Annotated in this window: 390 protein-coding genes, 1 tRNA gene and 5 pseudogenes (2 of these 396 cut by a window edge); 246 read left to right on the top strand and 150 right to left on the bottom strand. The window is 72.5% G+C overall.

The features are described from left to right. Window positions 1-134, top strand: partial view of a VOC family protein gene (locus ACQPWW_RS25855; protein WP_433126121.1) — the 3' end only. The gene continues 238 nt to the left of window position 1, outside the view; the window shows 134 of its 372 coding nt (coding positions 239-372); its start codon lies off the left edge, out of view; the stop codon is at window positions 132-134. A 156-nt stretch (window positions 135-290) separates the two neighbouring features. Here ACQPWW_RS25855 and ACQPWW_RS25850 read toward each other — a convergent pair whose 3' ends face one another. Further along, complete coding sequence (locus ACQPWW_RS25850; protein WP_433134564.1) at window positions 291-773, bottom strand: hypothetical protein; 483 nt, start codon at window positions 771-773, stop codon at window positions 291-293. A 183-nt stretch (window positions 774-956) separates the two neighbouring features. On the opposite strand from ACQPWW_RS25850, the gene ACQPWW_RS25845 reads away from it, so the two are divergent. Continuing rightward, the gene (locus ACQPWW_RS25845) at window positions 957-1,856 is read left to right on the top strand and encodes a Vgb family protein (protein ID WP_433126120.1); all 900 of its coding nucleotides are present in this window, start codon (window positions 957-959) and stop codon (window positions 1,854-1,856) included. 11 nt (window positions 1,857-1,867) lie between these two features. Here ACQPWW_RS25845 and ACQPWW_RS25840 read toward each other — a convergent pair whose 3' ends face one another. Then, complete coding sequence (locus tag ACQPWW_RS25840; protein WP_433126118.1) at window positions 1,868-2,803, bottom strand: S66 peptidase family protein; 936 nt, start codon at window positions 2,801-2,803, stop codon at window positions 1,868-1,870. A gap of 104 nt (window positions 2,804-2,907) precedes the next feature. Between ACQPWW_RS25840 and ACQPWW_RS25835 the strand changes: the two genes are divergently transcribed. Then, window positions 2,908-3,675, top strand: coding sequence for a type 1 glutamine amidotransferase (locus ACQPWW_RS25835; protein WP_433126117.1), 768 nt, complete (start codon window positions 2,908-2,910; stop codon window positions 3,673-3,675). Continuing rightward, window positions 3,675-6,695 carry a bifunctional [glutamine synthetase] adenylyltransferase/[glutamine synthetase]-adenylyl-L-tyrosine phosphorylase gene (locus ACQPWW_RS25830; protein ID WP_433126115.1) on the top strand — a complete coding sequence of 1,007 codons (3,021 nt, stop codon included), beginning with the start codon at window positions 3,675-3,677 and terminating at the stop codon, window positions 6,693-6,695. The genes ACQPWW_RS25835 and ACQPWW_RS25830 overlap by 1 nt, the downstream gene beginning before the upstream one ends. 11 nt (window positions 6,696-6,706) lie before the next feature. Here the strand turns inward: ACQPWW_RS25830 and ACQPWW_RS25825 are convergent, their stop codons facing one another. Continuing rightward, window positions 6,707-8,353, bottom strand: coding sequence for a hypothetical protein (locus ACQPWW_RS25825; RefSeq protein ID WP_433126113.1), 1,647 nt, complete (start codon window positions 8,351-8,353; stop codon window positions 6,707-6,709). Between the two features lie 44 nt (window positions 8,354-8,397). Here ACQPWW_RS25825 and mptB (ACQPWW_RS25820) point away from each other — a divergent pair, with 44 nt between their 5' ends. Beyond that, on the top strand, window positions 8,398-9,798 hold the full coding sequence (gene mptB / locus ACQPWW_RS25820) for a polyprenol phosphomannose-dependent alpha 1,6 mannosyltransferase MptB (RefSeq protein WP_433126111.1): 1,401 nt from the start codon (window positions 8,398-8,400) through the stop codon (window positions 9,796-9,798). Between the two features lie 14 nt (window positions 9,799-9,812). Next, the gene (gene mptB / locus ACQPWW_RS25815) at window positions 9,813-11,273 is read left to right on the top strand and encodes a polyprenol phosphomannose-dependent alpha 1,6 mannosyltransferase MptB (protein ID WP_433126110.1); all 1,461 of its coding nucleotides are present in this window, start codon (window positions 9,813-9,815) and stop codon (window positions 11,271-11,273) included. Between the two features lie 148 nt (window positions 11,274-11,421). On the opposite strand, the gene ACQPWW_RS25810 is transcribed toward mptB (ACQPWW_RS25815), so the two are convergent. The 3 genes from ACQPWW_RS25810 to glnA all read right to left on the bottom strand — a co-directional run bounded on the left by ACQPWW_RS25810 (window position 11,422) and on the right by glnA (window position 13,941). Continuing rightward, window positions 11,422-12,015, bottom strand: coding sequence for a hypothetical protein (locus ACQPWW_RS25810; protein WP_433126109.1), 594 nt, complete (start codon window positions 12,013-12,015; stop codon window positions 11,422-11,424). Next, window positions 12,012-12,377 (bottom strand): PadR family transcriptional regulator, encoded by a 366-nt coding sequence (locus ACQPWW_RS25805; RefSeq protein ID WP_433126107.1) that lies wholly within the window; start codon window positions 12,375-12,377, stop codon window positions 12,012-12,014. Before ACQPWW_RS25805 ends, ACQPWW_RS25810 begins: the two co-directional genes overlap by 4 nt. A gap of 139 nt (window positions 12,378-12,516) precedes the next feature. Beyond that, window positions 12,517-13,941, bottom strand: a complete 1,425-nt coding sequence (gene glnA / locus ACQPWW_RS25800) for a type I glutamate--ammonia ligase (protein ID WP_433126106.1) — start codon at window positions 13,939-13,941, stop codon at window positions 12,517-12,519. Window positions 13,942-14,203: 262 nt separating this feature from the next. On the opposite strand from glnA, the gene ACQPWW_RS25795 reads away from it, so the two are divergent. Further along, a complete protein-coding gene (locus ACQPWW_RS25795; protein WP_433126105.1) occupies window positions 14,204-14,602 on the top strand; it encodes an RDD family protein in 399 nt (132 codons plus the stop codon). A gap of 238 nt (window positions 14,603-14,840) precedes the next feature. Here the strand turns inward: ACQPWW_RS25795 and ACQPWW_RS25790 are convergent, their stop codons facing one another. Further along, window positions 14,841-15,527 (bottom strand): DUF4191 domain-containing protein, encoded by a 687-nt coding sequence (locus tag ACQPWW_RS25790; RefSeq protein ID WP_091407420.1) that lies wholly within the window; start codon window positions 15,525-15,527, stop codon window positions 14,841-14,843. A gap of 206 nt (window positions 15,528-15,733) precedes the next feature. Between ACQPWW_RS25790 and ACQPWW_RS25785 the strand changes: the two genes are divergently transcribed. Both ACQPWW_RS25785 and ACQPWW_RS25780 read left to right on the top strand, forming a co-directional pair. Then, complete coding sequence (locus ACQPWW_RS25785; protein WP_433126103.1) at window positions 15,734-15,904, top strand: hypothetical protein; 171 nt, start codon at window positions 15,734-15,736, stop codon at window positions 15,902-15,904. Window positions 15,905-16,020: 116 nt separating this feature from the next. Beyond that, window positions 16,021-18,912, top strand: coding sequence for a helix-turn-helix transcriptional regulator (locus tag ACQPWW_RS25780; RefSeq protein ID WP_433126101.1), 2,892 nt, complete (start codon window positions 16,021-16,023; stop codon window positions 18,910-18,912). A 73-nt stretch (window positions 18,913-18,985) separates the two neighbouring features. Here ACQPWW_RS25780 and ACQPWW_RS25775 read toward each other — a convergent pair whose 3' ends face one another. Then, a complete protein-coding gene (locus tag ACQPWW_RS25775) occupies window positions 18,986-20,689 on the bottom strand; it encodes a hypothetical protein (protein WP_433126099.1) in 1,704 nt (567 codons plus the stop codon). A gap of 226 nt (window positions 20,690-20,915) precedes the next feature. Between ACQPWW_RS25775 and ACQPWW_RS25770 the strand changes: the two genes are divergently transcribed. Continuing rightward, window positions 20,916-21,353, top strand: a complete 438-nt coding sequence (locus tag ACQPWW_RS25770) for a hypothetical protein (RefSeq protein ID WP_433126098.1) — start codon at window positions 20,916-20,918, stop codon at window positions 21,351-21,353. An 80-nt stretch (window positions 21,354-21,433) separates the two neighbouring features. On the opposite strand, the gene lipA is transcribed toward ACQPWW_RS25770, so the two are convergent. Next, a complete protein-coding gene (gene lipA / locus ACQPWW_RS25765; RefSeq protein ID WP_433126097.1) occupies window positions 21,434-22,423 on the bottom strand; it encodes a lipoyl synthase in 990 nt (329 codons plus the stop codon). Window positions 22,424-22,868: 445 nt separating this feature from the next. Here lipA and aspS point away from each other — a divergent pair, with 445 nt between their 5' ends. Further along, complete coding sequence (aspS, locus tag ACQPWW_RS25760; RefSeq protein WP_433126095.1) at window positions 22,869-24,155, top strand: aspartate--tRNA(Asn) ligase; 1,287 nt, start codon at window positions 22,869-22,871, stop codon at window positions 24,153-24,155. A 51-nt stretch (window positions 24,156-24,206) separates the two neighbouring features. Here the strand turns inward: aspS and ACQPWW_RS25755 are convergent, their stop codons facing one another. From ACQPWW_RS25755 to ACQPWW_RS25740, 4 genes are all read right to left on the bottom strand, one after another. Beyond that, on the bottom strand, window positions 24,207-24,599 hold the full coding sequence (locus tag ACQPWW_RS25755) for a VOC family protein (RefSeq protein ID WP_433126094.1): 393 nt from the start codon (window positions 24,597-24,599) through the stop codon (window positions 24,207-24,209). 48 nt (window positions 24,600-24,647) lie between these two features. Then, window positions 24,648-25,289 (bottom strand): lipoyl(octanoyl) transferase LipB, encoded by a 642-nt coding sequence (lipB, locus tag ACQPWW_RS25750; protein ID WP_433126093.1) that lies wholly within the window; start codon window positions 25,287-25,289, stop codon window positions 24,648-24,650. A 133-nt stretch (window positions 25,290-25,422) separates the two neighbouring features. Further along, entirely contained in the window at window positions 25,423-26,679 is a 1,257-nt protein-coding gene (locus tag ACQPWW_RS25745) for a TolB family protein (protein ID WP_433126091.1), read from the bottom strand. A 56-nt stretch (window positions 26,680-26,735) separates the two neighbouring features. After that, window positions 26,736-28,568 carry a DUF2079 domain-containing protein gene (locus ACQPWW_RS25740; protein ID WP_433126090.1) on the bottom strand — a complete coding sequence of 611 codons (1,833 nt, stop codon included), beginning with the start codon at window positions 28,566-28,568 and terminating at the stop codon, window positions 26,736-26,738. A 225-nt stretch (window positions 28,569-28,793) separates the two neighbouring features. Here ACQPWW_RS25740 and ACQPWW_RS25735 point away from each other — a divergent pair, with 225 nt between their 5' ends. Continuing rightward, on the top strand, window positions 28,794-30,029 hold the full coding sequence (locus ACQPWW_RS25735; RefSeq protein ID WP_433126088.1) for an extracellular catalytic domain type 1 short-chain-length polyhydroxyalkanoate depolymerase: 1,236 nt from the start codon (window positions 28,794-28,796) through the stop codon (window positions 30,027-30,029). 54 nt (window positions 30,030-30,083) lie between these two features. Here the strand turns inward: ACQPWW_RS25735 and ACQPWW_RS25730 are convergent, their stop codons facing one another. Continuing rightward, the gene (locus tag ACQPWW_RS25730; RefSeq protein ID WP_433126087.1) at window positions 30,084-30,983 is read right to left on the bottom strand and encodes a TIGR01777 family oxidoreductase; all 900 of its coding nucleotides are present in this window, start codon (window positions 30,981-30,983) and stop codon (window positions 30,084-30,086) included. 321 nt (window positions 30,984-31,304) lie between these two features. Here ACQPWW_RS25730 and ACQPWW_RS25725 point away from each other — a divergent pair, with 321 nt between their 5' ends. Continuing rightward, window positions 31,305-32,147, top strand: a complete 843-nt coding sequence (locus ACQPWW_RS25725) for an NAD(P)H-binding protein (RefSeq protein ID WP_433126086.1) — start codon at window positions 31,305-31,307, stop codon at window positions 32,145-32,147. A 31-nt stretch (window positions 32,148-32,178) separates the two neighbouring features. Here ACQPWW_RS25725 and ACQPWW_RS25720 read toward each other — a convergent pair whose 3' ends face one another. Further along, window positions 32,179-33,177, bottom strand: a complete 999-nt coding sequence (locus ACQPWW_RS25720) for an aldo/keto reductase (RefSeq protein WP_433126084.1) — start codon at window positions 33,175-33,177, stop codon at window positions 32,179-32,181. A 56-nt stretch (window positions 33,178-33,233) separates the two neighbouring features. On the opposite strand from ACQPWW_RS25720, the gene ACQPWW_RS25715 reads away from it, so the two are divergent. Then, window positions 33,234-33,629: a MerR family transcriptional regulator gene (locus tag ACQPWW_RS25715; RefSeq protein WP_433126083.1), complete on the top strand. Its 396-nt coding sequence runs from the start codon at window positions 33,234-33,236 to the stop codon at window positions 33,627-33,629. Here the strand turns inward: ACQPWW_RS25715 and ACQPWW_RS25710 are convergent. Together ACQPWW_RS25710 and ACQPWW_RS25705 are read right to left on the bottom strand one after the other, a co-directional pair. Next, complete coding sequence (locus ACQPWW_RS25710) at window positions 33,619-34,107, bottom strand: hemerythrin domain-containing protein (protein ID WP_433126081.1); 489 nt, start codon at window positions 34,105-34,107, stop codon at window positions 33,619-33,621. The genes ACQPWW_RS25715 and ACQPWW_RS25710 overlap by 11 nt on opposite strands. 91 nt (window positions 34,108-34,198) lie before the next feature. Beyond that, window positions 34,199-35,536, bottom strand: a complete 1,338-nt coding sequence (locus tag ACQPWW_RS25705; protein WP_433126079.1) for a low temperature requirement protein A — start codon at window positions 35,534-35,536, stop codon at window positions 34,199-34,201. A gap of 206 nt (window positions 35,537-35,742) precedes the next feature. Between ACQPWW_RS25705 and ACQPWW_RS25700 the strand changes: the two genes are divergently transcribed. Continuing rightward, a complete protein-coding gene (locus ACQPWW_RS25700; RefSeq protein ID WP_433126078.1) occupies window positions 35,743-36,678 on the top strand; it encodes an SDR family NAD(P)-dependent oxidoreductase in 936 nt (311 codons plus the stop codon). A gap of 60 nt (window positions 36,679-36,738) precedes the next feature. Here ACQPWW_RS25700 and sucB read toward each other — a convergent pair whose 3' ends face one another. Together sucB and lpdA are read right to left on the bottom strand one after the other, a co-directional pair. Next, a complete protein-coding gene (sucB, locus tag ACQPWW_RS25695) occupies window positions 36,739-38,580 on the bottom strand; it encodes a 2-oxoglutarate dehydrogenase, E2 component, dihydrolipoamide succinyltransferase (protein WP_433126076.1) in 1,842 nt (613 codons plus the stop codon). Window positions 38,581-38,645: 65 nt separating this feature from the next. Further along, complete coding sequence (gene lpdA, locus ACQPWW_RS25690) at window positions 38,646-40,037, bottom strand: dihydrolipoyl dehydrogenase (RefSeq protein ID WP_433126075.1); 1,392 nt, start codon at window positions 40,035-40,037, stop codon at window positions 38,646-38,648. 179 nt (window positions 40,038-40,216) lie between these two features. On the opposite strand from lpdA, the gene ACQPWW_RS25685 reads away from it, so the two are divergent. Continuing rightward, window positions 40,217-40,546, top strand: a complete 330-nt coding sequence (locus tag ACQPWW_RS25685) for a hypothetical protein (RefSeq protein WP_433126074.1) — start codon at window positions 40,217-40,219, stop codon at window positions 40,544-40,546. Between the two features lie 50 nt (window positions 40,547-40,596). Here the strand turns inward: ACQPWW_RS25685 and ACQPWW_RS25680 are convergent, their stop codons facing one another. Continuing rightward, entirely contained in the window at window positions 40,597-42,171 is a 1,575-nt protein-coding gene (locus ACQPWW_RS25680) for a leucyl aminopeptidase (protein ID WP_433126073.1), read from the bottom strand. Window positions 42,172-42,333: 162 nt separating this feature from the next. Between ACQPWW_RS25680 and gcvT the strand changes: the two genes are divergently transcribed. Beyond that, on the top strand, window positions 42,334-43,464 hold the full coding sequence (gene gcvT, locus ACQPWW_RS25675) for a glycine cleavage system aminomethyltransferase GcvT (protein ID WP_433126072.1): 1,131 nt from the start codon (window positions 42,334-42,336) through the stop codon (window positions 43,462-43,464). A gap of 120 nt (window positions 43,465-43,584) precedes the next feature. Here gcvT and ACQPWW_RS25670 read toward each other — a convergent pair whose 3' ends face one another. The 4 genes from ACQPWW_RS25670 to ACQPWW_RS25655 all read right to left on the bottom strand — a co-directional run bounded on the left by ACQPWW_RS25670 (window position 43,585) and on the right by ACQPWW_RS25655 (window position 49,677). Next, window positions 43,585-44,880 carry a DUF2314 domain-containing protein gene (locus tag ACQPWW_RS25670; RefSeq protein ID WP_433126071.1) on the bottom strand — a complete coding sequence of 432 codons (1,296 nt, stop codon included), beginning with the start codon at window positions 44,878-44,880 and terminating at the stop codon, window positions 43,585-43,587. 66 nt (window positions 44,881-44,946) lie between these two features. After that, complete coding sequence (locus ACQPWW_RS25665; RefSeq protein WP_433126070.1) at window positions 44,947-45,720, bottom strand: adenosylcobinamide-GDP ribazoletransferase; 774 nt, start codon at window positions 45,718-45,720, stop codon at window positions 44,947-44,949. Then, window positions 45,710-47,605, bottom strand: coding sequence for a bifunctional adenosylcobinamide kinase/adenosylcobinamide-phosphate guanylyltransferase (locus ACQPWW_RS25660; RefSeq protein WP_433126069.1), 1,896 nt, complete (start codon window positions 47,603-47,605; stop codon window positions 45,710-45,712). The genes ACQPWW_RS25665 and ACQPWW_RS25660 overlap by 11 nt, the downstream gene beginning before the upstream one ends. A gap of 242 nt (window positions 47,606-47,847) precedes the next feature. Continuing rightward, a complete protein-coding gene (locus ACQPWW_RS25655; protein WP_433126067.1) occupies window positions 47,848-49,677 on the bottom strand; it encodes a protein kinase domain-containing protein in 1,830 nt (609 codons plus the stop codon). Window positions 49,678-49,821: 144 nt separating this feature from the next. Here ACQPWW_RS25655 and ACQPWW_RS25650 point away from each other — a divergent pair, with 144 nt between their 5' ends. Both ACQPWW_RS25650 and ACQPWW_RS25645 read left to right on the top strand, forming a co-directional pair. Next, entirely contained in the window at window positions 49,822-50,022 is a 201-nt protein-coding gene (locus ACQPWW_RS25650) for a hypothetical protein (protein ID WP_030337978.1), read from the top strand. After that, complete coding sequence (locus ACQPWW_RS25645; protein WP_433126065.1) at window positions 50,022-50,819, top strand: site-2 protease family protein; 798 nt, start codon at window positions 50,022-50,024, stop codon at window positions 50,817-50,819. The genes ACQPWW_RS25650 and ACQPWW_RS25645 overlap by 1 nt, the downstream gene beginning before the upstream one ends. A 70-nt stretch (window positions 50,820-50,889) precedes the next feature. Here the strand turns inward: ACQPWW_RS25645 and ACQPWW_RS25640 are convergent, their stop codons facing one another. The 6 genes from ACQPWW_RS25640 to nadA all read right to left on the bottom strand — a co-directional run bounded on the left by ACQPWW_RS25640 (window position 50,890) and on the right by nadA (window position 61,545). Next, the gene (locus ACQPWW_RS25640) at window positions 50,890-51,888 is read right to left on the bottom strand and encodes an aldo/keto reductase family protein (protein WP_433126064.1); all 999 of its coding nucleotides are present in this window, start codon (window positions 51,886-51,888) and stop codon (window positions 50,890-50,892) included. Window positions 51,889-51,932: 44 nt separating this feature from the next. Continuing rightward, a complete protein-coding gene (locus ACQPWW_RS25635; RefSeq protein ID WP_433126063.1) occupies window positions 51,933-56,885 on the bottom strand; it encodes a WG repeat-containing protein in 4,953 nt (1,650 codons plus the stop codon). Between the two features lie 381 nt (window positions 56,886-57,266). Next, complete coding sequence (locus ACQPWW_RS25630; RefSeq protein WP_433126061.1) at window positions 57,267-57,827, bottom strand: helix-turn-helix domain-containing protein; 561 nt, start codon at window positions 57,825-57,827, stop codon at window positions 57,267-57,269. A 243-nt stretch (window positions 57,828-58,070) separates the two neighbouring features. Next, complete coding sequence (locus tag ACQPWW_RS25625; RefSeq protein ID WP_433126060.1) at window positions 58,071-58,664, bottom strand: DUF3043 domain-containing protein; 594 nt, start codon at window positions 58,662-58,664, stop codon at window positions 58,071-58,073. Between the two features lie 113 nt (window positions 58,665-58,777). Next, window positions 58,778-60,133, bottom strand: a complete 1,356-nt coding sequence (gene murA / locus ACQPWW_RS25620; RefSeq protein WP_124820727.1) for a UDP-N-acetylglucosamine 1-carboxyvinyltransferase — start codon at window positions 60,131-60,133, stop codon at window positions 58,778-58,780. A gap of 212 nt (window positions 60,134-60,345) precedes the next feature. Further along, complete coding sequence (gene nadA, locus ACQPWW_RS25615; protein WP_433126058.1) at window positions 60,346-61,545, bottom strand: quinolinate synthase NadA; 1,200 nt, start codon at window positions 61,543-61,545, stop codon at window positions 60,346-60,348. A gap of 68 nt (window positions 61,546-61,613) precedes the next feature. On the opposite strand from nadA, the gene ACQPWW_RS25610 reads away from it, so the two are divergent. The 3 genes from ACQPWW_RS25610 to ACQPWW_RS25600 all read left to right on the top strand — a co-directional run bounded on the left by ACQPWW_RS25610 (window position 61,614) and on the right by ACQPWW_RS25600 (window position 64,455). Continuing rightward, window positions 61,614-62,753, top strand: coding sequence for a glycerate kinase family protein (locus ACQPWW_RS25610; protein WP_433134562.1), 1,140 nt, complete (start codon window positions 61,614-61,616; stop codon window positions 62,751-62,753). Between the two features lie 169 nt (window positions 62,754-62,922). Beyond that, window positions 62,923-63,291: an iron-sulfur cluster insertion protein ErpA gene (gene erpA / locus ACQPWW_RS25605; RefSeq protein WP_007463211.1), complete on the top strand. Its 369-nt coding sequence runs from the start codon at window positions 62,923-62,925 to the stop codon at window positions 63,289-63,291. Window positions 63,292-63,477: 186 nt separating this feature from the next. Next, entirely contained in the window at window positions 63,478-64,455 is a 978-nt protein-coding gene (locus tag ACQPWW_RS25600) for a carbohydrate kinase family protein (RefSeq protein WP_433126057.1), read from the top strand. A gap of 65 nt (window positions 64,456-64,520) precedes the next feature. Here the strand turns inward: ACQPWW_RS25600 and ACQPWW_RS25595 are convergent, their stop codons facing one another. Together ACQPWW_RS25595 and ACQPWW_RS25590 are read right to left on the bottom strand one after the other, a co-directional pair. Further along, the gene (locus ACQPWW_RS25595) at window positions 64,521-64,754 is read right to left on the bottom strand and encodes a sulfurtransferase TusA family protein (RefSeq protein ID WP_355032384.1); all 234 of its coding nucleotides are present in this window, start codon (window positions 64,752-64,754) and stop codon (window positions 64,521-64,523) included. Further along, complete coding sequence (locus tag ACQPWW_RS25590) at window positions 64,751-65,902, bottom strand: cysteine desulfurase family protein (protein ID WP_433126056.1); 1,152 nt, start codon at window positions 65,900-65,902, stop codon at window positions 64,751-64,753. The genes ACQPWW_RS25595 and ACQPWW_RS25590 overlap by 4 nt, the downstream gene beginning before the upstream one ends. A 230-nt stretch (window positions 65,903-66,132) precedes the next feature. Between ACQPWW_RS25590 and ctaC the strand changes: the two genes are divergently transcribed. Both ctaC and ACQPWW_RS25580 read left to right on the top strand, forming a co-directional pair. After that, window positions 66,133-67,104: an aa3-type cytochrome oxidase subunit II gene (gene ctaC / locus ACQPWW_RS25585; protein WP_433126054.1), complete on the top strand. Its 972-nt coding sequence runs from the start codon at window positions 66,133-66,135 to the stop codon at window positions 67,102-67,104. 9 nt (window positions 67,105-67,113) lie between these two features. Then, the gene (locus ACQPWW_RS25580; RefSeq protein ID WP_433126052.1) at window positions 67,114-67,539 is read left to right on the top strand and encodes a cytochrome c oxidase subunit 4; all 426 of its coding nucleotides are present in this window, start codon (window positions 67,114-67,116) and stop codon (window positions 67,537-67,539) included. Between the two features lie 119 nt (window positions 67,540-67,658). On the opposite strand, the gene ACQPWW_RS25575 is transcribed toward ACQPWW_RS25580, so the two are convergent. The 4 genes from ACQPWW_RS25575 to ACQPWW_RS25560 all read right to left on the bottom strand — a co-directional run bounded on the left by ACQPWW_RS25575 (window position 67,659) and on the right by ACQPWW_RS25560 (window position 70,579). Continuing rightward, window positions 67,659-67,865 carry a hypothetical protein gene (locus tag ACQPWW_RS25575; RefSeq protein ID WP_433126051.1) on the bottom strand — a complete coding sequence of 69 codons (207 nt, stop codon included), beginning with the start codon at window positions 67,863-67,865 and terminating at the stop codon, window positions 67,659-67,661. A 138-nt stretch (window positions 67,866-68,003) separates the two neighbouring features. After that, window positions 68,004-69,065, bottom strand: coding sequence for an anthranilate phosphoribosyltransferase (gene trpD, locus ACQPWW_RS25570; RefSeq protein WP_433126049.1), 1,062 nt, complete (start codon window positions 69,063-69,065; stop codon window positions 68,004-68,006). Window positions 69,066-69,155: 90 nt separating this feature from the next. Further along, the gene (locus tag ACQPWW_RS25565; RefSeq protein ID WP_145779657.1) at window positions 69,156-69,551 is read right to left on the bottom strand and encodes a hypothetical protein; all 396 of its coding nucleotides are present in this window, start codon (window positions 69,549-69,551) and stop codon (window positions 69,156-69,158) included. Between the two features lie 107 nt (window positions 69,552-69,658). Then, on the bottom strand, window positions 69,659-70,579 hold the full coding sequence (locus ACQPWW_RS25560) for a cytochrome c oxidase assembly protein (RefSeq protein ID WP_433126047.1): 921 nt from the start codon (window positions 70,577-70,579) through the stop codon (window positions 69,659-69,661). Between the two features lie 108 nt (window positions 70,580-70,687). Between ACQPWW_RS25560 and ctaE the strand changes: the two genes are divergently transcribed. From ctaE to ACQPWW_RS25535, 5 genes are all read left to right on the top strand, one after another. Next, window positions 70,688-71,287, top strand: coding sequence for an aa3-type cytochrome oxidase subunit III (gene ctaE / locus ACQPWW_RS25555; RefSeq protein WP_124820713.1), 600 nt, complete (start codon window positions 70,688-70,690; stop codon window positions 71,285-71,287). A gap of 70 nt (window positions 71,288-71,357) precedes the next feature. Next, the gene (gene qcrC, locus ACQPWW_RS25550; RefSeq protein WP_357811910.1) at window positions 71,358-72,194 is read left to right on the top strand and encodes a cytochrome bc1 complex diheme cytochrome c subunit; all 837 of its coding nucleotides are present in this window, start codon (window positions 71,358-71,360) and stop codon (window positions 72,192-72,194) included. Window positions 72,195-72,258: 64 nt separating this feature from the next. Then, window positions 72,259-73,347: a cytochrome bc1 complex Rieske iron-sulfur subunit gene (qcrA, locus tag ACQPWW_RS25545; protein WP_433126045.1), complete on the top strand. Its 1,089-nt coding sequence runs from the start codon at window positions 72,259-72,261 to the stop codon at window positions 73,345-73,347. Next, the gene (gene qcrB / locus ACQPWW_RS25540) at window positions 73,344-74,975 is read left to right on the top strand and encodes a cytochrome bc1 complex cytochrome b subunit (protein WP_433126043.1); all 1,632 of its coding nucleotides are present in this window, start codon (window positions 73,344-73,346) and stop codon (window positions 74,973-74,975) included. Before qcrA ends, qcrB begins: the two co-directional genes overlap by 4 nt. 194 nt (window positions 74,976-75,169) lie before the next feature. Then, window positions 75,170-75,859 (top strand): DUF4142 domain-containing protein, encoded by a 690-nt coding sequence (locus tag ACQPWW_RS25535; RefSeq protein ID WP_433126042.1) that lies wholly within the window; start codon window positions 75,170-75,172, stop codon window positions 75,857-75,859. A 62-nt stretch (window positions 75,860-75,921) separates the two neighbouring features. On the opposite strand, the gene ACQPWW_RS25530 is transcribed toward ACQPWW_RS25535, so the two are convergent. The 5 genes from ACQPWW_RS25530 to ACQPWW_RS25510 all read right to left on the bottom strand — a co-directional run bounded on the left by ACQPWW_RS25530 (window position 75,922) and on the right by ACQPWW_RS25510 (window position 81,431). Then, window positions 75,922-76,209, bottom strand: coding sequence for an Lrp/AsnC family transcriptional regulator (locus tag ACQPWW_RS25530; RefSeq protein ID WP_433126040.1), 288 nt, complete (start codon window positions 76,207-76,209; stop codon window positions 75,922-75,924). A gap of 84 nt (window positions 76,210-76,293) precedes the next feature. Further along, on the bottom strand, window positions 76,294-77,163 hold the full coding sequence (locus ACQPWW_RS25525; protein WP_433126039.1) for a nucleotidyltransferase family protein: 870 nt from the start codon (window positions 77,161-77,163) through the stop codon (window positions 76,294-76,296). Continuing rightward, window positions 77,160-77,702: an NUDIX hydrolase gene (locus tag ACQPWW_RS25520; protein WP_433126038.1), complete on the bottom strand. Its 543-nt coding sequence runs from the start codon at window positions 77,700-77,702 to the stop codon at window positions 77,160-77,162. Before ACQPWW_RS25520 ends, ACQPWW_RS25525 begins: the two co-directional genes overlap by 4 nt. Window positions 77,703-77,755: 53 nt before the next feature. Continuing rightward, window positions 77,756-79,549, bottom strand: a complete 1,794-nt coding sequence (locus ACQPWW_RS25515; RefSeq protein WP_433134560.1) for a RelA/SpoT family protein — start codon at window positions 79,547-79,549, stop codon at window positions 77,756-77,758. A 127-nt stretch (window positions 79,550-79,676) separates the two neighbouring features. Then, entirely contained in the window at window positions 79,677-81,431 is a 1,755-nt protein-coding gene (locus ACQPWW_RS25510; RefSeq protein ID WP_433126037.1) for a DEDD exonuclease domain-containing protein, read from the bottom strand. A gap of 127 nt (window positions 81,432-81,558) precedes the next feature. Here ACQPWW_RS25510 and ACQPWW_RS25505 point away from each other — a divergent pair, with 127 nt between their 5' ends. The 5 genes from ACQPWW_RS25505 to ACQPWW_RS25485 all read left to right on the top strand — a co-directional run bounded on the left by ACQPWW_RS25505 (window position 81,559) and on the right by ACQPWW_RS25485 (window position 86,857). Further along, a complete protein-coding gene (locus ACQPWW_RS25505; protein WP_433126036.1) occupies window positions 81,559-83,013 on the top strand; it encodes an NYN domain-containing protein in 1,455 nt (484 codons plus the stop codon). Between the two features lie 126 nt (window positions 83,014-83,139). Beyond that, window positions 83,140-83,865, top strand: coding sequence for a DinB family protein (locus ACQPWW_RS25500; RefSeq protein WP_433126035.1), 726 nt, complete (start codon window positions 83,140-83,142; stop codon window positions 83,863-83,865). A gap of 237 nt (window positions 83,866-84,102) precedes the next feature. Continuing rightward, complete coding sequence (locus tag ACQPWW_RS25495; protein ID WP_433126033.1) at window positions 84,103-84,318, top strand: hypothetical protein; 216 nt, start codon at window positions 84,103-84,105, stop codon at window positions 84,316-84,318. A 158-nt stretch (window positions 84,319-84,476) separates the two neighbouring features. Continuing rightward, window positions 84,477-85,736: a M48 family metalloprotease gene (locus ACQPWW_RS25490; RefSeq protein ID WP_433126032.1), complete on the top strand. Its 1,260-nt coding sequence runs from the start codon at window positions 84,477-84,479 to the stop codon at window positions 85,734-85,736. Beyond that, on the top strand, window positions 85,733-86,857 hold the full coding sequence (locus ACQPWW_RS25485; protein ID WP_433126031.1) for a glycosyltransferase family 4 protein: 1,125 nt from the start codon (window positions 85,733-85,735) through the stop codon (window positions 86,855-86,857). The genes ACQPWW_RS25490 and ACQPWW_RS25485 overlap by 4 nt, the downstream gene beginning before the upstream one ends. A gap of 156 nt (window positions 86,858-87,013) precedes the next feature. On the opposite strand, the gene ACQPWW_RS25480 is transcribed toward ACQPWW_RS25485, so the two are convergent. From ACQPWW_RS25480 to ACQPWW_RS25460, 5 genes are all read right to left on the bottom strand, one after another. Next, window positions 87,014-88,672 carry a putative bifunctional diguanylate cyclase/phosphodiesterase gene (locus ACQPWW_RS25480; protein WP_433134558.1) on the bottom strand — a complete coding sequence of 553 codons (1,659 nt, stop codon included), beginning with the start codon at window positions 88,670-88,672 and terminating at the stop codon, window positions 87,014-87,016. 79 nt (window positions 88,673-88,751) lie between these two features. Beyond that, a complete protein-coding gene (locus tag ACQPWW_RS25475; RefSeq protein ID WP_433126030.1) occupies window positions 88,752-89,561 on the bottom strand; it encodes an SAM-dependent methyltransferase in 810 nt (269 codons plus the stop codon). 188 nt (window positions 89,562-89,749) lie between these two features. Further along, window positions 89,750-90,418: a response regulator transcription factor gene (locus ACQPWW_RS25470; protein WP_007072219.1), complete on the bottom strand. Its 669-nt coding sequence runs from the start codon at window positions 90,416-90,418 to the stop codon at window positions 89,750-89,752. A gap of 7 nt (window positions 90,419-90,425) precedes the next feature. Beyond that, entirely contained in the window at window positions 90,426-92,114 is a 1,689-nt protein-coding gene (locus tag ACQPWW_RS25465; RefSeq protein ID WP_433126028.1) for a sensor histidine kinase, read from the bottom strand. Between the two features lie 14 nt (window positions 92,115-92,128). Further along, window positions 92,129-93,943: an AMP-dependent synthetase/ligase gene (locus tag ACQPWW_RS25460; protein ID WP_433126026.1), complete on the bottom strand. Its 1,815-nt coding sequence runs from the start codon at window positions 93,941-93,943 to the stop codon at window positions 92,129-92,131. Between the two features lie 185 nt (window positions 93,944-94,128). Here ACQPWW_RS25460 and ACQPWW_RS25455 point away from each other — a divergent pair, with 185 nt between their 5' ends. The 6 genes from ACQPWW_RS25455 (at window position 94,129) to ACQPWW_RS25430 (ending at window position 99,352) form a co-directional block, all read left to right on the top strand. After that, on the top strand, window positions 94,129-94,584 hold the full coding sequence (locus tag ACQPWW_RS25455) for an SRPBCC family protein (protein WP_433126024.1): 456 nt from the start codon (window positions 94,129-94,131) through the stop codon (window positions 94,582-94,584). Between the two features lie 31 nt (window positions 94,585-94,615). Continuing rightward, window positions 94,616-95,320: a hypothetical protein gene (locus ACQPWW_RS25450; RefSeq protein ID WP_433126023.1), complete on the top strand. Its 705-nt coding sequence runs from the start codon at window positions 94,616-94,618 to the stop codon at window positions 95,318-95,320. A gap of 71 nt (window positions 95,321-95,391) precedes the next feature. Beyond that, entirely contained in the window at window positions 95,392-96,339 is a 948-nt protein-coding gene (locus ACQPWW_RS25445; protein ID WP_433126022.1) for an ROK family glucokinase, read from the top strand. Between the two features lie 11 nt (window positions 96,340-96,350). Then, window positions 96,351-97,043 carry an endonuclease/exonuclease/phosphatase family protein gene (locus ACQPWW_RS25440; RefSeq protein WP_433126021.1) on the top strand — a complete coding sequence of 231 codons (693 nt, stop codon included), beginning with the start codon at window positions 96,351-96,353 and terminating at the stop codon, window positions 97,041-97,043. A 114-nt stretch (window positions 97,044-97,157) separates the two neighbouring features. Beyond that, on the top strand, window positions 97,158-98,564 hold the full coding sequence (locus ACQPWW_RS25435; protein WP_433126020.1) for a flavin-containing monooxygenase: 1,407 nt from the start codon (window positions 97,158-97,160) through the stop codon (window positions 98,562-98,564). Beyond that, complete coding sequence (locus ACQPWW_RS25430) at window positions 98,561-99,352, top strand: alpha/beta hydrolase (protein ID WP_433126018.1); 792 nt, start codon at window positions 98,561-98,563, stop codon at window positions 99,350-99,352. The genes ACQPWW_RS25435 and ACQPWW_RS25430 overlap by 4 nt, the downstream gene beginning before the upstream one ends. 46 nt (window positions 99,353-99,398) lie before the next feature. Here ACQPWW_RS25430 and ACQPWW_RS25425 read toward each other — a convergent pair whose 3' ends face one another. The 3 genes from ACQPWW_RS25425 to ACQPWW_RS25415 all read right to left on the bottom strand — a co-directional run bounded on the left by ACQPWW_RS25425 (window position 99,399) and on the right by ACQPWW_RS25415 (window position 105,630). Continuing rightward, window positions 99,399-100,925, bottom strand: a complete 1,527-nt coding sequence (locus ACQPWW_RS25425) for an alpha,alpha-trehalose-phosphate synthase (UDP-forming) (RefSeq protein WP_433134556.1) — start codon at window positions 100,923-100,925, stop codon at window positions 99,399-99,401. Between the two features lie 158 nt (window positions 100,926-101,083). Further along, window positions 101,084-101,935: a DUF308 domain-containing protein gene (locus tag ACQPWW_RS25420; RefSeq protein WP_433126017.1), complete on the bottom strand. Its 852-nt coding sequence runs from the start codon at window positions 101,933-101,935 to the stop codon at window positions 101,084-101,086. Window positions 101,936-102,117: 182 nt separating this feature from the next. Beyond that, the gene (locus ACQPWW_RS25415; protein ID WP_433134554.1) at window positions 102,118-105,630 is read right to left on the bottom strand and encodes an adenylate/guanylate cyclase domain-containing protein; all 3,513 of its coding nucleotides are present in this window, start codon (window positions 105,628-105,630) and stop codon (window positions 102,118-102,120) included. A gap of 178 nt (window positions 105,631-105,808) precedes the next feature. On the opposite strand from ACQPWW_RS25415, the gene ACQPWW_RS25410 reads away from it, so the two are divergent. Further along, window positions 105,809-106,006, top strand: coding sequence for a hypothetical protein (locus ACQPWW_RS25410; protein WP_433126015.1), 198 nt, complete (start codon window positions 105,809-105,811; stop codon window positions 106,004-106,006). Window positions 106,007-106,080: 74 nt separating this feature from the next. On the opposite strand, the pseudogene ACQPWW_RS25405 reads toward ACQPWW_RS25410, so the two are convergent. Then, window positions 106,081-106,774: pseudogene (locus ACQPWW_RS25405) on the bottom strand (Crp/Fnr family transcriptional regulator). A gap of 268 nt (window positions 106,775-107,042) precedes the next feature. Between ACQPWW_RS25405 and ACQPWW_RS25400 the strand changes: the two are divergent. The 5 genes from ACQPWW_RS25400 to ACQPWW_RS25380 all read left to right on the top strand — a co-directional run bounded on the left by ACQPWW_RS25400 (window position 107,043) and on the right by ACQPWW_RS25380 (window position 110,671). After that, window positions 107,043-107,546, top strand: a complete 504-nt coding sequence (locus ACQPWW_RS25400) for a polyadenylate-specific 3'-exoribonuclease AS (RefSeq protein WP_433126014.1) — start codon at window positions 107,043-107,045, stop codon at window positions 107,544-107,546. Between the two features lie 89 nt (window positions 107,547-107,635). After that, on the top strand, window positions 107,636-108,139 hold the full coding sequence (locus ACQPWW_RS25395; RefSeq protein ID WP_433126013.1) for a pyridoxamine 5'-phosphate oxidase family protein: 504 nt from the start codon (window positions 107,636-107,638) through the stop codon (window positions 108,137-108,139). Between the two features lie 171 nt (window positions 108,140-108,310). Beyond that, complete coding sequence (locus tag ACQPWW_RS25390) at window positions 108,311-109,339, top strand: 6-phosphofructokinase (RefSeq protein WP_357811949.1); 1,029 nt, start codon at window positions 108,311-108,313, stop codon at window positions 109,337-109,339. Between the two features lie 72 nt (window positions 109,340-109,411). Further along, on the top strand, window positions 109,412-110,230 hold the full coding sequence (gene proC, locus ACQPWW_RS25385) for a pyrroline-5-carboxylate reductase (RefSeq protein ID WP_433126012.1): 819 nt from the start codon (window positions 109,412-109,414) through the stop codon (window positions 110,228-110,230). A gap of 90 nt (window positions 110,231-110,320) precedes the next feature. Continuing rightward, window positions 110,321-110,671, top strand: coding sequence for a DUF2203 domain-containing protein (locus ACQPWW_RS25380; protein ID WP_357105275.1), 351 nt, complete (start codon window positions 110,321-110,323; stop codon window positions 110,669-110,671). Window positions 110,672-110,830: 159 nt separating this feature from the next. Here the strand turns inward: ACQPWW_RS25380 and ACQPWW_RS25375 are convergent, their stop codons facing one another. The 3 genes from ACQPWW_RS25375 to ACQPWW_RS25365 all read right to left on the bottom strand — a co-directional run bounded on the left by ACQPWW_RS25375 (window position 110,831) and on the right by ACQPWW_RS25365 (window position 113,209). Further along, on the bottom strand, window positions 110,831-111,535 hold the full coding sequence (locus tag ACQPWW_RS25375; RefSeq protein ID WP_433126011.1) for a class F sortase: 705 nt from the start codon (window positions 111,533-111,535) through the stop codon (window positions 110,831-110,833). Beyond that, a complete protein-coding gene (locus ACQPWW_RS25370; protein WP_433126010.1) occupies window positions 111,505-112,374 on the bottom strand; it encodes a DUF4397 domain-containing protein in 870 nt (289 codons plus the stop codon). The genes ACQPWW_RS25375 and ACQPWW_RS25370 overlap by 31 nt, the downstream gene beginning before the upstream one ends. Window positions 112,375-112,537: 163 nt before the next feature. Further along, complete coding sequence (locus ACQPWW_RS25365) at window positions 112,538-113,209, bottom strand: class I SAM-dependent methyltransferase (RefSeq protein WP_433126009.1); 672 nt, start codon at window positions 113,207-113,209, stop codon at window positions 112,538-112,540. A gap of 126 nt (window positions 113,210-113,335) precedes the next feature. Here ACQPWW_RS25365 and ACQPWW_RS25360 point away from each other — a divergent pair, with 126 nt between their 5' ends. Further along, on the top strand, window positions 113,336-114,934 hold the full coding sequence (locus ACQPWW_RS25360) for a glycosyltransferase 87 family protein (RefSeq protein WP_433126008.1): 1,599 nt from the start codon (window positions 113,336-113,338) through the stop codon (window positions 114,932-114,934). Between the two features lie 28 nt (window positions 114,935-114,962). Here the strand turns inward: ACQPWW_RS25360 and ACQPWW_RS25355 are convergent, their stop codons facing one another. Next, the gene (locus tag ACQPWW_RS25355) at window positions 114,963-115,637 is read right to left on the bottom strand and encodes an NADPH-dependent F420 reductase (protein WP_433126006.1); all 675 of its coding nucleotides are present in this window, start codon (window positions 115,635-115,637) and stop codon (window positions 114,963-114,965) included. A 169-nt stretch (window positions 115,638-115,806) separates the two neighbouring features. Next, window positions 115,807-116,295 (bottom strand): glutathione peroxidase, encoded by a 489-nt coding sequence (locus tag ACQPWW_RS25350; protein WP_433126005.1) that lies wholly within the window; start codon window positions 116,293-116,295, stop codon window positions 115,807-115,809. A 168-nt stretch (window positions 116,296-116,463) separates the two neighbouring features. On the opposite strand from ACQPWW_RS25350, the gene ACQPWW_RS25345 reads away from it, so the two are divergent. From ACQPWW_RS25345 to ACQPWW_RS25330, 4 genes are all read left to right on the top strand, one after another. Beyond that, window positions 116,464-118,095 (top strand): glycosyl hydrolase family 18 protein, encoded by a 1,632-nt coding sequence (locus ACQPWW_RS25345; protein ID WP_433126004.1) that lies wholly within the window; start codon window positions 116,464-116,466, stop codon window positions 118,093-118,095. Between the two features lie 182 nt (window positions 118,096-118,277). Then, window positions 118,278-118,790 carry a nuclear transport factor 2 family protein gene (locus tag ACQPWW_RS25340; RefSeq protein WP_433126003.1) on the top strand — a complete coding sequence of 171 codons (513 nt, stop codon included), beginning with the start codon at window positions 118,278-118,280 and terminating at the stop codon, window positions 118,788-118,790. A gap of 87 nt (window positions 118,791-118,877) precedes the next feature. Beyond that, window positions 118,878-120,284, top strand: coding sequence for a class II 3-deoxy-7-phosphoheptulonate synthase (locus tag ACQPWW_RS25335; protein WP_433126001.1), 1,407 nt, complete (start codon window positions 118,878-118,880; stop codon window positions 120,282-120,284). A 20-nt stretch (window positions 120,285-120,304) separates the two neighbouring features. Then, window positions 120,305-121,339: a threonine aldolase family protein gene (locus ACQPWW_RS25330; protein ID WP_433126000.1), complete on the top strand. Its 1,035-nt coding sequence runs from the start codon at window positions 120,305-120,307 to the stop codon at window positions 121,337-121,339. A gap of 82 nt (window positions 121,340-121,421) precedes the next feature. Here ACQPWW_RS25330 and ACQPWW_RS25325 read toward each other — a convergent pair whose 3' ends face one another. Both ACQPWW_RS25325 and pknB read right to left on the bottom strand, forming a co-directional pair. After that, window positions 121,422-122,297, bottom strand: a complete 876-nt coding sequence (locus ACQPWW_RS25325; RefSeq protein WP_433125999.1) for a deoxyribonuclease IV — start codon at window positions 122,295-122,297, stop codon at window positions 121,422-121,424. Beyond that, complete coding sequence (gene pknB / locus ACQPWW_RS25320) at window positions 122,297-124,282, bottom strand: Stk1 family PASTA domain-containing Ser/Thr kinase (protein WP_433125997.1); 1,986 nt, start codon at window positions 124,280-124,282, stop codon at window positions 122,297-122,299. The genes ACQPWW_RS25325 and pknB overlap by 1 nt, the downstream gene beginning before the upstream one ends. Before the next feature lie 189 nt (window positions 124,283-124,471). Between pknB and ACQPWW_RS25315 the strand changes: the two genes are divergently transcribed. Beyond that, complete coding sequence (locus ACQPWW_RS25315; RefSeq protein ID WP_433125996.1) at window positions 124,472-124,861, top strand: Rv2175c family DNA-binding protein; 390 nt, start codon at window positions 124,472-124,474, stop codon at window positions 124,859-124,861. A gap of 119 nt (window positions 124,862-124,980) precedes the next feature. Here the strand turns inward: ACQPWW_RS25315 and ACQPWW_RS25310 are convergent, their stop codons facing one another. Both ACQPWW_RS25310 and ACQPWW_RS25305 read right to left on the bottom strand, forming a co-directional pair. Beyond that, window positions 124,981-126,063: a polyprenyl synthetase family protein gene (locus ACQPWW_RS25310; protein WP_433125995.1), complete on the bottom strand. Its 1,083-nt coding sequence runs from the start codon at window positions 126,061-126,063 to the stop codon at window positions 124,981-124,983. A 9-nt stretch (window positions 126,064-126,072) separates the two neighbouring features. Then, window positions 126,073-126,462 (bottom strand): helix-turn-helix domain-containing protein, encoded by a 390-nt coding sequence (locus tag ACQPWW_RS25305; RefSeq protein ID WP_433125993.1) that lies wholly within the window; start codon window positions 126,460-126,462, stop codon window positions 126,073-126,075. 249 nt (window positions 126,463-126,711) lie between these two features. Between ACQPWW_RS25305 and metF the strand changes: the two genes are divergently transcribed. Together metF and ACQPWW_RS25295 are read left to right on the top strand one after the other, a co-directional pair. Then, on the top strand, window positions 126,712-127,629 hold the full coding sequence (gene metF, locus ACQPWW_RS25300; protein WP_357811829.1) for a methylenetetrahydrofolate reductase [NAD(P)H]: 918 nt from the start codon (window positions 126,712-126,714) through the stop codon (window positions 127,627-127,629). A 44-nt stretch (window positions 127,630-127,673) separates the two neighbouring features. Next, window positions 127,674-128,363, top strand: coding sequence for a CDP-alcohol phosphatidyltransferase family protein (locus ACQPWW_RS25295; protein ID WP_433125991.1), 690 nt, complete (start codon window positions 127,674-127,676; stop codon window positions 128,361-128,363). Window positions 128,364-128,375: 12 nt separating this feature from the next. Here the strand turns inward: ACQPWW_RS25295 and ACQPWW_RS25290 are convergent, their stop codons facing one another. Genes ACQPWW_RS25290 through ACQPWW_RS25265 form a run of 6 tightly spaced genes read right to left on the bottom strand, consistent with a single transcriptional unit; the run spans window position 128,376 to window position 133,692 of the window. Beyond that, on the bottom strand, window positions 128,376-129,860 hold the full coding sequence (locus tag ACQPWW_RS25290) for a phytoene desaturase family protein (RefSeq protein WP_433125989.1): 1,485 nt from the start codon (window positions 129,858-129,860) through the stop codon (window positions 128,376-128,378). Between the two features lie 11 nt (window positions 129,861-129,871). Then, window positions 129,872-130,999: a glycosyltransferase gene (locus tag ACQPWW_RS25285; RefSeq protein WP_433125987.1), complete on the bottom strand. Its 1,128-nt coding sequence runs from the start codon at window positions 130,997-130,999 to the stop codon at window positions 129,872-129,874. Then, window positions 130,996-131,868 (bottom strand): carotenoid biosynthesis protein, encoded by an 873-nt coding sequence (locus ACQPWW_RS25280; protein WP_433125986.1) that lies wholly within the window; start codon window positions 131,866-131,868, stop codon window positions 130,996-130,998. The genes ACQPWW_RS25285 and ACQPWW_RS25280 overlap by 4 nt, the downstream gene beginning before the upstream one ends. Beyond that, window positions 131,865-132,416, bottom strand: coding sequence for a GNAT family N-acetyltransferase (locus tag ACQPWW_RS25275; protein ID WP_145779709.1), 552 nt, complete (start codon window positions 132,414-132,416; stop codon window positions 131,865-131,867). The genes ACQPWW_RS25280 and ACQPWW_RS25275 overlap by 4 nt, the downstream gene beginning before the upstream one ends. Then, window positions 132,413-133,150, bottom strand: coding sequence for a monooxygenase (locus ACQPWW_RS25270; protein ID WP_433134552.1), 738 nt, complete (start codon window positions 133,148-133,150; stop codon window positions 132,413-132,415). The genes ACQPWW_RS25275 and ACQPWW_RS25270 overlap by 4 nt, the downstream gene beginning before the upstream one ends. A gap of 53 nt (window positions 133,151-133,203) precedes the next feature. Next, window positions 133,204-133,692, bottom strand: coding sequence for a YbaK/EbsC family protein (locus ACQPWW_RS25265; protein ID WP_433125985.1), 489 nt, complete (start codon window positions 133,690-133,692; stop codon window positions 133,204-133,206). Window positions 133,693-134,171: 479 nt separating this feature from the next. Between ACQPWW_RS25265 and ACQPWW_RS25260 the strand changes: the two genes are divergently transcribed. The 9 genes from ACQPWW_RS25260 (at window position 134,172) to ACQPWW_RS25220 (ending at window position 144,496) form a co-directional block, all read left to right on the top strand. Continuing rightward, the gene (locus ACQPWW_RS25260) at window positions 134,172-134,621 is read left to right on the top strand and encodes an SAV_6107 family HEPN domain-containing protein (protein WP_347659302.1); all 450 of its coding nucleotides are present in this window, start codon (window positions 134,172-134,174) and stop codon (window positions 134,619-134,621) included. Between the two features lie 102 nt (window positions 134,622-134,723). Then, window positions 134,724-135,449, top strand: coding sequence for a hypothetical protein (locus ACQPWW_RS25255; RefSeq protein WP_357250999.1), 726 nt, complete (start codon window positions 134,724-134,726; stop codon window positions 135,447-135,449). Further along, on the top strand, window positions 135,446-137,008 hold the full coding sequence (locus ACQPWW_RS25250) for a DNA polymerase Y family protein (RefSeq protein WP_433125984.1): 1,563 nt from the start codon (window positions 135,446-135,448) through the stop codon (window positions 137,006-137,008). The genes ACQPWW_RS25255 and ACQPWW_RS25250 overlap by 4 nt, the downstream gene beginning before the upstream one ends. 27 nt (window positions 137,009-137,035) lie before the next feature. Beyond that, entirely contained in the window at window positions 137,036-140,422 is a 3,387-nt protein-coding gene (locus tag ACQPWW_RS25245) for an error-prone DNA polymerase (RefSeq protein WP_433125982.1), read from the top strand. A gap of 93 nt (window positions 140,423-140,515) precedes the next feature. Further along, a complete protein-coding gene (locus ACQPWW_RS25240; protein WP_167493679.1) occupies window positions 140,516-140,692 on the top strand; it encodes a hypothetical protein in 177 nt (58 codons plus the stop codon). A 30-nt stretch (window positions 140,693-140,722) separates the two neighbouring features. Next, the gene (locus ACQPWW_RS25235) at window positions 140,723-141,490 is read left to right on the top strand and encodes a methyltransferase domain-containing protein (protein ID WP_433125980.1); all 768 of its coding nucleotides are present in this window, start codon (window positions 140,723-140,725) and stop codon (window positions 141,488-141,490) included. Further along, entirely contained in the window at window positions 141,487-142,659 is a 1,173-nt protein-coding gene (locus ACQPWW_RS25230) for an alkaline phosphatase family protein (RefSeq protein ID WP_433125978.1), read from the top strand. The genes ACQPWW_RS25235 and ACQPWW_RS25230 overlap by 4 nt, the downstream gene beginning before the upstream one ends. Window positions 142,660-142,721: 62 nt before the next feature. Further along, window positions 142,722-143,981: a DNA polymerase IV gene (locus ACQPWW_RS25225; protein ID WP_433125976.1), complete on the top strand. Its 1,260-nt coding sequence runs from the start codon at window positions 142,722-142,724 to the stop codon at window positions 143,979-143,981. 116 nt (window positions 143,982-144,097) lie between these two features. Continuing rightward, on the top strand, window positions 144,098-144,496 hold the full coding sequence (locus tag ACQPWW_RS25220) for a DUF3040 domain-containing protein (protein ID WP_433125975.1): 399 nt from the start codon (window positions 144,098-144,100) through the stop codon (window positions 144,494-144,496). A gap of 306 nt (window positions 144,497-144,802) precedes the next feature. Here the strand turns inward: ACQPWW_RS25220 and ACQPWW_RS25215 are convergent, their stop codons facing one another. The 3 genes from ACQPWW_RS25215 to ACQPWW_RS25205 are packed head-to-tail and all read right to left on the bottom strand — an operon-like array spanning window position 144,803 to window position 149,649. Continuing rightward, on the bottom strand, window positions 144,803-147,280 hold the full coding sequence (locus ACQPWW_RS25215) for a transglutaminase TgpA family protein (protein WP_433125973.1): 2,478 nt from the start codon (window positions 147,278-147,280) through the stop codon (window positions 144,803-144,805). Between the two features lie 16 nt (window positions 147,281-147,296). Continuing rightward, a complete protein-coding gene (locus ACQPWW_RS25210; RefSeq protein WP_433125972.1) occupies window positions 147,297-148,595 on the bottom strand; it encodes a DUF58 domain-containing protein in 1,299 nt (432 codons plus the stop codon). 1 nt (window position 148,596) lies between these two features. Further along, window positions 148,597-149,649, bottom strand: coding sequence for an AAA family ATPase (locus ACQPWW_RS25205; RefSeq protein WP_357251025.1), 1,053 nt, complete (start codon window positions 149,647-149,649; stop codon window positions 148,597-148,599). 402 nt (window positions 149,650-150,051) lie between these two features. Between ACQPWW_RS25205 and leuS the strand changes: the two genes are divergently transcribed. Continuing rightward, window positions 150,052-152,892 (top strand): leucine--tRNA ligase, encoded by a 2,841-nt coding sequence (gene leuS / locus ACQPWW_RS25200; protein WP_433125971.1) that lies wholly within the window; start codon window positions 150,052-150,054, stop codon window positions 152,890-152,892. A 218-nt stretch (window positions 152,893-153,110) separates the two neighbouring features. Here leuS and ACQPWW_RS25195 read toward each other — a convergent pair whose 3' ends face one another. From ACQPWW_RS25195 to ACQPWW_RS25185, 3 genes are read right to left on the bottom strand one after another with little or no spacing between them, the layout of a single operon-like run. Then, window positions 153,111-153,794 (bottom strand): TVP38/TMEM64 family protein, encoded by a 684-nt coding sequence (locus ACQPWW_RS25195; protein WP_433125969.1) that lies wholly within the window; start codon window positions 153,792-153,794, stop codon window positions 153,111-153,113. Next, on the bottom strand, window positions 153,791-154,510 hold the full coding sequence (locus ACQPWW_RS25190) for a type 1 glutamine amidotransferase (protein WP_433125968.1): 720 nt from the start codon (window positions 154,508-154,510) through the stop codon (window positions 153,791-153,793). The genes ACQPWW_RS25195 and ACQPWW_RS25190 overlap by 4 nt, the downstream gene beginning before the upstream one ends. Continuing rightward, window positions 154,500-155,747 carry a MurT ligase domain-containing protein gene (locus ACQPWW_RS25185; protein ID WP_433134550.1) on the bottom strand — a complete coding sequence of 416 codons (1,248 nt, stop codon included), beginning with the start codon at window positions 155,745-155,747 and terminating at the stop codon, window positions 154,500-154,502. Before ACQPWW_RS25185 ends, ACQPWW_RS25190 begins: the two co-directional genes overlap by 11 nt. 355 nt (window positions 155,748-156,102) lie before the next feature. Here ACQPWW_RS25185 and mraZ point away from each other — a divergent pair, with 355 nt between their 5' ends. The 25 genes and pseudogenes from mraZ to ACQPWW_RS25060 all read left to right on the top strand — a co-directional run bounded on the left by mraZ (window position 156,103) and on the right by ACQPWW_RS25060 (window position 183,125). After that, window positions 156,103-156,534 (top strand): division/cell wall cluster transcriptional repressor MraZ, encoded by a 432-nt coding sequence (gene mraZ, locus ACQPWW_RS25180; protein ID WP_357408453.1) that lies wholly within the window; start codon window positions 156,103-156,105, stop codon window positions 156,532-156,534. Between the two features lie 205 nt (window positions 156,535-156,739). After that, window positions 156,740-157,849, top strand: a pseudogene (gene rsmH / locus ACQPWW_RS25175) (16S rRNA (cytosine(1402)-N(4))-methyltransferase RsmH). Continuing rightward, complete coding sequence (locus ACQPWW_RS25170) at window positions 157,839-158,444, top strand: hypothetical protein (protein ID WP_433125965.1); 606 nt, start codon at window positions 157,839-157,841, stop codon at window positions 158,442-158,444. Before rsmH ends, ACQPWW_RS25170 begins: the two are co-directional and overlap by 11 nt. Before the next feature lie 3 nt (window positions 158,445-158,447). Next, window positions 158,448-160,655 (top strand): peptidoglycan D,D-transpeptidase FtsI family protein, encoded by a 2,208-nt coding sequence (locus ACQPWW_RS25165; protein WP_433125964.1) that lies wholly within the window; start codon window positions 158,448-158,450, stop codon window positions 160,653-160,655. Between the two features lie 91 nt (window positions 160,656-160,746). Continuing rightward, complete coding sequence (locus ACQPWW_RS25160) at window positions 160,747-162,270, top strand: UDP-N-acetylmuramoyl-L-alanyl-D-glutamate--2,6-diaminopimelate ligase (RefSeq protein WP_433125963.1); 1,524 nt, start codon at window positions 160,747-160,749, stop codon at window positions 162,268-162,270. Continuing rightward, window positions 162,267-163,664 (top strand): UDP-N-acetylmuramoyl-tripeptide--D-alanyl-D-alanine ligase, encoded by a 1,398-nt coding sequence (locus tag ACQPWW_RS25155; RefSeq protein ID WP_433125962.1) that lies wholly within the window; start codon window positions 162,267-162,269, stop codon window positions 163,662-163,664. Before ACQPWW_RS25160 ends, ACQPWW_RS25155 begins: the two co-directional genes overlap by 4 nt. Beyond that, entirely contained in the window at window positions 163,661-164,785 is a 1,125-nt protein-coding gene (gene mraY / locus ACQPWW_RS25150) for a phospho-N-acetylmuramoyl-pentapeptide-transferase (RefSeq protein WP_425776933.1), read from the top strand. The genes ACQPWW_RS25155 and mraY overlap by 4 nt, the downstream gene beginning before the upstream one ends. 424 nt (window positions 164,786-165,209) lie before the next feature. After that, entirely contained in the window at window positions 165,210-166,652 is a 1,443-nt protein-coding gene (locus ACQPWW_RS25145) for an FtsW/RodA/SpoVE family cell cycle protein (protein ID WP_433134548.1), read from the top strand. After that, on the top strand, window positions 166,652-167,758 hold the full coding sequence (gene murG, locus ACQPWW_RS25140; RefSeq protein WP_433125960.1) for an undecaprenyldiphospho-muramoylpentapeptide beta-N-acetylglucosaminyltransferase: 1,107 nt from the start codon (window positions 166,652-166,654) through the stop codon (window positions 167,756-167,758). Before ACQPWW_RS25145 ends, murG begins: the two co-directional genes overlap by 1 nt. Next, window positions 167,755-169,314 carry a UDP-N-acetylmuramate--L-alanine ligase gene (gene murC / locus ACQPWW_RS25135; protein ID WP_433125959.1) on the top strand — a complete coding sequence of 520 codons (1,560 nt, stop codon included), beginning with the start codon at window positions 167,755-167,757 and terminating at the stop codon, window positions 169,312-169,314. The genes murG and murC overlap by 4 nt, the downstream gene beginning before the upstream one ends. Beyond that, window positions 169,311-170,129 carry a cell division protein FtsQ/DivIB gene (locus tag ACQPWW_RS25130; protein WP_433125958.1) on the top strand — a complete coding sequence of 273 codons (819 nt, stop codon included), beginning with the start codon at window positions 169,311-169,313 and terminating at the stop codon, window positions 170,127-170,129. Before murC ends, ACQPWW_RS25130 begins: the two co-directional genes overlap by 4 nt. Before the next feature lie 245 nt (window positions 170,130-170,374). Continuing rightward, complete coding sequence (gene ftsZ / locus ACQPWW_RS25125; protein ID WP_357069549.1) at window positions 170,375-171,490, top strand: cell division protein FtsZ; 1,116 nt, start codon at window positions 170,375-170,377, stop codon at window positions 171,488-171,490. Between the two features lie 9 nt (window positions 171,491-171,499). Continuing rightward, window positions 171,500-172,243, top strand: coding sequence for a YggS family pyridoxal phosphate-dependent enzyme (locus ACQPWW_RS25120; protein WP_433125957.1), 744 nt, complete (start codon window positions 171,500-171,502; stop codon window positions 172,241-172,243). A 189-nt stretch (window positions 172,244-172,432) separates the two neighbouring features. Further along, window positions 172,433-173,125 carry a cell division protein SepF gene (locus ACQPWW_RS25115; protein WP_357408470.1) on the top strand — a complete coding sequence of 231 codons (693 nt, stop codon included), beginning with the start codon at window positions 172,433-172,435 and terminating at the stop codon, window positions 173,123-173,125. A gap of 30 nt (window positions 173,126-173,155) precedes the next feature. Beyond that, window positions 173,156-173,461, top strand: a complete 306-nt coding sequence (locus tag ACQPWW_RS25110) for a YggT family protein (RefSeq protein ID WP_030334503.1) — start codon at window positions 173,156-173,158, stop codon at window positions 173,459-173,461. A gap of 44 nt (window positions 173,462-173,505) precedes the next feature. Beyond that, window positions 173,506-174,312 (top strand): DivIVA domain-containing protein, encoded by an 807-nt coding sequence (locus tag ACQPWW_RS25105; protein WP_357251070.1) that lies wholly within the window; start codon window positions 173,506-173,508, stop codon window positions 174,310-174,312. An 80-nt stretch (window positions 174,313-174,392) separates the two neighbouring features. Then, entirely contained in the window at window positions 174,393-175,079 is a 687-nt protein-coding gene (locus ACQPWW_RS25100; protein ID WP_433125955.1) for a hypothetical protein, read from the top strand. 10 nt (window positions 175,080-175,089) lie between these two features. Further along, window positions 175,090-175,395, top strand: coding sequence for a DUF167 domain-containing protein (locus ACQPWW_RS25095; protein WP_433125954.1), 306 nt, complete (start codon window positions 175,090-175,092; stop codon window positions 175,393-175,395). A gap of 22 nt (window positions 175,396-175,417) precedes the next feature. Beyond that, window positions 175,418-176,917, top strand: coding sequence for a potassium/proton antiporter (locus ACQPWW_RS25090; RefSeq protein ID WP_433125953.1), 1,500 nt, complete (start codon window positions 175,418-175,420; stop codon window positions 176,915-176,917). 228 nt (window positions 176,918-177,145) lie between these two features. Beyond that, window positions 177,146-177,565 (top strand): TraR/DksA family transcriptional regulator, encoded by a 420-nt coding sequence (locus ACQPWW_RS25085; RefSeq protein ID WP_124770807.1) that lies wholly within the window; start codon window positions 177,146-177,148, stop codon window positions 177,563-177,565. A gap of 64 nt (window positions 177,566-177,629) precedes the next feature. Continuing rightward, the gene (gene lspA, locus ACQPWW_RS25080) at window positions 177,630-178,244 is read left to right on the top strand and encodes a signal peptidase II (RefSeq protein ID WP_433125951.1); all 615 of its coding nucleotides are present in this window, start codon (window positions 177,630-177,632) and stop codon (window positions 178,242-178,244) included. Continuing rightward, window positions 178,241-179,185 (top strand): RluA family pseudouridine synthase, encoded by a 945-nt coding sequence (locus tag ACQPWW_RS25075; RefSeq protein ID WP_357251084.1) that lies wholly within the window; start codon window positions 178,241-178,243, stop codon window positions 179,183-179,185. The genes lspA and ACQPWW_RS25075 overlap by 4 nt, the downstream gene beginning before the upstream one ends. Window positions 179,186-179,227: 42 nt before the next feature. Beyond that, window positions 179,228-180,259 (top strand): hypothetical protein, encoded by a 1,032-nt coding sequence (locus ACQPWW_RS25070; RefSeq protein ID WP_433125949.1) that lies wholly within the window; start codon window positions 179,228-179,230, stop codon window positions 180,257-180,259. A 74-nt stretch (window positions 180,260-180,333) separates the two neighbouring features. Continuing rightward, window positions 180,334-182,139: an ATPase gene (locus tag ACQPWW_RS25065; RefSeq protein ID WP_433125948.1), complete on the top strand. Its 1,806-nt coding sequence runs from the start codon at window positions 180,334-180,336 to the stop codon at window positions 182,137-182,139. 56 nt (window positions 182,140-182,195) lie between these two features. Continuing rightward, window positions 182,196-183,125, top strand: a complete 930-nt coding sequence (locus ACQPWW_RS25060; RefSeq protein ID WP_433125946.1) for a DUF2567 domain-containing protein — start codon at window positions 182,196-182,198, stop codon at window positions 183,123-183,125. Here ACQPWW_RS25060 and ACQPWW_RS25055 read toward each other — a convergent pair. Next, complete coding sequence (locus ACQPWW_RS25055; RefSeq protein ID WP_433125944.1) at window positions 183,040-183,744, bottom strand: LON peptidase substrate-binding domain-containing protein; 705 nt, start codon at window positions 183,742-183,744, stop codon at window positions 183,040-183,042. The two genes, ACQPWW_RS25060 and ACQPWW_RS25055, sit on opposite strands and share 86 nt — an antisense overlap. A 106-nt stretch (window positions 183,745-183,850) precedes the next feature. Here ACQPWW_RS25055 and hisD point away from each other — a divergent pair, with 106 nt between their 5' ends. The 12 genes from hisD (at window position 183,851) to hisF (ending at window position 192,049) form a co-directional block, all read left to right on the top strand. Next, entirely contained in the window at window positions 183,851-185,173 is a 1,323-nt protein-coding gene (gene hisD, locus ACQPWW_RS25050; protein WP_433125943.1) for a histidinol dehydrogenase, read from the top strand. Beyond that, a complete protein-coding gene (locus ACQPWW_RS25045; protein WP_433125941.1) occupies window positions 185,170-186,240 on the top strand; it encodes a histidinol-phosphate transaminase in 1,071 nt (356 codons plus the stop codon). Before hisD ends, ACQPWW_RS25045 begins: the two co-directional genes overlap by 4 nt. A gap of 55 nt (window positions 186,241-186,295) precedes the next feature. Beyond that, complete coding sequence (gene hisB, locus ACQPWW_RS25040; RefSeq protein ID WP_355032716.1) at window positions 186,296-186,907, top strand: imidazoleglycerol-phosphate dehydratase HisB; 612 nt, start codon at window positions 186,296-186,298, stop codon at window positions 186,905-186,907. Further along, a complete protein-coding gene (locus ACQPWW_RS25035; RefSeq protein WP_433125939.1) occupies window positions 186,907-187,080 on the top strand; it encodes a hypothetical protein in 174 nt (57 codons plus the stop codon). The genes hisB and ACQPWW_RS25035 overlap by 1 nt, the downstream gene beginning before the upstream one ends. Further along, window positions 187,077-187,709, top strand: a complete 633-nt coding sequence (gene hisH / locus ACQPWW_RS25030; protein ID WP_433125938.1) for an imidazole glycerol phosphate synthase subunit HisH — start codon at window positions 187,077-187,079, stop codon at window positions 187,707-187,709. Before ACQPWW_RS25035 ends, hisH begins: the two co-directional genes overlap by 4 nt. Before the next feature lie 36 nt (window positions 187,710-187,745). Further along, on the top strand, window positions 187,746-188,069 hold the full coding sequence (locus ACQPWW_RS25025; protein WP_433125937.1) for a hypothetical protein: 324 nt from the start codon (window positions 187,746-187,748) through the stop codon (window positions 188,067-188,069). Between the two features lie 14 nt (window positions 188,070-188,083). Beyond that, window positions 188,084-188,809, top strand: coding sequence for a bifunctional 1-(5-phosphoribosyl)-5-((5-phosphoribosylamino)methylideneamino)imidazole-4-carboxamide isomerase/phosphoribosylanthranilate isomerase PriA (gene priA, locus ACQPWW_RS25020; RefSeq protein ID WP_355032712.1), 726 nt, complete (start codon window positions 188,084-188,086; stop codon window positions 188,807-188,809). Continuing rightward, entirely contained in the window at window positions 188,806-189,195 is a 390-nt protein-coding gene (locus ACQPWW_RS25015) for a RidA family protein (protein ID WP_433125935.1), read from the top strand. Before priA ends, ACQPWW_RS25015 begins: the two co-directional genes overlap by 4 nt. 72 nt (window positions 189,196-189,267) lie before the next feature. Further along, window positions 189,268-189,714 carry a MarR family winged helix-turn-helix transcriptional regulator gene (locus ACQPWW_RS25010; RefSeq protein WP_433125934.1) on the top strand — a complete coding sequence of 149 codons (447 nt, stop codon included), beginning with the start codon at window positions 189,268-189,270 and terminating at the stop codon, window positions 189,712-189,714. A 5-nt stretch (window positions 189,715-189,719) separates the two neighbouring features. Further along, entirely contained in the window at window positions 189,720-190,151 is a 432-nt protein-coding gene (locus tag ACQPWW_RS25005; RefSeq protein WP_433125933.1) for an organic hydroperoxide resistance protein, read from the top strand. A 46-nt stretch (window positions 190,152-190,197) separates the two neighbouring features. Continuing rightward, window positions 190,198-191,196, top strand: a complete 999-nt coding sequence (locus ACQPWW_RS25000; RefSeq protein ID WP_433125931.1) for an NADP-dependent oxidoreductase — start codon at window positions 190,198-190,200, stop codon at window positions 191,194-191,196. Between the two features lie 76 nt (window positions 191,197-191,272). Beyond that, a complete protein-coding gene (gene hisF / locus ACQPWW_RS24995; RefSeq protein ID WP_433125930.1) occupies window positions 191,273-192,049 on the top strand; it encodes an imidazole glycerol phosphate synthase subunit HisF in 777 nt (258 codons plus the stop codon). A gap of 5 nt (window positions 192,050-192,054) precedes the next feature. On the opposite strand, the gene ACQPWW_RS24990 is transcribed toward hisF, so the two are convergent. After that, window positions 192,055-192,516, bottom strand: a complete 462-nt coding sequence (locus ACQPWW_RS24990; protein ID WP_355032706.1) for a hypothetical protein — start codon at window positions 192,514-192,516, stop codon at window positions 192,055-192,057. Window positions 192,517-192,618: 102 nt separating this feature from the next. Continuing rightward, a complete protein-coding gene (locus ACQPWW_RS24985; RefSeq protein WP_433125929.1) occupies window positions 192,619-193,320 on the bottom strand; it encodes a YczE/YyaS/YitT family protein in 702 nt (233 codons plus the stop codon). A gap of 59 nt (window positions 193,321-193,379) precedes the next feature. On the opposite strand from ACQPWW_RS24985, the gene ACQPWW_RS24980 reads away from it, so the two are divergent. Further along, window positions 193,380-194,837: a PLP-dependent aminotransferase family protein gene (locus tag ACQPWW_RS24980; protein WP_433125928.1), complete on the top strand. Its 1,458-nt coding sequence runs from the start codon at window positions 193,380-193,382 to the stop codon at window positions 194,835-194,837. A gap of 63 nt (window positions 194,838-194,900) precedes the next feature. Here the strand turns inward: ACQPWW_RS24980 and ACQPWW_RS24975 are convergent, their stop codons facing one another. The 3 genes from ACQPWW_RS24975 to ACQPWW_RS24965 all read right to left on the bottom strand — a co-directional run bounded on the left by ACQPWW_RS24975 (window position 194,901) and on the right by ACQPWW_RS24965 (window position 198,570). Beyond that, window positions 194,901-196,727, bottom strand: a complete 1,827-nt coding sequence (locus ACQPWW_RS24975) for an AMP-dependent synthetase/ligase (RefSeq protein WP_433125927.1) — start codon at window positions 196,725-196,727, stop codon at window positions 194,901-194,903. Between the two features lie 138 nt (window positions 196,728-196,865). Continuing rightward, window positions 196,866-197,741: a terpene synthase family protein gene (locus ACQPWW_RS24970; protein WP_433125926.1), complete on the bottom strand. Its 876-nt coding sequence runs from the start codon at window positions 197,739-197,741 to the stop codon at window positions 196,866-196,868. 199 nt (window positions 197,742-197,940) lie between these two features. Continuing rightward, entirely contained in the window at window positions 197,941-198,570 is a 630-nt protein-coding gene (locus ACQPWW_RS24965) for a TIGR03085 family metal-binding protein (protein ID WP_433125924.1), read from the bottom strand. 173 nt (window positions 198,571-198,743) lie between these two features. Between ACQPWW_RS24965 and ACQPWW_RS24960 the strand changes: the two genes are divergently transcribed. From ACQPWW_RS24960 to ACQPWW_RS24950, 3 genes are all read left to right on the top strand, one after another. Next, complete coding sequence (locus ACQPWW_RS24960) at window positions 198,744-200,627, top strand: ABC transporter ATP-binding protein (RefSeq protein WP_433125923.1); 1,884 nt, start codon at window positions 198,744-198,746, stop codon at window positions 200,625-200,627. Window positions 200,628-200,689: 62 nt separating this feature from the next. Next, window positions 200,690-202,468: an ABC transporter ATP-binding protein gene (locus tag ACQPWW_RS24955; protein WP_433125922.1), complete on the top strand. Its 1,779-nt coding sequence runs from the start codon at window positions 200,690-200,692 to the stop codon at window positions 202,466-202,468. Between the two features lie 74 nt (window positions 202,469-202,542). Then, window positions 202,543-203,292: a DUF2470 domain-containing protein gene (locus ACQPWW_RS24950; RefSeq protein WP_433125920.1), complete on the top strand. Its 750-nt coding sequence runs from the start codon at window positions 202,543-202,545 to the stop codon at window positions 203,290-203,292. Between the two features lie 34 nt (window positions 203,293-203,326). Here ACQPWW_RS24950 and ACQPWW_RS24945 read toward each other — a convergent pair whose 3' ends face one another. From ACQPWW_RS24945 to ACQPWW_RS24935, 3 genes are all read right to left on the bottom strand, one after another. Further along, window positions 203,327-203,923: a TetR family transcriptional regulator gene (locus tag ACQPWW_RS24945; RefSeq protein WP_433125918.1), complete on the bottom strand. Its 597-nt coding sequence runs from the start codon at window positions 203,921-203,923 to the stop codon at window positions 203,327-203,329. 62 nt (window positions 203,924-203,985) lie between these two features. Next, the gene (locus ACQPWW_RS24940; protein WP_433125917.1) at window positions 203,986-204,741 is read right to left on the bottom strand and encodes an ABC transporter permease; all 756 of its coding nucleotides are present in this window, start codon (window positions 204,739-204,741) and stop codon (window positions 203,986-203,988) included. After that, window positions 204,738-205,493 carry an ABC transporter ATP-binding protein gene (locus ACQPWW_RS24935; protein ID WP_433125915.1) on the bottom strand — a complete coding sequence of 252 codons (756 nt, stop codon included), beginning with the start codon at window positions 205,491-205,493 and terminating at the stop codon, window positions 204,738-204,740. Before ACQPWW_RS24935 ends, ACQPWW_RS24940 begins: the two co-directional genes overlap by 4 nt. A gap of 195 nt (window positions 205,494-205,688) precedes the next feature. Here ACQPWW_RS24935 and ACQPWW_RS24930 point away from each other — a divergent pair. The 4 genes and pseudogenes from ACQPWW_RS24930 to ACQPWW_RS24915 form a co-directional block, all read left to right on the top strand. After that, window positions 205,689-206,327 (top strand): annotated as a pseudogene (locus ACQPWW_RS24930) (phosphoribosyl-AMP cyclohydrolase); the annotation flags it as partial. A gap of 228 nt (window positions 206,328-206,555) precedes the next feature. After that, window positions 206,556-206,987, top strand: coding sequence for a phosphoribosyl-AMP cyclohydrolase (hisI, locus tag ACQPWW_RS24925; RefSeq protein WP_433134546.1), 432 nt, complete (start codon window positions 206,556-206,558; stop codon window positions 206,985-206,987). A 58-nt stretch (window positions 206,988-207,045) separates the two neighbouring features. Then, a complete protein-coding gene (locus ACQPWW_RS24920; protein ID WP_433125913.1) occupies window positions 207,046-208,599 on the top strand; it encodes an anthranilate synthase component I in 1,554 nt (517 codons plus the stop codon). A 114-nt stretch (window positions 208,600-208,713) separates the two neighbouring features. Continuing rightward, a complete protein-coding gene (locus ACQPWW_RS24915; RefSeq protein WP_433125912.1) occupies window positions 208,714-209,301 on the top strand; it encodes a Trp biosynthesis-associated membrane protein in 588 nt (195 codons plus the stop codon). 18 nt (window positions 209,302-209,319) lie between these two features. Here ACQPWW_RS24915 and ACQPWW_RS24910 read toward each other — a convergent pair whose 3' ends face one another. Next, window positions 209,320-209,589 (bottom strand): hypothetical protein, encoded by a 270-nt coding sequence (locus ACQPWW_RS24910; RefSeq protein ID WP_433125911.1) that lies wholly within the window; start codon window positions 209,587-209,589, stop codon window positions 209,320-209,322. Between the two features lie 487 nt (window positions 209,590-210,076). Here ACQPWW_RS24910 and trpC point away from each other — a divergent pair, with 487 nt between their 5' ends. The 3 genes from trpC to trpA are packed head-to-tail and all read left to right on the top strand — an operon-like array spanning window position 210,077 to window position 212,958. After that, the gene (gene trpC, locus ACQPWW_RS24905; RefSeq protein WP_355032734.1) at window positions 210,077-210,880 is read left to right on the top strand and encodes an indole-3-glycerol phosphate synthase TrpC; all 804 of its coding nucleotides are present in this window, start codon (window positions 210,077-210,079) and stop codon (window positions 210,878-210,880) included. A 34-nt stretch (window positions 210,881-210,914) separates the two neighbouring features. Continuing rightward, window positions 210,915-212,153, top strand: a complete 1,239-nt coding sequence (trpB, locus tag ACQPWW_RS24900) for a tryptophan synthase subunit beta (RefSeq protein WP_433125909.1) — start codon at window positions 210,915-210,917, stop codon at window positions 212,151-212,153. A gap of 1 nt (window position 212,154) precedes the next feature. Beyond that, window positions 212,155-212,958 carry a tryptophan synthase subunit alpha gene (gene trpA, locus ACQPWW_RS24895; protein ID WP_433125907.1) on the top strand — a complete coding sequence of 268 codons (804 nt, stop codon included), beginning with the start codon at window positions 212,155-212,157 and terminating at the stop codon, window positions 212,956-212,958. 50 nt (window positions 212,959-213,008) lie between these two features. Here the strand turns inward: trpA and ACQPWW_RS24890 are convergent, their stop codons facing one another. Then, window positions 213,009-213,587 carry an NUDIX hydrolase gene (locus ACQPWW_RS24890; RefSeq protein ID WP_433125905.1) on the bottom strand — a complete coding sequence of 193 codons (579 nt, stop codon included), beginning with the start codon at window positions 213,585-213,587 and terminating at the stop codon, window positions 213,009-213,011. A 101-nt stretch (window positions 213,588-213,688) separates the two neighbouring features. Here ACQPWW_RS24890 and lgt point away from each other — a divergent pair, with 101 nt between their 5' ends. After that, window positions 213,689-214,903, top strand: coding sequence for a prolipoprotein diacylglyceryl transferase (gene lgt, locus ACQPWW_RS24885; protein ID WP_433125904.1), 1,215 nt, complete (start codon window positions 213,689-213,691; stop codon window positions 214,901-214,903). A gap of 15 nt (window positions 214,904-214,918) precedes the next feature. Next, window positions 214,919-216,106: an FAD-dependent oxidoreductase gene (locus tag ACQPWW_RS24880; RefSeq protein ID WP_433125903.1), complete on the top strand. Its 1,188-nt coding sequence runs from the start codon at window positions 214,919-214,921 to the stop codon at window positions 216,104-216,106. 20 nt (window positions 216,107-216,126) lie between these two features. Here ACQPWW_RS24880 and ACQPWW_RS24875 read toward each other — a convergent pair whose 3' ends face one another. Then, window positions 216,127-216,972: a GNAT family N-acetyltransferase gene (locus tag ACQPWW_RS24875; RefSeq protein WP_433125902.1), complete on the bottom strand. Its 846-nt coding sequence runs from the start codon at window positions 216,970-216,972 to the stop codon at window positions 216,127-216,129. A gap of 165 nt (window positions 216,973-217,137) precedes the next feature. Here ACQPWW_RS24875 and gltB point away from each other — a divergent pair, with 165 nt between their 5' ends. The 5 genes from gltB to ACQPWW_RS24850 all read left to right on the top strand — a co-directional run bounded on the left by gltB (window position 217,138) and on the right by ACQPWW_RS24850 (window position 225,918). Beyond that, the gene (gltB, locus tag ACQPWW_RS24870; RefSeq protein ID WP_433134544.1) at window positions 217,138-221,820 is read left to right on the top strand and encodes a glutamate synthase large subunit; all 4,683 of its coding nucleotides are present in this window, start codon (window positions 217,138-217,140) and stop codon (window positions 221,818-221,820) included. Further along, a complete protein-coding gene (locus ACQPWW_RS24865) occupies window positions 221,813-223,348 on the top strand; it encodes a glutamate synthase subunit beta (RefSeq protein ID WP_433125900.1) in 1,536 nt (511 codons plus the stop codon). The genes gltB and ACQPWW_RS24865 overlap by 8 nt, the downstream gene beginning before the upstream one ends. A 138-nt stretch (window positions 223,349-223,486) precedes the next feature. After that, the gene (locus ACQPWW_RS24860) at window positions 223,487-224,908 is read left to right on the top strand and encodes an MFS transporter (protein WP_433125898.1); all 1,422 of its coding nucleotides are present in this window, start codon (window positions 223,487-223,489) and stop codon (window positions 224,906-224,908) included. 69 nt (window positions 224,909-224,977) lie between these two features. Continuing rightward, entirely contained in the window at window positions 224,978-225,493 is a 516-nt protein-coding gene (locus ACQPWW_RS24855; protein ID WP_433125897.1) for a hypothetical protein, read from the top strand. 71 nt (window positions 225,494-225,564) lie between these two features. Then, complete coding sequence (locus tag ACQPWW_RS24850) at window positions 225,565-225,918, top strand: hypothetical protein (RefSeq protein WP_433125895.1); 354 nt, start codon at window positions 225,565-225,567, stop codon at window positions 225,916-225,918. 257 nt (window positions 225,919-226,175) lie between these two features. On the opposite strand, the gene ACQPWW_RS24845 is transcribed toward ACQPWW_RS24850, so the two are convergent. Beyond that, window positions 226,176-227,708, bottom strand: a complete 1,533-nt coding sequence (locus ACQPWW_RS24845; RefSeq protein ID WP_433125894.1) for a M1 family metallopeptidase — start codon at window positions 227,706-227,708, stop codon at window positions 226,176-226,178. A 170-nt stretch (window positions 227,709-227,878) separates the two neighbouring features. Here ACQPWW_RS24845 and ACQPWW_RS24840 point away from each other — a divergent pair, with 170 nt between their 5' ends. From ACQPWW_RS24840 to ACQPWW_RS24825, 4 genes are all read left to right on the top strand, one after another. Next, a complete protein-coding gene (locus ACQPWW_RS24840) occupies window positions 227,879-230,575 on the top strand; it encodes a hypothetical protein (protein WP_433125893.1) in 2,697 nt (898 codons plus the stop codon). 84 nt (window positions 230,576-230,659) lie between these two features. Then, window positions 230,660-233,209, top strand: coding sequence for an FtsK/SpoIIIE domain-containing protein (locus ACQPWW_RS24835; RefSeq protein WP_433125891.1), 2,550 nt, complete (start codon window positions 230,660-230,662; stop codon window positions 233,207-233,209). A 2-nt stretch (window positions 233,210-233,211) separates the two neighbouring features. Continuing rightward, the gene (locus tag ACQPWW_RS24830) at window positions 233,212-234,114 is read left to right on the top strand and encodes a hypothetical protein (protein WP_433125890.1); all 903 of its coding nucleotides are present in this window, start codon (window positions 233,212-233,214) and stop codon (window positions 234,112-234,114) included. 218 nt (window positions 234,115-234,332) lie between these two features. Further along, window positions 234,333-235,838, top strand: a complete 1,506-nt coding sequence (locus tag ACQPWW_RS24825) for a hypothetical protein (RefSeq protein ID WP_433125889.1) — start codon at window positions 234,333-234,335, stop codon at window positions 235,836-235,838. Here the strand turns inward: ACQPWW_RS24825 and ACQPWW_RS24820 are convergent. Then, window positions 235,828-238,365, bottom strand: a complete 2,538-nt coding sequence (locus tag ACQPWW_RS24820; protein WP_433125888.1) for an NACHT domain-containing protein — start codon at window positions 238,363-238,365, stop codon at window positions 235,828-235,830. The two genes, ACQPWW_RS24825 and ACQPWW_RS24820, sit on opposite strands and share 11 nt — an antisense overlap. A gap of 371 nt (window positions 238,366-238,736) precedes the next feature. Here ACQPWW_RS24820 and ACQPWW_RS24815 point away from each other — a divergent pair, with 371 nt between their 5' ends. Continuing rightward, complete coding sequence (locus ACQPWW_RS24815; RefSeq protein WP_088949318.1) at window positions 238,737-239,000, top strand: DUF6244 family protein; 264 nt, start codon at window positions 238,737-238,739, stop codon at window positions 238,998-239,000. A 41-nt stretch (window positions 239,001-239,041) separates the two neighbouring features. Here the strand turns inward: ACQPWW_RS24815 and ACQPWW_RS24810 are convergent, their stop codons facing one another. The 3 genes from ACQPWW_RS24810 to map all read right to left on the bottom strand — a co-directional run bounded on the left by ACQPWW_RS24810 (window position 239,042) and on the right by map (window position 240,770). Then, window positions 239,042-239,452: a hypothetical protein gene (locus tag ACQPWW_RS24810; RefSeq protein WP_433125887.1), complete on the bottom strand. Its 411-nt coding sequence runs from the start codon at window positions 239,450-239,452 to the stop codon at window positions 239,042-239,044. A gap of 77 nt (window positions 239,453-239,529) precedes the next feature. Beyond that, the gene (locus ACQPWW_RS24805; protein WP_433125886.1) at window positions 239,530-239,988 is read right to left on the bottom strand and encodes a nitroreductase family deazaflavin-dependent oxidoreductase; all 459 of its coding nucleotides are present in this window, start codon (window positions 239,986-239,988) and stop codon (window positions 239,530-239,532) included. Next, window positions 239,985-240,770 carry a type I methionyl aminopeptidase gene (map, locus tag ACQPWW_RS24800; RefSeq protein WP_433125884.1) on the bottom strand — a complete coding sequence of 262 codons (786 nt, stop codon included), beginning with the start codon at window positions 240,768-240,770 and terminating at the stop codon, window positions 239,985-239,987. Before map ends, ACQPWW_RS24805 begins: the two co-directional genes overlap by 4 nt. Before the next feature lie 100 nt (window positions 240,771-240,870). Here map and ACQPWW_RS24795 point away from each other — a divergent pair, with 100 nt between their 5' ends. After that, window positions 240,871-241,137, top strand: a complete 267-nt coding sequence (locus ACQPWW_RS24795) for a helix-turn-helix domain-containing protein (protein ID WP_433125883.1) — start codon at window positions 240,871-240,873, stop codon at window positions 241,135-241,137. 116 nt (window positions 241,138-241,253) lie between these two features. On the opposite strand, the gene ACQPWW_RS24790 is transcribed toward ACQPWW_RS24795, so the two are convergent. Then, window positions 241,254-242,240: an SEC-C domain-containing protein gene (locus tag ACQPWW_RS24790; RefSeq protein ID WP_433125882.1), complete on the bottom strand. Its 987-nt coding sequence runs from the start codon at window positions 242,238-242,240 to the stop codon at window positions 241,254-241,256. Between the two features lie 205 nt (window positions 242,241-242,445). Further along, window positions 242,446-243,912: an MFS transporter gene (locus ACQPWW_RS24785; RefSeq protein ID WP_433125880.1), complete on the bottom strand. Its 1,467-nt coding sequence runs from the start codon at window positions 243,910-243,912 to the stop codon at window positions 242,446-242,448. Window positions 243,913-244,119: 207 nt separating this feature from the next. Between ACQPWW_RS24785 and ACQPWW_RS24780 the strand changes: the two genes are divergently transcribed. Further along, window positions 244,120-244,695, top strand: coding sequence for a TetR/AcrR family transcriptional regulator (locus ACQPWW_RS24780; protein ID WP_433125878.1), 576 nt, complete (start codon window positions 244,120-244,122; stop codon window positions 244,693-244,695). Window positions 244,696-244,702: 7 nt separating this feature from the next. Here the strand turns inward: ACQPWW_RS24780 and ACQPWW_RS24775 are convergent, their stop codons facing one another. Continuing rightward, entirely contained in the window at window positions 244,703-246,061 is a 1,359-nt protein-coding gene (locus ACQPWW_RS24775; RefSeq protein WP_433125877.1) for a pentapeptide repeat-containing protein, read from the bottom strand. 232 nt (window positions 246,062-246,293) lie between these two features. On the opposite strand from ACQPWW_RS24775, the gene ACQPWW_RS24770 reads away from it, so the two are divergent. From ACQPWW_RS24770 to ACQPWW_RS24760, 3 genes are all read left to right on the top strand, one after another. Next, window positions 246,294-247,094 (top strand): esterase/lipase family protein, encoded by an 801-nt coding sequence (locus tag ACQPWW_RS24770; protein WP_433125876.1) that lies wholly within the window; start codon window positions 246,294-246,296, stop codon window positions 247,092-247,094. A gap of 164 nt (window positions 247,095-247,258) precedes the next feature. After that, window positions 247,259-249,466, top strand: coding sequence for a M48 family metalloprotease (locus tag ACQPWW_RS24765; protein ID WP_433125875.1), 2,208 nt, complete (start codon window positions 247,259-247,261; stop codon window positions 249,464-249,466). A 14-nt stretch (window positions 249,467-249,480) separates the two neighbouring features. After that, window positions 249,481-249,873, top strand: a complete 393-nt coding sequence (locus tag ACQPWW_RS24760) for an effector-associated constant component EACC1 (protein ID WP_433125874.1) — start codon at window positions 249,481-249,483, stop codon at window positions 249,871-249,873. A 25-nt stretch (window positions 249,874-249,898) separates the two neighbouring features. Here ACQPWW_RS24760 and ACQPWW_RS24755 read toward each other — a convergent pair whose 3' ends face one another. Next, window positions 249,899-250,771 carry an aldo/keto reductase gene (locus ACQPWW_RS24755; RefSeq protein ID WP_433125872.1) on the bottom strand — a complete coding sequence of 291 codons (873 nt, stop codon included), beginning with the start codon at window positions 250,769-250,771 and terminating at the stop codon, window positions 249,899-249,901. Window positions 250,772-250,943: 172 nt separating this feature from the next. Between ACQPWW_RS24755 and ACQPWW_RS24750 the strand changes: the two genes are divergently transcribed. The 4 genes from ACQPWW_RS24750 to ACQPWW_RS24735 all read left to right on the top strand — a co-directional run bounded on the left by ACQPWW_RS24750 (window position 250,944) and on the right by ACQPWW_RS24735 (window position 255,354). Next, complete coding sequence (locus tag ACQPWW_RS24750) at window positions 250,944-251,309, top strand: YciI family protein (RefSeq protein ID WP_433125871.1); 366 nt, start codon at window positions 250,944-250,946, stop codon at window positions 251,307-251,309. 133 nt (window positions 251,310-251,442) lie between these two features. Then, on the top strand, window positions 251,443-252,825 hold the full coding sequence (locus tag ACQPWW_RS24745) for an FAD-binding oxidoreductase (RefSeq protein ID WP_433125869.1): 1,383 nt from the start codon (window positions 251,443-251,445) through the stop codon (window positions 252,823-252,825). A 199-nt stretch (window positions 252,826-253,024) separates the two neighbouring features. Continuing rightward, the gene (pyk, locus tag ACQPWW_RS24740; RefSeq protein WP_433125868.1) at window positions 253,025-254,473 is read left to right on the top strand and encodes a pyruvate kinase; all 1,449 of its coding nucleotides are present in this window, start codon (window positions 253,025-253,027) and stop codon (window positions 254,471-254,473) included. Beyond that, a complete protein-coding gene (locus tag ACQPWW_RS24735) occupies window positions 254,470-255,354 on the top strand; it encodes an acyl-CoA thioesterase (RefSeq protein WP_357809993.1) in 885 nt (294 codons plus the stop codon). Before pyk ends, ACQPWW_RS24735 begins: the two co-directional genes overlap by 4 nt. Window positions 255,355-255,408: 54 nt before the next feature. Here ACQPWW_RS24735 and ACQPWW_RS24730 read toward each other — a convergent pair whose 3' ends face one another. Then, window positions 255,409-256,044 carry a YceI family protein gene (locus ACQPWW_RS24730; protein WP_433125867.1) on the bottom strand — a complete coding sequence of 212 codons (636 nt, stop codon included), beginning with the start codon at window positions 256,042-256,044 and terminating at the stop codon, window positions 255,409-255,411. A gap of 289 nt (window positions 256,045-256,333) precedes the next feature. On the opposite strand from ACQPWW_RS24730, the gene ACQPWW_RS24725 reads away from it, so the two are divergent. Further along, window positions 256,334-256,798, top strand: a complete 465-nt coding sequence (locus tag ACQPWW_RS24725; protein ID WP_357410768.1) for an RrF2 family transcriptional regulator — start codon at window positions 256,334-256,336, stop codon at window positions 256,796-256,798. Window positions 256,799-257,088: 290 nt separating this feature from the next. Next, window positions 257,089-258,078 carry a sulfite exporter TauE/SafE family protein gene (locus ACQPWW_RS24720; protein ID WP_433125866.1) on the top strand — a complete coding sequence of 330 codons (990 nt, stop codon included), beginning with the start codon at window positions 257,089-257,091 and terminating at the stop codon, window positions 258,076-258,078. 405 nt (window positions 258,079-258,483) lie between these two features. Here ACQPWW_RS24720 and ACQPWW_RS24715 read toward each other — a convergent pair whose 3' ends face one another. Then, complete coding sequence (locus tag ACQPWW_RS24715; protein WP_433125865.1) at window positions 258,484-259,923, bottom strand: pyridoxal-dependent decarboxylase; 1,440 nt, start codon at window positions 259,921-259,923, stop codon at window positions 258,484-258,486. Window positions 259,924-260,183: 260 nt separating this feature from the next. Here ACQPWW_RS24715 and ACQPWW_RS24710 point away from each other — a divergent pair, with 260 nt between their 5' ends. Beyond that, window positions 260,184-262,484, top strand: coding sequence for a cellulose binding domain-containing protein (locus ACQPWW_RS24710; protein ID WP_433125864.1), 2,301 nt, complete (start codon window positions 260,184-260,186; stop codon window positions 262,482-262,484). Between the two features lie 200 nt (window positions 262,485-262,684). On the opposite strand, the gene ACQPWW_RS24705 is transcribed toward ACQPWW_RS24710, so the two are convergent. Both ACQPWW_RS24705 and ACQPWW_RS24700 read right to left on the bottom strand, forming a co-directional pair. Beyond that, on the bottom strand, window positions 262,685-263,680 hold the full coding sequence (locus ACQPWW_RS24705; RefSeq protein WP_433125863.1) for an LLM class flavin-dependent oxidoreductase: 996 nt from the start codon (window positions 263,678-263,680) through the stop codon (window positions 262,685-262,687). 87 nt (window positions 263,681-263,767) lie between these two features. Then, a pseudogene (locus ACQPWW_RS24700) lies at window positions 263,768-264,242 on the bottom strand (Lrp/AsnC family transcriptional regulator). Between the two features lie 83 nt (window positions 264,243-264,325). Between ACQPWW_RS24700 and ACQPWW_RS24695 the strand changes: the two are divergent. Then, a complete protein-coding gene (locus tag ACQPWW_RS24695; protein ID WP_433125861.1) occupies window positions 264,326-265,504 on the top strand; it encodes a trans-sulfuration enzyme family protein in 1,179 nt (392 codons plus the stop codon). 10 nt (window positions 265,505-265,514) lie between these two features. On the opposite strand, the gene ACQPWW_RS24690 is transcribed toward ACQPWW_RS24695, so the two are convergent. The 3 genes from ACQPWW_RS24690 to ACQPWW_RS24680 form a co-directional block, all read right to left on the bottom strand. Then, complete coding sequence (locus ACQPWW_RS24690) at window positions 265,515-266,165, bottom strand: NAD-dependent epimerase/dehydratase family protein (RefSeq protein WP_433125860.1); 651 nt, start codon at window positions 266,163-266,165, stop codon at window positions 265,515-265,517. Window positions 266,166-266,257: 92 nt separating this feature from the next. Continuing rightward, entirely contained in the window at window positions 266,258-267,025 is a 768-nt protein-coding gene (locus ACQPWW_RS24685) for a transcriptional regulator (protein ID WP_433125858.1), read from the bottom strand. A 13-nt stretch (window positions 267,026-267,038) separates the two neighbouring features. Further along, a tRNA-Leu gene (locus tag ACQPWW_RS24680) sits at window positions 267,039-267,121 on the bottom strand. Between the two features lie 81 nt (window positions 267,122-267,202). On the opposite strand from ACQPWW_RS24680, the gene ACQPWW_RS24675 reads away from it, so the two are divergent. The 8 genes from ACQPWW_RS24675 (at window position 267,203) to polA (ending at window position 277,273) form a co-directional block, all read left to right on the top strand. Continuing rightward, window positions 267,203-267,826 (top strand): ANTAR domain-containing response regulator, encoded by a 624-nt coding sequence (locus ACQPWW_RS24675; protein ID WP_357069930.1) that lies wholly within the window; start codon window positions 267,203-267,205, stop codon window positions 267,824-267,826. 69 nt (window positions 267,827-267,895) lie between these two features. Beyond that, window positions 267,896-269,083 (top strand): hypothetical protein, encoded by a 1,188-nt coding sequence (locus tag ACQPWW_RS24670; protein WP_433125857.1) that lies wholly within the window; start codon window positions 267,896-267,898, stop codon window positions 269,081-269,083. Between the two features lie 366 nt (window positions 269,084-269,449). After that, window positions 269,450-270,601 (top strand): branched-chain amino acid ABC transporter substrate-binding protein, encoded by a 1,152-nt coding sequence (locus ACQPWW_RS24665; RefSeq protein ID WP_433125856.1) that lies wholly within the window; start codon window positions 269,450-269,452, stop codon window positions 270,599-270,601. Between the two features lie 66 nt (window positions 270,602-270,667). Next, complete coding sequence (locus ACQPWW_RS24660) at window positions 270,668-271,651, top strand: branched-chain amino acid ABC transporter permease (protein WP_433125855.1); 984 nt, start codon at window positions 270,668-270,670, stop codon at window positions 271,649-271,651. After that, window positions 271,648-272,805: a branched-chain amino acid ABC transporter permease gene (locus ACQPWW_RS24655; RefSeq protein ID WP_433125854.1), complete on the top strand. Its 1,158-nt coding sequence runs from the start codon at window positions 271,648-271,650 to the stop codon at window positions 272,803-272,805. The genes ACQPWW_RS24660 and ACQPWW_RS24655 overlap by 4 nt, the downstream gene beginning before the upstream one ends. Next, window positions 272,798-273,739, top strand: a complete 942-nt coding sequence (locus tag ACQPWW_RS24650) for an ABC transporter ATP-binding protein (protein WP_433125853.1) — start codon at window positions 272,798-272,800, stop codon at window positions 273,737-273,739. The genes ACQPWW_RS24655 and ACQPWW_RS24650 overlap by 8 nt, the downstream gene beginning before the upstream one ends. Beyond that, window positions 273,726-274,439 (top strand): ABC transporter ATP-binding protein, encoded by a 714-nt coding sequence (locus tag ACQPWW_RS24645; protein WP_433125852.1) that lies wholly within the window; start codon window positions 273,726-273,728, stop codon window positions 274,437-274,439. The genes ACQPWW_RS24650 and ACQPWW_RS24645 overlap by 14 nt, the downstream gene beginning before the upstream one ends. Window positions 274,440-274,573: 134 nt before the next feature. Then, the gene (gene polA / locus ACQPWW_RS24640) at window positions 274,574-277,273 is read left to right on the top strand and encodes a DNA polymerase I (RefSeq protein WP_433125851.1); all 2,700 of its coding nucleotides are present in this window, start codon (window positions 274,574-274,576) and stop codon (window positions 277,271-277,273) included. A gap of 324 nt (window positions 277,274-277,597) precedes the next feature. Here the strand turns inward: polA and ACQPWW_RS24635 are convergent. The 4 genes and pseudogenes from ACQPWW_RS24635 to ACQPWW_RS24620 all read right to left on the bottom strand — a co-directional run. After that, window positions 277,598-277,942 (bottom strand): annotated as a pseudogene (locus ACQPWW_RS24635) (DUF3140 domain-containing protein); the annotation flags it as partial. Beyond that, the gene (locus ACQPWW_RS24630) at window positions 277,929-278,147 is read right to left on the bottom strand and encodes a DUF2945 domain-containing protein (RefSeq protein WP_355032269.1); all 219 of its coding nucleotides are present in this window, start codon (window positions 278,145-278,147) and stop codon (window positions 277,929-277,931) included. The gene ACQPWW_RS24630 and the pseudogene ACQPWW_RS24635, both read right to left, overlap by 14 nt. Before the next feature lie 46 nt (window positions 278,148-278,193). After that, window positions 278,194-278,796, bottom strand: coding sequence for a Uma2 family endonuclease (locus ACQPWW_RS24625; RefSeq protein ID WP_433125850.1), 603 nt, complete (start codon window positions 278,794-278,796; stop codon window positions 278,194-278,196). Window positions 278,797-278,852: 56 nt separating this feature from the next. Beyond that, entirely contained in the window at window positions 278,853-279,659 is an 807-nt protein-coding gene (locus tag ACQPWW_RS24620; protein ID WP_433125849.1) for a class I SAM-dependent methyltransferase, read from the bottom strand. Between the two features lie 482 nt (window positions 279,660-280,141). On the opposite strand from ACQPWW_RS24620, the gene rpsA reads away from it, so the two are divergent. After that, window positions 280,142-281,653, top strand: a complete 1,512-nt coding sequence (gene rpsA / locus ACQPWW_RS24615) for a 30S ribosomal protein S1 (protein WP_110563985.1) — start codon at window positions 280,142-280,144, stop codon at window positions 281,651-281,653. 333 nt (window positions 281,654-281,986) lie between these two features. Next, entirely contained in the window at window positions 281,987-283,168 is a 1,182-nt protein-coding gene (gene coaE / locus ACQPWW_RS24610; protein ID WP_433134542.1) for a dephospho-CoA kinase, read from the top strand. Window positions 283,169-283,177: 9 nt separating this feature from the next. Here the strand turns inward: coaE and ACQPWW_RS24605 are convergent, their stop codons facing one another. Then, entirely contained in the window at window positions 283,178-285,052 is a 1,875-nt protein-coding gene (locus tag ACQPWW_RS24605) for a hypothetical protein (protein WP_433125847.1), read from the bottom strand. A gap of 299 nt (window positions 285,053-285,351) precedes the next feature. On the opposite strand from ACQPWW_RS24605, the gene uvrB reads away from it, so the two are divergent. From uvrB to ACQPWW_RS24585, 4 genes are all read left to right on the top strand, one after another. Then, the gene (gene uvrB / locus ACQPWW_RS24600; RefSeq protein ID WP_433125845.1) at window positions 285,352-287,460 is read left to right on the top strand and encodes an excinuclease ABC subunit UvrB; all 2,109 of its coding nucleotides are present in this window, start codon (window positions 285,352-285,354) and stop codon (window positions 287,458-287,460) included. Window positions 287,461-287,532: 72 nt separating this feature from the next. Then, a complete protein-coding gene (locus tag ACQPWW_RS24595) occupies window positions 287,533-288,489 on the top strand; it encodes a helix-turn-helix domain-containing protein (protein ID WP_433125843.1) in 957 nt (318 codons plus the stop codon). 81 nt (window positions 288,490-288,570) lie between these two features. Beyond that, window positions 288,571-288,939 (top strand): VOC family protein, encoded by a 369-nt coding sequence (locus ACQPWW_RS24590; RefSeq protein WP_433125842.1) that lies wholly within the window; start codon window positions 288,571-288,573, stop codon window positions 288,937-288,939. Between the two features lie 292 nt (window positions 288,940-289,231). Beyond that, a complete protein-coding gene (locus ACQPWW_RS24585; protein ID WP_433125841.1) occupies window positions 289,232-290,089 on the top strand; it encodes a helix-turn-helix domain-containing protein in 858 nt (285 codons plus the stop codon). 128 nt (window positions 290,090-290,217) lie between these two features. Here ACQPWW_RS24585 and ACQPWW_RS24580 read toward each other — a convergent pair whose 3' ends face one another. Next, window positions 290,218-290,511, bottom strand: coding sequence for an antibiotic biosynthesis monooxygenase family protein (locus ACQPWW_RS24580; protein ID WP_433125840.1), 294 nt, complete (start codon window positions 290,509-290,511; stop codon window positions 290,218-290,220). 389 nt (window positions 290,512-290,900) lie between these two features. On the opposite strand from ACQPWW_RS24580, the gene ACQPWW_RS24575 reads away from it, so the two are divergent. Beyond that, a complete protein-coding gene (locus ACQPWW_RS24575) occupies window positions 290,901-291,899 on the top strand; it encodes a TerC family protein (protein ID WP_433125839.1) in 999 nt (332 codons plus the stop codon). A 119-nt stretch (window positions 291,900-292,018) separates the two neighbouring features. Here the strand turns inward: ACQPWW_RS24575 and ACQPWW_RS24570 are convergent, their stop codons facing one another. Beyond that, window positions 292,019-292,939 (bottom strand): NlpC/P60 family protein, encoded by a 921-nt coding sequence (locus ACQPWW_RS24570; RefSeq protein ID WP_433125838.1) that lies wholly within the window; start codon window positions 292,937-292,939, stop codon window positions 292,019-292,021. 58 nt (window positions 292,940-292,997) lie between these two features. Beyond that, entirely contained in the window at window positions 292,998-294,095 is a 1,098-nt protein-coding gene (locus ACQPWW_RS24565) for a mandelate racemase/muconate lactonizing enzyme family protein (protein WP_433125837.1), read from the bottom strand. Between the two features lie 44 nt (window positions 294,096-294,139). Here ACQPWW_RS24565 and ACQPWW_RS24560 point away from each other — a divergent pair, with 44 nt between their 5' ends. Beyond that, window positions 294,140-294,937, top strand: a complete 798-nt coding sequence (locus ACQPWW_RS24560; RefSeq protein WP_433125835.1) for a tyrosine-protein phosphatase — start codon at window positions 294,140-294,142, stop codon at window positions 294,935-294,937. 37 nt (window positions 294,938-294,974) lie between these two features. On the opposite strand, the gene ACQPWW_RS24555 is transcribed toward ACQPWW_RS24560, so the two are convergent. After that, window positions 294,975-295,829 carry a serine hydrolase gene (locus tag ACQPWW_RS24555; RefSeq protein ID WP_433125834.1) on the bottom strand — a complete coding sequence of 285 codons (855 nt, stop codon included), beginning with the start codon at window positions 295,827-295,829 and terminating at the stop codon, window positions 294,975-294,977. 119 nt (window positions 295,830-295,948) lie between these two features. After that, window positions 295,949-297,817, bottom strand: coding sequence for a translational GTPase TypA (typA, locus tag ACQPWW_RS24550; RefSeq protein ID WP_433125833.1), 1,869 nt, complete (start codon window positions 297,815-297,817; stop codon window positions 295,949-295,951). Between the two features lie 133 nt (window positions 297,818-297,950). Here typA and ACQPWW_RS24545 point away from each other — a divergent pair, with 133 nt between their 5' ends. Further along, the gene (locus ACQPWW_RS24545) at window positions 297,951-299,366 is read left to right on the top strand and encodes a DedA family protein (protein WP_433125831.1); all 1,416 of its coding nucleotides are present in this window, start codon (window positions 297,951-297,953) and stop codon (window positions 299,364-299,366) included. Window positions 299,367-299,408: 42 nt separating this feature from the next. Here the strand turns inward: ACQPWW_RS24545 and ACQPWW_RS24540 are convergent, their stop codons facing one another. Further along, entirely contained in the window at window positions 299,409-301,535 is a 2,127-nt protein-coding gene (locus ACQPWW_RS24540) for an MMPL family transporter (protein ID WP_433125830.1), read from the bottom strand. A gap of 123 nt (window positions 301,536-301,658) precedes the next feature. Between ACQPWW_RS24540 and ACQPWW_RS24535 the strand changes: the two genes are divergently transcribed. From ACQPWW_RS24535 to ACQPWW_RS24515, 5 genes are all read left to right on the top strand, one after another. After that, window positions 301,659-302,174, top strand: a complete 516-nt coding sequence (locus ACQPWW_RS24535) for a MarR family winged helix-turn-helix transcriptional regulator (protein ID WP_433134540.1) — start codon at window positions 301,659-301,661, stop codon at window positions 302,172-302,174. A gap of 3 nt (window positions 302,175-302,177) precedes the next feature. Further along, window positions 302,178-303,860 carry a CocE/NonD family hydrolase gene (locus tag ACQPWW_RS24530; RefSeq protein ID WP_433125828.1) on the top strand — a complete coding sequence of 561 codons (1,683 nt, stop codon included), beginning with the start codon at window positions 302,178-302,180 and terminating at the stop codon, window positions 303,858-303,860. A 160-nt stretch (window positions 303,861-304,020) separates the two neighbouring features. Then, window positions 304,021-304,893 (top strand): hypothetical protein, encoded by an 873-nt coding sequence (locus tag ACQPWW_RS24525; RefSeq protein WP_433125826.1) that lies wholly within the window; start codon window positions 304,021-304,023, stop codon window positions 304,891-304,893. A 112-nt stretch (window positions 304,894-305,005) separates the two neighbouring features. After that, complete coding sequence (locus tag ACQPWW_RS24520; RefSeq protein WP_433125825.1) at window positions 305,006-305,581, top strand: ArsR/SmtB family transcription factor; 576 nt, start codon at window positions 305,006-305,008, stop codon at window positions 305,579-305,581. Then, complete coding sequence (locus ACQPWW_RS24515) at window positions 305,578-306,852, top strand: MFS transporter (RefSeq protein WP_433125823.1); 1,275 nt, start codon at window positions 305,578-305,580, stop codon at window positions 306,850-306,852. The genes ACQPWW_RS24520 and ACQPWW_RS24515 overlap by 4 nt, the downstream gene beginning before the upstream one ends. A gap of 49 nt (window positions 306,853-306,901) precedes the next feature. Here the strand turns inward: ACQPWW_RS24515 and ACQPWW_RS24510 are convergent, their stop codons facing one another. Then, entirely contained in the window at window positions 306,902-307,105 is a 204-nt protein-coding gene (locus ACQPWW_RS24510) for a cold-shock protein (RefSeq protein WP_007462771.1), read from the bottom strand. A gap of 193 nt (window positions 307,106-307,298) precedes the next feature. On the opposite strand from ACQPWW_RS24510, the gene ACQPWW_RS24505 reads away from it, so the two are divergent. Then, window positions 307,299-307,982, top strand: coding sequence for a class I SAM-dependent methyltransferase (locus ACQPWW_RS24505; protein WP_433125822.1), 684 nt, complete (start codon window positions 307,299-307,301; stop codon window positions 307,980-307,982). A gap of 102 nt (window positions 307,983-308,084) precedes the next feature. Next, window positions 308,085-308,693: a DedA family protein gene (locus ACQPWW_RS24500; RefSeq protein WP_433125820.1), complete on the top strand. Its 609-nt coding sequence runs from the start codon at window positions 308,085-308,087 to the stop codon at window positions 308,691-308,693. A 244-nt stretch (window positions 308,694-308,937) separates the two neighbouring features. Here ACQPWW_RS24500 and ACQPWW_RS24495 read toward each other — a convergent pair whose 3' ends face one another. Together ACQPWW_RS24495 and ACQPWW_RS24490 are read right to left on the bottom strand one after the other, a co-directional pair. Continuing rightward, the gene (locus ACQPWW_RS24495) at window positions 308,938-309,591 is read right to left on the bottom strand and encodes an MBL fold metallo-hydrolase (RefSeq protein WP_433125818.1); all 654 of its coding nucleotides are present in this window, start codon (window positions 309,589-309,591) and stop codon (window positions 308,938-308,940) included. 7 nt (window positions 309,592-309,598) lie between these two features. Beyond that, window positions 309,599-310,315 carry a maleylpyruvate isomerase family mycothiol-dependent enzyme gene (locus ACQPWW_RS24490; protein ID WP_433125816.1) on the bottom strand — a complete coding sequence of 239 codons (717 nt, stop codon included), beginning with the start codon at window positions 310,313-310,315 and terminating at the stop codon, window positions 309,599-309,601. A 179-nt stretch (window positions 310,316-310,494) separates the two neighbouring features. Between ACQPWW_RS24490 and rsgA the strand changes: the two genes are divergently transcribed. The 5 genes from rsgA to ACQPWW_RS24465 all read left to right on the top strand — a co-directional run bounded on the left by rsgA (window position 310,495) and on the right by ACQPWW_RS24465 (window position 319,303). After that, window positions 310,495-311,565, top strand: coding sequence for a ribosome small subunit-dependent GTPase A (gene rsgA / locus ACQPWW_RS24485; RefSeq protein ID WP_433125815.1), 1,071 nt, complete (start codon window positions 310,495-310,497; stop codon window positions 311,563-311,565). Window positions 311,566-311,830: 265 nt separating this feature from the next. Beyond that, complete coding sequence (gene uvrA, locus ACQPWW_RS24480) at window positions 311,831-314,776, top strand: excinuclease ABC subunit UvrA (protein WP_433125813.1); 2,946 nt, start codon at window positions 311,831-311,833, stop codon at window positions 314,774-314,776. A gap of 249 nt (window positions 314,777-315,025) precedes the next feature. Next, complete coding sequence (locus tag ACQPWW_RS24475; RefSeq protein WP_433125811.1) at window positions 315,026-315,511, top strand: Rieske (2Fe-2S) protein; 486 nt, start codon at window positions 315,026-315,028, stop codon at window positions 315,509-315,511. Between the two features lie 156 nt (window positions 315,512-315,667). After that, a complete protein-coding gene (uvrC, locus tag ACQPWW_RS24470) occupies window positions 315,668-317,656 on the top strand; it encodes an excinuclease ABC subunit UvrC (protein ID WP_433125809.1) in 1,989 nt (662 codons plus the stop codon). A gap of 990 nt (window positions 317,657-318,646) precedes the next feature. Next, window positions 318,647-319,303, top strand: a complete 657-nt coding sequence (locus ACQPWW_RS24465; protein ID WP_433124671.1) for a C39 family peptidase — start codon at window positions 318,647-318,649, stop codon at window positions 319,301-319,303. Between the two features lie 80 nt (window positions 319,304-319,383). On the opposite strand, the gene recQ is transcribed toward ACQPWW_RS24465, so the two are convergent. Further along, window positions 319,384-321,225 carry a DNA helicase RecQ gene (gene recQ / locus ACQPWW_RS24460; RefSeq protein WP_433125807.1) on the bottom strand — a complete coding sequence of 614 codons (1,842 nt, stop codon included), beginning with the start codon at window positions 321,223-321,225 and terminating at the stop codon, window positions 319,384-319,386. Between the two features lie 74 nt (window positions 321,226-321,299). Then, window positions 321,300-321,644: a hypothetical protein gene (locus ACQPWW_RS24455; RefSeq protein WP_433125805.1), complete on the bottom strand. Its 345-nt coding sequence runs from the start codon at window positions 321,642-321,644 to the stop codon at window positions 321,300-321,302. Between the two features lie 270 nt (window positions 321,645-321,914). Here ACQPWW_RS24455 and rapZ point away from each other — a divergent pair, with 270 nt between their 5' ends. The 8 genes from rapZ to ACQPWW_RS24415 all read left to right on the top strand — a co-directional run bounded on the left by rapZ (window position 321,915) and on the right by ACQPWW_RS24415 (window position 329,007). Continuing rightward, window positions 321,915-322,799, top strand: coding sequence for an RNase adapter RapZ (rapZ, locus tag ACQPWW_RS24450; protein WP_433134538.1), 885 nt, complete (start codon window positions 321,915-321,917; stop codon window positions 322,797-322,799). After that, the gene (locus ACQPWW_RS24445) at window positions 322,796-323,875 is read left to right on the top strand and encodes a gluconeogenesis factor YvcK family protein (protein WP_433125803.1); all 1,080 of its coding nucleotides are present in this window, start codon (window positions 322,796-322,798) and stop codon (window positions 323,873-323,875) included. Before rapZ ends, ACQPWW_RS24445 begins: the two co-directional genes overlap by 4 nt. Window positions 323,876-323,929: 54 nt before the next feature. Continuing rightward, window positions 323,930-324,910 carry a DNA-binding protein WhiA gene (gene whiA, locus ACQPWW_RS24440; RefSeq protein WP_074312802.1) on the top strand — a complete coding sequence of 327 codons (981 nt, stop codon included), beginning with the start codon at window positions 323,930-323,932 and terminating at the stop codon, window positions 324,908-324,910. Between the two features lie 266 nt (window positions 324,911-325,176). Further along, window positions 325,177-326,181, top strand: coding sequence for a type I glyceraldehyde-3-phosphate dehydrogenase (gene gap, locus ACQPWW_RS24435; RefSeq protein ID WP_030337349.1), 1,005 nt, complete (start codon window positions 325,177-325,179; stop codon window positions 326,179-326,181). Then, complete coding sequence (locus ACQPWW_RS24430) at window positions 326,178-327,377, top strand: phosphoglycerate kinase (protein ID WP_433125801.1); 1,200 nt, start codon at window positions 326,178-326,180, stop codon at window positions 327,375-327,377. Before gap ends, ACQPWW_RS24430 begins: the two co-directional genes overlap by 4 nt. Beyond that, window positions 327,378-328,169, top strand: coding sequence for a triose-phosphate isomerase (gene tpiA, locus ACQPWW_RS24425; protein ID WP_433125800.1), 792 nt, complete (start codon window positions 327,378-327,380; stop codon window positions 328,167-328,169). Between the two features lie 95 nt (window positions 328,170-328,264). Beyond that, complete coding sequence (gene secG, locus ACQPWW_RS24420; protein ID WP_355033235.1) at window positions 328,265-328,525, top strand: preprotein translocase subunit SecG; 261 nt, start codon at window positions 328,265-328,267, stop codon at window positions 328,523-328,525. Between the two features lie 140 nt (window positions 328,526-328,665). After that, a complete protein-coding gene (locus ACQPWW_RS24415) occupies window positions 328,666-329,007 on the top strand; it encodes an RNA polymerase-binding protein RbpA (protein WP_355033236.1) in 342 nt (113 codons plus the stop codon). A gap of 20 nt (window positions 329,008-329,027) precedes the next feature. On the opposite strand, the gene pgl is transcribed toward ACQPWW_RS24415, so the two are convergent. From pgl to tkt, 6 genes are all read right to left on the bottom strand, one after another. Then, a complete protein-coding gene (pgl, locus tag ACQPWW_RS24410; RefSeq protein ID WP_433125799.1) occupies window positions 329,028-329,798 on the bottom strand; it encodes a 6-phosphogluconolactonase in 771 nt (256 codons plus the stop codon). A gap of 156 nt (window positions 329,799-329,954) precedes the next feature. Further along, window positions 329,955-330,971, bottom strand: a complete 1,017-nt coding sequence (locus ACQPWW_RS24405; protein ID WP_433125798.1) for a glucose-6-phosphate dehydrogenase assembly protein OpcA — start codon at window positions 330,969-330,971, stop codon at window positions 329,955-329,957. A 34-nt stretch (window positions 330,972-331,005) separates the two neighbouring features. Further along, window positions 331,006-332,520 carry a glucose-6-phosphate dehydrogenase gene (zwf, locus tag ACQPWW_RS24400; RefSeq protein WP_184176857.1) on the bottom strand — a complete coding sequence of 505 codons (1,515 nt, stop codon included), beginning with the start codon at window positions 332,518-332,520 and terminating at the stop codon, window positions 331,006-331,008. A gap of 99 nt (window positions 332,521-332,619) precedes the next feature. Further along, a complete protein-coding gene (locus tag ACQPWW_RS24395; protein WP_433125797.1) occupies window positions 332,620-334,269 on the bottom strand; it encodes a glucose-6-phosphate isomerase in 1,650 nt (549 codons plus the stop codon). Continuing rightward, window positions 334,266-335,444, bottom strand: coding sequence for a transaldolase (gene tal, locus ACQPWW_RS24390; protein ID WP_433125795.1), 1,179 nt, complete (start codon window positions 335,442-335,444; stop codon window positions 334,266-334,268). Before tal ends, ACQPWW_RS24395 begins: the two co-directional genes overlap by 4 nt. A gap of 15 nt (window positions 335,445-335,459) precedes the next feature. Beyond that, the gene (gene tkt, locus ACQPWW_RS24385) at window positions 335,460-337,598 is read right to left on the bottom strand and encodes a transketolase (RefSeq protein ID WP_433125793.1); all 2,139 of its coding nucleotides are present in this window, start codon (window positions 337,596-337,598) and stop codon (window positions 335,460-335,462) included. Between the two features lie 267 nt (window positions 337,599-337,865). Here tkt and ACQPWW_RS24380 point away from each other — a divergent pair, with 267 nt between their 5' ends. The 3 genes from ACQPWW_RS24380 (at window position 337,866) to ACQPWW_RS24370 (ending at window position 340,375) form a co-directional block, all read left to right on the top strand. After that, window positions 337,866-338,819 (top strand): heme o synthase, encoded by a 954-nt coding sequence (locus ACQPWW_RS24380; protein ID WP_433125791.1) that lies wholly within the window; start codon window positions 337,866-337,868, stop codon window positions 338,817-338,819. A 286-nt stretch (window positions 338,820-339,105) separates the two neighbouring features. Further along, window positions 339,106-339,441, top strand: coding sequence for a hypothetical protein (locus ACQPWW_RS24375; protein WP_433125789.1), 336 nt, complete (start codon window positions 339,106-339,108; stop codon window positions 339,439-339,441). 13 nt (window positions 339,442-339,454) lie between these two features. Beyond that, window positions 339,455-340,375: an ATP-grasp domain-containing protein gene (locus tag ACQPWW_RS24370; RefSeq protein ID WP_433125788.1), complete on the top strand. Its 921-nt coding sequence runs from the start codon at window positions 339,455-339,457 to the stop codon at window positions 340,373-340,375. A 698-nt stretch (window positions 340,376-341,073) separates the two neighbouring features. On the opposite strand, the gene ACQPWW_RS24365 is transcribed toward ACQPWW_RS24370, so the two are convergent. Next, window positions 341,074-342,039, bottom strand: a complete 966-nt coding sequence (locus ACQPWW_RS24365) for a COX15/CtaA family protein (protein WP_433125786.1) — start codon at window positions 342,037-342,039, stop codon at window positions 341,074-341,076. Window positions 342,040-342,137: 98 nt separating this feature from the next. On the opposite strand from ACQPWW_RS24365, the gene ACQPWW_RS24360 reads away from it, so the two are divergent. The 13 genes from ACQPWW_RS24360 (at window position 342,138) to ACQPWW_RS24300 (ending at window position 352,435) form a co-directional block, all read left to right on the top strand. Beyond that, on the top strand, window positions 342,138-342,938 hold the full coding sequence (locus ACQPWW_RS24360) for a helix-turn-helix transcriptional regulator (protein ID WP_433125783.1): 801 nt from the start codon (window positions 342,138-342,140) through the stop codon (window positions 342,936-342,938). Then, window positions 342,935-344,365: a Fe-S cluster assembly protein SufB gene (gene sufB, locus ACQPWW_RS24355; protein WP_234588434.1), complete on the top strand. Its 1,431-nt coding sequence runs from the start codon at window positions 342,935-342,937 to the stop codon at window positions 344,363-344,365. The genes ACQPWW_RS24360 and sufB overlap by 4 nt, the downstream gene beginning before the upstream one ends. A 97-nt stretch (window positions 344,366-344,462) precedes the next feature. Beyond that, window positions 344,463-345,611 (top strand): Fe-S cluster assembly protein SufD, encoded by a 1,149-nt coding sequence (gene sufD / locus ACQPWW_RS24350; protein WP_433125782.1) that lies wholly within the window; start codon window positions 344,463-344,465, stop codon window positions 345,609-345,611. After that, window positions 345,611-345,937 (top strand): non-heme iron oxygenase ferredoxin subunit, encoded by a 327-nt coding sequence (locus tag ACQPWW_RS24345; RefSeq protein WP_433125780.1) that lies wholly within the window; start codon window positions 345,611-345,613, stop codon window positions 345,935-345,937. The genes sufD and ACQPWW_RS24345 overlap by 1 nt, the downstream gene beginning before the upstream one ends. Further along, entirely contained in the window at window positions 345,937-346,710 is a 774-nt protein-coding gene (gene sufC / locus ACQPWW_RS24340) for a Fe-S cluster assembly ATPase SufC (protein ID WP_007462702.1), read from the top strand. Before ACQPWW_RS24345 ends, sufC begins: the two co-directional genes overlap by 1 nt. A gap of 20 nt (window positions 346,711-346,730) precedes the next feature. Beyond that, window positions 346,731-348,035, top strand: a complete 1,305-nt coding sequence (locus ACQPWW_RS24335) for a cysteine desulfurase (protein ID WP_433125779.1) — start codon at window positions 346,731-346,733, stop codon at window positions 348,033-348,035. Between the two features lie 2 nt (window positions 348,036-348,037). Further along, window positions 348,038-348,511, top strand: coding sequence for a Fe-S cluster assembly sulfur transfer protein SufU (gene sufU / locus ACQPWW_RS24330; protein ID WP_433134536.1), 474 nt, complete (start codon window positions 348,038-348,040; stop codon window positions 348,509-348,511). A gap of 76 nt (window positions 348,512-348,587) precedes the next feature. Then, window positions 348,588-349,043 carry a metal-sulfur cluster assembly factor gene (locus ACQPWW_RS24325; RefSeq protein ID WP_433125777.1) on the top strand — a complete coding sequence of 152 codons (456 nt, stop codon included), beginning with the start codon at window positions 348,588-348,590 and terminating at the stop codon, window positions 349,041-349,043. 196 nt (window positions 349,044-349,239) lie between these two features. Beyond that, window positions 349,240-349,845, top strand: a complete 606-nt coding sequence (locus tag ACQPWW_RS24320) for a TIGR03086 family metal-binding protein (RefSeq protein ID WP_433125776.1) — start codon at window positions 349,240-349,242, stop codon at window positions 349,843-349,845. Between the two features lie 448 nt (window positions 349,846-350,293). Beyond that, window positions 350,294-350,926, top strand: a complete 633-nt coding sequence (locus tag ACQPWW_RS24315) for a LysE family transporter (protein WP_433125775.1) — start codon at window positions 350,294-350,296, stop codon at window positions 350,924-350,926. A 37-nt stretch (window positions 350,927-350,963) separates the two neighbouring features. Next, the gene (locus ACQPWW_RS24310; protein WP_433125774.1) at window positions 350,964-351,620 is read left to right on the top strand and encodes an acVLRF1 family peptidyl-tRNA hydrolase; all 657 of its coding nucleotides are present in this window, start codon (window positions 350,964-350,966) and stop codon (window positions 351,618-351,620) included. A 129-nt stretch (window positions 351,621-351,749) separates the two neighbouring features. After that, window positions 351,750-352,049 (top strand): muconolactone Delta-isomerase family protein, encoded by a 300-nt coding sequence (locus ACQPWW_RS24305; protein WP_433125772.1) that lies wholly within the window; start codon window positions 351,750-351,752, stop codon window positions 352,047-352,049. A 26-nt stretch (window positions 352,050-352,075) separates the two neighbouring features. After that, window positions 352,076-352,435 carry an SgcJ/EcaC family oxidoreductase gene (locus ACQPWW_RS24300; protein WP_433125770.1) on the top strand — a complete coding sequence of 120 codons (360 nt, stop codon included), beginning with the start codon at window positions 352,076-352,078 and terminating at the stop codon, window positions 352,433-352,435. A gap of 105 nt (window positions 352,436-352,540) precedes the next feature. On the opposite strand, the gene ypfJ is transcribed toward ACQPWW_RS24300, so the two are convergent. Further along, on the bottom strand, window positions 352,541-353,464 hold the full coding sequence (ypfJ, locus tag ACQPWW_RS24295; protein WP_433125768.1) for a KPN_02809 family neutral zinc metallopeptidase: 924 nt from the start codon (window positions 353,462-353,464) through the stop codon (window positions 352,541-352,543). A gap of 262 nt (window positions 353,465-353,726) precedes the next feature. On the opposite strand from ypfJ, the gene ACQPWW_RS24290 reads away from it, so the two are divergent. After that, a complete protein-coding gene (locus ACQPWW_RS24290) occupies window positions 353,727-355,331 on the top strand; it encodes an ABC-F family ATP-binding cassette domain-containing protein (protein WP_433125766.1) in 1,605 nt (534 codons plus the stop codon). A gap of 23 nt (window positions 355,332-355,354) precedes the next feature. Here ACQPWW_RS24290 and ACQPWW_RS24285 read toward each other — a convergent pair whose 3' ends face one another. Next, a complete protein-coding gene (locus ACQPWW_RS24285) occupies window positions 355,355-355,954 on the bottom strand; it encodes a cadmium resistance transporter (RefSeq protein ID WP_433125765.1) in 600 nt (199 codons plus the stop codon). Window positions 355,955-356,170: 216 nt separating this feature from the next. Here ACQPWW_RS24285 and ACQPWW_RS24280 point away from each other — a divergent pair, with 216 nt between their 5' ends. The 3 genes from ACQPWW_RS24280 to ACQPWW_RS24270 all read left to right on the top strand — a co-directional run bounded on the left by ACQPWW_RS24280 (window position 356,171) and on the right by ACQPWW_RS24270 (window position 359,303). Beyond that, window positions 356,171-356,398: a helix-turn-helix domain-containing protein gene (locus ACQPWW_RS24280; protein ID WP_074312753.1), complete on the top strand. Its 228-nt coding sequence runs from the start codon at window positions 356,171-356,173 to the stop codon at window positions 356,396-356,398. 46 nt (window positions 356,399-356,444) lie between these two features. Further along, window positions 356,445-357,212, top strand: a complete 768-nt coding sequence (locus ACQPWW_RS24275; RefSeq protein ID WP_433125764.1) for an enoyl-CoA hydratase/isomerase family protein — start codon at window positions 356,445-356,447, stop codon at window positions 357,210-357,212. Between the two features lie 114 nt (window positions 357,213-357,326). Further along, complete coding sequence (locus tag ACQPWW_RS24270; protein WP_433134534.1) at window positions 357,327-359,303, top strand: ABC transporter ATP-binding protein; 1,977 nt, start codon at window positions 357,327-357,329, stop codon at window positions 359,301-359,303. An 80-nt stretch (window positions 359,304-359,383) separates the two neighbouring features. On the opposite strand, the gene mug is transcribed toward ACQPWW_RS24270, so the two are convergent. The 6 genes from mug to ACQPWW_RS24240 form a co-directional block, all read right to left on the bottom strand. After that, on the bottom strand, window positions 359,384-359,980 hold the full coding sequence (gene mug / locus ACQPWW_RS24265) for a G/U mismatch-specific DNA glycosylase (RefSeq protein WP_433125763.1): 597 nt from the start codon (window positions 359,978-359,980) through the stop codon (window positions 359,384-359,386). Then, the gene (locus tag ACQPWW_RS24260; protein WP_433125762.1) at window positions 359,977-360,738 is read right to left on the bottom strand and encodes an SDR family oxidoreductase; all 762 of its coding nucleotides are present in this window, start codon (window positions 360,736-360,738) and stop codon (window positions 359,977-359,979) included. Before ACQPWW_RS24260 ends, mug begins: the two co-directional genes overlap by 4 nt. Next, the gene (locus ACQPWW_RS24255; protein ID WP_433125761.1) at window positions 360,723-361,247 is read right to left on the bottom strand and encodes a hypothetical protein; all 525 of its coding nucleotides are present in this window, start codon (window positions 361,245-361,247) and stop codon (window positions 360,723-360,725) included. The genes ACQPWW_RS24260 and ACQPWW_RS24255 overlap by 16 nt, the downstream gene beginning before the upstream one ends. Further along, entirely contained in the window at window positions 361,244-362,062 is an 819-nt protein-coding gene (locus ACQPWW_RS24250; RefSeq protein WP_433125760.1) for a DUF692 domain-containing protein, read from the bottom strand. Before ACQPWW_RS24250 ends, ACQPWW_RS24255 begins: the two co-directional genes overlap by 4 nt. After that, complete coding sequence (locus ACQPWW_RS24245; protein WP_433125758.1) at window positions 362,059-362,991, bottom strand: TIGR04222 domain-containing membrane protein; 933 nt, start codon at window positions 362,989-362,991, stop codon at window positions 362,059-362,061. Before ACQPWW_RS24245 ends, ACQPWW_RS24250 begins: the two co-directional genes overlap by 4 nt. An 82-nt stretch (window positions 362,992-363,073) precedes the next feature. Then, window positions 363,074-363,646, bottom strand: a complete 573-nt coding sequence (locus ACQPWW_RS24240) for a TetR/AcrR family transcriptional regulator (protein WP_234591495.1) — start codon at window positions 363,644-363,646, stop codon at window positions 363,074-363,076. A 78-nt stretch (window positions 363,647-363,724) separates the two neighbouring features. Between ACQPWW_RS24240 and ACQPWW_RS24235 the strand changes: the two genes are divergently transcribed. From ACQPWW_RS24235 to ACQPWW_RS24225, 3 genes are all read left to right on the top strand, one after another. Then, window positions 363,725-364,585: a carbon-nitrogen hydrolase family protein gene (locus ACQPWW_RS24235; protein WP_433125757.1), complete on the top strand. Its 861-nt coding sequence runs from the start codon at window positions 363,725-363,727 to the stop codon at window positions 364,583-364,585. A gap of 65 nt (window positions 364,586-364,650) precedes the next feature. Next, window positions 364,651-365,295, top strand: a complete 645-nt coding sequence (locus ACQPWW_RS24230; RefSeq protein WP_433125756.1) for an HAD family hydrolase — start codon at window positions 364,651-364,653, stop codon at window positions 365,293-365,295. Window positions 365,296-365,508: 213 nt separating this feature from the next. Next, window positions 365,509-366,441 (top strand): serine protein kinase RIO, encoded by a 933-nt coding sequence (locus tag ACQPWW_RS24225; RefSeq protein WP_433125755.1) that lies wholly within the window; start codon window positions 365,509-365,511, stop codon window positions 366,439-366,441. A gap of 41 nt (window positions 366,442-366,482) precedes the next feature. On the opposite strand, the gene ACQPWW_RS24220 is transcribed toward ACQPWW_RS24225, so the two are convergent. Beyond that, entirely contained in the window at window positions 366,483-366,731 is a 249-nt protein-coding gene (locus ACQPWW_RS24220; protein ID WP_110567885.1) for a DUF2630 family protein, read from the bottom strand. A 480-nt stretch (window positions 366,732-367,211) separates the two neighbouring features. Between ACQPWW_RS24220 and ACQPWW_RS24215 the strand changes: the two genes are divergently transcribed. The 9 genes from ACQPWW_RS24215 (at window position 367,212) to ACQPWW_RS24175 (ending at window position 376,928) form a co-directional block, all read left to right on the top strand. Then, window positions 367,212-368,489 carry a cytochrome P450 gene (locus ACQPWW_RS24215; RefSeq protein WP_433134532.1) on the top strand — a complete coding sequence of 426 codons (1,278 nt, stop codon included), beginning with the start codon at window positions 367,212-367,214 and terminating at the stop codon, window positions 368,487-368,489. Continuing rightward, window positions 368,486-369,397: a terpene synthase family protein gene (locus ACQPWW_RS24210; protein WP_433125753.1), complete on the top strand. Its 912-nt coding sequence runs from the start codon at window positions 368,486-368,488 to the stop codon at window positions 369,395-369,397. The genes ACQPWW_RS24215 and ACQPWW_RS24210 overlap by 4 nt, the downstream gene beginning before the upstream one ends. Next, window positions 369,394-371,010 carry a prenyltransferase gene (locus tag ACQPWW_RS24205; protein WP_433125752.1) on the top strand — a complete coding sequence of 539 codons (1,617 nt, stop codon included), beginning with the start codon at window positions 369,394-369,396 and terminating at the stop codon, window positions 371,008-371,010. The genes ACQPWW_RS24210 and ACQPWW_RS24205 overlap by 4 nt, the downstream gene beginning before the upstream one ends. 111 nt (window positions 371,011-371,121) lie before the next feature. Continuing rightward, entirely contained in the window at window positions 371,122-373,755 is a 2,634-nt protein-coding gene (locus ACQPWW_RS24200; protein ID WP_433125751.1) for a nitrate- and nitrite sensing domain-containing protein, read from the top strand. A gap of 89 nt (window positions 373,756-373,844) precedes the next feature. Next, the gene (locus ACQPWW_RS24195; protein ID WP_355032793.1) at window positions 373,845-374,264 is read left to right on the top strand and encodes a roadblock/LC7 domain-containing protein; all 420 of its coding nucleotides are present in this window, start codon (window positions 373,845-373,847) and stop codon (window positions 374,262-374,264) included. 5 nt (window positions 374,265-374,269) lie between these two features. Continuing rightward, entirely contained in the window at window positions 374,270-374,656 is a 387-nt protein-coding gene (locus ACQPWW_RS24190) for a DUF742 domain-containing protein (RefSeq protein WP_433125749.1), read from the top strand. Next, window positions 374,637-375,248, top strand: coding sequence for a GTP-binding protein (locus ACQPWW_RS24185; protein WP_357248744.1), 612 nt, complete (start codon window positions 374,637-374,639; stop codon window positions 375,246-375,248). Before ACQPWW_RS24190 ends, ACQPWW_RS24185 begins: the two co-directional genes overlap by 20 nt. Window positions 375,249-375,342: 94 nt before the next feature. Continuing rightward, the gene (locus ACQPWW_RS24180) at window positions 375,343-375,669 is read left to right on the top strand and encodes a YciI family protein (RefSeq protein ID WP_433134530.1); all 327 of its coding nucleotides are present in this window, start codon (window positions 375,343-375,345) and stop codon (window positions 375,667-375,669) included. A gap of 5 nt (window positions 375,670-375,674) precedes the next feature. After that, on the top strand, window positions 375,675-376,928 hold the full coding sequence (locus tag ACQPWW_RS24175) for an RNA polymerase sigma factor (RefSeq protein WP_433125747.1): 1,254 nt from the start codon (window positions 375,675-375,677) through the stop codon (window positions 376,926-376,928). A 318-nt stretch (window positions 376,929-377,246) separates the two neighbouring features. On the opposite strand, the gene ACQPWW_RS24170 is transcribed toward ACQPWW_RS24175, so the two are convergent. Next, on the bottom strand, window positions 377,247-380,099 hold the full coding sequence (locus ACQPWW_RS24170) for an aconitate hydratase (RefSeq protein ID WP_433125745.1): 2,853 nt from the start codon (window positions 380,097-380,099) through the stop codon (window positions 377,247-377,249). 316 nt (window positions 380,100-380,415) lie between these two features. Here ACQPWW_RS24170 and ACQPWW_RS24165 point away from each other — a divergent pair, with 316 nt between their 5' ends. Continuing rightward, the gene (locus ACQPWW_RS24165) at window positions 380,416-381,078 is read left to right on the top strand and encodes a DedA family protein (RefSeq protein ID WP_433125744.1); all 663 of its coding nucleotides are present in this window, start codon (window positions 380,416-380,418) and stop codon (window positions 381,076-381,078) included. A 97-nt stretch (window positions 381,079-381,175) separates the two neighbouring features. On the opposite strand, the gene ACQPWW_RS24160 is transcribed toward ACQPWW_RS24165, so the two are convergent. Then, window positions 381,176-381,832 (bottom strand): C39 family peptidase, encoded by a 657-nt coding sequence (locus ACQPWW_RS24160; RefSeq protein ID WP_433125743.1) that lies wholly within the window; start codon window positions 381,830-381,832, stop codon window positions 381,176-381,178. A 702-nt stretch (window positions 381,833-382,534) separates the two neighbouring features. Further along, complete coding sequence (locus ACQPWW_RS24155; RefSeq protein WP_433125741.1) at window positions 382,535-382,723, bottom strand: hypothetical protein; 189 nt, start codon at window positions 382,721-382,723, stop codon at window positions 382,535-382,537. Between the two features lie 19 nt (window positions 382,724-382,742). Between ACQPWW_RS24155 and ACQPWW_RS24150 the strand changes: the two genes are divergently transcribed. From ACQPWW_RS24150 to pulA, 4 genes are all read left to right on the top strand, one after another. Then, window positions 382,743-383,525 carry a hypothetical protein gene (locus tag ACQPWW_RS24150; RefSeq protein ID WP_433125740.1) on the top strand — a complete coding sequence of 261 codons (783 nt, stop codon included), beginning with the start codon at window positions 382,743-382,745 and terminating at the stop codon, window positions 383,523-383,525. 147 nt (window positions 383,526-383,672) lie between these two features. After that, complete coding sequence (locus ACQPWW_RS24145; protein ID WP_433125738.1) at window positions 383,673-384,353, top strand: hypothetical protein; 681 nt, start codon at window positions 383,673-383,675, stop codon at window positions 384,351-384,353. A 99-nt stretch (window positions 384,354-384,452) separates the two neighbouring features. Beyond that, window positions 384,453-385,139, top strand: a complete 687-nt coding sequence (locus tag ACQPWW_RS24140) for a cellulose binding domain-containing protein (protein ID WP_433125737.1) — start codon at window positions 384,453-384,455, stop codon at window positions 385,137-385,139. A gap of 121 nt (window positions 385,140-385,260) precedes the next feature. Next, window positions 385,261-390,735 carry a pullulanase-type alpha-1,6-glucosidase gene (pulA, locus tag ACQPWW_RS24135; RefSeq protein ID WP_433125735.1) on the top strand — a complete coding sequence of 1,825 codons (5,475 nt, stop codon included), beginning with the start codon at window positions 385,261-385,263 and terminating at the stop codon, window positions 390,733-390,735. A gap of 69 nt (window positions 390,736-390,804) precedes the next feature. Here pulA and ACQPWW_RS24130 read toward each other — a convergent pair whose 3' ends face one another. The 3 genes from ACQPWW_RS24130 to ACQPWW_RS24120 form a co-directional block, all read right to left on the bottom strand. Continuing rightward, the gene (locus ACQPWW_RS24130; protein WP_433125734.1) at window positions 390,805-392,493 is read right to left on the bottom strand and encodes a hypothetical protein; all 1,689 of its coding nucleotides are present in this window, start codon (window positions 392,491-392,493) and stop codon (window positions 390,805-390,807) included. A 293-nt stretch (window positions 392,494-392,786) separates the two neighbouring features. Continuing rightward, on the bottom strand, window positions 392,787-394,754 hold the full coding sequence (locus tag ACQPWW_RS24125; protein WP_433125733.1) for a hypothetical protein: 1,968 nt from the start codon (window positions 394,752-394,754) through the stop codon (window positions 392,787-392,789). A gap of 1,089 nt (window positions 394,755-395,843) precedes the next feature. After that, on the bottom strand, window positions 395,844-397,325 hold the full coding sequence (locus ACQPWW_RS24120) for an aminopeptidase P family protein (RefSeq protein ID WP_433125731.1): 1,482 nt from the start codon (window positions 397,323-397,325) through the stop codon (window positions 395,844-395,846). A 129-nt stretch (window positions 397,326-397,454) separates the two neighbouring features. Here ACQPWW_RS24120 and asnB point away from each other — a divergent pair, with 129 nt between their 5' ends. Beyond that, on the top strand, window positions 397,455-399,416 hold the full coding sequence (gene asnB, locus ACQPWW_RS24115) for an asparagine synthase (glutamine-hydrolyzing) (protein ID WP_433125730.1): 1,962 nt from the start codon (window positions 397,455-397,457) through the stop codon (window positions 399,414-399,416). 80 nt (window positions 399,417-399,496) lie between these two features. Here the strand turns inward: asnB and ACQPWW_RS24110 are convergent, their stop codons facing one another. Next, a complete protein-coding gene (locus ACQPWW_RS24110) occupies window positions 399,497-400,594 on the bottom strand; it encodes a lytic polysaccharide monooxygenase (RefSeq protein ID WP_433134528.1) in 1,098 nt (365 codons plus the stop codon). 394 nt (window positions 400,595-400,988) lie between these two features. On the opposite strand from ACQPWW_RS24110, the gene ACQPWW_RS24105 reads away from it, so the two are divergent. After that, entirely contained in the window at window positions 400,989-402,140 is a 1,152-nt protein-coding gene (locus tag ACQPWW_RS24105) for an XdhC family protein (protein ID WP_433125728.1), read from the top strand. A gap of 114 nt (window positions 402,141-402,254) precedes the next feature. Next, window positions 402,255-403,190, top strand: a complete 936-nt coding sequence (locus tag ACQPWW_RS24100) for a PfkB family carbohydrate kinase (protein WP_433134526.1) — start codon at window positions 402,255-402,257, stop codon at window positions 403,188-403,190. Here the strand turns inward: ACQPWW_RS24100 and ACQPWW_RS24095 are convergent. Together ACQPWW_RS24095 and ACQPWW_RS24090 are read right to left on the bottom strand one after the other, a co-directional pair. Next, window positions 403,187-404,017 carry an MBL fold metallo-hydrolase gene (locus ACQPWW_RS24095; RefSeq protein ID WP_433125727.1) on the bottom strand — a complete coding sequence of 277 codons (831 nt, stop codon included), beginning with the start codon at window positions 404,015-404,017 and terminating at the stop codon, window positions 403,187-403,189. The genes ACQPWW_RS24100 and ACQPWW_RS24095 overlap by 4 nt on opposite strands. Next, window positions 404,014-404,418 (bottom strand): thioesterase family protein, encoded by a 405-nt coding sequence (locus tag ACQPWW_RS24090; RefSeq protein WP_357803715.1) that lies wholly within the window; start codon window positions 404,416-404,418, stop codon window positions 404,014-404,016. Before ACQPWW_RS24090 ends, ACQPWW_RS24095 begins: the two co-directional genes overlap by 4 nt. Window positions 404,419-404,545: 127 nt before the next feature. On the opposite strand from ACQPWW_RS24090, the gene ACQPWW_RS24085 reads away from it, so the two are divergent. After that, complete coding sequence (locus ACQPWW_RS24085) at window positions 404,546-405,613, top strand: phosphatase PAP2 family protein (protein WP_433125725.1); 1,068 nt, start codon at window positions 404,546-404,548, stop codon at window positions 405,611-405,613. 25 nt (window positions 405,614-405,638) lie between these two features. On the opposite strand, the gene ACQPWW_RS24080 is transcribed toward ACQPWW_RS24085, so the two are convergent. The 3 genes from ACQPWW_RS24080 to ACQPWW_RS24070 form a co-directional block, all read right to left on the bottom strand. After that, on the bottom strand, window positions 405,639-407,198 hold the full coding sequence (locus ACQPWW_RS24080; RefSeq protein ID WP_433125724.1) for a PH domain-containing protein: 1,560 nt from the start codon (window positions 407,196-407,198) through the stop codon (window positions 405,639-405,641). A gap of 76 nt (window positions 407,199-407,274) precedes the next feature. Beyond that, complete coding sequence (locus ACQPWW_RS24075; protein ID WP_433125722.1) at window positions 407,275-407,826, bottom strand: PH domain-containing protein; 552 nt, start codon at window positions 407,824-407,826, stop codon at window positions 407,275-407,277. Next, window positions 407,823-408,053 carry a hypothetical protein gene (locus tag ACQPWW_RS24070; RefSeq protein WP_433125721.1) on the bottom strand — a complete coding sequence of 77 codons (231 nt, stop codon included), beginning with the start codon at window positions 408,051-408,053 and terminating at the stop codon, window positions 407,823-407,825. Before ACQPWW_RS24070 ends, ACQPWW_RS24075 begins: the two co-directional genes overlap by 4 nt. 240 nt (window positions 408,054-408,293) lie before the next feature. Between ACQPWW_RS24070 and ACQPWW_RS24065 the strand changes: the two genes are divergently transcribed. Genes ACQPWW_RS24065 through ACQPWW_RS24055 form a run of 3 tightly spaced genes read left to right on the top strand, consistent with a single transcriptional unit; the run spans window position 408,294 to window position 411,321 of the window. Continuing rightward, the gene (locus tag ACQPWW_RS24065; RefSeq protein WP_433125720.1) at window positions 408,294-409,400 is read left to right on the top strand and encodes an AAA family ATPase; all 1,107 of its coding nucleotides are present in this window, start codon (window positions 408,294-408,296) and stop codon (window positions 409,398-409,400) included. After that, window positions 409,379-410,374, top strand: a complete 996-nt coding sequence (locus tag ACQPWW_RS24060) for a DUF58 domain-containing protein (protein WP_433134524.1) — start codon at window positions 409,379-409,381, stop codon at window positions 410,372-410,374. The genes ACQPWW_RS24065 and ACQPWW_RS24060 overlap by 22 nt, the downstream gene beginning before the upstream one ends. Beyond that, window positions 410,371-411,321 carry a VWA domain-containing protein gene (locus ACQPWW_RS24055; RefSeq protein WP_433125719.1) on the top strand — a complete coding sequence of 317 codons (951 nt, stop codon included), beginning with the start codon at window positions 410,371-410,373 and terminating at the stop codon, window positions 411,319-411,321. Before ACQPWW_RS24060 ends, ACQPWW_RS24055 begins: the two co-directional genes overlap by 4 nt. 325 nt (window positions 411,322-411,646) lie before the next feature. On the opposite strand, the gene ACQPWW_RS24050 is transcribed toward ACQPWW_RS24055, so the two are convergent. The 4 genes from ACQPWW_RS24050 to ACQPWW_RS24035 form a co-directional block, all read right to left on the bottom strand. Further along, window positions 411,647-412,879, bottom strand: a complete 1,233-nt coding sequence (locus tag ACQPWW_RS24050; RefSeq protein ID WP_433125717.1) for an acyltransferase family protein — start codon at window positions 412,877-412,879, stop codon at window positions 411,647-411,649. Further along, window positions 412,876-413,781 (bottom strand): alpha/beta hydrolase, encoded by a 906-nt coding sequence (locus ACQPWW_RS24045; RefSeq protein ID WP_433125716.1) that lies wholly within the window; start codon window positions 413,779-413,781, stop codon window positions 412,876-412,878. Before ACQPWW_RS24045 ends, ACQPWW_RS24050 begins: the two co-directional genes overlap by 4 nt. A 99-nt stretch (window positions 413,782-413,880) precedes the next feature. After that, entirely contained in the window at window positions 413,881-414,543 is a 663-nt protein-coding gene (locus tag ACQPWW_RS24040) for a response regulator (RefSeq protein ID WP_433125714.1), read from the bottom strand. Beyond that, window positions 414,540-415,775, bottom strand: coding sequence for a sensor histidine kinase (locus ACQPWW_RS24035; protein WP_433125713.1), 1,236 nt, complete (start codon window positions 415,773-415,775; stop codon window positions 414,540-414,542). Before ACQPWW_RS24035 ends, ACQPWW_RS24040 begins: the two co-directional genes overlap by 4 nt. A 155-nt stretch (window positions 415,776-415,930) precedes the next feature. On the opposite strand from ACQPWW_RS24035, the gene fabG reads away from it, so the two are divergent. The 4 genes from fabG (at window position 415,931) to ACQPWW_RS24015 (ending at window position 419,355) form a co-directional block, all read left to right on the top strand. After that, window positions 415,931-416,635: a 3-oxoacyl-ACP reductase FabG gene (gene fabG, locus ACQPWW_RS24030; RefSeq protein ID WP_355030443.1), complete on the top strand. Its 705-nt coding sequence runs from the start codon at window positions 415,931-415,933 to the stop codon at window positions 416,633-416,635. A gap of 36 nt (window positions 416,636-416,671) precedes the next feature. Continuing rightward, complete coding sequence (gene fabI, locus ACQPWW_RS24025; RefSeq protein WP_433125711.1) at window positions 416,672-417,439, top strand: enoyl-ACP reductase FabI; 768 nt, start codon at window positions 416,672-416,674, stop codon at window positions 417,437-417,439. Between the two features lie 91 nt (window positions 417,440-417,530). Beyond that, the gene (locus ACQPWW_RS24020; protein WP_433125709.1) at window positions 417,531-418,583 is read left to right on the top strand and encodes a ferrochelatase; all 1,053 of its coding nucleotides are present in this window, start codon (window positions 417,531-417,533) and stop codon (window positions 418,581-418,583) included. Further along, complete coding sequence (locus tag ACQPWW_RS24015) at window positions 418,576-419,355, top strand: HAD-IIA family hydrolase (RefSeq protein ID WP_091403868.1); 780 nt, start codon at window positions 418,576-418,578, stop codon at window positions 419,353-419,355. The genes ACQPWW_RS24020 and ACQPWW_RS24015 overlap by 8 nt, the downstream gene beginning before the upstream one ends. Window positions 419,356-419,625: 270 nt before the next feature. Here the strand turns inward: ACQPWW_RS24015 and ACQPWW_RS24010 are convergent, their stop codons facing one another. Then, the gene (locus ACQPWW_RS24010; RefSeq protein ID WP_433125707.1) at window positions 419,626-420,420 is read right to left on the bottom strand and encodes a hypothetical protein; all 795 of its coding nucleotides are present in this window, start codon (window positions 420,418-420,420) and stop codon (window positions 419,626-419,628) included. A gap of 187 nt (window positions 420,421-420,607) precedes the next feature. On the opposite strand from ACQPWW_RS24010, the gene ACQPWW_RS24005 reads away from it, so the two are divergent. Next, complete coding sequence (locus ACQPWW_RS24005; protein WP_433125705.1) at window positions 420,608-421,423, top strand: DUF3097 domain-containing protein; 816 nt, start codon at window positions 420,608-420,610, stop codon at window positions 421,421-421,423. Here ACQPWW_RS24005 and ACQPWW_RS24000 read toward each other — a convergent pair. After that, window positions 421,404-422,018, bottom strand: a complete 615-nt coding sequence (locus ACQPWW_RS24000; RefSeq protein ID WP_433125704.1) for a TetR/AcrR family transcriptional regulator — start codon at window positions 422,016-422,018, stop codon at window positions 421,404-421,406. The two genes, ACQPWW_RS24005 and ACQPWW_RS24000, sit on opposite strands and share 20 nt — an antisense overlap. A gap of 120 nt (window positions 422,019-422,138) precedes the next feature. Between ACQPWW_RS24000 and ACQPWW_RS23995 the strand changes: the two genes are divergently transcribed. The 17 genes from ACQPWW_RS23995 to ACQPWW_RS23915 all read left to right on the top strand — a co-directional run bounded on the left by ACQPWW_RS23995 (window position 422,139) and on the right by ACQPWW_RS23915 (window position 454,105). Continuing rightward, complete coding sequence (locus ACQPWW_RS23995; protein WP_433125703.1) at window positions 422,139-422,273, top strand: LPXTG cell wall anchor domain-containing protein; 135 nt, start codon at window positions 422,139-422,141, stop codon at window positions 422,271-422,273. After that, a complete protein-coding gene (locus ACQPWW_RS23990) occupies window positions 422,270-423,757 on the top strand; it encodes an MFS transporter (protein WP_433125702.1) in 1,488 nt (495 codons plus the stop codon). Before ACQPWW_RS23995 ends, ACQPWW_RS23990 begins: the two co-directional genes overlap by 4 nt. A 24-nt stretch (window positions 423,758-423,781) precedes the next feature. After that, entirely contained in the window at window positions 423,782-424,732 is a 951-nt protein-coding gene (locus ACQPWW_RS23985) for an ATP-binding cassette domain-containing protein (protein WP_433125701.1), read from the top strand. Then, window positions 424,729-425,469, top strand: a complete 741-nt coding sequence (locus ACQPWW_RS23980) for a hypothetical protein (RefSeq protein ID WP_433125700.1) — start codon at window positions 424,729-424,731, stop codon at window positions 425,467-425,469. Before ACQPWW_RS23985 ends, ACQPWW_RS23980 begins: the two co-directional genes overlap by 4 nt. 706 nt (window positions 425,470-426,175) lie before the next feature. Beyond that, window positions 426,176-433,495 carry an SDR family NAD(P)-dependent oxidoreductase gene (locus tag ACQPWW_RS23975; RefSeq protein WP_433125698.1) on the top strand — a complete coding sequence of 2,440 codons (7,320 nt, stop codon included), beginning with the start codon at window positions 426,176-426,178 and terminating at the stop codon, window positions 433,493-433,495. Between the two features lie 52 nt (window positions 433,496-433,547). Next, complete coding sequence (locus ACQPWW_RS23970) at window positions 433,548-434,063, top strand: DinB family protein (protein ID WP_433125697.1); 516 nt, start codon at window positions 433,548-433,550, stop codon at window positions 434,061-434,063. Then, complete coding sequence (locus tag ACQPWW_RS23965) at window positions 434,060-435,241, top strand: cytochrome P450 (protein ID WP_433125696.1); 1,182 nt, start codon at window positions 434,060-434,062, stop codon at window positions 435,239-435,241. Before ACQPWW_RS23970 ends, ACQPWW_RS23965 begins: the two co-directional genes overlap by 4 nt. After that, complete coding sequence (locus tag ACQPWW_RS23960) at window positions 435,238-439,491, top strand: amino acid adenylation domain-containing protein (RefSeq protein WP_433125695.1); 4,254 nt, start codon at window positions 435,238-435,240, stop codon at window positions 439,489-439,491. Before ACQPWW_RS23965 ends, ACQPWW_RS23960 begins: the two co-directional genes overlap by 4 nt. A 17-nt stretch (window positions 439,492-439,508) precedes the next feature. Beyond that, window positions 439,509-444,017, top strand: coding sequence for an amino acid adenylation domain-containing protein (locus ACQPWW_RS23955; protein ID WP_433125693.1), 4,509 nt, complete (start codon window positions 439,509-439,511; stop codon window positions 444,015-444,017). Beyond that, window positions 444,014-445,522 (top strand): GMC family oxidoreductase, encoded by a 1,509-nt coding sequence (locus tag ACQPWW_RS23950; protein ID WP_433125692.1) that lies wholly within the window; start codon window positions 444,014-444,016, stop codon window positions 445,520-445,522. The genes ACQPWW_RS23955 and ACQPWW_RS23950 overlap by 4 nt, the downstream gene beginning before the upstream one ends. Continuing rightward, entirely contained in the window at window positions 445,510-446,337 is an 828-nt protein-coding gene (locus ACQPWW_RS23945) for a thioesterase II family protein (RefSeq protein WP_433125690.1), read from the top strand. The genes ACQPWW_RS23950 and ACQPWW_RS23945 overlap by 13 nt, the downstream gene beginning before the upstream one ends. Window positions 446,338-446,365: 28 nt before the next feature. After that, on the top strand, window positions 446,366-447,343 hold the full coding sequence (locus ACQPWW_RS23940; protein WP_433125687.1) for a metal ABC transporter substrate-binding protein: 978 nt from the start codon (window positions 446,366-446,368) through the stop codon (window positions 447,341-447,343). Continuing rightward, complete coding sequence (locus tag ACQPWW_RS23935) at window positions 447,324-448,127, top strand: metal ABC transporter ATP-binding protein (RefSeq protein ID WP_433125686.1); 804 nt, start codon at window positions 447,324-447,326, stop codon at window positions 448,125-448,127. The genes ACQPWW_RS23940 and ACQPWW_RS23935 overlap by 20 nt, the downstream gene beginning before the upstream one ends. Then, window positions 448,124-448,966 (top strand): metal ABC transporter permease, encoded by an 843-nt coding sequence (locus ACQPWW_RS23930; protein WP_433125685.1) that lies wholly within the window; start codon window positions 448,124-448,126, stop codon window positions 448,964-448,966. The genes ACQPWW_RS23935 and ACQPWW_RS23930 overlap by 4 nt, the downstream gene beginning before the upstream one ends. Further along, a complete protein-coding gene (locus ACQPWW_RS23925; protein WP_433125684.1) occupies window positions 448,963-451,377 on the top strand; it encodes a hypothetical protein in 2,415 nt (804 codons plus the stop codon). Before ACQPWW_RS23930 ends, ACQPWW_RS23925 begins: the two co-directional genes overlap by 4 nt. Next, window positions 451,374-453,836, top strand: a complete 2,463-nt coding sequence (locus tag ACQPWW_RS23920) for an aminotransferase class III-fold pyridoxal phosphate-dependent enzyme (RefSeq protein WP_433125682.1) — start codon at window positions 451,374-451,376, stop codon at window positions 453,834-453,836. The genes ACQPWW_RS23925 and ACQPWW_RS23920 overlap by 4 nt, the downstream gene beginning before the upstream one ends. Before the next feature lie 11 nt (window positions 453,837-453,847). After that, window positions 453,848-454,105 carry an acyl carrier protein gene (locus tag ACQPWW_RS23915; protein WP_433125681.1) on the top strand — a complete coding sequence of 86 codons (258 nt, stop codon included), beginning with the start codon at window positions 453,848-453,850 and terminating at the stop codon, window positions 454,103-454,105. 3 nt (window positions 454,106-454,108) lie between these two features. On the opposite strand, the gene ACQPWW_RS23910 is transcribed toward ACQPWW_RS23915, so the two are convergent. Further along, window positions 454,109-455,422, bottom strand: a complete 1,314-nt coding sequence (locus tag ACQPWW_RS23910; protein ID WP_433134522.1) for a serine hydrolase domain-containing protein — start codon at window positions 455,420-455,422, stop codon at window positions 454,109-454,111. Between the two features lie 130 nt (window positions 455,423-455,552). On the opposite strand from ACQPWW_RS23910, the gene ACQPWW_RS23905 reads away from it, so the two are divergent. From ACQPWW_RS23905 to ACQPWW_RS23880, 6 genes are all read left to right on the top strand, one after another. Further along, on the top strand, window positions 455,553-456,026 hold the full coding sequence (locus tag ACQPWW_RS23905; protein WP_433125680.1) for an NfeD family protein: 474 nt from the start codon (window positions 455,553-455,555) through the stop codon (window positions 456,024-456,026). A 5-nt stretch (window positions 456,027-456,031) separates the two neighbouring features. Next, entirely contained in the window at window positions 456,032-457,138 is a 1,107-nt protein-coding gene (locus tag ACQPWW_RS23900; RefSeq protein ID WP_030489097.1) for an SPFH domain-containing protein, read from the top strand. A 151-nt stretch (window positions 457,139-457,289) separates the two neighbouring features. Next, window positions 457,290-458,093, top strand: coding sequence for a hypothetical protein (locus ACQPWW_RS23895; RefSeq protein ID WP_433125678.1), 804 nt, complete (start codon window positions 457,290-457,292; stop codon window positions 458,091-458,093). Window positions 458,094-458,590: 497 nt separating this feature from the next. Further along, window positions 458,591-459,586 (top strand): hypothetical protein, encoded by a 996-nt coding sequence (locus ACQPWW_RS23890; protein WP_433125677.1) that lies wholly within the window; start codon window positions 458,591-458,593, stop codon window positions 459,584-459,586. 221 nt (window positions 459,587-459,807) lie between these two features. Beyond that, the gene (locus ACQPWW_RS23885) at window positions 459,808-460,806 is read left to right on the top strand and encodes an L-histidine N(alpha)-methyltransferase (protein WP_433125676.1); all 999 of its coding nucleotides are present in this window, start codon (window positions 459,808-459,810) and stop codon (window positions 460,804-460,806) included. A 13-nt stretch (window positions 460,807-460,819) separates the two neighbouring features. Next, a protein-coding gene (locus ACQPWW_RS23880; RefSeq protein ID WP_433125675.1) for a class I SAM-dependent methyltransferase crosses the window boundary here: on the top strand, window positions 460,820-461,373 show its 5' portion. 949 nt of this gene lie beyond the right edge of the window; only the first 554 of its 1,503 coding nucleotides appear in the window; it begins with the start codon at window positions 460,820-460,822; its stop codon lies beyond the right edge, outside the window.

Genomic DNA, 461,373 nt, shown 5'->3' with positions numbered 1-461,373 from the left:
CGTGCCGACGAGCCGAGGCGGCCGGCGGCCGGGTGCTGGTGCCGGTGCGGACGACCCCGAGCGGGCTGAGCTTGGCGCACCTGCTCGACCCGGCCGGCAACCGCCTGGGGGTGTTCACGCCCCCGCCGGCCTGAAGCCCCAGCGGACGCCCGTGCGCGTGGGCGGGCGGTGAGCGACTCGGTTTCCGTGATTCGGCGGTGTCGCGCCGTCCTGGATACCACCGGATTGCGGACGTCGAGTGGATCAAGCGTCGGGGCAGGCCCGGTTCGGCCAGGGCCTGCCCCGAGGGATTACTTGTCGGGCGTGGCCGCGGGGGCGCCGGGGCCGCCGGGGGCGCCGTGACCGCCGTGAGCGCCCGGACCGCGGTGGCCGCCGGGGCCGGGGAAGACGCCGGCCTCGATGGCCTTGGTGATGGCGTCGGCCTGCTCCTGGGTGAGCTTGCCGTCCTTGACCGCCTGGTCCAGCCGTTGCTTCAGCGCCGCCTTCCGGTCCTCGGCGGACGGGCGCTGCGGCCGATCGGCCGGTCGGTGCTGCTCGCGGACCTTCTCCAGCGCGGCGGTCACCTTGTCGGTGGGGACGCCCAACTCCTTGGCGAGGGCCTCGGCGAACTCGTTCTGCCGGTCGGCCTTTGCCCCGGGAGCCGGGGCGGTGCTGGCGCTCGGCGTCGGGGTGTCCGCGGCGAAGGCGATGGTCGGGGCCGCGATCCCCACGCCGAGGACGCCGGCGGTGGCCAGGCCGGCCAGCAGATGCTTCCGACGGATGGTGCGGGACATGCTGTCCTCCAGAAGGTCGGTGATACTGCTTGTCATCACCGACAGTGACCAGTCAGCCTGGGCGCAACCCGTGGCGAACCTGTCAGCGGCCTGACAATCCTGGTGGGCGGGTGGACAAATCGGTTGCGTCGTCGCTGGCGGAACCGTCAGGGTTGGCGGTCCACCGAGGGAAGGACGCAGCCCGTGCTGAGCGTGGAGATTCGGGAGATACCGCTCGTCGGGCCGGACGCCGGCCCGTACGGCATCACGGCCGGCCCGGACGGCGCGCTGTGGCTGACGCTGGTCCACGGCGGAGGGATCGCCCGCCTGGGGGTGGACGGCGTGGTCCGGACCTACCCGCTGGATCCGCCGGGCGGCCGTCCGCTGATCATCACGGCCGGGTCGGACGACGCCCTCTGGTTCACCCGCTCGGGGGACGACCAGCTCGGTCGGATCAGCGTCGACGGCGCGCAGCGCACGATCGCCCTGCCGACCGGCACCGGGCCGGGCGGTATCGCCGCCGGCCCCGATGGCGCACTCTGGTACGCCGGGATGACCTCCGACACGATCGGCCGGGTGGACACCGACGGCACGGTGAGCGCGTTTTCGCTGCCGGTGACCGGCGGGTTCGCCTCGATGATCACCGCCGGCGCGGACGACGCCCTCTGGTTCACTCTGCACCGGGCGAACGCGATCGGCCGGATCGACCTCGCTGGCACTGTGACGCTGCACCCGTTGCCCACCCCGGACGCCGGCCCGGTCGGCATCACGCTCGGCGGCGACGGTGCCATCTGGTTCGTGGAGATCGCCGCCGGTCAGCTCGGCCGGATCACCCCGGACGGCCGGATCACCGAGTTGCCGCTGCCGGACCGGTCGGCCCGTCCGCACGCGATCGTCGCCGATCCGGCCGGTGGCGTCTGGTTCACCGAGTGGGGCGCCAACCGGATCGGTCACCTCGATCCCGCCGGCCGGATCGACGGCTACGACCTGCCCACCCCCGGGGCCGAACCGCACGGCATCACGCTCACCGCCGACGGCGTCTGGGCCGCCCTGGAAATCGGCGCGGTAGCCCACCTGACCCCCACCCGCAGCCCGGCGGGTTGACGTCGGCGGGGTTACTGGACGGCGGCGGCCACCGTGAGGGTGTTTGCCTCGGTGTCGAGTGTCGCAGTGGTGCCGAACGGAACCGTCAGCTGCCCGTGGCCGTGGCCGATCGGCAGGCCGCCGAGCACCGGCACGCCCAGGTCGCCCAGGCGTTCGGTGAGGACGTCGACGACTGTGGTGTCCCACCCGTCGCCACACTCGGTGAACTGCCCGACCGCCACGCCGGCCAACCCGTCCAGCGCGCCCGCCCGACGCAGGTGGGTGAGCATCCGGTCGACCTTGTACGGGGGTTCCTGCACGTCCTCGATCAACAGCACCGCGCCGGTCAGGTCGGGCAGGTCTGGGGTGCCGATCGTCGCGGCGATCATGCACAGGTTGCCGCCGAGCAGGGTGCCGGTGGCGCGACCCGGGACGCGGACGCCGAAGGTGTCCTCGGTGGGCATCGCCGTGACCGACACCGGCTCGGTCGTCATCAGCGCCGCGTGCAGGGACTCGGCGGACCGCAGCGGGGTCCGCTCGTCCCGCCAGGCCGCCCCCGGGCCGTGTACCCCGGCCAGCCGGGCACCCCGCCACAGTGCGAACTGCAACGCGGTGATGTCCGAGAAGCCGGCGACCACCTTCGGGTCGCGGCGGACGGCGGCCATGTCGATGGTGTCCACGATCCGCTGGACGCCATACCCGCCGCGGGTGCAGATCACCCCGCGGACCTGAGGGTCGGCGAACGCCGCGTTCAGGTCGGCGGCGCGCAGGTCGTCGGTGCCGGCGAGGTAGCCGTGGCGGGCGTACGCGTTAGGTGCCGGCACCGGCCGCAGCCCCCAGCCGATGAGCAGCTCCATCCCCCGGGCCACCCGCTCCGGCGAGGTCGGCCCGGACGGTGACACCAGCAGCACCGTGTCACCCGGTCGCAGCACGGGCGGGCGGACGGCGGCAAGATCCTCGTTGATCACAACCGCAGAGCCTAGCGACCCCGGCGGATCCCGGACGGACGCCCGGCGCACGCATCCCGGTGGCGGGGCGTGGCCCCACGCGGCGCACCGGCTAGCCTCGACGGGTGGCAACCGCGCTGGTGATCGAGAACGCCCCGACGGACGACGCGCGCCGGCTGGGTGAGTGGCTGACCGAGGCTGGGCTGGAGCTGTGGGTGGTACGCCCGCACGCTGGTGACGAGCTCCCCGCCGATCTGGAGGGGTACGCGGCGCTTGTGGTGCTCGGCGGCCCCCAACAGGCGTACCCGCTGCCGGACGGCTCACCCGGCGCACAGTGGTTCCCCGCCGTGGAGGGCCTGCTGCGCAAGGCGGTGCGGCACCGGGTGCCCACCCTGGCGGTCTGCCTCGGCGCACAACTGCTCGCCACCGCGCACGCCGGGCTGGTCGAGCGGAGCCCGTCCGGCCCGGAGATCGGCCCCGGCGTGGTCGGCCGGCGCGACGCCGCCGAGAACGACCCGTTGTTCCGGTACGTGCCGTTGATCCCGGACGTGCTCCAGTGGCACTCCGACGAGATCACCGAGCTGCCCCGGGCCGCCACCCTGCTGGCCGCGTCCACCCGTTACCCGCACCAGGCGTTCCGGCTCGGCGACCGGGCCTGGGGGTTGCAGTTCCACATCGAGTGCGACGCCGCGATGATCGCCGACTGGGCCGCCGACTCGACCCAGCTCGCCGAGCTGGGCTACGACCCGGAGCTGGTGGTGGCGGCCTGCGTCTCGGTGCTGGCCGACGTCGAGGAGGCCTGGCAGCCGTTCGCCGCCCGATTCGCCGCGCTTGCCCTCGGCGAGTTGGACGACAGCACGATGCGGCGCGGCCTGCCGCTGCTCGGGCACTGATGAGCCGGCCGACCAGGGCACCGGGCCGGCTCGCCCGGTACGGCTTCGGCACCACCGAGGGCGACGGCGGCGCGCGCGCCGCGGACCTGCTCGGCCCGGACGGGCTGCGGCTGTGGCGGCCGGTCGAGCAGGAGCCGGCCGACGAGGTGGCCGCGGAGTTGCTCGCCGCGCTGTCCCGGGCCGCCGACCCGGACCTGGCGCTGCGCCAGTTGCACCGCATCGTGGAGGCCGAACGCCGGCCGACCGACGGCGTCGGCGACTCGTCGCTGCTCGCGGAGCTGCACACCGACCCGGGGCTACGGCGGCGACTTGTCGCGGTGCTCGGCGCGTCGGCGGCGCTCGGTGACCACCTGGTGGCCAACCCCGAACACTGTCTGGCGCTGCGGACCGCCCCGGACGGGCTCGCGCCGATCGCCGAGGGCCGGCTGGAACCGACCGGCGGCGGCAACCCGGTGGCGGCGCTGCGGACCGCGTACCGGTTGGCGCTGCTGCGGATCGCGGCGGCCGACCTGACCGGTGGGCGCGGCCTGGAACAGACGATGGCCGCCCTGTCCGCGCTGGCCGACGCGACGCTGGCCGCGGCGTACGAGATCGCCGTCACCGAGCTGGCCGAGGGCACCGAGCGTCCCCGGCTCGCGGTCGTGGCGATGGGCAAGTGCGGCGGCGGCGAACTGAACTACGTCTCCGATGTGGACGTCATCTTCGTGGCGGCCGAGGACGCCGACCTGTCGGCGGCGACCCAGGTGGCGACCCGGCTGATCCACATCTGTGGCCTCGTCGCCTGGCCGGTGGACGCCGCGCTGCGCCCGGAGGGCAACCGGGGTCCGCTGGTGCGCACCCTGGCCAGCCACCTGGCCTACTACCGCCGGTGGGCGCGCACCTGGGAGTTCCAGGCGCTGCTCAAGGCCCGCCCGGCCGCCGGTGACGTGCCGCTGGCCCAGGAGTGGATCGACCAGCTCGCGCCGCTGGTGTGGCGGGCGGCCGAACGCCCCGAGGCGGTCGAGGACGTCCGCGCCATGCGGCGTCGGATCATCGACCACATCCCGCCGAAGGAGCTGGAACGCGAGATCAAGCGTGGTCCCGGCGGGTTGCGTGACATCGAGTTCGCCGTCCAGTTGCTGCAACTCGTGCACGGCCGCGTCGACGAGACGCTGCGCGCTCCCGGGACCATCCCGGCGTTGCGCGCGCTCGTCGCCGGCGGCTACGTCGGTCGGGCCGACGGCGAGGCGCTGCTGCGCGGCTACCGCTTCCTGCGCAGCGTCGAGCACCGGCTCCAACTCCAGGCCCTGCGGCGTACCCACACCGTCCCGAGCGAGCCGGGCGCGCTGCGCTGGCTCGCCGCGGCGCTGGGTTTCACCGCCACGCCGGGGCGCAGCGCCGTGGAGAGCTTCCGGGCCGAGTGGGTCACCCACGCCACCGAGGTACGCCGACTGCACGCCAAACTGCTCTACCGGCCGCTGCTGGAGTCGGTGGCCCGGGTGCCGGCCGACGGGTTGCGACTCACCCCGGAGGCGGCCCGGCACCGGCTGGAGATCCTCGGCTTCGCCGACCCGGCCGGGGCGCTGCGTCACCTCCAGGCGCTCACCGGCGGGGTGAGTCGCACGGCGGCCATCCAGCGGACCCTCCTGCCGGTGCTGCTCAGCGAGTTCGCCGACGCGCCGGAGCCGGACCGGGGGCTGCTCAACTACCGCAAGGTCTCCGACAAGCTGGGCAGCACCCCGTGGTATCTGCGGCTGCTGCGCGACGGCGGCCCGGTGGCCCGGCGGTTGGCGCGGGTCCTCGCCCTGTCCCGCTACGTCGCCGACCTGCTCGCCCGGGATCCGGAGGCGCTGCGGCTGCTGGCCGTGGAGAACGAGCTGGCCCCCCGCCCGCCCGAGGTGCTCCGGGAGGGGTTCCTCGCGGCGGCGGCCCGGCACACCGACCCGGTCGAGGCCACCCGCGCGGTACGCGCGTTGCGACGTCGGGAACTGGTCCGGGTGGCCTGCGCGGACGTGCTCTGCCGGGCCGGCGCGCTCGCACCCACCCCGAGCCGACCGGACGGCGCGAACCGGCCCGCCGTCGGGCTTGTCGACATCACCGAGGTGGGCACGGCGCTCGCCGACGTCACCGACGCCACGTTGGCCGCCGCGCTGCGCGCCGCCCAGGCCAGTCAGCCGGCCCCGGCGGGGCTGCGGTTCGCGGTGATCGGCATGGGACGGCTCGGCGGGTACGAGTCGAACTACCTCTCCGACGCCGACGTGCTCTTCGTCTACGACCCGCCCGCCGGGACCAGCGAGAGCGACGCCAGCGCCGCGGCGCACGCGATCGCCGAGGAGTTGCGCCGACTGCTCGGCGTACCCGCCCCCGACCCGCCGCTGGGCGTCGACGCCGACCTGCGCCCGGAGGGCCGGCAGGGCCCGCTGGTCCGCAGTCTCGCCGCGTACGCGCAGTACTACGCCCGCTGGTCGCGGGTGTGGGAGGCGCAGGCGCTGCTGCGCGCCCGGTTCGTCTGCGGCGACGCCGACCTGGGCGCCGAGTTCGAAACCATGATCGACCCGGTGCGGTACCCGGCCGACGGGCTGACCCGTGAGCAGGTCGTCGAGATCCGCCGGATCAAGGCCCGGGTGGAGACCGAGCGGCTGCCCCGCGGCGCCGACCCGGCCACCCACACCAAGCTGGGCCGGGGCGGGCTCGCCGACGTGGAGTGGGCGGTCCAGCTCGTCCAGCTTCGGCACGCCGGCGCGGTTCCGGCGCTGCGCGGCACGCGTACCCTCGATGCCCTCGCGGCGGCCGAGCGGGCCGGCCTGATCGACCCGGCGGACGCCGCGGAGATGGCCGCCGGCTGGTCCCTGGCCGCGCAGGTCCGCAACGCGTTGATGCTGGTCCGGGGTCGGGCCGGCGACCAGCTACCCCGGCACGGGGTGGAGTTGGCCGGGGTGGTCCGACTGCTCGGGCGCGACGACCCGGGGGAGTTCCTCGACGAGTACCTGCGCACCGGCCGCCGCTCCCGCGCCGCCGCCCAGCGGGTGCTGGAGGCGTAGCGCCCGCGGCGTCAGCTGCCGAGGGTGTACTCGCCGGGGCGGGGCACGGTGACGGTGGCCCAGTCCCCGTCGGGGGTGACCGTGGCGCCGCCGGACGCGACAAGCCACCGGCTGTGCCGGACCCGGACCCCCACCGGGCCGGCGGTCGCGGCCCGGAAGGTCACCGCCGCGCCGTCGGCGCGGATCAGCTCGGCGGGCGCGGCGACAAGCGGCGTCGGGTCGACCACCGACCAGACCCGCCAGTGCGGGCCGGACCAGACCGGCGTCAGGTAGGGCAGGCCGTCCTCGACCAGCTCCGCCTCGGCCCGCCCCACCCAGGACAGCGGGGCGTCCGGCAGCGCCACGTACTGCACGGCGTTCTCCGCCAGCCAGGCCCGGTAGGTGGCCGGGGTCAGCGGCGCGCCGGTGCCGGCCGCGCCGGGCACTGTGGTGAAGAACAGCGGGTTGCGGTCGATGTCGGCCTGCCGCAGCCAACCCCGGGCCAGCGGCACCTCACCGAGCCGGGCCGCCTCCCAGTAGTTGCGGGTCGGCGGCACCTCGACCCGGCCGGTGAGCCGTTGCCCGGCCAGGAACGCGCGCAGCGGCGCGTGGTAGCCCGGCGCGCTTGTCGGGTCGCCGATGCCGCGCAGGTCGGCGGGGACCACCGGCGGCTGCCAGACGCAGACCACCACCAGCAGCGCGGTCAGGCCCGCAGCCGGGCGCAGCCGAGCCAGTCGAGCCGACCGCGACCGTCCGGCCGCCGCAGCCCCGGCCGGGGTGGCGCGCCGGGCCGACCGGCGGGCCAGCCGGTCGGCGAGCCAGGCGGGCGGGCCGGCGGCGGCGGCCAGCACCGGCAGCGCGAACATCGTCACCAGCCGGGTCGCGTTCAACCCCACCGGCGTGTGCACGACGGCGGCGGCGAGCACCCCGGCGGCGGAGAGCAGCGCGCCGAACCGCACCGGCCGGTACGCCACCAGCGCCGCCACCAGCAGGCTGGTCAGCACCGCGCGCACCGCGTCGGTGTGGCTGATGTTCATCCAGCCGCCGTCGCCGAAGAACAGCGCCGTCGCGGCCAGCGGCGCCGCCGCCGCGACACCGAGCGCCAGGCCGTCGGCGTACCGGCGGGTCAGCAGCAGCGCGACGCCCGCCAGGCCGACGAACAGGCCGGCCACCGGGCTGGTCGCCGAGGCCAGCAGCGCGCCGGCCGCGGCGACCCCGAGGCGCGCCACCGTCCGGGGCCGTCGGCCCGGGGGTACGCCGCGACTCAGCGCGAGCAGCGCCGCGAGCCCGAACGTCACGCCCAGGGCGTACGTGACCCGGCCGGAGACCAGGTTGCCGGCCAGCGTGACCACCCCGACCAGGCTGCCCAGCAGCGGTCGGGGCACCTCGCTGCGGACCAGCAGGGCGGCCAGCGCGGCGGCCGACGCCACCAGCGCGAGCGCGCCGGTCACCCGCACGCCGAGCAGCGCCATCACGGGCTGGGAGAGCAGGCTGTAGCCGAACTGCTGCACCCCGGCGTACCAGCGCAGGTCGACCGGAGTGGGGCCGTGGGCCGCGAAGAAGTCCGCCCGAGCCACCTGCGCGGCGAGGTCCGACCCCATCAGCGGCAGGGCCAGCCAGAGCGCGCCGAGCACGACGGCGGAACCGGTGGCCACCGCCACCACCCGACTGCGCCGCATGCCCACCTCCGTACCGCGACCACCGTACTGGCAGCATGTCCCGCGTGCCTCACCACCTCGCGCGTTGGACCGGCCTGGCGGGATCGGCGTTGCTCGCCGTCGCCGCGTTCCTCGGCGGCGCCCTGCCCGGCGCCCCCCTGCGGGCCACCCCGGTCAGCATCTGGCAGGGCCCGAACGGTCCGCTGGTCATCGCCGCCTGGCTGGTCGGCACCGCGCTGCTCGCCTACGCCTGGTGGGCGCTGCGCGACTCGGTGCCCTCGACCCGCTGGGCGCTGACCACCGTCGGGCTCTGGCTGCTGCCGCTGCTGATCGCACCGCCGCTGGCCAGCCGGGACGTGTACGCGTACGCCTGCCAGGGCGCCAGCTACGCGGCCGGGATCAACCCGTACGAGCAGGGCGTCTCCGCACTGCCCTGCCCCTGGCTGGACACCATCTCGTTCATCTGGCGGGACACGCCCGCGCCGTACGGGCCATTGTTCGTGGTGCTCTCCGGCGCGGTGGTGAAGGCCACCGGCTCGCTGACCGGCGCGATCGTGGCGTTCCGGCTGATCGCGGTGGCCGGGGTGGCGTTGACAGCGGTCAGCCTGCCGGTGCTGGCCCGGCGCGTCGGCGTACCCGCTGGTCGGGCGGTCTGGCTCGCGCTGGGCTGCCCGCTGGTCGCCGTGCACCTGGTCTCCGGCGCGCACAACGACGCCCTGATGGTCGGCCTGCTTGTCGCCGGACTGGCGGTGATCGCCTCCCGACCGGGCCGTCCCGGCCCGCTGCTCGCCGGCGGCGCGCTGCTCGGTCTGGCCGCCGCGATCAAGGTGACAGCGCTTGTCGTGGTGCCGTTCGCGGCGCTGGCCGCGATCGTCGGCGGGTACTCGATCCGCGCCCTGATCCGGCACGGCGGGTGGGTGGCCGGCGGCGCGGTCGCCGTCGTGGTCGGGGTGACCTTCGCGGCCGGGCTGGACTTCGGCTGGGTCGGCGGGCTGGCCCGGGGCGGTGACGTGATCGCCTGGACGTCGCCGTCCACCGCGGTCGGGCAGACCGTCGGCTACCTGGCGGTGCCGTTCGGCGCGCACATCGACGCGCTGCCGGTCACCCGCGGGATCGGCATGGCGGTGCTGGCGCTGGTGCTGCTCTGGCTCTGGTGGCGGGCCCGCACCCGGGAGCCGCTGTGGTACGCCGCGTTGGCGCTGGCCGCCACTGTCGCCCTCGCGCCGCTGTTCCACCCCTGGTACTGGATCTGGCCGCTGGCCGTGCTCGCGGCCACCGCCCGACGGACCGGATGGTTCACCGTCGTCGCGCTCGTCGCGTCGTTCCTGGTGCTGCCCGACGGCACCGGCCTGCCCCGGTTCACCAAGACGGTCGGGGCGCCGCTGATGACGCTGTTGGTGATCGTGCTGGTCGTCCGGTTGGTACGGTCGGCTCGGGCGGCCCGTCAGCCGGTCGCCGCCGACTGAGGGAAGGTGCGCCGGTGACCGCTCCCGGCTCCCCGCCCGCACCGCCGGTGGCCCGCGCCGCCCGGTACGCGGGACTGGTCGGCGCGATCCTGCTCGCCGTCGCCGGGTACCTCGGTGGGGCGCTGCCCGACGCCCCGCTGGGTGCGACACCGGTGTCGATCTGGCGAGCCCCGGGCGGCCCCGCGACGCTGGCCTGCTGGCTCATCGGCACGGCGCTGCTGGTCGGGGCCTGGTGGGCACTGCGCGCCGGTGCGCCGTCGACACTGTGGGCGTACGTCACCGTCGGGCTGTGGGCGCTACCGCTGCTCGTCGCGCCGCCGCTGGGCAGCAGGGACGTCTACTCGTACGCCTGCCAGGGCTGGACGTACGCGCACGGCGTCGACCCGTACGCGGTTCCGGTGGCGGCGGCGGGCTGCCCGTGGCTGGACGCGGTGGCGCCGATCTGGCGGGACACCCCGGCCCCGTACGGGCCGGTGTTCGTGCTGCTCGCGGCGCTCGCGGTCGGCCTCGGCGGCGGGCTCACCGGCACGATCGTGGCGCTGCGGGTCATCGCCGTGGCGGGGTTGCTGCTGGGCGCGCTCTGCCTGCCCGGGTTGGCGCGCGCGGCGGGTGTGCCGACCCGGCGGGCGGCCTGGTTGACGCTGGCCGGCCCGTTGGTCGGCGTGCACCTGGTGGCCGGTGCGCACAACGACGCGGTGATGCTGGGGCTGCTGCTGTCCGGGCTCCTGATCGTGGTCCGCCGGCCGGGTCGGCCGTCGGCGTTGCTGGTGGCCGGGGTGCTGCTCGGGTTGGCGGTGACGGTGAAGGCCAGCGCGGTGGTGGTGGCGCCGTTCGCCGCGCTGGCCGCGGTGCGTGGCCGCCACACCGTACGGTCGTTGGCGCGCGACGGCGGCTGGCTGGCCGGCGGGCTGCTCGCCGCGCTGCTTGTCTCCTCGGCGCTGTCCGGGCTGGGGTTCGGCTGGGTCGGCGGGTTGACCCACAGCGGTGACTCGGAGCAGTGGACGTCGCCGCCCACCGCCGTCGGTCTGGTGGTGGACTACGCCGGCGCGGCGGCCGGCCGGAACCCGCAGGCAGTTCCGGTGCTCCGAACGGTGGCCCTGCTGGTGCTCGTCGGAGTGCTTGTGGCGCTCTGGTGGCGGGCCTGGCGGACCCTGCGCGCGTTCGACGACGTGGCGGAGCGTACGGCGACGACGCGCCCCCGGGTGGCGCTGCACGGCGCGGCGTTGGCGCTGGTTGCCACAGTCGTGCTGTCCCCGGTCTTCCACCCCTGGTACGCGACCTGGCCGCTGGCGCTGCTCGCGCTCACCGCCCAGCGGACGACGTGGTTCGTGCTGCCGGCCGCGGCGGCGGCCTTCCTCGCCCTGCCGGACGGCACCAACCTGGCCCGCTTCACCAAGGCCCCCGGCGCCGTGGCGATGACCGCCCTGCTCCTGCCCGCCCTCCTCCACGCTCTCCGACGCTCCCGACCACGTTGATCATGAGGTTGGCGGTCCTGTCGATCTCCGAACGTCCCGCCAACCTCATGATCGACGAAGGGGTGTGGTCAGGAACGACTGCCGCAGGTTGGGCAGGCTTCGTGGCCGCGCCTGGTGCTGGGGGTCAGGCGGGCGCGGGAGTGGATGGTCATGAGCAGTACGGCGGCAGCGGCGCGAGGCGGATCGCCGTCGCGGGCCGCGCGGGCAGGGCCAGCCCCAGCAGGCCCAGCACCACCTGCGGCAGCAGCAGCATCAGCGGCGGTCGGGGTGCGTCGAGTGCCGCCGCCAGCGCTGGCAGCGCCACAGTGAGCACTAGCGCGAGGGCGATGGTCAGTCGGGCGATCCGGATCGGCGCGACGGCGGTCGCCACCGCTGCCAGTAGCCAGGCCGCCCACACGACGACACCGAGGGAGAAGAACGGCCCGACGTGGGGTACGCCCCACTCGGCCGGCGTCGGATGCAACTCCGCTACGCCCCAGACGCCGGCGAGGGCGCTCGCGGTGACCAGGGACAGCAGTGCCGCGAGGCGTACCCCGGGAAGCAGGCTGGCGATGCCGGCGGCCCGCAGCCGCTGGCGTGCGCCGCCGCGGAGGAGGTCGGCGGCGTCCGCGGGCGAGGGCCAGCGGCGACCCGGCTCGGCCAGATCGAGGTACGTCCCGACGATCTCGGCCCCGCGCGCACGCCGGTAGTCGGCGGGGTAGGCGAGCAGCAGCCGCAGGTAACGACGCTCGAGCTCGGTCATGCCAGCCCTCCGGCCACGCGCGGGGTGAGCGGTCGGGCGGTGCGGGCCCGCTTGGCCAGCCGGCTGGTGGCGGCCTCGACGTTGCGACGGAGCCGCTCGGTCTCGGCGGTCAGGGTGGTGTCGCCGGCGGGGGAGAGTCGGTAGTAGCGGCGCAGCCGGCCGTCCACCACCTCCTCCCGGTCCACCTCGACGAGGCCGGCGTCGACCAGCCGGTCGAGCGCCCCGTAGAGCGTCCCGGGGCGCAGCGACACGCGGTTGTCGGACAGGCTGGCGACCTCGCCGATCAGCCCGTAGCCGTGCATCGGCTCGGCGGCGAGCGCGGTGAGGATCAGGAAGGTGGGTTCGCGCAGCGGTGTGTCCACCGACGCAATATAACGGATGCGAAGGTATATCGGGGGGCGTTATAAAGCCGCCGGGCCGGCGCCGCGATCGCGACGCCGGCCCGGCCGGTGGTGCAGGGACTGCTCAGCAGTCGTAGACAGCTCAGCAGTCGTAGGCAGCTCAGCAGTCGTAGTACATGGCGAATTCGTGCGGGGTCGGGCGCAGACGCACCGGGTCGACCTCGTTGGCGCGCTTCCAGTCCACCCAGGTGGAGATCAGGTCCGGGGTGAAGACGCCGCCGTCGAGCAGGTAGTCGTGGTCGGCCTCCAGCGAGTCGAGCACGGCCGACAGCGAGCCCGGCACCTGCTTGACGTCGCCCCACTCCTCCGGCGGGAGGTCGTAGAGGTCCTTGTCGATCGGCGTCGGCGGCTCGATCTTGCTCTTGATGCCGTCGAGGCCGGCCATCATCATGGCCGAGAAGGCCAGGTAGACGTTTGCCGACGGGTCCGGCACGCGGAACTCGACGCGCTTGGCCTTCGGGTTGGCGCCGGTGACCGGGATGCGGGTGCAGGCGGAGCGGTTGCGCTGCGAGTAGACCAGGTTGACCGGCGCCTCGAAGCCCGGCACCAGGCGACGGTACGAGTTGACCGTCGGGTTGGTGAAGGCCAGCAGCGACGGCGCGTGGTGCAGCAGACCGCCGATGTACCAGCGGGCCATGTCGGACAGGCCCGCGTAGCCGGTCTCGTCGTAGAACAGCGGCTCACCGTTGAGCCAGAGGCTCTGGTGGGTGTGCATGCCGGAGCCATTGTCACCGAAGAGCGGCTTGGGCATGAAGGTCGCGGTCTTGCCGTTGGCCCAGGCCTCGTTCTTCACGATGTACTTGAAGAGCTGGAGCTGGTCACCGGCGTGCAGCAGGGTGGAGAACCGGTAGTTGATCTCGGACTGGCCGGCGGTGCCCACCTCGTGGTGCGAGCGCTCCACGTTGAAGCCGGTGTCGACGAGCCGGCGCACGATCGAGTCACGCAGGTCGGCGTAGTGGTCGACCGGCGGCACCGGGAAGTAACCACCCTTGTACGCGGTCTTGTAACCACGGTTGCCGCCCGGCTCCTCGCGGCCGGTGTTCCAGGCGCCCTCGATCGAGTCGATGTAGTAGAACGACTGGTGCGCCGAGGTTTCGTGGCGGATCGAGTCGAAGATGTAGAACTCCGCCTCGGCGCCGAAGTAGGCGGTGTCGGCGATGCCGCTGGCCGCCAGGTACGCCTCGGCCTTCTTCGCGACGTTGCGCGGGTCGCGGCTGTAGGCCTCGCGGGTGAACGGGTCGTGGATGAAGAAGTTCAGCGCGAGAGTCTTCTGCGCGCGGAACGGGTCGATGAACGCGGTGGCGACGTCCGGGAGCAGGAGCATGTCCGACTCGTGGATCGCCTGGAAACCGCGGATCGACGAACCGTCGAACGCGAGGCCGTCGGTGAAGAGGTCGTCGTTGACGGACTCGACCGGCAGGTTGAAGTGCTGCATCACGCCGGGCAGGTCACAGAAACGAACGTCGACGAACTTCACGTCCTCGTTCTTGAGGTATCGCAGCAGTTCCTCGGGATTGGCGAACACACATCCTCCTGGCACGTCCACGGGGTGGCTAGGCTTCTGGCGACGCTAGGGCCGGGCGGTTGCCCGGCCGTGTCTCCGTTGTTTCTGCCGTGTTACGTCCCGCGCGGAGCGTCAGTGACGCCCCGGTCCACGCCTCCGGCCCGCCGCGAGCGCCGTCCGACTGTGCCAGTGTAATGACATCTGATGCCTTTAGCCCGAATCGGCACACCGTGACGGCGACACCCGGCAAGCCCCCATCCCCGCGCGGATACCCTTGACCGCTGTGACCAATCCGTACGCCCCGGCAGCGCCGGCCACCGATCCCGCCTTCCGCCCGCCGAGCCTCGGCAAGCGGTTCGGGGCGCTGATCATCGACTGGGTGCTCAGCCTGCTGGTGTCCAACTTCTTCGCCGACCCGGTACGCGACGGCTGGGCGCCGGTGCTGGTGCTGGTACTGGTGTACGGCGTCTTCCTCGGCCTGTTCGCCCAGACGCCGGGCATGTACATCACGAAGATCCGCTGCGTGAACTGGCACGACGGGGGCCGGATCGGGGTGCTCCGAGGGCTGATCCGGGGCCTGCTGCTGGCCCTCATCGTCCCCGCGCTGATCATGGACGAGCACCGTCGCGGCCTGCACGACCGCCTCGCCGACGCGGTCATCGTCGACGCGCCCCGAGGCTGACCCGACTCCCTGCGCCCGAGGTGGCTGAGTCCCGACTCGGCCACCCCAAGGTCGTGCTCGATCATCGTTGTAGTGGCATCCGCGCGCAGCTGAGGCCACTACAACAAGGATCGAGCACGATCTTGGAGGAGCCCACGCCCGCGCTGCGCCGTGCGCGGGGCGCGGGGCGCGGGGCGGCACGACGGGAAAGAGCCGGGCCCGTTCGGGTCCGGCTCTTCTCGGCGTACGTCGAAGGGGGTCAGCGGCCCCGCGACTGGCGGAAGGCGCCCGGCGGCCGCATGTTCTTCGGGATCGCGCCCTTGGGCATCTGCGGGCGGGCGGTCAGGGCCTTGAGTCGCTTGTCCAGCGAGTTGACGTCCTTGCCGGAGAGCGCGCGGGGCAGGCGCAGCAGCGTCGTGCGGAGCTTGCGGATCGGCAGCTCGCCCTCTTCCTGCCCGATCACGTAGTCGTGCAGGGGCGCGGAGCCGATCACCTTCGACAGCCGCCGCTTCTCCTGCCCGAGCAGGCCGCGCACCCGCTGCGGGTTGCCCTCGGCCAGCAGGATCACGCCCGGCCGGCCGATCACCAGGTGGACCATGTCCATCTGGGTGGTCGAGCTGACCGCCGGGGTCACCCGCCAGTCGCCGCGCATGTTCTCCATGATCTGCGCCGCCGCGCCGGGCTGGCCCTCGGCGGCGTTCATCATCGCCTTGTTGGACCGCAGGTTGAGCACGATCAGCACCGCGAGCAGGACGAACAGGATGCCGATCGGCAGCCAGATCCAGCTCCAGAGGATGACCGCGACCACGGTGAGGGCGAGCGGGATGAGCACCGCGGCGGCGACCAACGGCGCGAACCACCGGTCCTGCTTGGCGGTGAACTGGAACACCATCCCGATCTGCTTCAGCCGTTGGCCGAACGAGACCTTCTCCTGGGGCTTTGCCATGCCGCTGAGTCTAGTGGTCGCCGCCCGCCCCGTTGATCCGCGTCCGGGTGCCGGCCGGCTGAGTACCTTACGTCGCCCCGCCGGTGCGGGCCGGGCGAGTAAGGAGGGTGTCGACGGTGAAGATCAGGCGCTGTGCCCATGCCCGGGTGGGGCCTTCGCGCGGAGAGTCATCAGCAGCGGACGACACCACGACGAAGGAGACCGACATGTTCGGCAACGACGCGGAATTCCTGCTCTCCCTGCACCGTACGCACGCCGCCGAGCTGCGCGCCGAGGTGGCCGCGGACCGGCTCGCCCGCGCGGTGTCGCGACGCGCCGGCCGTACCTGGCTGGGCCGCCGCCAGCAGACCCGCCGCCTCGGCGACGACCGCCGGTGACGGGGCCCGCCCCGGCGGCCACGCCCACGGCGCCCGCCCTGCGGGACGGTCGACCGGGGGCCGTCCCGCCGATCGGCGGGGCCGGGGCGGGCGGCCGTCATGGCATGCTCGCTTCCGTGACCGTACGCGCCGCCAGCTCCGTCCTCGTCGGCCGTCAGCGCGAGCTGGCGACGCTGCGCGAGGCGCTGGCCCGTGCACGGGCGGGGGAGCCGACCACCGCGTTGGTCGGTGGCGAGGCGGGGGTGGGCAAGACCCGGCTGTTGGAGGAGTTCTCCGGCTCGGCCACCGACGGCGGGGCCCGGGTGCTTGTCGGCCAGTGCCTGGAGTTGGGCGAGGCGGGCCTGCCGTTCGCCCCGTTCGCCGCCGCCCTGCGCGCGGTGCTGCGCGTCGACGGCCCGGAGGTGTTCTCCGGCTACGAGGCGGAGTTCGCCCGGCTGCTGCCGGAGCTGGGCCGGGCGACGCTGACCGCGCCGAGCGCCGCCCCGGTCGGTGACGCCCCGCGCGGCTACCTGTTCGACCTGGTCGCCGAGCTGTTCCAACGGCTCGCCGAGGCCCGGCCGCTGGTGCTGGTGATCGAGGACCTGCACTGGGCCGACCGCTCCACCCGCGACCTGATCGGCTTCCTGGTCCGGGCGGCCCGACCGGGCCGGCTGCTGCTGGTCTGCACCTACCGCACCGACGAGTTGCAGCGCGGCCACCCGTTGCGCCCGTTCCTGGCCGAGCTGGACCGGGTCCGCGGCGTGCACCGGGTCGAGCTGGGCCGGCTGGACCGCGAGGGCACCGGCGCGATCCTCGCGGACCTGCTCGGCGCCGACCCGTCCGCACGTGCCGTCGACGACGTCCACGAGCGCACCCAGGGCAATCCCTTCTTCATCGAGGAGTTGGCCGTCGCCGGCGATCCGGTCGGCTGCGCGGCGCTTCCCGAGACCCTGCGTGACCTGCTGCTGGCCCGGGTGGACCGGCTGCCGGAGCCGTCCCAGCGGGTGCTGCGGATCGCCGCGGCCGGCGGTACCCGGTTCGCGCACGACCTGATCGCCGAGATCGCCGGGCTGCCGGACACCGAGTTGGAGGACGCGCTGCGCGCCGCCGTCGCCGCCCAACTCGTGGTGGCCGACCCGGACGGCGACTACGAGTTCCGGCACGCGCTGGTCCGCGAGGCCGTGCACGACGAGTTGCTGCCCGGCGAGCACGCCCGGCTGCACGCCCGCTTCGCCGCCGCGATCGAGGCGCAGCCGCATCTGGTCGCCGTCGGCCGAGCCCCGGCCGAGATCGCCCATCACTGGTACGCCGCGCACAACCACCCGCGCGCCCTGGTCGCCGCGATGGCGGCGGCCGGCTCCGCCGCCGACCGGTACGCCTATGCCGAGCAGCGCCGACTGTTGGAGCGGGCGCTGGAGCTGTGGGAGTTGGTGCCCGACGCCGCCGACCTGCTCGGCATCGACCACCTGGCGTTGCTGGAGCAGACCCTGGACGCCGCGATCACCGCCGGTGACTTCAGCCGGGCGATCACCCTGACCCGGGCCGGACTGGCCGAGGTGGAGGCCGACGCCGCGCCGCTGCGTGCCGCCCGCCTGCTGGACCAGCGGGGTCGACTGATGGCCCTGCTCGGCAAGAGTGACGGCGGCCGGGAGCTGGATGAGGCGTACCGGTTGGCGGCCGGCGGCCCGGTCGGCGTGGAACGGGTCCAGCTGCTCGCCGACATCGCCTCCCACCTGGCCAAGATCGCTCCTCAGCAGGCTGCCCGGGTGGCCGCCGAGGCGAGCGCGGCCGCCGCGGCCCTCGGCGAGGAGTTGGCCCTGCTGCCGACGCGGATCGCCCTGCTCTGTCACGTCGAGCGGGATCTGGAGCGGGGGCTGACCGGGCTGGCCGAGGTCGAGGCCGTCGCGCGGGCGGCCGGGGACGCGCCGGCGCTGGTGCTCGCCAAGGTGTTCCAGTCGGATGTGCTCTGCGAGTTGGGCCGCTACGCCGAGTCCGCGCAGGCGGCCGAGGCCGGTGTGGCCGAGGCGCGGCGGGTGGGGATCAGCCGCTCGACCGGGGCGTACCTGCTGTCCAACCGGGCCGAGGCGCTGATCGCGCTGGGTCGGTGGGACGAGGCGGAGGCGGTGTGCGCGGAGGCCGCCCGGATCGACCTGTCCGGTGTCACCGGACTGCACTGGCTCCAGTTGGGCGCCGGGCTGCGGCTGGCCCGCGCCCATCCGGGCGCCGAGGAGCTGGTGGACCGGGCGTTGGCGTTCCTCGGCCGGCCCTACCTGTGGCCGAACCACCGGCTGCCCCTGCACGAGCTGGGGATCGAGGCCGCGCTGGCCGCCGACGACAAGATCGAGGCGGTACGCGCCGCCCGCGCCGCGCTGGCCGACGCGCATCTGCCGCAACTGCCCCGGGAGGGGTGGCCGGTGCTCAGCGCCGTCGCCCGTACCGCCGCCCGGGTGGGTGACCGGGAGCTGGCCGCCGCCGCCTCCGCGCTCGCCGCGGACCTGCCGGCTCGGCAGCCGGCGGCCCGCGCGCACGCCGCCCAGGTCACCGCCCTGCTGGCAGTCGGCGACCAGGTGCTGCCGGCGTGGCGGGCGGCGGTGGACGCGTGGCGGGCCGACGGACAGCCGTACCCGCTCGGTCGGGCGTTGTTGGCACTGGCCGAGGCGGCCGCCGCCGCGGGCGAGCGGGACGAGGTGTCGGCGGCGGTCACCGAGGCCGCGGAGATCGCCCGGCGGTTGGGCGCGACGCCGCTGGCCGAGGCGGCCGCGACCCTGGCGCGCCGGGTCGGCCTGCGCGGCACGGGTCAGGGCGGTGCCGGCGCGGATCTGTTGACCGCCCGGGAGCGGGAGGTGCTGCGGCTTGTCGCCGAGGGGCACAGCAACAGCCGGATCGCCGAGCAGTTGTTCATCTCGCCGAAGACGGCAAGCGTGCACGTCTCCCGGATCATCGCGAAACTCGACGTGACCAACCGGGGGGAGGCCGCCGCGCTGGCCCACCGCCTCGGCCTGCTCGCCGAGCCCGCGCCACCCCGCTGACGAGCCTGCCGGCGGCCGGGCGCGGCAGTCCTCACCGGGCCGGGCGCACCGCACCGACGGGCCGGGCGCGGTGTCAGGCCGACGGCAGGTAGATCCGCCAGCCGTCGATCGTGACCAGGTCCAGGCCGCCCGGGGCGGTGCGCAGCCGCTCGTCGAGCGTGTGCGCCAACGGCGAGCCGGTCGGCGCGACCCAGGCCGGCGCCGCCGCGCCGTCCACCTCCCGCCGGTACGCGGGGTAGCGGTCGAAGCCGGGGCGCAGCGCGTCGTCGACGACCGCGCAGACCACCTGCTCGGCCGTGGCGAAGGTGAGCCGGTTGCAGGTCCAGTAGCCGGCGCGGACGTGTCGTACGCCGAGCTGGCGCAGGGTGCTCACCAACTCGGTGTGCCGAGCCTCGGCGGCCCGGGTCGCGGGTGCGGTCCGCGCCGCCTGCCAGGTGGCGTGGCCGGCGGTGCCCACTGTGGCCACGAGCAACGCCACCGCGACCGGGCGTACCAGTGCCGGCCCGACGCGGCGACCCGCACCCGCCGGCTGGCGCAGCCCGCCACGGACCGTCGTCCAGACCGGCCACAGCAGGGCCGGCAGGGAGATGAGCAGGCAGGACAGGTAGCGGGAACTCTCCACCGGGGTGAGCCCGGCGGAACTGCTCACGGTGTACGCACCGAGGGTGGCGAGCGCGGCCAGCACGAGCGCCAGCCAGATCGCCGCGGCCACCCGAGCCGGAATCGCAGTAGCGCCGCCAGACCCGCCAGGACTGTCAGGCCCGCCGGGCCCGGCAGCGCCGTTGGAGGTAGGGAGTGCGGGGGCGGGCGGGCGACGCAGCGTGTACCAGGCGGTGGTGGCGGCGAGGGCCAGCAGCAGCGGCAGGGCGAGCGCCCACCACAGTTGCCAGGTGGCGCACCGCCCGGGACCGCAGAACCCCATGCCCAGCGCCGGGCCGAGCAGCAGACCGCCGTGCAGCCGGTCCGCCCATCCCGCGCTGGCGTTCGCGCCGCTGGCGGCGAGCACCGCGTCCAGGGGGTTCCGGCCGGTCAGCAGGCTGTCCAGCAGCAGCGGGGCCGCGCCCAGCACGGCGGCGGCCCCGAGCAGCGCCCCGGCCGCGCCCCGCAGCTCCCGGTGGCAGAACCCGACGAGCACCGCGCCGACCGCCACGACGTACGGCAGCACCAGCGGGTCGACCCAGACCATCAGGCCGGCCAGGAACCCCCACACCGCCCAGCGGGTCAGCCGCCACCCCGGCCCTCCGCTGGCCAGATCCACGGCGAGTACGGCCAGCGCCACCCCTACCGCGTTCATCTCGGGGTAGCCGCCGCCGGCGATCAACTGGTTCTTGACGATCCGGTCGGAGCCCAGGGCCAGCAGCGTCACCACCAGCAGCCCGAACCACCGGTCCCCGGTCAGGCGCAGTGTCAGCCGCCAGGCCAGCAGCAGGAACAGCACGTACAGCGTGAGGGTGGGCAGTCGCAGACCGAGCAGCGACGGCCCACCGGCCAGGGCGAACACCGGCGCGGCCAGGTACGCCTCCAGCGGACCCATGTACTGCTGGCCGTAGAACCAGACGGGGAAGCCCTCGCCCCGGGAGATGTGCAGCGCGGCAAGCCCCATGGCGGCCTCGTCGCTGTTGGTGGGTGGCGCGGCGTGACCCAGCAGCCAGAGCCGGTAGCCCACCCCCGCGAACAGGGCCAACCCGGTGAGCCAGCCGACCACTCCGAGACGCGCGCCGGGCCGTGGGCGCGGGGAGTCCGCGCCGCGCGGCTGGTGGCGTACGCCGAGGGTCATTCCACGATCATGGCATCCGGACGCCGAACGGCCGCGCGGCGCGAGCGGTCGTGGCGGGGCCGGCGCGATGATGGTCGTCCTGGCGACCCCGGCTCGCCAGCTTCCTCGGGCATCGGCGTCGACGTAGGGCCACACGCATCAATTCGCAGCGAGCGTCTGGATGAATCGGCCGCGGGTGGGCGCGCGAGGGGAAGAAGCCGAGGGGGTCTTCTAGGAGTTGGTGACGATGGGACGGGAGTTCTTGGAGGCCCTCGCGGAGCACGCCCGTACCGCTGTCGCGGAATCTGCCGAAGTCCGTCTGCTCGGCCAGGGGGCGAAGACGGTGGTGGACGTCGTTCCCGCCGACGAAGCCTCTTGCCGCTTCTCCGTCTTCTTGCAGGACGACGACGAGCTGACTATCGAGTTCGGTGAGATGTCCGTTCTTGACTTCCACGGGGAGTCGTCGGATGAGCTGCGGGAAGCGTGCCGAGAGGTGGTGGACGCGATTCTCGGCGGCCGGGTGACGGAAGCCGTCTATGTGCGGGACGGGGTTCCGGTGCGGGCTCTCGCGCACATCGAGGTTCCCGATCGGACCATCACGGTCCGCACCCGGCAAGGGCTGAAGCCCTTCGCCCGCAAGGCCCGCGTTCGTCAGTACCTACCGTATGGCCCCGGTCAGGGGTAAACGCTGAGGGGGCGGGGCGGCCAGTGGATGGCTGCCCCGCCCCGCAGTGAGCTGAGTAAAGAGGTTCCGGCCGGGGCAGGTCAGCCCGCGGTGACGACCGCGGCGCGGGCGTCGAGCGCCTGCTTGTAGAGCCGGCCGGCCCGGTACGACGAACGCACAAGCGGCCCGCTCATCACCCCGGCGAAGCCGATCTCCTCGGCCTCCTCGCGCAGTTCCACGAACTCCTCCGGCTTGACCCAGCGGGTCACCGGGTGGTGCCGGGGGGTGGGGCGCAGGTACTGCGTGATCGTGATCAGCTCGCAGCCGGCCTCGTGCAGGTCGCGCAGCGCCTGGGAGACCTCGGCGCGCTCCTCGCCCATTCCGAGGATGAGGTTGCTCTTGGTGACCAGACCGTCGGCGCGGGCCTGGCGGATCACGTCCAGCGAACGGTCGTAGCGGAACGCCGGCCGGATGCGCTTGAAGATGCGCGGCACTGTCTCCACGTTGTGCGCCAGCACCTCCGGGCGGGAGCCGAAGACCTCGGCCAACTGCTCGGGCACGGCGTTGAAGTCCGGGATCAGCAGCTCGACGCCGCAGCCGGGCTGGAGGGCGTGGATCTGGCGAACGGTCTCGGCGTAGAGCCAGGCGCCGCCGTCGGGCAGGTCGTCCCGGGCCACACCGGTGATGGTGGCGTAGCGCAGCCCCATCGAGACCACCGACTCGGCCACCCGGCGCGGCTCGTCGGCGTCGAACTCGGCCGGCTTGCCGGTGTCGATCTGGCAGAAGTCGCAGCGCCGGGTGCACTGGTCGCCACCGATGAGGAAGGTGGCCTCCCGGTCCTCCCAACACTCGTAGATGTTGGGGCAGCCGGCCTCCTGGCAGACGGTGTGCAGCCCTTCGCGCGAGACGAGCCCGCGTAGCTGGGTGTACTCCGGGCCCATCTTGGCCTTGACCTTGATCCACGGCGGTTTGCGCTCGATCGGCGTCTCGGCGTTGCGCGCCTCGATGCGCAGCAGACGCCGCCCCTCGGGGGCCGCCGTTGCGGTGCGCGCTGCCTGGCCGGTCGTCGGCGCGGAGTGCTCGATCGTCACGAAAACGAGCCTACGCCGGACGGCAGGTGTCTATGTACGCCAGGCGACCGGCGTCACGCTCCAAACGTTGTGACGCCGGACACCGGATAGTCGAAAAACGGCGTCACACCGGTGGGGATCCGGTGCTACGGTCACCGCCAACAGCGACGACGGAGCCGAGTAGCGCGCCGACCCGCCAGTGCAGAGAGCCGCCGGTGCTGAGAGGCGGTCTGACGCCGGTGCGTGAAGACCCTCCCGAGCTGCGGGCAGAACGGCCGCGACGCCTAGTAGAGCCCGCCCGGCTGGCCCCGGTCATCAGGCGACGAACGAGGCCCCCGTTCCGGCGGGGGCGAAGGTGTGGTGGCACCGCGAGGTTCCCGCTCGCCCACACCTCCCTGGGGCTGATGCGACGCTTCGCCACCCCAGGGCGGCGACGGCGTGGCGATCGACCGAGGAGCAGCCCGCCATGCAACGAACCCTGTCCCACCACCTGCCCGCCCAGATCGGCGCGACCGTGCGGATCGCCGGGTGGGTGCACCGCCGCCGACTGCTCAAGTCGGTGGCCTTCCTGATCGTGCGGGACGCCGCCGGCCTGGCCCAGGTGGTCGTGACCGACCCGGCCGTCCGCGCCGAGCTGGAGAAACTTCCCGAGGAGACGGTCGTCGAGGTCATCGCCACGGTGACCGCGAACGACACGGCGCCCGCCGGGGTCGAGCTGACCGACCCGGAGGTACGCCCGCTCGGGCCGCCCGCCGTGCCGCCACCGTTCGACCTGTACCGGCCGACGCTCACCGCCAGCCTGCCCACCCAACTCGACAACGCGCCGACCGCCCTGCGGCACCCCACCCGGTCGGCCGCGTTGCGGATCTCGGCGGCGGCGGTCGCCGGGTTCCGGGCCACCCTCGACGCTCACGACTTCGTGGAGATCCACACGCCGAAGGTGGTCAGCTCCTCGACCGAGAGCGGGGCGAACGTGTTCGCGCTGGACTGGTTCGGCGGTCCCGCGTACCTGGCCCAGTCGCCGCAGTTCTACAAGCAGTTGATGGTCGGCGTCTTCGAACGGGTCTACGAGGTGGGGCCGGTCTTCCGGGCCGAGCCGCACGACACCGTCCGGCACCTCGCGCAGTACACGTCGCTCGACGCGGAGCTGGGCTTCGTCGCCGACCACTCCGACGTGATGCGGGTGCTGCGCGACACCCTCGCCGGGATGCTGGGCACCGTGGGCGAGCGGGCCGGTGCGGCCCTGGCGACGCTCGGCGTCACGCCGCCGGAGGTGCCCACGGAGATCCCGGCGGTGCACTTCACCGAGGCGTTGACGATCGCCGGCGCGCCCGCCGACGAGCCGGACCTCGCGCCCGCCCACGAACGGGCGCTGGGCGAGTGGGCCCGCCGCGAACACGGCTCGGACTTCCTCTTCGTCACCGGCTACCCGATGGCGAAGCGGCCCTTCTACACCCACCCGGACCCGGCGCGGCCGGCGTACTCGAACGGTTTTGACCTGCTCTTCCGTGGTCTGGAGCTGGTCACCGGTGGGCAGCGGCTGCACCGGCACGCCGACTACCTGGCGGCGCTGGCGACCCGTGGTGAGCCGGTCGAGCCGTACGCCGGTTACCTGGACGCGTTCCGGCACGGCATGCCGCCGCACGGCGGCTTCGCCATCGGCCTGGAACGTTTCGTGGCCCGCCTGGTCGGCGCGGCCAACATCCGGGAGGTCACCGCGTTCCCGCGCGACCTGCACCGCCTGACCCCGTAGGAGGGCGCCCTGCCGGCCCACTCGATCGGGCGGAGTGGGCCGGCGGGCGGCTCAGGCGGGGCCGAGCAGGTCCCAGAGATTGCCGGCGATGTCCCGGAAGACGGCGACCCGGCCGTACGGCTCGGTGCGCGGCGGCTTGACGAACTCGACGTGCATCTCGGCCATCCGGCGGTAGGTGGCGTCGAAGTCGTCGACCTGGAGAAAGAACCCGACGCGACCGTGGGTCTGGTCGCCCACCGCAGCCTCCTGCCGCTCGCCGTCGGCGCGGGCCAGCAGCAGCCCGGTGCCGCCGCCCGGCGGTCGGACCACCACCCAGCGCTTCGGCCGCCCGTCGTTCGTCAGCGACGGGGTGTCCTCGGCCAGCTCGAAGCCGAGGACGCCGGTGAAGAAGGCGATGGCTGGGTCGTACTCGGTGACGACGACGGTGACGAGATCGATCCGCACGGACCGAGGGTAGGCCGACCGTCGGTCATCCCGGCGCGCGGCCGGGTCTCAGACCGTGACGAGGGTGGACAGCCGGCGTTCGACCACCGGGAGCACGTCGACGACGCCGATCGGGCGGCCCAGCTCGGCGGTGAGCGAGGTGACGCCCGCGTCTCGGATGCCGCACGGCACGATCCGGTCGAAGTACGTCAGGTCGCAGTCGCAGTTGATCGAGAAGCCGTGCAGGGTGACGCCGCGGGCGACCCGGATGCCGATGGCGGCCACCTTGCGGGCCGGCCCCCGGTCGTCCTCGGGCACCCAGACCCCGCTGCGCCCCTCGATCCGGCCGGCGGCCAGCCCGAACTCGGCGCACACGTCGATGAGCAGCTGCTCGGTGCGGCGGACGTAGGCGACAACGTCCACCGGGTCGGGCAGCCGCACGATCGGGTAACCGACGAGCTGCCCCGGGCCGTGCCAGGTGATCTTGCCGCCGCGGTCCACGTCGACGACCGGGGTGCCGTCCGTCGGCCGGTCCCACGGCTCGGTGCGCTTGCCAGCGGTGTAGACGCTCGGGTGCTCCAGCAACAGCACGGTGTCGCCGCGCTCGCCAGCCACCACCGACTCGTGCAGGCGCCGCTGCTCGTCCCAGGCGGCCTGGTAGTCGAGCAGGCCGGCGCGGACGGCGGTGAGGCCGGAGATCGTCGTTGTCACGCTTTCCAGCCTAGTCCCGCTCGCGGCGATCGTCCCTGGTGAGCCGCCTCACCAGACACGATCACGCCCGCTGCCGGCGCTGGCGCGCGGCCCCGTCGGCTGACCGTGGTCGCGCGGCCCCGGCCGGGCCGCGTCACGTCGCCACCGGGCCGGTCGCGGCGCGGCGGCGGCGAACGCGCCGGACGACGAGGGCCACGGCGAGCAGCGGCGGCACGGCCAGCGCGAGGTAGAGCCAGAGCGGGGCGGCGAACGGCGACGGCCGGCGTTCCGGGCCACCGAACGCGCCCCGGGTCAGCAGGTCGCCCGGCACCACCAGGTCGGTCGACCCGACCGGCGCGGTCACCAGCACCTCCCGGCCGCCGCTTGGCGACACCGCGACCAGGGTGGCCTGCCGGTCCGTGTCCGGCAGCGTCCCGCGCACCTCCTCCACCACCGGGTCGTCGCCGCGCCAGCCGACGATCTCGCTGGTCGAGGCGGCGACCGGCAGCGGCGGACCGACCGCCTGGCCGGTGGCGGCATCCAGGAACTCGATCCGCAGGGTGCGGGCCGCCGTCTGCTCCGCCGTGCACGTCAGCCCGGCGCAGCCGTCGAAGGCGAGCAGGGTGATCCGTCGACCGTCCGGGTGCCAGGCGGCCGGCCCGGCCAACATCCGCCGATCGCCCAGGTCGACCTGCCACCGGGGGGCGCCGCCGGCCGGGTCGACGACCACCAGCCGTTGTCGCGCGGCGATCGACGCCGCCGGGTCGGGGGGACCGGCCACCGCCAGCAGGTCACCGCCGGGCGACCAGGCCGCCGCGTGGTGGGCGGCGAAGGTGCCGGCGGCCACCACCCGCTCGGCGCCCTGGAACGGGTCGACGACGAGCAGGTCGTCGGGTTTCTCCGGGTCGTTGAGCTGCTGGTTGTCCGGTCCGTAGGTGATCACCGTGTCGTCGTTGCGGCGGGTGCCCAGCACGTGCCGCCCATCCGGCGACCAGGCCAGCGGGGCAACCCCCGGGGGCACGGTGCGGCGCTGGCGGCCGGTGGTGAGATCCAGCAACTCGCCGGAGCCCGGCCGCAGGTAGTGCCGCCCGTCCGGGGAGAGCAACCCGTGCCCCTCGGCGATGTCGATCGGGATCAGCCGGTACGCGCCGTCCCGGTCGACGAGCACACCCGTGGACTCGAAGTAGCGGGTGCGGTCGGTGAAGAACATCAGGGCGGCCGGACCGGCCGAGCGTTGCTCCACGGTGGCCTGCCACAGCCACGGATTGTGCACCCGGCCCGGGACCGCGTCGGCCGTGCGGTCGGCGACAGCGCTTGTCGCGGCCGTGGCCGAGGGCGCGCTGAGCGCCACGAGCCCCAGCGCGACAGCGGCCGTGGCCCCGCGCCGCAGTTGACGGCCCATCGATCCCATCGGCCCATTAGACGCGACGGCGACCCGTCGCGATGCCCCGGTCGGTTGCGTCGCGGCTACCGGTCGGTCGGCGGAATCCGCCAGAGCCAGACGTCGTCGACCCGCTGCGGCTCGCCGAACAGGGCGGTGGCGGTACGCCGCACCGCCTCCTCGTCGACCTCGAACTTCGCGCCGTGCACCCGGTCGGCGAGCACCACCGTCTCGATCCGCCAGTGCCGCAGGTCCGACTGGACCTCCCGGATCGTCCCGTCGGTGACGATCGGCGCCAACCCGGTCCGGCCGGCCTGGTCCATCAACGCGCTCAGGGTGCGGGGCACCGGGCCGATCCGGCCGCGCCCGTCCGGCCCGCCGGGGCCGAGGAAGAAGCCGCCCGGAATGGCGAACTCACCCTGCCGGTGCGACAACGCGTACGCCTGCCAGCGTTGGCCGTCCGGGTAGATGTCCACTGTCAACGGCACCGGGGTGAGCACGCCGTCCGGTGAGACGTAGTCCCGCCAGGTGCCGGAGGTGATGAACCGGGGAATGGGCTCTCGCTCGTCGGTAAGCAGCGGGGTGGGCAGCAGCGGCACCAGGGCCGCCGCGAACCCGAGCACCCAGGCCAGCTCCGTGGGGCGGTACCGGGGTGGCGCGGCGCGCAACTGGTCGACGGCGTATGCCAGCACCAGCCCGATCACCGGCGCGACCACCAGCGCCAGCCGGGCCGGCAGCGCGGCGTTCACCACCGGCAGTTGTCCGAGCAGGTCGAACGGCATGGGCAGGTCGGTGCGCCGCCCGTCGACCTTCGCGATCGGGCCGAAGGAGAGCACCGAGAAGACCAGCGCGAGGACGCCCAGCGCCCAGAGGGTGGCCCGGCGGCCCGGGTCGGCCCGCCGCCACAGCGCGACGAAGCAGATCACGGTCAGCACCAGCAGCGGGATGCCGAAGAACGAGTTCTCCTCGGTCGGGTTCGGCGCCAGCGAGGTGCCCAGCCCCGCCTCGCCGGCCAGCGAGCGGCGCGGGAACGCGGCGAACGCCGCGATGTCCTCGGAGTGGATCACCGGGTCGAAGCCGGTGCCGTGGAACCGTTGCGGCCCGGCGAAGTGCAACCACAGCGGGTACGACAGCAGCACGCCGGCCACCACGGCGGTCACCCCGAGCCCGCGCAGGAAATTGGGCAGCGCGGCGCGTGCCTCGGCGCGGTTGGCCGGGTGCAACGCCCAGATGGCGACGAACACTCCCAGCGCCAGCGCCGCGAAGAAGAGCCCCTCGGCGGCGATCGAGAAGGCCACCGCGACCAGCACGCCGAGGATCACCCCGTCGCGTAGCCAGTGCCCGGCTCGGCGCAGCGCGAACAGCCGCCAGATCAGCAGCGGCACCAGCCAGCCGGCGGTCCAGTTCAGGTGCGCGTTGGCGTGCGAGACCATGCCGGGGGAGTAGGCGATGAACAGGCCGCCGACCCCGGCGGCCAGCCGACTGCGGACCAGGTGCCGGGAGAGCAGCCAGTACCAGGCCAGCGCCGTGGCCAGCAGGTTCAGGGTGAGGATCACCAGGAAGGTGGCCGGCGGCCCGATCAGGTACGTGAGCGGGGCGAAGACCACCGCGTACACCGTGATCGAGGTGTTGACCGCGAGGTTCACGCCGTCCGGGACGTTGATCAGGTACGTGAAGAACGGGTTCTCCCCGTGGGTGACAGCGTGCCCGCCGAAGGCCAACAGCCACTCGAAGAGCGCCTGGTCGCTGGAGTTGACCGTGATGGCGCGGACGTTGGGGTCCCGCCACAGCCCACTTGTCACCCAGACGGCGAGCGCGAGCGCCACCAGCACGACGATCAGGTCGGTCCGGCGGTCCCGGACGACGCGCGGCGGTGACGCTGGTGCGGGCCCGGTGGCCAGCGACGGGGAGGACGGCACGCAGCGGACGTTACCAACCGGACCTGGACAGGCCGGTCAGACCTGCAAGGAGGGGACCGTTGTTGTCGCGTGGGGTTGGGGAGGACTCGCGTCGACGGTGCGGCGTACACCTTGGCGCTCGTGAATGTGTGAGCGCGGCCCATGTCATGGCGGCGACACATCGCCGTAACGTCACGGCAATTCGACAGTGACCCAGTTCACAGTTCGCCCCCTCAGGAGGCCGCCGTGCGCCGCTCCTCGTCCATCCTCACCCGGCTGATCGGCGTGGGCGCCGGGCTCGTCCTCGCCGCAGCCGGCGCGGTCGCCGTCGCCGCACCCGCCCAGGCCGCGACCCTCACCCAGGTCACCGGGTTCGGCTCCAACCCGGGCAACCTCGCCATGTACGCCTACCGGCCGGACAACCTGCCGGCCAACTCCCCAGCCGTGGTGCTGCTGCACGGCTGCGTCCAGAACGCCTCCGGGTACTTCGCCAACTCCGGCTGGCAGAAGTACGCCGACCAGTGGAAGTTCTCCCTGATCGTCGCCCAGCAGCCCTCCGGCAACAACGCCAACTCCTGCTTCAACTTCTTCGAGGCCGGCGACACGGCCCGGGGTCAGGGCGAGGCGCTGTCCATCAAGCAGATGGTCGACCACGCCAAGGCGAACTTCGGCGTGGACGGCTCCCGGGTCTTCGTCAGCGGGCTGTCCGCGGGCGGGGCGATGAGCGCGGTCATGCTCGCCACGTACCCGGACGTCTTCGCCGCCGGATCGATCATCGCGGGCATCCCGTACCGCTGCGCCACCAGCATGGTCAACGCCTTCAGCTGCATGAATCCGGGCGCGGACAAGACCCCGGCAGCCTGGGGCGACCTGGTCCGGGGCGCGTACTCCGGCTACACCGGCCCGCGCCCCCGGGTGGCCATCTGGCACGGCACCTCGGACACCACCGTCACACCGCTCAACGGCACCGAGTCGCGGGACCAGTGGACCAACGTGCGCGGCATCTCGCAGACCCCGACCAGCACCTCGTCGCTGCCCGCCAACACGAGCCTGGAGGTGTACGGCAACGACGAGGTACGTCTGTACCGGGTCTCCGGCATGGGTCACGGCACTCCGGTCGACCCGGGTTCCGGGGCCGACCAGTGCGGCACCGCCGCTGCGTACTTCCTCGACACCATCTGCTCGACCTACCGTGACGCGCTCTTCTTCGGCCTGAACGGCGGCGGCACCACCCCGACCCCCAGCCCCACGGCCACCCCCACCGCGACCCCGACGGCCACCCCCACCCCGACCGCGACGCCCACCACGCCGCCGACGTGCGTGACGGCCAGCAACTACGCCCACGTGACGGCGGGTCGGGCGTACCAGTCCGGCGGCTACGCCTACGCCAACGGCTCCAACCAGCGGATGGGCCTCTACAACACCTTCTACACAAGCGTCCTCAAGCAGACCGCCCCCAACTACTGGGTGATCGGCTGCTGACCCACCCCCCACGCGAGGGCCCCTTCCGACCCGACGGGAGGGGCCCTCTTCCCGTCAGTCGCCGAGGGCGGCGCGCAGTGCCCCGGGCAGATCGGGGTGCTGGTACGGGAAGGCCGCACGGGTCAGGGCGCCGGGAAGGACCCTGGTGCTGGTGAGAGCCTCGTGGGCGAAGCCGCCGAGGGCCACCTTGAGCGCCAGCGCGGGGATCGGGATGATCGCCGGGCGGTGCAGCTGCCGGGCCAGCTCCCTGGTGAACTCGGCGTTCGTCACCGGGTTCGGGCCCACCACGTTGACCGGGCCGGCGACCTCGTCGTGGTCCAGCAGGAAGCGCATCGCGTCCAGCCAGTCGGCCAACGAGATCCACGGCAGCCACTGCCGGCCACTGCCCAGCCGGCCGGCGATGCCCAGCTTGAACGGCAGCAGCTGCGGCTTGAGCAGCCCCCCGTCGCGGTCCAGCGGCAGCCCGGTACGCAGGCGTACGACGCGTACCCCGGCGTCCTCGGCCGGCCGGGTCGCGGCCTCCCACACCCGGCAGACGTCGGCCAGGAACCCCTCGCCGGCCGGTGCGTCCTCCTCGACCGCCCGGTCGCCGGTGTTGCCGTACCAGCCGACGGCCGAGGAGTTGAGCAGCACCCGGGGTCGGTCTTCGGCGGGCAGCCCGGCGATGGTGGTCGCCAGCGTGGTGGTGCTGTCCACCCGGCTGGTGCGGATCAACCGGCGGTAGTCGTCGTCCCAGCGCTTGTCGCCGACGCCCGCGCCGGCCAGGTTGACCACCGCGTCGGCCTCGGCGACCACGGCCGGGTCGAGCTGTGCGGCGGCCGGGTCCCAGCGCCGCTCCTGCGGGTCGCGCGGCGACCGACGGACCAGCCGGGTGATCTGGTGCCCGTCCGCCGAGAGCCGGTCGGCCAGCCGGGTGCCGAGGAAGCCGGACGCGCCGGCCAGAAGGATCCGCATGCTCCCATCTTCGCCCAGAACGCCACCGGTGGATGCGTGGGGCGGCCGACGTCACCGGCCGCGGGACGGACCGGCGAAGAAATCCGCGCACGTCCCCGTGCGGCGCGGTAAAGGCAGGTCAACGGGCCTCCCGGGGGCCGAAAAAGGCTACCGCGCGCTTTCGGTGGCTGGCGCGTTTCCGCAGGTCAGAGCGAACGTGAACGGGGTGTTCGCGATTGCTTCCCGCATCGATCTGGCTGACCATGAGTCATCCGAGAGCGCCCCCGAATGGCGGGGTCGGCTCACCCTGCCCGCATTCGGGCCGATCCCTGAGGAGGGACCATGCCGATCCTGGTGACCGGAGCGACCGGAACCGTCGGAGGCAGCCTGGTGCGGCAACTGGTGGCCGCCGGCCACGACGTACGGGCCCTGACCCGCAACCCGGCGACCGCCGCACTGCCCCCCGGGGTGGAGGTGGTGGCCGGCGACTTCGCCAGGCCCGCCACGCTGGCCGCGGCGCTGCGCGGCGTGACACGCATGCACGTGATCGGGATGGACGGGGCCGGGCCGCTGACCACCGGCGCGGAGATCCTGGAGCTGGCCCGGCAGGCCGGCGTCCGCCGGGTCACCCACCTCGGCCACAACGACCCGAGCCGGGCCGACGACGACCCGATCGAGGCACCCCACCGTCTCCTGCACCGGGCCATCGAGGACTCGGGCCTGGAGTGGACGCACGTCTTCCCCGGTGAGTTCATGGCGAACACCCGCGAGTGGGCGGCGGACATCCGGACCGAGGGGGTGGTGCGGGCGCCGTTCGGCAACTGGACCAGCGCGCTGGTCCACGAGGCGGACATCGCCGCGGTCATCGTGGCCGCGCTCACCGAGGACGGCCACGCCGGTCGGGTGTACCAGCCGACCGGTCCGGAGCCGGTCCGTCGCCGGGACGCGGTCCGGATGATCGGCGAGGCGATCGGCCGTCCGGTGCGCTTCGACGAGCTGACCCCGGAGCAGGCCCGCGAGTACTGGAAGGACCACTACCCGACCGAGGTGATCGAGTGGTTCCTGGAGATGGGGCGGTATCCCGAGGGCAGCAACTGGGTGGCCCCGGACGTCGAGCAGGTGACCGGACGCCCCGGGCGTACGTTCCGGCAGTGGGCCGCCGAGCACGCTGACGACTTCCGCTGACGACGCCCGGGGCGAGGGGCCGGGTCGGTGGTCAGGCCGCCTGGGCGGGACGCAGGTCGGCCAGGAGCCGCTCCACCTCCGCGTACGCCTCGGCACTCAGCGGGCCGAGCGCCAGGGTGGCCAGGTTCTCCTCGGCCTGCGGCACAGTGCGCAGGCCCGGGATCGGCACCGTACGCGGGCTGCGCGCCAGCAGCCAGCCGAGCGCGCCCTGCGCGAGGGTTCGCCCGTCGGCGGTGAGCGCCGCCCGGACCTGGTCCACCCGGGCCGCCCAGCGTGGCGTCGGCCGGCCGTCGGAGAACCACTCCAACCACTCCGGCGCCCGCCCGCGCACGTCGTCCACCCCAACCGCCCGGGTCGAACCGGTGAGCAGCCCCATCGCGAGCGGCCCGCGGTTGAGGCTGGCCAGGTCGTGGCTGTCGCAGACCGCCAGCACCGCCGGGTTGTCGCGCAGCACCGACTCGTCGTGCTGGATCGCGGCGCAGTGCGGGCCGGCGGCCGCGAACGCCTCCGCCGAGGCGGGGTTGTCGGTGCTCCAGCCGTACGCCCGGATCATGCCCTTGTCGACAAGGCCCTCCAGGGTGTCGACAAGGTGGAGCGCGGCGGGCACCGGCAGCTCGTTGATGTGCAGTTGGTACAGGTCGACGTGGTCGGTGCCGAGCCGGCGCAGCGAGTCTTCCAGGCTGCGGACCACGAACGTGGGGCTGGCGTCGGTGCCGAGCGCCCGCCGGGTGCTCTCCTCGCTGACGTTCCCGAACTTGGTGGCGATCACCGCGCTGTCCCGCCGGCCGGCCAGGGCTCGGCCGAGGATCCGCTCGCTGTGCCCGGCACCGTAGTTGCTCGCCGTGTCGAACAGTGTCACCCCGAGATCGAGCGCCCGGTGGATGGTGCGGATCGACTCGTCGTCGTCCACCTCGCCCCAGCCGAACGGCTGCCCGTCGTCGCCCCAGAGTGGCCCGCCGATCGCCCAGCACCCCATCCCGATGGCGCTCACCGTGATGCCGCTGCGTCCCAGCGTGCGTGTCGTCGTCATGGCGACCAGCCTCCAACCTGGAGTGCGCTCCAGGTCAAGCACTACGATCTCGCGACATGAGCGGTTACGCCCCCTCGGAGGCCGCCCGCCGCAGCGGCTTCAGCCTGGACACCCTGCGGTACTACGAGAAGATCGGTTTGCTCGCCGACGTGGAGCGGACGGCGGGCGGGCAGCGGGTCTTCACCGATGACGACCTCGGCTGGCTGGTGCTGTTCCGCTGCCTACGCGACACCGGGATGCCGATCGCGCAGATGCGCCGCTACGCGCAACTGGCCCGCGAGGGCGAGCACACCGCCGACGAGCGGCGGGAACTGCTGCGGTGCCACGCCGCGCGGGTGGAGGAGCAGATGCGCCTGCTCCAGCGCCAGTACGACCACCTCCGCGAGAAGATCCGCTTCTACGAGCGGCCGGCCGAGCCGGTCAGCGGGATCGGCCCAGCCGTCAGCGGGTGACGTGCGGCGGCGCGCTCAGGCCGAGGAGGTCCTCTGTCGTCCCGGGCTGGCCGGTGAGCGCGTTCAGTGCGGTGACCAGCCGTTTCTCCTCGTAGCGGAAGTGCGACTCCAGCAGCGCGGCCAAACCGTCAAGCTCGGCGCGCAACTGGGCGACCGGCACCGCCGTGTCGCCGCCCAGCAACGCCTCGACCCGCTCCAGGATCCCCGCCACCACCTGGTGGTCGGTGATCAGGTTCGCGATGACCGGGCGCAGCTCGGGGACCTGCTCGGCCAGCAGGTGGAACGCGCCCGCGTCCTCGCCGGTGTGGTGTCGGCCGAGCGCGGCACAGAAGGTCAGGCAGTGCGCCCGCAGGTCCCGCGACGGGGTGTCGGGGCTGGCCCGGAGGCGGGCCAGTTCGGCGCTGAGCCAGAGGTGGATCTCGATCATCTGATTGCCGACGGCGGCGAGCCGGCCGGCCGGTGAGTTGCTCGGGTGCACGTGTGTCCCATGCTGTCCCGCGCCTCCATGCCCACGGCGGCCTTCGGGCCGGGCGCACTGCGACGCTGCGCCGGAGTCTATCCCGGTGGGGTCACGGGGTGGTGGGCTCGTCAGTCTCCCGGACGTCGTGCCAGCGGGCCCGCCAGGCGGCCTCGTGGGCCTCGTGGGTGGTGCGCTCCTGGAAGACGGCAGCCCGTAGCGCGTGCCGCGAACCCGACATCACCATCACCTCCACGATGATCATCCCCACGCAGATCACTGTCGCGAGGGTGAGTGTGCCCAGCGCCGGCAGGTGCTGACCGATCGGCAGAGCCGCCGTGAGCACCACGATGACGCCGACGCGGGTCCAGGTGAGGGTGTGCAGCGTGCGCAGCTGGAACGCCAGGTTGACAGCGAAGTAGCAGATCAGTCCTCCGAAGAGCATTGGCACCGCTGGTCCCTCGACCTTCTCGGCGATTCCGCCGGCCGGGTCAGTGATCTTGTGCAGGACCTCCTCGTTGCCGATGGAGAAGAGGATCACCCCGGCGATCATCGGCAGGTAGAGGTACGCGTACGCGTCGCGGGCCATGGCCACCCGGGGGCCACCCTCCGCCGCGTGCAGGGCGATCCGGGCGGCCGGCCCTATGAAGTCGAAGTGCGCCCACCAGAGGGCGGCCGTGATCACGATGCCGAGCGCCGCGGCCGCCACCGCCGGCCAGGTCACCGGCTTGCCGAGCAGATTGCCGCCCACCCCGGTGGAGATGATCGACTCACCCAGCGCGATGATCAGAATGAGGTCGTAGCGCTCCGTCCAGTGCTCGGCGCTTGTCACCCCCCAGCCCCAGGTGCCGACGATGAAGCCGGTGGCGTACTGCACCACCACCACGGTGATCCACAGCCCGTCGCGGACCATGGCGGCCTGGTCCGGGTCGGCGATCTGCGGCGGGATCAACGCGGCGGCCAGCAGCAGCACGATGCTCACCGCCAGCTCCGGGGCGAAGCGCCGCAGCTGCCGGCGCTCCTGCGGGCTGTCCTTCACCACGTGCTGATAGAGGATCATGTGGACCGCCCGGACCACGACGTAGCTGATGGCCACCAGCATCGGGCCGCCGGCGATTCCCTTCGGATCGCTGAACGCCTGCGGCAGCGCCAGCGCGAACGCGAACAGGGCCACCATCGCGATCACCATGAGCACCGGCACGTAGCCCTCGCCGAGCCGGACCCGGGTGGCGACCAGGCTGTGCACCACCCAGATCCACCAGAGCACGGCGAGCACCAGACCGGCGTGCAGCAACTGTCGGCCGGAGATGTTGGCGGCGGTCGCCCGGGTGATGATGAAGAACGAGAAGACGAAGACCAGGTCGAAGAAGACCTCGAACTTGTCGACCCGGGCACCGGGGGCGATCGGGACGGCAGGACCCAGTTGCCCACGCCGCCGGTAGCTGCCCACGGTCCCACTCTGGCAGCGTCCGGCCTGGCCGAAGGCCCGAACGGCGATGGCGCCGCGGCCGAGCGTTACCTCCGGCCCCGGGCGGGAACGCCTGGACCGGCCTTCATTCGGTCCGGAGCGCCGTCTGTCGGCGCGGAGGCCGAATCCTGGCCGCCAGCGGCCTCCGGCAACGGGCCGATCCGACCCACCCTGGACAAGGATGGATCATGACGACGAAGAACCCGATCACCACGTCATTCGCCCACACCTCCACGGCCATGGACGTGATCCGGGGCGTGGACCTCGTCGGCCGGCGGGCGATCGTCACCGGCGGATCGTCCGGCATCGGCGTGGAGACCGCCCGTGCCCTGGCCAGCGCCGGCGCGGAGGTCACCCTGGCCGTCCGCAACCCCGACGCCGGCCAGCAGGCCGCCGACGACATCACCGGCACCACCGACAACGACCGGGTCATGGTCGCGCCGCTCGACCTCGCCGACCAGGGGTCCGTCGCCGACTTCGTCGCCAACTGGGACGGCCCGCTGCACATCCTTGTCAACAACGCCGGCATCATGGCCGCGCCCCTGAGCCGGACGCCGCAGGGCTGGGAGATGCAGTTCGCCACCAACCACCTGGGACACTTCGCGCTCGCCACCGGGCTACGCCCGGCGCTCGCCGCCGACGGCGGGGCCAGGATCGTCTCGGTCAGCTCCGCCGGCCACCTGCGCTCACCGGTGGTCTTCGAGGACATCCAGTACGACCGGCGGGAGTACGAGCCGTGGCAGGCGTACGGGCAGTCCAAGACGGCGAACGTGCTGTTCGCCGTGGAGGCGAGCCGGCGCTGGGCCGACGACGGCATCACTGCCAACGCGGTGATGCCCGGCGCGATCCGGACCAAGCTGCAGCGCTACGTCAGCGAGGAGGAGCTGACCCGACTGCGCGCGGACAACGCGGCGGCCTGGAAGACCGTCGAGCAGGGTGCCGCCACCTCGGTGCTGGCCGCCGCGTCGCCGCTGCTCGACGGCGTGGGCGGGCGCTACTTCGAGGAGTGTCAGGAGGCAGCCCCCGCCCAGCCCGGCCGCCGGACGGGAGTCGCGGCGTACGCGCTGGACCCGGAGGCCGCCGAGCGGCTCTGGAAGGTCTCTACCGATCTGCTGAAGGGTTGAGGACCAACGACAAGGCGCCCCGGTCGACGACCGGGGCGCCTTGTCGGCGTTGGCGTGGGATCAGGAGAGGCCCAGCTCCGACTCGAAGTTGCCGGCCTCCAGCCGCTCCTTGACAGCGGTCAGGAAGCGGGCCGCGTCGGCGCCGTCGATCAGCCGGTGGTCGTAGGACATGGCCAGGTAGACCATCGACCGGATCGCGACGACCTCGCCCAGCTCCGGGTCGTTGACCACGACCGGACGCTTCACCACGGCACCCGTGCCGAGCATCGCCGACTGCGGCGACGGCACGATCGGGGTGTCGAAGAGCGCGCCCCGGCTGCCGGTGTTGGTGAGCGTGAAGGTCGCCCCGGCCATCTCGTCCGGGGTGATCTTGTTGGACCGGCTGCGCTCGGCCAGGTCGGCGATCCGCTTGGCGATGCCGCCCATGTTGAGCTCACCGGCGTTGTGGATGACCGGCACGAGCAGCCCGCGCTCGGTGTCCACGGCGATGCCCAGGTGCTCGGCCGCCGGGTAGGTGATCGTGCCGCCCTCCAGGTCCATGCTGGCCTGGATGATCGGGTACGTCTGGAGCGCCTCGACGGCGGCGAGCGCGAAGAACGGCAGGAAGGACAGCTTCACGCCGTGCTTGGCCTGGAACGACTCCTTCGCCCGCGTCCGCAGCTTGGCGACCCGGGTGACGTCCACCTCGACGACGGTGGTGAGCTGGGCGGTCTCCTGGAGCGACTGCTGCATCCGCTTGGCGATTGTCGCCCGGATGCGCGGCAGCTTCTCGGTGGTGCCCCGCTTGCTGCTCGGCTGCGGCTTCGCGGCCGGCTTGGCCGGGGCCGCCGACGGCGCGGCGGCCGGCTGCGCGGCGGCGGGAGCGGCCTTGGCGGCCTTCGCCTTCTCGGCCGCGTCGAGGACATCCTGCTTGCGGATCCGGCCACCCACGCCGGTGCCGTTGAGCGAGGCCAGGTCGACGCCGTGCTCACCGGCCAGCTTGCGGACCAGCGGCGTGACGTACCCGGCGGCCTCCTCGCCGCCGCCCGGTGCCGGGGCGGACGGGCGCGGCGGCGTCGAGGCCGGCGCGGCCGGCTGGGCGGCCTGCTCGGTCTTCGCCGGCTGCGCCGAGCTCTCGGTCTCCGCGGCCGGCTCGTTGTACGACATGCCCGGGGTCGGCTCCTCGACCTTCGGCGCCGGCTTCGGCTCGGCCTTCGGCGCCGGCTTGGCCTCCGCCTTCGGCTCGGGCTTCGGCTCGGTCTTCGCCGGCGCGGGGGCCGCGCCGGCAACGCCGATGATCGCCAGGTCGGCGCCGACCGCTGCGGTCTCGTCCTCGGCGACCTTGATCTCCAGCACGGTGCCGGCGACCGGCGACGGGATCTCGGTGTCGACCTTGTCGGTGGAGACCTCCAGCAGCGGCTCGTCGACCTCGATGGTCTCGCCGACCTGCTTGAGCCAGCGGGTGACAGTACCCTCGGTGACGCTCTCACCCAGGGCGGGCATCTTCACCGCGGTGCCCTCGCCCGACGAGGCGGTGGCCGGAGCCGGCGTCTCGGCCGGGGCCTCGTCCTGGGCGATCTCGTCGGCGGTGCCCTCGGCGGCGGCCGTCGGCTCGGCGGCCGGCTCGACCGCCTCGGCCGGGGCCTGCTCCTGCGGTGCGGCCTCGCCGCCACCGGTCGACTCGCCCTCACCAGCGATGACGGCGAGCTCGCTGCCGACCTCGGCGGTCTCGTCCTCGCCGACCACGATCCGGCTCAGCACGCCCGCCGCGGGCGACGGGATCTCGGTGTCGACCTTGTCGGTCGAGACCTCGAGCAGGGGCTCGTCGACCTCGACAGTGTCGCCCTCCTGCTTGAGCCAGCGCGTGACGGTGCCCTCGGTGACGCTCTCGCCGAGCCGGGGCATGGTGACCGATACCGGCATTTTCTGAGACTCCTTCATTCCCCTGGTGGGATCTTCGCCCGTCGCCGGACGCCGCGGTTGGATGGTCAGGCGTGTGCGTGCAGCGGCTTGCCGGCGAGGGCCAGGTGCGCCTCGCCCAGGGCCTCGTTCTGGGTCGGGTGGGCGTGCACGAGCTGGGCGACCTCGGCCGGGTAGGCCTCCCAGTTGTAGATGAGCTGCGCCTCACCGATCAGCTCACCCACCCGCGCGCCGACCATGTGGACGCCGACGACGGGGCCGTCCTCGACCCGGACCAACTTCACGAAGCCGGCGGTCTTGAGGATCTGGCTCTTGCCGTTGCCGCCGAGGTTGTAGTTGTACGCCTTGACCTTGTCGGCGCCGTACTGCTCCTTGGCCTTCGCCTCGGTCAGGCCCACCGACGCCAGCTCCGGGTCGCAGTAGGTGACCCGCGGGATGCCGACCTCGTCGATCACGGCCGGGGTCTGCCCGGCGATCTCCTCGGCGACGAAGATGCCCTGCTGGAAGCCGCGGTGCGCGAGCTGGAGGCCGGGCACGATGTCGCCGACCGCGTAGACGTTCGGCACGCTGGTGCGCAACCGCTCGTCGGTCAGCACGTAGCCGCGGTCCATCTTGACGCCCTGCTCCTCGTACCCGAGGTTTGCGGTGTTCGGGCCGCGACCGACGGCGACCAGCAGCAGCTCGGCCTCCACGGTCTCGCCGCCCTGGATGGTCAGCTTGACGCCGTTCTCGGTCTTCTCGACCTTCTCGAACGGCTTGCCGACCTTGAAGTTGATCTTCCGCTTGCGGAACGCCCGCTCCAGCGCCTTCGACGACTCCTCGTCCTCGGCGGCGACCAGCCGGGGCAGCGCCTCGACGATCGTCACGTCCACGCCGAAGGACTTCCACACGCTTGCGAACTCGACGCCGATCACGCCGCCACCCAGGACGATCACCGACGACGGGATCCGGTCCATGGTCAGCGCGTGGTCGCTCGTGATGATCCGCTCGCCGTCGACCTCCAGGCCGGGCAGGCTCTTCGCGTACGAGCCGGAGGCCAGCACGATGTTGCGACCGGTGTAGCGCTTGCCGTCCACCTCGACCACGTTCTTGCCGACAAGCTTGCCGTGGCCCTCGATGATGGTGATCGCCTTGTTGGTCTTCAACATGCCCTGCAGGCCCTTGTACAGGCGGGCGACCACACCGTCCTTGTACGAGTTGACCCCGGCCATGTCGATGCCGATCAGCTCGGTCTTCACGCCGAACTGCTCCGACTCGCGGGTCTGGTCGGCGATCTCGGCCGCGTGCAGCAGCGCCTTGGTCGGGATGCAGCCGTTGTGCAGGCAGGTCCCGCCGAGCTTGCCCTTCTCGATCAGCGCGACCTTCAGGTCCAGCTGGGCGGCGCGCAGCGCCGCCGCGTAACCGCCGCTGCCAGCTCCGAGGATGACAATGTCGAAGGTCGCTTCGTTCGGCTCGCTCACGTCCAACTCCCAGGTCGCGTCACTGCATCGGGGGTCACGGGGGTGTAACACAGACACACCCCACCTCGGTCATCTTGTCACCACCGGGCACAGGGTGCGTACCGAGGTGCCCAACGACACGTCATCGACACGTACCCTTGGCACCGTTGTCGATGACGCACCGTTGGGGGAGAGAACCGGTGGGGTTGTTCCGGCGCCGCAAACAGACGGCTGTGTCGAGCCGTGACCGTGCCGCCGATCGTGGCGACCTGGACCATCTGGAGAACTTCATCCGGAGCCGGCGCGGCGTCGAGGCGTTCATCGAACCCCGGACGACGGTGACGCAGACCACCGTCATCCTGATCGCCGACGACGGGGAGTGGACCCGGCGGCGCATCGACGGCCCGGACGGCGCGCGGCGCTTCGCGTACCGGATGGGCATCCCGGTGTACGACGTCCGGCTGATGGGCTACCCGCAGCGGATGCGCGACTTCAACGAACGGCGCAAACGCCGCCCCGAGCGGTACTGAACGCGACCGGGGCGCCCCCCAGCAGGAGGACGCCCCGGGTCGGCGGATCGTCAGCCGTTGGCGGCGACATCCTCGACGAGCTGTACCAGCATGCGGACCGGAACGCCGGTGCCGCCCTTGGTCCAGTAGCCGGTCGGCTCGCCCGAGTGGTAGCTCGGCCCGGCGATGTCGATGTGCGCCCACGCCACGTCGTCGGTTACGAACTCGCGCAGGAAGACCCCGCCCTGCAGCATGTGACCGGCCCGGTCCATCCCGGCGTTCACCTGCGAGATGTCCGCCACGTCGGACTCCATGCCCTTGCGCACGTCGTCGGGCAGCGGCATCGGCCAGGCGGGCTCGCCGACGGCGTCGCCGACCGCCTGGACCCGCTCGCACAGCTCCGGAGTACCCATCACGCCCGCCACCCGCTTGCCCAGCGCGACCACCTGGCCGCCGGTCAGGGTGGAGGTCTCGAACAGGTAGTCGGTGCCGTCCTCGCAGGCGCGCGCCATCGCGTCGCCCAGGATCATCCGGCCCTCGGCGTCGGTGTTGAGCACCTCGACCCGCTTGCCGTTGTACATGGTGATCACGTCGCCCGGCCGGTAGCTGGTGCCCGACGGCATGTTCTCCGCCATCGGCAGGTAGGCGCTAACCGCCACCGCCGGCTTCAGCGCGGCGATCGCCAGCATGGCCGCGCCCACCGCGGCCGCGCCGCCCATGTCGGACTTCATCTCCCACATGCCCTGCGCCGGCTTGATCGAGATGCCGCCGGTGTCGAAGGTGATCCCCTTGCCGACCAGCGCGACCCGCTTGCCGTTGCCGCCGTCCTGCGGCGTGTAGGTGAGCTTCACCAGCCGGGGCGGGGCCTCCGAGCCCTGCCCGACCGCGACGATGCCGCCGTAACCGCCGGCGGCCAACTCCGCCTCGTCCAGCACCTCGACGCCGAGGCCCGCGTCCCGGGCGGCAGCGGCGACGGCGTCGGCGAACGACGGCGGACGCAACTCGTTCGGAGCGGTGTTCACCCAGTCCCGGGTGAGCCGGACCGCGCCCGCCACGACCTGCGCCCGGGTGACCTCCGCCTGGGCGCCCGCGTCGCCCGCGTCCGGCACCGCGATGAGCACCTCGGTCACCGGCTCCCGCCGGGTCGGCTGCGGCCGGGTCTTGTAACCGGCGAACCGGTACCCGCCGAGCAACGCGCCCTCGGCGACCGCGCGCAGCTCGGCCGACGCGTCAGTGTCGTCCGGCAGCGGCATGGCCAGCGCGACCCTCGACGCCCCCGCCAGGGCCCGGATCGCCGCACCGGCGGCCCGGCGCAGCACCTCCGGTGCCGGAGCGGCGCCCGACGGCTCCGGGCCGAGCCCCACCGCCGCGACCAGCGGAGCGGTCACGGTGCCCAGCGTGGCCAGCTTGATGACCTCACCCGGCCCACCGGTCGCGCCGAGCAGCGCCAGCGTCTCGGTCAGCTTTCCGTCGAACGCGGCGGCGATGCTCTCCGCGCCGCTGGCGAGCAGCAGGGTGCCGGCGAGGCCGCTGGTGGCGTCCTGCTCTCCGGTCTGGCTGTGCACGCCGATCACGATCGCGTCGACGGCGAGCTCGGCCGGGTCGGTGTCGACCAGGCTCAGGTTGGTGGTGCGGGGTGATGTCACTGAAGCTACTCCGGGCGGGCCGGGCCGGTCGCGGCGTCGCGTACCAGCGGTGAAGGTCTCCGGCGGAACGTACCCGCCGAACGTCAGGGCTGTCCCGCCGACAGCGCCAGCGGGCTCCCGCCGATGCTAACCAGCGAGCTCGCCCCCGGTAAGTTGCCACCCATGACCGACGTGACCTTCGACGCCGCCGCGACCCGGCTGCGCCGTTCCCCGCTGCACGAGCGGCACATCGCCGCCGGCGCCAAGTTCGCCCCCTTCGGGGGCTGGGAGATGCCGCTGGAGTACGCCGGCGGCGGAGTGCTCAAGGAGCACACCGCGGTACGTACCGCGGTCGGGGTCTTCGACGTGTCGCACCTCGGCAAGGCCCGGGTGAGTGGCCCCGGCGCGGCCGACTTCGTCAACTCCTGCCTCAGCAACGACCTGGGCCGGATCGGTCCGGGCCGGGCGCAGTACACGCTCTGCTGCGACGACGCCACCGGTGGGGTGGTGGACGACATCATCGCCTACCTGTACGCCGAGGACCACGTCTTCCTGATCCCCAACGCGGCGAACACCGCCGAGGTGGTGCGCCGGTTGCGCGCCGCCGCGCCCGCGCAGGTCACCGTCACCGACGAGCACGAGGGGTACGCCGTGCTGGCCGTGCAGGGCCCCCGCTCGGCCGAGTTGCTGGCCGCCCTCGACCTGCCCACCGAGCACGGCTACATGAGCTTCTCCGCGGCGAGCCTGGCCGGGGTGGAGCTGACCGTCTGCCGCACCGGGTACACGGGCGAGCTGGGCTACGAGCTGGTGGTGCCGGCGGAGCACGCGGTGACCGTCTGGGACGCGCTGTTCGCCGCGGGGGAGGCGTTCGAGCTGCGGGCCTGCGGGCTGGCCGCCCGGGACACGCTGCGTACCGAGATGGGGTACCCGCTGCACGGGCAGGACCTCTCGCTGGACATCACCCCGGTGCAGGCCCGCTCGGGCTGGGCCGTCGGTTGGGACAAGCCGGCCTTCTGGGGCCGCGACGCGCTGCTCGCCGAGAAGACCGCCGGCCCTCGGCGTACGCTGCGCGGCCTGGTCGCCGTCGACCGGGCCATCCCGCGCCCCGGCATGACCCTGCACGTGGGCGACCGGCAGGTCGGCGAGGTGACAAGCGGCACCTTCTCGCCGACCCGCAAGCAGGGCATCGCGCTGGCCCTGCTGGACACCGACGCCCACCTGTCCGACGGCGACGAGGTCGAGATCGACATCCGGGGCCGCCGAGCCCCGCTGACCCTCACCAAACCCCCGTTCGTAAACCCCTCAGTCAAGTAACTCCCTCCCCACCCCGTCCCCCTCGGCGTTGATCATGAGGTTGACGGGCCGTTGAGAGATCAACGCCCCCGTTAACCTCATGATCAACGGGGTGGGGGTGGGGGTGGGGGTGGGGTGGGGTCAGCCGGTGGGGGTGGGGGGCTCGCCGGAGTCGAGGACTGCCTGGGTCCAGCCGCCCTCGATGACGCCTGTCGCGTCCAGGATGGCCCAGTCGACCACGTCGGACGTCTCCACGACCACCGGGGCGCCGATGCGGACGCTCGGGTCGGTGTTGGCGTCGCTGGCGCTGACGCCGACGATCCGCTCCGGGGTCTCCCACGAGGTCACGCCCGCCCAGACGTACTCCGGGCCGTCGTCGCCGGGCAGGCCGTACTTGACCACCAACTGCGACTCGGCGGGCAACCGACCGGCCACGAACCGGGCCCGCGCGTCGCCCAGCGCCTTGCGCGCGGTGGCGACCGCCTGGCTCATCGCGTCACCGGAGCGGGCGTAGCGCACGTCCGGCTGGATCCCGGAGAACAGGGTGGCGCAGGCGGCGGCGAAGTAGCGCCCGTCCGGGCCCGGGTGCCCGGCCGGCGGGCGCAGGCTCAGGAACGAGTCCGCCTCCGGGTCGGTCGCCGGGTCCAGCTCCAGGCGCAGCAGCACCGGGGCCGTCGCGCCGTGCTGCTCCGGATTGCCGTACGCCACCGCGATGTCGTGCCCGGTGACGGTGGCCAGCACCGGCAGCTGCACGAACGCCGGCACCTCCTCGCCGGTGAGCCCGTCGGTCCAGTCCCGCAGCAGCCGACGGGCCGCCCCGGTCATCACCGCGCCCCAGGCGCGGGTGAGGTGGTCGGGCACCCCCTGGGTCTGCAACTCGAGCAGCCCGAAGCGGCGCAGCCCCTTCGTGGTGAACCACAGCCCCTCGGTGTCTGACGAATACGGCACCAGCACCCAGTCGACAAGCCGGATGCGGCCCTGCTCGTCGGGGAGTGAGCGCAGCGCGGTAGCCGGGTCGAGGAACTGCAGCCCGAAGACGTCCACCACGTCGCCGTCGACGGATTCCGCCACCGCGGCCGCGACCGCGCGGGCCGCCCACTCGTGCGCGGGCGGCCAGCCGGGGCGGTACTCGGCCTGCACGACCACCAGGTGGGTCGCCGCGGCCAGCCGGGCCAACTGCTCCTCGGTGGCGCCGAACGCGGTGAGCAGGTCCGGTGGCAGCTCGGGAAAGTCGGCGATCGGCCGGGTGTCGACGCTCATCAGCGGGCTGTCCAGCATCTGCCGGGCCAGCCCGTGCACCGGCTCGGCCAGCCGGCCGCTCAGCGCCGCCACCGCGGTCTTCGCGCTGACCTTCGGCAGTCCCGCCATCGGCACCAGGTAGGTCGCGCTGAGCGACTCCGGCACCGGTACGGGCAGGAAGTCGTCCGTGATGAGCATGCTGGGTCCTTCGGTGGCCGTGCCGGTGCTGTCGAGCCGAACGCTACCCGGCCTGCCGTGCCCGGTTCAGGCGGACAGCACCAGACCCAGGTAGACCAGCGTGGTGACCACTTCCACTGTCGCGCCGAGCACGTCGCCGGTGATCCCGCCGAGCCGGCGTACCACGTGGGTCAGCAGCACGAGGGCGACGGCGAGTGCGGCGGCGACGGCCAGCGGCCCCTGCCACGGGCGGCCCGGCGCCGCGGGCACCGCCAGCAGCGCGACGGCGACCGCGCCGACGGCCAGCGCCACCGGGCCGACAGTGCCCGCCACCAGCGCGCCGAGCCCGTCCGGTCGGGCCGCCGGCACTCCCCGCCGGCAGGCCACTGTGACGCCGAACCGCCCCGCGGCGGTCGCCGCGACCACCGCCGCGAGAGCCGCCGGCCCGGACCGCCCCGCCAGGTCGGCAAGCGCCGCCGCCTGCACCAGCAGGACGACCACCAGGGCGACCACCCCGAACGGGCCGACGTCCGGCTTCTTCATGATCTCCAGTGCGGCCGCCCCCCGCCGGTACGAGCCGAGCGCGTCCACGGTGTCGGCCAGCCCGTCCAGGTGCAGCCCGCGGGTGAGCAGGGCGGCCACGCCGACCGTCACACCCCCGGCCACCAGCGGGGGAGCGAACGCGCCGGTCAGCAGCAGCACACCGGCCAGCAGGACGCCGAGCAGCGCGCCGACCGCCGGGGCGAGGGCCATCGCGGTGCCGGCGACCGGGCGGTCGATCCGCCCGGCCCGCACCGGCAGCGTGGTGAACGTGGTGACCGCCAGCCGGGTTCCCGCGAGGAACCGCGACTCAGCCGGCACGCCAACCCGACGCCGGCTGCTCGTCCGCCCCGGTGCTCGCCGGACCCGGACCGGCCGGCTCCGGCTCGGCGAAGTCGGACTCGTCGAGGTAGGCCGGCTCGTCGGCGCTCGGGCTCTGCTCCTCGTCGTCGCCGAGCGACGGGTGGACCGGGAGGGCTGCGGCCAGGGCGAGCACCGAGCGCAGCAGCGGGAGCGCGACAAGCGCGTTCGCGCCCTCGCCGAGATCCATCCGCAGGTCGAGCAGTGGGGTGAGGCCGAGCACGTCGGCGGCGAGCCGCACCGCCGGGTGACCGCCGTGGTCGGCGAGCAGACACCAGTGCCGGGCCTGCCCGGCCAGGTCACGGCTGACCATGCCGGCGGCCAGCCCGACCGGCCCGTCGAGCAGCACCGGCACCCGGCGGGCGGTCGCGCCGAGCAGCACGCCGCTGGCCACCGCCACGTCGCCGCCGCCCAGCTCGGCCAGGATGTCCTTGGCGCCGCGCGACGAGCGGCGGGTGCGGTGCAGCGCGTCGCGTACCGCCGCGCAGCGGATCATCCACGCCGCGTCGTCGATCTCGCCGGACCCGGTGATGACCCGGCCCAGCACGGCGGGCGGCTCCGCGCCAGCGGTCGCCGCGAGCACCGCCGCGGCCGCCGCCTCGGTGCCGGCTCCGCACGCCCCCAGCACCAGCAGCTGTACGCCCGCGTCGGCGGCCTGCTCGGCGAGCCGCCAGCCGTAGCGCAGCGCGGACTCCACCTGGTCGAGCGAGAGCGCCGGCTGGTCCTCCATCGGCGCGGCGGCCGGAGTGTCCACCACCTGGAGGCTGGCGCCACTCTCGGCGGCGAGTCGCGCCAACGCGCCCCGGCCGGCGCGGGCCTGTGCGGCCCGCCGCGCCGACTCACCGGCGACGGTGCCGGCCGACGCCCCGCCGGCGTGGTCGCCGTGCAGCAGCAACACCCGCACCGACCCCCAGGCCTGGGGCGTGGCGGTGCCCTGGGTGGCGGCGGCGAAACCGACCACCCGGTCCAGCACGCCCAGCCCGGCGCCCGGTACGTCCAGCGTGGCCAGTCGGTCCACCGCCTGCGGGCCCGCGTACTCGTCGGGCATCGGCAGCTCCATGCCGGGCTGGATGACCAGCCCGGTGGCCACCATCGGCAGCGCCATGGTCGGGGCGGCCCAGTTGTTGCCGGACTCCTGGGCTGGCACGACCGGCGGCGCGTGGGTCAGCACCTCGGGCAGCTGCACCTCGGGGGTGGGTTCGGCGTCGGCCAGGCTCGCCGCCACCACCTGGGCGCTCGCGCTGGCGGGGGCCGCGGGCTCGGTCACGTTGGCGGCGACCGCCGGGCTGGCCACGCCGGCGGCCGACTTCAGCCAGACCGGCTGGCCGGCGACCACCAGCGCCACAGTGTCGCAGGCGTCGGCGACCGCGCGGTTGGCCGCGCCCAACGCGTCGGTGAACGCCCGACCCAGCGGGGTGGTCGGCACCAGCGACAGCCCCACCTCGGGGCTCACCAGCACCACCCGGGCCGCGCAGGCGCGGATCGCCTCGGCCAGCTCCGCGATCGTCGCCACGTCGTCGGCCGGCTGGTGATCCGGGTCGAGCAGCACCGTCACCCAGCCACCCAGGTCGTCGACGAGCAGCGTCTCGTTGGGCTCGGCGGACGAGAGCACGTCGGCGAGCCGGCGCGGGTCCTCGGTGGTCTCCTCGGTGGTCCAGCTACCCGGCCGCCGGGCGCGGTGCGCCGCCAGCCGGGTCGCCCACTCGGTGTCCTCCGGGTCGCCCTCGGGCGCGGTGGCGAGGTAGCGGACCACCGGCGCGTCGGTGACCAGGGACTCGGCGAACTCGGACTTGCCGGACCGGATACCGCCGAGCACCAGGACCGTGTTCCACCCGTCTACGGACATGCCCGTACCTTAGTTCTCCTGCCTCGGGTCCGGGCACGTCGCCCCAGCCCTGCCGAAGATCGAAAGTCCGTTCCGCCTCCATTGCTGGCAAGCGTCCGCTTCCCCCGCGTGATCTCTTCCACCCCGCGCCGCTCAGCCCGCGATTCGCTGGCAATCTTGGACAGTTTCCGTCAGGTCGGAACGGAAAGTGTCCAAGATCTGGCCGGCCAGCTCCCCTCTCCGGCCCGCGGGAGGGCCGGCGGTCAATCGCAGTGTTCGAAGCCGCTGCCGTAGCTGACCCCGCCGGTCGCGCCGCCCCACTTCACGCACGCACCGGCGGCGGAGGCCCGCACCGGTCCCGCGTAGTAGTCGAAGGACCCGCTGTCCGTGCTGCGGACCCGTCCCTGCACCTCCAGGTACGCCGACATCGCCGACTTCGTGCCGACCGCGGTGTCCTTCAGGGTGACCACGCAGTTGTTGCCGTTGCCCGAGTGGTAGAGCAGGTAGACCCGGCCCTGCCGGCGACCGCCCCCGTCGGTGAGCGTCGCCGAGTCGATCACCTGATAGCCGCTGCCGCACGCCTGCGCGGCCGTGTACGGGTTGGGCCGGCTCGCCGCGCTGCCGCTGGGTGTCGGCCTGCCGCTGGCCGCCCCGGTCGGCGTGGTCCCCGGTGTCGCGCCGCGGGTGGCGGGGCTGCCGCCGGCGGGCGTACCCGATCGGCCACCGCCGGTCGGTGTGGCGGTAGCGGTCCGGCCGGCGCTCGGCGGGCCGCTGGGCCGGGGTCCCGGCGTGGTGGTGTCTGCGGTCGGTGGCGCGACGTCGGCGCCCGACGTCGACTCACCCGCCAGCGCCGCTGGACCTGTCGTGCGGCCCGTCCCGGCATCGGGTCGCAGCGCCGCCACGGCTCCGGCGACAAGCGCGACGAGGACGATCGCGCCCACGCCGACAAGCAGTGGCCCGCGCCGCCGGCCCGACGGCGGCAGCGGGTCCTCGCGGGTCGCCCCGCTTCGGACCGGTCCGGCGTCGAAGGCCGGCACCGCGGAACCCGGGTCCGTGGGCGGGACCGGCGGCGTCGGTGCGGATGCCGACCCGGGGGGCGTGGGGCTCGGAACGGCGGAGTGGGGGCCCGCGTGGGCCGCTGCGAGGGGCGCCGGGGTGACGCCCTCGACGGCCGGCGGGTTGGCGGCCGGCGGGTTGGCGGCCGGCGCGGGCGGGGCGGCCAACGCCCACGGGGGGCGGGCGGACACCGGGATGCGGGCCAGTGTCGCGTCGCGGGCGTCGGCGGCGGCAGCGGCCATCTCGGCGGCGCTGCCGAACCGGTCCGCCGGACGCTTGGCCAGTGCGCGGGCCACGACCGCGGCGACCGCCGGCGGGGTGTCCGCCGGCAGCGCCGCCGGCTCCTCCTGGGCGTGCCGCAACGCCACCGCCAGCGGGCTGTCCCCGTGGAAGGGCGGCTGCCCCGCGAGGCAGAAGTACGCCACCGCGCCGAGCGCGTACACGTCGGTGGCGGCCGAGACCGGTTGGCCGCTGGCCTGCTCCGGGGACATGTACGAGGCGGTGCCGAGCACCATGTTCGCCGCCGTGAGTCCGGCCATGCCGCGCGAGCGGGCGATGCCGAAGTCGACGAGCACCACCCGGCCGTCCGCCTTGACCAGCAGGTTGCCCGGCTTCACGTCCCGGTGCACGATGCCGGCGAGGTGGGCGGTGTGCAGCGCGTCGGCGGCCTGGGCCAGCACCGACATGGTGGTGGCCGGATCCAGCCGCCCCGCCGCGCGTACCCGGGCGGACAGCGGCTCGCCCTCGACGTACTCCATCACCAGGTAGTCGACCTGGCTGCCGTCGGCGAGCGCGGCCTGCCCCACGTCGTGGACCGGGACGACGCCGGGGTGCCGCAGCGCGGCCAGCATCCGCGCCTCGGCCCGGAACCGGGCGGTGAACTCCGGATCGGCGACCAGCGACGGCAGCAGCACCTTCACGGCGACCTCGCGTTCCAGCAGCACGTCCGTGCCGCGCCAGACCGCGCCCATCCCACCCGTCGCCACCCGCTCGCCCAGCCGGTACCGGTCGCCGAGCAGAACTCCCCGTGTCAGCACCGAGCCACCGTACCGGCCGGCGTCGATCGGATTGATCCACCCCGGGGGTCCCGCCGGGGCGAGCGAGCGGCCGTTCCGCGCCGGGCCGACTACGCTGGCGAGGGTTCGTCCCACGGGGACATCAGCGGCGAGGGGAGACGCGGCATGGCGTGGAGCTGGCGGTACGAGGGCACGGACGGCCAGACGGTCGAGGGACCGGCGGAGTCGTTCGGCAGCCAGGCCGACGCCGAATCCTGGATCGGTCAGACCTGGCGGGAGCTCGCGGCGTCCGGCGTCACCTCGGTCGCACTGGTGGAGGACGACCGGGTGGAGTACCGGATGAGCCTGTTGCCCACGGCCGAGTGATGGCCTACGACCGGCCGGGCGCCGACGGGCTGGTCCTCGGCGTACCCAAGGCGGCGTTTCGGCCCAGCCCGATCTTCCTCGGCCTGGTCGCCCTCTTCGCGGTCAGCGGGGTGCTGGCGTGGAACGGTTACGGCAGCGTCCGGTTCAACGTGTTCCTGTTCGTGGTGTCCGGCTGGCTGGTCTCGCTCTGCCTGCACGAGTACGCCCACGCGGTGGTGGCGTACCGGGCCGGCGACCGGGACATCGCCCACCGCGGCTACCTGACGCTCAACCCGTTGAAGTACACCCACCCGCTGCTGTCGATCGTGCTGCCGGTGGTGGTGCTGCTGCTCGGTGGCATCGGCCTGCCCGGCGGCGCGGTCTGGGTGGACCGGCACGCCATCCCGGGCCGGCTGCGGCACACGCTGGTCAGCCTCGCCGGCCCGGCGACAAACGTGCTGTTCACGCTGGTGTTGGTGGCGGCGGTACGGGTCGGCACCCAGTCGGGTGGCCCTGTGGAGTTCTGGGCCGGGGTGGCGCTGCTCGCCTTCCTCCAGCTCACCGCGAGCGTGTTGAACCTGCTTCCGGTGCCCGGCCTGGACGGCGGCAACATGATCCAGCCGTGGCTCAACCCGCAGTGGCGCAAGATGTACGACCTGTTCGCGCCGTACGGCTTCCTGCTGCTCTTCGCGTTGTTGTGGAACCCGCGCATCGGCGGCTGGTTCTTCGACGCGGTCTTCGCGGTCGGTGACCTGCTCGGTCTGCCCTCGTGGCTCTACGCCGTCGGTCTCGACCTGATCCGGTTCTGGCAGAGCTGACCGGCGACGGGTGGAGCTGAGCTGACCGGTCCGGCCGGCGCGTGGGCGCGCCGACCGGACCGGAACGGCGTCAGGGACGCTGGGCGGGGGACTCGGTCTTCGCCGGGTCCCGTTCGGTGACCGGCTCGACGATCTCGTCGATCGCCTTGAGCAGCCCGGAGTCGAGCTTCACCCCGGCCGCCTTGACGTTGTCGTGCACCTGCTCGGGGCGGGACGCGCCGATGATCGCCGACGAGACGTTCGGGTTCTGCAGGACCCACGCCACGGCGAGCTGGGCCATGCTGAGCCCGGCCTGCTCCGCGAGGGGCTTGAGCTGCTGGACCCGGGTGAGCACGTCGTCGTTCATGAACCGGGAGATGAAGCTCGCACCCGACTTCTCGTCGGTGGCCCGGGAACCGGCCGGCGGCGGCTGCCCCGGCAGGTACTTGCCGGAGAGCACACCCTGTGCCATCGGCGACCAGACGATCTGCCCGATGCCCAGCTCCTCGCTGGCCGGCACGACCTCGGCCTCGATGACCCGCCAGAGCATCGAGTACTGCGGCTGGTTGGAGACCAGCGGGATGTGCAGCTCCCGGGCGAGCGGGTGGGCGGCGCGCAGCTGCTCGGCGGTCCACTCGGAGACACCGATGTAGTGCGCCTTGCCGGAGTGCACGACGTCGGCGAACGCCTCCATCGTCTCTTCCAGGGGGGTGGTGCTGTCGTAGCGGTGGGCCTGGTAGAGGTCCACGTAGTCGGTGCGCAGCCGGCGCAGCGAGCCGTTGATCGACTCCATGATGTGCTTGCGGGACAGGCCCCGGTCGTTGCGGCCCGGCCCGGTCGGCCAGTAGACCTTGGTGAAGATCTCCAGGCCCTCGCGACGCTCGTTCTGCAACGCCCGGCCGAGCACGTCCTCGGCCCGGGTGCCGGCGTACACGTCGGCGGTGTCGAAGGTGGTGATCCCCGCGTCGAGGGCGGCCCGGACGCAGGCGAACGCCGCGTCCTCCTCGACCTGTGAACCGTGGGTGATCCAGTTGCCGTACGAGATTTCACTGACCAGTAGGCCTGAACGGCCCAGGTGTCGGAATTCCATGTACCGACCCTAGCCCCGGTGGATCACCATCGTCGACCGGCCGCTCAGAGCACCGGGTTGGCGTCGGTGAGGAGCCGATCGATCTCCGCCAAGACCTCGGCGCGGTCGCGGTGCACCAGGTCGATCAATGGCTCGCCGCGCCGGTCCAGCGCACCCCACCGCCCGCCGCTGCCGAACAGGAACGCCACCGGGTGGATGACAAGCAGCGGGTGGGTCGGCGGGACCAGCACCGCGCCGGTCCGGTCCACGACCCCGCGCCGGCCGGCCACGTCGACAACGGCCAGCCCCTCGTCGGTGAAGCCGTCGACCTGCTGGCCGTCGGCCAACTCGGTGACGAACCCGTGGTAGCGGGTGGGCACGACGATCCGACCGGTCCGGTCGACCGCCCCCCACCCCTCGCGCCGCACCGCGGCCAACCCGCGGCGGAACGGCCGTACCTCGGCGAAGTTGGGCGGGACCTGCACCGCGCCGGTCGCGTCGATGGCCGTCCAACCGCCCTCGCCGACCACCCAGGCCAGGCCGTCGCTGAACGGGTGCGCCGCCCGGTAGGACGGCGGGATCACCGTCGTACCGAGCAGGTTGATCAGCGACCACCGGTCGGTGTCCGGCCGGCGAACCCAGGCCAGCCCGTCGTGGAACGGCTGCGCCTCGGCGTACCGGGCGGGGATGACCAGGTCGCCGTCCGGGCCGGTGTAACCCCACAGCGGCCCGTCCCGCTCCGGCATCGGGGGCCGGTCCCGGTCGAGCACCTCGTCCCGACCCCGGCGGTACGGCCCGAAGCCGTCGGCCGCGGCCCGGACGGCGACCGCGTCGAGGGCCACCCGCACCCGGTCCAGCAGTTCCGCGTCGCCGGCTCCGCGCAGGTCGAGCGCCTTCTCGAAGTGCTGGCAGGCCTCCATGAGCCGTCCCTGGTCGTAACACGACCGGCCGGCGTGCTCGTGAAGTGCGGCCCGCAACCGGTCGGGAAGCTCGACCGAGTTGGCCTGGGCGAAGAGTTGGTCCGCCTCGGCGAAGTTGCCACGCCAGCGCAGGACGTGCGCCAGCCGGGCCTGGGCCAACGAGGTTCGGCGTAGCTCGCCGGTGGCCTCGGCGTAGGTGAGGGCGAGCCGACCGTCGGCCAGCGCGTCGTCCAGGTCGCCGAGGATCCGCGAGGTCACCGCCCGCAGGCTGAGCAGCCGGGCCCGGGCGCGGTTGTCGACCGCCGAGCCGAGCTTCTCGGTCAGTCGCCGCCGGATGGCCCGCAGGTCGTCCGGCTCGGTCAGCTCCTCACGCAGGGTGACCGGGTCCAACCGCCAGCGGTACGCCGCGAGAACCTGCTCCGGGTCGCCCGGGTCGGCAAGCGACGGGCGGGTCGCCGCCGGTGGCGCGTCACCGGGTGGTGCGGAGACGGGCGCGTCCTCCCCGCGCGAGCCGGTCCTCGGGGCGGGAACGCTGGAGGCCGGTGGCGCGGACGTCGGCACCACCGACGCCGGCGGCGCGGAGACGGGCGGCGCGTAGGTGGGCTGTGTCGGCGCGGAGACGGGCGGCGCGTAGGTCGGCCGTGTCGGCGGGGCGGAGACGGGCAGGGGGTAGGTCGGCCCTGTCGGCGCGGGCGGTGCGGAGACGGGTGGCGCGGAGACGGGTGCTGCCGACGTGGGTGGTGGGGCGGAGACGGGCCGCTCGTAGGTCGGCTCTGTCGACGCGGGTGGCGCGGACACGGGCGTGGGGGCGGTCGGCGGGGCGGAGACGGGCGGTGGCACCGACGCGGGCGGCGCGGACATCGGCGGCGCGGAGACCGGTGCGGCGGGAGCGGGCGGTGCGGAGACGGGTGCGGTGAACAGTGGCGGTGCGGAGACCGGTGCTGCGGAGGCGGGTGGCGCGGAGACCGGTGCGGCGAACAGCGGCGGTGCGGAGACGGGCGGTGCCGAGACCGGTGCTGCGGAGCCGGGCGGCGCGGAAACGGGTGCCGCGGCGATCGGCGGCGCGGGCGCTGGAGGTGCGGAGACGGGCGGCACTGTCGGCGGCGTGTGGTCAGCCGGGACCGGCGGGGCCGAGACCGGTGCCCCCGAGACGGGAGAATCGTTGTCATCAGACATTGCGGACGGGGCCGGTGCGGCGACGTCATCCGACCAGTCGTCGGCTCGCGTGCCGTCCGTCGACCCGGTGGTGTCCGGATCGCCCTCGGCGTCGGACGGCCAGTCGTACGGCTCGGCGTCGTCCGTGGGGTCGTGCGCGACGGGATCGGTGTCCCCGACCGGATGAGCGGTCGCCACCTGCTGGTCGGCTTCGGCGACGACGTCGGCCTGGTGGTGCGGTGTCGCGGTGGCAGGCGCGCCGGAGACGGGCCGGTCGTCGTACGCCGATTCCGGTCCGGCAGTTGTTCGTGCATCGTCGTGCGGGTCGTCGGCCCAGGCGTCGACGGTCGGGCGTGCGGGCGGCGCGGAGACGGGCCGGGGAGCGTCAGCCGGTGTCGGCCTGTCCCCGTGCTCGTCACTCGGATCGGGACGGACGTCGGTGGTCGGCGCCGCCACCTCCCGGTCCGCGGTGGTGGCAGCCGCCGACAGGTCGGGCGTCGGTGTGGTGGACAGGTCGGGGTCGCCCGCCGTCGACTCGTCGTCGGCCCACTCGGACGACTGCCGGTCCGGCGCAGGCTCGCCCGGATCCGAGTCGGCAGGCTGAGCGGGGCTGAACCACGCGTCCGGCCCACGGGTGCCCGCAACCTCGTCCGGCTCTCGAACGGCGGCGAGCGGCTCGTCTGAGGGCGGCGGCGGTACGTAGCGGCGCGGCGTGCCAGGGGCGAGCGGGAGTGCGGCGCCGGCATCCTGCACCGGGGGCTCCGGGGTCGCCGCCGTCGGGGTCGCCGCCGGGTTCGGTACCTGCCAGGTGGGCGGTGGCGCGACCGACGGGCGTGCATCCGCCGTCGGAGCCGTCCGTTCCGGCGAGCGCTGCTCCGAGGCCGGCCGGTCCGTGGGGTGGGGCCGGTCCGTGGTGTGTGGCCGGTCCGTGGCGTGCGGCCGGTCCGTGGTGTGTGGCCGGTCCGTGGCGTGCGGCCGGTCCGTGGTGTGTGGCCGGTCCGTGGCGTGCGGCCGGTCCGTGGCGTGCGGCCGGTCCGGGGAGGCCGGCTGGCCCGGGAAGGGCGGGCGCTGCCCCGAGGCCGTCCGGTCGGGGGAGTGCGGCGTCGGGCGGTGGTCGGTCGGGGCGGTGCTGGCCGCCGGGTCATCGGACCGGCGGCGGTCCGCGGTCGGCTCGCCGCGCCGCTGGTCCATCGGCCGGTCCGGGCCGGGGTAACGCGGCGGTGCGGCGGGGTGTGCACCGGCGGTCGGCGCCGGTTCGGTCGGTGTCCGGCGCTCCGGCGCGGGTGGCACCTCCGAGCGCTCGTCGGGGGTGGGCGGGTCCACCGGCGCGGGCAGGTACTCCAGCCGGAGGCGTGCGGCGGGTGGACCCGAGACGGGCACGTCGGAGGCGGGGGAGACCGGGGCCGCCGAGACCGGTCGGTCCCGGTTGGGCGCGGCGGGGGAGACGGGTGCCGGCGGCGCCGTTCGCTCCGGCGGGGCCGGCGTGGCATGGCCGGCCGCCGACGGGGCCGTGGCGGCCGGGCGTACCGGTCGCTCGTCGTAGCGCGACGGGGTGGCCGCCGGCCGCTCGGGCCGCGCGTCCGGCCGCGACGGGGCAGCCGGCCCGACGCCGCGGTGCGGGTCGGCGGTGCGATGCGGGTCCGGGGTGCGGTGCGGGTCCGCGGAGCGGTGCGGGTCGGTGCGGTAGCCCGGTTCCCGGGTGCGGTCCGGGCGCACCGGACTTGGCGGCGGCCAGGGCAGGGTGCCGTCCGGCCGTTGGCCGGGCTGCGGCCGGGGATCGCGGTACGGGGTGTCGTGCGGTCGCTCCTCGCGGTACGCGCGCTCGCGATGTCCTTCCTCGCGGTAGGCGTCCGGTCGGGCCTCCTCGCGGGGACGCCGGTCCGGGTACGCCTCGGCGCGTGCCGCGGTCTCGCGGGGCTGCTGCCGGTGCGGGTCGCTGTCGGGCCGGCGTCGATCTTCGTCGCGGCGGGGCTGGTCGGGCATCTCCGGCTCGGGCCGGTGCCGTCGTCCACCGTTGGGGGACGGCGCTGCGCCCGCCCCCTCGTCCGCGCGGTAGCGCCGCTCCGGGCGGCGAGCGTCGTCGGCGGCCCGGTCCGGGTAGCCGTCGGCGCGGTACCGGGTGCGGCCGTCCACGGGCGCCCACGTGTCGCCGCCGTCGGCGACCCGGTCGTCGGCCGGTCGGCCGTCGCGGTCCCGGGTGGGTCGTGCGCCGTAGCCGTCGATGGGGTGGCGGTCGTAACCGGCGGCCGGTCGCTCGTGCGTACCGCGCCGACGTGGCGCGTCGTCCGGCTCCGGCATCCAACCGGAGTCGGAGCGGGGCGCGGGGGAGACCGGTGGCGTGCCGGGGTAACCACGGTCCCGGTCGGTGGGCTCGGGTCGCTGGCGGCGGCCGTCGTACCGCTCGGAGGAGGGCTGGTCCCGGTGCCAGGCGGCCTCCCGCGCGGGTGTCCGCTCCTCGACGGGGCGTCGGTCGGACCAGGCGGTACGCCGGTCCGACTCGGGGGAGCGGCGGTCCTCGCGCCGGGGCGGTTCGGGCAGTGGCCGGCGGTACGGCTCGTGGTCGTAGGTGCGGGAGTCGGCGCTGTCGTTCCGGCCGTAGGTGGACGCGTCGGCGGGGCGCGCGTCGGTCCGGGGCCGGCCGTAGGTCGGTGTCTCGACCGGCTCGTCATCCGCCCAGGACCGGTTGTGGGCCGCCGGCTCTTCCGGCGGTTCGTCGGACCAGGACCGGCCGAGGTAGGTGCCGTCCGGGCGGGTGGGCGCGAGCGGTGGCACCTCGGCTCGGCCGGTCACCGTCGCGCGGCCACGCGGTGGCGGCTGGTGGGCCACGCCGATGTCGCCGGGATAGCGCTGGCCGGGGAACTGGGGGTGCCACTCGGTGGTCGGTTCGACCACCCAGGACGGTTCGTTCGGGTCTGACCACCGGTCGGCGTAGCGGCCGCTCATTGGCCGCGCCCGTCGCCACACCCGGCCACTCGGCCGATTCTCGCCGGAGGTGAGCTGTCCGCAGCCGTCGCCGGGTGCTCGCCGGGCGTCCGGTCGCCGCCTGCCACGCCCCGGTGGCCGGCTCGCGTCCGCTCGCTCACGGCGTTGTCACCTCGTTGCAAATTGTCGTGCTGGGGCCTCGCGTGCCGGTCAGGTCGCCCGCGCCGGCAGGCCGTGGCTGCGGATGGAGGGTAACGGCGTGGGCTCGCTCACCGCCACTGTGGTGCGGCCCACGGGCGCAAACGTTATCCCAATGGTTTCGGACATTTGGCCCTATAAGGCAATCTGGTCTCCGACCCTACCGCATTCGACGGCCGACTGGTCGGGCCGATCGTCGCCCGGTCAGGGATGCTCCAGGATGAGGACGGCGAACGTGCCGGGAGCGAGCGCCTCGTAGCGGTGCGGGGCGTCGCCGGGGAACGCCGCGTAGTCACCGGGCCCGAGTTCGACAGGGGCCGTCTCGGGGCCGACGCGTAACCGGCCGGCGGCGACCACCACGTGTTCGATGCTGCGCGGGGTGTGCCCGTCCGCGGCTCGGGCCGCGCCCGGCTCCAGCTCGATCAGATAGACGTCCCGGCGCAGGTGCGCCGCCCCGGCGCTGAGCAGCGTGCCGGTGAAGTCGGCCTGCTCGGAGCGGACCTGGGACCCGTCCCCGGCCCGGATCACCCGTACGGCGTCGTCGGCGGGCTCCACCAGCCGGCTGAACGGCACGCCGAGGGCCACGCCCAGCGCCCAGAGCGTCTCCACGCTCGGGTTGCCGGTGCCCGACTCCAGTTGGGAGAGGGTGGACTTGGCCACCCCCGCCCGGCGGGCCAGCTCGGTCAGCGAGACGCCCACCCGTTCCCGCTCCCGGCGCAGGGCGGCGGCGATGGTGGCCAGCGGGGCGGCCGGTTCCGGAGGCATGCGTTCGCTCCATCGGTTCGGCGTTCGTTGTGGCGAACAGCGACAGCCTGTCCAGCAGGATGAACCCTGCGTACGGTACAACGAACAGCACCCGCTCCGATGGCGCACGACGGGCTTGCCCCCGACCCGCCCACCAGCGCTTCCTCGGCAGGAGCGCGATCCGCCCCAGCTACGGCGAAACCGCTGCCGCCGGGGACGCCGGGGACAGCGGTTCGCTGATGGTGCGGAGGTGGGAGGTCGGCGTCAGACCTTGGCGCCGAGCTTGACCTGCGGGGCCGGGGCGCGCATCCGCCGGAAGGTGATCGACCGCATGACCGCGTAGAGGTAGAGCGAGCCCATCCGCTGGTCGGTCTTCGGGAAGCGCTCCCGGACTAACTTGCTGATCTTGCGGCAGATCAACACCGAGTCGACGACCACACCGAGGGCCAGCACACCCCAGAGCACGTTGGAGATCAACCGAACCGGCGCCGGCATTGCGGCGTTCGACCCGATCAGCACGATCAGCGCGCCGCCGAAGAACCAGGTGCCGACGGTACGCCGGGAGTCGACGACGTTGCGGGCCAGCAGCCGCTCCGGGCCCCGGTCGCGCGGCCCGCCCTCACGGCGGAACTCCGACGCGGCTTCGGCGCGCAGTTGGCGACGACGCTCCCGCTCCTCCTCCTTGGTGAGGGGGCGGCTGGGGCCGGCCGGGCGGCGGCCCGCGGTCGGCCGCTTCGGCGTCTCCCGACCCTTGGCCGGGGTGTAACCCCGGGCACGCTCGGCGGCCTCCTCGGTGGTCACCGAGGAGACGGCCTCGTCAACGAGGTCAGTGGACTTGCGGCGAAAGAGCGACGGCACGCGGCAAGGGTAGCCAACGACCCGCGCCCGGTGCACATCGCGGTACGCCGACCGACGGCTCCAGGTCGCAGCGCGACCTGGAGCCGTCGGGGACGAACGATGGGGGACCGGGGTTACGGACGCTCGGCGTGCGCGCCCAGGTCGGCGAGCTTCGCCTCGAAGTCCTCGTAGCCCCGGTTGATCAGGTCGACGCCGTACACCCGGGAGGTGCCCTCGGCCGCGAGCGCCGCGATCAGGTGGCTGAACCCGGCCCGCAGGTCCGGGATGACCAGGTCGGCCGCGTGCAGCTTGCTCGGCCCGGCGATCACCGCGGAGTGCTTGAAGTTGCGCCGGCCGAAGCGGCACGGGGTGCCGCCGAGGCAGTCGCGGTAGACCTGGATGTTGGCGCCCATCGAGTTCAGTGCCTCGGTGTAGCCCAGCCGCTGCTCGTAGACCGTCTCGTGGACGATCGACAGGCCGCGGGCCTGGGTGAGCGCCACGACCAGCGGCTGCTGCCAGTCGGTCATGAACCCGGGGTGGACGTCGGTCTCCAGCGCCACCGCGTTCAGCTCGCCGCCCGGGTGCCAGAAGCGGATGCCGCCCTCCTGGCCCGGGTCGCCCAGCTTCGGCGCACGCGCGTCGGTGACCTCGTACTCGCCACCGACCGAGCGGAAGATGTTCAGGAAGGTCATCATGTCGGCCTGCTGCGCGCCGAGCACCTCGACGTGACCACGGGTGGCCAGCGCGGCGGCCGCCCAGCTCGCCGCCTCGATCCGGTCCGGGATCGGCCGGTGGGTGTAACCGTGCAGCTTCGGCACACCCTGGATCTCGATCACCCGGTCGGTGTGGACCTTGATGATCGCGCCCATCTTCTGCAGGATGCAGATCAGGTCGATGATCTCCGGCTCCACCGCGGCGTTGCGCAGCTCGGTGACGCCCTCGGCCATCACCGCGGTCAGCAGCACCTGCTCGGTGGCGCCGACGCTCGGGTACGGCAGGGCGAACTTGGTGCCGTGCAGCCCGTTCGGCGCGGAGAGGTGCAGACCCTCCGGCCGCTTCTCGACCGTGGCGCCGAACTCGCGCAGCGCTTGGAGGTGGAAGTCGATCGGGCGCGGGCCGATGTGGCAGCCGCCCAGGTCCGGGATGAACGCGTGCCCCAGCCGGTGCAGCAGCGGCCCGCAGAACAGGATCGGGATCCGGCTGGAACCGGCGTGCACGTTGATCTGGTCGGTGCTGGCGCTCTCCACGTTCGCCGGGTCGAAGACGAGCTCGCCGTCCTCGGCGCCGTCGGTGACCTTGACGCCGTGCAGGCCGAGCAGACCCCGGACCACCTCGACGTCGCGGATCTTCGGCACGTCGAACAGCCGGCTCGGGCTGTCACCGAGCAGCGCGGCGACCATCGCCTTCGAAACCAGGTTCTTCGCGCCGCGCACGCGGATCCGCCCTTCGAGCGGAGTGCCTCCGTGCACGACCAGGACGTCGTCGGTCAACGCAACCTCCAGCGCGTCGGTGCTGCCGTGTTGTTTGTGGGGAGCCTGTAGGTTGTCGCTACCCCGAATGCGGCCACGTTGAAACGGCCCGCGTATGTCGTCGCCTCGGCAGCATAGCCCTCGGTGACGAAAAAGGACTCGGTCAGATCGGCGTGTGTGGCATTAATCGGTGATCCGGCGCTTTTGCGTACCAACAGCGCTACGGATCGTGATCAGGATGCCGCTGGCGGCGGGGTGTCCGCGCCGGGCAGGGCGAGCATCTGGTCGAGGGCGACCCGGGCGTGGTGGGCGGTGTCCGCGTCCACCGTGATCTGGTTGACGACCCGGCCCGCGACCAGCTCCTCCAGAGCCCAGACCAGGTGTGGCAGATCGATCCGGTTCATCGTCGAGCAGTAGCAGACGGCCTTGTCCAGGAACATGATCTGCTTGTCCGGGTGCGCCAGCGCGAGCCGGCGGACCAGGTTCAGCTCGGTGCCGAGCGCCCACGCCGAACCGGCCGGAGCCGCCTCGATCGTCTTGATGATGTATTCGGTGGACCCGACGTAGTCGGCAGCCGTGACCACCTCGTGCCGGCACTCCGGGTGGACAAGCACGTTGACGCCCGGCACCCGCTCGCGGACGTCGTTGACGCTGTCGAGGGTGAACCGGCCGTGCACCGAGCAGTGCCCCCGCCAGAGGATCATCTTGGCGTCGCGCAGCTGCTCCGGGGTGAGCCCGCCACCGGGCTTGTGCGGGTCGTAGAGCACGCAGTCGTCGAGCGACAGGCCCATCTCCAGCACCGCCGTGTTGCGGCCCAGGTGCTGATCGGGCAGGAAGAGCACCTTCGACCCCTGCTCGAACGCCCAGTCCAGGGCCCGCTTGGCGTTGGACGAGGTGCAGACCACGCCACCGTTGCGGCCGACGAAGCCCTTGATGTCGGCCGACGAGTTCATGTACGTCACCGGCACGGTCTGACCAGCGATCCCCAGCTCGGTCAGCGTGTCCCAGGCGGCCTCGACCTGGCCCAGCACCGCCATGTCCGCCATCGAGCAGCCCGCCGCCAGGTCCGGCAGGATCACCCGCTGGGCGTCGGTGGTGAGGATGTCGGCGCTCTCGGCCATGAAGTGCACGCCGCAGAAGACGATGTACTCCGCGTCCGGACGGGCCGCGGCCTCCCGGGCCAGCTTGAACGAGTCGCCTGTCACGTCGGCGAACTGGATCACCTCGTCGCGCTGGTAGTGGTGCCCCAGCACGAAGACCTTGCTCCCCAGCTTCGCCTTCGCGGCCGTGGCGCGGGCCACCAGATCCGGATCGCTGGGCGCCGGCAGGTCGCCCGGACACTCGACGCCGCGCTCGGTGTCGGGGTCGCTGCCCCGGCCGAGCAGCAGCAGAGCCGTCGCGGTGTTGGAGGGTTCCAGCCAGGTCGAAGTCACGTAGTCCATGGTCCCACAGCGGGAGCGCGGCGCAGCTTCCCTCGGTGTGGGCTGCCACACTGCTCGGCATGCGCGTGCTGCTCTGCCCGGACAAGTTCGCCGGCACCCTGTCCGCACCGGAGGTGGCCGCCGCGGTGGCCGACGGCTGGCGCACCGTCACCGACGGCGACGAGCTGCTGATCCGGCCGCTCGCCGACGGTGGGCCCGGCTTCGTGGAGGTGCTCGCCGACGCCCTCGGCGGCCGGCGGTTGCCGGTGCCGACGGTCGACCCGCTGGGCCGGCCCGCCGCCGGTGAGATCCTGCTCACCACCGACGGCGCGACCGCCTATCTGGAGAGCGCCCAGGCCTGCGGGCTGCATCTGCTCGGCACCGACGAACGTGACCCGAAGACCACCACCTCGTACGGGCTGGGCCTGCTGGTGGCCGCCGCGGTGGAGAGCGGCGCGCGGACGGTGGTGATCGGGCTGGGCGGCTCCGCCACCAACGACGCGGGAGCCGGAATGCTCACCGCGCTGGGCGTGACACCGCTCGATTCGGGCGGCGCCGCGCTGCCGTACGGCGGGGCGGCGCTGGCCCTTGTCGACGCCCTCGACGGCGTACCGCGGCTGCGTGGCGTCCGGTTGGTCGCGGCCACCGACGTGGACAACCCGCTGCTCGGCCTGCACGGCGCGAGCAACGTATTCGGTCCGCAGAAGGGCGCCGACCGTGCGGACGTGCTGCTGCTCGACGCCGCGCTGGAACGTTTCGCGCAGGTGCTGGAGCGGGATCTGGCCGGCTGCCCGACGGGGCTCGGCACGTTGCCGGGCGGCGGGGCCGCCGGTGGCATCGGCGCGGCCATCCTCGCCCTGGGCGGCGGCTGCGAGTCGGGGATCGGGCTGGTCACCCAGGCCACCCGACTGGACGCCGCCCTGGACAACGCCGACCTGGTGATCACCGGTGAGGGGTCGTTCGACCACCAGTCGCTGCGCGGCAAGGTCGTCGCCGGGGTGGCCGGCGCCGCCCGCGACCGGGGGGTCCCCTGCGTGGTGGTGGCCGGGCAGGTGAGCACCGGCCGGCGGGAGGCCGCCTCGGCCGGGGTGACCGACGCGTACAGCCTGGTCGAGCACTTCGGTGGCGAGGAGCGCGGAGGGCTCGACGCCGCCCTGAGCCGGCCGGCGGCGGGGCTGCACGAGCTCGGCGCCCGGCTGGCCCGGCAGTGGAGCCGCTGAGGCCACCGACCGTCCACCACCGGGGCCGACCTGCGGCGGCGATCACGCCACGCGGGTGAGCCCGGCCGGGGCGGCGTACGATCGGAACCGGACCACAACCGGGAATCACTGGACGGCGCACGGCGTTGGCCAGTGCGTCCGGACCCACACCGCGCAGGGAGACTTCCACGTGACCACGCCAGCGCAGACCGAGTCGACCGAGGCCCAGGCCCCTACTTCCGTCGTCCTCACCGACGTCGCGGCGCAGAAGGTCAAGGCCCTGATCGAGCAGGAGGGCCGCGACGACCTGCGGCTCCGCGTCGCCGTGCAGCCGGGCGGCTGCTCCGGCCTGCGGTACCAGCTCTTCTTCGACGAGCGTTCGCTCGACGGTGATGTCGTCACCGACTTCGGCGGTGTCGAGGTCGTCGTCGACCGGATGAGCGCCCCGTACCTGTCCGGCGCGACGATCGACTTCGCCGACCGGATCGACGCCCAGGGCTTCACCATCGACAACCCCAACGCGGGCAACTCGTGCGCCTGCGGTGACTCCTTCAACTGAGTCACACCACACAGCAGCACAGGCGGGGCCGTCCTTCGGGACGGCCCCGTCGTGGTGGTGGCTGGGAGCGGTCCCAAAGCGCGGGTGGCGGGCCGGTCACCGGTGTCCGACCGACGGGACGCAACCACCGTTGGAATGCCGGGCCGGTAGGCTGACCGCGCCCTGCTCCCGACCCCGAGGGTTGACATGAAGATCGCCGTGACCGGCTCGATCGCCACCGATCACCTGATGAGTTTTCCCGGTCGCTTCGCCGACCAGCTCATCGCCGATCAGCTGCACAAGGTGTCCCTCTCCTTCCTGGTTGACGATCTGGTGCTCCGTCGCGGCGGTGTGGCCGCGAACATCTCCTTCGGCATGGGACAGCTGGGCCTACGCCCCGTGCTGCTCGGCGCGGTGGGGGCGGACTTCGCCGAGTACCGCTCCTGGCTGGAGCGCCACGGCGTCGACTGCGACTCCGTGCACATCAGCGAGGTGGCGCACACCGCCCGGTTCGTCTGCACCACCGACACCGACATGTGCCAGATCGCGTCGTTCTACGCCGGCGCGATGAGCGAGGCCCGCAACATCGAGCTCGCTCCGGTCGCCGACCGGATCGGCGGACTGGACCTGGTGCTGGTCAGCGCCAACGACCCCGAGGCGATGCTGCGGCACTCGGCCGAGTGCCGCACCCGCGGGTACGCGTTCGCCGCCGACCCGTCGCAGCAGCTCGCCCGGATGCCCGGCGAGGATGTGGTGGCGCTGATCGAAGGCGCCGAGTACCTGATGACGAACGACTACGAGAAGTCGCTGTTGCAGAGCAAGGCGAAGCTGAGCGACGAGCAACTGCTGGACCTGGTCAAGGTGCGGGTCACCACGCTGGGCAAGCACGGCGTGGAGATCGCCGGGCGGGGCATCGACCCGATCCACGTACCGATCGCGCGGGAGATCCGGGCGGTCGACCCGACCGGCGTGGGCGACGGCTTCCGGGCCGGCTTCTTCACCGCGCTCTCCTGGGGGGTCGGCCTGGAACGGGCCGCCCAGGTCGGCTCGCTGCTGGCCACACTCATCCTGGAAACCGTCGGAACCCAGGAGTACGACGTCCGCCGCGACCTGTTCGTCAAGCGCCTGGCCGAGTCCTACGGCGACGAGGCCGCCGACGAGATCCGCCCCCACCTGCTGCCGTAATCGCTCAGCGCCGGGCAGCACCGATGTGACGTGCTGCTCGGCGCCCACGACCGAGGCCGCGGACCTCAGTGCGAGCGGCGGACGTCGTAGGCCGGGCCGTCGGGTCCGTCGACCGACCCGAGGAACTCCTGACCGCGCATCCGGCACCAGGCGGGAATGTCGACCGCCGCCGCCGGGTCGTCGGCGAGCACCCGGACCACAGTGCCGACCGGCACCTGCGGCAGTCGCCGGGCCGCCGCGATCACGGGTAGCGGGCAACGCTGGCCCCGACAGTCGATCACTTCGTCCGGCATCGTCACAGCCCCACCACCCCAGCCTCGGCCCGCAACTCGGCGACGATCCCGGGCAACTCGCCGAGGAACCGCTCGACGTCCGCCTCGGTGGTCTCCCGATGCAGGCTGACGCGCACGTTGCCGTGCGAGAGCACCCCCATCGCCTCCAGCACGTGGGACGGACGCAGCGTGGACGACGTGCAGGACGAACCGGACGACACGGCGAAGCCCCGCCGGTCCAGCGCGTGCAGCAGCGCCTCCCCGTCGACGTACAGGCACGAGAAGGTGACCAGGTGGGGGAGTCGGAGCACCGGGTCGCCGACCACCTCCACGTCGGGCACCTCCACCGCGACCCGCGTCCGGATCCGGTCCACGAGCGCGTCCAGCCGGGTCGCCTCGGCCGCCGCGTCCGCCGCCGCCGCCCGCAGGCTCGCCGCCGCCGCCACCACCGCCGGCAGATTCACCACCCCCGGGGTACGCCCACCCTCCCGCTCGTCGGCCGGCCAGGGTGACTCCCAGCGGGTGCCCTTGCGCACCACGAGCACTCCCACCCCCGGAGGGCCGCCCCACTTGTGCGCGCTCGCGCTGAGCACCGACCAGCCGACCGGCAGGGGCACCCGGCCGACCGACTGCGCGGCGTCGACGTAGAGCGGCACCCCCACCTCCGCACAGGCGGCGGCCGCCTCGGCGACCGGTTGCACGGTCCCCACCTCGTGACTGGCAGTGATCAGCGCGGCCAGCGCGACTCCGGGCGCGCGCACGGCGGCCGACCACGCGGTCAGGTCCAGCCGGCCCCACCGGTCGACCGGCACGTCGGTCGCGGTCCCACCCGCCGCCACGTGTCGCTCCGCCGCGTGCAGCACCGCCGAATGCTCGATCGCCGAGTGCACAAGCGTCGCCCCGACCCGGTGCCGGGCCGCCAGGCCGCCGAGCACCGCGCCGTGGGCCGCGGTCGTACCGCTGGGGGTGAAGGACACCTCGTCCGGGCGGACGCCGAGCGTCAGCGCGGTGGCCTCGCGGGCGGCGTCGAGCAGCTGTCGTGCCCGGCGGGCCTGGGCGTAGAGCTTGCCCGGGTCGGCCCAGCCGTCGTCGAAGGCGGCCAGCAGCGCCTGCCGCGCGACCGGGTGCATCGGCGCGGCGGTCGCCGCGTCCAGGTAGACAGGGGATGCGCTCACAGACCCGCCTTCGTTCGCGACTGCGGGGCTCGCAACCCCGGCTCGCGCCTCGCGCTCACAGATCGACACGGTATCGCGGCGGTATGCCCATCATCCCCCCAATGGGGGGCGGGCAGTGACCCCACCACTGTCGAGTCCGTCATGGTCGAGTAATCTGCGACCGTCGGTGACGCCTTTGCCGCCGGTGCTGACGAAAGACGCACCGCGGCGCGCTAGGGAGGCAGGACCAGGTGGTCGCAAGGAGTTCGGAGGTACGGCCGTCGGCCGTACGGCACAGCGCTTCGCCAGGGGTCGGTGGACGCCGGGGGCGTGGTGCTGGTCGGTTGGCCGGGCTCGGTCTCAGTGGCGTGGCGCTGCTGATCCTGCTCACGGGCTGTGATGTGGGTCAGGCGTTTGACGGCTTCGGTTGGCCGCAGGGCGGCATCTCGGCGGAGTCCAAGCGGATGTACGACCTGTGGATCGCCTCCTGCATCGCCGCGCTCGCCGTCGGCGTCTTCGTGTGGGGCCTGATCTTCTGGTGCGTCGTGCGCTACCGCAAGCGTGGCAACGCGCTGCCGGTGCAGACCCGCTACAACCTGCCGATGGAGTTCCTCTACACCATCGCGCCGATCCTGATCGTCTCCGTGCTCTTCTACTACACGGCGATCGTGCAGACCGACGTCGACAAGTTGTCGAAGAACCCGGACGTCACTGTCGAGGTCGTCGCCTTCAAGTGGAACTGGCAGTTCAACTACCGCGACGGCCAGGGCACCGAGGCCCGCACCACCGCGTCGACGCTCGGCACCAGCGAGGTCATTCCGGTGCTGGTGCTGCCGACCGGCCGGTCCATCCGCTTCGAGGAGACCAGCCGCGACGTCATCCACTCGTTCTGGGTGCCGGAGCTGCTGTTCAAGCGGGACGTCATGCCGGGCAAGATCCGCAACGTGTTCGAGGTCTCCAGCCTGGACGCCGAGGGCGCCTACGTCGGGCGCTGCGCCGAACTGTGCGGCAGCTACCACGCGTTCATGAACTTCGAGCTGCGGGTGGTCTCGCCGGAGAAGTACGACCAGTTCCTTGCTGCCAAGCAGAGCGGCAAGTCGACGCAGGACGCGCTGGCCCAGATCGGCGAGCAGCCGTACGCGCAGACCACGCAGCCGTTCGACACCCGGCGGACGCAGGACAACTTCAACCCGGACGACGTTCCGGCCCGCACGGGAAGCTGAGGCAGCCGCATGAAGACCGAGTGGCGTATCTTCCTGATCATCGCTGCGTTCCTCTTCGGTGCCACCATCCTCTACGGCGCCTGGACCAACGGTGCGTCCGGCGGCGTCGAGTGGGTGGGCACGGTGGCCCTGCTGCTGTCGTTCCTGCTCTGCTCGATGTGCGGTGGCTTCTTCTGGTTCGTCTCCCGCCGCATCGACCTGCGCCCCGAGGACCGGCCGGACGCCGAGATCGCCGACGGCGCCGGTGAGGTCGGCTTCTTCAGCCCGGGCAGCTACTGGCCGTTCGGTCTGGCGCTGGCCGCCGCGATCGCCGCGCTCGGCCTGGTGTTCTGGCAGTACTGGCTGATCGGCGCCGGTCTGGTGGCGGTCGTCTTCTCCGCCTGCGGGCTGCTGTTCGAGTACTACAGCGGCACCCGGCGCACCGCCGAACACTGATCCACCCGGTCGCCGTCGCGACCGACCCGTACGCCACGAAGGCCCGCATCCCCCTCGGGGAGCGGGCCTTCGTCGTGGCGCCGCCCGGGCGGTGTGGAGGCCGGGCGGCGCGGTGAGTGTCAGGCGGCGGCGCGGTGGATGGGCTGGGGGTGTCGGCGCTGCGCCAACCGGGTGACCGGAAGGGTGAACGTGGCGATCAGCACTGCCGCGCCGCAGCCGGTGCAGATCAGCTCGGGACAGTCGGTGTCGTGGCCGTCGACGCAGGGCGGCGCCTCGAAAGGCGCCACGCCCTCGCAGACATCGCAGTAGAGCTCGCGGTGCGACACGGGTGTCTCCTTCTCACTCCAGGTGAACCGCCCCGGATGCGACAACGACGCACAACGGAAGCGGAGAACCACTCGCCTGTAGTTTTCCACGCGGGTCCGACAAATCTCCGCGGCCCGCTGGCCGTCGGAGGGCGACCGTCAGACGGGCGCCGGTCCGAGGGCGGCGGCGGTCTTGATCCAGCGGTCCAGGGTCGCGGCGGCCGCGCCCGAGTCGATCGACTCGGCCGCGCGGCTCATGCCGGCGCGGAGCGCCTCGGTCAGGTCGCCGTCGAGCGGACCCTGGGTGGCCAGCGCCGCGGCGGCGTTGACCAGCACCGCGTCCCGGACCGGACCCGTCTCACCGGCCAGCAGGCGACGGGCCACAGCGGCGTTGTACGCGGCGTCACCGCCCCGCAGATCCTGGAGGGTGGACCGGGGCACCCCCAGGTCAGTCGCGTCCAGCACGGCCTCGCGCACGGTGCCGCCCTGGGCCGCCCAGACGCGGGTAGGCGCGGCAGTGGTGAACTCGTCCAGGCCGTCCTCGCCGCGCATCACGATCGCCGAGTCGCCGCGGGCGGCGAACACGCTCGCCATCACCGGGGCCATCCGGGCGTCGAAGCAGCCGACCGCACCGGAGCGGGGGCGGGCCGGGTTGGTCAGCGGGCCGAGGAAGTTGAAGAAGGTGGGCACCCCCACCTCCCGGCGGACCGGGCCGGCGTGCCGCATGCCGGGGTGGAACCGGGCCGCGAAGCAGAACCCGATGCCCGCCTCCTCGACGCAGCGGGCCACCTGTTCGGGGCCGAGGTCCAGCGGGATCCCGAGGAACTCCAGCAGGTCGGCAGTGCCGCACAGGGAGGAGGCGGCCCGGTTGCCGTGCTTCACCACGCGGACGCCCGCGCCCGCGACCACCAGCGCGGTCATCGTGGAGATGTTGACCGTGTGGGCGAGGTCACCGCCGGTGCCGACCACGTCGAGCGCGGTGCGGCGTACCTCCTCGGGGAGCACCACCGGAACCGAGCGACCCAGCATCGCCTCGACGAGACCGGCCAGCTCGGCGGGGGTCTCGCCCTTGGCCCGCAGTGCGATGGCGAAGCCCGCGATCCGCGCCGCGCTCGCCGAACCGGTCATGATCTCGTCCATCGCCCAGGCGGTGTCGGCGGTGGACAGCTCCTCGCCGTGCAGCAGCGAGTTGAGCAGGTGCGGCCAGGTCCGATCGCCCATGGCGGGCCTCCCGAGCGTGCGAAGTGCGGGTGGGCTGGAACGGGCGCCGGAGGGTCCGGCGCCGCGACGGTGCCGGACAGCTGGGGGACGTCAGGCGGGTGCGTGCGTCCGCAGCAGCTCGGCCACCGTGCCGCCGGTGGTCACCGGGTCGAGCGGGTGCACCAGCGTGGCGTCGACCTCGGCGTACGCGGCCAGCCATCGGTCGGCGGCGCGGGCGATCACCAGACAGGTCGGGGGAGCGTCGTCCCGGTCGTCCTTGATCTGCCGGGCGATGCCGATGCCGCCACCCGGGCTCGCCTCACCGTCGAGCAGCAGCAGGTCGATCTCGTAGTCGTCGACCAGTCGGATGGTCTCCGCGTAGGTCGAGGCGTCGACGAACTCGATCTGCAGACCGGGCGCGGGCCGGGTGCCGACGGCCATCCGCATCCGGTCACGGACCTGCGGGTCGTCGCTGTAGAGCAAGACGGTGCAAAGACGATCGCTCATGGCTGGACTGACTCCCACCTCGTAGCTGCCCGCCGATCGTACCGGTCGGCGTGACGTAGCCGACATCCCGCCCGGTGCCAGGGGTCGGGGCGTACCGTCCGGGCAGCTCAGGCGGGTGCGGCGTCGGCGGCGCGCTCGCGGGCCTCCTGGCGGTCCAGCTCGCGGTCGACGCGGCGGGCCTCCCGCTCGGACTGCTTGATCCACTGCACCACCAGCACCGCGAGCATCGTCACACTGACGAACTCGCCACCGGCCCAGAGGATGCCGCCGGCGACCACCTGGTCGGCCCGGGGGTCGGCCCAGCTCAGGTTGAGCGACGGGTACCAGTCGCCGCCGAAGAGCGTGGTGCTCTGCATGATGGTGAGGCCGAGCACTGTGTGGAACGGCACCGAGAGCAGCATCAGGAGCGCCCGCGCCGGGTACGGCCAGCGGCCGGGCAGCGGGTCGAGGCCCAGCAGCGGCCAGAAGAACACGCAGCCGGTCATGATGAAGTGCGCGTGCACCAACTCGTGCGCCCAGGCGTGTTCGAGGGTGAAGCGGTACAGGTCACTGAAGTACAACACGAACGGGTTGACCACGAAGATCGCGAACGCCACCAGCGGGAAGGTGTAGACCCTGGCGACGCGGCTGTGCACGATCGCCAGCAGGCGCTTGCGTGGCCCGACCGGCAGGGTCCGCAGGGCCAGGGTCATCGGCGCGCCAAGCGCCAGGAAGATCGGCGCCACCATGGACAGCACCATGTGCTGGATCATGTGCACGGACAGCAGCACCGTGTCGTACGCGTGCAGCCCGCTGACCGTGACCAGCGCGATACCGCCCAGCCCGGGGCCGAGGAAGAACACCGTACGGACGACCGGCCAGCGGTCGCCGCGCACGCGCAGCCGGTGCACCCCGTAGAGGTACAGGCCGGCGGCGAGCACCAGGCCGAGGGCCAGCCAGCTGTCCAGCCGGGTCTCGGTCAGCACCGCGCCGACGGTGAACGGCGGAGGTGTCGAGGTGGCGGCGAGGATCGGATCGACGTGCAGCACGCTTTTCAGGCTAGGCCAGGCGAACCGGACCCTGACGCCCGGGCCACGGAAGGCGCAGGTTTGCCACCCCGCTGATCGCCGGCCCCGGTCAGGGGCAATAATGACGGCGTGACTGCGGCCCCAGCCATTGACAAGAGCCGGATCCACTCTCTGACCCGACCGAACATGGTCAGCGTCGGGACGATCGTGTGGCTCTCCAGCGAACTCATGTTCTTCGCGGCGCTGTTCGCGATGTACTTCTCGATCCGCGCGGCTGCGCCGGAGCAGTGGGAGAAGCACACCGAGGCGCTGAACATCCCGTACGCGACCACCTTCACGGTGATCCTGGTGCTGTCCTCCGTGACCTGCCAGCTCGGCGTCTTCGCGGCGGAGAAGGGCGACGTGCACGCGCTGCGGCGCTGGTTCACCGTCACCTTCGTGATGGGCCTGATCTTCGTGCTCGGCCAGCTGAACGAGTACCGGCACCTGGTCGAGGACGGCATCAAGATCAACGGAGACGGGTACGGGTCGGTGTTCTACCTGACCACCGGCTTCCACGGCCTGCACGTGACCGGCGGTCTGATCGCCTTCATCATCTTCATGGTCCGTACGACCATGGGCCGGTTCACCCCGGCGCAGGCGACGTCGGCGATCGTCGTGTCGTACTACTGGCACTTCGTCGACGTCGTGTGGATCGGGCTGTACGCCATGATCTACTGGCTCCAGTGATCTTGCGCGTCACATTCCGCGCTGCTGCTCCGTCCCCTGAGACAGGTCCAACCGGTTAAGGACACCGCTCATGACTTCTGACAACGACCGCCGACGCGGTCTGCTCGCGCGGTTGCGCGAGCGGCCCGCCGCGCGCAGCAGGGGCCGCCGCCGGCTGGGCGCCGCGGTCCGGCTGATCGCCGCGCTGATGCTCGCCGGCGGCGCCTACACCGTCTTCGCCCCCGGTGCCCAGGCGCAGGACAACCCTCAGCTGACCGGTGCCGCCGCCGAGGGCAAGGCGCTGTTCGACGTGAGCTGTGTGACCTGTCACGGCCGCAACGCCCAGGGTGTCGAGGGTCGCGGGCCGAGCCTGATCGGCGTCGGCGCGGCCTCGGTCGAGTTCCAGGTCAGCTCCGGGCGGATGCCGCTGGCCCGCCAGGAGGCCCAGGCCCACCGCAAGCCCCCCGTCTTCACCGACGAGCAGACCCGTCAGCTCGCCCAGTACATCCAGGAGTTGGGCGGCGGCCCGGTCGTGCCCGCGGGCGACGACCTCCGCGAGGACGGCAACGTCGCGTCCGGTGGTGAGCTGTTCCGGATCAACTGCTCGCAGTGTCACGCGTTCGGTGGTGGCGGCGGCGCGCTCTCCTCGGGCAAGTTCGCCCCGAGCCTGCACCCCGCGACCGACCGTCAGATCTACGCGGCGATGTTGAGCGGCCCACAGAACATGCCGGTGTTCGGCGACAACCAGCTTCGGCCGGAGCAGAAGGCCGACATCATCGCCTACATCCAGGAGACGCTGAAGCACGACCAGGACCCGGGCGGGTTCAACCTCGGGCGGTACGGCCCCTCCACCGAGGGCCTGGCGATCTTCCTGGTCGGCATCGTGGCGCTCGTCTTCGCCAGCCTGTGGATTGCGGGCAAGTCGTGACCGAGCGGATACTCCTAATCAGCGCTGTGGTGCCGCTTGGCGCCACCCGTAGCGAGGTGACGGCATGAGCACCCACACCGAGCACCAGGCCCCGCAGGGCCAGGAGCCGCTCGACGTGAACGACCCCACACTGACCCGGTTCGACATCGTTCGTGAGGGCGCGCGTCGGGACGACATCGAGATCGTCCACTACGAGCCGCAGGTGCTTCCCGGCACCAAGGCGGAGCGTCGGCTGACCCGGGTGGTCGCCGGCTTCTTCCTGCTCACCGGGCTGGCCGCGACCGCCTTCCTGGCCATCTACATCTGGTGGCCGTGGCAGTACGAGCCGGGCCGCGGCGGCGACAAGTGGTACACCCCGCTGCTGGGCGCCACCCTCGGCATCGCCCTGCTCGCCGTCGGCTTCGGCATCCTGACCTGGGGCAAGAAGTTGCTGCCCAAGGAGGTCTCGATCCAGGACCGGCACATGGGGCAGGTGGACTCCGAAGGCCGCACCATCACCGGCCAGACCATGCTCTACATGGCGGACGAGCTGGGCGTGAAGCGTCGCCCGCTGCTCGGCATCTCGGTGCTGGCCGGTCTCGCGCCGGTCGCCGCGGTCGCCGCCGCGCCACTGGTCGGCGGTCTGATCTCCCAGCCGCACAAGAACAACCAGATGTTCACCACCGGGTTCGCCTCGGCCGAGGGCGGCGGGCGGATCCGCCTGGTGCGCGAGGACGGCCGGCCGGTCCGCCCGTCGGACATCAGCGCCGGTGGCCAGGTGACCGTCTTCCCCGGCATCGAACACGGCGTGAGCAACCGGCACGCGGACTCGCCGACGCTGCTGATCCACCTTCGGGACTCCGACGCGCAGGAGTCGCGTCGGGCCAACGAGAGGATCGGCCACGGCGACTACATGTGGGGCAACTACGCGGCCTTCTCCAAGATCTGCACGCACGCCGGCTGCCCCGCCAGCCTGTACGAGCAGCAGACCAACCGGCTGCTCTGCCCGTGCCACCAGTCCCAGTTCCTGATCACCAGGAACGCCGAGCCGGTCTTCGGCCCGGCCAGCCGGCGGTTGCCACAGCTGCCGATCGAGGTGGACTCCGAGGGCTTCTTCGTGGCGAAGTCCGACTACACCGAGACCATTGGGCCTGACTTCTGGGAGCGGCCATGAAGCGTCGAAAGTTTGACCTTGCGGCGACACCGGGCAAGGCCGCGGTGGGAGTGGACGACCGCTTCGCGGTGGCCACCCCGCTGCGCAAGCTGCTGAACAAGGTCTTCCCGGACCACTGGTCGTTCCTGCTCGGCGAGATCGCGCTGTTCTCGTTCATCGTGCTGCTGCTGACCGGTGTGTTCCTCACCTTCTTCTTCGAGCCGGCGATGACCGAGGTGGTCTACGACGGCAGCTACGCGCCGTTGCAGGGCACCCCCATGTCCGCCGCGTACGCCTCCAGCCTGGACATCTCGTTCGACGTCCGGGGCGGTCTGGTGATGCGCCAGATGCACCACTGGGCGGCGCTGCTGTTCATGGCCGCGATCGTCGTGCACATGCTGCGGGTCTTCTTCACCGGTGCCTTCCGCAAGCCGCGCGAGACCAACTGGATCATCGGTTCGCTGCTGTTCTGGGTCGGCTTCCTGGCCGGCTTCACCGGCTACTCGCTGCCGGACGACGGCCTGTCCGGCACCGGCCTGCGGATCGCCTCGGCGATCATGCTGTCCATCCCGGTGATCGGCTCCTGGCTCACCTCGTCGATCTTCGGTGGCGAGTTCCCGGGCACGATCATCATCAGCCGGTTCTTCATCGCCCACGTGCTGCTCATCCCGGGTCTGCTGCTCGCGCTGATCAGCGTCCACGTGGGCCTGGTCTTCCAGCAGAAGCACACCCAGTGGCCCGGCCCCGGCCGGACCAACAACAACGTGGTCGGCGAGCGGATGTTCCCGCGGTACGCGTTGAAGCAGGGCGGCTTCTTCATGGTCGTCTTCGGCGTCATCGCGCTGATGGGCGGCCTGTTCCAGATCAACCCGATCTGGCTGTTCGGCCCGTACGAGGCGTGGGTGGTCTCGGCCGCCAGCCAGCCCGACTGGTACGTCATGTTCCTCGACGGGTCGACCCGACTCATGCCGGCCTGGGAGATCACCATCCCGATCGGTAGCGGGTACGTCATCCCGCCGCTGTTCTGGCCGACCGTCGTACTGCCCGGCATCCTGGTCGGCCTGTCGACGATGTACCCGTTCGTGGAAGCCCGGCAGCTCAAGGACCGCAAGAGCCACAACCTGCTCCAGCGGCCCCGCGACGTCCCGGCTCGGACCGCGGTGGGTGCCATGGCCGTCGCGTTCTACGTCGTGCTGACGCTCTCCGGCGCCAACGACGTGATCGCCGACAAGTTCCAGATCAGTTTGAACGCGATGACCTGGGCGGGCCGGATCGGTCTGCTTGTGGTCCCGCCGCTGGCGTACTACGTGACGTACCGGCTCTGCCTGGGCCTTCAGCAGCACGACCGGGAGGTGCTGGCGCACGGCGTGGAGACCGGCATCATCCGGCGACTGCCGGACGGTCGGTTCGTCGAGGTGCACCAGCCGCTCAGCGCGTCGAACGGGCACGCGGACGGCCACGGCGAGCTGGAGTACGTCGGCTGGGTCGTGCCGAAGAAGATGAACCGGCTGGGGGCGCTCGGCCCGGCCATTCGGGGCTTCTTCTACCCGATCGAGAAGCCGGTCGAGGCGCCCGTCTCGCCGGGGCACCCGCCCGTCGAGGCCCGCCTCGAGCGCGAGGAGATCGGCAGCGGCGAGAGCCGCCGCTGACCCGCCCGAACGCACCGTTTTGTGGCGCCCGCCGGATCCCGGCGGGCGCCACGTCGTTTGGGCACCCACCGCCCCATCCGGCCAGGAGTCGGACGGCCACGGCGGGACCGGTCGACCCCGCGCGACGGGCGATCGCAGGAATAACCCCGGTGAGCCGGGTATCCGTGCGGTCCAACGTCTCAAGGGGGGGAAGCATGTTGGGTATCAAACGCCTCGGCCTGTTGGCCGCGCTGGTACTGGTCGGGGTCGCGCCGGCTGCGGCCGCGCAGGCCGCGGCACAGCCGTCGACGCAGGACACCCAGTACCTGCAGGCGGTACACCAGGTCAACCTGTTCGAGATCACCGCCGGTGACCTGGCCCAGCAGAAGGGTCAGGACCAGGGGGTGAAGGACCTGGGCGCGATGCTGAAGACCGACCACACCCAGCTGGACCAGACAGTGCAGCAGACCGCGTCCCAGCTCGGGGTGGAGCTGCCGAACGAGCCCAGCGCCGATCAGCAGGCGGTCATCGACAAGTTGAACAACGCCAGCGGTGCGGAGTTCGACAGGCTCTGGGTGACAAGTGAGCTGGCCGGCCACGTCCAGGCCATCCAGGCCACCCAGACGGAGATCTCGCAGGGCTCCGAGCAGTCGGTGGTCCAGTTGGCCCAGACGGCTCTGCCGACGCTGCAGGCGCACTATGACGAGCTGGTGCAGCTCGCCAACAAGCTGGGCATCCCGGTTCCGCAGACCAGCGCCAGCGGTACGCCCAGCCCGGGTGGCACTGGCACCGAGTCCCCGGCTCCGGGTGGCACCGGTACCGAGTCGCCGGCTCCGGGTGGCGGCACCGAGCCCCCGGCTCCGGGTGGCGGCACCACCGAGACGCCGGCTCCCGGCGTGAGCTGACGTAGCGACAGCAGACGGCCGGTCCACCCGCACGGGTGGACCGGCCGCCGTGCGTGCGCTGGTCAGTCGGCGCTGGACAGGCCGATCGCGAACGCCTCCTCCAGGTCGTGCTGGGAGTACGCCCGGAAGGCGATGTGCGACTCGGTGTTGAGCACGCCCGGCACCTTGGAGATGCTGCCGGCGATGACCTGGGCGATCTCGTCGAACTCGCGGACCCGGACGATGGCGATGAGGTCGACGTGCCCGGCCACCGAGTAGACCTCGCTGACGCCGGAGAGGCTGGCAAGGGTCTCCGCCACCTCGGGGATCGCGTCGGTGGCACAGTCGATCAGCACGATGGCGGTGATCACGGGACATTTCTCCGTTCGTCGGCGTCGTCGCCCATGCTAGATGTTCCGGCCCGGCCCGGAGGTCGGGTGCCCCGTCGGGTCGGCTCAGCCGTGCGTGGTGGCGGGCACTGTCAGGTCGTTCCCGGCGCGGATCACGTCCTGCAGCCGTTCGCCGTCGCGCACTGTCGCGCCCGGCCACACCACAGTGCGGCACACGTCGCCGTCCACCCGCGCGCCCGCCCCGACCACCGACTCCACACAGCGACCGGTCACGGTGGCGGACGGGTCGACGAGAGTGCCGCCGTTGGCGGCGTGCAGGTTGGCCGCCAGGTAGTCGGCGGGGGTGCCCGTGTCGTAGAAGGTGCCCGGGTAGGGCACCACCTCCAGAGCACCCGCCGCCTCCGCCGGTCGCCAGAGGGCGCGGACCAGGTCGGAGAAGACGACGGGCAGATCGCGGACGAGCCGCCAGGGCAGCAGCGAGAAGCCGGTGAAGCAGTGCCCGTCGAAGGTGCCCGGCGCCGCCGGGTCCGCTGCGGGCTGACCGAGCAGGCGTATTGCGTGCCCGTCCCACCCGTCGAGCAGGGTGGCCACGTCCGGGCCCGGCGGAGCGGCCGGGTCGGCGAGGTACGCGTCGGCGTTGCCGACAAGCACCGGCCGCCCGTCGATCCAGTCCCGCAGGTTGGCGACCCCACCCGCGGTGCCCAGCGGGTCGCCCGGCTCGACGGACAGGTGTGCGCGGTCGCCGACGTGCGCGACCACCTGGTCGCCGAGATAGCAGGCGTTCACCGCGACCCGGGCGGGGCCGACCAGGCCCAGCCCCGCGACCCGGGCCAACGCCCGATCCAGCAGCGGGACGTTGCCCACCGGGCAGAGCGCCTTGGGCACCCGTGCGGTGAGCGGGCGCAACCGGGTGCCCTCGCCGGCGGCGAGCACCACCGCGCACAGCTCCGCCGGCACGGACGCCGTGCCGGTCATGGCAGGTCGTCGGGGACCGGGGGCGGGAACTGCCCGGCCAGCGGCCCGATGTCGTAGTAGGCGAGCAGCCGGGCGGTCGGCCAGGTCAGCTTGGGCAGGTCGACAAGCGGGTGCCAGGCGGCCTCGAAGACCTCCGCGCCGTCGACCGCCAGCTCGGTGCCGGACGCCGGCACCTCCGCCTCGAAGACCATGTCCACCCAGCCCTTGGCGTGCACTATCGCGTTCGGCACCGCCGGACGTAGCCGGGACGGGGGGAGCCGGATGCCGGACTCCTCGAACAGCTCGCGGGCCGCGCCCACCACCGGGGCCTCGCCTCGGTCCAGGAGGCCGGCGGGCAGCGACCAACCCTTGCCGGGCGGCTGGCGCAGCATCAGCAGCCGTCCCGCGCCCGACGCCTCGGAATCGCGGACCAGGGTGACCGCACCGACGATGTACTTCGGCATCGCCAGCTTGACCAGGCGCCGACGCACCGGCAGCGGAAGCCGGTAGAAAGCCTGATAGAAAAAGGCCCGACCGGTGGCGCGGGAACGGGGGATCATGACCCCAGGCTAGTGGTCACGAATGTCCTTCGGACGCGCTGGGCCGGGCCCGGTCACTGTCGATGGTCGACCAGATCGATGAGCTGGCGTACCACGGTGTCCGGTTCGATCACCCGGTCGAAGACCGCGACCAGCAGGGTCTCCAGGTCGGGATAGCCCAACTCCTCGGAGAGGCGCAACAGCGGCAGGTCGCTGGCGAGGCCCCGGTTGTGCTGCCGCAGGGTGAGCCCGATGGTGGCCCGACCGAGACGGACCTTGTCGCTGATCGTGATGCCCGGCTCGGTGTGCTCGGCGAACCACCTGTTGATCTGCATCTGCGCGTGCGGTGACTTGACGAAGCTCAGCCACTCCCGGCGGGGGCCCCGCGAGGCGACGCCGGCCTCGAAGCCGTTGTCGCCGTCGTTCTCGGTGAAGATCTCCACCACGTCGCCCTCGTCCAGCTCCGAGCTCAGCGGGGCCAGCCGACCGTTGATCCGCGCGGCGAGACAGTGGTCTCCCCGCTCGTTGCCCAGCTCGTACGCGAGGTCGACAGGGGTGGCGCCGCCCGGCAACACGACCTGCCGCCCGTCGGCGAAGACCTGGATCTGGCCCTCGGCGAGGTCGCAGCGCAACGACTCGAGGAACTGCGCCGGGTCGGCGGCGGCCGGCTCCCAGTCGAGCACCCGGCGCAGCCAGTCCAACTGCTCGGCGCGGGCCGATGCGCTGCTGCTGCCCGAGCGGGGGAAGCGGAAGTCGGCGGCGATGCCGTACTCGGCGGAGCGGTGCATCTCCTCGGTGCGGATCAACACCTCCACCGTGCGGTCCTGCGGGCCGCAGACGCTGGTGTGCAGCGAACGGTAGAGGTTGTTCTTCGGTGAGGCGATGAAGTCCTTGAAACGGCCGGGCATGGGTCGCCAGGTGCCGTGGATCGCGCCCAGCGCGGCGTAACAGTCGGTGGGCGGGCCGTCGACCACCACCACGATGCGGGGCAGGTCGAACGGGGCGGTGTGGCCGCCGGCGATGGTGTCCTTCCAGATCGAGTAGAGGTGCCGGGGGCGGGGGCTCACCTCGGCGTCGACCCGGCTGCGCTTCAGCGCGACCCGGGCCCTGGTGACCACCGCGTCGAGGTACGCGTCCCAGCCCGGCCGGTCGTGCACGTGCCGGGCCAGCCGGGCGTGCTCGTCCGGCTCCAGGTGCAGCAGCACCACGTCGTCCAGCTCGCGCTTGAGGGTCTGGATGCCCAGCCGGTCACAGAGCGGGACCAGCACCTCCTGGGTCTTGCGGGCGATGCGTTCCCGCGACGACGCCGAGCGCACCCCGAGGGTGCGCATGTTGTGCAGCCGATCGGCCAGCTTGATGATCAACACCCGGACGTCCTTGGCGGCCGCCACGATCATCTTGCGGATCGTCTCCGCCTCGGCGGCCTTGCCGTAGAACGCCTTGTCGAACTTGGTCACCCCGTCGACCAGGTGGGCCACCTCGCCGCCGAAGTCCTCGGAGAGCGCCTGAAGGGTGTAGCGGGTGTCCTCCACGGTGTCGTGCAGCAGCGCCGCGACCAGGGTGGTGGTGTCCATCCCCAGCTCGGCGCAGATCTGCGCCACCGCGAGTGGGTGGGTGATGTACGGCTCACCGCTCTTGCGGAACTGCCCCCGGTGCATGTTCTCCGCGATCGTGTACGCACGTCGCAGCACCGCGGGGTCGGTGCCGGCGTGGATGCCCCGGTGGGTGCGCACCAGTTGCGTGACCGGGTCGGAGTCGGTGGTCGGCCAGCTGAGCAACGACCGCAGCCGGCGGGCGAGCGGCAGCTCACCCGGCTGTGTCGGCAGGGCGCCCCCCAGGGCGGCGCCGTGTCCGGCGTCGACGTCCACGAGGGACACCTCCTCACCCCGGCTCCGCGACGCCGTGACCCGGCGGCGGGAGCAGGCCCACGAATCGGGCAGGACTGCACTTCTCTAACAGACTAAGCGAGTCGACGTAGTCCGATCGGTCAGTTGGTCATGAGCGTTCGGTCGAGAGTTGGTGGGACGCGCCGTTCTCGGCCTTCGCCAGCAGGTCACGGAACCGCCCCGCGCCTCCCACCGGGGAGGACCAACCGGAGGACATCTCGACAAGTCGGGTCTCCGGTCGCTCCAACCAGGACAGGATCCGCTCGGACTCCTCGGCGGTCGCCGCCGGCACCGGGCCGTGCCCGCCCGCCACCGTCTCGGCCGTGGCCCGGATGGCGGTCAGTGTGGGTCGCGGGTGCACGCCGGGCGGGGACACCCCCGCGCCGGCCAGCCGGCCGTGCCGCACCAGCGCCAACTCCCAGCCGCCCCGGGCGGCCGGCCGGGCCGCGGCCAGCTCGACGATCCCGGTCAGCGCGGCCAGCCGCTGCATCCGCACGGTGGCCCGCAGCACCGCGGCCAGCCGGGACCGCACCACAGCGGCCTCCTCGTAGCGCTGGTCGGCCGAGAGCACGTCGATCCGGGCGAGCAGCGCGTCCACCACCGGTTGCGGGTCGCTGGTCGTGGCGGTGCGGAAGGGCCGGGCCGCGCTGTCGTCGTACTCCTCGGGGGTGATCTTGTGCTCGCAGGGCGCCGGGCAGCGACCCAGCTCGGCCAGCGCGCAGGCCGGCGTGACGGTGCGCAGCGAGAGCCGGTGCGTGCACTGGCGCAGCGGCACGGCGTCGTGGAAACCGGCGGCGGCCAGCTCCGCGGCCCGGCGGGAGGTGAACGGCCCGAGGTACGCGCTGTCGGTGGGGGAGAGGTCGCGGACGATCGAGAGCCGAGGATAGGGACCGTCGGTCAGCTTGAGCCAGACCATCCGTTCCGGGTATTTCGACCGCCGGTTGTACGGCGGGGCGTGCGCGGCGATCAGACGCAGCTCGCGGACCTCCGCCTCCAACGAGTGGGCGCACTCCACCGCCTCGACCCGTTCGGCCGCCGCGAGCATCTCGGAGATCCGGGCCCGCTTCTCGCCGGCGGTGAAGTAGCTGCGCACCCGGGTGGCGATGTCGACGGAGGTGCCCACGTAGAGCGGACGGTCGTCGGCCGCCCGGAAGATGTAGACCCCGGGGACCTTGGGCAGCCCCTCGGCCAGGTGCCGTTTGCGACGTTGGGTCGGGGTGACCGCCCGGGCGAACTCGATGGCGTCGCCGATCGTGTCCACCCGGTGCCCGCCGAGCCGACCGATCAGCCCGTGCAGCACGTCGACGGTGGCCTTCGCGTCGTCCAGGGCCCGGTGGCTGGGCTGGGTGGCGGTGCGGAAGTAGGCGGCCAGGGTGCCCAGCTTGCGGTTGGGCACCTCGTCGCGGGTCAGCACCCGGCGGGCCAACGCCGCAGTGTCCAGCACCCGGGGGTTGGGCCAGCGGTAGCCGTGCTTCACGCAGGCCGCCTTCAGAAAGCCCACGTCGTAGGGGGCGTTGTGGGCCACCAGCACCGCGTCGGCCAGGAACTCCAGGAAGCTCGGCAGCACCTGCTCGATCGGCGGCGCCGGAACCAGCATCGCCTGCGTGATGCCGGTCAGCACGGTGATGAACGGCGGGATCGGCTGCCCCGGGTTGACCAGGGTGGCCAGCACCCCCAACTGCTCACCGCCGCGCACCCGGACCGCGCCGATCTCGGTGATGCCACCGCCGTCCGGCGCGCCGCCGGTGGTCTCCAGGTCGACCACCACGAAGGTGGTCGCGTAGAGCGGCAGCGCCGGGTCCACCCCGCCCACCGTCGGGTCGAGACCGGCCAGTGACTCCTGGACGTACTCCGCCTGTGCCATCGGCGGCACGCTAGCGCGCCGGTCCGACACTCCCGTCACAGCCGTCTCAGCGGTCACCATGGGGCTAGGATGAGAGATCGGCTCACTCACCGGGCGGTGGGCCCGGTCGCGGTGGGAGACTTGCCACATGCCCCTCACCGAGCCGTCCGACGACCACCTCCCGCAGGAGGATCTGGTCGCGCTCGACGGTGCTGCGGGCAACCCGGACGACAACGTAGTCAGCGCGACATCAGGGGCATTCGACCCGACGGCGGCGGGCGACGGCGGGGCTGGCGAGCCGGAGCCGACGTTGCCCGAGCCGGTCCGGCAGCGGATCGTGACGCTGACCGCCGCGGTGCTGCCCACCCTGCCCGCCGACGAGGTGCCGGTGCCGTTGCGTCGGGTGGCCAAGTTCGCCCCGAACCGGCGGGCCCGGCTCGGCGCGCCGGTGATCGCCGCCCAGCTCACCGCCGACCCGCTGTTCCGGCAGCGGGTCACCGCCCGGATCCTGGCCGACGCCGGCGACCTGGGGGCCGCCGTCGTCGAGGGCACCGCGCCCGCCGCCGCCGACCCGGTCGAGGTCGCCGCGCTGGCCTACCTGGCCCGGCCGCGCGGCTGGCGGGAGCTGATCGACGCCAGCGGTGCCGCCGTGCGCGCCGAGGCGGACAGCGCTGTCGTCGCCGAGCTGGTCCGGGAGGCCGAGCAGCGGGCCACCCGCGCCGAGCACGACCGGGCGGTGGCCCGGGTCGAGGCGGAGAAGCTGCGCGACGAGCTGGCCCGCGTCCGGGAGGAGCTGGGTCAGCTCCGTGAGGAGTCCCGGCAGGTCGCCCGTAACCTCCGGGAGACCCAGGCCCGCGAGCGCAAGGCCACCGAACTGCTGGCCACCGAGCGTGGCCGGGCCGCGCGCGCCAGCGCCGACGTCGACGCCGAGCTGCGCCGCGCCCGCGCCCGACTCGCCGAGGCGGAGGCCGCCGCCGGGGTGGCCCGGGCCAGCGCCAAGGAGGCCCGCTCGGTCGACGACGCCCGGCTCTGGCTGCTGCTGGAGACCATCGGCCAGGCCGCCGTCGGGCTGCGCCGCGAGCTGGCGCTGGACCCGGTCGACAAACTCCCCGCCGACTTCGTCGCCGACGCGTTCGCCGAGCAGCCGGGCACCGCTCCGGCCAGCCCCGCCGCGCGGGCCCGCGACACCGACGACCCGGCCCGGCTCGACCAACTGCTCGCTCTGCCCCGGGCGCACCTGGTGGTGGACGGCTACAACGTCACCAAGCGCGGTTTCGGCGAGATGTCCCTGGAGCAGCAGCGCAAACGCCTGATCACCGGGCTGGGCGGGATCGCCGCGCAGACCGGCGACGAGGTCACAGTGGTCTTCGACGGCGCCGAGCGGATGCACGGGCTGCCGCCCGCGCCGCGCGGCGTACGGGTGCTCTTCTCCCGCAAGGGCGAGACCGCCGACGAGCTGATCCGGCGGCTGGTCCGCGCCGAGCCGGCGGGTCGGCCGGTGGTGGTGGTCTCGTCCGATCGTGAGGTCGCCGACGGGGTACGCCGACACGGCGCCTACCCGCTGGGCGCCGACTCGCTGTTGCGCCGGCTCGCCCGCTCCTAGCGCCGCTCGACAGCGGCAAGCGCCCGCTGGTCCGAGGAGCGGCACTCTCCTCGAACGGCCCGGCCGGGCGGTTCTGTCGTACCCGGGCGTTAGCCTCGCCGCCGTCGCCGACGGGAGGAAGTCGCAATGACCCAGGACAACGTCAACGTCAAGGTCTTCGTCGACAAGGACCTGCGACGTGCCCGGTTCAACAGGTCGACGCTGGCCGGTGCGGTGATGCGCGGCGTCGATGTGAATGGCCTGGACATCGACGCGCCGTGGCTCGCCGAGGGCACGCTCCTGGTCAACGGCGTCGATATCGCGCCGCTGGTCGAGGCCGAGCTCAACAGTCGGTTCCCCGGGCGCGAGCTTCGGCAGGCCACGGACCCGGACGGCCTGCGCCGGGCATGGGCGGCGCTCGAAGCGGCCTGGGCGGCGGCGGTCGACCGGGCCCGGTCCATGCCCCCGGGCGCGGTCGACGTCTCGATCGACGGGGAGTGGTCGTTCGCCCAGACCCTGCGCCATCTCGCGTTCGCCGCCGACACCTGGCTGGGCAAGGCGATCCTGCGCCTACCGCAGCCCTTCCACCCGTTCGGCCAGCCGAACGTCGAGTACGAGACCGACGGCTTCGACATGTCGATCTTCGCGGCGGAGCAGCCGACGTTCGCCGAGACCCTGGAACTGCGGGCCGAGCGGCAGGCGATGGTGCGCGACTTCGTCGCGGCCGTCACGCCGGACCTGCTCGCCGAGCCTCGACCGGCCGCCTGGTGGCCCGAGCAGCAGGTGTCCGTCCTGCACTGCCTGCACGTGATCTTCGACGAGGAGTGGCAGCACCTCCGCTTCGCCCTGCGGGACCTCGACGCGCAGGAGTGAGTCAGGTAGCCGGCAGCCGCCGACGCCTCCGGCGCCCGTCGACACGAATTCCTTGATGTCGGGTGTTCCGGCCGGTCCGGATGGCCCGATTTCGCTGAACTGGAGTCGATCTCGACCCCAAACGGCCGGTCGGACGGGATTTCTGTCGTACCCGGTGGTTAGCGTCGATGTCACCGATGGTGCTCGGTTGGCGACGACACGGCGCGAGCTGGCACCGCGAGCCGATCAGGAGGGGCAATGCTCATCGACTGTGACGGGTGCGCGAAGCGGGCCGACGGCTGTTCCGGCTGCCCGCTGACCGCCCTGTTCGACGAGACGTCCCCGGCGGCCGGGCTGGTCGCCGCCGAGGTCGAGGCCATCGAGGTGCTCGCCCGGGCCGGCTTCGACGTGGAGGTGCTGGCCGCGCCGGCGCGCCCCGAGGCCCGCCGCCGTGCTGTCCGCCGGATCGCCTGAGCCCCACACCGCGCCCGGAAGCGGGCTCCTCGCGGGCCATAGGATGAGCGGTCACGACGGGAGGACGGCGCGATGAGCGGGACACGACGGGATGACGGCGGGCTCGTCGGCGCTGCGCGCGGCGGCGGCGAAGAGGCGTGCCGCACGGTGGTGTCCCGTTGACCCCGCGCGGGTGGGCGCTGCTGACGCTGGCCGGGCTGACCGTCGCGCTGGTCGTGGTCGCCGCGCTGTTCATCCCGTGGCACCGACCGCCGGCCCCGCGGGCCGACCAGCTCGCCGCGCTGCGTGACCTGCCGGCCGAGCAGGTGGCCAAGGGGCGGGAGTTCCGGGCCGCGTTGCGTCCGGGCGGTTACACAGCGCTCGCCGTGGGGCTTCTTGTCGCTCTCGCGCTCGGGTTGACCCCGCTGGGCAGCCGCCTGGTCGAGCTGGTGGGCCGGCCGTTCGGGGGGCACTGGGCCGCGCAGGCGGTCCTCGGCGGGCTGGCCGTGATGCTCGTCGCCGACCTGGTGACGCTTCCGTTCGCCGCCTGGCGCCAGAGCGTGCTCACCCGCTACGGGTTGAGCACCAACGGCTGGAGTGGCTGGGCGGTCGACCTGCTCAAGTCGTACGCGGTCAGCGCGGTGATCGGCGCGGTGGCGCTTGTCGGCTTCTACGCGGTGATCCGGTTCGCGCCGCGCTGGTGGTGGGCGTTCGGCGCGGCGGGTGCGGCGCTGCTGGTGGTACTGCTGTCGTTCGTGCTGCCGGTGCTTGTGGAGCCGGTCTTCAACAAGTTCACCCCGATGGAGCAGGGCCCACTGCGAACCGAGCTGATGAGCATGGCCGCCCGCGACGGGGTGCCGGTGCGCGACGTGCTGGTCGCCGACGCGTCCCGGCGCACCAGGGCGGTCAACGCGTACGTCTCCGGTCTCGGACCGACCCGGCGGGTGGTCGTCTACGACACGCTGCTGCGCGAGGCGACGCCGGCCGAGGTGACCGCCGTGGTGGCCCACGAGTTGGGGCACGCGAAGGATTCCGACGTGACGGTGGGCACCCTGACCGGTGCGCTGGGTGCCGCGGCCGCTGTGGTGGCGCTCTATCTGCTCGGCTCGTGGGCGCCGCTGCTGCGGCTGGCCGACGTCGACTCGGTCGCCCAACCACGCGCCTTCCCGTTGCTGCTGGCCCTCGTCACGGTGGCCGGGCTGGTCGCCGCGCCGATGCAGGCGCTGATGTCGCGACGGGTGGAGGCGCGGGCCGACGCACACGCGCTCGCGCTGACCCGTGATCCGCAGGCGTTCGAGTCGATGCAGCGCCGCCTCGGTTCGGTCAACCTCGGCGACCCCGATCCGCCGCGCTGGGAATACCTCTACTCGGCCTCGCATCCGTCCACCGTCGAGCGGATGGCCGCCGCCCGCGCGTACGCCCGGGAGGCCGGCCGATGAGCCGCACGCTGCTGATCACCAACGACTTTCCGCCCCGTCCGGGTGGCATCCAGTCCTTCGTGCACAACCTCGCGGTGCGGCAACCGGCCGGCTCGGTGGTCGTCTACGCGTCGAGTTGGCGGGGGGCCGCGAAGTTCGACGCCGACCAGCCGTTCGAGGTGGTCCGGGAGCGCACCCGGGTGCTGTTGCCCACCCCGTTGATCGCCCGCAGGGCGGCGCGGTTGGCGCGCGCGTACGACTGCGACACCGTGTGGTTCGGTGCGGCGGCCCCGTTGGGGTTGCTCGCCGCCGGCCTGCGTCGGCGGGCCGCCGTGCACCGGGTGGTGGCGCAGACCCACGGCCACGAGGTTGGTTGGGCGGCGCTGCCGGCGGCCCGGCCCGCGCTGCGGCGGATCGGTCGGGGTGTGGATGTCACCACCTACCTCGGCGAGTACACCCGCAGCCGGCTGGCGCGCGTGCTGGACGGGGTGACCGAGCTGCGCCGGCTCGCACCCGGGGTCGACGTGGACACGTACCACCCGACAGTGGACGGCGAGCAGGTCCGGGCCCGGCTCGGGTTGACCGACCGCCCGGTGGTGGTGTGTGTGTCCCGGCTGGTGCCGCGCAAGGGTCAGGACATGCTGATCCGGGCGCTCCCGGAGATCCGCCGCCGGGTGCCCGAGGCGGCGCTGTTGATCGTCGGCGGCGGGCCGTACCGGGCGACCCTGGAGAAGCTGGCCCGTCAGACCGGGGTGGAGCGGGACGTGGTGTTCACCGGCTCGGTGCCGTCGGCCGAGCTGCCGGCGCACTACGCGGCCGGCGACGTCTACGCGATGCCGTGTCGCACCCGCAACCGTGGCCTCGACGTGGAGGGGCTGGGAATCGTCTACCTGGAGGCGTCCGCGACCGGCCTGCCGGTGGTGGCCGGTGACTCCGGGGGCGCGCCGGACGCGGTCCGCGAGGGGGAGACCGGTTACGTCGTACGCGGGCGGGACGTCGCCCAGCTCGCCGACCGGGTCGCTCGGCTGCTCGCCGATCGGGACCTGGCCCGCCAACTGGGCGCTGCCGGTCGGGCCTGGGTGGAGCGGGAGTGGCGCTGGGAGGCGCAGGCGGAGCGGATGAGGGCGCTGCTCGCCGGCTGAGCGCCGCCCGCGTTCAGCTCTCCCGGGCGCCGCGGACGAGCATGATCAACTCCGATTCTGTGAAGTCGGGGTGTTGTGGTGCCAGCGATACCCCGACTACCTGAAGCCGGAGTTGATCATGCGCGCCACGGGCCGCCCGCCAGCGGCCGGATGAGGTCAGCGGATGCGGGCCAGGATCCGGTCGGCGGGGGCCGGGCGACCGAAATGCCAGCCCTGGCCGGCGTCACAGCCGATCGCCCGTAGCCGCTCGGCCTGCCCGGCGGTCTCCACACCCTCGGCGGTGACCGTCAGATCCAAGGCGTGCGCCAGCGAGACAAGCGAGGCGAGGATCCGCTCGTCGGTGCGGCCGACCGAGGGGGACCGCAGGCCGGCGACGAACTCCCCGGCGACCTTCAACTCGGTCACCGGCAGGTCCCGGAGGTAGGCCAGGTTGCTGTAGCCGGTGCCGAAGTCGTCGATGGCGATCCGTACCCCGAGGTCGGCCAGCACCCGCAGGGCGCGGACCGGCTCCTCGGCGGTGCTCATCATCGTGCTCTCGGTGATCTCCAGTTGCAGCCGCTCCGGCGGCAGGCCGGTCTGCCGCAGGAGCGCGCGGACCTCCTGCACCAGCCCGGGGCGGTGCACCTGGCGTACCGCAAGGTTGACGCTGACGAACGGCGCGGCGCCGCCACCGGCCGCCCAGGCTTCCGCCTCCCGGCAGGCCTCGGCCAGCACCCAGCCGCCCAACTGGATGATCAGGCCGGTCTCCTCGGCCAACCCGATGAAACTGTCCGGGCGCAGCACCCCCAGCTCCGGGTGACGCCAGCGGACCAGCGCCTCGACGCCGACCAGGCTGCCGTCGCGCAGGGAGGTCAGCGGCTGGTAGTCGAGGTAGAACTCGCCCCGCTCCAGCGCGGCCGGGATGGCCGCGGAGAGCGCGTACCGGGCCAGTTCGCGTTGGTTGCGCTCGGCGTCGTAGAGCGCCCAGCGCGCACCACCGGCGGACTTCGCCCAGTGCAGGGTGCTGTCCGCGGCGCGCATCAGGTCACTGGGGTTGGCGCCGGCCACCTGACGCTCGACGATGCCGATGCTCGCCGAGATCTGCAGCTCGTGCCCGTCGACGAGCGCCGGTGTCCGGACCGCGGCCAGCGCGGTCTCGGCCAACGCCACCATGTCGTCGGTGCCGCCGGTGCGTTGCACCAGGATGACGAACTCGTCCCCGCCGAGCCGGGCCACCAGGTGCTCGCCCATCGCCTCACACAGCCGTTCGGCCACCGTGACCAGCAGCCGGTCACCGACCTGGTGCCCCAGCGTGTCGTTGACGACCTTGAAGCGGTCCAGGTCCAGGAAGCACACCCCGACCCGCTGCGCGCCCCGGCCGGGTTCGTTGAGCGCCGCGGTGAGCCGCTCGGTGAACAGCGTCCGGTTGGGCAGCCCGGTGAGCGGGTCGTGGGTGGCCTGATGCCGGAACCGTGCCTCGCTGGCGCGCAGCGCCCGCTCGGCCTGCGTGCGGGCCCGCATGGCGGCCCGGCGAATCGACTCCTGCTCGTCGAGGGTGCGGTCGCGCAGCGCGCGGGCGTAGCCGGTCGCCACGGCCGCGAGCAGTCGGGCCATCCGGTCCTCGACCTCCTCGGCCACCAGGCCGAGGTCGCGCACCAACCGGAGCTGGATGACCTCGACGGTACGACCCAGCCCCTCCGCGGAGGCGATGTGCGCGGCGACCAGCTCGGCACCGACCCGGTGCCCGGCCCGCAGGTCGAACGGCTCCGTGAGCAACGCGCCGGCCAGTTGCCCGGTGAGCCGGTCCAGCATGGTTTCCAGCTGGGCCTGGGTCATCGGCAGGTAGCTGGTGCCGGAGACCGCCTTCGCCCAGGCGCGGGCGAACGTGCCCGGACGGGAGGCCGCGTCGGGCGGCTCAGCCACCGAGTCGCCCGACGCCGCCCATGAAGACCGCGCGTTCGGCGTCCTCCGCGCTCTCCGGGGTGTCCGGTCGCCACTGGGGCACCCACACCACGCCGGGGTCGAGCAGCTCGAACCCGTCGAAGAGGGCGGTCAGCTCAGCCCGACCGCGTATCCACAGGGGATTGTCGGTGCGTTGGTAGACCCGCTCCGCCTCGGCGCGTTCGTCGCGGCTGCGCCCGTCGTCGCTGGCCTGTGACAGCACCAGATAGCTGCCGGGGGCCAGGGCGTCACGCAGCGTGCGCAGCAGCTCGGCCGGTCGGTCGTCATCCGAGACGAAGTGCAGGACGGCCACGACCATCACGGCCACCGGTTGGCTCAGGTCGAGCAGCTTGCGGACATCCGGGTGGGCCAGGATCGCCTCCGGGCGCCGCAGGTCCTCCTGCACCACCACCGCCCGCTCGTTGCCGGCGAGGATCTCGCGGCTGTGCGCCACCGCCACCGGGTCGACGTCCACATAGACCACCCGCGACCGCGGGTCGAGCCGCTGGGCGATCTCGTGCACGTTGCCGACTGTCGGAATGCCCGAGCCGATGTCCAGGAACTGCCGGACCCCGGCCTCGGCGAGGTGGTGCACGGCCCGGCGCAGGAACGCCCGGTTGGCCTGGGCCATCAGTGGCGCCTCCGGCACCGCCGCGACCATCGCCTGCGCCGCGGCGCGGTCCGCGGCGAAGTTGTGCGAGCCACCGAGGTAGTAGTCGTACATCCGCGCGACGCTCGGGCGCTCGATGTCGATCGTGTCGGGTGCCCAGTCCGGCCGCTGCATGCGATTCACCCCTCGAGTCCGCGACGCGGGCGTCGTCGCCCGCGCGGGTATTGTGCACCCGCCACGCACGCCAGACCATAGCGTGCGGGAGGTTGCCCGCCGACGTTTGTCGATGCGCGACGGTCCGCGCTGGCCGAAGCTGGCGCGGACCGTCGGTCGTGAGGTCCCGCTGCGCGAGCGGGGGCAGATCAGAACTTCGGCGCGTCCGGTGCTTCGAGCAGGCCGAGCCGCAGAGCGGTCATCAGCGCCTGGGCCCGGTTGGCCGCGCCGAGCTTCTCGTAGAGCTTGGAGATGTGCGTCTTGGCCGTGGACTCGCTGACGAACAGCTGCTTGGCGATGCCGGCCACGCTCATCCCGTCGGCGAGCAGCCGCAGCACCTGCCCCTCGCGGGGGGACAACTGCGGGCCGGACGGCGCGAGCCGGCGCTTCATCGCCTCGGCCAGGTCGGCGGCGGTGAACGCGCTGGGGGAGGAGGCGGCGTGCCGCGCGGCGGCCACCACCTCGTCGGCCGGGGCGGTCTTCGGCACGAAGGCGCTCGCACCGGCCTCCAGGGCACCGAAGAGCTGGTCGTCGCCGGCGTACATGGTCAGCACCACGATGCCCATCGACGCGCTGGACTTGCGCAGCGCGCGGGTGGCCTCCAGGCCGCTGCCGTCCGGCAGCCGCAGATCCATGATCACCACGTCCGGCTGCAGGGCGCCGGCCTGGCGTACCCCCTCTGCCGCCGTGGCGGCCTCACCGACGACCTCGAACTGCCGGTCGCGCTCGAAGGCGTGGCGCAGGCCCTTACGAATCAGGTCATGATCGTCAACAAGGAGGACCTTGGTGCGGGTGGCCGGTGTCGGACTTGTGGTCATCCTCGGGTTACTCCCCTTCTGGTGCTGCGCTGTCGCGCACGTTATCTCGGCGGGACGAGGTGCCGACAACCACAGCCACGGTCGTGCCACTGGGTTGCCGCGGCCTGATCTCCAACCGGCCCCGGATACGTTCCGCCCTCTCGGCCATGATCGCAAGACCGTACCGTCCGTCGGGGCGCTGGTCAGCCATCCCCTGACCGTCATCCGACACTTCAATTTGCGCGTACGGGGGGTCGACCTCGCACGTGACCCACAAATTCGAGGCGCCGGCGTGCTTGCGCGCGTTGGTCACCGCCTCCTGGGCGATGCGCAGCAACTCGGCCTCGGTGGCGGCCGGCAGCCGGGCGGTGGACTCGTCAAGCGAGAGGTGCACCCGCAGTCCGCCGGACGCGCCAACGGTGCGCGCGTACTCGGCGATGGCAGCGGCCAGCCCGCCCTGCCGGTCCACCTCACTGCGCAGCTCGAAGAGGCTCAGGCGCAGCTCGGTGATCACCCGGGTCACCTCGCCGCGCAGCGTACGCAGGGCCTCGGCGGTCTCGTCGGCGTCGTCGAAGACGGTGGCCATGGCGTTGTCGATGCCGTAGCCGACCATCACCAACTCCTGCGCCACCCCGTCGTGGATCTCCCGGGCCAGCCGCTGCCGTTCCTCGTTGGTGGCCAGCGAGCGCACCTCGTCGAAGAGCAGCGCCGCCTCCAGCCGCAGCGCGGCCGGGCGGGTCAGCGCGGTCACCCGGGACACCACCGGCGGTGGGTACGCGTGCGCGGCGTCCGCCTCCAGCACCACCAGCCCCACCGTCCGCACCCCGGCGACCAGCGGAACGATCAGCGCGGACACGTCCGGGCCCCGGTGCGAGCGGGACTGCGAGCGGGCGGCCGTCGTGGCCTGCTGGCTGGCCCAGGCGTCCGCGATGGCCGAGTCCGCGTCCAGCGTCGTCTCCCAGTCCACCCGGTCGACGCCGGACTGGGCGAGCACCACGAGCCGGCCTCCGCCGCTGGCCGACAGCACCGCGCCGCGGTCCGTCTGGGCCACCGTGCGCAACTCCTCCAGCAGGTGCTCGGAGATGCCGCCCGGGTCCAGGGTGGCGCCGGGCAGCTGGCGGGCCACCGTCCGCAACTGGGTCAGCAGCCGGGTCGCCTCGGCGTACGGCTGGGGTTTGCCCTCGCCGCGGACCACCATCACCCGGTGCAGGGTGCCGGCGGCGTAGAGCCCGAGCGCCGCCAGGATCAGCCACTGCGCGCAGACCGCGAGGTAACCCGGCTGGCCGAGCTGGAGCTTGCCACCGACAGTGGTGAGCGCACCGCTGACCAGCAGGGTGGCGGCGGTGACAGCGAGCAGGGCGGCGCCCTCGCGGAAGCGGCGACGCAGCGCGGTGACGGTCACCGGGACCGCCAGGTAGGGCAGCACCGCCGAGGCGCCGAGCCCGTCGACAGTGCCGATCGACGCCACGGCGGCCACCTGGCTCGCGGCCAGGCCCAGCACCAGCACCTCGGCCACCCGACTCAGCGGGGCGATCAGCCGGTGCTGGGGGGCCAGCAGGGACGGGAGCCCGGCCACCGCCAGCAGCGCGATCCACCACAGTTGGGTGACGTCGCGGGTGGCGAACAGGGTCAGGATGGCGATCAGCGCCAGCATCACCAGGCGGGCGGCCGCGGCGAGGGGATGCGGGTGCGGTGCGGTGGCTGTGGATGCGGGCACGTGACGGATGGTAGTCAGCCTCGGTAGATCTCGGCGATGTCCGCCGCGTACGTCTTGTGGACGACCTGGCGCTTGACCTTGAGCGACGGGGTCAGCTCGCCGGTCGCCTCGGTGAAGTCGCGGGGCAGGACCCGGAACGTCTTGATCGCCTCGGCCTTGGAGACGGCCTGGTTCGCGGCGTCGATCGCGCCCTGGATCTCCCTGCGCAGGGCCTCGTGCTCCCGCAGCTGCTCGACCGGGGTGTCGGCGGGCATCCCGGTGCCCTCCAGCCAGGCGGGCAGCGCCTCCTCGTCGACGGTGACCAGCGCCGCGATGAACGGCTTGCGGTCACCGACGACGACACACTGGCTGATCAACGGGTGCGCCCGGACCAGGTCCTCCAGCACCGCCGGGGCGACGTTCTTGCCGCTGGCGGTGACGATCAGCTCCTTCTTGCGCCCGGTGATGCTCAGGTAGCCGTCGGCGTCGAGGTGGCCCAGGTCGCCGGTCCGGAACCACCCGTCGGTGCTGAGCGACTCGGCGGTCGCCGTCTCGTTGCGCCAGTAACCCTGGAAGACCAGCTCACCGGAGATCAGGATCTCGCCGTCGTCCTCGATCCGCACTGTCACGCCGGGCAGGGGGCGGCCGACGGTGCCGATCCGGGTGCCGGTGGGCAGGTTCGCCGCGGCGGCGGGCGAGGTCTCGGTCAGGCCGTAGCCCTCCAGGACCGTCACGCCGATGCCCCGGAAGAAGTGACCGAGCCGGGCGCCGAGCGGCGCGCCGCCGGAGATGGCGTCGCGGCAGCGCCCACCGAGCGCGGCGCGCAGCTTGCCGTAGACCAGCCGGTCGAAGACCACGTGCTGGGCGCGCAACGCCAGACCCGGGCCGCCCGGGGTCTCCAGAGCCTCGCTGTACGCGATGGCGACCTGCTCGGCGCGGGCGAAGACGCCGCCCTTGCCGTCTGCCTCGGCCTTCTGCTTGGCCGCGTTGTAGACCTTCTCGAACACCCGGGGTACGGAGAGCACGAAGGTCGGCCGGAACGCCTGCAACTCGGCGACCAGGTTCTTGGTGTCGGCGCAGTGGGCCATGGTGGCCCGCGCCTGGACGACGCCGATCTGGATCAGCCGGGCGAAGGCGTGTGCCAGCGGGAGGAAGAGCAGGGTGGACGCGCCCGCGTTGAACAGGTTCGGCAGCACCGGTATCGCGTTGGCGATGTCGGCGTACATGTTGCGGTGGGTGAGCACGCAGCCCTTGGGGCGGCCGGTGGTGCCGCTGGTGTAGATGATGGTGGCCAGGTCGTTGGCGCCGACCGCCTTGCGTCGCCGCTCGACCTCGGCCAGCTCGACGGTGGCACCGATTCGGACCAGCTCGTCGACCCCGCCGAGGTCGATCTGCCAGACGTGGTCCAGCTCGGGCAGTCGGGGTCGGACACCGGCGATCAGGGCGGCGTGCGCGTCGGTCTCGACCACGACGGCGACCGCGTTGGAATCCTCGATGATCCATGCGGCCTGTTCGGCGCTGGACGTCTCGTAGATCGGCACGGTGACCGCTCCGACGGTCCAGATGGCGTAGTCCAGCAGCGTCCACTCGTACCGGGTGCGGCTCATCAGCCCGACCCGGACACCGGGCTCGATGCCGGCGGCGATCAGCCCACGGGCCACAGCGACCACCTCGTCGCGGAACTGCCGGCAGGTCACCTCGGACCAGGCGGTGACGGTGCCCTCGGTGCCGGGGGTGGGGCGGGCGAACTGGACGGCGTCGGGCGCGACCTCGGCGTTGTCCCAGACCGGATCGGTGAGGTTGGCCGCGTCGCCAACGGTGATGATCGGCGGGACGGAGAACTCGCGCACCTGCACTCCTTCGTGCTCGCACTGGCCGGGCCGGCCACCGCCGACGGACGGTGGCTGTGTCGAAACCTACCCGGTGAGCACCGGCACACTGCTAACGCCCGGTGCTGTCCCCGCCCCCGCGGACCTCGGCGGCGCGGCGGGGGCGGCGCGGCGTGGAGCCGCGGTCCGCCGGGTAGCCTCCCCCCATGGCGGACTCCTCCACCCAGTCGATCATCATCGGCGCCGCACCGGATCGGGTGACGGCGGTCATCTGCGACTTCGCGGCCTACCCGGAGTGGACCGACGCGGTCCGCCGCGCCGAGGTCGTCGAGGAGTACGAGGACGGCTACGCCAGCCAGGTGCGGTTCACCATCGACGCCGGGGTGATGGCCGACGAGTACGTGCTCGCCTACGAGTACGCCGAGGACCTCTCCCGGATCGAGTGGCACCTTGTCGCTCCGTCGAAGATGCAGAAGTCCCAGCGCGGTGCGTACGACCTGGTGGGTAACCCGGACGGCAGTACGACGGTGACCTACACGCTGGAGGTCGACCTGTCGGTGGGGATGCTCGGGATGTTTCGGCGCAAGGCCGAGAAGATGATCATGGACACCGCGTTGAAGCAGCTCAAGCGCCGGGTAGAAGCAACCGGTGCGGCGCAGTGACGGGTCCGGTGGCACGGTAGAGGAGCCGACGGTGGGCGGAACGGATCCGGGTTCGGCCCGGGAAGAGGCGGAGCGGCTGGTCGCCACCCTGCTGGCGGGGGCGCGACTGGCCTCCGCCGGCTCGGCGGGCGGCGCGTTCGGCTCGCTGGGCGGGGTGCTGGCCGGTGTCCTCGGTCACAGTATCGACTCGGATGGGCGTCCCGGCGTCGGCGGTGCTTTCGCCACCGGATCGGCCGAATGCTGTGTCTGCCCGGTCTGTCGGGGCATCGCCGCGTTACGCGACCCAAGTCCGGAATTCGCCGAACGCCTCGCGACCGGCGCCGGTGATCTCGCGGCGGGCGTCGCCAGCCTGCTCCGCGCGTTCTCCCCGGCGCAGCCGTCCCCGACGAGCCCCTCCGGTCGGACCTCCGAGCCGACCGTCGCGCCACCGTCGGCACCGGCCGCGAGCACCGACGATGTGCTCCCGGAGCCAGTCCGCGGCGACCCGTCCGGCGCGACCGGCGACGAACACGTGTGGCGCGATGCCACCCGCAGCGGGCATGATTCTCAGCCGGCGCCGGAGCGGGATGTCTGGTCGGTCGCCACCCGGACGGCGGACCCACTCGCCCCGGTTGCCGCACCACCCGTCGACGACGCCGGGCCGGCGACCGTACCGGCACCGACCACTCATCCCGCGGTGCCCGCTTCGCGGGCGCCGGACGACACCGGGGCGCAAGCACCGGGCGACGGCGCCTGAGCGCGGGACATCCCGACCCGGACCGGCATGCCGCCGGCACACGGGCCGGACAGTAGAGGGGGGCGGTAGCGGTGACGCTGACCATCGGAGTCGACGTCGGTGGCACGAAGGTGGCTGGCGGTGTCGTGGACGACACCGGCACGGTCCTCGTGCAGACCCGACGGGACACCCCCGCCGATGACGTCGGCAAGACCCGCGACGTCATCATCGAGCTGGTCGGCGAGCTGGCGGCCGGGCGGACGATCGAGGCCGTCGGCATCGGCGCGGCCGGCTGGATCGACGCGAGCCGCTCGACGGTGCTCTTCGCTCCGAACCTGGCCTGGCGGGACGAGCCGCTGCGGGAGTACGTCAGCGAGGCCGTCGGCCTACCCGTGATCGTGGAGAACGACGGAAATGTGGCCGCCTGGGCCGAGTTCCGTTACGGAGCGGCCCGCGCCGCCGACGACTCCATGATCATGTTCACCATCGGCACCGGCGTGGGTGGCGGCATCGTCCTCGGCGGCGACCTGATGCGCGGCGCGCACGGCATCGCCGCGGAACTGGGCCACATGCTGGCCGTGCCGGACGGGCACCAGTGCGGCTGCGGCCGGCTCGGCTGCATCGAGCAGTACGCCAGCGGCAGCGCCCTGGTGCGCTTCGCCCGAGCCGGCGCCCGGCAGGAGCCCAACCGGGCCACCGCGCTGCTCGACCTGGCCGGCGGTGAGGCCGAGGCGATCACCGGCCCGATGGTGACCGCCGCCGCGCAGGGTGGCGACCCCGTCTCCGCCGAGGCGTTCGCGCAGATCGGCAGGTGGCTGGGCACCAGCCTCGCCGACATGGCGCAGATCCTCGACCCGCAGACCCTGGTGGTCGGCGGCGGTGTGATCGACGCCGGTGACCTGCTGCTCGGCCCGACGCGCCGCTCGTACCTCGACGCGCTCGCCCAACGCGGTCGCCTGCCGGTGGCCGAGGTGCTCCCCGCCGAGCTGGGCAACAGCGCCGGGGTGATCGGCGCCGCCGACCTGGCCCGCCGGATCTGAAGCGGTCCGCGATGGGTGTTCCCCTGCGCGTGGTGTCGTACAACGTCCACAGCCAGCGCGACGACACCGCCGCGCTGGCGGCGGTGGTCCGGGCCGCGCGGCCGGACGTGGTGATCGTGCAGGAGGGGCCGCGCCGGTTCCGGTGGCGGCAGAAGTCCTCCACGCTGGCCGAGTCGTTCGGTCTGGTGGTGGCCGCCGGCGGGCTACCCGCGCTGGGCAACCTGCTGCTGACCAGCCTGCGGGTCCAGGTGCGGGGCACCCGCTGCCAACGCTTCCCGCTGACCCCCGGCCGGCACCTGCGCGGCGCCGCGTACGCCGACTGCCGGATCGGCGACGCCCGGTTCACCCTCGCCGGCTCGCACCTGTCCACCGACCCGGCCGAGCGCCCCGGGCAGGCCGCCGAGTTCCGGCGCGGCCTGGACGCGGCGACCAGCCCGGTGGTCGCCGGGGCGGACCTCAACGAGGGCCCGGACGGGCCGGCGTGGGCCACCGTGTCGCGCGGGTTGACCGACACCGCGGTGGCCGCCGACCGGGCCGACCGGCTCACCTACTCCTGCGCCGACCCGCGCCGACGCATCGACGCGCTCTTCGTCGACCCGCGGATCACCGTCGTCGACTACGACGTGGTGGACACCCCGCAGACCCGCCGGGCCAGCGACCACTTCCCGGTCCTTGTCGACCTGCTGCTGCCCACCACCGGCTGACCCCGACCCCGGCTCGACCGTCGACGCGTCCGGCTCAGGACTGGACATCCGGCCCGGTTGTGGAGAGGATTTCGCGGCGACCGGCACGCCTGCCGTACAAAAGGAGATGTCCCGGTGTCCACCTCCACCGACCACGGCCGGCCCGACCCGGAGGCGACCTCGTCCGCGCGCGGCGGCGACGGTCCTCCGGTCTCCGACCGGGGCGACACGGTCTGCGTCATCGGCGCCGGGGCCAGCGGCCTGACGGCCATCAAGAACCTGCGCGAGCACGGCTTCGGCGTGGACTGCTACGAGCGGGAGACGGGCGTCGGCGGCGCCTGGAACTGGCGACACGACCGCAGCCCGGTGTACGCCAGCACCCACCTGATCTCGTCGAAGCCGTTCACCCAGTTCCCGGACTTCCCGATGCCGGACTCCTGGCCGGACTACCCGCACCACAGTCAGCTGCTGTCGTACTTCGAGCGGTACGCCGACCACTTCGACCTGCGCTCGCACATCTGGTTCGGCACCGAGGTGATCCGGGTCGAGCCCGCCGAGGGGGACCGGTGGGACGTGACCACCCGCTCCACCGGCGGCTACGGCCCGGAGCGCACCTCCCGCTACGCCGCCGTCGTGATCGCCAACGGCCACAACTGGTCGCCGAAGCTGCCCCGCTACGAGGGACTGGAACAGTTCCGGGGCGAGATCATGCACGCCTCGTCCTACAAGGACCCGGCGCAGCTGCGCGGTAAGCGGGTGCTGGTGGTCGGCGCCGGCAACACCGGCTGCGACATCGCCGTCGAGGCCGCCCAGCAGGCGTCGCGGTGCTGGCACTCCACCCGGCGCGGCTACTGGTACGCGCCGAAGTACGTGCTCGGCCGCCCCGCCGACCAGGTGAACGACAGCCTGCTGGCGCTGCGCGTGCCACTGCGGGTGCGGCAGTGGCTCTACCACTGGACGCTGCGGCTGACCGTCGGCGACCTGACCCGGTTCGGCCTGCCCAAGCCCGACCACCGGGTGTACGAGACGCACCCGATCGCCAACAGCCAGCTCGTCTACTACGTGGGCCACGGTGGGATCGGCCCGGTGCCGGACCTCGCCCGGTTCCACCCGTACGCGGTGGAGCTGGCCGACGGCCGCGAGATCGACCCCGAGGTGGTCATCTTCGCCACCGGTTACCTGCCGCGCTTCGAGTTCCTCGACGCGTCGGTGTTCGCCGACAGCGCCGGGGCGGGCCGGCCCACGCTGTGGCTCAACGCGTTCACCCCGGGGCACCCGACGCTGGCGGTCGCCGGCCTGGTGCAGCCGGATTCCGGGTTGTTCACCCTGTCGCACTGGCAGACGGTGCTCTTCGCCCGCCTGCTCCAGGCCCGCCGGGACCGACCGGAGCGGGCCACCGCGTTCGCGGCTCGGGTGCGTGAGCGCGCCGGGGAGCGTTACTCCGGGCAGGTCAAGGAGAGCAGCCGGCACTGGTTCGAGGTCGGCCACGCCGACTACCTGCGCGCCATCCAGCGCGCCCTGGTCGAGCTGGAGGGCAAATGAGCACGAGCGAACTGCGGATCATGCGGGGCCGGGAGTGGTCGCGTCCGGTCCGACCGGCCCGGCGGGAGGTGCTCAGCGCCGTTCCCGAGTTGGAGGAGGGGCGACCGCCGCTGCTCTTCGTACCCGGGTTCGGGCACGGCGCGTGGGCGTTCGCCGAGCACTGGTTGGGTCACGCGGCGGGGCGGGGTTTCCCGGCGTACGCGCTGAGCCTGCGCGGGCACGGTGGCAGCGAGCCGGCGCCGGAGGCGACGCTGCGCGCGTACGCGCACGACGTGGTCCAGGTGGCCGCGGGCCTGCCGCGTCAGGCGGTGCTGGTGGGGCACGGCGCCGGGGCTCTGGTGGTGGCACACGCGTTGGCCCGTTATCCGGCCCGGGCCGCGGTGTTGGTGGCGCCGGTCTTCGGCGGTTGGGGAGTGCTGGGCGCGGCGTTGCGCCGCAACCCGGCGGGCACGGTGCCGGCGGTGTTCGGTGGGCCGTTGCGGCTCAACCGTGGGCAGCTGTTCAGCCGTGAGCTGCCCGACGAGGAGGCCCGGCGGTACGTCGGACGACTCGGCCGGGCGGGTCGGCGGGCGCAGTGGGCTCTGCTGGGTGAGCCGGCGGCCGAGCCGGCGGTGGGCGCCCCGCCGGTGCTGGTGCTGGGCAGCCCGGACGACCGGGTGGTGCCGGCGTCGACGTTGACCCGGGTGGCCCGCCGGTACGGTTCGGCCCCGCTGCTCTTCCCCGGGATGGGCCACGACCTGATGCTGGACGCCCGTTGGGCGGAGCCGATCGACGCGATCCTGGACTGACTGGAGAAGGAGCCCACCACGGCGCACTGAGCACCCGGGTGGCCGCTCAGCCGCTGGTCTGGTGGGTGACCGCGCTGGCGGCGGGGGTGGCGGGTCGCGGGACCGGCGCGTCGTCGGCTGCGGTGGCGGCGTCCGGGTTGGCGGTGCCCGGGTTGGCGTCGGTGCTGGTCAGGCGGCTGACCAGGGCGCCGCGCTCGTCCAGTGCGCTCAGGTAGGAGCGGGCCCAGGCCCGGATGTCGTGCTCCTCCAGGTGGGCACGCATGGCCCGCATCCGCTGCGTGGTGTCGGCCGGGCTGGCCCGCAGCGCGGCGCAGAGGCCCTGCTTGAGCCCCTCCAGGTCGTGCGGGTTGACCAGGTACGCCTGGGAGAGCTCGGCGGCGGTGCCGGCGAACTCGCTGAGCAGCAGGGCGCCCGTGTCGTCCACCCGGGCGGCCACGTACTCCTTGGCGACGAGGTTCATCCCGTCGCGCAGCGGGGTCACGGCCATCACGTCGGCGACCCGGTAGAGCGCTGCCAACTCGGCCCGGTCGAAGGGCTGGGTGAGGTAGTGGATCGCCGGCTCGCCGACCCTGCCGAACTCGCCGTTGATCCGGCCCACCTCGCGCTCGATCCGCTCCCGCAGAATCTGGTACTGGCCGACGCGTTCCCGGCTCGGCATCGCGACCTGCACCAACACCGTGTCACGAACCTTGACGTCACCGCTGGCGAGCAACTCGCTGTACGCCTTGAGGCGCTGCTCGATGCCCTTCGTGTAGTCCATCCGGTCCACGCTGAGGATGACCTGCCGGGGGTCGCCGAGGTCTTGGCGTAGTCGGCGGGCCCGGGCGGCCACGTCCGGGCGGGCGGCGAGCGCGCCCATCTCGGCGGTGTCGATGGAGACCGGGAACGCGCCGATGCGCACGACCCGGTCGTCGATGCCGATCCGCCGGTCGGTGGCCGGCAACTCCAGCACCCTCGTCACCAGTTGGGCGAAGTTGTGCGCCGCCTGCACCCGCTGGAAGCCGACCAGGTCGGCGCCGAGCATCCCGCGCAGCAACTCGGCCCGGCGCGGCAACTGCATGAAAAGCTCCGGCGGTGGGAACGGCACGTGCAGGAAGAAGCCGATGCGCAGGTCCGGACGGAGCGCGCGCAGCAGGCCGGGGACCAGTTGCAGGTGGTAGTCCTGCACCCAGACCACCCCGCCCTGCTCGGTAACCTCGGCGGTCGCCTCGGCGAAGCGCTGGTTGACCCGCTGGTACGCCTCCCACCACCGCCGGTGATGCTGCGGCTGCTCGACGGCGTCGTGGTAGAGCGGCCAGAGGGTGGCGTTGGCGAACCCCTCGTAGTGGTCGCGCAGGTCCTCCGGGCTGAGCGCGACGGTGTGCATCCGGACGCCGTCCACGTCGGGTAGTGCGGGGGCCGCCCCGGTGCCGCCGGCCCAACCGACCCAGGTCGCCGGGGTGTGCCGCAGCAGCGGGTGCAGCGCGCTGACCAACCCACCGGGGCTGCGCCGCCACTCGCAGGCCCCGTCGGGAGCCTGGCTGTCGTCGATGGGGAGGCGGTTGGCCACCACCACGAGAGAACTCTGTCGCATCTCGGGCATTCCGATCAGCAGAGGACTGACCGCCACGAGCAAGGGAAAACCGGTCAGTCAGCGGGGGAAGTGACGTACAGCGGTATTCCTACTGACAGTAAGTTACACCACTGTTACGCGCCCGGCGGGTCGGCGCCGTCCCGGGATGCGGGCCGGGATCAGACGACGGCGCCGTTGTCCGGGTCGTCGTCGTCCTCGTCGCCGGGGCGCAGCCGCCAGATCAGCGTGACGAAACCGGCAAGGATGCCGGTGAACCCGAACAGGGTGACCGCCGAGCGGTCGATGGGGAGCAGCGACGGGAAGAGGAAGAGCACGAACCCGACGACCACCCCGAGCACACCGATCACCGCGTACTTGCTGACCCGGGGCAGCGGCGGCGGCGGGGGCGGGTGGTAACCCTCGTCGTCCTCGTCGTCGGGCAGGTCGGCCCCGAAGGTGTCCAACCCGTCCAGCAGCGACGGCTCGTCCGGCCGGGTGCCGCGCCCCACGGAAATCCCGGAGATGTCGGTGGCGGACGGCAGCCGGCGGGTGTCGGTGGCGGTCGGACCCGGCTCGTCGGTCCCCGAGCGGGCCAGCGGGCCGGCTGTCGGCTCGTCCCGGGCGTCCCGTTCGTCCACGTCCTCCGAGGCCGGCCACGGGTGGTCGCCGACGGTGGAGGAGGTGTGGAAGCTGGCCACGATCCGCGCCCACTCGGCGTCGATGTCCGGTTCGTCGCGTGCGGCCGGCTGCTCCGGGGTGGTCTCGTCGGCGAGCTGGGTCAGATAGTCCCGTGCGGTGGTCAGGTGGGAACGGTCGACGTAGAGCCGGTCGACCGGCCGGGCCGGAACGGTGGTGGTGCGGGTGACCGGGTTGAGGTCGGCGGAGGGTTGCAGGTAGGCGGCGATCCCGCCAGCGGCCAGCACGTCGAGCAGGTGCTCGCCGACGCGCGGATCGACGTCGCCGACGACGGCGTACTCGTTCGCGTCGAGCCCGTTGTCCCGCCGTCCCCGGCGGGCACCACCCGCTGACACCCGGACATCCCCCTTAAGCGCCTCGCGGCGCGACCCTCGACGCCCGTCCGCACGCCGTGCTCTGAATCGTGACACGTCAGGGCATGGTTCCGGGAGTGCGTTGTGTCGCGTCTTGCAAAGTCACGGCTGCCCCCGCAGGTCGCGACCGGGGCTCTTTGTCCGTTCTTGCGCGACCAGCGCCATCAGCACGCCACCGCCGGCCCGGTCGGGCTGATCGGCCGGCTGGCCAGGGCGAGCAGGCCGGGGGCGTCGTTGCGCAGCGCGAAGGTGCGTACCTCCGCGCGGGTCGTCCGTGCGGCTGCCGGGTCGCCGGCGCGGGACAGCTCCGCCGCCGCGAGCGCGAGCGCCAACACCCGGTCGCTGACGTCCGGGATCCGCTCGTAGGTCTCGGCGGCGGCCAGGTACAGCTCGGCGGAGCGCCGGTGGTCGCCGTCCGCCGCGGCCAGGGCCGCCGTCACGGTCCGCAACGCCGCCTCCGACCAGGGCGTGCGGTGCCCGACCCGGCCCAGCATCGTGCGGACCCGCACCGCCGCGTCCCGACCGCTCAGGGCGGCGGCGTACGCGGCCGCGGCGATCCACTCGCCGCTGGCCAGGGCCGGCACCGCCGACCAACAGTCATCCAGCTCCTCGATCAGCTCCGCGGCCTCGGTGTCGCGCCCCTGCAACGCCCGACACAACGCGGCCATGCTCAGCATCGTCCAGAGCAGCCGGTGGAACCCGCTGCGCCGCGCGGTGTCCAACGCGTCGGTCAGGTCGTCCGGATCCTCGTCGTCGCGCAGCACCAGCAGACAGCAGCGCAACCCGCGCACCTGCATGTCCCAACTCCCGGTGGGCGTGTCCACGAACGCCTCCGCCGCGGCGAGGAGCCGGCCGAAGTCGCCGTCGAACCAGGCGCGCATCGCCTCCGCCGAGTAACTGGTGGTCAGGGTCTGACCGCTGGCGGTGCGCGCCGGCGCGGCCGAGAGCAGGGCGTTGGACCGCAGCCAGTCACCCTCCTCCCGGATCGCCCAGGCGAGGTTCTGGGTGGCCCGGGGCAGCGCCAGCAGTTGACCGGCCCGGGCGAACTCGACGATCGCGTGCAGCTCGTCCAGGCCGACCCGGTCCCCGGACTGGTAGCGGGCGGTGGCCGCGGTGATCCGCGCGTTGGTGCTGGTCTCGGTCAGGCCCAACTGCTCGGCGATCTCGGCCGCCGTGTCCGCCGCCGCCACGGCCGGGTCCCGCTCGTAGTTGAGCATGTGCAGCCGGCCCATCTCGGCGTACGCGTCCGCCTTCTGCGGGGTGTCCGGCAGTGGCTCGAACAGCTGCACCGCGCGATCCAGGCAGGCCAACGCCTCACCGCGGTCGGCCCGCAGCCAGGCGGCCTGGCCGAGCAGCGTCCACGCCCGGGCGGCGCAGGCGTTGTCACCGTGCGACAGCAGTTGGTCGGCGAGCGTGTGCACCTGCTCCGGCCCGCCGCCGGAGAGGAACGCGTTGCCGTCCCGGTAGAACGAGATCTCCGTGCTCAGCAGCTCCAACTGGAGCCGGCCCACCGGGTCGGTGTCGTCGGCCAGGCCGAGTGCCCGGCCCGCGTGGCTGGCCGCCGCGTCCAACCCGTGCAGGGCGTACGCCCGCCTGGCCGCCCGGTGCAGCGCCTGCCGCGCCGGCCCGGCGTAGCGCCGCACCTGCATGCCCAGCGAGCGGGCGATCTCGTGCGCCGCCCAGCGGTGGTGCGCGAGCACCTCGGCCAGGTCGGTGTCGCGGGAGTGCGACAGCGCGTCGAGCCAGTCGGCGGCCCGTTCGTGCCGGGCCACCCGCTCGGTGCGCGGCAACCGCTGGTAGCAGACGTCGCGGACCAGCACGTGGCGGAACCGGAACTCCGCCTGCCCGGCCATCGTCGACGCGGCCTGCTCGTGCACGAAGTCGCGCTGTTCGAGTCGGCGCAGCGAACGCTCGACCGACTCGACCTGTAGCCCGAGCGCGGTGGCGACCGCGCCGGGCCAGAACTGCACCCCCACCACCGACGCGGCCAGCAGCACCGCGCGGTCCTTGGCGTCCAGCAGGTCCACCCGGTTGGCGATCACCGCGTGCACGCTCTCCGGCATGGTCAGCTCAAGCTGCTTGTCCAGCGACCACCCCCGCCCCGACTGGCGCAGCGCCCCCTGCTCGATCAGCATCCGGACGTACTCGTGCGCGTAGAGCGGGTTGCCGCCGGCCACCTCGATCAACGGGGTCAGCATGTCGGCGGAGAACGCCGCCTGGCCGAACAGGTGCGCGTACAGGGCGGCGATGCCGGTGTCGCGCAGCGGCGGCAGGGTGATCGTCACCGAGCCGGTGATCGTCCCGGCCCAGCTCGGGTCCCGGTCGACCAACTCCGGACGGGCGGTGCAGAGCAGCAGCAGCGGCACGTCGCGGGCCGCCGCCCCGAGCAGCTCCACGAACCGCAGCATCGCGTCGTCGGCCCAGTGCAGGTCCTCGAAGACCAGCACGGTCGGACGCTGGGCGGCCAGCGCCAGCAGGAAGCGACGCCACGCCGACTCCGCCTCCTCGGCCGGCAGCGGCGTGCCGGGCAGCCCGACAAGCGGGCGCAGCGCGTCCACCACCCGGTCCCGTTCGCCCGGGCCGACCAACTCGCCCACGGCGGCGGTCAGCCGCTGCGCGGCGCTTGTCGCCGGGTCGGTGTCGAGGATGCCGGCCTCGGACTTCACGATGTCGGCGAGCGCGGCGAAGGTGACGTTCTCCCCGAACGGCGGGCAGCGCCCGGTACGCCAGGTCAGCGGCTCGTCGACAAGCCGGCCGGTGTGCCGGTAGAGCTCCCGCAGCAGCCGGCTCTTGCCGATGCCGGCCCGGCCGAAGATGGTGACCACCTGCGGTCGCCGGTCGCGCAGCGACCGGTGCAGGGCGTTGACGAGCATCCCCAGCTCGTGTTCCCGGTCGACAAGTGGTGTGGTGTCCGGCTCCCGGTCGGTGGGCTGGCGACGCAGCGGGGACAGGGCGAGCCACACCTCGGTCGGCGACGACCGGCCGCGCAGGGTGACCGGGGGCTGCTCCTCGTAGCGGATCGCGTCCTTGGTGAGCGCGTGGGTGGTGCCGCAGACCAGCACCCCACCGGGTGGCGCGACCGACTGCATCCGGGACGCGGTGTTCACCACGTCACCGGCCACGATGGCCTGTCCGCCGTCGCGCGCGGCGGCCACGTCGACAAGCGCCTCGCCGGTGGCCACCCCCACCCGGAACCGCAACTCGTCGCTGCCGGTCGGCGCGAACCGGGTGAGCACCCGTTGCAGCTCCAGACCGGCCCGTACGCAGCGCAGCGCGTCGGTCTCGGTGGCGATCGGGGCGCCGAAGAGCGCCATCACCGCGTCGCCGATGTACTTCTCCACCACCCCGCCGTACTGACCGACCACGCGACGGGCGGCGGAGAAGAACCCGGTCTGCATGCCACGGACCTGCTCCGGGTCGGTGCGCTCCACGTACGGCGTGAAGTCGATCAGGTCCACGAAGAGCACGCTCACCCGGCGGCGGTCCTCCTGCGGGGTGACCGCGGCCGGTCGGTCCGCGCCCGGTCGGGGCGACCCGCAGGACGTGCAGAACGTGACGTCCGAGGCGAGCGGGCGCAGGCAGTGCGGGCACACGGCGCCCAGCTCGGCGCCGCAGCCGCCGCAGAAGCGGTCCCCGTCGGCGGCCGTGCGTCCACAGCGTCCACACTGCGCGGCGATGACATCTCCCCCCGGGAGGCGAACGGGTCGACGCCGATGGCGTCCCCTGACCAGGATTATCGCCCCCTTCGGCCGCTGTCAGGTACTGGCCTGTTGGCTTGTGGACAGTCACCGAGGGTGCTGACCGACTAGATTCAGGCGGCCAGATATCGATCAGGGACCAGAGGGGGACAGGTCAATGGTGTACGTCAAGCTGGAGAGCGACTGGACCGACGGCAACGGGGTCAGCCACGCCGCGGGCGACTCGGTGGACGTCGACGCCGCCACGCTCGCCACGCTGCAGGCCGAGGGCATCGTCATCGAGCAGACCCACGGCGCGGGTGGTGACGGCAAGGGCCCGGACAAGTGGGCCGGGCCGGGCAGCTCCGGGGCGTGACAGCACGCCGATAACGCCGAAACGGCCGGGTCGCCAGTGGGCGAACCGGCCGTTTCCGTGCTGTTCGTGAGGTGTCAGCGGTCGTTCATGCCGGCGCGGCGGCGTAGCGCCGCGACGTCGGTCACCACGATCCGGCGCCCCTCCGTACGCAGCCAGCCGCGGCTGGCGAACGAACCGATCGCCTGGTTGACGCTCTGCCGGGAGCCACCGGCCATCTCGGCCAGTTGACTCTGGTTGAGCTCGATCGTGATCATCGGGGCCTGGCTCTCGCCGGCCAACCGGACCAGCGTCTTGGCCACCCGACCCGGCAGGTCGAGGAAGACGTGGTCGGCGTTCTGCTCGGTCAGCCGGCGGATCAGCCCACCCAGCGAGCGCATCACCGCGTCCAGGATGCGGGGGGTTGGAGTGCACCAGCTCCATGAACGCGCCCCGGGAGAGCGCGAGCGCCGCGCAGTCCTCGATGGCCTCGGCCGAGGCGGACCGGGTGGACGCGTCGAGCAGGGAGACCTCGCCCAGCACGTCCGGGGGACGGATCACCGACAGCACGGCCCGCTCGCCGGTGGGCGCCGTGCGGAAGACGGCCACCGCGCCGCGGCGCAGCACGATCAGCGACTCACCCGGGTCGTTCTCCACGAAGAGCAACTGGCCCTTGCGATAGGTACGCGGAACGGCGGCGGCGATGACGCGCTGCCGCACCTCGGGTTCCAAACCAGCGAACATCTCAACACCCGTGAGCGCGTCACCCGGCTCCGGCAGGCGCATCTCCACGGCCCAACCCCTCCCCGGTCATGGACCACAAACTCGCTCACCGGGTGAACCTGATGGCCCTGACAAGGTGAACTGACACCGATTCGGCATCCGGTAGCGGTACACATCAGATCATGACGGTCCGGTCGCTTGCTGTACACCCCTCGAAGCACTTCCGTGACCGTCGCGAGCTGCCGCGTACCGTCACTGAGGTGCCGCTCCGGCCCGTCAGCGGGTGCGGTGGCCCCCGCCGGGCGCGGCCGGGCGGCGGTGGGCGAGGATGGCGGGAATGGTCTACCGCTATTTCTACGACTGCGAGTTCATCGAGGACGGCACGACCGTCGACCTCGTCTCGATCGGTGTCGTCGACGAGTACGGCCGCGAGTTCTACGCGGTCTCCACGGAGTTCGACGACTCCCGTGCCGTGCCCTGGGTCCGGCGCAACGTGCTTGACAAACTGCCGTCCCCGGCGGACCGGGCCTGGCGGTCGCGCGAGCGCATCCGCGACGACCTGTACGACTTCCTGGTCGAGCCGATCCGGGACCGGCCGGGGGAGCAGCTGGAGCTGTGGGCCTGGTACGCCGCGTACGACCATGTGGTGCTCGCCCAGCTCTGGGGTGCGATGCCGGCGCTGCCCCGGGAGATTCCCCGCTACACCAAGGAGCTGCGGCAGCTCTGGGACGACAGTGGTCGGCCGCCCCTGCCGGACGCCGACGCGGCCCGGCACGACGCTCTGGTCGATGCTCGGCACAATCTGGCCCGCTGGCGGGCGATGACGGCCGGCGGTCGATGACGATCCGCTGACCCGCGGTCGTACCGTCGGAGGTTTGGCCGGTTCTGTCCCGGGCATCGGTTCGACCAGCCGATCCGAGGGAGAGTGCAATGAGCAACCAGCCGACAAGCGCCGCCGAGGCTCGGACCCGGGTCACCGAGCTGGCCCGGGCCGCCCGGATCTGCATGCTCACCACCACCGCTCTGGACGGGCGGCAGGTGAGCCGGCCGATGGGGCTCCAGGAGGCCGAGTTCGACGGCGAGCTGTGGTTCTTCGCCCACGCCGAATCGGCCAAGATCCGCCAACTCCGGGTCAACCCGGAGGTCAACGTCGCCTTCTCCGACCAGAAGCACAACGCCTGGGTGTCGATCTCCGGCACCGCCACCGAGGGGTTCGACAGGGCGCGGGCCGAGCGGCTGTGGAACCCGCTGCTCAAGGCGTGGTTCCCCGATGGGCTGGACACCCCGGGGCTCACCCTGATCAAGGTGCACGCCAGCTCCGCCGAGTACTGGGACTCGGCCAGCAGCACCGTTGTCAACCTGCTCGGCTACGCGAAGGCCGCCCTCACCGGGCGGCCGCCGGAGGCCGGCGAGAACCACGAGGTGACGTTCTGAGCAGCGAGCGCCAGCCAGCCGCCCCGGGGCGCGCTGTCGTCGCACCGGCGGGCCGACTACAGTTCGCAGTGACGGCCCGCCCCGGGCCGGCAACGGCGCCGATGGTCTGACCTGACACATACCCTGGGGCAATTCGGGCTTTACCTGATGCTCCAGGAGGATGAGCGGATCATGCGTATCGGCGTGCTCACCGGCGGCGGCGACTGCCCAGGTCTCAACGCGGTCATCCGGGCGGTGGTCCGCAAGGGCGTCGCCACCTACGGTCACGAGTTCGTGGGCTTCCGGGACGGTTGGAAGGGCCCGCTGGAGGGTCTGTCCCGGCCCCTCGGCATCGCTGACGTCCGTGGCATCCTGCCCCGCGGCGGCACCATCCTCGGCTCGTCCCGGACCAACCCGTTCAAGATCGAGAACGGCGTCGAGCGGATCAAGGACAACCTCGCCACCCAGGGTGTCGACGCGCTGATCGCGATCGGCGGCGAGGACACCCTCGGCGTGGCCACCAAGCTCTACGAGCTGGGCGTGCACGTGGTCGGCGTGCCGAAGACGATCGACAACGACCTCGGCGCCACCGACTACACCTTCGGCTTCGACACCGCTGTCAACATCGCGATGGAGGCCATCGACCGCCTGCACACCACCGCGGAGAGCCACCACCGCACCCTGGTCGTCGAGGTGATGGGCCGGCACGCCGGCTGGATCGCCCTGCACGCCGGCCTGGCCGGCGGCGCCAACGTGATCCTGCTCCCCGAGCGGCAGTTCGACGTCGACCAGGTGGCCGGCTACGTCGAGAAGCGCTTCCAGCACCAGTACGCCCCGATCGTCGTGGTCGCCGAGGGCGCCCAGCCGCTGGACGGCCAGATGGTCCTCGCCAACCAGGAGCTGGACTCGTTCGGCCACGTCCGCCTCGGCGGCATCGGCCAGTGGCTGGCCGAGCAGCTGGAGGCCAAGACCGGCAAGGAGGCCCGCACCGTGGTGCTGGGCCACATCCAGCGCGGTGGCACCCCGACCGCCTTCGACCGGGTGCTCGCCACCCGCCTGGGTCTGCAGGCCATCGACGCGGTCAACGACGGCGACTGGGGCAAGATGGTCGCGATGCAGAGCACCGACATCGTCCGGGTGCCCCTCGCGGAGGCCACCCGCGAGCTGAAGACCGTGCCGCTGGAGCGGTACGCCGAGGCCGAGGTCTTCTTCGGCAGCTGATCGACGGTTGGCGGCACGGCGGGCCCGCGGGTCCGCCGTGCCACGACCAGACGCGAGGGGGTACGGGCCGACATGTCAGCCGGGGTGCACACGGTCGCGGTCATTGGCGCGGGCAAGATCGGTGAGCTGATGCTCTCCGGGCTGCTCCGCTCGGGATGGCCGGTGGACCGGCTGCTGGCCACCGCCCGCCGGCCGGCCCGCGCCGACGAGCTGACCGCCCGCTACGGCGTACGGGTCGTCGACAACCTGACCGCCGTGGACGAGGCGGCGGTGCTCGCGGTCTCCGTGAAGCCGCAGGACGCCGCCGCGCTGCTCGACGAGATCGGCCCCAAGGTGCCGGCCGACAAGCTCGTCATCTCGCTCTGCGCCGGGCTGCCCACCAGCTTCTTCAACCGCCGGATGCCCGAGGGCACCCCGGTGGTCCGGGTGATGACGAACACCCCGGCGCTTGTCGACGAGGCGATGACGGCGATCTCGGCGGGCGCGTACGCCACCGGGGCGCACCTGGCGTTGGCCGAGGAGATGTTCAAGCCCCTCGGCCAGACGATCCGGGTGCCCGAGTCACAGCAGGACGCGGTCACCGCGCTCTCCGGCTCCGGGCCGGCGTACTTCTACCTGCTGGTCGAGGCCATGATCGACGCGGGAATCCTGCTCGGGCTGCCCCGGCAGGTGGCGCACGAACTCATCGTGCAGACCGCCATCGGGTCCGCGGTGATGCTGCGGGACTCCGGGGAGCACCCGGTCAAGCTGCGCGAGGCGGTCACCTCGCCGGCCGGCACCACCATCTCCGCGATCCGGGAGTTGGAGAAGCACGGCGTACGGGCGGCGCTGCTCGCCGCGCTGGAGGCCGCCCGGGATCGTGCCCGGGAGTTGGCCGCCCAGGCCGACTGACCCGCTGACCGTCGCGGGCGGGATGGCCGCGGTCCGGGTGGGTGACCGTCGGGGTGCGTCGCGGGGCCGGGTGTGCCGCATACTGGCCCGGTGTTCACACTTGCCCAGGCCCGGCACCTGGTGGCCACCCTGCAGCCGCGCGTCGACGAGTTGATCCGGGTCCGGGCCGACCTGGCCGAGCTGCGCGTCGACCTGGCCGACCACGGCGTGAGCGCGCTCGGCGGGCTGGCCGAGGTCAAGGGGCTGGAAGCTCGACTGCATGCCGTCGTCGACGAGCTGCACCAGCACGACATCCAGGTCAAGGGCATCGCCCCGGTCCTGCTCGACTTCCCCGGCGAGCGCGCCGGCCGCGCCGTGCTCTGGTGCTGGCTGGAGGGCGACTCGGACGTGCGCTGGTACCACCGCGCCGAGTGCGGCTTCGCCGGCCGCCGCCCGCTCTGACGCCACCCACCCGCCGGGGTGCCCGCCCGCCGCGCTGACGCCACCCGCCCGCCGGGTGATCCCGTGATCCACTCGGGTTCGTGGAAAACGCGGTATCGGGGCACGCCGGACACCGCGACTTCCTTGAAACCGAGTTGATCAAGTCGGGACGGGTGCGGGTCAGCCGGCGGCGGAGTCCGGCAGCGCCGGGCTGGCGGCCTCGGTCACCGCGAACACCACGACGTTGTCCCGGTAGTGCCCGCTGCGCCGGTCGAAGTCGCCCCCGCAGGTGACAAGCCGCAGCTCCGCGCCGGGCGTCGGCCCGTAGACCGCTTCGGTCGGAAAGCGGTCCTTGCGGGTACGCAGCGAGCCGGTCACCCGGAACGCCAGCCGCTGCCCGCCGCGCCACACCTCGACCCGGTCACCGGGACGCAGCTCACCGAGGCGGGCGAACACCGCCGGACCGCGCCGCGAGTCCAGGTGCCCGGCGAGCACGGCCGGGCCGGTGTCGCCGGGCGCCGGGCCGCCGCCGTACCAGCCGGCGGTGCCGAAGTCGCTCGGCGGGATCAGCGCACCGGCCCGGTCCAGGCCGAGCACGGTGAGGGTGGAGTCGACACCGATGCGCGGTACGCGTACCCGCGTGGGTGGACCGTGTGGCGCGGGCGCGGCGGCCGTCGGTGGACAGTCGTCGGTGCAGCCGGGGTGCCAGGTCGCCACCGGTGGCGGCGGGTCGGCGTCGGCCAGCCCGACCCCGGCGGCGGCGGCCAGGCAGACCGCCGCGCCGGCCGCGACCAGCGCGGCCGGCGGGATCCGGCGGTCCCGATGCCGCCGGATCGACGGGTCCGGCCCGGCGTTCACCAGGTGGTGCGCCGCCGCCGGCGCCACAGCAGCAGAGTCACCGCGACGGCCGCCGCGGCCACTCCACCGGCCACCAGGGGGTACGCGTCGAGTCCGGCGCTGGCGGTGCCGCCGGCGCCGGTGTCCACCCCGCCGGCGGGCACGACGGTGCCGCCCTCGGCGTCGCGGCGCAGCTCAGCGGTGAGCCCGCCCTCCTTCGCGTCGAGCACGAGCAGCGAGTAGACCGCGCCGCCGGTGAGCCGCACCTCCGCGTCGGTGCTCGGCCCGTCGGCACCCGCCAGCCGCAGCCGCCAACTGCCCGGCTCGACCTGCTCGTACTCGGTCGTGGACGCGAACTGCACGTCGTCGGCGATCACCGGACCGCCCGCCGCGGCCACGTCCAGCACCGGGGTGCGCACTGAGGCCTGCACCACCCGGACCTTGGCGCGACCCTGCGTGGGCGCGCTGAGGTCATCGTTGAGCACCCGCAGACCCAGGTCCGCGTGCCGGCCGACACCGGCGACAGTGAACGCGTGGCCGCTGGTGACCGCGACCTCGGTGGTGAGCACCGGGGGGTCGCTGGCCGGAGCGCCGGCCTCCCGCATCGCCACCGCGTACCGGCCGGGGGCCAGCTCGAAATAGTCGGAGACCACGCCGTAGCCGACCCCGGGGAAGACCTTCGGTTTCGCGGCGCCCGGCGCGGCCAGATAGACGTCGACGGCCGGGGTGTCCGGGGAGAGGTGGGCGAGCCGGACGTATCCGACGGTGTCCGCGCCGGTCGCGGCGCTGGCCGGGATGGGCGTGCCGGCGGCGGCGAGGGCGGTGCCGAGCAGCAGAGCGCCGGAGCCGGCGAGCAGCCGGCGGGGGGCGGTACGGAGCATGTGCATCTCGCCTCCGGAAAGCACTGTTGGTGAGCGGACGGCAACCCAGAGGAAAGAGTCCCGTTTACCGGACTTCGCCGCAAGTTGCCAACGCGATGTTTTCTGTGGCCGTCCCGCCCTTCGCCCGCGCCACCCGGCCAGATCCACCTGGGCGGGCGGCGGAGTGTCGCTACCGCTCCCGGACGGCGAGGAGGCCGAACAGGTCGGGGACTCCGCCCGAGCCCGCCTCGGCGACCCGGACCAGCCGCAGACCGGCTGTCGTTGTCGCGTTGACCAGGTCGGCGAGGGGGAGGTGCCAGGCGCCCACCCGGACCCGCACGCCGTCGGTGTTCCAACTGTCGAAACTGCGCGACCGGTCGGCGTACCGCTCGTCGACGACCACCCTCGGATGCCGACCCCAGTCGGCGAACGCACCAACGAAACACGGGTGCACGCCCACGTGCACGAACCGTCCGCCGGGGCGCAGCACCCGGGCGACCTCGCGCACCAGGGCCGGGTAGTCGGGCAGGTCCGTGCTGGACAGCACGCACATCGCGGCCGGCAGCGACGCGTCGGCGACCGGCAGGGCGGTCGCGTCGCCCCGGGTCACCGGCAACCGCCCGCGCGCGTGCCGCAGCTGCCCACCGGACAGGTCCACGCCCACCGGCGTCCAGCCCAGACCGGCCGGTACGACAGCGTGCACGCCGGTGCCGCAGCAGACGTCCAGGCAGACACCCTCGCCCGCGCCGAGCAGCTGCGCCACTGTCGCGTGCACCCGGCGGAGATAGTCACCCGCACCCGAGACGAAGCCCTCGTACCAGTCCGCGTGGGCGTCGTACGCCGGCGCTCTCGTCGTTTCCATCCACCGATGCTAGGGATCGAAGCCGGGGCGCCGGGCGCCCGTTCTGCCGAGGGCAGAGGGCATGCCGCCCCCGCGACCGCCGCTGTCGGGCCGCCGCGGATCGTCGCGCTCGCCTATTCTCGGTCGATGCGGGATCGCCGGGTGGCGCTGGTGTGGACGGCCTTCGTCGTCGTCGCGCTGGTGTCCTGCGCGCTCGTTCTGCGGCGCGACGACCGCCTCTCCGACCTGCACATCTACTACGGCGCACTGTCCGATCTGCACGCTGGTCGCCCGCTGTACGAGTTCCGGGCGGCCAACGGCGGGCCGTTCACGTATCCGCCGTTCGCCGCGCTCGTGCTGGGTCCGATCACCGGCGTGCCGGAGGGCGTGGTGCAGGGAATCTGGCTGGTGGCGACGTGCGCGGCGGTCGTCGCCATCGCCGCGGCGGTCGGTGTCGCGCTGACCACCCGGCGGTCCCGGCGGCCGTTGGTCGTGGCGGTGGCCGCCACGGTGCTGATGCTCTCCGCGCCGGTGCAGAGCAACCTGCGCTTCGGTCAGGTCAGCGTCTTCATCGTGCTGCTGGCGCTGCTCGACGGGATGGGCCTCGTTCCGCCCCGGCTGCGCGGGGTGCTGGTGGGGGTCGCCGCGGCGATCAAGCTGACCCCGCTGCTGTTCGTTGTCTACTTCCTCGCCACGGGGCGCTACCGTGACGCCGCCCGCGCGGTGGCGACGTTCCTGGCCTGCGCGGGTCTCGCCGCTGTGGTGCTGCCCGGTGAGAGCTGGACGTACTGGACCGAGGCCGTGCGGCAGACCTCGCGGATCGGCAACCTCGCCTCGCTGGGCAATCAGTCGGTGCACGGGATGTTGCTGCGCGTCGGTGTCGACGAGGCGACGTTGCCCCTGCTCTGGGCCGCTCTGGTGGCGCTCGTGTGCGCGGCGGCGCTGCTGCGGGCCCGACAGTTGACGGTGCGGGGTCGCCCGGGGCACGCGGCAGTGCTTGTCGGCTGCGCCACCGTCGCCGCGTCCCCGGTGTCCTGGACCCACCACCAGGTGTGGCCGGTGCTCGCCGCGATGCTGCTGATCGGCGCGTCCGGTGTCACCCAGCGGGCCGCCGGCGTGGGGCTGCTCGCCGCCATGGTCGTCTCGTTGGGCGCGGTCCTCGGCCCGGTGTCCACGCGGCCGGGTGTGCAGTTCCTCTTCGAGAACGCCCGCGCGATCGGGGTGAGCCTGCTGTGCCTTGTCGGCTTCGGCGGTGTCGCGGTCGCCGCCAGCCGGACGTCTCGCCGGCCGGCCGGGCGGGGCTGGTTGCGGGTGGGCGTCACGGCCACGGTGGCTGTCGCGTTCTTCGCCGTGCAGCCGCTGCCGGCCGGGGCGGACCCCACCTTCAAGGCGTACGCCCTCGACGACGTGGTCAATCCGCGCTACTTCTTCGTCTGCCGGGGCCCGGTCGAGTGCGCCGCCTACGACACCGGCGCGCCGGTCACCTTCGGCACCCGCGCCGAGAAGACCAAGGTCCGGGTCAACGGGGTGGTCTCCCCGCAGGTGACCCGCCTGGAATACTATTCCGCGCCCGGCGGGGCGCCCCGGGCCATTCCGCTGCTCGACGCGTACCCGGGAAGCCGCACGTTCTCGTTCCGTTCGGCGAACATGGCGCAGGGCCGGCTTGTCGCGTACGCCGCGGACGGCCAGCCGATCGCCAGCTACGACGAGGAACTCGCCGCCGCCCTCCGGACGGCCACCCGGTAGGTGGTCGTGGGGAGGGCGGCGGCGTGGCTCAGCGGGTCGCGGCGGCCAGGGCGGCGCGCAGCTTGTCGGCGTCGGCCGGTGCCGGGTGCTCCCAGTCGGTGGGGCTGGCGGAGTAGAGCGTGCCGTACGCCGGGGTGTCCGGCTGGTAGCGCCACCCCTCGGCGAGCGGGCCGACGTCCACCGTGTCGTAGCCGATCCGGTCCAGGAAGGCCGTCACCTTGGCCTTCGCGGCGGCATCGTCACCGGCGATCGCGAGGGCGCTGCGGTCGGCGGCGCCGGAGGGCCGGGGGAGCGCGGCCAGGCCCTTGAAGTAGATGTTGTTGAAGACCTTGACGACCCGGGAGTCCGGCAGGTGCCGCTGGAGCAACTCGCTGCTTGTGGTCTCGCCCGAGTCCAGTTCCGGGAAGGTCCCGTCGCGCTGCGGGTAGTAGTTGTTGGTGTCGATGACGATCTTGCCGGCCAGCGGCTCCACGGGCACCGCGCGGTACGCCTTCAGTGGCACGGTGACCACCACCAGGTCGCCGACCTGTGCCGCGTCCTGTGCCGTGCCGGCGCTTGCGTGCTCGCCCAGCTCGTCAACCAGGTCCTTCAGCGTCTCCGGGCCGCGCGAGTTGCTCAGCACCACGTCGTAGCCGGCGTCCACGGCCAGCCGGGCCAGGGTGCTGCCGATGTGGCCGCTGCCGATCAGTCCCACAGTTGTCATGCCTGTTCCCAACTCCGTCCACCCACGACGCATTCCGACAGTGGTGCTTGTTACCCGGGTGACCGGCCGCGCCGTGAGCCCGTCCTGCCCAACGTACTGCGCACCCTTGTCGCCGAGCGGCTTCCCGGGGACGTTGCCACTCTCCGGTGACCGGCGGTCGCCCGCCCGCTCAGGCGGGGAGGACCTTGGTGATCGCCGCCTGGAGGTCGGTGGACTCGGGGGTGACAGTGGGGGCGAAGCGGGCGGCGACAGTGCCGTCCGGGGCCACCAGGAACTTCTCGAAGTTCCACCGGACGTCCCCGGTGTGCCCGTCGGCGTCCGGAGTGTCCACCAGCGCGGTGTAGAGCGGGTGCCGGTTCGGCCCGTTGACGTCGACCTTCTCGGTCAGCGGGAAGGTCACCCCGTAGTTGACCTGGCAGAAGTCGCTGATCTCGGCGGCGCTGCCCGGCTCCTGCCCGGCGAACTGGTTGCACGGCACGCCGAGCACCACCAGGCCGCGCTCGGCGTAGGAGTCGGCGAGCGTCTGGAGGCCGGCGTACTGCGGGGTGAGGCCGCAGCGGGAGGCCACGTTGACGACAAGCAGCGCCTTGCCGCGGTAGCGGGCCAGGTCGGCGGGGCCGCCGTTGAGGGCGTCGATGGAGATGTCGAAGACGGTCATGGCCCGAGGCTACGCGCCGACCGGGCGGGGGCCCGGAGGTGGGAGGAGCGGGGGCAATCCGCGCATCAGGGGAAATCGAAACATGCACATCTTGACGAAGTGATGACGCCGTGAGTACCGTCTCACCATCTCTTTTGGAAAGTTTCCTAACAGTTCGGGAGACGCCTCATGAAAAGATCGCTCCGCCGGGCCCTCTGGGCCGGTGCCGTGGTCGCCGTGACCGTCGCAGCGGTGCCGATGACCACCGCGTTCGGCGCCGGCAGTGTCACCACCACGTTCACCAGGGCACAGGACTGGGGGACCGGTCACGAGACGAAGGTGACCGTCACCAACGGGTCGAGTGCCACAGTCGCCACCTGGCGCATCGAGTTCGACCTGCCATCGGGCACCACCATCAGCAGCGCGTGGGACGCCGACGTCACGAGCAGCGGCAACCACTACGTCGCCGTCAAGAAGAGCTGGGCCGGCGGCCTCGCCCCGGGCGCCTCGTTCAGCTGGGGCTACAACGGCACCGGCGCCTACAAGGCGCCGCTGAACTGCACAGTCAACGGCGCGCCCTGCGGCGGCGGCACCCCGACCAGCCCGCCGACCACGAGCGCGCCGACCACCGCCCCGCCCACCACGGCGCCGCCCACCACCGCGCCACCCACCACGCCACCCCCGACCACCACCCCGCCGAACCCGGGCGGCAAGAAGGTCGTCGGCTACTTCGCCGAGTGGGGCGTCTACGGGCGCAACTACCACGTCAAGAACATCCAGACCAGCGGCTCGGCCGCCAAGCTGACCCACATCCTGTACGCCTTCGGCAACACCACCGGCGGTCGCTGCGCCATCGGTGACAGCTACGCCGACTACGAGAAGGCGTACACGGCGGCGGAGAGCGTGGACGGCGTCGCCGACACCTGGGACCAGCCGCTGCGCGGCAGCTTCAACCAGCTCCGCAAGCTCAAGCAGCTGAACCCGCACCTCAAGGTGATCTGGTCGTTCGGAGGCTGGACCTGGTCCGGCGGCTTCACCCAGGCCGCCCAGAACCCGGCCGCCTTCGCCGAGAGCTGCTACAACCTGGTCGAGGACCCGCGCTGGGCGGACGTCTTCGACGGCATCGACGTCGACTGGGAGTACCCGAACGCCTGCGGTCTGACCTGCGACACCAGCGGCCCGAACGCGTTCAAGAACGTGATCGGCGCGCTGCGGTCGAGGTTCGGGTCCAGCGCCCTGGTCACCGCCGCCATCACCGCGGACGGCAGCAACGGCGGCAAGATCGACGCCACCGACTACGCCGGCGCCATCGGCAACCTCAACTGGCTCATGCCGATGACCTACGACTACTTCGGCGCCTTCAACGCCCAGGGCCCCACCGCCCCGCACTCCCCGCTCACCTCGTACACCGGCATCCCGCAGCAGGGCTTCAACTCCGACGCCGCGATCCAGAAGCTCAAGAGCAAGGGCGTCCCGGCCAGCAAGCTGCTGCTCGGTATCGGCTTCTACGGCCGCGGCTGGACCGGTGTCACCCAGACCGCACCGGGTGGCAGCGCCACCGGGGCGGCGCCGGGCACCTACGAGGCGGGCATCGAGGACTACAAGGTCCTCAAGAACACCTGCCCGGCCACCGGCACGATCGCCGGCACCGCGTACGCCAAGTGCGGCAGCAACTGGTGGAGCTACGACACCCCGTCGACAATCAACGGCAAGATGACGTACGCGAACAACCAGGGCCTCGGTGGCGCCTTCTTCTGGGAGCTCTCCGGTGACACGAGCAACGGCGAGCTCATCGGCGCCATCAAGGGCGGTCTCGGCTGAGTCGGAGGCCGGCGCACCACCCACACGGCGGGGAGGGGCCCGCACCGCTCCTCCCCGCCCGTGAACCGACGGCCCGGTCGACGCCCAGCGTCGGCCGGGCCGCCGTCGTTGGGGTCGGGTCAGCTCGATGTGGCAGACTCGCGGCTCGGCAGGTCTCGATCTCACAGTCGACGGAGGTGGTCATGCGTCCGACCCACCGCAGGCTGGCGGCAACCGCCGCCGGGCTGGTGCTGCTGCCGGTCGCCCTGGTCGGCTGCGGGATCGGCGACGACGCCGAGGACGAGCCGCCCGCCAAACCCGCGCGCGCCCCCGCCGAGGAGGCCGCCGCCCGCTCCCGGGAGCGCGTGCAGGCGTACCTCGACGCGATGACCGCGAAGGACGTCGCCGCCGGCCGGAGCCAGCTGTGCGCGCTCCTGCACGACGGCTTCGACCTGGCCGCCACCGGCCCCAACGGCGACTTCGCCGATCACTTCCAGGTGCCCGAGGCGGCCATCACCGACATCCGGTCCGGTCCGCTCGGGCAGGAGGTCAGCGTCTCGGTCTCGGTCACCGCCGGCAAGCGCACCGTCGCCCGGCCGCTGGTGTTCACGGTGACCCGCCAGGGCAAAGACTGGTGCATCGCCGGGGAGTCGCCGGGCGGCGGCCCGGCCGCCAAGCCGACGCCGACCGAGGTCACCCCCACCCCCGCGTCCTGACCAGCGACCGGCGGGTTGATCTCCCATCTGCCGGAACCGTCCCCCTCGCCCCCCAGGCACCCAGGCTGTCGCCGTACGCTTTCTGTCATGCGCCATGAGTGGCATCAGCTGAGCCATCCCGCGGTGGGCAGCCCGGGCCTGCAGACCAGCCGACCGACAGTCGACTCCGCGGAGGACGCCGCGCTCGGCCTGGACCGATGGCGGGAGCTGCCCCGCGAGCAGGTCCCGCCCTGGTCCGACCCGGCGGCCGTCGCGGCGGTCTGCAAGGTCCTCGACACCGTGCCGTCGGTCGTCGCGCCCTACGAGGTGGACCAGCTCCGGCAGAAGCTCGCCCTGGTCTGCGAGGGCAAGGCGTTCCTGCTCCAGGGCGGTGACTGCGCGGAGACGTTCGTCGACAACACCGAGAGCCACCTGCTGGCCAACGCCCGCACCCTGCTCCAGATGGCGATCGTGCTCACCTACGGCGCGTCCCTGCCGGTGGTGAAGGTCGCCCGCGTCGCCGGGCAGTACACCAAGCCCCGCTCACTGCCCACCGACGCGCGCGGCCTGCCCGCCTACCGCGGCGACATGATCAATTCGCTGGAGGCCGACCCCGCCGCGCGGATCGCCGACCCGCAGCGCATGATCCGGGCGTACGCCAACTCGGCGGCGGCGATGAACATGCTCCGGGCGTACCTCGCCGGTGGGCTCGCCGACCTGCACGCCGTGCACGACTGGAACAAGGGCTTCGTGCGGACCTCCCCGGCGGGGGAGCGCTACGAGGCGATCGCCCGGGAGATCGACAGGGCGCTGGCCTTCATCCGGGCCTGCGGGATGACCGACGACGAGGCGCTGCGGACCGTCACGCTCTACTGCTCCCACGAGGCGCTCGCCCTGGAGTACGACCGGGCGCTCACCCGGGTCTCCGACCGCCGGGCGTACGGGCTCTCCGGGCACTTCCTGTGGATCGGCGAGCGCACCCGGCAGATCAGCGGCGCGCACATCGACTTCATCTCCCGGATCGCCAACCCGATCGGCGTCAAGCTCGGCCCGACCACCTCCCCGGACGAGGCGATCGAGCTGTGCGAGAAGCTCAACCCGGACAACATCCCGGGCCGGCTCACCCTGATCAGCCGGATGGGCAACCACCGGGTGCGCGACGCCCTGCCGCCGATCGTCGCCAAGGTCACCGCCGCTGGCGCGAAGGTGGTCTGGCAGTGCGACCCGATGCACGGCAACACGCACGAGTCGTCGAACGGCTACAAGACCCGGCACTTCGACCGCATCGTCGATGAGGTGCTCGGCTACTTCGAGGTGCACCGGGGGCTGGACACCCACCCCGGTGGCCTGCACGTCGAGTTGACCGGCGAGGACGTCACCGAGTGCCTCGGCGGCGCCCAGGGCATCGAGGACCTCGACCTGCCCGACCGGTACGAGACCGCCTGCGACCCCCGACTGAACACCCAGCAGTCGTTGGAGTTGGCGTTCCTCGTCGCGGAGATGCTCCGTGGCTGACGCGAAAAGTGAGGACGACCGTGGCTGACCTGTTCGTGGACCTGCGCTCCGACACGGTGACCCGGCCCACCGCCGGGATGCGGGAGGCGATGGCCACCGCCGAGGTCGGTGACGACGTCTACGGCGAGGACCCGACGGTCAACGCGCTGGAGGCCGAGGTCGCCGCGCTGTTCGGGCACGAGGCGGCGCTGTTCGCCCCGAGCGGGTCGATGGCCAACCAGATCGCCCTGCAACTGCTTGTGTCGCCCGGCGACGAGCTGCTCTGCGACGCCGACGCGCACGTGGTCACGTACGAGATCGGCGCCGCTGCCGCGTACGGCGGCATCTCCTCGCGGACCTGGCCGGCGGTCGGCGCGGACATCGACCCGGAGCGGGTGGCCGCGATGATCCGGCCGGACGGCTACTTCGCCGTCCCCACCCGCGCGATCGCCGTCGAACAGACCCACAATCGCGGCGGTGGCGGGGTGATTCCGCTGGCCACCCTGCGGGATCTGCGCGCGGTCGCCGACGACGCGGGCGTCGCGTTGCACTGCGACGGCGCCCGGATCTGGCACGCGCACGTCGCCGACGGGGTGCCCCTGATCGAGTACGGCCGGCTCTTCGACACGCTGTCGGTGTGTCTCTCCAAGGGCCTCGGCGCGCCGGTCGGTTCGCTGGTGGTGGGCAGCGCGGAGAAGATCGAACGGGCCCGGATGATCCGTAAGCGGATGGGCGGCGGCATGCGTCAGGCCGGCATCCTCGCCGCCGCCGGCCGGTACGCGCTCGCGCACCACATCGACCGGCTGGCCGACGACCACGCGAGGGCGGCCCGGCTGGCCGAGGCCGTCGGGCCGTTCGGCGTGCTGGCCACCACGGTCCGCACCAACCTGGTCGCACTGGACCTGACGAAGCACGCACTGGACGCGCGTGCCCTGGCCGTCGCCGCGCGGGCCGAGGGCGTACTCGTCTCGGTGCTCGGCCCCCGTACCGCCCGGCTGGTCACCCACCTCGGCCTCGACGACGCGGACATCGACCGCGCGGTCGCGGCCCTGCCCCGCATCCTCGCCGCGTCCTGACCTCCGGCCGGCGCCCCGCCACGACCCGGTGATCGGGAGGTGCACGTCGGATTCCGGCCTCCGGAGGACGCGAACCTCCTGATCACCGAGGTGGTGGGGCCAGGCGGGTGAGGGTGGTGATGTCGGCGGTGTGGCCCACCTGCTTCTCGCTCGGGGTCTCCACCACGATCGGGACGCCGGCGGTGGCCGGGTGGGCCATCAGTTCGGCGAACGCCGGCTCGCCGATGGTGCCCTTGCCGATGTTCTCGTGCCGGTCCCGGGTGGAGCCGCACAGATCCTTCGAGTCGTTGGCGTGGACCAGCCGCAGCCGGTCCGCGCCGACGGTGGCCACCAGGGTGTCCAGGGTCGCCGTCATGCCACCCTCGGCGGCCAGGTCGTGGCCGGCCGCCCAGGCGTGGCAGGTGTCGAAGCAGACCCCGAGCATGGGGTGCCGGTCCACCGCGTCCAGGTAGGGCCCGAGCTGCTCCACCCGGGAGGCGAGGGACCGGCCGCCGCCGGCGCTCGGCTCGACGAGCAGCATCGGCCCGTCGGCGTCGGCCGCCCAGTCGAGCAGCGGCAGCAACTCCCGGCGGACCTGTCGCATCGCCGCCTCGGCGTACCCCTCGTCCACCGAACTGCCCGCGTGGAACACCACCGCCTGGGCGCCGATCGCGACGCCCCGACGAAGGGCGTGGGCCAGGGTCTGCGCCGATTTCTCGACAGTGGCCGGGGTGGGCGAGCCGAGGTTGACGAGCAGCGAGGCGTGGATGAACGCCGGAATGCCTCGCTCGGCGCAGCCGTCGCGGAACAGGGCGTCCTGGACCGGGTCGCCGCTGGGCAGCGCCCAGCCCCGCGAGTTGGAGACGTAGACCTGCACCACCTGGGCGCCGGTCGCGTCGGCGTACGGCAGGGCGGCCTTGGCCAGCCCACCGGAGGTCGGAGTGTGCGCGCCCACCGGACGCGAGGTGACCGCCGGCATCAGAAGCACGTGAGGGTGACCGGGGTGCCCGGCGGCACCTGCGAGTTCTCGCCCGGGATCTGGATCCGGACCACGGCGTTCGGGTTGACCGCGACCGTCACCGGGAAGCCCTGGCTCTCAAGCGCCTGCTTGGCCTGCTGGCACGGCAGGTCGATCACCCGGGGCACGACGACCGCCGCCGGGCCCTTGCTGACGTCCAGCTTGACCTGGGTGCCCTTCTCCACGCCGGCGCCATCGGCGGGACTCTGCCCGAGGATCTCGTCCCTGGGCTTGTCGGAGTCCTTGTAGGTCTCGACGAGCACCAGGTTGAGCTGGGCCAGAGCGGTGCGCGCGTCGTTGAGGTTCTTACCGACCAGGTTCGGCACCGTCACCGGCGCCCGGCCCCGGCTCAGAATGAGGGTGATCTTCGCACCCGGTTTGACCTCGGCGCCCACCTTGGGGGAGGTGTCCAGCACGACCCCGGCCGGCAGGCTGTCGTCGTAGCGGGGGGCACCCTTTGCCACCACCAGCTTCACGTTGACCAGGTCCGCCTCGGCGAGCTCGAACTCCTTGCCGATCACGTCCGGCACGGGGAAGCGTTCCGGGCCGAGGGAGAGGGTCAGGGTGATCGTGCCGCCCTTGACGATCCTGGTGGCGGACGCCGGGCTCTGCCCCAGCACGCTGTCCTTCGGGGCCTGCTCGTCGAAGCGCGGCTCACCGTACTTTAGGGTGAGCCCGGCGCGGTCGGCCTGCGCCTGCGCCTCGGCCTTGCTCAGGCTCACCAGTTGCGGGGCGTCCGTGTAGCGGCCGACGCCGAACCACCAACCACCGATCGCCACCACCAGGCCCAGCGTCACCACCACGGCCGCGACGGCCAGCCGGCCGCGCGGGCTCGCCAGCAGCGTGCTGCGCAGCGCCGCGAGCCGGGACCCCAGGCCCTCCGCGGGCTCCGGAGCGGCCCGACGTCGACCCGGCCCCTGGCTGCTGGCCCCCTCGGGCAGCCGCGCCCAGGACGGGCGGTCGGCGGGGCGGACCGTGGCGACCACCATTGTCGGCTGGGAGAGGGGCTCGCCGCTGACCGGGCGAAGCACTGCGGTGTGGCTGTTGGCGTCACCCAGGCGATCCCGGGCGACCTGCACCTCGGCCAGCAGCGCGCCGGCGTCGGCGGGCCGCGCGTCGGGGTCGCGCCGGGTCGCCCGTTGCACCAGGTCGTCGAGGACCGACGGCAGGCCGGGCACCAGCGTCGAGGGCGCCGGCACGTCCCTGTCGACGTGCTGCCAGGCGACGTCCACGGGGCGGTCCCCGTCGTACGGCACCCGGCCGGCGAGCATCTCGAACAGCACGATGCCGGCCGAGTAGACGTCGGTGCGGGGATCGGCACGGCCCTCGGTGACCAGCTCCGGGGCGACGTACGCCACGGTGGCCATCAGCTGGTTGCCCTGTTCCTCGTCGGCGCTCGCCTCGACCGCGCGGGCCAGCCCGAAGTCGGCCACCTTGACGACGCTGTCGACCAGATTGGCGACACCGCCGGTGGGCGCCTCGGCGACCAGCACGTTCTCCGGCTTGACGTCGCGGTGCACCAGGCCGGACCGGTGCGCGGCGGCGATCGCGGCGAGCATCTGCTCGGCGATGGCCAGCGCCTCGTCCGGGTTGAGCCGGCGTCGCTCGGCCAGCACGTCGCGCAGCGTGCGACCGCGCACGTACTCCATCACCAGGTACGGCAGGCCGGCGTGGGTGCCCTGGTCGTAGACCGCCACCACGTTCGGGTGGGTCAGCCGGGCGATGGTCTTCGCCTCGTCGGTGAACCGGGCCACGAAGTTGGCGATCCGGGCCCGGGCCTCGGGGGCCTGGGTCGGATGGATGATCTTGACAGCGACGGTGCGCTCAAGGCGTTCGTCGGTGGCGGTGTACACGGTCGCCATGCCACCACGGGCCACGCGACCGCGAATGCGGTAGCGCCCGTCGATAAGCGAGCCCAGCAACGTGTCGGCGACCTGAGTGTCCATCGGCAGGGAGTCTATGTGTCCAGGGGGTGAGGGTTGAACAGGATGCTACAGCCGGACGCCGAACGGGTCCGTCCCGCTGCGCTCACCGCTGCCTCATCCGCTGGTCAGCGGCGCTCGGAGGAGTGGGCTCCGCCCGGTCGTCCGGGGTGCCGGTGGCCCGTCGCGCCGGTGGCGTGGCAGGGTGGTCGGGTGACCGAACCCGTACCCGACCAGGCTGTGCCCAGCCTGGAGCTCGCCGGCCCCGCCGATCCGGCCGGCTGGCTGACCCTGCCCGACGTCGCCGAGCGCCTCGACGTGTCGATCAGCAAGGTGCACCAGATGATCCGTGACCGGGAGTTGCTGGCGGTCCGCCGCGACGGCGTCCGCCGCATCCCGGCGGACCTGGTCGCCAACCAGACAGTGCTCAAGCACCTGCCCGGCGTGCTCAACCTGCTCACCGACAACGGCTACGACGACGAGGCCGCCCTGCGCTGGCTGTACGAGCCGGACGACATCCTCCCCGGTGGCACCCCGGCCGCGGCTCTCTCCGGCGACCAGGCCCGCGAGGTGAAACGCCGCGCCCAGGCCCTGGGCTTCTGACCCCTCCGCCCCCGTTGATCATGAGGTTGGCGGCGCGACACGCCGACGCGGAACGCCGCTAACCTCATGATCGACGCGCAGAAGGGCGGACCCCGGGGGGACGCCGGGGGAGGGTGCGGTCAGTCGGAGCGGCGGGTTGCGGCGATGGCCAGGTCTACCAGGGCCTGACGGGCCTCGGTGTCGAGATCGACAGCGGCCAGCGCCGCCAGCGCGGCGTCGGTGAGCGTGACGATCCGCTGCTCGGTACGGGCCAACGCCCCGCTCGCGGAGATCAGCTCGCGGAGCCGGGCCACCCCCTGCTCGTCCAGCTCGGGGTCGCCGAGTTGGCCGAGCAGCAGCTCGCGGCCGGCGTCGTCGGTGCTCTCCACGGCCGCCGCCACCAGGTAGGTGCGCTTGCCCTCGCGCAGGTCGTCCCCGGCCGGCTTGCCGGTCAGCGCCGGATCACCGAAGACACCCAGCACGTCGTCACGGAGTTGGAACGCCTCGCCCAGCGGCAGCCCGTACGCCGAGTAGGCCGTCCGGACGTCGGCCGTCGCGTCGGCCAGCGCGGCGCCGAGCAGCAGCGGACGCTCGACGGTGTACTTCGCCGACTTGTACCGGGCGACCTTGCTGGCCCGTTCCACCGAGGTGTCGCCGGTCACCTGCGTCAGCACGTCGAGGTACTGCCCGACGGTGACCTCGGTGCGCATCTCGTCGAAGACCGGTCGGGCCCGTGCCAACGACCACAGGTCCAGCCCCGAGGAGTGCAGCAGCTCGTCGGACCAGACCAGGCACAGGTCGCCGAGCAGGATGGCGGCGGCGTCGCCGAAACCGTCCGGGTCACCGCCCCAGCCGGCCTCCCGGTGCCGGGCGGCGAACCGCCGGTGCACCGCGGGCTCGCCACGGCGGGTGTCGGAGCGGTCCATCAGGTCGTCATGGATCAGGGCGCTGGCCTGGACGAACTCCAGCGCGGCCACGGCGGTGAGCACCTGGTCGCCGTCGAGCCCGCCCGCGCCCCGGAACCCCCAGTACGCGAATGCCGGGCGCAGCCGCTTGCCGCCGCCGAGCACGAAAGCCTCGATCGCCTCGGCCACCGGGGCCAGAGCGTCATCCACGGCGGCCAGTCGAACCCGTTGGCCGGTCAGGAACTCGCTGAGGGCTGTGTCGACCCGCTGCCGTAGGCCGGCACGGTCGACGGGAGAGACGGGGGCAGCGTGGGTCACGCACCGACGCTAGCGGGTCACCGCGGTCCGTGCCCTACCGCCACGCGTGGTCCCGTCGGCGCGGCCGGGACCGGTGCGCCCCGCCGGTCGCGTGCCGGCCGCCGCCGTGCGGCCCGGTCCGGGGGCTCGCGTCGAGCCGGCCCGGCGGGTGGCCGCGGCGGCCTCGGCGAGCGTCACCAGCGGCACGTCCAGGACGACGGCGAGCCAGCCGAGCCAGAACCCGCCGGGAACACGACGCTGTCGTTCCCACCGGGACACCTCGTGCCGACTCAGCGTCGGCACCCCGGCGGCGGCGCACAACTCGGCGGCGGCGCGCTGCTGGCTCCAGCCACGGGCCAGCCGGCACCGGGCCAGCAGCGGACCGAGCTGCGCCGGGCGCGGCGATCGGGGCGGGGTCACGGGTCCTCCTGGTGGGCGTCGGCGCGGCGCCGACCCATTCGCCCGGAACCCGGACCGGACCGGCGTCACCGCGTGGTGCTGACCCCCGCGCGGGACCCGGGCGCCGCCCCCGCCGCCCCTCCCACGCCACCCATTCCTACCTCCGGGGTACGACGCCTTCCGCCCGTCGGACCCGGCAGTCGGTGCGGTAGGTGACCGCGAGGTGGAAAGCACCTGGGCCGTGGTGGCGTCGCCCGCTAGAGTCGGGTCGTGGCGCTCGGTCTTCCCTCGGTACTCCCCAACCCGCAACCGGCGATCGGGGAGCTCATTCGTGAGCGCCAACCGACCTTCTCGTTCGAGTTCTTCCCGCCCAAGACAGAGGCGGGAGAGACGCTGCTCTGGCAGGCCATCCGGGAGCTGGAGTCGCTGCGCCCGTCGTTCGTGTCGATCACCTACGGCGCGGGCGGTTCGACCCGGGACACCACGGTGGCGGTGACCGAACGGATCGCCACCGACACCACCCTGCTGCCGATGGCCCACCTGACCGCTGTCAACCACTCCGTCGCCGAGCTGCGGCACGTGATCGGCCGGCTCGCCGGGGTGGGGGTGCGCAACGTGCTGGCGGTGCGCGGTGACCCGCCGGGCAACCCGGGCGGGGAGTGGATCCGCCACGCCGAGGGCGTGGACTACGCCGAGGACCTGGTCCGCCTGGTCCGCGACGCCGGTGACTTCAGCGTGGGCGTGGCGGCCTTCCCGTACAAGCACCCCCGCTCACCCGACGTGGCAAGCGACACCGCGCACTTCGTCCGCAAGTGCCGGGCCGGGGCCGAGTTCGCGATCACGCAGATGTTCTTCGACGCCGACGACTACCTGCGGCTGCGGGACCGGGTGGCCGCCGCCGGCTGCGACACCCCGATCCTGGCCGGGGTGATGCCGGTGACCCAGATCGGCACCATCGAGCGGTCCGTGCAGCTGTCCGGCGCGCCCTTCCCGCCGGCCCTGGCGGCCCGCTTCGAGCGGGTCGCCGACGACCCGGAGGCCGTTCGCCGGCTCGGTGTCGAGCAGGCCAGCGAGATGAGCCGCCGACTGCTGGACGAGGGTGTGCCGGGCATCCACTTCATCACCCTCAACCGGTCCACCGCGACCCGCGAGGTCTGGCAGAACCTGAAGGCCGGCGCGCGGGTGTGAATGCCCAGCCTGCGACACCTGATGCCCGGCACGACGGTTGATCCGTGGTGGGCACACAGCTGAACTGGGACCAGTACGCCACGGCATGGGCACGGTTGCACGGCGGGTTCGACCCTCGGGTCGCGGCGCCGGTGGTGCGCGCCTGGCTGCGGTTCGCGTACCACGTCGGGTACGTGCTGGGGCGGCTGCGGGTCAGCCCCACCGCGGTCACCGTGGCCGGGGTGCTGCTCTGTTTCTGCGTACCGTTGCTGGTGACCCGCCCGGGAGACGGGCCGTTCCTCGGCGCGTTGTTCGTGCTGCTCGCGGCCGTGGCGGACAGCGTGGACGGCGCGGTGGCGGTCGCCACCAGCCGCACCACCCGGCTCGGCTACGTCTACGACTCGGTCGCCGACCGGCTCGGTGAGGTGGCCTGGCTGCTGGCGTTCTGGCTGGTCGGCGCGCCCGGCGCGCTTGTCGTCGCGGGCGGCGCGCTGTCCTGGCTGCACGAGTACGTGCGGGCCCGGGCGGTCGCCGCCGGCATGCGCGACATCGGCGCGGTCACCGTCGGGGAACGCCCCACCCGGGTCTCGGTGGCGCTGGCGGGCCTGGTGGTCGCCGGGCTGGCCGGGCTGATCGAGACGGACCTGGCCGCCGGCACCATCACCATGGCGACCGCGGTGTGGGTGCTGCTGGCCGGCTTCGGCCTCGGGCAACTGCTCTCCAGCATCCGGCGCGCCCTGCTCGACGCCGGCTGAGCCGCCGGTGCCCTACCAGGCGGGGCCGATCTCGTCGGCGACGATCTGCGCGGAGAGGGTCACCATCGGCAACCCGCCGCCCGGGTGGGCGGAGCCGCCCACCAACCACAGCCCGTTCGCCGGGCCCCGGTTGGCGGGGCGGAGCAACCCGCCGGCGGTGCCGTAGATCGAGCCACCCGGCGCGCCGGTCGCCGCGCCCAGGTCGGCGGGGGTGCGGATCTCGCGGAACAGCAGCCGGTCGCGCACGTCCACGCCGCGCCGCGCCAGCACCTCCAGGATCCGGTCGGCGTACGCGTCGGCCAGCCCCGGGCGTCGCCAGTCGACAGCGCCCGCCGCGCTGCCGTGGCGGGGCGCGTTGACAAGCACGAACCACGCCTCGTGCCCGGCCGGACGGACCATCGGGTCGTCGGCCACTGTGACGAACACCGTCGGGTCGACCGCCGGCCGGGCCCGTACGCCGCGCCCGGGGTTTCCGAAGACCGCGTCGAACTCCGCGTCGTAGTCGTCCGGGAAGAAGACGGTGTGGTGGGCCAGCCCGGTGCTGCCGGAGACACCGAGCAGCAGCACGAAACCGGCGAGACTGCGGTCGGTCAGCCCGGCCAGCCGACCCGGGTGCGGCAGCAGGTCACGGTAGACGGTCAGCGCGTCCACGTTGGCCACCACCACGTCGGCGGGCACCGGCGCGGCGCCGCCGGCGAGGCGTACCCCGTGCACCCGGCCACCGGTGGCGTCGATCCGGGTGACAGTGGCGTCGGTCTGCACCACCACGCCGAGATCCAGACAGCGGGTCAGCAGCGCGTCGGCGAGCGTGCCCAGCCCACCGCGCAGATACCAGCCGCCGAAGGCCAGCTCGGCGTAGGGGACCGCGACAAGCGCCGCCGGCGCCCGGCGCGGGTCGGCGCCGGTGTAGGTGGCGTACCGGTCCAGCAGCATCCGCAGCCGCGGGTCGGACAGGTGCCCGCGGCCCAACCCGCGCAGGGTGCGACCCGGGGCGATGGCGGCCAGGTCGCCGAGCCGCCAGGCCAGCGACGCGAGATCGCGCGGGGAATCGACGGGACGGCGCAGAATGTCGCGCTCGGAGGCCCGCCACACCCGTTCGGCGCGGCGCCACAGCCGCTGCCAGTCGGCCGCCGCCCGGTCGCCGAGGGCCGCCCCGATCCGGGTGGTGAACTCCACCGGGTCGGCGCACGAGTCCAGGGTCGGGCCGCCGGGGAAGACGTGCCGGACGATCGGGTCCAGCGGAACCAGGTCCAGGTACTCGTCGAGCTTCGCCCCGGTCGCCTCGAACAGGTCGTGGAAGACCTCGGGCAGGGTGAGCAGGCTCGGCCCGGTGTCGAAGTGGAACGGACCGGCCGGGGTGTCGTGCGCGTACCGGCCGAGCTTGCCACCGACCGTGTCGGCGGCCTCGAAGACGGTCACCTGGTGCCCGGTGGCGGCCAGCCGGGCGGCGGTGGCGAGGCCACCCACCCCGGCGCCGACGACCACGATCCGCGCCATGCCGCGCCCTCCTAGCTGACCGGGCGGCCCCGCCAGGTCAGGCGGCGTCGCTTTCGCAGATGGTACGACCGCAGAGTCAACCAACCGAGGACCACGACCGACACGGGGTGTGCGAGCGCGTCGGGCCACCACCGGCCTCCGGTCGCGCGGGCGGTGAGCACCCGTCCGGCCACCCCGAGCAGGTAGCCGGCCAGGCCCCCGGCGACCACCCCCGGCGCGCCGGCCGCCACACCCGCAAGCGCGATCAGCGGCGGGGCGGTGTACAGCAGCAGCAGCGCCGCCACCACGACCGCCGCCGCGCCCGGGTGCCCGAACGACGCCCAGAGCGACTTCGAGTAGCCGTCGCGCAGTTGCGGCCAGTCGTCGTACATCCGGCAGGTGGCCAGCCGGGAGCCGTCGGCCAGGGCGATCCGCCCACCGGCCCGCTTGACCGCCCGGGCCAACTCGACGTCCTCCAGGATCTTGTCGGCGACCGCGGCGTGCCCGCCGGCGGCGGTGTAGCCGGCCCGGTCCAGCACCAGGAACTGCCCGCCCGCCGCGGCCAGCGACGGCCGCGGCGAGCGTTCCATCGCGCGCAGCGGCAGGAACGTCAACCAGAGCCACTGCAACAGCGGCTGCACCAGCCGGTCGGCCGCCGTCGTCACCACGATCCGGGGGTACGGCGACAGCAGCGTCACGCGGGCGGCGCGCAGCTCGGTGACGGCCGCCGCGACCGCGTGCGGGGCGAGCACCACGTCGGCGTCGACGAAGACCAGCGCGGTGGCGTCCGGGTCGGCCCGGGTGGCCAACTGCCAGCAGGCGTGCGGCTTGCCCAGCCAGCCCGGCGGCGGGGGGACCCCGGTGAGCAGCGTGACCCGGGGGTCGTCGCCGGCCACGGCGCGGACCACGTCGGCGGTGCCGTCGGTGGACCCGTCGTCGAGAACCACGACGCGCAGCCCCGGCACACCGCGCTGGGCGAGCAGGGCGCGCAGGCAGGGCGTGACCCGGGCGGCCTCGTCGCGCAGCGGCAGCAGCACGGCGACCGGATCGTCGACCTCGTCGGGTCGGTCCGTGGGTCGGCGCAGCCATCCGGCGGCGTTGAGCCAGGTGTGTCCGGTCAGCGCGGCGACGGCGATCAGCAGGGCGAGCAGGACGGTCATCGGGTCGCGTCGACGCCGGGGCGGTGCGGCTGGTGGTCCTCCCGGCGGGTGGTACGGCCACGGCGGGCACGCAGCAGGGTCACCGCCAGCGGGACGGCGGTCACCGACATGCCGGCGGCCCCCCAGAGCGCCGACGCGGGCAGGTCGAGGAAGACCGCGTGGGCCAGGATGCTGGAGAAGTACGTCCACAGGTAGAGCCCGACCATCGGGTCGTCGCGCCGGTCGGTGTGCGCGGCGGCCGGCCCGGCCAGCGGACGCAGGGCGCTCATCATCAGCACCGCGAAGAGCAGCCAGCCCAGGTAGTTGCTGACCGGAATGCCGGCCAGGCCGGGCAACGCCGGGGTGGCGTCCCGCCACCGCCAGTAGCCCTCGGCCACCATCTGCGGGTCGAGGAAGAGGTCCCAGGCGGCCAGCCCCACAGTGGCCAGCGCGATCCTCCCCGCCCAGCGGCCGGCGCTCGCCCCACCGCCGGCCGATGGTCCGCTGCCGCCGGCCGGTGTGCCGCCGCCGGTCAGCCGGACCGCCGCCAGCCAGGCCGGCCAGGCCATCCAGGTCCAGGCCAGCGGAATGATCAGCGGCACTCCGGCCAGCTTGGGACCCAGCTCACCGGAGTAGTCGTAGCTGCCGAACGGCACGCCGGTGGCCACCCCGACCGCCTCGATCGCGAACCCACCGCCGGTGGCCACCGCGACCAGCGCCGCCGCGACCCGTGGACCCCGGCTGAGCAGCGCGTGGCCCACCGAGAGCAGCCACCCGAGCACGACGGTGGCCACGGTGAGCCCGGCCCTGGTGGCGCCGGTGGTGAGCGGGTAGCAGATCTGGGCGAGCACCAGGACGGCGAGCAGTGTCCAGGAGATCCGCCGGGTCATGACGCCGGTGGCTCGAGCGGCAGATCTCGACCGAGGACGCCGAACGGTCGCTCGTCGCCGGGGAAGTGGAAGTTGCGCAGTACGTCGACGAAGCCGAAGCGCCGGTACAACCGCCAGGCCCGCGAGGTCTGCTCGTCGGCCTCCGGGGTGGACAACAGCGTGGTGTCGCCCTCGGCCATGCCGAGCAGCGCGCGCAGTTGGCCGGTGCCCAGGCCGTGGCCCTGGGCCGGTGGCCGGACGTGCAGCTCGACCACCTCGAAGCAGTGGGTGAGCCAGCGCTGGCGGGTCGGGGCGTCCAGTGCCCGGTGCACCTGGTCGTGCCACCACTGACCGGAGGCGCCCAGGTAGCCGTAGCCGAAGCCGGCGAGGTGCCCCTCGCTGGTCAGGCTGGCGACCGCCCGGAAACCCGGCCGGCGGACGTGGGTGGCGATGTAGCCGCGGCGGGCCTCCAGCAGGTCGGTGCGGTATCCCATCGCCTCGCCGTAGACGGCCACCACGTCGTCCAGCCGCCGGACGAGATCGTCCGGCGTCCAGCGCACCAACCTCATGCCCGTCCACCCTTCACCGTTTCGGGGTCACCGTCGGCGACCCACCCGAGCACCGTCCGGTCGCCGACCACGTCGCGCACCTCGAACCGGGCGAACAGCTCTTCGGCGTACCAGCCCGCGGTGGGGGTTCGCATGATCGCCGCCCGGTGCTCCGGGTGACGGTACGCGAACGCCACCAGGTCTGTCGGGTCGCGCCACACGCTCACCGTGCCCTGCCAACCCAGGGGTGCCTCCCCGACCCCGAACCGGGCCAGCAACCCGGGCGCGTCGCGCAGGGCGGCGGCCACCGGCGGGATCGCCCGCCAGAAGGTGGCCGCCCGGCGGGCCCGCAACCGGGCCCGGGTCAGCGCCAGCACCGGGCCGGTGACCCGGCCGCCCGTGGGCTCGCCGAACGGTCGTCGGCCGGACCACTCGCCCCGGCTGGTCAGCGGACGCAGGTCGACCCGGGCCTGGGCGCGGGCGATGCGGGCCCAGGCGCGGCCGACCGGCGAGTCGTCGAAGCCGGCCGCCGCGGCGGGGGAGTCCCAGACGGTCAGCGCCGCCCACCGGGTCAGGTCGGCGTCGCCGGGCCCGAAGCCGGTGCCGGTCCCGGTGCCCAGCAGCTTGCCGAACCGGACGCCGGGGAGGGCCCGCAGCCGGCGGGGGTCCACCGCCATCCGGGTCAACGCCCCGGGCAGCGCGCCGGGGGAGGTCCGCCAGACGTGCAGGGTGACAAGCTCCGGCGCCGTGCGCACGCCACCGCTGCGCGGCACGGGCGCCGCGCCGCTGTCCCTGCTGGTCGGCTCGCTCACGCCACCTCGGCCGGGGTGCCGGCGGTGACCCGTAGCAGTTCGGCGTAGGTGGTCGGGAAGACCGCCTGCGGTACGCCGCCCGCGGCCCAGATCTCGGGGTACGTGGCCAGCGCCGTGTCCACCAGGGTGCGCAGCGGGCGCGGGTGCCCGAGCGGGGCGACCCCGCCGATCGGCTGCCCGGTGTGCGCCTGGACGAACGTCGGGGTGGCCCGGCGCAGTCGGGTGACCCCGATCGACGCGGCCAGGCCGGCGGTGTCCACCCGGTGCGCGCCGGAGGTGAGCACGAGCAGCGGCGCGTCGTCCGCGTCGAAGATCAACGAGTTGGCGATCTGGCCGACCTCGACGCCGAGCGCCTCGGCGGCGGCTGCCGCGGTGGGCACCGCGTGGGGCAGCAGGCGGATCGTGCTGGGCTCGCCGGCGCCGTCGAGCGCGCCGGCGGCGGTGAGCGCGTCCTGCACCGCCCGTACGTTCGGGTGTGGCTGCATCCCGCCATTCTTCCCGGCCCGCTGGTGCGCGGTTCAGCCGGCCACGTGGTTTCCCCCCGCGTGGAGCGCGTGCTCCGGCGCACGGCCGGCGCGCCACACGTTGCATTTTCGTCGGTGGGGAGGTGTACTGTCAGCAGCAGTTAGAACGAGTGTTCGATTGCCTCGAACGCCCGTTCCAACCAGCCGGAGCGCGGCGTTTCGCGGCGCCAACTCCGGGCGGTGCGGCTCCGCGGGCCGCACCTGGGTTTCCGGGCAGTCGCGAGCCTGGTCCCGACAGGCAGGAGCGTCGCCCGCCGCCCACGACCCCCGGGCAGCGGGCGACGCACCCGCCGGTACGCCGGCCGGGTGTGGTGTGGGGAAGCGTCCACACCCGGCCGGCCACACCCGGTGCGTCTTCCTCCGCACCACCCGACCTCGGCGTCTCGTCGGCGGCACCAACGCGCCGAGGCGACGCCCGGCCACGTGGAGGAGACACACCCATGCCGACCAACCCGGCTCAGGCACCAACGGTGCCGGCGCACGTGCTGCCGCACCGCACCCCCGCCCAACTCCTCACGTTGGCTCGGCGCGGGCTGGTCGAGGCCGGCCAGACCCGACCTGACGGCCTGCGCTACGCGGCTGCCCACCTGGCGGCGCTGCGGGCGGCGGCTGCCCTGCTCGCCGCCCGGGCCCGGCCCGCGCCGAGTCGGCGCAACCGGATCACCAGCGTCTGGGTCCTCCTCAGCGCCGTCGCACCGGAGCTCGACGAGTGGTCCCGATTCTTCGCCGCCGGAGCCAGCAAGCGCGCCGCCGCCGAGGCCGGCATCCCCCGGGTGGTCAGCGCCCGGGAGGCCGACGACCTGCTCCGCGCCGCCGAACAGTTCGTCACGGTGGTGGAGACCGCGCTGGGCGTGGCCCACCAACCGGCCCTGGACGGCCTCGCCGCATGATCCCGCCGTGCCACCGACCGCCCCGCGGGGGGAGCCGGGCGGCCGGTGGCACGGCGTGCCGGTCCTGAATGTGATCCACAGCAATGACGGGGGGTTGGTCCAATGGCGGGCCGCATGGTGGTCGGTTCCGCCGCACTGGCCGATCTGGTGCGCCCGGCGAGCGCGCCCGACCCGGTCGGTGGCCATCGGGTGCTGCCGGTGGCGCCCGAGCTGACCGGTCTGCTGCCCAACCGGGGCCTGCGCCGGGGGAGCACCATCGCGGTTGCCGCCGGCCAGCCCCAGCGCAGCGGCGGCACCTCGCTGATGCTGGCCCTGCTCGCCGAGGCGTCCCGGGCCGGCTCGTGGTGCGCCGTGGTCGGTGTGCCGACGTTCGGCGCGGGTGCGGCCGCCGAGCTGGGCATCGCCCTGGACCGGTTGGCCCTGGTGCCGAATCCCGGCCCCGAGTGGGCCACCGTGGTCGCCGCGCTGATCGACGGGGTGGACGTCGTGGTCACCACAGTGCCGGCCACGGTCTCCGCCTCGGTCGCCACCCGGTTGGCCGCCCGGGCCCGGCAGCGCGGCAGCGTGCTCGTCCCGTATGGCCGGTGGGACGGCGCGGACGTGACACTGCGGGTGGTCCGTGGGGTGTGGGAAGGGCTCGGGCAGGGCCGGGGGCGGCTGCGCCGCCGGGAGGTCACCGTCTCGGCGCGCGGGCGCGGGGCGGCCGCCCGACCCAAGGAGATCAAGGTCTGGCTCCCGGGTGACGAGCTGACCCGGGTCATTCCCCGCACGGTGCCGTCGACAGTGGGCCGACCGGCCGCGCCGCTTGCCCTGGTCGGTCGGGGGTGACCGGTTCTCCGGCACGCACCCTGTTGTTGTGGTGCCCAGACTGGCCGGTGCTCGCCGCCGAGATCGTCGACGGGGTGCCGGCGACCGGCCCGGTCGCCGTGCTGCACGCCAACCGTGTGGTCGCCTGCTCCGAGCGGGCCCGCGCCGAGGGGGTACGCCGCGGTCTGCGTAAGCGGGAGGCGCAGGGTCGCTGCCCGCAACTCACCGTCGTGGAGTACGACCCGGGCCGGGACGCCCGGGCGTTCGAGCCGGTGGTCGCCGCGGTGGAGGAGCTGGTCGCCGGCGTGGAGGTGGTCCGTCCGGGCGCCTGCGCGGTGGCCGCCCGGGGGCCGGGCCGTTACCTCGGCGGCGAGGAGGCGGCCGCCGAGCGGATCATCGAGCATGTCGCCCAGTCGTGCCTCGTGGAGAGCCAGGTCGGCATCGCCGACGGGGTGTTCGCGGCCGGGTTGGCCGCCCGCGCCGGCCGGGTGGTGGCACCGGGCGGGACACCGGAGTTCCTGGCCGGGTTGCCGGTCGAGGCGCTCGGCCGGTCGGCGCTGGCCGACCTGCTGCGCCGGCTGGGGGTGCGGACCCTCGGCGACTTCGCCGCGTTGCCGGCCGGCGACGTGGTGGCCCGGTTCGGGTTCGACGGAGCGCTGGCCCACCGGCTCGCGGCCGGGCGCGACCACCGCCCGCTCGCGGTCCGGCAGCCACCGGCCGACCTGACGGTGACCGCGGGGTACGACGAACCGATCGACCGGGTCGACGCGGCGGCGTTCGCGGCCCGCGCGCTGGCCGAGCAGTTGCACGAGGGGCTGGCCGGGCACGGGCTGGCCTGCACCCGGCTCGGCATCGAGGCGGTCACCGAGCACGGTCAGGAGCTGCACCGGGTGTGGCGGCACGATGGCCTGCTCACCGCCGCGGCGATCGCCGACCGGGTGCGCTGGCAGCTCGACGGTTGGCTCTCCGGCAGCAACGGCCGTACCGGTGCCCGACCGGCCCGGCCGACGGCCGGCATCATCCGGTTGCGGCTGGTCCCGGACGGGGTGATCGCCCAGGCCGGTCTGCAGGCCGGCCTGTGGGGGGAGGCCGGCGAGGAGCGGGAACGGGCACACCGGGCGTTGAGCCGCGTGCAGGGCATCCTCGGCCCGGAGGCGGTGGTCACCGCGGTGCTCGGCGGTGGTCGCTCCCCGGCCGACCAGGTGCGACTGGTGCCGTGGGGCGACGAACGTCTCCCCGCCCGCCCCGGAGTTCCGCCGTGGCCAGGTCGGCTGCCGGCGCCCGCGCCGGCGGTGGTGCTGCCCAGCCCGCTCGCCGCGGCAGTGCACGACGCCGTCGGCGAGGCGGTGACGATCAGCGCGCGGCTGGCGGTGAGCGCTCCGCCCACCCGGCTGGTGGTCGGCACCGGCCAGCCGGCGGAGATCGTCGGCTGGGCCGGCCCGTGGCCGGTGGACGAGCGGTGGTGGTCCCCGGCGGAGGCTCGCCGGCGGGCACGGTTCCAGGTCTGCCTGGCCGACGGCACCGCCCTGCTGCTCGCCGTCGAGGCCGGGCAGTGGTTGGTGGAGGCGATCTATGACTGAGCCGGTGCTCCCCAGGCCGGAGGCCCGATGAGCTTCCACAACCCGAAGATGCCCTGGTCGGAGCTGGAGCGGGTGCTCTCCGGGCGGGCCGGTGGCGGCTCCGGCCGGCCGGGCGGCGGGCGGTCGCGCGAGGAGCGGCACCTGCACGTGGTGGACCCGCTCGCCGTGGACGCCGACGGGGGCGACTCCCCGGCCTGGAGCCGTCGGCGCGAGCAGTACCAGCCACCGGAGCTGACCCGCCCGGACGGGGTGGTGCCCTACGCGGAGCTGCACGCGCACACCAACTTCAGCTTCCTCGACGGTGCCAGTCACCCGGAGGAGCTGGCCGAGGAGGCGGCCCGGCTGGGGCTCACCGCGCTCGCCGTCACCGACCACGACGGCTTCTACGGGGTGGTCCGGTTCGCCGAGGCGGCTCGCACGCTGGGCCTGCCGACCATCTTCGGCGCGGAGCTGTCCCTCGGACTGCCCGGCCCGCAGAACGGCGAACCCGACCCGCACGGCGCGCACCTGCTGGTGCTCGCGCACGGTCACGAGGGGTACGCCCGGCTGGCCACCACCATCGCCCGCGCCCAGCTACGCGGCGGGGAGAAGGGCCGCCCGGTCTACGGGGACCTGGAGGAGGTCGCCGCCGAGCTGCGCGACCACGTGCTGGTCCTGACCGGCTGCCGCAAGGGGCACGTGCCGGGGGCGCTGCTCACCGAGGGGGTGGACGCGGCGGCCCGCGAGTTGGACCGGCTGACCGCGCTCTTCGGCGCGGAGACGGTCGCGGTGGAGCTGACCGACCACGGTCATCCCGTCGACGCCGACCGCAACGACGCGCTCGCCGAGTTGGCCGCCGCGGCCGGGTTGCCGACGGTGGCCAGCAACAACGTGCACTACGCCAGCCCGGGCCGGCGTCGGCTGGCCACCACCGTCGCCGCCGTCCGGGCCCGCCGCAGCCTGGACGAGATCGACGGCTGGCTGCCCGCCGCGGCCACCGCCCACCTGCGCAGCGGCGCGGAGATGGCGGCCCGGTTCGCCGCGTACCCGGGGGCGGTGGCTCGGGCCGCCGAGTTCGGCGCCGAGTTGGCCTTCGACCTCCAGCTCGTCGCGCCGCAGCTGCCGGCGTACCCGGTGCCGCCGGGGCACACCGAGATGAGCTGGCTGCGCAAGCTGACCGCCGACGGCGCGCACGAGCGCTACGGGCCGCCGCAGGCGCACCCGGCGGCGTACGCGCAGCTCGACCACGAGCTCAACATGATCGAGGAGCTGGGCTTCCCCGGCTACTTCCTGGTGGTCTACGACATCGTCGCGTTCTGCCGTGACCAGGACATCTACTGCCAGGGTCGGGGGTCGGCGGCCAACTCGGCGGTCTGTTACGCGCTGCGGATCACCAATGTGGACGCGGTCCGGCACCGGCTGCTCTTCGAGCGTTTCCTCGCCCCGGAGCGGGACGGCCCACCGGACATCGACGTGGACATCGAGTCCGACCGCCGGGAGGAGGTGATCCAGCACGTCTACACCCGCTACGGCCGGGAACACGCCGCCCAGGTCGCCAACGTCATCTCCTACCGGCCCCGGTCGGCGGTGCGGGACGTGGCAAAGGCGTTCGGCTTCTCACCCGGGCAGCAGGACGCCTGGAGCAAGCAGATCGACAGGTGGGGCTCGGTCGCCACTGTCGATGTGGAGAACATCCCCGAGCAGGTGGTGGAGTACGCGAACGAGTTGCAGACGTTCCCCCGGCACCTGGGCATCCACTCCGGCGGCATGGTGATCTGCGACCGGCCGGTGATCGAGGTCTGCCCGGTGGAGTGGGGGCGGATGCCCGGGCGCAGCGTCCTCCAGTGGGACAAGGACGACTGCGCCGCGGTCGGCCTTGTCAAGTTCGACCTGCTCGGCCTCGGCATGCTCTCCGCCCTGCACTACGGCTACGACATGATCGGCGAGAGCCTCGACCTGGGTGACATGACCCTGGACGACCCGGAGGTCTACGACATGCTCTGCCGGGCCGACTCGGTCGGGGTGTTCCAGGTGGAGAGCCGCGCCCAGATGGCCACCCTGCCCCGGCTCAAGCCCCGCGAGTTCTACGACCTGGTGGTCGAGGTGGCGCTGATCCGGCCCGGTCCGATCCAGGGCGGTTCGGTGCACCCGTTCATCCGGCGCAAGAACGGCCAGGAGCCGGTGACGTTCGCGCACCCGCTGATGCGCAACGCCCTGGAGAAGACCCTGGGCGTTCCGCTGTTCCAGGAGCAGCTGATGCAGCTCGCCATCGACCTGGCCGGCTTCGACGCGGCCGAGGCCGACCAGTTGCGCCGGGCGATGGGGGCCAAACGGTCGGTGGAGCGGATGACCCGCATCGCCGACCGGCTCTACGCCGGGATGGCCGAGCGGGGCATCACCGGCGAGCTGGCCGACGACGTCTACCGCAAGCTCACCGCGTTCGCCAGCTACGGCTTCCCGGAGAGCCACGCGATGAGCTTCGCCTACCTGGTCTACGCCAGCTCCTGGCTCAAGCGCTACCACCCGGCGCCGTTCCTGGCGGCGCTGCTCAACGCCCAGCCGATGGGCTTCTACTCCCCGCAGACCCTTGTCGACGACGCCCGCCGGCACGGGGTGGAGGTCCGTCGTCCGGACATCAACGCCAGCGGGGCGCAGGCGGTGCTGGAGTCCACAGCGGACACCCGGTGGGGCAGCGGGCCGGGGGAGCCGCCGCACGCCTGGGGGCTGGGCGGCCCGGCCGTCCGGCTCGGCCTGTCCAGCGTACGGACCCTCGGCGCGGACGTGGCCGAACGGATCGCGGCCGACCGGGACGCCGGTGGGCCGTACCGGGACATGTCGGATCTGGCCCGGCGGGTCGGTCTCACCGCGGCGCAGTTGGAGGCGCTGGCCACCGCGGACGCCTTCGCCTGTTTCGGGCTGACCCGGCGGGAGGCGCTCTGGGCTGCCGGCGCGGCGGCCCAGGACCGGCCGGGTCGGCTGCCCGGCACGGTGACCGGCGCGGCGGCGCCCACGTTGCCCGGGATGGAGGCGGTGGACCGGCTGGTCGCCGACGTGTGGGCCACCGGGCTGTCCCCGGAGAGCCATCCGGCCCGGTTCATCCGGGGTCAGCTCGACGTGCTGGGCGCGGTGCCGATCGCCCGGCTGGGCCGGGTGGAGCCGGGGCAACGGATCCGGGTCGGCGGCATCGTCACCCACCGGCAACGTCCGGCGACCGCGGGCGGGGTCACCTTCCTCAACCTGGAGGACGAGACGGGGATGCTCAACGTCACCTGCTCGCCGGGGCTGTGGCAGCGCTACCGGCGGGTGGCCCGGACCAGCGCCGCGCTTGTGGTGCGGGGGCGGTTGCAGCGGCACGAGGGGGTGACCAACCTGGTCGCCGACCGACTGGACGCCATCGAGCCGCCGGTCAGTCCCGCCTCCCGTGACTTTCGCTGATTCAGTGATCCACATTACGGTTTCCTGAACCGTCGGGCGGGAGACTCGTCCCGAGCGGGCAGAGCGGCCCGCGATCCGTAAGGGAGAACGACAGTGACGGGTAATCACGCGTACACCGGTGGAATCGCCAACGCCCGGCGGACCCGACTGGGCAACGGCTGGGTGCCGTCGCACCTCGCCGACCCCCGCGAGTACGAGGTGACAAACGGTCCGGTGGCCAACGAGCGCCGGTCCCGGGCGGAGGACGAGGCCGAGGGCACCGAGGCCTGACCACCGCCGCGGCACCACCGGTCAGGCCGGGTGACTAGGCTCGTCCGGGTGGAGCAGACCCGAGGCCGGTTCGCCGGGCCGCCGCTGACACCCCGTACCGCCGTGATCTGGTCGGTGCTCCGCGCCGAGCTGGACCGGCGCGGCGACGCCGAGCTGACAGTGCTCGACGTGGGCGGCGGCACCGGCGGTTTCGCCGTCCCGCTGGCCCGCGCCGGGCACCGCGTCACAGTGGTCGACGCCAGCCCCGACGCGCTGGCGGCGCTCACCCGCCGGGCCGCCGAGGCCGGGGTGGCCGACCGGATCGCCGCCGTGCAGGGCGACGGCGACGCCCTCGCTGGGCTGGTCGAGCCGGCCGGCGTCGACCTGGTGCTCTGCCACGCCGTGCTGGAGGTGGTCGACGACCCGACGCCGGTGGTGTCCGCGCTGGCCACCGCGCTGCGCCCCGGCGGCGCGGCAAGTGTCCTGGTGGCCGGCCGGGCCGCCGCCGTGCTGGGCCGGGCGATGAACGGGCACCTGGACGTGGCGACCGCCCTGGCCGCCGATCCGGCCGGCACCGCCGGGCCGCGCGACACGCTGCGCCGGCGCTACGACGCCCCCGCCGCCGCCGCGCTGCTCGGCGCCGCCGGGCTGGTCGTCGAGGAGATCCACGGGGTACGCGTGCTGGCCGACCTGCTGCCGGCCGCTGTCGCCGATGGGCAGCAGGCCGCGCTTGTGGAGTTGGAACGCGTCCTGGCCGCCCAACCGCCGTACCGGGATCTGGCCGCCCAGCTGCACCTGTTCGCCCGCCGACCGGCATGATGCCCGCTCCGGACGGCGCGCCGGCGCCGCTGGCGGTCCTCGGGCCGGACCACGGCGGCGGCCGTCTCGCCGATGTGCTGCCCAGCGCGCTCGCCGTGCTGGGCGTGCCCGGCTCGGCCGACCCGCTCGGGTTGGCTCCCACCCTGGCCGGGGTACGCCGGATCGCCGTGCTGCTTGTCGACGGGCTCGGCTGGTACCAGGTGCCGACCGCCGCCCGGTACGCGCCGACGCTCGCCGGGCTCGCCGCGACGGTGGGCCGTCCGCTCATCGCCGGTTTCCCGTCCACCACCCCGACCAGCCTGGTGTCGCTGGGCACCGGCGTGCCGCCCGGCGCGCACGGGGTGCTCGGCTTCACCGTGCGGGTGCCCGGCACGGACCGGGTGCTCACCCACACCGACTGGGCCGGGGATCCGTCGCCGCTGAGCTGGCAGCCGGTGACCACCCAGTTGGAGCGCGCCCGCGCCGCCGGTGTGACGACGACAGTGGTGAGTCGGCCGGAGTTCGGTGGCAGCGGGTTGACACTGGCCGCCAACCGGGGCGGCGACTTCCGGGGCGCCGCCGGCGGGGAAGCGGTGGCCGCCGCCATGCTGGCCGCGCTGGCCGCCGGCCCCGGGCCGACGCTGGTCTCCGGCTACCACGCCGACCTGGACCGGCACGGCCATCTCAGCGGGGTCGACTCGGCGCCCTGGCGGGTCGCCGCCACCGAGGTGGACGCGCTGGTCGCCCGGTTGGTCGACGGGCTCCCGCCGGACGCGGCGCTGCTGGTGACCGCCGACCACGGCCAGCTCGACATTCCCGCCGCGCACCGCTTCGACCTGGACACCGACCCCCGCCTGCGCGACGGGGTCCGGGTGGTCGCCGGTGAGGCCCGGGTGCGGTACCTGCACGTCGCGCCGGGCGCGCTCGACGACGTGGTGGCCGCCTGGTCGACAGTGCTCGGCGACGCCGCGCGGGTACGCACCCGCGAGGAGGTGGTGGCCACCGGCTGGTTCGGGCCGGTGCCCGAGCAGCACCTCGCCCGGATCGGCGACGTGGTGGTGACCTGCAACGACACCTACGCGGTAATGGCCAGCCGCACCGAGCGGCCGATGGCGTCGAAGCTGGTGGCGTACCACGGGTCGGACACCGCCGCCGAGCTGACAGTGCCGCTGCTGGTCGTGCGCGGCTGACCGGGGCACGGTCCGGCCCACCGGCGGCTGGTGGTGTCGTACCTCCGGGTTAACCTGCCGGGATGGGCCGCAGTCAGTCGTTGCCCCGGGGCGGGGATCCGCGCTTCGGGCCGGATGCCGACGACTCGGGCAGCCCGATCCTGCACGTCGACATGGACGCCTTCTTCGCCGCCGTCGAGGTGCGCCGCCGACCGGAGCTGCGCGGCCGGCCGGTCATCGTCGGCGGGGTGGGGCCGCGCGGGGTGGTCAGCTCGGCCAGCTACGAGGCCCGCCGGTACGGCGTCCGCAGCGCGATGCCGACCAGCCAGGCTCGGGCGCGCTGCCCGCACGCGGTCTACCTGCCACCGGAGTTCACCGCCTACACGGCCGCCTCCCGGGCGGTGATGCAGATCTTCCGGGACGTCACCCCGCTGGTCGAGCCGCTCTCCCTCGACGAGGCGTTCCTCGACGTGAGCGGCGCCCGCCGACTCTTCGGCTCCCCGGCCGCCATCGCCCGGCTGATCCGCCGACGGGTCGCCGAGGAGCAGGCGCTGACCTGTTCGGTGGGGGTGGCGCCGAGCAAGTTCGTGGCCAAGCTCGGTTCCACCCGGGCCAAGCCGGACGGCCTGCTGGTGGTGCCCTCGGGGCAGGTCCTCGACTTCCTGCACCCGCTGCCGGTGGACGCGCTCTGGGGGGTGGGGGAGCGGGCCGCCGAGTCGCTGCGCAGGCTCGGCCTGGCCACCGTCGGCGACCTCGCCGAGGCCCCGCTGGGCATGCTCCGCAAGGCGGTCGGCGCGGCCTCGGCGGCCCACCTTCAGGAGCTGGCCTGGGGACGGGACCCGCGCCGGGTCAGCCCCGAGCACGTCGACAAGTCGATCGGCGCTGAGGTGACCTTCGACGTCGACGTGGCCGACCCGCTGGAGATCCGCCGCGCGTTGCTCGCGCTCAGCGCCAAGGTCGGCGTCCGGTTGCGCGGTTCCGGGCAGGTCGGGCGCACCGTCGCGCTCAAGGTGCGGCTGGCCGACTTCCGGACCGTCAGCCGTTCCCGCACTCTCGACGTGTCCACCGACACCGCCCGCGAGATGTTCGACACGGTCTGGGCGCTCTACACCGCACTGGACCCGGGCGAGCGGATCCGACTCGTCGGTGTCCGGGTGGAGGGGCTCGCCCCGGCGCAGGGCGCGCCGCGGCAGCTCACCCTCGGCGCGCCCGAGCGTGGTTGGCGCGAGGCGGAAGCTGCCGCCGACGCCGCCGCTGCCCGATTCGGGCGGTCCGTCATAGGTCCGGCCAGTCTGATGGGCGACCGTGACGCTCACCGAAAGGAAAATCCGTCCCACCCATAGGTCGTCCCGCTTTCCGACGCGCGACCCCCCTCGTAGACTTGCGGGTAAGCAGCCGGATGGCTGCCACGGTCTGTCGGCCCGAGTGGGCCCGACCAACGTGACCGGGGAGGAGTGCCGTGCCGCTCTCGGAGCACGAGCAGCGGCTGTTCGAGCAGATCGAGCGGTCGCTTGCCGAGGACCCCAAATTCGCCTCGGCCGTGCGCGCCAGCGATCCGCGCTTCCATGCGCGGCGTCGCCTGCTCGTCGCCGCCGGCGTCATCATCGCTGGCTTGGCTCTACTGGTCTACGGGGCGGTGATCAAGACTCCGCCGCTGGCGGTGGCGGGATTTGTCCTCATGCTGGCCTCGGCCGCCTATGCGGTGCAGTCGCACCGGCGAGCGCAGTCACCCGACCTGCACGTGGTGGGTGGCACGACAAGTCGTCGCCGTCCCCGCGGTGGTCGGTCGGGCCGCAAGTCGTCACTCCTGGACCGCATGGAGGACAGGTGGCGGCAGCGCCCGGAGGGGCACCGCTGAGTCGGTCTCGCCGCTGAGGCGGGCCGAACGCCGCGACGAGCGGGTCGCCGGGCACAGGCCCCGGCGACCTGGGTCGTATCCGCGCGCCCTTCTCCCACCGCGCACGCCCTTCTTCCACTGCGCACGCCCTTCTTCCACTGCGCACGCCCTTCTTCCACTGCGCACGCCCTTCTTCCACTGCGCACGCCCGGCACTACCGCCCGGCGAGCCTGATCAGGTGACGAAAAGTAGGTCTGGCGAGCCTGCCAGACCTACTTCTCATCAGTTGATCAAAGGATCGGCGGGGAGGTGCCGGGGCTGAGCAGGTCAGCGGGCCGTTCGGTCCGCCAACAGCCGTCGAGGGTTCCACCGCAGCAGCCGGTGCCGGGCTCGGCCGGTCAGTGCAACCATCCGGCCGGACGTGTCCGCCATGCTGGTCCGCCACCGCAGCAGCACCGACGGCGGCAACACGGCGGCGACCAGGCGGGTGCGTCGGTCGGCCCGCGCGGCGAGCGCCCCACGGACCGCCCGTAGCGCCAGCGGCAACCGCTCACCGGTCAGCGGGTCCCGGGCGTAGCGGGCCCGCTCCTCCGCCTGGCCGAGCAGCCGCGCCGACCCGGTCACGGCGGCGTCGTCGCCGAGGGTGTCGCGGGCCAGCCGGTCCGCTGTCGCCCGGGGCGTCTCGGTCAGATCGACCGGAACCCGGAAGTCCACCATCGTGTCGAGCAGTTCCGCCCAGGCGGCGTGTGCGTCCGCGCGGGCCCGGTCGGCGTCCACGCTGACCACCACCACCGGCGCTCCCGGCTCGACACCGTCGCCGACGGCCGTTGGGACGGTCGCCGCGGCGCTCGCCGGCCGACCACCCCGGCGGCGGCGCAGCGCCAGCCGGCGCAGCGCGGGGATGGCGAGCAGTGCCAGCAGGGCCAGCAGGCCCGCCGTCCACCACGGCCAGACCGGGGGCTGGTCGGCCGGAGTGGTGCCGCCCAGGGACAACCCGTCGTCGATGTCCCGGTCGGCGTTGTCCGGCCCGGCCGGCCCGGCCGACGCCTCGGGCCCCGTCGGGGTGTCCGAGACGCCGGAGCCCGGGGTGGTCGGTTCCGGCGCGTCAGTGTCCGGTGCCCAGGCCGATCGGGTGGACCCCGGCACCCCGTACGTCGGGGTGGCGTCGAACGGCACCCAGCCGACCCCGTTGAAGAAGACCTCGGTCCAGGCGTGCAGGTTGAGGTTGGTCAGCGTGAAGGTGTCACCGTCGCGCTTGCTGCCGTTGGTGAACCCGAACGCCACCCGGGCCGGGATGCCCGCCGAGCGGACCAGCCAGGCCATCGCGGCGGCGTACTGCTGGCAGTAGCCGACCTTGTTGGTCAGGAAGTTGACGATGTCCTGCCCGCTGCTGCCGCTCTCGGTGCTCAGCCGGTAACGGAACCCGTTGTCCGCCGAGAAGTGCTGGTAGATCGCCAACACCCGGTCATAGTCGGTGCGCCGGCCCTGGGTCAGTCCCTTGACCAGCTCCTCGACCTCGGGCACCAGCCCAGGGACGGCGGTCATCTGCCGGCGTACGGGGTGTTCGGCAGGCAGCGGCTGGGTGGCCCGCAACGTCGCCGGCGTGTAGGTCGAGCGGACGTAGTCGAAGGAGTACTTCCGGCCCCGGGAGTTTTCCCGGTTGGAGAAGACGACCTGCTGGTTGGGGTCGTAGAGCCAGTTGCCGCTGAGGTCGTCGGTGCGCACCGGCTCGGCGTACACCGGCATCAGCGCCATGCTCAGGCTCTTGGTGACCTCGACGGTGGCCCGGTAGGTGGTCTGCTGCACGCCGGGGCGGGCCCGCTCGGCCGGGTCGGGCAGGTCCCGGTTGGCCGGCCGGCCGCTCGGGTTGCGCGCCTGGAAACCGTTCGGGCGCAGCTCGTCGGCGACCGCGTAGCGCAGGTAGAACGGGTTGGGCTCGGACGTGGTGACCTTGACCAGGTCGGCCACCTGGGACTGGTTGAGCTGACCGGCGAGCGAGGCGAACAGGTCGATCCGACCCGACGTGCCGCCCGGACCGGATCCGTTGCCGGTGCCGTTGCCCGGACCGCGGCTGAGGGAGTCGAGGAGCCCACCGCTCATGCCGGGCACCGCCAACGGCAGCGCCACCGCCAGCACCACCCCGACCACCGCGAGTCGACGACCGGCCGACGCCAGCGGCGAGGACTCCCACACGTCGACGTCGCGGCCGTCGCCGGTGAACCGGCGCCCGAACCTGCGTACCCGGTCGACGTTGTCGGTGACCAGCAGCCAGAGGTAGCCGGCGGCGCCCACCACGAACGGCGTCGCGGGGACGCTGTCCACATAGACGGCGACCGGCACCGAGTAGATGGCGAGCATCGGCAGCCCCGCCAGCGCGGGCCGGCGCAGCCCCACCGCCAGGAAATCCACGAGTACGGCGACCGCGCCGACGCCGAGCACGGCGATGAACAGCAGCGGGTCGGTGTCCGGGACTTCGACTCCGTACGAGCGCATGTCCTGCATGGACCCGCTGAGCAGGTCGGCGAAGTGCGCGAACGTGCCCGGCGTGGGCAGCACGGCGAGCAACTCCTGGTTGCTGGGGAACAACCAGGTCAGGGCGAGGACCAGACCGGCCAGCATGCCCAGCACCTGACCCCACAGTGGCGCCCGGACGAGTCTGGTCAGCGCGGCCGCCCCGGCCACCACGGCGACCGCGATGATCGACTCGACAAGCCACGTCCAGCTCTGGAAGATGGCCGACAGCGGCGCGGCGGCCAGCAGCGTGGCCGTGGCCGCCACCAGGCCGATGTTCCGACTGGCGATCATGAGGGGACCCTTCCGTTCATCGCACGCCGCCGGCGACCGTCTCCGCCAGCGCGGCGCGGAGGGCGAAGCCCTGGGAGCCCCGGCCGGCCTGCGGCCACAGTGTCGGCAGTCGGGCGCCGTGGTCGACGCCGACGACGCGCCAGCCACTCTGCAACATGGCGAGGACGGCGGCGCCGTGCGCGTGCTCCGCCTCGGCCCGGGCCTTCTCCGGCAGACTGAGCCAGGTGGAGCTGTTCAGCAGGAAGCCGATGCAGGTGGCCCCGTTGCCCCGCAGCCCGGCCAGCAGCTCGGCCTCGGCCACGCTCACCGTGCCGAACAGCCCGATGATCAACCCGCCGTCCGCGCGCTGGCGGACCCGCTGCACGAGACCTGTCACCTCGGCGCGCTGATCCAGGCGCACCTCCGCGAGGTGGTCGAGCAGCGCCCCGTCACCGCCGGCCTCCGACGCGTCCACGTCCACGCCCGAGCCGGTGACCAGGCGCAGCTTGTAGCCGGCCTGCCGAAGGTGCACGGCGACGCTCGCGGCGGCGGAGACGGCCCACTCGAAACTGGCCGTCGGCCCCTCGCCGCGGTGGCCGTAGGCGCGAGTGTCCAGAACGACGGTGGCGCGGCTCTCCCACGGCTGTTCCTCACGGCGCACCATCAGCTCACCGGTGCGCGCTGTGGACTTCCAGTGCACCCGGCGCAGGTCGTCGCCGCGCCGGTACTCCCGGGTCGCCGCGTCGTCCTCGCCGTGCACCGCCACGGACCGGGCCCGGCTGTCGCCGCTGCCCGCGTACTCCCCGGGGAGCCGGACCGACGGCAGGGGGGCGACCTGCGGGATGACCGTCAGGTGGTCGGTGCTGGGGAAGGACCGGGTGAGCTCGCAGAGGCCGAACGGATCCGTTATCCGGACCACAAGCGGACCCACGTCGTAGCGGCCCCGCACGTCGGCCCGCACTGTGTACGCCACGGAACTGGCCTGGTGCGCGCCGAGCCGCTCCAGGACCACCCGGGGCCGGCTGCCCAGCGCGTAGGGCAACCGGTCCTCCAGCAGGAGGGTGCCGGTCGGCAGCCGGGAGAGGTTCTGCAGACGCAGCACCACCCGGGAGTTGGCGCCGACCGGGACCCGGTGCGGGTCCAGTGACCGGTTGCAGGCCAGCTTGTACCGGCTGCGCCCGACGTAGGCAGCGGCCAGCAACGGCAGGATGGCCAGCAGCACCGCCACCCGGAGCAGGTCCCTCTCGCCGAGGATGCCGGACGAGAGCGCCGCCGCGACGGCGGCGGCGAGGAAGGAGCGCCCGCGGGTGGTCAGCCCGCGCAGCCCGGCACGCACGTCATGGCCTCCGGGGCTCGTAGGGCGCGCGGCCGTTGCCGGAAGCGGGCCGGGTGTCGTACGGGTTGCGCTGCCGGTCGTGCGGCAGCGGCAGGCGGTGCACCAGCTCGGAGACGATCGCGTCGGTGGTGCGCCGGGCGAGCTGCGCGTCGGCGGTCGGGATGATCCGGTGGGCGAGCACCGGCACCGCCAGGGCCTGCAGGTCGTCGGGGAGGACGTAGTCGCGGCCCTCCAGGGCGGCGACCGCCCGCGCGGTGCGCAGCAGTTGCAGGGTGGCTCGGGGAGAGGCGCCGAGCCGCAGGTCGGGGGCCTCACGGGTGGCGGTCACCAGGTCGATCGCGTACTGCTTGACCGCGTCCGCGACGTGCACCTGCCGGACGGTGGCGATCAGCTGCCGGACGATGGCCGCGTCGGAGACCGCGCGCAGCTCGTTCAGCGGGTCGGTGGCGCCGTGGCCGTCGAGCATGGCCAGCTCGGCGTTGGAGTCCGGGTAACCCATCGCGATGCGGGCGGTGAACCGGTCGCGCTGCGCCTCGGGCAGCGGATAGGTCCCCTCCATCTCGATCGGGTTCTGCGTGGCGATGACCATGAACGGGGTCTGGAGCTGGTACGTCACCCCGTCGACGGTGACCTGCCGCTCCTCCATGCACTCCAGCAGCGCCGACTGGGTTTTCGGCGAGGCCCGGTTGATCTCGTCGCCGACCACCAGGTTGGCGAAGACGGCACCCGGGCGGAACTCGAAGTCGTGCGTCTCCTGGTTGTAGACGCTGACCCCGGTGACGTCGCTGGGCAGCAGGTCGGGGGTGAACTGGATCCGTCGTACCGTGCAGTCGATGGACCGCGCGAGGGCCTTGGCCAGCTTGGTCTTGCCGACACCGGGAACGTCTTCGATGAGGAGGTGACCCTCGGCGAGCAACACGGCCAGGGCGAGCCGCACGGTGGCGGTCTTACCCTCGATGACCTGCTCGATGTTGGCCACGATGGCCTCGCTGGCGGCGCGGAACTCGTCGTGCGGCAGTAGGCCGCCAACCTCGTCCCAGGTCTGTTGTGTCACGGGCCTCCTCCTCGTCGCCGTCACTGCAGCTCTCTAGAGAGCACCTGGACCCGCCGTTGGGTTCGCGACGTCGAGCCTCGTTTGCCGCAGGATTCTCACTAGCCTCTCAGGCTAACCATGTTTGTCGTTATCGCCGACCCCCGCAGGTAGTCCGTCGGTTACGCCCCGATATTCGCCGCCTCGGGGGACCCGGCCCTTCGTGCCCCTGCGGCCGGCGGGCCGGACCGGCGGCGGGGTACACTCCCGGACATGGCCGGAGTCTTCCTGCTTCTTACCGGGCCGTGCTGATGCGCTGAACGCGCGACAGCACGGCGGCCCCTCCTGTGCGAGGGGCATTTTTGTGCCCGCCGCCGGCCCGGCCCGGCGACGCCGAGACGAAGCGAAGCGAAGCGAGGAGAGACGATGAGTGAGGCAGCCGCACCGGCGGGCGACATTCCCCCGTTCCGGTACACCGCGGCCCTGGCCGACGAGATCGAGATCCGTTGGCAGGACACCTGGGCGCGCGAGGGCACCTTCCACGCACCGAACCCGACCGGCCCGCTGGCCGACCCGACCCACCCCCGCGCCGGCGCGGACAAGCTGTACGTGCTGGACATGTTCCCGTACCCCTCGGGCGCCGGCCTGCACGTCGGCCACCCGCTGGGCTACATCGGCACCGACTGCTACGCCCGCTACCAGCGGATGGCCGGTCGCAACGTGCTGCACGCGATGGGCTTCGACGCGTTCGGCCTGCCCGCCGAGCAGTACGCGGTGCAGACCGGCACCCACCCCCGGACCACCACGGTGGCGAACATCGAGCGGTACAAGGCGCAGCTGCGCCGGCTGGGGCTGGCGCACGACGAGCGCCGCTCGGTGGCCACCATCGACACCGACTTCTACCGCTGGACCCAGTGGATCTTCCTGCAGATCTTCAACTCCTGGTACGACAGCGACGCCGGCCGGGCCCGCCCGATCGCCGAGCTGATCGCCGAGTTCGAGGGCGGTAACCGGTCCACCCCGGACGGCCGGGCCTGGGCCGAGCTGAGCGTCGCCGAGCGCCGCCAGGTCGTCGACGACCACCGGCTGGCGTACGTCTCGCAGGCCCCGGTCAACTGGTGCCCCGGGCTGGGCACCGTGCTGGCCAACGAGGAGGTCACCGCCGACGGCCGCTCCGACCGGGGCAACTTCCCGGTCTTCAAGCGCAACCTGAAGCAGTGGAAGATGCGGATCACCGCGTACGGTGACCGGCTGCTGGACGACCTGGACAGCCTGGACTGGCCCGAGCCGATCAAGCTGATGCAGCGCAACTGGATCGGCCGCTCCACCGGGGCGCACATCGACTTCGCCACCGCTGGCGAGTCGATCCGGGTGTTCACGACCCGGCCGGACACCGTCTTCGGCGCCACCTACATGGTGCTGGCGCCCGAGCACGAGCTGGTCGACACGCTGGTGCCGACCGCCTGGCCGGACGGGACGAGGGACGTCTGGACCGGCGGGCACGCCAACCCGCGCGCTGCCGTCGAGGCGTACCGCAAGGCGGCGGCGGCCAAGACCGACGTCGAGCGGCAGTCCGACACCAAGGAGAAGACTGGCGTCTTCATCGGCGCGTACGCCACCAACCCGGTCACCGGCGGGCAGATCCCGATCTTCATCGCCGACTACGTGCTGGCCGGCTACGGCACCGGCGCGATCATGGCGGTGCCGGCGCAGGACGAGCGGGACTGGGAGTTCGCGGAGGTCTTCGAGCTGCCCATCGTGCGTACCGTGCAGCCGGCGGAGGGCTTCGACGGCAAGGCGTACACCGGGGACGGCCCGGCCATCAACAGCGCCGCGCCTGACCGCGGCCTGGACCTGAACGGCCTGGGGGTCGCCGACGCCAAGGCGGCGATCATCTCCTGGCTGGAGGCGAACGGGCACGGCACCGGCGCGGTGACCTACCGGCTGCGGGACTGGCTGTTCTCCCGGCAGCGGTACTGGGGTGAGCCGTTCCCGATCGTCTACGACGAGACCGGCGCGGCCATCGCCCTGCCGGAGGAGATGCTGCCGGTCGAGCTGCCCGAGGTGGACGACTTCTCCCCGAAGACGTTCGACCCGGACGACGCCGCGTCCAACCCGGAGACCCCGCTGTCGCGGCGGCGGGACTGGGTCGAGGTCGAGTTGGACCTGGGTGACGGGCCGAAGCGCTACACCCGGGAGACCAACGTGATGCCGCAGTGGGCCGGCTCGTGCTGGTACGAGCTGCGCTACCTGGACCCGACGAACAGCGGGCGGTTCGTCGACGCGGAGAACGAGCGCTACTGGATGGGTCCGCAGCGCGAGGGCGACTGCGGCGGCACCGACCTGTACGTCGGCGGCGCCGAGCACGCAGTGCTGCACCTGCTGTACGCGCGGTTCTGGCACAAGGTGCTGTTCGACCTGGGGCACGTGTCGTCCTTCGAGCCGTTCCGCAAGCTGTTCAACCAGGGCATGATCCAGGCGTACGCGTACACCGACTCGCGCGGCAGCTACGTGCAGGCCGAGGAGGTCTTCGAGCGCGACGGCGCCTACTACCTGGGCGACCTGGCGGTCACCCGCGAGTACGGCAAGATGGGCAAGTCGCTGAAGAACGTGGTGACGCCCGACGACATGTGCGCCGCCTACGGTGCGGACACCTTCCGGGTGTACGAGATGTCGATGGGCCCGCTGGAGGTGTCCCGCCCCTGGGAGACCCGGGCGGTGGTCGGCTCGTACCGGTTCCTGCAGCGGGTCTGGCGGGCCGTCGTCGACGAGCAGACCGGCGCGCTGCGGATCACCGAGGACCCGGCCGACGAGGCGACCCGTCGGCTGCTGCACAAGGTGATCGACGGCGTCCGGGGCGACATGGACGGCATCCGGTTCAACACCGCGATCGCCAAGCTGATCGAGCTGACCAACGGGCTGACCCAACTGTCGGCAACGCCCCGTGAGGTGGCCGAGCCGCTGGTGTTGATGGTGGCGCCGTTCGCCCCGCACCTGGCCGAGGAGCTGTGGCGCAAGCTGGGCCACGACACCTCGCTGACGTACGCGGACTTCCCGACCGCCGACCCGGCGCTGCTGGTGGCCGACACGGTGACCTATCCGGTGCAGGTCAACGGCAAGGTTCGTGGCCGCATCGAGGTGCCCGCCGACGCCGCCGAGGAGACCGTCCGCGCGGCGGCCCTGGACGCGGTGGCGGCGACGCTGGCCGGCAAGGAACCCCGCAAGGTCATCGTGGTCAAGGGCCGAATGGTCTCCGTGGTCGCCTGACGACCTGGCGGCGGACACCGGATTGAGCGTTATGACTCAGCGGTATGAATATTCCGCTGAGTCATAACGCTCTCCGGGGTATTGGCCTCCGGCCCGCGCGCGGCACGCCGGGGCGGTGACGCGGTGAGGGTGGTCCGCACCGCCCCGGCGGGGCCGGCGTTCGGCGCGGGCCCGGTCAGGCCGGCATGCGACGGCGGCGGCGTTCGGCGCGGGCCCGGTCAGGCCGGCATGCGACGGCGGCGGCGTTCGGTGCGCCACCAGCGGTGGACCAGTACCAGGCTGGCGATCAGGCCGAGGCTGGCCGGGGCTGCGGCGTACCAGTTGATGTGGCCGGGTGAGCTGACCGACGCGCCGATCGCCGCGTAGCCGAAGGCGGTCGGCGCGGCCGCGATCACGCTCCCGGCCAGGAACGGCAGCACCCGGGCGGCGGTCGTGCCGTAGCCGTAGCTGACCAGCCCGAAGCCGGCGATCGGTAGCAGCCGGACGGTGACCACACCGACCACGCTCTGCCGGGCGAACCAGCCGTCGAGGCGGGCCAGGCGGCCACGGACCCGTTCGGCGACGAACTCCCGGCCGAGCAGCCGGCCGACGGTGAACCCGATCGCCGCGGCCACCAGCGCGGCGCCGAGCGCGTACGCGGCGCCCTCCAGGGGGCCGAAGATCGCGCCCGCGACGAGCGTGATGAAGGTCCGGGGGACCAGCGCCACAAGCAGCAGCGCGCCGCCGAGGATGGCCGCCACCGGGGCGAGGGCGCCCAGCCGGTCGGCCAGCAGCGGCAGTTGCTCCGGATCGGGTCGGGGCACCAGGAGCAGCAGCAGCCCGCAGCCGCCGATGAGCAGCACGAGCAGGGCGAACCGGGCGGCCGACGGCTGCCGGAGCAGCCGCCGGACGGCACGGATCATGCCCGGGCGGCGGCCACTGCGGAGCGGCGCTCGTTGCGGAGCCGGTCCGACCAGGTGTCGTCCAACGGCGGAAGCTGGTGTGCCCCGGTGGCCCAGCGCAGCAGCAGGTCGGCCAGGGCGGGGTTGCGGGCCAGCGCCGGCCCGTGCGAGTAGGTGCCCAGCAGCTTGCCGCGCCACGCGCCCTCGGTGGCGCCGTTGTTGCCCACTCCGGCGGTGACTCGGGCCAGCGGGGAGACCTCCGGACCGAGGTGGGTGCGGCCGCCGTGGTTCTCGAAGCCGGTGAGCGGGGGCAGGCCCAGCCGGGGGTCGATCTCACCGGCCAGCTCGCCCACGGCCCGGCTCTCGCCTCGGTCGGACTGCAGGTCGAGCAGCTCCAGCCCGCGACACTGCACGCCCTTGGCGAAGAACGAGGTGCCGAGCAGTTGGTAGCCGGCGCAGACGCCGAACACCACCGAGCCCTGCGCGACGGCGCGGTGCAGGCCGCCGTCGGCGAGGAGCCGCTGGGCGCCGAGCGCCTGCGGGCCGTCCTCGCCGCCGCCGACCAGGTAGATGTCGGCGGTCGCGGGCAGCCGCTCGTCGGAGCGGACCTCCAGCACCTCGACGGGCATGCCGCGTTGGCGGGCCCGGCGGGCGAGGATCAGGGCGTTGCCCCGGTCGCCGTAGGTGGAGAGCAGGTCGGGGTAGATCCAGACGATGCGCAGGCTCTCAGATGACACGGTCCAACTCCGCTCGGATGTCCTGGAACGCGGTGTAGTTCGCGATGACCTCGAGCCGTCCGGGCGGGACCGACCGTAGCGCGTCGTCGAACGTGCGGACGTGCTGGAACGGTACGTCGTTGACGTCCAGGCGGACGGCCAGGTCGTAGGCCCGATCGCCGGTGATCAACACCTGCCGGCCGCGGAGCGGGGCGAAGTCGACGTCGTAGAGCCAGGAGGTGTCCAGGCCGTCGGGGTCGCGCGCGTTGATGGAGAGCAGGGTCGGCGCGTCGTCGGCCATGTCGAACGCTTCCAGCCAACTGGCCGGGTTCTTGGCCAGCAGCAGCCGGATGTTGCGCCCGTCCTTGTCGACCTGCGCGTAGCGGCCGGCCACCGAGGTGACGATGCCGAGGCGGGACACCGCATCGACCGGGCGGACGCCGAACTCGGCGGCCACGGCCAGCGCGGTCGCCGCGTTGCCGAGGTTGACCTTGCCGGGCAGTTGGAGGGAGACCTTGTGCCAGGCGCCGGTGGGGTCGAGCACCCCCTCGTCCTCGACGATCCAGTGCGGCTCCGGTCGGCGCAGCGGGCAGCCGGTGCACCACCACTGCTCTCCCGAACGCTGGATGGTGGAGCCGCACTCCGGGCAGACCCAGGAGTCGTCGTGCCAGCGCTGGCCGGCACTGAACCAGGTGACGTGTGGCGGGTTGATGCCCTGGGCGGGGTCGCCCGGCGGGGTGGCCGCCCAGACCACCAGCGGGTCGTCGGCGTTGGCCACCACCCGGACGTTCGTGTGCCGGACCAGCGCCGCACGCCAGAGCTGCGCCATCATGGCGACCTCCTTGGCGCGGTCGAGCTGGTCGCGGGAGAGGTTGAGGAGCGCGACCACGTGCGGCTCGGTCGCCTCCAGCACCTGGGCGAGGTAGTGCTCGTCCACCTCCAGCACCGCGTACGGGGTGCTGCCGGCCTTGGCCAGTGCCGAGGTGTGCCCGCTGGGCATGTTGGCGCCGAACGAGTTGGTGGCGACCCGGCCGAGCACGCCGACCGCTGCGGAGGTCAACCGGGTGGTGGTGGTCTTGCCGTTGGTGCCGGAGACGAGCGCGATCGCGCGCCCGGCCGACAGGTGGGCCAGCAGGTCCGGGTCGATCTTCAGGCCGATCCACCCGCCGATCACCGAACCGTCGCCACGGCCGGCCGCCCGGGAGAGCGCCGCGGCGGTCCGTGACACGGAGCTGGCCACCTTGGCCCGTAGGGGCATTTTCGCGTCCGTCACGCGAGCGAGGTTACCGGACCGCCCGTCCCACCAGATCGCCGCCGACGGTGAACCGTTCGGCCGTGGCGGCGGCGCGTGCGGTCGGGAGGGCCTCCACCGGACGGAGTCGATCTATGTCGGAAAGCGGACCACGCCGGGGGGCCGCCGCGGCCCTCCACTCCGCTCCACCCCTTGTGACGTGCTGTTTTGCCGCCGGATCGGACACGCCACGCGGGCCAATCTGGTTGCAGGTGGAGGGAAGTGGAGTAGAGTGGGGACCAATGGTGAGGCCGGGAGGGCTCACCGGCCCGGGGGGTCAGCGGCGCCGCGAACGCCGCTCAGGGGCGAGGGGGTTGGGCCGGTGTTTCTCGGCACCCACACTCCACGCCTTGACGAAAAGGGCCGGTTGATCCTTCCGGCCAAGTTTCGGGATGAGCTGGCGGGGGGTGTCGTGGTCACCAAAGGGCAGGAGCGCTGCCTCTACGTCTTCCCGACCCCTGAGTTCCAGCGGATCGCGGACCAGTTGCGCGCGCAGCCGATGACGCACAAGGCGGCCCGGGCCTACAGCCGGGTGTTCTTCGCCAGCGCGCACGACGAGGTTCCGGACAAGCAGGGTCGGGTAACCATCCCGGCCCACCTGCGGGCGTACGCCGCGCTGGACCGCGACCTGGTCGTGATCGGCGCGAGCACGCGGGTGGAGATCTGGGACAAGGCCGCCTGGGAGACGTACCTCGCCGACAGCGAGGACGACTTCGCCGACATCTCGGAGGGGGTGCTGCCCGGCGGTCTGTAGGGCGGAACGGCGCCCGACGTACTGCGAGATCTCCAGCCGCTTTCGAGTTCCTGGCACCCCTTCCCCGGTGCCAGGCGCACGATCCAGTCATCGGGCGACGGTCCGGTGTCCGGCGGGAGCGGATGGGGATCTGGCGGTACGACGGCAGCGCCGTCCGACGACAGGCGCACGAGGAGAACGGACGTTTCAACCAGTGGGGGTCAACATGGGGGAGTTGCGCGGCACGCACGTGCCGGTGCTGCTCGAGCGGTGTCTCGAGCTGCTGGCCCCCGCGCTGGGTCGAGGCGGCCGGACGGTCCACGTCGACGCGACGCTCGGCCTGGCCGGGCACGCCGAGGCGGTGTTGGAGGCGCACCCGGAGACGGTCCTGATCGGGCTGGACCGGGACACCGAGGCACTCGCTCACGCGCGGGTCCGGCTGGCCCGGTTCGCCGATCGGGTGCACCTGGAGCACGCCGTCTACGACGAGCTGCCCGAGGTGTTGGAGCGGCTGGGCTATCCGGGCATCGACAGCGTCCTGTTCGACCTGGGCGTGTCGTCGTTGCAGTTGGACGCGCCCGACCGCGGGTTCGCGTACGCCCAGGACGCGCCGCTGGACATGCGGATGGACCAGACCCGGGGGGTGACCGCCGAGGAGGTGGTCAACACCTACGCCCATCCGGACCTGGCCCGGGTGCTGCGGGTCTACGGCGAGGAGAAGTTCGCCGGCCGGATCGCCTCGGCGATCCTGCGGGAGCGGGAGCGCGGCCGGATCACCTCGTCGGCGCGGTTGGCGGAGCTGGTCCGGGAGTCCATTCCGGCAGCAGCCCGACGAACGGGTGGGCACCCGGCAAAGAGAACGTTTCAGGCTTTACGGATCGAGGTAAACAAGGAGCTGGCGGCGCTGGAGTCAGCGCTGCCATCCGCGCTCGACGCACTGACCGTGGGCGGTCGCATGGTGGTCCTGTCCTACCACTCGCTGGAGGACAGGCTCACCAAGGTGGCGCTCGCGGACCGGGTCCGCAGTAAGGGCCCGGTCGACCTCCCGGTCGAGCTTCCCGGGTCGGGTCCGACGTTCCGGCTGCTCAGCCGGGGCGCCGAGCTTCCCGGGGAGGCGGAGGTCGCCGCGAACCCGCGCGCCGCCTCGGTGCGGCTGCGGGCCGCGGAGCGACTCGACCCGAACGCGACACAGCAGGGGCGGACCGACCGCGAACGGTCTCGCCGACGGGTGAAGGGAATGCACCAACCGGGCACGGGGTCCGCCTGATCCGTGGGGGATCAGGGACGCCGGGACGGCAGAGGGACGGACGTTGAGGGGGAGGGACATGAACATTGACAAGCGCGGCCGCCGGGACGTCACCGGCGGCGGGCAGCGCGCACCGCGGTCGGGGGGCCGGACCGCGGCGGAGCGGGCTCCGCGCCTCGGAAACGGTACGCCACGCATCGATCGAGTGAACAAGCAGGGGGAGACTCGCGCCCGGGGGGCGCGCGAGTTCCCGACCCAGGGCACCGCCGCGCTGCGACCTGTCGAGAAGGCCGGCAGCGCCACCAGCGCCCGGCCGCCGCGGCTGCGGGTGGCGCCGCCGCCGCCGATCTCGGTGCCGCGTGCGCCGTTCGCGGCGCTGATCGTGGTGCTGGTGGTCGGTGGGGTGTTGGGCATCCTGGCGGTCAACACCAAGATCAATGAGAACGCGTTCCGGTTGGAGCGGTTGCAGCAGCAGCAGGCTCGACTGGACCTGGAGAAGCAGCAGTTGGACAAGCAGATCGCCGAGTACGAGGCGCCGGGCAACCTGACCGCCGAGGCGCGGCGGCTGGGCCTGGTGGACGCCGGCGAGCCGGGCTACATCCGGCTGCCGGACGGCAAGACCATCGGCGTGCCGCAGCCGGCCACCGGTAAGCCGTCGGTGACCAGCCAGGGTGCGGGAGGCTGACCGGTGCCACGAAGGTCGGACGAGCCGCGCCGGGACCCCACGGGGTCCCGGCGCGGTTCTTCGCGTGATGCCAGCCCCACCGACTCCGAGCCGCGCACCGGCGAGCCCGGCATCGGGGGCATCTCCGGTGCCCGCGCGTACACGCCACGGGGTCGGACCGTCCGCGACGAGCGCGGCACGCCGCCGCGCGCTGTGGGCGCCGAGCAACGGCGTACCCCGCGCAGCACCCGCTCCGGCGATCCGTTCCGGCCCGCGTTGCAGGTGCTCGACGGTGGCCGGGCCGCCGCCCGGGCCGGCCGGCGCGACGCCCCGGCCGCCGGACGGGGTGGCGTGGTGCGCACCGTCGCTCCGCGTACCCCCCGTGGGCCGGGCGTCGACGAGCCGTCGCCGCGCCGACGGACCACACCGCGCGCGCCCCGCCGCGCCGACCGTCCGGCGGCCCGGCGGCCGTCCCGCAAGCCGCCGCGCCCGCCGAAGCTCGCCGACTCGCGGCTGCGGTTGCGGCTGGGCACCGTCCTCGCCCTGACGTTGTTCGTGGCCATCGGGATCCGGCTGATCGTCCTCCAGGCGGTCGACGCCCCGGCGTACGCCGGCGGCGGCGTCGCCGACCGCACCCGCACCGTCGAACTGCCGGCGCCGCGGGGCGCGATCTACGACAGCACCGGCGCCCCGCTGGCCCGCAGCGTCGAGGCCCGGTACGTGTTCGCCGACCCCACCGAGGTCGAGGACCAGGCCGGCACCGCCAAGGCGCTCTCGCCGCTGCTCGCCATCCCGGCGTCGAAGCTCACCGAGCTGCTCAAGCCCCGCAAGCTGGAGAACGGCAACGACTCCCGGTTCGTGTACCTGGCCCGGGGGGTGGAGATCCCGACCGCCAAGCAGGTGCAGGCGCTGGCGCTGCCGGGGATCGGGGTGCACCGCGACGAGCGGCGCGAGGTGCCCGGGGGCGACCTGGCCGCCAACCTGATCGGCTTCACCAGCCAGGACATGGTCGGGCTGGAAGGGCTGGAGGCCCGCTACAACGACGTGCTCGCGGGTCAGGACGGCAAGCGGACGTACGAGGCCGGCCGCCGTGATCTCGACGCGGCGATTCCGGGTGGCTACAGCCGGACCACGCCCGCCAAGCCGGGCAGCTCGCTGGGCCTCACCCTCGACCGCGATCTGCAGTTCCGGACGCAGCAGATCCTCAGCGCCGGGATGGCCCAGGTGCGGGGCGGCACCGCCGCGGCCGTGATCATGGAGATTCCCTCCGGCGCGGTGCTGGCCCAGGCCAGCAATCCCACCTACAACGCGGCGAAGCCGACGCCCAGCGACCCGGTCGCCCGGGAGGACGCGGCGACCAGCTTCATCGTCGATCCCGGTTCGGTGCACAAGGCGATCACCTACGGCGCGGCCCTCCAGGAGGGGGTGATCACGCCGGACACCACGCTGCCCATCGCCAACAGCATCAAGATGGGCGACACCTGGTTCTCCGACACGCACCCGGCCGGCGGCAAGCGGATGAGCATCCCCGGGATGCTCGCCTACTCGTCGAACGTCGGCGCCATCACTGTCGCCGACAAGCTCGGCCGGGACCGGTTGATCGACTACCAGAAGCGGTTCGGGCTGGGCCGACCCACCGGCGAGGGAATGCCGGGGGAGGCCGGCGGGCGGCTGCTGCCGCCCGAGGAGTGGAGCGAATCGTCGTACGGGTCGGTGCCGATCGGGCACAGCGTCGACGCCACGCCGCTGCAGATGGCCGCCGCGTACGCCGCGATCGCCAACAACGGCACCTACGTGCAGCCGCACCTCATCAAGGAGGTCATCGGTCCGGACGGTAAGCGCACCCCCGCGCCGGCTCCGGTGACCCGCTCGGTGCTCAGCCCGCAGAACGCGGCAGCCCTGCGCACCATGCTGGAGGCGGTCACCACTGTCGAGCACGCCACCGGGACCACCGCCGCGGTCCCCGGCTACCGGGTCGCCGGCAAGACCGGCACCGGCTGGCGGCTGGTGGACGGCAAGAAGCAGCCCGGCGAGGTGTCCTCCTTCATCGGCATGGCCCCCGCCGAGAACCCCCGGTACGTGATCGCGGTCTTCGTGTACGCCCCCGGCGGCGGGGGCGCGGCGATCGCGAATCCGGCGTTTCGCGACATGATGCAGTTCACCCTGCGTCACTATCGGGTGCCGCCGTCCACCGGTGGTTCCGCGCCCAAGTTCACTGTCTATCCGCGCTGAGCAGCGATGGCGGGACATCATCGGTGGGTGCCGACGAACCACCGGGGCGGCTGTACGGCCGGAACCGGACGACCGGGTAGGGTCTGACGCCGTGCCCGGCAATCCACGTCCACGTACCGTGACCGGAGTCCGGCTCGGTGATCTCGCCGTCCGGCTCGCCGTCGACCTCCCGGCGGAGGCCGCCACGGTGACCGTCACCGGGGCCACCCACGCCAGCCAGGAGGTTCGCCCCGGCGACCTGTACGCGGCGCTGCCCGGCGCCCGTCGGCACGGCGCGGAGTTCGCCGCCGCTGCCGCCGAGGCCGGCGCGGTGGCCCTGTTGACCGACCCGGCCGGCGCCGAGCTGGCGGCGGCGAGCGGCCTGCCCGCCCTCGTGGTGCCCGATCCCCGCGCGGTGCTCGGCGAGCTGGCCTCGGCGGTCTACGGCGACCCGACCGCCGCGCTCACCGTGATCGGCGTGACCGGCACCGCCGGCAAGACCTCCACCGCGTACCTCGTCGAGTCGGGGTTGCGGGCCGCCGGGCACACCACCGGGCTGATCGGCACCGTGGAGACCCGGCTCGGCGACCTGGTGATCGACAGCGTGCGCACCACCCCCGAGGCGACCGACCTGCACGCGATGCTGGCCACCGCCCGCGAGCGTGGGGTCACCGCCGTGGTCATGGAGGTCTCCAGCCACGCGCTGGCGATGGGCCGGGTGGGCGGTGTGCGGTTCGCCGTCGGGGGATACACCAACTTCGGCTCCGACCACCTTGACTTCCACGCCGACAGCGACGACTACTTCGCCGCGAAGGCCCAGCTCTTCGACGGGCGCTGCGCGGTGGAGGTGCTCAACCACGACGACCCGGCGTTGCAGCCGCTGCACAAGCCGGCGACCGTCACCTACTCGGCGGCCGGTGACCAGGCCGCGACCTGGTGGGCCGACGGCGTGGACGGCGAGGGGTACGCCCAGCGGTTCACCGCGCACGGCCCGGCCGGGGTGGTCCTGTCCGGCGGGGTGGCGCTGCCCGGACGGCACAACGTGGCGAACGCGCTGCTGGCCATCGCCGCGCTGGTGGGCGCCGGGGTGGACCCGGCGACCGCGGCGGCGGGCGTGGCCGCCTGCGGTGGTGTTCCCGGCCGGTTGGAGCTTGTCGACAGCGTCGGCCCGGTGCGCGGGGTGGTCGACTACGCGCACAAGTCGGACGCGATAGTGGCAGCGCTTGCCGCGCTGCGCGAGCTGAGCGTCGGCCGGCTGATCTGTGTGATCGGCGCCGGCGGGGACCGGGACCGGGGCAAGCGGCCGGTGATGGGAGCGGCCGCCGCCGAGGGAGCGGACGTGGTGCTGGTGACCGACGACAACCCGCGTACCGAGGATCCGGCGGAGATCCGCGCCGAGGTGCTCGCCGGGGCGTACCGGGCCGGCACTGCCGCCCGGATCATCGAGGTGTCCGGTCGGCGCGCCGCGATCGACGAGGCGGTTCGGTTGGCCGAGCCGGGCGACGTGATCGCGCTGCTCGGCAAGGGGCACGAGCGGGGCCAGGAGGTGGCGGGCGAGGTGTTTCCGTTCGACGACAGCGTCGAGCTGGCCGACGCGCTGCGGGCCCGCTTCGGGGACCTGGCGGGCCGGCGATGATCGCGCTGAGCCTGGCCGAGGTGGCCGCGGCGGTCGACGGGCGGCTGGTGGGCGCCGACCCGGCCGCCACCGTCACCGGTTCGGTGGAGTTCGACTCCCGCAAGGTGGGGCCCGGCTCGCTCTTCGTGGCCTTCCCGGGCGAGAAGGTCGACGGGCACGACTACGCGGCGACGGCGATCCAGGCCGGCGCGGTGGCGGTGCTCGGCAGCCGCGAGGTGCCCGGGGTGCCGATGGTCCTCGTCGACGACGCCCTGACCGCGATGGGCCGGCTGGCCCGCGCCGCCGTGGACCGGCTGCCCGGCCTGACGGTGATCGGCGTCACCGGCTCCTCCGGCAAGACCACCACGAAGGACCTGATCGGTCAGCTCACCGCCCGGCTCGGTGCCACTGTGGCGCCGCCCGGGTCGTTCAACAACGAGCTGGGGCACCCGTACACCGCGCTGCGGGCCGGGCCGGACACCCGCTACCTGGTGATGGAGAAGGGCGCCCGCGGCATCGGGCACGTCCGTTACCTGTGTGAGCTGGTACCGCCCCGGATCTCCGTGGTGCTCAACGTCGGCACGTCGCACATCGGCGAGTTCGGCTCGCAGGACAACATCGCCCTGGCCAAGGGCGAGCTGGTCGAGGCCCTGCCGCCGGACGGGCTGGCCGTGCTGAACGCCGACGACCCGCGGGTGGACGCGATGGCGAGCCGGACCCGGGCCCGGGTGGTCCGCTACGGCGAGGCGCCGGACGCCGACGTGCGCGCCGAGGGCGTCACGCTGGACGAGCGGGGGCACCCGTCGTACACCCTGGTCACCCCGGAGGGGCGCGCGCCGGTGCGGCTCGGGCTGACCGGCCGGCACCAGGTCGGCAACACGCTCGCCGCGGCGGCGGTGGCCCGGGAGCTGGGCATGCCGCTGGCCGAGCTGGCGACGGCCCTCGGCGAGCTGGGGCTGGTGTCGACCCGCCGGATGGACGTCTTCGACCGCCCCGACGGGGTGACCGTCATCGACGACTCGTACAACGCCAACCCGGCCTCGATGGCGGTGGCGGTACGGGCGCTCGCCAGCATCGGCGAGGGTCGGCGTACCGTCGCGGTGCTTGGTTACATGGCCGAGCTGGGTCCGTTCGAGTACGACGGGCACGCCGAGGTCGGCCGACTCGCGGCCGAGCTGGGTGTCGACCGGCTGCTCGTGGTGGGCGAGCCGGCCGCGCCGATTCACGAAGGCGCGACAGCGGTAGCGAACTGGGGAGGAGAGTCGGTGCTGCTCACCGATCAGGCGGCGGCCGTCGAGGTGCTGCGGGGCGAGCTACGACCGGGCGATGTCGTCCTGGTCAAGGGCTCCCGGTACCGGACCTGGGAGGTGGCCGACGCCCTGCGCGCCGACGCCGGTGGGGAGTCGACCCGATGAGGGCGGTCATCGTCGCCATCGGGGTGGCCTTCATCGTCTCGCTGTTCTGCACCCCGATCGCGATCAAGGTGTTCACCCGGCTCAAGGCCGGTCAGCCGATCCGCTCCGACGGCCCGGCCATGCACCAGGGCAAGAAGGGCACGCCCACGATGGGTGGCGTGGTCTTCATCCTGGCCACGGTGATCGCGTACGTGGCCGGGCACCTGGCCCTGACCACCCTGCCGGACCAGCAGATCGCCCAGGTGGAGCCGACCATCACCGCGCTGGTGCTGCTGGGGCTGATGGTCTTCTCCGGCGCTGTGGGTTTCCTCGACGACTTCCTGAAGGTGCGCAAGCGCAACAGCGCCGGGCTGAACAAGCGCGGCAAGTTGCTCGGGCAGATCCTGGTCGGGGCGGTCTTCGGGGTGATCGCGCTGTGGTTCCCGAGCACCATGACGAACGGTTCGGGCCTGGCGACAAACACCGAGACGGTGGGCAGCACCACGCTGAGCTTCATCCGGGACATCGACTTCCTGGAGGTCAGCAAGGTCGGCGCGGTGATCATCTTCATCTTCGTGGTGATGGCCGCGACGAACGGCGTCAACCTCACCGACGGCCTGGACGGTCTGGCCACCGGTGCGTCGGTGATGGTGCTCGCCGCGTACGCGCTCATCGCGTTCTGGCAGTACCGGCACTGGTGCGCCGACCCGAACTACACCCAGCCGTACTGCTACGAGGTCCGCGACCCGTTGGAGATCGCGCTGATCGCCGGGGCGGCGGCCGGGGCCTGTGTGGGCTTCCTCTGGTGGAACACGTCCCCGGCGCGGATCTTCATGGGCGACACCGGGGCGTTGGGGTTGGGCGGTCTGATCGCCGGCATGGCGATGTCCACCCGCACCATCCTGCTGCTGCCGATCATCGGCGGGCTCTTCGTGATCATCACGATGTCCGTGGTGATCCAGATCATCTCCTTCAAGACCACAGGTAAACGGGTGTTCCGAATGTCTCCGCTCCAGCACCACTTCGAGCTGGCCGGCTGGAGTGAGGTCAACATCGTGGTGCGTTTCTGGATCATCGCCGGCATCGGGGTGGCCATCGCCCTGGGCCTGTTCTACAGCGAGTTCCTTGCCAACATGACCTGATCTCCGTCCGGTTCGAGCGGGCGTCTTTCCACGATCCGCGCGACGTCGGTGACTGTGCTGCCTCGACGAGTTCCGCGGCAGCACCGTCCGCGACGTCGCGCGGATCTTTGCTGTTCGACACGCCGGGGGTTTCGTTGTGGGCCCGCCGGGCGTGGCTAGCGGTGATGATGTCGGGGTGGGGGAGGAACCAGGCACCGACGACAGGGACGACAGGCCGACCGGCCGGCCGCGGCGACCAGTGGGCTCGGCGGCCACCGTGCCGTCCCGCCGCGCTGGCGACCGGCGCGGCCCGGAACCCGGCCCGACGGCGCGGGAGCCGAAACCGGGCGCGCCGCCGGGCGGTACGGGGTCCGTCGCGCCGCCGGACGACGCGCGCGGCCCGGACCAGGGAGCGACAGCGCGCGCGCCGGAACCGACGCCGCCCGTGCCGCTGCGCGGGCTGGACGCGGCCGGCGGGCTCGCCGCGCTGCGCGGCCTGCTGGAGCGGCCGCTGGCCTCCTACTACCTGCTGTTGTCAAGCGCCGGCCTGCTGCTGCTGATCGGGCTGACCATGGTCTTCTCGGCGACCAGCGTGAAGGACTACGCCGAGGACGGCAACGCCTCGGCCTCGGTGACCAAACAGGCGATCTTCGCGGTGATCGGCATCGGGGTGTTCTGGGCCTGCCAACGCCTGCCCGCCAGCACCTACCGGTCGCTGGGTCGGCCGATGCTGTTCACCGCGATCGCGCTGCTGCTGGTGCTCAACCTGCTGCTCGCGTACGCGCGCCTGACCCAACAGGACTCCGCCCGGATCGGCCCGATCGAGGCGCGGCTGCTGTGGCTGTTCATCGGCGGGATCCAGGTGCAGCCCTCCGAGCTGGCCAAGTTCGCGCTGGTGCTCTGGGGCGCGCACCTGATCGCCCGCAAGGGCGCCGCGCTGGGCTGGTGGCGGGAGTTGGCCACCCCGCTCTTCCCGGTGATGGGCCTGCTCTTCGTGCTTGTCGGCTACAACGACGTGGGCACCATGCTCTGCCTGCTGGCCCTGGTGGTCGGTCTGCTCTGGGCCGCCGGCGTACGGATGCGGGTCTTCGGCGCCCTGACGGTGGTCGGTCTGCTCGGCGTCGGCCTGCTCATCGCGGTGGCCTCGCTGGGCGCCGGCTCCGGTGAGCGCGGCTCGGACAACTACCGCCTGGCGCGGCTGACGCTCTTTCTCAACCCGCCGCCGCCGGACGAGTGCGGAGACCCGTGCTACCAGGTCTACCAGGGTCGACTGGCCATCGAGCACGGCGGCTGGTTCGGTGTCGGGCTGGGCAAGGGCAGCCTGAAGTGGGACTGGCTGCCCGAGGCGCACAACGACTTCATCTTCGCGATCATCGCCGAGGAGCTGGGCGTGATCGGGTGCGTCGTCATCCTCAGCCTGTTCGCGGTCCTCGCGTACACCGGGTTGCGGATCGCCCGGCGGGTCGACGACCCGTTCCGCAGGCTCGCCGCCGCCGCCGTGACCACCTGGCTGGTCAGCCAGGCGGTGATCAACATCGGTGGGGTGGTCGGGCTGCTGCCGATCACCGGCCTGCCGCTGCCGTTCATCTCCGACGGCGGAAGTGCCCTGGTCGTGACGTTGGCCGCGATCGGCATGCTGGCGTCCTTCGCCCGCGCCGAGCCCGATGCGGCCAGAGCACTGCATGCCCGTCCGCCGGCCCGGTGGGTCCGACTACTCTGGGCCCCGTTGCCGCCGCTACCCGGCCGGCGCCGCCGACCGGCGACGCCGCCGGCTGGCCGAGGGTCAGTGCCCCGGTCCCGCGAGCGGCGCCATGACGACCAGGCCGCGCCACGCGGGGTCCGCCAGGACCGAAACCGCGGGGGTACGGCGAGCGAGAGGAGACGCTGATGGGTCCGCTGCGTTCGGTGGTGCTCGCGGGAGGTGGCACCGGGGGGCACGTCTACCCGCTGCTCGCCTTCGCCGACTGCCTGCGCCGACACGACCCGGGCGTCCGGATCACCTGCCTCGGCACACCGCGCGGCATGGAGAACGACCTGATCCCGCCGCACGGCTACGAGCTGCGGCAGATCCCGGCGTACCAACTGCCCCGGTCGGTCAACATGAACCTGGTCCGTACCCCGGGCCGGATGTGGACCGCGGCCCGCGCCGCCGGCAAGGTGATCGACGAGGTCAAGGCCGACGTGGTCGTCGGCTTCGGCGGGTACGTCTCGGTGCCGGCCTACCTCGCCGCCTGGCGCAGGGAGATGCCCATGGTGATCCACGAGGTGAACGTGCCACCGGGCGTGGCCAACCGGCTGGGCATGAAGTTCACGAAGAACATCGCCGTCGGCTTCCCCCACCAGCCGAGCCAGGCCGAGTCGCTGCGCGACGCGACCATCGTCGGGGTGCCGCTGCGCCGCACGATCGCGGGGCTGGACCGGTACGCGCTGCGCAACGCCGCCCGCGCCCACTTCGGGCTGCGCCCGGACCTGCCGGTGCTCTTCGTCTCCGGTGGCTCGTCGGGCGCCCGCTCGATCAACCTGGCGGTGTCCGGGGCGGCCAAGGAGTTGGCCCGCAACGGCGTGCAGGTGCTGCACGTGATGGGCGCGCGCAACGAGCCGGTGCCGATCCCCACCGACCTGCCGGTGCCGTACGTGACGTTGCCCTACCTGTCCGAGATGGAGCTGGGCTACGCCGCCGCCGACCTGATGCTGGCCCGGGGTGGCGCGATGACGGTCGCCGAGGTGGCCGCGATCGGGCTGCCCACGATCTACGTGCCGTACCCGCACAGCAACCAGGAGCAGCGGCGCAACGCGCTGCCCGTGGTGGAGGCCGGCGGTGGGCTGCTTGTCGACGACGCCGAGCTCACCCCGGACTGGCTGGAGCGCACCGTCATCCCCCTCGTCCGCGACCCGCAGCGGTTGGCCGCGATGGGCGGCGCCGCGGCGGCGTACGGGCGGCGCGACGGTGACGAGGCGCTGCGCTCCTTCGTCATCGCGGCGGTGGCCCGATGACCGCGCAGTTCACGCCGGCGGGCACGCTCACCGCGGAGGACCTCGGGGCCGTGCACCTGATCGGGGTGGGCGGGGTGGGCATGCTCGGCGTGGCCCGGCTGCTGCTCACCCGCGGCATCCGGGTCTCCGGCAGCGACCTGCGGGAGTGGCCCTCGCTGGAGGGTCTGCGGGCGCTCGGCGGCACCATCCACCTCAGCCACGAGGCGAGCAACCTCGACGGCGTGGACACCGTGGTCTACTCGTCGGCCATTCCGCAGGACCACCTGGAGCTCGTCGAGGCGCGTCGGCGTGGCCTGCGGGTGCTGCACCGCTCAGAGGCCCTCGCCGCGGCGATGACCGGCCGTCGCGCGGTGGCCGTCGCCGGCACGCACGGCAAGACCACCACCACCTCGATGGTGACGATGGTGCTCCAGCAGGCGGGTGTGGACCCGTCCTTCGTGATCGGCGGGGAGATCTCCGAGGTCGGCTCGGGCGCCCACCACGGCACCGGCGAGCACTTCGTGGTCGAGGCGGACGAGAGTGACCGCTCGTTCCTCATCTACCGCCCGTACGTCTCGATCATCACCAACGTCGAGGCCGACCACCTGAACACCTACGGCGACTACGCGACGCTGGAGGCGGCGTTCGTGGAGTTCGCCCGCCTCACCGACCCGGACGGGTTCATCATCACCTGCGCCGACGACCCGGGCGGTCGGCGGCTGGCCGAGAGCCTGCGCGCCGAGGGGCGGCGGGTGTACACCTACGGCGAGGCCGCCGACGCCGACCTGCGGTTGACCGAGATCGTCTCCTCCGCGCGGGGGGTGCGCTACCTGGCCGCGATCGACGGCCGGTCGCTCGGCGAGTTCCGCCTGCCGGTGCCGGGGCGGCACATGGGTCTGAACAGCGCCGCCGCGGTGCTGACCGCGTACCTGCTCGAGCTGCCGCTGGAGGCGGCCGAGGCCGCGCTGGCGGTCTTCCCCGGCGTGCGACGGCGCTTCGAGCGCAAGGGTGTCGCCGACGGCGTGCTTGTCTACGACGAGTACGCCTACCACCCGACCTCGATGACGCTCGCCATGCAGACGTTGCGCGAGGTGGCCGGGGACGGACGGTTGATCGTCGTCTTCCAGCCGTACCGGCTGTACCGCACCCGCGACAACCAGGCGGAGATCGCCGAGGCGCTGGCCATCGCCGACGAGGTGGTGCTGTTGGAGGTCTTCGGGCCGGGCGAGCTGCGGCAGCCCGGCGAGGGCTCGGCGGCGCTGATCGCGGCGGTGGCGTTGCCCGAGGACCGCAAGGTCTTCGTCGACTCGTGGGAGGCGGCGCCGGTCGAGGTGGCCCGTCGGGCCCGCTCGGGCGACGTGGTGGTCACCATGGGCGCGCCGCCGATCTCGCTGATGGGTGACGAGTTGCTGGCGGCCCTGGGTGAGCGTACGGCCGGCCCGACCGCGACCGTCGACCCGGCGGCCTCGTCCCCGGTGATCGCCGACTCGGTGCGGGGTGGGGCCGCGGCCGGCGGCGACGGAGCGGCTCTCGGTGGCACCGCCGCGCCCGGCGGCGCGGCCCCTCTGGCCGGATGAGCCCCGGCCCGGCCCGGGGGCGGACCAGCGCCGCCGAGGGTGGCGCCCCGCGCCGTGGCCCGGCGCGGCGGTGGCAGCTGGTCCGGGCGGGCCGCGACGCGGTACCTCCGTCGACCCGCCGGTTCATGGCGCGGGCCCGGCAGCGTCGGATGCGTGCGGCGCTGCCGTGGGCGGTGGCGGCCGGGGTGCTCGCGTTGGCCGGGCTGGTCGCCTGGACGGTGCTCGGCACCGGGCTGTTCGGGGTCCGGGAGGTGCGGGTGGAGGGCGCCGGCCTGGTCACCCCGGTGCAGGTGCACGACGCGGTCGGCGTGCCGGACGGGGTGCCGCTGGCCCGGGTGGACCTGGCCGCCGCCGCCCGCCGGGTCGGCGCGCTGCCGGCGGTGGAGCGCGCCACTGTCTCCCGGGACTGGCCCGGCGCGCTGGTGGTGCGGGTGACCGAGCGGACTCCGGTGGCGGTGGTGCCGCAGGGGGAGGCGTTCGCAGTGATCGACCGGACCGGGGTGGCGTTCCGGACGGTGGACCGGCGTCCCGCCGATCTGCCGCAGGTGACGGTGGGCCGTCCGGCCGCCGACGACCCGGGCACCCGGGCCGCGCTGGAGGTGCTCACCGCGCTGACGCCGCAGCTCCGCACGGAGTTGGTGGACCTGCAGGTGGAGGGGCTGGCCCGGATCAGCCTGCGGTTGCGGGGCGATCGGACGGTGGTCTGGGGCGACGCGACCCGGGGCACGGACAAGGCCCGGGTGGCCACCGCCCTGTTGGGCGAGGACGCCGCCCGGATCGACGTGAGCGCGCCCGACGTGGTGACCTTTCGCTGATCGGGGAGCGCCCGCGGGGGTGACCCGTCGCGCTCGGCTCGGCGACACGCCGGTCGGGTCCTTGGCTCATCGCGCGGTGGCGCTTACGTTGCCCGGAAGAGGAACAGTGGTTGACATAACTGTAAGCCTCTAGTAGAGGGTGAGGGTTCACCTCTGAGCCTCGCTGGTGACAGCTGTCGTCGGCCGCTGGTCTGGCCACGCCGTACCCGGTCGGCCGAAGCCAATCTCGAAGGAAAGGACCGGAGATGACACCTCCGCACAACTACCTGGCGGTCATCAAGGTCGTCGGCATCGGGGGCGGCGGGGTCAACGCCGTCAACCGGATGATCGAGGTTGGGCTCAAGGGCGTCGAGTTCATCGCGATCAACACCGATGCCCAGGCGCTGCTGATGAGTGACGCCGACGTCAAGCTCGACGTGGGCCGGGAGCTGACCCGCGGCCTGGGCGCCGGCGCCAACCCCGACGTCGGCAAGAACGCCGCCGAGGACCACCGCGACGAGATCGAGGAGGTGCTCAAGGGCGCCGACATGGTCTTCGTGACCTGCGGTGAGGGCGGCGGCACCGGCACCGGCGGCGCGCCGGTGGTGGCCAACATCGCCCGCAAGCTCGGCGCGCTGACCATCGGCGTGGTGACCCGACCGTTCTCCTTCGAGGGCAAGCGCCGCCAGGTGCAGGCCGAGACGGGAATAGACGAACTCCGCAACCAGTGCGACACGCTGATCGTGATCCCGAACGACCGGCTGCTGGCCCTGGGTGACCGCAACATCAGCATGATGGACGCGTTCCGTACGGCCGACCAGGTGCTGCTCTCCGGTGTGCAGGGCATCACCGACCTGATCACCACCCCGGGTCTGATCAACCTGGACTTCGCCGACGTCAAGAGCGTGATGAGCGGCGCCGGCAGCGCGTTGATGGGCATCGGCAGCGCCCGCGGGGAGAACCGCGCGGTCGAGGCGGCCGAGGCGGCCATCTCCAGCCCGCTGCTGGAGCAGAGCATGGACGGCGCGCGGGGCGTGCTGCTCTCCATCGCCGGCGGCTCCGACCTGGGCCTGTTCGAGATCAACGACGCGGCCCAGCTGGTCACCGACGCGGCCCACCCGGACGCCAACATCATCTTCGGCGCGGTCATCGACGACGCGCTCGGCGACGAGGTGCGGGTGACTGTCATCGCGGCGGGCTTCGACGGCGGCACTCCGGCGTACAAGGCGGCCGAGCCGACCCGAAAGACCAACACCAACCAGCCGGCGCCGCAGAGCACCCCGGTGCCGGCGCCGGTCAGCAACCCGGCACCGGCCCAGTCGCCGCGTCGCGTGCTCTTCGACGACGTGGACGTTCCCGACTTCCTCAAGAACGGGTCCTGAGCACCGCCGATGACCGACAGCTCAGCCACGGTACGACCGGACCGGCACGCCGAACTGGCGGCCGGCCTGGCCCAGATCCGGTCCCGCATCGCCGACGCCTGCGCGCAGGCCGGTCGGGACCGCGCCGAGGTCACGATGATCGCCGTGACGAAGACCTACCCGGCCAGCGACGTGGTGGCGCTGGCCGGGCTCGGGGTGACCGACGTGGGGGAGAACCGCGACCAGGAGGCGGCCGGCAAGGCCGCCGAGGTGGCCGCGGCCGGGGTACGTCCCCGCTGGCACTTCATCGGTCAACTGCAACGCAACAAGGCCCGCTCGGTGGTCCGCTACGCCGACGCGGTGCACTCCGTGGACAGCGTCCGGCTGGCTCGCGCGTTGGCGGCCGCGACCGCCGACCGGGAGGTGCCGCTGGACGCCCTGGTCCAGGTGAGCATCGACGGCGACGCGGCCCGGGGCGGCGCGCTGCCCGGTTCGGCCGACCCGGGCGCCGGGTTGGAACCGGTGGCCGAGGCGATCGCCGACGCGCCGGGGTTGCGTCTCGTCGGTCTGATGGCGGTGGCCCCGCTCGGTTGGGAGCCGGACCGGGCCTTCGCCCGACTCGCGGAGGTTTCCAGTGTGTTTCGGACGGTCCATCCGGGAGCCACCGCACTGTCCGCGGGCATGAGTGGAGATTTCGAGATAGCGATCCGATATGGCGCGACACATGTCCGCGTCGGTAGCGCGTTGCTCGGAATGCGTCCCACGCTGCGGTAGCCTGACCGCGAGACAAGCAAATTACATCAGTGTTGTTTCAGGGGCGGCGTCTCCTGGTCGGGGTCGTGCACGCGACGCGAATCGCGTGCTGGGGGGATTGCGGTTCCGGTCCGATGGGCATGGTTGTCCACTCGCGACGGGCGACATGGCACGGGGGCGCGTGCCGCACGGCGGACGGAAGGGCGCGGGATGGGTGCACTGCGCAAGGCGGGGGTCTGGCTCGGTCTGGTCGAAGAAGACGACGAGCGGGCCTACGACGACGGTGGCTACGACAAGGGTGGCTACCGCGACTCGCGGTACCGGCAGAGCCGGTACGCCGAGGAGTTCGCCGACGAGGACGAGGACGACACCGAGGAGCCGCCGGCTCCCCGGCCGCGCGCCAGTGAGCGGGGTCGACTCTCCGAGCGGACGAGCGGGCGGTTGAGCGAGTCCGAGCGCGGTGACGGCGAGCGTGCGGAACGGGTCGAGCGGTCCAGCGTACGGTCGATCACCCGCTCGTCGGCGGGCGAGACGTCCGGTGCGCTGACGTACCACACCCGGGACAATCTGGCCCTCGCGCCGCAGGTCACGTCGCGTGAGCGGGCACTGCCCGAGGAGGAGCAGCGGTACCAGATCACGACGCTGCACCCGACCACCTACCGGGAGGCGCGCACCATCGGCGAGCACTTCCGCGACGGCGTCCCGGTGATCATCAATCTCACCGAAATGGATGAGGCGGATGCCCGCCGTCTGGTTGACTTCGCGGCCGGGCTGGCGTTCGGCCTGCGCGGTACGATCGAGCGCGTGACCAATCGGGTGTTCCTGCTCTCACCGGCTAACGTCCAGGTCACCGCTGAGGACAAGGCCAAGATCGCTGAGGGCGGCTTTTTCAGTTTGAGTTGACCCCGCCCGACCCGAGGGACGTCGCTGACCGTGTTGTCGATCTTACTGCAAGTGCTGTACCTGATCCTTTATGTCTTCCTGCTTCTTCTTCTGTCCCGGTTCGTGTTGAGCGCCGTCCTGCAGTACGGCCGGCGCTGGCAACCGGGCCGTGGCGCATCGGCAGGATTGGAATCCGTGTGGAGCGTCACTGATCCCCCTCTCAACGCGTTGAGGCGTGTGATCCCTCCGCTGCGAATTGGTACCGTGAGCATCGACCTGGCCTCCCTTGTGCTCCTGGTTATCCTGTTCGTGCTGATGGAGTTCGTGTTAGGGCCGTCGATCAGGGCATCTGCCTGATGACCGACGCGCTTTCGCGGCCGCAACTGACCCGAGGAGTTTCGATGCCGCTGACCCCGGCCGACGTCCACAACGTCGCCTTCAAAAAGCCGCCGATCGGCAAGCGGGGGTATGACGAGGAGGAGGTCGACGCCTTCCTTGACGAGGTCGAGCGCGAGCTCGCCCGTCTCATCGAGGAAAACAACGAGCTGCGCGCCCAGGTGGAGCGCGGCGGCCGTGGCGGTGCCCCCGCAGGCCCCGGCGGCGACGCCCGACTGGCGGCGGAGCTCAACGACGTCAAGGCCCAACTGGACCGGGTGCAGCGCGACAAGTCGGCGGCCGAGCAGGCCGCCCGCGCGATGCAGGCCGAGCTGGAGCAGGTCCGCGCGACCGGCGGTCCGGCCGGCGGCGTCACCGGTGACGGCGAGCAGCAGGCCCTGCGCGTGCTGATGATGGCCCAGCGCACCGCCGACGACCACGTGTCCGACGCGCGCCGCGAGGCCGACCAGCTGCTCTCCGAGGCCCGCGGCAAGGCCGAGGAGGTGACCCGCGAGGCTCGCGCGAAGGCCGACGCACTCGAGCGGGACGCCCGCCAGCGGCACCAGGAGGCCATGGGCGGCCTGGACGCCAAGCGCACGGCCCTGCAGAAGCACATCGAGGAGCTCAAGCAGTTCGAGCGTGAGTACCGCACCCGGCTCAAGGCGTACCTGGAGAGCCAGCTGCGTGACCTCGATGGTCGTGGCCAGGGGCTGGAGGCCGAGATGACCCGCTCTGAGGCAGGCCGGGTCGCCGGCGGCAACGGGCTGGCCGCCGCGGGTCTCGCCGGTTCGTACGGCAGCGGGCGCTCCGGCGCCCTCGAAGCCGGACGCTGAGCGCCGGCCGGCGATCGCTCTCCGGCAATGGTGACGGTCGCCGGCCTTGTCTGGACGGTACGACGCGGCGGGGGTGAGCCGTGATAGTCGCAAGTCTCCTGCTCATCCTCGTCGCGGTGGTGCTCCTGGTGCTCGGCCTGGCCGGTGGCTCCAGCTTCATGTTGATCATCTCCATCGCGGCCAGTCTGCTGGCCGCCGTGGCGTTGGTGGTGGGTGCTCGCCAGGCAGCCGCCAACCGCGCGATGGCGGATCCCGGCCGGACCGGCCGGCGGCAACCCGACGCACCCCACACGGCCAGCCAGGCCACGCCGGGTGTCGCGTACGGACCGCCGCTGGTCGAGCCGGAGGTGCCGGTCCAGCACGTGCCCACGACTGTTGGTACCGGCGGCGCCGGGTGGCGGCAACCACCCGCGCCGTCGGTCGACAACGAGGCACCCGCTGACGCGCTGCTCGACGACGCGTCCCCTTCGGCCAGTCCGGTCAGCCCGGCCCCGTCGACCGACGACGATCTGAGCCAGGGCGTCCCGTCCGCCGGCGAGCCGGCCGAGCAACTCGTCACGCCCGCCGAGGCCGCCCGGGTGGCGCGACTCACCGACGCCGTCGAGGTGGTGGACGGCCACCCCCGCTACCACCTCGCCAGCTGCGCGCACCTCGTTGGCCGGGTGCCCGAGACGCTGCCGGTCGCCGAGGCCGCCGAGCTCGGCTTCACCCCGTGCGCGCACTGTGCGCCGGCAACCGCCCTGCTCGCCGACGCCCGGCCGATCTGAAGCGGCCCCGGTGCCCGCGCAGGACACGCTCACCGTGGCGGTACGCGTGAAGCCCGGCGCCTCGTCCGCCCGGGTGGGCGGCCGCTTCGACGGCCCGCACGGGCCCGCCCTGGTGATCGCGGTGCACGAACCGGCAGTCGACGGTCGGGCGACCGAGGCGGCTCGCCGGGCCCTGGCCGCGGCCCTGGGTGTCCGGCGGGCCGAGGTCGCGCTGCGCGCCGGCGCGGCCAGTCGGGACAAACTCTTCCTCGTCGATCGGCCCGGCCCGGACGTGTCCGAGGTGCTGCGCCGACTGCGCGACGGATCCGCCGAGTGAGGAACGCCCGGGCCAGGCAGCCGTGACGCCCGGGTTCGATGTCGCGCTGCTGCTGGGAGCGGCCGTGCTGCTTGTCGCCGTCGGCGCGGTGCGACTCTCCACCCGGCTGGGTGTGCCCAGCCTTCTGGTCTATCTGGCGCTGGGCGTGGCGATCGGCGAGAGTGGCCTGGGCATCCACTTCGACGACGTCGAGTTGACCCGTACCCTCGGCTTCTGCGCGCTGATCGTGATCATCGCGGAGGGCGGTCTGACCGCCCGGTGGTCCACGCTGCGACCGGTGCTCGGGCTGGCGTCCGCGCTCTCCACTGTCGGCGTGGTCGTGAGCATCGTGGTGGTCGGCGTCGCCGTCCACCTGTTACTGGGGCTGGACTGGCGGTTGGCGCTGCTCTACGGCGCGGTGCTCTCGTCCACCGACGCGGCGGCCGTCTTCGCCACCCTGCGCCGACTGCGGTTGCCGCCCCGCATAGTGGCGACGCTGGAGGCCGAGTCGGGCATGAACGACGCCCCGGTGGTGCTGCTTGTGGTGCTGCTGTCGCACCAGGGCTTGTCACATCCGTGGTGGTACGAGGTCGGGCTGGTCTGCTACGAGCTGGGCGTCGGCGCGGCGGTGGGCGTGGGCGCGGGCGTCGCCGGCATCTGGGCGCTGCGCCGGGCCGCGCTGCCCTCGGCCGGGCTCTACCCGATCGCCACGGTGGGCATCACAGTGCTGGCGTACGCGGCGGGGGCGGTGCTGCACGCCTCGGGGTTCCTCGCCGTCTACGTGGCCGGGGTGCTGCTGGGCAATGCCCGGCTGTCGCACCGGCAGGCGATCCTCGGCTTCGCGGACGGGCTGGCGTGGCTCGCCCAGATCGGGTTGTTCGTGCTGCTCGGGTTGCTGGCCTCGCCGGGTCGGCTGGACGCGGCGGTGTTGCCGGCGGTGGTCGCGGGGCTGGCCCTGGTGCTGTTGGCCCGCCCGCTGTCGGTGGCCGTCTCGGCACTGCCGTTCCGGGTCGGGCTACGGGAACAGGCGTTCCTGTCCTGGGCCGGGCTGCGCGGGGCGGTGCCGATCGTGCTGGCGACCATTCCGCTCTCCGAGCGGGTGCCCGGGGCGGAGCGCCTCTTCGACGTGGTCTTCGTGCTGGTGGTGATCTTCACGCTGGTGCAGACCAGCACGCTGGGGCCGTTCGCGCGCCGGCTGCGGGTGACCGCGCCGGCGGAGGCCACCGAGATCCATCTGGAGACCGCGCCGCTGGAACGGATGCGGGCGGACCTGCTTCAGTTGGAGGTGCCGCCGGGCTCACGGCTGGCGGGCGTGCACGTCGACGAGTTACGGCTTCCGTTGGGCGCGTCGGTCACCCTGGTGCTGCGCGACGGGGTGGGTTTCGTGCCCAACCCGAACACCCGGCTGAAGACCGGCGACAGCCTGCTGATCGTGGCGACGGCCGGGGTGCGCGACGCCGCCGAACGGCGGCTGCGGGCGGTCAGTCGGCGGGGTCGGCTGGCCCGATGGTTTGGCGAGTACGGGGATGAGGCGGTCGGTTGACCTGCTAGCGTTCCTTTTGCCCCAGTTGGGCAGGGCTAGGGGTAGTTGAGCGGTGCGACGGTGCGGCACGTTGTCGGACGCCTGTACGTTCCGTATTCTTGCCAACCTCCGGAGTGCGCGGCCATCGTCGCCGTGCGCCCCTTTTCGTACATCTAGGGGACGTTGTGGTTGACGCCCCCTGACCAGGTGCCGCGGACAAGCGCGGCTCCCCGGCCGAGGGAGCGACCCATGGCGAAGCCAGCCGACACCAGGACCGCCGGGCGCAAGCCGGTGGCCAAGGCCACCCGCAGCACCGCGGAGACCGAGAAGATCCGGGCGGCGCTGGCGGCGCGGCGGGACGAGCTTCGCGCCGAGTACGATCAGACGCTGAGTGAGATCACCGAGCTGCAGCGCGATCGGCTGACCGACTCGGCCGGGGACGACCAGGCCGACACGGGCACCAAGACGCTCGAGCGGGAGCAGGAGATCTCTCTCGCCAACAGCATTCTGGAACGGATCACACAGGTCGAGCGCGCTCTGGAGCGTCTCGACGAGGGTGGTTACGGCTGGTGCGAGCGGTGCGGCAACCCGATCCCGGTCGAGCGCCTCGCCGCCTTCCCGTCGGCCACCCAGTGTGTGACGTGCAAGCAGCTGGAGGAGCGGCGCTGAGGTCCGCTCCCCGGCGGCGATGAGACGGTGAGCGATCACCGCCGAGACTGTCGATGGGGAGCGCATGACCGCAGCACCGTCCGCCGAACCCGGCCGCACCGACCCGGGTGGCGACAAACGCCGGCCCCGGGCCGTGGCGATTCTCGCCGGAGTCGCCCTGGTGGCCCTGCTGGCCGACCTGGTCACCAAGCACCTCGCGCTTGCCGCGTTGACCGACCGGGAGCCGGTCCGGTTGCTCGGTGGGTTCGTCTACCTGAGCCTGACCCGCAACAGTGGCGCCGCCTGGAGCATCGGCGCGGACCACACCTGGATCTTCCCGCTGATCACCATCGGTGTGATCGGCTGGATCGTCTGGATGGCGTTGCGGCTGCGCTCGCTGCCGTGGGCGATCTGTCTCGGCCTGGTGCTGGGCGGTGCGCTGGGCAACCTCGTCGATCGGATCTTCCGGGCCCCCGCGCCCTTCCACGGGCACGTGGTCGACATGATCAGCCTGTTCGACCCGTACGGCCAGGTCTGGCCGGTGTTCAACCTGGCCGACAGCTCACTGGTCTGCGGTGTGCTGCTGGCCATGCTGTTGGAGTTGACCGGCCGGCAGCGGGACGGCCGGCGAGCCGGACGCGACGGCGCCCCGGTCGAGACGGACGCCCCCCAGGGCGCGGACCAGCGGGAGCGGGCATGACCTCCGCGTTCGCCGCGGGCGGCGACCACCGTTCCCTCCCGGTCCCGGACGGCCTCGACGGCATGCGACTGGACCAGGCGGTGTCCCGGCTGTTCGGGCTCTCCCGCACCGCCGCCGCAGCCCTTGTCGACGCCGGGGACGCGCTCGTCGACGGCACCTCCCGGGCCAACTCGCACAAGGTCAAGGCCGGCTCCTGGCTGGACGTCACGCTGCCCGCCCCGGTCGCGCCGCCGACAGTGGTGCCGCAGGCCGTGCCCGGCCTGCGGGTGGTCTACGCCGACGACGACATCGTGGTGGTCGACAAGCCGGTGGGGGTGGCCGCCCACCCCAGCCCCGGGTGGACCGGCCCGACGGTGATCGGCGCCCTCGCCGCGATCGGGCACCGCATCTCCACAAGTGGCGCCGCCGAGCGGCAGGGCGTGGTGCACCGGCTCGACGTGGGCACCACCGGGATCATGGTGGTGGCCAAGAGCGAGCAGGCGTACACGGCGTTGAAGCGGGCCTTCAAGTACCGCGAGGTGGACAAGGGCTACCACGCGGTGGTGCAGGGTCACCTGGACCCGCTGCGCGGCACCGTCGACGCGCCGATCGACAGGCACCCCACCCACGACTACCGCTGGGCGGTGGTCTCCGGTGGTAAGCCGAGCATCACCCACTACGACACCCTGGAGGCGTTCCCGGCGGCCAGCCTTGTCGACGTCCGACTGGAGACCGGCCGGACCCACCAGATCCGGGTGCACTTCTCCACAATGCGGCACCCGTGCGTGGGTGACCTGACCTACGGTGCCGACCCCACCCTCTCGGCCCGCCTCGGCCTGGCCCGACAGTGGCTGCACGCCCGCGAACTGAGCTTCCTGCACCCCCGAACGGGGGACGAGGTCCGGTTCGTCAGCGACTACCCTGACGATCTGGACCGCGCGCTCCAGATCCTGCGTGACTGAGCGGCGACCGCCCGACACCGATCCGACGAGGGGATCCCGCCCGTGCGCGCCGGCAACCTGCTGCGGCAGCTGGACCAACGGTTGCTGCCGCCGCTGACCCGGGCCGTGACCCGGCTGGGCGACCGGCCGACCCGGTCCGGGGTGCTCACCTGGGCGGCCGCGCTGTCCGCGGCGGCGGTGCTGGGCACCGCGCTCTGGGCCGCCGACGAGACTCCGCCTGGCGACCGGACGGTGGGCGAGGTGACCCGGGTCGGCGTCGTCGACGGCGACTCCGTGCCCGGCTACCTGCGGTCCGCCGCCGCCGACCTGGCGGCGCTCACCGAGTCCGCCCCGGCCGCCGGGGACGGGACCTACGCGCTCGTCACACTGGTGGCGTACCTGCCGCCGCAGCGGCTGGCGACGGTGCTCGGCGACGTTCCGGTCTCGACGGTCTTCGGGCGGGTTCCGCTGCCGGGGCGGCAGACCGAGATCGTCAAGATTCCCGCGCTGCGGGTGCCGGACGACGTGGTCGCCGGGATGGACCAGGTGGCGGCCCGTAAGGAGACCGAAGCCGCCGACTACCGGGCCAGGGCCACCGCGGTCGCCGGCGACGGCGCGGGCGAGCGGGAGCTGCGGGCGCGTTACGCCAGCGGCGCCGAGGTGGCGACCGCCGAGGCGGCCGCGTACCGCACCGGCTGCGCCTGCGTCTACGCGGCGGTGGTCCGAGCGGCGCCGGAGGTGTTGCGGGGCATGGCGGCCCGGCCGGACGTGCGGGCTGTCGACCCCGCCCCCGAGGTGTACCGGCTGGACCGCACGGTCTTCACGCCGCCCCTGCCCGAGCAGCGTGACGTGGTGCGGCCGCCCGCCGACACCGGACCGGGGCCGGAGCCGACGGTGGCCGAGCGGTCGGAGTCGGCGCCGGGCACACCAGTGCCCTCGGCGTCGATGGGCGAATCGTCGGAACCCGCACCCGTCGTGACGATTCCGTTACCCGCACCGTCGTCGCCGGAGCCCACCGAGCCCCCACCGCCGACCATCACCACCTCGCCGGACATCACCACCGCCGTCGAACCGCCGACGCCCACGTCGTCGTGATCTGCGTCGGCTGGTGTGCGTTCTGAGGTGTGGTCCGAATAGGGTTTGCTTCGTAGCCTGTCAGACGGAGATCGATGGTGCTGGGAGGGCGGGCCGTGGAGGGCAGTGAGACCGGCTGGGGCCGGCCGGCCGAACCAGCGCCGCGGTGGCGCGCGTTGTTGGACCGTGCCCGGCTGGGCGGTCGCGGCGCGGAGCAGACCGAGCCGGAGCGGCGGGCCGACGAGGCGCCGCCGGACCCGCTGCCACGACGTGCGGCCCCGAACGGGTACTCCGGGCGGGCACCCGCCGTCGGGCATCCGGCCGAGCCGTCGTACGGCGCGGACCCCGCCTACCGGGCCGAGGCGACCTACCGCGTCGACCCCGCCTATCGGGCCGAGCCGGGGTACCGGGCGGATCCCGCCTACGGGGCCGAGCCGGACTACCGGTCGGAGCCGGCGTACCGGTCCGAGCCGGCCTATCGTGCCGAGCCGGCCTACCGCGCGGAGCCGGATTACCGCGCGGAGCCGGGCTATCGTGCCGAGCCGGAGTACCGCGCGGAGCCGGGCTATCGCGCCGAGCCGGAGTACCGCGCGGAGCCGGGCTATCGCGCCGAGCCGGAGTACCGCGCGGAGCCGGGCTATCGCGCCGAGCCGGGCTACCGCGCCGAGCCGGACTACCGCGCGGAACCGGGCTACCGGGCGGAGCCGGGCTACCAGGCCGAGCCGGACTACCGGGCCGAGCCGGCGTACCGCGCCGAGCCGGGCTACCGCGCCGAGCCGGGCTACCAGGCGGAACCGGCGTACCGGGCCGAGCCCGAGCCGCCACCCCGCGCGCCCGAGCCCGCCCAGTCCCGCTACGCGCTGCTGGACAACGGCTACCGGCCGGGCGACCCGCCGGTGGAGTCGCGGTACGCGCTGTTGGAGACCGGCTACCAGCCGGAGACCGGCTACCCGGTGGCCACCCCGCCATCCCCACCTGTCGCATCCCCGCCCGCTCCGCCGGTCGTGCCGCCGCCCACCCCGTCGGTCGGCTCGGCGATCGCCGAACGCGCCTACCCGGCCCGGGTCGAGTGGCGCCCGCAGGGCGTCGACCCGGAGGAGGAGCGGGCCAACGGGGTGCTCCGCCGCGACCTGGGTACGCCCCGGGTGTTCGCCTTCGCCAATCCCAAGGGCGGGGTGCACAAGACCACCGCCACCGTGCTCGCCGCGGCCACCGTCGGGAGTGTGCGCGGGAAGGGCGTCCTGGCCTGGGACGACAACGAGCTGCGCGGCACCCTCGGACTGCGCGCCGGCAGCGCCCGACACGCCCGGACGATCCGGCACCTGGTCGGTGACCTGGCCCAGATCGAGATCCTGGAGGGGTCGACCCTGCTGGGTCGGCTGGACGACTACCTGCGGCACGCCTCCGACGGCTCGTACGACGTGCTGGCCGGCGAGGAGAGCCCGCGCTTCGCCCAGCGACTGGACCAGTTCACCGTCCGACGGGTGCTGGAGCTGCTGCGGCGTACCCACGAGGTGGTGTGCGTGGACACCGGCAACAACGTGGAGAGCCCCAACTGGCGCACCGTGATGCAGGCCGCGGATCAGCTGGTGGTCACCACAGTGCCCCGCGAGGACGCGGCGTTCAGCGCGGACTGGATGCTCGACCTGCTGCACGAGGAGGGCATGGGCGAGCTGGCGGACAACGCGATCACCCTCATCTCCTGCCCGACCCCCGGGCGCTCGCCCCTGCAGGACGACCTGGAGCGGCACTTCGCCACCCGTACCCGTGGGGTGGCCGTGGTGCCGTACGACCCGGCGCTGGAGACCGGGTCGTCGATCGAGTACCACCAGCTCCAGCCGGAGACCCGGCAGGCGTGGCTGCGCGCGGCGGCGATGATGGTGGAGCCGTTCGCCCGGTGAGCTGGTCTGCCGCCACCGGGGCCCCGGCCGCGTACCGGGCCTGAGAGGATCATCGGGTGAGCCCGGACAACCCCGACCGTGAGCGGCCCGTCGACGAGCCCGACCGATCCACGCCGCCCCGAGCGTCAGGCACGACACCGTCGGTCGCCGAGCCGCCGTCAACGGGTGAGCCGCCGTCGGCGGGTGAGCAACGGCCTGGCGCCGAGCCCTCGTCAGCGGCCGAGCCCCCGTCGGTCGGCGAGCAGCCTCCTGTGGGCGAGCAGCCGCCGTCGGTCGGCGAGCAGTTGGCTGGCTCTGCCCCTTCGGGGGCGTACCAGAGCTCGTTGGAGCTGAGCTTCGACGAGCCGCGCCGTCCGCTGCGCGCCGCGGTGACGGTGCTGGGCGCCGTCCTCGCGCTGGCCGTGCTGGGTGTGCCGTTCGGGCTGCTCTGGGCCGCGCTCGCGCCGGACACTCCGGTGGTCAAGACCGTCGAGGGGGCGATCTACGCCGACCCGCAACCGGAGCAGCCGATCGCCGCGGACGGGTGGTTCAGCCTGCTCGGGCTCGGCTTCGGGCTGCTTGTCGCGCTTGCCCTGTGGTTCGTGCTGCGGCGGCGGCGCGGGCCGGTGGGGCTGCTCGCCGCGGTGCTCGGCGCGTTGGTCGCCGCTCCGGTGGCCTGGCAGGTGGGTCGCCGCGTCGGCCTGGCCACCTTCGACCGGCTGCTGGACACCGCCCCGGCCGGGCAGGCCTTCACCAAACCCGCGGACCTGCGGGCCGGTGGGGTCGACTGGCTGCTGGGCGTGCTGCCGGTGCCACACGGCGACCTGCTGCTGCCGGCGTTCGGCGCGGCGATCATGTACACCCTGCTGGCCGGCTGGTCGCGGTGGCCGGGGCTGCGCCCGGAACCCGAACCGGCCGATCTCAGTTGGGTGTCGGCGGCGACGCCAGCTCCGACAGCGGCACCGGCACCGCCCGCACCTGGCGAAGCAGAGCCGCCTCGCGGTTGAGCAGCCGCAGCTCGGCGCGGAGCCGGGCGGCGGTGTCGTCGATCGCCAGCAGCCGCTGGCGGTCGTCGACGGTGAGCGCCGCGGTCGCCGCCACCAGGTGGGAGAGCACTGTCGGGTCCTCCGGCAGTTGCTCGGAGATCTCCTCCGGGTCGGAGCGGATCAGGCCGAGGTACTGCCGGAACACGGCGATCACCCGGGCGGCCAGCAACTCGGCCACCTCGTCCGGCCCGGCCGGGTCGGGCAACCACTCCACGTCGGCGGTCAGGTAGGGCGCGGCGCGGTCGTCGACCTCGGCGATCCGGAAGCGACGCCGGCCGACCGTGACGATGTCGAAGCCGCCGTCGGCCAGCTCGGTCACCTGGCGCAGCTCGGCGGTGCAGCCCACCTCGTGCAGTGTGACGTCGCCGGCGCTCGGCGTGGCGCGGGCGCCGGGACCGGTGGGAGCGACCTCCCAACCGGCCTGGATGGCCACCACGCCGAACTCACGCGGCGCACCCTCGGGCAGGTCGACAAGGTGCCGCACCAGCGCCCGGTAGCGCTCCTCGAAGATGTGCAGCGGCAGCACCAACCCGGGAAAGAGCACTGTTGCGAGCGGGAACACCGGCAGCCGTGCGGTCACATGGTCGAGCCTAACCAATCTCGCCGCCGGGGGCGTGGCCCGGCTCACCGTCCCGGCGGTCGGGCGGCTCGGGTGCGCCCCGCGCCGGCCGCCTAGACTCGCAAGGGTGCTGAATCGGATCGACCTGCGCAACGGTCTTGGTGACCCGCGCCGCCTGCTGCCCCGTGCCCAGCTCGACGTCTCGGTTGCCGTCGAGCGGATCCGCCCGCTGGTGGAGGCGGTCCGCGAGCATGGATACCCGGCGATCCGGGAGGCCAGCGAGCGGTTCGACGGCATCTCCCCGGAGGTGCTGCGGGTGCCCGTCGAGGCGATCACCGAGGCCGAGGGGGTGCTCGACCCGGCCGTGCGGGCCGCGCTGTTGGAGTCGATCACCCGAGCCCGCAGGGTGCACGACGACCAGCGGCGCACCGACCACACCACCCAGGTGGTGCCCGGTGGCACTGTCACCGAGCGGTGGCTGCCGGTCGACCGGGTCGGCCTCTACGTGCCCGGCGGCCTGGCGATGTACCCGTCGACAGTGGTGATGAACGTCGTGCCCGCACAGGCGGCCGGTGTGCGGTCGCTGGTGGTGGTCAGCCCGCCGCAGAAGGACAACGGCGGTCTGCCCGACCCCCGGGTGCTCGCCGCGTGCGCGCTGCTCGGCGTCGACGAGGTGTACGCCGTGGGCGGGGCCCAGGCGGTGGCGATGCTGGCGTACGGCGCGGCGGTCGACCCGTTGGGTGAGCTGCGCTGCGACCCGGTGGACCTGATCACCGGCCCCGGCAACATCTGGGTGACCGCCGCCAAGCGGCTGTTGCGCGGCGTGGTCGGCATCGACGCCGAGGCCGGGCCGACCGAGATCGCCATCCTGGCCGACGACACCGCCGATCCGTCGCACGTCGCCGCCGACCTGATCAGTCAGGCCGAGCACGACCCGCTCGCCGCGAGCGTGCTTGTCACCCCGTCGCTGACGCTCGTCGAGTCGGTCGAGCGGGAGTTGGCCCGGCAGGTGCCGGCGACCAAACACGCCGACCGGGTCACCACGGCGTTGACCGGCGAGCAGAGCGGCGTGGTCCTGGTCGACGATCTGGAGGCGGGGCTGCGGGTGGTCGACGCGTACGCGGCCGAGCACCTGGAGATCCAGACGGTCGACGCCCGGGAGTGGGCGCTGCGGGTCCGCAACGCGGGGGCGATCTTCGTGGGCGCCTGGTCGCCGGTGTCGCTCGGCGACTACTGCGCCGGGTCCAACCACGTGCTGCCCACCGGCGGCTGCGCCCGGCACTCGTCCGGCCTGTCGGTGCAGTCGTTCCTGCGGGGCGTGCACCTGATCGAGTACACCGAGACCGCGCTGCGGGAGGTGGCCCCGCACGTGGTCACCCTGGCCAACGTGGAGGACCTGCCGGCGCACGGCCAGGCGGTCCAGGCTCGTTTCCCGGGAGCGTCGGCGTGAGCGGCCTGGCGGACCTGCCGATCCGCGACGACCTGCGGGGGCTGTCGCCGTACGGCGCGCCGCAACTGGACGTGCCGGTGCGGCTCAACACCAACGAGAACTCGTACGCGGTGCCGGAGCCGGTCGTCGAGGCGATCGGCAAGGCGCTCGCGGCCGAGCTGCGCGAGTTGAACCGCTATCCGGACCGGGACGCGGTGGCACTCCGCGCCGATTTGGCCGAATATCTCGGGCACGGGCTCACCGTCGAGCAGGTGTGGGCGGCCAACGGCTCCAACGAGATCCAGCAGCAGCTGTTGCAGGCGTTCGGTGGGCCGGGGCGCAGTGCCCTCGGCTTCGTTCCGGCGTACTCGATGCACCCGCTGCTGGCCCTCGGCACCGGCACCCGGTGGGTGCCCGCGCGGCGCGGCGTCGACTTCGGTCTGACCGTCGACGAGGCGGTCGCCCAGGTCCGGGAGCACCGGCCCGACGTCGTCTTCCTCTGCTCGCCGAACAACCCCACCGGCACGTCCCTGGACCCGGCGGTGATCGCCGGGGTGCTCGACGTCGCGCCGGGGATGGTGGTCGTCGACGAGGCGTACGCCGAGTTCGCCCGGCCCGGGACGGTCAGCGCCCTCGCGGTGCTGCCCGGCCACCCCCGGTTGGTGGTCACCCGGACGATGAGCAAGGCCTTCGGCTTCGCCGGTGGGCGGCTGGGCTACCTGGCCGCCGACCCGGCGGTGGTGCAGGCGGTGCAGCTCGTTCGACTGCCGTATCATCTCTCCACGCTGACCCAGGCCGCCGCACGCGCGGCGGTGACCCACCGCGACACCCTCCTCGGTACGGTGAGCGCGATCATGGTGCAGCGGGATCGGATCGTGGCGACGCTGCGCGAGCGTGGTCTGCGGGTCGCCGACAGCGACGCCAATTTCGTGCTCTTCGAGGTGGGTGGCGACCAGAGCACCGTCTGGCACGCCCTGCTGGCGCAGGGGGTGCTGGTCCGCGACGTCGGCCTGCCCGGCTGGCTGCGGGTGACCGCGGGCACCTCGGCCGAGACCGACGCCTTCCTTTCTGCAATGGAGAGTGTGTAGTGGGAGCGCGAGGAGTGAGCTTGCGAGCCCCGCAGTCGCTACCGAAAGGCACGCAATGAGCCGGACCGCCCGGGTGGAGCGGATCACCAAGGAGACAAAGGTTCTCGTCGAGATCGACCTCGACGGCAACGGCGCCGCCGAGATCAGCACCGGGGTCGGCTTCTACGACCACATGCTGCACCAGATCGCCCGGCACGGCGGCTTCGACCTGACCGTACGCACAGTGGGTGACCTGGAGATCGACGCACACCACACCATCGAGGACACCGCCCTGGCCCTGGGCGCCGCGTTCGACCAGGCGCTTGGCGACAAGGCCGGCATCCGGCGGTACGGCTCGGCGACGGTGCCGATGGACGAGGTGCTGGTCCGGGCCGCGGTGGACCTGTCCGGTCGGCCGTACGTGGTGCACGACGAGCCGGCGCTGGCCCCGTACATCGGGCCGGTCTACGCGACGAGCATGACCCGGCACATCTGGGAGTCCTTCGGTCAGGCGGCCCGGGTCACGTTGCACGTCGACGTGCTGCGGGCGGCCCGGCCGGGCGGTCACCCGGACGCGCACCACGTGGTGGAGGCCCAGTTCAAGGCGGTTTCCCGGGCGCTGCGCGAGGCCACCGCTATCGACCCCCGGGCGGCGGGCGCGATCCCGAGCACGAAGGGCGCGCTCTGATGGGCGCCGCGTTGCCGACGTTGTTGCTGGTCCTGGCCGGGGTGCTGGTCGGCGGCACCTGGTCGCTGTACCGCCAGGGCGCGGCGCGGAGCGCGGTGGTCGTCACCGCGCTGCTCGCGGTGCTCGCCACGGTCGGCGGGGTGCTGTGGCTGCTGCCGGGGGGCGACGCGTGAGCGCCGTGGTGGTGCTCGACTACGGTTCGGGCAACCTGCGCTCGGCGGAGCGGGCGCTTGTCGCCGCCGGCGCGGACGTCCGGGTGACCGACGACCTGGCCGCCGCGGCCGCCGCCGATGGTCTGGTGGTCCCGGGGGTGGGCGCGTACGCGGCGTGCATGGCGGGGATCGAGGCGCTCGGCGCCGGCCCGGTGATCGCCGAGCGGGTGGCCGCCGGCCGGCCGGTGCTCGGCATCTGCGTGGGCATGCAGGTTCTCTTCGAGCATGGCGACGAGCACGGCGTGGTGACCAAGGGGTTGGGGTTGCTGCCCGGCGGGGTGACTCGGCTGGCCGCCACCAGGCTGCCGCACATGGGCTGGAACACGGTCCGGGCGCCCGCGGATTCGGTGCTGTTCGCGGGGGTGCCGGAGCAGAGCCGGTTCTACTTCGTCCACTCGTACGCGATGGGCGACCCGGCGGCGTTGGCCGCTGCCGGCGCCGTGGTGACCACCGCGCGGCACGACACGGATTTCGTCGCCGCGGTGGAGCGGGGTCCGCTCTCGGCGGCCCAGTTCCATCCGGAGAAGTCCGCCGACACCGGTGCCGCGCTGCTGCGTAACTGGCTCGCCACGCTGCCCACCGGTGGCTGAGCGTCGGTGCCCGACGCCTGACCGGAGGGCGTCGCGGTGAGCCGGGAACGGGCTCGCCGGCGGGCGGAGCGGGAGGCGGAGCAGGCCCGGGAGCGGGCGGTCCGGCAGCGTCGGGTGGCGCGCCGGCAGCGCCGTCGCGCGCTGGTCCGCCGGGTGACCCCGCGGCTGCGACGGGGCCGTTCCGGGCGGCTGGCCCGGCACACCCGGGGCGAGCGGGCCGCCATCGTGCTGCTCACCGGGGCGGCGCTGATTCTGATCTGGTCGTTCGTCGACAACCTGGCGTTGCGTATCGCGCTGATCGTGTTGTTGCTGCTCGTACTGCCGGCGATCGTGGTGATCGCCCTGGACCGCCGTACCTGATCGAGGAGAAGACGTTGAGCCTCACCCTGTTACCCGCCGTGGATGTCGCAGACGGCCGGGCCGTCCGGCTCGTGCAGGGCGCCGTCGGAAGCGAGAGCATCTACGGTGACCCGTTGGACTCCGCCCTGGCCTGGCAGCAGGACGGCGCGGAGTGGATCCACCTGGTCGACCTGGACGCGGCCTTCGGTCGGGGCACGAACGCGCACCTGCTCGCCGAGGTGGTGCGCCAGTTGGACGTGAAGGTGGAGCTTTCCGGCGGCATCCGTGACGACGAGTCGTTGCGGGCGGCGCTGGGCACCGGGGCGGCCCGGGTGAACATCGGCACCGCGGCCCTGGAGGACCCGGTGTGGTGTGACCGGGTGGTGGGGGAGTACGGCGACCGGGTCGCCATCGGCTTGGACGTGCGGGGTCACACCCTCTCCGCGCGGGGCTGGACGCGGGACGGCGGCGACCTGTACGAGGTGCTGGAGCGGCTGGACAAGGCGGGCGCGAGTCGGTACGTGGTCACCGACATCACCAAGGACGGAACGATGCGCGGTCCGAACCTGGACCTGTTGCGCGAGGTGTGTGCCCGCACCGACCGGCCGGTGATCGCCTCCGGTGGGGTGTCCACGCTTGACGACCTGCGGGCGTTGGCGACCCTGGAGCCGATCGGGGTGGAGGGTGTGATCGCCGGTAAGGCGCTCTACGCGGGCGCCTTCACGGTGGCCGAGGCGCTGCGGACCCTGGCCGAGGTGTGACTGTCACCCGGCTCGGGTCGGGTGGCCCGTGGGAGCAGCTCTACGGCTACTCCCGGGTGGTCCGGGCCGGCGACCGGGCCTTCACTGCCGGCTGCACGGCGACGGTGGACGGCCGGGTGCTGCACGTCGGTGACGCCGCTGCGCAGACCGCGCAGGCGCTGCGGATCGGCCTGGACGCGTTGGCCGAGGTGGGTGCGGAGCCGGGTGACGTGGTCCGGACCAGGATGTACGTGACCGACCGGCGGTACGCCGACGAGGTGGGCCGGGCGCACAACGCGGTCTTCGGCGCGGTCCGGCCGGCGGCGACGCTTGTGGTGGTGGCCGGTCTGCTGGACCCGGAGCAGCTGGTCGAGGTGGAGTTGGAGGCGTACCTCGGCGGTCGCTGAGGCCAGCCCGAGGCTGGCCGCCGGCCGGCCCGATAAGTTGTGCACAATTTAATTGTGGGCTACGGTTCAGCGGTGACCGATGACCTGGTGCTGCGCCGGCAGGTGTGCTTCGCGCTCTACGCCGCGTCGCGCGCCCTGACCGACGTCTACCGGCCGATCCTCGACGAGGTCGGGCTGACCTACCCGCAGTACCTGGTGCTGCTGGTGCTCTGGGAGCGCCCCGACGACGCCCCCACGGTGTCCGAGCTGGGCGCCGAGCTGCGACTGGACTCCGGCACGCTCTCCCCGCTGCTCAAGCGGCTGGAGGGGGCGGGTCTGGTGGCCCGGCGGCGGTCGGCCCGCGACGAGCGGCGGGTCGAGGTCGGCCTCACCGAGCGGGGTCGGGCGCTGCGCGAGCAGCTCGGCGACGTCCCGCTGCGCATCGCACAGGCCACCGGGCTGGGCCTCGGCGAGCTTGTCGCGCTGCGCGACACCCTCACCCGGGTCACCGAGACCATCCACCGACAGAAGGAGCAGTGACTCTCATGCAGGTTCTCTACACCGCGTCCGCGACCGCCAGCGGCGATGGCCGCGACGGCCACGTCGAGACTGCCGACGGCACCCTTGCGCTCGACCTGGCCGTGCCGAAGGAGATGGGTGGCGCCGGTGGGGCCGCCAATCCCGAGCAGCTCTTCGCCGCCGGCTACGCGGCCTGCTTCCACGGCGCGCTGCGGCTGGTCGGCCGCCGGGCCAAGGCCGACGTGAGCGACTCCGTCGTCGCCGCCGAGGTGGGCATCGGCCCGAACGGCAGCGGCGGTTTCGGGCTCACCGTGCAGCTCGTCGTCGACCTTCCCGCCGTCTCCCGGGAGACCGCCGTGCAGCTCGTCGAGCAGGCCCACCAGGTCTGCCCGTACTCCAACGCCACCCGCGGCAACATCGACGTCACGCTGACCGTCCGCGAGACCTCGGCCGCGTGACACCGCGGACCCAGGACCCCACCGCGGACGAGAGGACGACCACCCCGTGACCGGCAATCGTGAGATCCACCTGGCCAGCCGCCCGCAGGGCTGGCCCACCGAGGACACCTTCCGGCTCGTCGAGACCGACGTCCCGACGCCCGGACCGGGCCAGATCGTGGTCCGCAACCAGTACCTGTCCGTCGACCCGTACATGCGGGGGCGGATGAACGACGTCAAGTCGTACGTGCCGCCGTACGCGCTGGACGCGCCGCTCGACGGCGCCGCGATCGGCGAGGTGGTGGCCAGTGAGGCGGCCGACGTCAAGGTCGGCGCCACCGTTCTGCACGGGCTGGGCTGGCGGGAGTACGCGCTGCTCGACGCCACCGCCGCCCGGCCGGTCGATCCGAGCCTGGCACCGGTCAGCGCGTACCTCAGCGTGCTGGGCATGACCGGGCTTACCGCGTACGCCGGGCTGCTCGAGGTGGCCGCCATGAAGCCCGGCGAGACGGTCTTCGTCTCCGCCGCGGCCGGCGCGGTCGGCAGTCTGGTGGGCCAGATCGCCAAGCTCAAGGGTGCCGGCCGGGTGGTCGGCAGCGCCGGCTCGCCGGCCAAGGTCGAGCGGCTGCTGGGGCTGGGCTTCGACGGCGCCTTCGACTACCACGACGGGTCGATCCGTGACTCGCTGCGCGGCGCCGCCCCGGACGGCGTCGACGTCTACTTCGACAACGTCGGGGGCGATCACCTGGAGGCGGCGATCTCGGCGATGAGGCCGCACGGCCGGGTCGCCATCTGCGGCATGATCGCGCAGTACAACGACAGCGAGCCGCCGGCCGCGCCGCGCAACCTGACCCAGGTCATCGGCAAGCGGCTCACCCTGCGCGGTTTCCTGGTCGGCGACCACAACCACCTGCGTGCCGCGTTCGTCCGCGACGTCGCGGGGTGGCTGCGCGAGGGCACGCTGTCCTACGACGAGACGATCGTGGACGGCATCGAGAACGCCCCGGCGGCGTTCCTCGGCCTGCTGCGCGGCGACAACCTGGGCAAGATGCTCGTCCGGGTGTGAGGCCCGATCCGATGCGCGGCGGTGGCCGGCCGCACCGGTCGGCCGTCGCCGCGCGTACGGACGATAGGCTCGCGGCATGACGGTGGCGGTACGGGTGATCCCCTGTCTCGACGTGGACGCCGGACGGGTGGTCAAGGGGGTCAACTTCGTTGATCTGCGCGACGCCGGTGACCCGGTGGAGTTGGCCGCCGCGTACGACCGGGCCGGGGCCGACGAGCTGACCTTCCTCGACGTGACCGCGTCCTCCAGCGACCGGGGCACCATGCTCGACGTGGTGCGCCGCACCGCCGAGTCGGTGTTCATCCCGCTGACCGTCGGCGGCGGTGTCCGCCAGGTCGCCGACGTGGACACGCTGCTGCGCGCCGGCGCGGACAAGGTCGGCGTGAACACCGCCGCCATCGCCCGGCCAGAGTTGATCGCCGAGATCGCCGACCGGTTCGGCCGGCAGGTGCTTGTGCTCTCCCTCGACGTACGCCGGCTGCGCCGGGCGCCGGGCGGCGGCACACCCAGCGGATTCGAGGTCACCACGCACGGCGGCCGGCGCGGCACCGGGATCGACGCGGTGCGCTGGGCGCAGCGGGCTGCGGAGCTGGGCGCGGGCGAGATCCTGCTCAACTCGATGGACGCCGACGGCACCAAGGCCGGCTTCGACCTGGAGCTGATCGCCGCGGTGCGGGCGGTGGTGGACGTGCCGGTGGTGGCCAGCGGGGGCGCCGGCGAGGTGGCCCACTTTCCGCCAGCGATCGGCGCGGGCGCGGACGCGGTGCTCGCCGCCAGCGTCTTCCACTTCGGCGAGCTGACAGTGGCCGAGGTCAAGGACGCGCTGCGGCACAGCGGCCACCCGGTGCGCTGAGGCGGTCAGTGCCCGCCGGAGTGCCCCTCCGGTGACCGGCGGGGCGTGGGGATCGAGCGGACGGCGTATTCCTGGACGGCCGCCGCGTGGTCGGCCTCGTCCAGGCTCCAGTCGGCGCTGCCGGGCGCGTGTCGGCGGGTCAGCACGCCCTGCACGGTGTCCACCATTGTCGCCACACCCGCGCGCGGGCGGGTGCGCCAGAGCTGCTCACCCTCGGTGGTGATCCGGAACCAGCCGTCGGCGACGCTGACCAGCCCGGCCCCGACCAGCCGCTGCACCGCGGCCTCCACCTCGTGCCGCTGCGGAATCGCGTGGTTGAGGTGGTCGGCGGTGGAGAGCACGTCGGTCAGGCGGACGCCCTCCGGCCGTCGACTTGTCGCCGATCGACGGTGCCGGCCGGCTCCGCTCGCGATGACGAGCGACACGAAGATCCAGGCGTCCGTCCAGCGCCAACCGTTCTCCCCCATGCAGAGATGATGACGGCGCGCGTCGCGGAAGGGAACACCCACCCTCCCATCTGGTACGCCGCACCACCACGACGTACCGGTTCGCGGACGGTCGGTGAGGATTCAGCCGGCGGGGACGACCGGCGCGGCGCTGCCCGGCGTGGGCGCGGCGCCGTCCGGTGCGGCGTCGTCCGGTGCGGCGTCGTCCGGTGCGGCGTCGTCGGGCACCGCGAACATCGGGATGAAGAACTGGGCCAACGGACCGATGGCCAGCGCGTAGGCGACGGTGCCCAGACCGACTCTGCCGCCGAGCAGCCAGCCGAGCGCCAGCACGGTGACCTCGATGACGGTGCGCACCAGCCGGGTCGACAGGCGCGGCCGGCGGGCCACGACGCCGGTCATCAGCCCGTCTCGGGGGCCCGGACCCAGTCGGGCGCCGAGATAGAGGCCGGTGGCGGCACCGTTGGCGACGATCCCGGTGATCAGCAGCGCGATCCGGACGCCGAGCGGGCCACCGGTCGGCAGGAGGGCCAGCGTGGCGTCCACGACGAGGCCGACCACCACGACGTTGCTGACCGTGCCGAGGCCCGGCCGCTGTCGTAACGGAATCCAGAGCAGCAGCACCAGCGCGCCGACGGCGATGGTGACGGTGCCGAAGGAGAGGCCGGTCAGCTTGGACAGCCCCTGGTGGAACACGTCCCAGGGGTCGAGGCCGAGATCGGAGCGGACCATCAGGGCCATGCTGACGCCGTAGAGCGCGAGCCCGAGGTAGAGCTGGGCCAGTCGTCGGACCGGCCGCTGCCGCAGATTGCCAATCAGTGCCATGCGTGCCACTCTAGGTGCCAATTGTCGTCGCCGAAGAAGCCAATATCCGAGGAGTGGCCATGACTGGACAGGTGCGCGGCGTCCAATTGGCCCGACTGCTCGGTCAGTGGCACGCCCTGCCGGGTCGTCGGCGCAGTCCCGACTACGCCGCGTTGGCCGGCGCGGTGCGCGGTCTGCTCGCCGACGGCCGGTTGCCGCTGGGCGTCCGACTCCCGGCCGAACGGGAGCTGGCCGAGGCGCTGCGGATCAGCCGGACCACCGTCACCGCCGCGTACCGGCAGCTGCGGGAGACCGGGCACCTGGCCAGCCGCCGGGGCGCCGGCAGTTGGACGATGCTGCCCGGCAACCACCGGGTGGCCAGCACCGGCCTGTGGACGCCCCTCGACGACCGGGACATGCTCGACCTCGGCGTCGCCGCGCTGGCCGCCCCGCCGCACCTCCTGACGGCCGCCCGGGCGGCCACCGAGGACCTGCCCCGATACCTGGGCGGGGCCGGCTACCACCCGACCGGCATCATCGAGTTGCGCGAGGCGGTGGCCGACGCGTACACCGCTCGGGGTCTGCCGACCTCGGCCGACCAGGTCATGGTCACCAGCGGCACCCAGCACGCCCTGGACCTGGTGTTGCGACTCGCGCTGCCGCCCGGCGGCAACGCCCTGGTCGAGTCCCCGACCTACCCCAACGCGCTCGCCGCGCTGGCCGGCCGGCGAGCCCGGATCACCACCCACGGCCTGTCCGCCGACGCCGGTGGTTGGGACCCCGACCTGCTGCTGGGCAGCCTGCGGCAGACCCGGCCCAAGTTGGCCTACCTGATCCCGGAGTTCCAGAACCCGACGGGGCACCTGATGCCCGCCGCACTACGGGAGCGCGTGGTGGCCGCCGCCCACGCGGCCGGCACCGACCTGGTCATCGACGAGTCCTTCGTGGACCTCGCGCTGGACGGCACCGAGCTGCCACCCCCGGTCGCCGTCTACGACCGGCACAGTCGGGTGATCAGCATCGGCGGGATGAGCAAGCTCTACTGGGGTGGCCTGCGGATCGGCTGGGTGCGCGCCTCCGCGCCGCAGGTGCAGCGGCTGGCCGCCGTCCGGGTCGGGGTGGACATGGCCAGCCCGGTGCTGGACCAGCTGGTCGCGGTGCACCTGCTCGCCGACGCCGACGCCGTCGTCGCCGACCGCCGCGTCCAGTTGACCGGCCAGCGCGACGCCCTGCTCGGCGCGCTGGCGCACCGGCTGCCGGACTGGCGGGTCACCGTCCCGCGCGGTGGCGTGACGCTGTGGGCCGAGTTGGACGGCCCGGTCTCCAGCGCGCTGGCCCGGGCCGCCGAGGAGGTCGGCGTACGACTGGCGCCCGGCCCGCGGTTCGGCCTGGACGGCACCCTGGAGCGCTTCCTGCGGCTGCCGTTCACCCTGCCCGCCGCGGACCTGGTGGAGGCCGTCGGACGGATCGCGGCGGTCCGCTACGACCTGGACCGGGGCGGCCGACAGCGGTGGCGGGAGCCGGCCGTCATCGCCTGAGCCCGACCGACGACAGACCGGTGGCCCCCAGCCGGATGTGCGTGCGGGGCCACCGGCGACGTGTCAGAGCTCGGCGAGGCTGCCGGCGTACATCTTGTCGATCTCGCTCGCGAAGTTGGTCTCCACACCGCGCCGCTTGATCTTCAACGACGGGGTGATCTCGCCGTCCTCGATGGTGAGGTCGCGGGGCAGGATGGCCACCTTCTTGATCTGCTCCCAGCGGTTGAGCTTGGCGTTGAGCTGGGCGACGTACTCATCGACCATCGTCTGGGCCTCCGGCGAGGCGACGATCTCGGTGTAGCTGCGCCCCTCCAGCGGCCCGCCGGCGACCCAGCCCTTGATCGCGTCCGGATCCAGCGTGACGAGCATCGTGCAGAAGTTGCGGGCCTGGCCGACGACGACCGCCTGCGAGGTGTACGGGCAGATGGCCTTGAACATCCCCTCGATGTGCGACGGTGCGATGTACTTGCCGCCCGAGGTCTTGACCAGGTCCTTCTTGCGGTCGGTGATCTGGAGGTAGCCCTGCTCGTCGAGGGTGCCGATGTCACCGGTGCGGAAGAAGCCGTCCTCGGTGAACGCGGCGGCGGTCTCCTCCGGCAGGTTGTGGTAGCCGCGCATCACCGGGCGGCCGCGCAGCAGGATCTCCCCGTCGGTGTCGATCCGGCATTCCAGGTCACCCAACGGCCGGCCCACAGTGCCGATCTGCAACCCGCCCGGCGGGTTGCAGAAGTTGCCGGCGCTGGTCTCGGTCAGGCCGTAGCCCTCCGAGATCGGCAGGTTCGCCGCGGCGAAGAAGGTGGCGATCTCCGGACTGAGCGGAGCGGCGCCGGAGACCAGCACCCGCATCCGGCCGCCCAGGCGGGCCTGGAGCTTGCTGAACACCAACTTCTCGGCCAGCCCGTAGCGCAGCTTCAGCCCGGCCGGCACCGGCTTGCCGGCCTGTTCCAGGGCGACCTTCTGCTTGCCGACCCGGACGCCCCAGGCGAAGATCTTCGCCTTCGCGCCGCCGGCGCTCTGCGCGGTGGTCACCGCCCGGTTGTAGACCTTCTCGAACACCCGGGGGGCGCCGCACATCAGCGTCGGCCGGATCACCGACAGCATGTCGACAAGCTTGTCCACCCGCCCGTCGACGTAGGTGGGCAGCCCGACATGGGTGGCGCCGCAGAGCAGCGTCTTGCCGAACGAGTGCGACAGCGGCAGCCACAGGTACTGCAGGTCGTCGTCGCGGAGCAGCCCGGCCTCCGTCTGCGCCACGGCCTCCCAGCACCAGCCGCCGTGCAGCAGCTCCACACCCTTGGGTCGGCCGGTGGTGCCGGAGGTGTAGATCAGGGTGGCCAGGTGGTCGGGGCCGATGCCGGCGACGAGCATGTCGATCAGTTCCGGTTCGGTGGCCAGCGCGCGGGTGCCCCGCTCCTCCAGCTCGGCGAGCGTCAGTTGCGGGATCGCGGCGGCGGGGTCGACGGCGCCGTCGAGGAGCACCACGTGGGTCAGCGCGGGCAGGTCGGCGCCGGCGATCTTCGCCGCCTGGGCCGGGTTCTCCGCGAACAGCACCTTCGAGGCGGAGTCGGCGAGGATGTACGTCGCGTCCGCCGGCTCGGTGGTCGGGTAGATGGTGGTGGTCGCCCCACCGCCGCACATGATGCCGAAATCGACGATCACCCAGTCCAGCCGGGTGTTGGCGAGGATCGCGACCGGGTCCTCCTGGCCGATACCCAGGCCGTGCAGGCCGGCGGCGACCGCCTTGGCGCGCTGGCCGACCTGCTCCCAGGTCAGCCAGACCGGCCCGGAGTCGTCGGCGTTCGGGGACGCGAACGCGTGCCGGTCGGGGGTGGCCGCCACGCGCTTGAGGAACATGTCCGGGATGGAACGGTACGGTACATCGAGAGCCATCGCTGTAGCCGCCTTCGGGGGTGGTGGCGTGACGGTCGTCACGTCATGATGGTTACCGAAGAGTATTGCCTGGCGTGGTGCGTCGGCTAGCCCTGATGATCGTCCGGCCGGCCCACCCCACCGACCGGTACTGCCGAATCAGGCGTACCGGGCGGCCACGACTGACCAGTCGTAGGTGGCACGAACCCAGTTCCGTCGGGCGGCCAGCGCGTGGCGCATGCCGTCGTCCGCACTGGCCAGCAGCGCCTTCTCGACATCGAGGTACGCGGTCAGCCCCTGATTGAACCGGTCCGCCGCGGCCCGCAGCGCGTCCGCCTCGTCCGCGCCGCTGTCGCGGGCGAGCACCGTCACCAGGTTGTGCGCGTCCGGGTCCACCTGGCTCTCCTTGCCGTAGGAGAAGAGGTCGTTGCACCAGCAGACCAGGTCCACCGCCAGCAGGTCCAGGGTGACAAGCGCCGGATCGGCGCGCTGGGCCGGACCGAGTGGCTGGGCCGCCGCCAGGTCGGTCAGCGTGAGGCACGGGCGTACGCCGCCGATGTGTCGCCGTAGCTGCACGTACTCCGCCACCTCGGGTACCCGCCGACGCTCCCGGTTGGCCGCCTCCCAGAGCAACGCCAGCAGGTACTCCCGCATCTGACTGACGAACCGCAGCAGCAGGGCCGGGTGGTCGTGCAGCCGGGTGCGGCGGCACAGGTCGTGCAGCGCGTCACCGAGCGGCCCGACGGCGGGCGGCACGATGTCCGGGTCGCCGCATCGGTCCAGCACGTCGATCAGGGTGCTGATCGCCGGCCCCAGCCGAGCCGGGTCGGCGCCCAGGCCGTCCTCGTCGCAGGCGTCGTCCATGACGAAGAGCCAGCTGATCAGGTCGGTGAGCAGGCGCAGCCCGTCCAGCGAGCCCTCCGGGCAGGCACGGCCGGCCAGGCCGGCGGCGTCGGCCCGTTGTAGCCGGTGTACACGCTGGCTGGAATCGACCAGCCCGAACGCGCGCGCCCACTCGACGCTCTCGCTCGCCACCTGCTCCGTGGCCCCGTGGTGCCCCGCCGGGAAAGGGGGTTCCCACAGCGCCGAAATTGCGAAATTCCGCACAGTGCGCCCCCACTTCGTACCGCCCGGCGCGGAGCGGCGCGGTGAAGCGTACGGGAGGAGACATCAGTGTGCTTCGCTGGGTGTGGGGAACGCCACACTTGACGTGTGACCGCTTAAGCTCAGGGAGTCACATGCCCAGGTTGGCGACGCGCAGTCGACGCGCGCCCTCTGTCGTGCCGTCCAGCTGGACCCTCGCCACCCGCTGCCGGCCGGAGAGGAACAGGACCAGTTCGGCGGGGGCGCCGACCAACCGCAGCGGTTCCCCGCCCCGACCGACGGAGATCTCGCCGTGACCGGGTGCCTGCACGTAGAGGTCCGCCGGGAAACGACGCAGGGCCAGCCGAGCCAGCGGGGCGGCCCGCTTCCACAGGGCGCTCTGCAGGCCGGCGGGCAGGTCGCGCCGTTGCCACCCGGAGCCGGCCCGCCGCACGTCCTCGTGGTGGATGAAGAACTCCATCGTGTTGGCCAGCTCGTCGGTCAGGGGGTTGCTGACCGGGCTCCACAGCGGCGGCCGGCGCACCTGCGCCACCAGCTCCGGGTAGGGCCGCGCGGCGAGTCGGCGACGGACCCGTTCGGCGTAGCCGCGCAGCGGCGGCAGCAGGATCCCACCGGCCGCGTCCGGGCGGCGCTCCCGGAGCACCAGGTGCGCGGCGAGGTCACGGGTCGCCCACCCCTCGTTGATCGTCGGGGCGTCCGGCCCGAGGGCCAGCAGGAGATCGGCCAGCGCCTCGCGCTCGGCTCGGGCGTACCGCGGCATGGGCCGATCGTAGGCCCGGTCGCTCGACGGCGCCCGACACCGGTCTCCGGCTCGGCGCCTGCCGCTCGCCGCCATCCGGTACGTGACGGTCGACATATCCGGACCGGGTCGGCAGCGCTGGCCTGGACCGGTAAGGATGAGGGAGATAATTGCGGCTTACGGCGGGGGAAAGCGTGGCGAGCAAGACAAGTCGGGATGTGCTCAGCCGGGGGCTGGGGGTCCTGCGGCAGGCGATCCGCGAGCAGCCCAGGATCTTCACGGTCGCGGTTGTCGGCAGCGTCCTCTTCGGCGGGATGATCATCGTCAGCGCACGGGTCGTCGGGACGGTCATCGGTGAGGTGGCGCTGCCGGCCATCTCCCGCGGCGAGGTGGCCGCCGGGACCCTGGCGCTGGCCGCTGCCGCGTTGTTCGGCATCAGCGTGCTGCGGGTGGCGGGCATCTTCGGGCGTCGGCTCGGCGCCGGCTACATGCAGTATCGGCTCCAGGCCTCCTACCGTCGCCGGGTCACCCGGCGCTACCTGGAGCTGCCGCTGTCCTGGCACCACCGCAACTCGACAGGCACCCTGCTGTCCAACGCGAACTCCGACGTGGAGGCGGCCTGGTACCCGATCGCACCGCTGCCCTTCGCCGTCGGCACGCTGGTGATGCTCGTCGGCGCGATCGTGTCGCTCTTCGCCACCGACTGGGCGCTCGCCCTCGTCGGCCTCGCGGTCTTTCCCGCGCTGTTCGCGCTCAACGTCGTCTACTCCCGCCGGATGGCGCCCCGACAGGCCCGGGCGCAGCGCCTGCGCGCCGAGGTCAGCGGCATCGCCCACGAGAGCTTCGACGGCGCCCTGGTGGTCAAGACCATGGGCCGCGAGGCCCAGGAGACCGCCCGCTTCGCCGACCGCGCCGGCGAGCTGCGCGACTCGCTGATCGCCGTCGGTCGGCTGCGCGGCATCTTCGACCCGCTGTTGGAGACCCTGCCCAGCCTCGGCACCCTCGCCGTGCTGGTGGTCGGCGCGTTCCGGCTGCGCCAGGGCGCGATCAGCGTGACCGAGCTGGTCAGCGTGGCCTTCCTCTTCACCGTGCTGGCCTTCCCGGTGCGGGCCATCGGGTGGGTGCTGGCCGAGCTGCCGCGCAGCGTCGCCGGCTGGGACCGGGTCCGCCGGGTGCTCGACGCCACCGGCGAGATGCCGTACGGGCAGCGCGTGCTCGACCCGGCCAGCGCCGGCCCGGCCACCCTCACCTTCCGTGACGTGCACTTCTCCTACCCGCCGGCCGAGGCGCACCAGGTCGGCGCGCAGGTCCTCGGCGAGGTCGGCTTCACGGTGCCGGCCGGGCGGACGGTGGCCCTGGTCGGGCCCACCGGCGCCGGCAAGTCCACGATCGCCTCGCTGGCGGTGCGCCTCGTCGACCCAGACTCCGGCAGTGTCATCCTGGACGGGGTGGACGTGCGCGAGCTGACCGCCGCCTCGCTGACCGGCACTGTGGCGTTGGTCGCCCAGGTGCCGTTCGTCTTCGACGACACGGTCCGCGCGAACATCGCCCTCGACCGGCCGGGCATCGACGACGAGGCGGTCTGGGCGGCGCTGCGGCTGGCCGAGGCGGACGGGTTCGTCGCCGCCCTGCCCGACGGTCTGGACACCATGGTCGGCGAGCGGGGCACCTCGCTCTCCGGCGGGCAGCGGCAGCGGCTCACCCTGGCCCGCGCGCTGGCCGGCCGGCCGCGCCTGCTGGTGCTCGACGACGCGACAAGCGCCGTCGATCCGCGGGTCGAGGCGGCCATCCTGGCCGGGCTGCGGTCGTCGACGGCCGAGCCGGGGGCGCCTGTCGCGTCGATCCTGGTGGTGGCGTACCGCCGGGCCACCATCGCGCTCGCCGACGAGGTCATCTACGTGGAGCAGGGACGGGTGCTCGCCCGGGGCACGCACAGCGAGCTGCTGGCCACCGTGCCCGGCTACGTCGACCTGGTCACCGCGTACGAGCAGGCGGAGGTCGAGCGCGCGCAGGAGAGCGTGTACGACGACGAGGTCGCGCCGCTGCCCTCGGGCCTGGAGATCGAGGTGGACCGGTGAGTCCGAGCGCGAGGAGTGCGGCGAAGCGGAGCCCCGCGGTCGCGAACGAGAGGCGGGATCCGGTGACGACGACGGTGGACGGTGCCAAGCGGGAGGAGACGACCTGGCAGACCCTGCGCCGGGGGCTGGCGCTCTCACCGGAGCTGCGGACCGGCCTGGCCGGCACCCTGGCCCTGGCGTTGGTCTACATGGTCGGCCGGGTGGCCGTGCCGGTGGCCGTCCAGCAGGGTATCGACCGCGGCATCGTCGGTGGCCTGAATCTGGACGTGGTGTGGTCGGTGGTGGCGATCACCACGGCGATCCTGACGCTCACGACGGTCTGCGGCTACCTGATGATGCGCCGACTGTTCACGGTCAGTGAGACGGCGCTGGCCAACGTGCGGACGCGGGCGTTCCGGCACGTGCACGACCTGTCGATGTTGCACCAGCAGTCGGAGCGGCGCGGCTCGCTGGTCTCCCGGGTCACCAGCGACGTCGACCAGATCACCCAGTTCCTCCAGTGGGGCGGGGTGATCCTGCTTGTCAACCTCGGTCAGCTGGTGGTCACCACCGCCGTCATGCTCGCGTACTCCTGGCAGTTGACCCTTGTGGTGTTGGCCGCCTTCCTGCCGGCGGTGTTCGTGATCCGGCAGTTGCAACGCCGGCTGGGCTCGGCGTACGCGACGGTGCGGCAGCGCACCGGCACGCTGCTCGGCACGATCGGCGAGAGCGTGGTGGGCGCGCCGGTGATCCGGGCGTACGGGATCGCGGGGCGTACCGAGCGGCGGTTGGACGAGGCCATCGACGGGCAGCGGCTGGCGCAGCAGCGGGCGATCCGGATCAGCATCGTGGGCAGCTCGGTCGGCGAGTTGGCCGCCGGGCTCGCGCTGGCGGGTGTGGTGGTGCTCGGGGTGACGCTGGGCGTGGACGGCACGCTGTCGATCGGCCAGTTGACCGCGTTCCTGTTCCTGGTGACGCTGTTCATCCAGCCGGTGCAGATCGCCACCGAGGTGCTCAACGAGGCGCAGAACGCGATCGCCGGCTGGCGTCGGGTGCTGGACGTGCTGGACGTCGCCCCGGACGTTGCCGACCCGGGGGAGCAGGGGCGCAAGCTGCCGGCCGGGCCGCTGGACATCCGGTTCGCCGGTGTGCGGTTCGCCTACCCGGGTGGTCCGCCGGTGCTGCACGACATCGACCTGGAGATTCCGGCGAAGAGCCGGGTGGCGGTGGTCGGCGAGACGGGCAGCGGCAAGACCACCTTCGCCAAGTTGCTGACCCGGCTGATGGATCCTTCGGCGGGGGCGGTGCTGCTGTCCGGGGTGCCGTTGGCGGACGTGCGGTTCGACTCGCTGCGCTCCCGGGTGGTGATGGTGCCGCAGGACGGGTTCCTCTTCGACGCGACGGTGGGGGACAACGTCCGGTTCGCCCGGCCGGAGCTGACCGACGAGGAGCTGACGGTGGCCTTCACCGAGCTGGGCCTGTCGGACTGGTTGGAGGGTCTGCCGGCGGGTCTGGACACGCCGGTCGGCGAGCGCGGCGAGGCGCTCAGCGTCGGTGAGCGGCAGTTGGTGGCCCTGGCCCGCGCGTACGTTGCCGACCCGGACCTGTTGGTGCTCGACGAGGCGACGAGCGCTGTGGACCCGGCGACCGAGGTGCGCCTGCAACGCACCCTGGACGCGGTCACCAGGGGGCGGACCACCCTCGCGATCGCGCACCGGCTCTCCACGGCGCAGGCCGCCGACGAGGTGATCGTGGTGGACCGGGGCCGGGTGGTGCAGCGCGGCCCGCACGACGAGTTGGTCCGCGACGCCGACTCGGTCTACGGCCTGCTCTACGCCTCCTGGCTGGAGCAGACCCGGTGAGTGTGGTGGACGACGACGGGCGGGTGCTCTAGGCTCCGATTTAGGTAAGCCTAACCTCAGAAGGAGGTCGCGCCATGCGGCCCAACCCCGCCGAGATCGTCCGTACCCTTGTCGCCGGCCGCCTGCCCGGTCTCGTCCATCTCGCGTACCGGCCGAGCCCGCACCACGCCCGGCACGTCACCGACCCGGAGGGGCGGGTGCTGCTGCTGGTGCCGGTGGCCAGCGACCTGGCCGCCGCGCTGCGACCGGTCGCCGGGGACGGCGACGTCGCGGTGGTGCTCGACGTGCTCGACCTGCCACCGGCCGCCGGTGCGCCCGGTCTGGGTCGGGCCTGGGTCTCCGGCTGGGCGGGCGAGCTGCACGGCGACGAGGCCCGCCGCGCGGCGCTCGACTTCGCCGCGGTGGCGCCGACCGGCGACCTGCTCGACCTGGGCACCCGGTTCCGGTTGTTCCGCTTCGAGGTGGTCGAGGTCCGCTGGGAGCGCGCCGGCGCCGTGCACCGGATCGACCCGGGGGAGTACGCCGAGGCGGAGCCGGACCCGGTGCACCCGGTGGAGGCGCGGCTGCTCGTCGACCTCGCCGAGCGCCACGGTGACCAGGTGACCGCGTACCTGCGCCGGCAGCTCGGCCTGACCGAGCAGACCCTCGACGGGCCGCCCCGGGTGGTGCGCATCGACCGCTACGGGATGGTGGTCGCCCTCGGCCACCCCGGCGCCCGACGTCGGATCCGGTTGGCGTTCCCCGACCCGGTGGCCGACCCGGCCGACCTGCCGCGGCTGCTGCCGCCGTTGCGACTCCCCGCCGGCACCCGCCCACCGCGCTGACCGCGCCCTTCGCGGCGCCGGCCCCGGGGCCGCGTCAGGCCGGCAGCGGCCCGGTGAGGTAGCGCTGGATCGTCGGACCGACCGCGGCGACAAGGGTCTCCGGGGCCGCCGAGGCGACCGGCTCCAGGCGCACCACGTGCCGCATCATGGCCAGGCCGATCATCTGGGTGGCCACCAGGGAACCGCGCAACGGCAGCTGGGCCGGATCGACGTCGAGCTGCTCGAGCACCCGGCGCAGGACCTGGGTGGTGATGAACTCGCGCAACAGGCGAGCGGTCCACTCGTTGCTCACCGCGGAGCGCAGCAGCGCCTGCGCGGCGCCGCCGGCCGGGGAGTCCCAGATGCCGAGGAAGATGCGCACCATGCGCTCACCGACGGCGTCCCGGTCGCCGGCGAGCACCGTCGGCACCAGCTGACCGGGATCGAACGGAAAGTTCATCGCGGCCAGGAAGAGCTGGTCCTTGCTGCCGAAATAGTGGTGCACCAGCGCCGGGTCGACGCCCGCGGTGCTGGCGATGGCGCGGATCGAGGCGGAGTCGTAGCCACGCTCGGCGAACGCCGTGCGCGCCGCGTCGAGGATCGCCTCCCGGGTGTCCGGGTTGCCGGGTCGCCGGCCGGTCCGCCGCGTCATCGCCGCCCTTCGTTCGTCCACCTGGGCAGCCGTGGGCGGGTCCGCCCACGGCTGCCGAAGCCTCACCCGCTGCGCCGGCGCAGGGTGGCCGCCGCGAGCACCAGCGCCAGCACCACCGCGCCGAGCACCACCGCCACGTCCCGCCACATTGTGCCGGTCGGCTCGGCGTGGGCGCCGACCTCCTGCAACGCCTCGATGGCGTACGACAGGGGGAAGGCGTCACTGAGCGCCTGGAGCCAACCGGCCATCTCGTCGCGGGCCACGAACAGCCCGCAGAGCAGCAGTTGGGGGATCACCACGACTGGCAGGAACTGTACTGCCTGGAACTCGGTGCGCGCGAAGGCGCTGCACAGCAGCCCGAGGGCGACGCCGAGCACGGCGTCGACGACAGCGATCCCGATCACCAGCCCGATGCTGCCGGCGGTGTCCAGATCGAAGACCCAGTACGCCACGGCGGCGGCGACCGCTGCCTGCGCGGCGGCGGCCAGCCCGAACGCGATGCCGTAACCGAAGAGCAGGTCGAGCTTGCCCAGCGGCGTGGTGAGCAGCCGTTCCAGGGTGCCGGAGGTGCGTTCGCGGAGCATGGCGATGCTCGTCACCAGGAACATGATCACGAAGGGGAAGATGCCCAGCATCACCAGCGCGACCCGGTCGAACGTCGTCGGCTGCCCGGGTGGGGTCGGCTGGTCGGCGTACATGAAGTAGATCAGGGTGAGCAGGACGGCCGGCACCGCCACGAGCAGGGCGATGGTCCGCCGGTCGTGGCGGAGTTGACGCAGGATGCGGCCGGTGGTGGCCGCCAGGATCCGGGGGTTCATGACTGCTCCTGTCCGGCTCTGGTGGCGGTGCTTGTCGGACCGGCCTCGCCGGCCCGGATCAGGCGGAGGAACGCCTCGTCGAGGTCGTCCACACCGGCGGCGGCGCGGATGGCGTCCGGGCTGTCGTCGGCGATCAACCGCCCCTGGCGGATCAGCAGCAACCTGTCGCAGCGGGCCGCCTCGTCCATCACGTGGCTGGACACCAGCAGGGTGGTGCCCGCCGCGGCCATCGCGTGGAACCGGGCCCACAGGTCGGCCCGGAGCACCGGATCCTGACCGACTGTCGGCTCGTCGAGAATGACCAGCTCCGGCTCCCCGACCAGCGCGCAGGCCAGCGAGGCCCGGCTGCGTTGACCGCCGGAGAGGGTGGCGACCAGTTGGCCGGCGGCCTCGGCCAGCCCGACGTCGCTGATCGCCCGGTCGGCCTCGACCCGTCCGCGCCCGTACAGGGCCGCGAAGTAGCGGGCGTTCTCCCGCACTGTCAGGTCGGCGTAGACGCTCGGCGCCTGGGTCAGGTAGCCCACCTGGTGCCGCAACGCCGGGCTGCCCGCCGGCTGACCGAGCACGGTGACCGTCCCCCCGCTGACCACCTGCACCCCGACCACGGCGCGCATGAACGTGGTCTTGCCGCTGCCGCTGGGCCCGAGCAGCCCCGTGACGGCGCCGCGGGGGACCGCGCAACTGATGTGGTCCAGCACCCGCCGCCCGCCCCGGTCGACGACCAGGTCGCGGACGGCTATCGCGTCGTCCATCGTGCACCTCCGAAGAAACTCATCATCTGTTGAACTCAACGCTAGATGAAATACCGATCCGGGCGCAACGGCCGGGACCGGTGTCCGACTGTCCGCCGTCGCGGAGAGCATGAGAACGGGCAGTAGGCTCCGGACCGGACACCAAGTCCGCCAACGGGCATTGCGCGCCGATCGGGCGTACGGCACGATGGCGCGGTGGGTCACGCTCCGTTACCGGACAGCGGTTTTCTCGAAGACTGGGCCGCGCGGTTGCGGCAGGGCGCCGAGCGGCCGGTCGTCGGCATCCTGCTGCGCGGCAGCCACGCCCGCCGGGCCGCCACCGCGCACAGCGACGTCGACCTCGACGTGCTGGTCGGCGGCGAGCCATACGCCGCGCGACAGGCGTACCTTGACGAATCCGCAGGCCGGGTCACCCACGTCTCGGTCGCCGCCCGCGATGTCCGCTCCTGGGTGCACCGGCTCGGCGAACCGGCCGACTGGGCGTTCGGGCTGCCGGTCACCGCGCCGGCCCGGCTGCTCTGGGCCGACCCGCACTGGCGGCCCCGAATCGACCTGCCGGTGCTCTGCCAGCCCGCCGAGCCACCCCGACTCGAAGAGCTGATCGCCACGCTCGGTAAGGCAGCGGCCGCCCGGTCCGGCCACGACCGCCTCGGGGTCCGGCTCGCCGTCGCCGACCTGGCCCGCCTCTGTCCCTCGGTGCTGCGCCCGGCCAACCCGTCGGTACGGGTCCACTCCCGCCGGGCGGCCTTCGCGGCGGCCCTGGACCTGCCGGTGGCCCCACCGGGCTACCGGGCGGACATGATGCTCTGCCTCGGGCTGCGACCGGGCGCCACCGGCCAGCTGTGGGCCGCCGCCGTCCGGCTGGTCGCCGGCACCCTGCCGTTGATCCGGCCGTACGCCGAGGAGATCGCCGAGGCAGCCGGCGCGGACCTGGCCGCCGCCCTGGTCGACGGCCGGCTGGATCGTTACGTGGCCCAGTTGGCCCGGCCCGGCGGGCCCGCGCCGCAGCCCCGCCGGGAGCGGTCGCCGGTGCCCGCGCCACGTGCGGGACACTTGGACACTGTGTCCGTACCTGACTCGCCGGCGACCGGCGTCCCCAGCGATCCGAGCGGCCCGGTGGCATCCGGGCCGGCTCGCCCGTCCCGACTCGACGCGGCCATCGCGGCCCGGCTGCGCCGCACCGCCGACGGTCTGGTCGCCGCGGTGGTCCGCGCCCACGACTCCGGCGAGGTGCTGATGGTCGCCTGGATGGACGACGAGGCGCTGCACCGCACCCTCACCACCGGCCGGGCCACCTACTGGTCGCGCAGCCGACGCGAATACTGGGTCAAGGGGGCCACCTCCGGGCACCACCAGTACGTCCGCTCGGTCGCGCTGGACTGCGACGGGGATGCGCTGCTGGTCAGCGTGGACCAGGTCGGCGCCGCCTGCCACACCGGACACCGGACCTGCTTCTTCACCGAGTTGCCCGTCACCGCCCCGGAGGCACGGTGAGCGCGCGCGGCGCAGCCCGGCGCAGCCTCGCCGCCGCGAACGAAAGGCAGACCCAGTCATGACCGACGGCACCGTCAGCCCCGACCTGGGCACCTTCACCGAGCTGGCCGCCGACTGGCGGGTGGTGCCGGTGACCCGGCGGCTCCTGGCCGATGCGGAGACGCCGGTCGGGGTCTACCGGAAGCTGGCCGGTGGGCCCGGCACGTTCCTGCTGGAATCGGCCGAGCAGGGGGTCGGCTCGGCCGGCCTGGCCTGGTCGCGATACTCGTTCATCGGCGTCCGCAGCAGCGCCACCCTCGTCGAGCGGGACGGCGTGGCGACCTGGCTCGGCCAACCGCCGGCGGGGTTGCCCACCGAGGGTGACCCGGTGCGGGTGCTGCGGGAGACGGTGGCGGCGCTCGCCGGCCCGGTCGGGGACCCGTCCGACGGCCTGCCGCCGCTGACCGGGGGCATGGTCGGCTACCTCGGCTACGACCTGGTCCGCCGCTTCGAGCGGCTGCCCGAGCTGACCGACGACGACCTCGGCGTGCCGGAGCTGGGCATGATGCTCGCCACCGACCTGGTGGTGCTCGACCACTACGACGGCTCGGCGATCCTGGTCGCCAACGCGGTGCTGCCGCCGCTGGACGCCCCGGACCGCGCCCCGCAGGTCGCCGCCGCGTACCACCACGCGGTGGGCCGGCTGGACGCGATGACGACGGCGCTGTCGCGGCCCATCCCGCCGATGATCTCCACCGTCGAGCGTCCGCCGGCCGGGGAGGTGCTCTGCCGTACGCCCGACGGCGGCTACCCGAAGGCGGTGGAGGCCGCCAAGGAGGCGATCCGGGCCGGTGAGTGCTTCCAGATCGTGCTCTCCCAGCGCTTCGAGCGGCCGACGCACGCCGACCCGCTGGACGTCTACCGGGTGCTGCGCACCAGCAACCCCAGCCCGTACATGTACCTGCTGCGCTTCGACGGGTTCGACATCGTCGGCTCCTCCCCGGAGGCGCACCTGAAGGTCACCGGCGGCGCGGACGGGCGGCGACGCGCGTTGCTGCACCCGATCGCCGGCACCCGACCGCGCGGTGGCACCCCCGCCGCCGACGCCGTGCTCGCCGCCGAGTTGCTCGCCGACCCGAAGGAACGGGCCGAGCACGTGATGCTCGTCGACCTCGGCCGCAACGACCTGGGCCGGGTGTGTCAGCCCGGCAGCGTGGAGGTGCCCGAGTTCGCCACCATCGAGCGGTACAGCCACGTCATGCACATCGTCTCCACCGTCACCGGCACGTTGCGCGACGACCAGAGCGCGTTCGACGCGCTCGCCGCGACCTTCCCGGCCGGGACCCTGTCCGGCGCGCCGAAGGTGCGGGCCATGGAGATCATCGAGGAGTTGGAGCCGGTCCGCCGCGGCCTCTACGGCGGCACGGTGGGCTACTTCGGCTTCGGCGGCGACCTGGACATGGCCATCGCCATCCGGACCGCGCTCATCCGCGACGGCCGCGCCTACGTGCAGGCCGGAGCCGGGGTGGTGGCCGACTCGGACCCGGCCGCCGAGGACCAGGAGACGCGCAACAAGGCCGCCGCCGTGCTGGCGGCGATCGCCGCCGCCGAGACATTGCGGGCTGCTCGGTGAGCGCGAGGAGTGCAGCGCAGCGGAGCCCCGCAGTCGCGAACGAAAGGCCAGCTCGGTGAGCGCGAGGAGTGCAGCGCAGCGGAGCCCCGCCGTCGCGAACGAAAGGCCAGTTCGGTGAGGGACGGTGAGCGGTCCGCCGCCGTGGGTCGGCGCGAGTTGGCGTACGCCGTACTCCTCTGCCTGGTCGGCGCGGGCCTGGCGCTCTGGGCCGCGACGCGGACCTGGTCGGTCGAGCTGACCGTGCGCCCGGCGCCGCTGCCGCCGGTCCGCGACACCCGCAGCGGTGCCGGGCTGCTGCCCTGGCTGCCGGCATTGGCCCTTGTGACGTTGGCGGGCGGTGGCGCGGTGCTGGCTACCCGGGGCCGGCCGCGGCAGGTGCTCGGCGCGCTGCTCGGCGTGCTCGCGCTGGCAGTGGCGGCCGGCGGTGGGTACGGGCTGGTCGCCGACGGCGTGGTGAACCGGCAGTGGCCGGTGCTCTGCCTGCTCGGTGGCGTGCTGGCCGCCGCGGGCGGTCTGTGGACGGCGGTGCGCGGTGCCGGCTGGCCGGCGATGGGCGCCCGGTACGAACGGCCGACCCGCACCGCCCCCCGGGTCGCGCCCACGCCGACCGGCGCACCGGAGCCGCCCACGCCGATGGCCGGGCGGCGGACCACCGAGGCGTGGGACGCGCTGGATCGGGGTGAGGACCCGACGGCCGACTGACGCGACGGCCGGTGGGTGTCAGCCGACCGGCTGACGGTCCCGCTGTGGCCGGTGACTGGCGGCGCGGGCGGCGGTCAGCTCGGCCACCAGGCGGTTCAGTTCGGCGCGCTGGTCGGCGCGGGCCCGGTCGGCGCAGACCGCCTCCCAGGCGTTGCCACGCGCCGTACGCATCCGCCCCTCGCCCACGACGGCCCGCTCCACGGTGTGCACCACCCCGACGGCGAGCGACGCCACCGTCCGCGAGATGGTCGTCAGGCCGATGGTGTGCTGCGGCTCGGACATGCTCATGGTCACCTCGCACGAGGAGTTGCGACGGTCGGGGCAGGCGCGCCATCGAGTCTGCCCGAGGTCGATGCTGGCCGGCTGACGTTTCGCCGTCGTGACCGCCCGGTCAACTGTCCCGCCTCGGCCGTGACCAGGGACCGTCCGTTCGGCCTTGAGCTTGCTCACAACATCGACGTACGCCGTTGTCGTCGGGCGCCGACCCGCAACTGGTGGCATGATCGATGCAACGGCACGCTCCGAACGCGGCCACCAGGCTCCATACCGCGTGACGATTGTCGATACGGGAGGTGGCGCTGCGTGACATACCGTTCACGGCAAGTCGGCCATTATGCCGCAGCCCTTTTCGTGAGCAGCGCCATACCCCCGGCATTCGGCGTCGGTCGGCTGCCCCTAGCATCGGCCCATGACGCCCGGAGAGGGGAGTCCGTTGGTGACTGCTGAGCATGCGCACGCGGAGGGGGACGAGGCCGGTCAGGCAGCGTCCGTAAGCGTGCTCGACGAGATTCTGGCTGGCGTGCGCGAAGACGTCGCCCGTCGCCAGGAGCAGGTTCCGCTGGAGCGGATCCGTGAACTGGCAGCGGCGGCGCCGCCGCCGCTGGACGCGTACGCGGCGCTGCGTAAGCCCGGCGTGGCCGTGATCGCCGAGGTGAAGCGCTCGTCGCCGTCCAAGGGGCGGCTGGCCGAGATCGCCGATCCGGCCGACCTGGCGGTCGACTACGCCGCCGGTGGGGCGCGGGCGATCAGTGTGCTGACCGAGGGGCGCTGGTTCGGCGGCTCGCTTGACGACCTGGCGGCCGTCCGTGCCGCGGTCAGCGTGCCGGTGCTGCGCAAGGACTTCGTGGTCTCCAGCTACCAGGTGCACGAGGCGCGTGCGCACGGTGCCGACCTGGTGCTGTTGATCGTCGCCGCGCTGGAGCAGAACGTGCTGATGGGCCTGCTGGAGCGGATCGAGTCGCTGGGCATGACCGCGCTGGTCGAGGTGCACGACGAGGAAGAGGCCGACCGTGCGCTGGAGGCGGGCGCTCAGGTGATCGGGGTCAACGCCCGTGACCTGCGTACCCTGGAGGTCGACAGGTCGGTGTTCGAGCGGATCGCACCCGGCCTGCCCAGCAGCGTCGTCAAGATCGCCGAGTCCGGCGTTCGTGGTCCGCACGACCTGATCCGGTACGCCTCCGCGGGTGCTGACGCGGTCCTCGTGGGCGAGGGCCTGGTCACCCAGAAGAGCCCTCGCGAGGCGGTCGCCGAGCTGGTCAACGCGGGTAACCACCCGGCAACGCCCCGGCCGGTGCGCTGACCTCGCACCGGACGCCCCACCGAGAGGATTTCCGATGAGCGCCGACGCGCTGGCCCCGGTGGCCGGCCCGCAGCCCGACTCCGCCGGCCACTTCGGCCGCTTCGGCGGTCGGTTCGTTCCCGAGGCACTGGTGGCCGCGCTCGACGAGCTCGACGGGGCGTGGCGCACGGCGATGGCGGACGAGTCCTTCCAGGCCGAGTTCGGCGCGCTGCTGCGTGACTACGCGGGTACGCCGTCGCTGCTCTACGAGGCCCGGCGGTTCTCGGCGAAGCTCGGCGCGCGGGTGCTGCTCAAGCGCGAGGACCTCAACCACACCGGCGCACACAAGGTGCGCAACGTGCTCGGCCAGGCGCTGCTCACCAAGCGGATGGGCAAGACCCGGGTGATCGCCGAGACCGGCGCCGGCCAGCACGGCGTGGCCACCGCGACCGCCGCCGCCCTGTTCGACCTGGAGTGCGTGGTCTACATGGGCCAGGTCGACACCGAGCGGCAGGCGCTCAACGTGGCGCGGATGCGGATGCTCGGCGCCACTGTCGTTCCGGTCACCAACGGCTCGCGCACCCTCAAGGACGCGATGAACGAGGCGATGCGCGACTGGGTGGCAAACGTCGACGAGACGCACTACCTGATCGGCACCGCCGCCGGTCCGCACCCGTTCCCGGCGATGGTCCGCGACTTCGTCCGGGGCATCGGTGACGAGGCCCGTCAGCAGTGCCTCGATCTGACCGGCGCGCTGCCGGACGCGGTCACCGCCTGCGTCGGTGGCGGATCCAACGCACTGGGCATCTTCCACGCGTTCGTCGGTGACGAGGACGTGCGGCTGTACGGCTTCGAAGCCGGCGGCGACGGGCTGGCCACCGGCCGGCACGCGGCGAGCATCACCGGTGGGTCGGCCGGCGTCCTGCACGGCACCCGCACCTACGTGCTTCAGGACGCCGACGGGCAGACGCTGGAGTCGCACTCGATCTCCGCCGGCCTGGACTACCCGGGCGTCGGGCCCGAGCACGCCTGGCTGCACGACACCGGCCGGGCGAGTTACCTCCCGGTCACCGACGACGAGGCGATGGCCGCGTTCGAGCTGCTCTGCCGCACCGAGGGGATCATCCCGGCGATCGAGAGCGCCCACGCGCTCGCCGGCACCGTCGCGCTGGCCCCGAAGCTCGCCGCCGAGCTGGGCCGGGAGCCCACCATCGTGGTCAACCTCTCCGGGCGGGGCGACAAGGACGTGCACACCGCCGGCGACTACTTCGGCATCCTCGACAAGGAGCGGTGACATGAGCCGGATCGGGGTGGCCTTCGACAAGGCCCGCGCCGACGGCCGGGCCCTGCTGATCGGCTGCATGCCGGCTGGGTTCCCGACCGTCGACGGCAGCATCGCCGCGATGACCGCCATGGTCGAGGCCGGCGTCGACGTCATCGAGGTGGAGATTCCCTACTCCGACCCGGTGATGGACGGGCCGGTCATCCAGAAGGCCAGCGACATCGCGCTGGCCGGCGGCGTCCGCACCAGGGACACCCTGCGCATCATCGAGGCGGTGGCGGCCACCGGCGCTCCGGTGGTCACCATGACCTACTGGAACCCGGTCGAGCGGTACGGCGTTGACGTGTTCGCCCGTGACCTCGCCGCTGCCGGTGGCACCGGTCTGATCACCCCCGACCTCATTCCCGACGAGGCGGCGGAGTGGCTGGCCGCCTCGGACGCCCACGGACTGGACCGCACGTTCCTGGTCTCCCCGTCGTCCACCGACGCGCGGCTGGCGATGACGGCGCAGCACTGCCGCGGCTTCGTCTACGCGACAGCGGTCATGGGGGTGACCGGAGCCCGGACGCGTACCTCCGACGCCGCGCCGACCCTGGTCTCCCGGGTCCGGGACGTCACCGACCTCCCCGTGGGTGTCGGTCTCGGCGTGGGCACCGGCGCGCAGGCCGGCACCGTCGCCGGTTACGCCGACGGGGTGATCGTCGGCAGTGCGCTGATCCGGTGCCTCCTCGACGCGCCCACCGAGGCGGAGGGGTTGGTTGCCCTGCGGGCCCTCAGCGCCGAGCTCGCCGAGGGCGTCCGCAACCCCGCCCGCTGAGCTTCGGGCGGGTCCCCGCGCGGCGGACCCCGGGATGCTCGCGCGGGTTGTCAGGGGCGCAGGGACGGGTCCGCGGGTTCGCCTCGTTGTCCCGGTGGCTGCCCCGTGCCCGGCCGTGCGTCCTGGCTGGTTCCCAGCGGTCCGCTCGGGCCGGTCGTCGGCGGGGCGTCGACGGCGCCGGGCGTGCGGCGGACAGCGTGCAGTACGCCGGAGCGCCCGGCGCGAGCGTCGGTGACGGCGGCCCGGGTGAGCGGGGTGACAGCCTCCGGCAGCGCGTCGGGGGAGTGCCAGGACAACCGGCAGCCCGGCAGCGGGTCGGCCGTCGGTGGGCCGGTGGCGCGGGCCCGGAAGACGTGCACGAGGACGTCCGGCAGCGGCCCGGCGCGTCCGGGCGACGTCTGCCCGCCGGGGCCGGTCAGGTGGTAGACGCCGATCAGGTCGACAAGCTCGATCTCGCAGCCGGTCTCCGCGCGGATGTCCCGCAGGGCCGCCTGCACGGGGCTCTCGGTCGGGCGCAGCCGCCCGCCGGGCAGCGCGTGGCGGCGCTCGCCCCGGCCCTGCCGGCAGAGCAGCACCCGGCCGGCGTCGTCGTTGACGACCGCGGCGACCGCCCAGGTGAGCGCGCTCATGGACAAAGAGCGTACGGGGGCGCAAACCAGAAGTCACCGAGATGCGCGCTCCCGCGCCCGGGGTGCCGCTACGGGGGTGCGCAGCGGTAGCGTGTGCACCCGTGACCCTCGCCTCGCTGTCCCCCCAGGCGGCCCTGCCCAGTCCCAGCACCGCGGTCTGGCAACTCGGGCCGGTGCCGATCCGGGCGTACGCGCTCTGCATCATCGCCGGCATCGTGCTGGCCTGCTGGGTGACCGAGCGCCGGCTGCGGCAGCGCGGCGTCGCGCCCGGCGCGGTGCTCGACATCGCCGTCTGGGCGGTGCCGGCCGGCATCATCGGTGCCCGGATCTACCACGTCGTCACCTCGCCCGAGAAATATTTCGGCGCCGGCGGTGAGCCGATGAAGGCGTTCGCCATCTGGGAGGGCGGTCTCGGCATCTGGGGTGCCGTCGCCGGTGGCGCGGTCGGCGCGTGGATCGCCGCCCGGCAGCTCGGCATCCCGTTCGGCGTGGTGGCCGACGCGCTGGCCCCCGGGCTGCCGCTGGCCCAGGCGGTCGGCCGGCTCGGCAACTGGTTCAACAACGAGCTGTTCGGTGGCCGGACCGACCTGCCGTGGGGCCTGCAGATCCACCGGATGGACCCGGACAATCCGGGGCACGCGCTGCGTGACGACGCCGGGCAGCCGATCCTCGAACCGGGCCTTTACCAGCCGACGTTCCTCTACGAGGCGTTGTGGAACCTCGGCGTCGTCGCCCTGGTCCTCGTCCTGGACCGCCGACTGAAGCTGGGTCGCGGCCGGGCGTTCGCGCTCTACGTGATGGGCTACACCGTCGGGCGGTTCTGGATCGAGCTGATGCGCACCGACGAGGCCAACCAGATTCTGGGCGTTCGGCTCAACGTCTGGACCGCCGCCCTGGTCTTCCTCGGCGCGCTCATCTACTTCGTCCGGGTGCGCGGCCCGCGGGACTACCTGATCCCGCTCGGCGCGGCGGCGACGCCGACCCCGCCCCCCGCGTCCGACCTGTCCCAGGTCGACCTCTCGGAGCGGGAGACGCCCGCGCGGGCCGCCGCGCCGGAGGGGTACCGGGTGGTCCGCGAGGAGCAGTACGCCGCCTGGCAGGACACCGGCGTCATCCCGCCGGAGCCGGCCACCGACCAGGACTCCCGGCCGGGCGACGAGCCGCTCGGTGACGGGGTAACTGTCGACGGCCCGTCGAACGACGACGAGCCGGCGGACGGCCCGTCGGGCGACGACGAGTCGACGGACGACCCGTCGGCTCCCCGTGCCGAGCGGGCCGACGCCGCGGGCGTACGGCCCGCCGACCGGGACAGCTGAGCGGAGGCGGCACCGATGCGAAGCGCGGTGGTGGTCGGCGCAGGGGTCGGTGGCCTCGCGGTGGCCGGCGCGCTGGCCCGCTCCGGCTGGCGGGTCACCGTGTTGGAACGCGCCGAACGGATTCGCCCCGAGCCCACCGCAGTGGTGCTCTGGCCCAACGGCGTCCGCGCGTTGCAGGCCCTCGGCCTCGGCGCGGGCCTGGCCGCCATCGCCACCCCGCTGGCGGACGGTGGGGTCCGTCGCCCGGACGGGCACTGGCTCGTGCAGCCCCGGCCCATCCCGGCCGACCGGATGCCGGTGGTGGTGCACCGCGAGGACCTGCACGACGCGCTGATCGCGGGCCTCGGTGAGCGGGTCGAGCTGCGTACCGGCGTGACAGTGCGACACGTCCGGGTCGAGCCGGGGCAACGGCCGGCGGTCAGCGACGGACGGCACACCATCGAGGCCGACCTGGTGGTCGCCGCCGATGGCACGGACAGCGGCATCCGCCGTCAACTCGCCCCCGAGTCCCGGGTGGTCAGCTCCGGATGCGCTGCCTGGCGGGCCGTCATCCCCTGGTACCAGGCGCCTCGGCTGCCCGACGACCAACCGCTGGCCGGCGAGATCCTCGGTGCCGGCTACCGGTTCGTGGCCGCGTCGCTGGGTGATCGCGGTTCCTCGGGTGGGTCCACCCGGGGCGGGATCTACTGGGTGGCCACCGCCGCCGGCGCCCCTCGTCCCGAACCGCCGGAGACCCAACTCGCCCTGCTGCGCCGCTGGTACGCGGGCTGGCCCGCCCCGATCGGCGCGCTGCTCGACGCCACCGACCCGGCCGACCTGGTCCAGCAGGAGGTCCGCGAGCTGCGTCCGCTGCCCCGTGCCTACGGCTTCCCCGTCGGGCCGGGCGGGGTGGTGCTGCTCGGCGACGCGGCGCACGCCATGCCGCCGCACCTCGGGCAGGGCGCCTGCCTCGCGTTCGAGGACGCCGCCACGCTCGCCTCACTGCTGCGCGAGGCGCGACTGCCCGACGCCGTGCAGGCGTACGACCGGGTGCGTCGCCCCCGGGCCGCGACGGTGGTCCGGCAGACCCGGCGGATGTCGGCGGTGCTTCAGGCCCGGGGCCGGTTGGCGCTGCGCGCCCGGGACGCCGCACTCGGCACGATCAACACCCGGCTGCTCTCCAGCGCCGCCGCCTCCGCCGCCCAGTGGCGTCCCCCGGTCTGAGACCTGGGCGGCGGGAGCGCTCAGGCGATGAGCGCTGCGGGTTCGGCGATGCAGGCGGTGCCGATGCGGCGGAAGCCGACCCGCAGGTAGACCCGGGCGATGTCCTCGCTGCCCGCCGAGAGGAAGATCAGGTCGGTGCCGGCCGCGTGCAACTCCCGGGCGAGGGTGGCGGTGAGCGCGGCGCCCAGCCCGCGTCGCCGGGCGGCCGGCAGCGTGGCCACGCCGGCGATCTCCGCGACGTCGCCCACGCGCATGGCCATGCCGCTGGCCAGGGCGCCGTCGGTCGACGTCCCGGCGAGCGCGGAGATCCGTCGGCCGTCGGCGATCCGGGCCCGCTCCTCGTCGAGCGCTGCCAACTCGAGTTCGGTGACGGCGGCGTCCCGCTCGGCCGGGCCGGCGTCACCGGGCGCGGTGCCGGCGGCGGCGAACGACACCGCTGCCACCGCGCGCCGGGCCGCGACGTCGGCGGCGAAGCCGGGGGAGTCCGCCGCCAGCACCCGCACCGCCACGTCGGACAGCGTCGCCGGGTCGGGCAGCGCGGCCGGGTCGAGCACCATCAGCGGTGCCTCCAGCACGTGCAGCCCCGCCGAGCGGGCCACCGCCAGCAGTTCGGGGGTGGTCTCGTGGACCCACTCGAAGGCTTCCGGCAGGCCCAGCTTGCGCTGCCGCTCGCGTACCGAGGTCACGTCGGCCAGGGACGGGGGCTCGGTGGCGCCAATCCGGGGACGGGCGTAAAACGGCCAGCCGGCACCCTCGCGCACGAACAACACCAGCCCGCCATGCTCCTCCGCAACGGCGACGTCGCGGGGCACCGCGTCGTAGAAGTGTTCCAAGCGGTCGAAGATGTCCTTGTGTAGCGGATCCACCGCGCGAGACTACACGTCCCAGACTATGGACGGTGTGATCAATCTCAGGTGGCAGTGCGAGCCTGGCCCTAACGTAGACTCAATAGACCCACGGGCCGACGTCGTCCCCAATCATGATCAACCTGAGTGACGACAGGAGGCCCGGTGGCTCAGCCGTACGCGGAAATGACACAGCCGCATCCGCACAGCCCGCAGGCGTCCCCGATGCCCGGCGGCCGCCCGTCCGCCCAGGGCCTCTACGACCCCGTGCAGGAGCACGACGCCTGCGGGGTGGCCTTCGTGGCGGACCTGCACGGTCGCCGTTCACACGCGGTCGTCGCCAACGGGCTCGGCGCGCTCTGCCGCCTGGATCACCGAGGCGCCCGGGGCGCGGAGCCCAACACCGGCGACGGCGCGGGCATCATGATCCAGGTTCCGGACGTGTTCCTGCGCGCGGCGGCCGGCGTCGCGCTACCCCCGGCCGGTGAGTACGCCACCGGGCTGGTCTTCCTCCCCGACGACGACGCTGGCGAGGCGCGTGCCCGGCAGGTGGTCGAGAAGTACGCGCTGGTCGAGGGTGCCGAGGTGCTCGGCTGGCGGGAGGTGCCGATCGACCCGGAAGGGCTCGGCGAGACCGCCCTGGCGGCGATGCCCCGGGTCCGGCAGGTCTTCGTGGCCGCGCGCCGGCTCACCGACTCGCCCGCCGGCCCGGCCGGCTCCGCGCTGAACGGCATCGAGCTGGACCGGGTGGCGTTCTGCCTGCGCAAGCAGGCCGAGCGGGAGACCGCCGAGCGGGGCGTGCCGGCGTACTTCCCGTCGCTGTCCAGCCGGACGATGGTCTACAAGGGCATGCTCACCCCCGACCAGTTGCCGGCGTTCTACCCGGACCTGCGTGACGAGCGGGTGGACAGCGCGATCGCGCTTGTGCACTCCCGCTTCTCCACGAACACCTTCCCGTCCTGGCCGCTGGCGCACCCGTACCGGTTCATCGCCCACAACGGCGAGATCAACACGATCCGGGGCAACCGCAACTGGATGCAGGCCCGCGAGGCGCTCCTGCGCTCGCCGAACGTGCCGGGCAACATCCGGCGGGTCTTCCCGGTCTGCACCCCCGCCGCCTCCGACTCGGCGAACTTCGACGAGGTCCTGGAGCTGCTGCACCTGGCCGGGCGGAGCCTGCCGCACGCGGTGCTCATGATGATCCCCGAGGCCTGGGAGAACGACCCCGGGATGGACCCGGCCAAGCGCGCGTTCTACCGCTTCCACGCCAGCCTGATGGAGCCGTGGGACGGGCCGGCGTCGGTGGCCTTCACCGACGGCGAGATCGTCGGCGCGGTGCTGGACCGCAACGGGTTGCGCCCGGGTCGCTGGTGGCAGACCGACGACGGGCTCGTGGTGCTCGGCTCCGAGGCGGGCGTGCTCGACCTCGACCCGGCCCACGTGGTCGCCAAGGGGCGGCTCCAGCCGGGCAAGATGTTCCTTGTCGACACCGTGGCCGGCCGGATCGTGCACGACGAGGAGATCAAGTCCGAGTTGGCCGCCGCCCAGCCGTACGCGGAGTGGCTGCACGCCGGGCTGATCGAGCTGGGTGACCTGCCGGCCCGCGAGCACACCGTCTACACGCACGACTCGGTGCGCCGCCGGCAGCAGACCTTCGGTTACACCGAGGAGGAGCTGAAGATCCTGCTCGCGCCGATGGCCCGCACCGGCGCCGAGCCGCTGGGCTCGATGGGCACGGACACCCCGATCTCGCCGTTGTCGACCCGGCCGCGACTGCTCTACGACTACTTCCACCAGCTCTTCGCCCAGGTCACCAACCCGCCACTGGACGCCATCCGCGAGGAGTTGGTGACCAGCCTGGCGTCGACGATCGGGCCGGAGGGCAACCTGCTCGACCCGGGCGCGGCCAGCTGTCGGCAGATCGTGCTGCCGCATCCGGTGATCGACAACGACGAGCTGGCCAAGATCCTCTCCATCGACGAGGACGGCGACCTGCCCGGCTTCAAGGCGGTCCGGGTCTCCGGGCTGTACCGGATCCGCGAGGGCGCCGCCGGGATCAAGGCGCGGCTGACCGAGATCTGTCGGCACGTCTCCGAGGCCATCGAGGACGGCGTCCGCATCCTGGTGCTCTCCGACCGGGACTCCAACGCCGACCTGGCGCCGATCCCGTCGCTGCTGCTCACCGCCGCCGTGCACCAGCACCTGGTGCGGGAGCAGACCCGCACCCAGGCGGCGCTGATCGTGGAGTCCGGCGACTGCCGGGAGGTGCACCACGCGGCCGTCCTGATCGGCTACGGCGCCGCGGCGGTCAACCCGTACCTGGCGTTCGAGTCGGTGGAGGACATGATCGCCACCGGTGCGCTGGCCGGCGTGGCACCGGCCGCCGCGGTGCGCAACTACGCCAAGGCGCTCGGCAAGGGCGTTTTGAAGATCATGTCGAAGATGGGCATCTCGACTGTCTCGTCGTACTGCGGCGCGCAGGTCTTCGAGGCGGTCGGGTTGGACAACCGGCTTGTCGACCGCTACTTCCGGGGCACCCCCAGCCGGATCGGCGGGGTCGGCCTGGCGGGCGTGCACGCCGAGGTGGCCGCCCGGCACGCGCTGGCCTGGCCCCCGGCCGGCACCGCGACCTCGGCCCGACTGGAGGTCGGTGGCGAGTACCAGTGGCGCCGCGAGGGTGAGCTGCACCTGTTCAACCCGGAGACGGTCTTCCTGTTGCAGCACGCCACCCGCAGCCGGCAGTACGACGTCTTCCGGCAGTACACCGCGAAGGTCGACGCGCTCGCCGCGCAGGCCGGCTCGCTGCGCGGGCTGTTCACCCTGCGTACCGGGGTCCGCCCGGCGGTGCCGATCGACGAGGTCGAGCCGGCCACCGAGATCGTCAAGCGCTTCGCCACCGGCGCCATGTCGTACGGGTCGATCTCGGCGGAGGCGCACGAGACGCTCGCCATCGCGATGAACCGCCTCGGCGGCAAGTCCAACACCGGTGAGGGCGGCGAGGACGTCGACCGGCTGCACGACCCGAAGCGCCGCTCGGCGGTCAAGCAGATCGCCAGCGGTCGGTTCGGCGTGACAAGCGAATACCTGGTCAACGCGGACGACCTCCAGATCAAGATGGCCCAGGGCGCCAAGCCCGGCGAGGGCGGTCAGCTGCCCGGCAACAAGGTCTGGCCGTGGATCGCCCGGACCCGGCACGCCACGCCGGGCGTCGGCCTGATCTCCCCACCGCCACACCACGACATCTACTCCATCGAGGACCTCGCCCAACTCGTGCACGACCTGAAGTGCGTCAACCCGGCCGCCCGGGTGCACGTCAAGCTGGTCAGCGAGGTCGGCGTCGGCACCGTCGCCGCCGGGGTGGCGAAGCTCAAGGCGGACGTCATCCTGATCTCCGGCCACGACGGCGGCACGGGCGCGTCTCCGATGAACTCGCTCAAGCACGCCGGTACGCCGTGGGAGCTGGGCCTGGCCGAGGCGCAGCAGACACTGCTGCTCAACAAGCTCCGCGACCGGGTGACAGTGCAGGTCGACGGCCAGCTCAAGACCGGCCGGGACGTGCTGATCGCGGCGCTGCTCGGCGCGGAGGAGTTCGGCTTCGCGACCGCGCCGCTGATCGTCGCCGGCTGCGTGATGATGCGGGTCTGCCACCTGGACACCTGCCCGGTCGGCATCGCCACCCAGAATCCGGTGCTGCGCGAGCGTTTCACCGGCACGCCGGAGTTCGTGGAGAACTTCTTCCTGTTCCTCGCCGAGGAGGTCCGGGGCTACCTGGCCGAGCTGGGTTTCCGGTCGATAGAGGAGGCGATCGGGCAGTCCGAACTGCTCGACGTGGCCCCGGCGGTGACGCACTGGAAGGCGCACGGGTTGGACCTGGCGCCGGTCCTGCACCTGCCGGAGCTGCCCGCCGGCGCGGCCCGACGAGGGGTCCGCGCGCAGGACCACGGCCTGGAGCAGGCCCTGGACAACGAGCTGATCGCGTTGGCCGCTCCGGCGCTGTCCGACGGCGCGCCGGTGCGCGTCGAGGTGGCGGTGCGCAACGAGCACCGCAGCGTCGGCGCGATGCTCGGCGGCGAGGTGACCCGTCGTTTCGGCGGTGCCGGCCTCCCCGAGGACACCATCGAGTTCGTGTTGCACGGCACGGCCGGGCAGTCGTTCGGCGCGTTCCTGCCGCGCGGGGTGACCCTGCGGCTGCACGGCGACGCCAACGACTACGTGGGCAAGGGCCTCTCCGGTGGGCGGCTCATCGTCCGTCCGGACGCCGCCGCGCCGTTCCTCGACCCGGACGCCGAGCCGGGGCAGCGGGCCGAGGACCAGATCATCGCCGGCAACACCATCCTGTACGGGGCCACGGCGGGTGAGATCTTCCTGCGCGGTCGGGTAGGGGAGCGGTTCGCGGTCCGCAACTCCGGCGCGATCGCCGTGGTCGAGGGCGTCGGTGACCACGGCTGCGAGTACATGACCGGCGGCACTGTGGTGGTGCTCGGCGCGACCGGCCGTAACTTCGCGGCCGGCATGTCCGGCGGCACCGCGTTCGTGCACCACCTGGACCGGGCCCGGGTCAACGCGGAGCTGGTCGACCTGATGCCGCTGGGCGAGCAGGAACAGGCGCTGTTGCACGAGCTGGTCCAACGGCACGTGGCCGAGACCGGGTCGGCGGTCGCCGAGGAGCTGCTCAAGCGTTGGCCGGAGGCGGTCGCCGAGTTCACCGCCGTGGTGCCCCGCGACTACCGCCGGGTGCTGGAGATCATGAAGGCCGCCGAAGCCGCCGGCCGCAACGTCGACGACGCGGTGATGGGCGCGCTCAGCGCGCCCGCCGCGCCGGTGCCGCCCGCACCGCGGGTGGCGGCCCAGGAGGTGGCACGTGCCTGACCCGAACGGTTTCCTGCGCTACGACCGGCGACTGCCGGCCCGCCGCCCGGTGCCGGTGCGGATCAGCGACTGGCGCGAGGTGTACCCGCCGGCCGGCGAGGAGCTGGTCCGTGAGCAGGCCACCCGCTGCATGGACTGCGGTATCCCGTTCTGCCACGACGGCTGTCCGCTGGGCAACCGCATCCCGGACTGGAACGACCTGGTCCGCACCGGCAACTGGGATGCCGCCGTGGAGTCGCTGCACGCCACGAACAACTTCCCGGAGTTCACCGGCCGGCTCTGCCCGGCGCCGTGCGAGGCGGCCTGCGTCCTCGGCATTGCCGGCGGCCAGCCGGTGACCATCAAGCAGGTCGAGGTGGAGATCGCCGACGCCGCCGCGGCGCGCGGGTTCGCGCCTCGGCCGGTGCCGGCGGCGTCGGGTCGGTCCGTCGCCGTGGTCGGCTCCGGGCCCGCCGGCCTGGCCGCCGCGCAGCAGCTGGCCCGCGCGGGTCACGCGGTGACGGTGTACGAGCGGGACGACGCGATCGGTGGCCTGCTCCGGTACGGCATCCCCGACTTCAAGTTGGAGAAGCGGCACATCGACGCCCGGCTGGCCCAGCTCAGCGCCGAGGGGGTGCGCTTCCGCACCGGGGTCAACGTCGGGGTGGACGTCACCGCCGAGCAGCTGCGCACCGAGCACGACGCGGTGCTGTTGGCCTGCGGCGCGTTGCAGGGCCGCGACACCCCGGAGACTCCCGGGCGGGCGCTGCGGGGCGTACACCAGGCGATGGCGCATCTCGTCGCGGCGAATCGCGCGGTCGCCACCGCGGCCAGCGGCGAGCCGGGCGTTCCGGCCACCGGCGAGGGCCGGCCGGCGCGTGCGCTGCTGCCCGACGGCACCCCGATCGACGCGGCCGGCAAGCACGTGGTGATCATCGGTGGCGGTGACACCGCGGCCGACTGTCTCGGCGTGGCGCACCGGCAGGGCGCCGCCGGCGTGCACCAGCTCGACCTGTACCCGCAGCCGCCGCAGGAGCGCGACGAGGCACGGGACCCGTGGCCGACCTGGCCGTGGATCCTGCGCAGCTACCCGGCGCACGAGGAGGGCGGCGAGCGGGTCTTCGCCGTGGCGGTGCAGGAGTTCGTGGACGACGGCACCGGCCAGGTGCGGGCGGTGCGGATCGCCGAGGTGACTGTGGAGAAGCACGACGGCCGGCGGGTCGTCACGGTGGTGCCGGGCTCCGAGCGGGAGCTACCGGCGGATCTGGTGCTGCTGGCGATCGGCTTCGAGGGCACCGAGCAGCAGCCGTTGCTGGCCCAGTTCGGTGTGACCCGCAATCCGCGGGGGGCGGTCGACGCCCGCGACGACTGGCAGACCGACGCCGACGGGGTGTTCGTGGCCGGTGACATGCACCGGGGCGCCTCGCTGATCGTCTGGGCCATCGCCGAGGGGCGGGCCGCTGCCGCCGCCATCCACGGCTATCTGGGCGGTGTCGGCGCATTGCCGGCCCCGGTGGGCCCGGCCGCGCAGGCTCTCGCCGCTCGCTGAGGCGCGGGCGTCCGGTCGGTGCGGCAGGTCTGCTGCCGCACCGACCGGGCATTCCCGCTGGTGAAGCCGCTCACAGAGGTGGGCAAATGGGTTTGGGCCGGCAAGACTTGTCGGCTGCCGAACCGCGCCGCGATCGGCATGAATGATCATGCTGCCGATCGCTGGGGGTTCGTCGTGGCCAAGGGCGCCACCTTCGCCGCACTGCGCCACCGCAACTACCGGATCTGGGCGCTCGCTGGCTTCGTCTCGGTCATCGGCACCTGGATGCAGGTCCTCGGGGTCAACTGGTACGTCCTCAAGGAAACCGGCTCCGCGACGTCCATGGGCTTCGCCGTGCTGCTCCAGGCGGCGCCCACGCTGCTGCTCAGCGTGTGGGGCGGTGTGCTGGCCGACCGGCTGCCCGCCCGTCCGCTGCTGATCGCCGCCCAGGTGGCCCACGCGGCGCTCGCCGCCGGGTTGGCGGCGGTCGCCCTGACCGGGGTGGGCGGCCTGCCGCTGATCTTCGCGATCTCCCTGGGCACCGGTGCCGTCTCGGCGATCGAGGGCCCGGTGATGGGTCGTTGGGCCGCCACCCTCGTCGACCGGGAGACGCTGGGCAACGCCCTGGCGCTCGGGTCGCTCACCAACTCCGCCGGGCGCATCCTCGGCATGAGCCTCGGTGCCGTCGTGGTGGCCGCCGTCGGGCCCGCCCTGCTGTTCGGCATCAACGCGGCGAGCTTCGCCGCCGTGGTGGTGGCGCTGTTCGCCGTACGTCCGGGAACCCCGCCGGTGGCGTCGGCACCGCACGACGCACGGTCCCACGACGGCGTCCGCGCCGGCTTCGCCTACCTGCGCGGGCAGCCGGTGCTGCTCCTCGCGCTCGCCCTGTCGTTCGTGCTCGGCAGCCTGGGCCGCAACTACCAGGTGACGATGGCCGCGATGAGCGACGGACCGCTGCACGGCGGCGCGTCCGGCTACGGCGTCCTGTCGACAGTGTTCGCTGTCGGTACCGTGCTGGGCGCGCTCGTCGCCGCCCGCCGGCGTTCCCTGGACTACCGGACCCTGGTCGCGGCGGGTCTGCTCGCCAGCGGGCTGCAGATCGTCGCCGGCCTGGCACCGGGAACCTGGAGCTTCGCCGCGATGATCCTGCCGATCGCCGCCGCCGCGGTGGTCATCGACACCACCGTCGGCACCCGCGCCCAACTCGACACCGACGGCGCGATGCGGGGCCGGGTGCTCGCCGCGCTGGCGGTCACCGGCTCGGTCTCGGCCGCGGTCGGCGCTCCACTGCTCGGCTGGCTCGCCGAACACGCCGGGCCGCGCCAGACGCTCGTGCTCGCCGGATCCACCGCCGCGATCGCCACGGTGGCGGCGGCCGTAGCCCTGGACCGCCAGCGCGCCCGCGCGGGCCTCGCGCTGGTCGCGCCCCGGCCCCGTCATCCGGTACGGCGAGCGGCGTTCCGGGCTGCCCGCATCGTCCGGCCCACCGGCGCGGTCTGTGTCATCGCGCCCGCCGGGGTGGGGTTGGGCGCGTCCCGGCTCGGGGAGTTGGCCACTGCCGGGCCGGCGGCGCGTCGCTGAGACAGCGGTCACCCCCGGCGGCCGGCGCACGGGGCAGGACGACACGAAGATCATCGTTACGCTGCGATCATGGACGTCGAGGAGCGCCTACGGCGGACCCGCCGATGGCTGTGGATCGTGCTGATCGGGCTTTTCCTGAGCGGTGCCACCGCTTTTCCGCTGGAGATCGAGGTGCGCTGGCTGCTGCGCGCACTGGACCCGCTTGCTGGCCAACTGCCCGCCCTTGTCGAGTGGATCGAGCGGGTGCACACCGGCCTGGTGACGGCCGGCGAGGACTACCCGTTCCTGCTCTACGGCACCGACTGGCTGGCCTTCGCCCACCTGGTGCTGGCGGTGGCGTTCTGGGGGCCGCTGCGCGACCCGGTGCGCAACGTCTGGGTCGTGCAGGTCGGCATGATCGCCTGCGCGGGCATCGTCCCACTGGCGTTGATCTGCGGCCCGATCCGGGACATCCCCTGGTTCTGGACGCTCATCGACCTGTCCTTCGCGGTCGGAGCGTTCCCGCCGCTCTGGTTCGCCTACCGGCACATCCGCGCCATCGAGGCGAGCACGGCCGATGCGACAGTTGCCCCCGCCATTCCGTGATCGGGAGTCGCCGGTAGCCGGCCGGGCGGGTGAGTAACACCTCATCGGTCCCCTGTAGAGCTGCCCCAGTTATGGGGCAGCGGGCCTCGAGCGTTGTCCGGCTGCCGGCTTGCCCGATGGCGGCTTGCCCGATGGCGGCTTGCCCGATGGCGGCTTGCCCGATGGCGGCTTGCCCGATGGCGGCTTGCCCGATGGCGGCTTGCCCGATGGCGGCTTGCCCGATGGCGGCTTGCCCGATGGCGGCTCGCCCGATGCCGGCTCGCCCCACGGGTCTGCGTGCCCCGTGGTCTGCGTGCCCGGCTGTTCGCGTGCCCGGCTGTCTTCGTGCCCCACCGTCTGCGTGCTCCACCGTCTGCTTGCCCCATTGCTGGGGCAGCTCTACAGGCAAGCACCGGAGTGGTCGGGCCGGCATGGCTTCGGGGTAGCGGGCTCCCGGGGACAGTGGGGGCGTTGCCACGGTCGGGTGCCGGGGAGTGGGGCGTTGGCGCGGTCGGGCATCGGGAGAGTGGGGCGGCGGCACGGTCGGGCGGCGGGGGAGCGGGGCGGCGGTGGTGGGGGTGCCGGGGGAGTGGGGCGCTGGCACGGGTCGGGCGTCGGGGGAGTGGGGCGGCGGTGGTGGGGCGCCGGGCGGCCGGAAGCGCCCACCGCGCGGGCGGCGGGCGCTTCCGGTCGACACCAACTCCTAGTGCGACAGCAGGTGGTGCGACTCGCGGATCTTGGCCCAGGACTTCGGTTCGGCCGGCGGGGCGGCCTTGCGTGCGGCGCTGGCCACGTCGGGTCGGCCGGCGGTGAACAGCCAGGTCGTGAACAGGTCGTCCAGGTCCAGCCCGGAGATCTTCTCGGCGAGTGCCTGGAACTGCTCGATGGTGCCGTTGCCGTAGCGGTGCTCGGCGGTCCACGCCGGCAGGATCTCGAAGAACGCGTCGTCGCCGACGGCCAGCCGCAGCTGGTGCAGGGTCATCGCGCCCCGGTCGTAGACGGCGTCGTCGAAGACCCGGTCCGCGCCCGGGTCACCGGGCAACACCTGCCAGAACTCGCTGTCGGCCGCGTAGCTGGCGTAGGTGAAATCGAACACCTCCTGCGCGGTGCCCTCGCCCTGTTCCTCGGACCAGAGCCACTCGGCGTACGACGCGAAACCCTCGTTGAGCCAGATGTTGCGCCACTCGGCCACCGAGACCGAGTCGCCGAACCACTGGTGGGCGTTCTCGTGCGCCACCACGTAGGTGTTGGCGCCGCGCCGCCAGAAGCCCGGCCCGTACACCGGTCGGGTCTGCGTCTCCAGCGCGAAGCCGATGCCGTCGACCGGGCCGGCCACGCCACCCTGCGCCTCGAACGGGTACGGGCCGAAGATCCCGCTCTCCCAGTCGACGATCTCGGCGGTCCGCTCGATGCTGGCCCGCGCGGCCGGCCCGAGCGAACCCAGCGAGGTGCTGTACGCGTTGACCACCGGCTGGCCGCCGGGGGTCGTGTCGGTGACGATGTCGTACTGCCCGATGGCCATGAAGGCCAGATAGGGGGCGGTGGGCGAGGTGGTCCGCCAGATCCACCGGGTGCGGTTGCCGGCCTCGGCCGCCGGCGGCCTCGGCTGCACGCCGTTGCTGATGACCTCGACGCCGGTGGGCACCGACACGGAGATGTCGAAGGTGGCCTTGTCCAGTGGGTGGTCGTTGCTCGGGAACCACCACCACGCCGACTCGGGCTCGTTGACCGCCATCGCCCCGTCGTCGGTCCGGGTCCAGCCGGTGTAGCCGCCGACCAGGGTCTCCGACGGGATGCCGGCGTAGCGCACCACGATGGTGAGCTGCTGGCCCCGGGTCACCGTGCGGGCCGGGGTGACCACCAGCTCGTGCGCACCCGCTGTGCTGGTGCTCGCCGCCCACCCGTTGACCCGTACCGACTCGACGTCGAGCAGGAAGTCCAGGTTGAACGCCGAGAGGTCCTGCGTCGCGGTGGCGAGGATCGTGGTGGTGCCGCTGAGCCGGTCGGACGCCGGGTCGTAGCGCAGCCGGACGTCGTAGTGCTCGACGTCGTAGCCACCGTTGCCGTAGTCGGGGAAGTAGGTGTCGCCCAGGCCGGGCGCGCCGGGTTGCGGCGCGGCGGTGACGACGGGTCGGCCCCAGCCTGTCGGGGCGGCCTGGCCGGGCGTGCCGGCGAGCATGGTGCCGGCGGTGGTGAGGGTCAGGGCGGCGGTGGCCGCCGTGAACATTCGTCGCACGGGGTGGACTCCCTCCATCGGGTGTTCGCCACGCAAACCTAATCGACAACGGTGAGCGTCGCCGGCCTGCCGCGCCCGGCCGGTCGTCAGCGTCCCCGATGGACGGCCGGTCGCCGGTCCCTGGCGTGCCTTGCGCCGCAAGGTCACACTGTGTGGATCGGAGGTGACGCGTGCCGCGATCCGAGGTGCCCAAGCGGGAGTTGATCGGCCAGCGACAGTCGGCCGCAGGCCGGGACCGGCTGCCGGCCGGCGGGCTGGAGTTCTTCGCGCTGCTCGCCCGGCTGCTGCGGCGACCCCGCCGCGGTGACCGGAGACTGCCGCTGCTCTGGCTGGTCCGCTCCGACACCTCGGATCTGATGGTGCCGCTGCGCCGATTCCTCGGCCAGGGGCCCCGGCGGCGAGTGCCGCACGCCGTGTTGGACGCCGACGCGCCACCGGGCGCCGGGGACGTGCCGGCGCTGCTGCGCGAGCTGCACCGGCAGCTCTCCCTGGAGGCGTTCGGCGCCGCGCGGCTGCGCTTCCGGCACTACCCGCTCGCCGACTGGCTGATGCACCAGAGCCTCAGCTTCGGCACCGACGCCGACGACAGCCGGGCGGCCCTGGTACGCCGGCTGCGGGATCGCCGGGGGACACGTACCCCGGAGGCGCTGCCCTCCGGTGGTGACGCGGTCAGCATCGTCTCGCAGGTGTTGCTCTGGTTGGTCCGCCGTGCCGTGCCGAGCGTGGTCTTCCGGGCCGCCGTCTCGGGCCGGGTGCCGGTGCTCGGGCGGCACTACAACTGGTTCATGCGCCAGCAGTACCTCGCCCCCCGGCAGTCGGTCACGTTCCTCGGTTTCGCCGAGCGCCTCACCGCCGGATGGCGCGACGGCGAGCAGCCCGACCAGGTCAACAAACTGCTGCTGCACGCGTTCCTGGAGGACCTGCGGCAGGCGTACCGGCGTCGGCCGTGGCGTCCGTCGGACTGGCGGCGCACCGCGTATCCGGCGCTGCTGCTCGACCACGTCGCGCCCGGCAACGTCGGCGGCGAACTGGTCCGCCTGATCGGCGACGTCCGCACCGAGACGGGCCGCAACGACCCGCTGCTCATCGTCGTCTCCGGCGGGCAACCCCCACCGGAACTGCCCGAACCGCACCCGCTGACCGAGGCCGACGAGGCGTACGACGAGTGGGCCGAGGCGCTGCCGGAGATGCGGCGGCTGCGCCGCCCGGCCGCCTGGCTGGTGGCGCTGCGGCCCGACGACACCGATGCCGGCCCACCGTCGCGGGGCGGAATGCGACCGTTCTCCGCGCCCGACCCGCCCTGGTGGTCGCGCCGCTTCCTGCCGGCGGCGCTCTGCCTGGTGCTGCTGGCAACCGGCGGCGTGTGGGTGGGCAGCCGGTGGGGGCCGGGCTGTCACCCCTCGCTGACCGGTGGCCGGGTCTCGGTCGAGGTGGTCGGCAGCGGGGAGTGTGTCGGCTACAGCGACAGCGCGGCGCAGGTGTTCAACAACGACCCCGGCCAGGATGGGCTGCGGACCATCCAGCGGCGCATCTTCGCGCAGAACCGGGCCGCCGAGGAGGTCTGGCAGCGCAGCGACCGACGCCGACCGTTCCTCACCCTGGTCTACCTGGGCACGCTGACCGGCAACCGGACCCGCGCCGACGAGGAGTCGTACGTCTCCGAGCGGGAGGAGCTGGAGGGGATGGCGACCGCCCAGTACGCGCTGCTGAAGGAGTCGGCCGGCGCCGACGGCGCCGCGCTGCTGCGGATCGTGGTGGCCAACGGTGGCCGGCAGATGAGCTACGCCGACCGGGCGGTGGCGATGCTGGCCGAGCTGGCCCGGGACGACCCAACGGTGCTCGGCGTGGTCGGGCTTGTGGGGAGTCGGACCAGCACGGCCCGAGCGTTGCGCGAGCTGAACCGGGTCGGGCTGCCGGTGCTGGCGCCCACCCTGTCGGCGGACAAGATGGACGCCAACTCCCGCCTCTACCTGCAGATCTCCGCGCCCAACGTCGACCAGGTGAAGATGGTCGACGCGTACGCCCAACAGGTGCTGAGGGTCGACGAGGCGCACGTCTACTACACGACTCTGGAGGGCAGCTCGCTCACCGAGGACCTGTACGTGAACACGCTCGTCGACGGGCTTCGGCAACGGTTCGGTGCCCGGATCACGCGCCTGGAAGAGTGGCGTACCGGTCAGCGGCTGACCGGCGAGTGCGGCTACCCGGGTCTGCTGTTCTACGCGGGTCGGTGGACGGAGTTCGACGGTTTCCTGCGGGCGCTGCGCGAGTGTGGCGCCAACCCGCCCCAACACCTGGTCGCCGACGACTCGGCGAACCGTTACATGGCGAACCCGGGGCTGCGCGCCGCCGCGCCCGGCAACCTGCCGGTCACGTACGTCTCGAAGGCCGCGCTGGCCACCTGCGCCGCGCTGCGGGCGGCGCAGGACCGGCGCGACGACGCCCGAGCCAGCTTCCTGTCCTGGATCCAGGCCGACGACCTGCTCGACCCGCCGCGCTGCCGACCGGGCTCCGAGCGGCAGGTCGGCGAGCGGGTCAGCCTCGCCTACGACGCGGCGATGATGATGGTCCGGGCGGTGGAGAGCCTCGCCGCCCGGCTGCACCACGCCGACCCGCGGCAACGCTGGGAGCCGACCTCGGTCAACCCGGTCGGGGTGCACGCCGAGGTGCTCCGGCAGAACGCCGGCCAGGGCTACCCGGGGGTCGCCGGGCTGATCCGGTTCACCCCCGACTCGGGTGAGCCGGTGGACAAGCGGCTGGCGCTGATGCGGGTGGAGCAGGTGCCCGACGTGGCGACCGCGCCGGTGGAGGTGTTCCGCTGTGGAGCGGCCGACGCGTCCACCCCGGCGGCGTGTGGTCCGGCGTGACACGTCCGCGTAGGACTGTCCGGTTGTCGCCGGTGTCCGTTAGGGTTCCTGAGACCAGACGGCCGTTGGCGTTGGGGGCAGAGGTTGGGCAGGCTCGCGTCGGCGTACGGGCAGGCGGTCAACGCCCACCGGGCGGCTCGGGTTCACCTGGACGCCGCCCGCGGGGCCCTCGGCACGGCCCCGGCGCCCGTCGCGCCGACCGGTGCCGCCGAGCTGGTGGCCCGCCTCGCCCACCTCGGCGGGGCCCTTGCCACTCCCGCGCCGGGCGTCACGCCGCTGACCAACGAGCCGACAGCGGTACGGATCGGTGCGGCGTCCACCCCGGACGGCGGTTTCCCGGTGCTGGTCCCGCTCGGCGGCGGCCACCACCTGGCGCTGGACGCCGATGTCCGGGACCCGCAGGTCGCCGGGTTGTTGCGGGCGCTGGTGCTGCGGCTGGTCGCCACCGCGCCGCCCGGTCAGGTCCGGGTCGCCGGCATCGACACCGCCGCGGTGGGCGCCACCTTCGGTCCGCTGCGCCCGTTGCTCGACGCCGGTGTGCTGAACCCGCCGGCGACCGGCGAGGCCGAGGTGGCCGCGCTGCTTGACGACGCCGAGCGGCACGCCCGCGCGGCGCAGCACGCCCCGTCCGCCGCCCGGCACCTGCTGGTGGTGGTCGCCACCGCCGCGCCACCGCCGCGTGAGCTGGCCCGGCTCGCCGCGCTCACCCATGCCGGCCCGGCCGCCGCCGTCTGCGTGCTGCTCGCCGGCCACCCGTCCCGGCTGCCGGGCGAGACCCCGACGCCGCTGGGCGGCACCACCGCGGTCCGGCTCGACCAGGGGTACGCCCACGTCAGCGACCCGCCCGGCAGCCCGTTCAGCGCCGACGGCAGCGGTCTCGCCGCTCCCGTGCTGCTCGACGGCGATCCGCCGTCCGCGTCGGTACGCGCGCTCGCCGACCACCTGGCCGCCGCCGCCCGCCGCTCCGACGCGCTGCCCTTCACCGACCTGCTGCCCGAGCGGCGCTGGGCCGAGTCCGCCGGAAACGGCCTGCGTACGGTGATCGGTCGGGCCGGCGGCACCGCGTCGACAGTCGACACCCCGCTGACGCTCGCGTTCGACGACGCCACCCCGCACTGGCTGGTCGGCGGGCGCACCGGCGCCGGCAAGACGGTCTTCCTGCTCGACGTCCTCTACGGGTTGGCCGCCCGGTACTCGCCTGCCGAGTTGCAGCTCTACCTGCTCGACTTCAAGGAGGGCGTGAGCTTCACCGAGTTCGTGCCCACGAGTCGGGACCCGTCCTGGCTGCCCCACGCCCGTGCCGTCGGCATCGAGTCCGACCGCGAGTACGGTCTCGCCGTCCTCCGCGAGCTGCGCCGGGAGGCGCAACGCCGGGCCACCGCGCTGAAGCGGCACGGCGTCACCAAACTCGCCGACCTGCCCCGGGACAATCCGCTGCCGCGCATCGTGGCGGTGATCGACGAGTTCCAGGTGCTGCTCGCCGGCAACGACGCGCTGGCCCGGGACTCCGTGGACCTGCTGGAGGAGTTGGCCCGCAAGGGCCGCTCGTACGGCATCCACCTGGTGCTGGCCAGCCAGAGCATGACCGGCATCGAGGCCCTCTACGGACGGGCCGAGGCGATCTTCGGGCAGTTCGCGTTGCGGGTGGCACTGCCCGGCGGCGGCGGGGTGCTCGACCAGCTCAACACCGCCGCCGCGGCCCTGCCGATCGGCTCCGCCGTGGTCAACACCGCCGCCGGGGCGGTCGGCGCCGACACGGTGCTGCGCTTCCCCGACGCGCACGCCGCGGCGGCGGATCTGGCCGCGTTGCGCCACGAACTGTGGCAGGCCCGGCCGGCGGGCGCGCGGGCACCGGCGGTCTTCAAGGGGTACGAAGCCGCGCGGGTCGAGGACGACCCCACCTTCGCCGGGCTGCGCCCCGGTGGCCGGCGTCCGATGGCCCTGGTCGGCCGGACGGTCGACGTGCACGGCACCACCGCGCTGTTCCTGATGGACGCCACCCCCGGCCGGCACCTCGCCGTGGTGGGCACCGCACCGGCCGGCGCGGACGTGCTGCGCGCCGCGACGCTGAGCCTGGCCCGCCAGCACCACCCCGGCGACGTCCGGTTCCAGGTGGCGTCCCTGGTCAGCGCCGCCGCCGATGTCGCCGACGACACCGAGACGGCCCTGCGGGCCGCCGGCCACGCGGTGCGACGCCTCGACGCCGACGGGTTGCGCGAGCGCATCGCCGCGCTGGCCGCCGAGCCGACCGGCCGGGAGTACCTGGTGGTGTTCGGGATGGACGCCGCCGCGCCGGTCCTCGGGGCCACCGACCCGGGCACGTTCCGCTCCGGCCTGGACGACCTGCGCACCCTCCTGCGTCAGGGTCCCGGGCAGGGGGTGCACCTGCTCGGTTGGTGGCGTGGGCTGCGCCGGCTCGCCGACGACCTCGGCGGCACCCAGAACCGCGACGACGTCGCCTGCCTGGTGGCGCTCAACGTGCCGGGGAGCGAGCTGGCCCTGCACCTCGGGACGCACGACCTGGCCTACACACCCCGCGCCGACCGGGCGCTGCTTGTCGACCGGCACGACCAGCGCACCCGGCTGATCGTCCCGTTCGCCGGCGAGGGGCACGAGCCGGACGGGGAGCGGTGACGGTGTCCTTCGAGGAGTACGCGGCGCTGGCCCGACAGCTCTCCGAGCGGCACCGGGCCGGGGAGCAGCACGCCGCCGCCGAGTCCGAGCGCCGTCGTGACCTGCACGCCGCCGCCGACTACCTGCACCAGCGGCTGACCGCCCAGGGGCAGCGCCTCGACCAGCTCGGCCGCGCGATCGGCGTCGCCCCGCCGCCCGCCGGCCCCGCTTCGGCTCCGGGGCATCCGGGCGAGACCGCCGCCTGGCCCGGACCACCGTCCGGCTCCGGCTCGGCCTCCGCTGCCGGGTCCGGCCAATCCGGTGCTGCCGGCTCCGGCCCGTCCACCGCGCCCGGAACCGGGGACGGGGCATCCGACGGCGCAGCCGGCGTGCCGGGGCGGGCGGGGGTCGGGGCGTACTCCCAGGTGCCGGCGGGGGAGGCGCGGCTGGCGCTGCCGACGGCGGCGAGTCCGGCGGGCGCCGGGGTGCCGGCGCAGCGGGCGGCGGCGGTCGACCCGGTGGTGGAGCTGGAGTTGGCCCGGCGGATGGCCGACGAGGCCGACCGGCACGGGCAGCAGGCGGAGGTGCTGGCCCAGCGGCCGGCGCTCCTGCCGACGTGGTCACCGCTGGCGCGGGCGGTCGCCGTCTACGCCGGCTGCGGGGCTGCTGCCGGGGTGGTCATGCTGGTCCTGGTGCTCGCCTCGGGCGTGGGCCTGGTGGACGGGTTCACCCTCGGCGCGTGGATCTGCGCGGGGCTGCCGGCGGTGGCGTTCTTCGGCGGGTACCTGGTGCTGGGCCGGTGGGGGCGGCCGGCCATGGTCGCGGGCACCCCGCCGCGATATCTGCCGTTGGGATTCCTGATCTGTTTTCTGCTGGTGCCGATGGCCTACTGCGCCTATCTGTTACTGGTACGCGGCCTGCGCTGATGACCGCCTCGCGTCGAGTCAGCTAAACGACTCAACCGCAACAGTTCCTCGGGTGTGGTCGATGGTGGGATAGTGTCCCGTCTGCTGGCAGATCGCCACGCCGATGAATGAACGTGTGAATGATTCGCGTCGGGTGACAGTAATTGCGTCCCGGGCAGCTTGTATTTCACGGAGGTGGTTCGGTGCGCCGTCCGACTGGAATGAATACGCTACGGCTCGTGCTCGCCGGGGTGATCGCCCTCGCGCTGCTCGTTCCGGTCGGCTACCTCGTCTACAAAATCGTCGATCCGCCGGAGCCGCAGCCGACTCCCTCGCGTTCGGCCGCGCCCGCCGCGGACGGTTGCGAGGGAGTCGTCGACACCGACACGAGAGAGTGCCTCGGCCCGGTCACCGACATCTCCAGGCTCGATGGCACCATCCGGGAGGTCACCGGGAAGATCCTCGCCATGAATCGGGAGGTCGAGGGCCAACCCCGGTACGTCCGGGTGGTGCTGCTGACGCCGATGAGCGTCGCCCCGGCGCCCGCCGCGTCGGCGATGTCCCTCGACCAGGTCAGGTTCAGCCTCCAGGGCGCGTACGTGGCCCTGCGTCGGGCCAACACCTCGGCGGCCTTCGGCGACAAGAACGCCCCTGCCGTGCAACTGCTCCCTGTCAATCAGGGCAGCGGTCAGCCGTTCGACGAATCGCTTGTGGAGCGGATCGTGGCGCTGGGCGACGCCGAGCATCCGGTGGTGGCCGTCGCGGGTCTGGGCTCCAGCTTCACGGGCACCGAGAAGATGGCCGCGGCGTTGTCGAAGCGGGGCATCCCCATGGTCGGCGCCGTCACCTCCGCGACCAGCCTCACCGCTGCCGATTTCCCGACGTTTCACAGCGTGTCCCCGAGCAACATCGACTACGCGATGGCGGTGAAGGATCTGCTGGACAAGAATCCCGAGACGCTTCCCCGCAACGGAATCGTCGTGCACGACCGGAACGACGACCCCTATCCGCGGACGCTGACGGCGGCCTTCACCAGTGTGCTGAAGGATTACGTCAAATACCCCGCGCAGTCGTTTACCGGTGGCACGGTCGGCAACCCGGCCATGCCGCGGGTCTTTGACCCCATCGTGCGGAACCTGTGCAGCGCGGTGAACAACGGGAACAAGGCCAAGAAACTCCAGATGGTGTTCTTCGCCGGCCGGGTCGCCGACTTCCCGAGTTTCGCCGAGGCGTTGAAGGAACGGATCTGCCGCAGTGATCCGCTGACCATCATGGTCGGTGCCACCGGCTTTCAGCTCTCCCTGCAACAGGTGACCCTGCTCGACGCCGCCAACGTGTCGGTCATCTGGGCCTCCTCGGCGGACGCGCCGGCCTGGACCAGGAACCGGCCCGGCACGCCGGCTGGTTTCGCGGACTTCCTCAAGGTCTACCGCGACGAGGAGAAATATCCGGCCGACACGCTGGACGACGGGTACGCGGTGATGTACCACGACGCCGTCGCGAGTGCCGTGCGAGCGATCCGGATGGCCGTCGGGCGCGACAACATACCCACAGCCGACGGCGTGCAGACCCAGTTCAGCAACCTCGCACTGGCGCACGAGATCGTCGGCGCGACCGGCACCCTGACGTTCGGCGAACGGGCCGACATCGACGGTCGGGCCACCGGCAAGGCCGTGATGTACCGGCAGATGGGCGAGACGCCGCCTCGACTGCCGGCCGACGCGGCGCCCTATCTCACCCGGTGAGGCCGGGCCCCTCGCCGGTGTCGGGCACCAGCCAGTGTCGGCTGCGGGGGTCGTCGTAGGCGTCGATCCACTCGTTGGATTGCCACACCCGTACGCCCCGAACCGCGATCCGCGGCTGTAGCCCGAGCATGGTCAGCGCCAACGCCAACTCCGCCGCCGCGAGCAGGACCGTGGTGATGCCGCCGGCCAGGCCGAGCACTTCGTCCGGTCGCGTGAGATCCCAGCCGACCGCGCCGAGCGCCGCCACCGAGAGCACTGTCAGCAACGCGCCCGTCGCCCGCTCGGTGGGGTGGCGGTCGACCCGGTGCGCCCCGAACACCGGCACGACGACCGAGGCGCCGCGGCGACGCCAGTCCGCTTCGAGGCTGGCCCAGCGGACCGGGTCGGTGGCCTTTGCCGTCAGGAAGCGGTTGACGTCCGGCGCGTCCAGGTCGACCTCCTGTGCCCAGCACAGCAGCGTCACCAGGTTCGACTGTCGGTCCAGTCCCCGCCGGAACGGATACACCTGCTGGCGGAGGAGCGCGGTGGCGAAGCGTGGGTGCGCGGCCGGTTGACGTTGCAACGCCGCGAAACAGGCCGGATCGGTGGCGAGTCGCACCAGGCGGTCGATGAGCGGCACCAGCGAGTGGTCGTCGGGGGTCGTTCCCTCCGCGGTGCGCAGGCATCGCCACAACGGTTCGACGAACCGTGGATCGTCGGGTACGACGCCCACCAGCCGGACCACCATGGACCGGCTCACGGAACTCTCGCCCAGCCGTTCCACGAGCATCGTCATCACGTCGAGCAGCGTTTCGTGGGTGCCGCCGAGGGCGTCCGCGGCGTCGGCCTCGCCGGCGACCTTCGTCAGCCAGGTGAAGGCCTGGTCGCGGGCGGCGTCGCGGATCGCCGCCCGGGGTGACGCCGTGGCGCTCAGCACGGCTGCCAGTGCGGAGAGCATCACCGGCGGCCTCGGGTCGCGCAGGGGCGCGGCCATCCGCTCCAGGACGGCGAACCCGACCGGGTTGAGGCAGTCCGCCCCCGCCACGCAGGCGCAGGCGAGGATCGGGTCGATCTCGGCCAGCTCCCCGATGAAGCCGGTGACGACGGACTGGTCCGCGGTGGCCGTGTAGAAGAGCACCACCCGACGCCACTCGCGCTCCATGGCCCGCTCCCGCAGCAGCCGCAGCCCCTCGTCGCTCTGCCGCAGCAACTCGGAGGCGACCAGATGTTCCTGCAACGAGCGGTGCACGAACTCGTACTGCCCGTCGCTGACCGGGCTGAGCAGACCGGACCGGTCGATGATCTCGTCGACGAAGTCGTCGGCACGGCCGTTCAGGTTCTGCCGAAGGCGGTCGCCCGTGGCCGACACGAAGTCGGCGAGCGCCGCCCGGTCGAATGGTCCGAACCCCTGCGGACCGAGCGCCGCGCGCAGCGCGAACTCCCGCAGCACGCGCAGCTTGTCGGCCTGGTCGAACTCGTTCACGCCGGTGGCGAGCCCGTCGGCCCGGAAGCTGTGTCGGCCGAGCATCTCGTCGATCATCTCGTCGTACAGCCGCGCCGTCGAGTGGGCGATGGCGGGGAACTTCCGGCCCGCGTACAGGCCGATCGACATCGAGAGGACCAGCGGATTGCGGTGCAGGCCCAGCGTGCCCGACACCCGTAGCTGCGCCATGAACCGCTGCGGCCCGTCGACGTCCGGGAACCGATCCGGAAAGGCCCGCAGGTAGGCGAGTATCTCGGTGTCCCGCAGTGGCGCCAGCGCGTAGCTGCGGTGCGCCCCGAACCGCTCCGGCTGCCAGTCGTCGGCGATCCGCAGGAAGGTGAGCCGCCGACAGGTGATCACGATCCGGGCATTGGCGGTCGGCAGCTCCGGCGTGTGGTCGCTGAGAAACCGGTACACCTCGTCGCGGACGGCCGAGTACGCGGTCGGCGTCACCTCGTCCAGCCCGTCGAGCAGCACGACGCACCGCTCCTGCTGCAACGTCTGCGCGAGGAACTGCTGGGCTTCCTCCTTGGTCAGTGCCAGTCCCTTCCGCGACCGCAGCACCCCGAGGATGTGCTCGGTCAGCGCGCCGGCCTGTCCGATGCCGCGAAGCAGCCGCACCGGCACGAGGAACGGCACCTCCCGGCCCCGCCCGGTGCCACCTCGACCGTCGACGCCGCCCAGTGCCGCGATCCCGAACGCCTTGAGCATCGTGGTCTTGCCGGACCCCGCGTCGCCGAGCAGCACGACGTGGTTGTTCCGGTCGGCGATCCGTCGCCCGGCGTCGGCGATCCGGTCCGACCGTCCCTCCTCGGTGACGAACAGCGGCACCAGGGTCCGCTCCAGTCGTAGGGTCTCCGGCGCCGCCAGGTACGGGTTGTACACCCGGTACTCCTCGACGAACCAGCGGCGGTAGCGCTCCTCCGGCGCCCCGCGCCGCAGTTGGCGCATCAGTCGGGTCGCCGCCGCCGAGACGGCCACTGTCGCCAACAGGAAGCTCGTCAGCGTCTCGGCGGGGTTGAGCCAGCCCCACACCACCCGCAGCCAGTCCGACACCGTGTCCACGTCATTGATGGTGCGCCACCGGTGTTACCACACGTCGCGGTCGGGACCCGACGCGCCGAACGACAAGGCAGGACGCGCCGGGCCGCCGTCACGTCCGGATCTTTCCGGGTACGCCGACCGTCCGCGTGAGACTGTAGATCTTGGACAGTTTTCGTCAGCGCGGAACGGAAAGTGTCCAAGATTCAGATTCTTTCGTGCGGATCTCGGCGGCGGTCGCATCCGTAATCGCGTCTCGGTGGCTTCCGTGGCCATCCGCCGGTCGCTGGGTGTGCGCCGGGCACGCGGGCGGTCGCGCCGGGTGCGCGGATCTCGTACGCTCCCAGGTGGTCTCCGCCGGTGCGGAGGCGATGGTCGACCAGGGGAGGGTGCGCGTGAGCGCAGCACAGATCATCGCGAGGTTGGCGGCGGCGTCGCAGAAGCTGGACGAAGCGAAGGCCAAGACCGCGGCGGCAGCCCAGGACGCGGCCGAGGCGCGGGCGCTCGTCGCCGGTGCGTTGGAGGGTGTGGCCGCCGGTCCGCTGGTCGGCATGATCGACGCGTACCGTCAGGCGCTCGCGCAGGCGTCCCAGGGTGGCGACCCGGCCAAGCAGCACGTGCAGGAGACGATCGCCAAGGTCCGAGCGCTGGGAAACTGATCACGGGGCGGTGGCAGCGCACAGTGGCGGGCCCGACGGGGTCAGCGGGTGATGCGGAAGGTCTGTTCGAACCGCGGGTAGTCACAGCCGGTCTCGCCACAGAGTTCGAATCCGCCGCTGATCAGCGCGACACCCTTGTGGAGGACCAGCCCGCCGCTCTCCGCCCAGGCCCGCCCCTGCACGGTCTGGGGTTCGCCGGTGCAGCTGCCCAGCGGCGCCCAGCCACTCGCGTAGGCGACCCTGTCGCCGGACCGCTGCCTGATGATCAGCTCGCTGGCGCCGGACAGGCCGGGTTGGCAGGTCACGGTGAGGGTGACGTCCACGGCGACGCCTCGCGCGACAAGGGTCGCGGACGTGATCTCGACGCTGCTGTCCGCACTCGCCGGCGTGGGCGCCAGCGCCACGACGAGGGACGCGCCGAGCAGTGCGATGGTGGTGACGATGCGGCGCACAGTGGTCCTCCTTGGCCGGAGTGGGCGTTTGGCTGCGGTCACCATAGCCCTCTCCGACACTGACGGAGATTATTCGATCACGAAGAGTCTCGTGACGTGCGTTCGATGACGACGACGGGGATCTCACGGTCGGTGCCCTGCTGGTAGCGGGCGTACGTCGGGAAGACCTTCGTCATGATGGGCCACAGCCGGTCCCGTTCCTCGCCCGTCGCCGTCCGGGCCCGACCGGAGAACCGCTGGGCGCCGACCTGGACCTCCACTGTGGGATCGGCGCTCAGGTTCAGATACCAGGCGGGGTGCTTGCTGGCGCCCCCGTTGGACGCCACCAGGAGGTGGTTGTCGCCGTCGCGGCCGTACATCAGCGCGGTGCGACGTAGTGTGCCCGTTCGGCGTCCGCGCGTGGTGAGTAGCAGCGACGGTACGCCGTGGAAGGTCTCACCGTCGGCGCCGTCGGTCTCCACGTAGCGCCGGACGTGCTCGGCGACCCAGCCGACCGGGCTGTCCTCGATCGTCTCGTGCTGCTCCTGCGCCGTCACTGCGTGCTCTCCTCGGTGGGGCGGGTGGTCAGGACCTGGGGGCCGGCCTCGGTGATCGCGACGGTGTGCTCCGAGTGCGCCGTGCGGGAGCCGTCCGCGGACCGGATCGTCCACCCGTCCTCGTCAAACTTGATCTTGTCGGTGCTGCGGCAGAACCACGGCTCGATCGCGATCGTCAGGCCGGGCTTGAGCTTCATGCCCCGGCCGGGGCGGCCCTTGTTGGCGACGTGTGGGGCCTCGTGCATGGTGCGGCCGATGCCGTGCCCGCCGAACTCGTTGTTGACCTGGTAGCCGTAGCGGTGGGCGACCTCGCCGATGGCGGCGGAGACGTCGCCGAGCTGACTGCCCGGCTGCGCGGCGTCGATCGCGGCGACCAGCGCGACCTCGGTCGCCTCGATCAGCTTGAGGTCTTCCGGGGTCGGGGTGCCGACGATGACGGACAGCGCGGAGTCGGCGACCCAGCCGTCGATCCCGACCGCCATGTCGATGCTCAGCAGATCACCGTCGCGCAGGGTGTAGTCGTGCGGCAGGCCGTGCAGCACGGCGTCGTTCACCGAGAGGCACAGGACGTTGCGGAACGGGCCGCGGCCGAACGACGGCGCGTAGTCCCAGTAGCAGGACTCGGCGCCCCGCTCCTTGATCCGACGGCGGGCGTGGTGCTCAAGGTCCATCAGGTTGACCCCGACGGCGGCGACCTCACGCAGCTCCGCCAGCAGCTCGCCGACGAACTGGCCGGTCACGGCCATCCGTTGGATTTCCTCGGGGGACTTAAGCTCGATCACGACCAACCCTCCCTGTCCGTAGCGGTATATTTATACCACGCCTCGGCGGGTCCGCCCGGATGGCGTTGCTGGTCCGCCAGGGCGGACCTATCCTGCTCACATGGTTCGCCCACCGCTCACACCCGCGCAGATCGCCGCGGGCCAACGTCTCGGGGCGGCGCTCCGGGTCGCGCGAGGTGGCCGCCCCCTCGTCGACGTGGCACTGGCGGCCGGCATCTCGCCGGAGACGCTCCGCAAGATCGAGGTGGGTCGGCTCCCGGCGCCCGCGTTCGGCACTGTGGTCTGCCTCAGTGAGGTCCTCGGCGTCCAGCTCAGCGACCTGGCCGAGGTGTGGCTCGCCGACCCGCGCGTCCGCGAAGCATCCTGACCGCGCGGCCGTGACCGCGTCGCCGTGACCGCGCAGCCACAGCGCGGGGCCGGGCAGCCCCAGCGCGGGGCCGGGCAGCCCCAGCGCGGGGCCGGGCGGCAGCAGCGCGGGGCCGGTCAGCCGCGCGAGCGCGGCAGGCAGCACTTCTTGTACTTGGCGCCCGATCCGCACCAGCAGGCGTCGTTGCGGCCGGGTGGCCAGGCCCGGAGGTCGGACCCGGTGAGTGAGTCGGCGTACTCGTCCTGCGTCTCCTCGTCGGTGGGGTCGCTGCCCTCGCGTTCGGCGAAGGCCGCCAGCCCGGCGACGGAGCCGACGACCACGCCCAGGTCGACGCCGCCCACCCCGGACGCGTCGACGAGGGCCCGTTCGGTCTGGGCGCGGTGCTCGTCCCAGGTCGGGGGGTAGCTCTCGGCGAGCGTGGGCCAGCGCAGCAGCAGCGCGTGGAACTCCGCCTGCGGCCAGAACAGCAGCGTCGCGGGGCCGTCGTCGAGCGCGTCGAGCGCGTGGTTGCTGGCGGCGCGCAGCCGGTCGGCGAGGTTGTCGTACTCGTCGTGCGGCAGGCCCAGCTCCTCGCGCAGGTTGTGTCGCCGCTGGGTCAGCCCGTAGATCATGGCCGCGGCCTCGTCCTGGGCGTCCTCGGATTCGTGCTGCTGGTCCCGGGTCCGTGCCAGGATCGCGTCCAGCGCCTCGGTCAGCCACTCCACCGCCAGGTCGGGGCGGCCGGCTTCGGCCAGCTCCTCGACCAGGTAGGTGGCGTTGGGATTGGTCTCCAACAGTGGGCGCAGGGCGGTCAGCTCGGCCATGCCCTCGTCTTCGCGGCCGAGGCGCAGCAGCAGACCGCCGCGCACCGACCGGGCGTACGCGTCCTCGTCGGGTTGTTCGGCGATGGCGCGGGTGGCCAGCGCGAGCGCGTCGGCCAGGTCGCCCGCCTGCTCGAGGATGTCCGCGGCGACAAGCAGGGCGTACCCGGTGTCGTCGGGGTCGGCGACCCGCCCCTCGTCGACAGCGCCCACCAGCTCGGCGACAAGCGCGGCCGGGTCCGGGCTCGTGGGGCCCAGCGAACCGATCTCCTCGATGCGGTCGGCGGTCAGCAGTTCGGGCATGGCGGCATCCTGAAGCAGGGGAGTGGTGGACGGGAGAGCGGCCAGCGTACTCCCGCAGGCCCGGTAGACCACGGAGCCCGGGGCGCGTTGCGCTCCGGGCTCACGAGCGAGGCAGCAGTTTCCCCGAAAGTGCTGCCTACCGACGCGTCGAGGCAGCAACTTCGGTGAAGTTGCTGCCTCGATCGTGACCGCCGACCGGATGGGGTCAGCGGGTCGCCGGCATTGTGGCGAACTCGCCGGCTAGCTCCGACTCGATGATCGTCGCGGTGGACGGCCGGCGACCGGCCGACGCCCGCCGGGCGGACGGGACGGCGAGGGCCGCGAGCGCGGCGGCCAGGGCGATGGCCGTGAGAACGAGAAACCCGGTAGTGAAGCCGGCCTCCCGGGGAAGGCCGTTGGCCTGCGGGTGCGCGGTGATCACGCCGCTGACCACTGCGGCGCCGATCGCGCCTCCGATGGTGCGGATGTTGGCGTTCATGCCGGTCGCCACGCCGGTCTGGCTGGCCGGCACGCTGGCGACGATCAGGTTGGCCATCGACGCGAAGGCCAGACCGATGCCGAGGCCGACCAGGCCGCCGGCGATGGCGACCTCCCAGCGGGTGTCGTGCGCGGCGGCGAGCATCGCCGAGGCGGCCACGTTGAACGCGGCACCGGTGGCGAGCTGCGCCTTGGCGCTGAAGACGGCCTGGAGTCGGCCGGCGACGAGACCGGCGACGAACATCGCGACGAGCATCGGCAGCATGAGCAGACCGGCCTGGCTGATGCTCGCCCCGAAGCCGTAGCCGGCGGCGGTCGGGGTCTGCACGAACTGCGGGAGGAACGCGTACACGGAGAACATCGACGCGCCGTAGAGCAGGGCCACCAGGTTGGTGGTCCAGACTCCGGGCAGGCGCATCATCCGCATGTCGATAAGCGGATTCTTCGACCGCAGTTCGGCGACCAGCCAGCTGGCCAGCAGCACCACGGCGAGCACCAGCAGACCGAGCACCCGGGTGGAGGTCCAGCCCCAGGTCGCGCCCTGGCTGATCGGCAGCAGCAGCGCCACCAGCCAGCCGGAGAGCAGCAGTGTGGCGCGCCAGTCGATGCGCCCGGGGGTACGGACCGGCGACTCGGGGACGAACAGGTGGGCGGCCACGGCGGTCAGCCCGACCACGACCATCGGGATCCAGAACAGCCAGCGGTAGTCCAGCGTGGTGACGATCGGGCCGGCCAGCACGATGCCCAGGCCACCGCCGACGGCGACGATCGCCGAGATGGCGGCCACGGCCGTGGAGACCCGTGCGGCCGGGAACTCGTCGCGGATGATGCCGAACGACAGCGGGAAGACCGCTCCGCCGATGCCCTGCACGACCCGGGCGAGGATGAGGACGCCGATGTTCGGCGCGATGGCGGCCAGCAGGCAGCCGAGCGCGAGCGCGGCGAGCGAGACGACGAGCATCCGTTCCTTGCCGACCATGTCGCCGACCCGTCCGAGGATCGGCGTGAAGATCGACGCGGAGAGCAGGTAGGCGGTCAGGACCCAGGTCACTGTGTTCTGGGAGGTGTGCAGATCCTGCTGGATGGTGGGTAGCACCGGGGTGATCAGCGACTGGAGCATCGCGAAGAACCCGGCGCCGGCCGCGAGCACGGTGAAGGTGAGCCGACGCGAGCTGCGTCGGGAGGTTACTGCCACGAGAGAGAACTCCCTGATTACGTACTGAGCCCGTCGTCTGCGACGGGCAGGGCTGTCGGGTCCGGGCGATCGGGTGGCCAGGCGGCGATCGGGCGGATCCCGAGGTAAGCTAACCGGAGGCAGGCCTCCGGGGGTTCCGGAGGGGTGCCTCCACTAAGTTAGCGGAGGGTTGCCTCCGGATGCAACCAGGTTGAGGTGACGCACGTCATGACCAGCGCGGGGCAGGCGCCCGAGGTCTTCGCCCAGCGGCCCAAGCGGGCCGATGCGCGGCGTAACTACGACGCCCTGATCGCGGCGGCCCGCGAGGCGTTCGCCGAGAACGGCGCCGCCGCCTCCCTGGAGGACGTGGCCCGGCGGGCCGGGGTCGGCATCGGCACGCTCTACCGCAACTTCCCCAGCCGACGGCACCTCTTCGAAGCCGTCTACGTCGAGGAGGTGCGGGCGCTGAGCCGATCGGCCGAGGACCTCGCCGAGCTCCCCCCGTGGGACGCGCTCGTCGCCTGGCTGCACCGGTTCGTCGCGTACGTCGCCACCAAGCGGGCGCTCGCCGAGCAGCTACTGCACGACTCGGAGATCTTCACCAGCTGCCGGACGGAGATCTACTCCGCCGGCGAGCCGCTGATGCGTCGCGCCCAGGATGCCGGCGTGGTCCGTGCCGACGTCGGCTTCGACGACGTGGTGCGCCTGATCAGCGGCCTCACCATGGCGCAGTTCCCGTCACCCGAGCAACGCGACAGGGTGCTCGGCGTGGCCCTGGACGGCCTGCGCGCCACAGTGCGCTGACCCGGCGTCAACGGTCGACGAGCAGCAGCCACTCGTCGTCGAGCCGTTCCACCACCGTGCCCTCCGGCCAGCGGTGACCGAGATCGACAATCGCCCGGGCCTGATCGACGTACGGTGGCCGGCTGAACTGTGCGTCGCGGAAGCTGGTCATGCTGTGGAACCGGGCTCGGCCGAAGTTCGCGGCGTCGGTGAAGCGGGCCCTGTCGAACAGCGCCTCCGCGCCGAACACCGTCCAGCGGAACAACGCCATGTGCCGGAAGCGGGCGGAGTGGAAGTTGGCCGACCTGCCGAACTCGGTGTGCTCCATCGACAGGGCGGCGTCGAAGACGGCCTCCCGGAAGGTGGTGGCGTCCTCGAAGCGGGTCGCGTCGAAGCTTGTCGGCTGACCGAAGGTCGTCCGGCGGAATGAGGCCAGGCCGGCGAAGGTGGACCGCCGGCAGGACAGGCCACCGGTGAACGCGGCGCCGTCGAAGCTGGCCAGACCGCCGACGTGAGCGCCGTCGAGCATGACCTCGCCGTCGGCCGTGAGCCCCTCGAAGGCCACGTCGCCGAAGGTCGCCGCCCCGAGCAGGAGGCGCCCCCGCGCCGTCGCGCCCGCGAAGGTGGTCGTGCCGGTGAACGCCGCCGCCGTGAAGTTCGCGTCGACAAGCGTGCAGCCCGTGGCGTCGAAGTCGACGAGCGTGGCACCGGTCAGGTCGAGCGCCAGCTCCGGCCAGTGGGTCGGGTCGTCCGCGCGCAGGTGTCGGGTGAGCACGAGCTGCGCGGTGCGCCGGACCTCCGTCTCGCGCGGCTCGCCGTCCGGCGCCGGCATCCGCAGGTACGCGCACAGCACCGCCGCGATCGTCGGGCGCTGCCCCGGATTGTCCTGACCGAGGCGCTCCAGCGCGTGCAGGCCGCCCAGGCGTACCGCCGCGCTGTCGTTGCCGAGCAGCTCGACGGCCCGGGTGTAGAGCTCGGTCAGCCGGCGCTCCGCCGCGTCGTGCTCGGCCGCTCCGGACTGCCGGTCCTGCTGGCGTTGCGCGGCCTCGGCCACCGACTCGGCGTGCGCCTGCACCCGGTCCCGGTGTGCCTGGTCGCGGGCGGCGACGCTCTCCTGGTGTCGTTGCGCGCGTTCGGCGATCCACTGGCGCCGGGCGGCCAGCAGCAGGGCGAGCCCGCCGCCGGTGCCGGCGACCACTGTCAGGCCGGTGCGGATCGCGTCGATGCGCAGCGTGGCGCGGGTGTCCGGTTGGCCGGCCCGGTCGGCCTCGGCGAGCAGCAGGCCCAGCACCAGCCAGCCCAGGGCGGCGGCGACAAGCAGCCCGACCAGCACCAGCCACCACGGCATCACCCGTAACTGGCGCTCGGGGGGTTCGTCGGCGACCACTGCCACAGCATGCCATTCGCCGTCACCGCCCGGGGGTGCGCCACCGGGCCGCCGGTCCGATGTGGAGCCGGGCCGAATTGCCGGTTTGCCCCCTCGGTGGAACAACGGGTTACCGGCCCGTAACAAATCATTGACGGTTCTGAATTGTTACGGGCATGATCGTCGCACGGTCGACCGGACACCCCCACCCACCTGCCCGGTACGCCGGGTGCCTCCCCCCGGAGGTGCAGCCATGCTGCTCCGAAAGACCGCCCTCGTCGGGTCCCTCGTCGCCGCCGCCCTGTTCGCGTCCGCCGGTACGGCGACCGCCGCCACCCCCGCCGATCCCACAGCGGCCAGCGCCGTCGCGCCCGCCGCCCTCGCCGCCGCTGCCGCGGCCAACCCGGTGATCGTGGTCGGTGGGCTCAGCGGCGTCGCCGTCGCGTACCAGCCGCTGGCCGCCCGGCTGCGCGCCGACGGCTACCGCGCCTACGTCTACCAGCTCCCCGGGCTGGGCCTCGGCGACATCCCCACCTCCGCCCGCGCCCTCGCCGGCTACGTCGACCAGGTGCGCGCCAGCACCGGCGCGGCGACGGTGGACGTCGTCGCCCACTCCGAAGGCGGCCTGGTCAGCCGCTACTACCTCAAGCGGCTCGGCGGCACCGCCACCGTTGGCCGCTACGTCAGCCTGGGCACGCCGCAGTACGGTACCTACGTCGCCACCATCGCGGCGTTCCTTGGCCTGGGCAGCTGCGCCGGCGTCGTGGCCTGCCAACAGATGACCATCGGCTCGGCGTTCCTCGCCGACCTCAACGCCGGCGACGACACCCCGGGCACGGTGCGCTACACCACCGTCCGCACCCTGCAGGACGAGCTGGTCCGGCCAACCGGGAACGCCGCCGTCAACGACGGCGCGACGAACGTGCTGATCCAGGCGTACTGCCCGCTGCGGGTGGTGGGGCACCTCGGCCTGGTGCTCGACGGCACGGCGTACACCATCGTGCGCGGCGCCCTGGTGGACGGCCCGGTGCGACCCAACTGCCTCGCGCTCTGAGCTGGCCCGTGCGGGTGGTCCCGACGGGACCACCCGCACCGGCGCGCGACAAATGTCGGGTGGGCGACGTTCCCGGGAAAGGGGTGTCCGACATCAGGCGCGCTCGATAACCTGCTGCGGCTGTCCATTGCCGACAGACGTGACTTCCCGGAGGAGCAGCGCGCATGACCGAGCCGCACACCGTGCCGTCGGAGGGCACCCCGCCGACCGTGCCGCAGCTCGACATCCGGGCGGCCGAACCGCCGACGAGCGAACCACCACCGCCCACCGGTGGCTTCGCCGACCGGCCGCCCGGCTACCCCAGCGCGCTGGTCTGGCTGCGCGCCGGGATCCTGCGGGACTGGCGGGGCGTGCTCGGCGCGTTCGTCGCCACCTGGTTCTACCTGCCGGTCGCGCTGCTCCTGGCGTTCTGGGGCGGTCTCGTCCTCGCCGTCACCGGGCTCTTCGCCGGCGGGTTGGGCGCCGACGACCAGGTGCCCCAGATGCTGCGCGACGCCCCGCTGATCGGCTCCCTGCTGGAGGCGTTCCTGAGCCGCTCCGGCGGGGTGCTCGGCGGGGTGGCCGGCTTCGTCGCCGGGTTCCTGGCCGGCTTCCTGGCCGTGCTGGTGGTGCCCTGGCTGGGCGCCGACAACGGGGTGTTCACGGTGGTCACCGGGCTGGTCGGCACGGTCGCCGCGGCGGCGCTGATCGGGGTGCTCTACACCCTCTACCGGGTGCTGCTGGAACCGCGCCTGCTGGTGGTCTCCGGCGCCCGCCAGCCCAGCCGCCGGGAGGACGCGCGGCTGCGCCCCGTGCTGGACGAGTGCGCCCGGCGGCTCGGCCTGCCCAGCGTGCCCCGACTGCTGATGGAGGACGACCCGGTCCTGAGCAACGCCCGCACGTACGCCCGGCACGTGGTGGTCACCACCGCCGTGCTGACCGAGCCGGACGACGAGGTCGCCGCGCTGCTCAGCCACGAGCTGGTGCACTGGCGCACCGGCGACGAGATCACCAGCGCCTTCGTCCGTGGCGTCGGCCTGCCGCTGACCCTCGCGCACGCCCTGCCGACCTGGCTGATGCGGACGTTCCCGCACCCGGGCACCAACTTCGTGGTCTTTCTGTTCTTCTGGCCGGTGCTGCTCACCATGCGCTACGTGGTGCTGCCGCTGCACGCCCGCGACGTGCGCGCGGCCGAGTACCGGGCCGACCTCGGCGCCGTGCTCACCGGGCACGTCGACGGGATGCGGCGCGTCCTGGAGCGGCGGCTGTCCTTCGAGACCGGCCGCAGCGGCTGGGACGAGGCGGTCTGCGCCACCCACCCGCCGCACGAGCTCCGGCTCGACGCGCTGGAGCGGGCGTCGGTGGCCGGGGCGCCCGCGGCGGCGGACGAGCCCGTCACCGTCGAGCGGCTGTTCGGCCACTCCGGCCCGGTCGGCACCCGCCGGACCTGGCTGCTTGTCGGCGCCCTCATGCTGGCAGCGTGCGTCGGCACCGGCGGGCTCGGCGTGGTGCAGTGGGCGTTCTTCCGACCGCAGGCGACTGTCGACGGATACTTCTCCGCGCTCGCCGACCGGGACAGCGACGCCGCGCTCGGTTTCCTGAGCGACCAGAGCGGTGTCACCGACCGCAAGCTGCTCGCCCAACTGCTGCGGGGCGAGGGCTACCAACCGCCGACCGACGTCGACATCACCAAGCTGGAGCGCGACGACGACAGCGCCACGGCCACCGTGGCGTACCGGCTGGGCGGCGCGCGGCAGACCGCGACGGTCAGCCTGCGCCGCGACGAGGAGGCCACCGCCGGGCTGTTCCACGGCTGGCAGCTGAGCGACGGCCTGACGCCGCTCAGCATCGCGATCGGCGGGCCCGGCGTGCGCCTCAACGGCGTCGAGCTGCCCGGCGGCACCGACGGTCCTCCGCTGGTGCTGCTGCTGCCCGGCGGCTACACCGCGACCGGCCCGGCCAGCGCGCTCAGCGAGACGCCCGCCGAGACGTTGGCGGTCGGCCCGGGGCAGGGCACTGCCACCCTGCAACTCGCGCCGGTGCTCACGCCGGTCGCTGTCGAGGCCGTCGATGCCCGGGTACGGGCCTGGTTGGACGAGTGCGCCAAGCAGACCGTCGCCGCACCGCCGGGCTGCCCGTTCCGCTACTACGGTGGGTCCGCGCAGAAGGTCACCTGGAAGATCCTGGAGTACCCGAAGCTCGCCGTCGAGTTGACCGGCCCGGACAGCGCCGAGGTCTCCACCCCGTACGAGAGCCAGGGCAAGGTGCAGGTCAGCGGCACCAACACGTACTTCGGTGGCACCTCACCGTTCACCGACGACGACACGTTCACCGTCACCGGCGTCGCCACCGCCGAGGGGGAGGGCGTCGCCTTCCGCCCCGCCGCCAACTGACCGGGAGAGACTCCGTGACCGACAGCGACACCGCCGCCCGGCAGCCCGTGCGGTTGACCATCAACCCCCGGCAGCGCCAGCAGCCGGCGGTCGACCTGCTGGCCTGGATCCACCGCCACCCGGAGTACCGGCCGGTGGTGCGCCGGGCCGGCGGCGGTGGGGGACGGCCGGGCTTCAGCGACGCGGTGATCATCGCGGTGCTCGCCCAGGGGTTGCTCCCCGGTCTGTTCAACCTGTTGCAGTCCTGGGTCGACCAGCAGCGCACCGAGGCCAGCATCCGGATCCAGGCCGGCGACACCGAGGTGGAACTACAGGTGAGTGGACGCACCGACTCGGCTCGCCTGCTGGCCCAGGCGACCGAGGCGCTACGGGCCGCCCGGGAGCCCGGTCCGGACGCCGCCGACTGACACCGGCGGCGCCCGCACCGGCGGGTCAGCTCGCCGCGGCCAACGACTCGAACTCGTCGTCGGTGAGCCGCACGTCGGCCGCGCCCACGTTCTCCTCCAGGTGCGCCACCGAGGACGTGCCGGGGATCGGCAGCATCACCGGCGAGCGACGCAGCAGCCAGGCCAGCGCGAGCTGCGCGGGCGACGCGCCGTGCGCGGTGGAGATGGCGTCCAGCGGGCCGCCCGGGCGGGCCAGCTCACCGGTGGCGATCGGGAACCACGGGATGAACGCGAGGTCGTTGCGCTCGCAGTACTCCAGCACGTCCTCCGCGCTGCGGTTGGCCAGGTTGTACAGGTTCTGCACGGAGGCGATCGTGGTGATCGCCCGGGACTCCTCGATCTGCGCCACGCTCACCTCGGACAACCCGATGTGCTGGATCTTGCCCTCCTGCCGCAACAGCGCCAGCTCACCGAGCTGGTCGGCGAGCGGCACCTTCGGGTCGATGCGGTGCAACTGGTAGAGCGGGATGCTGTCCAGGCCGAGGTGGCGCAGGCTCAGCTCACACTGCTGACGCAGGTACTCCGGGCGACCCACCACGCGCCAGTCGCCCGGACCGGACCGGGTGAACCCACCCTTGGTCGCGATGACCAGGTCGTCGGCGTACGGGTGCAGGGCCTCACGGATCAACAGCTCCGAGACGAACGGCCCGTACGAGTCGGCGGTGTCGATGAACGTCACGCCCAGCTCGACGGCCCGGCGCAGCACCCGGACCGCCTCCGCCGGGTCCTTCGGGTCACCCCAGACACCGGGGCCGGTGATCTGCATCGCCCCGTAACCGAGCCGGTTGACTGTGACGTCTCCACCGATCCGGTACGTGCCGGACGCCTTCGCGGGCTGCTCACTGATGTTTGTCGCCATTGGTAGATCATCCCCCGGAACCCGGCCGACACACCGGTCGTCGGCCGACTGTGTGCGCGGACACCTCAACCGCCCGCCGGGACCGGTTGCCGCCAAGCCCCGGTACGACCCGGGCGTACGTGCGACGCTGGCGGGGCCGGTGCCGTTCGGCGCGACGGCGGAGGGAGCACCCATGGCGGGAGTGCCGCAGGTCAACTTCGCGCTCGACACGTACGAGTGCATCGTGATCTATCCCGGTGCGGCCGGACGGGCCCTGCCCGCCGAGACCGTGCAACGGTTGCAGTCGGAGCACGCCGAGCACATGCAGGCGTTGCAGCGCGGCGGCATCATCCTGGTCGCCGGCTCGATCGACGGGCCGGCCAGCAATCCGGAGCCGCCGATCGGCTTCGGGCTGGCCCGCACCGGCAGCGTCGACGACGTCCGCAGCGTGCTGGAGGCCGACCCGGCGGTGCAGGCCGGGCTCTACCGGGTGGACGTGCTGACCTTCCTCTGCCCGGCCGGGTCGCTGGAGTTCCCCCTGATCAAGACCGAGAGCTGAGCTGTCGGTCAATCGGCGGTTGTCGTGATGACGACGGCGCTCGGCGGCGTGCCGGTGTTACGGTCGCGCCCTGCGAGGGCCGCCGCCGGGGCGCACCCGGAAGCGTTGGGTCGGCCCCGGTCGAGGAGTCGCCATGATCTCCGCCGCCACCCCCGATGTCGCGACGGCCACCGCCCGGCTGCGTGCCCTGCTCGGCGACCGGTTGCACGAGCCGGGCGATCCCGCGTACGCCACCACCACCCGGCTCTGGAACGGCGCGGTCCAGCGCACGCCCGCCCTGGTGGCCCACTGCCAGAACGCCGACGAGGTGTCCCACGCGGTTCGCGTCGCCGCCCGCTGCCACCTGCCCCTGTCGGTCCGCTCCGGCGGACACGACTGGGCCGGCCGCGCGCTTCGCGACGGCGGCCTGGTGCTCGACCTGACCGGTCTGCGCGCCGTCCAGGTCGACCCGGACGAGGCCACGGTGACCGCCGGCGGTGGTGCCACGACGGCCGAGCTGCTGGCCGCCGCCCGCCCGTACGACCTGGTGGTGCCCACCGGTGTGGTCCGCGACGTGGGCCTGGCCGGGCTCACCCTCGCCGGCGGGTACGGCCCGCTCTGCGGCCGGTTCGGTCTGACCCTGGACAACCTGCTCGGCGCGGAGGTGGTCCTCGCCGACGGCCGCCGGGTCACCGCCGACCCCCGCCACGACGCCGAGTTGTACTGGGCGCTGCGCGGCGGCGGTGGGAACGTCGGCGTGGTCACCGAGCTGCGTTTCCGCGCGCACCGGCTGCCCGGCGTGCTGGCCGGCATGATCATGTTCGCGCTGGCCGAGGCGCCGTCCGTGCTGCGCGGCTACGGCGCGCTCATCGCCGAGGCCCCGGACGAGCTGACAGTGATGACCGGCTTCCTGCCCGGCCCGGCCGGCGAACCGGTGATCTTCGTCTGCCCGTTCTACAGCGGCCCGGACCTGGACGCCGGGTCGCCGTGGATGGACCGGTTGCGCGCGCTGGGCACCCCACTTGTCGACCAGGTCGCCCCGATGCCGTACGCGGATGCGCTGCGGATGTTCGACGGCGGCATGGTCGACGGCAACCACTACCTGCTGCGTACCCGGTGGCTGCCCGCGCTCACCGACGGGGTGGCCGACGTGCTCGTCGACGCGGCCCACCAGGTCGGCTCGCCGTTCTCGGCGCTGGCCCTACACCACTTCCACGGCGCGGCCACCCGGGTCCGACTCGCCGACACGGCGTTCGGCCTGCGCGACGAGCACCTGCTGACCGAGATCATCGCGGTCTGGCCACCCGGTGAGCAGGCCGCGCCGCACCGGGAGTGGGCCGAGCGCACCTCGGCGGCGCTCGAACCGCACGCCCTGCCCGGTGGTTACCCGAACCTGCTCGCCCCGGAGGAGACCGACCGGGTCCGGCTCGCCTACGGCGCGAACTGGGCGCGACTACGCCGGGCCAAGCGCCGCTACGACCCCCGTGACCTGCTCACCGCGGTGCCCACCCTGCCTCCGTCGGCGCACCCGGGATGAGCCTTCCTCGGGAGCACCCCGACAGCGCACACCGACGGAGGCGTACGATTCCCGGCGCGCGGTCGCCGTTGCCCGTCGCCACAACGTTCCCGGTGCGGTTCCGCCCGCCGGCCCGACGCGCACCGCGCGTCGTTGGACACCTGTTCCGCTGCCTGCAATGGGTCGGCCCCGAGTCCGACCTGAAGGAGAGACTAGCCTGATGGGCGTGACACGCCGCGCGAAGATCGTCTGCACCCTTGGTCCCGCCACCTCGTCCCCGGAGCGCATCCGGGGTCTCGTCGAGGCCGGCATGAACGTGGCGAGGCTCAACTTCAGCCACGGCAGCCACGCCGACCACGAGGCGGTCTATCGACTTGTCCGGGAGGCGTCCGAGGCGGCAGGTCAGCCCGTGGCGGTCCTCGCCGACCTCCAGGGCCCCAAGATCCGGCTCGGCCGGTTCGCCGACGGTCCGTACGAGTGGCGCACCGGCGACTCGGTCGTGATCACCGGTGACGACATCCTCGGCACCAAGGAGCGGGTCTCCTGCACCTACCAGAAGCTGCCGCACGAGGTGAAGCCCGGCGACCGGCTGCTGATCGACGACGGTCGGGTCGCCGTCGAGGTCACCGACGTCACCGGCAACGACATCCGCTGCCTGGTCACCGAGGGCGGCCCGGTCTCCAACAACAAGGGTGTCTCGCTGCCCAACGTGGCGGTCAGCGTGCCCGCCATGTCGGACAAGGACGCCGAGGACCTGCGCTTCGCCCTGGGGCTCGGCGTCGACCTGGTCGCGCTGTCCTTCGTCCGCTCGGCCGAGGACATCAAGCTCGTCCACAACATCATGGCCGAGGAGGGCGTGTACCGCCCGGTGCTGGCCAAGGTCGAGAAGCCGGAGGCGGTCGAGCACCTCGAGGCCATCGTGCTGGCCTTCGACGGCGTGATGGTCGCCCGCGGTGACCTCGGTGTCGAGATGCCGCTGGACGAGGTCCCCCTGGTGCAGAAGCGCGCCGTGCAGCTGTGCCGGGAGAACGCCAAGCCGGTCATCGTGGCCACCCAGATGCTCGACTCCATGATCGAGAATTCCCGCCCCACCCGGGCGGAGGCCTCCGACGTCGCCAACGCGGTGCTCGACGGCGCGGACGCGGTCATGCTCTCCGGCGAGACCAGCGTCGGCAAGTACCCGGTGCTGACCGTCAGCACCATGGCCAAGATCGTGACGACCACCGAGTCCGGCTCGATCGGGGTGCCCCGGCTGCAGCACGACCCGCGTACCCACGGTGGCGCGCTCACCGTCGCCGCCTCGTCGATCGCCCGCGCCATCAACGCCAAGGCCCTGGTCGCCTTCTCGCAGACCGGTGACACCGTCCGACGGTTGTCCCGCCTGCACTGCGACCTGCCGCTGCTGGCGTTCACGCCGGTCCCCGAGGTGCGCGACCAGCTCGCCCTCACCTGGGGCGTGGAGACGTTCCTGATGCCGTTCGTGCAGCACACCGACGACATGTTCCGCCAGGTCGACCAGGCGCTGCTCGGCCTCGACCGGGCCAACCCCGGCGACTACGTGGTGATCGTGGCGGGCAGCCCGCCCGGCACCCCCGGCTCGACGAACACGCTGCGCGTACACCAGCTCGGCTCGCTTGTCGACGCGGCGTCGGCGCGGGCGCTGCAGTGAGCGACGGTCGGGTCGCGGTCGGCCAGGCGGCGGTCGACCAGCTGCTGGAAGTGCTGGACCTCGACCCGACCGGGGACATGGCCTTCCGGGGGATGAGCCCCCCGGTCGGCCCACAGCGGGTGTACGGCGGCCAGGTCGCCGGTCAGGCCCTGGTCGCCGCCGGCCGCACCGTCGACCCGGAGCGGTTCGTGCACTCGCTGCACGGCTACTTCGTCCGCCCCGGCGACCCGGCCGAGCCGATCGCGTTCCAGGTGGAGAACATCCGCGACGGCCGGTCCTTCTCGGTCCGCCGCGCGGTCGCCCTCCAGCACGACAAGCCGATCTTCTTCATGTCGGCGTCGTTCCAGCGGGCCGAGGAGGGCCTGGACCACCAGGTCACGGCTCCCCTGGACGTGCCGCCGCCGCAGGACGTCCCGACGATGACCGACCGGCTCTCCCGGTACCCGGAGCGGCTCGGCATCTGGGGTCAGATCCCGCGACCGATCGACGTGCGCTACGTCGGCGAGCCCGGTTGGGTGCGTCCCGGCGACCGGCCGGCCGACCCGCACCAGCGCGTCTGGATGCGCATCGACGGCAAACTGCCCGACGACCCGCTGCTGCACGCCTGCGCGCTCACCTACGCCTCGGACCTCACCCTGCTGGACTCGGTGCTCTCCGCGCACGGTGAGGTGTGGGGGCCGGGCGGGCTGGTCGGCGCGAGCCTGGACCACGCGCTCTGGTTCCACCGGCCGTTCCGCGCCGACGAGTGGTTCCTCTACGACTGCCTGAGCCCGTCGGCGTCCGGTGCGCGCGGGCTGGCCACCGGCCGGATGTTCACCACCGACGGCCAGCAGATCGCCAGCGCCGTCCAGGAGGGTCTGCTGCGCCGCGTGGGCGCCTGACGCCGTCGACGCGGCCCGCCATCCCGCCGGACAGCGGCGCGGAGATCACGCCGGTCAGGCCTGGTGGATGGCCTCGCCGGCGATCTCGATCTGCACCGTCTTGCCGACCAGGACCCCGCCGCTCTCCAACATGACATTCCAGAGCAGGCCGTAGTTCTCACGGTCGATCTCGGCCGTCGCGCTGAACCCGAAGATGTTCTGCCCGTACGGATCACGACGGGCGCCGCCGAAATTCACCTCCAGGTCGACGGCCCTGGTGATTCCTTTCACTGTCAACTCACCGGTCAGCACGAATCGCCCGGGGGTCGCCTCGGACTGCGGCGGGACAATCGGACTCCGGCCCCGCCCACCGAACCGGTGGCTGCGCAGGCGGGCCCATTGGAAGATGGGATCCTCCTGGCCCTGCCATTTTATGCCCGTGCTTCGATATTCGAGAGTGGGATAGCGCTCCACGTCGAGGAAGTCGGCACTCTTCAGATGTGTGTCCCGGTCGATGCTGCCGGTGGTGATACTCGGCGCGGAGATGGTCGCCGTCACCGAGGAGAGCAGCGGGTCCTCCGCCACGAAGATCTGTGCGGTGGCCTCGGCGAACTCGCCACGCACCGGGCTCACCATCATGTGCCGGGACAGGAAACCGATCCGCTTGTGCGCCTGATCGAGAAGATAGGTGCCAGCGACCGGGATGGTCATGCCATCCCAGGTGCGTGTGGCGATATCGGTCATCGTGTGTTGCCTTCCCCCGATGTTTGTCAATGTGCTGCCCGGCGTCGGTGCAACGGTCTCGCGGTTGTGCCCCCGCCCAGCATAAGGACGCTTCATATCGGCATTCCGGCCCCCACCACACGGTGGATCATGGCGCGCATTTACCGGTCCTCGCCGACAGCCGGAATCGGCGCGAATTGCGGGGTCCCATCGATGCGTGTCCGATCGGCCGAGGGTCGCCCGCCCGGCCGGTTGACCGGGGGCTAACCTTGCCGACATGCGCCTCTCCGCCCGGGTCGACTACGCCCTCCGCGCGGCCGCCGAGCTTGCCGCGACGGCCAGTGGCCCTGGGCGCGGCCGGCCCGTCACGGCCGACCAGATCGCCCGTGCCCAGGAGATCCCGCCGAAGTTCCTGGAGAGCATCCTGCTGCAACTGCGCCGGGGCGGCATCGTGCACGCCCAGCGCGGCCCGGAGGGTGGCTACTGGTTGGCCCGCCCGGCCGAGGAGATCTCGCTCGCCGAGGTGATCCGGGTGATCGACGGACCGCTCGCGCACGTTCGCGGGCAGCGCCCCGAGCAACTCGGCTACCACGGCCCGGCCCGCGCGCTCCAAGAGGTCTGGATCGCGCTGCGGGCCAGCGAACGGGAGATCCTGGAGCTGGTCAGCGTCGCCGACGTGGCCGCGGGCACCCTGCCCGCGCGGATCACCGAGCTGGTGGCCGACCCGCGCGCCTGGATCTGACCGCCGGTCCGCTCCTCGCCTGCGTCGCGCTGGTTGCGTGCGTGACGCTGGTTGCCCGCGTCGCCCCGGTCGTCTGTGTCGCCCGGGATGTCCGCGCCGCGCGGAGGCTTTTTCAGCCGTGGCCGCCTCGCACCGCCACGTGGCGCGATGGTGTCTGCCGCGCGGTTCGGCATCGACCGCGCGCGTCGCACGGCGGCGTCCCATCCACCGATCAGAGGCTTGACCCCGACCGCACCGTGCCGCATTGTCGACTAAGTCGATAGGAGATACCGAAAAGTCAGGGGGCGCTCGTGCGCAAGCTGCTGGTTCTCGCTCTGGTCGGGCTCGTCGCGCAGCTGATCGACGGCTCGCTCGGCATGGCGTACGGGCTGACCTCGTCCACTCTGCTGCTTGTCGCCGGGGTTGCCCCGGCCGCCGCCTCGGCCTCGGTGCACCTGGCCGAGATCGGCACCACGCTCGCCGCCGGGGTCGCGCACTGGCGTTTCGGCAACGTCGACTGGCGGGTGGTGACCCGCATCGCCCTGCCCGGTGCCATCGGCGCCTTCGCCGGCGCCACGCTGCTCAGCTCGATCTCCACCGAGGCGGCCGCGCCGTGGATGGCTGGCATCCTCTTCACGCTCGGCGCGTACCTGCTGGTCCGCTTCGCCCGACCGCTGCGTACCGACCGGGTCGGCGGCCGGCTACGCGGACGTTTCCTCGGACCCCTGGGCCTGGTTGCCGGCTTCGTCGACGCGACCGGCGGCGGCGGTTGGGGCCCGGTGGCCACCCCGGCGTTGCTGGTCTCCGGCCGGATGGAGCCCCGCAAGGTGATCGGCTCGGTGGACACCGCCGAATTCGTCGTGGCGGGTGCGGCCAGTGTCGGTTTCCTGATCGGGCTGGGCTCCGAAGGGTTCCTGCTCCCGACCGTCGCCGCACTGCTGATCGGTGGGCTCATCGCCGCCCCGCTGGCCGCCTGGCTGGTGCGCATCGTGCCCGCCCAACTGCTCGGCGCGGCGATCGGCGGCGTGATCGTGCTGAGCAACGCCCGCACGCTGATCCGCTCCGCCGGCCTCGACGGGCCGGTTCGCCCCGTCATGTACGCCCTGTTGGTCGCCGGTTGGTTGGCCGCCCTGGTGCTGGCCGTGCGCGCCCTTCGCCGCACCCGCCGGGCTCGCGCCGAAGCCGCCGAGGCCGCCAGCGCTTCCCCCGCCGCGACCGTGCCCGCCGAGTTCCCCGACGCTGTCTCCGCCGGCGCGGTCGCGGCCGATCTCGCCGCCACGGGTACGCCCACCCACCGCTGAACCCATCCGGAGGCGCGGCCCGGAGCGCCGCGAGGCCCTGTCGAACGCCGTGGTTGCCACGGGTGACCGTCAAGATCGCGCTCGATCGTGGATGTAGTGGCTTCCCGGAGCTTCGTGGCCACTACATCCCGGATCGAGCATGACCTTGACGGCCGCGGGCGCCTGCGACACCCGCCCCCGGCCGATTAGACACCTGCTCACCGTCAAGATCCGCGCAATATCGGGGATGTTGCTGTCTCTGGCCTGTCCGAGGCAGCAACATCAGGGAAGCTGCGTAGATCTTGGCGCGGCACGCGGCACGCGGCACGCGGCGCAGGGGACGGGACACGGCGGACGGGGCGCGCGACGCTGGGCACGGGAGCGCGCGACGCGGGGCGCGGCGGCGGTGCGACGGGGCGACCGGGGTTACGGGAGCGGCAGGTTGTTGGCCGCCTCGGAGAGCAGCGTCCAGGCCTCGTCGACGTGTGCCTCGGTGCTCTGCGGCGAGCCGACCGCCAGCCGCAGCGTGTAGCGGCCGGCGACGCGGGTGTGTGTCAGGTGTACCCGTCCCGTCGCGTTGACCTGGGCCAGCAGTGCGGCGTTGACGGCGTCGTCGGCGCGCAGCCGGAAGCAGACAAGCGAGAAGGGGTGCGCCGCCGCCACCTCGAATCGGTCGTCGGCGTGGACCCGCTTGGCGAACCGGTCGGCCAGCGCCACCCCGGAGCGGATGTGCGCCCGCAGTCCGTCGGCGCCGTACCAGCGCAACACGAACCACAGCTTCAGGGCGCGGAACCGTCGGCCCAGCGGCACCTGCCAGTCCCGGTAGTCGATCACCGCGCCGGATTCGGAGGCCGCGTTGCGCAGGAACTCCGGCAGCACTGTCAGCGCGTCGATCAGCTCGGCGCGGTCGGCGACCCAGAACGCGTCGCAGTCGAACCCGGTGAGTAGCCACTTGTGGGGGTCGAAGCAGTACGAGTCGGCGTACTCCAGGCCGGCGTGCGACCACCGCAGTTCGGGGCAGACGGCGGCGGCGCCCGCGTACGCGGCGTCCACGTGCAGCCAGATCCCGTACTCGGCGCAGATGGCGCCGATCTCCGGCAGCGGGTCGATCGCGGTGGTGGAGGTGGTGCCGATGGTCGCCACCACGATGGCGGGTACGTCCCCGGCGGCCAGGTCGGCCTCGATCGCCGCGCGGAGCGCGCCCGGCAGCAGCGCCTGGCTGTCCGGGTCCACCTCGATCGGCCGGACGCCGTCGGTGCCCAGCCCGGCGATCCGCACTGCCTTCTCGATGGAGGAGTGGCCGTGCACGGAGGTGTACGCGCGGTAGCGCCGGTCGATGCCGGTGTCGCGCCAGCGGCCTCCGCTGGCCCGGTGCAGCGCGGCGAGGGTGGCCACCAGGGTCGCCGAGGACGCGGAGTCCTGGATGACCCCACCGCCGGTGCCGGTGGAGTGGAACCGCTTCGGCAGGTCCAGCAGGTGGGCCAGCCAGTCCATCAGCACCGTCTCCAGTTCGGTGCAGGCGGGGCTGGTGGCCCAGAGCATGCCCTGGACGCCGAGCCCGGAGCTGACCAGGTCGCCGAGCACGCTGGGGCCGGAGGTGTTGGCGGGGAAGTAGCCGAAGAAGCCGGGGTGCTGCCAGTGGGTCAGCCCGGGTAGGACGATCGAGTCCAGGTCGGCGAGGACCGCCTCGATCGGTTCGCCGCCGGCGGTGGGCGGGAGGGTGGGGAGCGCGGCGGCGACCGTGCCGGGCGGATCGGCGGGGGCGACGGGCCGTTGCGCCAGCGTCGTCCAGTAGTCGGCGATCCAGTCGACGACGGCGTGGCCGGCGCGCCGGAACTCGGCGGGGTCCATGTGGGGAGCGCTCACCCGAAGGAGTTGATCAGGCATTGATCGTCGAGGCAAGACAGTCGGCTCGTCGCGGACCGGGCATGCAGCAACGGTCATCGATGTTGCGTGGCGGAAAGCGCTTGCCCTACGATGCGCGGTGAGTCGGATCCGCGAGTTCCAGGGCGTTCACCCCCGATCAGATCGCCGTCCGCCGCCGTAGCGGTGCGACGGGTCCACAGTGCGTTCCGGGCACTGCCGGTGGGCCACCGCGATCACCTGCGGATCCTCGGAGGCAGTCCATGCACCCGTCCAGACATCGGCTGATCCTGCTCGCCGGCACGACGGCGGCCGCCGTCGTGGCCGGCACCCTCGGCACGGTGGTCGCCTCGGCCGCCGCCGTCGGCTGCCAGGTCGACTATCAGATCACCAACCAGTGGCAGGGCGGCTTCGGCGCCAACGTCACGGTCACCAACCTCGGCGACCCGGTCAACGGGTGGTCCCTCACCTGGTCGTACGCCGCCGGGCAGCAGGTCACTCAGGCCTGGAGCGCGGCCGTCACCCAGTCCGGTGCCCAGGTCACCGCGCGCAACGTCGATTACAACGCCGCCATCGCCACAAACGGCAGCGCCGGGTTCGGCTTCAACGCTTCGTGGACCGGCAGCAACCCGGTGCCGACCAGCTTCGCGCTCAACGGCACCACCTGCACCGGCGCCCCGGCCACTGACGGGCCGACCACACCAGCGCCGACAACGCCGCCACCGACCACCCCACCGCCGACGACGCCACCGCCCACCACTCCGCCACCCACCACGCCACCTCCGACGACGCCGCCACCCACCACGCCTCCGGCCGGGGCGAAACAGATGGAGAACCTGGACCGAGGGTTGATCAGTGTCCGCTCCGGCAGTGGCAACCTGGTCTCCTGGCGACTGCTCGGCACCGAAACCTCCGGAGTGGCGTTCAACCTCTACCGGGGGTCGACACGGGTCAACGCCAGCCCGATCACCGGCGCCACGAGCTACCTCGACAGCGGCGCGGCGGCCGGCTCGGCGTACACCGTGCGGGCTGTGGTCGGCGGCGCCGAGCAGGCGGCGTCGGCGCCGGCCCTCCAGTTCGGCGCGGGCTACCTGGACGTGCCGTTGCAGGTTCCGGCCGGTGGCACCACCCCCAGCGGGGAGAACTACACCTACAGCGCGAACGACGCCTCCGTCGGGGACCTCAACGGCGACGGCACCTACGAGATCGTGCTGAAGTGGGACCCGTCGAACGCCAAGGACAACTCCCAGTCCGGCTACACCGGCAACGTCTACGTGGACGCGTACACCCTCACCGGCACCCGGCTGTGGCGGATCGACCTGGGCCGCAACATCCGCGCCGGCGCCCACTACACCCAGTTCCAGGTGTACGACTACGACGGCGACGGCCGCGCCGAGGTGGCGATGAAGACCGCCGACGGCACCCGCTCCGGCACCGGCCAGCTCATCGGCTCGTCGTCGGCGGACTACCGCAACTCCAGCGGCTACGTGTTGTCCGGTCCGGAGTTCCTGACCATGTTCAACGGTCAGACCGGCGCGATCCTCTCCACCGTCAACTACGACCCGCCGCGCGGCACCGTGTCGTCCTGGGGTGACTCGTACGGCAACCGGGTGGACCGGTTCCTCGCCGGCACCGCGTACCTGGACGGGCAGCGCCCCTCGCTGATCATGGCCCGGGGTTACTACACCCGTGCGGTCATCGCGGCGTGGGACTTCCGCAACGGCACGCTGACCAAGCGCTGGACGTTCGACTCGAACTCCTCCGGCAACGGCGCCGCCGCCGGCCAGGGCAACCACCAGCTCTCCGTGGCCGACGTCGACGCCGACGGCCGCCAGGAGATCGTCTACGGCGCCGCCACCATCGACGACAACGGTCGGCTGCTCTACTCGACCGGAAACGGGCACGGCGACGCGATGCACGTCGGTGACCTCGATCCGGGCCGCGCCGGCCTGGAGGTGTTCAAGGTCGACGAGGATGCCAGCAAGCCGAGCTCCTGGTTCGCCGACGCCCGTACCGGTCAGATCCTGTGGTCCACGCCGGCCTCGGGGGACAACGGCCGGGGGGTCTCCGCGGACATCTGGGCCGGCAGTCCCGGCGCGGAGTCGTGGTCGTCGGCCGTCGCCGGACTGGCCAACACCAGGGGTCAGAACATCGGCCGCAAGCCGTCGTCGGCGAACTTCCTCGCCTGGTGGGACGGTGACCCGGTGCGGGAACTGCTCGACGGCACCGCGGTCGACAAGTACGGCACCGGTGGCGAGACGCGGCTGCTCACCGGCAGCTCGGTGGCGTCCAACAACGGCACCAAGTCCACCCCGGCGCTCTCCGGCGACATCCTTGGTGACTGGCGGGAGGAGGTGATCTGGCGTACCACCGACAGTCGGGCCCTGCGCATCTACAGCACGCCCACGCCGACCAGCACCCGGATCCACACCCTGATGCACGACCCGCAGTATCGGGTGGCGATCGCGTGGCAGAACACCGCCTACAACCAGCCGCCACACCCGGGGTTCTTCATCGGCGACCAGATGGCCAGCCCACCCACCCCGAACATCTACCTACGTTGATCTGACCCCTGGCGGTCCCGAGCGGGGTCGCCTAGGGTGGCAGGCACCGGGCCGCAGCCGCGGAATCCGCTCAGCTCCGGCCCGGTGCGCCACACCGCGGCATTCCCGACCCGTCCCGACCGGGGATGCCGTACCACCACCGGAACCAACATTAGGCAGCATCGGGGTCGGCGGGGTGACGCTGACGTGAAGATCGTGTTTCATGCTCCCCGGTGCAGACCGCCCGCCACCTGCTCGGCAATCAACTCGTACGACCGCACCCGGTCCTTCACGTCGTAGACGAGGGTGGTCAGCATCAGCTCGTCCGCTCCGGTGCGTTCCACAAGCTCCGTGAGCTGCCGGCGCACCGTCTCCGGCGAGCCCATCGCCTGACCGTCGCGGCGTTGCAGGACGAACTCCCGCTCGATCTCGGAGTACGGGTACGCCGCCGCCTCGTCGGGCGTCGACAGCGGCTCGGGCCGGCCGGAGCGTAGCTTCAGGAACGACAACGCGCTCGGCCCCGCCAGCCACTCGGCCCGCTCGTCGGTCTCCGCGCACACCGCGTTGACCGCCACCATCGCGTACGGCTTGTCCAGCCACTGTGACGGCCGGAAGTTCTGCCGGTACAGGGCCAGCGCCGGCAGGGTGTTCGCCGAGCTGAAGTGGTGCGCGAAGGAGAACGGCAGACCGAGCAGGCCGGCGAGCTGGGCGCTGAAGCCGCTGGAGCCCAGCAGCCACACGGCCGGCTGCTCGCCGCGGCCCGGGGTGGCGACGATCTGCCCCGGCTTCTCCCCGCTGAAGTAGTTCATCAAATCGGCAAGCTCGCGCGGGAAACCCTCCGCGGACAGGCCCTCCATGGTGCGCCGCAACGCCAGCGCGGTCACCTGGTCGGTGCCCGGGGCCCGGCCGATGCCCAGATCGATCCGACCGGGGTGCAGCGCCTCCAGGGTGCCGAACTGCTCGGCCACCACCAGCGGCGCGTGGTTGGGCAGCATCACCCCACCCGAGCCGAGGCGGATCGTCGACGTGTTGGCCGCCAGGTGCGCCAGCAGCACCGCCGGGGCGGAGCTGGCGATCGCCGGCATGTTGTGGTGCTCGGCCACCCAGAACCGGTGGTAGCCCAACTCCTCGGTGCGGCGGGCCAACTCGGTGGTGGCCTCCAGGGCCGCGCCGACGGTGGTGCCCTTGGCGACCGGGGCAAGATCAAGAACAGACAACGGTACGGTGATCACACGCTTGGCCAACCCGTCACCGGCCGGCTTTGTTCCGGCACGCGGATTTTCGTCGGTCAGCTCACCCGCTGCTCAACCCATCCCGCGCGCCTGCTCGAAGATCAGACTGGTCTGGGTGTGCTGCACCACCGGGTCGACCGCGAGGTGGTCCAGCACGAAGTCGCGCAACGCGTCACCGGACGCCGCCCGCACGTGCAGCACGTAATCCTCCGCGCCGGCCACGTGGAACACCGACACGACTCCTGGCAGCCGCACCGACCGGGCCCGGAAGGCATCCACCGCCGCCCGCTCGTGCGCGGTCAGCCGCACCGACACCAGCGCCTGCAACGGCAGGCCGAGCGCGGCCGGGTCCACCTCGGCGTGGAAACCGCGGATCGCGCCCCGATCCCGCAGCGCCCGGGTACGGGTCAGACACGTCGAGGGCGCCACCCCCACCCGCTCGGCGAGGGCATTGTTCGGCAGGCGGCCGTCGGCGGCCAGCTCGGTCAGGATCGCGCGCCTCGTCCAGGGCCGGGTACGGCCGCACATCGTTCGGCTCAGGAGGCATCCGGCCATCCTCGCCCGAATCGTGCACTGAAACCAGTGCACTGGACAGAATCATCTGCCGAGTCATTGCTTCCCAGGCGGGTGATGTTCGACGCTACCGGCATGACAACGATGGACACCCGGGCCGTACACGCCGGTCGCGACGACCTCCGCACCCTCGGCGTGCACGTACCACCCATCGACCTGTCCACCACCAACCCTCTGCCCTCGGTCGACGACGGCGGCGCCGCGTACGAACAACTCGCCACCGGCGGCACCCTGCCCGCCGACGGCGGCGCGGTCTACCAACGGCTCTGGAACCCCACCGTCGCCCGCTTCGAAACCGCCCTCGCCGAGCTGGAAGGCACCGCGCAGGCCGTCGCCTTCGCCAGCGGCATGGCCGCCCTCACCGCCACGCTGCTCGCCGCCGCCCGCGACGACCGCCGGCACGTCGTCGCCGTCCGGCCCCTCTACGGCGGAACGGACCACGTCCTCGCCACCGGCCTGCTCGGCACCACAGTCACCTGGGCCCGCCCCGACGAGGTCGCCGCCGCCATCCGCCCCGACACCGCGCTGGTCATCGCCGAGACGCCCGCCAACCCCACCCTCGACCTCGTCGACATCGCCGCCCTCGCCGCCGCGGCCGGCGACGTCCCGCTGCTCGTCGACAACACCGTCGCCACCCCCGTACTGCAACAACCCGCCCGGCACGGCGCCACCCTCGTCCTGCACAGCGCCACCAAGAGCATCGGCGGGCACGGCGACGTCCTCGCCGGCGTCGTCGCCTGTTCCGCCGACTGGGCCGCGCGACTACGTCAGGTCCGCGCGGTCACCGGCGCGATCCTGCACCCACTCGGCGGCTACCTGCTGCACCGCGGCCTACAGACCCTGCCGCTGCGCGTGCGCGCCCAGCAGGCCACCGCCGAGAAGCTCGCCGGCTGGCTCGCCGGCCACCCCGCCGTACACCAGGTGCACCACCCCTCGGTGCACGACCCGGCGGCGCTCGTCGGTCGCCAGCTGGCCGGACCCGGCAGCCTGCTCGCCTTCGAGGTACGCGGCGGCGCACCCGCCGCGGCCGCCGTCGCCGGCGCCTGTCACCTCATCACGCACGCGGTGTCCCTCGGCGGCGTCGACACCCTCATCCAGCACCCCGCGTCGCTCACCCACCGCCCCGTCGACGGCGACGCGAAACCCGCAGCCGGCCTCCTGCGCCTCTCGGTCGGCCTGGAAGACCCCGAAGACCTGCGCGCCGACCTCGCCCAGGCCCTCGCCGCGATCGCCTGACCGGCGCCGGTCACCTCAGCTCGCGGTTGCCCAACACCCGGGTCGGCGAGCCCTCCCGGGCCACCCGCAGCATGGCGCGACCGATCCCGTCGGTGGTGGTGACCTGGTTCGGCAGCAACCGCCGCAACACGGGAGTGAGCGGCCGCGTGATCGCGTACGCGAGCCGGTACCACCGGGTCTTCGACACCGCCCCGTAGGTCGGCTGGATGAAACCGGGTCGCGCCGCGTAGCCGTTGGGCAGCAGCTCGATGATCGCGTTCTCGGCGCGACCCTTGACCCGCGCCCACATCACCCGACCCCGACCCGACGAATCGGTCCCCTGCCCCGACACGTAGATGAACGTGACAGGCGGGCTCACCTCGGCCAACAGCCGCGCCGCCGCGAGCGGGTAGTCGTAGCTGACCCGGGTGTACGCCGCCTCGTCCAGGCCCAGCGAGGACACCCCCAGGCAGTAGAAACAGGCGTCCACACCGGTCAACTCGTCCCGCACCGAGTCCAACTCGCCCACGTCCGCGACCGTCAGCTCGCGCAGCTTCGGATCCTGCCGACCGGTCGGCCGCCGGCCGACCGTCACCACCTCCCGCACGTCGTCGGCGAGCAGGCACTCCCGCAGTACGCCCTGACCGACCATCCCGGTCGCACCGAAAATAACAACCCGCATCGTTTTCCACCTCTGTCGTCGACCCGGCAACCGGCCATCCGTCCGGGCGTCAGTCAGGCTCCCACGATCGACGTGATCCGCGCGACAGGCGATCAGGACCTCGGGCCGACGTGCCGGTCCACCTCGGCGACGTCGCCTCGCCGCGCCACCGAGAGTGAGTTGTGCCGGTTCATCCGCCAGGTGACGCCCAGCAGGTCGAGGCTCCACTGGCACAGCCGCAGGAGGTCGGTCGACTCGTCGCCGAACACGTAACACGGATAGACGTACGCCCTGCCGCGCACTGTGACCCGGTTGGCGGCCCGACGGCCGGCGGAGTGGAACAGCCCGCGCAGGAGGTCGCCGGGGTGGCGCTCCAGGATCGGTCGCTGCCAGTCGGTCAGGACGATCGGGCGGTCGTGCCGCTGGTCGGGCCCGTGCTGGGGGAGCAGGCACGGCCAGTGCGCGCCACTGCTCTCGACCCAGACGCGGCAGTGCTGGGTGGTCCTCCGTACCGGCGTGGGGAGCACCGCGCGCATCGCCGCCGCGCAGGCGTCGGCGAGCTGGGGACGGCTCGCCGTGCCGGCGATCCGGAGCACCGGCACGGTCGGCGCGACGGTCAGCTGACCACCGCCCAGGTAGCGGCCGAGCAGGTAGGCGTAGGCGGCGGGGTCGGTCGGATTCTCGACATCCGGCCGGCACCGGAAGCACGGTGGCTCCGCGCCGGGCTCCGCTCGTTCGGGTCGATCGGCGCACCAGTGCCGGACCGTGGTGTAGGGCAGGGCGAGGGTGCGGGCCACGGAGTGGATGGTGTGTCCGCGAGCGCGGAGAGCGCGGGCCTGTGCCCGCATCTGCGGTGGGTGCACGCCCACATCGTCGAACACGTGTATGACAGGGTGCCGGGAGCGGGATTCGAACCCGCAAGCCCTTTCGGGCAGAAGTGTTTGAGACTTCCGTGTATGCCGTTCCACCATCCCGGCGGGTGGCGCTTACTGTACCCGACTACTCTCATGCGGGAGCATGGGTGGTAGCCGTGCAGTGATCGATGGTGGGAGTGGCTGGTGGCTGAGACGCCGACGGATGCCGAGCGCAGGCGCGTACTGATCGCCGAGGACGAGGCGCTGATCCGGCTGGACCTCGCCGAGATGCTTGTCGAAGAGGGTTACGAGGTGGTGGGGGAGGCCGGTGACGGTGAGACCGCCGTCCGGCTCGCCGAGGAGCTGAAGCCCGATCTGGTCATCCTCGACATCAAGATGCCGATCATGGATGGGCTGGCCGCCGCCGAGCGGATCGCCGGCGCCCGGATCGCTCCGGTGATCATCCTGACCGCGTTCAGCCAGCGTGACCTGGTGGAGCGGGCGCGGGCGGCGGGCGCGATGGCGTACCTCGTGAAGCCTTTCCAGAAGAGCGACCTGGTCCCGGCAGTGGAGATCGCGCTGTCGCGCTACTCCGAGGTCGCGGCCCTGGAGGCGGAGGTCGCGAGCCTGACCGACCGCCTGGAGATCCGCAAGGCGGTGGAGCGCGCCAAGGGCGCGTTGATGACCACGTACGGGATGACCGAGCCGCAGGCGTTCAAGTGGATCCAGCGCACGGCGATGGACCACCGGATGACCATGAAAGAGGTCGCCGAGCGGATCCTCGCGGAGACCGCCGGCGGCGAGGTGTCGCAGCAGCCGACTGTCTGAGTCCCCGACCTGCGCGAACCAGGCCCCGGCGGGCCACCCCGCGCGACCTCTTGTGGTTAGCATCGGCCGGTGTCCCTCCGACGGGTGATCGCGGTGTTCGGCCTCTTCGCGCTGCTGCTCGCGGGGTGCGACGGTCCGAGGGCGCCCAGCGGCGCCGAGTCGACGTCGGCCGCCGCGCCGGCGCTGCGGCCGGACTGGCAGCCCCTGGCGCTGCCGGCGCCGCCCGGTGCCGCGGGCCGTCCTCTGCTGCGCGACGCGACGTCGTGCGCGGGTCGGTGGTTCCTGGCCGGTGGCGTGCTCGACGCCGAGGGCGGCACCCGACCCGCGGCGTGGACCAGTGTGGACGGTACGACCTGGACCGTGCAGCAGGTACGGCCGGATTCCTTCTACGGTCGGCAGAACGTGTTCCTGTCGGTGGCCTGCCGCGACGGGAAGGCGGCGCTGATCGGCGCCAAGGTCGGCGGCGCGCACGGCTATCCGAGGATCAGCACGTGGCGGCAGGTGGCCGACGGCGCGCTTGTCGAGGTGCAGGCGTCGTTCGAGACGTACGGCGGGCCGACGGCGGTGAACGTGTCCCGACTGACGGCCGGCGCGTCGGGCTGGTTGATCGTCGGTAACCGTTCGGCGGGTGCGGCCTCCTGGGTGTCGGCACCGGACGCGGCGGAGTTCGCGCTGGTCGAGGGCGCGCCGGAGCTGGCCAGTGACGCGGTGGGGGTGACCTGGGCGTTCGACGCGGTGGCGACGTCGCCGGGTTGGCTGGCGGTGGGTGGTCTGCTGCCGGCCGGCCGGATCGACCGTGACCCGGCGGTGTGGTCGTCGCCGGACGGGCGCTCGTGGCGGCGCACTGTGTTGCCGGGTGGGTCGGAGTACGAGGAGATGCAGCGGGTGACGCTTGTCGGCGGGGTGCCGGTGGCGGTCGGGCTGCGCGGGGCGACGTTCGGCGCGTGGCGGCAGGAGGCGGGGGGCTGGGTGGCTGCCGGGACGTTCGCGCGGCGGGCCGGCGCCGGGGTGCCGGGGGTGACGTCGCTTGTGTCGTCCGGGGACCGGCTGCTCGCCGCGGTCACCGACGGGGCGCGGCACTCGGTGTGGGTGTCGACGGACCGGGGTGGGTCGTGGCGGGAGGTCACCATGCCGCTCGATGTGCCGGCGGGCGTCGACCGGGACGTGACGCTGGTGGCGGTGGGTGACCGGTGGTGGTTGGCGGCCGACGACGGCACGCGGGCCGGGTTGTGGTGGGCTGCCGGCCCGGGAGTCTGAAAGCCGACGTTCACCCGAGGCCCCACCCCCAGCCGCCACATGTTGAGACGTTTTCGCAGTTCAGCGGGGGTTTTTTCGGCCGGTAGGGCTCCGCGTGAGCGTGGTCGGACTCCGCCCGGACGCGCGCTTAAGGACCGACTGACGGATTCACCTGTTACGGGCATCGACATGATTGCCCACGTCTTCGTAACGGTTTCGCAGACCCAGGCTTCAGGCCTTCCGGGACGGTATGTCGTGTCGGTACGCTCCGCCATCACGAGCCGTAACGCAGGGGAAGTCCCTGCGGGGTGGGTGGAATTGCGGTCTGCGTGCTGTCGCCGTCGCAACGGGTCAGTCGCGTCCGCATCTGGAGGAGGTCAGGAAGCCGTGAGGCGAAGCTATGTACGGGCGCTGGGTACCGTTGCGCTCGCCGCGACCCTGGTGGTCGCGGCTGGTTGCCAGGATTCCGGTGGCGGCGACGATAAGGCCGCGTCGGGTGACTGCGGTGGCAAGATCGCGATCTTCGGCGCGTTCACTGGTGACAACGCTGGTCTGGTGATCCCGTCGCTCAACGGTGCGAATCTCGCCCTGGAGCAGTTCAACGCGGCGAACCCGAACTGCAAGGTCACCATGCAGCAGTTCGACACCCAGGGTGACCCTGCGGTGGCGACCCCGTTCGCGAACCAGATCGCGGGGGACAACTCGTTCCTCGGTGTCATCGGTGGTCACTTCTCCGGTGAGTCGGACGCGACGATGCCGATCTACCAGGCCGCTGGCCTGGCGATGGTCAGCCCGTCGGCGACCCGGACCGACCTGACCCAGAAGGGCAACACGTCCTTCTACCGCGTGGTCGGCAACGACGGCACGCAGGCCGGCGCGGTGGCGAGCTACCTGAAGACGCAGAACGCGCAGAAGGTCTTCCTGGTCGACGACGCCAGCGCGTACGGCGCGGGCATCACCGAGGAGCTCGGCAAGCAGCTCGGCCCGCTGATCGTGAACAAGGACAAGATCCAGGAGCGGCAGGCGCAGTTCGACGCCACCATCTCCAAGATCAAGTCGGCGCAGGCGGACTTCGTCTTCTACGGCGGCTACACCCGTGAGGCCGCTCCGCTGGTGAAGCAGATGCGCGCCGCCGGTGTCCAGGCCAAGTTCGTCGGCCCGGACGGTCTCTACGACCCGGCGTTCCCGAAGGGTGCCTCCGGTGGCGCCGAGGGCGCGATCATCACCTGCCCGTGCCTCCCGGCTGACAAGGCCGGCGGCACCTTCTCGGCCGACTACCAGAAGAAGTTCGGCATCCCGCCGGGCTCCTACGGCGCCGAGGGCTTCGACGGCGCGACGATCTTCCTGGACGCCTTCAAGGCCGGCAAGAAGACCCGCGCCGACATCCTGGCGTTCGTGAAGTCGTACGACAAGCAGGGTGTGTCGAAGTACATCAAGTTCGACTCCAAGGGCGACGTCGACCCGACGAAGGTCGTCATCTGGGCCTACCAGATCAAGGGCGAGGCCATCGAGCCGCTGCAGGAGCTCAAGCTCAGCTGACGCCCACGAAATGGAGTGCGGCCGGGGTGTTTCACCCCGGCCGCACTCGATTCAAGGAGACCCCCGGTGCATTTCGATGAACTGATCGGTCATCTCGGCCAGCACACGGTCGACGGCCTTTCCAAGGGCGCCATCTACGCCCTGATCGCCCTTGGCTACACCCTCGTCTACGGCGTCCTTCGTCTGATCAACTTCGCGCACTCCGAGGTCTTCATGGTCGGCACCTTCGCGGTGCTGATCCTCTGGAACCAGCTCGGGGTGGAAAATAACCCGCCGATCGGCCAGGCCATCCTGTTCCTGGTGCTCGGCCTGATCGTCGCCGCTGTCGCGTCAGGTGGCACGGCGCTGGCGCTCGAGCGAGTCGCGTACCGGCCGCTGCGGCGCAAGAACGCGCCGCCACTGATCTTCCTGATCACCGCGATCGGCCTGTCGCTCGTCTTCGTGGAACTCTTCGGGCAGGTGCTGCCCGAGCTGCTCGGCGGTGTGCTGCCGGACGTGTTCGGCCGGCCCCGGCAGATCGTCGGTATGCCGACGATCATCCAGCAGGAGACCCTGTTCACCATCGGCAACACCGCGATCACGAACATCCAGCTGATCGTGTTCATCGCGGCCGTGGCGATGATGGCGCTGCTCGACTGGTTCATCAACCGCACCCGGTACGGCCGGGGTGTGCGGGCGGTGGCCCAGAACCCCGAGACCGCCGCGCTGATGGGCGTCAACCAGGAGCGCGTGATCATGCTGATCTTCGTGCTCGGTGGCATCATGGCCGGCGCCGCCGCGCTGTTGTGGAGCATGCGGTTCGGCTTCACCCAGAACAGCATCGGCTTCGTGCTGGGCCTGAAGGCGTTCACCGCCGCGGTTCTGGGCGGTATCGGCAACCTGCGCGGCGCGCTGCTGGGTGGCCTCTTCCTCGGCATCGTCGAGGTCTACGGCGCCACGCTCTTCGCGTCCAACTGGGAGGACGTCATCGCCTTCGTGGTGCTGATCGTGGTGCTGATGTTCCGGCCCACCGGCCTGTTGGGTGAGTCGCTCGGGAGGGCCCGCGCATGATCGACAAGATTCGCTCCGCAGACCGTCGCCGCGTCAGCGTCCTGACCTCGGTCGGCGAACGCTGGCGGGCGCTCACGAAGTGGCAGCAGGCCCTCGGCCTGGCCGCCTTCGTGGCGATCCTCTACTACCTGCCACTGCTCGGCATCCCGGGTCTGACCTGGTTGCGTACCGACTCGATAGCGGGCGGCAACAACTGGGCGGGTGTGCTCTTCGTCTGCGCCATCTACGTGCTTGTCGCGATCGGCCTGAACGTGGTGGTCGGCCTCGCCGGCCTGCTCGACCTCGGCTACATCGGCTTCTTCGCCATCGGGGCGTACAGCGTGGCGCTGTTCGGTTCGGTGAACTCGCCGGTGGTCAAGTGGATCCAGCAGGAGTTCAACCTGCCGCCGACCTGGGCGGTGACCTGGGCTATCTGCCTGTTCATCGCGATCGTGCTGACGATGCTCTCCGGGGTGCTGCTGGGCTGGCCGACGCTGCGGCTGCGCGGTGACTACCTGGCCATCGTGACGCTCGGCTTCGGGGAGATCATCCGGATCGTGGCCCGCAACGCCACCGGGCTGACCAACGGCCCGGTGGGCATCTCGGCCATTCCCGGCCCGGAGGGCGCGCCGTCGCCGGACAACAAGGTGTTCGGTCTGATCGACGCGAAGCCCTGGTACTGGTTGGCGATCACCTTCGTCCTGATCATGGTGTTCCTGGTGCGTCGACTGGAGCGCAGCCGGGTCGGCCGCGCGTGGCTGGCCGTCCGGGAGGACGAGGACGCCGCCGCGGTGATGGGCGTGTACCCGTTCAAGTTCAAGCTCTGGGCGTTCGCCATCGGCGCGGCGCTCGGCGGCCTGTCCGGCTTCCTGTTCGGCAGCCGGAACGCGTTCATCGACCCGACCCAGTTCAACGCGAACCTGTCCATCCTGTTCGTCGCCATGGTCGTGGTCGGTGGTTCCGGCAACATGATCGGCGTCTCGCTCGGCGCGGTGCTGCTGGCGTACCTGCCGGAGCGGTTCCGCGACTTCGCCGACTACCGGTGGCTGGTCTTCGGCCTGGCCATGGTCCTGGTGATGATCCTGCGTCCGCAGGGCCTGGTCCCGAGCCGGCGGCGTGCCCGCGAGTTGAAGGACCGCGCCGCAGAGGCAGAGGAGGTGCCCGCTCATGTCTGACCAGACCACCAGCACCGCGACGCCGAAGATCCCGACTCAGCCGGGGCCTCGAACGGTGCTGCTCGAAGTCGACGACGTCACGCTCCGCTTCGGCGGGGTGGTCGCCCTCGACAAGATCAATTTCCAGATCTACGAGGGCGAGATCCTCGGCCTCATCGGGCCGAACGGCGCCGGCAAGACCACCAGCTTCAACGTGATGACGGGGGTCTACAAGCCGACCTCGGGGGCGGTCCGGTTCCGCGGCCAGCGGGTGACCGGCCGCAAGCCGCACCAGATCAGCCAGTTGGGCATCTCCCGGACGTTCCAGAACATCCGGTTGTTCCCGGAGATGACAGCGCTCGAGAACGTCATGGTCGGCACCGACTCGCGGCACAAGACGAGCGTGCCCGGGGCGCTGTTCCGGCTCTACCGGGTGCGGCCGAAGCCGGAGGAGTTGCCGCAGGTCACCGCCGCGTCCGGGATCGCCCGGACGTGGCAGCAGGTGCGCCTGTCGGCCGCGAAGATCTTCGGTCTGTCCCGGCACATCCTGGAGGAGCGGGCGGCCGAGTCCAAGGCGCTCGAGTTGCTGCGTTTCGTCGGGATCGCCGATCGGGCCAATGACGAGGCGCGCAACCTGCCGTACGGCTACCAGCGCCGACTGGAGATCGCCCGAGCGCTGGCCACCGAGCCGAAGCTGATCTGCCTGGACGAGCCGGCCGCCGGCTTCAACCCGGCGGAGAAGGAGGAACTCCTCACCCTGATCCGGCAGATCCGTGACATGGGCCTGACCGTCCTGCTCATCGAGCACGACATGCGGCTGGTCATGGGAGTCACCGACCGGATCGTGGTGCTGGAGTTCGGCCGCAAGATCGCCGAGGGTGCGCCCGCGGAGGTCAGCCGCGATCCGAAGGTGATCGCCGCGTACCTGGGGGAGCCCGCCGATGACGCTGCTTGAGCTGGAGAACGTCGCCGTCGCGTACGGTCGGATCGAGGCGCTGCACGGGATCAACCTCACGGTGAACGAGGGCGAGGTGGTGGCCCTGATCGGCGCGAACGGCGCCGGTAAGACCACCACCATGCGGGCCATCTCCGGGACCCGGGCGCTCGCCGGCGGGAAGATCACGTTCAACGGCGAGGACATCAGCAGGCTCCGAGCCGACCTGCGGGTGGTCCGGGGGCTGTGCCAGTCGCCCGAGGGCCGGCAGATCTTCCCGGGCATGACGGTGCTGGAGAACCTGGACATGGGGGCGTACACCCGGCGGGACTCCGCCGGCATCGCCGCCGACCTGGACCGGGTGCTGACCCTCTTCCCGCGGTTGGCCGAGCGGCGCAAGCAGGCCGGTGGCACCCTCTCCGGCGGCGAGCAGCAGATGCTCGCGGTCGGGCGGGCGCTGATGAGCCGGCCGAAGCTGCTGCTGCTCGACGAGCCGTCGATGGGCCTGGCCCCGTTGGTGATCCGGCAGATCTTCGACATCATCACGGAGATCAACCAGCAGGGCATGACGATCCTGCTGGTGGAGCAGAACGCCCAGCAGGCGTTGTCGCGGGCACACCGCGGCTACGTGCTGGAGACCGGTCAGATCGTGAAGGAGGGGTCCGGTCAGGACCTGCTGCACGATCCGTCGGTCAAGGAGGCGTACCTCGGCGTGGCCTGAGCCATCCGAGCGGCGGCCGGTCATCCCTGCACGGGGTGGCCGGCCGTCGGCGTTCCGGTCGGCGGCGGTTTCCGGGCCGGATCGCCCGGTGCCGCCGGCCAGGGATGTCGGTGCGACGGACTAGAGTCGCTGCCGTGACAGCTACGACACCGCGCCTGCTTCTCGTCGACGGACATTCCATGGCATACCGGGCGTTCTTCGCCCTGCCCGTGGAAAACTTCTCCACCACGACGGGTCAGCCGACCAACGCGGTCTACGGCTTCACCTCGATGCTGATCAACGTGTTGCGCGACGAGCAGCCCACCCACATCGTGGTGGCCTTCGACGTCTCCCGCCACTCCTTCCGCACCGACAAGTACGCGGAGTACAAGGCCGGCCGCAGCGAGACCCCGACCGACTTCAAGGGTCAGGTCAGCCTGGTCAAGGAGGTCCTTGCCGCACTCCAGATCCCGGTGGTGGAAAAGGAGGGCTTCGAGGCCGACGACGTCATCGCCACGCTCGCCTGCCAGGCCCGCGACCAGGGCATGACCGTGCTGATCAGCAGCGGCGACCGCGACGCTTTCCAGCTGGTCGACGACCAGATCACCGTCCTCTACCCGCGCAAGGGCGTCTCCGACCTGGCCCGGATGGACCCGGCGGCGATCGAGGCGAAGTACGGCGTCCGTCCCCAGCAGTACCGGGACCTGGCCGCGCTCGTCGGCGAGACCAGTGACAACCTGCCCGGCATCCCCGGCGTCGGCCCGAAGACCGCCGCCAAGTGGATCACCACGTACGGCGGCGTGGAGGGCGTCATCGCCCGCGCCGACGAGATCAAGGGCAAGGCCGGTGACAGCCTGCGGGAGCGGCTCGCCGACGTGATCCGCAACTACGAGATCAACTGCCTGGTCTCCGACCTGGAGCTGCCGCTGCGCCCGGAGGACGCCCGGTGGACCGGTTGGGACCGGGAGGCGGTGCACCAGGTCTTCGACACGCTGGAGTTCCGCATCCTGCGCGACCGCCTCTACCAGTACCTGGAGGCGGTCGAGCCGGAGGCCGAGTCGGGCTTCGACCTCACCGGCGAGGTGCTCACCGAGCCCGGCGCGCTGGCCGGCTGGCTGAGCACGCACGCCCCGACCGGCACCCCGGTCGGGTTGGCGGTCAAGCTCGACACCGGCCCCAACCGCCGGCACACCGCCTCGATCACCGGTCTGGCGCTGGCCACCGCCGGCGGCGCGGCGGCCTGGGTCGATCCCACCGGGCTCGACGCCACCGACGAGGGCGCCCTGGCCGGCTGGTTGGCCGACGCGCAACGGCCCAAGGTGCTGCACGACAGCAAGCCGGCCGTGCTGGCCTGCGCCGCGCACGGCTGGCAGCTCGCCGGCATCGTCCGCGACACCCAGATCGCCGCGTACCTGGCCCGCCCCGACCAGCGGTCCTACGACCTGACCGACCTGGCGCTGCGCTACCTGCACCGCGAGCTGCGGGTGGACGTCCCGGAGTCCGGCCAGCTCACCCTCGACGGGCTCGGTGACGAGGGCGTGGCCGAGCAGAACCTGATGCTCCAGGCCCGGGCCACCCTCGACCTGGCCGACTCGATCGACGCCGAGTTGTCCCGCGACGGCGAGCAGTCCGCCCGGCTGATGGCCGGGGTGGAGCTGCCGTTGATGCGGGTGCTGGCCGGCATGGAGAGCACCGGCATCGCGGCCGACAACGATTACCTCCACGAGTTGGAGGCGCATTTCGCCGGTGAGGTAAAGACCGCCGCGCAGAACGCCTACGCCGAGATCGGCCGGGAGTTCAACCTCGGCTCGCCCAAGCAGTTGCAGGAGATCCTCTTCACCGAGCTGGGTCTGCCGAAGACCAAGAAGATCAAGACGGGTTACACCACCGACGCCGACGCGCTGCAGTGGCTCTACGCGCAGCAGCCGCACCCGGTGCTGGCCCACCTGCTGCGCCACCGGGACGTGGCCAAGCTCAAGTCGACAGTCGACGGACTGCTCAAGTCGGTCTCCGACGACGGCCGGATCCACACCACCTTCAACCAGACGGTGGCGGCCACCGGGCGGCTCTCCTCCACCGAGCCCAACCTGCAGAACATCCCGATCCGCACCGAGGAGGGCCGGCGGATCCGTCGGGCCTTCGTGGTGGGGGAGGGCTACGAGTGCCTGCTCACCGCCGACTACAGCCAGATCGAAATGCGGATCATGGCGCACCTGTCCTCGGACGACGCGCTGATCGACGCGTTCAACTCCGGCGCCGACTTCCACGCCGCGACCGCCTCGTCGGTCTTCGGGGTGCCGCTCGACGAGGTCACAGCCGACCAGCGCCGCAAGATCAAGGCGATGAACTACGGCCTGGCGTACGGGTTGAGCGCGTTCGGTCTGTCCCAGCAGCTCAACATCGGCACCGACGAGGCGCGCGGGCTGATGGAGAACTACTTCGCCGGCTTCGGCGGGGTGCGCGACTACCTGCACCAGGTCGTCGCCCGCGCCCGCCAGGACGGCTACACCTCCACCATCCTGGGTCGCCGCCGCTACCTGCCCGACCTGGCCAGCGACAACCGGCAGCGCCGCGACATCGCCGAGCGGATGGCCCTCAACGCCCCGATCCAGGGCTCGGCGGCCGACATCATCAAGGTGGCGATGTTGCACGTCGACACCGCGCTCGGCGAGGCCGGGCTGCGCTCCCGGATGCTGTTGCAGGTGCACGACGAGTTGGTCTTCGAGGTCGCCCCCGGTGAGCGGGAGGCGTTGGAGGCACTGGTCCGGCGGGAGATGGGCGCGGCGTACCCGCTGTCGGTGCCGTTGGAGGTGTCGGTCGGCGAGGGCCGCGACTGGAACAGCGCCGACCACTGAGTCGTGATTCCTGTTGGTTGCGGTTGAGGGTTGCGGGGCAGCCCGCCCCACTCCGGGCGGTCAGGCTTGATCCCTGCGTGGGTCGGGCTGCCCCGCAACCCTGACCCGGTCGCCCCAGTCGCGTCGCCCCCGGAATCGCCGCGTCTCGTCCCGCTGGTCGCACACTGTCCGTTCGTCGGGCACGCGCGATGACCTGCGCAACTTCGGGGAAAGTGCTGGGTCGTGGCGTGCTGAGGCAGCAGCTTCGCCGACGTTGCGCGGATCTTCGCGCCAAGGTCGCGGATCTTGCGTCTCAAGAGCCCGTGCGGGCGGGCCGGTTCGCTACTTCATCGGGTCGTGGCCCCAGTTCATCAGGGACCAGCGCCACTTGGTGTCGCGGACGCTGCCGGAGGGGCGCTGCGCCATGTGCCGGCGTACGTAGCCCACCACCTTGCGCATGTGCTTGTAGTCGCCCTCGGACAGGTCGCCCCGTTTGCGACGGAGCAGGTTGATGATCTTCCGGCCGGATTCGTGTCCGACGGACTCGCCGCCGCCGGCGCGCCCGCCCTTGTGCCAGCCAACCTGCTTCGACTCGTCGGTCTCCAGCCACGTGGACAGCTCACCGGGCTTCATGTTCACCGCCTCGGTGAACTCCCGATAGGTGTCCCGGCCTTCGTTACTTTTGCTCATGACGCAGCGCCTCGGGTCGGTGGGCCACGTCCCGGCCCGTACCGTCACTGCGGACCCGGTACTGCGGGTCATCGGGGGCCGCGTTCACCGCTCGCCCGCGGATCCGCGTCCGCTCGGTGATCGGTTCCTGGACCACGCCGTACGCGCGGCTGCCGTGGGCCGACCAGGAGACATGGTCGCCCTTGTGGAATCTCTGTTCGGCCATGGTGCTCGGCTACCCGGGACCGGCGGGGTGAAACGACCGACCCGGACTACGGCGTGATCTCGGTGAGCGACAGTTTGATCTCGAACGGCTCGGTCAGTTCGATCACGGCGGCGCTGTCGGCGACCAGTTCGTACTGCCGCTCGCCGCCAGGTCCCACCCGGTCGCCGATCCGGTACGCGTAGACGTGCACCGGGTCCTGCTCGATGCGCCAGTAGAACGGAATACCGGCGGCAGCGTACTCACCCGGTTTCGCGAACCGGTCGAGCCGCCGCGTGCCGGGCGAGACGATCTCCACGGCGAGCACCACGTCCTCGGGTCGCAGCAGCGATCGGGAGGAAGCGACGCTCGCGCGCCGCAACAGGACGTCCGGCTGTCGGCTGGTGTTGGAACTCAGCCCGACCCCGACGGCCTGGGTGACCCGAAGATCAGCCGGCACATGTTGCAGCAGCCAGTGTGCGAGCAGTAACGAGATGTCCTGATGGCCCAGGGTGGGGGAGGGTGTCACCTGGATTACTCCGTCGACAAGTTCGACGCGGGGGGCGTCGTCCGGCAGGGCGAGCAGGTCCTCCAGCGTGTAGTCGGCGCGCTGCTGCCGCATCGGGTCCGGACACCAGGGGCCAGGTGATGTCGGGATGGGCGCGGCGCTCATGGGACGAGCCTACCGGCGGTCGATGCGACGCAGGTCGGACCGCGGGTGCGACGCGCTCACTCCGCGGGCTTCTCGGTGACGAAGATGGCGGTGCCGGGGAAGAGTCGACCGCGCAACGGGCTCCACTGCCCCCAGAGGCCCTCGTGCCCCTCCGGCCACTCCGGCTCCACCAGGTCCAGCAGCCGGAAACCCGCGCCGACCAGCTCCCGGATCCGGTCGCCGAGGGTGCGGTGCTGCTCGACGTAGGTGGCGACGCCGGACTCGTCCTGTTCGACGTAGGGGGAACGGTCGAAGTACGAGTGCACGGCGGTCAGCCCGCCCTCGCCGGGGTCGTCCAGGAAGATCCATCGCATCGGGTGGGTCACCGAGAACACCCACCGCCCGCCGGGGCGCAACACCCGGTGCACCTCGGCATGCAGGGCCGCCGAGTCGTCCACGAACGGGATGGCGCCGAAGGCGGTGCAGGCGAGGTCGAACGACCGGTCGGCGAACGGCAGGGCGAGCGCGTCGGCCTGCACCAGCGGCACGCGTACCCCGGTGCGGTCGGCGGCCTCGGCGGCGTGCCGCAACATGCCGGCGGACAGGTCGAAGGCGACCGGCCGGGCGCCCTGGGTGGCCAACCAGCGGGCGGCGGCAGCCGCTCCGCAGCCGACCTCCAGCACCCGTCGGCCGGGCAGGTCACCGAGCAGCCGGGCGTCGGCCTCGCGCAGGCCCTCCGGGCACCAGACGAAGTCCACGTCGCCGAGGAACGCGCCGTGCTCGGCCTGGTAGTCGTCGGCGTCGGTGTCCCACCAGCCGCGGTTGGCCCGCCGGGCCTCGGCGTCACCCACCCGGCGCCGGGTGACCCGGTTGTCGTCATCCACGCGCTCACGCTAGGCCCCGCCCGCCCGTTGGGCGCGGCGGCGCGTCCAAGATCTGGCGCGCTTCCTCGCGCGGTGCCGCTCGATCGACTCGGTTTCCGTGACGTCGCGGTCTCCGGGCCGTTCGGACACGCCGGTTCTCCGGGAAACCGAGTCGATCACGCGGGCCGGGCACGGGGACCCGTGGGGCCGCTGTGACGCACGAGACAGCAGGGGTGTTTTCCGGGCGATTGTTCGTCTTTCGCAGGTCACCGCACGGAGAGAAGCCGGGAGGGCTTGCACGCTGTGGTAATGCGCACGGTAGGCTAGACGATGCGCTCGCGGATCGCGTTGCCTCGGCAGGGAGCAGGTGCGCGGTCGACGGAGCCACATCATGATCTCACTAGGCGATCGTTCGGTGTGCCCGGCGACGGATCCGCTGGCGCGAACAGGTCACTGCGACACCAGCCTGCTGTGACAACCCACCGACCGGAGCAACCGCCCACATGACGAGCAGCATCGAGGCCCCCTCGAGCGCCACCCGGGTCACCCACGACGATCTCGGTTCCGAGGAGGCATTCCTCGCCGCGATCGACGAGACCATCAAGTACTTCAACGACGGCGACATTGTCGAAGGCACCGTCGTCAAGGTCGATCGGGACGAGGTCCTGCTCGACATCGGCTACAAGACCGAGGGTGTCATCCCCTCTCGGGAGTTGTCGATCAAGCACGACGTGGACCCCGCCGAGGTTGTGACGGTTGGCGACCACATCGAGGCCCTGGTCCTCCAGAAGGAGGACAAGGAGGGTCGTCTGATCCTCTCCAAGAAGCGGGCGCAGTACGAGCGGGCCTGGGGCACGATCGAGAAGATCAAGGACGAGGACGGCGTCGTCCGCGGTTCGGTCATCGAGGTGGTCAAGGGCGGCCTCATCCTCGACATCGGGCTGCGCGGCTTCCTGCCCGCGTCCCTGGTCGAGATGCGTCGTGTGCGCGACCTGCAGCCGTACGTCGGGCGGGAGCTCGAGGCCAAGATCATCGAGCTGGACAAGAACCGCAACAACGTGGTCCTGTCCCGCCGGGCCTGGCTGGAGCAGACGCAGTCCGAGGTGCGCACCGAGTTCCTCAACAAGCTGCAGAAGGGCCAGGTCCGCAAGGGCGTCGTGTCCTCGATCGTCAACTTCGGCGCCTTCGTCGACCTTGGCGGCGTCGACGGTCTGGTGCACGTCTCCGAGCTGTCCTGGAAGCACATCGACCACCCGTCCGAGGTTGTCGAGGTGGGCCAGGAGGTCGAGGTCGAGGTCCTGGACGTCGACCTGGACCGCGAGCGCGTCTCGCTGTCGCTGAAGGCGACCCAGGAGGACCCGTGGCGGCAGTTCGCCCGCACCCACGCGATCCAGCAGATCGTGCCGGGTAAGGTCACCAAGCTGGTGCCGTTCGGTGCGTTCGTCCGGGTGGACGACGGCATCGAGGGCCTGGTCCACATCTCCGAGCTGGCCGAGCGCCACGTGGAGATCCCGGAGCAGGTCGTGCAGGTCGGCTCCGAGGTCATGGTCAAGGTCATCGACATCGACCTGGAGCGCCGCCGGATCTCGCTCTCGCTCAAGCAGGCCAACGAGGGCTTCGTCGAGGGCGAGGAGCACTTCGACCCGACCCTCTACGGCATGGCCGCGACGTACGACACCGAGGGCAACTACATCTACCCGGAGGGCTTCGACCCCGAGACGGGCGAGTGGCTCGAGGGGTACGACAAGCAGCGCGAGACCTGGGAGAACCAGTACGCCGAGGCTCGTCTGCGCTGGGAGGCCCACACCAAGCAGGTGCAGACCTCTCGGGCTGCCGACGCCGAGGCTGCCGCCAACCCGACTCCGGCCGTTCCGGCCGCTGGCGGCACTGGCGGCGGTGGCACCACCTCCTCGTCCAGCCCGGCCCCGAGCCGGCAGGCCGAGGAGCCGGCCGGCACCCTGGCCACCGACGAGGCGCTCGCCGCACTGCGGGAGAAGCTCGCCGGCGGCAAGTGACCCGCTGAACGCCTGAACGACGACGGGCCCCGCCCCCGCGATCTCCGGATCGTTGGGGGCGGGGCCTTCGCCGTTGCGGTCGCTGCCGCTCACTTCGTGCGGTGGCTCCGCTCAACCCGTGCGGTCGCTCCGCTCAACCCGTGCGGTCGCCGCCGCTGGCTCGCTGCGGTTGGTGGCCCCGCAAGATCGTGCTCGTTCCTGGAAGTAGTGGTCTTGGGGCGAGCACACACCACTACAACCAGGATTGAGCACGATCTTGCCGCGCTGCCGCCCTGGCGGGCTGGGGTCGTGGCGGGTTTGGCGGCAGGGCTGGTGATCCGGTTGACTGGTCGGGTGCTGAGGGTGGGGTTGACCGGCGGAATCGGGTCGGGCAAGAGCGCGGTGGCGGCGCGGCTCGTCGAGCGCGGCGCGGTGCTCATCGACGCCGACCAGGTGGCCCGGGAGGTCGTCGCACCGGGGAGCGCTGGGCTGGCCGAGATCGTCGCCGCCTTCTCCGACGCGGTGCTGGACGCCGATGGCGCGCTGGACCGTGCCGCACTGGGCGCTGTGGTGTTCGCCGACGAGACCGCACGCCGCCGGTTGGAGTCGATCACCCATCCTCGGGTCCGGGCCCGCACCGCGGAGTTGGCCGCCGCGGCGCCACCCGACGCGATAGTCGTCAACGACGTACCGCTGCTTGTCGAGGTGGGCCTCGCGCCCACGTACCACCTGGTGATCGTGGTGCAGACGGCCGTGACGACCCGACTGGCGCGGTTGGTGCGCGACCGGGGGATGGATCGCGCGGAGGCCGAGCGGCGGATCGCCGCGCAGACCGACGACGCCCGTCGCCGGGCGGCTGCGGACGTGGTGCTCGACAACGACGGGAGCCTGGCGGCGTTGCACGACGCCGTCGACGCGCTCTGGCGGGAACGGCTGCGGCCCTACGAGGACAACCTGCGTCAGCGGCGGGTGGTCTCGCCGGGCGGGCACGATTCGGTGGGGACCGACGCGAGTTGGCCCGAGCAGTACGCGCGGTTGGCCGCCAGGATTAAGCACGCCCTGGGCTCGGACGCTGTGCGGATCGACCACATCGGCTCGACAGCGGTGCCCGGCCTCGCCGCCCAGGACGTCATCGACGTGCAGGTGGCCGTGTCCAGCCTCGCCGACGCCGACGGGGCGCTGGCCGACCGGCTGGCGAACGCCGGGTTCCCGCGGGTGCCGGGGCAGTGGTGGGACGATCCCCGCCCGGCCGGCAGCGGGCGGTGGGAGAAGCGGCTGCACGGCAGCGCGGACCCGGGTCGTCCGGTTCGCCTGCACGTGCGGCGGGAGGGGTCGCCAGGCTGGCGGTACGCGTTGCTGACGCGCGACCACCTGCGTGCCGACCCGGATCAACGGGCCGCGTACCTGCAACTCAAGCGCGACCTGGTCGATGCCGCGCCGGCCGTCGGCGACTCCGGCACGGCCCGGGACCCGTGGTTCGACGAGGAGTACCTGCGGGCCGAGCAGTGGGCGGCGCAGACCGGCTGGCGGCCCTGAGCGCACCGCTCAGCGGGCACCGGGCCGAGCGGTGGAGGGACGAGGCTTCGCAGCCGGCCGGGGCATCGGGGCCAGTCGCGGCACCGCGGCGGGTTGGAGATCCAGTTGGGCCCACACGTTGCCGCTGGTGTGCAGCTCCAGTCGCCGTAGCGACCCGTCGCGGTCGATCCAGTAGCGCAGCCGCGCGGCGGCCGGGCCTGCCTCGACGACGTCCACGGTCCGTCCGGCGGTGACGTCCTCTCGTACCCGCACGGCCGTGCCGCGTGGCCCGACCGACCCGGCGGCTATCGCGGCGTCGATCAGCAGGCCCACGTCGTCCCCGGCGGGGCGGGAGATCCGCCAGGCTCCGGCCGGGGGCGTCAGGGGTGGCCGGCCCGGTGCCTCCGCCGTGCCGCCACCGCCGGCCGACGCCGGCAGGTCCGCCCGGGCCAGACCGGCGGGGTCGCGTCGCAGCAGGGTCCGACGATCCGGTACGCCCAGGTCGGCAACCGCGAGGTACGCGGTACGCGTGGTCCAGCTCAACCAGCCGGTGCCGCGCAGGTTCGTGTCCGTGCCCGTCGGCGCGGTGAGCGTGACCGCCGCACCGCCCTGGGCGCGTAGCCGGGTCGGCAGCCGGTCCAGTCGGCGCTGTTCGGCGTCGTTCAGCGCGCGGGGGAGGCCGGGCCGGCCGCCGAGGGCGTCCACCGGTTGGAGGGTCGGCCGGTCCGCCCGGTGGAGAGTCACGGTGACCGGACCGACGCCGGGCAACCGGGTGACGAGCTTGTGCAGCCGGGCGTCCTGGTCGAGCCAGTACCGGGTCTGCCCGTCCTGCTCCGCGCCCGTCGACCCGGCACCCGGAACCGGAGCCGTGGTGCTGCCCGCGGGTGGTGTCCCGGTGAGCAGTGGTGCCTGGAGTACGTCCACCGGGCTGCCCGCCATGGTGTCCCGGGCGATCCAGCGCGCGGCGCCACCCGACACCGCCGGGGCCGAGTCCGGGCGGTCGGCCGCGAGGCCGAGGAGCAGGTCGAGCACCGGCGTCAGGCTCGCCCCGGGCGTCAGGCGGTGCAGCCGCCAACGATCCGTCGGAGGCACCAGCGGCGGCGCGGCGGGGGTGGGCACCGCCGCCGGATCGGGCCGGATCACCAGCACCGAGCCGGTGCTCTGCACCAGCCCGCGTTCGGCACCCGCGCCGGGCCCGCCCACGTCGAGGTAGAGCAGGGACCGCGACCAGTCCACCCAGCCCACCAGCTCCATCCGAGCCGCGTCGACGCCGGTGGTGACGCGGACCCCGGCGCGCAGATCCCGCAGGTTGGTGACCCGCAGCGCGGCCAGCCGCTCGCCCTCGGCGAGCGTCAGCGGCCGGGCGGGCTCGGGTGGGTCGGGCGCCCAGCTCAGCAACCCGAGCACCAACGCCGTGGCGGAGGTCACCGCGGTCAGACCGAGCACCATCAACAGAGTGCGTCGTCGTCGTCGGCGGCGGCGGTTGGCCAGCCCCGGACCGGCGGTGTCAGTCGTGTCGGCGGCTGAGTCGGCGGTGTTGTCGGACCGGGTGGTCGTCCGGGTCTGGTCGGACTCCGGGCCGGTGGGGCGTCGGCGGCCGCTGGTGGGCTGGGCGGTGGTGGATCGGGCGGCGGAGGGCTGCGGGGTGGTGGGCTGGGCGGCGGTGGGCTGGGCGGTGGTGGGCTGGACGGTGACGGGTCGGCTCGCGGTGGACCCGCTGGCGGTGGACTGGAGGGCGGCGGTGGCGCCGGCCGAGTCGGGGCGGTGCCGCCCGGTGCCGAGCCGTCCGGCGGCCGGGGTGCCGGGCTTCCGAGCCGCGGAGGTGCTCCGTCGGCCGGTGCCGTCCGGTCGGGGCGTGGCCGTGGGGGAGGTGGTGTCGGGCGGCGGGGTCGCAGAGGTGTCCACGGATGTGAAACGGGCGGGGTGGCACCGGGGTGACGAGCAGGGGCGCTCGCGGCGGCCGGTCTGCGCCTCGAGCGCGACCACACGGGTGCGCACGCCGGACGAGCCGGGTGCTGCGACCGCAGTGCCGGGGGCGGCCGGCCGTGATGACGGCTTGGCCACCGGCCCGGTCGGCCGCCGCGAGCGGCCTACATGGAGAGGGTAGTCCCGGTGACATGGGCCACACAATGGGAATATTGAAGCTGATCACGTACCTGGCGTGACGGCCGTTCCTGTCGGACCTCCGGCGTACCGTTGACGGCATGGCGCTCGACATTCCCCGGCTGGACAGCCGCTTCCAGGTCGTCAGTGAGTTTCAGCCGGCCGGCGACCAACCGGCCGCCATCGATGAGCTTGAGCGTCGGGTTCGGCGCGGCGACCGCAACACCGTGCTGCTCGGCGCGACCGGCACCGGCAAGAGCGCCACCACGGCGTGGCTGATCGAGCGGTTGCAGCGCCCGACCCTGGTGCTCGCCCCGAACAAGACACTCTGCGCGCAGCTGGCCAAGGAGTTCAGCGAGCTGCTGCCGCACAACGCGGTCGAATACTTCGTCTCGTACTACGACTACTACCAGCCCGAGGCCTACATCCCGCAGACCGACACCTACATCGAGAAGGACTCCTCGATCAACGAGGAGGTCGAGCGGCTGCGGCACTCGGCGACGATGTCGCTGCTCACCCGCCGCGACGTGATCGTGGTGGCGACCGTCTCGGCGATCTACGGCCTGGGCACTCCGGAGGAGTACCTCAACCGGGCGGTGAAGGTGCAGACCGGGCACGAGCTCGACCGCGACCAGCTGCTGCGCCGGCTTGTCGACATCCAGTACACCCGCAACGACATGGCCTTCCAGCGCGGCACCTTCCGGGTCCGCGGCGACACACTGGAGATCATCCCGGCGTACGAGGAGCTGGCGATCCGGATCGAGCTGTTCGGTGACGAGGTGGAGAAGCTCTACTACCTCAACCCGTTGACCGGTGACGTGGTCCGCGAGGTCGACCAGCTGGTGATCTTCCCGGCCACGCACTACGCGGCCGGTCCGGAGCGGATGGAACGGGCGATCCGTGACATCGAGGTGGAGCTGGCCGAGCGGCTCGCCGAGCTGGAGCGGCAGGGCAAGCTGCTGGAGGCACAGCGGCTGCGCATGCGCACCACCTACGACATCGAGATGATGCGGCAGGTGGGCTTCTGCTCCGGCATCGAGAACTACTCGATGCACATGGACGGGCGGCTGCCCGGCAGCCCGCCGCACGCCCTGCTCGACTACTTCCCCGACGACTTCCTCACCGTTGTCGACGAGTCGCACGTGACCATCCCGCAGATCGGCGGCATGTACGAGGGCGACGCGTCCCGTAAGCGGATGCTCATCGACCACGGCTTCCGGCTGCCCAGCGCGGCCGACAACCGGCCGCTGCGCTTCGACGAGTTCCTGGAGCGGGTCGGCCAGATGGTCTACCTCTCCGCGACCCCCGGCACCTGGGAGATGGAGCAGGCCCAGGGCGAGTTCGTCGAGCAGGTCATCCGCCCCACCGGCCTGGTCGACCCGGAGGTCGTGATCAAGCCGACAAAGGGTCAGATCGACGACCTGATGCACGAGATCAAGCTGCGGACCGACCGGGACGAGCGGGTGCTTGTCACCACGCTGACCAAGAAGATGGCCGAGGACCTGTCCGACTACCTCCTGGAGAACGGCATCCGGGTGCGCTACCTGCACTCGGAGGTCGACACGTTGCGCCGGGTGGAGTTGCTGCGCGAGCTGCGCAAGGGCGACTACGACGTGCTGGTCGGCATCAACCTGCTCCGCGAAGGTCTGGACCTGCCCGAGGTGTCGCTGGTGGCGATCCTCGACGCCGACAAGGAGGGCTTCCTGCGCAGCGGGCGGTCGCTGATCCAGACCATCGGGCGGGCCGCCCGAAACGTCTCCGGTCAGGTGCACATGTACGCCGACAAGATCACGCCGTCGATGGCGGCGGCGATCGACGAGACCGATCGGCGTCGGGCCAAGCAGATCGCGCACAACGAGGCGCACGGGATCAGTCCCGAGCCGCTGCGGAAGAAGATCCACGACATTCTGGACGACATCTACCGCGAGGCGGAGGACACCGAAAACTCCCGGGTCGGCGGCGCGGTGCGTCAGCTTTCCCGGGGCAAGGCGCCGGTCAAGGAGACCCGCAGCCGGAGCCGGGGCGCCGCCACGACCACCTCGCGGGAGGGGATGGCCCGTGCCGACCTCGCCCAGCTCATCCAGGAGCTCAGCGACCAGATGCTGGCCGCCGCCCGCGAGCTGCAGTTCGAGTTGGCGGCCCGGATCCGTGACGAGGTCTCCGACCTGAAGAAGGAGCTGCGCGGCATGGACGCCGCCGGCGTGAAGTGACGACCAACGGCCGGGCGTGACCCGCGCTCCGCCGGGGCACGGCCGACCAGGGCGGGCGAAGGGTGGGCGAGGGTGACGGCGGTGGCACCGGTCGGGGAGATGGTGGTCGGGCTGCCCGAGGTCAGCCTGCGTCCGTTCGTCGATCGGTACGTCGGCTACCGGGAGCGGGCGGATCTCCCACTGGTCCGCCGGGAGTCGGCGGGCGTCTTCGTGGTGCTGATCCTGGGCTGGGGTGCTCCGCTGGACGTAACGGACCCGCGCAGCGCGGAGCGCGGGGCCAGCAGGGTCGACTCGTTCGTGGCCGGCACCTTCGACGGTTGGTGCGCCACGCGCACGATCGGTGTGGGGGAGGGCGTCGAGCTGCTGCTCGCCCCCCTGACGGCCCGCCGACTCCTCGGCCTGCCGCTGAGCGAGCTGACCAATCGCGCCGTGGGCGTCGGGCAGCTCCCGGGCCGTTGGCTGGATCGGCTTCGTGGCCAACTCGCCGAGGCGGCGGCCTGGCCGCAGCGGTTCGCCCTGCTCGACAGGGTGCTCGCCGGCCGCCTGGCGGCGTCGCCGCCGGTGGACGCCCGGCTCGACTGGGCGTGGCGGTGGCTGGTGGCCAACGGTGGCCAGGAGGGCGTCGGGGTGCTCGCCGACGAGCTGGGCTGGAGCCGGCGGCACCTCGCGTCCCGGTTCCGGCAGGAGATCGGGCTGCCACCCAAGATGGTCGCCCGGCTGCTGCGCTTCCAGCGCGCGTGCGCGGCGCTGAGCGACGTGGGGCCGAACGGTGATGGGGGGCCGAACGCCGTGATCGGGCCGGGTGCCGGACCGTCGGCCGGCGTCGGCCAGTCCGGGGCCGGCGCGGACCTGTCCGGCCCGGGACCGTTCGGCGCGGCCTCATCCGGCAGGGGGCACGCCGTCGACTGGGCCGCGGTGGCGGCGCGATGCGGTTACTACGACCAGTCCCACCTGATCCGGGACTTTCACCAGTTCGCGGGGGCGACTCCGGCAGCGCTGCTCGCCGCCCGGTCGACGCCGGCCGACTGACACCCCGTCCGGTAGCGGGACGACCCGCCGAGGTCACATTCGTCCAATCCGACTCCGAGCCGCCGGCGGCAGAATCTGGTCATGCGAACCGTCTATCCCGTCTTCCGTTACCCCGATCCCCGCGCCGCGATCGACTGGCTCTGCTCGGCCTTCGGTTTCCAGGTGCACGCCGTGCACGATGCACCGGACGGCTCTGTCGCGCACGCCGAACTCGTCCTCGACAGCGGCATGATCATGCTGGGCGGGCGGGCCGACGCGACGTCCAGGCCGGCCCACGACGACTGGTCGGTGTACGTGGCCGTCCCGGACGTCGACGCCCACTGCGCCCAGGCCCGCGCGGCCGGGGCCGAGATCACCCAGGAACCGTTTGACACCGACTACGGCTCGCGTGACTACGCCGCCCGTGACCTGGCCGGCAACGTCTGGGCCTTCGGCACCTACCGGCCCTGACCCGGCGGGGCCGACCCTGACCCGGCGGGGGCCGGCCCTGAGCCCGGTGGGGCCGGCCCTGAGCCCGGCACCTACCGGCCTGAGCCCGGCGGGGCGGGCCGGCCTGGTCGGCCCGCAACTCCCGCACGGGCCGGCCCCGAGTCTGCCGAGGTCGGCCCGGAGGGCGCTGCGGTCGACACCGGAACCGGCCGGTCCGCTCGCCCACCGCGCCGAATGACCTGATTGCGGTGAGCGAGCGAGCTATTGCACTGGGTGATCGTCCTGCGTACTCTCCCTCGATGGGGAGGCCGGGATGCCGCTGCCAACGAGTCCTGTCATTCGACGTGCACGTCTCGGCGCTGAGTTGCGCCAGCTGCGTCGGCGCGAGGCGCTGACCCTGGAGCAGGTCTGCGACCGGCTGGGCTGGGCCTCGACGTCGAAGCTGTCCCGCATCGAGCTGGGCCAGAGTCGTCCGGACCTCGCGGACGTGCTCGATCTGTTGGACATCTACAAGGTGCCCACTGCTGCCCGGGACGCGCTGATCGTGATCGCTCGCGATGCGGCGACCAGCCGGGGTTGGTGGAAGACGCTCGGCGAGATGAGCGAACGGCAGCGCACCTACGCCGAGTTGGAGGCGGGCGCGGCCGACATCGTCGAGTACCAGCCGACGGTCGTGCCGGGGCTGCTCCAGACACCCGCGTACACCCGGGTGCTTGTGGAGGCCGGCGCGCAGTTCACGCCGGAGATCGACGTGGAGGCCGAGGTACGCGCCCGTACGCTGCGGCAGGAGGTGTTGCGGCGCGCCTATCCGCCGCGCTACACGGCGGTGCTCGCCGCGGCCGTCTGCGATCGAGGCGACCTGCCGGAAGCGGTGTGGCGTGAGCAGCTGCGGCACCTGGTCACCGTGACCGGTCTGTCCCATGTCACGGTGCGGCTGCTGCCACGGGGGGCGGCCGGTGGTGGGCTGCACCCGCTCACGCCGTACTCCTGCTATGCCTTTCCCGACCCGGCGGACCCGCGGACGGTGATGATCGAGGCGTTGACCACCGACGTCCGGTTGGCCACCGTGCTCGATGTCGGCCGCTACGAGCGGATGACCGAGGCGTTGCTGGCGGCCGCGCTGTCACCGGAGGAGACGGTCACCGCGCTGGCCCGTCGCGCCGGCGAGTAGCGCGCAGGGTGGCACGCCGCGCGGCCACCGTGCCCGGCGCCCCCGAGCCCGTCGGGACCGGCGGCCTGCGCGTGCGCAGAGCACGCTAACCGCGGGGTACGACAGAGTCGCTCAGCCCGGAGAGTCGCTCAGGCCGGTACGTCGAGGAAGTGCTCGACCGAGGGCGGCCCGGCGAAGTGCGGCCCGATCAACGCCCGCCACTGCTCGAACCGCTCGGTGGCCCGGAAGTTCTTCTCGTGCGCCTCGACCGAGTCCCACTCGACGAGCAGCACGAAGCGGGTCGGAGACTCGATGCCCCGGGTCATCCGGACGGACCGGCAGCCGGTCGCCCCGGCGAGCACGGGGTGGCCCTCGGCGTACGCGGCGGCGAACGCGTCCTCGTGTCCGGGCAGTACGTCGATCAACGCGACCTCAAGCACCATGTCGGACAGCGTCCCACGGCGGGCGGTGGCGGCCCTGGGTGGGGTGTGCTCGGCGGCTCACACTAGCCTCCTAGGACGCCACAGCGGGTGTGCCGGGATTCCCGGACCGCAGGTGTCCGGCGACACCGGTTGCCCGGGGTGTGATCACGGGGCGTGGTGGGCAACAATGGTCACCGAGGAGGGGAGTATTCCCCCGCAACGGAGTCGTCAGCACGGTCGATCGTCGGAACCACGGCGACCCGACCCGGCCCCGTAGGTCGCCACCCCTGTCGAAGGGATGGCGGCGGAAGAGACCTCCGACAGTCACCAGAGTGAGCGACAGCGGCACGCCGGCCCCAGCGGGGGCGTACGGTGTGCCCGACGCCGCGTGTCTGCCGGAGGAATGAACGTTGGACGTGTCCGGATTGGTGTGGGCGGGGACGCTTGTCGCACTGACTGCGGTCCTGCTCGTCGACCTGTTGATCATTGGTCGGCGCCCGCACGAGCCGAGTGTGCGGGAGTCGAGCCTCTGGGTCGCCTTCTACGTGGGGCTTGCCCTGCTCTTCGGGGCGGGTGTCTGGTTGACCGCCGGCGCCAGCCCGGCCGGGCAGTTCTACACCGGCTGGCTCACCGAGTACAGCCTCTCGGTCGACAACCTCTTCGTCTTCGTGATCATCATGGCCCGCTTCGGGGTGCCCCGGCAGTACCAGCAGAAGGTGCTGCTCGTCGGCATAGTGCTGGCACTGGTGATGCGCGGCGGGTTCATCGCCGCCGGCGCGGCGCTGATCTCGCAGTTCTCCTGGGTCTTCTACATCTTCGGCGCGTTCCTGATCTACACCGCGGTCAACCTGGCCCGGCAGGGCGAGCCGGACGAGGACGAGTTCTCCGAGAACGTGCTGATCCGGTGGAGTCGCAAGGCGCTGCCGATCTCCAAGGAGTACGACGGCGCGAAGCTCACCACCCACGCGACGGGCAGGCGACTGTTCACGCCGATGCTGATCGTGATGATCGCGATCGGCACCACCGACCTGATCTTCGCGCTGGACTCGATCCCGGCGATCTTCGGCATCACCCAGGAGCCGTACCTGGTCTTCACCGCGAACGTCTTCGCGCTGATGGGCCTCCGTCAGCTCTACTTCCTGCTCGGTGGCCTGCTCGACCGCCTGATCTACCTGAGCTACGGCCTGGCCGTCGTGCTCGGCTTCATCGGGGTCAAGCTGGTGCTGGAGGCGTTGGCCGACAACAACCTGCCGTTCATCAACGGTGGTGAGCACGTCGGTTGGGCGCCGCACATCCCGATCTGGCTGTCGCTGCTGGTGATCATTGGCACGCTGGGCGTCGCCACCGCCGCCAGCCTGATCAAGTCCTCCCGGGACCGACGCCGCGAGTTGGCCGACGCCCGCCGCTGACCGGGCTCCGGCCGGGCGCCCCGAGGCGCCCGGCCGCTCCGGCCGGTGCGTGCCGACCAGCCGAACACGCCCGCCGGTCCGGTCCGGTGCGCGCCGACCAGCCGGGGCCGCCCCGCCGGTCAGACCCGGTGCGCGCCGACCAGCGTGGCGGTTCGATCGGCAGGCAGTGGCTCCTCGATGACCCGCCGCCGCCGGTAGCAGGCGTGCAGCATCCGGCGCTCGCCGCCGTGCCCGGGTGGGGCGGTGACGATGCCGATGTGGTGGATCTTGCGGCCGGGCCGGGCGAAGAAGTAGAGATCACCGGGGCGTTCCGCCCCCAACGCCAGCGGGGTGGTGGCGACGGCCTGGTCGTCGGCGTCGCGTGGCAGCAGTACCCCGAACCGTCGCCAGGCCAGGTGCACGAGGCCGGAGCAGTCGATGCCGTGCGCGGAGAGACCGCCCCAGATGTAGACGACGTCCAGCAGCCGCTGTGCCACCGCGAGCGCCTGCTCGGCGTTCGGCGACGCCGCCGACGCTGGGACCAGGTGGCTGTCGGGCAGCCAGAGCGGCGCGGCCTGCCCCGGGGCGTGCACCGGGCGCCAGTCGTCGCGGGCGGGCCCGGCCGGGACCAGGCGGGTGCCGACGACGACGCCGGGCAACACCACCGGACCGCCCGGGGTGGCGTGCAGCCCGGTGACCGTGGCGTCCACCACCAGCGGGCGGTCGGTGCCGGTGGCCGGGTCGACAGCGGCCATTTGGTCGGCGGGGAGCCAGCCCGGGTAGCCGCGGGGGTCCAGCTTGGCGGCCGGCTGTTCGACGGCGACGACCCGGGCCCAGCCGTCCGGCCGTACCTCGCTGACGAGGACCCGCTCGCCGAGCAGGAGCTGGCTCAGCACACAGTCGCCGACCTGCTGCTCGGTGCTGAGACCGGAGACCCAGGCCGGGATGTCGGCGCCGGCGGTCAGCGCCGGGCGATCGACCGGACGGACCGCCTCGGGCGAGGTCCACAGTGTTGCCACAGCGACCCGAACGACGGCCTCGCGGCCCGGTTGCAGCTCCACGTCAACCCCCAGATCGAGTCGGCTGTCCAGGGAACCCTATGAAAGAAACAAACACTCATCAAGCACGGGCCTGCACCTTTGCTTCAGTCAGACCGGAAATGCCCAGGCCAGGGGCATTCGGTAACACCACTGTCGCCCCGTCGTAGCGTATCCCGCCCTGCACCGGCGACCAGGCCAGCCACCAGGCGGCGTCCAGGTCGGCGACCGCCGTGGTGCCGTACGCGGCGACCAGGCTCGCCGCCGCCCCGATGCCGACCTGACTCTCCATCATCGAACCGACAACCGTGCCGAGCCCGTGGGCCGTGGCCAGTTCGAGGAGGGTCCGCGCCGGGTGCAGCCCGCCACACTTGGCCAGCTTGACGTTGACCAGGTCGGCGGCCCGACGGCGGATCACCTCCACCAGGTCACGGACCCCGAAGACCGCCTCGTCGGCCAGGATCGGCACCGACACCCGGTCGCTGACCCAGGCCAGCCCGTCCAGGTCCCAGCGGGCCACCGGCTGCTCGACCAACTCCACGTCGAGCCCGGCGTCCTCGATGCCCCGGATCACCCGGACCGCCTCCCGGGGTGTCCAGCCCTGGTTGGCGTCGAGCCGGATCCGCACCCCGGGGCCGACGGCCGCGCGGACGGCGCGTACCCGGTCCAGGTCGGTGCTCGCGTCGGTGCCGACCTTCAGCTTGAGCACGCCGAACCCGTCGGCCTGCCGCTGCCGCGCCGCCGCCGCCAGGTCCACCGCGTCGCCCGCCGCCAGGGTGACGTCCGTCGGCACCCGCAGCGTGGTGCCCCCGAGCAACCGCACCAGGGGTACGCCCAGCCGCCGGGCGGCGAGGTCGTGCAGCGCGACATCCACCGCCGCCTTCGCCGCCTCGTTGCCCGCCACGGCGCGCTGCACCTCGGCGCACCGGGTCACCAGGTCGTCCGGGTCCTGACCGATCAACCGCGGACCGAGCAGTTCGCGTACGCACGCCCGTGCGCCGGCGACCGACGCGCCGGTAACCTGCCAGACCTGAGGCGCCTCACCGAAGCCGGACCGACCGTCGGTGTCGACAAGCTCGACGACGAGTGTCTCCACTGTGGTGGTACGCCGCAGCGCGGTGACGAACGGGGTGTGTAAGGGGGCGGAAACCCGGTGGGTGCGTACCTCCGAGATCGTCATGTCAGGCACCCTATACGCAGGCACGCGGCAGGATGGGGGACCGGATGACCGGGCAGGGCTGGGAGCTGGTGGGCGCACCGAACGCGCGCGAGCTGGGCGGGCTGATCGGCGCCGACGGCCGGCGGATCCGCGCGGGGCAACTGATCCGGACTCCGGCGCTCGGTCGGCTGACCGACGAGGACCTGCCGGTGCTCGCGAAGCTGGGACCGGCGTGCGTGCTGGATCTGCGCGCCCCCGCGGAGATCGCGGTCGCCCCGACGGATCGGCTGGCCGGTGAGCCACGGGTGGTGTGCCGGCCGGTGCACGACCCGGAGCACCCGGTCTTCACGTACGTCTCGGCGGTGCTGCTGGGCCACGACCTGAACGCGTACGCGGAGTTGGCCCGGCAGGGCACGGCGGGGGCGATGGCGGCCATCTACCGGTGGTTCGTCACCGGGGAGTCGGCGCGGGTCGGCTTCGCCGAGGCGGTCCGGCTCGCCGCGCGGCCGGAGAACCTGCCGCTGGTCTACCACTGCTCCGCGGGCAAGGACCGCACCGGTTGGCTGACCGTCATCCTGTTGACGGCGCTGGGGGTGGACGAGGCGGCGATCCGCGCCGACTACCTGCGCAACAACGAGCTCACCGAGAGCCTGCGCGCGGTGATCGTCGAGGCGATGCGACGGCGGCAGCCCGAGCTGGACGTGGACGCGGTGCTGCCGGTGTTGGAGGTCCGTGCCGAGTACCTGGACGCCGGCTACGACGAGGTACGCCGGGTGCACGGGTCGTTCGACGCGTACCTGCGCGACGGGCTCGGGCTCACCGACGAGACCCTCGACGCGTTGCGGGCGCTCTTGCTGGAGTGACCGCGCGCTCCGGATCTCCGGCGCGGCGAGTACCGAGTCAGAGCTGGTGGCGTGCGGCCCAGACCTGCGCGGAGAGGTGCGCGATCAGCAGGCAGGCGTCGGCCTCGGCCTCGTCGTCGTCGCCGTCGGTCGGGTCGGTGGTGGTGCAGACCGCGATCAGGTACGGCGGGGCGTCGGCGGGCAGCACCACGCCGGCGCCGTGGCGCACACCGCGTACCCAACCGCTCTTGTGCGCGATGCGGGTGCCCTCGGGCAGGCCGGCGGCCAGGTCCTCCCGGTGCTCCTGGGCGAGCAGGACGTCCAACATGGCCGAGCAGGCCGCCGGCGAGGCGAGCCGCCCCGGGGCGCGGGCCCCGGTGGCCAGCGCGCCGAGCAGGGCGGCCAGGTCGGCGGCGGTGACAGTGTTGGTGATGCCGGCCGCGCGGGCGGCGAAGTCCTCGATGCCCCGACCCGTGACGCTGCCACGGGCGCCGACCAGCGCCCACACCTCGGCCACCGCGGGCAGCCCGACGTGCCCGATGACCAGGTTGGTGGCCAGATTGCTGGACCGCACGATCATCCGCTCGGCCAGCCAGCGCAGCGGCGCCGAGCCGCCCAGCCGGTCCCAGACCGCGTCGTCGTTGTCGTAGGGCTGCGCGCAGGAGAACCGGGGCGCACCGGCCTGGGCCGAGTCGAACTCGTTGACCACGGCGACCGGGGCGTCCAGGTCCAGCGTGCCCGCCTCGGCGGCCCGGTGCAGCGCGGCGAGCACCGCCACCTTCATGGTGCTCGCCGCGTAGTGGGCGGCGTCCGGGTGGCGGGTCCAGGTCGGGGGCGCGTCGAGCCGTCCCACGTACGCCGAGACGGTGCCGGGCAGCCCGTCCAGGTGGGCGTCGAGATCATCCCAGGTCATGCCGGTGACCGTAGCCGATCGGCGAACTCCGGTCGGCGAGGGTCGCGTACCCCTGCCGGAAACAGACGGGCGCGCCGACCGCTCGCGGTCGGCGCGCCCGGTGTCGGGTGCTGCTGCGCTCAGCCGGCGTGCTTGCGGCGGGCGGCGGCCCGGCCGCGCTGCTGCTGGTCGAGCACCACCTTGCGGATGCGCACCGAGGTCGGGGTGACCTCGACGCACTCGTCCTCGCGGCAGAACTCCAGGGCCTGCTCCAGCGAGAGCTTGCGCGGCGGGATCAGCTTCTCCGTCTCGTCGGAGGTCGACGCCCGCATGTTGGTGAGCTTCTTCTCCTTGGTGATGTTGACGTCCATGTCGTCGGCGCGGGAGTTCTCGCCGACGATCATGCCCTCGTACACCTCGGTGGTCGGGTCGACGAAGAGCTGACCGCGCTCCTGCAGGTTGATCATCGCGAAGGCGGTGACCGCGCCGGCCCGGTCGGCGACCAGCGAACCGTTGTTGCGGGTACGCAGCTCGCCGAACCACGGCTCGTACGACTCGAAGACGTGGTGCAGGATGCCGGTGCCCCGGGTGTCGGTGAGGAACTCGGTGCGGAAGCCGATCAGGCCGCGCGCCGGGACCAGCCACTCCATCCGGATCCAGCCGGTGCCGTGGTTGACCAACTGCTCCATCCGACCCTTACGGGTCGCCAGCAGCTGGGTGATCGCACCCAGGTACTCCTCGGGCGCGTCGATGGTCAGCCGCTCGACCGGCTCGCAGGTCTTGCCGTCGATCTCCTTGGTCACGACCTGCGGCTTGCCGACGGTCAGCTCGTAGCTCTCCCGGCGCATCTGCTCGACCAGGATGGCCAGCGCCAGCTCACCACGGCCCTGCACCTCCCAGGCGTCCGGCCGCTCGGTGGGCAGCACCCGCAGCGACACGTTGCCGATCAGCTCCTTGTCGAGCCGGTCCTTGACCATCCGCGCGGTGACCTTGGAGCCCTTGACCCGGCCGACCAGCGGCGAGGTGTTGGTGCCGATGGTCATCGAGATGGCCGGCTCGTCGACGGTGATCAGCGGCAGCGCGACCGGGTTCTCGATGTCGGCAAGCGTCTCACCGATCATGATCTCGGGAATGCCGGCGACGGCGATGATGTCGCCCGGACCGGCCGTCTCGGCCGGCTTGCGCTCCAGGCCCTCGGTCATCAGCATCTCGGAGATGCGGACCCGCTGGGTGCTGCCGTCGGTGCGGCACCAGGCCACCGTCTGACCCTTGCTGATGGTGCCCTGCCGGACCCGGCACAGCGCCAGCCGGCCGAGGAACGGCGAGGCGTCGAGGTTCGTCACGTGCGCCTGCAGCGGCGCGCCGTCCTCGTACGCGGGGGCCGGGATGGTGTCCAGCAGGGTGCGGAACAGCGGCTCCAGGGAGGTGCTGTCGTCCGGCACCGAACCGTCGGCGGGCTGGGTCAGCGAGGCGATGCCGTCGCGGGCGCAGGCGTAGACGATCGGGAAGTCGATCTGCTCCTCGTCGGCGTCCAGGTCGAGGAAGAGCTCGTAGGTGTCGTCCACGACCTCCTTGATCCGGGCGTCGGGGCGGTCCACCTTGTTGATCACCAGGATGATCGGCATCCGGGCCCGCAGCGCCTTGCGCAGCACGAAGCGGGTCTGCGGCAGTGGGCCCTCGCTGGCGTCGACGAGCAGCACCACGCCGTCGACCATGGTCAGGCCGCGCTCCACCTCACCACCGAAGTCGGCGTGGCCGGGGGTGTCGATGATGTTGATGGTGACCGGGTCGGAGCCGTCCGCCGGCAGGTAACGCACGCCGGTGTTCTTGGCCAGGATCGTGATGCCCTTTTCCCGCTCCAGGTCACCCGAGTCCATCACCCGCTCGGTGTTCTCGCCCCGGGCGCCGTACGCCCCGGCCTGCCGCAACATGGCGTCGACCAGCGTGGTCTTGCCGTGGTCGACGTGAGCGATGATGGCGACGTTGCGGAGGTCGGTGCGAAGCTGCATACCCTCTATCCTTCCGCCTGCGCTCGCGCAGGCCGCGTCGGGGTCACCCCCAGGTGCCCCTGATCTATGGTGAAACTGCTGTCCGGGTGGTTCCCCCGGCTGGCATGCTGACTCCCGTGTTCCGGGGGCCTGAGTGCACGACCTGCTGACCTGGGTGCAGAGTCTGCCCGCCCTCTGGATCTACCTGGTCGCCGCGCTGATCGTGGCGGGCGAGACCGCGGTGATCTTCGGCCTGCTCGTGCCGGGTGAGGCTACCCTGCTGCTCGTCGGCTTCCTCACCTACAACGGTACCTTGCGGCTCGGACCGGCGTTGCTCGCGATGATCGTCGCGGCGGTCGTCGGTGACGGGCTGGCCTTCCGCGCCGGACGGCGCTACGGGCCCCGGCTGCGCGCCGGGCTGGGTCACCGGGTCGGTCCCGAGCGGTGGGCCAGGGCCGATGCCATGCTCGCCCGGCTCGGCGGGCGGGGTGTGTTCGCGGCCCGTTGGGTGGCCTTCGCCCGCACCCTGGTGCCCCGGCTGGCCGGTGCGGCCGGCATGCCGTACCGGAGGTTCGTGCCGTGGAACCTGGCCGGGGTGGCGACCTGGGTGGGCGGCTCGGTCCTGCTCGGTCACCTCGCCGGTGAGTCGTACGACACGGTCTCCCGGCTGCTCGGTCGGGCCACCGGCGTGGCGCTGCTGCTGCTGGCCGGGTTGCTGGGAGTCGTGCTTGTCGGCCGCTGGCTGGGTCGCAATCCCGACCCGGTCCGCGCGCTGCTGTCCCGGGCCGGCGCCCTCCCCCCGGTGCGGTGGCTCACCGCCCGCTACGGAGTGCTGTTCTTCCTGGTGGCCATGCGGATCGGGCCGGCCTGGACGCTGCTGCTCAATCTGGCCTCGGGGCTCCTGCTGCTCTTCGTCGCCGGGCTCGCCATCGCCGGCCTGCTCGCCGTGGCGATCCGCAACAGTGGGCTGGCCGCGCTTGACGACGCCGTCGCAGGGTGGTTCGCCGCCCGGCGTACCCCGCACGCCGCCGAGGCCACGACGGTCCTGGTGTCGGTGGTACGAGGGTCGGTGTTGATCATCGTGGTGGGCTTGGTGGCGGCGGTGCTGGCGTGGCGCAGTCGACCATGGCGGGCGGACCTGCTCAGCGTGGTCGGCACGGTGGGCGCGTTCGTGCCGCTGGTGGTGCTGGCCGTGGCCGCCGAGGTGACCGGCGCGCACGGCACCGCACCGGGCGGCGGTGAGGTGGCCCCGCTCTCCACCCAGAACGCCGTTGTCGCGGCGAGCTTCTGCACCCTGGCCTGGCTGGTGTCGCGCAGCGCCCGGTGGCCGGTGGCGGTGGCCGCGTGGACAGCCGCCGCCGCGGGGATGCTCGGGGTCGGTGGCGCGCGGCTCTACCTCGGCCTGGACACGGCCAGCGGGACCGCCGCGGCGGTGCTGCTCGGAGTGCTCTGGACGGTGGTGTTCATCGTCGCCTGGGCCACCCGGGACCGGGCGGTGGGTGATCTGGAGCAGCCGGACGACCAGGCTCAGACGCCGCCGCAGGGCCGCCGCCCGGTGGAACCCCGTTAGGGGTGCGACAGCCGTCACACCGGGAGGCCCGGACGCCTGTCGTCAGTCGAGGGCCGCGACCGGCTCCGGCGACGCCGGGCGGTCCGCCGGGTGCTCCGGGGTGATCCGTCCGGGCCACCAGAAGCGGTCACCGAGCAGGAACGCCAGCGCCGGCACCAGGACCGTGCGGACCAGCAGGGTGTCGAGCAGCACGCCGATGCAGACGATGATGCCGATCTGGGTCAGCGTGATCAGTGGCAGCACGCCGAGCACCGCGAAGACCGCGGCGAGCAGCACCCCGGCACTGGTGATCACTCCGCCGGTGACCCGCAGGGCGGAGAGCATCCCGTCGCGGGTGCCCGCGCCGCGCGCGTCCTCCCGGGCCCGGGTGACCAGGAAGATGTTGTAGTCCACCCCGAGCGCCACCAGGAACACGAAGGCGAGCAGCAGCACGCCACTGTCCAGCGCGGGGAAGCCCAGCACGTGGTCGAAGAGCAGCCACGCCGCGCCGAGGCTGGCGAAGAACGACGCGATCACGGTGAGCACCAGCAGCAGCGGGGCGAGCAGGCCGCGGAGCAGCAGCACGAGCACGGCGCCGACGAGCAACAGGATGATCGGCAGGATCAGTCGCAGGTCGCGGTCGTTGGCCTCGTCGGAGTCGTAGGTGGCGGCCACGGAGCCACCGACGATCGCCCCGGATGGCGCGTCGGCGCCGGCGGCGGCCGGCGGAGCGGAGTCGGCAACGGCGGCGACCGCGTCGCGCAGCGCCTCGATCGCGCGGTCCGAGGCGGTGGTGCCGGGTTCGGCGTCCAGGACGACGTCGACCTGGGCGACGGCGTCACCGGCGTCACCGGGGCGGGCCGAGGCGACCCCGGCCACGGCGGTGGCGGCGTCGGTGACCGCCCGCACCGCCGCCGGGTTGGTGAGCACCGCCACCGGCTGGGTGCTGCCGGCGGGGAACGCGCGGGCCAGGGTCCGCGCCCCGGTCACCGCCTCGGGCGCGGCGCGGAACTGCTCGGTCTCGGACAGGCCGGTGCGGATCCCGAGCCCACCCAGCGCCAGGCCACCGAGCAGCACCGTGGCCAGCACCGCGACCACCACCGGGCGGCGTTGCACGGCGGCGCCGAACCGGCCCCAGAGCCGTCCCTCCCGGGCCGGGCCACCGACCCGGGGTACGAACGGCCAGAACAGGCCGCGACCGAGGAGCACCAGCACGGCGGGGAGCACGAACAACGCCGAGAGCATGGCGAAGAGCACACCGGTGGCGCAGGCCACCGCCAGCGCCCGGTTCGTCTCCTGTTCGCTGAGCAGCAGGGTGAGGACGCCGAGCACCACGGTGCCGCCGCTGGCGAGGATGGGCTCGGCGGTACGCCGCAACGCGGCGCGCATCGCCGCGTACCGGTCCCGCTCGCGCCGCAGCTCCTCCCGGTAGCGGGCGATGAGCAGCAGCGCGTAGTCGGTGGCCGCGCCGAAGACCAGCACGCTGGCGATGCCGGTGACCTGGCCCTGCTGGAGGTTGATACCGACGGCCGGCACGATGGCGTCGACAGCGCGCAGGGTGAGTTGCTCGGTCGCGGCGACCACGACCAGCGGCACGATCCACAGAAACGGGCTGCGGTAGGTGATCAGCAGCAGCAGCGCCACCACGGCGGCGGTCACCGCGAGCAGTGTGACGTCGGCCCCGTCGAACACCGAGGACAGGTCGGCGGTGAAGGCCGGGGCGCCGGTCACCTCGGCGGTCAGCCCGCCGGGCAGGTCGGCGAGCGCGGCGCGCAGCTGATCGACGGTGTCGGTGACCTGGTCCTGACCACCGCTGGTGTCCACCGGCACGGCGAGCAGCGCGACCGCCCCGTCCGGGGAGAGCTGCGGGGGACTGACCCGTCCGCCCACCGCGAAGCGGCCCAGACCGCCGGAGCGGGCGGCGACGGTGGCCCGGTCGGCCTCGGTCAGCGCGCCGCCGTCACCCCGGCTCACCACCACGATGGCCGGCTGGACCTCACTGGACGGCAGCTGCTCCTGTAGGCGCTCCACCTGGGTCGACTGCCACCGCGCCGACAGGCCGGTGGCGGAGACCGGCGCCGGGTTGTCCGGTTGGGGCGTTCCGAAGACGACAGCGCCGACGACGATCGCCGCGGCCACGGTGAGCCAGGCCGCCAGCCGGCCGCGCGCGACAGCTGTGAACACAGACATCAGAAGACCCCAAAGTCCTTCGGCAGTCGAGTATCTTGATGACCGAGATTATCGAGGGCTGTTCTATGCTGCAACCCGAGAGACCGACGACGGGAAGAGCAGCGCGAGGTGGCGACTCACGGCATGTACCGGCGGCGCGACACGCGCCGCGACCAGCTGGTCTCGGAGATCACAGGCAACCTCCGGCGGTACGCGGTGGACGCCCAGCACGTCGGCCACGCCTTCGCCAACCTGCACGGCCTCAACCCGACCGACCTGCAGGCCCTCATCGCGGTGATGGACGCCGAGCTGCTCGGTGATCCGATCACCCCCGGCCGCCTCGGCGAGCAGCTCAACCTCTCCTCCGGCTCGGTCACCGCCCTGGTCGACAGGCTGGAGCGCGCCGGTCACATCCGCCGGGACCGGGACACCACCGACCGGCGCAAGGTGCTGCTGCACTACGCCGACCAGGGAGCGACCCTGGCCATGGAGTTCTTCCAGCCGCTGGGCGCGCGTACCGACACGGTGATGGCCCGCTTCGACGACGACGAGCTGGAGGTGGTGCACCGGTTCATGGCGGAGATGAGCGAGTCGCTGCGGGGGCACCGCGACGCGGTGCGCGCCGCCCGGCCCGAGTCGCCCCGCCGGCCGACGGGCTGAGCGGTGCCGAACCGGCTCGTCACCCGCCTCGCCGGCGTCGCGCTGCGGTTGCCACCGACCCGTCCCGACCCGGTTCGGGTCACCCGCGACATCCCGGTCCGGGCCCGCGACGGTGTGGTGCTGCGCACCGACCACTACGCCCCGGGGGTGCGGGACGCGCCGACAGTGCTGATCCGCACCCCGTACGGGCGGGGTGGACCGCTGCGGCTGCTCGGCCGGCTGCTCGCCGCGCGGGGCCGGCACGCGGTGATCCAGGACTGTCGGGGCACCGGAGGGTCCGGTGGCACGTTCGCACCGCTGGTGCACGAGCGCGACGACGGAGTGGACACCCTGGACTGGCTCCGTCGCCAGCCCTGGTGGTCCGGCCGGCTCGGCATGTTCGGGGTCAGCTACCAGGGGTTCGCGCAGTGGGCGCTGGCCGCCGACGCCGGCGACGAGTTGCGCGCCATGGTCGCGGTGGTGACCGCCTCGGCCACCCGGGACTCGACGTACGCGGGGGAGTCCTTCGCCCTCGACACCGTGCTGACCTGGGCGGAGCTGCTGCACGCGCAGACCGTGCCGTGGCTGGCCCGGCAGTGGGAGCTCAAGCGTGGCCAGCCCCGGCTGGCCGCCGCGCTCGCGCACCTACCGCTCGCGGATGCCGACCGGGTGGCCACCGGCGTGACCATCCCGTTCTTCCAGGAGTGGCTGCGCCACCACACCCCGGCGGCGGCGTACTGGCGCGACCGCGTCTTCGCCGACCGGGTGGCCCGGGTACGGGCGCCGGTGGTCATGGTCACCGGTTGGCACGACATCTTCCTGCCCGCCCAACTCGACGATCACGCCACCCTGCGGGCCGCCGGCACGCCGGCACGCCTCGTGATCGGCCCCTGGACACACGGCAGCCCCGGCCTGTTCGTGGCTGCCCTGCGAGAGGGGTTGGCCTGGCTCGACGAGCACCTGGCGGCCGGGCCACCGGCCGGCCGGCGGTCGCGCCGCGCCGCCTCCGCCCCGGTCCGGCTGCACGTGGGCGGGCCGGGCGGTGGCTGGCGGGACCTGCCGCACTGGCCACCGCCGACTGTCGAGACCAGCTGGCACCTGCATCCGGGAGGCGAGCTGGCGGTACGCCCACCGGTCGCGTCGGCCCCGGACGAGTTCCGGTACGACCCGGCCGACCCCACCCCGTCGCTGGGTGGGCCGTTGCTTGTCGCCCAGCGGGCCGGTCCGGTGGACAACCGGCAGGTCGAAGCCCGCCCCGACGTGCTGACCTACACCAGCGCCCCGCTGGCCGGGCCGGTCGAGGTGATCGGCCCGGTGCGCGCCGTGCTGCACGTCCGCAGTGAGCTGCCACACCTGGACGTCTTCGTGCGACTGTGCGATGTGGACCGGCGCGGTCGATCGTGGAACGTGTGCGACGGTCTGGTGCGGGTGACACCCGAGCGCTTCCCCGCCGACCCGTCCGGGGCGCTGCGGGTCCCGGTGGCGCTCTGGCCGACCGCGTACCGGTTCGGGGCCGGGCACCGGCTGCGGGTGCAGGTCGCCGGCGGCGCCCATCCGCGGTGGGCGCGCAACCCCGGCACCGGGGAACCCCTCGGTACTGCGGTGACGCTGCGTGCCGGTTGGCGGCAGGTTCTGCATGACCCGGCGTACCCCTCGGTGCTGGTGTTGCCGATCGTCCACTCTGCCCCGGCCTCGCCTCCAATCTGAACAGAGCCCCTCTGAGCTGGGCATTCACCGGAAATGCGGGCTATGGTTGAGTCAACGCCCGGCGCCGTGCACCAGCAGACCGGGCTCGTCCGAAGCCCAGCACCGCGTACGCGGTGTGACGTCGTGCCCGGTCCCCGCCCCCAGTTGAGAGGGGGACCCCATGACCCGGGCCCCGGCTAATCTGTTGGCCCTCCGAAGTCTGCTCCTCACCCATCTCGACAACGCCCCCGGCCCTGACGACCTGGACCCGGCGGAGGTCGGCATCGTCGGCGACCCGGACCACCGCGGCGGCTACCACTGCGGATCCGACCGGGTGGTCGTCAACGACTACTCGGTGGTCGAGTCACCCCGGGACCGGGCCGGACTGACCCTCGACGCGGCGGCGCTGGACGTCGGCCAGTTCGAGGTCCGCTCCGGCGGTCGTACGCACACCATGGCCAGCTTCTCGGTCTGGTGCGTGGCCCAGTGCGCCGCGAACGCGGCCGACACCCGGGACATCCGCGAGATCATCTACAGCCCCGACGGCAGCACGGTGAAGCGGTGGGACCGCCTCGGCAAGCGCAGCACCGGCGACAGCTCGCACCGCTGGCACACCCACTTCAGCTTCTTCCGTGACGCCATCAAGGCGGGCCGCGACCAGCGGCCGTTGTTCCGCCGCTACCTCAGCTCCATCGGACTCCTGGAGGACGACGACATGACCCCCGAAGAGCACAACTGGCTGGCCACCGTCCACACGAACCTCACGGTGCTGGACGGCCGAAACCCGATCGGACAGATCTACACCCGCATGGCGGAGGGTCGGGACGACACCGGCGCCCCGGTGACCGGCAACTGGAACCTGCAGGCGATGACGAAGCAGCTCACCGCCCTGCAGACCACGCTCAACGCACTGGCCGGGAAGGACTTCACCGACGAGGCGGCGATCGTCCAGGGCGTGCTGGCCTCGCTGACGCCGGAGAAGATCGCCGCCGCCATCCCACCCGGAATCGCCAAACAGGTCGCCGACGAGCTGGCCCGCCGGCTGGTCGCCTGAGCGGGGGGCGGCTCGTAGCCGCCGGGTCGCCCCCCTTCGGCAGTCCCAGTCCGCAACAGCTGTTGGGCAATAGACATTGCGCAACAGTTGTTGCGGATGGCATCGTGGCGGCATGGACAACCCCGACGTACGCCAGGTCACCGACTCGCGGGTGCTGGCCGCCATGGCCCACCCGTTGCGTCGCCGGCTGATGGACGTGCTCAAGGTGCACGGGCCTTCGACCGTCGGTCTGCTCGCCGAACGCACCGCCCAGGCGCCGGCGAACGTCAGCCACCACCTCAAGGCCCTCGCCGCCGCCGACCTGGTCACCGAGGCCCCCGAGTTGGCCCGCGACCGGCGCGAGCGGTGGTGGCGGCTCGTCACCCGAGGGTTGCGCTGGTCCAACGCCGACTTCGACGCCGACCCCGCCGACCGAGCGGTCGCCGACGCCGTCACCTCGCTCAACCTGGACCGGCACGTCGCCCTGGCCCGAGCCTGGCACGCCGCCGACGACTCGGCGCACGCCGTTTGGCACGACGGCCCGTTCTCCACTGACAAGTGGCTGCACCTCACCCCCGACGAACTGGCCGAGCTGAGCCGCGAGATGGTCGACCTGCTGGATCGCTGGGCCAACCGGCCGGTCCCCGACGACGGCCACGAACGGCAGCCCGTGTTCGTGTTCGCGCACGGCATTCCGGCCCGGCCGTGACCACGGCCACCCGGACCGATCCGGTCCGCCCGGCCGACGGGCTGCTGCGCCACCGCGACTTCCGGCTGCTCTGGGCCGGTCAGGCGGTCAGCAGCGTCGGCAGCAACGTCACCACCGTCGCGCTCCCGCTGGTCGCCGTCGCCGTGCTCGATGCCGGCACCTTCCAGGTCGCCGTGCTCACCGCCGCGGCCTGGCTGCCGTGGCTGCTGATCGGCCTGCCCGCCGGCGCGTGGGTGGACCGGCTGCCCCGCCGGTCGGTGATGGTGGTGTGCGACCTGTTCTGCGCGTTGGCCTTCCTCAGCGTCCCGCTGGCCGCCGTGCTGGGCCGGCTCACCGTGGCGCACCTGCTGGTGGTCGCCCTCAGCGCCGGCGCCGCGCGAGTGTTCTTCGAGACCGCCGACCAGGTGTACCTGCCGGTGCTGCTACGACCCGAGCAACTACCCGAGGGCAACGCGAAGCTCCAGGCGACCCAGACCGCGAGCTACGTCGTCGGGCCCGGCCTCGCCGGCCTGATCGCCCAGCTCACCGGTGCCGTCGCCGCCCTGGTGCTGGACGCGCTCACGTTCCTCGCCTCGGCGGCCCTCCTGCTGCGGATCCGCACCCGTGAACCACGCGTACGCCGAGCGGACCGGTCCCGCTCACTGCGTCGGGACATCGCCGAGGGGCTGCGCTTCGTCGCCCGGGATCCGTACCTGCGGGTGCTTGCGGTCTTCGGCGCGGCAAGCAACATCGGGCTGACCGGCTACCAGGCCGTTCTGGTGGTCTTCCTGGTCCGGGAGCTTCGGCTCGAACCGGGCCTGGTGGGCGCGCTTGTCGGAGTGATGAGCGCCGGAGGCATCATCGGAGCGTTGCTCGCCACCACGCTGGGCCGACGCTGCGGCACCGCGCGGGCGCTGCTGATCGGGGCGGCGTTCACCGGCCCGCCGGCGCTGCTCATCCCGCTCGCCGCACCCGGCCTCGGGTTGGCCTGGCCAGCCCTCGGCGGCCTGCTGATCGGCCTCGGCGTGGCCATCGGCAACGTGGTCAAGGGCGCCTTCCGGCAGACCTACACGCCGCACCAGCTGCTGGGCCGGGTGACGGTGAGCATGCAGCTGCTCAACTACGGCACCATCCCGCTGGCGGCCGTGCTGGCCGGTGCCATCGGCGCGCGCTACGGCGTCGCGACAGCGATCGGGGTGATGACCGCCTGGTTGGCGCTCACCCCGTTGATTCTGTTGATCGGTCCGATCCGGAGGCGGCGGGACCTGCCCGCCGCCCCGGCGGCGTCTTGAGTGCGCTGCGACGGCGGCTGGAGAACCAGCCGCCGTCACCGGCACGGAGCTACATCGGGCGGACGTTGTCCGCCTGCGGACCCTTCTGCCCCTGGGTCACCTCGAACTCGACCTTCTGGCCCTCGTTGAGCTCCCGGTAGCCGCTCGAGGCGATGGCGGAGTAGTGGACGAACACGTCCGGCCCTCCACCGTCCTGCTCGATGAAACCGAAGCCCTTTTCCGAGTTGAACCACTTAACCGTGCCGGTTGCCATGCATCTCTCCCTGTTCAAAGCGGCTGACCCTCGGCCTCTGGCCGATGATCGCCCGTACCTGTCCGACAGTAACGGGCAAAACCCCGATCCGCTGGCCGAAGTGCCGTAGGTCTTCGTGTGAAGTCGAGTGAACTCTGCGTGACGGCATGTGAAACCAGCCCAGACCACCCGCCGCTGAGGCATGCTTGCGCCGATGAGGGGTGCCGCAGCCGACGTGCTGACCGAGCTGGAGCGCGAGATCGACGCGCCCGGCGCCGGTCTGGACCGGCTCCGGTTGGTGCCCACCCCGTTCGTTCCCGAGGTGCGGCTGCACCTGGCCGAGGACGCGATCGTCTGGTGGGCTCGGATGGAGGCGGCCGCCGGACACGCCCTGCCGGCGCCGTACTGGGCGTCCGCCTGGCCCGGCGGCCAGGCCCTGGCCCGCCACCTCCTCGACCACCCGGAGCTGGCCGCCGGTCGTCGGGTGCTCGACCTCGCCGCCGGGTCGGGGCTGGTGGCCATCGCCGCCGCTCTGGCCGGCGCCGCGGAGGTCGTCGCCAACGACATCGACCCGTACGCCGTCGCCGCCGTCATCATCAACGCGCGGGCCAACCGGGTCGACGTCGACGTCACCGGGGACGACCTGCTCGACAACACCGATGTGGACGCCGACCTGGTCGTCGCCGGGGACGTCTTCTACGACCGCGCGATGGCCGAGAAGATGCTGCCCTTCCTCCAGTGCGCCGCCGCCAGGGGCGCCGAGGTGCTGGTCGGCGACCCCGGGCGGGGGCACCTGCCGGCGGACCGCCTGGCGGTCCTTGCCGACTATCCGGTACCCACCACCGAACCGTCTGTCGACTCGTCGCTACGCCGGGTGCAGGTGCTGCGACCCCGCTGAGCGCGGACGCCACCTCAGGGACACCCCCGAGACCGATACCAGGGGGGCCTGGGGGCTGAAACCCGATGTCCGAAGTGGCGCGGCGGCCATAGCGTACGAGGCATGACGCAATGGCTGGCACAGATCGGAGAACTACCCGTTCTGCTGCTGATGGGGACGCTCGGCCTCGTCATGCTCTTCGATGCCGTACCCCTGCTGGGTGTCCTGGTCCCCGGCGACGTGGCGATCCTGGCCGCCGTCGGGGTGGGCCGCCCGACCACCGGGCTGGCGACCTTCACCGCGGTGCTGGTCGGCTGCCTGGCCGGCTGGTCGCTCAGCTTCCTGATCGGCCGTCGCTACTCCGAGCGGCTGCGACACAGCCGGATCGGCGGCTGGATCGGCGAGACGCGCTGGACGGCCGCGGAGGGGATCCTGCGTCGCGGTGGCGGTCGGATGATGGTCGTCGCGCCGTTCCTGCCCGTGTTCAACGCGCTGCTGCCGCTGGCCGCCGGCGGGCTACAGATGTCGTACCGGCGATTCCTCGGCTGCGCGGCGCTCGGCGCCGCCGCCTGGGCCGGTCTCTACCTCGCGCTGGGCACCGCATCCCGATCGCTGGCCGGGCTGCTGCCGGGCGACCCCAGTCCACTGCTTGTGACAATGGGGGTCGGGATGGTGCTGGCCTCCGTCGTGCTGCTGGGGGCGCGGCGGCGGTTGTTCGCGGTGGCTGGCTGAGGTTGCGCCGTCGCTGCGGTGTGGTGGTGCGCTGGGGTGCGCTGGGGTGGGTCGGTGGTTGCGGTGGGGGCGGGGGCCTGCCGTGCCCGGCTCCGGGCGGTCAGGCTTGATCCCTGCGCCGGGCACGGCAGGCCCCCGCCCCGTCGTGGTTTCTCGTCGTCCGGTCGTGCCGCGGCCGCCGCCGAGGGTTGATGGATCTTTGGGGCTTTCGGTCAGCGTTTGGTGACTTCGCTAGGTGCTGGGGTTACCAGCCTCTTGCTCGCCACTGGGGGAGGGCGGGGCGTTCCGCTCCCAGGGTGCTGTCGCTGCCGTGGCCGGGGTAGAACCAGGTGTCGTCCGGAAGTTGGTCGAACAACTTGTGCTCGACGTCGTCGATCAGCGCGGCGAAGCGCTCCGGGTCCCGGTCCGTGTTCCCCACACCACCGGGAAAGAGACTGTCGCCGGTGAAGAGGTGCGGAGTGCCGGCCGGGTCGCGGTAGAGCAGCGCGATCGAGCCCGGGGTGTGCCCCTTGATGTGGATGACCTCCAGCGCGCAGTCGCCGACCGACACGGTGTCGCCGTCGGCGAGGCGCTCCGCCTCGATCGGCAGCCCGTCCGCGTCGTCGGCGTGCACCAGGGCCCGCGCGCCGGTCTTGGCGACCACCTCCTCCAGGGCCACCCAGTGGTCCATGTGCTGGTGGGTCGTCACCACGGCGGTGAGCCCGCCGTCGCCGATCAGCTCCAGCAACCGGGGCGCCTCGTTGGCGGCGTCGATGAGCACCTGGTCACCGGTGCCCGTGCAGCGCAGCAGGTACGCGTTGTTGTCCATCGGACCCACCGACAGCTTGCTGATGGTCAGCCCGTCCAGCGCACGTACCGCCGGCGCGCCGCCGTGGGTGACGTCTCCGCTATATGTCATGACGCTTCTATATCCATTCCGGTGGAGTGGGCAGGGGGCCGTCGGGAGTAACGGAGAGCGGGCCGCCGTCGGCACGGCCGATCAGCCAGGCGGCGAGGTCGGGCACGGCGCCGGACACGATCGGAGCGCCGACGCGGTCCCCGATCACCACCTCGTGCTCGCTGCCGTTCAGGCGAAGCACCAACGACGGCGGTGTCGGACCCATGGCGTGATGGCTGGCCACCTCGCGCAGCAGCCGGTGGGCGAACGTCTCCGACCAGTCCGCGGGCCGGTAGTCGGCGGCCAGGTCGAGGTGGTGCACCTCGATCTCGCGCAGCCGCCCCCACACGAGCAGCGCGGCCGGCCATGGGCCCTTACGCGCCTGCACCGTCGCCGCCCAGGCCTGCGCGGGCATCGCCGCGACCGCCTCGGCGAACAGGTCGGCGGTACGCCGCAGATCGTCCAGGTGCTCGGCGGGTGGCCGGCCCGAGCCGGTCTCGATGTCCGTGGTGCGGGCCGCCAGCGAGGCGTACATCGGCAGCGCCTCGCCGGTGCGGGCCGCCGTGAGCAGGTTGACGAAGCCGTCGGCGTTGCGCGCCAGATGCGCCAGCACGTGGCCGCGCGTCCAACCCGGCAGCAGCGACGCGGCGGCCAGGTCGGTGGCGTCGAAAGACGCGGCGGTACGCAGGAGTCGGCTGGTGGCCGCGTCCACCTCGCCCATCAGCAGGAGCGGATCCGTGGTCACCCGTCGACCCTAGCGGTCCGCCGCCCGCGCCGTCGCCGGGGAAATCGCTTTCGGCGCGTCGGCGCGCGACCTACCGTCAGCGGCAGACGCGGCACCGGGACATCGGACGGAGGTGGTGATCATGCCGGACGTGGCACGCGTGTTCCGCCATCACCTGCTCCGACACCGATGAGGATGCCATGACTATCGATCTGACCGCGCTCGGCTGGGACGCCGAGCGGGCGACGTACGCCGCGCGACGCGGCGAGCACCAACCAGGCCGGGTGGCCCGGGTCGACCGGGGGGTCTGCACGGTGCTCACGGAGGCCGGCCCGATCCGGGCCAGCCTCGGTGGCGCGGTGCTGGCCACCGCGGCCCGGGACCCGTCGGCGCTGCCCTGCGCCGGAGACTGGGTGCTACTCACCCACTGGCCGGACCGCCGCGTCACAGTGGAGGCGGTCCTACCGCGGCGGGGCGCGCTGATCCGCCGTACCGCCGGCAAGGACGCCAGCGGCCAGGTGCTGGCCGCCAACCTGGACGCGGCCGCCGTGGTGGAGCCGGTGCACCCCGAGCCGGACGTGGGCCGAATCGAGCGCCTGCTCGCCCTGGCCCACGAGTCCGGTGCCCGGCCACTTGTCGTGCTGACGAAGGCCGACCTCGCGGCCGACCCGGCCGCGCTGGCCCGCCAGCTCGCCGCCGTCGCCCCCGGGGTGCCGGTGCTGGCGGTCAGCGCCGAACGTGGCGTCGGGCTGGACCCGCTGCGCGCCGAGGTGACGCCCGGCCGCACGCTCGGCCTGCTCGGACCCTCCGGCGCCGGCAAGTCCAGCCTGATCAACGCCCTGGTCGGGGCGGTGATGATGCCCACGCAGGCGATCCGGCGCGTCGACGGCAAGGGTCGGCACACCACCACCTGGCGGGCGCTCGTACCGATCCCCGGCGGCGGCGCCGTCATCGACACGCCCGGGGTACGGGCGGTGGGTCTGCTGGACGGCGCGGTCGGGCTGGACCGGGCGTTCGCGGACATCGCCGGGCTGGCCGAGGGCTGCCGGTACGCCGACTGCGGCCACGACGGCGAGCCCGCCTGCGCGGTCCGCGAGGCGCTGCGGACCGGCGAACTCACCACCCGCCGGTGGGAGAGCTGGCGACGGCTGCAGGGCGAGGTCGCCCAGGAGAGCCGGCGGCGGGAGGCGCGGGTGGCCGCGGAGCGGCGCGGCGGATGGCGTTCGGCCCGGCGACGGGCTGCCCGGCCCCCGACGCCCGGGGGGTACTGAGCGGCGGGGCGTGCCCGGTGGTCGTCGGCGGGCGGATGGCTGCGCTTGTCGGCGGCATGTGTGTGGTGCTCGCGGGTGTGCGCGGCGGAGGCTGTGGCCCGGTGCGGCCGACCGGGCTGAGCTGGGGGAATGTGCGGGCGGGGGAAACTGTCATACCTCGGGGCTAGAGTTGCCGAGGCGTGTTTTCCGCGCCCGCACGACCGCTCAGATCATCCCAGAGCGGGACAGATCCTCCGCTTCGTCTTCTCCCGGGAGTACACGCACCGTGGCCGACCGACTGATCATCCGTGGCGCGCGCGAGCACAACCTGCGTGACGTCAGTCTCGACCTGCCCCGGGACGCACTCATCGTGTTCACCGGGCTGTCCGGGTCGGGCAAGTCGAGCCTGGCCTTCGACACGATCTTCGCCGAGGGGCAGCGCCGCTACGTCGAGTCGCTCTCGTCGTACGCGCGGCAGTTCCTCGGCCAGATGGACAAGCCAGACGTCGACTTCATCGAGGGCCTGAGCCCCGCCGTCTCCATCGACCAGAAGTCCACCTCGCGCAACCCGCGTTCGACAGTCGGCACCATCACCGAGGTCTACGACTACCTCCGCCTGCTCTACGCCCGCATCGGCGAGCCGCACTGCCCGGTCTGTGGCGAGCGGATCTCCCGGCAGAGCCCGCAGCAGATCGTCGACCGGGTCCTCGCGATGGCCGAGGGCACCAAGTTCATGGTGCTCGCGCCGGTCATCCGGGGTCGCAAGGGCGAGTACGTCGACCTCTTCGCCGAGTTGCAGGCCAAGGGCTACGCCCGGGCCCGGGTCGACGGCGTGGTGCACCCGCTGACCGAGCCGCCGAAGCTCAAGAAGCAGGAGAAGCACACAATCGAGGTGGTGATCGACCGCCTCACCGTCAAGGCGAGCGCCAAGCAGCGGCTGACCGACTCGGTCGAGGCCGCCCTGGGCCTGTCCAGCGGTCTGGTGCTGCTCGACTTCGTCGACCTGCCGGAGGACGACCCGGACCGGGAGCGGCGCTACTCCGAGCATCTGGCCTGCCCCAACGACCACCCGCTGGCCATCGAGGATCTGGAGCCCCGGGTCTTCTCCTTCAACGCGCCCTACGGCGCCTGCCCGGAGTGCACCGGCCTGGGCACCAAGAAGGAGGTCGACCCGGAGCTGCTGGTCCCCGACCCGGAGCGCAGCCTGCGCGAGGGCGCGATCCAGCCCTGGTCCACCGGGCACAACCTCGAATACTTCCTGCGCCTGCTGGAGGCGCTCGGTGAGGCCCAGCACTTCGACGTCGACACCCCGTGGCGGGCGCTCCCGGCCCGGGCGCAGAAGACGATCCTGCACGGCTCCGACGACCAGGTGCACGTGCGCTACCGCAACAAGTACGGCCGCGAGCGCTCCTACTACACCGGCTTCGAGGGCGTGGTGCAGTGGATCGAGCGCCGGCACTCCGACACCGAGTCCGAGTGGTCCCGCGACAAGTACGAGGGCTACATGCGCGACGTGCCGTGCGCGGCGTGCGGCGGCGCTCGGCTCAAGCCCGAGGTGCTCGCTGTCACGCTGGCCGGCAGGAGCATCGCCGAGGTCTGCAACCTGTCCGTGGGGGAGTGCGCCGACCTGCTCGCCGGCATCGAGCTGACCGATCGGCAGAAGCTGATCGCCGAGCGGGTCCTCAAGGAGATCAACGCCCGGCTGCGGTTCCTGCTCGACGTGGGCCTGGACTACCTCTCCCTGGACCGGCCGGCCGGCACGCTCTCCGGCGGCGAGGCACAGCGCATCCGGCTGGCCACCCAGATCGGCTCGGGCCTGGTGGGCGTGCTCTACGTGCTCGACGAGCCCTCGATCGGGCTGCACCAGCGCGACAACCACCGGCTGATCGAGACGCTGATCCGGCTGCGTGGCCTGGGCAACACGCTGATCGTGGTGGAGCACGACGAGGACACCATCCGCACCGCCGACTGGATCGTCGACATCGGGCCCGGCGCGGGTGAGCACGGCGGCAAGATCGTGCACAGCGGCTCGGTCCCCGCACTGCTGAAGAACAAGGAGTCGATCACCGGGGCGTACCTGTCCGGGCGTCGGTCGATCCCCACACCGTCGACCCGCCGCCCGCAGGATTCGGACCGGGAGCTGGTGGTGCACGGCGCGCGTGAGCACAACCTGCGCAACCTGACCGTCCCGTTCCCGCTGGGCCAGCTGATCGCGGTCACCGGGGTGAGTGGTTCGGGCAAGTCGACGCTTGTCAACGACATCCTGTACGCGGTGCTGGCCAACCAGATCAACGGCGCCCGGCTGGTGCCCGGCCGGCACACCCGGGTCTCCGGTCTGGAGCACGTGGACAAGGTCGTCGGCGTGGACCAGTCGCCGATCGGCCGGACGCCGCGCTCCAACCCGGCCACCTACACCGGGGTCTGGGACCACGTCCGCAAGCTCTTCGCCGAGACCACCGAGGCGAAGGTTCGCGGGTACGGCCCGGGTCGGTTCTCCTTCAACGTCAAGGGCGGGCGCTGCGAGGCGTGCTCCGGCGACGGCACCATCAAGATCGAGATGAACTTCCTGCCCGACGTGTACGTCCCCTGCGAGGTCTGCAAGGGCGCCCGGTACAACCGGGAGACCCTGGAGGTGCACTACAAGGGCAAGACCGTCTCGGACGTGCTGGAGATGCCGATCGAGGAGGCCGCCGAGTTCTTCTCCGCCATCCCGCCCATCCACCGGCACCTCAAGACCCTTGTCGACGTCGGCCTGGGCTACGTACGCCTCGGTCAGCCCGCGCCCACCCTCTCCGGCGGCGAGGCGCAGCGGGTCAAGCTCGCGTCCGAGCTGCAGAAGCGTTCCACCGGACGGACGGTCTACGTGCTCGACGAGCCGACCACCGGTCTGCACTTCGAGGACATCCGCAAGCTGCTGATGGTGCTGGAAGGGCTTGTCGACAAGGGCAACACGGTGATCACCATCGAGCACAACCTCGACGTGATCAAGACGGCCGACTGGTTGATCGACATGGGTCCGGAGGGTGGCCACCGGGGCGGCACCGTGCTCGCGACCGGCACCCCCGAGGAGGTCGCCGAGGTGGCCGAGAGCCACACCGGCGAGTTCCTGCGCCAGGTGCTCAAGCTCGACGGCAAAGCCAAGGGCGCGGCGGCCGCCACCACCCGGGCGGCCAAGGCCAACGGTGTCACCAAGGCGCGGGCGAGCCGCAAGGTGCCCGCCGCCGCACGCTGACCCCGACTCCGCGTTCTGGTCCGGCCGGTTCGGGCGTTCCCGTCCGGCCGGGTTGCGGTTGGGTTCGGGCGCGGCGGGTCCACGACTGGTTTCGCGGTGGCCCGCACGGCCTGAGCTGGTCGATCGGAGCCGCCCCGTCCCATTTCGAGGTTCGGACGGATGCCGCGGTGAACGATCCGGCACAGTTGCTCGTGTGGACAAGGTGTGGCCGGCTCTTGACCGGCGCGGCGGGCTAGAGAGAGGCGAGGCATGAGTGACGATCAGGCGCTGACCGGTCCGGGTACGCAGACACGTCGTACCCTGCTCACTGGCGTCGGGGCGGTCGGCGCGGCCGTCGTCCTGGCTGCCTGCGGCAGTGACGACGGCGACAGTGGCAGCGGCGCCCCCACCAGTGGCGGCCCGGCGGTGCCCAGCACCGGGGACGCGGGCGGCGGCGACCGGCAGGGCGCCCAGTCGCTGGCCACCACCGCCGACATCCCGGTCGGTGGCGGCAAGGTCCTCGCCACCCAGGGTGTGGTCATCACCCAGCCGGTCGCCGGCCAGTTCAAGGGCTTCAGCCCGATCTGTACGCACCAGAACTGCCCGGTCACGAACGTCGACGGGGGCACCATCAACTGCACCTGCCACAACAGCAAGTTCTCGATCGAGGACGGCTCGGTGAAGGCCGGCCCCGCCACCAAGCCGCTGCCCCCCAGAAACATCAAGGTCACCGGGGACCAGATCTCGCTGGCCTGACCGGCCCGGCGGAGCGGCCAGCGCTCCCGCCGCATGATCGACTCGCGTTTCGGGACGTCGGGGTGTCCGTCCGCGCCGACACCCCGACGTACCGGGAAACCGAGTGGATCATGCGCCTGCGACGGGGTGTCGGTGGTGCGGACTAGGCTTGTTGGCGTGGCTGACCCCTCGACCTACCGTCCCGCACCCGGCACCATCCCGGAGTCACCGGGGGTCTACCGCTTCCGCGACGGGACCGGCCGGGTGATCTACGTCGGCAAGGCGAAGAACCTGCGCAGCCGGCTCAACTCCTACTTCGGCGACGTCTGGAATCTGCACGAGCGCACCCGGCAGATGGTCACCACCGCCGAGTCGGTGGACTGGATCATCGTCGCCACCGAGGTCGAGGCGCTCCAGCACGAGTTCACCTGGATCAAGCAATACGATCCCCGGTTCAACGTCCGCTACCGCGACGACAAGTCGTACCCCTACCTGGCCGTCACCCTCAACGAGGAATACCCCCGGTTGCAGGTGATGCGCGGCGCCAAGCGCAAAGGGGTGCGCTACTTCGGTCCGTATTCGCACGCCTGGGCCATCCGGGAGACCCTCGACCTGCTGCTGCGGGTGTTCCCAGCCCGGACGTGCTCGGCCGGCGTGTTCAAGCGCGCCGGCCAGGTTGGCCGCCCCTGCCTCCTCGGCTACATCGGCAAGTGCTCGGCGCCCTGCGTCGGCACCGTCTCCGCCGACGAACACCGCGCGATCGTCGACGGGTTCTGCGACTTCATGGCCGGAAAGACCGACACCATGGTCCGCAAGATCGAGCGCGAGATGACCGAGGCGAGCGAGCAGCTGGAGTTCGAACGCGCCGCCCGGCTGCGGGACGACGTGGCCGCGCTCCGCCGGGCCATGGAGAAGCAGACCGTGGTGCTGGGCGACGGCACGGACGCCGACGTTGTCGCGTTCGCCGACGACCCGCTTGAGGCGGCCGTGCAGGTCTTCCACGTCCGTGACGGCCGGGTCCGCGGCCAGCGCGGGTGGGTGGTGGAGAAGACCGAGGACCTGACCACCGGCGACCTGGTGCACCACTTCTGCACCCAGGTGTACGGGGGCGAGCAGGGTGAGGCCGACGTGCCCCGGGAGTTGTTGGTGCCCGAGCTGCCCGCCGACGCGGACGCGCTGGCGGAGTGGCTCTCCGAGCACCGGGGCAGCCGGGTGTCGCTGCGGGTGCCGCAGCGCGGCGACAAACGCTCACTCATGGAGACGGTGGAGCGCAACGCGAAGGACGCGTTGGCCCGGCACAAGCTGAAGCGTTCCGGTGACCTGACCACCCGGGGCAAGGCGTTGGACGAGATCAGCGAGGCGCTGGGCATGCGCACCTCGCCGCTGCGCATCGAGTGCTTCGACATCTCCCAGATCCAGGGCACCGACGTGGTCGCCAGCATGGTGGTCTTCGAGGACGGGTTGCCCCGCAAGGGCGAGTACCGGCGGTTCATCGTCCGGGGCGCCACCGACGACCTGTCCGCCATGTCCGAGGTGCTCCGCCGCCGCTTCGCCCGATACCTGGACGCGAGGGCGGAGACGGGCGAGGTGGGGGTGGAGTCGGCCGACGACCAGGGCGCCCCGGAGGATGCGGTGGAGCCTCAGGTCGGTGTCCTGATCGATCCGACCACCGGTCGGCCGCGGAAGTTCGCGTACCCGCCGCAGTTGGTGGTCGTCGACGGCGGTGCCCCACAGGTCGCCGCCGCCGCGCAGGCCCTCGCCGACCTGGGCATCGATGACGTGGCGCTGTGTGGGTTGGCCAAGCGGTTGGAAGAGGTCTGGCTCCCGGACGACGAGCTGCCGGTCATCCTGCCGCGCACCTCGGAGGGGCTCTACCTGCTGCAACGGGTCCGCGACGAGGCCCACCGGTTCGCGATCACCTTCCACCGGCAGCGCCGATCCAAGCGGATGACCGAATCGGCGCTGGACCACGTGCCCGGCCTCGGGGAGGTGCGGCGCAAGGCGCTGCTGCGCCACTTCGGGTCCCTCAAGCGGCTCTCCGCCGCGACAGTCGAGGAGATCACCGAGGTGCCCGGGGTGGGTCGACGTACCGCCGAGGCGATCCTCGCCGCTCTCGACAACGACACGAAGACCGACGAAAGCGCGGAAGCGACCCCCGGCACCTGACATCGCCCTCGCCTCTCGGCGCCCTTCTCCCTAGCCTTTCCCGCCGCCCTCGCCACCTTCGCCGCCCTGCTGCCCTCGCCACCTTCGCCGCCCTGCTGCCCTCGCCACCTTCGCCGCCCTGCTGCCCCCGCCACCTTGCCGCCCTCGCCGTCTTGGCATCCCTGGCCTCTCGGCGGTCAGTCGCGTCTCGGGTGATCGTGCTGGATCCTGGTTGTAGTGGTCTCGTCCGGACGGTGAGGGGCCTGTTTCCTGGTTCGAGCGCGATCTTGGGGGCGGGTGTCGTCCCGGTGTGCCGGTGGCGGTGTCTGGTATCGCCGTCCAGGCCCCGGTGCGCGCAACTTCAGGGATAGTGCTGCCTCGCGGCGGGTTGAGGCAGCACTATCCCTGATGTTGCGCGGATCTTGGCTCGGGTGCGGGTGGGTTGCTGGGGTGTTGTGTCCGGTTCGCGGGTTGGGTTGTGGGGTGGGTGTCTGGTTTGTCGGGGGTGTGCCGTGGTCGGGGCCACCCGGGTGGCGGAATGGTGGGTGGGGCGGGGTCGTTATACCTGGCATGCCGCCGCAACCCTCGGGTCGTGGTGCGCGGCAGCCCCCGGGAACACCCGCCGGGTCGCCACGGTCACATCCCCGTGGCCGTCGGCCCCCAGGGGAACACCGGCCAGGTCGCCACGGTTACATCTCCGTGGCCGTCGGCCCCCGGGAACACCGGCCAGGTCACCGCGGTTACATCCCCGTGGCGGTAGGCCCCCAGGGGAACACCCGCCGGGTCGCCACGGTTGCGCCCCCGGGCTCCGACATGGCGGGGCCGCCCCCGGATCAGCGCGGCGGAATGCGATGCCGCCCCGGGTCGTTACATCCCCCTGGCTGAGACATCCGATGCCGGCCCCATGTTGTGGGCTGCCGGGTGAGACGCCCTTTCGCGCTTTCCCCGCACGCACACGTCCCCCGGTTGTGTGGTGTGGGTTTCCCCCGACATGCAGAGGAGCACGCCATCATGCGTACCGATCTGATTCGTAAGACTGCTCTGACCGCTGCTGGTCTCGCGTTCACCGGTGGTGCGATCGCCGGTCCGGTCACCGCCGCGTACGCCGCGTCGGAGGCCAAGCCGGCCACCCAGACCCAGACCGACCGTAAGCCCTCCGGTGAGCGTCAGTTGGGTGTGCGCTACGAGGCGCAGCCGAACTTCTACTACTGCGGTCCCGCCGCGACCCGCAACGCCCTGAGCGTGCAGGGTAAGAACATCAACGTCGATGACATGGCCAAGGAGATGGGCACCACCGAGGCCGGTACCAACTCGATCAACGACATCACCCCGGTGTTGAACAAGGAAACCGGCAAGAACGCCTACCACAGCGTCGAGATCAGCAACCCCAACGCCGACGACAAGCAGACCGACACACTGCGCGCCGACATCGTGAAGACTGTCGACGACGGTCGGGCCGTGGTCGCGAACATCGCCGGCACCAGCACCGACACCGACGGCAACACCCACTCCTACGAGGGCGGGCACTACATCAGCGTCGTCGGCTACCGCGACAACGGCACCACCGTCACCATCGCCGACTCCGCCGACCCCAACACCGCCTCCTACCAGATCAGCATCGAACACCTCGCCGACTGGATCGCCACCCGCGGCTACGCCACCAGCTGACCCGCACCAGCACACGGCACCGCACCACCGACAAGGGCCGGACCCCACCACGGGGACCGGCCCTTTCGGCACTGCCGAGGTCAGTCGGTGGCGAGGACGCCGAGGATCTGCTCGCCGTACTTGGCGAGCTTGTTCTCGCCGACCCCGCTGACGCGGGAGAGGTCGGCCAGCGTGTCCGGCGCGTCGCTGGCGATCTGTCGCAGTGTCGCGTCGTGGAAGACCACGTACGCCGGGACGCCCTGCTCCTTGGCGGTGGCGGCCCGCCAGCTCCGCAGCCGCTCGAAGAGCGACGCGGCGGCAGGTGTCAGCTCGGCCACCACGGTGGCCGCTCCGCGTGGCTTCGACGAGCGGCTGGAGGGTGGCTTCTCCGGCTCGCGGCGCATGGTGACAGTGCGGCGGCGACCCAGGACGTCGGCGCTCGCCTCGGTCAGGGCGAGCGTGCCGTAGTCGCCCTCCACGGCGAGCAGCCCTTCGGCGAGCAGTTGCCGGACCACGCCCCGCCACTCCGCCTCGCTCAGCTCGGCGCCGATGCCGAAGACGGTCAGCGAGTCGTGACCGTACTGGCTGATCTTGTCGGTCTGCTTGCCGAGCAGGATGTCGATGCACTGCCCGGCGCCGAAGCGCTGGTTGCGTTCGCGGTCGAGACGGAAGACGGCGGAGAGCAACTTCTGGGCGGCGACGGTGCCGTCCCAGGATTCTGGTGGGCTGAGGCAGGTGTCGCAGTTGCCGCAGGCGGAGGGCGTCGTCTCGCCGAAGTATTCGAGCAGCTGGACCCGGCGGCAGCGCACCGTCTCGCAGAGGGCGAGCATCGCGTCCAGGTGCGCGGCGAGGTTGCGGCGGTGGGCGAGGTCGCCGTCGGAGGTCTCGATCATCTTGCGTTGCTGGACCACGTCCTGCAGCCCGTACGCCAGCCAGGCGGTGGAGGGCAGGCCGTCGCGCCCGGCACGGCCGGTCTCCTGGTAGTAACCCTCGACGGACTTGGGCAGGTCGAGGTGGGCGACGAACCGGACGTCGGGTTTGTCGATGCCCATGCCGAAGGCGATGGTGGCCACCATGACGAGGCCGTCCTCGCGCAGGAAGCGTTGCTGGTTGGCGGCGCGGGTGGCCGCGTCCAACCCGGCGTGGTACGGCAGGGCGGCGATGCCGTTGGCGACGAGGAAGTCGGCGGTCTTGTCGACCGAGGCGCGGGACAGGCAGTAGACGATCCCGGCGTCGCCGGGGTGCTCGTCGCGCAGCAGGGCCAGCAGCTGCTTGCGCGGCTCCCGCTTGGGCACGATCCGGTACTGGATGTTGGGCCGGTCGAAGCTGGCCACGAAGTGCCGCGCGTCGTCGAGCTTGAGTCGGGTGGCGATCTCGGTGCGGGTGGCGCTGGTCGCGGTGGCGGTCAGCGCGATCCGGGGGACCTGTGGCCACCGTTCGTGCAGCATCGACAGCGCCAGGTAGTCGGGGCGGAAGTCGTGGCCCCACTGGGACACGCAGTGCGCCTCGTCGATCGCGAACAGGGAGATGCGGCCCCGGTCCAGCAGGGCGAGGGTGGATCGGACGCCGAGCGCCTCCGGGGCGAGGTAGAGCAGGTCCAGCTCGCCGGCGACGAAGGCCGCCTCGACCCGGCGTCGGGCGTCCAGGGTCTGGGTCGAGTTGAGGAAACCGGCGCGGACGCCGACCGCGGTGAGGGCGTCCACCTGGTCCTGCATGAGCGCGATCAGCGGGGACACGACGACCGCGACGCCGTCGCGGACCAGGGCCGGGATCTGGTAACACAACGACTTGCCGCCACCGGTGGGCATCAACACCAGGGCGTCGCCGCCGGCGACCACATGGTCGATCACCTGCTGCTGGAAACCGCGGAAGGCGTCGTAGCCGAACACCCGGCGCAGCACCGGCAGAGCGTCCTCGGTGCGCAGGTCGGTGGGAGAAGCCATTCGCGGAGTCTACGAGCCATCCCCGACAGCGCCCGCCCGGCGCACCCGGGTGGCGGGCGCGCCGGTGGACGCGGTCAGCCGGGCTGGCTGGAACGGTTGGCCAGGCCACGCGGCGGGGCCTTCATGCCGACCACGATGTCGACGATCTCGATGTAGCGGGCCTTGCCACCCATCCGGAAGGCGGTGGCCGCCGCGTTGATCTCTTCGAGGGTGTCGCCCTCGACGATGGTGACCTGGTCGTACTTGCCGTTCACCCCGGTCGTCACGACGTGGGTGAGCTGCTTGGCGAAGCGGCCCAGGTCCCGCGCGTGTTCGGCGGAGACCTCGTGGATGCCCTCCCGGCCGAGCGCGAAGTACTCCGGGCTGATCCGCATGAACAGGAAGCCGATGTATGTGTTCTTGTCCGCAAGGTCGTGCATCGCACCCTCCCAGATGTCGGTCTGACCTGCGACGATCACGAAGAGCTTATTGATGACTACTGATCGTTATCAAGGGTGGCGACTGTCGGGAGCGCGACCTCCGGCCACCGGCCGCGGCCCGACCCGCGCCGGGTGCCGGTCCGGCCGCCGGACGGCGGGATAGAGTCGCTGATTGACCAATCGCGGCCGAGGGGGCCGCGGCGCCACAGCTTGGGGGTACGGGTGAGCGAGGCGCGCGCAGCCGGTGACCGGATCGACGATCCGGCGGCCGTGGACGGGCAGTTGGCGACCGAATCGGAGACCACGCTGGTGGTGGTGACCGGCGTCTCCGGGGGCGGTCGCAGCACTGTCGCCCGGGCGTTGGAGAACGTCGGCTACTACGTGGTCGACAACCTGCCGCAGGCACTGATGCTGGACATGGCCGAGTTGGCGTTCAAGGCGGGCGGCGCGGCGCGGCGTACCGCGATGGTGTTGGACGTGCGGTCACGGGCCTTCTCCACGGACCTGGCCGGGGCGATCCGGGAGCTGAAGGAGCGCGGCTTCTCGCCCCGGGTGGTGTTCGTCGACGCCGACGACGAGGTGTTGATCCGGCGGTTCGAGAGCGTCCGCCGCTCGCACCCGTTGCAGGGCGACGGGCGGCTGGCCGACGGCATCGCCGTGGAGCGTGGCCTGCTGGAGGAGGCGCGCGACCAGGCCGACGTGATCATCGACACCAGCCACCTCAACGTCAACCAGCTCCGTCGGCGCATCGAGGAGCTGTTCGGCGGCGAGGACGCCCGCCGGCTGCGGGTCACGGTGCTGTCGTTCGGCTTCAAGTACGGCCTGCCGCCGGACGCCGACTTCGTGCTCGACGCCCGGTTCCTGCCGAACCCGTACTGGGTGCCGGAGCTGCGCGAGCACACCGGGCGGGAGGAGGCGGTCAGCGCGTACGTGCTGGGCCAGGAGGGCGCGGACGCCTTCGTCGCCTCGTACGCCGACCTGGTCAACGCCACCACCGCCGGCTTCGAGCGGGAGGGCAAGAGGTACCTGACGGTCGCCGTGGGCTGCACCGGCGGCAAGCACCGCAGCGTGGCCATCGCCGAGGAGCTGGCCAGCCGGCTGCGCCACTCCGGGCTGGCGGCCAACGCCCAGCACCGCGATCTGGGGCGCGAGTGACGGCCCGCCGGGTGGTGGCGTTCGGCGGTGGGCACGGGCTCTCCGCCTCGTTGCGGGCGCTGCGCCACTGCGCACCCGAACTCGACCTCGACATCACCGCCGTGGTCACCGTCGGTGACGACGGCGGTTCCAGTGGCCGCCTGCGCGCCGAGCGGGGTGGCCTGCCCCCGGGCGACCTGCGTCAGGCGCTTGTGGCGCTGGCCGGTGACCACCCGGCCACCCGACGCAGCGCCGGGCTGTTCCAGCACCGCTTCGCCGCCGTGCCGGCCGGCGTACCCCCGCTCGGCGCGGCCGACCCGGACCCGGCGGCGACTGACGGACGCGACCCGGACCGGCGGGACCAGGGCACGAACGGCCCCGGCGCGGAGCGGACGGGCGCCCGGGCCGACGGGCTGGCCGGGCACGCGGTGGGCAACCTGGTGCTCTGCGGTCTGATGGAGTTGCTCGGCGACCCGGTGGCCGCGCTGGAGCACGCGGGCGCGATGCTCGGCGCGGTCGGCCGGGTGTTGCCGATGTCCCGCCAGCCGGTCGGCATCGAGGCCCGGGTACGCGGCGTCGACCCGACCGCCCCCGACGAGGTGCGCACGGTGCGCGGCCAGCACCAGGTGGCCGTCACCACCGGGCGGGTCGAGTCGCTGCGCCTCACGCCCGCCGCCCCCGCGGCCTGCGCCGAGGCCATCGAGGCGATCATGGCGGCGGACTGGTTGATCTTCGGGCCGGGCAGTTGGTACACGAGCGTGCTCCCGCACCTGCTGGTGCCGCAGTTGGCCGACGCGATCGTGTCCACCTCCGCCCGGCGGCTCGTCACGTTGAACCTCGCCGCGGAGAAGGAGACCCTCGGGCTCTCGGTCGCCGACCACCTCGCGGCCCTGCACTGGTACCTGGCCGAGCTCAAGGTGGATCTCGTGCTCGCCGATGCCACGGCGGTGGGTGACCCCGAACCGGTCGAACGTGCGGCAGAATCGCTTGGTGCCCGCCTGGTCCTCGCCCCCGTCGCCGTCCTCGACGGCACTCCCCGCCATGATCCGGCTGCCCTGGGCGCCGCGCTGGTGCCTGTCCTGGGCGCCGATCGTTAGACACGTACGTAATCTCCGGCGACACGCCGGAACCGGTCCGTGAGGGGACGCACAATGGCGATGACGGCCGCGGTCAAGGACGAGCTGAGTCGGGTCGACGTGCCCAAGCCCTGCTGTCGGCGGGCGGAGATGGCCGCACTGCTGCGTTTCGCCGGCGGGCTGCACATCGTCTCCGGCCGCGTGGTGGTGGAGGCGGAACTGGACACGGGGGCGGTGGCCCGGCGGTTACGCCGGGAGATCGCCGAGGTCTACGGATATCCCAGCGAGATCCACGTGCTGGCCTCCGGTGGCCTGCGCAAGGGCAGCCACTTCATCGTGCGGGTGGTCAAGGACGGCGAGGCCCTCGCCCGACAGACCGGCCTGCTCGACGTGCGGGGCCGCCCGGTGCGCGGGCTGCCCCCGCACGTGGTGGCGGCGAACGTGTGCTGCGCGGTCTCCGCGTGGCGGGGCGCGTTCATGGCCCACGGCTCGCTCACCGAGCCCGGCCGCTCCAGTGCTCTGGAGATCACCTGCCCGGGGCCGGAGTCGGCGTTGGCGCTTGTCGGCGCGGCCCGCCGGATCGGCATCACCGCCAAGAACCGCGAGGTGCGCGGGGTGGACCGGGTCGTGGTCAAGGACGGCGACGCGATCGCCGCGCTGCTCACCCGCATCGGCGCGCACTCCAGCGTGCTGGCCTGGGAGGAGCGCCGGGTACGCCGGGAGGTGCGGGCCACCGCCAACCGGCTCGCCAACTTCGACGACGCCAACCTGCGCCGCTCGGCGCGCGCCGCGGTGGCCGCCGCCGCCCGGGTCACCCGTGCGCTGGAGATCCTCGCCGACGAGGCGCCCAACCACCTGACCGACGCCGGGCGGCTGCGCCTGGAGCACCGGCAGGCGTCCCTGGAGGAGCTGGGCGCGCTGGCCGAGCCGCCGCTGACCAAGGACGCCATCGCCGGGCGGATCCGCCGGCTGCTCGCACTGGCCGACAAGCGCGCCCGAGACCTCGGCATCCCGGATACGGAAGCGGCAGTCACGCCCGACATGCTCGTGGTCTGATAGGACGGTGGGGCCGCACGGTGTGCCCGGGAGCACGACCCGGCGCAGCGTGGTCTCGCACGCTCGGATAGGGTCGCTGCGTACGGCAAGGGGGCCGACACCGGCACTCCTCGCCGTGCCCACCGCCTCGGGCGGTCAGGTCCGCAGACCGCGCGGCGGGGTGGCCGAGATGAACCGTCACCGGCCGGCTCCAACGGTCGGCGCACACCATTCCCGCCGGCCCGTTGTCTGCAGCCGGCGGACCAGAACGCGAGGAGATGGGACCTGTGACCATCCGGGTTGGCATCAACGGCTTTGGCCGAATCGGCCGTAACTTCTTCCGGGCAGTGCTGGCGTCCGACGCCGACATCGAGGTCGTGGCGGTGAACGACCTTACCGACAACGGCACGCTCGCCCACCTGCTCAAGTACGACAGCATCCTGGGCCGCCTGCCGTACGAGGTCAAGGCCACCGCTGACGAGATCACCGTCGGTGGCCGGACCATCAAGGCGTACGCCGAGAAGGACCCGTCGAAGCTGCCGTGGGGCGAGGTCGGCGCCGACGTCGTCATCGAGTCGACCGGCTTCTTCACCGACGCCACCAAGGCCAAGGCGCACGTCGACGGTGGGGCCAAGAAGGTCATCATCTCCGCCCCGGCGAAGAACGAGGACGTCACCGTCGTCATGGGTGTCAACCACGACACCTACGACCCGGCGAAGCACACCATCATCTCCAACGCTTCGTGCACCACCAACTGCCTCGCCCCGATGGCGAAGGTCCTGCACGACACGTTCGGCATCCAGCACGGTCTGATGACGACGATCCACGCGTACACCCAGGACCAGAACCTCCAGGACGCGCCGCACTCGGACCTGCGTCGGGCCCGGGCCGCCGCGCTGAACATCGTGCCGACCTCCACCGGCGCCGCCAAGGCCATCGGTCTGGTCCTGCCGGACCTCAAGGGCAAGCTCGACGGGTACGCCCTGCGCGTGCCGATCCCGACCGGCTCGGTCACCGACCTCACCGTCAACGTGGGTCGGGAGACCACCGTGGACGAGGTCAACGCCGCGCTGAAGGCCGCCGCGGACGGCCCGCTCAAGGGCATCCTGGTCTACAACGAGGACCCGATCGTCTCCACCGACATCGTCACCGACCCGGCGTCGTGCATCTTCGACGCGCCGCTGACCAAGGTCGTTGGCAACCAGGTCAAGGTCGTCGGCTGGTACGACAACGAGTGGGGCTACTCCAACCGCCTTGTCGACCTGGTCAAGCTGGTCGGTTCGTCGCTGTGAGCATCCGGACCCTCGACGACCTGCTCGCCGAGGGGGTGTCGGGTCGGCGCGTGCTGGTGCGCGCCGACCTGAACGTCCCGCTCGACAAGCAGTCCGGTGCCATCACCGACGACGGGCGCATCCGCGCGGTGCTGCCGACCCTCGGCGCGCTTGTCGAGGCCGGCGCGAAGGTGGTCGTCTGCTCGCACCTGGGCCGCCCGAAGGGCGCGCCGGACCCGCAGTTCAGCCTGAGCCCGGTCGCCGGGCGGCTCGGTGAGCTGCTCGGCGCGCCGGTGCGCTTCGCCACCGACACCGTCGGCGAGTCCGCCCGTTCCACAGTCGCGGACCTGGCCGACGGCCAGGTCGCCCTGTTGGAGAACCTGCGGTTCAACGTGGGCGAGACCAGCAAGGACGAGGCCGAGCGGGGCGCCTTCGCCGACCAGCTCGCCGCGTTCGGCGACGCGTACGTGGACGACGCCTTCGGCGCCGTGCACCGTAAGCACGCCAGCGTCTTCGACGTGCCGGCCCGGTTGCCGCACGTCGCGGGCCGGCTGGTGCTGCGTGAGGTCGAGGTGCTCTCCACGCTCACCGCTGACCCCCAGCGGCCGTACGTGGTGGTGCTCGGCGGGTCGAAGGTCTCCGACAAGCTTGCGGTGATCGAGGCGTTGCTGCCGACTGTCGACCGGCTGCTCATCGGTGGCGGGATGTGCTTCACCTTCCTCAAGGCCCAGGGCCTGGAGGTGGGCACCTCGCTGCTGGAGAAGGACATGGTCGAGACCTGCCGCAACCTGCTGGAGCGGTCCAACGGCAAGATCATGCTCCCGGTCGACGTGGTGGTGGCTGACGCGTTCGCCCCGGACGCCGCGCACGACACGGTCCGGGTCGACGGCATCCCGAGCCACCGGCTCGGTCTGGACGTCGGTCCGGAGACGGTGGCCGGCTTCAGCGCCGCGCTCTCCCCGGCGAAGACGATCTTCTGGAACGGTCCGATGGGCGTGTTCGAGATGCCGGCCTTCGCGGCGGGCACCCGGGGGATCGCCGAGGCGATCACCAAGGCCGACGCGTTCAGCGTCGTCGGCGGCGGTGACTCGGCGGCGGCGGTCCGTGCCCTGGGGCTGGACGAGTCGTCCTTCGGGCACATCTCCACGGGTGGCGGCGCCTCCCTGGAATACCTCGAGGGCAAGACCCTCCCCGGCATCGCGGCCCTGGAGAACTGAATGTCGAGCACCACCCGCCGGCCGTTGATGGCCGGCAACTGGAAGATGAACCTCAACCACCTCGAGGCCAACCTGCTTGTGCAGAAGCTGGCGGCGAGCCTCACCGAGAAGCAGCTCACCGACGTCGAGACGGTCGTGCTGCCGCCCTTCACCGACCTGCGTACCGTGCAGACCGCTGTGGACGGGGACAAACTGCTCATCGGCTACGGCGGGCAGGACCTCTCCGCGCACGCGTCCGGCGCGTACACCGGGGAGATCTCCGGTGCGATGCTCGCGAAGCTCGGCTGCACCTACGTGGTGGTCGGGCACTCCGAGCGGCGGGCCTACCACAACGAGGACGACGCGCTGGTCAACGCCAAGGTCAAGGCGGCGCTCACGCACGGGCTGACGCCGATCCTCTGCGTGGGGGAGGGGCTGGACATCCGCGAGCAGGGCACCCACGTGGCGCACTGCGCGGACCAGCTCGTCGGGGGCCTGGCCGGGCTCACCGCCGAGCAGGTGCGGCAGGTCGTGATCGCGTACGAGCCGGTCTGGGCGATCGGCACGGGCAAGACCGCGACGCCGGAGGACGCCCAGGAGGTCTGCGGAGCGGTCCGTCAGCGACTTGTGGAACGCTTCGACCAGGAGACCGCCGACCAGGTCCGGGTGCTCTACGGCGGCTCGGTCAAGGCGTCGAACGTCGCCTCGATCATGGCCCAGCCGGACGTGGACGGGGGCCTGGTGGGGGGCGCCAGCCTGGACGCGGAGGAATTCGCTCAAATCTGCCGCTTCCCGGAGCACATCGCCCGCTGATCGGTCGGTATCCTGGACACCGCCCGTCCGCCGGTCGGTGCCGCCGTGCCCGATCAGACCGGGCGAGGATCGCTACGAGAGGACTGACCCCAGCCATGCCGATCTGGTTCGCATACACGTTGATCGTGTTGCTGATCATCACGAGCATTCTGCTCACCATGCTTATCCTGCTGCACCGCGGCAAGGGCGGCGGTCTGTCGAGCATGTTCGGCGGTGGCGTCAGCTCTAGCCTCGCCGGCTCCTCCGTGGCAGAGAAAAACCTGGACCGTTACACCGTTCTGGTGAGCGTCGTCTGGTTCGCCGCCATCGTCGGGCTCGGGCTCTGGCTGCGTCTCCAGATGAACAGCGGCACCTGAGCACGCTCCTCAAGTCGTACAATCTGCGCGCGGTCCGTCACCCGACGGGCCGCGCGCAGGCTTTTCTCCGCTGCACCGCGTCGCCCGCCGTCCACCCCTGAATGACGGCGGGTCCCCTCCGACGACAGGAGCGAGCAGCCGTGCCCAGTGGCAACGTCATCCGCGGCGCCCGAGTCGGTTCCGCACCCATGCGCCCCGACGAGCGACACCAACCCGCCCCCCGACAGGACGTCACCTACTGGTGCCGCAACGACCACCGGATCGACATCCGGATCGCCGCGGACGCCGAGGCGCCGGCCCGGTGGGACTGCCCCCGGTGCGGTCTACCCGCCGGCCGGGACGCCCAGAACCCGCCCGGCCGGACCCGCGCCGAACCGTACAAGAGCCATCTGGCGTACGTGAAGGAGCGGCGCACCGCCGAGGAGGGCGAGGCCCTGCTGAACGAGGCACTGGCGGCCCTGCGCCGCCGCCGGGGCGAGTAGTAGCGGGGGACCGGCCCCGACTAGCGCAGGCTGCGCAGTCGTGCCGGTACGTCCGCTGCGGCCGCCCGGTCCAGCAGCCAGCGGGTGCGGCTGACCCCGTGCACCCCGGCGGCCGGCAACTGCACCGGCCCGGCGCCGGCCAACGCCATGCCCACCGCGCGGGCCTTGTCGGCGCCGCCGGCGACCAGCCAGACCTCGTCGGCGGTGTTGATCGTCGGCAGGGTGAGGGTGGTCCGCACCGACGGCGGCTTGGGGCTGCCCCGCACCGCGCTGCACGGCCGGGTGTCGTAGTGCACCGGGTGCTCCGGGAAGACCGAGGCCACGTGCCCGTCCTCGCCGACGCCCAGCATCAGCACGTCGAAGTGCGGCAGCGTGGCGTGGCCGGGCCGGGCGGCCCGCGCCAACTCCTCCGCGTACGCGGCGGCGGCCGCCTCGGGGTCGTTGCCGGCCGGGCCGTCCGAGGCCGGCATCGGGTGTACCCGGGCCGGATCCAGTGGCACCACGTCCAGCAGGGCGGCCCGGGCCTGGGTCTCGTTGCGGTCCGGATCACCGGAGGGCAGGAACCGTTCGTCGCCCCACCACACGTCGACCCGGGACCAGTCCACGGCGTCGCGGGCGGGCAGCGTCGCCACCGCCCGGTACACGGCCGCGGCGATCCGGCCACCGGTGAGCACCACCGAGGCCTCACCCCGGTCGGCCTGGGCGTCGAGCAGCTTCACCAGCAACCGGGCCGCCACGGCCTGCGCCAGCAGGTCGGCGTCGGCGTGGACGGCGACACTCGCCTCAGTCATGGGTTGCGCCTTCGTTTCCGGACCGCGGGGCGGTCGCTGTCGCGTCGGGCCCGGGGCGGTACGCCCGAGGTGGCGGGGCGAACGCCCCGGAGGTTCATGGGACAGGCCCGGAGTCGACCCGGCCCTGCCCCACATCGTCTGTCGGCTGAGCTGAGGTCAGCTCTCGCCGCTGGTGCCGGCGTGCGCGGTGACCCCGGCCTCGGCGCGCCGCGCGGTGGCCGGATCCTTCCACACGTGCACCCGCTGCGGGGGACGCTGCTCCAGCCCCCGCAGCCCGACCGTCGCGCCCAGCGCCTCCGCGTACACCTGGTCGGCGTCCAGACGCCGCAGCTCCTCGGCCAACTCGTCACCGAGCGGGCGGCGGACCAGCGGCAGGGCCCGGTCGTCCTGGCCGCTACGCCGGAACACCGCCATGCTGTCCTCGCGGGTCAGCGTGAGCTGGTCGCCGTTGGCGCAGCTCAACCGCACCTCCCGCATCCGGGGGAACTCGTCGGTGTCCACCCGGTGCGGGGTGATGCCGAGCCGGCTGGACAGCCAACCGACCATCAGCGCCGCCGTCGGGTCGCTGGGCGGCGCGACCACCGTCGCCTCGACAACCCGCTCGCTGGCGGTGTCGAACGCCCCGGCGACAAGGGTCCGCCACGGGGTGATCCGGGTCCACGCCAGGTCCGTGTCACCCGGGGCGTAGTCCCGGGCACGCTGCCGCAGCGCCTCCACCGGGTCGGCGGCCTGCGCCGAGTCGGTGATCCTGCGGTCGGCGACCACCCCGAGGAAGTCGGTGGCGATCTCCGCCGGCGGCTCGCCGTGCCACCAGGTGACGACCGGCACGTCCGGAACCAGCAGCGGCATCACCACCGACTCGGCGTGCAGGGCCAGCCGGCCGTACATCCGGGTGACCACCGCTTCGCACGGGCCGAGCCGGCCGCCGACGACGATCTCCGCGTCCAGCCGGTTGCGGTCCCGCTCGATCTCGGAGCGCACCACCACCACCAGCCGGCACGGGTGGGCGGCGGCGGCGATCGTCGCCGCCGCCTCCGCCTCGCGGACCCGCTTCTCGTCCACCACCACGATGAGAGTGAGCGCCATGCCACTGGCCACGCCCCCGGCGCTGCGCCGCTCGGCGGCGAGCGCCTTGACCACCTCGTTGCCGGTGGTGTCCCACAGCCCGATCACTGGAGCCTCCTGCTCTGCGTCCTGCTGCGCTCGTTCACGCTCGTCGCCATGCGCGGCCCTCGCGGGCGAGCATCTCGTCGGAGGCGCGCGGCCCCCATTCGCCGGCCCGGTAGGGCTCCGGCTTGGTGCCCGCCCAGGCGTGCTCCAGTGGGTCGATCACCTGCCAGCTCTGCTCGACCTCGGCCGCGTCCGGGAACAGCGTCCGGTCGCCGATCAGCACGTCCAGCACCAGCCGCTCGTACGCCTCGGGGCTGGACTCGGTGAACGCCTCGCCGTACTGGAAGTCCATCGCGATGTCGCGGACCTCCATCGTGGTGCCCGGCACCTTCGAGCCGAACTTGAGCACCACGCCCTCGTCCGGCTGCACCCGGATGACCAGCTGGTTGTTGCCCAGCGACTCCATGTCGGCGTCGTTGAACGGCAGGTGCGGCGCCTTCTTGAACATGATGGCGACCTCGGTGACCCGCCGGGGCAGCCGCTTGCCGGCCCGGATGTAGAACGGCACCTCCGCCCACCGGCGGTTCTGGATTCCCAGCCGCACCGCCACGTACGTCTCCGTCGTGGAGTCGGTGGGGACGTCGCGCTCCTCCAGGTAGCCGACCGCGCGCTCGCCGCCCACCCAGCCGGGCAGGTACTGGCCGCGCACGGTGTCCCGGGCCACGTCCTTGGGCAGGGTGATGGCCTTGAGCACCTTCAGCTTCTCGGCCCGGATCTCGTCGGCGTCGAAGCTGGTCGGCTCCTCCATCGCCACCAGGGCGAGGAGTTGCAGGAGGTGGTTCTGGAGCACGTCGCGGGCGGTGCCGACGGTGTCGTAGAAACCGGCGCGGGTGCCGATGCCGACATCCTCGGCCATGGTGATCTGCACCGAGTCGACGTACTTGGAGTTCCACAGCGGTTCGAACAGGTTGTTGGCGAACCGCAGGGCGAGGATGTTCTGAACGGTTTCCTTGCCCAGGTAGTGGTCGATCCGGAAGACGTCCTCCCGGGTGAACACGTCGTCGACGAGGTCGTTGAGCGCCTTCGCCGAGGGCAGGTCGTTGCCGAACGGCTTCTCCACCACGACCCGACGCCAACCGCCGGACTTCTCGTTGTCGGCCATCCCGGTGCGGGCCAGTTGCTTGAGCACGACGGGGAAGGCGGCCGGCGGGATGGAGAAGTAGAACGCCGCGTTGCCGGTGATGCCGTGGGTCTGGCGCAGGTCGTCCAGCGTCGAGGCCAGCTGGTCGAAGGCGGCGTCGTCGTCGAACGACCCACCGACGAACTTGATGTTGCCGGCCAGCCGGGCCCACACCTCGTCCCGCCAGGGGGTACGAGCGTGCTTGCGGGCGGCCTCGCACGCGAGGGTCTCGAAGTCGCCGTCACCCCAGTCGCGGCGCGCGAAGCCGAGCACCACGAAACCGGGCGGCAGCAGCCCCCTGTTGGCCAGGTCGTAGACCGCGGGGAGCAGCTTCTTGCGGGCCAGGTCGCCGGTCACCCCGAAGATCACCAGAGCGCACGGCTCCGGGATCCGGGGCAACCGGCGGTCCTGCGGGTCGCGTAGCGGGTTCACGGAGTCACCTTCGGTTCGCGACTGCGGGGCTTGCGACCCCGGCTCACTGCTCGCGCTCACGGTGCCCCCTCGCTTCCGCTTCAGTCACGTCGTCCATCCTCACGCCGGCAGGTCACCGGCGGCGTCGAGCAGTTGGGCGACACCGGCAGCACGGTCGGTCAGATGCAACCGCAGCACCGGACGCTCCCGGCCGGCGAGCGCCTGCCGGTCCCCGGCGGCCTGCGCCGCCTGCAACTCACCGAAGGTGTACGGCTTGCCCGGCACCGCGAGGTCCTCGGCGACCGCGCCGGTCACCTGGAGGTAGCTGCCCACCTGGGGACCGCCCTTGTGGTACTGGCCGGTGGAGTGCAGGAACCGCGGCCCCCAGCCGAAGGTGACCGGACGCCCGCCCGCCTGCGCCAGCAGCGGCCGCAGCCGGGCCGCGTCGGCGTCGGCGAACCGGTCGAGGTACGCCATCACCGCGAGGTAGCCGTCGTCGCCCAGCCCGTCGAGCAGCCAGCGCAACACCCCGGCCAGGTCCCCGGGAGCGCCCTGCGGGGCGTACACCTCGATCGCGCCCTCGGTGAACGACGGCGACTCCGTCGGCAGGCCCGAGGCCAGGATCTTGTTGGTGTTCTCCTTGGACTCGGTGACGTTCGGCTGGTTGAACGGGTCGATGCCGAGCACCACGCCGGCCACCGCTGTCGCGTACTCCCAGGCCAGGAACTGCGCGCCCAGCGGACCGTTGACGGCCACGTCCGGGGTGGCGCCGCCACCCGGCACGTCACCGGGGGCGAGCGAGCCGCCGTAGCTGACCGTCAGCACGTCCGCGCCGGTCGCGCCGGCGCTCTGCGGGGACTCCACGACCACCGGGAGGATGCCCACCCCGGCCTTCCCGGTCGACTCGGCGATCAACTGCTCGGCCCAGTCGCCGAGACCGTCGATGCCGGTGCCGTCGGAGACCAGGGCGACCTTGTCCCGGGCCAGCGTGGCCGCGGCGCCCAGGGCGGCGCCCAGCGCCAGCGCCGGGTTGTCCCGGTCCGCGCCGAACGACGCGGCCAGCGCGTCGGCCTGGTCGAGCAGTTCGGCGACCTCGACCCCGGCCAGCGCCGAGGGCACCAGGCCGAACGCGGTGAGCGCCGAGTACCGGCCGCCGACGTTCGGGTCGGCGAGCACAGTGAACGCGCCCATCTCGGTCGCTGTGGTCTCCAACGGCGAACCCGGGTCGGTGACGATGACGAAGTGCCGGCCGGCCTCCGCCTCGGTCATCCCGGCGTCCAGGAACGCCTGCCAGTAGACGCGTCGGTGACTGTCGGTCTCCACCGTCGACCCGGACTTGCTGGACACCACCACCACGGTGCGTTCCAGCCGGTCACCGAGCGCCGCCCGGACCTGGCCCGGGTCGGTGGTGTCCAGCACGGTCAGCGGGCGACCCAGGGTCCGGGTGATCACCTCGGGGGCCAGCGACGAACCGCCCATGCCGGCGAGCACCACGTGGTCCAGGTCGGCCAGCTCCGCGGTCAGCTCGGCGAGCTGCACCAGCAACTCCCGGCTGCGCTGGTGGGTGTCGACCCAGCCGAGCCGGATCTTCGCCTCGGCCTCGGCGTCCGGACCCCACAGGCTCGCGTCCTTGCCCGCCAGCCTGCCCGGGACGCCGGCCTTGACCAGCGCGTCCCGGGTCGAGGCCGGTGCGGACTTGTCGACGGCGTCCGCGCCGTACACGGCGAGCCCGGCGGCTGCCTCCACCGGTCCGGCGAGTAGGTCGCTCATGCGTTCCCACCGGCCTTCTCGGCGGCCTTGGCGTTGCCCTTGGCGGCCTTGTTCGGCGCGCCGGTGCCCTTGGCCGCCGCCTCCAGCGACTTACGGACGCCGTCGAGCAGCTCCTGCCAGCTGGCCTCGAACTTCTCCACGCCCTCGCGCTCCAGGGTGGCGATCACGTCGTCCATGTCCACCCCGACCGACTCCAGGTCCGCGAAGACCTTCCGGGCCGCGTCGTACGCGCCGGTGATGGTGTCGCCGCGGGTCTCGCCATGGTCGGCGTACGCGTGGATGACCGATTCCGGCATGGTGTTGACCGTACCGGGGGCGATCAGCTCCTCGACGTAGATGACGTCGCGGTAGTCCGGGTTCTTCGTCGAGGTGGACGCCCACAGCGGCCGCTGCGGGTGCGCGCCCGCGTCGGCGAGCGCCTTCCACCGGTCGGAGGAGAAGACCTCGGTGTAGCGCTCGTACGCCAACTGGGCGTTGGCGACGGCAGCCTTGCCCTTCAGCGCCTTGGCCTGCTCGGAGCCGACCTTCTCCAGCCTCTTGTCGACCTCGGAGTCGACCCGGGAGACGAAGAACGACGCGACCGAGCCGATCTTCGACAGGTCGTGGCCGTTGGCCTTGGCCTGCTCCAGGCCGGCGAGGAAGGCCTCCATCACCGCCGAGTAGCGGTCCAGGCCGAAGATCAGCGTCACGTTGACGCTGATCCCCTCGGCCAGCGTCGCGGTGATCGCCGGCAGGCCGGCCTCGGTGGCCGGGATCTTGATGAAGAGGTTGGGCCGGTCGACAAGCCACCACAGCGCCTTGGCCTCGGCCACCGTCCGGTCGCTCTCGTGCGCCAGCCGGGGGTCCACCTCGATGGAGACCCGACCGTCGACACCCGCGCTCGCGTCGTACGACGGGCGCATCACGTCGCAGGCCCACCGTACGTCGTACGTGGTGAGCATGCGCACCGACTCCTCGACCTCCACCCCACGGGTGGCCAGGTCGCGCAACTGCCAGTTGTACTCGTCGGCGTCGCTCAACGCCTTCGCGAAGATCGTCGGGTTGGTGGTGACACCGGCCACGTGCTTCTCGCGGCGGAGCTGGTCCAGCCCGCCGGAGCTCAGTCGTACCCGGGAAAGATCGTCGAGCCAGACCGCCACACCCGCGGCGGTGAGCTCATTCAGCTTGTCGGCCATGTTGTCCACGCTCCCTCAGTTTCCGGTCGTGAAACCGGTGATGTCGCCCACCCGGGCCAGCGAGGCGTGTGCCGCCGCGACGATCCGGTCGGGGGTGAACCCGAACTGCTCGAAGAGCACGGTGTGCGGGGCGCTCGCTCCGTAGTGCTCCAGGCTGACGCTCTCGCCCAGGTCACCGACGACTCCGCGCCAGGACATCGCGATGCCCGCCTCCACGCTCACCCGTGCCTTTACCCCGCGTGGGAGCACCGACTCCCGGTACGCCTCGTCCTGCTCGTAGAACCACTCCTGGCAGGGCATCGAGACGACCCGGGTCGGGGTGCCGTCGGCCTCCAGCCGCTCCCGGGCGGTCAGGCAGAGCTGCACCTCGGAGCCGGTGCCGACGATGATCACCTGCGGCTTGCCGTTGGACGCCTCGGCCAGGACGTAACCGCCCTTGGCCACCCCGTCCGCGCTGCCCAGGACGTCGCGGTCCATGGTCGGCAGCGGTTGCCGGCTCAGCGCCAGCGCGGTGGGCCGGTCGGTGTGCTCCAGCGCCTGCCGCCAGGCCCAGGCCGTCTCGTTGGCGTCCGCCGGGCGGACTACGTCCAGGCCCGGGATGGCGCGCAGCGCGGTCAGGTGCTCCACCGGCTGGTGGGTCGGGCCGTCCTCGCCGAGGCCGATCGAGTCGTGCGTCCACACGTAGGTGACCGGCAGCTGCATCAACGCGGCCAGCCGCACCGACGGACGCATGTAGTCGCTGAACACCAGGAACGTGCCGCCGTACGGGCGGGTGCCGCCGTGCAGGGCGATGCCGTTGAGGATCGCGCCCATGGCGTGCTCACGGATGCCGAAGTGCAGCGTGCGGCCGTACTCGTGACCGGGGAAGTCCTTGGTGGCGTGCGTGGCCGGGATGAACGACGGCTCGCCCTTCATCGTGGTGTTGTTGCTCTCGGCCAGGTCGGCCGAACCACCCCACAGCTCCGGCAGCACCGGCGCGAGCGCCTCCAGCACCTTGCCGGACGCGGCCCGGGTGGCCACGCCCTTGGCGTCGGCGGGGAAGACCGGCAGCGCGTCGGTCCAGCCGTCCGGCAGCACCCGGCCGGCCAACCGCTCGTAGAGCGCGGTGCGCTCCGGGTTGGCCTTCTTCCAGGCGTCGAAGGAGGTGGTCCACTCCTGCTGGGCGTCGGAGCCGCGGCCCATCACCGTGCGGGCGTGGCTGAGCACCTCCTCGTCGACCTGGAAGGTCTGCTCCGGGTCGAAGCCGAGGATCCGCTTGGTGGCCTTCACCTCGTCGGCGCCGAGCGCCGAGCCGTGGATCTTGCCGGTGTTCTGCTTGTTGGGGGCGGGCCAGCCGATGATGGTGCGCAGCGCGATGAAGGAGGGACGGCCGGTCTCCGCCTTGGCGGCCAGCAGCGCCCCGTGCAGGGCCTCGGCGTCCTCGTGGTAGTCGCCCTGGTCGGCGTCGCCGCTGCGCCAGTCGACGGTCTGCACGTGCCAGCCGTACGCCTCGTAGCGGGCGGCCACGTCCTCGCTCTTGGCGATCCGGGTGTCGTCCTCGATGGAGATCTCGTTGTCGTCGTAGATCACCGTGAGGTTGCCCAGCTGCTGGTGCCCGGCGAGGGCGCTGGCCTCGTGGCTGATGCCCTCCTCGATGTCGCCGTCGGAGACGATGCACCAAATGTCGTGGTCGAAGACCGACGCGCCCGGCTCGGCCTCGGGGTCGAACAGGCCGCGCTCGCGGCGGGCCGCCATGGCCATGCCTACCGCGTTGCCCAGGCCCTGCCCGAGCGGGCCGGTGGTGGTCTCCACGCCCGGGGTGTGCCCGTGCTCGGGGTGACCCGGCGTCTGCGAGCCCCACTGCCGCAGCGACTTGAGGTCGTCCAGGCTCAGCGGGTAACCGGACAGGAAGAGCTGGATGTAGAGCGTCAGGCTGGAGTGCCCGGCGGAGAGGACGAACCGGTCGCGGCCGGGCCAGTTCGGGTCGGCCGGGTTGTGCCGCATGACGCGGTTGAAGAGGAGGTACGCCGCGGGCGCGAGGCTCATCGCGGTGCCCGGGTGGCCGTTGCCGGATTTCTCTACGGCGTCCATGGCCAGCACGCGGACGGTATCGACGGCCCGGCGATCGAGGTCGGACCAGTTCAGTGCGGAGTGCTCGGGTCGTTTGGCAGCCACGATGGTTGTGCTCCTCGGCAGATGGGCGGAACCCTCACCGATGACCTTATCGAGCGTCCCTAAACGCGCGCCCGGGGATCTCCGCATGGTGTGCGCGACGTGACGTTCCGGAAGCTTGGTTCAACCCGGTGGTGTGACGGCCCGCACCGTTGTCGGGTCGGCCGGGCAGCCAAAACGACAACGCGTAGTGTGTGGGTCGGTGTGCGGGCCCGAGTGGTCCCGACCGATCCGACTCTCCCCGTGCCCGATGCCGGAAGGTGGCAATCCGTGAGCATGATCACCGAGCGCCCCGCGAGCAACCCGGCCGGGCAGCAGCCGGCACGGGCGGCCGAGGGTCCGGTGGCCCGGCGGGACGTACGCGCTGTCCTCTCGGCGTACGTGGCGCTCACCAAGCCGCGGATCGTCGAACTCCTGCTGGTCACCACCATCCCGGCGATGATGCTCGCCGACGGCGGGCTCCCGTCGCTGTGGCTGATGGCCGTCGTGCTGATCGGTGGCTCCCTCGCCGCGGGCGCGGCCAGCGTGCTCAACTGCTACATCGACCGGGACATCGACCAGTTGATGCGGCGCACCAAGCGTCGGCCGCTGCCGGCGCACACCGTGTCACCCCGTAACGCGCTGGTCTTCGGTCTCGTGCTGGCGGCGGTGTCGATCGCCCTGATGGCGGCGTTCACCAACCTGCTCGCCGCCGGGCTGACGCTTGCCGCGATCGTCTACTACGACGTCATCTACACGCTGTGGCTCAAGCGATCCACGCCGACAAACACCTTCTGGGGTGGCGCCTGCGGGGCGGCTCCGGTGCTGATCGGGTGGGCGGCGGTGACCGGCTCGCTGGCGCCGGCCGCCTGGGGGCTCTTCGCGGTGGTCTTCTTCTGGCAGATGCCGCACTTCTACCCGCTCGCCATGAAGTACAAGGACGACTACGCCCGCGCCGGCATCCCGATGCTGCCGGTGGTGGCCTCGGTCCGCCGGGTGAACGCCGAGATCCTGATCTTCGCGTGGCTGACCCTGCTCACCTCCCTGGCCGTCTGGCCGCTGGGGCTCAGCGCGATCTACGGAGTGCCGACCCTGGTGGTGGGTGCCATCTTCGTGGTCGAGGCGCACCGACTCTGCCGGCGCGCGACGCGTGGCGAGGCGGTCAAGCCGATGCGACTGTTCCACTGGTCCACGACGTACCTGACGATCGTGTTCGCCGCCGTCGCGCTCGACGCGCTGATCTGACCCGTCCCCGCCCGGCGGCGGCCACACCGGTCGGCAAGCTCCTGACTAATCATGGACATGGATGAGTTGTCCGGGTTTAACGTCACATCAGAGTAACTATCGGCATGAGCCGGATCGACTCAACTGCGCGGACTGAGAGCCAATTTGCCCCCTCTCTTTGTGGGCAAAAGTCGGGATATAACCGGGCAGGCAGTCCCAGGTCTTCCTTAAACCTGTAGGTAATTGGCATCACAAAAGGTTCATGGTTCTCGCCCGGGAGGGTGCGAGTCTGCTTAGGCTTCGCGTCATGGCAGATGGTTCCGATACGACGCTGACGGCTGAGCAGACCGCCGACGAGCAGGCCCCCCAGGGCCTGGTCGCGGGCCTTCAGGCGTTCGCCGCCGGCCACGGCGGCGCGAAGGCGGTCATCGAGTACGTCGGCAAGCGTGGCGCGCGAATCGTCCTGGTGGGTTCCGACGGCGAGTGGGGCGACCAGTTCGCCGAGGACACCGTCACCGCGCGGGAGGCGTGCGCCAAGGCGGGAGTCACAGTTGAGAACGCCTGGGAGCGCGAACTGATGGACCAGATGCGCCCGAGCAACGACCTCTGGCGGTCCATGGCCCGCCGCACCATGGCCCGCTGAACAGCCAGCTCAATTGACCACCCACCACCAGTCGACCCGGGGGAAACCCCGGGTCGCTCTCGTCACCTGTGCCGACCTCGTCGATCTCGACCCGGACGACCGGCTGGTCCTCGCTCCGCTCCAGGCCCGTGGCATCGCCGTCGCGACGGTGGTGTGGGACGACCCCGACGTCGACTGGTCGTCCTTCGACCTGGTCGTGCTCCGCTCTCCCTGGGACTACGCGCTGCGCCGCGACGAGTTCGTCGCCTGGGCGGCAACCGTCCCGGCGCTGGTCAACCCGGCCGACGTGGTCCGCTGGAACACCGACAAGCGCTACCTCGCCGAGCTGAGCGCCGCCGGGGTGCCGACCGTGCCGACGTCGTGGGTCGAGCCGGGGGAGCGCTGGCAGCCACCCGCCGAGACCGGCGAGTACGTCCTCAAGCCCGCCGTCAGCGCCGGCAGTCAGGACACCGGCCGGTACGACCTGGCCGACCCGGACCACCGGCACCTGGCCGTCGCACACGTCCGCCGGCTCTCCGACGCCGGCCGGGTGACAATGGTCCAGCCGTACCTGCGTGCCGTCGACACCGAGGGTGAGACAGCGCTGCTCTTCCTGGCCGGCCCGGACGGCCTCACCTTCAGCCACGCGATCCGCAAGGGCCCGATGCTGACCGGACCGGACCTCGGCCCGGACGGGCTCTACAAGGCCGAGGAGATCACCGCCCGTACCGCCCGACCCGCCCAGCTGGCGGTGGCCGAGAAGACCCTCGCCACGGTGCCCGGCGGCACGCGGCAGCTGCTCTACGCCCGGGTCGACCTGATCCCCGGCCCGGACGGTGAGCCGGTCCTGGTCGAGCTGGAGCTGACCGAGCCGTCGCTCTTCATCGGGTACGCCGACAGGGCTCCCGACCGCCTCGCCACCGCGATCGCCACCCACCTGGCCCTGCGCGCCTGACGGTCCCGCTCGGCGCTGTGCGGGCGCTTGGCGGTCCCTGCGAGCGGGCAGGTGCCACCGCCGGGATCCGCGCAACACGGAGGCGATGGCCACGCCCGTGCGGCTGCCCGCTGCGCCGGGCTGTTTCGTGGGGTTGCGCGCTGCGCGGGTGCTTTCGGGGTGCTTCGTGCGGTTGCGCGCTGCGGCCGGCGGCTCTGCGCTGCTTCGTGCGGCCGGTCCGGCTGCTGATCGGCCCCGGGCGGCGCTGGCCAGGCGGGGGTGTTGCCTCAGGGCGTCATCCCGGGCGCTGCCAGATCGTGGGGACCGCGTTCCGGCCGTCCGGGCGTCAGTGGGCGGGTTGGTTTCGCCGCCCCGCGACCGGGAGGGCGCGCAGGCGAGGGTTCCGCCGCCAAGATCGTGCTAGATCAATGATCGAGTGGTGTCGGTACGTCTAGACACCACTAAAACCTGGATCGAGCACGATCATGCCCCGGCGACGACGTGCGAAGCCAGCCGTCACGGAGCGCGTTCCAGCAAAGCCGCCAAGATCCAGGCAACTTCCCTGAAGTTGCTGCCTCGGGCGCGTCGGAGGCAGCAACATCCCTGATGTTGTGATGATCTTGGGCGCGGGGCGCGGGGCGCGGGGCGCGGGGCGCGGGGCGCGGGGCGCGGGGCGCGGGGCGCGGGGCGCGGGGCGCGGGGCGCGGGGCGCGGGGGCGTCAGGCGGTGACCGGGACGGCGGTTGCGGTGTCGGCCGGGGTGGTGTCGGCTGCCGGGGTGACCGGGAGGCGCTCGCGGGTCGACCACTGCACCGACAGGGTGGCCAGCAGCACCAGGCAGGAGCCGAGCATGTGCGCGCCGACCAGCAGCGCCGGCACGTGGGTGAAGTACTGCACGAAGCCGATCACGCCCTGACCCAGCTCCACGGCGACCAGGACGATCGCCGCACGGGTGGCCCGCCGCGCACCGACGGCGCGGAACGCGAAGATCAGCGCCACCGAGAAGCCGATCAGCAGGAAGACCGCGTCCGCGTGTACCTGCGAGATCGACTCCGGGTCGAGCCCGTTGCGGGCGGCGCCGTGGTCGCCGGCGTGCGGGCCGCTGCCGGTGACCCAGGTGCCGATGACCAGCACCGTGACCGCTACGCCGGTGGTGATCCGGGCCAGCGCGCGCAGCGGCGGGGGCACCACGGCCACGGTCGGGCCGTCCGGGTCGCCGATGCGCCGCCAGAGGGCGTACGCGGCGGCGATCACCGCCATCGAGGCGAGGAAGTGCAGGCCGACCACCCACGGGTTGAGGTTGGTGAGCACGGTGATGCCACCGACCACCGCCTGGGCGGGGATGCCGAGACACACGGCTACCGCGAGGGCCAGCAGCCCGGGTCGGCGCGGCCGGAGTGTCAGTACGGCCAGCAGGGTGGCCAGCGCGATCAGGCCCACCGCGAAGGCCAGCATCCGGTTGCTGAACTCGATCACCCCGTAGACACCCATCTCCGGGGTGGTGACGTACGAATCGTCGGTGCACCGGGGCCAGGTGGGGCAGCCGAGGCCCGAGGCGGTCAACCGGACGGCCCCGCCGGTGACGACGATCGCCACGTTCGCGATGATCGAGGTGAGCGCGAGGCGGCGCAGCAGGATGCCGGGGACCGGACGGACGATTCGGTTCACGGCGCAAATCCTACGCACCGTAGTGATCGAGGTTCGTCCGACTCCGGCGGCTCGGTGGTTCGGATCACCGGGGCCCGGGTTTGCGACCCTCCGGGTAATTACGTAACGTTGGCGTTGTGAAAAACGCGGCGGCGCTCCCCGGGCACCAGCCGATGGCTGTCCCGGCCGTCGGCGCGTCCGCGTCCGCCCCGGTCGGGACGACGTCGCCGGCGCCCGGTGCGGCCACGGCGGCGGAGATCTCCACCCGCGACCGGGTCACCCAACTGCTGCTGGAGCGGGGGGCCACCACCGCCGCGCAGCTCGGCGTGGCCCTCGGGCTCAGCCCGGCGGCGATCCGCCGGCACCTCGACGCGATGCTCGCCGACGGTGATGTGTACGCCCGCGAGCAGGTTGTGCAGGGCAGCCGCGGTCGGGGGCGTCCGGCCAAGGTGTTCATGCTGACCGAGGCGGGTCGGGTCCGCTGTGGCACCCATCACTACGACAACATGGCCACCGCCGCGCTGCGGTGGATCGCCCGCAGCGGCGGGTCGGACGCGGTCGAGGCGTTCGCCACCGAGCAGGTGTCCGCCCTGGAGTCGCGCTGTCGGACGGCCATGGAGGACGCTGGCGACGACCCTCTCGCGCGGGCCGAGGCACTCGCCGCGGCGCTCACCGCGGAGGGTTACGCTGCCAACGCGACCACGATCGCCTCCGGCGGTCAGCTCTGCCAGCACCATTGCCCGGTGGCGCACGTGGCCGCCGAGTTCCCTCAGCTGTGCGAGGCCGAGACCGCGGTGATCTCCCGTCTGGTCGGCACCCACGTGCAGCGCCTTGCCACCATCGCGCACGGCGACGGGGTGTGCACCACGCACATCCCGACCCAGTCGGGGCGCGCTCAATCAGGTAATCCCGTCACCACTGTGAGGACAGATAGATGACCGAGCAGATTGTCCAGCCCCTGACCCAGGAAGAGCAGCTCGCCGCCCTGGGTCGGTACGAGTACGGCTGGTCCGACCCGGACGCCGCCGGGGCGGTCGCCCAGCGCGGCATCAACGAGGCGGTGGTGCGGGACATCTCGGCCAAGAAGAACGAGCCGGCGTGGATGCTCGACCTGCGGCTGAAGGGTCTGCGGCTGTTCGGCCGCAAGCCGATGCCGGCCTGGGGCGCGGACCTCACCGGCATCGACTTCGACAACATCAAGTACTTCGTGCGGTCCACCGAGAAGCAGGCCACCAGCTGGGAGGACCTGCCCGAGGACATCAAGAACACCTACGACCGGCTGGGCATCCCGGAGGCGGAGAAGCAGCGGCTGGTCGCCGGTGTCGCGGCGCAGTACGAGTCCGAGGTCGTCTACCACAAGATCCGTGAGGACCTTGAGGAGCAGGGCGTCCTCTTCCTGGACACCGACACCGCGCTGCGCGAGCACGAGGACGTCTTCAAGGAGTACTTCGGCACGGTGATCCCGGTCGGCGACAACAAGTTCGCCGCGCTGAACACCTCCGTGTGGTCCGGTGGCTCGTTCATCTACGTGCCGAAGGGTGTGCACGTGGAGATCCCGTTGCAGGCCTACTTCCGGATCAACACGGAGAACATGGGCCAGTTCGAGCGCACGCTGATCATCGTCGACGAGGGTGCGTACGTGCACTACGTCGAGGGCTGCACCGCGCCGCTCTACTCCTCCGACTCGCTGCACAGCGCGGTCGTGGAGATCATCGTGAAGAAGAACGCGCGCTGCCGTTACACGACCATCCAGAACTGGTCGAACAACGTCTACAACCTGGTCACCAAGCGCGCCGTCTGCCACGAGGGCGCGACCATGGAGTGGGTCGACGGCAACATCGGCTCCAAGGTGACGATGAAGTACCCGGCGGTCTACATGACCGGCGAGCACGCCAAGGGCGAGGTGCTCTCGGTGGCGATGGCCGGCGAGGGGCAGCACCAGGACGCCGGCGCCAAGATGGTGCACGCCGCGCCGCACACCTCCTCGTCGATCATCTCCAAGTCGATCGCCCGGGGCGGCGGCCGCACCTCGTACCGCGGTCTGGTGCAGGTGCTGGAGGGTTCGCACCACAGCCGGAGCACTGTCAAGTGCGACGCCCTGCTTGTCGACACCATCTCCCGCTCGGACACCTACCCGTACGTCGACATCCGCGAGGACGACGTGTCGATGGGACACGAGGCGACCGTCTCCAAGATCAGCGACGACCAGCTCTTCTACCTGATGAGCCGGGGCCTGAGCGAGGACGAGGCGATGGCCATGATCGTGCGCGGCTTCATCGAGCCGATCGCCAAGGAACTCCCGATGGAGTACGCCCTGGAGCTCAACCGCCTGATCGAGCTGCAGATGGAGGGCGCAGTCGGCTGACGCCGCCTCCGCCCGGCCGCGGACGGGTCCGGACCCGGTACGCCGGGTCCGGTCCAGCCCGCTTCGACCCTCCGATTCATGACAGACCAAGGAAGACATGACTACCCAGGCTTCCGCGCCGCCCAGCACCAAGTCGCAGGCGCTGCGCTCGTACGACGTCGCCGACTTCCCGGCCCTCACCGGCCTGGAGGAGGAGTGGCGTTTCACCCCGCTCAAGCGCCTGCGCGGTCTGGCCACGGCGGACACCTCGGCCGCCACCGGCCGGGGCGTCACCGTCGAGCACCCGGACCTGCCGGCCGGGGTGTCGGTGCGGCTCGTCGAGCCGACCGACGCCAGCGTCGCGGCCGCGTCGGTGCCGACCGACCGGATCAGCGCGCTGGCCCACGGCGGGGCGGCGCGCGTCGCGCTTGTCGAGGTGGCGGCCGAGGCCGTCGTGTCCGAGCCGGTGGCCGTCCGCCTGCTGGGCGCGTACCCCGAGGAGTTGGCCTTCGCCCGGACCCAGGTCCAGGTGGGTCGGTTCGCGGAGGCCACTGTCGTGTTCTCCCAGGAGGGTTCGGCCACACTGGCCGACAACGTCGAGGTGTTCGTCGCCGACGGCGCGAAGCTGACCCTGGTCACTGTCGCCGACTGGGCCGAGGACGCGGTCCAGGCGCAGCACGTCACCATCAAACTGGGTCGGGACGCCCGGGTGGTGCACGTCCAGGTCACCCTCGGCGGCGACCTGGTCCGGCAGTTCACCAGCGTCGAATACACCGGCCGGGGTGGCGAGGCCGAGCTGTACGGCGTCTACTTCGCCGACTCCGGCCAGCACCTGGAGCACCGGCAGCTGGTCGACCACAGCGTGTCGGACTGCCGCAGCTACGTCGGCTACCGGGGCGCTCTGCAGGGTGACGACGCGCACACCGTCTGGGTCGGCGACGTGCTGATCCGGGCCGAGGCGACCGGCACCGACACGTACGAGATCAACCGGAACCTGCTGCTCACCGACGGCGCGCGGGCGGACTCCGTACCCAATCTGGAGATCGAGACCGGCGAGATCGCCGGTGCCGGCCACGCCAGCGCGACCGGCCGCTTCGACGACGAGCAGCTCTTCTACCTGATGGCCCGGGGCATCCCGGAGAGCGAGGCCCGCCGTCTGGTGGTCCGCGGCTTCTTCGCCGAGCTGATCAACAAGATCCCGGTGGAGTCGCTGCGCGAGCGCCTCGGCGACGCGATCGAGGCCCGGCTCGCCAAGGCGGGCGCCTGATGATCCGGATCTGCTCCACCGAGGACGTGCCGAAGGGCACCGCGATCAGCGCGGACGTCGACGGCACGCCGATCGCGCTGGTGCACGGCGAGGACGGCGCGTTCTACGCCGCCTACGACGAGTGCTCGCACGCCTCGGTGGCCCTCTCCGAGGGCGAGGTCGACGGCTGCACGTTGGAGTGCTGGCTGCACGGCTCGCGCTTCGACCTGCGCACCGGGCAGCCGTCCGGTCTGCCGGCCACCGAACCCGTCCCCGTCTACCCCGTCGAAGTCCGCGACGGCGACATCTACCTCAGCCTGACGCCGAGTAATGGAGTGACCCGATAATGAGCACCCTGGAGATCCGCGACCTGAAGGTGTCGGTCAAGCTGCCCGAGGGTGAGCTCAAGCCGATCCTGGCCGGCGTCGACCTGACCGTGAAGTCGGGCGAGACCCACGCGATCATGGGCCCGAACGGGTCCGGCAAGTCCACCCTGGCGTACTCGATCGCCGGTCACCCCAAGTACGAGATCACCGGCGGCACGGTGACCCTCGACGGCGAGGACGTGTTGGCCATGACGGTCGACGAGCGCGCCCGCGCCGGCCTCTTCCTGGCCATGCAGTACCCGGTGGAGGTGCCCGGCGTCTCGGTGGCGAACTTCCTGCGGACCGCGAAGACCGCCATCGACGGCGAGGCGCCGAAGCTGCGCACCTGGGGTGGCGAGCTGCGCGGCGCGATGGAGCGCCTGCAGATGGACCCGGCGTTTGCCCAGCGCAACGTCAACGAGGGCTTCTCCGGCGGTGAGAAGAAGCGGCACGAGATCGTCCAGCTGGAGCTGCTCAAGCCGAAGATCGCCATCCTCGACGAGACCGACTCGGGCCTCGACGTGGACGCGCTGCGCGTGGTCAGCGAGGGCGTCAACCGGGTCCGCGACACCGGCGACACCGGCGTGCTGCTGATCACCCACTACACGCGGATCCTGCGCTACATCAAGCCGGACTTCGTACACGTCTTCGTGGCCGGCCGGATCGTCGAGCAGGGCGGCCCGGAGCTGGCCGACAAGCTTGAGGCCGAGGGCTACGAGCGGTACGCCGCCGGGGCCGGCACGGCCAAGGCCTGAGTGGGAGAGGCGCTGCCGAGATGACCAGCATCGCGATCCCCGCGGGGATGCCGCAGTACGACGACGTGCCGCGTTTCGACGTGGCCCGGGTACGCGCCGACTTCCCGATCCTCGATCGGGAGATCAACGGGCACCCACTGGTCTACCTCGACAGCGCCAACACCTCGCACAAGCCCCGCCAGGTGCTCGACGTGCTCGACGAGCACTACGCGCGGCACAACGCCAACGTGTCGCGGTCGGTGCACACGCTGGGCACCGAGGCCACCGAGGCGTACGAGGGGGCGCGGGCCAAGATCGCCGCGTTCATTTCCGCGCCGAGCGTCGACGAGGTGGTGTTCACGAAGAACTCCACCGAGGCGATCAACATCGTGGCGTACGCCTTCTCGAACGCCTCGCTGCGCGTGGACGGCGACCCCCGGTTCCGGCTGGGGCCGGGCGACGAGGTGGTGATCTCCGAGATGGAGCATCACTCGAACATCGTCCCGTGGCAGCTGCTCTGCGAACGCACCGGCGCGACCCTGCGCTGGTTCCCCGTCACCGAGCAGGGCCGACTGGACGAGTCGGGCCTGGACGACCTGGTCACCGAACGGACGAAGATCGTCTCGTTGGTGCACATGTCGAACATCCTCGGCACTGTCAACGCCACGTCCCGCATCACCGCGCGGGTCCGCGAGGTGGGCGCGCTGCTGCTGCTGGACTGCTCGCAGTCGGTGCCGCACCTGCCGATCGACGTGGTCGACCTGGACGCCGACTACATCGTCTTCACCGGCCACAAGATGCTCGGCCCGACCGGGATCGGGGTGCTCTGGGGCCGGGCCGAGCTGTTGGCGGCCATGCCGCCGGTGTTCGGTGGCGGTTCGATGATCGAGACGGTCACCATGGCCCGCTCGACGTTCGCCGCGCCGCCGGCCCGGTTCGAGGCGGGCACGCCGCCGATCGCCGAGGCGGTCGCGCTCGGCGCGGCGGTGGACTACCTCACCGGGATCGGCATGCCGGCCATCCAGTGGCACGAGAAGGAGCTGACGGCGTACGCGCTGGACGCCCTCGGCGCGGTGCCCGACCTGCGGATCTTCGGCCCGACCGTGCCGGTCGGCCGGGGCGGCACCATCTCGTTCGCGCTGGGTGACGTGCACCCGCACGACGTGGGTCAGGTGCTGGACTCGCTCGGCGTGCAGGTGCGGGTGGGCCACCACTGTGCCAAGCCGGTGTGCAGCCGGTTCGGTGTCCCGGCGATGACCCGGGCCTCGTTCTACCTCTACACCACCACCGAGGAGATCGACGCTCTGGTGGCCGGTCTGGAGCAGGTGCGGAAGGTGTTCGACTGATGGTGCAGCTCGATCAGCTCTACCAGGAGATCATCCTGGACCACTACAAGCGCCCGCACGGGCGTGGCCTGCGGGACGCCGACGACCCGACTGACCGGGTCGCGGAAGCCCACCACGTCAACCCCACCTGCGGCGACGAGGTCACCGTGCGGGTGGCCACCGACGGCCACGTGCTGCACGACGTCTCGTACGACGGCATGGGCTGTTCGATCAGCCAGGCGTCGGCGAGCGTGTTGCACGAGTTGCTGCGCGGTCGGGGCGCCGGGGAAGCTTTCGAGGTGCACGAGGCGTTCGTGGAGTTGATGTCCGGGCGTGGTCAGGTGACGCCGGACGAGGACGTGCTCGGTGACGGGGTTGCCTTCGCGGGTGTGGCCCGCTATCCCGCCCGGGTCAAGTGCGCGCTGCTGCCCTGGATGGCGTTCAAGGACGCCGCGGCGCGCGCCGGTGTGGGCGTCAGCCCGGAGGTGACGGCATGAGCGAGCGTCAGCGAGCCAATCATTGTTGCAGCGCCGTGGTGCCTCTCGGCGTCACGGAGCGAAGCGGAGGGACGGCATGAGCGAGAACACGGCAACCGAAGCGACGCCGGAGGCCGGTGACGCTGTCGCGGCGTCGCAGGTCGACTCCGTGACGACCGACGCCACCGCGACGCCGGAGGTCGGCGACGCACCGGCGGGCGGCGTCAGCAAGGCCATGATCGCCGACATCGAGGAGGCGATGAAGGACGTCGTCGACCCGGAGCTGGGCATCAACGTCGTCGACCTCGGCCTGGTGTACGGCGTGCACGTCGACGACGAGAACGTCGCCACCCTCGACATGACGCTCACCTCGGCGGCCTGCCCGTTGACCGACGTGATCGAGGACCAGGCCCGGCAGGCGCTGACCACCGGCCCCGGCGGCGGTCTGGTCAACGACATCCGGATCAACTGGGTGTGGCTCCCGCCGTGGGGCCCGGACAAGATCACCGACGAGGGTCGGGACCAGCTCCGTTCCCTCGGTTTCAACGTCTGACCGATTCGGTTCGACAGTCGTCGAGCGCGGTACCCGTTCCGGGTGCCGCGCTCGACGCGTTTCTGAATCAGCTCGCCACAACTGTGGAACGGATCATTCCGGTCTGGTAGTCTGGTCCCAGGAACGGAGCGGAATATTCCGCTCCGCAGGTGAGTGGAGTCGCTCGCCTGACGTGATCGGCGGAGGGGTCGAGACGATGAGCGAGATGGCAGCGGGACAGTGGCGGATCGTGCTCGACGAGGCGCACAACGCGCTCCGGACGGCCGTCGAGGCAGTTCCGGCGGACGCCTGGCACCGGCCCACCCCGTGCGAGCGGTGGACGGTGACCCAGGTGCTCCAGCACGCGACCGGCGACCAGCTCGCCTTCGCCGCGGCGATCGGCGGCGGGCCCGGGCCGGCGGAGGACCCGTTCGCACCCTCCGGGCAGATCGATGGCGACAAGCTGGTCGACCTGCGCGCCGCCCTCGACGCGTCCGCCCAGGCCTGGGCCGGTGTCGCCGACGACGACCCGCAGGTGCCCACGCCGCTGCCCCAGGGCAAGCTGCCCGCCCACGTCGGAGCCGTCGCCTGCGCCCTCGACGCGGCGGTGCACGCCTGGGACATCGCGACGGCCACCGGCCAGCCGTCCCCGCTCGGCGACGACCTGGCCCGGCCTCTACTGGCGGTCGCTCGGCAGATCGTCGAGCCGCTGCGGGCCTACGGCGCGTACGCCCCGGCGATCACCGGTCCGGAGACCGACGACGTCAGCGCCCTGCTCGCCTACCTCGGCCGCGATCCCCAGTGGTCCGCTCGGAAGGCCTGACCGGCCTGCCGGCCCCGTTCAAGCCGAAGATCGTGCTCGATCATGGGTGTAGTGGCATCCGCGCGCAGTTGAGGCCACTACAACAAGGATCGGGCACGATCTTGGAGGCGCCCACGCCCGCGCTGCGCCGTGCGCGCTGTGCCGCGCCCGCGCGGCCCGCCCGCCCGAAGCGCTCGTCGTCAAGATCCGCGCAACATCAGGGATGTTGGTGTCTCTCGCGCGTCGGAGGCAGCAACATCCCTGATGTTGTGACGATCGCGGGGCGCGGGGCGCGGGGCGCGGGGCGCGGGGCGCGGGGCGCGGAAAAGCGGTGGCGACGGCAGGGCGCCGGCGTGCAGGATGCGGACGTGATTGAGGCGTACCCGATGCAGGTCCCGGTCCGCGCGGCGACTGCCGTGCGTCGACAGCGGCCGCTCCGGGGGCGAGCCTCGACCCGCCACCGACTCCCGTGACCGAGGCGCTGCTCGCCGGTCTGGTGGCCGGCTACGGCGTCGCCATCCCGGTCGGCGCGATAGCGATCCTGATCTTGGGCCTGAGTGCCCGTACCTCGTTCCGGGTCGGTGCCGCGGCGGCGCTCGCGGTGGCGACGGCCGACGGGCTCTACGCGGCGGTCGCCGCGCTCGGTGGCGCCGGCCTGGCCGGGTTCGTCACGCCGGTCGCCGGGCCGCTGCGGGTGGTCGCGGCCGTCATCCTGCTGGGTCTGGCCGCGCACGGCCTGTGGCGGACCTGGTCCGCGCACCGGACGCGGCAGACGCCGACGGCATCCGCCGGTGGGGGTCTGCGCACTCCCGGGCGGGCCTACGCGGCGTTGCTCGGGCTGACCCTGCTCAACCCGGCGACGGTTCTCTACTTCACCGCGCTGGTGCTCGGCCGGCGGGACACCGCCAGCGCGGGAGCGGGCGCGGCGGCGCTCTTCGTGGCGGGTGTGTTCCTGGCGTCGGCGAGTTGGCAACTGCTCATCGCCGGCGGTGGCACCGTGGTCGGTCGGGCGTTGGGCAGTCCGCGCGGGCGGCTGGTGACCGGCTTGGTCTCCAGCGCGCTGATCGCCGCGCTGGCGGTGGTCGCGCTGCTGCCGGGCTGAGCGCCCAGCCGGGCCCGGCGTGCCGTACGGTCGGGCAATGACCAGTCGACCCGCAGCCGGGGGCGGCCGGTGGGTGGAGGTCGATCCGGCCCGCGTCGGCCGCTGGGTCGAGGGCTTCGCCGACCGGCACGGCCCGCACACCGCCACCCCGCGGGAGTACGGGCTGCTGCTCACCGCCGACGACGGGGCGACTGCCGAGCTGTACGCCCCACCCGGGGCGCCGGCCAGCGACGACGTCGCCGGGTTCGTGGCCGCCGCCGTCGCGCCCCGCCGGATCGGCCTGCTGCTGGCCCGCAAGGGCGCGGTGGCCGTCGGCGTGGCCGAGGGAGGCGACCTGGTGGTCTCCAAGGTGGACAGCCGCTACGTGCAGGGGCGCACCGCCGCGGGCGGGTGGTCACAGCAGCGGTTCGCCCGGCGGCGTGACAACCAGGCCAAGGCGGCGATGGCTGATGCGGCGGACCTGGCCGTACGCCTGCTCCTGCCGGCGGTGGCGACGCTGACCGCTGTGGTCTGCGGCGGGGACCGGCGGGCGGTGGACACGGTGCTGGCCGACCGGCGGTTGGCCCCGCTCGTGCCGCTGCGCGCGGAGCGGCTGCTCGATGTGCCGGAGCCCCGGCACGCCGTGCTCGTCGCGGCGGCGACCGCGGCCCGCGCGGTGCACATCCGGCTGCGCGACCCGGCGCCGGTGGGCTGAGGGCGGCGAGCGCGGCCCGCGCGGTGCACATCCGACCGCGCGACCCGGCGCCGGTCGGCTGAGGAGACGGCCGCCACGCAAAACGCGGTTCCTGACCTGCCGCCGTGCCGACGGTCGGAGGATGGGCAGGTGGAGTTTCTGGTGGACATGGTGACGACGGTGCCGGAGGGCACGTCGGAGGACGAGGTCGCCGCGATGCGTGCGCGTGAGGCGGCGCGGTCGGCCGCGCTGGCGACGCAGGGCAGTCTCCTGCGACTGTGGCGACCCCCGCTGGGGCCGGGGGAGTGGCGTACGTGGGGGCTCTTCGAGGCCGACGACGCCGACGCCCTGGACGCGGTGCTCGCGTCGATGCCGCTACGGGCCTGGCGGCGGGAGAGCGTCACGCCGTTGACACCGCACCCGAACGACCCGGGCCAGCCGCCCCGGTGACCCGCGCCGCCAGTAGGGAGACCACCATGTCCGAAGCCCAGATCCTGCGTACCGTCCTCGACCGGTGGAAGTCGGCGGTCGACGCCCACGAGCCGGAGCGTGTCGCGGCGTGCTTCACCGAGGACGCGATCTTCCAGGGGTTGCACCCGTACACAGTGGGCCGGACCGGGGTCGCCGCGTACTACGCCGCCCAGCCGCTCGGCCTGACCGCCGCGTACGACATCCGGGAGGCCCGCCGACTCGCCGACGACCTGGTCCTCGGCTATCTGGAGGTGCGGTTCGGCTTCATCGACCGCCCCACCCTGACCGTGCACCTCGGCGTGATCGTGCGGCGGATCGACGACGACTGGCTGATCGAGCACTACCAGGTCTCCCGGCTCGACTAGGGCGTGTGTCACAGCGTCGAGCCGAGGGCTGTGACACACGCCCCTGCGCGACGACCGCCCCGCCAGCGCGGTCGGCGCTGACGGGGCGGGTCAGGTCGGTTCAGGTCAGAGCTGGTCGGTGCCGAAGGTGTCGCAGGTCTTCGGGTCGCCCCCGTCGTAGCCCCTGGTGAACCAGCGCTTGCGCTGCTCGGACGTGCCGTGGGTGAACTGGTCCGGGTTGACCCGGCCGCCGGAGCGCTCCTGGATGCTGTCGTCGCCGATCGCCTCGGCGGTGTCGACGGCCTGGCTGATGTCGGCCTCGGTGATCGACGTGAACAGCGGCTCCTGGCCGGTCTTGTCCTTGCTCTCGGTGGCGTGCTTGGCCCAGGCGCCGGCGTAGCAGTCGGCCTGCAACTCCAGTCGCACCGAGGCGGAGCGGGGGCCACTCTGGTCGCCCTGGCCGGCCTTGGCGTTGGTGCCGAGCAGGTTCTGGATGTGGTGGCCGTACTCGTGGGCGAGCACGTACGGCTGGGCGAACTCACCCTTGGCGCCGAACCGGGTGGCCAGCTCGTCGTAGAAGCTCAGGTCGATGTAGACCTGCTTGTCGGCGGGGCAGTAGAACGGGCCGACACCCGAGTCGGCCTGCCCGCAACCGGTGTTCACGGCGGCCTGGAAGAAGTTGGTGTCGGTCGGCTCGTACTTCCCGTCGCCCAGCTCCGGGTACGCCTTCTGCCAGTAGGCCTGGATGCTGTTGACGTAGAGCAGGTTGCGGCAGCGCGCGTCGTCGAGGCGGTCGGGGTTCGCGGTGCCGCACACCTGATCCAGGTCGCCACCCCCGGCCTGGCCGCCCTCGTCGCCGTTGGTCATGGCGTTGAGACCGAACCCGCCGCCGAGCAGGGCGACGAGTACGGCCACCACGATGCCGATGATGCCGCCCCGGCCGCCGCCGCCCGGGATGGGGATGCCGATGCCGCCGCCCGACCCGCCGCCACCCCGACCCAGGTCGTTGGCCTGGGAGGTGTCGAGCTCGGCCCGCTCGTTGAGTTCCATGCTGACCCCGATCGCCGTATGCCGGTGAATGTCTTCTATGTGTCGTTTAGTCGCTTCGGTGCCGGACGGGTCCGGACAGGCGTTCCGGTACCCGATGATCTTGATTGGTAATCCGAGCGGGCCGCCGTGGAGCGCCCGGTACACTTGTCGGGTGCTGCGCTGCGAAGGCTGAACCGCCCCGCGCCGTCGGGCCCCTTGAGCCCGCCGGCCGTTTCGCGTGCCCCGAGTCAGCCTTCCAGACCCCGAGAGCGAGCCCGAAAACATGATCACAGCCACCGGCCTGGAACTGCGTGCCGGTTCCCGGATCCTGCTGTCCGACACCACCCTGCGCGTGCAGCCGGGTGACCGGATCGGCCTGGTCGGTCGCAACGGCGCCGGGAAGACCACCACGCTGAAGGTGCTCGCCGGCGAGGGACAGCCGTACGCCGGTCAGATCGACACACGCAGCGCCATCGGCTACCTCCCGCAGGACCCGCGCACCGGCGACCTCGAGGTGACCGGCCGCGACCGGGTGCTCTCGGCGCGTGGCCTGGACGTGCTGATGTCGCAGATGCAGGAGATCGAGGCCCAACTCGCCGAGGACGCCAGCGACAAGCTGGTCCGCCGCTACGGCGCGCTGGAGGACCAGTTCGCCGCCCTGGGTGGGTACGCGGCCGAGGCCGAGGCCGCCCGGATCTGCGCCAACCTCGGTCTGCCCGACCGGGCGCTCGCACAGACCATCGGCACCCTCTCCGGCGGTCAGCGCCGGCGCATCGAGCTGGCCCGGATCCTGTTCCGCGACGCGGGCGAGAACGGCGGCGGCATCCTGTTGCTCGACGAGCCGACCAACCACCTCGACGCCGACTCGATCACCTGGTTGCGCGGCTTCCTCGCCAACCACAAGGGCGGCCTGATCGTGATCTCCCACGACGGCGCGCTGCTGGAGTCGGTGGTCAACAAGGTCTGGTTCCTCGACGCCACCCGATCCGTTGTCGACGTGTACAACCTGGGCTGGAAGGCGTACCTGGAGGCGCGCGAGACCGACGAGCGGCGTCGCCGTCGGGAGCGGGCCAACGCGGAGAAGAAGGCCGGCGCGTTGATGGCGCAGGCCGACAAGATGCGGGCCAAGGCCACCAAGACCGTGGCCGCCCAGAACATGGCCCGCCGCGCCGAGAAGCTGATCTCGGGCCTGGAGGAGGTGCGGGTCGCCGACCGGGTGGCCAAGGTGCGTTTCCCCAGCCCCGCGCCGTGTGGCAAGACCCCGCTCACCGCGACCGGCCTGTCCAAGTCGTACGGCTCGCTGGAGATCTTCACCGACGTCAACGTCGCGGTCGACCGGGGCTCCCGGGTGGCCATCCTCGGGCTCAACGGCGCCGGCAAGACCACCCTGCTGCGGATGCTCGGCGGGCTCCTCACCCCGGACACCGGCGAGGTGCACGCGGGTCACGGCCTGCGGCTGGGCTACTACGCCCAGGAGCACGAGACGCTGGACGTGGAGCGGACCGTACTGGAGAACATGCGCGCCGCCGCCGTCGAGCAGTCCGACACCGACCTGCGCAAGATCCTCGGCGCGTTCCTCTTCTCCGGGGACGACGTGAACAAGCCGGCCGGGGTGCTCTCCGGTGGTGAGAAGACCCGGCTGGCCCTGTCCACCCTTGTCTGTTCCGGCGCCAACGTGCTGCTGCTCGACGAGCCGACGAACAACCTCGACCCGGTCAGCCGGGAGCAGGTGCTCGACGCCATCGCCAACTATCCGGGCGCGATCGTCCTTGTCACCCACGACCCGGGGGCGGTGCTCGCGCTCAAGCCGGACCGCGCGATCCTGCTGCCCGACGGTGACGAGGACGCCTGGAGCGACGACCTGCTCGAGCTGGTCGAGCTGGCCTGACCGGCGTCTCCGGCGGGTCGTCGTCAGCCGAGCAGGTCGACGAGCCGACCCAGCACACCGGAGCTGACCAGGATCACCACCCCGACGCCGACGAAGATCGCCGGTACCAGCCAGTGGCCCGCGCGCTCGACCAGCCGGACCACGCGAGGGTGCCCGCCCAGCCAGGCGGCGGCGGCGCACCACAGGGCGATCAGCAGCACGAACAGCAGCAGGAAGATCGCGCTGTCGGTGACGCCGAGGGTCCGGAAGACGGGTACGTAGACGGCCACGTTGTCGGCGCCGTTGGCGATCGTCACCCCGGCCACCCCGAGCATGCCGGTGACGACGGTGGGGGTCTCGTCGTCGTCGGAGCCCCGTAGCGCGCGCAGGCCCAGCGCGATCGGCAGCAGCCCGAGCAGCCCCGTCCACGGGTCCGGCACCACCAGCAGGCCGGCCGCGACCACCGCGCTGGCCAGCGCGAGCGCGCCGATGCCGAGGTATTGGCCGGCGACAATGTGCCAGGGTCGGGGCCGCCCGGTGGTGCGGGCCGCGACGAAGAACAGGGTCAGGATGACGATGTCGTCGATGTCGGTGGCGGCGAAGACCACTGCCGCTCCGGCCGCGGTGCCCAGCAGGTCGATCACGAGCGAAGGCTACGGGTCGCCGCCAGCCGCCAGCACACGGAGGTGGTACGCACGGACACCACGCCGGGGTCGATTGCCAGGATCACTCTATCGGGAAGCTGACATTGCATAGCGTGTCGGTTGGCGAAGAGTTGATATCTGGCGCATGATCGTTCGAGGCGGTCTAATAGGTGGGACCGTATCCGAACCGCACAGTCTGGGACGTGAGGACACAGCATGGCAGCCACTGGCACAGCCACCAGCACTGAGAAGGGTCGCCGGATCATCGGAGCCGAGCGTCAGACGCTCGCCAAGGACCTGGTAAAGCGGTACACGTCGGGGGAGAGCATCCGCGCGTTGGCGGCCTCGACCGGCCGTTCCTACGGGTTCATCCACCGAGTGCTCACCGAGTCAGGGGTGCAGCTGCGTCAGCGCGGCGGTGCCCGGCGCCGCAAGAAGGCGTGACCCGCCTCCCCGCGTCGTCGACCAGCGCCACACCCCGGACCGCCCGGTGACCACCGAGGCGACCGGGGTTCGGTTGACCTGCGACGGGCCGGTCGCCACGGTGACGTTGTGCCGGCCCGACGTGCTCAATGCTCAGACGCCCGCGATGTGGCGGGCGATGAGCGACTTCTCCCGCGAGCTGCCCGGCGACGTGCGGGTGGTGGTGGTCCGGGGCGAGGGGCGTGCGTTCTCCGCCGGCCTCGACCTCGCGGTGGCTGGCGCTTCCGGCCCCGGCTCCTTCGCGGAGCTGGCCACGCTGCCCGAGCAGGAGTGCGCCGCGCGCATCGCGGAACTCCAGGCGGGCTTCACCTGGCTGCACCGGCCGGACGTCATCTCCGTCGCGGCCGTGCAGGGCCACGCGATCGGTGCCGGCTTCCAGCTCGCGCTGGCGTGCGATCTGCGAGTGCTGGCCACGGACGCGAAGCTGTCGATGGCTGAGGTGACCCTCGGCCTGGTGCCCGACCTGGCCGGCACGAAGCGCCTCGTGGAGCTTGTCGGCTACGCGCGGGCGCTGGAGATCTGCGCGACCGGCCGCCGGTTGGACGCCGCCGAGGCGGACCGGATCGGGCTGGCGACCCTGGTGGTGCCACCGGCCGAGCTGGATGGCGCGGTCCAGGACCTGACCGCGGGGCTGCTCGCCGGCGCCCGCGACGCGGTGGTGGAGATCAAGGCCCTGTTGGCGGGCGCGGCCGGCCGGTCGCACGCCGACCAGCAGCGCGCCGAGCGGGAGGCACAGACCCGCCGACTGCGCGATCTGGCTGGCCGGGGAGAATAGGTAAGGACCGGACGGGAAGATCCGGGTTACGACCGAGGTTGTCACAGTCGTCGGGAGAATTGGCCTGACGGAGCAGTCCGCCCGACGACCCGGAGGTGAGCGATGTCCAACCCGATGTCCGGCGGTGGCATGGTCGGGTGGAGCATGCTCCGGTCGATGCGCAACAGCGACGAGGTCTCCACGCACCGGCTCAAGCGCGGGGTCGCCCGGCGCATCGTGGCCTTCGCCCAGCCCTATCGGCGCGACATCGTCGTCTTCCTGGTCACCGTGGTCCTGGCCGCCGTCATCGGCGTGGCCACACCGGTGCTCGCCGGCGACGTCATCAACGCGATCAACCGGGGCGGCGCCGAGGCCGGCCGGCTCGTGGTGCGGCTGGCCCTGGTCATCGCCGCGCTGGCGGTCGCCGACGCGCTCCTCTCGCTGGCCCAACGGTGGTACTCGGCCCGGATCGGCGAGGGCATCATCTTCAACCTGCGCACCCGGGTCTACGACCACGTGCAGCGGATGCCGTTGCAGTTCTTCACGCGTACCCAGACCGGCGCCCTGGTCAGCCGGCTCAACAACGACGTGCTCGGCGCCCAGCGCGCGTTCACCTCGACGTTGTCCGGCGTGGTCAGCAACGTCATCCAACTCGTGCTCACCGCGGCGGTGATGTTCACCCTCTCCTGGCAGATCACCGCGCTCTCGCTGGTGCTGCTACCGATCTTTATCATCCCGGCCCGCCGGGTCGGTCGGCGGCTGGCCGACATCACCCGCGAGTCGTACAACCTCGACGCCAAGATGAACGCGACGATGACCGAGCGGTTCGGGGTCGCCGGCGCGCTGCTGGTGAAGCTCTTCGGCCAGCCCGAGATCGAGGCCCGCCGGTTCGCCGGCCGGGCCGAGCGGGTCCGCGACATCGGCATCCAGTCCGCCATGTACTCCCGCACGTTCTTCGTGGCGATGCTGCTTGTCGCCTCCCTGGCGCAGGCGCTCACCTACGGCCTCGGCGGTTGGCTCGCCGTCACCGGCGGCGTCAGCGCGGGCACCGTGGTGACCCTCGCGCTGCTGCTCACGCGGCTGTACGGGCCGCTCACCGCGCTCTCCAACGTCCGGGTGGACGTGATGAGCGCGCTTGTCTCGTTCGACCGGGTCTTCGAGGTGCTCGACCTCAAGCCCGGCATCGTCGAGAAGCCGGACGCGGTGCCGGTGCCCCGGGGCACCGGCCGGGTCGACTTCCGCGACGTCCGGTTCCGCTACCCGAGTGCCGCCGAGATCTCCCTCGCCTCCCTGGAGGAGGTCGCCACTCTGGACCGCACAGTCAACGAGCCGGTGCTCAAGGGGGTCTCGTTCAGCGTCGAGCCGGGGCAGATGGTCGCCCTCGTCGGCCCGTCCGGCGCCGGCAAGTCGACGCTGTCCATGCTCATCTCCCGCATCTACGACGTCACCGACGGGCAGGTTCTTGTCGGTGGGGTCGACGTGCGGGACGCGACCCTCGCCTCCCTGCGCGACGAGATCGGCGTCGTCACCCAGGATTCGCACCTGTTCCACGAGACGATCGCCGAGAACCTGCGCTACGCCAAGCCGGACGCCACCGACGACGAGATCTGGGCGGCGCTCGCCGGCGCGCAGGTCGCCGACCTCGTCCGGTCGCTGCCCGACGGGCTGGACACCACGGTCGGGGAGCGCGGCTACCGCTTCTCCGGCGGCGAGAAGCAGCGCATCGCCATCGCCCGGCTGCTGCTCAAGGCCCCGTCGATCGTGATCCTCGACGAGGCGACCGCACACCTGGATTCGGAGAGCGAGGCAGCGGTGCAGCGGGCGCTGTCGGTGGCGCTGGCCGGGCGTACCGCCCTGGTGATCGCGCACCGGCTCTCCACCGTCCGCGACGCCGACCAGATCCTCGTGCTCGACGGCGGGCGGATCGTCGAGCGCGGGCGTCACGACGAGCTGGTCGCTGTCGGCGGGCTCTACGCCGAGCTGTACCGCACCCAGTTCGCGGTCGCCGACTCGCCCACCCCGTTCGTCGACGCGACCGGCCCCGAGCCGGTGGTCATGCCGCTGGGCACCTACCGCGCCGACGAGGTGCTGCCGCCCGCCGCCGCCAACTGACTGGCGTGCTCGACGCGGGTTCCGGAAAGCCGGGCTGTCCTCGTCGCGTCGACAGCCCGATTTCCGTGAGCCCGAGTTGATCAGGACCGTGCGGGTAGTGAGGTCGCCACCCGCAACTCGGCGAACGCGGCGCCCAGCGTGACCGGCGTGAAGTGCGCGTTCAGGCCGCTCGGGTTGGGCAGCACCCACAGCCGCGCCCCGGCCAACGACTCCGGTTGCGGCCCGAAGGTGGCCTTCGGCCGTTGGAAACCGATCCGGTACGCGGTCACCCCCACCACGGCCACCCAGCGCGGCCGGTACCGGGCCACCTTGTCGGTGAGGATCGCGGCCCCGTCGAGGAGTTCCGCGCTGCTCAGCTCGTCCGCGCGGGCGCTGGCCCGGGCGGCCATGTTGGTGATGCCGAGGCCGAGGGCGGGCAGGTCGCCCTGCTCGCTCGGGTGCAGCAGCCGAGGGGTGAACCCGCCCCGGTGCAGCGCCGGCCAGAACCGGTTGCCGGGGCGGGCGAAGTGCCAGCCCGTGGCGGCCGACCAGAGGCCCGGGTTGATCCCGACGAAGAGCACCGCCAGCCCCGGCGCGAGCACGTCGGGGATGGTCCGGTCCGCGGCCGCCGCCAGGTCCGCGCGGGTCGGCCGGGGATGCCGGACGCCGCCGGAGGGACGGACCGGGTCGGGCGTCACAGCCCGCGGAGCGCGCCGCCGTCGACCGGCACTGTGATCCCGGTCAGGTAGCTCGCGGCGGGGGAGAGCACGAACGCGGCCACCCGGCCGAACTCGGCGGGGTCGCCGACCCGACGCAGCGGGATGCCGGCCTCCGCCTCGGCACGGGCCCGCTCCGGGTCGCCGGTCGCCCCGAAGAGCTCCCGGTTGCGATCGGTCATGATCCGGCCGGGCAGCAGGCCGACCACCCGGACCCCGCGCGGGCCGTAGTCGTCGGAGATGTCCTTCGCGGCGCCGACCAGGCCGGGCCGCAGACCGTTGGAGATGCCGAGACCGGGCACCGGGCCACGCGCCGAGGTGGAGAGCACCAGCCCGATCGCGCCGCCCTCGGGCAGTGCGTCGGCCACCGTGCGGACCGCCCGGATGGTGCCCAGGAAGACCGTCTCGAAGGAGAGCCGCCACTGCTCGTCGCTGATCGCCGCGGCGTTGCCCGGCGGTGGCCCGCCAACCGAGATCAGCGCGCCGTCGAGCCGGCCGAAGTGCTCCTGGGCGGCGGCGACGAGTTGCCCCGGGGTCTCCGGGTCGGCCAGGTCGGCGGTCAGCCCGACGGCATGCGCGGGGCCGCCCAGCCGCTCCACGGCGGCGGCCACGGCATCCGGGTCGCGGGCCGAGAGCACCACCCGCGCCCCGTCCGCGACCAGGCACTGCGCGGTCGCGTAACCCAGGCCACGGGAGGCGCCGGTGAGGACGTACACGCGGTCGGTCAGTCCGAGATCCATAACGCCGATCCTGCCGCATCCGGCACACCGTCGCCACCAAGGGTGGGTGGGCGCGGGGCGGGGCGCAGCAGGCGTACCCGGCCGGCGACCTGCACCGCGACGGCGCCGCCCGCGCGGCCCACCGCCGGCAACCGGCGCGGCCGCGGCGCCCCCTGCCCGTCGTAGCGCAGGCGCGCCTCCCGGACGGCCAACTCCTCGGCGGCCACCGGCGGCAGCGCCCGTTCTCCGTGTAGCGCCCGCGCCAGGTCCCAGCCGTCGCGCAGTGACCCGGCGGTCGGTCGCCGCGCTGCCCAGTCGGCGAAGGTCGTCGTCCACCTGGCACCGAGGCCGGCGGCGAGCAGCGGCCAGTGTCGGGCCACCTCGCCGGCACGTTTGCGCAGCAGGGCCGCCCGGGCGGCGGCCATCGGGGCCGGTGCGAACCCCGGTGGTGGGGGTCCGCCGGCGACCAGCGCCGCGACCAGCTCCGCCTGCCGCTCGGCGAGTCCGGCGTGGGGATCGGTGCCCGTCACGTCACGACCGGGAAGCCCGCGGTCGCGGCCAGGGCGTCCAGTTCGGCGCGCAGCTCGGCGGCCGGCGGGTAGTGACCGTCGCGTTCCAACAGCAGCGCCGGTGGTCGCCGTCGGGCGCAGAGCGCCTCGACCAGCTCCAGCACCACTGCCGGCACCGGATCGGTGTGGGTGTCGTGGTAGAAACCGCCGTGCTCCGCGCCCCCGGCCACGTGGGCGTACGCGACCCGCTCCAACGGCAGCCGGTCCAGCAACGCCAGTGGATCGGTGCCCCGGTTGCGGGCGTTGGCGTGCACGTTCGCCACGTCCAGCAGCAGCAGCGCCCCGGTCCGGTCGAGGATCTCGGTGAGGAAGTCCGCCTCGTCCAACTCGTCGTCGGGCCAGTCGATCAGCGCGGCGATCGGTTCCAGCGCGATCGGCACCGGCAGCTCGGCCTGTGCCCGGGCCACGTTGGCGCAGACCGCGGCGACCGCCTCCCGGCTACGCGGCAGCGGCAGCAGGTGCCCCGCCTCCAGGCCGCCCGCTCGGACGAACGCGATGTGCTCGCTGACCAGCGGCGCGTCAACACGGTGCGCGACCGCGGCCAGGTGGGCGACCCGGGCCGGGTCGACCGGCTCGGCGCCGCCGAGGGAGAGCCGCACCCCGTGCGGTACGACGGTGACCGCGCGCTCCCGCAGCTGGGCCAGGCCGGGTGGGAGCGGCCCGGACCCGGACACCGCCTCGGCCACCACCTCGACGAAGCGCAGCCCGGGCAGGTCGGCCACGAAGCCGGCGATCTCCGGCCGCCAACCGATGCCCACGCCGGACGGGCCGGTCATCCGCCGCACCCGCCGCCGCCGCACCCGCCGCCGCCGCAGGAGCTGCCACCGCAGGAGCTGCCACCGCCGGAGCTGTCGCCGCCCCCGCCGCTCGACCCGTCGGAGCCTCCCGTCCAGCCGCCGTTGCCCATGGCCTGGCGCTGGATCTCGGCCTGCTCGGCGAAGCCCGGGTCGAGCGCCCAGAGCGAGGCGGTGCCGTACAGGGCCACGCCCATCGCCGCGCCGGCCGCCCCGTAGGTGGCGTAGGCCGGCGCGGAGGCGGGTGCGAGGTGGGTGTGCTGACGGCGGATGTCGCGCACCGCGGACCGACCGGCCCGGGTGAGCACTGGCGCCCGGCGCAGCACCAGCGTGACGATCAGGAGCGCCACCAGGGTCAGCAGCAGGTAACCGACCGGGCGACCGCTGAACAGACCGGAGAAGAGCCGGAGCACGCCGAGGCCCAGCAGGGCGATCAGGATCGTGGTCCAGAAGCGGGCCCGCGCGCGCTGCGCGTCGTCCGTCAGCAGCCCGCGCTGCTCCAGGCCGTAGCGGATCTGGTGCAGCGCGACGCGGACGCGGTCGTCCTGCGGCAGGTCCCCGACCCGGGCGTGCTTGTGCGCGGCCCAGTGAATGGCCTCGTCCAGTGGGGTGAGCCCGGTCGGCGCGGACCCGACGGTGGTCAGCCGACGGTCCGGTCGCACGCCGATCGCGCCGCTGCCGCGCAGGCCGCCGAGTGCGGCGTGTACGGCGAGTCGGGGGCCGCCGTTGAGGTACGCGACCTGCTGCGGCCCCAGCGGATCGGCGGTCATGGCAACGTTCGACCCGGCCGCCAGACGGATCCGGTAGGCCACCGCGACCGCCACCACCACGACGGCCGCCACGAGGTAGAACCGGAGGAAGGTCGGGCCGGGGATGCCCCAGGTGTCACCGGACGCGGCGTTGACGATCATCGACTGCTCCTGTCGCCGGAGGGATCGGCGGCCCCATTGTGGAGCAGCCTCGCCACGGTCGGCGGACAGGTGCCTCCGACGGTCAACGGCGGCGCACGGCCTCCTCGACCAGGTCGAGCACCGGGCCCAGGTCGCCGGCCGGTCGGCCCATCGCCAGGTGCAGCACCAGGCCGTCGTAGGCCAGCTCCAGGAACTGGGCCAGCACGTCGATCGGGACGTCCTCGCGCAGCACCCCGGCGTCGCGCTGGCGGGCCAACCGGTCGCGGGTCGCCTCGGCGATCGCGGCGGACCGCTCGGCCCAGCGCTTGGCGAACGCCGGGTCGGTGCGCAGCCGGCGGGAGACCTCCAGTTGGCTGCCCAGCCAGCCGGTGGTGTCGGGGGAGACGGCGCGGGCGAGCAGGTCGCGCATCACCTGCACCAGACCGTTTCGGGCCACCGTCTCCACCATGGCCGCGGCATCGTCCTCGGCGACGGCCAGGAAGAGTGAGTCCTTGTCGCGGAAGTGGTGGAAGATCGCGCCGCGGGACAGGCCGGTGGCCTCCTCCAGGCGGCGTACGGTTGCTCCCTCGTAGCCGAGACGGGCGAAACACGCCCGGGCGGCGGCGAGGATCTCCTGCCGGCGCGCGTCGAGCTGGTCCTGGCTTACTCTGGGCACGCGTCGATCGTCGCAGGTCACCCCCGGGGCACGCAAACCGTACGTACGGCTTGGAATGTCGCCGACTACCATCGCCCGGTGACCCTGCCCCGCACCGTGCCCACCGCCCCGCTGACAGTGGCCGCCATCCAGGCCACGCCCACACCGGGAGACGTCGCCGGAAACGCGGTCGCCGCCGCCGACCTGGTTCGCCGAGCCGCCGACCTGGGCGCCCGGGTGGCCGTGCTGCCGGAGCTGTTCCTCTGCGCGTACCACCCGCCGACCCTCGCCGCCGACCCGGCCGGCACGGACGTCACGGCCGATCCGGCCGGTGGCGTCGCGGATCCCCGGCTCGACCCGCTGCGCGCCGCGGCGCGCGAGGCCGGCGTCACAGTGCTGGTCGGCGCCGCCGCCCGGCACCCGGACGGCCGGCGGACCATCGCCGCTCTGGTGGTCGACCGGGCCGGCGCGGTCCGGGTCGGCTACGACAAGCAGCAGCTGTGGGGCGACGAGCGCGAGCTGTTCGTCGCCGGCGACCGGGGCGCCACGCTGCTCGTCGACGACTGGCGGCTCGGCCTCGGCATCTGCTACGACGGCTGTTTCCCCGAGCACGGCCGGGCCGCCGCCCTCGACGGCGCACACGGTTACCTGTGCCCCAGCGGTTACCTGGCCGGCTCCGAGCACCGCCGGGACCTGTACTACGCCGCGCGAGCCCTGGACAACACGATGTTCGTGGTCTTCGCCAACGCGGTCGGCGGCGTCGACCCGTGGCGGTTCAACGGCGGCGCGGCGATCTACGACCCGCAGGGGCGGGTGCTGGCCCGGGGCGCCGACGACGGCACGGCGGTGCTGGTGGCGACACTGGACCCGACGGTGCTCGCGGCCACCCGGTCGGCCCACTCGATGCTCGCCGACCGGCTCGCGGACCAGGGCGGCCCTCGGTCGTCAATGTCCGGCTGAGCACATCGTCAGGTCGGTACCCGCTGCATCTGTTGGCGGACACGTAGGTCCCGTAGGGTGCCCGAGTGCCACTGCTCCTGCTGGACCTGGACAACACCCTGCTGGACCGGGCCGGGCCGTTCCGCCGCTGGGGTGAGCGCTTCCTGGACGGCATCGGCGCGCCCCCCACCGACATCGACTGGCTGATCTCGATCGACGCCGACGGGTTGACCGACCGTTGGGATCTCGCCGACGCCATCCGGGACCGCTACGAGCTGCGCATTCCCTCGATCGACCTGGTGGAGGAGCTGCACGACGGGGTGGTGGAGCAGACCCGGCTCGACCCGCTGACCGCCTGCGCGCTGCGGATCGCCGACGACGCCGGCTGGGTGCCGGTGGTGGTCTGCAACGGCACGGTACGTGTCGACGACGCCAAGATTCGCCGGACCGGCCTGGACCGCTACGTCGCGGACTGGGTGATCTCCGAGGAGGCCGGGGTCAGCAAGCCCAACCCGCGGATCTTCGCGCTCGCCGCCCAGCGGGTACGGATGCCGCTGCGCGGCGCCTGGGTGGTCGGCGACAGCCCGGAGGCGGACATCGGTGGCGCCGCCGCGGTCGGGCTGCCCAGCGTCTGGCTGCACCGGGGGCGCACCTGGTCGGACGTCCGGTTCGCGCCAAGCCGCACCGCGGACGGCCTGATCGCCGCGGTCGCCACCATTCTCGCCCGCTGATCCCCGCGCGCCCGCGTCGGCTCCCCGCGCGCCCGCGTTGGCGTGGGCCTGCGGTAATTCGGTTGACCGGCTGACCCGCCGCGGCGAGCATTGTCGGCGCATGGTGCAACCCGGGCGTGTGCCCGGTCGAGGAAAAAGGAGGTCGGTCATGGCCGTCTTCGCAGGTCGCTTCCAGCCGCCTTTTTCAGCCTCGACCAAGGGAACCTCACCACAGTGCGCGATCACGACCTTCCGGCGCTTGAGCGCCGGAGCCGCGGCAAGAGCCGCTTCGACGACGACGAACCGCGGTTTCTGAAGCGCGGGCGGCACACCGAGCCGCCCGCAGACCCGGACAGCGACAGTGACCCGGACACCGGCGAGCGCTGGTCGTCCTGGGATGACGCCGTCCACGGTCCCCAGCCGCACCCCGGCTGGCTGGTCACCGAGTTGGCCGCCAAGGACACCGAGTTGGGTGTGCTGAAGACCGGCAAGGAGGCGGACGTCCACCTGGTCCGCCGGGCCGTGCCCGACACCGACCGGTCGTGTCTGCTGGCGGTCAAGCGTTACCGCGACCCCGAGCACCGGATGTTCCACCGGGACGCCGGCTATCTGGAGGGCCGCCGGGTGCGCCGCTCCCGGGAGAACCGGGCCATGGAGGGTCGGACGGCGTTCGGCCGGCAGATGATCGCCGGGCAGTGGGCCGCCGCCGAGTTCTCCGCCCTGGCCCGGCTCTGGGAGATCAGCGCCGGGCACGACCGGATCGCCGTGCCGTACCCGGTGCAGCTGCGGGGCACCGAGCTGATGCTGGAGTTCGTCGGGGACGCCGAGTCGGGGGAGGCGGCGCCCCGGCTGGCCCAGCTGCGACCCGGCCCGGCCGAGCTGCGCGACCTGTGGGCCCAGCTGGTGGAGGCGCTGCGGGTGCTGGCCCGGGCCGGCTACGCGCACGGCGACCTGTCGCCGTACAACCTGCTCGTGCACCAGGGGCGACTGGTGGTGATCGACCTCCCGCAGGTGGTCGACGTGGTGGCGAACCCGCAGGGGCCGGAGTTCCTGGCCCGTGACGTGCGGGTGGTCGGCACCTGGTTCGCGGCCCGCGGCCTGCCCGCCGAGCAGGTCGACCCGGGCACGTTGACCGGAGAGTTGCTGCGCGAGGCGGGGCTGCGCTGATCGGCGCGGGTCGGGCGGCCGGGCCGCCCGACCCGCCGCGGTTACTGGAGGTAGCGCTCCACCTCGGGCTTGGGTCGCTCGCCCTGCGCGTCCGGGTCGCCGTGGGTGTCCCGGGCGGCCCGCCTGCGGCGCAGGAGGTCCCAGCACTGGTCCAGGGACTCCTCCAGGGCGCGCAGCCGTTCGCTGGCCTCGCCCTCAGTGCCCGACTCGTGGGCCTGGGCATCCGCTCGTAGCTTGTGTTCCTCGTCGACCAGCTCGGTGATCCGGTTCAGGATGGTCTTGTCGTCCATGACAAGAGCCTGGCACAGGGGGCCGGGCGTCGCCCGGATTCGGTCGTTCCGCCGGGTCGGCACGGCGGGGTGTCGCGCGGGCGAGGCGGAGCCGGCCCTCGGTCGGGCGGCCAGACCGGTCGTCAATGAGTGATGTTCATCACTATCGAAGATCCCCCATGCCGACTGATGGTCAAGATTGCCGCCACCTGCGGGATCCGTGGTATGCGCACTTCCCAGCGCACCGATCCTGCGGTGACGTAATGCTTGCGCGTGAAAATTTCACGTAGTGCGCCTAGATGAAGGCGGCCGAGCGGTGGCATGCTCCACGAATATCTAACTGCGCATAGTCGTTCCGCGACTCCGAGTATCCATAAGGGAGTGTCGGTTCCCGTGGTAGCACCTCACACAGTGCCGGTTCAGCCACGACGAGCGGGCTCGGTCCCGCTCCGCCACGTGGTGCCCAATCTGTTCCGCGACCCGGCCCGCACCCTTGTCGAGATGGGCGAGCGGTCACAGGGCGAGGTGGTGAAGCTCAGCCTCGGCGCGTTTCGGCCCTACCTGGTCACCCGGCCGGAGCACCTGCAGCGGGTTCTGCGCGAGAAGTCCGACAACTACGTCCGCGCCGGCGACGGACTCCAGTGGCGTCCGCTGAAGCGGTTGTTCGGCGACGGCATCCTCAGCGACGGCGACTACTGGAAGAACAGCCGCCACGTGCTCCAGCCGCTGTTCACCGCTCGGCGGGTCGACTCCCTGGTGGACCGGCTGGCCGAGGCGATCGAAGACGCCGTCGACGACCTGGACGAGCCGGCCCGCGCCGGCCGGCCCGTCGACATGGGCACCGTGCAGGCCCAGATCGTCTGCTCGGCGATCATGCGGGTCTTCTTCGCCGACAAGATCTCGGTGCCGCAGGCGATGCGCATCATGGAGGCGCAGGACGCCATCGCCTGGTCGGTGATGCCGCGGCTGATGGTGCCGTGGGCGCCGCTGGCCATGCCGATGCCCGGCGACCGCGCGTTCCGCAACGCCGTCCAACTCATCGACGACACCCTGCTCCCGATCGTCCGGGCGGCCCGGGAGACGGCCGACACCGACGGCGACGACATCATCTCCACGTTGTGGCGGGGTCGCACCGAGTCGGGTGGGCGGCTCGACGAGCGACAGGTCCGCAACGACACCGTCTCCATGGTCGCCACCACGACCGAGACGACGATCAGCGTGCTGACCTGGCTCTGGCCGCACATCGCGCAGGACGAGCAGATCGCCGAGCGACTGTACGAGGAGATCGACCGGGTGGTCGGTGACGCGCCGGTGCGACGCGAGCACCTGCGCGAGCTGCGCTACACCCGCCAGGTGCTCGACGAACTGCTGCGGCTCTATCCCATCGGGTGGCTCTTCCCGCGCCGGGCGGTGCAGGCCGACGTGATCGGCGGCGTCCGGATCGAGGCCGGCGCGACGCTCGTGGTCAGCCCGCTGATCACCCACCGGATGTCCGCGTTCTGGGACCGGCCCGAGGTCTTCGACCCCGACCGCTTCGATCCGGAGCAGGTCCGACACCGGCACCGGTACGCGCACTTCCCCTTCGGCGGCGGCCCGCACCAGTGCATCGGCATGCACCTCTTCTATCTGGAAGCCATGCTGATCGTGGCCACGGTGCTGAGCCGGTTCCGGTTCAGCCTGCAACGGCAGGCCCTGCCCGGAATCAAGGTGGCAGCCGCGCTGCGCCCCCTTGAGCGTGTCGAGGTGACCCTGCGGCCGGTGCGGAGCGTCTCCGCATGACCACCGGGCTCGCGTCGCCGCCGGAGACCGGCGGCGACCAGATGGTGCTTGCCGCCGAGCAGGGTCGGATCTGTGCCCTCGCCGCGAAGGGCCAGCGTGACCTGGCCGAGCGCGCCGCGGCGTACCCCGATCTCTTCCCGGCGCGACCGTTCGACCCGGCGCTGTTCGGCAACGTCGCGATGGCGATCGCGTTCGGGGCGCCCTGGTGTGACCACGACCAGTTGCGCGTCACGAACCGGGCCGTGCTCTGGGGCTTCGCTGTCGACTGGCTCGTCGACCACGAGGCGCGCACCCGGGACGAGATCGACCGGTTGACGGCGGGCTGCCTCGCGGTGGCCGAGGGCGGGCGACCGGCGGCCGACGACCCGCTGGGGCGTTTTCTCGCCGAGTTGCGGGACGAGCTGGCCGCCGTGCCGGCGTACGCGACCCACGGGGTGGTGTGGCGCACCGAGTTGCGGACGATGTTCGACGCCATGGCGCGGGAGTGGGACTGGAAGCAGGCCGCCGGCGACGGCGTGCCGCCCACCCTCGACGAGTACCTGGCCAATGCGGCGAATCTCGCCTGCACCGTCGTCAACGTCGCGCACTGGATCCACTCCGACGACCCCGCCACGCTGGCCCACCTCGACGCGCTCGTCGCGGCCAGTGACCAGGTGCAGCGGATCCTCCGACTCGTCAACGACCTGGCCAGCTACGAACGCGACAAGCGGTGGGGGGACCTCAACGCGTTGATGTTGGTGCCGGAGCGGGCCGACGTGGAGCGCCGGATCACCGACCTGGTGGCGCACGCCCGCGAGCTGCTCGACCCGCTGCGCGTCACCTGCCCGGTGCCGGCCGACTACCTCGCCCGGCAGATCGGCTTCAGCTCGGGCTTCTACCGCTCGACCGACTTCTGGGGCGTGTCGTGACCGCCGTACCGGCCGCCGGTGCCCGCAACGAGTCGGCGGTGGCCGCGTCGGTCCGGGAACTGCTCGCCGCCATGGTGCTCGACCCGGCGGGCCGGGTCACCCCCTCGGTGTACGAGACCGGCCGGGTCGTCGCCGACGCGCCGTGGCTCACCGGTCACGACCGACGGCTGCGGTATCTGCTGGACGCCCAGCGCCCCGACGGCGGTTGGGGTGGCGCCGGCGGGTACGCCGTGGTGCCGACGGCGAGCGCTGTGGAGGCGCTGCTCGGCACGCTGCGGGGCAGCCCGGTCGCCGGCCCGAACGGGCTGGCCACCGCGGCCGGCCGCGGGTGGGGTGTGCTCGCCGAGTGGCTCGGCCGGGGCACGCCGCTCCCGGACACACCGGCGGCCGACCTCATCGTGCCGGCCCTCGTGCGGCGGATCAACGACCACCTCGCGTTCTTCGCCGCACGCGGCGATCGGCGGTTCGCCGACGGGCTCGCGGCCCTGCCCGGCGTCGACCAGCGGCGGCTCGACGCGGTACACGCGCTGCTGGCGAGCGGACGTCCGGTGCCGCAGAAACTCGTGCACGCCTTCGAGGTGCTCGGGCCGGTCGCGTACCGGCACGCCGGCGTCGCCCCGGTCGCCGGGGCCATCGGCGCGTCGCCGGCAGCGACCGCCGCCTGGGTCGGCGACCCGGCGGCGCCCGGCGCCGACCCGGCGGCGCTTGCCTACCTGCGGGCGGCTGTCGGTCCGCTCGACGGGCCCGTGCCCTGCTGCACGCCGATCACCGTCTTCGAGCGGGCCTGGACGCTGAGCAATCTGGCCCGCGCGGAGGTGCCGGTCCGGCCCGCGCCGAAGCTCATCGCCGAGCTGGTCGCCGCGCTCGGGCCGCAGGGCGCGTCGACCGGGCCGGGGCTACCGGCCGACGCGGACACCACCTCGGTCACCCTCTACGCCCTCGCCCGCCTCGGTCACCCGGTGGACCCGGCGAGCCTTGACCACTTCGACCTCGGCACCCACTTCTGCACCTGGCAGGGGGAGGACGGTCGGTCGGTCACCACGAACGCGCACGTGCTGGAGGCGCTCGGCTGGCATGCCCGGCACACGTCGGCGGGGGCGAGCCGCCACGCCGGCCGGGTGGCGGCGTTGGCCGGGTGGCTACGCGACGAGCAACAGCCCGACGGTTCCTGGACCGACCGCTGGCACGCGTCGCCGTACTACGCCACCTCGTGCGCGGTGACCGCCCTCGACCGGTACGCGCCGGCCGACATCGCCGGATCGGCGGTGGACCGCGCCGTCGACTGGTTGGTCGCGACCCAACGGGCCGACGGGGCCTGGGGGCGCTGGGCGGGCACCGCGGAGGAGACCGCGTACGCCCTGCACGTGCTGCTCGGGGTGCGTCGACCGGCGCGACCGGGGGTGGTGGAGGCGATCGGCCGCGGGTTGCGTCATCTCACCGAAGTGGACGATCAGCACGAGCACCCTCCACTGTGGCATGACAAAGATCTCTACGGGCCCGTGCTGATCGTCCGGTCGGCCGTACTCGCCGTGCGGCAATTGGCAATGGCCAGATCCGACCTGGTCAGCGACCTGGACCGGCCACAACGGCGACCCCGTACGGCAGTCACATGATCTGCGGCGCTTGAGCATTGGCCCCGGACGCTGCTAGCGTGCGCCGGGGTCGATGCGTGCACGACGCATTACTGACTGAACACTCACACAGGCCGCGCCAGGGACGGTGTAATGGGTTCCCGCAGTACGAATCTGCGTACCAAGGTTGTTGCTCTACTCGTCTCGCTCGTCGCGCTCTGGGGCTTCACGGCCTGGGTCACCGTCCGGGACGGGGTCAACCTGCTCGGTGTGCAGACGCTGGACAGCAAGGTCTTCGATCCCACCGAGCCGCTGCTGTTGCAGTTGCAGTCGGAGCGTCGAGCGTCGCTGACCTACCTCGGCCGACCCGACGAGGCGCAGCGCGCCACGCTTGCCGAACTGCGGCAGCGCACCGACGAGTTGGCCGCGAGGTTCACCAGGTCCACCGAGGACTGGCAGGTCGGCACGCTGGGCAGCGACGCCCTCCACCAGCGGATCGAGGCTCTCGTCACCGGCCTGGACGAGCTGGACAAGACCCGCACGGCGGTCGACGAGCGGAGCATCGACCGGGCCGGGGCCATCGCGACCTTCACCGGAGTGATCGAGTCGATCTACCGGGTGTACGACGCGCTCGGCAACCTCGACGACGATCAGGTCGCCGAGGACACCGCCGCGCTGATCGGCCTGAACCGGTCCCGGGAGCTGCTGTCCCAGGAGGACGCGCTGCTGGCCGGTGTGCTGGCCGCCGGGCGGATCACCACGGCCGAGCGGGCGGAGTTCACCCGGATCGTCGGCGCCCGACAGTTCGCCGCCTCCTCGGCGCTGGTCCGGCTCCCCGCCAGCGACCAGCGCCGCTACGAGGCGATGTCGACGGGCGCCACCTTCACCCGGCTGGGCGTGCTGGAAACCCACGTCATGCAGGGCGCTGGCGCCGGCCGCCCGGTGGTCACCCCGACGGAGTGGAACGACACCACCGGCCCGGCGCTGACCGAGATCAGCGCGGTCGTGCTCGCCGGCGGCGACGGCGTCGTCGACCGGGCCACCCCGGTCGCCATCGGCGTCGTCGTGCGTCTGGCGCTGGCCACCGGCCTCGGTCTGCTCGCCGTCATCGCGTCGATCATCGTGTCCATCACCACCGCCCGCGCCCTGGTACGGCAACTGGAACGACTGCGCGGCGCCGCCTTCCGCCTCGCCAACGAGCGGCTGCCCGGCGTGGTCGAGCGGCTCGGTCGCGGCGAAGAGGTCGACGTGGCCGCCGAGGCGCCACCCCTGGAATTCGGCACCGACGAGATCGGCCAGGTCGGCAAGGCCTTCAACGCGGTCCAGGAGACCGCGATCCGTACCGCCGTCGAGCAGGCCGAACTGCGGCGCAACGTCCGCGAGGTCTTCCTCAGCCTGGCCCGACGTACCCAGGCGTTGGTGCACCGCCAGCTCACCCTGCTCGACGCGATGGAGCGGCGCGAGCACGACGCGGAGGAGCTTGAGGACCTGTTCCGGGTCGACCACCTGGCCACCCGGATGCGGCGCAACGCGGAAAACCTGATCGTGCTCTCCGGCTCCACCCCGGGCCGGGCGTGGCGGCGCAGCGTGCCGATGGTCGACGTGGTGCGCGGCGCGGTCGCCGAGGTGGAGGACTACACGCGCGTCAACGTGTTGCCACTCGGGCCGGTCTCGCTCGCCGGCCGCGCGGTCGGCGACATCATCCACCTGCTCGCCGAGCTGATCGAGAACGGCCTGTCGTTCTCGCCACCGCACACCACGGTGGAGGTTCGCGGTCAGTTGGTGGCCAACGGGTTCGCCCTGGAGATCGAGGACCGGGGCCTCGGCATGAGCGAGGAGGACCTGGCCGCGGCGAACCACCGCATCGTCGACCAGTCCGAGCTGAACCTCGCCAACGCGGCCCGGCTCGGGCTCTACGTGGTGAGCCGACTGACCGAGCGGCACGGCGTACGGGTCCGGCTCAAGGAATCCGCGTACGGCGGCACGACAGCGGTCGTGCTGATCCCGCGGGAGCTGGTCGCCGAGACGGGCGCGGGCGCGGAGGACACCGGCGATTTGCGGGCCGGATCCTCGGCCATCGCGCTGCCGTCGACGGCGAGCGGCACTGCCGCCCTCGACGCCGACAACAGCAGCCGTCCGGCCATCCTCGCGCCGGTCGCGCTGGCCACCGCGCCGCACGTACCGGGCTCGGGGGTACCGGGCGTGGATCCGGCGGAGCAGACGCCGCTGGCCGTGGACGGCACCCCGACGCAGCAGGGCGACGGGAGCGTCGCGGAGGCCAGCCTGCCCACCCGACAGCGAACGACGCCGGCCACCGACACGCCGGAGTTGCCGATCCGTGCCCGGCGTGGTCTGGGACAACCCGCCCTGGAGGCCCCCACGGTGCCCACCGGCCTACCCGCGGTCGACGCTTCCCGGCGGGCGGACAACGCCGTCGAGCCCACCACCGACCGTTCCCAGCGAGCAGACAGCGCCGTCGAGCCCGTTGTCCACGGCGGGCCGGTGCCCGCCGGCGCCGAGTCCGACCGAACCCACTCGGGCCTGCCGGTCCGGGTTCGGCAGGCGAACATCGTCCCCGAGTTGCGCGACGACCCGGCGGCCACCGAGACCGAGACCGAGGACGACGACGTCGTACGTCCGCCGGAGCAGGTGCGTCGCATGATGAGCTCGTACCAGACGGGCACCCGGCGAGGTCGGACCGACGCGGCGCGACTGCTCGGCGGCGCGCCCGGCGCTCCGCCGACGGAAGCGTCCGAGCCAACTGACGAGGACCCCACCGCTACCTGACCGGCCGCCGCGGACGCGGTCTTCGCACGAAGTGACGGTCAGCCCGAGACGAGTACGGCGCATGAGCCGGGCGAGAAGAGGACGACGAAGTGGCGCAGAAGACGGCTTCGAGTGCCGACCTGACGTGGTTGCTGGATGACCTGGTGGGCCGGGTGAAGCAGGCCGAGCACGCGGTCGCGCTCTCCACCGACGGTCTGTTGATGGCTTCCTCCCAGGGGTTGAGCCGGGACGACGGCGAGCACCTCGCCGCGATGGCGGCCGGCATCCAGAGCCTGGCCCGGGGCGCCGGTAAGCGCTTCGGTGGCGGGCAGGTGCAGCAGACCATCATCGAGATGCAGTCGTCGTTCCTGTTCGTCACAGCGGCCGGCCGCAACGCCTGCCTGGCGGTGCTGGCCAGTGAGGACGCCGACGTCGGGCTGATCGCCTACGAGATGGCGATGCTTGTCACCCGCGTCGGTAAGTACGTCGCGTCGCCGTCCCGCACCGAGCAGCCGGCCGGCGAGAGGTAGCGGTGATGACGGTCCAGGGAGAGTCCGCAGACCATCAGTGGGTGGATGACCATGCGGGTCCGGTGGTGCGCCCGTACGCGGTGACTCGCGGGCGGGCCCGACCGATCACCGGCACGTTCGACCTGATCTCCCTGGTCACCGCGACCCGAGCCGAGGTAACGCCGGAGGTTGGTCTCGGTCCGGAGCACCTGGCGATCGTCGGACTGTGCCAACGCATACAGTCCGTCGCCGAGATCGCCGCTCATCTCGACCTGCCGGTGGGCACCATCCGGGTGCTCCTCGGCGACTTGGCGGCTCGCAGCCTGGTGCAGGTACGCGAGCCGCAGACCACGGCCGGCCTTCCCGACAACAGCATCTTCGAGGCGGTAATCAATGGACTACGGGCACTCTGACCGGCCGGCGGGAGCGACCCCACTGCCCACCGCGATCAAGATCCTGGTCGCTGGCGGCTTCGGCGTGGGCAAGACGACCATGGTCGGCGCCGTCAGCGAGACCCGGCCGTTGCGCACCGAGGAGGTGCTGACGGAGTCGGGGGTCGGCATCGACGACCTGTCCGGGGTGGAGGGCAAGACCACCACCACCGTGGCGATGGACTTCGGCCGGATCACCATCAGCGACGACCTGGTGCTGTACCTGTTCGGTACGCCCGGCCAGGACCGGTTCTGGTTCGTCTGGGACGAGTTGGCGTTGGGCGCCATCGGCGCTGTGGTGCTTGCCGACACCCGCCGTCTCGCCGACTGCTTCCCGTCGATCGACTACTTCGAGGGCCGGGGCACTCCCTTCGTGGTCGCGGTGAACTGCTTCGAGGGTTCCCGGAAGTACCGGCTCGACGAGGTGCAGGCCGCGTTGAACCTGGACCCGGGGGTGCCGGTGCTGCTCTGCGACGCCCGGCAGCGCGAGTCGAGCAAGGAGGTGCTCGTCACGCTGATGGAGCACGCCATGAAGACCCGCGAGGCCCGCCGCCGCGCCGCCAACGGAAACTGACAGGGTTTTTTCGGGGGAGGGTGTCCGGAACGCTGTCGGTCGATCGTCATGCTGGCGACACCCCGAGAGACCAGGGAGCGACCAGATGAAGTACATGATGTTCGTGTGCAGCGACACCGAGCCGGACACCGACCCCACCGAGCTACCTGACATCCACACGTGGGTGGCGGAGAACGACTCCCATGGCCGCCGCCTGACCGGCAACGTGCTGGGGCCGACCAGCGCGGCCACCACCGTCCGGGTCCGCGACGGTGAGCTGCTCGTCTCCGAGGGCCCGTTCGCGGAGACCACCGAGGTGATCGTGGGCTTCGACCTGCTCGACTGCGCCGACCTGGACGAGGCGATCGAGGTGGCGCGTGCCCACCCGATGGCCCGCGAGGGGCGACTGGAACTGCGCCCGTTCGCGGACCTGCCCGCCTGACGAAGATGTCCACATCGCAGCGCCGGCCGATGCCCAACCCGGCACCGGCCGGCGCGGCGGCGGCGGAGGCCGTCGCCGCCGCCGGCGTCGAGGCGTACCCCCGGATCGTCGCGACCCTGATCCGGGTGACCGGGGACTGGGCGTTGGCCGAGGACTGCGCCCAGGATGCGCTGGCCGTCGCCCTGGAGCGCTGGCCCGGTGACGGTGTGCCGGTCAACCCGGGTGGCTGGCTCATGACAGTGGCCCGCAACCGGGCGCTCGACGTGCTGCGCCGAGCCACAGTGGAGCGCCGTAAGCTGCACGACCTGGCGCTCCTCACGCCGGCCCCGGAGCAGCCCGAGGCGCCGCAGGACGTGGTGGACGACCGACTGCGCCTGATCTTCACCTGCTGCCACCCGGCGCTGGCTCTCGACGCCCGGGTGGCGTTGACGTTACGAACCGTCTGCGGCGTGCCGACCGCGGACATCGCCCGACTCCTGCTGGTCAGCGAGTCGACGATGACCCGACGACTCACCCGGGCCCGGACCCGCATCGCGCAAGCCGGCATCCCGTACCGGGTGCCGACCGGGCCGGCGCTTACCGAACGGCTGCCCGGCGTCCTCGCCGTGCTGTACCTGCTGTTCACCAGGGGCTACGTCGCCGACGGCGAGCCTGCCTTCGCCGACGAGGCGGTCCGGCTGGCCGGGCTGCTCGACCGGCTGATGCCGGGGCAGTCCGAGGTGACCGCGCTGCTCGCGCTGTTCCTGTTCCAGCACTCCCGCCGCGACGCCCGTCGCGACGCCGCCGGCCACCTGCTCACCCTGGAGCGGCAGGACCGCGACCGGTGGGACCGCGCCGCCATCGCCGAGGGCCTGGCCGCCCTGGACCGGGTACGCCACGACGGACCGTACGCGTGGCAGGCCCGGATCGCCGCCTGCCATGCCACCGCGACGTCAGTCGAATCCACCGACTGGCCGACGATCGCGCGGGCCTACGACGCGCTTGCCGGCATCCGGCCCTCACCGGTGATCGCACTCAACCGCGCTGTCGCGCACGGCTACGCACACGGGCCGGCCGCCGGGTTGGGCCTGCTCGACGCGGCGCGCGCCGGCGGAGGGCTGGACGGCCACCCGCTCGGCGTGGCGGTGGAGGCCGATCTGGTGGCCCGGCAGGGTGACCGACCGCGCGCCGCGGCACTGTTCCGACAGGCGGCGGAAACTGTCGCCTCGGCTGTCGAGCGCCGGGCGCTGCTGGACCGGGCGGCCGGGCTCGCACCCTAGACGATCACGTTGGCCCTCGTGCGTCAGATCCGACAGCGCCGACGACGCCGGTCGGGCAGGAGAGAGCTGGCAGGGTGAATCTTGGACACTTTCCGTTCTCGGCTGACGGAAACTGTCCAAGATCTCAGCCTTTGGAGGGTGACGTCGCCGGCACCTCTCAGAGGTTCAGCCGCGCCTGGCCGACGCCAGGAATTGGGCCCGGGCCGCAGGTTCACTGGCCACCGTGCACCTCCTCAACCCCCGGTACGAGGAGCGGCGCCGGAAACGACGCAGGCTCCTTCCCGCCGAGGCGGGAAGGAGCCTGGTGCCGTCGGTACGTCAGTTGGCGATCATGCGGCGCAGCACGTACTGCAGGATGCCGCCGTGCCGGTAGTAGTCCGCCTCACCCGGGGTGTCGATCCGCACCACCGCGTCGAACTCCACGCCGGTGTCGGTGCTGACCTGCACCGTACGCGGGGTGTCCCCGTCGTTCAGGGCGGTCACCCCGGTGATGGTGAACGTCTCCGTGCCGGTCAGGCCGAGCGACTCGGCGGTGACATCCACCGGGAACTGCAACGGCAGCACGCCCATGCCGATCAGGTTGGAGCGGTGGATCCGCTCGTACGACTCGGCGATGACCGCCCGCACACCCAGCAGCATGGTGCCCTTGGCCGCCCAGTCCCGCGACGAGCCCGAACCGTACTCCTTGCCGGCCAGCACGACCAGCGGGATGCCCGCCTCCTGGTAGGCCACCGAGGCGTCGTAGATCGAGGTCTGCTCACCGGTGAGGTGGTTGACGGTGAAGCCACCCTCCACCCCGGGGACCAGCTGGTTGCGCAGCCGGATGTTGGCGAACGTGCCCCGGATCATCACCTCGTGGTTGCCCCGGCGGGACCCGTACGAGTTGAACTCGTGCCGCGGCACACCGTGCTCGGCCAGGTACGTGCCGGCCGGGGAGTCGGCCTTGATCGCGCCGGCCGGCGAGATGTGGTCGGTGGTCACCGAGTCACCAAGCTTGGCCAGCACCCGGGCGCCGGCGATGTCCACGACCGGGCTCGGCTCCTGCTGCATGCCCTCGAAGTACGGGGGCTTACGCACGTAGGTGGAGTCGCTCTCCCAGGCGAAGGTGTCGCCGGTCGGGGTGGGCAGCGACTGCCACCGCTCGTCGCCGGCGAAGACATCGGCGTACGCGGCACTGAACCCGGTCGCGCCGATCGCCTGGGCGATGACGTCCTGGATCTCGGCGCTGTTCGGCCAGATCTCCCGCAGGTAGACCGGGTTGCCCTCGGTGTCCTCACCGATCGGCTCGTTGGCCAGGTCGATGTCCATCGTGCCGGCGAGCGCGTACGCCACCACCAGCGGCGGGGACGCCAGGTAGTTCATCTTGACGTCCGGGTTGATCCGGCCCTCGAAGTTCCGGTTGCCCGACAGCACCGAGACGACCGACAGGTCGTGCTCGTTGACCGCGGCGGACACCTCCTCGGGCAGCGGGCCCGAGTTGCCGATGCAGGTGGTGCAGCCGTAGCCGACCAGGTTGAAGCCGAGCTTGTCCAGGTACGGCGTGAGGCCGGCCCGCTCGTAGTAGTCCATGACGACCTTCGAGCCGGGCGCCAGGGTGGTCTTCACCCACGGCTTGCGGCTCAGGCCCTTGTCGACGGCGTTCCGCGCCAGCAGCGCGGCACCGATCATCACCTGCGGGTTGGACGTGTTGGTGCAGGAGGTGATCGCCGCGATCACCACGGCGCCGTGGTCCAGCTCGTACTCGACACCGTCGGCGGCGGTGACCCGGACCGGGTTGCTGGCGCGACCGCCGGAGCCGGCCGCCGCGGTCTCCAGGTCGCGCGGCTCGTCGGCCGGGTCGCTGAACTCGTTGGCCGGCGGGTCGCTGGCCGGGAAGGACTCGGCGCTGGCCTCGTCGGCCGGTCCGTTGGCGCCGCGCGGCAGCTCCTCGCGCGCCACGCTCGGCTTGAGGTCGCGCTCACCGGCCGAGTCGTCGGCCACGTAGTCGGTAAGCGCGGAGCGGAACAGCGTCTTGGCGCTGCCCAGCGGCACCCGGTCCTGCGGGCGCTTCGGGCCGGCGAGCGACGGCTCGATGGTGCCGAGGTCCAGCTCCAGGCGTTCCGAGTACTCCGGCTCGTGGTTCGGGTCGTGCCAGAGGCCCTGCTCCTTGGCGTACGCCTCGACGAGCGCGACCTGCGCGGCGTCGCGGCCGGTCAGCTCCAGGTAGCGGATCGTCTCCGCGTCGATCGGGAAGATCGCCACGGTGGAGCCGTACTCCGGGGACATGTTGCCGATGGTGGCCCGGTTGGCCAGCGGCACGGCGCTCACGCCGGGGCCGTAGAACTCGACGAACTTGCCGACCACGCCGTGCTTGCGCAGCATCTCGGTGATGGTCAGCACCAGGTCGGTGGCGGTGGTGCCGGCCGGCATCTCGCCGGAGAGCTTGAAGCCCACGACCCGGGGGATCAGCATGCTGACCGGCTGGCCGAGCATCGCGGCCTCGGCCTCGATGCCGCCGACGCCCCAGCCCAGCACGCCCAGGCCGTTGACCATCGTGGTGTGCGAGTCGGTGCCGACCACGGTGTCCGGGTACGCCTGGCCGCCTCGCTCCATGATGGTGCGGGCCAGGTACTCGATGTTGACCTGGTGCACGATGCCGGTGCCCGGCGGGACGACCTTGAACTCGTTGAACGCGGTCTGGCCCCAGCGCAGGAACTGGTAGCGCTCCTTGTTGCGCTCGTACTCCAGCTCGACGTTGCGGGCGAACGCGTCCTCGCGGCCGAACAGGTCGGCGATCACCGAGTGGTCGATGACCAGCTCGGCCGGCGCGAGGGGGTTGACCTTGCTGGCGTCGCCGCCCAGGTCACGCACGGCCTCGCGCATGGTGGCCAGGTCGACCACGCAGGGCACGCCGGTGAAGTCCTGCATGAGCACCCGCGCCGGGGTGAACTGGATCTCGACGCTCGGGGCGGCGGTGGAGTCCCACCCGCCGAGCTGGCGAATGTGGTCGGCGGTGATGTTCGCGCCGTCCTCGGTCCGCAGCAGGTTCTCCAGCAGGATCTTCAGGCTGTACGGCAGCCGCGCGTGGCCGTCCACCTTGTCAATCTTGAAAATCTCGTAGCTCGCGTCTCCGACGCGTAGCTGGGTCTTCGCACCGAAGGTGTCGAGGCTCGCCACGTCGTACTCCTTCACACCAGCGACCGTGAGTAGTCCTGAGCAGTCTGTCGCACCGGTCGGGGCACCGCCGAGGTTAGGTGACACTTACCGCCGATTACGCTCTCAACAAAACCGTACGTCCGTCTTGCTAGTTGCGCAACCCGGGAGCCGTCTCGCGATCGACCCTCATCCCTAGCCTCCTAGGACGCCTTGCGGGGGGTGCGGTGGTCCACCGCAGCTGAGCGTCAGCGCCGAGGTGTCGACCTCGCCGTTCGACCGCACGGTCGGCGCGACCGACCGCGCGCCGGCTGGCCACAGGTAGGGTTCGAGCCCGGTCGGAGGAGGGGTCAACGTGTTCGACGTCCAGCACTGGCTCGTGTCGCTGCCACCGATTGCGGTGTACCTGCTGGTCGCCGGGGTTATCGGCGTGGAGAGCATGGGCATCCCACTGCCAGGTGAGATCGTCCTTGTCAGTTCCGCGCTGCTCGCCGCCACCGGCGTTGTCGAACCGGAGTGGGTGGCCACCGCCGCGGCCTCCGGCGCGATCGTCGGCGACTCCATCGGGTACGCGGCCGGCCGACGCGGTGGTCGGCCACTGCTGGCTCGACTGGGCCGGCGCTTCCCCCGTCATCTCGGTCCCGCCCAACTCGTCCGGGCCGAGCAGAGCTTCGCCCGCCACGGCGTCTGGGCGGTGTTCTTCGGCCGCTTCGTGGCGCTGCTGCGGATCCTGGCCGGCCCGCTCGCCGGGGCACTGCGCGTGCCGTACCGGCGGTTCCTGCTGGCCAACGCCGCCGGTGGGCTGGTCTGGGCGTTCGGCACCACCTACCTGTTGTTCAGCGTGGGCCGGGCGGCCGAGCACTGGCTCAAGGACATCTCCTGGGCCGGGCTTGTCCTCGCGGTGCTCGCCGGCCTGGCCAGCACCTGGTGGCTGCGCCGACGGGCCCACCGCATGGAGGCTGCCGAACCTGCGGTGGACGTCGAGCCGGTGGAGTCCGTGGGCCCGCGGGCTGGCTGAGCCGACGCTGACCTCGGCAATGCCGAAAAGGGCCGGTCCCCGTGGTGGGGTCCGGCCCTTGTCGGTGTTGCGGTGCTGCGGTGGTGTTGGGTGCGGGTCAGCTGGTGGCGTAGCCGCGGGTGGCGATCCAGTCGGCGAGGTGTTCGATGCTGATCTGGTAGGAGGCGGTGTTGGGGTCGGCGGAGTCGGCGATGGTGACGGTGGTGCCGTTGTCGCGGTAGCCGACGACGCTGATGTAGTGCCCGCCCTCGTAGGAGTGGGTGTTGCCGTCGGTGTCGGTGCTGGTGCCGGCGATGTTCGCGACCACGGCCCGGCCGTCGTCGACGGTGCGGACGATGTCGGCGCGCAGTGTGTCGGTCTGCTTGTCGTCGGCGTTGGGGTTGCTGATCTCGACGCTGTGGTAGGCGTTCTTGCCGGTTTCCTTGTTCAGTACCGGGGTGATGTCGTTGATCGAGTTGGTGCCGGCCTCGGTGGTGCCCATCTCCTTGGCCATGTCATCGACGTTGATGTTCTTACCCTGCACGCTCAACGCGTTGCGGGTCGCGGCGGGACCGCAGTAGTAGAAGTTCGGCTGCGCCTCGTAGCGCACACCCAGCTGACGCTCACCGGAGGGCTTACGGTCGGTCTGGGTCTGGGTGGCCGGCTTGGCTTCCGACGCGGCGTACGCGGCGGTGACCGGACCGGCGATGGCGCCACCGGTGAACGCGAGACCAGCAGCGGTCAGAGCAGTCTTACGAATCAGATCGGTACGCATGATGGCGTGCTCCTCTGCATGTCGGGGGAAACCCACACCACACAACCGGGGGACGCGTGTGGGCGGGGAAGTTCGCGGGGATCAGCCCGGCGGCCTGGGTGGGCCTGCTCGGAGGTGTCCCGGAGGGTGGTGCAACGGTCCAGGGCGGCGGATCATTCCGCCAGGGTTCTTCCGGACCGGGCCTGTCTGGTGGTGCTCGGCTCTGCGGGGGATGTAACGGTGGCGGCTGCGCGGGTGTTCCCCGGGGGCTGCCACGTGTCCACGACCCGAGGTCGCGGCGGCATGCCAGGTATAACGACCCCGCCCCACCCACCATTCCGCCACCCGGGTGGCCCCGACCACGGCACACCCCCGACAAAGCGGACACCCGTCCCACAACCCGAACCGTGAACCGGACACCACACCCCAGCAAGCCACCTCGCACCCAAGCCAAGATCCGCGCACTTTCAGGGATAGTGCTGGCTCGCGTCGGGTTGAGGCAGCACTATCCCTGAAGTTGCGCAGACCGGGGCCCGGGCGGCGATACCGGACACCGGCCACCGGCACACCCGGGACGACATGCGCCCCAAGATCGCGCCCGATCCAGGAAACAGGCCCCTCACCGTGCGGACGAGACCACTACAACCAGGATCCAGCACGATCAACCGACCGCGCCCCGATTGCACCCCGTGCGGCGAACGTCCACGGGGGAGGGTCAGGTGGTCAGGCGCCGTCTGCGGGCTTCGCGGCGTCGCCGGCCTGGGCGTGGCGCTCCCGCAGGCGCTGCCGGATCTCCTCCGGGGTGTACGCGCGTCGACGCCGTTCAGCCCGCGCGATGACCACGCCGGACGCCGCCACGCCAGCGAGGCCGGCCAGCCCGAGGACCTTCCACCACCGCAATCCTTGCCGCATCGGCCTAGGCTAGTCCCTCATGAGCATCAGCCTGGATGAGGCCGTCGAGCTGACCCGCACCGGCGACGTGTGGGTGTTCCGGGGGCGCAGCGTGCCGGACCGGGCGATCCAGTTCACCACCAACAGCCCGGTCAACCACGTCGGGATGGCGGTGGTGCTGGACGACATGCCACCGTTGATGTGGCACGCGGAGCTGGGCAGGTCGTTGCCGGATCTGTGGTCGGGCACCCATCAGCGTGGCGTCCAACTGCATGACCTGCGGGACGCGGTCTGCGTCTGGGCCAACCGGTACGGCCAACGGGCCTGGCTGCGGCAGCTCGACCCGCCGGCCGATGCGGAGATGGAACGGGCGGTGCTGCGGACGATCGCGCGGTTGGACGGCACACCGTTTCCGTCGACGGCCCAGTTGGCGTGGCGCTGGGTGCGTGGCCGCGTGCCGTCGCTGCCACGCCCGGTTCGGCCGACACGTCGGTCGGCCCCGGCGTCCCCGAGCGCAGCGTCCCCGAGGCCGGGGTCGCCGAGCTCGGCATCCCTGAGCACAGCGTCAACGAGCCCGGCGTCAACGAGCCCGGCGACCCGGACCCCGGCGACCCCGGCCACGGCGGGGGAGCGGGACCGGGCGCTGGAGACGGCGTACTGCGCCGAGGTGGTGGCGGTGACCTACGAGGCGATGGGGTTGCTGCCGGCGGGCCGGCGTCCGAACTGGTACGACCCGGGGCGGTTCTGGAGCGGGGACGATCTGGGGCTGGCCGCTGATGCTCGGCTGGGCGCCGAGATCGAGGTGCGGGTGCCGCCGCGCTGATGGGTGCGCTTACCGACCGGGATCGTCGGTTGGGTCGAGCCGTTTTCCGTGGCCTGCTGGCTGGTTGGCCCGATCCGTACCCGCCGGGTTTCCGGTGGGTGCGGTGCTGGCTACGCTGTCGCGTCGGTGGGGACGAGGGGAGACCTGATGGCGGTGCGGCCGGACGGTGCGGCAGGGTCGCGAGCGGCGCGGGTGTTGGCATCGATGCCGTGGGTGGTGGTGCTGCTCGGTGTGTGTGCGCTGGTGGTGCTCCTGGTGATCGCGCTGCTGTCGTTCCGGACCAGGGAGCGGGACGCCCCGCCGCAGGCTGCGCCGTCGGTGTTCCTGCCGACGGTGCCGGCGGCGGCGTCGGCCACCGGTGGGCCGACTCCGGCGGGGGTGGAGCGGCGCTCGGTGTCGCCGCGGCCGTCGCGTAGTAGTCGGACGCCGTCGCCGCGGGCCACAGTGACCGGTTCGCCGACTCCGGGGCGGACGAGCGCTGCGGCGGTGCCGGTCGTGCCGGCGGACGGCACGGTGACTGCCCGGTACCAGGTCGGTACGAACGGCTGGGACGGTGACGCCGCGGTGCTGTCGATCGTGAACGAGTCGAGTCGGTCGGTGGACTGGTCGGTGGAGTTGACGTTCGACGACGACCTGTGGGCTCTGCGGCTCGTTGACGACTCCGGCGTCTCGGTGCGGGGTCGGGGGAACGGCGAGTTCGTGTTGCGCGGTACGCGTTCGCTGGAGGCGGGTGACTCTCGGACGCTGCGGCTGCGCGTCGGCTGGGGTGAGTCGGCACAGCGGCCGCTCCGGTGCACGATCAACGGGGTTGACTGCCGGCTCGGCTGAGCCGGGTCGCGCGGGTGGCGCGGCGGGGGCGTGTCGTCGGCGCTTCCGGCTCCGGCCGCCGATCGCTAGGCTGCCCGGACGGTGCGCTGAAGGAGGTACATGTCCGGCATGCGTCGTTCCCCGCGACTGCCGCACGGTCCGGCTGCGATCGCGTCGTCGCCCTGGATCGTGGTGGGCGCTGGTGTCCTCGTGATGGTGGTCCTGCTCTTCGTGGCCCTGGGCGCGTACCGGGGACCCAGTCCTGCGCCGGACGGCGCGCCGGTGCCGCCGGTGTTGCCGCTGCCCACGGGCTTGGGCGCGCCGAGCGTTCCCGGGCCGGCGTCGTCGCCCCCGCCGGTGCGGCCGGGGTTGTCCGGGCGGGCGAGCGGGCTGCCGCCGAGCGCCACGGCTGGGTCGCGGTCACCGTCGGTCGGCGCGCCGGCGAGTGGGCCGGTGGTGACGCGGTCGCCGAGTCGGGCTCCGCAGGGGCAGCCGGCGATGAGTGGGCAGTACCGGGTGGTGCAGAGCTTCGACGGGGGTTTCATCGGCGAGGTGTCGATGGTCAACCGGTCTGCCGAGAGTCGTGGTTGGACCGTCCGGTTGGAGTTCTCCGGTGGGCGGTTGGTGACCGCCTGGGTGGAGGGCGTGCCGCAGGGGACGCTTCGTCAGTCCGGCGACGGTTTCACGTACGTCAGTGGGGTGGACGTGCGGCCCGGCGGTTCGGTGGCGTTGCGGTTCCACGTGGAGCGGACCTCCAGCACTCCGCGGGTGTGCACTGTCGACGGGGTGCGCTGCGGCGGGTTCTGACCTCGGCGGGCATTGTCCTTCCGCAAGGATGCTGCTGTGTTGCGACTGTGTTTGCAAGCCATTGCAGAATGTTTCGGCAAGGGTTAGCGTGCGGCCCATCAGCGACCAGAGGAAGGCGTCGATGAAACCCACGCCGCTACCGCGCACCGCCCTGCTGGCCCTCGTCCCCCTGCTCACCCTCACCCTCGTCGGCACTCCGGTCGCCGCCGCTCCCCGGTCGTCCGACAGCGCCCCGCCCGACGTGGGCGGCGCCGCGCAGTGGCGCACCGAACCCACCGCCGAGGCGCTGCTGAAGGCCGGCGGCAACGCGGCGCGGGCCGAGCAGTTCTACTTCGTGCTGCCGGACCGGTTCGCCAACGGTGACCCCCGCAACGACCGGGGCGGCCTGACCGGTGACCGGTTGCGGACCGGGCTCGACCCGGCCGACAAGGGCTTCTACCACGGTGGTGACCTCAAGGGCGTCATCGACAAGCTGGACTACATCCAGGGGATGGGCACCACTGCCATCTGGCTCGCCCCGGTCTTCAAGAACCGGCCGGTGCAGGGTGCCGGCACCGACATCTCGGCCGGTTACCACGGCTACTGGATCACCGACTTCACCCAGGTGGACCCGCACTTCGGCACCAACGAGGAGATGAAGCGGCTGGTCACGCTCGCCCACCGGCGCGGCATCAAGATCTACCTCGATGTGATCGTCAACCACACCGCCGACGTCATCAAGTACGCCGAGGGCTCCTACGCGTACGTGGACAAGGCGACCTCGCCGTACACCGACGCGCAGGGGCGGGCGTTCGAGGACCGCAACTACGCCGACGGCAGCCGCGCGTTCCCGCCGGTGAACCAGGCGTCCGGGCCGTACACCCCGGTTCTTCCCGAGCCGGGTGACGCGAGCGTCAAGGTTCCGGCGTGGCTGAACGACGCGACCATGTACCACAACCGGGGTGACTCGACCTTCGCGGGCGAGAACAGCGAGTACGGCGACTTCTTCGGCCTCGACGACCTGTGGACCGAACGTCCCGAGGTGGTCCGGGGGCTGACCAAGGCGTACGGGGACTGGATCGGCGCGATCGGCGTCGACGGGTTCCGGTTGGACACCGTGAAGCACGTCAACATGGAGTTCTGGCCGCAGTTCAGCCAGGGCATCGAGCGGGCCGCCGAGAAGGCCGGCAAGAAGGACTTCTTCATGTTCGGTGAGGTGTACAGCGCCGACCCGGAGATCAGTTCCCGCTACGTCCGGCAGGGTGGGTTGCCGGCCACCCTCGACTTCGCCTTCCAGGAGGCCGCGCGCGGTTACACCACCGGCGCCGGTTCGGCGAAGGCGCTCGCCGACGTGTACGCCCGCGACGACCTCTACGCCGCCCGGGACACCGACGCCGGTCGGCTGACCACCTTCCTCGGCAACCACGACATGGGCCGGATCGGCTCGTTCGTCGCCGGCGGGGGCACCGACCCGGCCAGCCACCTGCGCCGCGACCAGCTCGCGCACCAGCTGATGTTCCTGACCCGTGGCCAACCGGTGATCTACTCCGGCGACGAGCAGGGCTTCACCGGGCCCGGCGGGGACAAGGACGCCCGGCAGGACATGTTCGCGTCGAAGGTGCCCGACTACCTCGACGACGACCTGCTCGGCACCGACCGCACCCACGCCAGCGACCAGTTCGACACCGGCCACCCGCTGTACCGGACCATCGCCGAGCTGGGTCGGCTGCGTCAGGCGCATCCGGCCCTGCGCGACGGCGTGCAGGTCACCCGGTACGCCGCCGAGGGGCCGGGGGTGTTCGCCGCCTCCCGGGTCGCCCCCGCCGACCGCACCGAGTACGTGGTGGCGGTGAACAACGCCGACACCGCGCAGACTGTCCCTGTGGACACCTGGTCGCCCGGCGCCACCTTCACCGCCATCTACGGCGGCACGGGCAGCACGGCGGCCGGCGCTGACGGCAGGTTGACAGTGACCGTGCCGCCGCTGTCGGCGGTGGTGCACCGGGCCGGCACTCCGGTCGCCCTCCCGGCCGCCGCGCCGCGCATCACCATCACCGCCCCGGACGCGCCGGTCGCCACCCGGGCCGCGGTCACCGCCCAGGTGACCGGTGACCCGCTCGCCACCGTCACCGTCGCCGCCCGGGTCGCGGGCGGGCGGTGGACGTTGCTGGGCAGCGCCGACCACGCGCCGTACACGGTGCAGCACGACCTGACCGGCCTGGCCGGTGGCACCCGGGTCGAGTACAAGGCGGTGGTTCGCGACGGCCGGGGCCGGACCGCCACCGCCCGGTCCACCGCCACCGTGGGTACGCCCCCGCAGGGCAGTTCCCGGGAGTGGGCGGTAATGCACTACCAGCGCCCGACGGGTGGGTACGACGACTGGGGGCTGTACGCCTGGGGTGACATCGACCCGGCGTACGTCACCGAGTGGCCCAAGGGGCAGCCGTTCGCGGGGGAGGACGCGTACGGCCGGTTCGCGTGGGTGAAACTCAAGCCGGGCGCGCGGTCGGTGGGGTTCGTGGTGGTCGACAGGAACGGCGTCAAGGACGTGGCGCAGGACCGCAGCATCGACGTCACGTCCACCGGGGAGATCTGGCTGAAACAGGGCGACCCGGCGATCTACCCGAGCCGGCAGGCGGCCACCGGCGAGCCGGACCCGCCGGTCGAGGAGGGCACCGCCGTCATCCACTACCGGCGGGCCGACAACACCTACGACGACTGGGGCCTGCACGTGTGGGACGGCGCGGCCAACCCGACCGAGTGGTCGACGCCGTTGCGGCCGACGTCCGTCGACGCGTTCGGGGCGGTGTTCCGGGTGCCGCTGGCGGCCGGCGCGACCGCGCTGAACTACATCATCCACAACGGCGACACCAAGGACCTGCCCGACGATCAGCGGCTCGACCTCGCCAGCGCGGGCCGGGAGGTGTGGCTGCTCGCCGCCACGCCGGGCCGGTTGCTGCCGACGACGGCGACCACCGCCAGCGGAGACACCGACATCAGCAAGCAGAAGGCACACTGGATCGACAGGTCCACGGTGGCGTGGCAGACGGCTCCGACCGACGGCAGGACGTACGCGCTGGTCGCCGCGCCGACCGGCGGGGTGAGCGTGGTCGACGGGCAGCTGACCGGGGCGTACACCACGTTGCCGCTGCGGGCGCAGCGCAACGGGCTCACCGAGGCTCAGCGCGCGGCGTTCCCGCACCTGTGGTCGTACCGTAGCTTCGCCCTTGATCGACGCGACCTCGCGAAGGTCCCGGCGGCGCTGCGGGGGCAGCTCCTGGTGACCGAGCGCGACGCCGCCGGCGCCCTGCTCGCGGCGACCGGTGTGCAGATCCCCCGGGTGCTCGACGACCTGTACTCCCGGGCCACCGACGCGACCCTCGGGCCGACGTTCGTCGGGGGGACGCCCAGCGTCGCGCTGTGGGCGCCGACCGCCCGGACCGTGCGGCTGCAGTTGTTCGACTCGCCCACCGCGTCGCCCAGGACCGTGCCGATGCGCCGCGACGACCGCACCGGCGTCTGGTCGGCGCGCGGCACCGCCGCCTGGGTCGGCAGGTACTACCGGTACGAGGTGCAGGCGTGGCAGCCCGCCGCGCAGAAGATGGTCACCGCCGCGGTGACCGACCCGTACTCGGTGGCCCTGGCGGCGGACTCCACCCACAGCCAGCTTGTCGACCTGAACGACCCGGCGCTGGCCCCGGCGGGCTGGCGGACGCTGCGCAAACCCGCCCCGGTGTCCCCGGCGAGGGCGCAGATCACCGAGCTGTCGGTGCGGGACTTCTCCATCGCCGACGAGACGGTTCCGGCCGAGCGGCGGGGGACGTTCCTCGCCTTCACCGACCCGGCGACCGCCGGCATGACCCACCTGAAGGCCCTCGGCGACGCCGGCGTCACCCACCTGCACCTGCTGCCGGCGTTCGACTTCGCGACGATCCCGGAGCGGCGGGCCGACCAGCGTCAGCCGGCCTGCGACCTGGCCGCGCTCCCGCCGGACTCCGCGGAGCAGCAGAGGTGCGTGGCGGCGGTCGCCGACACCGACGGCTACAACTGGGGGTACGACCCGTTGCACTACACAGTGCCGGAGGGCGGCTACGCCGTCGACCCGTCCGGCGCGGCGCGGACCACCGAGTTCCGGCGGATGGTCGCCGGGGTGAATGACGCCGGGCTGCGGGTGGTCATGGACGTGGTCTACAACCACACGTCGGCGGCCGGCACCGACGCGACGTCAGTGCTCGACCAGGTGGTGCCCGGCTACTACCACCGGCTGCTGGAGGACGGCACCGTGGCCAACTCCACCTGCTGCGCCAACACGGCCCCCGAGCACGCCATGATGGGCAAGCTGGTCGTCGACTCCCTGGTCACCTGGGCGCGGCAGTACAAGGTGGACGGTTTCCGGTTCGACCTGATGGGTCACCACCCGAAGGCGAACATCCTGGCCGTACGCGGTGCCCTGGACCGGCTGACCGTCGCCCGCGACGGCGTGGACGGGAAGGCGATCATGCTCTACGGCGAGGGGTGGAACTTCGGCGAGGTCGCCAACGACGCCCGGTTCGTCCAGGCCACCCAGGCCAACATGGCCGGCACCGGCATCGGCACCTTCAACGACCGGCTGCGGGACGCGGTGCGCGGCGGTGGGCCGTTCGACACCAACCCGCGGGCGCAGGGCTTCGCGTCCGGGCTCTACACCGACCCGAACGGCGACGACGTCAACGGCTCACCCGCCGAGCAGAAGGCCCGCCTGCTGCGCGCCCACGACCTGATCAAGGTGGGTCTGACCGGCAACCTGCGCGGCTACCGGTTCACCGACACCGCCGGGCGGCAGGTCACCGGGGCGCAGGTGGACTACAACGGCTCCCCGGCCGGCTACACCGCAGCGCCGGGGGAGGCCGTCACCTACGTCGACGCGCACGACAACGAGATCCTGTACGACGCGCTGGCGTACAAGCTGCCGCAGGCCACCTCGGCGGCGGACCGCTCCCGGATGCAGGTGCTGGCACTGGGCACTGTGGTGCTGGGACAGGGCACCGGCTTCGTCACCGCCGGCAGCGAGCGGCTGCGGTCGAAGTCGCTGGACCGCAACTCGTACAACTCCGGTGACTGGTTCAACCAGATCCGCTGGGGGTGCGCCCGGGGCAACGGGTTCGGCGTCGGCCTGCCGCCCGCGCCGGACAACGAGGACAAGTGGCCGTACGCGAAGCCGCTGCTGGCGGACCCGGCGCTGGTGCCGGACTGCGCGGCGATCAACACCACGAACGCCCGGTACGCCGAGCTGCTGCGCGTCCGGGCGTCGTCGCCGGTGTTCGGGTTGGCCACCGCCGAGCAGGTGCAACGGCGGGTGGCGTTCCCGCTGTCGGGAGAGCAGGAGACGCCGGGCGTGCTGACCATGACGCTGGACGCCCGCGGGCTGGGCGGGGCGTGGAAGTCGGTGACCGTCGTCTTCAACGCCACCCCGGAGGCGGCGACGCAGACGGTGACCGAGCTGCGCGGTGCGGACGTGGCCCTGCACCCGGTGCTCGTCGACTCGGCCGATCCGGTGCTGCGTACCGCCTCGTTCGACAGGGCGGCTGGCACGTTCAGCGTACCGGCGCGCAGCGTGGCGGTGTTCGTGCAGAAGTGACACGAACCGGCCCCCTTCCGCCTGGCGCGGAAGGGGGCCGGTCTGTTGTGTCGCGTCACCCGGTGGTGATCAGGCGAAGCAGTTCTCGATGGCGCCGCCCGGGATGGCCAGGCAGTTCGTCGGGCGGTTCGCGGTGATCGCGGACTTGTCGTCCACGTTCACCTCACCGAAGAAGGTGAAGACGCCGCCCGGCGCGAAGGTGGAGAAGTTCTGGGCGACCTTCGTCTTCGACAGGTTGACCTCGCCGAAGATGTTGAAGATGCCGCCGCCGACCCCGATCGGACCGATGGCCCGGTTGCCGACGACCTCACTGTCGCGCAGCGTGGTGATGCTGCCAGCGTTGAAGAGTCCGCCGCCGAAGAAGCCGGCGGTGTTGTCCTTGATGCTGCTCTGCTCGAACGTGACAGCGCTGTCGAACGCGATGGCCACACCGCCACCGACACCGGCGGTGCTGTTCTTCTCGATCGAGACGTGGTGCAGGTTGAGCTGGCTGTCCGCAGCCGCGAGACCGCCACCGGCGAGGACCGCGGTGTTCGAGGCGAACTTCGTCTCGTACGCCGTGGTGTTGCCCTCGATGTCGAGGTAACCGCCGCCGAAGCCCAGCGTCTCGTTGTCGGTGATCTCGGCCTTCTTGAGTTCGACGGTTCCGCCGTCGACGTCGTCGGTGAAGATCTCCGCGGCGCCGTTGGAGATACCGCCACCACCGATGATGGCGGTGTTGTCGGTGATCTTCGACTCCTCGACCTTGAGCAGGCCGGCGTTGAACACACCGCCGCCGAAGAAGAAGGCGGTGTTGCGGGTCACGGTGCTGTGCCAGATCTTCGTGGTGCCGAAGTTGGCCACGCCACCGCCGTTGCCGCCGGACTGGTTGAGGACGACCTCGGACTCCAGGATCTCGGCGGTGCCGCCCGGCTGGACCAGGATGCCGGCACCGTCGTTGTCGTCCGGCTGCTCGACGAGCGGCGTGACGACACCCGGCGTGGCCTTCGGGGCGACCTTCGGCGCTGCCTTCAGACCCGCCTTCGGGTTGGCCTGTCGGGTGCTCAGCGCCTGGGCCAACGGGGTGCCGGCCTTCACCTGCGCGGCGATCGCCTCGGAGTCCGAGTAGGCCGCCCAGACGGCAGCCGGCTCGACGGCGTTGTAGAGCTCGAGGGTCTGGCCACCCTTGATGGTCAGGCCCTTGATGGTGAGGTGACCGCCGGGGCCGACGTTGAGGATGCGGAAGTAGTCCGCCGTGGCTTCGCGGGAGATCGTGGTGTGCTCACCCTTGAGGGTGATGTTCTCGGTGATCACCGGGAGGCCGTTGCCCTGGTAGTCGTTGCGGCTCAGGTTGTAGGTGCAGCCCTTGGCCAGCTCCAGCACACCGCCGTGCTTGTTGTTGGCGAACACGATCGCCTGGATCAGCTTGTCGGTGTCGCAGGGCACCTCCTTCCCGCGCTCGTGGTCCTTGTCCTTGTCCCGGTCCTTGTCCTTGTCCCGGTCCTTGTCGTTGTTCCGGTCGTTGTGCCGGTCCTTGTCGTTGTTCCGGTCCTTGTCCTTGTCCCAGTCGCGCGCCTCGTCACCCCGCTGGTCGCCGTCCTTGCTGACCTGCGCGGTGTTCCAGTTCAGGCCGACCGCCCCGGCGCTGCCCGCGACGCCCACCGCCGCGAGACTGATCACGCCCGTCAAACCGGCCACGCCACTGGCGAGCCAGAGCTTGCGGCGGCGCTTGGCCGTCGCCCGCCCGGAGGCTTCGTTGTTCGTTAGGTAGTTGGACATCGGAGCTCTCTGCCCTCTCCTCGTACCAGACAGGGTCGCCGCCGTCAGACGGGCGTCCCCTGCTACAAATCGGTTGTAGCTCCCAAAACCACCGTATGAGAAGGTTCCTCGCCTCGCGGGCTTATCCGAAAGAAGCCCACATTCGGTTCATGTCCGGCCTGGACGGGCTGGGACACCCCGGCGGGGCACGCGTCCCCCGGAGGGCCACTGACCTGCCCAAATGGGTACGCCCCTCCGCGCCGGGACCGGCTCGGAGGGGCGCACCCTCTATGTGGATCAGCCATCCGTTCCGGTCAAAAGCAGCCGGGAACGTTCAGGCAGTTGGTGGGGCGGTTGGCGGACACCGCGGACTCGTCGTCCAGCCGTACGATGCTGAAGAGGCCGTTGGAGATCCCGCCGGGAGGCAGGGTGGCGAAGTTGTGCGTCACCTTCGTCCGGCGCAGGCTGACCTCGCCGCCGTCGGTGTTGTAGATGCCGCCGCCGCTGCCGGCCGGACCGATGGCCCGGTTGCCCGCCACCTCGCTGTCGCGCAGCGTGGTGACACTGTCGTCGTTGTAGAGGCCAGCGCCGAAGAACCCGGCGGTGTTGTCCTTGATGGCCGTGTCCTCGATCGTCGCGGCGCTGTCGAAGGCAACCGCCACGCCACCACCCACGCCGGCGGTGCTGTTCCTGACCACCGTGGCGTGCTTGAGCGTGAGCTGGCTGTCGGCCACCGCCACACCACCGCCGGCAAGCACCGCGGTGTTGCTGCTGACCGTCGTGTCGTGCAGGGTCGTCGTGCCCTCGACGTCGAGGACGCCGCCGCCGAAGCCGAGCGTCTCGTTGTCGGTGATCTCGCTCTTGTAGACCCAGACCGAGCCACCGTCCACGTCGTCGGTGAAGATCTCGGCCGCCCCGTTGGAGATGCCGCCGCCGCCGATGATCCCGGTGTTGTCCTTGACCTTCGACTCGTCGACCTGGAGCACACCGGCGTTGAAGATGCCGCCGCCGAAGAAGAAGGCGGTGTTGTGCGCGACAGTCGACTTGCTGAGCCTCGTGCTGCCGAAGTTGGCCAACCCGCCGCCGTTGCCGCCGGACTGGTTGTAGAGCAACTCGCTGTCCAGGATCTCCGCCTGCCCACCGGGCTGCACCAACACCCCGGCGCCGTCGGTGAACCCGGGCTCCTCCACCAGCGGCACCACCGCCGGCCCGGCCGGCGCCGGCTTGGCCACCGTGGCCACCGGCTTGGCCGCCGTTGCCTTGGTTGTTGCGGCCTTGGCTGCCGCGGCCTTGGCTGCCGCGGCCTTGGCTGCCGCGGCCTTGCCTGCTGCGGCCTTGCCTGCATCGGCCTTGGCTGTTGTGGCCTTGACCGTCGATGCCTCGGCTGTTGCGGCCTTGGCTGCCTTCGTGGCCTTCGCCGCGGGGGGCTTGCCTCCCGTTGCCGCCGCGGGCTTGGCTGCCGTTGTGGCCTTGGGCTTGGCTGCTGCCGTCGCGCCTGATGCGGGCGCGGGGGCCGGCGTGCCAGCGGGCGCGACTGTGACCGCCGGCTTGGGTGCCGCGCCGGCCGCGACGGACCGGACCAGGGCCGAGTAGGGTGCCCAGACCGTCGCCGGGTCGGCGGTCAGCGATGCCTGAAGCGTCTGGCCGCCCTTGATGCTCAGGCCCTTGAGGGTGAGGTGCCCGCCGGGGCCGACGTTGAGGATGCGGAAGTAGTCAGCGGTGGCCTCACGGCCGATGGTGGTGTGCTCACCCCTGAGAGTGATGTTCTCGGTGATCACCGGGAGGCCGTTGCCGTCCTGGTTGCGGGTCAGCGTGTAGGTGCAGCCCTTGGCCAGCTCCAGCACACCGCCGTCGTCGTTGTTGGCGAACGTGATCGCCTGGATCAGCTTGTCGGTGTCGCACGGGACCTGCCTGGTGCGGTCCTTCTCGTCGTGCTTGGCGTCCCGGCCCGAGCGGTCGTTGCCGCCGCTCCAGTCGTCGCCGCTCCACTCGCCCTCCCGACCGCCGTCCTCCCGGCCGTCGTCCTCCTTGGCGCCGTCCTTCTTGGCACCCTCGTCGTTCGCGCCGCCGGCGTCGCTGACGTTCTGCCGGCTTGTCGACGGTTGCGCGTCGGACGCCCGGTCGGACTTGGGCTTGTCGTCCCGGGCGGCCACACCGCCGAGGGCCGCGAGGCCCACCACGCCGGTCAGCCCGGCGACGCCGGCGACCCAGAGGGCCCGCCGTCGTCGTGTCGGCGGAGCTGTCGAGGCCCCGCCGTCGGTACTCGTTACGTCGTTGGACATCAGAGCCTTCCGCCCTTTCCTGCTACCAGACGGGATCGCACCGCCCGAGGCGCCACGACCAGCTACAAATAGGTTGCAGCCTCTGATCCCCACCGTATGAGAACTATCTTCGCGACGCGGACGTATCCGAGATAACCACGCATTCGACTCAGGTCGGGCAACGGCGGGCAACCGATGCGGGTCAGTGCTGGTCAGCCCCTGTCGACGCGGCCCGGCGCAAGTCGGTAAAAAGGGACCTGAGCAGCACAATCACCCGCCGCTGCCCGCATGATCAACTCGGGTTCCGCGACAACGCGGTATCCGAGCGCGCAGACAGCACGACTTCAATGAAACCGAATGGATCAGCCGGGGGTTGATCACAACCACGTGGCCGGGCCGGGCCGGGCCGGGCCGCGGGCAGGTCGGGCGGGCCGGGTCGGGTCGGGGGTGGGCCGGCGGGTCGGCCGGGCGGGGTGGGCGGAGCCGATCGGGCGGGGCGTGTCGGCGGGGCGGGTCGGCCGGGGCGGGCCAGCGCCGGGCCAGGGGCCAGGCCGGGCCGACCGGGGTGGGGCGGGGTGGGGCGGCGCCGACCTGGCGGGACGTGTCGGCGGGGCGTGTCGGCCGGGGCGGGGCCGGGGCCGGGCCGGGGGCAGGTCGGGCGGGCCGGGTCAGGTCGGACGGGATCGAGACGGGCGGGTCGGGCGGGCCGTGCAAGGTCGGGCGGATTTGAGGCGGGCCGGGCCAGGTCGGACGGGATCGAGGCCGGCCGGGTCGGGCGGGACCGGGGCGGATTGGCCAGGCCGGAGGGTTGGCCGAGGCTGGAGGGACCGGACCGGACCGGACCGGACCGGGCCGGCGGCCCCGCCCGAGGCTGGAGCGACCACCCCGGGGGCCGGACCCATCGACGTGGGTGGTCAACCCGGCGAGGCCCCCAGCGCGGGCGTTTGTCACCCGGGACAGGCAGAGGCCGGCGCGTCGACCAGCCGGGCGGCAGTGACGGTCGGAGCGGTGATCGGGCTGGACATCGGCGGGTTGGTCACCCTGCACCAGACAAACGCGCCGGCGGGCTGACCAGCCCGCCGGCGCGTTTGTCTGGTGCAGGAGTGTTTGTCAGCCGGGCAGGCGGGGGCCTGCCTCGCGCTGCTCGGCAAGCCAGGTCTCCACCTCGTCGGAGGTGCGCGGCAGCCCGGCCGACAGGTTCACCGCGCCGGTGGCGGTGACCAGCACGTCGTCCTCGATCCGGATGCCGACGCCGCGCAGTTCGGCGGGGACCATCTCGTCCTCCGGCTGGAAGTACAGGCCGGGCTCGACAGTGAGCACGTAGCCCTCGCCCAGCGCGCCGTCGCGGTAGGTCTCCTTGCGGGCGTTGGAGCAGTCGTGCACGTCGATGCCGAGCATGTGGCCGAAGCCGTGCAGCGTCCACCGCCGGTAGACGGTCGACTTCTCGTCCATCGCCTCGTCCACGCTGACCGGCAGCAGGCCCAGCTCGGACAGGCCCTCGGCGAGCGCCCGCATGCAGGTCAGGTGGACGTCCTTGAACTTCACGCCGGGGCGGATGGCGTCGATGCCGGCCTGCTGCGAGGCGTACACGATGTCGTAGACCTGGCGTTGCAGGGCGGTGAACCGCCCGTTGACCGGCAGCACCCGGGTCACGTCGGCGGTGTAGAGGTTGCGGCCCTCGACGCCCATGTCCATCAGCAGCAGGTCACCCGGCCGGGTGGCGCCGTGGTTGTGCACCCAGTGCAGGATCGTGGCGTGCTCGCCCGCGCCGACGATCGAGCTGTACCCGACGTCGTTGCCGTCGTGGCGGGCCCGCAGCGCGAAGACACCCTCCAGCAGCCGCTCGGAGACGGCGCGGTCGGCCGGCAGGATCCGGGCCACGTCCTCGAAGCCGCGGACGGTGGCGTCGATCGCGTCCTGGAGTTGGCCGATCTCCCACTCGTCCTTGACCAGCTTCATCTCCGAGATGGCGATGGCCAGCTCCCGGTCGCGGGCCGGTTGGCCCTCGGCGCGCGGTCCGTCGTAGCCACGGACGGCCGCGTCCACCCGGGCGTCGAACCCGCGAAGCACCCGGGTACGCCCCGGCGCCAGGTCGGCGAGTGTCGCCTCCAGGCCGGTCAGGTCGGCGGTGGGCAGGCCCAGTTCGGTCGACTTCTCGCTGAGCGTGTGGCGCCGGCCCACCCACAGCTCGCCGTGGCGGCTGCGGAAGAACTCGTCGGTCTCCCGGGACGAGCGGGGCCGCATGTACAGCGTCGCGTCGTGCCCCGAGCCGTTGGGGCGCAGCACCAGCACGCTGTCGGGGTCGTGGTCGCCGGTCAGGTAGGCGAAGTCACTGCCCGGCCGGAACGGGTAGTCGGTGTCGTTGGCCCGGACCTTCTCGGTGCCGGTGGGGATGACAAGTGTCTCGCCGGGGAAGGCCGCGGAGAGCGCGGCACGCCGCTTGGCGTAGTTGGGCGTCTCCGCACGGGGCGCCACGGGGAGCGCGGTGTCGCGCCAGCCCTGGCGCATGAAGGACAGGAACGCCTCCGGGAAGTCCGGATCGTGCGATTCCGTGCCGTCCGTCGGCGTACCGTCGGTTTGTCCCTCGGTCATTGCGCCACTCCCTCCGCTTCGTTGCTGATCCCGACGGTACGCGCCCGGTTCGCGTTGACGCCCCCGGGAGTCGGCCGGATCGACGGACGGCTGCGACGGGCCGACAGCACGCGTGGAAAGATGACCACCATGTGCGGACTTCTGGCCTTCTTCAGCGCGAACGGCAATGCCGCCGCGCACCGCGACCACATCGCCGGAGCGTTGGAATGCCTGCACCACCGCGGCCCCGACGAGACCGGGGTCGAGGTGGTCGGCGACGCTTCCGGCCGGTACGCGGACGGCGTGTTCGCCCACAAGCGGCTGGCCATCATCGACGTCGCGTCGAGCCACGAGCCGCTGCCCTACGCGAACGGTCGTTACCTGCTCACCTTCAACGGTGAGATCTACAACTACATCGAGCTGCGCGAGGAGTTGATCAGGAACTTCGGCGCGCAGTTCGCCACGGCCGGTGACGGCGAGGTGATCGTGGCGGGCTACCACTTCTGGGGCGAGCAGGTGCTCACCCGGTTGCGGGGCATGTTCGCCTTCGTCATCTGGGACCGGCAGGAGCGGCGCGCGTTCGGCGCCCGCGACTACTTCGGCATCAAGCCGATGCACTACCTGGAGACCGCCGACGGCCTCTACCTGGCGTCGGAGAAGAAGGCGCTGCTGCCGTTCGCGCACAGCAACTACCAGGGCGACGCGGGTGTCGACACGGCCAACCTGAGCCACTACCTGACGTTGCAGTACGTCCCGGAGCCCGGCACCCTGCACAAGGGCGTCAGCCGGATCGGTTCGGGGGAGTACCTGAACTGGACCCCGGGCGGGCGCATCGACGTACGCCGGTGGTACCGGCCGGTGTTCCGGCCGGCGCCGGTCGACGACGAGCAGAAGCTGTACCACGAGATCCGGGAGACGTTGCGGGAGAGCGTGCGCATGCACATGCGCTCCGACGTGCCGGTCGGCTCGTTCCTGTCCAGCGGCATCGACTCGACAGCGGTGGTCGCGCTGGCCCGGGAGTTCAACCCGAACATCCTCACCTTCACCGTCGGCTACGACGTCCCGGGTTATTCGGAGATCGACGTCGCGCAGGAGTCGGCCCGGCACCTGGACGTCACCACCATCCCCACCAAGATCGGTCCGCAGGACATGATCGACGCGCTGCCGAAGATCGTCTGGCACCTGGACGACCCGGTGGCCGACCCGGCGCTGGTGCCGCTGTACTTCGTGGCGAAGAAGGCCGCCGAGCACGTCACGGTGGTGCTCTCCGGTGAGGGCGCGGACGAGTTCTTCGGCGGCTACACGATCTACCGGGAGCCGTTGTCGCTGGGCACCGTCAACGGCCTGCCCGGCGGGGTGCAGAAGGGCCTGCGCGCGGTCTCCAAGGCGATCCCGCAGGGGGTCAAGGGCAAGAGCTTCCTGGAGCGGGGCACCACCCCGATCGAGGAGCGCTACTACGGCAACGCGCGGATGTTCACCGAGGAGGAGAAGCAGCACCTGATGCGCCGCTACGACCCCTCGGTGCGCTACACCGACGTCACCGCCCCGATCTACGCCGAGTGCACGGAGCTGGACGACGTCACCAAGATGCAGTACGTCGACCTGTACACCTGGCTGCGCGGCGACATCCTGGTCAAGGCCGACCGGATCTCGATGTCGCACTCGCTGGAGGTGCGGGTGCCGTTCCTCGACCGGGAGGTCTTCGACGTCGCGGCGAAGATCCCGGTGGACCTGAAGCTGCCGCCGCGCTCCGACGCCACGAAGTACGCGATGCGCCAGGCGTTGCAGGGCGTGGTGCCGCCGGCCATCGTCAACCGCAAGAAGCTGGGCTTCCCGACGCCCACCCGGGTCTGGCTGCGCGGCGAGATGTACGAGTGGGCCCGGCACGTGCTGAGCACCTCCGGCGCGGGCGACCTGCTCGACCTGTCGTACGCGCTGCGGCTGCTCGACGAGCACAAGCGGGAGGAGGCCGACCACTCCCGCAAGGTGTGGACGGTGCTGATCTTCTGCATCTGGCACGCCATCTTCGTGGCCAAGACCCTCGACCCGGGCATCCAGCGCAACCAGTCCGCCCTGCTCACGAAGCCGGTGGTCGGTTCCATGGTCCGCTGACACCCATCTTGACCAAGAGGTTTGCGTCACCGCGAGTTGCCTCGGTGACGCAAACCTCTTGATCGACTAACGGGTGGTGGTCAGCGGCGGGCGCAGGTGACGGTGGGTATTCCGTTCGTTCCTGTAGAGCTGGCCAGGAAGCCGAACGTGGTGGTGCCCTCCGGTGCGACAGTGCCGTTGTAGGAGACGTTTGTCGCCGTCACCGTCGATCCGGACGTTGTCTGGGTGGCGCTCCAGATCTGACTGATCGACTGCCCGTTGGGCCAGGACCAACTCGCGGTCCAGCCGGAGAACGGCGTACTGCCGTGATTCATGATCGTGACTTCGCCCTGGAAGCCACCCTGCCAGGTGCTGCTCACCTTGTAGACCGCCATGCAGTCGCCGCCCGGCGGCGGGGTGGTCGGGTTCGGCGGCGGGGTGGTGGGGTTCGGCGGCGGGGTGGTCGGGTTGGGCGGCGGGGTGGTGGGGTTGGGCGGCGGCGTGGTCGGGTTCGGCGACTGCGTGCCGGTACCAGGGCCCACCCCGGTCACCTGGCCGCTGCCGCCGTCGAAGGTCACGTCGGAGCAGCCGAAGAAGTTCTCCTGCGAGTCCGAGCGCACCCAGCGGGAGTAGATGATGTGCCGGCCACTCTTGCCCGACGGCAGGTTGCCGCTGAAGTAGTAGTGCCCGTCGTTGGTGCCGACCGCGCCTTGCTGCGGCGGGTTGGTGACCGTCAGGAACGGCTCCTCCAGGTCACTCCAGGCCAGCGCCCGGGTCGGGCTCCAGCTGTCCTTCGTCACGTAGAAGTAGAACGTGCCCGGGTGGTGCGCCCAGTTGCTGTACTTGAAGTCGAGCCGCGCGCCGGACGTCAGGTGGGTCAGCGGCCAGTCGGTGCGGGGCAGGTCGTAGCCGCGGAAACCGGTGTTGCCACCGCTGCACAACTGCCCGTCCGGGATGAAGCCGGTGGTCCGGCCACCGGCGTCGGAGCGCAGCACGCTGAACCAGTTGTAGAGCGAGTTCGCCCCGCTCTGGGCCACCGCCGCGGCGCACGCCGGGTTGTTCGGCCTGATCTCGCCGGTCTGGCTCTTACCGTCCTGCCAGCACAGGTAGGTACGGCTGCCCGGGGTCATCGCCGCGCCGTGCGCGGCGGCCGGCTGGGGACTGGACGCCAGGGCGACAGCGCCCAGCGCGAGGGTCATGGCCGCGGTGAGCAACGCGGCCGTACGGGAACGGTTCACGGGTTCTCCTGACTCGCGGGACGTGCCGCCCGAGCCGTCCCGCCGCAACCGGGTGGGACGTGGCCTGCTCGCCCCGCTGATGTGAGCGGTGCGACGATCACGGCGACGTGCCCCGGCGGAAGAATGGCCGGTGGACGCGCGCCATCAACGGTCCTGTCAGGGACCGGCGCCCTCGCGTGTGACGAACCCGGCAACCGGTGGCGCGGCAGCCCTCGCACCGCCCGGTACCCGTCATCCCATCACGCCACGCCGCCGCGACGCAATAGCTGTTCCTCGATGGATGAGTTGACCCACCGGCCGCCGCCGCACGCCATATCCTGCGGACGGGGACGACGGAACGGAGAGGCGGCGGCCGGTGCCGGAGGTATTCGACGAGGTGCACCGCCGGTGCCGCGCCGGTGAGCCGGTCGCGCTGGCCACCGTCGTGGCCACCTGGCACTCCGCGCCGCAACCACCCGGCGCGACAATGGCGGTGGCGATCGACGGCACGGTCACCGGCAGCGTCTCCGGCGGCTGCGTCGAGGCGGACCTCTACGAACGGTCCCGCCGGGTGCTCGACACCGGCGCGGCCGAGCTGATCCGCTACGGCGTCAGCGACGACGACGCGTACGCCGTGGGTCTGACCTGCGGTGGCGTCCTCGACGTGTTCGTGGAGCGCGTCGACGGCGGCGCCCTGCCGGAGTTGGCGGCGGTCGCCGCCGCCCGCCGAGGGGGCCAACCGGCGGCAGTGGTCACCTGCGTGGCCGCCGACGCCGGCGATCCACTGGGCGCGGTGCCGGCCGATCCGGCGCGGCGACTGGGTCGGCGGCTGGCGCTGACCGGCCAGCGGTCGATCGGCTCGCTGGGTGACGACCGGCTCGACGACGCCGCCCGCGTCGACGCCCTCGGGCTGCTCGCCACCGGGCACAGCGGGACGCTCCGGTACGGCTACCACGGGCAGCGGCGCGGCAGCGGCGTCACCCTCTTCGTGACCGCGTACGCCACCCCGCCTCGGATGATCGTCTTCGGGGCGATCGACTTCGCCGCCGCGGTGGCCCGGATCGGGGCGTTCCTCGGCTACCGGGTCACCGTCTGCGACGCCCGAGGAGTCTTCACCACCGCACGGCGCTTTCCCGAGGCGGACGAGGTGGTGGTGCAGTGGCCGCACCGCTACCTGCGGACGGAGTTGGACGCGGGCCGCGCCGACGGGCGGACGGTGGTGTGCGTCCTCACCCACGATCCGAAGTTCGACGTGCCGGTGCTGGAGCTGGCGTTACGCCACCGGTTGGCGTACGTCGGCGCGATGGGCTCGCGGCGCACCCACGACGAGCGGCACAAGCTGCTGCGCGAGGCGGGGCTCACCGCGGCGCAACTGGGCCGGCTCGCCTCCCCGATCGGGCTGGACCTCGGTGGTCGTACCCCGGAGGAGACCGCGGTGAGTGTGGCCGCGCAGATCGTCGCGGCCCGCTGGGGCGGCAGCGGCCGTCCGCTGGCGGCGCTGGACGGGGCGATCCACCGACCGGGGTAGCGCGTGCCGGTGCGCGGCCTTCGGCGCCCACCGGGCCGTGCGCTGTGCCAGCCTGGTGGCACGGTGATCGGCTCGGCGCGGCGGCCGGTGGTGGGTGACGACGAGAGGATCGGCATGGGGTACGCGGTGGTGCTCGGCGAGGCGCTCGTCGACCTGCTCGACAGCGAGCGCGACGGGGAGCGGGTCTACCGGCAGATGATCGGCGGCGGGCCGCTCAACGTCGCCGTCGGGGTGGCCCGCCTCGGCGGTGCGGCACAGTTCGTCGGTTCGCTCGGCGACGACGTGCTGGGCGGCCGGATCCGCGACTTCCTGACCGCTGCCGACGTCGGGGTGACCGGTGCGGTGACGGTGCCGGCGCCGACCACGCTCGCGGTGGTCACGTACGCCGGACCCGAACCCGACTTCCGCTTCTACGGCGAGCCGGCGTCCTACGGCCTGCTCGGTCCCGACGATCTGGACCTCGCGCTGATGGAGGGCGCCGACGTGCTCTCCTGCGGCTCGGTGGCGCTGCTCCGGCCCGGCCCGCTGGCTGCCGCCCGGCGGGCCTGGTCGCTCGCCGCGGGTCTGCGGGTCTTCGACCCGAACGTGCGCCCCCGACTGCTGGACGGGCCGGCCGCGCTGGACGGGCTACGCCAGGTGGTGGCCGAGTTCGCCGCCGGCGCGCACGTGGTCAAGCTGAGCGCCGCCGACGCCGGGCTGCTCTACCCGGGTGAACCGGTCGAGGGGGTGGCCGCGTACCTGCGCGAGCTGGGCGCCGCCACGGTGGTGGTGACGCTCGGCGCGGCCGGGGCGGTGCTGGCCGCCGCCGACGCCGACCCGGTCCGGGTGCCGGCCCCGAAGGTCGACGCGATCGACGCCACCGGCGCCGGCGACTCCGTGCTGGCCGCGCTGATCGCCGACCTGCTCGTCGACGGCGAACCGGACTCCCCGCACGGGTGGGTCGAGCGGGTCGCGTTCGCGCTGCGGGTGGCGGGCCTGGTCTGCGAGAGGCCCGGAGGGGCCACCGCCATGCCCACCCGCGCCGACGTCGAGCGTCGCTTCGCGGCCTAGGCCTCGCCGTTCAGCTCGGCGTAGCCGCGGTGGGCGGCGATCAGGGCGGCGCGGGCGCCGAAGGGGCCCTCCGCGGCCACCCTCTCCGGCGGGGCGCTGCCGGTGTGCGCGGCCCGGATCAGCCAGGCCAGCTTCGCCAGCTCGGCATGCTGGGCGCGGACGAAGTCGACGTCCACCGGATCACCGTGACCCGGCACCACCACAGTGCGCGCGGTGGTCAGCCGCAGCAGGTCCGCGACCGCGTCCGGCCATTGCAGGGGGTACGCGTCCTCGAAGGCGGGCGGCCCGCTCTGCTCCACCAGGTCCCCGGCGATGAGCACGTCGGCGTCCGGCACGTGCACCACCAGGTCCGCGTCGGTGTGCCCCCGCCCCGGGTGCCGCAGCAGCACCCGCCGGCCACCGAGGTCGAGCGACGTCTCGGTGTGCACGGTGTGCGTCGGGGCGAGCAGGGGGGTGTCGGCCAGCTCGGCGGCGAGCGCCGGGTGCTCCTCGCGCAGCTCCGCGTACGCCTCCCGGCGCAGCCGCTCCGGGTCCGTGCGCAGCGCCGTGGCGGCCAGCTCGTGCGCGTACACCGGGCGGGGCGGGTCGCCGGCCAGGACGGCGTTGCCGAAGCAGTGGTCGTAGTGGTGGTGGGTGTTGACGAGCGTCAACGGGCGGTCGGTGACCGCCCGGACGGCGGCGGCCAGCTCGGCGGCCTGAGCGGCGGAGGAGAGCGTGTCCACAAGGAGCGCCTCGTCGTCGCCGACGACAAGTGTGACGTTGACCCGCAGCAGTGGTTCGCGTCTCACGTGCACCCGGTCGGCGATCTCGGCGAAACCGGCGGTCACGACGACCGCCCGGCACGCTCGACGAAGCGTTGCCGGTCCACCAGGATCCGGTCCACCCGACCCCGGGCCACCGTCTGGTCGCCGTCGCTGACCGTGACCTCGAACGACAGTCGGCGCCCGTCGACCGTCGCCAGCAGGGCCTGCGCCCGCACCGTCCGGCCGACCACTGTCGGCGCCAGGTGCTCCAGCTCGACCCGCGTGCCCACTGTCGTCGACCCCGCCGGCATCCCGGTCGCCGTCGCCGCGACGGTGGCGGCCTCGGCCAGCGCGAGCACCCGGGGAGTGCCCAGCACCGGTACGTCCCCGGAACCGACCGCCTGGGCGGTGTCCGCGTCGGTGACTGTCAACTCGACCTGGGCGGTCAGACCCGGCGCGAAGGCCGGCTCGGGCTGCTCCTGCATGGTCGTCAGCCTAGGTGCTCGCCGGAGGCCTCGGGCACGCGCCCGGCGATCCGGACGCACCCACGGCGAACGACCGACAGGTGGTCCCCGTCGGTCGATGCCGTACCCGTCGTTAACCTTGACGACGATGGCCGTCGTGACTGACCCCCAGCCCCCCGCCCGGACCGACCCGCCCGCGTCCGGCGACGGGGGTCGTCGGCGCGTCGTCGCCATGAGCGTGTGGGCGGTGGCCTTCGTCACTGCCTGGCTGGCGATCGGGCTGCCCACCGACCCCGCGTACGCCTTCGTCTGGATCTGGGCGGCGACCGTCGCCTGGAACAGCGACCGGCCGTGGCGCAGTCACCTGCGCTTCGCCCGGGACTGGGTGCCGGTGGTGCTGCTGTTCGTCGTCTACAACCTCTCGCGCGGGTTCGCCGACAACGGGGCCACCCCGCACGCGATGGAGCTGATCGTCGCCGACCGGTTCATGTTCGGCTGGGCCACCGGCGGCGAGGTGCCCACCATCTGGTTGCAGGAGCACCTCTACCGGCCACAGGTGCACTGGTGGGACGTCGCCGCGAGCTGGGTGTACTTCTCCCATTTCGTCGTCGCGTTGACCGCCGCCGCGGTGCTCTGGCTGCGGGACCGCCACCGCTGGGCGGCGTACATGCGGCGCTGGGGTTTCCTCTGCGCCGCCGGCCTGGTGACCTACTTCATCTACCCGGCCGCCCCGCCCTGGTGGGCGGCGCAGAACGGGCTGCTCACCGAGGTCGCCCGGATCTCCACCCGGGGCTGGAAGGCGTTCGGCATGCACGGTGCCGGCAACGTGCTCAACGCCGGCCAGATCGCGTCCAACCCGGTCGCCGCGATGCCGTCGCTGCACACCGCGTGGGCGCTGTTCGTGGTGCTGTTCTTCCTGACCACCACCCGCCGCCGCTGGTGGCCGCTGCTGCTCGCGTACCCGCTGGCGATGACCTTCACCCTCGTCTACTCGGGTGAGCACTACGTGATCGACGTGCTGGTCGGCTGGACGTACGTGGGGCTGACCTTCCTGGTGGTCGGCTTGGCGGAGCGCGGTTGGGCGGCCTGGCGGGTCCGCCACCCGAAGGCCGAGGCGCAGCCCGCCACCGGGGGACCACCCGAGCGGATCGGCGCCCCGGAGGGCGCGACCGGGCCGGCTACCGCCGACCAGCCGGCGATTCCCGCCGATCGCTGACCGCACCCACCCGTCGGTCAGGCGGTCACTGCCCCTCCGGCCAGCGGGTCGGGGCGACGACCTCCTGATCATCGGGAGGCTGCGGAACGGGGTGGTGGGCTCGGTGGGCGCGGGCGTTCAGCTCGGCCGCCATCGCCCACGCCTCGGCCAGGTCGCGGTCCTGGGCGGTGGCACCGGAACCGCCAGCGGTGTCCGCGTGCACGGACGCCAGCCCGAGGCGGCGCTGCACCGGCCCCTGCACCACCCGCACACTCTGGATGCGGGCGTACGGCAGGATCACCAACTGCCGGGTGAGCCGCCCGGAGCGGGTGGCGAACACCTGCTCGAACAGTCCCGCGCCGAACGCGCGACGGCCCAGCGGGTGCAGCCATCGGGTGCGGGTCGGTGGAGGGGTCAGCGTCAGGGTGTCGAGGCGTACCCCGGGCAGCACCTCGGCGACGATCATCGTCGCGGTCGGCAGGTCACCGACCGGCAGTAGTCGGTCGGGCCGGTTGCGGTCGTCGGCCTCGGCGAGGGAGTACCCCGCCACCTCCAGGCGCAGCCGCAGCCAGCCGTTCACCCGCCAGAGCAGCGGCCAGGTGGCCCGCACGGTCTGCACCCGCGCCAGTGGCACGGCCTGCGCCCGCGTCTCCAGCAGGCCGTTGTGCACCCGCAGCGTGCCGCCGTCGCGGGCCAGCCGGAAGTTCCAGTCGTCGAGGACCCGCCGGATCGGTTGCAGCAGCACGCCCGCCATCGCGGTCAGCGTGCTCGCCACCGCGACGAACGACCACGACCCCGCGGTGACGAACTGCACCACGACGAAGGCCACACCGAACGGGAGCAGGAACGCCTGCGGGGTGAGCAGTTGGCTGACCAGCAGGCTCTGGTTGCGTACCGCGTGCAGTGGTCGGCCCGGCGCGGTCGTCACCGATGGCGCCGCCGCCCCCGGGAGCACCGCGGCCGTCGCGTCGCCCGGCCCGGTCGGCTGCGTCACCCGCCCGGCCAGCGCCAGCAGCCGCTCGCGCAGCCGGGCCGCGTCGGCCACCGCGAGGTACGCCAGGGGCGCCTCGGTCTTGCCGCCGCCCACCACCTCCAGCCGCAACTCGGCCAGACCACTGAGCTGGGCCAGCAGTGGCCGGACCACCTCCACGGCCTGTAGTCGCTCCAACGGGATGGCCCGGGTGCGCCGCCAGAGCAGCCCCTCGTAGACCCGCAGTTCGCGGCCCACCACGTGGTAGCCCGTGTTGTACCAGCTGATCACCGACAGCACTGTCGCGCCCAGCGCCAGCACCGCCACCATGGCGGCGAACCAGCCGAAGCCCACCCGGGACAGCGTCGACCACGACAACCCGGCGATGACCACGGCCAGGGACTTCGCGCCGTGCAGCAGTGGGCTGAGCGGATGCAGCCGCTGCCGGGGCTCGCCGTCGCCGTCGCCCGGGTACGCCGGCCCGGAGGAGGGCCCCGCCGACGGCACCGGCCCGTGCGGCGTCAGGTCGGCGGGTGGCGGCGGCCCGTGCGGCGTCAGGTCGGCGGGTGGCGGCGGCCCGTGCGGCGTCGCGTCGGCGGGGGGCACGGTGCTCGGCTCGGCGGGACCGTCGTTCATCGGACCGGCCCCGGGCCCGGCCGGTGCTCCGCTCCGGACGTGTCAGGTCCGCCGCGGTGCCGGCCCGCTCCAGCGTTCACAGCCCCTCCGCCCGGTCCTCGCCGAGCGCGGTGAGCCGGTCGCGCAGCCGGGACGCCTCCGCCGGGCGCAGTCCGGGAACCCGGGCGTCGCTCGCCGCCGCGGCGGTGTGCAACTGCACGGTGGCCAGGTCGAAGGCACGCTCCAACGGCCCGGCGCTGACGTCGACGAACTGCATCCGCGAGTACGGGACGATGGAGAGGCGGCGGACCAGCAGCCCGTGCCGGACCAGCAGGTCGGCGTCCCTTTCGGCGTACCCCCAGGCCCGGACCGCGCGGACGATCGCGACGGCCCGCCACCCGCCGAGCACGAGCACGACGGCGAGGGCGAGCCCGAACAGCCAGTGGCCGCTCAACGCCCAGCCGACACCTGTCGCCGCCAGCCCGATGGCGACAACGACCGCCAGCCGGATCAACTCCACCCAGATCAGGTCGGTGGAGATCGGCTGCCAGTGGACCGTGTCGGGCCAGGGCTCCAGCGGCCCTCGGCCCGCCGGTGCGGCCGTCGAGGCGTCGTATCCGGGAGGCGGTGGGGCGCCGGGGGTGCTCACGTGTCGAGCGTAGGCGATCCGGGCACCGGAGTGACGGCACGCAGAAAGCCGCGAGCGTCCAGGAAGTCACCGAGGCTGGTCCGGTGATCGGCGCAGGCCAGCCAGGTCTTGCGCCGATCGGCGTCGTGCAGCCGGGGATTGTTCCACTCCAGGGCCCAGACAGCGGAGGCCCGGCAGCCGCGGGCCGAGCAGACGAGGACGTCGTCGGCGCTGGAGGGGATGCTCATCCGGGCCAGTCTAGGGCGGCCGGACGGAAGTTTGATCGCCGGGCGACCACGGGGGGAGCCGCCCGGCGACGGGGTGAATCGTACACGCGGCAGGCCGGTCCTTGTACACCCTCGTCGGGCGATTCTGCTGCTGAGGGCGGCGCGGCGAAAATCGGCTTCTCCCCACCTCGACACTCAGCAAGGCATGCGAGTCTTGATACCGCACGAGCCGCGACGACCGACAAACGCTGTGGAGGACCGGTGGCCCAGCCGACCATGCCCGACGCTCCGACGCCGAACGGGGCGGCACCGCAGACGCCCGCGGCGGTGACGACACCCGCGCAGGACGCCACCCTGTTGGAGCGGGCGCTGTTCGAGATCAAACGTGTGATCGTCGGGCAGGACCGGATGGTGGAGCGGATGTTCGTCGCGCTGCTCGCTCGCGGTCACTGTCTGCTCGAAGGGGTCCCCGGGGTCGCCAAGACCCTGGCGGTGGAGACCCTCGCCAAGGTCGTCGGCGGGTCCTTCGCCCGGGTGCAGTTCACCCCGGACCTGGTGCCCGCCGACATCATGGGCACCCGCATCTACCGGCAGTCCAGCGAGAAGTTCGACGTCGAGCTGGGCCCGGTCTTCGTCAACTTCCTGCTCGCCGACGAGATCAACCGGGCGCCGGCGAAGGTCCAGTCCGCGCTGCTGGAGGTGATGAGCGAGCGGCAGGTGTCCATCGGCGGCGAGAGCCACCGGGTGCCCGACCCGTTCCTGGTGATGGCCACCCAGAACCCGATCGAGCAGGAGGGCGTCTACCCGCTGCCGGAGGCGCAGCGGGACCGGTTCCTCATGAAGATCGTGGTGGGCTACCCGACCGACGCGGAGGAACGCGAGATCGTCTACCGGATGGGCGTGGCAGCGCCCGAGCCGACCGCGGTCTTCGACACCCCCGAGCTGATCGCCCTGCAACGCAAGGCGGACCAGGTCTTCGTGCACAACGCCCTTGTCGACTACGCGGTCCGGTTGGTGCTGGCGACCCGCGCCCCCGCCGAGCACGGCATGCCCGACGTCGCCCAACTGATCCAGTACGGGGCCAGCCCGCGCGCCTCGCTGGGCCTGGTCCGGGCGACCCGCGCGCTGGCGCTGTTGCGCGGGCGCGACTACGCCCTGCCGCAGGACGTGCAGGACATCGCGCCGGACATCCTGCGGCACCGGTTGGTGCTCAGCTACGACGCGCTCGCCGACGACGTGCCCGCCGACCACATCGTGCACCGGGTGATGTCGACAATTCCCCTGCCGGCGGTCGCGCCCCGGCAGCAGGCCACTCCGTCGTCGACCGCGCCGCCGCCCGGCGCTGGCTGGCCCGGGCAGCGGCCGTGACCTCACCCACCCCTCGTCCCGCCCCTGACCGCAGCGAGGCCGTGCTGTCCCGGCTGCAACTGCTCGTCACCCGCAAACTCGACGGTCTGCTCCAGGGCGACTACGCCGGTCTCCTGCCCGGGCCGGGCAGCGAGGCGGGCGAATCGCGGGAGTACCGCCCCGGCGACGACGTGCGCCGGATGGACTGGCCGGTCACCGCCCGGACCACCACACCCCACGTGCGGCGTACGGTCGCCGACCGGGAACTGGAGACCTGGCTGGCGGTGGACCTCTCCGCCAGCCTGGACTTCGGCACCGGGCAGTGGCTCAAACGGGAGGTGGTGGTGGCCGCCGCGGCCGCCGTCACCCACCTGACCGTGCGGGGCGGCAACCGGATCGGCGCGGTGATCGGCACCGGCGGCGGTGTGTCCGCACCGGCCCGCCGCTGGCGGAGCGCACCACGGCCGGCGGGGCCCGGGGTGCTCACCCGGCTGCCGGCCCGCTCCGGTCGCAAGGAGGCGCAGGGCCTGCTGCGGACCGTCGCCGGCACCACCATCCGGCCGGGCCGTGGTGACCTGGGCGCCCTGATCGAGATGCTCAACCGTCCGCCCCGCCGGCGCGGCGTGGCCGTGGTGATCTCGGACTTCCTCGCGCCGGCCGAGCAGTGGGCCCGGCCGATGCGCAAGCTGCGGGTCCGCCACGACGTGCTCGCGATCGAGGTGGTCGACCCGCGCGAGCTGGAGTTGCCGGACGTGGGTGTGTTGCCGGTGGTCGACCCGGAGAGCGGGGAGCTGCACGAGGTGCAGACCGCCGATCCACGGCTGCGGCAGCGCTACGCCGACGCCGCGACCGCCCAACGGGCCACGATCGCCGCCGCCCTGCGCGGCGCCGGCGCGGCCCACCTGCGTCTGCGTACGGACCGAGACTGGCTGCTGGACATGGTGCGTTTCGTGGCCGCGCAGCGGCACGCGCGTACCCGGGGGACGACACGATGATCCGTTTCATGCAACCGTGGTGGCTGTTGGCGGTGCTGCCGGTGCTCGCCCTCGCGGCGTTCTACGTCTGGCGGCAGCTGCACCGCCGGGCGTTCGCGATGCGGTTCACCAATGTGGACCTGCTGCGTACGGTGGCGCCGAAGGGGCTCGGTTGGCGTCGGCACGTTCCGGCGACGGCGTTCCTGCTCTGCCTGTTGGTGTTGGCCACCGCGCTGGCCCGGCCGGCGGTGGACACCCGGGAGCCGTTGGAGCGGGCCACCGTGATGCTCGCCATCGACGTGTCGCTGTCGATGCAGGCCGACGACGTGGCGCCGAACCGGCTGGAGGCGGCCCAGGAGGCCGCCAAGCAGTTCGTCGGTGAGCTGCCGGAGAGCTACAACCTGGGTCTCGTGTCGTTCGCCAAGGCGGCAAACGTGCTGGTGCCGCCGGGCAAGGACCGGGACGCTGTGACAAGTGCCATCGACGGTCTGGTGCTGGCCGAGGCGACCGCGACCGGTGAGGCGGTGTTCACCTGCCTGGAGGCGATCCGGTCGGTGCCGGCCGACGGCGCGGCGGGCATCCCGCCGGCACGGATCGTGCTGCTCTCCGACGGGTTCCGCACCTCCGGGCGGGCGGTGGAGGAGGCGGCGGCGGCCGCGCAGGCGGCCAACGTGCCGGTCTCCACCATCGCGTTCGGCACCGACACCGGTCAGGTCGACATCGGTGGGCAGTTGCAGCGGGTGCCGGTGGACCGGCTGGCCCTGGCCGAGCTTGCCGAGACCACCGAGGGCTACTTCTACGAGGCGGCCTCGGTGAGCGAGCTGAAGCAGGTCTATCAGGACATGGGCAGCTCGATCGGCTTCCGGACCGAGCCGCGGGAGGTGACCCAGTGGTACGCCGGGGTGGCGTTGCTGCTGGCGCTCTGCGCCGGCGCGCTCAGCCTGCTGTGGTCGTCGCGGATGCTCTGAGAGCGGTGGACCGGCGGTGGTCACTGACCGCCGCCGGTCAGCACCACCTCAGTGGCCGCCGCCGGCCAGCACGAAGACGATGGCCACCCAGACGGCGGCGAGGGTGAAGCCCAGTGGGGCGACGTAGCGGCTCATGGACGGCTCCGGGTGGCGGCTGGACGGTCCGCGTGCGGGGGCGGACCGCAGGGGGTGGGGACGCGCACACGAAGTCGTGACCGGGCGGCTCCCGGCGACCGCCCGGAACCGGACGGCGCGGCACACACCTCGGCGGATGCCGAGGGGTGGGGGAGCGGAGCGGGGTCAGCTCACCAGACTGAGTCGTGGCTCAGCGGGGCTGACCATCGGCCCGGCCACGACTGGGAGGATCGCTATCTCGCACAGCGATCACCTCCTGCAAGTCGGGCGGGCCGGAACGTTGATGATCGTACACCTGCGGCGCCGACGGGACGCACTCGGCCGACCGGCCGGAGACCCCTCCACCGCCCGGTTGGCGCCGCGGTCGCGGCTGGCCCGCCCGCACGACAGTGACAAGCACCGCGGCGAGCAACGGCAGCCAGCAGAAACGCGCCAGCACCCAGCCGGGGTCGTCCGGCACCGTGTGCAACCCCGGCAGCGCCAGCCCGCCGCGGGCGGTGAGCGCGGTCACCCCCACCAGGATCGGCTGGTGGCACAGATAGATCCGGAACGCGCAGCGGTTCACCTCGGTCACCGCTCGGCCCGGCAACGGCCGGGCCAGCAGCCGTTCCAGCGCCGGCCGGGCGAGCAGGCCCAGCCCGACCTGGGTCACCGCCAGCGCCACGGCCAGCAGCGACGGCGGGTTCAGGTTGGACACCCCGGCCCCGGGCACGCCGACCGCGCTCACCGGGTAGCCCACGGCCAGCAACGCGGTCAGCGCGGCCACCCCGCCGGCCGCGAGCGTGCCCGCCGCCCGCCGGCCGGCCAACCGCCCGTCGGCGTGCGCCACGCCCAGCAGGTACGGCACCGACCAGGCCGCCACCACGCTGACCGGGGGCAGGTGGCCGCCGGCCGGCAGCAGCCGCACCGCCAGGTCCGCCGCGGCGACCACGACCACCGCCGGTACGACGCAACGGCCCAACCCCCACCGGCGTACGGCAGTGCGCAGCGGGCCGGTCATCGCGATCAGGAACACCAGCGGCACCAGGAACCACAACGGACTGACCGCGAGCCGCAGCGCGACGGCGAGCGTGTCGTCCGGGGTGCCGACGACGGTGGCGGCGAGCAGCACTGCGGCACCCACCCCCAGCAGCGCCACAGTCGGCAGCAGCAACCGGCGCAGCCGACCGGCCAACCAGCCACCCGGAGAGCCACGGTGGCCGGCCAGCGACCGGGCCGAGCCGAAGCCGGCGGTGAAGAAGAACAGCCCGAGCGTCTGCAACACCCAGGTCACCGGGGCCAGGGCGGGCAACGCGGTCAGCGGGCTGGCCTGGTGCAGCCCACCGTCGCCGGTCAGCACCAACCCGGTGACCAGCCAGTGTCCCAGCACCACCCCGCCGATGGCGTACGCCCGCAGCGCGTCGACGGTACGGTCCCGGTTCACCGCGCGTCCCCGACCCAGCCGGCGTCGACACCGTCCAGCACGACCGCCGCCACCGCCACCAGCGTGGCGCTGCCCGGGGCCAGGTAACCGTCGTGCCCGGCCACCCCGTCCACCGGCAGGCTGCGGGCGCCGAACGCCGGGTCGCCGGGGCGGCGGCCGAAACCGAGGCCGAGCAACCGCACCGGCGGAACCCGACGGACCCAGTCGGTTGTCGCCTCCGCCGCCCAGAACCGCCGTCCGCCCGGCAGATCGTCGGCGCGCTGCACCCCCGCGCCGACGCCGCCGAGGCTCACCACATCGGTGACCTGGGCCGGGGCGTCCGCCGCCGCCAGGGCCACCACCAGCGCCCCGTAGCTGTGCCCGACCACCGTGATCGTCGCCGCCGGACGGCGCGCGGCCAGTTCCCGCAGCAGCCCGACCAGCCCGGCCGCGCCGCGCCGGGCGCTGCGGTCACCGGCGGCCGTCAACACCCCGTCGGGCGGGTCGTAGCCGAGCCAGGCCAGCACCGCGACCCGCGCCAGCGGCTCGCTCGCCCGCAACTCCCGGTAGAGCTGCCCGGCCTGCGCCGCCGGCGCCCGGCGGACCACCCCGCCCAACCCCCTGTCGAAGTCGGCAAGGGTGCTGCCCACCCCCGGCACCAGCACCGCGATCCGGTCCGCCTCGGCCAGGTCGCCGAGCACCTCGACCGCGCGGCCGTCGCCGCGCCTGTCGAACGACAGGAACCGACGCCCGTCGGCCGCCCAGTCCGCGTACGGCGGGCCCGCCGCGCGCATCGCCGCCGCAGTGACCGGGTACGCCTCTACGAACCCCGTCGCCGCGACCGGCTCGGCTCGGGTCGGCAGGACCAGGTTCACGCCGAGCAGCGCGGCCAGCGCCACTCGGCTGGCACCTCGTCGTCGCATCTCGTTCTCCCTCCGGAATGTCGTCCGGAGGCACAGTGCGCGGGTGGGCGGTGCGCGGTCGTCGTCCCGGGGAGCCGTCCGCGGGGTGGCTCCGCGGAGCTACTCGCCGGCGGACACCAGACCCGTCTCGTACGCCAGCACCACGGCCTGGGCCCGGTCGCGCAACCCCAGCTTGGCCAGGATCCGCCCGACGTGCGTCTTCACCGTCTGCTCGGCGACCACCAGGTCACCCGCGATCTCCCCGTTGTTGCGACCCCGGGCGATCAACCGCAGCACCTCGGTCTCGCGGGGGGTGAGCCCGGCCAGATCGGTGGGGCGCGGCCGGCGGTGGTCCGGGCGGGCCGCGAACTCGGCGATCAACCGGCGGGTGACCGCCGGGGCGAGCAGCGCGTCCCCGGCCGCCACCACCCGCACCGCCTGCACCAGATCGGCCGCCGGGGCGTCCTTGAGCAGGAATCCGCTGGCCCCGGCGCGCAGCGCCTCGTACACGTAGTCGTCGAGGTCGAAGGTGGTGAGGATGAGCACCCGGGGTCGCTGCGCCGACCGGTCGCCGAGCAGCTTGCGGGTGGCCGCCAGACCGTCCATGACCGGCATCCGCACGTCCATCAGCACCACGTCCGGGTCGAGCCGGCGGGTGGCGGCCACGGCCTGCGCGCCGTCGGCGGCGTCACCCACCACCAGCAGGTCCGGTTGGGCGGCGAGCAGCGCGCCGAAGCCCTGCCGGACCATCGCCTGGTCGTCGACGATCAGCACCTTGATCACGCGTCCCCGCCTTCCGCGTCGTACGGCAGTTCGGCCGCCACCGCGTAACCCCCGTCGGGCAGCGGCCCGGCGGTGAACGTACCGCCCAGGGAGGTGGCCCGCTCCCGCATGCCGGTCAGGCCGTGCCCGGCCCCGGCCTCGGTGGCCGGGGCGCGCGCGTCCTCGGGCGGCGCGTTTCGCACGCGTACCGACAGGGCGGTCCCCTCGGCGCGGACGGTGACGCGCACCGCGGCCCCGGCCGCGTGCCGGGCCGCGTTGGCCAGGCCCTCCTGCACGATGCGGTACGCGGCCAGCCCGACCGGCGCGGGCACCCGCGCGTCGTCCACCCCCGCGACGTCGAGGGTGACCGGCAGGCCGGCCCGGCATGCCGCGTCCACCATCGCGCCCAGGTCGCCCAGGTCGGGCTGCGGCGCGGTCTGCGGACCGGTGGACTCGCTGCGCAGCACTCCCAACAGTCGCCGCATGTCGGTGAGCGCGTCGCGGGCCGAGGCGGCGATCGCCACGAACTCGGCGGCTGCCGGCGCCGGCACCTCGGTCAACCGGTACGGCGCGGTCTCCGCCTGCACCGCGATCAGCGACATGTGGTGCGCCACCACGTCGTGCATCTCCCGCGCGATCCGGGTGCGTTCCTCCAGCACCGCGCGGCGCTCCTGCTCCCGCTCGCTCAGCTCGGTCTGCGCGGCCAGCGCCCGCCGGGACAACCGGTTACGCCGGATCAGGTCGCCGACGATCGCCAGCGCGCCCAGCAGCGCCAGCACGGCGGCCCGGTTCTCCGGGTGCACCAGGGTGAACACCGGCACCGCGGTGGTCGCCACCACCCAGGCCAGCACCGGCCGGTCGACCCTCGTGACCACCACCGCGACCACCACGACCGACCCGAGCGCCAACGACGGCGTCCACGGCCAGGACCGGTCGGCCGGCGCGTTGAACGTGCAGATCGACAGGGCCAACACCGTCAGCCGCCAGGCCAGCAGTGGACGCCGGGGCAACGCCAGCAGCGGTGCCACGGTCATCGCCGCGAACAGCACCGCGACCGGCAGCGGCAGCCCCCACTCGCTCTCCACGGTCAGCGTGATCAGGAACAGGACGAGCGCGGCGAGCAGCCCGGCCGGCGCGGCGAAGCGGGCCAGCCCGGGCCAGCGGGCCAGCAGCGGTCGGCCGCGCGGGGCGTCCGCGCCCCACAGGGTCTGCCCGAGCGCCCGCAGAGCCACGACGATCGGTTGCCGGTTCACCACCGGGAGGCTACGGGCCGAGCCCGTCACGGGGCGTGCCACCAGGGGTTGATCCCGGTGTCGTACTCCAGTGTGACGTGTCTCCCGTTAGCGCTTACCTACCGGTAACGCCTAGGCTCCGACGCGTCCGTGCTGACCATTCGCAAGGGGGAACCGTGGCCCGTACCGTGCTGGTGACCGGGGGTAACCGGGGGATCGGCCTGGCCATCGCGCAGGCCTTCGCCAAGCAGGGCGACCGGGTGGCGGTCACCCACCGCAGCGGCGAGGCGCCCGAGGGGCTGTTCGGCGTCCGCGCCGACGTCACCGACGCGGCCTCGATCGACGCCGCGTTCACCGCCGTCGAAGCCGAGTTGGGGCCGGTCGAGGTGCTCGTCGCGAACGCCGGCATGACCGCCGACACGCTGCTGCTGCGAATGACCGAGGAGCAGTTCACCGGCGTGGTGGACACCAACCTCACAGGCGCGTTCCGGGTCGCCAAGCGGGCCTCCGGGAAGATGCTCCGCGCCAAGTGGGGCCGCATGATCTTCATCTCCTCGGTGGTCGGCCTCGCCGGCGGTGCCGGACAGGTCAACTACGCCGCCAGCAAGGCCGGTCTGGTCGGCGTGGCCCGTTCGATCACCCGGGAGCTGGGCAGCCGCAACATCACGGCCAACGTGGTGGCGCCCGGCTTCATCGACACCGACATGACGGCCGGCCTGCCCGAGGACCGCAAGGCGGAGATCCGCAAGTCGATCCCGGCCGGCCGGATGGCCAGCCCGGACGAGGTCGCCGGGGTGGTCACCTGGCTGGCCTCCGACAGCGCCGGGTACGTCTCCGGCGCGGTGATCCCGGTCGACGGCGGCCTCGGCATGGGCCACTGACCAGCGCATCTCAACAACGTACGGAGGAACTCCCGGATGTCCGGACTGCTCGCCGGTAAGCGGCTGCTCGTCACCGGTGTCATCACCGACGCCTCGATCGCCTTCTCGGTGGCGAAGCTCGCCCAGGAGAACGGCGCGCAGGTCGTGCTCACCGGCTTCGGCCGGCTCTCCCTGGTCGAGCGGATCGCCAAGCGGCTGCCCGAGCCGGCCCCGGTCATCGAGGTGGACGTCACGAACACCGACCACCTGGCCAGCCTCGCCAACCGGGTGCGCGAGCACGTCGACGGCCTCGACGGCGTCGTGCACTCGATCGGCTTCGCCCCGCAGAGTTGCCTGGGCGGCGGCTTCCTCGACGCCCCCTGGGAGGACGTCGCGACCGCGCTGCACGTCTCCACCTTCTCGTACAAGTCGTTGGCCATGGCGGCGCTGCCGCTGATGTCCCCCGGCGGCGCGGTGGTCGGCCTGACCTTCGACGCGAAGGTGGCCTGGCCGGTCTACGACTGGATGGGCGTGGCCAAGGCCGGTCTGGAGTCGGCGTCCCGCTACCTCGCCATGCACCTGGGCAAGCAGGGCATCCGCAGCAACCTGGTCGCCGCCGGGCCGCTGCGCACCATCGCCGCGAAGTCGATCCCCGGCTTCGACGAGTTCGAGGACGCCTGGTCCGAGCGGGCCCCGCTGGGCTGGAACCTCAACGACCAGGTGCCCGCCGCCAAGGCCTGCCTGGCGCTGCTGTCCGACTGGTTCCCGGCCACCACCGGCGAGATCGTCCACGTCGACGGCGGCTACCACGCCATCGGCTCCTGACGTTCCCCCCGACGACGCCCCCGACGTGACCCACGCGTCCGGACCAGGGGGCGTCGCCGGGTGGTCCCGGCCGACCGGCAAGAATGACCCCATGTCGTACGACGCGGTGGTGCTGGTGTCCTTCGGCGGGCCGGAGCGGCCCGAGGACGTGATGCCGTTCCTGCAGAACGTGACCCGGGGTCGAGGCGTGCCGCCCGAGCGGCTGGCCGAGGTCGCCGAGCACTACCAGCACTTCGGCGGGGTTTCCCCGATCAACAGGCAGAACCGTGAGCTGTTGGCCGCGATCCGCGCCGACTTCGCCGCGCACGGCCTCGACCTTCCCGTCTACTGGGGCAACCGCAACTGGGACCCGATGCTCGCCGACACCGTGACCCAGATGCGCGACGACGGGGTCACCCGGGCGCTGGCCTTCGTCACCAGCGCGTACGGCGGTTACTCGTCCTGTCGGCAGTACCAGGAGGACATCGCCGCCGCGCGGGCCGCGGTCGGCCCGGACGCCCCGGTGATCGAGAAGCTGCGCCAGTTCTGGGACCACCCCGGCTTCGTCGAGCCGCACACCGACGCGGTCCGCGCGGCCCTGAGTCAACTCGACCCGGCGCGACGGGACACCACCCGACTGGTCTTCACCGCCCACTCGATCCCCAGCTCCATGGCCGCGAACGCCGGCCCGCACGGCGGCCGGTACGAGGCGCAACTGCACGAGACCGCCCGGCTCGTGGCCGCGGCCGCCGCCCCCGACCTCGCGTACGACCTGGTCTGGCAGAGCCGCTCCGGCCCACCGCAGATGCCGTGGCTGGAGCCGGACATCAACGACCACCTGGCCACCCTCGCGCAGGGCGGCACCACCGCGGTGGTGGTCAGCCCGATCGGGTTCGTCTCCGACCACCTGGAAGTCGTCTGGGACCTGGACACCGAGGCGCTGGAAACGGCCAAGCAGCTCGGCCTGGACTTCGTCCGGGCCGCCACCCCGGGCACCGACCCGCGCTTCGTGACAATGGTGCGGGAGCTGGTCACCGAGCGGACCGACCCGGACGGCGCGCAGCTGCGCCGCCGCCTGGGCGAGCTGCCGATGTGGGACAGCTGCCCGACCGTCTGCTGCGTACCGACCCGCCGTCCGACGCCTGCTGGGGGCACCGATGCATGACCGCAAGCCCGTACAGAGTTGGCTGACCGACATGGACGGCGTGCTGGTGCACGAGGGCCAGCCGGTGCCCGGGGCACCGGAGTTCATCAACCGGATGCGTGCCTCCGGCAAGCCGTTCCTGGTGTTGACGAACAACTCGATCTACACCCCGCGTGACCTGACGGCCCGCCTGAGCCGGATGGGGCTGGACGTGCCGGAGGAGTCGATCTGGTCGTCGGCGCTGGCCACCGGCCAGTTCCTCGCCGACCAGCGGCCGGGCGGCACCGCGTACGTCATCGGTGAGGCCGGGCTGACCACGGCGCTGCACGCTGTCGGTTACGTGCTCACCGACTTCGCACCGGACTACGTGGTGCTCGGTGAGACCCGCACCTACAGCTTCGAGGCGATCACCAAGGCGGTCCGCCTGATCAACGACGGGGCCCGCTTCATCTGCACCAACCCCGACGTGACAGGCCCGTCCGTGGAGGGTGCTCTCCCGGCCGCCGGTTCGGTCGCCGCGATGATCTCCAAGGCGACCGGGGTGGAGCCGTACTTCGTCGGCAAGCCCAACCCGATGATGATGCGCTCGGCCCTCAACACGATAAACGCGCACTCGGAGAGCACCGCGATGATCGGCGACCGGATGGACACCGACATCCTCTGCGGCCTGGAGGCCGGGTTGGAGACCATCCTGGTGCTCACCGGCATCAGCAGCCGTACCGAGGCGGAGCGTTACCCGTACCGCCCGTCCCGGATCATCAACTCGGTCGCGGACCTGCTCGACGAGATCTGATCGACCCCGCTCAGTCACTCGTCCCGGCGTTGGTGGTCGCGGCGCGCCGGCGTTGGCGGTCGCGGCCCCGGCGCTGATGATCGTCGCGCTGAGCCGGGCTGATGATCGTGCTGCAACCAGGACGTAGTGGCCATTTTCCTGCGGGAGGCCACTACATCCTGGATCGAGCGCGATCATGCGTGGCGTGGCGCCGTGTGGTGCGGCGCGTGTGGCGTGCTGTGGGCGGCGCGGCGCAGCGTGGCGCGGTGTTCCGCCGCCGCGGGGGTTTCGTCAGGGGCGCAGTGGGGCGTTGCAGGCGGCCACCAGCGCCTGGCGGCAGGCAGTGGTGAGGGGGCGCAGAGCCGCGTCGCGCTGCTGGGCCTCGTAGTTGTTGATCGCGCCGCCGGGCGCGGCGTGCCCGGCCAACGCGAGCACCCGGTCGAGCACCGCGGCGCGGGCGAAGAGTCGGCGGGCTCGCGGGTCGAAGCCCGGTGGCAGGTCGGTGGCGCCGTCCGGGCGGCGCAGCGCGGCCAGCGCGCCGGCCAACTCGGGCCGCCACTGGGCCACGTCGAGTCGGGTCAGCGCGGCGGTCGTCTCGGCCAGCGCGGCGGCCAACTCGGCCTCCGCCTCGGCGGCGCCGGGCAGCGAGAGGGAGGCGGCGGGCGCGTTGGCCGGCAGCGGGTACACCCGCCAGAGCACCGTCTCGAAACAGTCCCCCGAACCGGAGGTGTGTGACCGCACCTGGGGGATCAGACCGAGCCCGCCGGCGACCACCGCCTCGCCCGTGACCAACGCCGCACCGGCGAAGTCGCCCGGGCCGGGCAGCCCCCGGGGGTCGCCCGGCGCGGGCAGCACCAGGCGGATGTCATCCGGGGAGAGCTTGGCCAGGGTGGGCAGCGCGGCGCCCAGCGGAACGTCGGTCCAGGTGCCGGGGGCGTCCGCGACGAGGTGCTCCTCGTCGCCGGCGATGGCGTCGGCGACCTCGTCGTACGGCACCAACCCGGCGCGCCACGCGCGCACCCAGGCCACGAACCGGCTCGACCGACGCGGCGTGAGTGTGGCCGCGCCCGTTGCGGGGGTGGACATGCCGAAAGGGTACGTGGTCCCGACCGGCCCTGTCTCGACTGCCGCTCCGGTCGCCCGGCCTGCCCCGAACTACCCTGTTCGCCCCGAATCTCGGCCCCGGCGTCAGATCTGCGGGTGTCCGGCGGTCGAGGTGAGTGGGCGGTGTGTCGGGGCCGGGGGCGGAGCCGCGGGGGTTAGCGTGATCGACATGGCGGGGCGATACGGCGACGACGTGTTGGCGGGAGACTGGCGGCGACGGAAGGTCACCCCCGAGGTGGACGCCGAACCCGATCTCGTCGTGGAGGATGCCGACTCCGGGTTCTGCGGCGCGGTGGTGGGTTTCGAGGCCGGCGCCGTGATCCTGGAGGATCGGCATGGCCGACGACGCAACTTCCCGCTACTGCCGGCGGCGTTCCTGCTCGACGGCCGCCCGGTGACGTTGCGCCGACCGAGCCGCGCGCCGGTGCCGGCGGCCCGTCGACGCACGGCGTCCGGTTCGGTGGCGGTGGACAACGTCCGCGCCCAGGTGGCGAAGGCCAGCCGGATCTGGGTGGAGGGCATCCACGACGCCGCGCTGGTCGAGCGGATCTGGGGCGACGACCTGCGGATCGAGGGTGTGGTCGTGGAGCCGTTGGACGGCATCGACGCCCTCGACGCCGAGGTACGCGGCTTCGGCCCCGGTCCGACCCGACGCCTCGGCGTGCTCGTCGACCACCTGGTGCCGGGCAGCAAGGAGAGCCGGATCGTCGCCCGGGTGAACTCGCCGTACGTGCTGGTGACCGGCCACCCCTACGTGGACGTCTGGCAGGCGGTGAAGCCGGCGGCGCTGGGCATCGCGGCGTGGCCGGTGGTGCCACCGGGGCAGCCGTGGAAGGAGGGCGTCTGCGCGGCCCTCGGGGTGGCCGAGCCGGCGGCGATGTGGCGGCACATCCTCTCCCGGGTGGGCAGCTTCGCCGACGTGGAGACGCCGCTGATCAACGCGATGGAACGCCTGATCGACTTCGTCACCGAACCCGCGGGCTGACCGGGCTGGGCCCTGGCGTGCCCTCGCTCACCAGCGCGCGGACCAGCCGGGTGACGACCGCCTCCGGGTCGGTCACGCCGCCGGTCAGCAGCAGGTGGTGCACCGTGCCCACGATGGCGAGCGCGACGGCGCCGCTGTCGGTGCCGAGGGGCAGCCGCCCGAGCTGTCGCTCCCGGTCGAGGTAGTCGCTGATGGAGGTGGTCACCTCGGGGAGCCCGGGGGCGCCCTCGGACATCACGGCTTCGACCCGGGAGCGCAGGGTGGGGCGGGCGATGACCAGGTTCGCGATGCCGAGTGTGCGGGGCTCGAACAGGGTGAGCCCGGCGCGGGTCAGGTTGCCCACCACGTCACCCGTGCCCGCCAGTGGCGGGAGGGCCGCGGCCTGCTCGGCCTGCTCGCGGAACCGTCGCACGATCAGCGCGGTGAGGAACCCCTCCAGGTCGCCGAAATGGCTGTGCAGGAGCCCGGTGGCGCAGTTTGCCTCGCGGGTGATCGCCCGTCCGGTGAGGGCCTGTGGCCCGTCTCGCAGCAACACCCGCTCGGCGGCGTCGAAGAGCTGTTCGCGCAGCTCGGGGTTGGCGATTCCGCGGGGCACGCCGGAAGCCTAACCCAGTGGGGTGAAACGTGACCCGTGCGGGCGCGCCCCGCTTGACAGGTATGAACACTCGCTCATAGCCTAATGAGCGCTTGTTCATTCTACCCGGGGGGCTCACCCGTGCAGCAGACCTTTCACCTGGTCATCGCGATTATCGGCCTTGTCGCCCTGCTCGTCTTCGGCGCCTTCCACCTCGTCCGGCGGCGTCGCAACGCCGGGGCGGGCGGCACCCGCGGCTCGGGGACCAAGCCGTGACGCTGCGGGATGATCAGCCGGGCCTCGCACCGACCGGCGCGGCGACGCCCGCCGGACCGGGCGCCGCGCGGCCGACCCCGTGGACCGTCCTGGTCGTCCTGGCCTGCGCGCAGGCCATGGTCGCGCTGGACGTCACAGTGGTCAACGTCGCGCTTCCCGCCATCGACGCGGATCTGCGCTTCGGTCCGGGGGACGTGCAGTGGGTGGTCTCCGTCTACGTGCTGGCCACCGGCGGTCTGCTCCTCCTGGGGGGCCGGCTGGCGGATCTGTTCGGCGCCCGCCGGGTGTTCCTTGCGGGGCTGATCCTGTTCACCGTGGCGTCGGCCGTGAGCGGCCTGAGTAACACCTCGGCGCTGCTTGTCGCGTCCCGGGCGATGCAGGGCGCGGGCGCCGCGCTGCTCTCTCCGGCGGCCCTGTCCATCATCGCGCTCGTCTACGACGGTGAGCGGCGGGCCAAAGCGCTCGGCGCATGGGGCGCGATTGCCAGTGGCGGAGCCGCGGCCGGTCTCCTGGTGGGCGGCGCGCTGACCACCTGGCTCGATTGGCGCTGGGCGTTCTTCATCAACCTGCCCGTCGGGCTGTTGGTGCTGATCCTGGTTCCACGACTGATCTCCCGGTCGCCCCGCGTCGCCGCCACCGGGCAGCTCGACCTGATCGGTGCCGTCGTCGGCACCGCCGCGTTCGCGGTCACCATCTACGGCATCAGTGACGCCGACCGACACGGCTGGGGCGCCACCCGTACCGTGCTCCTGCTCGCCGTGGGAGTCGCGCTGCTCGGTCTCTTCGCCGGGGTCGAACGACACGTCCGGCGCCCGCTCGTGCCGCCGGCGCTCTGGCGGCAACGAAGTCTCGCGGCCAGCACCGTCGGCATCTTCGGCGCCACCATCACCCTGGTCGGCGCGCTGTTCCTCGGCGCGTTCATGCTGCAGACGACGCTGCGGGCCTCCGCCCTGGAGACCGGCTTCGCGCTGCTCCCGATGGTGGTGGCGATCGCCCTGGCGGCCCACCTCGGGGGCGCGCTGCTCGGGCATCTCGGCCCCCGGTGGGCCAGTGCGGTGGGCCTCGCCGTGGCGGCGGTCGGGGCGCTGCTGCTGAGCCGTGCCACGACACCGGTCAGCTATCCGGCCGACATCCTTCCGGGGCTCGTACTGCTCGGTTTCGGCCTGGGGCTCAGCTTCGTCGTCTTCTCGGTCACCGCGTTGTCGGGCATCGAGGGCGATCGCGCGGGCAGCGCGTCGGGTCTCTACATGACCTCACACGACATCGGTGGCGCCTTCGGCGTGGCCATCCTCTCGTCTGCCGCGGGTGCCGTCTCGGGCGGCAGCCTGCTCGTCCTGGCGGGTCAGCAGCGGGGCTTCCTCGTGGCGGCGGGCGTGACGGCCGGCTTCGCGATCGTCGCGGCGCTGACCATGCCGGCCGGCCGCCCCGCCACCGGATCCGCGGCGGGTCTGCACGGCGGGCACGGCTTCAAACTTCACGGTTGATCCAGAGAGGCACGGCACGAAGCGATGAGCACAGTGCATGGCGATGGCACCACCGCGGCCGGCAACGGGATCCGTTGCGTCCGACTCACCAAACGGTTCAGCGACGTCGTCGCCGTCGACGACCTGTCGTTCGACGCCCCGATGGGCGCGGTCACCGGTTTCGTGGGGGCCAACGGCGCGGGTAAGACCACGACGATGCGGATGCTGCTGGGCCTGGTGCAGCCGACGTCGGGTGAAGCGCTGATCGACGGCCGGTGGCTGCGGGACATCCCGAACCCGCGGCTGACGGTCGGCACCGTCCTGGACAGTCCCGGCGCCCACCCCGGTCACACGGCCCGGGCGTACCTGGGCATCCTGGCCCGTGCCAGCGGGGTCCCGCAGCGTCGGATCGCTGAGGTGCTGGACATGGTCGGCCTGGGAGACTCCGCGCAGCGGCGGGTCGGCGCGTTCTCGCTGGGGATGAAGCAGCGCCTGTCGCTCGCGGCCGGGCTGCTCGGGGATCCGCGGATCATCATGCTGGACGAGCCGACAAAGGGCCTGGACCCGCCCGGGATGCTGTGGCTGCGCGGGCTGTTGCGCGACCTCGCCGCGGAGGGACGCTGCGTCTTCCTGTCGAGCCACCATCTGGCCGAGCTCGACGCGATCGCCGATCACGTGGTGGTGCTCCACAAGGGGCGGTTGATCGCCAAGGGCGGCCTGAGCGAGCTGATGAGCCGGCGGGGCCGCGCGGTCGTGGTCCGCAGCGCCCACAACGGCGTACTCGAACAGTTGGTCCGCGGTCGGGGTGGCAGCAGCAGCGTGGATCCGAACGGCGGGCTGCGGGTGGTCGGGCTGACCGCTCCCGAGGTCGGCGAGCTTGCCCTGGCCGGCGGCGTCGCGGTGCATCACCTCAGTGAGGAGCGGGCGGAGTTGGAGGACATCTTCCTCGAGCTGACCGCGTCGGCTGAGGACAAGGCCCTGGAGCGTGTCCGGTGAACCGTCTGCTCGGCAGTGAGCTCAGAAAACTCTGGGCGACGCCCACGATCTGGTGGCTGCTCGTCGGCACCACGCTGCTGGCCATCGCCTCCACCATCGGGGCGATAGTGCTTGCCAATGCCAGAGACGTCTCCCTGGTCAGCGAGGAGGCCCTCCGTGGAGACCTGCACTCGGTGGGCAGCGGCTCGATCCTTGTCGCGATCGCCGGGATCATCGGCATGGCGGGGGAGTTCCGGTTTGGGCAGGCCGACCAGACCTTCGTCTCCGAACCGCGGCGGGGGGTCGTGCTGGCCGCCAAGTTGATGCTCTACACAGTGCTCGGGGCTGTCTTCGGGGTGATCGCGGGCGCTGCCACCCTGGCCACCATGTGGGTCGCCATCAGCAGCGAGGGGCTCACGCTCCAGCTCGGCCAGTCGTTCATCTGGACGACCCTCGGTGGGGCGGTCGCGTCGGCAGCGCTGTTCGGGGCGCTCGGGGTGTGCCTCGGGGCTGCCACCAGGAACCAGGTCGTCGCGATCGTGGCCGCCCTGGCCTGGCTGATCGTCTTCGAGCCGATCGTCTTCGAGGCCTCCACCACAGTCGGCCGTTGGCTGCCGGGCGCGGCGGCCCAGTCCCTGCGGCGCATCCCGCAGGACGGGCTGCTCTCCATGGACACCGGCGCTGCGGTCTTCGGAGGATGGATTGTATTGATCTTCGTCTTCGCATATTTGAGAAATTCTCGCTCGGATATTGTCTGAAATCTGCTGTTGCGGCCGAGGTTTCGCGGGTTGTTCCTACCCGCGACGCCTCGGCTTTTTTTGGGCGTGCGTAAGAGACTGATCTGCGACTGTCTCAAGGTGTGAAATACGGCTACTTCCAGTGCGGACTATGCGTGCCGACATTCGTCCGGTTTGCCCTGGCGTCGGGTGTCTCGCAATTGCAAAGTATTTGCATTAAGGTCGTTGACCTCTTGTTTACAGGTCTCACTTCTTGACGTCGGATTGAATGCTCTGGCAATCTGGTGCGGACAAGTGATCCTCGGGGGAGGAGATCCAGCGATGGACAAGGATCATCATCAAAATTTCTGCCGGTCGCGCGGTCCGCGCTCGGGTCGCGCTGTCGAAGCGGGCCGCCTGAGCTGGTTCCGGCACGCCTGTGAGCTGCTGGTTCAGCCTTAATTGCAGCCCGGTTCCCGTTGCTGCTCCACGTGCCAGCGTGTGACGGGGGCGGGTGTGGCTCGTTGACAGTTGTCGCTCGTCATTCATTGATCGGCCGACGGCACCCTTTCCAGACGCGGCTTGCTGATTGTCGTCAGTGAGCGACGGTGCCCCGTATGTCCGCACTGGATGCTGCAATATTCATGGGGGAATCGTGTCTACTTTCGGCAGTCAGGGCTGCGATATTTTCGCGCTCGCTGAGATTGATCAACGCGTTGCGGAAAGTCCGGAAAAGCCGGCACTTGTCATGCTTGCCGACGGCGAGGACGAGGTTGCCCGACTAAGCTACGCGGAATTATCCGAGCGCTCCCGTGATTTCGCCCGCTACCTGCAGGAACAGCGCATGCGCGGCGAGCGGGTGCTGATCATGTTGCCGCAGAGTGTCGATTACGTCGTCGCCTTTCTCGGCTGTCTCTACGCCGGCGCGATCGCCGTTCCGGTATTTCCGCCGAGCGGCAGTCGCAACGGCGAGCGGGTGAGTTCCGTCGTCGCGGACTGCCAGCCCGCCCTGGCGGTGGTCACCGCCCGGCAGGAGGCGGCGATCCGCCGACAGCTCCCCGAGTCCTGCCGGACCCTCGTCCCCGCGGACGTGCTCGCCGAGGGGCTGCCGCCGCTGAAACCGGTGGCGCCGGTCGCGGACGACGTCGCCTACCTGCAGTACACCTCCGGGTCGACGTCGACCCCACGGGGTGTGATGGTCACCCAGGACGCCCTGGCGCAGCAGATGCGGCTCCTCGCCCGCGCCTGGCGGCTGGCGGACGACGAGGTGGTGGTGTCCTGGCTGCCCATGTTCCACGACTTCGGGTTGGTGGCCGCGACGATGTACTCGCTGGTCTCCGGGGCGACGAACGTGATGATGGCGCCTGTCGCGTTCGTCCAGCATCCGTTCCGGTGGCTCGACGCGATCAGCCGCTACCGCGCCGCCGTGACCTTCGGACCCAACTTCGCCCTCGACATGTCCTGTGACCGGGTCGATGACGACTCGCTGCGGACGCTGGATCTCACCAGCCTGCGCCTGCTCGTCGTCGGCGCCGAGCCGGTGCGGCCTCGGTCCCTGCGGCGCTTCACCGCGCGGTTCGGTGCGGCCGGGTTCCGCGCCGACAGCTTCAACATCGGGTACGGCCTGGCCGAGGCGACCCTCGCGGTCGCGCTCTCGCCGGCGGGGCAGGAGCCGACTGTCACCCGGTTCGACCCGGTCGAGCTTGGCCGCGGGCGGTTGTTCGAGGCGCCCGACGCCGGCGAGGGCCGGGAGTTGCCCGACAACGGGGACGGGCTGCTCGACACCGAGCTGCTGATCGTCGACCCGGACACCCGCCAACCCTGCCCGGACGGGCGGATCGGCGAGATCTGGGTGGCCGGGCGGACGGTGGCCGCCGGGTACTGGCAACGCGCCGACGAGACGGAGGCCGTGTTCGGCGGCCAGCTCGCCGACGGACGTGGGCGGTACCTGCGCACCGGTGACCTCGGTGCCCGGCTGGGCGGGCGCACCTACGTCACGGGCCGGCGCAAGGACGTCATCATCATCCGGGGCGTCAACCACTACCCCCAGGATGTCGAACTCACCGCCGCCGACGCGCACCCGGCCGTCGCCACCGACCGGGTGGTCGCCTTCGCCGTCGAGATCGACGGCGTGGAACGGCTCGCTCTGGTCGGTGAACTCACCCGGGCGACGTGGACGACCGCGGACCCGGACGAGGTGTTCACCCGGCTCCAGCGGGCCGTGGTCGAGGCACACGACATCAGCGTCGACGCGATGGTGCTGCTGCGGCCCGGTCAGCTGCCCCTGACCTCCAGCGGCAAGGTGCGGCGGCGGGAGTGCCGGCGGCAGTACCTCGCCGGTGAGCTGAGCGGGGTGCGCGCGACCTGGCAGATCCGGGAGGCCGAGCCGTCCGTTCCCGGGCAGGCCGCGGGGCGGACCAGCCGTGGCCGCGCCGACGTCGTCGCATGGCTGGTGCGTTGGGTCGCCGCGGCGCGCCGGACCGACCCCGCGACCATCTCCGTGGACGAGCCCTTCGGCGGTCTCGGCCTCGACTCGGCCGCCCTGGTCCGCCTCTCCGGCGAACTCGGCGTTGAACTCGGCATCCGGCTCTCCCCACAGGACCTCTACGACCACCCCACCGTCGCGCGCCTGGCCGGCGCGCTCACCGCGGAATCCGCTCCGCCGGCGGTCGCCCCGTCCCGGCCCGGACCGACCGCGCCGGCCGACGCCACCTCGGTCGCCGTGATCGGGATGGCCTGCCGGGTGCCCGGGGCCGACTCGGTCGAGGAGTTGTGGGAGCTGCTGGCCGGCGGTCAGCACGCCATCCGTGCCGTGCCCGCCGAGCGGTCGGCACTGGGTTACCGCTTCGCCGAGGGGACCGTCGTCCATGGTGGGTTCATCGACGGCGTCGACGCGTTCGACCCGATCTTCTTCGGCATCTCCCGGACCGAAGCCGACCGGATGGACCCGCAGCAGCGGGTGTTGCTCGGTGTGGTCTGGCGGGCACTGGAGGATGCCGGAATACCGACGGACTCCCTGGCCGGCAGCCGAACGGGTGTCTTCGTCGGTATCAGCGGCACCGACTACCGGCAGCTCCAGACGCGGGCCGGCACCGTTGCGACGGCGTACGACGGCACCGGAAACGCGCTGACTGTCGCCGCCAACCGGATCTCGCACCTGCTCGACCTGCGCGGGCCGAGCCAGGCGGTGGACACCGCGTGCTCCTCGTCCCTGGTTGCCCTGCACGCCGCCAGCGTGAGTCTGCGCCGGGGCGAGAGTGACATCGCCATCGTCGGCGGGGTCAACCTCCTGCTCGACCCCGCCCTGACGACGGGCTTCACCGCCGCGGGGATGTTGTCTTCCGAGGGCCTCTGTCGGACCTTCGACGCCGCCGCCGACGGGTACGTCCGGGGTGAGGGTTGCGCCGTCGTGGTGTTGCGCCGGACCACCGACGCGGTCCGGGCCGGCGACCGGATCCGCGCGTTGGTCCGCGGCTCCGCCGTCAACTCCGACGGCCGCAGCAGCACCCTCACCGCACCCAACGGACCCGCCCAGGAGGCGGTGCTGCGCGCCGCCCTGACGGACGCCGGGGTCACTCCGGGGCAGGTCGGTTACGTCGAGGCGCACGGCACCGGCACGCCCCTCGGCGACCCGATCGAGATGGGGGCGATCCGGGCGGTGTACGGCGGGCCCGCGTCCCAGCCGCTCCTGGTGGGATCGGTCAAGACGAACATTGGTCACCTGGAGGCCGCGGCCGGGGTGGTCGGCCTGGTGAAGACGGTGCTCTGCCTGGAGCGCGGGCTGGTGCCGCCGTCCCTGCACTTCACCCGACTCAACCCGTACATCGACCTGGCGGGGTCGCGGTGCTCCGTCGCGACCGAGCCGACCCGGTGGCCGGGCGACGCGGCGCAGCGGGCCGCCGCGGTGAGTTCCTTCGGCTTCGGCGGTACCAACGCCCACGTGGTGCTCTCCGCGGCGCCCCGCCGGGCACCCGTCTCGCCGGTCGGGGACGGGCAGAGCTGGTCGGTGCTTCCGGTTTCCGCCAAGACGCGGGACGCCCTGCGGCAGACCGCGCGAAGGTACGCGGAACTGCTCACCGACCCCGGTCTGGGTCGGACCCTCGCCGATGTCGCCCACGTCGCCGGTACCCGCCGGACCCGGTACCCGCACCGACTGGCCGTGCCGGCCCGCAGCGCGGGAGAGGCCGCCGACGCGCTCACCCGTTTCGTCGACTCCGGCACGGACCCCCTCAGCGGCGTCGCCCCGTCGGTCCCGCCGCCGGTCGCCTTCGTCTTCACCGGTCAGGGATCGCAGTACGCCGGCATGGCCGCTGCCTGGTACTTCCGCTACGCGTCGTTCCGGGCCGCGCTGGACCGCAGCGACGCGGTGGTCCGGGCCGAACTCGGGGTGTCGCTGCTGCCCACCCTCTGCGACGTGCCCGGGGACCGGGTGGACCTGGCCGAGACCCAGTACGCCCAGCCGGCGGTCTTCGCCGTCGATCACGCGCTCGCCAGCATCTGGCAGGCCTGCGGAGTGCATCCGAGCGCGGTGCTGGGGCACAGCCTCGGCGAGTACGTGGCGGCGTGTGTGGCCGGTGTGCTGGAGCTGTCGGACGCGCTTCGGCTGGTCATCGCTCGGGCCCGCTGGATGCAGACGGCGCCGCCCGGGGCGATGCACGCAGTGCACGGCAGCCCTGAGACGCTGGCGCCCCTGCTGAAGGAGTTGGCGGAGACCGACGAGGTGTCGCTGGCGGCGTACAACGGCCCCGAAGACGTCGTCGTGTCCGGTGAGCCCGGTCGCCTGGCCGAGTTGGCCGCCGACTGGTCCCGTCGGGGGGCCCGGCTCACCCGGCTCACCGGCAACCGGGCGTTCCACTCGCCGCTCATGGCGGAGGGCGCCGAGGAGTTCGCCGAGACGGCGCGGCGGGTCACCTTCCGGCCGCCGCGAATACCACTGATCGCCAACCTGACCGGTCAGCTCACGACAGCGGTGAGCGCCGACACCCTGGTCCGGCACGCGCTGTCCCCGGTGCGGTTCGGCGACGGGCTGGCGACGCTGGCCGGGCTCGGCTGCCGGGTGGTGGTCGAGTGCGGCAGCCGCCCGGTGCTGAGCCCGCTTGTGGAACGGGCGATGCCGGACGCGATCTGCCTACCCAGCCTGCACCAGGGCGACGTCGACGACGAGCGGTTCCAGCGTGGGCTGGCGTACTGGTACGCGCACGGCGGCGACGTGGACTGGACCGGGCTGCGTCGGGCGCGTCTCGGCCCCGACACCCCGGAACCCGCTCCGGTGGACCTGCCCGGCCACCCGTTCAATCCCGGCCGGCACTGGTTCACGACGCAAAGCCCGGAGCATCATCCGTTGCTCGGCCGCCCCGTCGAGTTGGCGGGCACCCGGCAACGTCGGTTCGCGGCGACGCTGCACCCGAAGGCAGTGCTCTCCCTGGGCCAGCACCGGCTGCCCGGAGGGCCGGTGCTGCCCGCCGCGGCGATGGTCGAATGGGCCCGGTCCGCTCTCGAGACGGGTGGGGAAACCACGCCCTGGCGCCTCGACGAGGTGGAGTTCGTCGCCGTCCGGCCGGTCCCCGAGGGGCAGCCGGTCGAGCTACAGGCGACGGTGGAGCCGACGTCCGACGGCTTCACGGTCCGTTGCTTCGGTCGCGGTGCCGGCGAGGACAGCTGGACGGAGCATTCCAGGTTGCGGGCCGCGCCGTCGCTCGGACCGGTCGCTGACGAGGCCGCCCCGGAGCACCCGGGCACCCAGTGGCCGGAGCAGGACGTCGCCGCCCTCTACGCCCGGCTGGACCAGGCGGGCCTGAGCTATGGACCCGACTACCGGGCCCTGCGCCGCCTCTGGCGACACGGGGACGAGGCGCTTGGCCTGGTCGAGCTGGCGCCGTCAGTGGTGGACGACGGGTACGGCCTGCACCCCATCCTGCTGGACGCCTGCCTGCACGTCGTCGGCGCGTTCGTCGGGCCGGACACACCGCTGATGCTGCCGGCCGCGATCCAACGGCTGGAGGTGGCCGGCCGGTTGCCCGCCGCTGTCTGGTGCCGGGCCCGCTGGCACGGATTCGACGACGGCGGGGCCGCCCGGGTCGACCTCACCGTGCGGCATCCGGACGGGACGCTCCTCGTGACGGTGACCGGCCTGGTGTTGCGGCCGATCAGCGAGCGGCCCGGTCGGCGGATCCCCGAGCGGTACGACATCACCTGGCAGCCCGTCGCGTCGGTGGGCGGGAAGGCCAGCATCGGCGCGGTGCCCGTCGACGCCGAGGTCGCGGCGGCTTCCGGCACCTGGCTGGTCGCCGGTGTCGATGCCGACGTCGTCCGCACCTGGGGCACCCAGCTGCGCGCCCTGGGCGGGGACGTCACGGGCCTGGTACTGAACGCCGACGGTCGCGCGCGCCTCGACGGCGAGCCGGCGGACGAGGCGACGGCGAGCACGGTGTCGCGACTGGCCGAACGGGTCCGGGCACGCCAGGGCCGGGTCGCTGGGGTGATCCTGCACGCGGACGGCGCCGACCTGCCCGGTGACGAGCCGGAACGGACCGAGGAGCTGGCCGACCGGACCTTCCTCTTCGTCCGGGCGGTCCTCACCGAGCTTGCCGCAGACCAACCGCGGCTGGTGCTCTGCTCGGTCGGCGCAACCGGTCCCATCGGTCCGGTCGCTCCCGACCTGCCGGGCACGGCGGTCGCCGCCCTGGCGCGGTCCGTCGTCGTGGAGTACCCCGACCTGGCCTGTGTCCACGTGGACCTGCCGCAGGCCGGGCCGGTGCCTGCCGTGACGACAGTGCTGGCCCTGTTGGGCGACGGCGAATCCGGGCACCTCGCCCAGCGGGACGGCCGTTGGTACCGCGCCGCGCTGGTCCGTTCCCCCCTGCCCGACCACGCGCCGGTCAGGCTGCGGGTCGACGCCACGTACCTGATCATCGGTGGGTTGGGCGGGCTCGGCCTCGCCACGGCCTGTCGATTCGCCTCGTGGGGCGCGCGGTGTCTGGTGCTTGCCGGGCGGACGCTGCCCGCCGCGGTGCCCCCGGAGGTGGAGCGGCTCCGGCGCGCCGGGGTACGGGTCGAGCTGCGTCGACTGGACGTCGCCGACGGGCCGGCGGTGGTGGCGTTGCTGGACGAGGTGCGGCGGACACTGCCCCCGGTGCGTGGGGTCCTGCACGCGGCTGGTTCGACGGCGGACGCGCTGCTGGCGGAGATGGCGACGGATCGCTTCCACTCGGTGCTGCCGGCCAAGGTGCGGGGGTCCTGGAACCTGCACCTCGCGACCACCGAGGATCCGCTGGACCTCTTCGTGACGTTCTCGTCGTTCGCCGCCGTCACCGGCTCGGTCGGGCAGGCCAACTATGTCGTCGCGAACGCTTTCCTCGACGGCCTCGCCCGCTGGCGCCAGGCCCGTGGCCTACCCGCCCTCAGCATCGGCTGGGGCCCGTGGCGGGAGCGGGGGCTCGCCGCCCGTGCCGACGTGCTGACGAGCCTCGCGGACCGGGGGGTCGGCGCACTCGACGACGCGGACGCGCTCCGGGCGCTCGACGCGCTGCTCGGCGCGGCGGACGCCCCGACGGTGGCGGTGGCCTCGGTCGACTGGTCACGCTTCGTCGGCGCGACCGGCCATCCCGGTCGGGACACCCTGCTGGCCGAGCTGGCGCCGGCCGCCTCCGCGACCCCCACCGGGCAGGAGCCCCTCGGGCCCGGCACGGCCGCCGTGGTCCGCCAGCAGCTCGCCCAGCTGGCCGTCGAGCAGCCCGGTGCGGCCCGGGACGCCGTGCTGGCCGCGCTCCTCGACCTGGTCGCCGAACTGGTCGGCATGAGCGAACGGGACCGCGCCGACCTTCGGCCCACGTTCCCCGCCACCCGGCTGAACTCCCTCGGGCTGGACTCGCTGATGGCCGTCCGGCTGCGCAACCGCCTCCGGGCGGATTTCGCCACCGATGTGCCGCCGCGCCTGCTGCTGGGTGGCGGATCCGTGGCGGAGGTCGCCGGCCTGATCTGTCGGCAGATCGTCGTACGCCACGTGATGACGCTGGCCGACGAGTCGACCGGCGCGGAGGACGGCGACGTCGAGGTGCTGACCCTCTGATCGCGACCCCACCACCACAAGACCGGCCCCACCCCTACTGCGAGGAGTTGCCATGAGCACGCGAAACGAGCTGCTGATCGACCGGTTCGAGCAGTTGAACGCCGACCTCGTCGCGTTCGTCCGGGACCTGTCGACCGAAGGACTGTCCGCGCCGAGCGCGAACGGCGACGGATCGACTGTCGGTGACGAAATCGCGCACCTCGCCAAGGGTGCCCCGGAGGTTCTCGGCTGGCTGGTCCGCACGACCGACACCGGCGCTCCGGCGCCCCAGCACCTCCACTCCCACCCGCACCCGCACCCGCATCAGCACGGGTCGGGGCAGCACGAGAACGGCGCCGCCGACGGCGACCTGCTGGCCGGCATGCAGGAGTCCCTCGGCGGGGCTGTCGACGTGCTGCGGAAACTGACCGACGAACAGTTGGACGTCGTGCCCCCGGCCGCGCCGGGCATCACGGACGGCACCAAGTCCCTCTACCAGATCGTCGACATGATGATCGACCACCAGGGCGAACACCTCACGCACATGCGGTCGTCGGTGGCCGGCCGGCCCGGGCAGGCGCCGGCATGAGCGACGTGGACGGGCTCCTGACGCACCTGCCCGAGGACCCCTACCCGCTGTACGACGTGCTCCGCAACAAGGGTCGGGTGCTCTGGCTCGACGGCGCGCAGCGGTGGCTGGTGACCGGTCACGAGGAGGCGCTGGCGGTGCTCCGGCACCCGCGGATGTCCAGCGACCGGACCCGCTGGGACGGATACCGGCCCGCGCCGGGGTACGACCGCAGCGCGGGCATGTTCACAATGGACCCACCGGGCCACACCCGACTGCGGGGCCTGGTCCAGCGGGCCTTCACCGCCCGGGTCGTGGAAGGGCTGCGCCCCCGGATCCAGCAGCTCGTCACCGAGTTCCTGGACGCCGCCGAGAAGCGCGGGGAGATCGATCTCATCGCCGACTTCGCCGGGCCGTTGCCGGCGATCGTGCTCGCCGAACTGCTCGGCATCCCGTCCGAGGGACAGCTCCGCTACCGCCGGTGGGCGACGACCATGATGGGGGCCATCGACCCGGTCTCGCACGCGACCTCATCGGAGCAGGCAGCCGCTGGGCAGCGGGCGGACGACGAGTTGACCGCGTACCTCGGCGAGATCATCGCCCTGCGTCGCAGGGACCCTCGGCCAGATCTGATCTCCGCGCTGCTGGCCGCGGAGGAGTCCGGGCAGCGGCTGACCGGGATCGAGCTGCTGGAGATGTGCATCCTGCTGACCGTGGCGGGCCTCGAGACCAGCGTCAACCTGATCGGCAACGGGGTCGGCGCGTTGCTGGCACACCCGGCGCAGCTGGCCCGGCTGCGCGACGAGCCGGAGTTGCTGAACAGCGCGATCGAGGAGTTGCTGCGCTACGACGCGCCCATCCAGCTCTCCGGACGCGTACCGACGGAGGACATCGAGATCGACGGGCAGACCCTGCGCAAGGGACAGATGGTGGGGGTGGTGCTCGGCGCCGCGAACCGCGACGAGCGGGCGTTCACCGATCCGCACGAACTCGACCTGGGGCGGTCGCCGAACAACCACGTCGCCTTCGGCCGCGGCATCCACTTCTGCCTGGGCGCGCCGCTGGCCCGGATCGAGGGCGCCACCGCCATCGGCGAGCTGGTCCGCCGGTTCCCAGGGCTGCGTCCCGCCGGTAAGCCTCAGCGCCGGACCAACCCGCACGTGCGGGGCTTCACCAGCCTGCCGGTGGCGCTGAGATGACAGTGACTCCGCCGACGCGGACCGGGAGGGAAACGGTCGCGCCCGGGCCGGACCGGCCGGCCGGCGACGCGTTCGACGTCCCGGCGGCGACCCCCGCCCTGCTGGCCCGGCTCGCCCGCGACGGTGTCCGGCTCCGTCTGCTGCCCGACGAGCGGTTGGAGGTGGTCGTTCCGGCCGGGGGGATGAGCACGGAGCTACGCGCCGAACTCGTCCGGCACAAGGCCGACCTCGTGCGTTGGCTGGCCTCGGCCGGCGACATCGTCCACGACGCCGGGGCGTTGCCGGCGATCGTGCCGGACCCCGACCGGCTCCACGAGCCGTTCACCCCGTCCGACCTGCAGATCTCCTTCCTGCTGGGTGGACGGGAGGAACTGGAGTTCCACGTCCGGCCGCACCAGTACCTGGAGTTGGACTTCGCCGACCTCGACCCGCAGCGGTTCGAGGCCGCCCTCAACGCGGAACTGCGCCGCCAGCGCAAGAGCATCGTGGTCGTCGGCGACGACCTCGAGCTGCGCACCGTGAGCGACCCCGCGCCGCTGCGGGTGACCATCCAGGACAGCCGGCACCTCGACGAGGCGCAGAGCGCTGAGGTCATCGCCCGGGTACGGGAGCAGATGCGCCGGGCCGAACTGCCACTGGACCGGTGGCCCTGGATGGACGTGCGGCTCACCCGCTACGGCAGGGACCGCGTCCGGCTGCACTACAACAACAACAACTTCTTCAGCGATGGTCCGGGGACGGGCCGGTTCCTCGAGTCCGTGCTGCGCCGCTACCGCGATCCAGGGCTCGTCCTGCCCGAGCTGGAGATCGGATACCGCGACTGTGTGCTGGCACTGGCCGAGCTGGAGCGGTCGCCGCTGGGCGAGAAGTCCAGGACCTACTGGTGCGATCGGATGGCCGCCTGGCCGGACGCCCCGGCGATTCCGTTGGTGTCCGGGGTGGAGACGCGGACCAGGGCCCGGCTGAGCCGGCGGGAGTTCGTCATCGACACCGCCACCTGGGACGCGTTCAAGCGGCGGGCGAGTGCCCGGGGGCTGACCCCTACGAACGCGCTCTACGGCACGTACGCCGAGGTGGTGGCCCAGTGGTCCGGGTCGCGACACTTCCTGCTCAACAACATGGTCACCCACCGGCTGCCGATGCATCCGCAGATCGGCGAGGTGGTCGGCAACTTCGCGTCGCTGTACCCGCTGGAGGTGGACTGGCGACACCGGGAGAGCTTCGCCCAGCGGGCGCTGCGCCTCCAGGAGCAGGTGATGTCCGACCTGGACCACGTCTACTGGAGCGGGGTCAAGGTCCTCCAGGCGCTCAACCAGGTCCGCCGTACCCCGGGCCGGGCGGTGTGCCCGTTCGTTGTCGGAAGTGGCCTGTTCATGGGCGAGCTGGACCGTCCCGTCGTCAGCCATCTGGAGACGCCCCAGGTGCTCCTCGACAACCAGTTCTGGCAGCAGGGCGACGGCTCCCTCTGGATCGTCTGGGACCTGATCGAGGAGATGTTCCCGGCGGGCCTCGTCGACGCCATGGCCGGGGCCCTGCGTACCGCGATCGAGCTGCTGGCCGGGGAGGACCAGGCGTGGGAACGGGAGCACCTGGACCTGCTTCCGGCGGCGCAGCGCGAGCGGCGCGATCGAATGAACCACAGCGATTCGGTCGTCCCGGAGGGACTGCTGCATGACGCCCTGACGCGCCAGGCCGCGGAGCGGCCGGACCACCCCGCAGTGGTCGGGCCCGATGGCGCGGTCAGCTATCGCGAGCTGGCCGAGCGGGCGACGGCCGTGGCGGGCCAGCTCGCCGAGGCCGGCGTCCGGGAAGGCGACATGGTGGCGGTCGTCATGACCAGGAGCGTCGCCCAGGTGGCGGCGGTGTACGGCGTCCTTGCCGCCGGTGGGAGCTACCTGCCGATCGACCCCGGGTGGCCGGCGGACCGCATCCGGTACCTGCTGGAACAGGCCGGGGTGCGGGCCGCGCTGACCGCCGGGGACGGATGGTCCGCCACCGCCGACCTCACCGACCGCCCGGTGATCGCCGCCGACCGGCCCCCGACCGCGACCGGCTCCCCGGCGCCGCGCGTCGTCCGGCGAGCCTCGACGGACACCGCGTATGTGATCTACACGTCGGGGTCCAGCGGCGCGCCGAAGGGCGCGGTGCTTGACCATCGGGGGCCACTCAACACCGTCCTGGACGTCAACCGCCGGTTCGACGTCGACGTCGACGCCGTCGTGTTCGGCGTCTCGTCGCTCTGCTTCGACCTGTCCGTCTACGACATCTTCGGCACCTGCGCCGCCGGGGGCACGCTGGTGCTGCCACCGGGGTCGGGCACCGACCCGGCGGCATGGGTCGAACACGTGATCGCGCATGGCGTCACGGTGTGGAACTCGGTCCCGGCGATCATGCAGCTCTTCGTCGAGGCGGCGCTCTCCGCCGGGCGTACCCTGCCGCGGCTGCGAACGGTGCTGCTCAGTGGTGACTGGGTCCCGGTGTCCCTGCCCGACCAGATCCGCCAGGTCGCGCCGTCGGCCCGGGTGGTCAGCCTGGGCGGCGCGACCGAGGCGTCGATCTGGTCGATCCACCATCCGGTCGACGAGGTGGACCCGTCCTGGGCGAGCATTCCCTACGGTCGCCCGCTGAGCCACCAGCCCTGGCGGGTCGTCGACGCCCTCACTCGCGACCTTCCCGACTGGGTCACCGGTGAGCTTCTCGTCGGCGGCGTCGGTGTCGCCCGCGGTTACCTCGGCGACCCCGACCGTACCGCCGCCGCGTTCAGCACCGATCCCACCACCGGGATGCGGTATTACCGCACCGGCGACCTCGGGCGCTACCTGCCGAACGGGGAGATCGAGTTCCTCGGCCGTGCCGATCTGCAGGTCAAGATCCAGGGTTTCCGGGTCGAACCCGGAGAGGTCGAGCACGTGCTTGCCGCGCACGACGAGGTCCGGCAGGCCGCTGTCATCGCCCGACGGGTCGGCTCGGCGCAGCAACTTGTCGCCTACGTGGTGCCCGAGCAGGGCTGTGCGCCGGAGCCGGCGGACCTGCTCGCCCACCTGGCTGGCCTGCTCCCCGGTTACCTGGTGCCGAGCGTCGTCACCGTGCTGGACGATCTGCCGCTGTCCGCCAACGGGAAGGTCGACCGGGCGGCACTGGCCGGCCTGGCGCCGCTGACGGAGACGGCCCGCCGCCCGCACACCGGGCCGCGTACCGCCACCGAAGCGGCGCTGGCCCAGATCTGGTGCGGGCTGCTCGACCTGGAGTCGGTCAGCGTGCACGACGACTTCTTCGAACTCGGCGGGCAGTCCTTCGTCGCCCTCCGCGCGCTGAACCTGATCCGCCAGCGCCTGGGCGCCGCGGTGCCGCTCGGCGCGCTGCTGGAACGGCGGACCGTGGCGGGGTTGGCGGAGTTCGTGGACGCCGGGCAGGTCGGCTGGTCCCCGTTGGTGCGGTTGCCCGGTCGGGACGTCGGCGAACCCTGGTTCCTGGTGCACCCGGCCGGCGGTGACGTGTTGTGCTACCAGGAGCTGGCCGCTCACCTCGACGGTCCGTGCCACGCCTTCCAGGCACCCGGGCCGGCCGTCGGACGCGCACCGCTGCGGGCGATCGACGCGTTCGCGGACTCCTACCTCGACGCCCTGGTGCAGGTCCGCCCGCACGGGCCGTACCGGCTCGGCGGTTGGTCCTCGGGCAGCGCCATCGCGCTGGAGTTGGCGCACCGCCTTGAGCAGCGGGGCGAGACGGTGGAACGGCTGGCGGTGATCGACGCGCCGGCGCCCGGCACGCCGTTCGTGCCGGACGACGCCACGTTGCTCCTCTGGTTCGTCGAGGACCTGGGCCTGGGGTTCGACCCGGCCAGCGTCGACATCGAGGAACGGCGCCGGTTGGCGGCGCTGCCGGCCGCCGAGCAACTCGACCGGGCACTCACCGTCGCCCGGCAGCGGCTGGGCAGGGACCTCGGCGTCGGCCCGGCAGACCTCGCCGCCACCTGGGAGGTGTTCCGGGGGGTGGTGCTGGCCTGCCACGCCTACTCGGCGCCGCCGGTGCTCTCCGCCGACCTGGTGCTGCTGCGGGCGGGGCGGGGACGGGTCAGCGAGTTCCCCGAGTACGGGGCGAGCCCGGTCGGGCACTGGGGCTGGGCAGCCCGGACGACCGGCCGGATCACCGAACAGGTGCTCGACGCCGACCACCGGGGCGTGCTCACCGGTTCCCACGTACGGGCGGTCGCCAACGCGCTCACCGCCCCCCGACCGGTCGACCGATGAAAGGAGGGGAATCAACCATGGAACAGGACCTGTTGGTCGAGTTGCACCGGCGGCGTATTCGGCTGCAACTGGTGGACGACCGGATCCAGGTGCAGGCGCCCCCGGGCGCACTGACCGCCGAGTTGCGCGAGCAGATCAGCGGTCGCCGCGACGAGCTGGTGTCGCTGCTGCGCGTCGCCGGCGCCACCGAGGAGCACATTCTGGTGCCCCGTCCGGAGGATCGGTACCAGCCCTTCCCGCTGACCGACATCCAGCACGCCTACTGGGTCGGGCACAACCGGGCGTTCGACCTCGGCGGTGTGGCCACCCACTTCTACTTCGAACTCGAACGCGAGGGCCTCGACGTGGCGCGGCTGGAGACCGCCCTCGCGACGGTGATCCGGCGACACGACATGTTGCGCGCGGTGATCGACTCCGACGGCACCCAGCGGGTGCTCAGTGACACGCCGACCTACCGGATCCGCTTCGACGACTACGCCTCGGCCTCCGCCGAGGCGTACGAGGCGCACGTCGCGGGGGTACGGGCCGCGATGGCGCACCAGGTCCTTCCACCGGATCGATGGCCACTGTTCGAGATCCGGGCCTCGCGCCACGAATCGAGGGTGCGGCTGCACATCAGCCTCGACCTGCTGATCATGGACGCGTACAGCTTCGAGCTGTTCTTCCGGGACTGGCGCGCCTGTTACGAGAAGCCGGACCAGGTGCCGCCGCCGTTGGCCATCAGCTACCGGGACCACGTCCTGGCGGAGCGGGCCGAGCGCGAGGGGCCGCGCTACCGGGCAGCCGAGACGTACTGGCTGTCCCGGGTGGACGACCTGCCGCCCGCACCGGAGCTGCCGCTGCTGCGGCAACCGGCCCACCTGGACCGCACGGAGTTCACCCGCCGGCGGGCGGCCCTGCCCGCGGACCGGTGGCGCGCCATCAAGCAGCGTGCCCGCGAGCGCGGCGTGACGCCGTCCGCCGTCCTCCTTGCCGCCTTCGCCGACGTCCTGCGGCTCTGGTCCAAGCAGCCCGACTTCACCCTCAACGTGACACTGTTCAACCGTCCGGAGACCCACCCGGACCTCGCGCAGGTCATCGGCGACTTCACCTCGCTCACCCTGCTGGAGGTCCAGGACACGTCCGACCTTCCGTTCGCCCGTCGGGCCACGGCCGTGCAGGACCAGCTCATGCGAGATCTGGAGCACCTGTCGTTCAGCGGCGTCCGGGTGTTGCGGGAGCGACTGCGGCGCAACGGCCCGGGTCCGGGCTCCTCGATGCCGGTGGTCTTCACCAGCGCGCTCGGGCTCAACGGCGAGTCGGACGCGCCGAACAACATGGCCTGGTTCGGCGCCTACACCTACGGCATCAGCCAGACCCCGCAGGTCTGGCTGGACCACCAGGTGACGGAGGAGGCGGGGCAACTCGTCTACAACTGGGACGCGGTGGAGGCACTGTTCCCGCCGGGCCTGCTCGACGACATGTTCGCCACCTACGCGGCGTTGCTGGAGCAGCTCGCCGGACCGGAAGGCGTCTGGGAGGACCCCGACCTCGCGCCCACGCCACCCGACGCGCACCTCGCCGAGCGGCGCGCGGCCAACGACACCGCCGGCCCGCTCTCCGACCGGACCCTGGTCGACCTCTTCGTGGCGCGGGCCCGGCAGGACCCGGAGCGGCAGGCCGTGCTGTCTGACGACGGCTGCCTCACCTACGGCGCCCTGCTCCGGCGGACGGAGGAGCTGGCCTGGCGACTGGTGGCACTCGACGTCGCCCGGGACCAACCGGTCGCGGTGGTCCTGCCCCGACACCCCGACCAGGTCTGCGCGGTCCTCGGCGTGGTCGCCGCCGGCGCGCCCTATCTGCCGGTGGACCCGCAGTGGCCCACCGCCCGCCGGCACCAGCTCATGACGTCGGCCGGGGTGCGGGTCGTGGTGACGGACCGTCGGCACCGCGACGACCTCGACTGGCCCGAGGGGGTGACGGTAGTGGCGGTGGACGACCTCGGGCCCGCCTCCGCGCCGCCTGGCACGTTGCCCACCGGACCGGCCGCCTCCGACCTGGCGTACGTCATCTACACCTCCGGTTCGACGGGCACGCCGAAGGGCGTGACGATCGACCACCGGGGTGCGGTCAACACCGTCCTCGACATCAACGACCGGTTCTCCGTCACCGGGCGGGACCGGGTGCTCGCGGTGTCCGCCCTCAGCTTCGACCTGTCCGTCTACGACATCTTCGGACCACTGGCCGCCGGTGGCGCCGTGGTCGTGCTGACCGCCGCGGCGGCGCACGATCCCGTCCACTGGTCCGAACTCGTGGCCCGGTTCCAGGTCACGGTCTGGAACTCGGTGCCGGCGCTGATGCGGCTCTGGCTCGAGTCGGGGGGCGCGGCCGAGGCCGGTCCGCTGCGGCTGGCGCTGTTGAGCGGCGACTGGATCCCGGTGGGCCTGCCCGACGCCGTACGGGCGCACTTCCCACAGGCGGAGGTGGTCAGTCTGGGCGGTGCGACGGAGGCGTCCATCTGGTCCGTCTGCTACCCGGTCGCGGCAGTGCCCGAGGACTGGGTGCGGATCCCGTACGGCCGCCCCCTGCGCAATCAGCGGCTGCACGTTTACGACCACCGGCTCGGTGAGCGGCCGATCTGGGCGGTCGGCGAGATCTTCATCGCCGGAGTCGGCCTCGCCCGCGGCTACCGGGACGACGCCGTTCGGACCGCGGAGCGCTTCATCACGCACCCGCGCACCGGTGAACGCCTCTACCGCACCGGCGACCTTGGGCGGTACCTGCCCGGCGGCGACATCGAGTTCCTCGGCCGGGAGGACTTCCAGGTAAAGATCAACGGTTTCCGCATCGAGCTCGGCGAGGTGACGGCCGCCCTGGAGAAGCAGCCCGGGGTGGGCGAGGCGCTGGTCCGCGTCGACACCAACCCGGCGACCGGGCGACGGCACCTGGTGGCGTACGTGGTGCCGACGGAGGGCGAGGGGCAGGGGGCCGGGGCGCTCGACCCGCACGGCTGGCAGCAACTGCTGGATGGTGGACGGGATGCGCTGACGACCGAGTTGGAGCTCCGCAAGCCGGACCTCGTGGAGTTCGACGGGGTCTGGGCGTCCCTGACGTCGCTCTGTCTGCCCGTGGTTGCCCGCACCTTCGCCCAGCTCGGGGCGTTCGACCGGGCCGGCGCGGAGGTGACGGCCGAAGAGGTGGTGGCGACCGCTGGCGTCCGGCCCGAGCATCGGGGCCTGGTGTGCCACTGGCTTGAGGCGTTGACCGGCGCAGGGTTGCTCGACCGGACGGGGTCCGAACGGTACCGCTGCCGCGAACGGTTCGACCTGGCCGCCCTGGACACGACGGTGCGGGCCGGCTTCGCCGACCTTGCCGCCAACGGGCCCGGCCGCGTCCTCGCCGACTACCTGGCGGCCTGCGCCGAGCGGCAACTGGACCTGCTGCGGGGGCGGGTCAACCCGCTGGAGCTGCTGATGCCGGAGGGCGGGTTCCACGTCACCGGGATGCTGTACGCCGACAACCCGGTCTCCCGGGTGCAGAACGCCGTTGTCGCAGCAGTGGTGGCGCGGGCCTGCGCCGCCGGGGCGACCCGGGTCCTGGAGGTCGGGGCCGGCACCGGGGCGACCACTGCGCACGTGCTCGCGGCGCTACCGGCTCAGGGCGTGCGGTACCGGTTCACGGATGTCTCGACGTTCTTCACCGAGCGTGCCCGGCGCGTGTTCGCCGACTACCCGTTCGTCGACTTCAGCCCTTATGACGTGGACCGTGAGCCGGCTGGTCAGGGCATCGCGCCAGGCTCGATGGACGTCGTCGTCGCGGCCAACGTGCTGCACGACGCGCGAGACCTGTCGGTGACACTGCGCCAGCTGCGGGGTGTTCTCTCACCCGGCGGCGTGCTCGTGCTGCTGGAAGGGACCGAGAACACCCTCCTGCAGACCATCACCGTCGGCTTTCTGGAGGGGTTCTCCCGGCACGCCGGGCAGCGGGATCTTCCGCTGCTCACCGCCCCCGAGTGGCGGGAGGAGCTGACCGCGGCCGGCTTCACCCGGGCGGCGGCCATCCCCGGCGACCGTCCGGTGACAGCGGCCCTGGCCCAGCACGTCCTGGTCGCCGTGGCGCCGCCCGGTGGAGGCGTCGACGCGGCGAAGCTGCGCGCCGGGGTGGAGGAGTTGCTGCCCGACTACATGGTCCCGCACCACTACTTGCCCATCGGCCACATCCCGTTGAGCGCCAACGGCAAGACCGACCTCGCCGCCCTGCCGGACCCCTGGAACGTGGTGGAGCCGACGACGGCGACGCCACCGCGTACCGACACGGAGACCACGTTGGTGGAGATCTGGCGGGACGTGCTCGGGCGGGCGGACTTCGGCGTGGACGACAACTTCTTCGAGTTGGGCGGGGACTCGCTGCACGCGGTGCACATCCTCACCCGGGTGCGGGACGCCTTCGCGCTGCTGCCCGAGGCGGAGGCGGGCCTGCAGGTGTTGTTCGAGAACCCGACAGTGGCGGCGTTCGCCGCGGTCCTGGACGGGCGTTCGGTCCGATGACGACGTTGGCGGTGGAGGAGACGGAGTGGGACGACGTCGTGGTTGGCGCCGGCAGCGCCGGCGCGGTGCTCGCGGCTCGCCTCTCCGAGGACGCCGGGCGGCGGGTCCTGCTGCTGGAGGCCGGCCCGGCGGGCCCCGTGGACCGGACCGGGCATCCCGTGCTCAGCGGCGCCAACTGGGAGCACCCGGCCTGGCAGCGGGAGGCAGGGGGCCGGCGGGTGCCCTATCCGTTGGGGCGCGGACTGGGTGGCTCGTCGACGGTCAACGGCGCCATGGCGTTCCGGGGGTCCGCCGCGGACTTCGACGGGTGGGCCCTTGCGGGTAATCCCGAGTGGAGGTGGGACCGGGTCGAGCCCTACTTCGCCCGGCTGCTCGCGGACGCAGGGCAGGGGTACGGCCGGGTCCCGGCGGTGCGCCCGGCGCAGGAGCAGCTGAGTCGGGTGTCGTCGGCGTTCCTCCGGTCCTGCGTGGCGCTGGGGCTGCCCCGGGTCGAGGACCTCAACGCCGGTGACGAGCCCGGCGTGGGCGTGGTGCCGCGCAACCTTCGGGCGGGCCGGCGGGTTTCGGTGCTGGACAGTCACCTGCTGGCGGCCGGGGATCGACCCGGCCTGACCGTGCGGACCGAGAGCACTGTGGATCGGGTGCTGCTCGCCGACGGCAGGGCGGTGGGGGTGAGGGTCGTCTCCGATGGGCGTGCGCGCCTGGTCGGCGCGCGGCGAGTGACGTTGTGCGCCGGTGCCGTGCACACCCCGGCCATCCTGCAGCGCTCCGGGATCGGCCCACGTGCGGTGCTGGACGAGTGCGGCATCGAGACCACCGTCGACAGCCCGGGCGTCGGGGCGAACCTCGCCGACCACCCGGCCGTCGCCCTCTGGGCCCGGCCCCGACCCGGCGTGTGCCACGACGGTGGGGAGTGGCACGAGGTGATGGCTCGGGCGTCCACCACCGGTGGCTCGTGTGACGTCTCGCTGTTCCTGCTCGGCAACGTACCCGCCGAGGGGTTGCCGCTGGTGGGCCATGCCCTCGGCGGCGGTCTGGCGGTCGGGGTGTCGACGATGCTGATGCGTCCGACGTCCCGTGGCTCGGTGCGGGTCGTCGGGCCGGACCCGCAGGCGCCCCCGGACATCCGGTTGGGCCTGGCGGCCCGGTCCGAGGACGTCGACCGGCTGATGGCCGGGGTGCGGCTGGCCTGGGCGACGCTGACCGGCCCGGCGATGTCGCCGCTGGTGGACCGGGTCATCGCCTGGACCGGTCGGATGGTCGGTGACGACGCGCTGCTGCGGCCGGCGGTGGAGACGTTCGTGTCGCCGACCTGGCACCCGGTGGGCACGGCCCGGATGGGGCCGGCCGAGGACCCGACGGCGGTCGTCGACCAGTACTGCCGGGTGCGCGGGGTGGGCGGGCTGCGGGTGGTAGACGCGTCGGTGATGCCCGCGGTGCCCGGTGTCCCGCCGAACCTCATCTGCATCTGCCTCGCGGAACGGGTGGCCGTATGGATGGCGTGATCAACGCGGGGCGGGCCCCGCGTCCGGAGCGGTGGGCCGTCACCTGGCGGCCGGCCCCGCGCGCGGCGATGCGACTGTTCTGCCTGCCGCACGCCGGCGGTGGCGCGGCCACCTTCCGGCGGTGGGCCCAACTGCTCGCCCCCGACATCGAGGTGGTGGCTATCCGCTTGCCGGGCCGGGAATCGCGGCTCGCCGAGCGACCCTGTCAGCGCATCGATCAGCTCGTGCCAGCCCTGGTGCGGGACCTCGAACCGTGGCTCTACAAGCGGCACGCCTGGTTCGGTCACAGCATGGGCGCCGGGGTGGCGTTCGAGGTGTGCCGGCTGATGCGCCGTCTCGACCTGCCACCCGCGGAGCGCCTGATCGTCGCGGCGGCGCCGGCGCCGCAGTTGCCGCGTCGCGAGCCGCCGGTCCACGACGCCCCGGTGGGTGACCTGCTCGGTCGCCTGCGGGAGCTGAATGGGACGTCGGCCGAGGTGCTCGACGAGCTGCCCATGCTCATGCCGCTGATCCCGATGCTCCGGGCGGACTTCGCGCTCGCGGAGAACCACGCCTACCGGCCGGAGCATCCGTTGCGCCTACCGATCTCGGTCTACGGCGGCACCGCGGACGAGTCGGTGAACGACGAGGAGCTGGCTGCCTGGAGGCACCAGTCGAGCCTTGACACGTCGGTCCGGCTCTTCGACGGAGGCCACTTCTTCGTGCACGACGCCGACGGGGCGGTGCCGCACGCAGTCGCCACCGACCTGCTCGAAGCGGGCAGGTCCGACCATAACGAGAACAACGGGGGGCTTCATGTCTCGTACCAGTGTTGACCGGAAGGGCTGGCGGGCGGCGTCTTGGGTGACGGCCACGGCGGCTGTTTCGCTGGCTCTCGGTGGCTGTTCCGGGGAACCGGCCCGCAAGGATGGCGAAAAGCTCCGGGTCGTCACCACGGTGGCGCCCCTGACCAGCATCATCGCCAGCGTCGGCGGAGGCCGGATCGAGGTCGACGGCCTGGTGCCGGAGGGGGTCAACAGCCACACCTTCGAACCGCCGCCGAGCGCCAGCCGGTCCTTCGCCAACGCGGACGTCATCTTCATCAACGGCCTCAAGCTGGAGGATCCCACCCGGGAGCTGGCCGACCGGACCAAGCGCTCGGATGTGGCGGTGGTCGAGTTGGGCACGAGCGCGCTCCCCGAGCCGGATTACATCTTCGACTTCTCGTTCCCGAAGGAGGACGGCAAGCCGAACCCGCACCTGTGGACGGACCCCACGTACGCGGTCAAGTACGCCGAGAAGGTCCGGGACGTGTTGACCGGGCTGGACCCGGACGGGGCGACGGTCTATCGGGAATCCACCGCCACCTTCGTGGCTCAGGCCAACGCCCTGACGGAGGCGATCCGCGCCGACCAGGAGTCGCTCCCCGCCGACCAGCGTGAGCTGTTGACGTACCACGACGCGTACGCCTACTTCGCCCGGACGTTCGGGTGGCGGGTGGTCGGCGCGATCCAGCCCCGAAACTTCGAGGACCCCACCCCCCGCGAGATCGTCGGCCTGATCGACCAGGTGCGGCGGGAGGAGGTGAAGGTGATCTTCGGGTCAGAGGTGTTCCCATCCCGCGTGCTGGAACAGATCGGCAAGGCCACCGGCGCCCGCTACGTCGACGTGCTGCGCGACGACGACCTACCCGGTAAGCCCGGTGAGCCGGAGCACTCCTGGCTCGGGCTGATGCGCTTCGACTACCTCACCATGATCGAGGCGCTGGGTGGCTCGGCGCCCCGGCTGCGCACCCTCGACGTGAACCAGGCAGGGGCGGACCATGCCCGCTACGCCCAGTAGCCCGCAGGCGTCGCCAGTGCTCGCCGCCCTGCGCGGTGTCGGGGCCGGGTACGACGGCCGACCGGTCCTCACCGACCTGGACCTGACGGTCCCCGCGGACGCCTTCATCGGTCTGGTCGGCCCGTCCGGCTCCGGCAAGACGACGCTGCTGCGGCTGCTGCTGGGCACCGTCCGGCCCACCCGTGGCGAACTCTTCCGCGCACCCGGGCTCACCGTCGGCTACGTGCCACAGCTGGAGAACGTGAATTGGGACTTCCCGGTCACCGTGGGCGAGTGCGTGCTGATGGCCCGCCGTCAGTCCCGGTGGTGGCCACGGCCGGCCCGGCAGGAACGCAACGAGGTCCGTGAGGTTTTGGAGCGCCTCTCCATCGACCACGTCGCGCACCGCAAGATCCGAGAGCTCTCCGGCGGTCAGCAGCAACGGATGTTCCTGGCCCGCGCGCTGCTGCAGAGACCCCATCTGATCCTGCTCGACGAGCCGACCAGCGGCGTGGACGTGGTCACCCGGCACGACATCCTGCATCTGCTGGCGACGCTGAACCGGGAGGGCCTGGCCATTCTGCTCACCACGCACGATCTGAACGGCATCGCCAACCATCTCCCCCGGGTGGTCTGCGTCAACAAGACCGTGATCGCTGCCGGCTCGCCGGTGGAGGTGATGACGCCGCGGGTGCTGGAGCGCACGTTCGGGGCGCGGATGGAGGTGCTCGAACACCTCGGCATGCTTGTCGTGATCGACGGGGCCAAGCCGAGGCCCGACGGTCAGGAGGTCACCATCTCGTGAACGCCCTCGAAGCCCTCCTCGACCCCTTCCGGTACCAGTTCTTCGTCAACGGTTGCATCGTCGCCACGGTCGCCGGTGCGCTCTGCGGGATGACCGGCGTCTTCATCACCCTGCGGGGGATGTCCTACATCGGTCACGGCCTATCGCACGCGGTCTTCGGCGGGTTCGCCGCCGCCTCGATCATCCAGTTCAACTACTACCTCGGCGCGGGGGTCTGGGGTCTGGTCAGCGCTGTGATGATCAACCGAGTGGCCCGGGGACGCGGGATCGGCTCGGACGCGGCGATCGGGGTGGTCACCACCGCCTCGTTCGCCCTCGGCGTGGCTCTGTTGACCGCCTTCGGCAGCCGAGGGCCGTCCTTCGACGCCGCGCTCTTCGGTTCGATCATCGGCGTCCGCGCGGTCGACGTCTGGGTGGTCATCGGGGTGACCGCGCTGACCGCCGCCTTCTTCACCGCCCGGTACCGGGCGCTGCTGTTCACCACCTTCGACCCGGAGGTGGCCAGCGCGACCGGTGTGCGGGTCGGTCGCATGGACGCGATGCTGATGGCGGTCCTGTCACTCGCGATCCTGTCCACGTTGACGGTCATCGGGGTGACGTTGGTCGCGGCCACCCTGGTCGTGCCGGCCGTCACGGCGCGGATGCTGGCGCCGACCTTCGGCCACATGGTGCCGCTGGCGATCGGCATCGGTTCCGTCACCGGCTTCCTCGGCATGAACGCCAGCTACCACGCCGACGTCCCCAGCGGCACCACAATCGTGCTGGTCGGGGCGGTGTTCTTCGTGGTTGCCTACGTCGCCAGCGCGTCGCGGGTGCGGCATTGGCGGATGGCTCGGTGAGCGCGGCGGCGGCCGTTCGGCCGCGGCCCGCGGAGCGGCTTCTGCTGGTGTTGGTCACCGACCGACCGGCACTTGTGGACGCGGCGCGGATCGCATTGCGGGACCTGACCGACGGCTCGTCCCGGGTGGCGCGCACCGACGTCACCCGGTCGGTTCCGCAGTCACCGGACGAGCCGGGCTACCGGCTGGCGGTGGACCGGGCGCGCCGCTACCTCGACCAGGTGCTTCCGGCCGCGGAGCTGCGGTTGTGCGTACTCGATTCGGTGGCCGACCTGGCGAAGCTGCGCGCCGACGGCACCGGGCGTTCGCTGCTCGCGCTGCTCGTGATCGATCATGCCGAGCATCGGCGGCCCCCCATCGGCGGCGACGACCTGGACCGACGGTTGCGTACCGCCGCTGCCGACCTCGACGTTGTCGAGTTCCGTCCCTCACCGGGAACGGTCCACCGCTATGTCGAAGCGGACGACCAGGTGGCGTTCGCCGCCGGGCTGTGCACGATCCGGTGGCCACCGACGCGGCCGTGGGTGGTGGCGGCCGACCTGGTCTGCTCGTTCACCGATGCGCTGCAACTGGCCGGGTTCAGTCGCTTCCACGGCACGCCCCCCACCGGGTTTCTCGTCGAGGCACTCGCCGGATTCCTGACCCGGCGGGCCGGCGCCGGCTGGGGCCTGCACAGCTACACCGGGTCGGTGGTGTCGCCGGTCATCGACACCCTGGAGAGGTACGCGGCCCGGCACGGCAACCCGGTGGTGCCCGGCCCGAGCGAGCACAGTCTGGCGTGCTCAGCGCTGGCCCGCTGGCAGCTCGGCGGCCACTCGTTCCTGATCGTGGTGACAAGCGGAATGTCCGACGAGTTCCGGGGCACCCTGGCGAACCTCCGTTCGGCCCGGGCCCGTGGATTCATCCTCTGTGCGGAGTCGCGCGCCGCCCAGTGGCACCCGTTCCAGGGCACCGTGCACGCCACCGAGGACGCCCGCGCGGTCCTTGCGGCGCGTGGCCTCCAGGTGGCGTATCTGGACGATCCGGCGACAGTGGAGGCGGCAGTGGACCGGGCCATCGCCGCGTACGAGCGGGACGAGGGGCCGGTCGTGCTGCTCGTCAGCCGGGAGGTGCTGGAGACGCCCGGCCCGGCCACGGCCCGGCCGACGTCGGTGGCCCGGCCGGCTCCGGCGGTGGTCGCGGGGGACATCGACGAGCTGGTACGGGTGGTCAACCAGGGGCCGGCACGGATCCTGTGCCAGGCCGGACCGCTCAGCCCGACCGCTCGGGAGCTGCTGCTGACGCTCGCCCGCCGGGCGGGGCTGGCGCTGGCCGACAGCCTCACCCACCCCGGCACCGTCTCCCGGTATGTCGACGGCGTGCCGGTGCCGGAGTACCTCGGCACGCTGAGCCTCTACGGGCACTCGGCGCGGGTGTACGACTTCCTGCACTCCGACGGCCGACTCCGCCCGCCTGCGGAGCAGGCGCTGATCTTTCTGAACACCCGGATAGCCGAGATCGACACTCCGTACTCGCCGCTGCTGCTGCGTCGCAGCCGCCCGATCCAGGTGTACGAGCGGGCCGAGGACCGGGCGCCGTTCATCGCCGCCGGGCTGCGGGGCAGGGCCGAGGAGGTGCTGCGGATCGTCCTCGACCGCCTCGACGTGCCGGACGACCTGCTGGCGCGGCGCCGGGCGGCAATCGACGCGGGGCGGGGCCACGCTGCCGACGTGATCGGCGCGATCCCGGTCCGACCGATGTCACCGAACTACTTCTTCCGGCAGTTGGGTGGCGTCCTGGAGCACCTGATCGAAGACCTGGGATATCGCTACACAGGTGTCTTCGACGTCGGTCGTGCCGGGCTGAGCGCGGTGTGCAACCTGCCGCGCACCGGGCCCGGGTTCTCCGGCTGGTACGGGCGGGCGCTGATGGGTGACGCGCTCCAGGCGCTGCCCGGTGTGCTGTGCCACCGCCCCGACAACGTGCTGGCCGTGGTCGGGGACGGCGCGGCGGCGCTGGTTCCGGACATCGTCCCGACGTTGGTCCGGCAGATCGTCGTCGATGGGCACGCGCTGCGCGGCAACGTGAGCCTGTTCCGGTGCGTCAACGGCGCCCACTCGGTGATCCGGACCTACCGGGAGGGGCTCCAGCCGGCGGGCGTCAGCGGACAGACCGGGGTGCTGAGCCTGCTGGACGGTGACTGGGTCCGGCGGATCGGCGGGCAGACCGTACGGCACCGGGTGGTGCTGGACGTCGCTGACGCGGCGCTTGCGGATCGGCTGACCACGCCCGGGGTCATCGACCTGTACTCGGTGCTGCTCGGGCACAACAACGAGGGCGACGGTCTGAGTCGCCTCGCCGCCCTCAGCTGGCAGCGTCCCGCCCTGGCCGGCGCCCGCCCGGCTGGTCACTCGACGAAGGACAGCGGATGAGGTTCGGTTTTCTCGCGCACGCGGTGACCCCGCAGCAGCGGGCTCAGGTGCGCGCCATGGCCCTGGTGGGTGACGTGTGGGCCGACCGTGCGGGCCGGCCGGCACGGCTGGGGCCGGTACGGCTGCCGGCCTTCACCACCGTCGAGTCCGACGCCGGAGGCCGCTGCACCGGCGACGTCAGGTACCTCCCGCACAGCGCCGCCGACCTGCTGGGCCGGCCCGGAGAGGCGTCCCGTTTCGTTGCCACGCAGGTCCGTCGACTCGCCGACGCGGGCGCCGAACTGGTCGGCCTGGGCGGTGCGACGTCCATTGTGGGCAGCCGGGGTGTCGCCACGGCCCGGCGCGCCGGGGTCGCCGTCACCAGCGGCAACTCGCTTACCGCGTACGCCGCGCACGCCCTGGTCACGACCCTGTTGGCTCGACTCGCAGTGCCGCCGGAGGAGGCCGAGATCTGCGTGGTGGGCTGGCCGGGGACGGTGGCCGGGGCGATCGCGAACCGGTTGCTCGCCGACGGCTGCCGGCTCGTGCTGGTGACCCGCCCCGGCCGCCCCCCGGGGTCCGAGCGGGAACGGCTGCCGGCGGTGGACCGGGTCACTGTCACCGAGGACCTGGCCGGCAGCCTCGCTCGCACCCGGCTGGTGGTCGCCGCCTCGTCGGCGGGCGGGCTGATCGATCCGGCGGTGCTGCTCCCCGGCACCGTGGTGGTGGACGTGGCCCTGCCCCGCGACGTCGCGCCGGGCGCCGGGCACCGCTCGGACATCCTCGTCCTGGACGGGGGGCTGGTCCGGACCGACGAGCGGATCCGGTTCGACGGCAGCAACCTCGGACCGACCACCCAGTTGAACGGCTGCCTGGCGGAGACCGTGGTGCTCGCCCTGGACGGGAGGGCGGAGTCCTGGTCGCTCGGACGGCACCTCGAGCCCGGGGCGGTGACGGAGATCGGGGAGATGGCCCGGCGGCACGGTTTCTCGGCGGCCCCACCGGCCCGGTACGGGCGCGAGGTGCCAGTGGAGCGGATCGAGGGGTTGGCCCGCTGGCACGGGGGCCGGCGGCGGTCGACCGAGGACGCCACGCACCGGGCCCGCCGTCAGTTCCGGTCCTGGGTCAATCCGCCGCTGGCCGGGCTCTACGCCGCGCACGGCCTGGACCGGGTCTTCGTGAGCGGGCGTGGATCGCGCCTCACCGATGCCGAGGGCAGGGACTACCTCGACTTCGTTGCCGGCTTCGGCAGCCTCAACCTGGGGCACAACCATCCCGCGGTGGTCGGCGCGGTCCGCCAGTTCCTGGACTCGGCGGCGCCCACCTTCGTGCAGTACACGTCCGTGCCCGCGGTGACGGCGCGACTGGCGGAGCGGCTGTGCGAGCTCGCCCCGGGGGAGATGGGCCGGGTCTTCTTCAGCAACTCGGGCGCGGAGGCCGTCGAGGCCGCGCTCAAGGTGGCCCGGGCGGCGACCGGCCGCACCCGGTTGGTCTACACGGCGAACAGCTACCACGGCAAGACCTTCGGGGCGCTCTCGGTCAGCGGTCGGGAGTCGTACCAAAAGCCCTTCGTGCCGCTGCTGCCGGACTGCGTGGCTGTCCCGTACGGCGACGAGGCGGCGCTGCGCGGGGCCGTGGTCGGGGCCGCCGCTTTCATCGTGGAGCCGGTGCAGGGGGAGGGGGGCGTGGTGCTGCCGCCGCCCGGCTACCTCGCCGCCGTGGCGCGTATCTGCCGGGCGGCCGGCGCGGTGCTGATCGTCGACGAGATCCAGACGGGTCTCGGCCGGACCGGGACGCTCTTCGCGTGCGAGCGCGAGGGGGTCCGTCCGGATGTGCTCTGCCTGGCGAAGTCCCTCTCCGGCGGTCTCGTGCCGATCGGGGCGACCCTGGCGACAAGTGAGGTGTGGGACGCCGCCTACGGCAGCTCCAGCCGATCGTTGCTGCACACGTCCACCTTCGGCGGCGGAAATCTCGCCTCGGCCGCCGCGCTGGCGACCCTGGACGTCCTGCTGGCCGAGGACCTGCCGGCCCGGGCGGCCACTGTCGGTGCGCGGCTGCGTGCGGGGCTGGCCGGGGTGCGCGCGGAGCACGATTTCGTGGCTGACGTCCGTGGCGTCGGGCTGATGAACGCGATCGAGTTCGACGGCGGTTACGCGGGGGCGATGACCGCACTGACCGACGAGGTGCTCACCCGGGCGCCCGGCGACCTGCACGCCCTGGCGGAGACCCTCCCCGACGACGTGCGGACGGCGCTGCGCCGGGCCGCCAGGGCCGTGGAGGACGCCCTGGGTGACCTGCTGTGCCTGCGGTTCGTCGCGAACCTCGCCCGGGACCACCGGATGCTCACCTTCGTCACCGCCAACCGCAACCAGGTGGTGCGGATCCAGCCGCCCCTGGTGCTCACCGAGGACGAGGCGGACCGGTTCGTCGAGGCCGTCGGCCTCGTCTGCCGTTCGCTCGACCAGACCACCCTGCTCTGAAGGAGTTTCCCGTGGACCGTCAGCAAGCCCTCGCCTGTCTCAAGGACGTCATGTGCGACGAGTTCGGCTATCCCGCCGAGGGGATCGTCGAGACCGCCAGCCTGCGCGACGACGTCGGCATGGACTCGCTCGACCTGATCGACCTGGTATCGGCTCTCGAGAACCGCTTCGACGTACCGGCCGCGTCGGCGGAGATCAGCAGCGTGCGCACTGTCGGGAACGTCGTCGACACCATCCTCGCCCTGGATGCGGCGCTCCCACCGAGGTGAGCCTCAACCGATCTGGTCCGGGTCCCGGGTGTAGACGAAGGTGGCGATGTCCAGCGCGACCGCCCGGCCCTGCTCGTCGCGGCGCACGGTGAGGATCTCACCGTTCTGCCCGCCGGCCCGGCCGCGCCAGCGGTCCGGACCCTCGGCGACGAAGTGCAGGTTCGGCGCGTTGACGGGGCCGGCGCGCAGGTCGCCGGCGGCGTCCGCGTACACCTCGATCGTGGTGCCCATCCACCACCAGCGGCCGGTCAGCTCGGCCAGTTCGGCGGGCGGGGGGGCGGCGGCCGGCCGCCACGGGGTGACCGGCGTCGGTTCGGCGTCCAGCACCAGGGTGAGCAGCTGTCGTCCGAGCGCGCCGAGGTGCACGGTGCGCAGGGTGTACGCGTTGACCAGGCCGACCACGGCGGTGCGGGTGGGTCGGTGCACAGCCAGCGAGGCGCCGTAGCCGGGCATCGAGCCGCCGTGGCCGACGTACACCCGGTTGCCCTCTCGGAAGAGTTCCAGCCCGAGCCCGTGCCCGTGGGTCCAGGACTCCAGGTCGCTGACCACGACGGGGGAGCACATCTCGGTAAGCGTCTCGGCGGCCAGCACCGACGGGTCGGGGTCGGCGAGGAACGCGGCCCACCGACCGAGGTCCTCGATCGTCGACCAGAGTTGCCCGGCGGGGGCCATCGCACCGGTGTCGGTACGCGGCTCCTCGCGGAGTGTGTCGTGCCAGGGGTGGACGACGTAGCCACTGGCGAACGGCTCGGTGGCCGCGTACGTGGTGCGGCGGAGGTCCAGCGGGGTGAGGATCCGCTCGCCGAGCAGGTCGGCCCAGGTTGTCCCGGTGAGCCGTTCGAGGACTCCGCCGAGCAGCCCGTACGCCAGGTTGGAGTAGTGGTAGGTGGCGTGCGGCGGATAGGCGATCTTGTCGGGGGTGACCCCGGTCAGCAGGGTGGCCAGGTCCGCTCCCGCGGTCCGCTCCCACCAGTCGCCCTCGGGCTCGCGCTGCATGCCACTGGCGTGCCCGAGGAGTTGGCGCAGGGTGAGCGTGCCGACGCCGGTGCCGGGGAGGTGCTTCTCCAGCGGGTCGTCGACGGCGAGTCGGCCGGCGTCGCGCAGTTGCATGATCAGGGTCGCGGTCATCGTCTTGCTGATCGAGCCCAGCCGGTACTGCAGGTCGGCGTCCGGGCGGGGGTGCTCGCCGGCGGTGGCCAGGTGGACCAGCGCCCCGTCGCGGACCACGCCCAGGATCAGCGACGGGGCGTGCCCGTCGAGCTGCGCCTGGGCGACCTGGGCGTCGATCCGTCGGGCGGTCTCGGGCAGCAGGGTCAACGGGATCTCCTCGGGTCGGGCCTTCGGATCATGGGGGTCGGGCCTTCCGATCATGGCCGGAAGGGGCCCCGCCGAGGCTACTGATCTTCTCGGGGGAGCCGCGCGTGCATTTGCGTGTCACGATCGTGGTGTGGACGCCGTGGTGTGGATCGTATTGGGTGTGCTGCTGGCCGTCGCCGAGATCTTCACGACGACGCTGTTCCTGATCATGTTCGCGGCTGGCGCGTTCGCCGCCGGCGGTGCCGCCGCTCTGGGCGCCCCGGTGGCGGTGCAGGCGCTCGTCTTCGCTGTGGTGTCGGCGCTGAGTCTCTTGGTGGCCCGGCCGGCCCTCCGACGGCACCAGCGCTCGTCGCTGGAGAGCGGCGAGCAGCCGTTCGGTCTGGAGGCGATCGAGGGCGCCACGGCGCTGGTTCTGGAGCGGGTGGACGCTGACCATGGCCTCGTCAAGATCGACGGTGAGCTGTGGAGTGCCCGCCCGTACGACACGACGCAGACGTTCGACCCTGGTCAACGCGTGCGGGTGATCAAAATCCGGGGCGCGACCGCCCTGGTGTGGCAGGACGATATTTCTTCCGCCGGCGAGCTGCCGGAAGCGAGAGGGTGAACGGGATGACCTTAATCGGGGTGGTGGTGATCGCGGTGGCGTTGATCGCCGTGATAACGCTGGCCAAGGCGGTGCGGATCGTGCCGCAGCAACGCCAGGACGTGGTGGAACGACTCGGCAAGTACAAGCGCACCCTCAGCCCCGGCCTCAACCTGCTGGTGCCGTTCATCGACGCGGTGCGTACGAAGGTCGACATGCGGGAGCAGGTGGTCAGTTTCCCGCCGCAGCCGGTGATCACCTCGGACAACCTCGTGGTCTCGATCGACACGGTGCTCTACTTCAAGGTGGTCGACTCGGTCCGGGCGACCTACGAGATCTCCAGCTTCCTCCAGGCCATCGAGCAGCTCACCGTCACCACGTTGCGTAACGTGATCGGCTCGCTGGACCTGGAGCGGGCGTTGACCAGCCGGGACGAGATCAACAGGCACCTCTCCGGGGTGCTGGACGAGACCACCGGCCGCTGGGGCATCAAGGTGACCCGGGTGGAGATCAAGGCGATCGAGCCGCCGGCCAGCATCCGCGACTCGATGGAGAAGCAGATGCGCGCCGAGCGGGACCGCCGCGCGGCGATCCTGACCGCCGAGGGGCACAAGCAGTCGGTGATTCTGACCGCGGAGGGCGACAAGCAGTCCGCGGTGCTGCGGGCCGACGGTGACCGGCAGGCCCGGATCCTGCAGGCCGAGGGCCAGGCGAAGGCGATCCGGACCGTGTTCGACGCGATCCACCAGGCGAACCCGAGCCAGAAGGTGCTCGCGTACCAGTACCTCCAGGCCCTGCCGCAGATCGCGCAGGGCAGCGCCAACAAGGTCTGGATCATTCCGGCCGAGCTGACCAAGGCCCTGGAGGGGATGGGTGGCGCTCTCGGCGGGTTGAGCCAGATGGTGGGGGACCTTCCCGCACCGGAGGCGGCCGAGCATGCGAGCCAGGTCGAGCGCGAGGCCGCGGAGGCCGCGCAGGCCGCGGCGGACGCCGCCCAGCAGATCCACGACGAGGTACGCGTCGCCGAGGCGCAGGCCACCGGCGGCAACAAGCCGCAGGGGCTGCCCGCGCCGGAGCCGGTCTCTCCGGCCAGCCTGACCGAGGATCCGGCCGACCAGCGCGAGCGCGGCTGATCCAGGACGCCGGTCGCCCGGCCGGATAAATGCGAGAAAGACTCATGGGGCGCTCCGAGGCCTGCCACGATCGGTCCTAGGACGGGTGGTGACCAGGCAATCGGGGCGCCCCGGCGCGTTCCGCACCACTCGCGGACGAGCGAGGTGACGCATGAAGGATCCGGCGAATCGGATGTGGTCCTCGGCCCCGGTGCCCGGCGCGCACGACCCGATCGCTCCGCTGGGTTCCCGCAGCACCGGTGGCGGGTTCGGCGTGTTGCCGTTCGTAGACGAGCCGACCGCAGGCGGCCCGGCCACGAACGCGAGCTGGGCCTGGTCGGTGCGCCGGTTCGCGCGGGCGGCCGTGTGGCTGCTGCCCGCGTACGCCATCCTCTACGGCGCGGTGGCGATGGCCAGCGACGGCGGGGTGGGCAACGACCCCTATCCGGCCGACGGCCGGGCGGTGTACCTGATCGGGTGGGTGGCCGCGGTCTGGCTCGGCCTGCTCGCGCTGCTGGCCCTCACCGGGCTGCTGGCGGCGACCCGCAGCCGCCGGGTGGCCGCCGCCGGGCTGCTGGTCAGCATCGCCGGCACCGTGCTGATGCTTCCCTTCGCCGGGTTCACCGAGCAGACGCCGGTCTTCGGGACCACCGCGCGGTCGCTGGTGCTGCTCGGCGCGACGTTCTACAGCGTGGGCTGGTTCCTCACCGGGTGGGCGGTGGCCCGCTCGGGCACCTTCAGTCTCGGCGACGGCGTCATGCTGATCATCGCCGCGCCCCTGCTCGGCCTGGGCGGTGCGCTGATCGGTTCGCTCCAGACGTTCGGCGCGATCTTCGTGCTGATCGCCGGCATCGGCATCGGTTATCGTTCCGGCCGCCTGATGCCCCGGGAAACCGCCCGCGACGCGGCCAGCGCCAGCCTCTCCACCCCGGCCCCGCCGCCCGCCGCCCCGGGCGGCCCCATTTCCCCCGCCTGATTCGTTTCGGCGAAACCCCGCCACGGAACGACGTTGTCCAGGCCCGGACAGCGGCGGGAATGGCGGTCTCCGAACTGTCGGATCCTTGACCCCCCGTGTCGATCGGCGCGAGCCGCGGTTGGCCATTGTCGAACCCGCTACCGCCATTCGTGGATAGCGGCGAGAGGGCTGGCGGGTTCGCCGCGAACGACCATTCAATCGACGTGCGGCGGCGCGCCGTTGCTGGTGAGGGCACTGATGGACGGCCCGGGTCGCGCCGCGGCAGCGGCCCAGCACCGGTCCGGTCGTGGTGCCGCCGACTCCGCCAGGCGGGGATCCACCCTGGGCCCAGGCGTGTGACTCCGGAAAGCACACAGCCCATGCCGCCCCATCCCAACGGCGCGGCACGGGTCCGTTTGGCCATTGTCGGCGGACGCAACGCGGACGCGATGCGTCGATGGGCCGTGCCACCATTGGTGCTCAATTCCCGGCGATGTCGACATTCATGGAGCAATATCGTGGCTGCGCTTCCCCGAATGACCGTGCTGCTCTGCGATAGTGATGACGCCGCCGCGGGGCGGCTCTACCAGGAACTGACCTCCAGCCCGCTTGTGGAGCGGGTGGTGGCGGTCGGGAGTCTCGCCGACGCCGTTCGCGAGGCCGGCGCCGGCACATTCGACGTAATCGTCGTCGACCCGCTCAGCACCGACCTGGCGCAGGCCGGCCGCTTCGCGCTGTCCCGCTCGGGGGAGGGGGCCGCCGTGGTGCTGTACGTCGACCTGGCGCGAGTGGAGAAGCAGGCGGCGGCGTTCTACCACGGCGACCGGAGCCGCCTTCGGGAGGCGTTCACGCTCGACAAGCGAACGCCGCCCGACATGCTGGCGGCGGAGGCCGACGTGGTCCTGACCAACTGTCAGGCGTTCCGGCTGCTCGCCACCAGCAGATCCAACGCGGACCGGCTCATCGACGAGGTGCGCGACCGGGCGGCCAGCAGCGGCGACGACGAATTGGAACGGCTGGTCGACGACGTGGACCAGGCCCGGATTCTGGAGCACGTCCGACCCGACGCGGGCCTGGTGCGGCCGAAGGTCGCCAGCAACAGCGTTTTCCTGTCGTACCGGTTCAAGGAGGAGGACGGGTTTGTCCGGGGCCTCAGCGGATTGTTGGAGGACAACGGTTTTACCGTGATCACCGGTCGGGCCGCGGACGGGTACGTCGGAATGGCGGTACTGAACCGGATTCGGGAGTGCGAGTTCTTCGTCTCGTTGATGACCCGGTCCCGGCAGTTCGCCGAGCCCGGGGAGAAGTTCGCGACAAGCGCCTGGCTGATCGAGGAGAAAGGTGCCGCCCTCGCCTTCAGCAAGTACATGGTGCTGCTGGTGGAGGAGGGGGTGGACGACATCGGCGGGCTGCACGGCGACTGGCAACGGCACGAGTTCACCGCGCCGACGTTCACCACGGCGGCGCGGGCCGCGGTGCAGCAGTTGCGCAACCGCAGCGGCCGGCCGGACTGAGTCGTCCCGGGACGATTTAACACTCCGGTCACAGAGTTGACCGTTCGGTTGAATAACGCAGTCTGACGGCCAATGGTGGTTCGTCTTTATGTCTGCTAGTCCTAGCGGGGGAGGTGCTGTGCTTGCAGATCGTGAAACAACTCGGCGGTAAACGAGCCATTGTCCGGCGTCATTGCCCTACCATCAGGTCGACGGCAGCTCTGACTTCGTCGGAGGACGTTGTGGCAGAGACGATCGGCGAGGCGGGCACGGGTGCCAACCTACGAGCGCAACCAGGTCCGACGGGTGACCCGACCCGGTGCCGGTCACCGCACTTCGAGTGTGAGCGGCACCGCCGCGCCGCGCTGGCGGCCATCCACGCCGGTCAGCTGCCCCTCAAGTTCGCGTACGCCGGAAGCGCCGCCCTCACCCACGACGCCTACGCCCGCACCGACGACTACCTGAGCATGCTCGCCTCCGCCCGCCACGAAGCCGAAGCCCTGCTTGCCGCGCAGACCCTGACGGCCGGCGCACTGGCCGTCGCGGAGATCGGTCCGGGCAACGGCAAACGCAGCAGCGCCTTCCTCAACCGGCTGACCAGTCTCGGCCACCCCTGTCGGCGTTACCTCGCGTTGGACTTCAGCGCCACCCTGCTCGCCATCGCCTGTCACCGGTTGGCCCACTTCGCGGGCGGCCAGATGAGCGTTGACTCTCACGTGTGGGACATCGAGTCTGGCGCCTCGCAGGGTGTCGAACGGTGGCGGCCGGGGCCCGAGCCGGTGGTCGCCTGCCTGCTCGGGCACACCCTTGGCAACCTGGAATGCCCGACCGTCGCCCTGGCCAACATCCGTGCCTCACTGCGCCCGCACGACGTGCTCGTGCTGAGCGTGGTGGTGGGCCGGCCGGACGAGCCGGCGGACACGGTGCTGGCGCCGTACCGCTGCCCGGAGTTCCGCGACGCGGCCCTGGAGCCGCTGCTCGCCGCCGGGCTGCGCGCGGTCGACCTGGATTTCGTGCTGCGCTGGCGGGACGGCGCGGTGACCGGCGAGGCGGTGCTCCGACGACCGGGTGTCCTGGACGGCACCCGGCTGCCCGCGGGCCATCGCATTCGCTGCTTCCAGTCCCGCAGGTTCAGCTATCCCGACGTCATTGCCGCCGTCAGGGACGCAGGTTGGCTCATCCGGCACGCCGCGTTGGCGTCCGGCAGCCACCATTTGGTGATCACGGCGTCGCGAGGGTGAGGGAGTGGCGGACATGACCGAACGAAAGGTGGCGCCGGAGAGGGTCACGCCCGCCGACCTGATCGACCGGGCGCGGCGGGCCAGTCTCTTCTATCGGGCCTCCTACGAGGGAACCGACCCGAACTGCGTGCGGCTGCCCGGCGCGGCGATGGACGAGTTGGTGCAGGGGCTGGTCGCCGGGGTGCACGACGAGTTGTGCCAGATCGTCCCGTACACCACGGCTGGTCGTCCCGCCGATCCGTTCTCCCGGGCGATGTTCCGCCAGTTGGCGCGGCGCGTGACGGTGCGCCGCATGTACCTCGTGCCGGGCGAGGACGTGGGCACGGGGGAGATCGACGAGCAGTTGGCAGAGGACCGTGAGCACGATCTGGACGCGGTCATGGTGCCGGTCTTCATCGCCGGCGAGCTCCCGTTGGTGCCGATGACCGACATGTGGCTGATCGACGGCCAGGTGGTGGTCCGGCAGGAGGTGGGCGGGGACGGTCTCGCGTCCTGGGTGGTCAGTGGCCACTCCGAGGAGGTGACTCGGGCCCGCCTGCTCTGGGATCGTCTGATGAGCCGGTCCTG

The sequence above is a fragment of the Micromonospora sp. CA-240977 genome (assembly GCF_050942285.1).
Taxonomy (GTDB): Bacteria; Actinomycetota; Actinomycetes; order Mycobacteriales; family Micromonosporaceae; genus Micromonospora.
Note: the sequence above shows the minus strand (reverse complement) of the source record. Positions and strands in the feature narration are given on the sequence as shown.

Bases quoted from the DNA above. Each gene is read 5' to 3' on its own strand.
- ACQPWW_RS25850 (WP_433134564.1), bottom strand. From the start codon at position 773: ATGTCCCGCACCATCCGTCGGAAGCATCTGCTGGCCGGCCTGGCCACC.
- ACQPWW_RS25830 (WP_433126115.1), top strand. From the start codon at position 3,675: ATGAGCCGGCCGACCAGGGCACCGGGCCGGCTCGCCCGGTACGGCTTC.
- ACQPWW_RS25825 (WP_433126113.1), bottom strand. From the start codon at position 8,353: ATGCGGCGCAGTCGGGTGGTGGCGGTGGCCACCGGTTCCGCCGTCGTG.
- ACQPWW_RS25810 (WP_433126109.1), bottom strand. From the start codon at position 12,015: ATGACCGAGCTCGAGCGTCGTTACCTGCGGCTGCTGCTCGCCTACCCC.
- ACQPWW_RS25790 (WP_091407420.1), bottom strand. From the start codon at position 15,527: ATGGCAAAGCCCCAGGAGAAGGTCTCGTTCGGCCAACGGCTGAAGCAG.
- ACQPWW_RS25785 (WP_433126103.1), top strand. From the start codon at position 15,734: ATGTTCGGCAACGACGCGGAATTCCTGCTCTCCCTGCACCGTACGCAC.
- ACQPWW_RS25775 (WP_433126099.1), bottom strand. From the start codon at position 20,689: ATGACCCTCGGCGTACGCCACCAGCCGCGCGGCGCGGACTCCCCGCGC.
- ACQPWW_RS25770 (WP_433126098.1), top strand. From the start codon at position 20,916: ATGGGACGGGAGTTCTTGGAGGCCCTCGCGGAGCACGCCCGTACCGCT.
- aspS (WP_433126095.1), top strand. From the start codon at position 22,869: ATGCAACGAACCCTGTCCCACCACCTGCCCGCCCAGATCGGCGCGACC.
- ACQPWW_RS25745 (WP_433126091.1), bottom strand. From the start codon at position 26,679: ATGGGATCGATGGGCCGTCAACTGCGGCGCGGGGCCACGGCCGCTGTC.
- ACQPWW_RS25730 (WP_433126087.1), bottom strand. From the start codon at position 30,983: ATGCGGATCCTTCTGGCCGGCGCGTCCGGCTTCCTCGGCACCCGGCTG.
- ACQPWW_RS25725 (WP_433126086.1), top strand. From the start codon at position 31,305: ATGCCGATCCTGGTGACCGGAGCGACCGGAACCGTCGGAGGCAGCCTG.
- ACQPWW_RS25720 (WP_433126084.1), bottom strand. From the start codon at position 33,177: ATGACGACGACACGCACGCTGGGACGCAGCGGCATCACGGTGAGCGCC.
- ACQPWW_RS25715 (WP_433126083.1), top strand. From the start codon at position 33,234: ATGAGCGGTTACGCCCCCTCGGAGGCCGCCCGCCGCAGCGGCTTCAGC.
- ACQPWW_RS25700 (WP_433126078.1), top strand. From the start codon at position 35,743: ATGACGACGAAGAACCCGATCACCACGTCATTCGCCCACACCTCCACG.
- sucB (WP_433126076.1), bottom strand. From the start codon at position 38,580: ATGCCGGTATCGGTCACCATGCCCCGGCTCGGCGAGAGCGTCACCGAG.
- gcvT (WP_433126072.1), top strand. From the start codon at position 42,334: ATGACCGACGTGACCTTCGACGCCGCCGCGACCCGGCTGCGCCGTTCC.
- ACQPWW_RS25670 (WP_433126071.1), bottom strand. From the start codon at position 44,880: ATGCTCATCACGGACGACTTCCTGCCCGTACCGGTGCCGGAGTCGCTC.
- ACQPWW_RS25660 (WP_433126069.1), bottom strand. From the start codon at position 47,605: ATGTCCGTAGACGGGTGGAACACGGTCCTGGTGCTCGGCGGTATCCGG.
- ACQPWW_RS25650 (WP_030337978.1), top strand. From the start codon at position 49,822: ATGGCGTGGAGCTGGCGGTACGAGGGCACGGACGGCCAGACGGTCGAG.
- ACQPWW_RS25645 (WP_433126065.1), top strand. From the start codon at position 50,022: ATGGCCTACGACCGGCCGGGCGCCGACGGGCTGGTCCTCGGCGTACCC.
- ACQPWW_RS25640 (WP_433126064.1), bottom strand. From the start codon at position 51,888: ATGGAATTCCGACACCTGGGCCGTTCAGGCCTACTGGTCAGTGAAATC.
- ACQPWW_RS25635 (WP_433126063.1), bottom strand. From the start codon at position 56,885: ATGAGCGGCCGCTACGCCGACCGGTGGTCAGACCCGAACGAACCGTCC.
- ACQPWW_RS25630 (WP_433126061.1), bottom strand. From the start codon at position 57,827: ATGCCTCCGGAACCGGCCGCCCCGCTGGCCACCATCGCCGCCGCCCTG.
- ACQPWW_RS25610 (WP_433134562.1), top strand. From the start codon at position 61,614: ATGCGCGTGCTGCTCTGCCCGGACAAGTTCGCCGGCACCCTGTCCGCA.
- ACQPWW_RS25600 (WP_433126057.1), top strand. From the start codon at position 63,478: ATGAAGATCGCCGTGACCGGCTCGATCGCCACCGATCACCTGATGAGT.
- ACQPWW_RS25580 (WP_433126052.1), top strand. From the start codon at position 67,114: ATGAAGACCGAGTGGCGTATCTTCCTGATCATCGCTGCGTTCCTCTTC.
- trpD (WP_433126049.1), bottom strand. From the start codon at position 69,065: ATGGGCGATCGGACCTGGCCGCACCTGCTCAACTCGCTGCTGCACGGC.
- ACQPWW_RS25565 (WP_145779657.1), bottom strand. From the start codon at position 69,551: ATGAGCGATCGTCTTTGCACCGTCTTGCTCTACAGCGACGACCCGCAG.
- qcrC (WP_357811910.1), top strand. From the start codon at position 71,358: ATGACTTCTGACAACGACCGCCGACGCGGTCTGCTCGCGCGGTTGCGC.
- qcrA (WP_433126045.1), top strand. From the start codon at position 72,259: ATGAGCACCCACACCGAGCACCAGGCCCCGCAGGGCCAGGAGCCGCTC.
- qcrB (WP_433126043.1), top strand. From the start codon at position 73,344: ATGAAGCGTCGAAAGTTTGACCTTGCGGCGACACCGGGCAAGGCCGCG.
- ACQPWW_RS25535 (WP_433126042.1), top strand. From the start codon at position 75,170: ATGTTGGGTATCAAACGCCTCGGCCTGTTGGCCGCGCTGGTACTGGTC.
- ACQPWW_RS25525 (WP_433126039.1), bottom strand. From the start codon at position 77,163: ATGACCGGCACGGCGTCCGTGCCGGCGGAGCTGTGCGCGGTGGTGCTC.
- ACQPWW_RS25520 (WP_433126038.1), bottom strand. From the start codon at position 77,702: ATGATCCCCCGTTCCCGCGCCACCGGTCGGGCCTTTTTCTATCAGGCT.
- ACQPWW_RS25510 (WP_433126037.1), bottom strand. From the start codon at position 81,431: ATGGCACAGGCGGAGTACGTCCAGGAGTCACTGGCCGGTCTCGACCCG.
- ACQPWW_RS25505 (WP_433126036.1), top strand. From the start codon at position 81,559: ATGCCCCTCACCGAGCCGTCCGACGACCACCTCCCGCAGGAGGATCTG.
- ACQPWW_RS25500 (WP_433126035.1), top strand. From the start codon at position 83,140: ATGACCCAGGACAACGTCAACGTCAAGGTCTTCGTCGACAAGGACCTG.
- ACQPWW_RS25495 (WP_433126033.1), top strand. From the start codon at position 84,103: ATGCTCATCGACTGTGACGGGTGCGCGAAGCGGGCCGACGGCTGTTCC.
- ACQPWW_RS25485 (WP_433126031.1), top strand. From the start codon at position 85,733: ATGAGCCGCACGCTGCTGATCACCAACGACTTTCCGCCCCGTCCGGGT.
- ACQPWW_RS25480 (WP_433134558.1), bottom strand. From the start codon at position 88,672: ATGACCCAGGCCCAGCTGGAAACCATGCTGGACCGGCTCACCGGGCAA.
- ACQPWW_RS25475 (WP_433126030.1), bottom strand. From the start codon at position 89,561: ATGCAGCGGCCGGACTGGGCACCCGACACGATCGACATCGAGCGCCCG.
- ACQPWW_RS25470 (WP_007072219.1), bottom strand. From the start codon at position 90,418: ATGACCACAAGTCCGACACCGGCCACCCGCACCAAGGTCCTCCTTGTT.
- ACQPWW_RS25455 (WP_433126024.1), top strand. From the start codon at position 94,129: ATGGCGGACTCCTCCACCCAGTCGATCATCATCGGCGCCGCACCGGAT.
- ACQPWW_RS25440 (WP_433126021.1), top strand. From the start codon at position 96,351: ATGGGTGTTCCCCTGCGCGTGGTGTCGTACAACGTCCACAGCCAGCGC.
- ACQPWW_RS25430 (WP_433126018.1), top strand. From the start codon at position 98,561: ATGAGCACGAGCGAACTGCGGATCATGCGGGGCCGGGAGTGGTCGCGT.
- ACQPWW_RS25425 (WP_433134556.1), bottom strand. From the start codon at position 100,925: ATGCGACAGAGTTCTCTCGTGGTGGTGGCCAACCGCCTCCCCATCGAC.
- ACQPWW_RS25410 (WP_433126015.1), top strand. From the start codon at position 105,809: ATGGTGTACGTCAAGCTGGAGAGCGACTGGACCGACGGCAACGGGGTC.
- ACQPWW_RS25400 (WP_433126014.1), top strand. From the start codon at position 107,043: ATGGTCTACCGCTATTTCTACGACTGCGAGTTCATCGAGGACGGCACG.
- ACQPWW_RS25395 (WP_433126013.1), top strand. From the start codon at position 107,636: ATGAGCAACCAGCCGACAAGCGCCGCCGAGGCTCGGACCCGGGTCACC.
- ACQPWW_RS25390 (WP_357811949.1), top strand. From the start codon at position 108,311: ATGCGTATCGGCGTGCTCACCGGCGGCGGCGACTGCCCAGGTCTCAAC.
- proC (WP_433126012.1), top strand. From the start codon at position 109,412: ATGTCAGCCGGGGTGCACACGGTCGCGGTCATTGGCGCGGGCAAGATC.
- ACQPWW_RS25370 (WP_433126010.1), bottom strand. From the start codon at position 112,374: ATGCACATGCTCCGTACCGCCCCCCGCCGGCTGCTCGCCGGCTCCGGC.
- ACQPWW_RS25365 (WP_433126009.1), bottom strand. From the start codon at position 113,209: ATGGAAACGACGAGAGCGCCGGCGTACGACGCCCACGCGGACTGGTAC.
- ACQPWW_RS25360 (WP_433126008.1), top strand. From the start codon at position 113,336: ATGCGGGATCGCCGGGTGGCGCTGGTGTGGACGGCCTTCGTCGTCGTC.
- ACQPWW_RS25355 (WP_433126006.1), bottom strand. From the start codon at position 115,637: ATGACAACTGTGGGACTGATCGGCAGCGGCCACATCGGCAGCACCCTG.
- ACQPWW_RS25350 (WP_433126005.1), bottom strand. From the start codon at position 116,295: ATGACCGTCTTCGACATCTCCATCGACGCCCTCAACGGCGGCCCCGCC.
- ACQPWW_RS25345 (WP_433126004.1), top strand. From the start codon at position 116,464: ATGAAAAGATCGCTCCGCCGGGCCCTCTGGGCCGGTGCCGTGGTCGCC.
- ACQPWW_RS25340 (WP_433126003.1), top strand. From the start codon at position 118,278: ATGCGTCCGACCCACCGCAGGCTGGCGGCAACCGCCGCCGGGCTGGTG.
- ACQPWW_RS25335 (WP_433126001.1), top strand. From the start codon at position 118,878: ATGCGCCATGAGTGGCATCAGCTGAGCCATCCCGCGGTGGGCAGCCCG.
- ACQPWW_RS25325 (WP_433125999.1), bottom strand. From the start codon at position 122,297: ATGCCGGCGGTCACCTCGCGTCCGGTGGGCGCGCACACTCCGACCTCC.
- pknB (WP_433125997.1), bottom strand. From the start codon at position 124,282: ATGGACACTCAGGTCGCCGACACGTTGCTGGGCTCGCTTATCGACGGG.
- ACQPWW_RS25290 (WP_433125989.1), bottom strand. From the start codon at position 129,860: ATGGCGCGGATCGTGGTCGTCGGCGCCGGGGTGGGTGGCCTCGCCACC.
- ACQPWW_RS25285 (WP_433125987.1), bottom strand. From the start codon at position 130,999: ATGACCGTCCTGCTCGCCCTGCTGATCGCCGTCGCCGCGCTGACCGGA.
- ACQPWW_RS25280 (WP_433125986.1), bottom strand. From the start codon at position 131,868: ATGACCCGGCGGATCTCCTGGACACTGCTCGCCGTCCTGGTGCTCGCC.
- ACQPWW_RS25275 (WP_145779709.1), bottom strand. From the start codon at position 132,416: ATGAGGTTGGTGCGCTGGACGCCGGACGATCTCGTCCGGCGGCTGGAC.
- ACQPWW_RS25265 (WP_433125985.1), bottom strand. From the start codon at position 133,692: ATGCAGCCACACCCGAACGTACGGGCGGTGCAGGACGCGCTCACCGCC.
- ACQPWW_RS25260 (WP_347659302.1), top strand. From the start codon at position 134,172: ATGCCGACCAACCCGGCTCAGGCACCAACGGTGCCGGCGCACGTGCTG.
- ACQPWW_RS25255 (WP_357250999.1), top strand. From the start codon at position 134,724: ATGGCGGGCCGCATGGTGGTCGGTTCCGCCGCACTGGCCGATCTGGTG.
- ACQPWW_RS25245 (WP_433125982.1), top strand. From the start codon at position 137,036: ATGAGCTTCCACAACCCGAAGATGCCCTGGTCGGAGCTGGAGCGGGTG.
- ACQPWW_RS25230 (WP_433125978.1), top strand. From the start codon at position 141,487: ATGATGCCCGCTCCGGACGGCGCGCCGGCGCCGCTGGCGGTCCTCGGG.
- ACQPWW_RS25225 (WP_433125976.1), top strand. From the start codon at position 142,722: ATGGGCCGCAGTCAGTCGTTGCCCCGGGGCGGGGATCCGCGCTTCGGG.
- ACQPWW_RS25215 (WP_433125973.1), bottom strand. From the start codon at position 147,280: ATGATCGCCAGTCGGAACATCGGCCTGGTGGCGGCCACGGCCACGCTG.
- leuS (WP_433125971.1), top strand. From the start codon at position 150,052: ATGAGTGAGGCAGCCGCACCGGCGGGCGACATTCCCCCGTTCCGGTAC.
- ACQPWW_RS25195 (WP_433125969.1), bottom strand. From the start codon at position 153,794: ATGATCCGTGCCGTCCGGCGGCTGCTCCGGCAGCCGTCGGCCGCCCGG.
- ACQPWW_RS25185 (WP_433134550.1), bottom strand. From the start codon at position 155,747: ATGCCCCTACGGGCCAAGGTGGCCAGCTCCGTGTCACGGACCGCCGCG.
- ACQPWW_RS25170 (WP_433125965.1), top strand. From the start codon at position 157,839: ATGAACATTGACAAGCGCGGCCGCCGGGACGTCACCGGCGGCGGGCAG.
- ACQPWW_RS25155 (WP_433125962.1), top strand. From the start codon at position 162,267: ATGATCGCGCTGAGCCTGGCCGAGGTGGCCGCGGCGGTCGACGGGCGG.
- mraY (WP_425776933.1), top strand. From the start codon at position 163,661: ATGAGGGCGGTCATCGTCGCCATCGGGGTGGCCTTCATCGTCTCGCTG.
- murG (WP_433125960.1), top strand. From the start codon at position 166,652: ATGGGTCCGCTGCGTTCGGTGGTGCTCGCGGGAGGTGGCACCGGGGGG.
- murC (WP_433125959.1), top strand. From the start codon at position 167,755: ATGACCGCGCAGTTCACGCCGGCGGGCACGCTCACCGCGGAGGACCTC.
- ACQPWW_RS25130 (WP_433125958.1), top strand. From the start codon at position 169,311: ATGAGCCCCGGCCCGGCCCGGGGGCGGACCAGCGCCGCCGAGGGTGGC.
- ftsZ (WP_357069549.1), top strand. From the start codon at position 170,375: ATGACACCTCCGCACAACTACCTGGCGGTCATCAAGGTCGTCGGCATC.
- ACQPWW_RS25120 (WP_433125957.1), top strand. From the start codon at position 171,500: ATGACCGACAGCTCAGCCACGGTACGACCGGACCGGCACGCCGAACTG.
- ACQPWW_RS25115 (WP_357408470.1), top strand. From the start codon at position 172,433: ATGGGTGCACTGCGCAAGGCGGGGGTCTGGCTCGGTCTGGTCGAAGAA.
- ACQPWW_RS25105 (WP_357251070.1), top strand. From the start codon at position 173,506: ATGCCGCTGACCCCGGCCGACGTCCACAACGTCGCCTTCAAAAAGCCG.
- ACQPWW_RS25085 (WP_124770807.1), top strand. From the start codon at position 177,146: ATGGCGAAGCCAGCCGACACCAGGACCGCCGGGCGCAAGCCGGTGGCC.
- lspA (WP_433125951.1), top strand. From the start codon at position 177,630: ATGACCGCAGCACCGTCCGCCGAACCCGGCCGCACCGACCCGGGTGGC.
- ACQPWW_RS25075 (WP_357251084.1), top strand. From the start codon at position 178,241: ATGACCTCCGCGTTCGCCGCGGGCGGCGACCACCGTTCCCTCCCGGTC.
- ACQPWW_RS25065 (WP_433125948.1), top strand. From the start codon at position 180,334: ATGGTGCTGGGAGGGCGGGCCGTGGAGGGCAGTGAGACCGGCTGGGGC.
- hisB (WP_355032716.1), top strand. From the start codon at position 186,296: ATGAGCCGGACCGCCCGGGTGGAGCGGATCACCAAGGAGACAAAGGTT.
- ACQPWW_RS25035 (WP_433125939.1), top strand. From the start codon at position 186,907: ATGGGCGCCGCGTTGCCGACGTTGTTGCTGGTCCTGGCCGGGGTGCTG.
- ACQPWW_RS25005 (WP_433125933.1), top strand. From the start codon at position 189,720: ATGCAGGTTCTCTACACCGCGTCCGCGACCGCCAGCGGCGATGGCCGC.
- hisF (WP_433125930.1), top strand. From the start codon at position 191,273: ATGACGGTGGCGGTACGGGTGATCCCCTGTCTCGACGTGGACGCCGGA.
- ACQPWW_RS24990 (WP_355032706.1), bottom strand. From the start codon at position 192,516: ATGGGGGAGAACGGTTGGCGCTGGACGGACGCCTGGATCTTCGTGTCG.
- ACQPWW_RS24985 (WP_433125929.1), bottom strand. From the start codon at position 193,320: ATGGCACTGATTGGCAATCTGCGGCAGCGGCCGGTCCGACGACTGGCC.
- ACQPWW_RS24980 (WP_433125928.1), top strand. From the start codon at position 193,380: ATGACTGGACAGGTGCGCGGCGTCCAATTGGCCCGACTGCTCGGTCAG.
- ACQPWW_RS24975 (WP_433125927.1), bottom strand. From the start codon at position 196,727: ATGGCTCTCGATGTACCGTACCGTTCCATCCCGGACATGTTCCTCAAG.
- ACQPWW_RS24965 (WP_433125924.1), bottom strand. From the start codon at position 198,570: ATGCCGCGGTACGCCCGAGCCGAGCGCGAGGCGCTGGCCGATCTCCTG.
- ACQPWW_RS24950 (WP_433125920.1), top strand. From the start codon at position 202,543: ATGCGGCCCAACCCCGCCGAGATCGTCCGTACCCTTGTCGCCGGCCGC.
- ACQPWW_RS24945 (WP_433125918.1), bottom strand. From the start codon at position 203,923: ATGACGCGGCGGACCGGCCGGCGACCCGGCAACCCGGACACCCGGGAG.
- ACQPWW_RS24940 (WP_433125917.1), bottom strand. From the start codon at position 204,741: ATGAACCCCCGGATCCTGGCGGCCACCACCGGCCGCATCCTGCGTCAA.
- ACQPWW_RS24935 (WP_433125915.1), bottom strand. From the start codon at position 205,493: ATGGACGACGCGATAGCCGTCCGCGACCTGGTCGTCGACCGGGGCGGG.
- ACQPWW_RS24920 (WP_433125913.1), top strand. From the start codon at position 207,046: ATGACCGACGGCACCGTCAGCCCCGACCTGGGCACCTTCACCGAGCTG.
- ACQPWW_RS24910 (WP_433125911.1), bottom strand. From the start codon at position 209,589: ATGAGCATGTCCGAGCCGCAGCACACCATCGGCCTGACGACCATCTCG.
- trpB (WP_433125909.1), top strand. From the start codon at position 210,915: ATGAGCGCCGACGCGCTGGCCCCGGTGGCCGGCCCGCAGCCCGACTCC.
- trpA (WP_433125907.1), top strand. From the start codon at position 212,155: ATGAGCCGGATCGGGGTGGCCTTCGACAAGGCCCGCGCCGACGGCCGG.
- ACQPWW_RS24890 (WP_433125905.1), bottom strand. From the start codon at position 213,587: ATGAGCGCGCTCACCTGGGCGGTCGCCGCGGTCGTCAACGACGACGCC.
- ACQPWW_RS24880 (WP_433125903.1), top strand. From the start codon at position 214,919: ATGCGAAGCGCGGTGGTGGTCGGCGCAGGGGTCGGTGGCCTCGCGGTG.
- gltB (WP_433134544.1), top strand. From the start codon at position 217,138: ATGACACAGCCGCATCCGCACAGCCCGCAGGCGTCCCCGATGCCCGGC.
- ACQPWW_RS24860 (WP_433125898.1), top strand. From the start codon at position 223,487: ATGAATGATCATGCTGCCGATCGCTGGGGGTTCGTCGTGGCCAAGGGC.
- ACQPWW_RS24855 (WP_433125897.1), top strand. From the start codon at position 224,978: ATGGACGTCGAGGAGCGCCTACGGCGGACCCGCCGATGGCTGTGGATC.
- ACQPWW_RS24850 (WP_433125895.1), top strand. From the start codon at position 225,565: ATGGGGCAGCGGGCCTCGAGCGTTGTCCGGCTGCCGGCTTGCCCGATG.
- ACQPWW_RS24795 (WP_433125883.1), top strand. From the start codon at position 240,871: ATGGTTCGCCCACCGCTCACACCCGCGCAGATCGCCGCGGGCCAACGT.
- ACQPWW_RS24790 (WP_433125882.1), bottom strand. From the start codon at position 242,240: ATGCCCGAACTGCTGACCGCCGACCGCATCGAGGAGATCGGTTCGCTG.
- ACQPWW_RS24780 (WP_433125878.1), top strand. From the start codon at position 244,120: ATGACCAGCGCGGGGCAGGCGCCCGAGGTCTTCGCCCAGCGGCCCAAG.
- ACQPWW_RS24770 (WP_433125876.1), top strand. From the start codon at position 246,294: ATGCTGCTCCGAAAGACCGCCCTCGTCGGGTCCCTCGTCGCCGCCGCC.
- ACQPWW_RS24765 (WP_433125875.1), top strand. From the start codon at position 247,259: ATGACCGAGCCGCACACCGTGCCGTCGGAGGGCACCCCGCCGACCGTG.
- ACQPWW_RS24755 (WP_433125872.1), bottom strand. From the start codon at position 250,771: ATGGCGACAAACATCAGTGAGCAGCCCGCGAAGGCGTCCGGCACGTAC.
- ACQPWW_RS24750 (WP_433125871.1), top strand. From the start codon at position 250,944: ATGGCGGGAGTGCCGCAGGTCAACTTCGCGCTCGACACGTACGAGTGC.
- ACQPWW_RS24745 (WP_433125869.1), top strand. From the start codon at position 251,443: ATGATCTCCGCCGCCACCCCCGATGTCGCGACGGCCACCGCCCGGCTG.
- pyk (WP_433125868.1), top strand. From the start codon at position 253,025: ATGGGCGTGACACGCCGCGCGAAGATCGTCTGCACCCTTGGTCCCGCC.
- ACQPWW_RS24730 (WP_433125867.1), bottom strand. From the start codon at position 256,044: ATGACCATCCCGGTCGCTGGCACCTATCTTCTCGATCAGGCGCACAAG.
- ACQPWW_RS24725 (WP_357410768.1), top strand. From the start codon at position 256,334: ATGCGCCTCTCCGCCCGGGTCGACTACGCCCTCCGCGCGGCCGCCGAG.
- ACQPWW_RS24710 (WP_433125864.1), top strand. From the start codon at position 260,184: ATGCACCCGTCCAGACATCGGCTGATCCTGCTCGCCGGCACGACGGCG.
- ACQPWW_RS24695 (WP_433125861.1), top strand. From the start codon at position 264,326: ATGTTCGACGCTACCGGCATGACAACGATGGACACCCGGGCCGTACAC.
- ACQPWW_RS24690 (WP_433125860.1), bottom strand. From the start codon at position 266,165: ATGCGGGTTGTTATTTTCGGTGCGACCGGGATGGTCGGTCAGGGCGTA.
- ACQPWW_RS24655 (WP_433125854.1), top strand. From the start codon at position 271,648: ATGATCGACAAGATTCGCTCCGCAGACCGTCGCCGCGTCAGCGTCCTG.
- ACQPWW_RS24650 (WP_433125853.1), top strand. From the start codon at position 272,798: ATGTCTGACCAGACCACCAGCACCGCGACGCCGAAGATCCCGACTCAG.
- ACQPWW_RS24645 (WP_433125852.1), top strand. From the start codon at position 273,726: ATGACGCTGCTTGAGCTGGAGAACGTCGCCGTCGCGTACGGTCGGATC.
- ACQPWW_RS24630 (WP_355032269.1), bottom strand. From the start codon at position 278,147: ATGGCCGAACAGAGATTCCACAAGGGCGACCATGTCTCCTGGTCGGCC.
- ACQPWW_RS24625 (WP_433125850.1), bottom strand. From the start codon at position 278,796: ATGAGCGCCGCGCCCATCCCGACATCACCTGGCCCCTGGTGTCCGGAC.
- rpsA (WP_110563985.1), top strand. From the start codon at position 280,142: ATGACGAGCAGCATCGAGGCCCCCTCGAGCGCCACCCGGGTCACCCAC.
- uvrB (WP_433125845.1), top strand. From the start codon at position 285,352: ATGGCGCTCGACATTCCCCGGCTGGACAGCCGCTTCCAGGTCGTCAGT.
- ACQPWW_RS24590 (WP_433125842.1), top strand. From the start codon at position 288,571: ATGCGAACCGTCTATCCCGTCTTCCGTTACCCCGATCCCCGCGCCGCG.
- ACQPWW_RS24585 (WP_433125841.1), top strand. From the start codon at position 289,232: ATGCCGCTGCCAACGAGTCCTGTCATTCGACGTGCACGTCTCGGCGCT.
- ACQPWW_RS24580 (WP_433125840.1), bottom strand. From the start codon at position 290,511: ATGGTGCTTGAGGTCGCGTTGATCGACGTACTGCCCGGACACGAGGAC.
- ACQPWW_RS24565 (WP_433125837.1), bottom strand. From the start codon at position 294,095: ATGACGATCTCGGAGGTACGCACCCACCGGGTTTCCGCCCCCTTACAC.
- ACQPWW_RS24560 (WP_433125835.1), top strand. From the start codon at position 294,140: ATGACCGGGCAGGGCTGGGAGCTGGTGGGCGCACCGAACGCGCGCGAG.
- ACQPWW_RS24555 (WP_433125834.1), bottom strand. From the start codon at position 295,829: ATGACCTGGGATGATCTCGACGCCCACCTGGACGGGCTGCCCGGCACC.
- typA (WP_433125833.1), bottom strand. From the start codon at position 297,817: ATGCAGCTTCGCACCGACCTCCGCAACGTCGCCATCATCGCTCACGTC.
- ACQPWW_RS24540 (WP_433125830.1), bottom strand. From the start codon at position 301,535: ATGTCTGTGTTCACAGCTGTCGCGCGCGGCCGGCTGGCGGCCTGGCTC.
- ACQPWW_RS24535 (WP_433134540.1), top strand. From the start codon at position 301,659: ATGTACCGGCGGCGCGACACGCGCCGCGACCAGCTGGTCTCGGAGATC.
- ACQPWW_RS24525 (WP_433125826.1), top strand. From the start codon at position 304,021: ATGACCCGGGCCCCGGCTAATCTGTTGGCCCTCCGAAGTCTGCTCCTC.
- ACQPWW_RS24520 (WP_433125825.1), top strand. From the start codon at position 305,006: ATGGACAACCCCGACGTACGCCAGGTCACCGACTCGCGGGTGCTGGCC.
- ACQPWW_RS24510 (WP_007462771.1), bottom strand. From the start codon at position 307,105: ATGGCAACCGGCACGGTTAAGTGGTTCAACTCGGAAAAGGGCTTCGGT.
- ACQPWW_RS24505 (WP_433125822.1), top strand. From the start codon at position 307,299: ATGAGGGGTGCCGCAGCCGACGTGCTGACCGAGCTGGAGCGCGAGATC.
- ACQPWW_RS24500 (WP_433125820.1), top strand. From the start codon at position 308,085: ATGACGCAATGGCTGGCACAGATCGGAGAACTACCCGTTCTGCTGCTG.
- ACQPWW_RS24495 (WP_433125818.1), bottom strand. From the start codon at position 309,591: ATGACATATAGCGGAGACGTCACCCACGGCGGCGCGCCGGCGGTACGT.
- rsgA (WP_433125815.1), top strand. From the start codon at position 310,495: ATGACTATCGATCTGACCGCGCTCGGCTGGGACGCCGAGCGGGCGACG.
- ACQPWW_RS24475 (WP_433125811.1), top strand. From the start codon at position 315,026: ATGAGTGACGATCAGGCGCTGACCGGTCCGGGTACGCAGACACGTCGT.
- ACQPWW_RS24465 (WP_433124671.1), top strand. From the start codon at position 318,647: ATGCGTACCGATCTGATTCGTAAGACTGCTCTGACCGCTGCTGGTCTC.
- recQ (WP_433125807.1), bottom strand. From the start codon at position 321,225: ATGGCTTCTCCCACCGACCTGCGCACCGAGGACGCTCTGCCGGTGCTG.
- ACQPWW_RS24455 (WP_433125805.1), bottom strand. From the start codon at position 321,644: ATGCACGACCTTGCGGACAAGAACACATACATCGGCTTCCTGTTCATG.
- whiA (WP_074312802.1), top strand. From the start codon at position 323,930: ATGGCGATGACGGCCGCGGTCAAGGACGAGCTGAGTCGGGTCGACGTG.
- tpiA (WP_433125800.1), top strand. From the start codon at position 327,378: ATGTCGAGCACCACCCGCCGGCCGTTGATGGCCGGCAACTGGAAGATG.
- secG (WP_355033235.1), top strand. From the start codon at position 328,265: ATGCCGATCTGGTTCGCATACACGTTGATCGTGTTGCTGATCATCACG.
- pgl (WP_433125799.1), bottom strand. From the start codon at position 329,798: ATGACTGAGGCGAGTGTCGCCGTCCACGCCGACGCCGACCTGCTGGCG.
- ACQPWW_RS24395 (WP_433125797.1), bottom strand. From the start codon at position 334,269: ATGAGCGACCTACTCGCCGGACCGGTGGAGGCAGCCGCCGGGCTCGCC.
- tal (WP_433125795.1), bottom strand. From the start codon at position 335,444: ATGGCCGACAAGCTGAATGAGCTCACCGCCGCGGGTGTGGCGGTCTGG.
- ACQPWW_RS24375 (WP_433125789.1), top strand. From the start codon at position 339,106: ATGGCAGATGGTTCCGATACGACGCTGACGGCTGAGCAGACCGCCGAC.
- sufB (WP_234588434.1), top strand. From the start codon at position 342,935: ATGACCGAGCAGATTGTCCAGCCCCTGACCCAGGAAGAGCAGCTCGCC.
- sufD (WP_433125782.1), top strand. From the start codon at position 344,463: ATGACTACCCAGGCTTCCGCGCCGCCCAGCACCAAGTCGCAGGCGCTG.
- ACQPWW_RS24345 (WP_433125780.1), top strand. From the start codon at position 345,611: ATGATCCGGATCTGCTCCACCGAGGACGTGCCGAAGGGCACCGCGATC.
- sufC (WP_007462702.1), top strand. From the start codon at position 345,937: ATGAGCACCCTGGAGATCCGCGACCTGAAGGTGTCGGTCAAGCTGCCC.
- ACQPWW_RS24335 (WP_433125779.1), top strand. From the start codon at position 346,731: ATGACCAGCATCGCGATCCCCGCGGGGATGCCGCAGTACGACGACGTG.
- ACQPWW_RS24325 (WP_433125777.1), top strand. From the start codon at position 348,588: ATGAGCGAGAACACGGCAACCGAAGCGACGCCGGAGGCCGGTGACGCT.
- ACQPWW_RS24320 (WP_433125776.1), top strand. From the start codon at position 349,240: ATGAGCGAGATGGCAGCGGGACAGTGGCGGATCGTGCTCGACGAGGCG.
- ACQPWW_RS24310 (WP_433125774.1), top strand. From the start codon at position 350,964: ATGACCAGTCGACCCGCAGCCGGGGGCGGCCGGTGGGTGGAGGTCGAT.
- ACQPWW_RS24300 (WP_433125770.1), top strand. From the start codon at position 352,076: ATGTCCGAAGCCCAGATCCTGCGTACCGTCCTCGACCGGTGGAAGTCG.
- ypfJ (WP_433125768.1), bottom strand. From the start codon at position 353,464: ATGGAACTCAACGAGCGGGCCGAGCTCGACACCTCCCAGGCCAACGAC.
- ACQPWW_RS24290 (WP_433125766.1), top strand. From the start codon at position 353,727: ATGATCACAGCCACCGGCCTGGAACTGCGTGCCGGTTCCCGGATCCTG.
- ACQPWW_RS24280 (WP_074312753.1), top strand. From the start codon at position 356,171: ATGGCAGCCACTGGCACAGCCACCAGCACTGAGAAGGGTCGCCGGATC.
- ACQPWW_RS24270 (WP_433134534.1), top strand. From the start codon at position 357,327: ATGTCCGGCGGTGGCATGGTCGGGTGGAGCATGCTCCGGTCGATGCGC.
- ACQPWW_RS24260 (WP_433125762.1), bottom strand. From the start codon at position 360,738: ATGGATCTCGGACTGACCGACCGCGTGTACGTCCTCACCGGCGCCTCC.
- ACQPWW_RS24250 (WP_433125760.1), bottom strand. From the start codon at position 362,062: ATGACCGGCCCGTCCGGCGTGGGCATCGGTTGGCGGCCGGAGATCGCC.
- ACQPWW_RS24245 (WP_433125758.1), bottom strand. From the start codon at position 362,991: ATGATCGTCAACGCCGCGTCCGGTGACACCTGGGGCATCCCCGGCCCG.
- ACQPWW_RS24220 (WP_110567885.1), bottom strand. From the start codon at position 366,731: ATGGACGACAAGACCATCCTGAACCGGATCACCGAGCTGGTCGACGAG.
- ACQPWW_RS24215 (WP_433134532.1), top strand. From the start codon at position 367,212: ATGGGCGAGCGGTCACAGGGCGAGGTGGTGAAGCTCAGCCTCGGCGCG.
- ACQPWW_RS24210 (WP_433125753.1), top strand. From the start codon at position 368,486: ATGACCACCGGGCTCGCGTCGCCGCCGGAGACCGGCGGCGACCAGATG.
- ACQPWW_RS24200 (WP_433125751.1), top strand. From the start codon at position 371,122: ATGGGTTCCCGCAGTACGAATCTGCGTACCAAGGTTGTTGCTCTACTC.
- ACQPWW_RS24190 (WP_433125749.1), top strand. From the start codon at position 374,270: ATGACGGTCCAGGGAGAGTCCGCAGACCATCAGTGGGTGGATGACCAT.
- ACQPWW_RS24185 (WP_357248744.1), top strand. From the start codon at position 374,637: ATGGACTACGGGCACTCTGACCGGCCGGCGGGAGCGACCCCACTGCCC.
- ACQPWW_RS24180 (WP_433134530.1), top strand. From the start codon at position 375,343: ATGATGTTCGTGTGCAGCGACACCGAGCCGGACACCGACCCCACCGAG.
- ACQPWW_RS24175 (WP_433125747.1), top strand. From the start codon at position 375,675: ATGTCCACATCGCAGCGCCGGCCGATGCCCAACCCGGCACCGGCCGGC.
- ACQPWW_RS24160 (WP_433125743.1), bottom strand. From the start codon at position 381,832: ATGCGTACCGATCTGATTCGTAAGACTGCTCTGACCGCTGCTGGTCTC.
- ACQPWW_RS24155 (WP_433125741.1), bottom strand. From the start codon at position 382,723: ATGCGGCAAGGATTGCGGTGGTGGAAGGTCCTCGGGCTGGCCGGCCTC.
- ACQPWW_RS24150 (WP_433125740.1), top strand. From the start codon at position 382,743: ATGAGCATCAGCCTGGATGAGGCCGTCGAGCTGACCCGCACCGGCGAC.
- ACQPWW_RS24145 (WP_433125738.1), top strand. From the start codon at position 383,673: ATGGCGGTGCGGCCGGACGGTGCGGCAGGGTCGCGAGCGGCGCGGGTG.
- ACQPWW_RS24140 (WP_433125737.1), top strand. From the start codon at position 384,453: ATGTCCGGCATGCGTCGTTCCCCGCGACTGCCGCACGGTCCGGCTGCG.
- pulA (WP_433125735.1), top strand. From the start codon at position 385,261: ATGAAACCCACGCCGCTACCGCGCACCGCCCTGCTGGCCCTCGTCCCC.
- ACQPWW_RS24130 (WP_433125734.1), bottom strand. From the start codon at position 392,493: ATGTCCAACTACCTAACGAACAACGAAGCCTCCGGGCGGGCGACGGCC.
- ACQPWW_RS24125 (WP_433125733.1), bottom strand. From the start codon at position 394,754: ATGTCCAACGACGTAACGAGTACCGACGGCGGGGCCTCGACAGCTCCG.
- ACQPWW_RS24120 (WP_433125731.1), bottom strand. From the start codon at position 397,325: ATGACCGAGGGACAAACCGACGGTACGCCGACGGACGGCACGGAATCG.
- asnB (WP_433125730.1), top strand. From the start codon at position 397,455: ATGTGCGGACTTCTGGCCTTCTTCAGCGCGAACGGCAATGCCGCCGCG.
- ACQPWW_RS24110 (WP_433134528.1), bottom strand. From the start codon at position 400,594: ATGACCCTCGCGCTGGGCGCTGTCGCCCTGGCGTCCAGTCCCCAGCCG.
- ACQPWW_RS24100 (WP_433134526.1), top strand. From the start codon at position 402,255: ATGGGGTACGCGGTGGTGCTCGGCGAGGCGCTCGTCGACCTGCTCGAC.
- ACQPWW_RS24090 (WP_357803715.1), bottom strand. From the start codon at position 404,418: ATGCAGGAGCAGCCCGAGCCGGCCTTCGCGCCGGGTCTGACCGCCCAG.
- ACQPWW_RS24085 (WP_433125725.1), top strand. From the start codon at position 404,546: ATGGCCGTCGTGACTGACCCCCAGCCCCCCGCCCGGACCGACCCGCCC.
- ACQPWW_RS24080 (WP_433125724.1), bottom strand. From the start codon at position 407,198: ATGAACGACGGTCCCGCCGAGCCGAGCACCGTGCCCCCCGCCGACGCG.
- ACQPWW_RS24070 (WP_433125721.1), bottom strand. From the start codon at position 408,053: ATGAGCATCCCCTCCAGCGCCGACGACGTCCTCGTCTGCTCGGCCCGC.
- ACQPWW_RS24055 (WP_433125719.1), top strand. From the start codon at position 410,371: ATGATCCGTTTCATGCAACCGTGGTGGCTGTTGGCGGTGCTGCCGGTG.
- ACQPWW_RS24045 (WP_433125716.1), bottom strand. From the start codon at position 413,781: ATGCGACGACGAGGTGCCAGCCGAGTGGCGCTGGCCGCGCTGCTCGGC.
- fabI (WP_433125711.1), top strand. From the start codon at position 416,672: ATGTCCGGACTGCTCGCCGGTAAGCGGCTGCTCGTCACCGGTGTCATC.
- ACQPWW_RS24020 (WP_433125709.1), top strand. From the start codon at position 417,531: ATGTCGTACGACGCGGTGGTGCTGGTGTCCTTCGGCGGGCCGGAGCGG.
- ACQPWW_RS24015 (WP_091403868.1), top strand. From the start codon at position 418,576: ATGCATGACCGCAAGCCCGTACAGAGTTGGCTGACCGACATGGACGGC.
- ACQPWW_RS24010 (WP_433125707.1), bottom strand. From the start codon at position 420,420: ATGTCCACCCCCGCAACGGGCGCGGCCACACTCACGCCGCGTCGGTCG.
- ACQPWW_RS24005 (WP_433125705.1), top strand. From the start codon at position 420,608: ATGGCGGGGCGATACGGCGACGACGTGTTGGCGGGAGACTGGCGGCGA.
- ACQPWW_RS23985 (WP_433125701.1), top strand. From the start codon at position 423,782: ATGAGCACAGTGCATGGCGATGGCACCACCGCGGCCGGCAACGGGATC.
- ACQPWW_RS23975 (WP_433125698.1), top strand. From the start codon at position 426,176: ATGCTTGCCGACGGCGAGGACGAGGTTGCCCGACTAAGCTACGCGGAA.
- ACQPWW_RS23970 (WP_433125697.1), top strand. From the start codon at position 433,548: ATGAGCACGCGAAACGAGCTGCTGATCGACCGGTTCGAGCAGTTGAAC.
- ACQPWW_RS23965 (WP_433125696.1), top strand. From the start codon at position 434,060: ATGAGCGACGTGGACGGGCTCCTGACGCACCTGCCCGAGGACCCCTAC.
- ACQPWW_RS23960 (WP_433125695.1), top strand. From the start codon at position 435,238: ATGACAGTGACTCCGCCGACGCGGACCGGGAGGGAAACGGTCGCGCCC.
- ACQPWW_RS23955 (WP_433125693.1), top strand. From the start codon at position 439,509: ATGGAACAGGACCTGTTGGTCGAGTTGCACCGGCGGCGTATTCGGCTG.
- ACQPWW_RS23950 (WP_433125692.1), top strand. From the start codon at position 444,014: ATGACGACGTTGGCGGTGGAGGAGACGGAGTGGGACGACGTCGTGGTT.
- ACQPWW_RS23945 (WP_433125690.1), top strand. From the start codon at position 445,510: ATGGATGGCGTGATCAACGCGGGGCGGGCCCCGCGTCCGGAGCGGTGG.
- ACQPWW_RS23935 (WP_433125686.1), top strand. From the start codon at position 447,324: ATGCCCGCTACGCCCAGTAGCCCGCAGGCGTCGCCAGTGCTCGCCGCC.
- ACQPWW_RS23920 (WP_433125682.1), top strand. From the start codon at position 451,374: ATGAGGTTCGGTTTTCTCGCGCACGCGGTGACCCCGCAGCAGCGGGCT.
- ACQPWW_RS23900 (WP_030489097.1), top strand. From the start codon at position 456,032: ATGACCTTAATCGGGGTGGTGGTGATCGCGGTGGCGTTGATCGCCGTG.
- ACQPWW_RS23895 (WP_433125678.1), top strand. From the start codon at position 457,290: ATGAAGGATCCGGCGAATCGGATGTGGTCCTCGGCCCCGGTGCCCGGC.